The sequence below is a fragment of the Paenibacillus sp. WC2504 genome (assembly GCF_052682475.1).
Genome location: NZ_JBQZFH010000001.1, coordinates 1,307,501 through 1,768,873 on the forward strand (window position 1 = coordinate 1,307,501; position 461,373 = coordinate 1,768,873).

The 461,373-nt window shown below is 47.1% G+C and carries 398 protein-coding genes, 4 tRNA genes, 1 rRNA gene, 7 pseudogenes, 1 riboswitch and 1 other annotated feature (2 of these 412 only partly in view); of the genes and pseudogenes, 314 read left to right on the top strand and 96 right to left on the bottom strand.

Annotation, left to right across the window (positions count from 1 at the left end; genetic code table 11):
- The 11 genes from ACUN27_RS05925 to ACUN27_RS05975 form a co-directional block, all read left to right on the top strand.
- Positions 1 to 1,248 (top strand): 23S ribosomal RNA (locus ACUN27_RS05925); it begins 1,670 nt to the left of the window's first position.
- Between the two features lie 143 nt (positions 1,249 to 1,391).
- Positions 1,392 to 1,464, top strand: a tRNA-His gene (locus tag ACUN27_RS05930).
- 17 nt (positions 1,465 to 1,481) lie between these two features.
- Positions 1,482 to 1,553, top strand: a tRNA-Gln gene (locus tag ACUN27_RS05935).
- Between the two features lie 15 nt (positions 1,554 to 1,568).
- Positions 1,569 to 1,650, top strand: a tRNA-Leu gene (locus tag ACUN27_RS05940).
- Positions 1,651 to 1,930: 280 nt separating this feature from the next.
- Positions 1,931 to 2,281, top strand: coding sequence for a DUF2294 domain-containing protein (locus ACUN27_RS05945; protein WP_127456545.1), 351 nt, complete (start codon positions 1,931 to 1,933; stop codon positions 2,279 to 2,281).
- Between the two features lie 255 nt (positions 2,282 to 2,536).
- Positions 2,537 to 3,631 carry an ABC transporter substrate-binding protein gene (locus ACUN27_RS05950; RefSeq protein ID WP_315953730.1) on the top strand — a complete coding sequence of 365 codons (1,095 nt, stop codon included), beginning with the start codon at positions 2,537 to 2,539 and terminating at the stop codon, positions 3,629 to 3,631.
- A gap of 74 nt (positions 3,632 to 3,705) precedes the next feature.
- Complete coding sequence (locus tag ACUN27_RS05955; RefSeq protein WP_445558563.1) at positions 3,706 to 4,638, top strand: nucleoside hydrolase; 933 nt, start codon at positions 3,706 to 3,708, stop codon at positions 4,636 to 4,638.
- A 27-nt stretch (positions 4,639 to 4,665) separates the two neighbouring features.
- On the top strand, positions 4,666 to 5,487 hold the full coding sequence (locus ACUN27_RS05960; protein ID WP_445558564.1) for an ABC transporter permease: 822 nt from the start codon (positions 4,666 to 4,668) through the stop codon (positions 5,485 to 5,487).
- A gap of 4 nt (positions 5,488 to 5,491) precedes the next feature.
- Entirely contained in the window at positions 5,492 to 6,280 is a 789-nt protein-coding gene (locus tag ACUN27_RS05965) for an ABC transporter permease (RefSeq protein ID WP_315953728.1), read from the top strand.
- A 15-nt stretch (positions 6,281 to 6,295) separates the two neighbouring features.
- On the top strand, positions 6,296 to 7,357 hold the full coding sequence (locus tag ACUN27_RS05970; RefSeq protein WP_315953727.1) for an ABC transporter ATP-binding protein: 1,062 nt from the start codon (positions 6,296 to 6,298) through the stop codon (positions 7,355 to 7,357).
- Between the two features lie 21 nt (positions 7,358 to 7,378).
- The gene (locus ACUN27_RS05975; RefSeq protein ID WP_315953726.1) at positions 7,379 to 9,091 is read left to right on the top strand and encodes an adenine deaminase; all 1,713 of its coding nucleotides are present in this window, start codon (positions 7,379 to 7,381) and stop codon (positions 9,089 to 9,091) included.
- A gap of 41 nt (positions 9,092 to 9,132) precedes the next feature.
- Here ACUN27_RS05975 and ACUN27_RS05980 read toward each other — a convergent pair whose 3' ends face one another.
- Positions 9,133 to 9,537, bottom strand: coding sequence for a c-type cytochrome (locus tag ACUN27_RS05980; protein ID WP_445558565.1), 405 nt, complete (start codon positions 9,535 to 9,537; stop codon positions 9,133 to 9,135).
- Positions 9,538 to 9,738: 201 nt separating this feature from the next.
- Here ACUN27_RS05980 and ACUN27_RS05985 point away from each other — a divergent pair, with 201 nt between their 5' ends.
- The 4 genes from ACUN27_RS05985 to tatA are packed head-to-tail and all read left to right on the top strand — an operon-like array spanning position 9,739 to position 13,298.
- Positions 9,739 to 10,518, top strand: coding sequence for a gluconate 2-dehydrogenase subunit 3 family protein (locus ACUN27_RS05985; RefSeq protein ID WP_315953724.1), 780 nt, complete (start codon positions 9,739 to 9,741; stop codon positions 10,516 to 10,518).
- Between the two features lie 34 nt (positions 10,519 to 10,552).
- Entirely contained in the window at positions 10,553 to 12,274 is a 1,722-nt protein-coding gene (locus tag ACUN27_RS05990) for a GMC family oxidoreductase (protein ID WP_315953723.1), read from the top strand.
- A gap of 39 nt (positions 12,275 to 12,313) precedes the next feature.
- Positions 12,314 to 13,045: a twin-arginine translocase subunit TatC gene (gene tatC, locus ACUN27_RS05995; RefSeq protein ID WP_315953722.1), complete on the top strand. Its 732-nt coding sequence runs from the start codon at positions 12,314 to 12,316 to the stop codon at positions 13,043 to 13,045.
- A gap of 55 nt (positions 13,046 to 13,100) precedes the next feature.
- Positions 13,101 to 13,298, top strand: a complete 198-nt coding sequence (gene tatA / locus ACUN27_RS06000) for a twin-arginine translocase TatA/TatE family subunit (RefSeq protein ID WP_127456556.1) — start codon at positions 13,101 to 13,103, stop codon at positions 13,296 to 13,298.
- 509 nt (positions 13,299 to 13,807) lie between these two features.
- Here tatA and ACUN27_RS06005 read toward each other — a convergent pair.
- The gene (locus ACUN27_RS06005) at positions 13,808 to 14,215 is read right to left on the bottom strand and encodes a cytochrome-c oxidase (RefSeq protein WP_315953721.1); all 408 of its coding nucleotides are present in this window, start codon (positions 14,213 to 14,215) and stop codon (positions 13,808 to 13,810) included.
- A gap of 240 nt (positions 14,216 to 14,455) precedes the next feature.
- Between ACUN27_RS06005 and ACUN27_RS06010 the strand changes: the two genes are divergently transcribed.
- From ACUN27_RS06010 to ACUN27_RS06020, 3 genes are all read left to right on the top strand, one after another.
- Positions 14,456 to 14,656 (top strand): hypothetical protein, encoded by a 201-nt coding sequence (locus tag ACUN27_RS06010; protein WP_315953720.1) that lies wholly within the window; start codon positions 14,456 to 14,458, stop codon positions 14,654 to 14,656.
- A 129-nt stretch (positions 14,657 to 14,785) separates the two neighbouring features.
- Positions 14,786 to 16,114: a DRTGG domain-containing protein gene (locus tag ACUN27_RS06015; protein WP_315953719.1), complete on the top strand. Its 1,329-nt coding sequence runs from the start codon at positions 14,786 to 14,788 to the stop codon at positions 16,112 to 16,114.
- Positions 16,115 to 16,145: 31 nt separating this feature from the next.
- Positions 16,146 to 16,628 (top strand): SRPBCC family protein, encoded by a 483-nt coding sequence (locus tag ACUN27_RS06020; RefSeq protein ID WP_315953718.1) that lies wholly within the window; start codon positions 16,146 to 16,148, stop codon positions 16,626 to 16,628.
- A 163-nt stretch (positions 16,629 to 16,791) separates the two neighbouring features.
- Here ACUN27_RS06020 and ACUN27_RS06025 read toward each other — a convergent pair whose 3' ends face one another.
- Both ACUN27_RS06025 and ACUN27_RS06030 read right to left on the bottom strand, forming a co-directional pair.
- Complete coding sequence (locus ACUN27_RS06025) at positions 16,792 to 18,102, bottom strand: aminotransferase class I/II-fold pyridoxal phosphate-dependent enzyme (protein WP_315953740.1); 1,311 nt, start codon at positions 18,100 to 18,102, stop codon at positions 16,792 to 16,794.
- A gap of 114 nt (positions 18,103 to 18,216) precedes the next feature.
- On the bottom strand, positions 18,217 to 18,807 hold the full coding sequence (locus tag ACUN27_RS06030; protein WP_326061684.1) for a GNAT family N-acetyltransferase: 591 nt from the start codon (positions 18,805 to 18,807) through the stop codon (positions 18,217 to 18,219).
- A gap of 131 nt (positions 18,808 to 18,938) precedes the next feature.
- Between ACUN27_RS06030 and pdxR the strand changes: the two genes are divergently transcribed.
- Complete coding sequence (pdxR, locus tag ACUN27_RS06035) at positions 18,939 to 20,429, top strand: MocR-like pyridoxine biosynthesis transcription factor PdxR (RefSeq protein ID WP_326061683.1); 1,491 nt, start codon at positions 18,939 to 18,941, stop codon at positions 20,427 to 20,429.
- A 77-nt stretch (positions 20,430 to 20,506) separates the two neighbouring features.
- Positions 20,507 to 21,946 (top strand): NAD-dependent malic enzyme, encoded by a 1,440-nt coding sequence (locus tag ACUN27_RS06040; protein WP_326061682.1) that lies wholly within the window; start codon positions 20,507 to 20,509, stop codon positions 21,944 to 21,946.
- 72 nt (positions 21,947 to 22,018) lie between these two features.
- Here ACUN27_RS06040 and ACUN27_RS06045 read toward each other — a convergent pair whose 3' ends face one another.
- Together ACUN27_RS06045 and asd are read right to left on the bottom strand one after the other, a co-directional pair.
- Complete coding sequence (locus tag ACUN27_RS06045) at positions 22,019 to 23,272, bottom strand: MFS transporter (RefSeq protein WP_445558566.1); 1,254 nt, start codon at positions 23,270 to 23,272, stop codon at positions 22,019 to 22,021.
- Between the two features lie 15 nt (positions 23,273 to 23,287).
- Positions 23,288 to 24,076 (bottom strand): archaetidylserine decarboxylase, encoded by a 789-nt coding sequence (asd, locus tag ACUN27_RS06050; RefSeq protein WP_127456566.1) that lies wholly within the window; start codon positions 24,074 to 24,076, stop codon positions 23,288 to 23,290.
- A 610-nt stretch (positions 24,077 to 24,686) separates the two neighbouring features.
- On the opposite strand from asd, the gene nagZ (ACUN27_RS06055) reads away from it, so the two are divergent.
- Positions 24,687 to 25,976: a beta-N-acetylhexosaminidase gene (nagZ, locus tag ACUN27_RS06055; RefSeq protein WP_445558567.1), complete on the top strand. Its 1,290-nt coding sequence runs from the start codon at positions 24,687 to 24,689 to the stop codon at positions 25,974 to 25,976.
- A gap of 321 nt (positions 25,977 to 26,297) precedes the next feature.
- On the opposite strand, the gene ACUN27_RS06060 is transcribed toward nagZ (ACUN27_RS06055), so the two are convergent.
- Complete coding sequence (locus ACUN27_RS06060) at positions 26,298 to 27,401, bottom strand: YheC/YheD family endospore coat-associated protein (protein ID WP_326061679.1); 1,104 nt, start codon at positions 27,399 to 27,401, stop codon at positions 26,298 to 26,300.
- A gap of 219 nt (positions 27,402 to 27,620) precedes the next feature.
- On the opposite strand from ACUN27_RS06060, the gene ACUN27_RS06065 reads away from it, so the two are divergent.
- From ACUN27_RS06065 to ACUN27_RS06080, 4 genes are all read left to right on the top strand, one after another.
- Complete coding sequence (locus ACUN27_RS06065) at positions 27,621 to 28,787, top strand: glycosyltransferase family 4 protein (RefSeq protein WP_445558568.1); 1,167 nt, start codon at positions 27,621 to 27,623, stop codon at positions 28,785 to 28,787.
- Positions 28,788 to 28,890: 103 nt separating this feature from the next.
- Positions 28,891 to 33,651: a WIAG-tail domain gene (locus tag ACUN27_RS06070; RefSeq protein ID WP_445558569.1), complete on the top strand. Its 4,761-nt coding sequence runs from the start codon at positions 28,891 to 28,893 to the stop codon at positions 33,649 to 33,651.
- 154 nt (positions 33,652 to 33,805) lie between these two features.
- The gene (locus tag ACUN27_RS06075; RefSeq protein WP_315953709.1) at positions 33,806 to 34,939 is read left to right on the top strand and encodes a glycosyltransferase family 4 protein; all 1,134 of its coding nucleotides are present in this window, start codon (positions 33,806 to 33,808) and stop codon (positions 34,937 to 34,939) included.
- A gap of 26 nt (positions 34,940 to 34,965) precedes the next feature.
- Positions 34,966 to 36,108 carry a glycosyltransferase family 4 protein gene (locus ACUN27_RS06080; protein WP_315953708.1) on the top strand — a complete coding sequence of 381 codons (1,143 nt, stop codon included), beginning with the start codon at positions 34,966 to 34,968 and terminating at the stop codon, positions 36,106 to 36,108.
- Positions 36,109 to 36,842: 734 nt separating this feature from the next.
- On the opposite strand, the gene ACUN27_RS06085 is transcribed toward ACUN27_RS06080, so the two are convergent.
- From ACUN27_RS06085 to ACUN27_RS06110, 6 genes are read right to left on the bottom strand one after another with little or no spacing between them, the layout of a single operon-like run.
- A complete protein-coding gene (locus tag ACUN27_RS06085; protein ID WP_445558570.1) occupies positions 36,843 to 37,811 on the bottom strand; it encodes a GDP-mannose 4,6-dehydratase in 969 nt (322 codons plus the stop codon).
- A 22-nt stretch (positions 37,812 to 37,833) separates the two neighbouring features.
- The gene (locus tag ACUN27_RS06090) at positions 37,834 to 38,604 is read right to left on the bottom strand and encodes a hypothetical protein (RefSeq protein WP_315953705.1); all 771 of its coding nucleotides are present in this window, start codon (positions 38,602 to 38,604) and stop codon (positions 37,834 to 37,836) included.
- A 13-nt stretch (positions 38,605 to 38,617) separates the two neighbouring features.
- A complete protein-coding gene (locus tag ACUN27_RS06095; RefSeq protein ID WP_326061675.1) occupies positions 38,618 to 39,397 on the bottom strand; it encodes a hypothetical protein in 780 nt (259 codons plus the stop codon).
- Positions 39,398 to 39,408: 11 nt separating this feature from the next.
- Positions 39,409 to 40,185, bottom strand: coding sequence for a hypothetical protein (locus ACUN27_RS06100; protein ID WP_315953703.1), 777 nt, complete (start codon positions 40,183 to 40,185; stop codon positions 39,409 to 39,411).
- A gap of 26 nt (positions 40,186 to 40,211) precedes the next feature.
- On the bottom strand, positions 40,212 to 41,333 hold the full coding sequence (gene glf / locus ACUN27_RS06105; RefSeq protein WP_315953702.1) for a UDP-galactopyranose mutase: 1,122 nt from the start codon (positions 41,331 to 41,333) through the stop codon (positions 40,212 to 40,214).
- Between the two features lie 31 nt (positions 41,334 to 41,364).
- Positions 41,365 to 42,141, bottom strand: coding sequence for a glycosyltransferase family 8 protein (locus tag ACUN27_RS06110; RefSeq protein ID WP_315953701.1), 777 nt, complete (start codon positions 42,139 to 42,141; stop codon positions 41,365 to 41,367).
- A gap of 260 nt (positions 42,142 to 42,401) precedes the next feature.
- On the opposite strand from ACUN27_RS06110, the gene ACUN27_RS06115 reads away from it, so the two are divergent.
- The 7 genes from ACUN27_RS06115 (at position 42,402) to ACUN27_RS06145 (ending at position 50,140) form a co-directional block, all read left to right on the top strand.
- A complete protein-coding gene (locus ACUN27_RS06115) occupies positions 42,402 to 43,727 on the top strand; it encodes a UDP-glucose dehydrogenase family protein (protein ID WP_315953700.1) in 1,326 nt (441 codons plus the stop codon).
- A 43-nt stretch (positions 43,728 to 43,770) separates the two neighbouring features.
- Entirely contained in the window at positions 43,771 to 44,637 is an 867-nt protein-coding gene (galU, locus tag ACUN27_RS06120) for a UTP--glucose-1-phosphate uridylyltransferase GalU (RefSeq protein WP_315953699.1), read from the top strand.
- 27 nt (positions 44,638 to 44,664) lie between these two features.
- The gene (locus tag ACUN27_RS06125; RefSeq protein ID WP_445558571.1) at positions 44,665 to 46,593 is read left to right on the top strand and encodes a hypothetical protein; all 1,929 of its coding nucleotides are present in this window, start codon (positions 44,665 to 44,667) and stop codon (positions 46,591 to 46,593) included.
- 79 nt (positions 46,594 to 46,672) lie between these two features.
- A complete protein-coding gene (locus ACUN27_RS06130) occupies positions 46,673 to 47,827 on the top strand; it encodes a glycosyltransferase family 4 protein (protein ID WP_445558572.1) in 1,155 nt (384 codons plus the stop codon).
- A gap of 39 nt (positions 47,828 to 47,866) precedes the next feature.
- Positions 47,867 to 48,916: a CotS family spore coat protein gene (locus ACUN27_RS06135; protein ID WP_315953696.1), complete on the top strand. Its 1,050-nt coding sequence runs from the start codon at positions 47,867 to 47,869 to the stop codon at positions 48,914 to 48,916.
- Positions 48,917 to 48,947: 31 nt separating this feature from the next.
- Positions 48,948 to 49,922 (top strand): CotS family spore coat protein, encoded by a 975-nt coding sequence (locus ACUN27_RS06140; RefSeq protein WP_315953695.1) that lies wholly within the window; start codon positions 48,948 to 48,950, stop codon positions 49,920 to 49,922.
- A gap of 11 nt (positions 49,923 to 49,933) precedes the next feature.
- Entirely contained in the window at positions 49,934 to 50,140 is a 207-nt protein-coding gene (locus ACUN27_RS06145; protein WP_315953694.1) for a hypothetical protein, read from the top strand.
- A gap of 20 nt (positions 50,141 to 50,160) precedes the next feature.
- Here the strand turns inward: ACUN27_RS06145 and ACUN27_RS06150 are convergent, their stop codons facing one another.
- From ACUN27_RS06150 to ACUN27_RS06185, 8 genes are all read right to left on the bottom strand, one after another.
- Positions 50,161 to 51,210: a hypothetical protein gene (locus ACUN27_RS06150; RefSeq protein WP_445558573.1), complete on the bottom strand. Its 1,050-nt coding sequence runs from the start codon at positions 51,208 to 51,210 to the stop codon at positions 50,161 to 50,163.
- Positions 51,211 to 51,289: 79 nt separating this feature from the next.
- Complete coding sequence (locus ACUN27_RS06155) at positions 51,290 to 52,126, bottom strand: SDR family oxidoreductase (protein WP_445558574.1); 837 nt, start codon at positions 52,124 to 52,126, stop codon at positions 51,290 to 51,292.
- Positions 52,123 to 53,112 (bottom strand): polysaccharide biosynthesis protein, encoded by a 990-nt coding sequence (locus ACUN27_RS06160; protein ID WP_445558575.1) that lies wholly within the window; start codon positions 53,110 to 53,112, stop codon positions 52,123 to 52,125. Before ACUN27_RS06160 ends, ACUN27_RS06155 begins: the two co-directional genes overlap by 4 nt.
- Complete coding sequence (gene wecB, locus ACUN27_RS06165; RefSeq protein WP_445558576.1) at positions 53,102 to 54,196, bottom strand: non-hydrolyzing UDP-N-acetylglucosamine 2-epimerase; 1,095 nt, start codon at positions 54,194 to 54,196, stop codon at positions 53,102 to 53,104. The genes ACUN27_RS06160 and wecB overlap by 11 nt, the downstream gene beginning before the upstream one ends.
- 16 nt (positions 54,197 to 54,212) lie before the next feature.
- Positions 54,213 to 55,181, bottom strand: coding sequence for a GDP-mannose 4,6-dehydratase (locus ACUN27_RS06170; protein ID WP_445558577.1), 969 nt, complete (start codon positions 55,179 to 55,181; stop codon positions 54,213 to 54,215).
- Complete coding sequence (locus ACUN27_RS06175; protein WP_315953688.1) at positions 55,178 to 55,891, bottom strand: sugar phosphate nucleotidyltransferase; 714 nt, start codon at positions 55,889 to 55,891, stop codon at positions 55,178 to 55,180. The genes ACUN27_RS06170 and ACUN27_RS06175 overlap by 4 nt, the downstream gene beginning before the upstream one ends.
- Positions 55,892 to 55,904: 13 nt before the next feature.
- On the bottom strand, positions 55,905 to 56,888 hold the full coding sequence (locus ACUN27_RS06180) for an SDR family NAD(P)-dependent oxidoreductase (RefSeq protein ID WP_379170974.1): 984 nt from the start codon (positions 56,886 to 56,888) through the stop codon (positions 55,905 to 55,907).
- A gap of 187 nt (positions 56,889 to 57,075) precedes the next feature.
- Positions 57,076 to 57,486 (bottom strand): hypothetical protein, encoded by a 411-nt coding sequence (locus ACUN27_RS06185; RefSeq protein WP_315953686.1) that lies wholly within the window; start codon positions 57,484 to 57,486, stop codon positions 57,076 to 57,078.
- A 201-nt stretch (positions 57,487 to 57,687) separates the two neighbouring features.
- On the opposite strand from ACUN27_RS06185, the gene ACUN27_RS06190 reads away from it, so the two are divergent.
- The 6 genes from ACUN27_RS06190 (at position 57,688) to ACUN27_RS06215 (ending at position 62,661) form a co-directional block, all read left to right on the top strand.
- Positions 57,688 to 58,449, top strand: coding sequence for a sulfotransferase domain-containing protein (locus ACUN27_RS06190; protein ID WP_326061667.1), 762 nt, complete (start codon positions 57,688 to 57,690; stop codon positions 58,447 to 58,449).
- A 21-nt stretch (positions 58,450 to 58,470) separates the two neighbouring features.
- Complete coding sequence (locus tag ACUN27_RS06195; RefSeq protein WP_315953684.1) at positions 58,471 to 59,502, top strand: glycosyltransferase family 4 protein; 1,032 nt, start codon at positions 58,471 to 58,473, stop codon at positions 59,500 to 59,502.
- A gap of 22 nt (positions 59,503 to 59,524) precedes the next feature.
- Positions 59,525 to 61,279 carry a glycosyltransferase gene (locus ACUN27_RS06200; protein WP_445558578.1) on the top strand — a complete coding sequence of 585 codons (1,755 nt, stop codon included), beginning with the start codon at positions 59,525 to 59,527 and terminating at the stop codon, positions 61,277 to 61,279.
- Positions 61,280 to 61,398: 119 nt separating this feature from the next.
- Positions 61,399 to 62,001, top strand: coding sequence for a hypothetical protein (locus tag ACUN27_RS06205; protein ID WP_326061664.1), 603 nt, complete (start codon positions 61,399 to 61,401; stop codon positions 61,999 to 62,001).
- A 51-nt stretch (positions 62,002 to 62,052) separates the two neighbouring features.
- A complete protein-coding gene (locus ACUN27_RS06210) occupies positions 62,053 to 62,445 on the top strand; it encodes a hypothetical protein (protein WP_326061663.1) in 393 nt (130 codons plus the stop codon).
- 12 nt (positions 62,446 to 62,457) lie between these two features.
- A complete protein-coding gene (locus ACUN27_RS06215; RefSeq protein ID WP_315953680.1) occupies positions 62,458 to 62,661 on the top strand; it encodes a hypothetical protein in 204 nt (67 codons plus the stop codon).
- A 15-nt stretch (positions 62,662 to 62,676) separates the two neighbouring features.
- Here ACUN27_RS06215 and ACUN27_RS06220 read toward each other — a convergent pair whose 3' ends face one another.
- Positions 62,677 to 63,984: a glycosyltransferase family 2 protein gene (locus ACUN27_RS06220; RefSeq protein ID WP_326061662.1), complete on the bottom strand. Its 1,308-nt coding sequence runs from the start codon at positions 63,982 to 63,984 to the stop codon at positions 62,677 to 62,679.
- Positions 63,985 to 64,122: 138 nt separating this feature from the next.
- Positions 64,123 to 64,743: an adenylyl-sulfate kinase gene (gene cysC / locus ACUN27_RS06225; protein ID WP_326061661.1), complete on the bottom strand. Its 621-nt coding sequence runs from the start codon at positions 64,741 to 64,743 to the stop codon at positions 64,123 to 64,125.
- Positions 64,744 to 64,946: 203 nt separating this feature from the next.
- On the opposite strand from cysC, the gene ACUN27_RS06230 reads away from it, so the two are divergent.
- From ACUN27_RS06230 to ACUN27_RS06300, 15 genes are all read left to right on the top strand, one after another.
- Complete coding sequence (locus tag ACUN27_RS06230) at positions 64,947 to 65,237, top strand: hypothetical protein (protein WP_315953677.1); 291 nt, start codon at positions 64,947 to 64,949, stop codon at positions 65,235 to 65,237.
- A gap of 23 nt (positions 65,238 to 65,260) precedes the next feature.
- Entirely contained in the window at positions 65,261 to 65,611 is a 351-nt protein-coding gene (locus ACUN27_RS06235; protein WP_315953676.1) for a restriction endonuclease subunit S, read from the top strand.
- Entirely contained in the window at positions 65,608 to 65,913 is a 306-nt protein-coding gene (locus ACUN27_RS06240) for a hypothetical protein (protein ID WP_445558579.1), read from the top strand. The genes ACUN27_RS06235 and ACUN27_RS06240 overlap by 4 nt, the downstream gene beginning before the upstream one ends.
- A 311-nt stretch (positions 65,914 to 66,224) precedes the next feature.
- Positions 66,225 to 67,034, top strand: a complete 810-nt coding sequence (locus ACUN27_RS06245; protein ID WP_315953674.1) for a glycosyltransferase family 2 protein — start codon at positions 66,225 to 66,227, stop codon at positions 67,032 to 67,034.
- A gap of 29 nt (positions 67,035 to 67,063) precedes the next feature.
- A complete protein-coding gene (locus ACUN27_RS06250; RefSeq protein WP_445558580.1) occupies positions 67,064 to 68,143 on the top strand; it encodes a glycosyltransferase family 2 protein in 1,080 nt (359 codons plus the stop codon).
- Complete coding sequence (locus tag ACUN27_RS06255) at positions 68,140 to 68,868, top strand: glycosyltransferase family 2 protein (protein ID WP_315953672.1); 729 nt, start codon at positions 68,140 to 68,142, stop codon at positions 68,866 to 68,868. Before ACUN27_RS06250 ends, ACUN27_RS06255 begins: the two co-directional genes overlap by 4 nt.
- 28 nt (positions 68,869 to 68,896) lie before the next feature.
- Positions 68,897 to 69,658 carry a sugar phosphate nucleotidyltransferase gene (locus tag ACUN27_RS06260; RefSeq protein ID WP_315953671.1) on the top strand — a complete coding sequence of 254 codons (762 nt, stop codon included), beginning with the start codon at positions 68,897 to 68,899 and terminating at the stop codon, positions 69,656 to 69,658.
- Complete coding sequence (lhgO, locus tag ACUN27_RS06265; protein WP_315953670.1) at positions 69,655 to 70,866, top strand: L-2-hydroxyglutarate oxidase; 1,212 nt, start codon at positions 69,655 to 69,657, stop codon at positions 70,864 to 70,866. Before ACUN27_RS06260 ends, lhgO begins: the two co-directional genes overlap by 4 nt.
- Complete coding sequence (gene rfbC / locus ACUN27_RS06270) at positions 70,863 to 71,429, top strand: dTDP-4-dehydrorhamnose 3,5-epimerase (protein WP_315953669.1); 567 nt, start codon at positions 70,863 to 70,865, stop codon at positions 71,427 to 71,429. The genes lhgO and rfbC overlap by 4 nt, the downstream gene beginning before the upstream one ends.
- Positions 71,426 to 72,466 carry an NAD-dependent epimerase/dehydratase family protein gene (locus ACUN27_RS06275; RefSeq protein WP_326061567.1) on the top strand — a complete coding sequence of 347 codons (1,041 nt, stop codon included), beginning with the start codon at positions 71,426 to 71,428 and terminating at the stop codon, positions 72,464 to 72,466. The genes rfbC and ACUN27_RS06275 overlap by 4 nt, the downstream gene beginning before the upstream one ends.
- Positions 72,466 to 73,362 carry a dTDP-4-dehydrorhamnose reductase gene (rfbD, locus tag ACUN27_RS06280; protein WP_315953667.1) on the top strand — a complete coding sequence of 299 codons (897 nt, stop codon included), beginning with the start codon at positions 72,466 to 72,468 and terminating at the stop codon, positions 73,360 to 73,362. The genes ACUN27_RS06275 and rfbD overlap by 1 nt, the downstream gene beginning before the upstream one ends.
- Positions 73,359 to 74,570: a CgeB family protein gene (locus ACUN27_RS06285; RefSeq protein ID WP_326061568.1), complete on the top strand. Its 1,212-nt coding sequence runs from the start codon at positions 73,359 to 73,361 to the stop codon at positions 74,568 to 74,570. Before rfbD ends, ACUN27_RS06285 begins: the two co-directional genes overlap by 4 nt.
- 4 nt (positions 74,571 to 74,574) lie before the next feature.
- Positions 74,575 to 75,606, top strand: coding sequence for a GT-D fold domain-containing protein (locus tag ACUN27_RS06290; protein WP_326061569.1), 1,032 nt, complete (start codon positions 74,575 to 74,577; stop codon positions 75,604 to 75,606).
- Positions 75,603 to 77,048, top strand: a complete 1,446-nt coding sequence (locus ACUN27_RS06295) for a glycosyltransferase family 2 protein (protein WP_326061570.1) — start codon at positions 75,603 to 75,605, stop codon at positions 77,046 to 77,048. The genes ACUN27_RS06290 and ACUN27_RS06295 overlap by 4 nt, the downstream gene beginning before the upstream one ends.
- Positions 77,049 to 77,063: 15 nt before the next feature.
- Positions 77,064 to 77,297: a hypothetical protein gene (locus tag ACUN27_RS06300; RefSeq protein WP_315953663.1), complete on the top strand. Its 234-nt coding sequence runs from the start codon at positions 77,064 to 77,066 to the stop codon at positions 77,295 to 77,297.
- Positions 77,298 to 77,366: 69 nt separating this feature from the next.
- On the opposite strand, the gene ACUN27_RS06305 is transcribed toward ACUN27_RS06300, so the two are convergent.
- On the bottom strand, positions 77,367 to 78,356 hold the full coding sequence (locus ACUN27_RS06305) for a ketoacyl-ACP synthase III (protein WP_315953662.1): 990 nt from the start codon (positions 78,354 to 78,356) through the stop codon (positions 77,367 to 77,369).
- Between the two features lie 170 nt (positions 78,357 to 78,526).
- Positions 78,527 to 79,501 (bottom strand): GntR family transcriptional regulator, encoded by a 975-nt coding sequence (locus ACUN27_RS06310; RefSeq protein ID WP_326061571.1) that lies wholly within the window; start codon positions 79,499 to 79,501, stop codon positions 78,527 to 78,529.
- A 162-nt stretch (positions 79,502 to 79,663) separates the two neighbouring features.
- On the opposite strand from ACUN27_RS06310, the gene ACUN27_RS06315 reads away from it, so the two are divergent.
- Together ACUN27_RS06315 and ACUN27_RS06320 are read left to right on the top strand one after the other, a co-directional pair.
- Complete coding sequence (locus ACUN27_RS06315) at positions 79,664 to 80,188, top strand: HPP family protein (RefSeq protein WP_315953660.1); 525 nt, start codon at positions 79,664 to 79,666, stop codon at positions 80,186 to 80,188.
- A gap of 109 nt (positions 80,189 to 80,297) precedes the next feature.
- Positions 80,298 to 81,086 (top strand): peptidoglycan-binding protein, encoded by a 789-nt coding sequence (locus ACUN27_RS06320; RefSeq protein WP_326061572.1) that lies wholly within the window; start codon positions 80,298 to 80,300, stop codon positions 81,084 to 81,086.
- Positions 81,087 to 81,226: 140 nt separating this feature from the next.
- Here the strand turns inward: ACUN27_RS06320 and ACUN27_RS06325 are convergent, their stop codons facing one another.
- Together ACUN27_RS06325 and ACUN27_RS06330 are read right to left on the bottom strand one after the other, a co-directional pair.
- Positions 81,227 to 82,258 carry an anthranilate phosphoribosyltransferase gene (locus ACUN27_RS06325; RefSeq protein ID WP_315953658.1) on the bottom strand — a complete coding sequence of 344 codons (1,032 nt, stop codon included), beginning with the start codon at positions 82,256 to 82,258 and terminating at the stop codon, positions 81,227 to 81,229.
- Positions 82,255 to 82,902, bottom strand: a complete 648-nt coding sequence (locus ACUN27_RS06330; RefSeq protein WP_315953657.1) for an ANTAR domain-containing response regulator — start codon at positions 82,900 to 82,902, stop codon at positions 82,255 to 82,257. Before ACUN27_RS06330 ends, ACUN27_RS06325 begins: the two co-directional genes overlap by 4 nt.
- 473 nt (positions 82,903 to 83,375) lie before the next feature.
- Between ACUN27_RS06330 and ACUN27_RS06335 the strand changes: the two genes are divergently transcribed.
- From ACUN27_RS06335 to nirD, 3 genes are read left to right on the top strand one after another with little or no spacing between them, the layout of a single operon-like run.
- Positions 83,376 to 84,617 (top strand): nitrate/nitrite transporter, encoded by a 1,242-nt coding sequence (locus tag ACUN27_RS06335; protein ID WP_315953656.1) that lies wholly within the window; start codon positions 83,376 to 83,378, stop codon positions 84,615 to 84,617.
- Between the two features lie 51 nt (positions 84,618 to 84,668).
- Positions 84,669 to 87,089 (top strand): nitrite reductase large subunit NirB, encoded by a 2,421-nt coding sequence (nirB, locus tag ACUN27_RS06340; protein WP_326061573.1) that lies wholly within the window; start codon positions 84,669 to 84,671, stop codon positions 87,087 to 87,089.
- A 25-nt stretch (positions 87,090 to 87,114) separates the two neighbouring features.
- Positions 87,115 to 87,447, top strand: coding sequence for a nitrite reductase small subunit NirD (gene nirD / locus ACUN27_RS06345; RefSeq protein WP_315953654.1), 333 nt, complete (start codon positions 87,115 to 87,117; stop codon positions 87,445 to 87,447).
- Positions 87,448 to 87,567: 120 nt separating this feature from the next.
- Here the strand turns inward: nirD and ACUN27_RS06350 are convergent, their stop codons facing one another.
- Positions 87,568 to 91,920 (bottom strand): DEAD/DEAH box helicase, encoded by a 4,353-nt coding sequence (locus tag ACUN27_RS06350; protein ID WP_445558581.1) that lies wholly within the window; start codon positions 91,918 to 91,920, stop codon positions 87,568 to 87,570.
- A 196-nt stretch (positions 91,921 to 92,116) separates the two neighbouring features.
- On the opposite strand from ACUN27_RS06350, the gene ACUN27_RS06355 reads away from it, so the two are divergent.
- Together ACUN27_RS06355 and ACUN27_RS06360 are read left to right on the top strand one after the other, a co-directional pair.
- On the top strand, positions 92,117 to 92,890 hold the full coding sequence (locus ACUN27_RS06355) for an S-layer homology domain-containing protein (protein ID WP_445560600.1): 774 nt from the start codon (positions 92,117 to 92,119) through the stop codon (positions 92,888 to 92,890).
- Positions 92,859 to 93,959, top strand: coding sequence for a hypothetical protein (locus ACUN27_RS06360; RefSeq protein WP_445558582.1), 1,101 nt, complete (start codon positions 92,859 to 92,861; stop codon positions 93,957 to 93,959). Before ACUN27_RS06355 ends, ACUN27_RS06360 begins: the two co-directional genes overlap by 32 nt.
- 736 nt (positions 93,960 to 94,695) lie before the next feature.
- Here ACUN27_RS06360 and ACUN27_RS06365 read toward each other — a convergent pair.
- Positions 94,696 to 94,881: a hypothetical protein gene (locus ACUN27_RS06365; protein ID WP_127455261.1), complete on the bottom strand. Its 186-nt coding sequence runs from the start codon at positions 94,879 to 94,881 to the stop codon at positions 94,696 to 94,698.
- Positions 94,882 to 95,074: 193 nt separating this feature from the next.
- Positions 95,075 to 95,296, bottom strand: a complete 222-nt coding sequence (locus ACUN27_RS06370) for a helix-turn-helix domain-containing protein (protein WP_145661635.1) — start codon at positions 95,294 to 95,296, stop codon at positions 95,075 to 95,077.
- Between the two features lie 194 nt (positions 95,297 to 95,490).
- Between ACUN27_RS06370 and ACUN27_RS06375 the strand changes: the two genes are divergently transcribed.
- From ACUN27_RS06375 to ACUN27_RS06385, 3 genes are read left to right on the top strand one after another with little or no spacing between them, the layout of a single operon-like run.
- Positions 95,491 to 96,177 carry a DUF6483 family protein gene (locus tag ACUN27_RS06375; RefSeq protein WP_326063078.1) on the top strand — a complete coding sequence of 229 codons (687 nt, stop codon included), beginning with the start codon at positions 95,491 to 95,493 and terminating at the stop codon, positions 96,175 to 96,177.
- A 21-nt stretch (positions 96,178 to 96,198) separates the two neighbouring features.
- Entirely contained in the window at positions 96,199 to 96,930 is a 732-nt protein-coding gene (locus tag ACUN27_RS06380; protein ID WP_315953651.1) for a class I SAM-dependent methyltransferase, read from the top strand.
- Between the two features lie 10 nt (positions 96,931 to 96,940).
- A complete protein-coding gene (locus ACUN27_RS06385) occupies positions 96,941 to 97,918 on the top strand; it encodes an MBL fold metallo-hydrolase (RefSeq protein WP_326063077.1) in 978 nt (325 codons plus the stop codon).
- Between the two features lie 378 nt (positions 97,919 to 98,296).
- Here the strand turns inward: ACUN27_RS06385 and ACUN27_RS06390 are convergent, their stop codons facing one another.
- Positions 98,297 to 99,259: a phosphatidylglycerophosphatase A family protein gene (locus tag ACUN27_RS06390; RefSeq protein WP_157319246.1), complete on the bottom strand. Its 963-nt coding sequence runs from the start codon at positions 99,257 to 99,259 to the stop codon at positions 98,297 to 98,299.
- Between the two features lie 272 nt (positions 99,260 to 99,531).
- Here ACUN27_RS06390 and ACUN27_RS06395 point away from each other — a divergent pair, with 272 nt between their 5' ends.
- From ACUN27_RS06395 to ACUN27_RS06405, 3 genes are all read left to right on the top strand, one after another.
- Positions 99,532 to 100,581, top strand: a complete 1,050-nt coding sequence (locus ACUN27_RS06395; RefSeq protein ID WP_315953649.1) for a GerMN domain-containing protein — start codon at positions 99,532 to 99,534, stop codon at positions 100,579 to 100,581.
- Between the two features lie 177 nt (positions 100,582 to 100,758).
- Entirely contained in the window at positions 100,759 to 101,517 is a 759-nt protein-coding gene (gene rph, locus ACUN27_RS06400) for a ribonuclease PH (protein ID WP_157319244.1), read from the top strand.
- The gene (locus tag ACUN27_RS06405; protein WP_315953648.1) at positions 101,501 to 102,151 is read left to right on the top strand and encodes an XTP/dITP diphosphatase; all 651 of its coding nucleotides are present in this window, start codon (positions 101,501 to 101,503) and stop codon (positions 102,149 to 102,151) included. The genes rph and ACUN27_RS06405 overlap by 17 nt, the downstream gene beginning before the upstream one ends.
- A gap of 48 nt (positions 102,152 to 102,199) precedes the next feature.
- Here ACUN27_RS06405 and asnB read toward each other — a convergent pair whose 3' ends face one another.
- Entirely contained in the window at positions 102,200 to 104,044 is a 1,845-nt protein-coding gene (gene asnB, locus ACUN27_RS06410) for an asparagine synthase (glutamine-hydrolyzing) (RefSeq protein WP_315953647.1), read from the bottom strand.
- Positions 104,045 to 104,218: 174 nt separating this feature from the next.
- Between asnB and ACUN27_RS06415 the strand changes: the two genes are divergently transcribed.
- From ACUN27_RS06415 to ACUN27_RS06425, 3 genes are all read left to right on the top strand, one after another.
- Positions 104,219 to 104,575 (top strand): hypothetical protein, encoded by a 357-nt coding sequence (locus ACUN27_RS06415; RefSeq protein ID WP_315953646.1) that lies wholly within the window; start codon positions 104,219 to 104,221, stop codon positions 104,573 to 104,575.
- A 46-nt stretch (positions 104,576 to 104,621) separates the two neighbouring features.
- Positions 104,622 to 104,735, top strand: coding sequence for a DUF4023 family protein (locus ACUN27_RS06420; RefSeq protein WP_082562468.1), 114 nt, complete (start codon positions 104,622 to 104,624; stop codon positions 104,733 to 104,735).
- Positions 104,736 to 104,805: 70 nt separating this feature from the next.
- Positions 104,806 to 104,934, top strand: coding sequence for a hypothetical protein (locus ACUN27_RS06425; protein WP_258567559.1), 129 nt, complete (start codon positions 104,806 to 104,808; stop codon positions 104,932 to 104,934).
- An 889-nt stretch (positions 104,935 to 105,823) separates the two neighbouring features.
- Here the strand turns inward: ACUN27_RS06425 and ACUN27_RS06430 are convergent.
- Positions 105,824 to 105,897, bottom strand: a tRNA-Arg gene (locus ACUN27_RS06430).
- A 179-nt stretch (positions 105,898 to 106,076) separates the two neighbouring features.
- Between ACUN27_RS06430 and ACUN27_RS06435 the strand changes: the two genes are divergently transcribed.
- The 6 genes from ACUN27_RS06435 to ACUN27_RS06460 all read left to right on the top strand — a co-directional run bounded on the left by ACUN27_RS06435 (position 106,077) and on the right by ACUN27_RS06460 (position 112,633).
- Positions 106,077 to 106,970 (top strand): hypothetical protein, encoded by an 894-nt coding sequence (locus ACUN27_RS06435; protein WP_315953645.1) that lies wholly within the window; start codon positions 106,077 to 106,079, stop codon positions 106,968 to 106,970.
- A 110-nt stretch (positions 106,971 to 107,080) separates the two neighbouring features.
- A complete protein-coding gene (gene tig / locus ACUN27_RS06440) occupies positions 107,081 to 108,382 on the top strand; it encodes a trigger factor (RefSeq protein ID WP_315953644.1) in 1,302 nt (433 codons plus the stop codon).
- A gap of 199 nt (positions 108,383 to 108,581) precedes the next feature.
- On the top strand, positions 108,582 to 109,172 hold the full coding sequence (clpP, locus tag ACUN27_RS06445) for an ATP-dependent Clp endopeptidase proteolytic subunit ClpP (RefSeq protein ID WP_127455273.1): 591 nt from the start codon (positions 108,582 to 108,584) through the stop codon (positions 109,170 to 109,172).
- A 12-nt stretch (positions 109,173 to 109,184) separates the two neighbouring features.
- Complete coding sequence (gene clpX, locus ACUN27_RS06450; protein WP_127455274.1) at positions 109,185 to 110,453, top strand: ATP-dependent protease ATP-binding subunit ClpX; 1,269 nt, start codon at positions 109,185 to 109,187, stop codon at positions 110,451 to 110,453.
- A 98-nt stretch (positions 110,454 to 110,551) separates the two neighbouring features.
- Entirely contained in the window at positions 110,552 to 111,649 is a 1,098-nt protein-coding gene (gene ispG / locus ACUN27_RS06455; protein WP_315953643.1) for a flavodoxin-dependent (E)-4-hydroxy-3-methylbut-2-enyl-diphosphate synthase, read from the top strand.
- A gap of 165 nt (positions 111,650 to 111,814) precedes the next feature.
- Positions 111,815 to 112,633 (top strand): divergent polysaccharide deacetylase family protein, encoded by an 819-nt coding sequence (locus ACUN27_RS06460; protein ID WP_418936949.1) that lies wholly within the window; start codon positions 111,815 to 111,817, stop codon positions 112,631 to 112,633.
- On the opposite strand, the gene ACUN27_RS06465 is transcribed toward ACUN27_RS06460, so the two are convergent.
- On the bottom strand, positions 112,620 to 113,312 hold the full coding sequence (locus ACUN27_RS06465) for an N-acetylmuramoyl-L-alanine amidase family protein (RefSeq protein ID WP_326063075.1): 693 nt from the start codon (positions 113,310 to 113,312) through the stop codon (positions 112,620 to 112,622). The two genes, ACUN27_RS06460 and ACUN27_RS06465, sit on opposite strands and share 14 nt — an antisense overlap.
- Before the next feature lie 220 nt (positions 113,313 to 113,532).
- Here ACUN27_RS06465 and lonB point away from each other — a divergent pair, with 220 nt between their 5' ends.
- The 16 genes from lonB to hemG all read left to right on the top strand — a co-directional run bounded on the left by lonB (position 113,533) and on the right by hemG (position 131,031).
- A complete protein-coding gene (lonB, locus tag ACUN27_RS06470) occupies positions 113,533 to 115,251 on the top strand; it encodes an ATP-dependent protease LonB (protein ID WP_326063074.1) in 1,719 nt (572 codons plus the stop codon).
- Between the two features lie 148 nt (positions 115,252 to 115,399).
- Positions 115,400 to 117,745, top strand: a complete 2,346-nt coding sequence (gene lon, locus ACUN27_RS06475) for an endopeptidase La (protein WP_315953639.1) — start codon at positions 115,400 to 115,402, stop codon at positions 117,743 to 117,745.
- Between the two features lie 22 nt (positions 117,746 to 117,767).
- Positions 117,768 to 118,436 carry a ribosome biogenesis GTP-binding protein YihA/YsxC gene (gene yihA, locus ACUN27_RS06480; RefSeq protein ID WP_315953638.1) on the top strand — a complete coding sequence of 223 codons (669 nt, stop codon included), beginning with the start codon at positions 117,768 to 117,770 and terminating at the stop codon, positions 118,434 to 118,436.
- 34 nt (positions 118,437 to 118,470) lie between these two features.
- Positions 118,471 to 118,626: a hypothetical protein gene (locus ACUN27_RS06485; RefSeq protein WP_315953637.1), complete on the top strand. Its 156-nt coding sequence runs from the start codon at positions 118,471 to 118,473 to the stop codon at positions 118,624 to 118,626.
- Between the two features lie 53 nt (positions 118,627 to 118,679).
- Positions 118,680 to 119,267 (top strand): non-ribosomal peptide synthetase module, encoded by a 588-nt coding sequence (locus tag ACUN27_RS06490; protein ID WP_127455281.1) that lies wholly within the window; start codon positions 118,680 to 118,682, stop codon positions 119,265 to 119,267.
- A gap of 326 nt (positions 119,268 to 119,593) precedes the next feature.
- Entirely contained in the window at positions 119,594 to 120,001 is a 408-nt protein-coding gene (speD, locus tag ACUN27_RS06495) for an adenosylmethionine decarboxylase (RefSeq protein ID WP_127455282.1), read from the top strand.
- Between the two features lie 136 nt (positions 120,002 to 120,137).
- Positions 120,138 to 120,674, top strand: a complete 537-nt coding sequence (locus ACUN27_RS06500) for an S-adenosylmethionine decarboxylase (protein ID WP_315953636.1) — start codon at positions 120,138 to 120,140, stop codon at positions 120,672 to 120,674.
- Between the two features lie 156 nt (positions 120,675 to 120,830).
- Entirely contained in the window at positions 120,831 to 122,234 is a 1,404-nt protein-coding gene (hemA, locus tag ACUN27_RS06505) for a glutamyl-tRNA reductase (protein WP_315953738.1), read from the top strand.
- Between the two features lie 33 nt (positions 122,235 to 122,267).
- Positions 122,268 to 123,098: a cytochrome C assembly family protein gene (locus ACUN27_RS06510; RefSeq protein WP_315953635.1), complete on the top strand. Its 831-nt coding sequence runs from the start codon at positions 122,268 to 122,270 to the stop codon at positions 123,096 to 123,098.
- A gap of 5 nt (positions 123,099 to 123,103) precedes the next feature.
- Entirely contained in the window at positions 123,104 to 123,835 is a 732-nt protein-coding gene (locus ACUN27_RS06515; RefSeq protein ID WP_445558583.1) for a precorrin-2 dehydrogenase/sirohydrochlorin ferrochelatase family protein, read from the top strand.
- Between the two features lie 13 nt (positions 123,836 to 123,848).
- Positions 123,849 to 124,796, top strand: a complete 948-nt coding sequence (gene hemC, locus ACUN27_RS06520) for a hydroxymethylbilane synthase (RefSeq protein ID WP_315953633.1) — start codon at positions 123,849 to 123,851, stop codon at positions 124,794 to 124,796.
- Positions 124,797 to 124,801: 5 nt separating this feature from the next.
- A complete protein-coding gene (cobA, locus tag ACUN27_RS06525; RefSeq protein WP_445558584.1) occupies positions 124,802 to 126,334 on the top strand; it encodes a uroporphyrinogen-III C-methyltransferase in 1,533 nt (510 codons plus the stop codon).
- Between the two features lie 27 nt (positions 126,335 to 126,361).
- Positions 126,362 to 127,357, top strand: a complete 996-nt coding sequence (gene hemB, locus ACUN27_RS06530; RefSeq protein WP_326063206.1) for a porphobilinogen synthase — start codon at positions 126,362 to 126,364, stop codon at positions 127,355 to 127,357.
- 197 nt (positions 127,358 to 127,554) lie between these two features.
- Positions 127,555 to 128,619, top strand: a complete 1,065-nt coding sequence (hemE, locus tag ACUN27_RS06535; protein ID WP_326063207.1) for a uroporphyrinogen decarboxylase — start codon at positions 127,555 to 127,557, stop codon at positions 128,617 to 128,619.
- Between the two features lies 1 nt (position 128,620).
- Complete coding sequence (hemH, locus tag ACUN27_RS06540; protein ID WP_326063208.1) at positions 128,621 to 129,568, top strand: ferrochelatase; 948 nt, start codon at positions 128,621 to 128,623, stop codon at positions 129,566 to 129,568.
- Entirely contained in the window at positions 129,565 to 131,031 is a 1,467-nt protein-coding gene (hemG, locus tag ACUN27_RS06545) for a protoporphyrinogen oxidase (RefSeq protein ID WP_315953628.1), read from the top strand. The genes hemH and hemG overlap by 4 nt, the downstream gene beginning before the upstream one ends.
- Here hemG and ACUN27_RS06550 read toward each other — a convergent pair.
- Together ACUN27_RS06550 and ACUN27_RS06555 are read right to left on the bottom strand one after the other, a co-directional pair.
- Positions 131,028 to 131,219, bottom strand: coding sequence for a hypothetical protein (locus ACUN27_RS06550; protein WP_315953627.1), 192 nt, complete (start codon positions 131,217 to 131,219; stop codon positions 131,028 to 131,030). The genes hemG and ACUN27_RS06550 overlap by 4 nt on opposite strands.
- A gap of 44 nt (positions 131,220 to 131,263) precedes the next feature.
- Complete coding sequence (locus tag ACUN27_RS06555; protein WP_326063209.1) at positions 131,264 to 131,479, bottom strand: cyclic nucleotide-binding domain-containing protein; 216 nt, start codon at positions 131,477 to 131,479, stop codon at positions 131,264 to 131,266.
- Positions 131,480 to 131,551: 72 nt separating this feature from the next.
- On the opposite strand from ACUN27_RS06555, the gene hemL reads away from it, so the two are divergent.
- A complete protein-coding gene (gene hemL, locus ACUN27_RS06560; protein ID WP_326063210.1) occupies positions 131,552 to 132,850 on the top strand; it encodes a glutamate-1-semialdehyde 2,1-aminomutase in 1,299 nt (432 codons plus the stop codon).
- 93 nt (positions 132,851 to 132,943) lie between these two features.
- Here hemL and ACUN27_RS06565 read toward each other — a convergent pair whose 3' ends face one another.
- Complete coding sequence (locus tag ACUN27_RS06565) at positions 132,944 to 134,437, bottom strand: phosphodiester glycosidase family protein (protein ID WP_326063211.1); 1,494 nt, start codon at positions 134,435 to 134,437, stop codon at positions 132,944 to 132,946.
- 265 nt (positions 134,438 to 134,702) lie between these two features.
- Here ACUN27_RS06565 and ACUN27_RS06570 point away from each other — a divergent pair, with 265 nt between their 5' ends.
- The 6 genes from ACUN27_RS06570 (at position 134,703) to ACUN27_RS06595 (ending at position 144,365) form a co-directional block, all read left to right on the top strand.
- Entirely contained in the window at positions 134,703 to 135,599 is an 897-nt protein-coding gene (locus ACUN27_RS06570) for an RluA family pseudouridine synthase (RefSeq protein WP_315953624.1), read from the top strand.
- A gap of 110 nt (positions 135,600 to 135,709) precedes the next feature.
- Positions 135,710 to 136,819 (top strand): LysM peptidoglycan-binding domain-containing protein, encoded by a 1,110-nt coding sequence (locus ACUN27_RS06575; protein ID WP_326063212.1) that lies wholly within the window; start codon positions 135,710 to 135,712, stop codon positions 136,817 to 136,819.
- A 533-nt stretch (positions 136,820 to 137,352) separates the two neighbouring features.
- On the top strand, positions 137,353 to 140,022 hold the full coding sequence (locus ACUN27_RS06580) for a valine--tRNA ligase (RefSeq protein ID WP_445558585.1): 2,670 nt from the start codon (positions 137,353 to 137,355) through the stop codon (positions 140,020 to 140,022).
- A gap of 61 nt (positions 140,023 to 140,083) precedes the next feature.
- Complete coding sequence (locus tag ACUN27_RS06585; protein WP_379170969.1) at positions 140,084 to 141,469, top strand: bifunctional folylpolyglutamate synthase/dihydrofolate synthase; 1,386 nt, start codon at positions 140,084 to 140,086, stop codon at positions 141,467 to 141,469.
- 7 nt (positions 141,470 to 141,476) lie between these two features.
- Positions 141,477 to 142,865 carry a UDP-N-acetylmuramate--L-alanine ligase gene (murC, locus tag ACUN27_RS06590; protein ID WP_315953620.1) on the top strand — a complete coding sequence of 463 codons (1,389 nt, stop codon included), beginning with the start codon at positions 141,477 to 141,479 and terminating at the stop codon, positions 142,863 to 142,865.
- Positions 142,866 to 143,018: 153 nt separating this feature from the next.
- Positions 143,019 to 144,365, top strand: a complete 1,347-nt coding sequence (locus tag ACUN27_RS06595) for an SPOR domain-containing protein (RefSeq protein WP_326063214.1) — start codon at positions 143,019 to 143,021, stop codon at positions 144,363 to 144,365.
- 55 nt (positions 144,366 to 144,420) lie between these two features.
- On the opposite strand, the gene ACUN27_RS06600 is transcribed toward ACUN27_RS06595, so the two are convergent.
- Positions 144,421 to 145,659 carry an N-acetylmuramoyl-L-alanine amidase gene (locus tag ACUN27_RS06600; RefSeq protein ID WP_445558586.1) on the bottom strand — a complete coding sequence of 413 codons (1,239 nt, stop codon included), beginning with the start codon at positions 145,657 to 145,659 and terminating at the stop codon, positions 144,421 to 144,423.
- A 145-nt stretch (positions 145,660 to 145,804) separates the two neighbouring features.
- Between ACUN27_RS06600 and ACUN27_RS06605 the strand changes: the two genes are divergently transcribed.
- The 20 genes from ACUN27_RS06605 to ACUN27_RS06700 all read left to right on the top strand — a co-directional run bounded on the left by ACUN27_RS06605 (position 145,805) and on the right by ACUN27_RS06700 (position 162,564).
- On the top strand, positions 145,805 to 146,047 hold the full coding sequence (locus ACUN27_RS06605; protein WP_127455301.1) for a DUF4321 domain-containing protein: 243 nt from the start codon (positions 145,805 to 145,807) through the stop codon (positions 146,045 to 146,047).
- A 50-nt stretch (positions 146,048 to 146,097) separates the two neighbouring features.
- Positions 146,098 to 146,706 (top strand): Maf family protein, encoded by a 609-nt coding sequence (locus ACUN27_RS06610; protein WP_326063216.1) that lies wholly within the window; start codon positions 146,098 to 146,100, stop codon positions 146,704 to 146,706.
- 97 nt (positions 146,707 to 146,803) lie between these two features.
- On the top strand, positions 146,804 to 147,256 hold the full coding sequence (locus ACUN27_RS06615; RefSeq protein WP_127455302.1) for an RrF2 family transcriptional regulator: 453 nt from the start codon (positions 146,804 to 146,806) through the stop codon (positions 147,254 to 147,256).
- A 109-nt stretch (positions 147,257 to 147,365) separates the two neighbouring features.
- Complete coding sequence (gene radC, locus ACUN27_RS06620) at positions 147,366 to 148,055, top strand: RadC family protein (protein ID WP_157319215.1); 690 nt, start codon at positions 147,366 to 147,368, stop codon at positions 148,053 to 148,055.
- A gap of 35 nt (positions 148,056 to 148,090) precedes the next feature.
- A complete protein-coding gene (locus ACUN27_RS06625; protein ID WP_127455304.1) occupies positions 148,091 to 149,125 on the top strand; it encodes a rod shape-determining protein in 1,035 nt (344 codons plus the stop codon).
- 45 nt (positions 149,126 to 149,170) lie between these two features.
- Positions 149,171 to 150,022: a rod shape-determining protein MreC gene (gene mreC / locus ACUN27_RS06630; RefSeq protein ID WP_315953616.1), complete on the top strand. Its 852-nt coding sequence runs from the start codon at positions 149,171 to 149,173 to the stop codon at positions 150,020 to 150,022.
- A 13-nt stretch (positions 150,023 to 150,035) separates the two neighbouring features.
- On the top strand, positions 150,036 to 150,563 hold the full coding sequence (gene mreD / locus ACUN27_RS06635) for a rod shape-determining protein MreD (protein ID WP_315953615.1): 528 nt from the start codon (positions 150,036 to 150,038) through the stop codon (positions 150,561 to 150,563).
- Positions 150,564 to 150,635: 72 nt separating this feature from the next.
- Complete coding sequence (gene minC / locus ACUN27_RS06640; protein ID WP_315953614.1) at positions 150,636 to 151,295, top strand: septum site-determining protein MinC; 660 nt, start codon at positions 150,636 to 150,638, stop codon at positions 151,293 to 151,295.
- Positions 151,296 to 151,337: 42 nt separating this feature from the next.
- Entirely contained in the window at positions 151,338 to 152,132 is a 795-nt protein-coding gene (gene minD / locus ACUN27_RS06645) for a septum site-determining protein MinD (protein ID WP_315953613.1), read from the top strand.
- Positions 152,133 to 152,139: 7 nt separating this feature from the next.
- Positions 152,140 to 153,288, top strand: a complete 1,149-nt coding sequence (locus ACUN27_RS06650; protein WP_315953612.1) for an FtsW/RodA/SpoVE family cell cycle protein — start codon at positions 152,140 to 152,142, stop codon at positions 153,286 to 153,288.
- 176 nt (positions 153,289 to 153,464) lie between these two features.
- Complete coding sequence (locus ACUN27_RS06655) at positions 153,465 to 154,367, top strand: M23 family metallopeptidase (RefSeq protein WP_315953611.1); 903 nt, start codon at positions 153,465 to 153,467, stop codon at positions 154,365 to 154,367.
- A complete protein-coding gene (locus ACUN27_RS06660) occupies positions 154,360 to 155,235 on the top strand; it encodes a M50 family metallopeptidase (protein ID WP_315953610.1) in 876 nt (291 codons plus the stop codon). The genes ACUN27_RS06655 and ACUN27_RS06660 overlap by 8 nt, the downstream gene beginning before the upstream one ends.
- 23 nt (positions 155,236 to 155,258) lie before the next feature.
- Positions 155,259 to 156,422, top strand: coding sequence for an Rne/Rng family ribonuclease (locus ACUN27_RS06665; RefSeq protein ID WP_315953609.1), 1,164 nt, complete (start codon positions 155,259 to 155,261; stop codon positions 156,420 to 156,422).
- A 53-nt stretch (positions 156,423 to 156,475) separates the two neighbouring features.
- Positions 156,476 to 156,563 (top strand) — a sequence feature (ribosomal protein L21 leader region).
- A gap of 12 nt (positions 156,564 to 156,575) precedes the next feature.
- Entirely contained in the window at positions 156,576 to 156,887 is a 312-nt protein-coding gene (gene rplU / locus ACUN27_RS06670; protein WP_127455312.1) for a 50S ribosomal protein L21, read from the top strand.
- Positions 156,888 to 156,898: 11 nt separating this feature from the next.
- Positions 156,899 to 157,252: a ribosomal-processing cysteine protease Prp gene (locus ACUN27_RS06675; RefSeq protein ID WP_315953608.1), complete on the top strand. Its 354-nt coding sequence runs from the start codon at positions 156,899 to 156,901 to the stop codon at positions 157,250 to 157,252.
- A 4-nt stretch (positions 157,253 to 157,256) separates the two neighbouring features.
- Entirely contained in the window at positions 157,257 to 157,568 is a 312-nt protein-coding gene (gene rpmA, locus ACUN27_RS06680; RefSeq protein WP_145661470.1) for a 50S ribosomal protein L27, read from the top strand.
- Positions 157,569 to 157,756: 188 nt separating this feature from the next.
- A complete protein-coding gene (locus ACUN27_RS06685) occupies positions 157,757 to 158,512 on the top strand; it encodes a Spo0B domain-containing protein (protein WP_315953607.1) in 756 nt (251 codons plus the stop codon).
- Between the two features lie 54 nt (positions 158,513 to 158,566).
- Complete coding sequence (gene obgE, locus ACUN27_RS06690) at positions 158,567 to 159,868, top strand: GTPase ObgE (protein WP_315953606.1); 1,302 nt, start codon at positions 158,567 to 158,569, stop codon at positions 159,866 to 159,868.
- A gap of 176 nt (positions 159,869 to 160,044) precedes the next feature.
- Entirely contained in the window at positions 160,045 to 161,118 is a 1,074-nt protein-coding gene (locus tag ACUN27_RS06695; RefSeq protein ID WP_326062989.1) for an anthranilate phosphoribosyltransferase, read from the top strand.
- A 183-nt stretch (positions 161,119 to 161,301) separates the two neighbouring features.
- Entirely contained in the window at positions 161,302 to 162,564 is a 1,263-nt protein-coding gene (locus ACUN27_RS06700) for a C40 family peptidase (protein WP_445558587.1), read from the top strand.
- 43 nt (positions 162,565 to 162,607) lie between these two features.
- Here ACUN27_RS06700 and ACUN27_RS06705 read toward each other — a convergent pair whose 3' ends face one another.
- Positions 162,608 to 163,117: an NUDIX hydrolase gene (locus tag ACUN27_RS06705; protein ID WP_315953603.1), complete on the bottom strand. Its 510-nt coding sequence runs from the start codon at positions 163,115 to 163,117 to the stop codon at positions 162,608 to 162,610.
- A gap of 166 nt (positions 163,118 to 163,283) precedes the next feature.
- Between ACUN27_RS06705 and ACUN27_RS06710 the strand changes: the two genes are divergently transcribed.
- The 5 genes from ACUN27_RS06710 (at position 163,284) to ACUN27_RS06730 (ending at position 168,624) form a co-directional block, all read left to right on the top strand.
- Entirely contained in the window at positions 163,284 to 163,766 is a 483-nt protein-coding gene (locus ACUN27_RS06710; protein ID WP_246069137.1) for an ACT domain-containing protein, read from the top strand.
- Between the two features lie 35 nt (positions 163,767 to 163,801).
- A complete protein-coding gene (locus tag ACUN27_RS06715) occupies positions 163,802 to 165,088 on the top strand; it encodes a homoserine dehydrogenase (protein WP_127455320.1) in 1,287 nt (428 codons plus the stop codon).
- A gap of 27 nt (positions 165,089 to 165,115) precedes the next feature.
- Entirely contained in the window at positions 165,116 to 166,093 is a 978-nt protein-coding gene (gene thrB / locus ACUN27_RS06720; protein WP_445558588.1) for a homoserine kinase, read from the top strand.
- Positions 166,090 to 166,953 carry a prephenate dehydratase gene (pheA, locus tag ACUN27_RS06725; protein WP_326062987.1) on the top strand — a complete coding sequence of 288 codons (864 nt, stop codon included), beginning with the start codon at positions 166,090 to 166,092 and terminating at the stop codon, positions 166,951 to 166,953. Before thrB ends, pheA begins: the two co-directional genes overlap by 4 nt.
- Before the next feature lie 189 nt (positions 166,954 to 167,142).
- Positions 167,143 to 168,624, top strand: coding sequence for a LysM peptidoglycan-binding domain-containing protein (locus ACUN27_RS06730; protein ID WP_445558589.1), 1,482 nt, complete (start codon positions 167,143 to 167,145; stop codon positions 168,622 to 168,624).
- A gap of 72 nt (positions 168,625 to 168,696) precedes the next feature.
- On the opposite strand, the gene sigW is transcribed toward ACUN27_RS06730, so the two are convergent.
- Both sigW and ACUN27_RS06740 read right to left on the bottom strand, forming a co-directional pair.
- A complete protein-coding gene (gene sigW / locus ACUN27_RS06735) occupies positions 168,697 to 169,308 on the bottom strand; it encodes an RNA polymerase sigma factor SigW (RefSeq protein WP_127455323.1) in 612 nt (203 codons plus the stop codon).
- 182 nt (positions 169,309 to 169,490) lie between these two features.
- A complete protein-coding gene (locus tag ACUN27_RS06740; RefSeq protein ID WP_445558590.1) occupies positions 169,491 to 169,706 on the bottom strand; it encodes a hypothetical protein in 216 nt (71 codons plus the stop codon).
- 117 nt (positions 169,707 to 169,823) lie between these two features.
- On the opposite strand from ACUN27_RS06740, the gene ACUN27_RS06745 reads away from it, so the two are divergent.
- The 8 genes from ACUN27_RS06745 (at position 169,824) to yajC (ending at position 178,166) form a co-directional block, all read left to right on the top strand.
- A complete protein-coding gene (locus ACUN27_RS06745) occupies positions 169,824 to 170,489 on the top strand; it encodes a BofC C-terminal domain-containing protein (RefSeq protein ID WP_315953598.1) in 666 nt (221 codons plus the stop codon).
- 118 nt (positions 170,490 to 170,607) lie between these two features.
- Positions 170,608 to 171,111 carry a crossover junction endodeoxyribonuclease RuvC gene (gene ruvC / locus ACUN27_RS06750; protein ID WP_127455325.1) on the top strand — a complete coding sequence of 168 codons (504 nt, stop codon included), beginning with the start codon at positions 170,608 to 170,610 and terminating at the stop codon, positions 171,109 to 171,111.
- Positions 171,108 to 171,737 (top strand): Holliday junction branch migration protein RuvA, encoded by a 630-nt coding sequence (gene ruvA, locus ACUN27_RS06755; RefSeq protein ID WP_127455326.1) that lies wholly within the window; start codon positions 171,108 to 171,110, stop codon positions 171,735 to 171,737. The genes ruvC and ruvA overlap by 4 nt, the downstream gene beginning before the upstream one ends.
- 55 nt (positions 171,738 to 171,792) lie before the next feature.
- Entirely contained in the window at positions 171,793 to 172,803 is a 1,011-nt protein-coding gene (gene ruvB, locus ACUN27_RS06760) for a Holliday junction branch migration DNA helicase RuvB (RefSeq protein WP_127455327.1), read from the top strand.
- Between the two features lie 560 nt (positions 172,804 to 173,363).
- Positions 173,364 to 175,556: a SpoIID/LytB domain-containing protein gene (locus tag ACUN27_RS06765; protein WP_445558591.1), complete on the top strand. Its 2,193-nt coding sequence runs from the start codon at positions 173,364 to 173,366 to the stop codon at positions 175,554 to 175,556.
- Between the two features lie 10 nt (positions 175,557 to 175,566).
- The gene (gene queA, locus ACUN27_RS06770; RefSeq protein ID WP_315953596.1) at positions 175,567 to 176,652 is read left to right on the top strand and encodes a tRNA preQ1(34) S-adenosylmethionine ribosyltransferase-isomerase QueA; all 1,086 of its coding nucleotides are present in this window, start codon (positions 175,567 to 175,569) and stop codon (positions 176,650 to 176,652) included.
- 44 nt (positions 176,653 to 176,696) lie between these two features.
- Positions 176,697 to 177,836 carry a tRNA guanosine(34) transglycosylase Tgt gene (gene tgt / locus ACUN27_RS06775; RefSeq protein ID WP_127455329.1) on the top strand — a complete coding sequence of 380 codons (1,140 nt, stop codon included), beginning with the start codon at positions 176,697 to 176,699 and terminating at the stop codon, positions 177,834 to 177,836.
- 15 nt (positions 177,837 to 177,851) lie between these two features.
- Positions 177,852 to 178,166 (top strand): preprotein translocase subunit YajC, encoded by a 315-nt coding sequence (yajC, locus tag ACUN27_RS06780; RefSeq protein ID WP_157319197.1) that lies wholly within the window; start codon positions 177,852 to 177,854, stop codon positions 178,164 to 178,166.
- 48 nt (positions 178,167 to 178,214) lie between these two features.
- Here the strand turns inward: yajC and ACUN27_RS06785 are convergent, their stop codons facing one another.
- Together ACUN27_RS06785 and ACUN27_RS06790 are read right to left on the bottom strand one after the other, a co-directional pair.
- Positions 178,215 to 179,054 carry a phosphatase PAP2 family protein gene (locus ACUN27_RS06785; protein WP_315953594.1) on the bottom strand — a complete coding sequence of 280 codons (840 nt, stop codon included), beginning with the start codon at positions 179,052 to 179,054 and terminating at the stop codon, positions 178,215 to 178,217.
- Positions 179,055 to 179,147: 93 nt separating this feature from the next.
- The gene (locus tag ACUN27_RS06790) at positions 179,148 to 179,528 is read right to left on the bottom strand and encodes a TIGR04086 family membrane protein (protein WP_315953593.1); all 381 of its coding nucleotides are present in this window, start codon (positions 179,526 to 179,528) and stop codon (positions 179,148 to 179,150) included.
- 109 nt (positions 179,529 to 179,637) lie between these two features.
- On the opposite strand from ACUN27_RS06790, the gene ACUN27_RS06795 reads away from it, so the two are divergent.
- Positions 179,638 to 180,978: an ArsB/NhaD family transporter gene (locus ACUN27_RS06795; protein ID WP_445558592.1), complete on the top strand. Its 1,341-nt coding sequence runs from the start codon at positions 179,638 to 179,640 to the stop codon at positions 180,976 to 180,978.
- A 106-nt stretch (positions 180,979 to 181,084) separates the two neighbouring features.
- Positions 181,085 to 181,771, top strand: a complete 687-nt coding sequence (locus ACUN27_RS06800) for a DUF421 domain-containing protein (RefSeq protein WP_127455334.1) — start codon at positions 181,085 to 181,087, stop codon at positions 181,769 to 181,771.
- Position 181,772: 1 nt separating this feature from the next.
- Here ACUN27_RS06800 and spoVB read toward each other — a convergent pair whose 3' ends face one another.
- Positions 181,773 to 183,338, bottom strand: a complete 1,566-nt coding sequence (spoVB, locus tag ACUN27_RS06805) for a stage V sporulation protein B (protein ID WP_445558593.1) — start codon at positions 183,336 to 183,338, stop codon at positions 181,773 to 181,775.
- 165 nt (positions 183,339 to 183,503) lie between these two features.
- Between spoVB and ACUN27_RS06810 the strand changes: the two genes are divergently transcribed.
- From ACUN27_RS06810 to ACUN27_RS06855, 10 genes are all read left to right on the top strand, one after another.
- Positions 183,504 to 183,860 carry a post-transcriptional regulator gene (locus ACUN27_RS06810; protein ID WP_315953589.1) on the top strand — a complete coding sequence of 119 codons (357 nt, stop codon included), beginning with the start codon at positions 183,504 to 183,506 and terminating at the stop codon, positions 183,858 to 183,860.
- Positions 183,861 to 183,961: 101 nt separating this feature from the next.
- Entirely contained in the window at positions 183,962 to 185,194 is a 1,233-nt protein-coding gene (gene secD / locus ACUN27_RS06815; RefSeq protein ID WP_315953737.1) for a protein translocase subunit SecD, read from the top strand.
- Positions 185,184 to 186,110: a protein translocase subunit SecF gene (secF, locus tag ACUN27_RS06820; RefSeq protein WP_127455337.1), complete on the top strand. Its 927-nt coding sequence runs from the start codon at positions 185,184 to 185,186 to the stop codon at positions 186,108 to 186,110. The genes secD and secF overlap by 11 nt, the downstream gene beginning before the upstream one ends.
- A gap of 65 nt (positions 186,111 to 186,175) precedes the next feature.
- Positions 186,176 to 187,129, top strand: coding sequence for a cation diffusion facilitator family transporter (locus tag ACUN27_RS06825; RefSeq protein WP_326063673.1), 954 nt, complete (start codon positions 186,176 to 186,178; stop codon positions 187,127 to 187,129).
- Between the two features lie 57 nt (positions 187,130 to 187,186).
- A complete protein-coding gene (gene recJ, locus ACUN27_RS06830; protein WP_326063672.1) occupies positions 187,187 to 189,631 on the top strand; it encodes a single-stranded-DNA-specific exonuclease RecJ in 2,445 nt (814 codons plus the stop codon).
- Entirely contained in the window at positions 189,628 to 190,140 is a 513-nt protein-coding gene (locus ACUN27_RS06835; protein WP_157319191.1) for an adenine phosphoribosyltransferase, read from the top strand. The genes recJ and ACUN27_RS06835 overlap by 4 nt, the downstream gene beginning before the upstream one ends.
- A gap of 231 nt (positions 190,141 to 190,371) precedes the next feature.
- A complete protein-coding gene (locus tag ACUN27_RS06840; protein ID WP_315953586.1) occupies positions 190,372 to 192,558 on the top strand; it encodes a RelA/SpoT family protein in 2,187 nt (728 codons plus the stop codon).
- Positions 192,559 to 192,599: 41 nt separating this feature from the next.
- The gene (dtd, locus tag ACUN27_RS06845; protein ID WP_326063671.1) at positions 192,600 to 193,040 is read left to right on the top strand and encodes a D-aminoacyl-tRNA deacylase; all 441 of its coding nucleotides are present in this window, start codon (positions 192,600 to 192,602) and stop codon (positions 193,038 to 193,040) included.
- An 84-nt stretch (positions 193,041 to 193,124) separates the two neighbouring features.
- Positions 193,125 to 193,298: a hypothetical protein gene (locus ACUN27_RS06850; protein WP_157319189.1), complete on the top strand. Its 174-nt coding sequence runs from the start codon at positions 193,125 to 193,127 to the stop codon at positions 193,296 to 193,298.
- 203 nt (positions 193,299 to 193,501) lie between these two features.
- On the top strand, positions 193,502 to 195,448 hold the full coding sequence (locus tag ACUN27_RS06855) for an FAD-dependent oxidoreductase (protein WP_418936967.1): 1,947 nt from the start codon (positions 193,502 to 193,504) through the stop codon (positions 195,446 to 195,448).
- 103 nt (positions 195,449 to 195,551) lie between these two features.
- On the opposite strand, the gene ACUN27_RS06860 is transcribed toward ACUN27_RS06855, so the two are convergent.
- Complete coding sequence (locus ACUN27_RS06860) at positions 195,552 to 195,860, bottom strand: hypothetical protein (protein WP_326063669.1); 309 nt, start codon at positions 195,858 to 195,860, stop codon at positions 195,552 to 195,554.
- Positions 195,861 to 196,199: 339 nt separating this feature from the next.
- Complete coding sequence (locus tag ACUN27_RS06865) at positions 196,200 to 196,589, bottom strand: DoxX family protein (RefSeq protein ID WP_315953581.1); 390 nt, start codon at positions 196,587 to 196,589, stop codon at positions 196,200 to 196,202.
- A 122-nt stretch (positions 196,590 to 196,711) separates the two neighbouring features.
- On the opposite strand from ACUN27_RS06865, the gene ACUN27_RS06870 reads away from it, so the two are divergent.
- From ACUN27_RS06870 to ACUN27_RS06885, 4 genes are all read left to right on the top strand, one after another.
- Positions 196,712 to 197,017, top strand: coding sequence for a winged helix-turn-helix transcriptional regulator (locus ACUN27_RS06870; RefSeq protein WP_127455345.1), 306 nt, complete (start codon positions 196,712 to 196,714; stop codon positions 197,015 to 197,017).
- A 433-nt stretch (positions 197,018 to 197,450) separates the two neighbouring features.
- Entirely contained in the window at positions 197,451 to 198,716 is a 1,266-nt protein-coding gene (hisS, locus tag ACUN27_RS06875; protein ID WP_326063668.1) for a histidine--tRNA ligase, read from the top strand.
- Between the two features lie 42 nt (positions 198,717 to 198,758).
- On the top strand, positions 198,759 to 200,537 hold the full coding sequence (gene aspS, locus ACUN27_RS06880; protein ID WP_326063667.1) for an aspartate--tRNA ligase: 1,779 nt from the start codon (positions 198,759 to 198,761) through the stop codon (positions 200,535 to 200,537).
- A gap of 24 nt (positions 200,538 to 200,561) precedes the next feature.
- Complete coding sequence (locus tag ACUN27_RS06885; RefSeq protein ID WP_315953578.1) at positions 200,562 to 201,314, top strand: tRNA threonylcarbamoyladenosine dehydratase; 753 nt, start codon at positions 200,562 to 200,564, stop codon at positions 201,312 to 201,314.
- Between the two features lie 292 nt (positions 201,315 to 201,606).
- Here ACUN27_RS06885 and ACUN27_RS06890 read toward each other — a convergent pair whose 3' ends face one another.
- Positions 201,607 to 201,879 carry a hypothetical protein gene (locus tag ACUN27_RS06890; RefSeq protein ID WP_445558594.1) on the bottom strand — a complete coding sequence of 91 codons (273 nt, stop codon included), beginning with the start codon at positions 201,877 to 201,879 and terminating at the stop codon, positions 201,607 to 201,609.
- 688 nt (positions 201,880 to 202,567) lie between these two features.
- Positions 202,568 to 202,837 carry a hypothetical protein gene (locus tag ACUN27_RS06895; protein WP_326061307.1) on the bottom strand — a complete coding sequence of 90 codons (270 nt, stop codon included), beginning with the start codon at positions 202,835 to 202,837 and terminating at the stop codon, positions 202,568 to 202,570.
- Between the two features lie 68 nt (positions 202,838 to 202,905).
- Between ACUN27_RS06895 and ACUN27_RS06900 the strand changes: the two genes are divergently transcribed.
- The gene (locus tag ACUN27_RS06900; RefSeq protein ID WP_315953575.1) at positions 202,906 to 204,225 is read left to right on the top strand and encodes a replication-associated recombination protein A; all 1,320 of its coding nucleotides are present in this window, start codon (positions 202,906 to 202,908) and stop codon (positions 204,223 to 204,225) included.
- Here the strand turns inward: ACUN27_RS06900 and ACUN27_RS06905 are convergent.
- The 3 genes from ACUN27_RS06905 to mnmA form a co-directional block, all read right to left on the bottom strand.
- The gene (locus ACUN27_RS06905) at positions 204,220 to 204,594 is read right to left on the bottom strand and encodes a DUF3889 domain-containing protein (protein ID WP_445558595.1); all 375 of its coding nucleotides are present in this window, start codon (positions 204,592 to 204,594) and stop codon (positions 204,220 to 204,222) included. The two genes, ACUN27_RS06900 and ACUN27_RS06905, sit on opposite strands and share 6 nt — an antisense overlap.
- A gap of 143 nt (positions 204,595 to 204,737) precedes the next feature.
- The gene (locus tag ACUN27_RS06910) at positions 204,738 to 205,421 is read right to left on the bottom strand and encodes an AlkZ-related protein (protein WP_315953736.1); all 684 of its coding nucleotides are present in this window, start codon (positions 205,419 to 205,421) and stop codon (positions 204,738 to 204,740) included.
- Positions 205,422 to 205,472: 51 nt separating this feature from the next.
- Positions 205,473 to 206,561, bottom strand: coding sequence for a tRNA 2-thiouridine(34) synthase MnmA (gene mnmA, locus ACUN27_RS06915; RefSeq protein ID WP_445558596.1), 1,089 nt, complete (start codon positions 206,559 to 206,561; stop codon positions 205,473 to 205,475).
- A gap of 321 nt (positions 206,562 to 206,882) precedes the next feature.
- Here mnmA and cymR point away from each other — a divergent pair, with 321 nt between their 5' ends.
- From cymR to ACUN27_RS06940, 5 genes are all read left to right on the top strand, one after another.
- Positions 206,883 to 207,302 carry a cysteine metabolism transcriptional regulator CymR gene (gene cymR / locus ACUN27_RS06920; protein ID WP_127455352.1) on the top strand — a complete coding sequence of 140 codons (420 nt, stop codon included), beginning with the start codon at positions 206,883 to 206,885 and terminating at the stop codon, positions 207,300 to 207,302.
- A 9-nt stretch (positions 207,303 to 207,311) separates the two neighbouring features.
- The gene (locus ACUN27_RS06925; RefSeq protein ID WP_445558597.1) at positions 207,312 to 208,460 is read left to right on the top strand and encodes a cysteine desulfurase family protein; all 1,149 of its coding nucleotides are present in this window, start codon (positions 207,312 to 207,314) and stop codon (positions 208,458 to 208,460) included.
- Between the two features lie 28 nt (positions 208,461 to 208,488).
- Positions 208,489 to 209,010 carry a PRC-barrel domain-containing protein gene (locus tag ACUN27_RS06930; protein ID WP_157319179.1) on the top strand — a complete coding sequence of 174 codons (522 nt, stop codon included), beginning with the start codon at positions 208,489 to 208,491 and terminating at the stop codon, positions 209,008 to 209,010.
- A 10-nt stretch (positions 209,011 to 209,020) separates the two neighbouring features.
- A complete protein-coding gene (locus tag ACUN27_RS06935; protein ID WP_079419326.1) occupies positions 209,021 to 209,221 on the top strand; it encodes a hypothetical protein in 201 nt (66 codons plus the stop codon).
- A gap of 148 nt (positions 209,222 to 209,369) precedes the next feature.
- Positions 209,370 to 210,440, top strand: coding sequence for an AI-2E family transporter (locus tag ACUN27_RS06940; protein ID WP_315953571.1), 1,071 nt, complete (start codon positions 209,370 to 209,372; stop codon positions 210,438 to 210,440).
- Between the two features lie 252 nt (positions 210,441 to 210,692).
- Here ACUN27_RS06940 and ACUN27_RS06945 read toward each other — a convergent pair whose 3' ends face one another.
- Positions 210,693 to 210,917, bottom strand: coding sequence for a DUF3951 domain-containing protein (locus ACUN27_RS06945; RefSeq protein ID WP_157319322.1), 225 nt, complete (start codon positions 210,915 to 210,917; stop codon positions 210,693 to 210,695).
- 462 nt (positions 210,918 to 211,379) lie between these two features.
- Here ACUN27_RS06945 and alaS point away from each other — a divergent pair, with 462 nt between their 5' ends.
- The 10 genes from alaS to ACUN27_RS06995 all read left to right on the top strand — a co-directional run bounded on the left by alaS (position 211,380) and on the right by ACUN27_RS06995 (position 223,249).
- Complete coding sequence (alaS, locus tag ACUN27_RS06950; RefSeq protein WP_315953570.1) at positions 211,380 to 214,007, top strand: alanine--tRNA ligase; 2,628 nt, start codon at positions 211,380 to 211,382, stop codon at positions 214,005 to 214,007.
- 112 nt (positions 214,008 to 214,119) lie between these two features.
- Positions 214,120 to 214,380: an IreB family regulatory phosphoprotein gene (locus ACUN27_RS06955; protein WP_028555746.1), complete on the top strand. Its 261-nt coding sequence runs from the start codon at positions 214,120 to 214,122 to the stop codon at positions 214,378 to 214,380.
- 17 nt (positions 214,381 to 214,397) lie between these two features.
- The gene (ruvX, locus tag ACUN27_RS06960) at positions 214,398 to 214,814 is read left to right on the top strand and encodes a Holliday junction resolvase RuvX (protein ID WP_445558598.1); all 417 of its coding nucleotides are present in this window, start codon (positions 214,398 to 214,400) and stop codon (positions 214,812 to 214,814) included.
- Between the two features lie 6 nt (positions 214,815 to 214,820).
- Entirely contained in the window at positions 214,821 to 215,129 is a 309-nt protein-coding gene (locus tag ACUN27_RS06965) for a DUF1292 domain-containing protein (RefSeq protein ID WP_056610485.1), read from the top strand.
- A complete protein-coding gene (locus tag ACUN27_RS06970) occupies positions 215,126 to 215,422 on the top strand; it encodes a DUF1292 domain-containing protein (protein ID WP_127455358.1) in 297 nt (98 codons plus the stop codon). Before ACUN27_RS06965 ends, ACUN27_RS06970 begins: the two co-directional genes overlap by 4 nt.
- A 115-nt stretch (positions 215,423 to 215,537) precedes the next feature.
- Complete coding sequence (mltG, locus tag ACUN27_RS06975) at positions 215,538 to 216,638, top strand: endolytic transglycosylase MltG (protein WP_445560601.1); 1,101 nt, start codon at positions 215,538 to 215,540, stop codon at positions 216,636 to 216,638.
- Positions 216,639 to 216,676: 38 nt separating this feature from the next.
- The gene (locus ACUN27_RS06980; RefSeq protein ID WP_315953569.1) at positions 216,677 to 217,606 is read left to right on the top strand and encodes a peptidase U32 family protein; all 930 of its coding nucleotides are present in this window, start codon (positions 216,677 to 216,679) and stop codon (positions 217,604 to 217,606) included.
- Between the two features lie 26 nt (positions 217,607 to 217,632).
- A complete protein-coding gene (locus tag ACUN27_RS06985; protein WP_445558599.1) occupies positions 217,633 to 218,916 on the top strand; it encodes a peptidase U32 family protein in 1,284 nt (427 codons plus the stop codon).
- A 187-nt stretch (positions 218,917 to 219,103) separates the two neighbouring features.
- A complete protein-coding gene (locus tag ACUN27_RS06990; RefSeq protein WP_445558600.1) occupies positions 219,104 to 221,281 on the top strand; it encodes a methyl-accepting chemotaxis protein in 2,178 nt (725 codons plus the stop codon).
- Between the two features lie 150 nt (positions 221,282 to 221,431).
- The gene (locus tag ACUN27_RS06995; RefSeq protein ID WP_445558601.1) at positions 221,432 to 223,249 is read left to right on the top strand and encodes a peptidoglycan D,D-transpeptidase FtsI family protein; all 1,818 of its coding nucleotides are present in this window, start codon (positions 221,432 to 221,434) and stop codon (positions 223,247 to 223,249) included.
- On the opposite strand, the gene ACUN27_RS07000 is transcribed toward ACUN27_RS06995, so the two are convergent.
- Positions 223,232 to 224,503 (bottom strand): ATP-binding protein, encoded by a 1,272-nt coding sequence (locus ACUN27_RS07000; protein WP_315953565.1) that lies wholly within the window; start codon positions 224,501 to 224,503, stop codon positions 223,232 to 223,234. The two genes, ACUN27_RS06995 and ACUN27_RS07000, sit on opposite strands and share 18 nt — an antisense overlap.
- Positions 224,504 to 224,694: 191 nt before the next feature.
- Here ACUN27_RS07000 and ACUN27_RS07005 point away from each other — a divergent pair, with 191 nt between their 5' ends.
- Positions 224,695 to 225,519, top strand: a complete 825-nt coding sequence (locus ACUN27_RS07005) for a lipoate--protein ligase family protein (protein WP_315953564.1) — start codon at positions 224,695 to 224,697, stop codon at positions 225,517 to 225,519.
- A gap of 61 nt (positions 225,520 to 225,580) precedes the next feature.
- Here the strand turns inward: ACUN27_RS07005 and ACUN27_RS07010 are convergent, their stop codons facing one another.
- Entirely contained in the window at positions 225,581 to 226,312 is a 732-nt protein-coding gene (locus ACUN27_RS07010; RefSeq protein ID WP_315953563.1) for an alpha/beta hydrolase, read from the bottom strand.
- Between the two features lie 263 nt (positions 226,313 to 226,575).
- On the opposite strand from ACUN27_RS07010, the gene pdhA reads away from it, so the two are divergent.
- The 4 genes from pdhA to lpdA are packed head-to-tail and all read left to right on the top strand — an operon-like array spanning position 226,576 to position 231,459.
- Positions 226,576 to 227,658: a pyruvate dehydrogenase (acetyl-transferring) E1 component subunit alpha gene (pdhA, locus tag ACUN27_RS07015; protein ID WP_127455364.1), complete on the top strand. Its 1,083-nt coding sequence runs from the start codon at positions 226,576 to 226,578 to the stop codon at positions 227,656 to 227,658.
- Positions 227,659 to 227,694: 36 nt separating this feature from the next.
- A complete protein-coding gene (locus ACUN27_RS07020) occupies positions 227,695 to 228,675 on the top strand; it encodes an alpha-ketoacid dehydrogenase subunit beta (protein WP_167067864.1) in 981 nt (326 codons plus the stop codon).
- 32 nt (positions 228,676 to 228,707) lie between these two features.
- A complete protein-coding gene (locus tag ACUN27_RS07025) occupies positions 228,708 to 230,039 on the top strand; it encodes a dihydrolipoamide acetyltransferase family protein (protein WP_326061311.1) in 1,332 nt (443 codons plus the stop codon).
- Positions 230,040 to 230,043: 4 nt separating this feature from the next.
- Positions 230,044 to 231,459, top strand: coding sequence for a dihydrolipoyl dehydrogenase (gene lpdA, locus ACUN27_RS07030; RefSeq protein ID WP_127455367.1), 1,416 nt, complete (start codon positions 230,044 to 230,046; stop codon positions 231,457 to 231,459).
- A gap of 87 nt (positions 231,460 to 231,546) precedes the next feature.
- Here lpdA and serC read toward each other — a convergent pair whose 3' ends face one another.
- The 4 genes from serC to ACUN27_RS07050 all read right to left on the bottom strand — a co-directional run bounded on the left by serC (position 231,547) and on the right by ACUN27_RS07050 (position 236,094).
- Complete coding sequence (gene serC / locus ACUN27_RS07035) at positions 231,547 to 232,641, bottom strand: 3-phosphoserine/phosphohydroxythreonine transaminase (RefSeq protein WP_445558602.1); 1,095 nt, start codon at positions 232,639 to 232,641, stop codon at positions 231,547 to 231,549.
- A gap of 281 nt (positions 232,642 to 232,922) precedes the next feature.
- Positions 232,923 to 234,308: an ABC transporter substrate-binding protein gene (locus ACUN27_RS07040; RefSeq protein ID WP_445558603.1), complete on the bottom strand. Its 1,386-nt coding sequence runs from the start codon at positions 234,306 to 234,308 to the stop codon at positions 232,923 to 232,925.
- A gap of 86 nt (positions 234,309 to 234,394) precedes the next feature.
- Entirely contained in the window at positions 234,395 to 235,216 is an 822-nt protein-coding gene (locus tag ACUN27_RS07045; RefSeq protein WP_315953559.1) for a carbohydrate ABC transporter permease, read from the bottom strand.
- Positions 235,213 to 236,094, bottom strand: coding sequence for a carbohydrate ABC transporter permease (locus ACUN27_RS07050; RefSeq protein WP_379170959.1), 882 nt, complete (start codon positions 236,092 to 236,094; stop codon positions 235,213 to 235,215). The genes ACUN27_RS07045 and ACUN27_RS07050 overlap by 4 nt, the downstream gene beginning before the upstream one ends.
- Positions 236,095 to 236,385: 291 nt before the next feature.
- Between ACUN27_RS07050 and ACUN27_RS07055 the strand changes: the two genes are divergently transcribed.
- From ACUN27_RS07055 to lplT, 4 genes are all read left to right on the top strand, one after another.
- Entirely contained in the window at positions 236,386 to 237,117 is a 732-nt protein-coding gene (locus tag ACUN27_RS07055; RefSeq protein ID WP_326061313.1) for a glycerophosphodiester phosphodiesterase, read from the top strand.
- A gap of 110 nt (positions 237,118 to 237,227) precedes the next feature.
- Entirely contained in the window at positions 237,228 to 237,605 is a 378-nt protein-coding gene (locus ACUN27_RS07060; protein ID WP_326061314.1) for a VOC family protein, read from the top strand.
- Between the two features lie 266 nt (positions 237,606 to 237,871).
- A complete protein-coding gene (locus ACUN27_RS07065) occupies positions 237,872 to 240,031 on the top strand; it encodes an AMP-binding protein (RefSeq protein ID WP_315953555.1) in 2,160 nt (719 codons plus the stop codon).
- Positions 240,032 to 240,045: 14 nt separating this feature from the next.
- Positions 240,046 to 241,215 carry a lysophospholipid transporter LplT gene (gene lplT / locus ACUN27_RS07070; protein WP_445558604.1) on the top strand — a complete coding sequence of 390 codons (1,170 nt, stop codon included), beginning with the start codon at positions 240,046 to 240,048 and terminating at the stop codon, positions 241,213 to 241,215.
- Here lplT and ACUN27_RS07075 read toward each other — a convergent pair.
- Positions 241,136 to 241,456: a diacylglycerol kinase family protein gene (locus tag ACUN27_RS07075; RefSeq protein ID WP_418936909.1), complete on the bottom strand. Its 321-nt coding sequence runs from the start codon at positions 241,454 to 241,456 to the stop codon at positions 241,136 to 241,138. The two genes, lplT and ACUN27_RS07075, sit on opposite strands and share 80 nt — an antisense overlap.
- A 184-nt stretch (positions 241,457 to 241,640) precedes the next feature.
- On the opposite strand from ACUN27_RS07075, the gene ACUN27_RS07080 reads away from it, so the two are divergent.
- Both ACUN27_RS07080 and ACUN27_RS07085 read left to right on the top strand, forming a co-directional pair.
- Positions 241,641 to 243,413: a methyl-accepting chemotaxis protein gene (locus ACUN27_RS07080; RefSeq protein ID WP_315953553.1), complete on the top strand. Its 1,773-nt coding sequence runs from the start codon at positions 241,641 to 241,643 to the stop codon at positions 243,411 to 243,413.
- Complete coding sequence (locus ACUN27_RS07085) at positions 243,414 to 243,689, top strand: hypothetical protein (RefSeq protein ID WP_315953552.1); 276 nt, start codon at positions 243,414 to 243,416, stop codon at positions 243,687 to 243,689.
- Here the strand turns inward: ACUN27_RS07085 and ACUN27_RS07090 are convergent.
- Positions 243,686 to 244,375, bottom strand: a complete 690-nt coding sequence (locus tag ACUN27_RS07090; protein WP_315953551.1) for an endonuclease domain-containing protein — start codon at positions 244,373 to 244,375, stop codon at positions 243,686 to 243,688. The genes ACUN27_RS07085 and ACUN27_RS07090 overlap by 4 nt on opposite strands.
- 708 nt (positions 244,376 to 245,083) lie before the next feature.
- Here ACUN27_RS07090 and ACUN27_RS07095 point away from each other — a divergent pair.
- The 15 genes from ACUN27_RS07095 to ACUN27_RS07165 all read left to right on the top strand — a co-directional run bounded on the left by ACUN27_RS07095 (position 245,084) and on the right by ACUN27_RS07165 (position 263,014).
- A complete protein-coding gene (locus tag ACUN27_RS07095; protein WP_315953550.1) occupies positions 245,084 to 245,878 on the top strand; it encodes a sugar phosphate isomerase/epimerase family protein in 795 nt (264 codons plus the stop codon).
- 159 nt (positions 245,879 to 246,037) lie between these two features.
- Complete coding sequence (locus ACUN27_RS07100) at positions 246,038 to 246,454, top strand: DMT family transporter (protein WP_326061316.1); 417 nt, start codon at positions 246,038 to 246,040, stop codon at positions 246,452 to 246,454.
- A gap of 5 nt (positions 246,455 to 246,459) precedes the next feature.
- Positions 246,460 to 246,903, top strand: a complete 444-nt coding sequence (locus ACUN27_RS07105) for an OsmC family protein (protein WP_326061317.1) — start codon at positions 246,460 to 246,462, stop codon at positions 246,901 to 246,903.
- Positions 246,904 to 247,043: 140 nt separating this feature from the next.
- A complete protein-coding gene (locus ACUN27_RS07110; protein ID WP_445558605.1) occupies positions 247,044 to 248,864 on the top strand; it encodes a sensor histidine kinase in 1,821 nt (606 codons plus the stop codon).
- On the top strand, positions 248,861 to 250,486 hold the full coding sequence (locus ACUN27_RS07115) for a response regulator transcription factor (RefSeq protein WP_315953546.1): 1,626 nt from the start codon (positions 248,861 to 248,863) through the stop codon (positions 250,484 to 250,486). Before ACUN27_RS07110 ends, ACUN27_RS07115 begins: the two co-directional genes overlap by 4 nt.
- 94 nt (positions 250,487 to 250,580) lie before the next feature.
- Positions 250,581 to 251,921 carry an extracellular solute-binding protein gene (locus tag ACUN27_RS07120; RefSeq protein ID WP_315953545.1) on the top strand — a complete coding sequence of 447 codons (1,341 nt, stop codon included), beginning with the start codon at positions 250,581 to 250,583 and terminating at the stop codon, positions 251,919 to 251,921.
- 11 nt (positions 251,922 to 251,932) lie between these two features.
- Positions 251,933 to 252,817, top strand: coding sequence for a carbohydrate ABC transporter permease (locus ACUN27_RS07125; protein WP_326061319.1), 885 nt, complete (start codon positions 251,933 to 251,935; stop codon positions 252,815 to 252,817).
- A 2-nt stretch (positions 252,818 to 252,819) separates the two neighbouring features.
- Positions 252,820 to 253,647: a carbohydrate ABC transporter permease gene (locus ACUN27_RS07130; protein ID WP_326061322.1), complete on the top strand. Its 828-nt coding sequence runs from the start codon at positions 252,820 to 252,822 to the stop codon at positions 253,645 to 253,647.
- Between the two features lie 23 nt (positions 253,648 to 253,670).
- A complete protein-coding gene (nagZ, locus tag ACUN27_RS07135) occupies positions 253,671 to 255,308 on the top strand; it encodes a beta-N-acetylhexosaminidase (protein ID WP_326061320.1) in 1,638 nt (545 codons plus the stop codon).
- A 32-nt stretch (positions 255,309 to 255,340) separates the two neighbouring features.
- Positions 255,341 to 256,432, top strand: a complete 1,092-nt coding sequence (locus ACUN27_RS07140) for an ROK family protein (RefSeq protein ID WP_445558606.1) — start codon at positions 255,341 to 255,343, stop codon at positions 256,430 to 256,432.
- 195 nt (positions 256,433 to 256,627) lie between these two features.
- Entirely contained in the window at positions 256,628 to 257,866 is a 1,239-nt protein-coding gene (locus ACUN27_RS07145) for an MFS transporter (RefSeq protein ID WP_315953734.1), read from the top strand.
- A 389-nt stretch (positions 257,867 to 258,255) separates the two neighbouring features.
- On the top strand, positions 258,256 to 259,869 hold the full coding sequence (locus ACUN27_RS07150) for a LytS/YhcK type 5TM receptor domain-containing protein (protein ID WP_326063666.1): 1,614 nt from the start codon (positions 258,256 to 258,258) through the stop codon (positions 259,867 to 259,869).
- A gap of 6 nt (positions 259,870 to 259,875) precedes the next feature.
- Positions 259,876 to 260,631, top strand: a complete 756-nt coding sequence (locus ACUN27_RS07155) for a LytR/AlgR family response regulator transcription factor (protein ID WP_445558607.1) — start codon at positions 259,876 to 259,878, stop codon at positions 260,629 to 260,631.
- A 114-nt stretch (positions 260,632 to 260,745) separates the two neighbouring features.
- On the top strand, positions 260,746 to 262,815 hold the full coding sequence (locus tag ACUN27_RS07160) for a carbon starvation CstA family protein (RefSeq protein ID WP_445558608.1): 2,070 nt from the start codon (positions 260,746 to 260,748) through the stop codon (positions 262,813 to 262,815).
- Between the two features lie 4 nt (positions 262,816 to 262,819).
- A complete protein-coding gene (locus tag ACUN27_RS07165; RefSeq protein WP_326063663.1) occupies positions 262,820 to 263,014 on the top strand; it encodes a YbdD/YjiX family protein in 195 nt (64 codons plus the stop codon).
- A 52-nt stretch (positions 263,015 to 263,066) separates the two neighbouring features.
- Here ACUN27_RS07165 and ACUN27_RS07170 read toward each other — a convergent pair whose 3' ends face one another.
- The 3 genes from ACUN27_RS07170 to ACUN27_RS07180 all read right to left on the bottom strand — a co-directional run bounded on the left by ACUN27_RS07170 (position 263,067) and on the right by ACUN27_RS07180 (position 265,976).
- Positions 263,067 to 263,822: a DeoR/GlpR family DNA-binding transcription regulator gene (locus ACUN27_RS07170; protein ID WP_161410428.1), complete on the bottom strand. Its 756-nt coding sequence runs from the start codon at positions 263,820 to 263,822 to the stop codon at positions 263,067 to 263,069.
- A 175-nt stretch (positions 263,823 to 263,997) separates the two neighbouring features.
- Entirely contained in the window at positions 263,998 to 264,936 is a 939-nt protein-coding gene (locus ACUN27_RS07175; RefSeq protein ID WP_315953535.1) for an aldo/keto reductase, read from the bottom strand.
- A gap of 44 nt (positions 264,937 to 264,980) precedes the next feature.
- Positions 264,981 to 265,976 carry a Gfo/Idh/MocA family protein gene (locus tag ACUN27_RS07180; RefSeq protein WP_445558609.1) on the bottom strand — a complete coding sequence of 332 codons (996 nt, stop codon included), beginning with the start codon at positions 265,974 to 265,976 and terminating at the stop codon, positions 264,981 to 264,983.
- 135 nt (positions 265,977 to 266,111) lie between these two features.
- On the opposite strand from ACUN27_RS07180, the gene ACUN27_RS07185 reads away from it, so the two are divergent.
- Positions 266,112 to 266,957, top strand: coding sequence for an AraC family transcriptional regulator (locus ACUN27_RS07185; protein ID WP_445558610.1), 846 nt, complete (start codon positions 266,112 to 266,114; stop codon positions 266,955 to 266,957).
- Here ACUN27_RS07185 and ACUN27_RS07190 read toward each other — a convergent pair.
- The gene (locus tag ACUN27_RS07190; RefSeq protein WP_445558611.1) at positions 266,946 to 267,761 is read right to left on the bottom strand and encodes a glycosyltransferase family 2 protein; all 816 of its coding nucleotides are present in this window, start codon (positions 267,759 to 267,761) and stop codon (positions 266,946 to 266,948) included. The genes ACUN27_RS07185 and ACUN27_RS07190 overlap by 12 nt on opposite strands.
- Positions 267,762 to 267,870: 109 nt before the next feature.
- On the opposite strand from ACUN27_RS07190, the gene ACUN27_RS07195 reads away from it, so the two are divergent.
- The 7 genes and pseudogenes from ACUN27_RS07195 to ACUN27_RS07225 all read left to right on the top strand — a co-directional run bounded on the left by ACUN27_RS07195 (position 267,871) and on the right by ACUN27_RS07225 (position 276,317).
- Positions 267,871 to 270,312 carry an HAD family hydrolase gene (locus ACUN27_RS07195; RefSeq protein ID WP_445558612.1) on the top strand — a complete coding sequence of 814 codons (2,442 nt, stop codon included), beginning with the start codon at positions 267,871 to 267,873 and terminating at the stop codon, positions 270,310 to 270,312.
- A gap of 97 nt (positions 270,313 to 270,409) precedes the next feature.
- Entirely contained in the window at positions 270,410 to 271,066 is a 657-nt protein-coding gene (locus tag ACUN27_RS07200) for a DUF2238 domain-containing protein (RefSeq protein ID WP_315953531.1), read from the top strand.
- 65 nt (positions 271,067 to 271,131) lie between these two features.
- Positions 271,132 to 272,217 (top strand): lactonase family protein, encoded by a 1,086-nt coding sequence (locus ACUN27_RS07205; protein WP_445558613.1) that lies wholly within the window; start codon positions 271,132 to 271,134, stop codon positions 272,215 to 272,217.
- 427 nt (positions 272,218 to 272,644) lie between these two features.
- Positions 272,645 to 273,955, top strand: a pseudogene (locus ACUN27_RS07210) (MATE family efflux transporter).
- Between the two features lie 158 nt (positions 273,956 to 274,113).
- Entirely contained in the window at positions 274,114 to 274,554 is a 441-nt protein-coding gene (locus ACUN27_RS07215) for a MarR family winged helix-turn-helix transcriptional regulator (protein WP_326063660.1), read from the top strand.
- A 6-nt stretch (positions 274,555 to 274,560) separates the two neighbouring features.
- Positions 274,561 to 275,817: an MFS transporter gene (locus tag ACUN27_RS07220; RefSeq protein ID WP_315953527.1), complete on the top strand. Its 1,257-nt coding sequence runs from the start codon at positions 274,561 to 274,563 to the stop codon at positions 275,815 to 275,817.
- 101 nt (positions 275,818 to 275,918) lie between these two features.
- Positions 275,919 to 276,317, top strand: a complete 399-nt coding sequence (locus tag ACUN27_RS07225) for a hypothetical protein (protein ID WP_445558614.1) — start codon at positions 275,919 to 275,921, stop codon at positions 276,315 to 276,317.
- 444 nt (positions 276,318 to 276,761) lie between these two features.
- On the opposite strand, the gene ACUN27_RS07230 is transcribed toward ACUN27_RS07225, so the two are convergent.
- The gene (locus tag ACUN27_RS07230) at positions 276,762 to 277,112 is read right to left on the bottom strand and encodes a LytTR family transcriptional regulator DNA-binding domain-containing protein (RefSeq protein ID WP_315953526.1); all 351 of its coding nucleotides are present in this window, start codon (positions 277,110 to 277,112) and stop codon (positions 276,762 to 276,764) included.
- A gap of 168 nt (positions 277,113 to 277,280) precedes the next feature.
- Positions 277,281 to 278,714 (bottom strand): NAD(P)/FAD-dependent oxidoreductase, encoded by a 1,434-nt coding sequence (locus tag ACUN27_RS07235; protein ID WP_315953525.1) that lies wholly within the window; start codon positions 278,712 to 278,714, stop codon positions 277,281 to 277,283.
- A gap of 59 nt (positions 278,715 to 278,773) precedes the next feature.
- Positions 278,774 to 278,872, bottom strand: a riboswitch (purine riboswitch).
- 229 nt (positions 278,873 to 279,101) lie between these two features.
- Between ACUN27_RS07235 and ACUN27_RS07240 the strand changes: the two genes are divergently transcribed.
- The 9 genes from ACUN27_RS07240 (at position 279,102) to ACUN27_RS07280 (ending at position 289,126) form a co-directional block, all read left to right on the top strand.
- Positions 279,102 to 279,839: an MBL fold metallo-hydrolase gene (locus tag ACUN27_RS07240; RefSeq protein WP_445558615.1), complete on the top strand. Its 738-nt coding sequence runs from the start codon at positions 279,102 to 279,104 to the stop codon at positions 279,837 to 279,839.
- A 370-nt stretch (positions 279,840 to 280,209) separates the two neighbouring features.
- Entirely contained in the window at positions 280,210 to 280,998 is a 789-nt protein-coding gene (locus tag ACUN27_RS07245) for a response regulator (RefSeq protein WP_315953523.1), read from the top strand.
- A 7-nt stretch (positions 280,999 to 281,005) separates the two neighbouring features.
- Positions 281,006 to 282,799, top strand: a complete 1,794-nt coding sequence (locus ACUN27_RS07250; RefSeq protein ID WP_315953522.1) for a cache domain-containing sensor histidine kinase — start codon at positions 281,006 to 281,008, stop codon at positions 282,797 to 282,799.
- A gap of 231 nt (positions 282,800 to 283,030) precedes the next feature.
- Entirely contained in the window at positions 283,031 to 283,891 is an 861-nt protein-coding gene (locus ACUN27_RS07255) for an ABC transporter permease (protein WP_379170942.1), read from the top strand.
- On the top strand, positions 283,885 to 284,745 hold the full coding sequence (locus tag ACUN27_RS07260; protein ID WP_315953520.1) for a carbohydrate ABC transporter permease: 861 nt from the start codon (positions 283,885 to 283,887) through the stop codon (positions 284,743 to 284,745). Before ACUN27_RS07255 ends, ACUN27_RS07260 begins: the two co-directional genes overlap by 7 nt.
- 91 nt (positions 284,746 to 284,836) lie before the next feature.
- A complete protein-coding gene (locus ACUN27_RS07265; RefSeq protein WP_315953519.1) occupies positions 284,837 to 286,375 on the top strand; it encodes an extracellular solute-binding protein in 1,539 nt (512 codons plus the stop codon).
- Between the two features lie 126 nt (positions 286,376 to 286,501).
- Positions 286,502 to 287,329 (top strand): phytanoyl-CoA dioxygenase family protein, encoded by an 828-nt coding sequence (locus ACUN27_RS07270; protein WP_315953518.1) that lies wholly within the window; start codon positions 286,502 to 286,504, stop codon positions 287,327 to 287,329.
- A gap of 24 nt (positions 287,330 to 287,353) precedes the next feature.
- Positions 287,354 to 288,112, top strand: coding sequence for an SDR family oxidoreductase (locus tag ACUN27_RS07275; protein WP_315953517.1), 759 nt, complete (start codon positions 287,354 to 287,356; stop codon positions 288,110 to 288,112).
- 24 nt (positions 288,113 to 288,136) lie between these two features.
- The gene (locus ACUN27_RS07280; protein WP_315953516.1) at positions 288,137 to 289,126 is read left to right on the top strand and encodes a LacI family DNA-binding transcriptional regulator; all 990 of its coding nucleotides are present in this window, start codon (positions 288,137 to 288,139) and stop codon (positions 289,124 to 289,126) included.
- A 32-nt stretch (positions 289,127 to 289,158) separates the two neighbouring features.
- On the opposite strand, the gene ACUN27_RS07285 is transcribed toward ACUN27_RS07280, so the two are convergent.
- Positions 289,159 to 289,338, bottom strand: coding sequence for a GMC oxidoreductase (locus tag ACUN27_RS07285; RefSeq protein ID WP_315953515.1), 180 nt, complete (start codon positions 289,336 to 289,338; stop codon positions 289,159 to 289,161).
- A gap of 243 nt (positions 289,339 to 289,581) precedes the next feature.
- Positions 289,582 to 290,181 carry a GMC family oxidoreductase N-terminal domain-containing protein gene (locus ACUN27_RS07290; RefSeq protein WP_315953514.1) on the bottom strand — a complete coding sequence of 200 codons (600 nt, stop codon included), beginning with the start codon at positions 290,179 to 290,181 and terminating at the stop codon, positions 289,582 to 289,584.
- 663 nt (positions 290,182 to 290,844) lie between these two features.
- Here ACUN27_RS07290 and ACUN27_RS07295 point away from each other — a divergent pair.
- The 20 genes and pseudogenes from ACUN27_RS07295 to hisD all read left to right on the top strand — a co-directional run bounded on the left by ACUN27_RS07295 (position 290,845) and on the right by hisD (position 312,395).
- A complete protein-coding gene (locus ACUN27_RS07295) occupies positions 290,845 to 291,999 on the top strand; it encodes an N-acetylglucosamine-6-phosphate deacetylase (RefSeq protein ID WP_315953513.1) in 1,155 nt (384 codons plus the stop codon).
- Between the two features lie 19 nt (positions 292,000 to 292,018).
- Positions 292,019 to 293,119 (top strand): alanine racemase, encoded by a 1,101-nt coding sequence (locus ACUN27_RS07300; RefSeq protein ID WP_315953512.1) that lies wholly within the window; start codon positions 292,019 to 292,021, stop codon positions 293,117 to 293,119.
- A 44-nt stretch (positions 293,120 to 293,163) separates the two neighbouring features.
- The gene (locus tag ACUN27_RS07305) at positions 293,164 to 293,568 is read left to right on the top strand and encodes a RidA family protein (protein ID WP_445558616.1); all 405 of its coding nucleotides are present in this window, start codon (positions 293,164 to 293,166) and stop codon (positions 293,566 to 293,568) included.
- Positions 293,561 to 295,057, top strand: coding sequence for a M81 family metallopeptidase (locus ACUN27_RS07310; protein WP_445558617.1), 1,497 nt, complete (start codon positions 293,561 to 293,563; stop codon positions 295,055 to 295,057). The genes ACUN27_RS07305 and ACUN27_RS07310 overlap by 8 nt, the downstream gene beginning before the upstream one ends.
- A 23-nt stretch (positions 295,058 to 295,080) precedes the next feature.
- Positions 295,081 to 296,397: an aspartate aminotransferase family protein gene (locus ACUN27_RS07315; protein ID WP_445558618.1), complete on the top strand. Its 1,317-nt coding sequence runs from the start codon at positions 295,081 to 295,083 to the stop codon at positions 296,395 to 296,397.
- 13 nt (positions 296,398 to 296,410) lie between these two features.
- A complete protein-coding gene (locus tag ACUN27_RS07320; RefSeq protein ID WP_315953508.1) occupies positions 296,411 to 297,169 on the top strand; it encodes an SDR family NAD(P)-dependent oxidoreductase in 759 nt (252 codons plus the stop codon).
- Positions 297,170 to 297,196: 27 nt separating this feature from the next.
- Positions 297,197 to 297,999 (top strand): annotated as a pseudogene (locus tag ACUN27_RS07325) (IclR family transcriptional regulator).
- Positions 298,000 to 298,013: 14 nt separating this feature from the next.
- Positions 298,014 to 298,955 (top strand): Gfo/Idh/MocA family oxidoreductase, encoded by a 942-nt coding sequence (locus ACUN27_RS07330; RefSeq protein WP_315953506.1) that lies wholly within the window; start codon positions 298,014 to 298,016, stop codon positions 298,953 to 298,955.
- Between the two features lie 37 nt (positions 298,956 to 298,992).
- A complete protein-coding gene (locus tag ACUN27_RS07335) occupies positions 298,993 to 299,823 on the top strand; it encodes an HpcH/HpaI aldolase family protein (RefSeq protein WP_315953505.1) in 831 nt (276 codons plus the stop codon).
- Between the two features lie 12 nt (positions 299,824 to 299,835).
- Complete coding sequence (locus ACUN27_RS07340; RefSeq protein WP_445558619.1) at positions 299,836 to 300,627, top strand: SDR family oxidoreductase; 792 nt, start codon at positions 299,836 to 299,838, stop codon at positions 300,625 to 300,627.
- Between the two features lie 108 nt (positions 300,628 to 300,735).
- Positions 300,736 to 301,479, top strand: a complete 744-nt coding sequence (locus tag ACUN27_RS07345) for an SDR family oxidoreductase (protein ID WP_445558620.1) — start codon at positions 300,736 to 300,738, stop codon at positions 301,477 to 301,479.
- A 102-nt stretch (positions 301,480 to 301,581) separates the two neighbouring features.
- The gene (locus ACUN27_RS07350; protein WP_445558621.1) at positions 301,582 to 303,825 is read left to right on the top strand and encodes a helix-turn-helix domain-containing protein; all 2,244 of its coding nucleotides are present in this window, start codon (positions 301,582 to 301,584) and stop codon (positions 303,823 to 303,825) included.
- A gap of 222 nt (positions 303,826 to 304,047) precedes the next feature.
- Entirely contained in the window at positions 304,048 to 304,890 is an 843-nt protein-coding gene (locus ACUN27_RS07355) for a PIG-L deacetylase family protein (RefSeq protein ID WP_445558622.1), read from the top strand.
- Positions 304,891 to 304,947: 57 nt separating this feature from the next.
- Entirely contained in the window at positions 304,948 to 306,387 is a 1,440-nt protein-coding gene (locus ACUN27_RS07360) for an ABC transporter substrate-binding protein (RefSeq protein ID WP_445558623.1), read from the top strand.
- Between the two features lie 83 nt (positions 306,388 to 306,470).
- A complete protein-coding gene (locus ACUN27_RS07365; RefSeq protein WP_315953499.1) occupies positions 306,471 to 307,358 on the top strand; it encodes a carbohydrate ABC transporter permease in 888 nt (295 codons plus the stop codon).
- Positions 307,359 to 307,375: 17 nt separating this feature from the next.
- Positions 307,376 to 308,206: a carbohydrate ABC transporter permease gene (locus ACUN27_RS07370; protein WP_315953498.1), complete on the top strand. Its 831-nt coding sequence runs from the start codon at positions 307,376 to 307,378 to the stop codon at positions 308,204 to 308,206.
- 32 nt (positions 308,207 to 308,238) lie between these two features.
- Positions 308,239 to 309,255, top strand: a complete 1,017-nt coding sequence (locus ACUN27_RS07375; protein WP_445558624.1) for a Gfo/Idh/MocA family protein — start codon at positions 308,239 to 308,241, stop codon at positions 309,253 to 309,255.
- A gap of 42 nt (positions 309,256 to 309,297) precedes the next feature.
- Positions 309,298 to 310,089, top strand: a complete 792-nt coding sequence (locus tag ACUN27_RS07380; protein WP_445558625.1) for a phytanoyl-CoA dioxygenase family protein — start codon at positions 309,298 to 309,300, stop codon at positions 310,087 to 310,089.
- A 28-nt stretch (positions 310,090 to 310,117) separates the two neighbouring features.
- Positions 310,118 to 311,077 carry an aldo/keto reductase gene (locus tag ACUN27_RS07385; RefSeq protein ID WP_315953495.1) on the top strand — a complete coding sequence of 320 codons (960 nt, stop codon included), beginning with the start codon at positions 310,118 to 310,120 and terminating at the stop codon, positions 311,075 to 311,077.
- Between the two features lie 43 nt (positions 311,078 to 311,120).
- Positions 311,121 to 312,395, top strand: a complete 1,275-nt coding sequence (gene hisD, locus ACUN27_RS07390) for a histidinol dehydrogenase (RefSeq protein ID WP_445558626.1) — start codon at positions 311,121 to 311,123, stop codon at positions 312,393 to 312,395.
- A 451-nt stretch (positions 312,396 to 312,846) separates the two neighbouring features.
- Here the strand turns inward: hisD and ACUN27_RS07395 are convergent, their stop codons facing one another.
- On the bottom strand, positions 312,847 to 313,686 hold the full coding sequence (locus tag ACUN27_RS07395; RefSeq protein ID WP_445558627.1) for an AraC family transcriptional regulator: 840 nt from the start codon (positions 313,684 to 313,686) through the stop codon (positions 312,847 to 312,849).
- Positions 313,687 to 313,878: 192 nt separating this feature from the next.
- Between ACUN27_RS07395 and ACUN27_RS07400 the strand changes: the two genes are divergently transcribed.
- From ACUN27_RS07400 to ACUN27_RS07485, 18 genes are all read left to right on the top strand, one after another.
- Positions 313,879 to 314,709 carry a phytanoyl-CoA dioxygenase family protein gene (locus tag ACUN27_RS07400; protein WP_315953493.1) on the top strand — a complete coding sequence of 277 codons (831 nt, stop codon included), beginning with the start codon at positions 313,879 to 313,881 and terminating at the stop codon, positions 314,707 to 314,709.
- Between the two features lie 180 nt (positions 314,710 to 314,889).
- On the top strand, positions 314,890 to 317,142 hold the full coding sequence (locus tag ACUN27_RS07405; RefSeq protein WP_445558628.1) for a helix-turn-helix domain-containing protein: 2,253 nt from the start codon (positions 314,890 to 314,892) through the stop codon (positions 317,140 to 317,142).
- A gap of 319 nt (positions 317,143 to 317,461) precedes the next feature.
- Entirely contained in the window at positions 317,462 to 318,304 is an 843-nt protein-coding gene (locus ACUN27_RS07410; protein WP_379170939.1) for an ABC transporter permease, read from the top strand.
- A gap of 12 nt (positions 318,305 to 318,316) precedes the next feature.
- Positions 318,317 to 319,189: a carbohydrate ABC transporter permease gene (locus ACUN27_RS07415; protein WP_315953490.1), complete on the top strand. Its 873-nt coding sequence runs from the start codon at positions 318,317 to 318,319 to the stop codon at positions 319,187 to 319,189.
- Positions 319,190 to 319,269: 80 nt separating this feature from the next.
- Positions 319,270 to 320,796 (top strand): extracellular solute-binding protein, encoded by a 1,527-nt coding sequence (locus ACUN27_RS07420; protein ID WP_418936952.1) that lies wholly within the window; start codon positions 319,270 to 319,272, stop codon positions 320,794 to 320,796.
- Positions 320,797 to 321,041: 245 nt separating this feature from the next.
- On the top strand, positions 321,042 to 324,347 hold the full coding sequence (locus tag ACUN27_RS07425) for a glycosyl hydrolase (RefSeq protein ID WP_315953488.1): 3,306 nt from the start codon (positions 321,042 to 321,044) through the stop codon (positions 324,345 to 324,347).
- Positions 324,348 to 324,354: 7 nt separating this feature from the next.
- A complete protein-coding gene (locus tag ACUN27_RS07430; RefSeq protein ID WP_326063105.1) occupies positions 324,355 to 325,887 on the top strand; it encodes a sulfatase family protein in 1,533 nt (510 codons plus the stop codon).
- Positions 325,888 to 326,143: 256 nt separating this feature from the next.
- Entirely contained in the window at positions 326,144 to 327,112 is a 969-nt protein-coding gene (locus ACUN27_RS07435; RefSeq protein ID WP_379170717.1) for an ABC transporter permease, read from the top strand.
- A 53-nt stretch (positions 327,113 to 327,165) separates the two neighbouring features.
- Positions 327,166 to 328,032, top strand: a complete 867-nt coding sequence (locus ACUN27_RS07440) for a carbohydrate ABC transporter permease (RefSeq protein WP_315953486.1) — start codon at positions 327,166 to 327,168, stop codon at positions 328,030 to 328,032.
- A 73-nt stretch (positions 328,033 to 328,105) separates the two neighbouring features.
- Positions 328,106 to 330,469, top strand: coding sequence for a helix-turn-helix domain-containing protein (locus ACUN27_RS07445; RefSeq protein ID WP_315953485.1), 2,364 nt, complete (start codon positions 328,106 to 328,108; stop codon positions 330,467 to 330,469).
- Between the two features lie 171 nt (positions 330,470 to 330,640).
- Positions 330,641 to 332,203 carry an extracellular solute-binding protein gene (locus ACUN27_RS07450; RefSeq protein ID WP_445558629.1) on the top strand — a complete coding sequence of 521 codons (1,563 nt, stop codon included), beginning with the start codon at positions 330,641 to 330,643 and terminating at the stop codon, positions 332,201 to 332,203.
- A gap of 68 nt (positions 332,204 to 332,271) precedes the next feature.
- A complete protein-coding gene (locus ACUN27_RS07455) occupies positions 332,272 to 334,440 on the top strand; it encodes a glycoside hydrolase family 88/105 protein (protein WP_445558630.1) in 2,169 nt (722 codons plus the stop codon).
- Positions 334,441 to 334,797: 357 nt separating this feature from the next.
- Positions 334,798 to 335,757, top strand: coding sequence for an ABC transporter permease (locus ACUN27_RS07460; protein WP_445558631.1), 960 nt, complete (start codon positions 334,798 to 334,800; stop codon positions 335,755 to 335,757).
- A gap of 17 nt (positions 335,758 to 335,774) precedes the next feature.
- Entirely contained in the window at positions 335,775 to 336,650 is an 876-nt protein-coding gene (locus ACUN27_RS07465) for a carbohydrate ABC transporter permease (RefSeq protein WP_315953731.1), read from the top strand.
- Between the two features lie 82 nt (positions 336,651 to 336,732).
- Positions 336,733 to 338,370, top strand: coding sequence for an extracellular solute-binding protein (locus tag ACUN27_RS07470; protein ID WP_445558632.1), 1,638 nt, complete (start codon positions 336,733 to 336,735; stop codon positions 338,368 to 338,370).
- A 106-nt stretch (positions 338,371 to 338,476) separates the two neighbouring features.
- Entirely contained in the window at positions 338,477 to 340,702 is a 2,226-nt protein-coding gene (locus ACUN27_RS07475; protein ID WP_445558633.1) for a helix-turn-helix domain-containing protein, read from the top strand.
- Between the two features lie 45 nt (positions 340,703 to 340,747).
- On the top strand, positions 340,748 to 342,940 hold the full coding sequence (locus ACUN27_RS07480) for a family 78 glycoside hydrolase catalytic domain (protein ID WP_445558634.1): 2,193 nt from the start codon (positions 340,748 to 340,750) through the stop codon (positions 342,938 to 342,940).
- A 25-nt stretch (positions 342,941 to 342,965) separates the two neighbouring features.
- On the top strand, positions 342,966 to 343,850 hold the full coding sequence (locus ACUN27_RS07485; protein ID WP_326063098.1) for an AraC family transcriptional regulator: 885 nt from the start codon (positions 342,966 to 342,968) through the stop codon (positions 343,848 to 343,850).
- On the opposite strand, the gene ACUN27_RS07490 is transcribed toward ACUN27_RS07485, so the two are convergent.
- Positions 343,841 to 344,665: a phytanoyl-CoA dioxygenase family protein gene (locus tag ACUN27_RS07490; protein WP_445558635.1), complete on the bottom strand. Its 825-nt coding sequence runs from the start codon at positions 344,663 to 344,665 to the stop codon at positions 343,841 to 343,843. The two genes, ACUN27_RS07485 and ACUN27_RS07490, sit on opposite strands and share 10 nt — an antisense overlap.
- A 160-nt stretch (positions 344,666 to 344,825) precedes the next feature.
- Between ACUN27_RS07490 and ACUN27_RS07495 the strand changes: the two genes are divergently transcribed.
- The 13 genes from ACUN27_RS07495 to ACUN27_RS07555 all read left to right on the top strand — a co-directional run bounded on the left by ACUN27_RS07495 (position 344,826) and on the right by ACUN27_RS07555 (position 359,931).
- Positions 344,826 to 345,086, top strand: coding sequence for a fibronectin type III-like domain-contianing protein (locus ACUN27_RS07495; RefSeq protein ID WP_445558636.1), 261 nt, complete (start codon positions 344,826 to 344,828; stop codon positions 345,084 to 345,086).
- Between the two features lie 138 nt (positions 345,087 to 345,224).
- Positions 345,225 to 346,241 carry a glycoside hydrolase family 130 protein gene (locus ACUN27_RS07500; RefSeq protein WP_315953475.1) on the top strand — a complete coding sequence of 339 codons (1,017 nt, stop codon included), beginning with the start codon at positions 345,225 to 345,227 and terminating at the stop codon, positions 346,239 to 346,241.
- Between the two features lie 432 nt (positions 346,242 to 346,673).
- Positions 346,674 to 348,209, top strand: coding sequence for an extracellular solute-binding protein (locus tag ACUN27_RS07505; RefSeq protein WP_445558637.1), 1,536 nt, complete (start codon positions 346,674 to 346,676; stop codon positions 348,207 to 348,209).
- A gap of 26 nt (positions 348,210 to 348,235) precedes the next feature.
- The gene (locus ACUN27_RS07510; protein WP_315953473.1) at positions 348,236 to 349,198 is read left to right on the top strand and encodes an ABC transporter permease; all 963 of its coding nucleotides are present in this window, start codon (positions 348,236 to 348,238) and stop codon (positions 349,196 to 349,198) included.
- 1 nt (position 349,199) lies between these two features.
- On the top strand, positions 349,200 to 350,069 hold the full coding sequence (locus ACUN27_RS07515; RefSeq protein WP_315953472.1) for a carbohydrate ABC transporter permease: 870 nt from the start codon (positions 349,200 to 349,202) through the stop codon (positions 350,067 to 350,069).
- Between the two features lie 57 nt (positions 350,070 to 350,126).
- A complete protein-coding gene (locus ACUN27_RS07520; RefSeq protein WP_379170701.1) occupies positions 350,127 to 351,143 on the top strand; it encodes a LacI family DNA-binding transcriptional regulator in 1,017 nt (338 codons plus the stop codon).
- A 66-nt stretch (positions 351,144 to 351,209) separates the two neighbouring features.
- The gene (locus ACUN27_RS07525) at positions 351,210 to 353,387 is read left to right on the top strand and encodes an ADP-ribosylglycohydrolase family protein (protein ID WP_445558638.1); all 2,178 of its coding nucleotides are present in this window, start codon (positions 351,210 to 351,212) and stop codon (positions 353,385 to 353,387) included.
- On the top strand, positions 353,374 to 354,921 hold the full coding sequence (locus tag ACUN27_RS07530; protein WP_326063092.1) for a sulfatase-like hydrolase/transferase: 1,548 nt from the start codon (positions 353,374 to 353,376) through the stop codon (positions 354,919 to 354,921). Before ACUN27_RS07525 ends, ACUN27_RS07530 begins: the two co-directional genes overlap by 14 nt.
- Positions 354,922 to 355,008: 87 nt before the next feature.
- Entirely contained in the window at positions 355,009 to 356,466 is a 1,458-nt protein-coding gene (locus ACUN27_RS07535; RefSeq protein WP_445558639.1) for a sulfatase-like hydrolase/transferase, read from the top strand.
- Between the two features lie 74 nt (positions 356,467 to 356,540).
- Positions 356,541 to 357,236, top strand: coding sequence for a hypothetical protein (locus tag ACUN27_RS07540; RefSeq protein WP_326063090.1), 696 nt, complete (start codon positions 356,541 to 356,543; stop codon positions 357,234 to 357,236).
- Positions 357,233 to 358,150, top strand: a complete 918-nt coding sequence (locus ACUN27_RS07545) for a hypothetical protein (protein ID WP_445558640.1) — start codon at positions 357,233 to 357,235, stop codon at positions 358,148 to 358,150. Before ACUN27_RS07540 ends, ACUN27_RS07545 begins: the two co-directional genes overlap by 4 nt.
- Positions 358,151 to 358,484: 334 nt before the next feature.
- Complete coding sequence (gene sigK / locus ACUN27_RS07550; protein ID WP_127452517.1) at positions 358,485 to 359,186, top strand: RNA polymerase sporulation sigma factor SigK; 702 nt, start codon at positions 358,485 to 358,487, stop codon at positions 359,184 to 359,186.
- A gap of 70 nt (positions 359,187 to 359,256) precedes the next feature.
- A complete protein-coding gene (locus tag ACUN27_RS07555; RefSeq protein WP_445558641.1) occupies positions 359,257 to 359,931 on the top strand; it encodes an ABC transporter ATP-binding protein in 675 nt (224 codons plus the stop codon).
- Positions 359,932 to 360,263: 332 nt separating this feature from the next.
- Here ACUN27_RS07555 and ACUN27_RS07560 read toward each other — a convergent pair whose 3' ends face one another.
- A complete protein-coding gene (locus ACUN27_RS07560) occupies positions 360,264 to 360,491 on the bottom strand; it encodes a tryptophan-rich sensory protein (protein WP_379174849.1) in 228 nt (75 codons plus the stop codon).
- 137 nt (positions 360,492 to 360,628) lie between these two features.
- On the opposite strand from ACUN27_RS07560, the gene ACUN27_RS07565 reads away from it, so the two are divergent.
- The 13 genes from ACUN27_RS07565 to ACUN27_RS07625 all read left to right on the top strand — a co-directional run bounded on the left by ACUN27_RS07565 (position 360,629) and on the right by ACUN27_RS07625 (position 380,680).
- The gene (locus ACUN27_RS07565; protein WP_315952221.1) at positions 360,629 to 362,428 is read left to right on the top strand and encodes a sensor histidine kinase; all 1,800 of its coding nucleotides are present in this window, start codon (positions 360,629 to 360,631) and stop codon (positions 362,426 to 362,428) included.
- 3 nt (positions 362,429 to 362,431) lie between these two features.
- Positions 362,432 to 364,021 carry a response regulator gene (locus ACUN27_RS07570; protein ID WP_315952220.1) on the top strand — a complete coding sequence of 530 codons (1,590 nt, stop codon included), beginning with the start codon at positions 362,432 to 362,434 and terminating at the stop codon, positions 364,019 to 364,021.
- A 124-nt stretch (positions 364,022 to 364,145) separates the two neighbouring features.
- Positions 364,146 to 365,480 (top strand): ABC transporter substrate-binding protein, encoded by a 1,335-nt coding sequence (locus ACUN27_RS07575; RefSeq protein ID WP_315952219.1) that lies wholly within the window; start codon positions 364,146 to 364,148, stop codon positions 365,478 to 365,480.
- An 81-nt stretch (positions 365,481 to 365,561) separates the two neighbouring features.
- Entirely contained in the window at positions 365,562 to 366,440 is an 879-nt protein-coding gene (locus tag ACUN27_RS07580; RefSeq protein ID WP_315952217.1) for a carbohydrate ABC transporter permease, read from the top strand.
- Positions 366,441 to 366,454: 14 nt separating this feature from the next.
- Entirely contained in the window at positions 366,455 to 367,297 is an 843-nt protein-coding gene (locus ACUN27_RS07585) for a carbohydrate ABC transporter permease (protein WP_315952216.1), read from the top strand.
- 419 nt (positions 367,298 to 367,716) lie between these two features.
- Positions 367,717 to 368,694 carry an ABC transporter permease gene (locus tag ACUN27_RS07590; RefSeq protein WP_445558642.1) on the top strand — a complete coding sequence of 326 codons (978 nt, stop codon included), beginning with the start codon at positions 367,717 to 367,719 and terminating at the stop codon, positions 368,692 to 368,694.
- A complete protein-coding gene (locus tag ACUN27_RS07595) occupies positions 368,694 to 369,596 on the top strand; it encodes a carbohydrate ABC transporter permease (RefSeq protein ID WP_445558643.1) in 903 nt (300 codons plus the stop codon). Before ACUN27_RS07590 ends, ACUN27_RS07595 begins: the two co-directional genes overlap by 1 nt.
- Positions 369,597 to 369,629: 33 nt before the next feature.
- A complete protein-coding gene (locus ACUN27_RS07600; RefSeq protein WP_315952213.1) occupies positions 369,630 to 371,183 on the top strand; it encodes an extracellular solute-binding protein in 1,554 nt (517 codons plus the stop codon).
- A gap of 169 nt (positions 371,184 to 371,352) precedes the next feature.
- Positions 371,353 to 373,590 (top strand): AraC family transcriptional regulator, encoded by a 2,238-nt coding sequence (locus ACUN27_RS07605; RefSeq protein WP_445558644.1) that lies wholly within the window; start codon positions 371,353 to 371,355, stop codon positions 373,588 to 373,590.
- A 17-nt stretch (positions 373,591 to 373,607) separates the two neighbouring features.
- Entirely contained in the window at positions 373,608 to 375,314 is a 1,707-nt protein-coding gene (locus tag ACUN27_RS07610) for a glycoside hydrolase family 2 protein (protein ID WP_445558645.1), read from the top strand.
- Positions 375,315 to 375,680: 366 nt separating this feature from the next.
- Positions 375,681 to 377,210, top strand: a complete 1,530-nt coding sequence (locus ACUN27_RS07615) for a molybdopterin-dependent oxidoreductase (RefSeq protein WP_445558646.1) — start codon at positions 375,681 to 375,683, stop codon at positions 377,208 to 377,210.
- A gap of 1,010 nt (positions 377,211 to 378,220) precedes the next feature.
- On the top strand, positions 378,221 to 379,507 hold the full coding sequence (locus ACUN27_RS07620; protein ID WP_445558647.1) for an IS110 family transposase: 1,287 nt from the start codon (positions 378,221 to 378,223) through the stop codon (positions 379,505 to 379,507).
- Positions 379,508 to 380,104: 597 nt separating this feature from the next.
- The gene (locus ACUN27_RS07625; protein WP_236293418.1) at positions 380,105 to 380,680 is read left to right on the top strand and encodes a TetR/AcrR family transcriptional regulator; all 576 of its coding nucleotides are present in this window, start codon (positions 380,105 to 380,107) and stop codon (positions 380,678 to 380,680) included.
- Positions 380,681 to 381,175: 495 nt separating this feature from the next.
- Here the strand turns inward: ACUN27_RS07625 and ACUN27_RS07630 are convergent, their stop codons facing one another.
- Together ACUN27_RS07630 and ACUN27_RS07635 are read right to left on the bottom strand one after the other, a co-directional pair.
- On the bottom strand, positions 381,176 to 381,814 hold the full coding sequence (locus ACUN27_RS07630; RefSeq protein ID WP_445558648.1) for an HD domain-containing protein: 639 nt from the start codon (positions 381,812 to 381,814) through the stop codon (positions 381,176 to 381,178).
- Between the two features lie 99 nt (positions 381,815 to 381,913).
- On the bottom strand, positions 381,914 to 382,561 hold the full coding sequence (locus ACUN27_RS07635) for an FMN-dependent NADH-azoreductase (protein WP_445558649.1): 648 nt from the start codon (positions 382,559 to 382,561) through the stop codon (positions 381,914 to 381,916).
- 181 nt (positions 382,562 to 382,742) lie between these two features.
- Here ACUN27_RS07635 and ACUN27_RS07640 point away from each other — a divergent pair, with 181 nt between their 5' ends.
- Positions 382,743 to 383,255, top strand: a complete 513-nt coding sequence (locus ACUN27_RS07640; protein ID WP_445558650.1) for an Rrf2 family transcriptional regulator — start codon at positions 382,743 to 382,745, stop codon at positions 383,253 to 383,255.
- Between the two features lie 1,278 nt (positions 383,256 to 384,533).
- Here the strand turns inward: ACUN27_RS07640 and ACUN27_RS07645 are convergent.
- Both ACUN27_RS07645 and ACUN27_RS07650 read right to left on the bottom strand, forming a co-directional pair.
- Positions 384,534 to 385,163, bottom strand: a complete 630-nt coding sequence (locus tag ACUN27_RS07645; RefSeq protein ID WP_445558651.1) for a Ger(x)C family spore germination C-terminal domain-containing protein — start codon at positions 385,161 to 385,163, stop codon at positions 384,534 to 384,536.
- Positions 385,090 to 385,329, bottom strand: coding sequence for a hypothetical protein (locus ACUN27_RS07650; RefSeq protein ID WP_445558652.1), 240 nt, complete (start codon positions 385,327 to 385,329; stop codon positions 385,090 to 385,092). Before ACUN27_RS07650 ends, ACUN27_RS07645 begins: the two co-directional genes overlap by 74 nt.
- A 39-nt stretch (positions 385,330 to 385,368) precedes the next feature.
- On the opposite strand from ACUN27_RS07650, the gene ACUN27_RS07655 reads away from it, so the two are divergent.
- Together ACUN27_RS07655 and ACUN27_RS07660 are read left to right on the top strand one after the other, a co-directional pair.
- Positions 385,369 to 385,659: an ArsR/SmtB family transcription factor gene (locus ACUN27_RS07655; protein ID WP_445558653.1), complete on the top strand. Its 291-nt coding sequence runs from the start codon at positions 385,369 to 385,371 to the stop codon at positions 385,657 to 385,659.
- Positions 385,660 to 385,828: 169 nt separating this feature from the next.
- Complete coding sequence (locus ACUN27_RS07660) at positions 385,829 to 386,191, top strand: RrF2 family transcriptional regulator (protein WP_445558654.1); 363 nt, start codon at positions 385,829 to 385,831, stop codon at positions 386,189 to 386,191.
- A gap of 126 nt (positions 386,192 to 386,317) precedes the next feature.
- Here the strand turns inward: ACUN27_RS07660 and ACUN27_RS07665 are convergent, their stop codons facing one another.
- Positions 386,318 to 387,250, bottom strand: coding sequence for a hypothetical protein (locus ACUN27_RS07665; protein ID WP_445558655.1), 933 nt, complete (start codon positions 387,248 to 387,250; stop codon positions 386,318 to 386,320).
- Positions 387,251 to 387,342: 92 nt separating this feature from the next.
- Positions 387,343 to 387,675, bottom strand: coding sequence for a thioredoxin family protein (locus ACUN27_RS07670; protein WP_445558656.1), 333 nt, complete (start codon positions 387,673 to 387,675; stop codon positions 387,343 to 387,345).
- Between the two features lie 165 nt (positions 387,676 to 387,840).
- Between ACUN27_RS07670 and ACUN27_RS07675 the strand changes: the two genes are divergently transcribed.
- On the top strand, positions 387,841 to 388,266 hold the full coding sequence (locus ACUN27_RS07675; protein WP_445558657.1) for an Lrp/AsnC family transcriptional regulator: 426 nt from the start codon (positions 387,841 to 387,843) through the stop codon (positions 388,264 to 388,266).
- Positions 388,267 to 388,673: 407 nt separating this feature from the next.
- Here ACUN27_RS07675 and ACUN27_RS07680 read toward each other — a convergent pair whose 3' ends face one another.
- Entirely contained in the window at positions 388,674 to 388,961 is a 288-nt protein-coding gene (locus tag ACUN27_RS07680; protein WP_445558658.1) for a LysR family transcriptional regulator substrate-binding protein, read from the bottom strand.
- A 52-nt stretch (positions 388,962 to 389,013) separates the two neighbouring features.
- Positions 389,014 to 389,109: pseudogene (locus ACUN27_RS07685) on the bottom strand (LysR family transcriptional regulator); the annotation flags it as partial.
- A 738-nt stretch (positions 389,110 to 389,847) separates the two neighbouring features.
- Here ACUN27_RS07685 and ACUN27_RS07690 point away from each other — a divergent pair.
- The 3 genes and pseudogenes from ACUN27_RS07690 to ACUN27_RS07700 all read left to right on the top strand — a co-directional run bounded on the left by ACUN27_RS07690 (position 389,848) and on the right by ACUN27_RS07700 (position 392,169).
- Positions 389,848 to 391,032 (top strand): MFS transporter, encoded by a 1,185-nt coding sequence (locus ACUN27_RS07690; RefSeq protein WP_445558659.1) that lies wholly within the window; start codon positions 389,848 to 389,850, stop codon positions 391,030 to 391,032.
- Positions 391,033 to 391,048: 16 nt separating this feature from the next.
- A pseudogene (locus ACUN27_RS07695) lies at positions 391,049 to 391,310 on the top strand (transposase family protein); the annotation flags it as partial.
- Between the two features lie 254 nt (positions 391,311 to 391,564).
- Positions 391,565 to 392,169: pseudogene (locus ACUN27_RS07700) on the top strand (NAD(P)H-dependent oxidoreductase).
- A gap of 454 nt (positions 392,170 to 392,623) precedes the next feature.
- On the opposite strand, the gene ACUN27_RS07705 reads toward ACUN27_RS07700, so the two are convergent.
- Complete coding sequence (locus tag ACUN27_RS07705; protein ID WP_445558660.1) at positions 392,624 to 393,112, bottom strand: alpha/beta fold hydrolase; 489 nt, start codon at positions 393,110 to 393,112, stop codon at positions 392,624 to 392,626.
- Positions 393,113 to 393,291: 179 nt separating this feature from the next.
- Between ACUN27_RS07705 and ACUN27_RS07710 the strand changes: the two genes are divergently transcribed.
- From ACUN27_RS07710 to ACUN27_RS07725, 4 genes are all read left to right on the top strand, one after another.
- On the top strand, positions 393,292 to 394,104 hold the full coding sequence (locus ACUN27_RS07710) for an MOSC domain-containing protein (RefSeq protein WP_445558661.1): 813 nt from the start codon (positions 393,292 to 393,294) through the stop codon (positions 394,102 to 394,104).
- Positions 394,105 to 394,698: 594 nt separating this feature from the next.
- On the top strand, positions 394,699 to 396,150 hold the full coding sequence (locus ACUN27_RS07715) for a spore germination protein (RefSeq protein ID WP_445558662.1): 1,452 nt from the start codon (positions 394,699 to 394,701) through the stop codon (positions 396,148 to 396,150).
- 17 nt (positions 396,151 to 396,167) lie between these two features.
- Positions 396,168 to 397,256: a GerAB/ArcD/ProY family transporter gene (locus ACUN27_RS07720; protein WP_445558663.1), complete on the top strand. Its 1,089-nt coding sequence runs from the start codon at positions 396,168 to 396,170 to the stop codon at positions 397,254 to 397,256.
- Positions 397,253 to 398,329 (top strand): Ger(x)C family spore germination protein, encoded by a 1,077-nt coding sequence (locus tag ACUN27_RS07725; RefSeq protein WP_445558664.1) that lies wholly within the window; start codon positions 397,253 to 397,255, stop codon positions 398,327 to 398,329. Before ACUN27_RS07720 ends, ACUN27_RS07725 begins: the two co-directional genes overlap by 4 nt.
- A gap of 109 nt (positions 398,330 to 398,438) precedes the next feature.
- On the opposite strand, the gene ACUN27_RS07730 is transcribed toward ACUN27_RS07725, so the two are convergent.
- The gene (locus tag ACUN27_RS07730; protein ID WP_445558665.1) at positions 398,439 to 398,918 is read right to left on the bottom strand and encodes a DUF3231 family protein; all 480 of its coding nucleotides are present in this window, start codon (positions 398,916 to 398,918) and stop codon (positions 398,439 to 398,441) included.
- A 20-nt stretch (positions 398,919 to 398,938) separates the two neighbouring features.
- Here ACUN27_RS07730 and ACUN27_RS07735 point away from each other — a divergent pair, with 20 nt between their 5' ends.
- On the top strand, positions 398,939 to 399,064 hold the full coding sequence (locus tag ACUN27_RS07735) for a hypothetical protein (protein WP_445558666.1): 126 nt from the start codon (positions 398,939 to 398,941) through the stop codon (positions 399,062 to 399,064).
- 151 nt (positions 399,065 to 399,215) lie between these two features.
- Entirely contained in the window at positions 399,216 to 399,677 is a 462-nt protein-coding gene (locus ACUN27_RS07740) for a CBO0543 family protein (RefSeq protein ID WP_445560602.1), read from the top strand.
- A 358-nt stretch (positions 399,678 to 400,035) separates the two neighbouring features.
- Here the strand turns inward: ACUN27_RS07740 and ACUN27_RS07745 are convergent, their stop codons facing one another.
- From ACUN27_RS07745 to ACUN27_RS07755, 3 genes and pseudogenes are all read right to left on the bottom strand, one after another.
- Positions 400,036 to 401,301, bottom strand: coding sequence for an IS110 family transposase (locus ACUN27_RS07745; RefSeq protein ID WP_127458674.1), 1,266 nt, complete (start codon positions 401,299 to 401,301; stop codon positions 400,036 to 400,038).
- 791 nt (positions 401,302 to 402,092) lie between these two features.
- The gene (locus ACUN27_RS07750) at positions 402,093 to 402,449 is read right to left on the bottom strand and encodes a YmaF family protein (RefSeq protein ID WP_238169963.1); all 357 of its coding nucleotides are present in this window, start codon (positions 402,447 to 402,449) and stop codon (positions 402,093 to 402,095) included.
- 648 nt (positions 402,450 to 403,097) lie between these two features.
- Positions 403,098 to 404,002 (bottom strand): annotated as a pseudogene (locus ACUN27_RS07755) (AraC family transcriptional regulator N-terminal domain-containing protein).
- A 204-nt stretch (positions 404,003 to 404,206) separates the two neighbouring features.
- On the opposite strand from ACUN27_RS07755, the gene ACUN27_RS07760 reads away from it, so the two are divergent.
- Entirely contained in the window at positions 404,207 to 404,932 is a 726-nt protein-coding gene (locus tag ACUN27_RS07760; protein ID WP_445558667.1) for an SDR family NAD(P)-dependent oxidoreductase, read from the top strand.
- 74 nt (positions 404,933 to 405,006) lie between these two features.
- Here the strand turns inward: ACUN27_RS07760 and ACUN27_RS07765 are convergent, their stop codons facing one another.
- The 4 genes from ACUN27_RS07765 to ACUN27_RS07780 all read right to left on the bottom strand — a co-directional run bounded on the left by ACUN27_RS07765 (position 405,007) and on the right by ACUN27_RS07780 (position 407,798).
- A complete protein-coding gene (locus ACUN27_RS07765) occupies positions 405,007 to 406,173 on the bottom strand; it encodes an iron-containing alcohol dehydrogenase (RefSeq protein ID WP_445558668.1) in 1,167 nt (388 codons plus the stop codon).
- Positions 406,174 to 406,178: 5 nt separating this feature from the next.
- Positions 406,179 to 406,400 carry a hypothetical protein gene (locus tag ACUN27_RS07770; RefSeq protein ID WP_445558669.1) on the bottom strand — a complete coding sequence of 74 codons (222 nt, stop codon included), beginning with the start codon at positions 406,398 to 406,400 and terminating at the stop codon, positions 406,179 to 406,181.
- A gap of 114 nt (positions 406,401 to 406,514) precedes the next feature.
- Positions 406,515 to 406,814, bottom strand: coding sequence for an ArsR/SmtB family transcription factor (locus tag ACUN27_RS07775; RefSeq protein WP_445558670.1), 300 nt, complete (start codon positions 406,812 to 406,814; stop codon positions 406,515 to 406,517).
- A 321-nt stretch (positions 406,815 to 407,135) separates the two neighbouring features.
- Complete coding sequence (locus ACUN27_RS07780) at positions 407,136 to 407,798, bottom strand: TetR/AcrR family transcriptional regulator (protein WP_445558671.1); 663 nt, start codon at positions 407,796 to 407,798, stop codon at positions 407,136 to 407,138.
- A 184-nt stretch (positions 407,799 to 407,982) separates the two neighbouring features.
- Here ACUN27_RS07780 and ACUN27_RS07785 point away from each other — a divergent pair, with 184 nt between their 5' ends.
- From ACUN27_RS07785 to ACUN27_RS07795, 3 genes are all read left to right on the top strand, one after another.
- Complete coding sequence (locus ACUN27_RS07785; protein WP_445558672.1) at positions 407,983 to 408,951, top strand: SDR family NAD(P)-dependent oxidoreductase; 969 nt, start codon at positions 407,983 to 407,985, stop codon at positions 408,949 to 408,951.
- A gap of 31 nt (positions 408,952 to 408,982) precedes the next feature.
- Positions 408,983 to 409,951 (top strand): SDR family NAD(P)-dependent oxidoreductase, encoded by a 969-nt coding sequence (locus tag ACUN27_RS07790; RefSeq protein ID WP_445558673.1) that lies wholly within the window; start codon positions 408,983 to 408,985, stop codon positions 409,949 to 409,951.
- 1,368 nt (positions 409,952 to 411,319) lie between these two features.
- Positions 411,320 to 411,868: a phytanoyl-CoA dioxygenase family protein gene (locus tag ACUN27_RS07795; RefSeq protein WP_445558674.1), complete on the top strand. Its 549-nt coding sequence runs from the start codon at positions 411,320 to 411,322 to the stop codon at positions 411,866 to 411,868.
- A gap of 579 nt (positions 411,869 to 412,447) precedes the next feature.
- Here the strand turns inward: ACUN27_RS07795 and ACUN27_RS07800 are convergent.
- Positions 412,448 to 413,269: a sugar phosphate isomerase/epimerase family protein gene (locus ACUN27_RS07800; protein WP_445558675.1), complete on the bottom strand. Its 822-nt coding sequence runs from the start codon at positions 413,267 to 413,269 to the stop codon at positions 412,448 to 412,450.
- Positions 413,270 to 413,284: 15 nt separating this feature from the next.
- Positions 413,285 to 414,037 (bottom strand): phytanoyl-CoA dioxygenase family protein, encoded by a 753-nt coding sequence (locus tag ACUN27_RS07805; RefSeq protein WP_445558676.1) that lies wholly within the window; start codon positions 414,035 to 414,037, stop codon positions 413,285 to 413,287.
- Between the two features lie 132 nt (positions 414,038 to 414,169).
- On the opposite strand from ACUN27_RS07805, the gene ACUN27_RS07810 reads away from it, so the two are divergent.
- Complete coding sequence (locus tag ACUN27_RS07810; protein WP_445558677.1) at positions 414,170 to 415,072, top strand: AraC family transcriptional regulator; 903 nt, start codon at positions 414,170 to 414,172, stop codon at positions 415,070 to 415,072.
- On the opposite strand, the gene ACUN27_RS07815 is transcribed toward ACUN27_RS07810, so the two are convergent.
- The gene (locus ACUN27_RS07815; RefSeq protein WP_407868977.1) at positions 415,014 to 415,883 is read right to left on the bottom strand and encodes a helix-turn-helix transcriptional regulator; all 870 of its coding nucleotides are present in this window, start codon (positions 415,881 to 415,883) and stop codon (positions 415,014 to 415,016) included. The two genes, ACUN27_RS07810 and ACUN27_RS07815, sit on opposite strands and share 59 nt — an antisense overlap.
- A 106-nt stretch (positions 415,884 to 415,989) precedes the next feature.
- Here ACUN27_RS07815 and ACUN27_RS07820 point away from each other — a divergent pair, with 106 nt between their 5' ends.
- Entirely contained in the window at positions 415,990 to 418,137 is a 2,148-nt protein-coding gene (locus ACUN27_RS07820) for a hypothetical protein (RefSeq protein ID WP_445558678.1), read from the top strand.
- Positions 418,138 to 418,217: 80 nt separating this feature from the next.
- On the opposite strand, the gene ACUN27_RS07825 is transcribed toward ACUN27_RS07820, so the two are convergent.
- Together ACUN27_RS07825 and ACUN27_RS07830 are read right to left on the bottom strand one after the other, a co-directional pair.
- A complete protein-coding gene (locus tag ACUN27_RS07825; protein ID WP_445558679.1) occupies positions 418,218 to 419,837 on the bottom strand; it encodes a response regulator transcription factor in 1,620 nt (539 codons plus the stop codon).
- Between the two features lie 12 nt (positions 419,838 to 419,849).
- Positions 419,850 to 421,712: a cache domain-containing sensor histidine kinase gene (locus tag ACUN27_RS07830; protein ID WP_445558680.1), complete on the bottom strand. Its 1,863-nt coding sequence runs from the start codon at positions 421,710 to 421,712 to the stop codon at positions 419,850 to 419,852.
- 62 nt (positions 421,713 to 421,774) lie between these two features.
- Between ACUN27_RS07830 and ACUN27_RS07835 the strand changes: the two genes are divergently transcribed.
- The 21 genes and pseudogenes from ACUN27_RS07835 to ACUN27_RS07935 all read left to right on the top strand — a co-directional run bounded on the left by ACUN27_RS07835 (position 421,775) and on the right by ACUN27_RS07935 (position 453,241).
- Positions 421,775 to 423,211, top strand: a complete 1,437-nt coding sequence (locus ACUN27_RS07835) for an ABC transporter substrate-binding protein (protein WP_445558681.1) — start codon at positions 421,775 to 421,777, stop codon at positions 423,209 to 423,211.
- A 169-nt stretch (positions 423,212 to 423,380) separates the two neighbouring features.
- Positions 423,381 to 424,283, top strand: coding sequence for an ABC transporter permease (locus ACUN27_RS07840; RefSeq protein ID WP_315952192.1), 903 nt, complete (start codon positions 423,381 to 423,383; stop codon positions 424,281 to 424,283).
- 11 nt (positions 424,284 to 424,294) lie between these two features.
- A complete protein-coding gene (locus tag ACUN27_RS07845) occupies positions 424,295 to 425,236 on the top strand; it encodes a carbohydrate ABC transporter permease (RefSeq protein WP_445558682.1) in 942 nt (313 codons plus the stop codon).
- Between the two features lie 69 nt (positions 425,237 to 425,305).
- Positions 425,306 to 426,847, top strand: coding sequence for an ABC transporter substrate-binding protein (locus ACUN27_RS07850; RefSeq protein WP_445558683.1), 1,542 nt, complete (start codon positions 425,306 to 425,308; stop codon positions 426,845 to 426,847).
- A 95-nt stretch (positions 426,848 to 426,942) separates the two neighbouring features.
- Complete coding sequence (locus tag ACUN27_RS07855) at positions 426,943 to 429,243, top strand: glycoside hydrolase family 95 protein (protein ID WP_445558684.1); 2,301 nt, start codon at positions 426,943 to 426,945, stop codon at positions 429,241 to 429,243.
- Between the two features lie 7 nt (positions 429,244 to 429,250).
- Positions 429,251 to 431,110, top strand: coding sequence for a heparinase II/III domain-containing protein (locus ACUN27_RS07860; protein WP_445558685.1), 1,860 nt, complete (start codon positions 429,251 to 429,253; stop codon positions 431,108 to 431,110).
- Positions 431,111 to 431,407: 297 nt separating this feature from the next.
- Entirely contained in the window at positions 431,408 to 436,294 is a 4,887-nt protein-coding gene (locus tag ACUN27_RS07865) for a sugar-binding protein (RefSeq protein ID WP_445558686.1), read from the top strand.
- A gap of 63 nt (positions 436,295 to 436,357) precedes the next feature.
- Entirely contained in the window at positions 436,358 to 438,139 is a 1,782-nt protein-coding gene (locus tag ACUN27_RS07870; protein WP_445558687.1) for an S-layer homology domain-containing protein, read from the top strand.
- Positions 438,140 to 438,441: 302 nt separating this feature from the next.
- Positions 438,442 to 439,794, top strand: coding sequence for a choice-of-anchor Q domain-containing protein (locus ACUN27_RS07875; protein WP_445560603.1), 1,353 nt, complete (start codon positions 438,442 to 438,444; stop codon positions 439,792 to 439,794).
- 52 nt (positions 439,795 to 439,846) lie between these two features.
- The gene (locus tag ACUN27_RS07880; RefSeq protein ID WP_445558688.1) at positions 439,847 to 441,706 is read left to right on the top strand and encodes a glycoside hydrolase; all 1,860 of its coding nucleotides are present in this window, start codon (positions 439,847 to 439,849) and stop codon (positions 441,704 to 441,706) included.
- A gap of 45 nt (positions 441,707 to 441,751) precedes the next feature.
- On the top strand, positions 441,752 to 442,558 hold the full coding sequence (locus ACUN27_RS07885; protein WP_445558689.1) for a substrate-binding domain-containing protein: 807 nt from the start codon (positions 441,752 to 441,754) through the stop codon (positions 442,556 to 442,558).
- 126 nt (positions 442,559 to 442,684) lie between these two features.
- Positions 442,685 to 443,086: pseudogene (locus ACUN27_RS07890) on the top strand (Gfo/Idh/MocA family protein); the annotation flags it as partial.
- A complete protein-coding gene (locus tag ACUN27_RS07895; protein WP_445558690.1) occupies positions 443,061 to 443,585 on the top strand; it encodes a Gfo/Idh/MocA family protein in 525 nt (174 codons plus the stop codon). The pseudogene ACUN27_RS07890 and the gene ACUN27_RS07895, both read left to right, overlap by 26 nt.
- A 93-nt stretch (positions 443,586 to 443,678) precedes the next feature.
- A complete protein-coding gene (locus tag ACUN27_RS07900) occupies positions 443,679 to 444,422 on the top strand; it encodes a GntR family transcriptional regulator (RefSeq protein ID WP_445558691.1) in 744 nt (247 codons plus the stop codon).
- Positions 444,423 to 444,618: 196 nt separating this feature from the next.
- Positions 444,619 to 445,602, top strand: a complete 984-nt coding sequence (locus tag ACUN27_RS07905; protein WP_445558692.1) for a phosphotriesterase family protein — start codon at positions 444,619 to 444,621, stop codon at positions 445,600 to 445,602.
- A gap of 2 nt (positions 445,603 to 445,604) precedes the next feature.
- Complete coding sequence (locus tag ACUN27_RS07910; protein WP_445558693.1) at positions 445,605 to 446,381, top strand: SDR family NAD(P)-dependent oxidoreductase; 777 nt, start codon at positions 445,605 to 445,607, stop codon at positions 446,379 to 446,381.
- A gap of 25 nt (positions 446,382 to 446,406) precedes the next feature.
- On the top strand, positions 446,407 to 447,204 hold the full coding sequence (locus ACUN27_RS07915; protein ID WP_445558694.1) for a sugar isomerase domain-containing protein: 798 nt from the start codon (positions 446,407 to 446,409) through the stop codon (positions 447,202 to 447,204).
- A gap of 27 nt (positions 447,205 to 447,231) precedes the next feature.
- Positions 447,232 to 448,500, top strand: a complete 1,269-nt coding sequence (locus ACUN27_RS07920) for an FAD-dependent oxidoreductase (protein ID WP_445558695.1) — start codon at positions 447,232 to 447,234, stop codon at positions 448,498 to 448,500.
- A gap of 37 nt (positions 448,501 to 448,537) precedes the next feature.
- Entirely contained in the window at positions 448,538 to 450,775 is a 2,238-nt protein-coding gene (locus ACUN27_RS07925; protein WP_445558696.1) for a hypothetical protein, read from the top strand.
- Between the two features lie 118 nt (positions 450,776 to 450,893).
- Entirely contained in the window at positions 450,894 to 452,273 is a 1,380-nt protein-coding gene (locus tag ACUN27_RS07930) for an ADP-ribosylglycohydrolase family protein (protein WP_445558697.1), read from the top strand.
- An 86-nt stretch (positions 452,274 to 452,359) separates the two neighbouring features.
- Entirely contained in the window at positions 452,360 to 453,241 is an 882-nt protein-coding gene (locus ACUN27_RS07935; RefSeq protein WP_445558698.1) for a helix-turn-helix domain-containing protein, read from the top strand.
- Positions 453,242 to 453,286: 45 nt separating this feature from the next.
- On the opposite strand, the gene ACUN27_RS07940 is transcribed toward ACUN27_RS07935, so the two are convergent.
- From ACUN27_RS07940 to ACUN27_RS07950, 3 genes are read right to left on the bottom strand one after another with little or no spacing between them, the layout of a single operon-like run.
- The gene (locus ACUN27_RS07940) at positions 453,287 to 454,819 is read right to left on the bottom strand and encodes an extracellular solute-binding protein (protein ID WP_445558699.1); all 1,533 of its coding nucleotides are present in this window, start codon (positions 454,817 to 454,819) and stop codon (positions 453,287 to 453,289) included.
- Positions 454,820 to 454,864: 45 nt separating this feature from the next.
- A complete protein-coding gene (locus tag ACUN27_RS07945; RefSeq protein WP_315952161.1) occupies positions 454,865 to 455,746 on the bottom strand; it encodes a carbohydrate ABC transporter permease in 882 nt (293 codons plus the stop codon).
- 15 nt (positions 455,747 to 455,761) lie between these two features.
- Entirely contained in the window at positions 455,762 to 456,685 is a 924-nt protein-coding gene (locus ACUN27_RS07950; RefSeq protein ID WP_315952244.1) for an ABC transporter permease, read from the bottom strand.
- Between the two features lie 327 nt (positions 456,686 to 457,012).
- On the opposite strand from ACUN27_RS07950, the gene ACUN27_RS07955 reads away from it, so the two are divergent.
- The 4 genes from ACUN27_RS07955 to ACUN27_RS07970 form a co-directional block, all read left to right on the top strand.
- A complete protein-coding gene (locus tag ACUN27_RS07955; protein WP_326063948.1) occupies positions 457,013 to 459,301 on the top strand; it encodes a helix-turn-helix domain-containing protein in 2,289 nt (762 codons plus the stop codon).
- Positions 459,298 to 460,125 carry an AraC family transcriptional regulator gene (locus ACUN27_RS07960; RefSeq protein WP_315952157.1) on the top strand — a complete coding sequence of 276 codons (828 nt, stop codon included), beginning with the start codon at positions 459,298 to 459,300 and terminating at the stop codon, positions 460,123 to 460,125. The genes ACUN27_RS07955 and ACUN27_RS07960 overlap by 4 nt, the downstream gene beginning before the upstream one ends.
- Before the next feature lie 121 nt (positions 460,126 to 460,246).
- Complete coding sequence (locus tag ACUN27_RS07965) at positions 460,247 to 461,332, top strand: amidohydrolase family protein (protein ID WP_315952156.1); 1,086 nt, start codon at positions 460,247 to 460,249, stop codon at positions 461,330 to 461,332.
- Positions 461,333 to 461,335: 3 nt separating this feature from the next.
- Positions 461,336 to 461,373 carry the start of a Rieske (2Fe-2S) protein gene (locus ACUN27_RS07970; RefSeq protein ID WP_315952155.1) on the top strand. Its footprint extends 325 nt past the window's final position, so the window shows 38 of its 363 coding nt (coding positions 1–38); its start codon is at positions 461,336 to 461,338; its stop codon lies off the right edge, out of view.

Here is a 461,373-nt window from a genome sequence, read left to right on the forward strand (position 1 = left end):
GAGAATTCTAAGGCGCGCGGAAGAACTCTCGTTAAGGAACTCGGCAAAATGACCCCGTAACTTCGGGAGAAGGGGTGCCTCGGTAGGGTGAATAGCCCGAGGGGGCCGCAGTGAAAAGGCCCAAGCGACTGTTTAGCAAAAACACAGGTCTGTGCGAAGCCGCAAGGCGAAGTATACGGGCTGACGCCTGCCCGGTGCTGGAAGGTTAAGAGGAGTGGTTAGGGGCAACCCGAAGCTATGAATTGAAGCCCCAGTAAACGGCGGCCGTAACTATAACGGTCCTAAGGTAGCGAAATTCCTTGTCAGGTAAATTCTGACCCGCACGAATGGCGTAACGACTTGGGCGCTGTCTCAACGAGAGATCCGGTGAAATTTTAATACCTGTGAAGATGCAGGTTACCCGCGACAAGACGGAAAGACCCCATGGAGCTTTACTGCAGCTTGATATTGGACTTTGGTACGATCTGTACAGGATAGGTGGGAGCCTTTGAAGCCTGAGCGCCAGCTTGGGTGGAGGCGCCGTTGGGATACCACCCTGATCGTATCGGAGTTCTAACCTGGTACCGTGATCCGGTATGGGGACAGTGTCAGGTGGGCAGTTTGACTGGGGCGGTCGCCTCCTAAAATGTAACGGAGGCGTTTAAAGGTTCCCTCAGAATGGTTGGAAATCATTCGCAGAGTGCAAAGGCATAAGGGAGCTTGACTGCGAGACCTACAAGTCGAGCAGGGACGAAAGTCGGACTTAGTGATCCGGTGGTACCGAATGGAAGGGCCATCGCTCAACGGATAAAAGCTACCCTGGGGATAACAGGCTTATCTCCCCCAAGAGTCCACATCGACGGGGAGGTTTGGCACCTCGATGTCGGCTCATCGCATCCTGGGGCTGAAGTAGGTCCCAAGGGTTGGGCTGTTCGCCCATTAAAGCGGTACGCGAGCTGGGTTCAGAACGTCGTGAGACAGTTCGGTCCCTATCTGTCGCGGGCGTAGGAAATTTGAGAGGAGCTGTCCTTAGTACGAGAGGACCGGGATGGACGTACCGCTGGTGTACCAGTTGTCTCGCCAGAGGCACCGCTGGGTAGCTATGTACGGAGGGGATAAGCGCTGAAAGCATCTAAGCGCGAAGCCCCCCTCAAGATGAGATTTCCCAGTATGTAAGACCCCTTGTAGACGACGAGGTTGATAGGTTCGAGGTGGAAGTGCGGCAACGTATGCAGCTGACGAATACTAATCGGTCGAGGGCTTAACCTAATCCCATTAAAGTGATGAAGAGCTCCGAAGTGGACTCAAGTACTTTAACGGGGCCCAAAAGATCTAATATCTAGGGCAAAACCTAAGCATTCAACTTTACGCAAGTTTCGTATCTAGTCTTCAGGGAATAAATCCCTACTGTGGCGATCGTGGCGAAGGGGTTAACGCACTGGTTTGTGGATCCAGCATTCGTGGGTTCAAGTCCCATCGGTCGCCCTTTTCCCTTATCTTGTTGGGGATTAGCCAAGCGGTAAGGCAACGGACTTTGACTCCGTCATGCCTAGGTTCGAATCCTAGATCCCCAGTTTATCTTCCTTTAAGCGGTCGTGGTGGAACGGCAGACACACCATCTTGAGGGGGTGGCGCTCACAAGGCGTGAGGGTTCAAATCCCTCCGACCGCATCCCAGTTTTACGAGAAAACCTTACAAATGTAAGGTTTTTTTGTTTTATAACAGAGTCACCAAATAACAAGAAACCTCCTATATCCAATTGCTGCTAATTGAGACTATCACTTTAAGGGACGACATTCGGAAAAACGGATATTTTACAAGTGATTAGGTCGAATTACGTTAAATTCCATATAAAATCACGAACAATAACCTTGATTAATTAAGGAATCCTATGTATTATTAGTATAGCTCGAAAAAATACAGATCAATTATTCCTCTTGAAGGTGATTTAATGTCCGTACCGGATGATTCGAATGAATACAAGAAGAAGCTGTGTCACCTGTATAACGAGATATCCAAAGAATTATTCGGTTTTGGTACAACCTTGCTGAAGGTTTCCTTGGATCAGAATATCATTACGTTTCATGCCAAGCATCGTCGGTCGCCCCGTTCAACGGCTTTAGAAGGAGAGGCTCCTACACTTAAACACGAGGTCGATTTTTACATGTCCTCCATTTACAAGAAGAGAATCCGGGAAAAGCTGGAGCAAGAACTAGGGTTGTCCATGGATGCGGTGTTAAGAGACTATGATCCACCGACGCAATGGGCCATCACGAACATTATTCTTAAACCAACTAAATAGTCTAGACCACGGTGTATCTCTTTTGATCTATCTTAAGGGCATACCCGCTTGTATATCACTTGATGTCTCTTTCCATTGTTTACGATGAAAAGTGCTCTTGTTAGAAGATATCTTCTATCAAGGGCACTTTTCTATTTTTTTAGGTCTTAGCAAGAGCGCGGCATATATTTGTGAGCCCGTGTAGAATACTAGTAAAAATTTAACAAAGGGATTTGCGCTACAAATTATATATATAATATTGGGAGGATGTTAACGATGAAACAAAAAATGCTTCGAGGTTTGATTTCTTTATCGGTAGTAGGACTGGCTTTGACGGGATGCGGTACCGCGCCTGCGAAAGATCAGGGGAATACGGGGGCCGCAACAGCTTCACCTGCTGGAGCATCAGGGGAACCTACACAATTGGTTATTTCCACTTGGGGCTTTTCCGATGATTTCTTTAAGAAAGAAGTCTATGCGCCTTTTGAGAAAGAGCATAATGTGAAGATTGTTTTGGAAATCGGCAATAACTCCGAGCGTTTAAACAAAGTGAAACAAGGCAGTTCAAAAGTGGATCTTATCTATTTATCCGACTACTATGCACAGCAAGGAATTGATGCAGGACTTTTTGAAAAAATCGACCGCAGCCGTATTCCGAATTTAAAAGATATCTACGATATTGCGAAAGCACCGCTTGGTGAAGACTACGGTCCTGCCTATACCGTTGGCCGATTCGGAATTGCCTATAATCCGAAAGCAGTCGGTAAAGAGATCACGTCGTGGAGCGATCTGTGGAGCCCTGAGCTCTCCAAGAAGCTGACGCTGCCAAACATTACGTCTACGACAGGTCCAATGGTGCTGGATGCAGCGTCACTGGTTTCCGGTAATGCAAAATTCAACGAGGATCAAGCTTTCACCAAGGTGAAGGAGTTGAATAAAGGAGTCGTCAAGTACTATGGACAAACTTCTGAATTCGTTAATATGTTCGCGCAAGGAGAAATTGCTGCAGGTCCGATCATGGAGATGTATGTGAAGGATTTGAAAGCTGCTGTACCGGATACGAAGTTCATTTCCCCGAAAGAAGGGGCATATGCCGTAATGAACACGGTCAACGTTATTAAAGGAAGCAAAAATAAGCAGCTAGCGGAAGATTTCATCAACTGGCATTTGAGCAAAGAAGTACAAGAGAAATCTGCAAAAGCAAAAGTGGATTCACCAGTAAACACGACGTTGCAACTCTCAGCTGATGAAGCGCAGGGGATTACGTATGGCGCAGATGTTGTAAACAAACTGATTAAAATGGATATGAAATTCGTGAATGAGCATCTTAAATCGTGGATTGACCGTTGGAACAAGGAAGTTGCTCAATAATATAAAATTGGACAAGGGTATATGCTTGTGTGTATACCTTTGTTTTCTTAAAAGGACCTGAAGGGGGCTTGGTTATGAAAAAGAAAGTCATCCTCGACGTGGATACAGGGATCGATGATGCGTTAGGCATCCTGCTTGCTGTACGAAGCGGAGAAATGGACGTACTAGGCATCACTACGGTGAATGGAAACGTATCGCTGGAGCAAGCGACCAAGAATACATGCAAAATTCTCCAATTACTGGAGAAAGAGCATGAGATTCGTGTCGTTCAAGGCGCGAATAAACCTTTGATGCGCCCAACTTTTTTTGAGCACCGCGTCCATGGTAAGGATGGGCTTGGCGGGGCATTACTTGACATGCCGCTTCATGTAGAGGCTGCGGACGGGCATGCAGTTGATTTCATCGTGGATCAAGTGAAACAGCATGCGGGAGAGGTCACTTTGGTCATGACGGCTCCACTGACGAATCTAGCTTTGGCGGTTATGAAGTATCCTGAGCTGGTTCATCAGGTGAAAGAAGTGGTTGTGATGGGCGGTGTTGTCCAAGGGTTCGGCAATGTGACGCCTACAGCGGAGTTCAACATGTACGTCGATCCAGAAGCGGCTAAAATTGTATTCCAGGCAGGTTTTCCAAACCTGACGCTTGTCGGGTTGGACGTAACAAGGAAAGCGCTGCTGACAGATGACCATATCCGTGCACTCGGAGACTCGCCGATAGCCCGATATGTGAAGGAGAGCACTGCGGAATATATGGAGCGTTACTATGAACGCAATGGTGTTAGAGCTTGTGCGCTACATGATCCTCTTGCTGTCGGAGTAGCTCTAAATAAACAGCTGGTCACTACCCGCGAGTACTACGTCGATGTAGAAACCAAAAGTGAGCTATGCGATGGGCAAACGGTATGCGATTTCCAGAATCGCTTGTCCAAAGCGGCCAACGTGCACGTATGCACCGGGGTTGCGGCTGACGAATTTCTCGAACTTTTTATCCGCACGCTACGTTCATAGCGAACCAAGGAACAGGAGTATAGCTGCATGAAAAAAACGTACTTATTATTACTATTGCTGCCAGGCGTATTATTCCTGACGGTTTTCATGGTAGTTCCGATCCTTCTTACGATAGGTTCGACCTTTTTCGATAAAGGAACATTTACCTTTGCAGGGTATTTAAATTTTTTCAAAGACCCCTACTTTCTCAAAATTGTGTGGACGACGCTGCGTGTCAGCTTGGTAACCACGATTCTCTGTATCATCATGGGGTTCCCGGTAGCCTATTTTATATCCAAACAAGGACCGAGACAGAAGGCAATTTTGCTTGCGCTGGCCATTTTTCCACTGCTGACAAGCTCTGTCGTTAGGTCGTTCAGCTGGATGATTATTTTAGGTAAAAAAGGTTTACTCAACAACGCCCTTATCGCGATCGGTCTCATTAAGGAACCACTGGATATTTTGTACACGCCGGCGGCCATGATGATCGGTCTCATCCATTTGTTTTTACCGCTCATCCTTATTACGTTGGTCGGTGTTCTTGAGAATATAGATCCGGATCTGATCAAAGCAGCGGAGAGCTTGGGAGCTAACCGATTTAAAGCCTTCGTGAAGGTCATTGTCCCACTCAGCGTTCCCGGATTAATCATAGGAAGTATTCTTGTTTTTGTCGGCAGTTTGACGGCATATACAACGCCTGCTTTGCTCGGTGGCAAACAGCGGGTTATCTCCACTTTCCTTTATCAGAATGCGATTACGCTTAACGACTGGCATCTAGCCTCCGTCATAGCCGTGATTATGATCGTGATCACCTTCGTCGTCATCGCGCTTATGAATAAACTGGCGACTAAATTAAATCCGAAGGGGTAGAAGTATGCGGGAAAAGAATCGAGGGCTGGCGTTTTTCACCCTTCTTGTCTATATTTTCTTGCTCGGGCCGCTCGTTATTATAGCATTTGCTTCATTTGAGCCAGGGAGTGTACTGAAATTCCCACCGACAGGATTTTCGTTGAAATGGTACCGCAACATTTGGGAAGTTAAGATGTTCATGACGACCGCGGGCACCTCTATTATTGTATCTCTGATCGGTAATTTGTTTGCTTTGCTGCTTGGAATTCCAGCGGCGTACGCGTTGAGCCGGTTTATGTTTAAAGGGAAAGAGGCGCTGAATGCCGTTTTTATTTCCCCTGTACTGATTCCCGGTATCGTCCTTGGTTTTACGATGCTGAGGTATCTTATCGTCACGTATAACCTTCCGATCTATGCAGCTCTGCTGATTGGGCATACGGTGATCATGCTTCCTTTCATTATCCGCGTCGTTGCATCAAGCTTATCGAACTTCGATTTCGCGGTAGAGGAAGCTGCTTTAAGTCTTGGCGCCGGACGGCTGAAAACTTTCTTTAAAGTGGTATTGCCTAACATTAAATCAGGTATTATTGCAGCTGTTCTGATCGCGTTTTTGGAATCTTTTAATAATGTCGACATCTCGGTCTTTATGACGGGTCCTGGCATCAGCACGCTGCCTATTCAGATGCTGACGTACGTGGAGAACCATTTTGACCCTACGATTGCTGCTATTTCTGTTTTACTAATGATTTTAACTGCGGTACTTATGTTCATCATTGAACGGTTGATGGGTTTATCCTACTTCACCAAACGATAACGGAGGCTTTCATCCATGGCATTGCTTACTTTGGAAAATATTTCGGTTGCCTACGACCAGCAATATATTTTGAAGGACTTCAATTTAAGTGTAGAAAAAGGAAATTTAATATCGCTTCTCGGTCCAAGCGGATGCGGGAAAACGACGACCTTGCGGCTTATCGCCGGCTTTCTGGAAGCTAAATCAGGCAAATTCGCTTTAAATGGGAAGGACTATACGCGCATTCCCGTCAGCAAGCGTAACTTCGGCTTCGTTTTCCAGAGTTATGCGCTGTTCCCTCACTTGTCCATTTACGATAATGTGGCCTTCGGTCTTCGTCTTCGGAAGGTAAGCGGAGCGGAGCTTGATCGGCGTGTTCGCAAAATTCTGGAAACGGTCAGCTTGTCCGGCTTCGAGAAGCGTTATCCGAAAGAACTTTCAGGCGGTCAAAGACAGCGGGTGGCCATTGCCCGGGCGTTAGTCATCGAACCTGAGCTGCTGCTTTTCGACGAGCCCCTTAGCAATCTGGACGCTAATCTGCGCATCAATATGCGTGTGGAGATTCGCCGTATTCAACAGGAGCTTGGTATTACTACCGTCTATGTATCCCATGATCAGGAAGAGTGCTTCTCTATTTCAGATCAGGTGGCCATTATGAATAAAGGCATTATTGAGCAGCTGGGCGCTCCGGCAACTATTTTCAAATATCCCAAAACGGAGTTCGTAGCTCGTTTTATTGGTTTCACGAATTTTATCACCTTTGACACCAGATATGATGAAAATGAAGTGATTGCTCTGAAAGTGAAAGATCATATGTTCACTGTAACCAAACATGCCAGTAAGGGAGAGCAGGTCGGGATGCAAGGCGCTATTCGTCCAGATGATGTCCTTCTAGGTATGCCGGGAGAGATCGAGGAAGGTCCCAATGTAGTGACAGGACGTGTGAAAGTGAGCACCTTCTTAGGTAGAAGCTATCAATACGTCGTTCAGACGATGCTCGGAGACATTACGGTCAATAAAGAAATGGAATTCCCGTATCCGAGCGGTCAAGAGGTTCGGCTTCATTTTCCAAGCGAGAAATTGGTTCTAGTAGAGTAGTGTACTTGGAGGTAAAGGCATATGCAGGTTGATTTACTGATCGAAAATGTAAAGATTTATAATAGCTATTTTAAAACATTCATTGAAGGTAATGCAGCCATTCTGAATGGCAAGTTTCTATATATCGGTAATAAAGGTACGGAAAGCTTTGCTGCTGCCGAACGTCTGGACGGGCAAGGGCGCTACATGATTCCAGGGCTCATCGACATCCATCTGCACATCGAAAGCACAATGGTTACACCGGAGACGTTCTCCTACGGCCTTATTCGCAACGGTGTGACGACGATTGTTCCGGAGCCGCATGAAATTGCTAATGTTTTCGGACTTGACGGGGTCAAAGAATTCATCAAAGCGAGCCAGAATTGTGTAGCGGACATGTTCTATGCCCTTCCAAGTTCGGTTCCTGCCACATCGATGGAAACGTCCGGCGGTTCGATTGAAATCGAGGATATGGATGAACTGCTGCGGACGGAGCGGATTATCTGCTTAGGTGAAATTATGAATTTCGTGGATGTCATAACCGATCCGGACTGTAAAACAAATCAGATTATCAATCATATTCGCAAACACTATCCTCACCTTATTATTGAGGGGCATGTGCCGAAACTGCTGGATTTGGACTTGCATAAGATGATATACAGCGGAGTCGATTCCGATCACACGCATCAGACGATTGAGGGGATGGAAGCCAGGATCGCTGCGGGCATGTTCATTGAAATTCAAGAGAAATCAATGACACCTGAAGTGATGGATTATTTGATCGAGCATGAAGTGTCGGAGCACTTTTGCTTTGTTACCGACGATGTCATGGCGGACTCCTTCGAGCGGCGCGGTCACTTGAATCACATTGTGCGTAAAGCGATCGAGATGGGCATGAAGCCTGAGCATGCGATTTATGCCAGTACCCTTTCTCCAGCTAAAAGAATGCGGATGTATGATCGCGGTGTTATTGCACCGGGCAAAGTCGGCGATTTTCAGTTGATTTCTGATCTGGAGCTTCTGACAATTGACCAAGTGTTCAAGCACGGACGCAAGGTTTATGATGTTCGAGAGGCTTATACGTCAGTTACGAACGCACCTGCTTTTCCGCCGCATTATTATCGAAGCGTCCAGATGTCGCCGTTAGCAGAAGCGGATTTCTCAGTCAACGTAGACGTAGAAGACGGTTCTTATGACTGCCGTGTCATGATGGTGAAAAACGGATCTACCTTTACAGAGGAGCATCATACTGAGGTTCAAGTTAGTTCTGGTGAACTCATGTGGCAGGATAGCGGTAAAGGACTTATTGCTACTTTTGAACGCTATGGTAAAAACGGAAATCGCGCTTATGGTTTAATTGGCGGCGATACGATTAAACGAGGAGCTGTGGCGACGACGTACTCCCACGACAATCATAACTTACTTGTTGTCGGTCACAATCCTCAGGATATGATCATCGCGGCGAATGAAGTGATTCACAACCAGGGGGGCTTTAGCGTCGTAGAAGACGGTAAGGTCATCGCTTCTCTTAAGCTGCCTGTCGGCGGTATTTTAACGGAAGCCCCACTTGAGCAAGTAGCTAAGGAAGTAGAACAGCTGCGTAAAGCGATGGAATCGTTAGGCTACTGTCATTATAATCCTATTATGTCGATCAGCACGCATTCTCTACCTGTAAGTCCTGCTTTGAAGATTACCGACCATGGTCTAATCGACGTGAACAGCGGTAAAGTTGTCCCATTAATCGTCTCTACTTAATATAAAATCCCGCACTCATAATGAGGCGGGATTTTTTGTGTTTATTTCTTGTCGGCAAGCCAAGTAGCGAGAGATGAAATTTCATCATCAGATAACTTGCCTTTGAAGCTAGGCATTGCGCCTTTCCCGTTTGTTACTGTGGAAGCAACTTGATCCTTAGACAGTTTGCTGCCTACTTTTTGAAGATTAGGTCCTACGGCACCTTCCAAGTTGACGCCATGGCAGCTAACACAGTTGGCTTTGAACACAGCGGATGCTTCAACCTTCGTTGTAGTCCCTGTGCTCGCGGACGGGCTAGCTGACACAGATGGGCTAGCTGACACAGATGGGCTAGCTGACACAGATGGGCTTGCAGAGGCGGCAGGGCTTGGTTTTGTTTCGCTCTTACCGCAAGCAGCTAAAGAACTGGCGAGCAGTAGAGAGAGGACTAATAACGTTTTCTTCATGTGAACTTCTCCTCATATACATAGGTTCAAGTGCAAGACAGCCACTTGTTGCATGCAAAATCTGCATAATGACTGTAAATTTACAATTCCCGAATTGCCAATTTTTCATTCAAAAATGAATAAGATAACGGATCTGAGCTCATGATATCCATAACTACCATAACTAACCTATTGTTCATAAAATTCCAAGGAGGCAATCAAATGGCTGAGAAAAATGTGGAAAATTCTCCTGACCAGTCGCGACGCAGTTTCCTGAAATATACCGGCACCGCCATTGGTGGAGTGGTGGTCGGAGGAGTGATTGGCAGTGCGATTTCCGGTGGATTTACCAAAAAGTCCACGACGCCAACCCCTTCGCCATCTCCATCGGCATCCCCGCAAGCTCAAGCCGGAATGGACTACAATAGAGCGCCTATGTTTTTCAATCAGGCTCAGCTGCAAATAACGGAAGCTGCGGCTGAACGCATTTTCCCCAAAGATGAAAGTGGTCCGGGGGCGACGGAGTTAGGGGTTGCCTTTTACATCGATCATCAGTTGGCAAGCCCATGGGGAGTGAATGCCCGCACGTATCGGACGGGTCCCTTTGTTAAAGGGGAAGCAACGCAAGGCGACTACTTAAGTATTCAACGCCACGAGTTGATTACGATGGGCCTGCAGAGCATGGAGGAAACGAGCAAGTCGAAATATACCAAATCCTTCGTGGAGCTGGCTCCTGAGGAACAGGATGCGATCCTGACTTCGATGGAAAAAGGCGAAATTAATGTGGTAAATGGCGTAACGGGTAAAACCTTTTTCAACCAATTCCGTGTGCTCGTGATGGAGGGCGTGTATTCAGACCCGCTATATGGGGGGAATAAGGATATGCAGGGTTGGAAGATGCGGAAATATCCAGGCAACCAAATGAGCTATACCAATATCATGGACAAGGATCAATTCGCTGTTATGGAACCGCGGAGCTTGCATGATCATTTTGTTCATTAAGTGTGAAATCCAATGAGGGAAGGGAATAAAGCACATGGCTACTAAAATGCCAAAAGTTCCGGTAGTTATTGTTGGAATGGGATGGGTCGGGGGCATCATTGCTGCCGAGCTGTCCAAGCAAGGAGTCAAGGTGGTTGGTTTGGAGCGCGGAAAGCCAAGAGACACCAAGGATTACTACATGGTACATGACGAGCTGCGATACGCCTCCAGATACGATCTGATGCAGGATCTATCCAAAGAAACGGTGACGTTCCGTAATACGGATAAAGTAGCGGCAGTCCCTATGCGAGAATATGGCTCCTTTTTGCTGGGTGAAGGGCTTGGCGGGTCGAGCATTCACTGGAATGGACAAACGTACCGGTTTCTTCCGTACGATTTTGAAATCTATAGCAAAACGGTCGAGAGGTACGGGAAGCAGAAAATACCAGAGGGAATGACCATCCAGGACTGGGGCATTACATATGACCAATTAGAACCTTATTTCGATAAATTTGAAAAGCTGGCTGGCATCTCCGGGGACCCGGATCAGAATCCGATGGTGGGCAAGCGTTCGAATCCTTTTCCAACCAAGGCCATGGTGAAAACGCCGATTCTGAAATTGTTCGAGGATGCGACGAAAAAATTGGGTTATCACCCCTATATGATGCCGTCTGCGAATCTGTCTGAACAATATACGAATCCGGACGGGATCACCAGAGCAGCATGCCAGTATTGCGGATATTGCGAGCGTTTCGGCTGTGAGTATGGAGCCAAAGCGGATGCTGTAGTCACAGTGCTGCCTGTTGCTCTGAAGTCGGGTAACTTTGAATTGCGCTCTTACTCGAATGTGATTCAAGTGTTAAATGACGGCAAAAAAGCTAGCGGCGTTGTGTACGTCAACACGGTTACAGGAGAACAGTTCGAGCAGCCTGCTGATGTGGTGATCATGGCCAGCTATGTGTTCAACAACATTAAGCTCCTGCTGACGTCCAAATTGGGTAAACCATATGATCCAGCCTCCGGTAAAGGAGTAATCGGTAAAAATTATTGCTACCAAACGAACGGCGGTTCGGCAACCGGATTTTTTGATGACAAAGAATTTAATCTATTTGCCGGTGCAGGGTCGCTTGGGATGGAGATTCCGGACTTTAATGGAGATAATTTTGACCACAGTAGTCTTAATTTCCTTCATGGAGCCGGTATTCGAATATCGCAAACCGGACAACGGCCAATTGCTACCAACTCCGTTCCGAAAGGCACGCCTGCTTGGGGGAAAGATTTTAAACAGAAATCGCTCAAATATGCGAACAGTGTTTTGGCTGTATCCCCGCAAGGATCAAGTTTGCCTTGGAAGCATCACTATGTAGATCTCGATCCTACTTATAAAGATGCCTATGGGCTCCCGCTGCCGCGAATTACGTTTGATTTTGAAGAACAGGATCGGCAGATGATCAAATTCGTGAGCGGTAAAGCCGCTGAAATTATGAAGGAAATGAATCCAACGAGCATTGGTTCATCGGATCAGCTCGGGCCTTATAATATCGTGCCTTACCAGTCCACGCATAACACAGGCGGTGTGATCATGGGCTCGGATCCTTCAACTTCAGCTGTTAATTCCTATTTGCAAATGTGGGATGCAGAAAATGTATTCGTTGTCGGAGCATCGGCATTCGCTCATAACAGCGGGTATAACCCGACAGGTACCGTTGGGGCCCTTGCGTATAGAGCCGTTGAAGGGATCGCGAAATATTTGAAACAAGGCGGAATGGTCGTTTAAACATGCTGCCGATAGGACCCTATAGATCGGAGGGATCAGATGGGGCAAGAAGATTTGATTTTGCATCTCACTGAGGTTCGCAAGCGGTTGATTATTGTTCTTGCTTGGTTTCTAGTTATGCTCTGCGCAGGGCTGTATCTTTCCAGTGACATCTTGCTGTATTTGAAAACGCAGCCTATGATCGGTGAGATTAAGTGGAATGTGTTCTCGTTTACAGATGGGCTGATGATTTATATGAAGTGCGCTTTTCTCTTCGCTTTATTGTTTACAGTGCCGGTGATGCTCTACCAATTGTGGGCATTCGTCAGGCCAGGGCTGACAGAAGCGGAGTCTAAGAGCGCTCTTCCCTACATCCCTGTGGCTTTTGCGCTTTTCATCATCGGGGTAGCGTTCAGCTACTGGGTCGTCTTCCCCATGATGGTTCGCTTTATGATGCGAATGAATCAAACGATTGGTGCGGTGGAAACGTATGGCATTGACCGGTATTTTGGGTTTCTGTTCCAAATCGTCTTCCCGATGGCGATCGCGTTTGAACTGCCTGTGATTCTTCTATTTCTGACCAAAATAGGACTTTTGACGCCGGAGCGCTTGAAAATGTCCAGGAAATACGCGTACATCGCTTTAACGATTACGGGTTCCTGCATTTCGCCGCCAGATATGGTTTCACATCTGTCGGTTACCGTTCCCTTGCTGCTGCTGTTTGAGATCAGTGCGTTGGCTTCCAACTGGCAGTGGAGAGCGATGAGGCAAAGCAGTCCGACCAATAGTTGAGGATGAAACAAACCAGTCTGATAAATAGCAAAGTTTTTATAAAAGGAGGAAACACATGTTTAACAATATTGGTGTATCAGGTTTAATCTTGATTTTGGCCATTGCTTTAATTGTCTTCGGCCCGTCCAAATTGCCGCAGCTTGGAAGAGCATTTGGCGATACGCTTCGGGAGTTCCGCAATTCAACGCGCAATATTATGGATGAGGGCGAACGTGAGCATCTGATTGAAAATGAGGGGAAGAAGCCTTTTTGAGATGGTGCGTCGTAGGGAGGGAACTATGGTCCCTTATTTTGATGAAATGGAACATTTCTCATGAAGTAGGGGAACTACGATCCTCTATTTTATCAATATCATCTGAAAAATAGGCCTGGGGGACAAATAAGAGCCTGTAGTTCCGCGTAGAAAGGAAACAGCTCTTTTTGCTCCAAATAAGGGACTCTAGTTCCCTTGTATATGTTGATGTTCGCTTAAAGGACCGTCAGGAGGATGTAGAATCCCTGACGGTTTTTCTTATGTTCTAAATTGTCGTTACCTTCCTGTAATTCCACGCTGAGTTCTATAATGCTATTCTGTTCAATGAGTATGTGATGGTTATGGCAGACGAGCAAAATGGTGTGTGGTGGACTTGTAAAGGTGTACGACGATATTGTGGTTGTCGCTGCCTCTGTAGTGCCAAATGATGTGACTCAACTGAACGTATCTCCCGCAACAAAACCTCGACACTCCGCGAAGGAAGGTCGAGGTTTTGTTTATTCATGGGATTAACCCGGCAAATCCTTCTTATTCGCTTGTTTCACAGCTGTATTTCCAAGCTGCAGGAACAAGTTTATCGTAAAGAGGATAATGCCAATAACGACAAGCAAGGAGCTGACAATGACAAGCGGGAGCATGGCGGAATTGCCGGAGATAATCTCAATCGCGAGTCCACCCTGCATGAGAGGCAAGCCAATATTATGCAACCAGAAGTGAAGCTTTGCAAGGCGCGTTTCTGCTGCATGCGGGTAGAAGTGATAGATGAGACCGAAGATCGCCATCGATACCCAACCTAGCAAATTCAAGTGCGCATGGACCGAGGCCAGTCTAAAATCTTGAATAATGCCCATCAACATTCCGAGTAGAACAGCGAGCGTGATGTAAATCGCAGCAATTTTCAAAAAAGTCTTAGCCATTCAGCGAATCCCCTCCCAATTTTTACTTCACACTTATTGTATGTTATATACAACGAAATACAAGGCACGAGGAATCAAATTGGATTAAATATTTTATTAAAGGGATTAGACGGCGAATTGTTATAAAATAAATTAAATTTTTGGTATTGTTTCACATATAATTTCATTATTTATATAATATATTGTAAATAACTTTAATGTAGTAATACATTGATGGGTATGATGAAGGGGGAGAACGTTATGAGCAGCTTGGCATCTTCGATGGAGTTCGAGAGTAAAAAGGTTTCACGCCACCGCACCTATGACTTCCAGAGAGTTATGGCGAATCGGCAGGAACGAAGAGAACACGAGGAATGTGGAGAAACAGCTTTTTATCCCTTGTCACCAGTAGCTTTGGCATTTTATTATGGATTTGATTATGACACAGAGCCTGCCGGTTAATCGGCAGGTTTTTATATTGTGCTGCGGCTGATGGAGACTTTTTAAGAATCAGGTGATCTGCTTACTTTTTCCAGTTGAATGGACTATACTTATTTTAATGTTATAGCACAGTTCAGCGAGGTGTGAACGATGAGCACAGGCCATTCGGAGCTGCATACGAAGCATGAACAAATTACGAAATATATTGAATCTTTGCCTGTCGGCACCAAGCTGTCTGTTCGGCAAATTGCTCAAGATTTGGATGTGAGCGAAGGAACGGCTTATCGGGCCATTAAAGAGGCGGAAAATATCGGACTAGTCAGCACCAAACGTCGGATTGGTACGATACGTATGGAGAAAAAAGAGGAGCCAGTCATCGATAAGCTAACGTTCGCAGAAATCGTGAATGTAGTAGAAGGCGTTGTGCTTGGAGGATCGACCGGCATACATAAGTCACTGAACAAATTCGTAATAGGCGCTATGCAGCTGGAAGCGATGCTGAAATACATTGAAGCGGGCAACTTGCTAATTGTCGGTAATCGTGTGCAGGCCCATATGTGCGCACTTGGCCAAGGGGCCGGGGTGCTGATTACGGGCGGGTTCGATACGACGCCTGAAGTCAAAGAGCTGGCCGATGAACTTCATCTGCCGATTATCGGAAGTTCTTTTGATACGTTCACGGTGGCTACGATGATTAATCGCGCGATGGAAGATAGGCTGATTAAGAAGAAGATACTGATGGTCGGTGACATCATGCGCAAAGACAGCACGATTTACTCCCTGGAAGGAACGGACACCGTCAAAGATATGCAAAAGCTGGCGGAGAAAACCATGCACACGCGATACCCGGTTATCGACGGCAAAAAGGTGCCCATTGGGATAATTACTACCAAGGATATTGTGGGTGCAAAGCCGAACCAACTCATCAGCAGCTTAATGACGCCGAATCCGCTCATGATTAATTTGAAAACATCGGTCGCTTCAGCAGGGCACATGATGGTATGGGAAGGGATTGAACTACTGCCTGTTATTGATAACGAGCGGAAAATGATCGGCGTCATTAGCCGCAAAGATGTCATGAAAGCAATGCAGCATATGCAGCAGCAGCCCCAGAACGCAGAGACTTTCGAGGTGCAGATCTATGCAGGGATCGACGAAGTGCGCGATGCCGAAGGCAAGTTGTCTTTCAGAGGGACGATTACGCCTCAAATGACGAACTTCGAAGGTTTGGTATCGGAAGGGGTGCTCACCACGATTATGATTCGTGCAGCTTATCGCACGGTGAAGGAGCATAAGAAGGGCGATCTTATTCTGGATAGCTCATCCTGTTATTTTCTGATTCCGCTGCAAATGGACGAGGTCTTTGAAATTGTGCCGACAATTGTGGAAATGACACGCCGATTCTGTAAAATTGATATGGAAATCACGGCGAATGGAGCCAGGGTGGCCAGATCGATGTTTACGGCACGCATCCTTTAAAATTGGCTTAAAAAATAAGGAGGACATGCACATGATTGCTTCGATTAATAAAAAGGATAACGGGTTTATCGCACAGTACGATCGTCCGCTTGGGCATGCTGTCAGCGAGGTTTGGGCAGCCCTTACCGATAATGAGCTTCTAGTTAAATGGATGACCAATCTTCAAGCCGATGATCTGCGCAAAGGTGGCCATATGAAATTTGATATGAAGGATGGCTCGGGTACTTTGATTGATATGGAGATTACCGATTATGAGCCGCTTTCCGTGTTGGAATTCACGTGGGGGAAGGATCGTGTCCGGTTTGAAGTTTCGGCAAGATCAAAAGGTTCTTTGCTTGTTTTAAAAGAATTCATTGGCACGTTGACGGACCATACGCCAAAGGACTTAGCCGGCTGGCATGTTTGTCTGGACATGATGTCTGCGCTGCTGGATGGGCAAGCGATCGAATTTCCGATGGATGAGTGGAAGAAATGGTACGAGCAGTATGGTGAGCTGGTGAAACAGGTCGGTTGATAGGAAAAGTTAGTTCCCATTGAGTGGTTGAAAAGCCGTTTTCGCAGGAAATAGCGGACTATAGTAGTTTTGAGTGGAAAATTTTTCATAATAATCGCATAGAAAAGAGGCTGCTCATAGGTCGGTGTAGACCCTATAAGACAGCCTCTTTGTTTCGTTTCGGCTATTTGCTAGCGGAGACGGTTTCGATTTCTTTCACGCTTTGGTAGATGAGGTTGAACAGCTCTTCCAGGCTGCCTTCTTCAATACAGGAGAAAGCGACGCGAAGATCAGTCGCTCCAAGAGCGATAGTACCCACACCATGCTGATCCAGCAAGTGGACGCGCAAAGCCTCGGCATCAACTGTTTTGAGCTTCAGGCACATGAAGTAACCAGAGTTGAATGGGTAGTAGCCCCATGCATCGTCGAACTTGCCGGAGTCCAAAATGGACTTCGTACGGTTAGCACGGCCTTTCATGATCTCATATTTCTCTTGCTTCTGTTGATTAAACTCCGGGGAGTTAAGCGCATGAAGCACGAAAGTTTGCGATGGGTGAGGGCCGCTGGAAATCGTTGCACGGATGATTCCCATTGTTTTTTGTTCTAGTGCGCTAAGCAGCGCTTCGCTTTGGCCGGCATAAGTGACAAAACCAACGCGGAAGCCCCAGACGTATTCTTCTTTGGTAGCACCGTCAATTTTGACAGCGAGCACGCGCGGGTGAATGTCTGCTAATTTACCGAACAAGGACTCATGCAGGGACCCTTCGAAGAAAAGTCCGAAATAGGCATCGTCGGTCAATACAACAACATTGATTCCAGCTTCAGCTGCATCTTTGATCGCGGCAGCAATTTCATTTCCTTCTTCAGCCCCTGGCGTGTAGCCTGTCGGGTTGTTTGGGAAGTTCAAGACAACAATGGCTTTGCCTTTGGATTGTTGAGCCAGGAGCGCTTCGCGCAGGCCAGCGGCATTAAACTTCAGCTCCTCGTTGTAGAGCGGATAGTTCACAATTTTCGCGCCGCGGCGGATTTCGAAAGTGAGCTCGTAATTCTCCCAGTTTTTGTCTGGAATAATAACGGAGTCACCAACATCAGCAAAAAGGTCGGCTGCAATACTAAGACCATGCGTCAACGCATTCGTTACGATCGGGTTACCGATCAGTTTGCTGCCGATCTCAGGGTTTTCTTCGAGCATTTTTTTGCGCCATGCGCTGCGGAGCTCGGGCTTCCCGGCTGGCGGCGCGTATTCATATATATCTTTGGGTGCGTAGGTAGAGAGAGTATCTTGAATGACCTTCAAGTGCATCGGCTGACCGTTTTCGATTGCAATGCCAATCGTAGCATTGTATTTTTTGGCCTTTGCCTTGGCTTCAGCAGATTGGCTAAGAATGCCTTCTTTCGGGAAGTAAATCGATTTACCTAATGCAGAAAGCATGTCAAATACGTGAGAATTTTCACGTTCCAGGGTCTCGTTTAACTGTCGTGCCAGAGGATTCATAAGCATGGGTCATTCCTTCCAATGTGCTATTCATTTTTTGCAGTTATTATACCACTTTCCCTGGAGAACGTCACTGCGAGAAATAAATTTTTTTGGATAGATTTTTATTAGGATCTAAACGTTTACTCGATTTAAAAATCCTTCTAGACGCAGCTTCACATCTGCCCATTCGTGGGCAATGATACTGAACATCACCGTGTCCCGCACATAGCCGTCATGCAGCACACGATGTTGGCGAAGCGTGCCTTCTTTCTGGGCGCCTATACGAGTAATTGCCGCTTGGGAGCGCTCGTTTCTTAGGTCTGTTTTAAGCTGCACACGCAGGAGGTCTAAGGTTTCAAAGCAGTGCCGCAGCAGCAAATACTTACACTCCGTATTGATTCTGGTTCGCCAAACACGTGGATTGTACCATGTATGACCGATCTCGACGTGCCGATTTGCAGCAGAGTAGTCGAAAAGGCGCGTGCTGCCGACAAAGCTGTCGGAGTGTTTGTCATATACGCTGAAGGGAATGCCCAAGCCGGCTTTTTGCTCATCCAGCGCTTGGCGGACAAATTGTTCAACGGCTGAAGGGTGAAGCAGCGGAGTCATGTAGGCAAAGATGGCAGGATCAGCCGCCGCCTCCACTAGAGCGCTAATGTGAGATTCCTGCATTGGCAGTAGAATAACTTGGGTACCTTCTAACATGATTGGTTGGAAATTCATGGGCGTATGCTCCTTGTCAAATAGTCGGATTTATGAGATTTTAGTAAGCATAATGGAAAAATGGTTTAATAAAAAGATCCAATTCAACTGTGTTTTTATGGACCAATTTAGAAAGGCAAAGGGGAGCGAGTATGGATTTTTATATACCGTACTATACCTACCAGGCGAAATATGGGAGTAAATATGCGGCTTTGTATCATGCCCTGCATGACAACATTTTGGCGAATAAGCTGCTGCGCGATACGAAGCTGCCATCAAGCCGTGAATTAGCTGCACTCTATGGGCTATCGCGGGGGACCGTTAATCAAGTGTACGATATGCTGATTGCTGAGGGTTATTTGCAAGCCGATGTGGGCAGAGGGACTTATGTTGTATATAACGGGGTACAGGAGAAGCAGATGCCGTTCGAAGGGAAGGATATTCGGCTTTCGGACTGGGGGGCGCGGGTTTGTGAGGCGGATCGGGATGGACGTGGGCAGAGTCGGGGCAAGGAACAAGATCAAGATCAAGATCAAGATCAAGGGAAAAAAATTGCGTTCGTGATGGGTCGGCCTCATTTGGATGAATTCCCGCGGGAGCTATGGAACCGCGGGATGTACGAGCAAGTGCGGCGGATGACGGAGTCGCCGCAGGAAGAGGCGTACGTCGCCGAGGGGCATTATGCGCTTCGCGAAGCGATCGCACAGCACCTGAGGCGAATACGCGGCATCGAGGCGCCGCCGGAGCGCATCGTCATCGTTAACGGGTCGATGCAAGCGATCGCGCTGCTGACCCAGATGCTCGTGAACGAAGGCGATCCCGTCATCCTGGAGCGCCCGGGCTACCAAGGCGCTAGCCGCGCGGTGCTGGCGGCCGGCGGAGTGCCCATCCACGCGGCTGTGGATGGGCAAGGGCTTATCCCGCAGCCGTGGAACGCACGGCTGCTGTTCGTGACACCCAGCCGCCAGTTCCCTACGGGGGCGGTGCTGGGTCTAGAGCGCCGCCAGCAGCTGTTGCGCTGGGCGGCGGAGCAAGGCGCTGTCATCGTCGAAGACGACTATGACAGCGAGTTCAGGCACCGCGGGCGGCCGATCGAGCCGCTCAAGGTGCTGGACCAAGAGGGCCGAGTGGTCTACATCGGCACCTTTTCCAAAACGATGCTGCAGGACCTGCGCATCGGATATGTCGTGCTGCCGGAGGCGCTGCACGACGCCTTTGTAGCCGCGAAGCGGCTATACGAGCCGCACCCTTCGGGGCTGCTCGAACAGCGTTCGCTCGCCGCCTTCATGGCGAGCGGCGGCTACGAGCGACACCTGCGCCGCATGCGGCGGGTGTACGCGAGCAAGTTCTTGCTCCTGCAAGCGCTGCTGCAGGAGCAGCTCTCCACCCTCTTCGACTGGGTGGAGAGTGACGCGGGGCTGCATCTGTTCGGCTGGTGGCGGGGAGACGCCCGCACCTATGCCGCTTATGCAGCCGAGTGCCGTAAGATCGGCGTCACCTGGAGCGACGCCGGTTCCTACGGCCTCCCCCCGGGGAAGGCCGGGGCATGCTTCGGTTTTGCGCATCTCACGGAGCAGGACATACGCCGAGGCGTTGCCGCTCTTCGACAAGTTTCAGAAATTGTCATAAAATCAACAATATGATTTTGGCATGGTTGACAGAGTATGCTATGATCTAACATGTGGTCAATTAATCATTTTATTGTAGGAGTGATCCCTGAATGGCAGGATTAAATGGTGGAGGCACAAGCGTGATTGTGCGTTTGGAAATACATAAAGAACAGGTCACGTTTGGGAAAATTGCTACAGCCATAGGCGATGCCGGTGGCGATATCGTCGCGGTTGACGTGACGCGAGCCAGTAAAACAACAACAACACGGGATATTACCGTTCAAGTTAGCGATCCGGATCATACCGAAGTCATTGTTAAAGTACTGAAAAGTATTCCAGGTGTTAAGTTAATTAACGTATCCGACCAGACGTTCCTTATGCATTTGGGCGGAAAAATTGAAGTCACTCCGAAGATTCCGATTAAAAATCGGGACGATCTGTCCCGTGTATATACGCCGGGAGTCGCTCGTGTCTGTATGGCGATTCATGAGGATTCATCCAAAGCGCACTCATTAACAATCAAGCGTAATACAGTTGCCGTCGTTTCTGACGGAACAGCCGTCCTCGGACTCGGCAATATCGGGCCGGAAGCGGCTATGCCAGTTATGGAAGGTAAAGCTATGCTCTTCAAGCAAATGGCAGGCGTTGATGCTTTCCCGATTTGCCTGGACACACAAGATACAGAGGAAATCATTCGTACTGTCAAAGCCATCGCACCTGCGTTCGGCGGTATTAACTTAGAGGATATTTCGTCGCCGCGTTGTTTTGAAATTGAAGAACGTTTGATCAATGAATTGGACATTCCGGTCTTCCATGACGATCAGCACGGAACTGCGGTTGTTATTCTTGCTGGTTTGCTTAACGCAGTTAAAGTGGTGGGCAAACAGCTGGAGTCTTGTAAGGTTGTCATCACGGGCATCGGAGCGGCAGGAATTGCCTGCACGAAAATGCTGCTTGCTGCAGGTGTCACGAACGTCATCGGTGTAGACCGTCAAGGCGCAATCGTACGCGGTGAAAGCTATACAAATTCCATGTGGGATTGGTATGCGAATAACACGAATCCTTTCGAGCTAAAAGGGACTTTGTCCGATGTCATTGCAGACGCTGATATTTTCATCGGCCTATCCGGTCCAGGCGTTCTGAAGGTAGAAGATGTGAAGAAAATGGCTACGGATCCAATCGTATTCGCGATGGCGAACCCGACACCGGAAATCACGCCGGAAGAAGCAGAGCCTTACGTACGCGTTATGGCGACAGGCCGTTCGGACTATCCGAATCAGATCAATAACGTGCTCTGTTTCCCAGGTATTTTCCGCGGGGTGCTGGACTGCCGCGCTTCCCGAATCACGCAAGAAATGAAGCTTGCAGCAGCCAAAGCGATTGCCGCGGTAGTGAATGAAGATGAGCTGAGTGAATATTACATTATTCCGAGCGTATTCAATCATGCTGTCGTTGAGAAAGTGCGCGAGGCGGTTATGGAAGCAGCGTTTGAATCCGGTGTGGCTCGTCGCCGCAGCCAACGTGAAACACAAGAGTCCCATCACGAATAAAAATCAGTCATTGAAGCCGAAAAAACCTTGCTCCAGCAGCTGTTTCCAGCTCGCTGAGCAAGGTTTTTTGTTTTAATTCTGTTCCTCCGTCCATTCTTTTAACTTACGGTCAGAAGGGAGAAGGAAGGTCAGAATGCCGAGAAGCGGCAGGAACGCGCATAATTCCATCACACGCGTCGTACCGATCGCATCACAGAGATTTCCAAGGACGACACTGCCGATACCGCCAAGTCCGAAGGCGAGCCCGGTAATTAGGCCGGATACGGTTCCTACTTTGCCAGGGAACAGGCTTTGGGCATAAACAACGGTAACGGAGAAGCTGGATAATTGAATGACGCCGATGACGACAAGTAAGATATAAGACCAGGTAATCCCAACATGCGGCAGCAGCAATGCGAATGGCGCTGAGCCTAACATGGAGAAGAAAATAACATTGCGCTTACCGAACCGGTCTGCGATCGGACCGCCAAAAAAAGTACCTACAGCGCCGGCGGCAAGGAACAGGAAGATGAAGTCCTGCGCGCGGTTGATGGATAAGCCGTATGTATCATGCAAGAAGAAAGCGAAGTAACCGCTCATTGCAGCCCCGTACCATGACCGGACGAATACAAGGAAAATCAATACGTAGATGGCGAAAAACACACGTTTGCGATGCGCGGGATTGACGGTCCGCTTCACAGCTGACTTGGCTCTAACCGGGGTTGTTGCGAGCTCGGCCTTGTACCAGCGGGCAATAAACATCTGAACGGCTATCGCAATTGCAGCAACGCCTGTGAACCATATGGAGCCGAAGAGTCCGAGCGGAATGAAAATCCATTTGGTCATGACCGGCGCCAAGGATTGGCCGAAGTTACCGCCAACTTGGAAGATGGACTGTGCCAAGCCTTTGCGTCCTCCGGCAGCCATATGCGACACCCGTGAGCCTTCCGGATGGAACGCAGCGGAGCCAAGCCCCACAAAGCAAACAGACAGCAGCACGACCCAATACGAGTGAGCGAAGGCTAACAGCAGCATCCCGGTAAGGGTCGATGCCATGCCAATCGGCAGCATATAGGGCGATGGCTTACGGTCCGAGTATAAGCCAACTACGGGCTGCATGATGGAAGCCGTGAAGTTGATGGCGAACTGTACCCAACCTACCTGGGCATAACTTAATCCCATTTCGCTTTTCAAAATGGGGAAGATGGCGGGAATGACAGATTGTATAGAGTCATTCAGCAAATGGACAAGGCCGATGGCAAACAATATCCGGTAAACAGTTGGTTTAATATCTCCAGCACCCTGCAAGCTTCTGGATTCGGGAGATGGTGTTGTTATGGCAGCCATGATGCGCTCCTCTCGCTATTTATCTAGGAAACGGCCGAGGTCTTCTCCCATTTTCACTTTGGAACCAAGCTTAAGGTCCGGGCGAGGTTCAAACATATCGTCTTCAAAAAGCAGAACAACGGTTGAGCCGAACTCGAAATAAGCCAGCTCTTGACCGCGCTCCAATGTTTTGGGAAGCGGCTTGACGTACTGAATCGAGCTCACGTTCAGCGCTCCGACCTTTACGACGGCAACTTCGCCTGTATGATGCTGGATGAAAGTAATTAATCGCTCATTGCGACTAAGGACTCGCTTCATATGGCGAAGACCGAATTCATTCACCGGATACACTTTACCGAGCACGTGCTCTTTTTCAAGGATGTCCCCCGTAATCGGAGAATGAATGCGGTGATAATCGGTTGGGCTTAAGTACAGGACGAAGTAGAAGCCGTTTTTGTAATTAACTGTGCGGGGCGACCGGTTAAGCAGCTCCTCAATGGTGTAGTCTTGACCTTTGACGTTGACGATCAAGCCGTCTTTAATGTCCCCGATCCCTGTAATCATGGCATCAACCGGACTTACGACACGCGTCTCATCTTCGTGAATCGGGCGTAAACCCGGCTTTAAGCGGCGGGTAAAGAAATCATTTAGGGATTTGTAATCTTTTACATGCTTCTCAGCATCTTCAATACGTATACCGTAAGTTTGGGCAAAACGGGGAATGAACATCCGGCTTGCTCTGGACCTGGCAAAAGCTCCTGTCACTTGGGATACCCATTTACGTGAGGAGAGCTCGGTTAGCAATTTGAAGAACGGTTTTGACATAGATTAACTCCTGTTCATTCGTGGTTAGGCGGGCTTTTGACCAACGTTCAAGTTTCTTCAAAGATGCCTATTTATGGTTCTTCGCTAATCTTGCCACAGAAAGGTAAAAGAATCAATTGTCGAATGAAGAAGAAACGGCAAGGTAGGTGGCTAAAAAAATAGTCTGAAGGCTGTTTGAGGTGAAATATGCTTGTCAATGCTGTTAATGAGGTGAACGGGTACAATGTCCATTATGATTATATTGATTCTGTTTTTAATTCCAGCCTGCATGCTAGTTGGCTCATGGATGTTCATAAGCTGCCGTATTTGGTTTCATATTCTGGCAATGGTCAGTGCATATGTCTTTGGTATTATTTCCGCATTGGCGGTTAATGACATATTACGGGACGATACGGTGTTTATGACGAATATTCATGGAGTTTTCAACAACCAGTTATTCCTTTTAAGCGGAGCCTATTTGGGATGTTACGGGATCTACTTAATGTGGAAACGCCTGTTAATAGAGATCAGAAAGGAGTAGTTCTGTGTTATTTATATCCATTTCATTTGTAACTATTTCAACTGGCACATCGTCTAATAGGCATGACTTATCATGAAGGCAGGTGTTAGAGTGAATTTTGTAATTCCTAGATATACCAAGAGTATGATGTGTGCGGCTGCGTTATCTCTCTTTTTAGCGGGGTGCGCATCTTCTCCAAAAGATAACACGTCTTCAGCCGCGCCTTTGTCCCCAACGCCATCTGCTTCTGCTCCGGCAGCTACGCCAATCTCAACGCCAAACCCCACTGCTGCAGCACCGACTCCAAGCCCAACGCCTGCAAACCCGACGGCGGGCCTGTCTCTGGACGAAAAGCTGGGACAGATGATCTTGGCCGGCATCGACGGATACAGCGTAAATGCAAATACCCAAGCGTTGATTTCAACGTACCACGTGGGCGGCATTATTTTATATAAGCCAAATGTAAAAGATTCAAGCCAATTAGTTTCGCTGGTGAATGAACTGAAGCAAAAGAATGCAAAAAATAAGCTGCCGCTCTGGATCGGTGTGGACGAGGAGGGCGGAAGGGTAACACGGTTGCCGGAGGAGCTTCAGAAAACGCCAACGAATCAGGAGATCGGCAAAACGAATAACAAGACGTATGCCTATAACATCGGCAATTTGATCGGTTCAGAGCTTCGTGCGTATGGATTGAACGTTGATTTCGCTCCAGTGCTGGATATTAACAGCAATCCGCAAAATCCGGTGATCGGCGACCGTTCTTTTGGAGCGAACGCTGCTGTAGTCAACGCTATGGGCATTCAAGAAATGAAGGGGCTGCGAGATCAGCAGATCACGTCAGTCGTTAAGCATTTCCCGGGCCATGGGGATACATCAGTTGATTCGCATGTAGGGCTGCCCGTAGTGCAGAACGATTTGGACAGATTGCGCAAGCTTGAATTAATCCCCTTCGCGGAAGCTTTCAAACAACAGGCGGATGCTGTGATGGTTGCCCATATTTTGCTGCCCAAAGTGGACGGACAGAACCCGGCGTCAATGTCGAAGAAAATCATGACGGACTTGCTGCGCAAGGAGATGGGCTTCCAAGGTGTAATCATGACGGATGACATGACGATGGGAGCCATCGAACAAAACTACGATATAGGCGCTTCCGCCGTAAAATCCGTTTTGGCGGGAGCTAATGTGATCATGGTCGGGCATGACTACAATAAAGTTGTAAAGGTGATCGAGGCGCTGCGACAAGCCGTTCAGGATAAGCGGATTCCGATGGAAACAATCGATCAGAGTGTGGCAAGAATTCAGAAGCTGAAGCAAAAGTACAAGCTGAAGGATGAAAGCGTCGGTTCGGTTGACGTAGCTGCCCTCAATCAAGCAGTAAAGAAAGTGCTAAGTTCGAAATAACACAATTAAAAAGAGTGCCCCTCAGTCATATGATGACTCTTGGGCACTCTTTTTGATTTTTGGGGAAGAAGCGGGACCTGTGTGGTGTCATGTTGAGCGATGGGGAGCTGGCGGAAGAGGGAGGGGAACTACAGGGCGTTATTTGTGGTAAATGGGCTAAATTGGCTGTTTTAGGGAACTAGAAGGTCTATTTGCTCAAATTTGCCGTCAAATAGCCTGAAACTGGGGGATTAGCGGATCCTGGTTCCCTTAGAATTCCCCACTAGCTGTGTTTCGCCAAAATAGGGGAACGTAGTTCCATTGTCTGTAGCTCGGTAGGGGCTAATAAACCGGGGTACCGCCATCCAACAAATATTTGGCGTAAGCCATGGGGTTATAGTAGGTGGCTTTCCATTCTTCCAGCATGTTTGCTTCTCGGAAACTATAACGCTGATCCTTGCCGTTGCATTCAATAAATAGAGGATAACCATCCGTGGTGATCCCGATATCAAGTCCGAGATCGGCCAAATGCGGCAAATGCATGCTTAGAAACTTCGCTACCTGAAGGGCAAACTCCGAAATTTGCTCACACACCGCGCGGGAATTCAGAGTCGGATAGTCAGTTGCCAAAATTTCCGTCAACGTCTTCACTTGGCCTCCTTGCGCCACATTGGTCAAGAACAGCTTGCGTGAAGCGACTTTGGCGACGATTCCCGTCACGCCCCAATCGCCGCAGGCTCCGCGCTGCACAGATACACGCATGTCGAAGGGACGTTTGTCATAGGTAGCCAAAGGCAAGCGCTGCTGCACGAGGTAGGCGCGGCTTTGGATTTTGCGCCGCAGGGCTAACGGCAGTTGTTTGCGAAAGTTGACCTGCCGCCAGACTTTATTGCTGATTTTGAGTGTCGCGGGATAAACAAGCTGCCAGCCCGTGGGGGTTCGATCCATTTTCATAACACCGCGCCCGATGCTGGAGTTCGTTGGTTTGATAATGATAGAGTCGTAGGCACTCATCATGACTTTCATATTTTTGAGGGTGGCGGGGAAGGTGCCGGGCAAATGGGGTCTGATGGCATCATCCAATAGCAATATTTGGTGAATTTGCAGCTTACTGTACCGATTCCATCGGTTAAAAACGTGAATACCTTGCTGTGTCCAACTTTCCAGCTCCTGATCGGAACTAGCGTCCAAGTAAATGGCCCGGTTATGAATAATTTTCGGCAGGGCAATCCATTCACGCACATATCGAGAAGTTCCTCTTTCCACATAGGCATGAACTCTCATCGTATGGATGTGAACATCCTGCATGCGGAAGTAGCAAGGGGTAATGCCAAATTGTTTGCCGGCGTCACTGTAAAAATGGATGGCTTCATATTTTGTGTTCCCTAGGGGAATGCCTTCGTATAAGGAATCGTTCACTAATATACCCACATAGGGATTGACCATCTACTTCACTCCTTAGAGTTTTTCGCCAGAAAAACTGGCATCGAAAGCAAAGCTTAGAGTTTTTCGTCACGCGACACGATAGAGGCTCCTCTACAGCTTATGGAAAAGCAGTGCAGCTTGTTTGTACGGATGCTGATACTTTTGCGTAAGTAGCGGACAGCTGCCCAAACTTTGCCTGTATATCCGCATATGTATAGAAGAAGGAAGGGGGAGTTACGTGTGAGCCAGAGACCTATGCGTGTTGTCATTGTTACGCCAGGTTCTTTTCCCATTCCCTCAGGAAAAAGCTCTTCGGTCGAACAGGTTGTCCAAAAAACGGCTGAAAAGCTCGTTACATTTATGCCCGTTTGTGTTCTAGGGAGAAGAACGAAGTATCAACCAAGAAGTGAAATGCGGGAAGGATGTACGTATATAAGGGTTCCTTACGGGGGCTCTCGTTCCTATATTTCCGCCGTGTCTCGCCAAATCGCGATACGAAAACCCGGCGTCATTCAGGTTGAGAATCGGCCGCATTTCGTGCTCTATCTGCGCAAACGTTTTCCAAGATGCTTCATTAGTCTGGTGCTGCACTCAAAAATATTTATTTCTTTACCTTATATCTCGCAGAAATATTTGAAGGCATGCCTAGCCGCGGCGGATGTCGTTATAGTCAACAGCGACTATCTCAAGCAGGCAGTGCTCGCGAAAGTGCCGTCTGCCGCACATAAAATTGTGACGCAGCATTTGGGCGTGGACGTTACCAAATTTACGTCAAGGTGGTCTCCCGAGGGGAATGAATCCCGCACTCAAATGCTGAAAAAGCTCGGCTATGAGAACCGGAAAATCATTCTTTTCGTAGGTAGGCTTATCCCGAGAAAAGGGGTGCACCATCTGCTCAAAGCGATGAAAACGGTGATTCAGACGGAGCCGGATGCGGTCTTAATTCTAGTCGGCGGTGCCTTCTATGGCTCCAGGAGATTGACGGCTTACGTGAAAAGGTTGTACCGGGAAGGAAGCAAGATGCCTCAGAATGTGAAATTTGTCCCCTACACATCGCACGCCGACATCCCGAAATGGTTTCATCTCGCGGACGTTGTTGCCGTGCCTTCCGAGGAAGGAGAAGCTTTTGGACTCGTAAATATTGAGGCTATGGCTTCTGGAGTTCCCGTCGTAGCGACAAATTCGGGCGGGATCGGCGAAGTGATTAAGAATGGGACGGTCGGGTATTTAGTTGATTTGGGCAAGATCGAGACGGACCTGCCTCTTTATTTATTGCGTCTTTTGGCAGATGAAGAGCTAAGACGAGCCATGGGGGAGCAAGGTATTCAAAGAGTCGATCAATTGTTCACGTGGGATAAGGCGGCAGAAATGAGGTATGACTTATACAAGCATAAATTGGGGAGGTAACTATTTATCTGGGTGTCAGCACATTTTTCAGGGCTAACGTACATCTCGGATTGAGCTTGAATATGTTACAAATGACCAATTTATGTGGAATGGAGAGGAGTCTATGAGTAAGCGTAAGAGCAGCAGCAACAGGGAAAGGCCTTATGTGCAAAAAGTGAACTCCCGAACAAATGAGTTGAAATGGCTAGATGAAAGCGAACAGCCTTCACCTGCTCCGGTTAAGCAGGAGAAAGCGGAAACAAGTCCAAAGGTTGCACCCGTCGTTGAAACAAGTATTTCTCCCAAAACGCCGACGTCCAAAACGTCGGTAGCGAAAACGGCGATTGTTGAGCCGGCCAAAGTGAATAAACCCGCAACGGTGGTAAATGTATCTCAGACTTCCGTACCAGCACCTCCGCTGCTGCTGCTTTCTGAGCGTAAAACAGGCAAATTTGTAAACCCTGTTGTCTACACGGATGATATCGTGGAAGAAGCGATAACATGGGAGAAAATCGCGAATCGTTCGGTTGACGAAAGTAAAATCAAGCCGCAAAGCATCGGGACTAAAGTTATTAAGGATTTTGCAATCGATCAGTCAAAGTTAGCGTCAGCCAGCGTGACGCGAGATAAAATCGCCGGGCACAGCATTTATGATGAACATATCGCTCCGCACAGCATCTCCGGTGATAAAATCCAGGATCAATCGATCCCCGGAAGCAAACTGCTGGATAACAGCATCACAGCGGATAAGCTCGCCGATCAAACGATTGATTCGATTAAGCTGGCGGACGGCTCCATTTTGTCGCAGCATTTATCTGAGTTGGTAATTACGAATGAGCTGATCGACGACCAGTCGATTACAGCTGACAAAATACGCAGCGGCGCTGTGCAAGCCAAACATATTTCCAATTACAGCATCGACACCGCCAAGCTGATGGATGCAGCGATTACAACCGATAAGTTAAGAGATCAAGCCGTTACGGAAGAAAAAATTGCGAATGAAAGCATTTGCTCCGTTCATATCCAGTCCAAGGTTATTTTCAACGAACATTTGGCCGATGGAAGCGTCCAGAGCCGAAGTATTGCGCCAGGTCAAATTGAAGCCGAGCACATCGCTGACGGGGCAATCGACAGTTACCATCTGGAAAGTCAGATAATTACAGAAGATAAACTCGCTCCTTTATCGGTCACTGAGGAGAAGCTGGCGAATCAAGCTGTTACGAATCAAAAGATCGCCCCGTTGTCGATTGAAGCTAAGCACATCGTGAAGTCTTCGATCCGCACGGAGCACCTGGCAGACGGCTCTATCCAAACCTCACATCTTGCTTCCGGCGTGATTCAATCCGAACATCTGGCAGAAGGTGCGGTACACGCCAAACTGATCCAGGATGGCTCCATTACAGCAGACAAACTGGCTGCAAATGCGGTAGAGGATAAACATATTTTCCCGAAGGCCATTCAAATCGGACATCTCGCTGACAATATCATTTCTAATGCGAAGCTGCAGGATGAATCGATTACCTCTTCGAAGCTGGTGGAAAGCTCGATTGAAGCCAAACATATCCAACAGCAGGCGATTCAGAGCGGACATATTGCCAATAACAGCATATCCAATGCCAAGCTGCAAGATGAGTCGATCACGTCATCCAAGCTGGTTGAAGGCACGGTTGAAGGCAAACATATCCGGCAGCAAGTGATTCAAAACTGGCATCTGGCAGACGGCATCATCTCCAGCTCGAAATTACAAAATCAATCCATTACATCAAGCCATTTAACAGAGAATCTCATTGAGGAAAAGCACATAAGCGAAGGGGCAATCACGCAGCTTCATTTGGCAGACGGCATCATTTCTTCCTCCAAACTGGAAGAGGGAGCTGTGACGACAGATCTATTGGCAGCAGGCAGCGTGGATACGTCGAAGCTGAAACCGCACAGTGTGACCTCTGATAAGCTTGCGGCAAGTTCAATCACAGCCGAGCATTTGCACCAAGGGATCGTGGCGAGCGAGCATTTGGCCGAAGGGGCAATTCTTGGTATCCATCTTTCACCAGAGACGATTGGAACGACTCACCTGCTGGATGGAATCATTACGAGTGAGAAGCTGGGCTTAGGCGCTATACGTTCAGAGCATATCGGGAATGGCGAGATTGGCGCTGAACAAATCGTGGAATCGGCGATTGGGCGCGATCATATTGCTGAAGAGGCCGTGACAACGCAGCATTTGCAGGATCAAACGATTACGACAAGTAAAATAGCTGAAGAAGCGGTGACTGGTACAAAAATTGCTTCCATGAGCATTGAAACTCGTCATCTTCAGGAAAATAGTATCGATGGCAGCCATCTGAAGCCGGGGGCGATTTCGTCCCAGCACTTGGCGCAAGGCTCGATTACACTCAATATTTTTGCTGACAGGAGCTTGGATGGAACGAAGTTAATGGAACAATCCATTACCGGAGAAACGCTTGCGAAAGGGGCAGTCACCGAAGATAAGCTGGCGAATGGAGCAGTTAGTTCGCAGCATATGCAACCCGGAGCGATCTCTACCCGGTCATTGCAGGAGCAAGTCGTAACGACTAGCAAACTAGGAGAGCAAGCCGTTACTGAAGCTAAACTGGCTGATTCCAGCGTAACAGGTCGCAAAATCTCCAGCAAGTCCGTGCACAGTGAGCATATTGTTGACGGCGCGATTACGGCAGCGAAGCTGGCTAATGAGAGCATACACGGCAGTAAGCTGGTAGCCGGTGCATTAAGCTCAAGGCATTTGGCCGATGGAGCGATCAGCAGCGCGAAGTTGGCTGCACGGGCGATTGGCAGCGAGCATATCGCGGAAGGCGCGGTGACTGGCGCGAAGTTGGCAAAGGAAAGCGTGGATAGTGCGAAGCTGACAGCTGGAGCTGTGACCGGCGATAAATTGGCCGATGGCGCCGTTAGCGGAGCGAAGCTTGGACTTGGCATTATCGTCCATGAGCATCTGGCAGACGCTGCGGTCGAGAATAACAATCTTGCGGCAAATTCCGTGGATGGCACCAAATTAAGCCTTGGCGCAATTAGCAATTATCATCTTGCGGATAGCTCGGTGTATGGCGCGAAATTGGCGACAGGCAGTGTGGACAGCAGCAAGCTGACCGCAGGTGCTGTGAACCATGAGCACATCGTGGACGGAGTGATTGACGCCAGCAAGCTCGCAAAAGGCAGCGTGGACAGCAGCAAAGTGGTTCCAAGCGCAATTCAACGGGAGCATTTGGCGGACAGTATCATTGACTCCACGAAGCTGGCAGAAGGCGCTGTGCTGCGAAGCCATCTGGTAGCAGGCATCGTTGATGGGTCGAAGCTGGCGGACAGCAGTGTCGTTAGCTCTAAGCTGGCAGTTGGGGCTGTAAAAACAGATCACCTGGTTGACGGAGTAATCAACGGAGCGAAGTTGGCACCCGGCAGCGTGGACAGCAGCAAGTTGGTGTCCGGTGCAGTGAACAGCGATCATATCGCACCAGGCGCAGTAAACGGCAGCAAGCTGGCGGCGCTTAGTGTGGACGGCAGCAAACTTGTGGAGAACGCAGTGAGCAGCGAGCATCTTAGTGCGAGCTCTGTGACAGGCGCGAAACTGGCAACAGGCAGCGTGGACGGCAGTAAGCTGGTAGCTGGTGCAGTAAGCAACTACCATCTCGCTGACGGCGTAGTGGATGCAATGAAGCTGGCGGCTGGCAGTGTCGACGGCAGCAAGTTGACCGCTGGCTCAGTGAACGGCAGCCATATCGTGGATGGCGCGATTGACAGCGGCAAGCTGGCTGCGAACAGCGTAGACAGCAGTAAATTGTCCGCTGGCGCAGTCACAGGAGACCATTTGGCTGACGGAGCCTTGTTTGGCGCAAAACTGGCGGCAGGAAGCATAGACGGCAGCAAATTAGCCTCCAACGCGATCAGCAGCTATCATATATCCGCTGGCAGCGTGGATGGCAGCAAGTTGGCAGCCGGTGCGGTGAGCAGCGAACATCTTGCGGAAGGTGCTTTAGACGGCGCCAAGCTCAAAGCAAGCAGTATCGATAGCAGCAAACTTGCAGCCGGTGCGGTAAACGGCAGCCATATCGCAGATGGCGCGATCGACAGCAGCAAACTGGCCGTAAATAGCGTGGATGGCAGTAAGTTGGCCCTGGGCGCAGTGACGGGAGATCACTTGGCGGACGGCGCATTGAGTGGCTCGAAGCTGGCGGAAGGCAGCATCGATGGCAGCATTTTGGCAGCTGGTGCGGTCAGCGGTGAACATCTTGCGGAAGGTGCTTTGAATGGCGCTAAGCTTCAAGCGAACAGTATCGATGGCAGCAAGCTGGTTTCCGGCACGATTAGCGCTTTCCATCTTGGAGCAGGCTGCGTTGACAGTTCCAAACTGGCTGCGAACAGCGTGGATAGCGGCAAGCTGGCGCCGGGAAGTGTGGACGGCAGCAAGCTGGTATCTGGCGCGATCAGCAGTTTCCATCTGTCGCCGGGTAGTGTAGACAGCAGCAAAATAATCGCCGGCGCCGTTCAAGGGGAACATCTGGCTGAGGGCGCAGTCGAAGGTACGAAGCTGGCGGCTGGCAGTGTGGATGAGAGCAAGCTTAGCTTCAATGCCGTGCACACTCCTGCGGCAAAGCCGGCGGCCCTGCAACAATTCGGCTTGGTTCCTTTTGAATTAAAAGTGCAGGACGAAATCGTCGAAGTCACGTTACTCTTTGATGAGCCGTATGCCGATGTTAACTATGTCATCACAGCGACAACCAGTCACCCTTCGTGTTATGCCGTTATCAAACAAAAACAAACGAATTCAGCGCAAATGATCATTGTGCGTTCCCGTTTTTCACCGGACGCGTACGGAATCATTAACTGGATTTCCATAGGAACAAAAGGATAATGACTTCCTCGATAAGGATCGCGTCTATTTGGCGTGATCCTTTTTTGTGTGTGATTCGCGGAGCTTTTTTTGGATATGTACAAACATTTATGCGTCATGAAGAATAGGATATAGAATAACCTTAATGGCATGCATCTACGAAAGGAGGACTTTCATGAAAATTGCCTTAGTCTGCCCGGATTCTTTGCCGTGTCCACCGATCAAAAGCGGAGCGATTGAGTTATTGATTGATCGCATGGCTCCTTACTTAAGCAGATTGGGTCATTCGGTTACGATTTTTTCGATACAGGATCCTTCGCTCAGCAATGATGAACGGATGAATGGTGTGAGATTCATTCGTTATGACCAATCCACTTATTTCAATGACGTGCTGAGTTACTGTGAAAAGCAACTATTTGACGTAGTTCAATTATTTAATAGACCGAATTGGGTTGAAGAAATGAAGAGCGCAGTTCCGGCTGCCCGCGTTTATTTATCGCTTCACAACTTATTGATCAATCACGAGACCCGTGATCAGGCTGCACTTCACGCTTTTGAGTTAGCCGATCACCTCATTACGGTCAGTAAATTCGTTGCACAGGACATCATCAAAACCATTCCTGCAGTCAGCAGCAAAATCACCACGCTTTATACGGGAGAAGACCCTAAGCGATTTACGCCTCATTTTACCAGAGAAGGTAAAAAGATCGCTGAAAAGCTAAAGGGAGAATTGGGTATCCCTCCTGGCTTCCATGTCGTCCTCTTTGTTGGCAGGCTGCTGCCCAAAAAAGGCTGTCATCATCTAATTAACGCCATGAAGCTCGTCATCAGAAAATATCCCAAAACAGCGCTAGTGATCATTGGTAGCAAGTGGTATGGCGACCGGACCATTAGCACTTATGTCACGAAACTTCGAAAAAGAGCTATGGCTGTGTCCTCTTATATATATTTTACCAATTTTATACCGGTAGACAGGCTTCCCAGCTACTATACGATGAGCGATGTGCTTGTGGTCCCATCCCAATGGCAGGAGCCGCTTGCAAGAGTTCAGTATGAGGCTATGGCAGCCGGCATACCGATCATCAGCTCGAATCGAGGGGGGAATCCTGAGCTTGTTCTAAATGAGAAAAACGGTTATATCATTGATCGTTATACAGACCCAAGAGCTTACGCTCAGGCCATCATCACGTTATTAAGCAACCAAGAGAAACGCATCCGAATAGGACGCGAGAACAGGAAATTGATAACGGATCGTTATAACTTTGAGAAGTATGCGCAACGACTGTCGAATTTATATCAAACCACATGAAACCGTATACGATTGGAGTGAACAGTGTGAGGATTGCTTTGGTTTGTACAGAAATGCTAACCGTTCCTTCTATCCGGGGAGGAGCTATTCAAATTTTCATCGATGGCGTGATTCCCTATTTAAGCGAGAGCCATGAAATAACGGTATTTTGCATAAAAGATAATGACCTTCGTGACCGGGAGGTAGTAAAAGGTGTGACCTATATCCGGGTTGCGAAAAATGATTATCAACTAAATGTTGCCAACGAGTTGAAAAAAATGAGGAGTAGTAATCGGACATTTGATGTTATTCATGTGTTTAACCGTCCCATGTATGTCCCTATCATCAAGCAAGCTATGCCTGAGAGCCGGGTTGTTTTGAGCTGTCATAATGAGATGTTTCGCCAAGAGAAACTGCCGGATGACAAGGGTCGTCAAGTGGTTAAAATAACCCACAACATCATGTCCATCTCCAACTATATTGGAAAAACAATTGTGGATCGTTACCCTGAAGCTGCAAGTAAGGTGAAGACGGTGTACTCTGGCATCAATCTGGAGCAGTACAAACCCATATGGCGGGAAGATGCTCAGGCTGAAAGAAAGGCATTGCGCAAAAAATACGGCGTCGAAAATAAAAAAGTTGTGTTATTCGTTGGACGGCTGTCCGCCAATAAAGGGGCTGATGTTCTGCTGCAGGCCATGCAGCGGGTCGTCAAAAAACATGATGACGCCGTGCTGGTCATTGTCGGAAGCAAATGGTTCAGCGATAACCGTGTAGACGATTATATATCGAATTTGCGAAGGCTTGGCGATTCGCTGGGGAAAGACAGAGTTGTGTTCACGAACTTTGTGCCTCCAAGCAAGATTCCCTCGATTTACTTGCTCGGGGATGTGTTCGTCTGCAGTTCCCAGTGGCAGGAGCCACTTGCTAGAGTGCATTATGAGGCCATGGGGGCGGGCCTCCCGATTATTACGACGAATCGTGGGGGCAATGCCGAGATCATATCGAATCATAAGAACGGAATCGTCATAAGCGCCTATACCGATCCATGGGCATTCGCGAACTCGATCAGCCACATCTTCACGAATCCGTCGAAAGCGGATGAGTTAGGCCGTGCTGGCCGCAAATTTGTGGAAGGCAACTATGGGTTCCAGCACGTTGCCAAGCGATTGCTGGAGCTGTATGTATGAGGGAGCGGTTGCGGGGAGTCGCCGCCTGTTAGGTGCCGCAGGGACCGGCTAGGGAGTGTGGAGCCGGCGGAGACCGAGCGGGTGATCGATGCTGAAGCTGGAGCCAGAGATAGAGCCGGAGCAGGGCCCGAGGCCGGGATTGCGGCCAGCTCGGGGGAACTACAGGGCGCTATTTCTGCGAAATAGGCCCTTTTACACAAGGAAGGGGAACTATGGTCCCTTATTTCAACGGATTGGGCTGGACTTTCGCCCAAATCGTTGAAATAAGTCCCCGTAGTTCCCCAAGAATGTAAAAACGGACCCGAGGGCACAAATAGCGCCCTCAGGTTCCTTTATATGCTGCAAGGTGAGCAGCCACTGATGTGCTGCAGCTAAGGGAGATGGAAAAACTACCGTTAATCTGCGCTGCTCAGTGGCAGGGAACGAAATAACGGTAGAATATTCAGCTAAATCGCCGGTAGGAGTCGAGAATCGGGCATACTTGGCGAAATTAATGCCAGAAAATACAGCTACTTAGGAAAAAGTGGAACATTTGCAGCAAATAGCTGGAGGAATCGGCGTTATCTTACAAGTAGCATATGTAAACGAAGGCCAACCTTGCGGTTGGCCTTTTTGGGGTTCAAGACGGTTGCGGGCGACTGCGAGACGGCAGCGAAGAGTGGCATGGGGCGGTGCATAGTTGGTCGCCCGCTCTGCGCCCCCGCCACCGCCACCAGCGGCTGCAAATCAAGCCGCTAAGCCAGCGACTCCTCTTCCAGCCACTGCACGAAGCGCTCAATGCCAACCTCCAAGCTCGTCGATGGCGTGTAGCCCAATAGTGTGTGCGCTTTCTCAAAGTTGGCCCATGTTCGTGGGACATCGCCGATCTGCATCGGCTTCCAGTGGATGATTGCCTTCTTGTTCATCGCATTCTCCAACGCGGTGACAAGGTCCAACAAACTGGTCGGGTGGTCGTTCCCGAGGTTAAACACTTCGTAACCGGGATGGTCGAAATCGATGGATTTACGAATCCCCGCAACGATATCGGCTACATACGTATAATCGCGACTGGTCGTGCCGTCTCCGAACAGGGAGAGGGGTTCACCTTTTGCGATTTTTTTGGCGAACAGATGAATGGCCAAATCCGGTCGCTGACGGGGACCGAATACCGTGAAGAAGCGCAGAGCGACAATCGGCAAGCCGAAACAATGGCTGTAGCTGCGGCACAGCGCTTCGCCTGAAGCTTTGGTGGCGCCGTATGGCGAGGCGATGAGCAGGGTAGGGTCCGTCTCCGAGAACGGCACCTTGTCATTCAAGCCGTACACCGAACTGGACGATCCAAAAACAAACTTGGAAACGCCGTATTTGACGGCAGCATCCAGCAGATTGACCGTGCCCGCAAGATTGACATCGACGTAGGTGCTCGGGATTTCGAGGGATGGCCGGACCCCGGCTTTGGCGGCCAAATGGACGACGGCGTCCGGTTTCCAAGCACTGAATATGCGGTCCATGCCGGCTCTGTCTCGTATGTCGGCTTCGATTAGTTCATATCTAGGTGAACGCAAGTGATTTTGAATGTTGTTCTCTTTCACTTTGCGCTCATAGTAGTCGTCAAAGTTATCGATCACAAGCACTTCGTAGTTATCGTCCAAGAGAAGAGAGTCCACCAGGTGGCTTCCGATGAATCCCGCCCCCCCGGTAACCAGAATTTTTTGTTTCATCATGGTTTCCTCCTTGGCTGCTTGATCATAATGCGCTTATCCAAGCGCGGACAGAATCGTCTTTGACGGGATGAGCAAACATGATTTCCGACTTCTGTGAAGCCGCTTGAATTTCTTGCAAGGATATATTCGGCCGATAGCGGAAGCACTGCCTGATTTTGCTAGGATATTCTTGGCACCTGGCTCCGCACTGCATGGCTAACGTCATGTACAGGATTTCTCCCAACGCAAAAACATCCGTTTTGGCGAGAATTTGCTCGAATAGCGGTTTGTTCACTCTGGCCAGCATCTTCTTCACAAGTCTATGCCGATAAACCTGCATCGGGTTAAACGTGCCGTAGAAGTGATTGCTTTGGAAAAACGGCTGCCAAAGACCCCACTCCTTCCACATGCCGAGTGCAGTTGTCCAATTGCTTTTGTGAGGCGTCGTTTCTGTTTTGAGGGCCTCTACTAAACAATCGTAGTCCTCCATGTGATTGCTCAGGAACGACTCAAATCCGCCGTGAATGAACATCACATCATATTCGGTGTACACCAAATACTCGTAGGGAATTCGGGTATCTTCCAGCCATCTCATGACGTCGTAGAAGAATCTTCCGGTCCGTCCTCTGCGCAGGGGTCTGCTGTAAGGACAGTAGAGGATGTGTTCGCTCTGGCATACCTCTTTGCCGAAATTCCTGTCGGTGCCGCCATTATAAAGCACGATAAAAGCATTCGGGTTATACTTCCGAAGGTTTCTAATTTGTTGGCGAAGCGCAGGTTCGTTCTCGTGGGCTAATAGAGCGAAACAAATCATGCGGCTTCCTCCTTTATTTTTTAAGGTTGAAAATCCAATCGCGAACCTCAGCGTCCTTGACCGGATGGACGAACATGACCTCGGACTTCTGACTGGCCTCTTTGGCGTCGTCCAGACGAATGCGATGGTACACGCGGAGGTAATCTACACTCGGTTTAGGGTAAGCCTTTAAGCGTCCACCGCATTTTTTGGCTAGCGTAATATAGAGCATCTCTCCTAAGGCGTATACATTCGTAGCGTTAAAAAGCTCTTCCAGCATAGGCGTATCGATGATAGCCAACATCCGTTTCAGGATGGAATGCCTATACACTTGCATCGGATTAAAAGTCCCATAGAAATCGTCCGTCTGGAAGAACGGCTTCCAGCGATGCCATTCCTTCCACATCGTTTTGCCGGGAATCCACCAATTGCGCTTACGGTCTTTCTCGTGGCGGATTAATTTCACAAGAGCGTCGTGGTCCCTAAGTTCATTCTCGACCATGCGTTCAAATCCGTGATTGACGAACATCACATCATATTCGGTGTAGACTAAGTAGTCGTAGTTGACGTTCTTCTCCTCTAACCATCTCATGACATCATAGTAGAAACGTCCCGTCTTCCCCTTCTGCAATGGCCTGCTGTACGGGCAGTACATGACTTTCATTTTTTTGCAAAGGGCTTTGCCGAAATTTGCATCCGGTCCGCCGTTGTACAAAACAATGAGTACGTTATTCGGGTTATATCTGCGAATGTTACGGATCTGTTTGTAGAGGGCGTTTTCATCAGCATGCGCTAACAGTGCAAAACAGAGCATGTTCCAGCCTCCTAGGGTTGATTAAAAATCCAATCACGCACTTCGGCGTCTTTCACGGGATGAACGAACATAACGTCAGACCGGCTTTTGGCCTCTTTAATTTCTTTCCGTGTAATGGCGGGTCGGAATCTTAGAAACCGTTTGGTATTATCCCCGTAAATTTTGCATTTGCCGCCGTATTTTTTGGCTAATGTAATGTATAACATTTCACCCAGACAAGGAATGTTCGACGTATCAAACAGATGCTCCAGGCGCTTCTTATTCAGCCCTCCAAGCATCTTCTTAATGATGCCATGACGGAAGACGGACATTGGAGAGGAGGTGCGGTAGAAGGCATCGGACTCGAATATCGACTTCCACCGTTCCCAGTCCTTCCACATGTCTCTGGCAGGAGGCCACGAGGCATTCTTCGGATCGACTTCTTTGCGAAGTATTTTAACCAGGCAGTCGTAGCCTTCCATTTTACTTAACAAGTACTCGCGAAACCCTGAATTGACAAACATGATGTCATACTCCAAATAAACCAGGTACTCATAGGCTATTTTTTTATCCTCAAGAAACCTCATGACATCATAGAAAAACCGGCCGCTGGTACGCTGCTTTAAAGGACGGCTGTAAGGACAGTACAGGACATTTTCGTCCTCACATACCTTTTTACCGAAATTCGTATCCTGACCGCCGTTGTAGAAGATGATTTGGACATCCTGGGGATTATATTTCCGAATATTTCGAATTTGATTACGCAATGCTTGTTCATTCTCGTGAGCTAATAAAGCCATACAAATCATGAATGCAGCCTCCTCTGCCTATACGCTTATTTCTGAATCTCATTATGGAAAAGCGTTAACGCACGAGCTACGGCCTGATCCATATTGTAGTATTTGTAATCAGCCAATCTTCCCGCAAACAGCACGGTATCCTTGATTTTGTCGGCTTCCGCTTGATACAGCTTGTAGAGGTCTTTGTTTTCATCGCGCGGAATCGGGTAGTAAGGTTCATTTTTACCTATGGTATAGGTTTCAGGGTACACGTAAGAAATGGTTGTTTTGGGAGATTGCTGTCCCGTGAGATGCTTCTGCTCCAGAACCCTTGTGTAGTCGTATTCATGCGGGTAGTTGACCGTCCCGACTTCCTGATGATACTCGGTATCCAACGTGTCGAATTCAAAGCGCATGCTGCGGTACGGAAGCTGACCGTGCATATAGTTGAAGTACTCATCAATCGGACCTGTATAGATCATTCGTTTGTACGTTATTTCGCCGATGAGCTCTTTGTAGTCGGTATTCAGGAGGGTTTTAATATTAGGATGATTGAGCATTTTGTTGAACATAGGCGTATAGCCGTGTTTGGGGAGTCCTTGATAGGTGTCCTGAAAATAGCGATTATCCCGTGAGATGTAGACAGGGACTCTTGCGGTCACAGACGGTGCAAGTTGTTCCGGATCTAACTCCCAGTGCTTCAGCGTGTATTTGTAGAATACGTTTTGATAAATAAAATCGGCCAAGTCGCTTAATTCTCCGCTTGCGCTTTGGCGAAGCTTCAAGATCGGCACTTTGACGCCATAACCAAAGTGGTCAATCAGCAGCGCTTCCAGCTTTTCTGCATATTTGGGAGGGAACAAGGCGTAGATGGAGTTGAGATTAAAAGGGACAGGCACCTTCTTGCCGTCAATCACCACGCGCACTTCATGAAAGTAAGGACGCCACGGGGTGAACATGGAGAGGTAATTCCAGACCATACTCGAGTTCGTATGGAAGGTATGGGAGCCGTACTTATGAATTAGTATGCCGTGTTCGTCATAACAGTCATAGGAGTTACCGCCAATATGATCTCTTTTGTCGACAATCAAGACCTTCTCTCCCCGTTGGGAGGCAATTCGCTCTGCCAGCGTTGCGCCTGTAAAGCCTGCGCCAATGATTAACCAATCTGTTTTCATTACTCGACCTCCTGAACGTTGGGCTGTGCCGCTAGTCTAGCTTCCAATTGGTTTTTTTCGCATATTTGAGATACTCATCTTTAAACTTGGGATTATGCCAGCTGTTCCACGGTTTTTTATCCGTTGTGTAATGAATGATGGCCGGATTGAAACGCTGATGATGGGAACGGTGCACTTGATAATTCCACTTGGGGTCGAGCTTCAGCCACTTCTCGTGCAGAACGGCGTTTAAAGCATCCTGATCCATGAATTTAAGCTTCTCCGGATTTTTTCTCATATAATGTAGAACTTTCTCCGAGGTTTGGTTATCACGCCATTTTTTCAAATTCAGGAGCAGCACGCCTGCGTTAAAATATCCATATTTTTCAGGAATGGAAAGTTCCTCGAAACGAAGCACTTTACCGGGGATGGGCACAGCGCCGAGATGATACTTATCAATGTTGACATCCCACAGGTTGGTAATATCCTCTTTCACAATGAGATCACAGTCCAGATAAAGCGCTTTGCGGACGTCCTTCGGCAAGAGGGCTGGAATCGCAATCCGATAGTAGGTTTCTTTACTCAAATGATAACGAACGACGACATCTTGAAAGAGAGAGTCCTCTACCGTTAAAAAAGAAAGCTCCACTTGGAAGGATTTCAAGGCATTATGAAGCTTCTGCTTGTTTTCGTTAGATATTTTGCCGTCGATCACGTAGAGGGAGAGGGGCCGATTCGTTGATTTATTTTCGAATAAGGAAGTAAGCATCACTGCCAAATGCTTCACGTACTTGTCATTGGTAGCCACGACGATATGGATTCTTTCCAAGCGTAATCCTCCTTCGTACACATTGGTTTTTACCCGTCTAGATATTTGTATTACCGGAGGGAAAGGGTGGTTTGTACGTTTGTCCCGAAAAGCAGAATAAAGCTTGCTCAAGTAGGTAATAGTTGATTTTTCCAAGGGGTTAGTTATCCGTCCGAGTTTGTAATAAGACAAGGCGCATACACTTTAAGATGACAGTGATTAATGTCTACCCGCATTTGCGGTTAGCGTCAATGAACTCTACACAACAAGGGAGAGCGGCCATGAAGATTTGCATGATTGGAACTGGTTATGTAGGACTCGTGGTTGGGGCATGTTTGGCGGAAATGGGGCATGAAGTGATTTGCGTGGATAATAATCCCGCCAAAATATCCGCATTGCTGAACGGACAATTGCCCATTTACGAACCTGGATTGGAACGGCTGGTTGAACGAAATGTGCTAGAGAGTCGGTTAAGCTTTTCGTTGGATATTAGCGAATCTGTGGCACAAAGCCAATTCATTTTCATCGCTGTAGGAACCCCGCCGGCTGAAGACGGATCTGCCGATCTTACTTATGTGATGAAGGCCGTAGAGCAGATTGGTGCAAGTATTCGAGATTATGCCATTGTGATTACGAAATCAACGGTTCCTATCGGCAGCAGCGAGCGCATACGAGGCATCATTGAAAAGCAGTTAAAGAACCGAGGGCTCACGGACTTGGAATTCGATATTGTTTCGAATCCGGAATTTTTAAGAGAAGGCGCTGCCGTCAATGATTTCTTGAACCCTAACCGAATTGTTGTCGGGAGCAGCAACCCCAGAGCACTGGCCTATATGGAGAAGCTTTATTTGCCGCTTACGAGCAAGGGATTTCCTATCGTTCACATGGATATTGCCTCTGCTGAGCTTGCCAAATATGCTTCCAACGCGATGTTGGCCACACGGATAAGTTTTATGAATGAAATGGCTGGAATCTGTGAAGCTGTCGGTGCCGATATTGAACGGGTTCGTCAAGGGATGGAGCTCGATCATCGAATTGGCAGTTACTTTTTATCAGCTGGGGTCGGTTATGGCGGCTCTTGTTTCCCTAAGGATGTACGGGCTATTATCCAAAGCGCTACGGAGCGGAATATTCCAACGCATATCTTAGAAGCTGTCGATAAAGTGAACCATAAGCAGAAGAAAAAGTTGTTTGAGATGGTTGTAGGCCATTTCGGGGAAGATTTGAAGGGACTTAGACTGGCCGTGTGGGGATTATCCTTTAAACCGGAAACCGACGATATTCGGGAAGCGCCGTCCATTGAGACCATCGAACAGTTAAGGAAACGCGGAGTTCAGATTCAAGTTCATGACCCGGTTGCCTTGCAGAATGCGTACCAGGCTTTAGGCGAAGAGAATATTACGTATTTCACAGGGCTCTATCAAGCTCTTATGGATGCGGATGCGCTGTTGATATTTACAGAGTGGAAGCAGTATCGGTCGGCGGACCTGGGCCGTATCAAGAGCTTGCTGAAGCAGCCGGTACTTTTTGACGGAAGGAACTTATTTAATCCCTACATGATGAAAGAAGAAGGATTCGTCTATCAAAGCATCGGTAGGATGAAGTGATCGTTCATCCTATCCCAATCCACACAGAAGGATGATGATCATTATGAAAGTTCGGAAAGCAATAATTCCTGCAGCAGGTCTGGGCACCCGGTTCTTGCCGGCAACCAAAGCGATGCCAAAAGAATTGCTGCCGATCATTGATAAACCTACGATTCAATTTATTGTGGAGGAAGCGGTTGCTTCAGGCATCGAGGATATCATCATTGTGACGGGAAAAGGCAAACGTGCGCTGGAGGACCACTTCGACAACGCTTTTGAGCTGGAGTACCATTTGCAGCAAAAAGGGAAGTTGAGGATGCTGGAAAAGGTGCAGGAGCCGGCGCAACTGATCGATATCCACTACATTCGCCAAAAAGAGCCGAAAGGCTTGGGCCACGCCATCTGGTGTGCCAGAAAGTTTATTAATGATGAGCCGTTTGCCGTTCTGCTTGGCGATACATTTGTACAGTCCGATGTTCCCTGCTTGAAACAGATGATGGATTATTTCGATAGGTACAAAACATCGATTATCGGTGTGCAGCCTGTGAATCCCAAGGATGTTTCGAGCTACGGCATCATTGATGCCCAGCTGTTGTTTGACCGCTTTTATAATATTACGAAGCTTGTGGAGAAGCCGAAGCCTCAGGAGGCTCCGTCTAATCTTGCCATGATTGGCCGATATATTTTGACGCCCGCTATTTTCGACATCTTGGAGGGGCAGGAGCCGGGTGTCGGGCAAGAAATACAGCTGACCGATGCGATCTCGAAGCTGAATGAGCAAGAGGCGGTTCACGCTTGTGAGATTAACGGCGTCTGGCATGACGTTGGCGATCATCTGGGTTATGTGAAAGCGATTCTTGATATCGCGGTGCAGCGGGAAGATTTGAGACAGCCTATTTTGGACTATATCAGGTTTATCGAAAGGAAATAACGATTGGGTTAAAAAGGAGCGAGCGAAATGACGCGATTCGAAGTCAAAGGTGACAAGAGGTTTCTTGTAATCGGCAGAGTGGGCGATACCTCTATCCATCAGCAATGGCTGCAGCCTGCGGAGTATAAAAACTTCGATCTTTGTCTTAGTTATTTCGGAAGTACGCCACAAAGGTATGTGAATGATTGTGACTTCTATCATGAAGTCCCAGGGTTAAAATGGCCTACGGTGAAGGATACGATTGAAGCCTTTGGAGATGGAATCTATCACTATGATGCCATCTGGATGCCGGATGATGATATAAGCGCAAATGCTTATGACATTAATCGCATGTTTAAGATTTTCATGGAGCAGGGTCTGGAGTTGGCACAGCCGAGTTTAACACTAGACTCCTACTATGGACATGGAATCACGCTGCAAAATAGCAACTACTATTTACGATATTCCCAGTTTATTGAACCTATGGTTCCACTCTACACGAGAGAAACTTTCCAAAAGCTTTTGCCTACGTTTGAAAAAAGTGAGTCGGGCTGGGGCCTCGATTTCGTTTGGCCTAAGGTCCTGGGGTATCCGCATCAAAAATTAGCCATTATCGATGAGGTCGCTGTCAAACATACAAGACGTGTCGGTGGCGGCGAGCTCTATAAAAATATCTCAGGCTCCCAATGGGACGATTTGTATCGAGTTACAGCCGAATATGATGCAGCTATTAACTTTCGGATGACCCATTATGGCGGCAAACCGAAGGGCAAACGCGTCATGTTTGCGCTGTTGGCTCACAAAGATGAGCATGTTCTTGCCGCACAAATTGAAAATATTCGTAAATTCAACCCGGAAGCGGGCATTGTCCTGTATAACGGAGGCGAAGACAGCCAATTCGGGAAAGGCATGAATGCTGCCATCTGCGAGTACAGCCGCCACTTGACCTGGGGGCATCTGGCGCCTTTTCTATGGGACGTAATGAAATGGCTTGATGAGCATAAGGTGAACTACGAATATTTGGTGAATCTTGACGATGATATGCTCTTCGTGAAGCCTGGCTTCGAGGCTTATCTGGATCAAACAATGCGAGGCTACGATTGTATGGGCTGGGATATGCAAACCTGTCGCAGCGTACATGATGCAGACAACATGAATAAGCAATCGATGTGGGAAGAATGGGGGCGTTGGGGCTCCTTGTTCCAGACAGATCACTTCGTCCGCTACTTTAATCCTACGCAGGTTTACCGGCGTGGCATTGTGAAGAAGATGCTGAAAGCAGCGGATGTCTCGTTGGTTGATCAGTGGCTCTCCGAGAGTCAAGTTGTGGCCTTGGAAGAGTTTTTCTTTGTCACATTCGCTGCCTCATTGGGTGGGAAATGTCGTGAGTTTCCACGGGACCAGCGATTGAATGTGATGCGGCATGAGCATGAAATTGAGCAGAATGAAGCGCACGCCGCCATGCATCATTACATGTATCATACGATCCATCCTGTCAAAGGAGATCGGCTCCTTCACCTGCACAATCAGCTAATGGCCGGGGATATTCCTTATGTGGATCCGAATCCGCCACAGCCACAGCCACAGCCGCAACCGGAGCCGAGTCCTGATGTGCAAGTAAGGCGTCCTTTGGTACGAAGGAAACGCGTTGTGCTGAAGAAAAGGCTGCTTGCAAGGAAAAAGCCGATGTTGAAAAAAGCAGTGGGCAAGAGAAAGAGAGTGCTTAACCATAAAAAACCGCTTCTGAAGAAAAGAGTGAAGACGGTTAAAGCGGTTAAGACAGTGAAGACAGTTAAAACAATTAAAACAATTAGAACAATTAAACCGGTGAAGGCAGTCATTCCTAAGAAGCCCCAAAGTGGGAAGAAGCGTATTCAGCCTAAAGTAGGCATGAAGACACTTTCGGCTCCAGGAGGAGGTTGGGCTAAGCCCCAGTCGACGGTATGGAGCAAGTTTGGCAAGAAGGTGGGCGCGTAAAAGGCGCGTAAATTTAACCATGTGGAGTAATCATGAGGATTAAAACCTCCACGAAGAATCACTGATTGGAGTGGTAAAGATGAAGATTGCATTTATTTGCACTGAAATGCTTACCGTTCCGCCTATTAGGGGGGGCGCCATTCAAATTTTAATCAATGGCGTCACCCCGTATATTGGCAGTAGGCATGATCTCACGATTTTCTGCATTACAGACCCCGATCTCCCCAATCGGGAAGTGGTTGACGGAGTCAAATATATACGGATTCCGCGCGAGGATTATGTGAACGGCGTTGCCAAGGAGCTGTCCAGGCAGCGCGCCGGCAACCAAAAGTATGATGTGATCCACGTGTTTAACCGTCCGAAAAATGTGCCTACGTATAAAGCAGCCATGCCGAATGCCCGGTTTGTCGTCAGCTGCCATAATGAGATGTTCCGAGAAGGAAAGATCACACCGGAAGTGGGTCGTTCCGTGATCAAAATGGTTCATAAAATTATGTCGATTTCCAATTATATCGGCCAAACGATTATCAGCCGTTTCCCTTCAGCCAAGGGAAAAGTGAAGACGGTATACTCAGGAATCAACTTGCAGCATTATAAACCGATCTGGACACCTGAAGCGCAGGAGCTTCGGAAGGAACTTCGCCAAAAGTATGGCGTAGACAATAAAAAGGTCATTCTATTCGTAGGGCGATTAAGCAAAACGAAAGGTCCCGACGTGCTAATCAAAGCTGTTGAGCAGGTAAGCAGCATCCGGAAAGATGTCGTGCTTGTTATCATCGGAAGCAAATGGTTCCATAATGAGCAGTTGGATGAATACGGAGCAAGCCTTCGCCAACTGGCCAAATCGCTTGGGGACCGTGTTATCTTTACAGGTTTTGTTCCACCAAGCGAGATTCCCGTCCACTATTTGCTAGGAGATATTTTCGTTTGTTCTTCCCAGTGGCAGGAGCCTCTGGCGAGAGTTCATTTTGAAGCGATGGGCGCGGGACTTCCGATCATTACAACCAATCGCGGAGGGAATGCAGAAATTATCAAACCCAATGCTAATGGTATTGTGATCGAAGATTACAGCAATCCTGGGGCATTCGAAAAGGCGATTACGTTTCTGCTATCTAATCCTGACGAAGCGCTGCGTTTAGGAAAAGCAGGCAGAGCGGTTGTAGAGAGCAACTTTGGCTTCGAGCATGCGGCTAAGCGGCTTGAAAACTTATACGCCCCAGATAAAAGCAAATGAGCTTAAAGCTTGAGGCCATACATCTACGGAGGTGTCAGCATGGATACTACTTTTTCGGATGTAGTGAAGAAGGTTATGACGCACTATCCTTTGAAAGTGAAAAATATTTATCTCTTATCCTTTAAAGGGAAAAAAGCAGTCTGGTCCATCCAAACCGACATGGGTGAATGGATTATGAAAAAGGTTCCATTCGATGAAACCCATATTGATTTCATGCTCCATGCCATTGCCTATCTCAAAAATAATGGCGTTAACACGCCTGGTGTGCTCAAAACCAGTTCTGGCGAAGGTTATGTGAAGTTAAATGGGGAATATTTCGTCGTTTTTGAAACCGTATACGGACGCTCACCGGAATATAACAATGATGGTGATTTAGCGCTCATGCTAAAAGGAATGGCAGCCTTTCATAAAGCATCAAGAGGGATCGAATCTCCCAATGGTTTCTACCCTTCCTACCTGTTGACGAAATGGAAGTCGGATTTGCAGACAAGAATGGAACGCCTGAAAGCCTGGAAAGAGCAGCGCCAGCAGGTTAAAAATAAAAATGAGTTTGACCGTGTCTTTCTAGCGAATGTGGATACCTTCCTGCAGCAAGCGCAAGCAGCGCTTACGACGTTGAATCAGCCGTATTTCGAACAGTGGGTGAAGGAAACGGAGAGGACCAAAACATTGTGCCATCAAGACTTTGCAGCGGGTAATTTGGTTGTAGGCAAAGATGGTAAACTTTATGTCTACGACATGGATTCCTTGACGGTAGATCTGCCTGTTCGCGATATGAGGAAAATATTAAACAAGGTCATGAAGAAAGATGCCAACTGGAACCTCCCGATGATGCTCAAAATGATGAAGTTTTACCAGCAAGTCAATCCTTTAACGAAAGAACAATATCTGATTCTGGCAGCAGATATTCAGTTTCCCCATTTATTTTACGGACAAGTGTCCAAATATTATGAAAATCGCGAGGACCAATGGACGGTTGACAAACATATCGTCCGTTTGAAAGATATGATCAGTACCGAGCTGAGCAAAAATGCGGTTCTGAAATCGTTCCTCGCACGTCTGGATGAGGTGGTTAAACGTGATTCCTAGTCAGGAAGAACTCCATTTGGGGAAACGTCTCATGGCACAAAGTTATCCACAGATAGCCATAAAAAACATCCAGGTTATTCAAAGCGGAGGCATCAAAACGATTTGGAAGCTGGAGACATCTGTAGGAACGGTTTGCCTGAAGCGGATACGAAAGTCCATTCCGATCGTCAAATTCACGACAGCAGCTCAGGCGTATCTTTACCAAAAAGGAGCCCATGTTGCAGGGATTATTCCAACGAAGGATGGCCAGCTTTATTTTGTCCATGAAGGTTATGCGTTGGTTCTCTATGCTTGGGTTGAGGGAAGCGACTTGGAAATGGATCGGGTTCCGGAGCATCTCTATACGGGGTTAAAGGGTCTCGCTCAATTCCATAAGGATACCGTAGGATTTATCCCTCCTGATGACTGTGAGGTCTATAACCGGATGGGGGTATGGCCGAGTCATTTTAGCGGGATGTGCGAAGAGCTCAAGCAGTGGAAAGAACAAGCCAAGCAAGGAAAAACGCTTTTTCATCAGTCCTATATGAAGACTGGCGATGCGATGATTCAGATGGCAAGCCATGCCATCAAGCTGCTGGAAGCGTCCTGCTATGCGGACTGGGTGGCTGACATCGGCAAACACGGTTACATGTGCCACCAGGATTACGGCAAGGGCAACGCGATCCAAACGGATCGAGGCGTGTGTGTGCTGGACTTGGATAATCTGACGTATGACATTCCATTGCGTGATATCCGGAAGCTCCTGACCAAACGCATGGAAGAGCTGGGACGCTGGGATGCCGATGAGCTGAAACGGTGCATGAGCTATTATGAAGCTGTTCTTCCATTCACGCCTGAGCAAATGCAGGTGCTTTATATTGATTTGCTGTTTCCGCATAAGCATTACGGCTATGTCAAAACGCCTTTCAAAAAAGGCGAACCAGGAGACGAGAAAAAGCTGAACAAGATTGTGTTATTTGAAATGGAGAAGCTGCCTGTTCTTAAGAAACTCATCAAGGGATTTTAAGGGGGATCAATATGAGGTCAGAAGAGGAATTCGTCGGCCGGGGCTTGCAGTTTGCTGAACTGCTAAGAAAAATTGCGGATCAAATAACAGCAGATAATCTCGTTATTCGAGGTAAACAAATCACCTTGCCGAATGTTGATATGGAATTTAAAGTGAGTCATAAGAGCGATTTGGGTGCAAATAAATTGACAATCGGGATTGAATGGGTGGACAAATAGATAAGAGGACGGAGTGGGGATTATCCCAGCTTCGTCCTCTTTTTCGTTTTGGCCGCTTTTTTCTTCGTCGCTGATTGGGAACGCAGCGGCTTTTTGGCAAGCTTCTTTATCGTTCTTTTTCGGCTGCGTAGTCCGAACTTGAACTTACGCCGTTTGATGCGTCTTCGAGGAAGTGCTCTCTTCAGAAGTCTCTTGCGTCTGATTCTTTTTCTTCTTAGAACGGCAGGGCGAGGAGCGGGCAGGGCACTGGCAATCGGTTCCGGTTTGGGCAGCAAAAGTTGATTCATCTCCAGCAGTTTATCCCCTTTTATCGGATGAATCCAATAGTAGTAAGGATGATCTAGATGCTGCTGCACACTTTCATAGGTGATGTTTTCGCCCCAGCGGACCATGTCATTATACTTGGCTCCCTCAGGGTATTCCCGGACCCTTCCGCCGCAGGCCATAGCCAGTGTGACAAAAAATACTTCTTCTAAAGCAGCGGCCTCCGTTATACCGAACAGGTGATCTACGGCGGCATGGTCGACATGTGCAAGCATACGTCTGACGATATCATGCCTGTAGACTTGACCGGGGTTAAAGTAGGTCAGAAAGCCGTCTGTCCGGAAGACCGGCTGCCATAAATGCCATTCGTTCATCATGTTTCGTACAGGAAGGGAGAAGTCGTGATCCCGATTATTTTCAAGTCTCCAGCCCATGCTGTCGGACTCGGCCATCACCTCATCCAAGAAGGGCTGGAAGCCGTGTTTCACAAATAAAACATCATGATCCAGCGACATGAGATATTCATAGCCGGCGCCGATTTCCTCCAGCCATTTCATGATCTCCCACATACCCGGCGCGATAATGCCAGCTTTTAAGGGATGGCTGTGCGGAAAGGACCAGATGTTCACGTTTTTTCCAAAATCGGGATTGGGTCCGCCATTGTAGAGAATAATGCCGGCTTCAGGATTGAAAAAATGAATATTTTCGACCTGTGCCGCCAATACCTGTTCGTTTTCGTGAGCGATTACGATAATGACCAATTTTTTTTGGATCAGTTCATTTATATGAGTAGGGGTCATATCCATTGCGGCACTCACCACCTTATGATTTGTTTAGCTGCTGCGCTGTATTTATCATATTCTGGAGCTGGCAAAGTGTGAAAAGCTAGTCAGCGTGTTCCATCCATGCATGCAAGTCAGCAATCATTTGTGGATAAGAAGAAACCGGATAGTTGAAGTCAGCTCTTGTGGAGATCAAGCTCTTGTCGGATAGGAATTCATCGTTAGCGTGAATGGTGACGGCATCATGATGGAACTGCTGCTGAATCAGCTTCAGCAAGTCATATTTGGAGAGCTTTGGCTCGCCGGCAAGGTGTACAAGCCCATCAATAGGATGCTGGAAGCACCAGTCGATTGCTTTGGCCAATTCCAACGTGGTAACGCCGTTCCAGAACACCTTGCGATAGCCCTGAATGTCGCCTTTCTGCTGCATAAACCAGTGAAAGAGCCCAATGCCGTTTTGTTTTAACTCAGGCCCGATAATCGAAGTGCGGATCGTCAACACGTTGGGTCCGATGACCTCGCCCAGGCTTTTGCTTTTGCCATAAACCGATAGGGCATCCGTGAGATCAGATTCTGTGTAATCCCCGCGAGAACCTGAGAACACGCAATCCGTGCTGATGTGAAACAGGCGGAAGCCATACTGCTCCGCAAATTCAGCCAGCCTATGGGGAAACAAGCTGTTGACATAAATGGCTTCAGCCTGCCGCGTTCTAGCCTCTTCATTCAGCAAGCCGACAGCGTTGATGACAGCATCCGGTTGGATTTGTTTCAGCAGATGCCGCAAGTGCTCATCGTTTCTGACGTCCAGCGCTACAGCCCGGGGGTCCGCCGGATCGGCGGATCGCACGGTCGTCCATACGTCACCCTTATGCTGACGGGTAAAATAGCTCTTCAACATGTGTCCGGCCATGCCCCGACCGCCGATAATGAGTAGTTTCAAGGAAGAAATCCTCCTTTAAGCAGCATCTGTAAGATCTCTTCGGATGTCATGAGCGAATCGTTGGAGGCGTACTGGGCGAAGGTTGATTTCGGTAAATGACTGTAATGGTCATATAGGGAGGGCGTCGCATTCGCAGGGAGGATGACAAAGTATTTCTCATTGTATTGGTAGGTAAAAGGAATTTCGTGAGAGGAAATAAGCACTTCATGCAGCTTCTCCCCGGGACGGATACCGACATCCATTATGGACAGTGGTTGGTCTGTCAATTGCTCCATAAGGACTTCAGCCAAATCAAGAATGAGGCAGGCATTCATTTTCATCACAAAGGTTTCTCCGCCTACAGCCGCTTTGGCCGCACTTAACAGCAGTTCAATTGCTTCAGGAAGCGTTAGGAAGAAACGAGTCATATCCTTGTGCGTAAGGGGGAGAGCTTCTCCTTGTAAAATGCGGTTTTTAAAGAAAGGAACGACGCTGCCGTTGGTACCAAGCACATTGCCGCCTCGAATACACACAAACTGGGTTGTAGAGCTGAGATCATTTGCCCGAACCATGAGCTTCTCTCCCAAAGCTTTGGTCATCCCGTAAAAATTGATCGGATCCACGGCTTTATCGGTGGAGACGTCGATGACTTTTTTGACGCCGCCCCGAATACTGCCTCGGATGACATTTTCAGTTCCTTTGACATTCGTTTTCAACGCTTCATCCGGTTGGGCTTCACAGATCGGCACGTGTTTGAGAGCAGCCAAGTGAAAGACATAATCGACGTTTCGGCAGGCGTCCTCGACAGCTTCCTGATCCCGGACATCACCGATCATAAAAGTGAGAGAAGGATGGAAAGCGAAGTCACGCTGCATCTTCACTTGTGAGAATTCGTTGCGGGAGAAAATGCGAATTTCCTTAGGTCCCTCCTGCAGGAGGCTGCGGGTAAGCTCCTGCCCCCAAGATCCGGTTCCTCCTGTGATGAGGATCGTTTGATTATGAAACATAGCTCTGTCCTCCTAGTACAATATTGACAACCTTACTCGATACATTCGGGTCCAGATAGCCATCCGGACACTGCCATGTATGATGAGGCTCCATCATCAACTTGACGCTGGCGGCGATTCGCTCAGGCACAAGACCGGAAAGTAAATTGCTGCCGCAAAGCAAGGTTTCCGGCCGCTCGGTGCTTTGGCGAATGGTGACGGCCGGTACGCCCAGGATACAGCTCTCTTCCTGCACCGTGCCGCTATCCGTAATTACGCAGGCGGCATGTTTTTGCAGCTTCAGAAAGTCGAAAAATCCAAAGGGCGGAAGAAAGCGAATGAGCGGGTGTGAAGCCATAACCCCAAGCTTATCGAGGCGGTCCTTCGTCCGGGGATGGGTACTGCAGATGATAGGGAGCTGTGTATCTTCGGCTACAAGCTGCAGGCCTTCGATAATTTGCCGCAGCCGGGCTTCATTATCGACGTTCTCGGCCCGGTGGGCGGTAACGAGGATATATCCTTTATCCGATAGGCCTAGTTCCTCTAAAATACGACTCGCATCCGCCTGCCCTTTATAATGCTCCATCACCTCATAAATCGGATTCCCCGTCATCCAAATTCGCTGAGAAGGAACACCGTCCCGCAGCAAGTTCTCGCGCGCGCCGGGGGTATAAGGCATATTGCAGGTAGAGATGGCGTCTATTGCTTTTCTATTAATCTCTTCAGGAACGCGGGTATCGTAGCAGCGATTTCCAGCTTCCATGTGATAGACGGGAACGCCGTGCCGCTCGCCTATGAGGGCGGTGAGCGCGCTGTTGGTATCGCCAAGCACGAGCATGCGATCCGGTTTCTCCTTCAGCAGCACTTTCTCAACTTCGACGAACATTTGCGCAATTTGCTCGCCAACGGTTTGCGCTTGGAGCCGAACATGAACGTCCGGGAGCCGAATGCCCATTTGCTCGAAAAAGACGTCGCTAAGCGTGCGGTCATAATTTTGTCCGGAATGCACGAGGAGATGTGAATCTGCAAGGAGATCCAGTTTGGCGATCACTAAGCTTAACCGGATAATTTCGGGTCGTGTTCCTAGGACGGTCATGATCTTCATAGCGTAAATCTCCTTTTCATAAGAGGCTTCGATAGTAATCCAGCGTATCGGATACCGATTGGGCGAGTGAAAAGGTGGGTGCCCACCCGGTTGCTGCGCGAAGCTTGGCGTTGTCCCCTTGAACGAGGGGAGCTTCGTTAGGGCGAATCAAACGCTCGTCGACGGCAACCTCGAAAGGGATGGCCGCATAGTGCTGCAGCAGGTCAACGATAGCGCTGACCGGTGAGGCTGTGCCGCTGCATACATTAAATACATGGCCAAAAGGTGCTGCGCTTAGCTGCATGAGTGAGCCGTAGGCGATAACAGCATCGCGTACGTCGAGAAAGTCGCGCTGTACAGCCGTGTTGCCCATAACGAGCTTAGGAGGGAGATGGCCTTTTTCCATCATCGCGACTTGCTTAGCGAGCAGAGCGCATACGCCGGTCGCGTTTCCTGGGCCAATCAAATTGAAAGTTCTGGCTATGAACGTTGGAACCGCATATACGCTGCCATACATTTGCATGAATGAAGTCATGATCTGCTTGCTCCATGCATAGGGGCTGACAGGCAGAATAGGCGAGGTTTCATTTACAGGCATTGTTTGAAAATCATATTCATAAGCGGTTCCTATGGCTAGAAACCCTAGAATTCTGTTTGCTGCCGCAGCTCTTACAGCTTCTAGCATGTGCAACGTACACCACGCGTTCGTATGCAGGACTTGAACGGGATCCGCATAAGATGCACTAACATCGTTAGCTCCGGCCAAGTGGACGATATGTGTAATCGGATGCTCCTGAAGGAGCTGTGTAAGGATAGCGCTCTGCGTGATATCACCTGAAATATAGTGTAGATTGGGATGTTTCATAAGGCAGCTGGACCTGCGTCCAATCCCAAGCAGGTTCATGTTTTGACGCAAGAGATAGGCTGCCATGTGCTGCCCGACGAACCCGTTAATCCCCGTAAGGAGTACGAGTGGAGGATTCGCCATCCTCGTCGTGCTCGTCATACCGGTTCACCGGGAAGCAAGAGAGATTTGAGTTTGCCGAATTGCTCATTGGCCAAGGTATAATCCACCGGGCGGCCGATATCGAGCCAGAAGTCATTGTTTTCATAATGGCGGACTTTCTCATCTGCGGCTAGCAGGGCATGAATCAAATCAGGAATGTCGAAATATTGATGGGAAGGGATATAATCGGCTACTTCCGGATTCATCATATAGATGCCCATGCTGACATAGGCCGATCGGGTAGGTTTCTCTACGAAGTCAGTAACGAATTCATCCTGTGTTTCAAGGACCCCAAGCTCAATTGGAATCCCTTTTTTCTGTGAAGCGATAGTAAGTATACTGCCGCCTTGGATATGGAAATCTCTAAAGCGGGAGAAATCTAAGGTGGTTAAGACATCACAATTAATTAACAAGAAGGGACCGGGCCTGCGGCTTATGAGTTTAATTGGTCCCACAGTGCCCAGAGGCTCATTTTCTACATAATAAGAGATGGAGACACCCCGAGAGCTCCCATCTCCAAAATAGGTTTGTATAAGCCCCGACAAGTAGCCGCATGCCATGGTGATGGAGGTAAACCCATAATTACGGAGCTGTTTCACGATAATCTCCAGTATGGGTTGTTCGCCAACGGGCAACAACCCTTTGGGAAGCACCTTGGTATAAGGCGCCATGCGCATCCCCTTGCCGCCCGTCATGATAACGACTTCCACAGAAACCAACTCCTTATACGACATATTCATTAGGCCGGTACAGCTCGGGATGGTCGTTCATCCACTCAATTGTCCGAGTCAAACCTTGCACCAGAGGAACGGTTGGCTTCCATCCCATCAAAGCTGCGGCTTTGCTGCTGTCCGAGAAGAGGCGGTCCACTTCACTTTTTTCCGGCCGTACCCGTTCGCTGGCGATACGGACAGGCAGATCTTTTCCAATAATTTGCTTGATGGTCTGAGCAAGCTCGCCAATGGAGATTTCCGCCCCCGATCCGGCGTTTATCGTCTGCCCAATCGCGGCATCATGGCTGGCCGCACATATAAAAGCTCTGGCGGTATCTTCTACAAAAGTAAAATCACGGGTCGCACTGAGATTGCCGAGGACAATTTCGGGTTGATGCAGCGCTTGATTAATAATGGTAGGAATGACTGCTCGCATGGACTGTCGCGGACCGTAGGCATTGAAGGGTCTGACCGTTACGACAGGCAGCGAATACGAGCAATAAAAGCTTTCAATGATCTTATCAGCGCCGATCTTACTTGCGGAGTAGGGGGATTGGCCTTGCAGCGGATGCGTTTCATCCATAGGCACATAACGTGCGCTTCCGTACACTTCGCTGGTAGAGGTGTGAATCAGTTTCGCTGTCCCTAAATCCAAGGCGGCTTGCGCAATATTTAGGGTGCCAATGACGTTTGCTTGCACAACATCCGTTGGATGTTGATAAGAATAAGGAATAGCGATCAGCGCTCCTAAATGAAAAATGGTATCCATGCCTTTCACGGCACGATAGACGCCATGAGGATCACGCAAATCTCCTTTAACGACGTCAATTTCCTTCTGTATGTCACGAGGCAGTTGATCGAGAAAACCGCGTGAATTCGTGGAGTTATATCGAATAAAGGCTCTGACCTTCGCACCTTCCGCAACTAGCTGATGTACGAGATGACTGCCGATAAAGCCGGCGGCACCTGTTACCAGCACTTGCTTCCCTCTCATCATGTATGAGATCACTCCTTCCAACATATGGTTACAGTCTATTCCCTTTGTCTATGGATGTAGTGGACTATCCCCCACTCGAAAAGAGGATTAGGAAAAAATAGGTAAAAACGGGTATGGCGAAAAGACCGCCCCAGAGGATCATGGAAGATCTTTTGGGGCAGTCTGTTTTATTCAAAAAACTCCGTTAGCCATACGTATATGAAATACCGGAGAGTGTGACTGGACCTGTAACCGTTGCCCCAGTTAATAATCCTGGTTCCAATTGTACAGTGAAGGAGTAGCCTTGGTTCGAAGTAGCTGGCACATTGGAATCGATGGCCTGGAAGGAGACCGTTAGTTCTTGCCCAGTGGACAGAAGGGCTTCTTGTCGGGCGGAGAAAATGACGGCGTTGCCACGTAACACGTTAAATAGGAGCACAGGAGCAAGAAGAGTGGAGGAGACACCAACGGTAGCTGTTAGAAGAACTCTGTTGGGTCCTTGTGGAATGGCTAATCCGAATTCTGCGAGTGTGATGGGCGTCGTGGAGACAACACGATTGAGAGAGCCGCTAGATGATCCGGGAACGCTTGTCCCGATGCTAACAATGTTTGACATAAAAATCACCTCCTTTCCTATATTCTATTAAATTTAATAGAATTTGCTTGGATGGGAGTTTGTGTTTTCCATTTTAATGGTAAAATCTTTGACTGTTCTAACTTTGTTAAGGGATATAGACGCATTAACAGGTCAAGTTGGTGCTGTGACACATACGCTAAATCTAAATAATTAAACAAATATTGGGAGGTGCTGCCGATCATGGATGCACGCAGAGCTTATCAGCTTCGGCCCGTTATTTTTTTAAATACGGTTCCCAAAAGTGGAACAAACCTTCTGAATCAGCTTTTGTTAGGCATTCCCGGTTCGGTAATGAACGACTATGTCTTTTATGAAGGCCTGGTTAAGGATTTGCCATTACAAGCTTCAATCCTGAACAAGGCAGTCCCGAATGATGTTTATATGGGACATGTATACTACTCCCCCGAATGGGCCAAACTCCTTGTCCGACCTGGTATTAAAACCATCTTTATGATCAGGGATTTGCGAGATGTGCTTGTGTCCCTGACGTATTACATTATCGAGAAGCTCCCGGATTATCCCATTTATAAGGAGCTAGTCGCCCTGCCAACTCAGAAGGAACGTTATTTACTCCTGATTAATGGGCTGGATGACTACCCGAATATTAAAAACTGGTTCGGAGTATTTCAGGGCTGGTTGTCCGTGCCGGGTATTTTTATCACGACGTATGAAGAGTTGATGATTTCGAAGGCGTCAAGGCGGAGAACGATTACAGCGATGGCGGAATTTTTGTGGAAGGGGACCGTACCGCCCATGCCGATCGCGAAGTTGGTTCGCAGCATGGAAGCGAATATGGATAGCGGCAGCTCGTTTACTTTTCGCAAAGGCGTTGTAGGCGGTTGGAGAAATGAATTTGACGAAGAGGTTATAGCAGCCTTCAAACGTGTGGCAGGTGATGTATTGATACAAACCGGCTATGAAAAAGATATGCTTTGGTCATAACCGGAGAAATGGAGGTTAACCATGAAAATCGTAATACCTGCGGCTGATTTGCATATTGGTGGCGGTTGTAAGGTATTGGTCGATATCGCCGGAGCCCTTACGAAAAAGGGACATGAGGTTGAGGTCGTCATCCCCAAGACGGCAACCGTGAAGTATAACATTCCTTGCAAGCTGACGATCGTTCCGAAGCTGGAAGCAGACTATATTCCTTATGGTGATATTATTTTGCCTAATTTCTATACCACATTTCAATCGGCTTTCGAGGCGTGGCCAGAGCAAACGGTTAGATTAAGCCTTGGCTTTGAACCGCTTTGGGTGCCTAACCGCGAGGCAGCTTTATGGACTTATGCCCAAGAGGTCCCGATCCTTTCCATTTCCAGTTGGTTGGATCAACAAATATTTGATCACGTAGGGCGGCGCAGCACTATAGTATCTCTTGGTATTGACCCTCGCATATTTCGTCCGCAAGGTCCTCGCATTCACCCGCATCCTAGCAAGAAAACGACGAAAGTGATTCTGTACATCGCACGGGACAGGAGAGACTATGCGCTAAAAGGATTTGATGATTTCTATGCTTGTATGGAAATTATCAAAAACGAGTATGCAGGCGATTATATGGTTTATCTGATCTGCCCGGATGGCGCAGTCTCACTCGTGACGCTGGGTATTCCGGAGCGTATCTTTTATCCCAAAAATGAATTTGAGATGGCGAAGCTCTTCCGGACAGCCGACGTTTTCGTCGCATCATCTTGGTTTGAAGCCTTCTCGCTGCCTCCCTTGGAGGCAATGGCCTGCGGCACGCCTGTCGTGACGACGAATTCAGGCGGTGTCATGGACTTCTGCTCGCATATGGAGAGCGCGTATGTCACCAAGCCAAGAGATCCTAGGCAATTGGCACAGGGCATTTGTGCCGTGTTATCCGATCGCCAGTTGGCGGAAAAACTCGCTCTTGGTGGCAAAGCCAGTGCGGCACGATTAACGAAAGCCCATTTTGAACGCAATATCGTGAACGCATTGGAGGAAATTTACAACGAACGTGTCTCGCTGAACTAAGAACAAGGTAGGTGTTTCAACCGTGAATGCAAATTCGAAAGTCTCCATTGTGATTCCTTTTTATAACTGTGCATATGTCCGCACGGCGATTGAAAGTGCACTGAGCCAAACCTATCCGAATATTGAAATCATCGTCGTTAATGATGGCTCAACCCAGCATATGGAGAAAATTGTTCCATATATGGACCGGATTGTTTATGTGGAGAAAGAAAACGGAGGTACGGCGAGCGCGCTGAATGCCGGTATCCGGCGCGCCACAGGCGACTATTTTGCATGGCTCAGCTCCGACGACATGTTTGAGCCAAACAAAGTAGCGAGGCAATTGGCTTTTATGCATGAGCAAGGGGCTAAAGTCAGCTATACCTCCTATGTTCATATGGATGGGCAGGGGGTCATCTTTGGAGGACCTTCAGGAATTGGTTGTTCCACCAAAATGGAATTCTATAAAACCATGCAAAAAGGCTGTATTATCAACGGTTGTACCGTGATGCTGCATATGGATGTCTTCCAGAAGACGGGTTACTTTAATGAGACTCGCAAATATACGCAGGACTATGATTTTTGGATGCGAGTTATGAAGCGGTTTCACTTCTTTTATTTAAATGAAAGTCTTGTTCGCTACCGGGTGCACCCCGAAATGGGATCTCGCAAGCATGAAAGCGCAATTGTCAAAGAGATCCAGTCGATTCAAGCCATCTACCGGAAACAGCTGGATGCCTTGATCGCCAAGGAGAGGTTGACGATCACTTTTCCTATCATTACACTCAGCATCGGCGGAGCGCAGAGAATGTTGGCAGAAATGGTCAATGGGCTTGCGGCTAAAGGTCATGACGTCAGCGTTCTGATGCCGCCTGAGGGCGCCATAAACTATACGATTAATGCCAAAATCATCCGTACCAAACAGAATTATATGATTCTGGAGAAAGATTATCCCGAAGCGGATGTGATTGTATCCAATTTCTATACGATTGTACCCGGAGCCCATCAAGCCAGCTTGAACGGGAAAGGCGTGCACGTCCGCTTAAGCCTATGTTATGAACCTGCCTTTCTCCCGGAAAATCATCTCTCTTTCCCTACGTATCACATTTCGAAGCACACTGTCGTCCTCTCCAATTGGCAAAAGCAGCTTATTACACTGAATCACGGTCATCAGGCGCATATTGTGCCGGTAGGTGTCGGGCATGCTTTTAGAAACCACCATATTCGCGATACGCAGACCCAACTGCAAATATCGGCGATTATGCGGAGGCCGGAGGGCGGCTATTCCTGGCACAGAGAACAGGATTATTTGATCAACCAACTGGAAATCGTGCAGGCCAAGTACCCCCAGGTTCGTATCAACCTGATGACTCCTCCGGAAGAGTTTCATAGCTCTCCCCTCTTACAGGCTATCAAAGCCAATCATCCGACTTTTCGCTATTTAACCCCTGGGCACGATGGTGCTATGGCCTATCATTATAACGAGACGGATATATTCGTGAACTCTTCTACCTATGATTCTGCTTCACTGCCAGGTCTGGAGGCTATGCGCTGCGGGGCGGCTTTGGTCACAACCTACAATGGGGGAAATATGGATTACTGCCGGCATGAACAAAACGGTTTGATGTCTTATCGCTATGAGAACCGCTTGGCGGCAGATGTTGGCCGGTTGATTGAGGATGCCGATTTGCGCAGAAGACTGGCGGCTGCCGGGGAAATTGAGGCTTCGAAATGGACGTGGGAACGCAGCGTAGATGCCTTTGAAAGAGTGCTATATGATATTCGAGCATCGCGATAGATACCCAGATTTATATTTTTAGGTGATAGTCTAGGACGAGGGTCTATTCCGCTGAGTAGTATAGGAGTGTGATGGAATCCAATTTTTGTTAGTATATGTAAAAACTTTGGAGGTGCCCTATGTCCCGTATAACAGAAGACAACGTGGTTAAGAAAACCACTCGTGTTGTTAGGAAAAATGACTGCAGCACGAGGAAAAGAGGCAAGAAAAATAAATGTCATGTATGCAAGAAAAGATCAAGCAGAAGAACGATCAAAGTGATATGCAAGCAGTCTAAAGCCCCTATTGTCCATGTTACGACCCCTCCAGCGGAAGTCAACGTTCAAACCAATCCCCCGGAAGTCCATGTTACAACCCCGGAAGTCCATATCACAACATCTCCTCCTATCGTTAATGTAGAGACTCCTAAACCCGATGTTCACGTAAAAGTAGAGACGCCGAAAACAGAAGTGAAGGTTAAAGTTGATTACCCGGATGAGAGTTGTAACGAAGAGTTGAGAGACTTATTGGAGCAATATTGGGATACGGAGGTTGAGCTGTTCACATCAAGCGGAGCAGGTTCCGGGGGAGAGCCGCCAAACCGGATCGGAATGGTTGAGAAAATTGGGAAAACGACCCTAATCCTTCGTCCAACAACGGGGAATACGATGGATCACATTGTTATATATTCGATATGTCACATTATCGGTTTCAGACCTTATACACCGGTTGAGGCTCCATAACGAACGGTAGGTTTAAGTTCATCACAACCCCTCAGAAGGAGGCAATATCAAATGGAAATCGTATTAATTATAGCCGGTAACAGTTACTCTACGCAGCGTGCGGTTATTAACTTGTATGACGCTACGTTAGATTTTCCCGGACTTGAAGTAGGGGCTAAGTTAACACCTGTACTTGCCGCATTAATGGAAGCTGGATTCACATTAGTAGATTTTGACGGTAACGGTAACGTTACAACGTATTTCTTGGTCCGTGAACAGGTAGCCGCAGGCTGTAATCCGTTAACAGCAGTCGAGGGACGCTTAAATACACAGGTTACTATTCAAACAGGCGCAGGAACAGAGAGCGGTACGCTGATCCTTGTTGGTTCCGATGTCATTGAAATTCTTGAGCCGTCAGGAGATATTCTCCTTATTCCAGCTTCCAGCATTGAATCCGTGATATAAGGAGGAGAAACTATGTCATTCGCAGAGTTACTGGCGAGTTTTATCGGTAGAACGGTTGAGGTGTACTTCACGAGTAATCCGCCTATTATTGGCACATTAGCTTCCGTAGATGATTGTATTTTTACGATACAAATCAATAACACGTATTACTATAATCCACCAGTAATTGTGACCATCGTGGCGGATCAGATTGATTATGTGCGCGTAGTAGCGTAATCGGAAGGGAGGAGATTACGTCAACGGCTGTGTGTCTCCTCCGTCCCCCCGAAGGAGGACGGTTTGTTCCTTCATCCACTTCATCCAGCTGGCATACTTCTCGGAATGTTGATGCGTAATGCTGGATTTGCGGACTCTCCGATGATAGAGAGGCTCTGGCAGATGCTTCAATCGATGAGCGTGCGACAAGCGGATGATAATTTCGAAATCCTCGTATAACCTACCCTCGTAAGGAGCATTCACCATCCAGCCATGGATGCTGTGAAGGGTCTCAACCCGATAGCATCGTGGTGCTATCGGAAGAGCTCCGGCAAGAAACGCCTCAGCGTCAAATTCAGCAGGTGTTTTGCGTATCCCTCCGAAAATAAGCTGTTTTCGTGCTCCTTCCGTCCATTCATAATAATCCCCGTACAAGAGTGAAGTATCCGGTGTTGCGGTCTCGGCCGTGTTAAGTAAGCGTCGAATAGCTTCTGGCGGCAGCCAGTCATCGGCATCAAGCTCCAGTAGCCAAGGGGCTTCAGCTAGCGATAAGGCAATATTCAAACAATGGGATTTGCCATGATTAGAATTGTTTACATACGTACGAATACGCGGATCTGCGGGTAAGGATGCCAATTTCATCTGCGTGTTATCGCTGGAGGCATCATCCATAATAATCAGTTCCCAGTCAGGCATGCTTTGTGCAATAACGCTTCGAATCGCCCAAAGGAGATAGTCGGCATTATTGTAGGTGCATACCACGATACTAATGGCGGGAGCTGGCTTTGCTTTCGGCAGGGCAGTGTTTGACCCTGCTTCCAGAATGGGTCTGATCAGGTCCCACTCTTCCTGCGCCTTTTGCCATTTGGGGTAATGTTTGGCCTGAGGCTGCCACCATTTGCTATGGAGGGTCTGCCACGACCATTTTCTCTTAAAGTGAAACAGATGATCGTGAAGCAAATAATTGGCAAAGGGCAGTTCATCTTTCTCCAGGAAAAAGGGACGGCCACTGGATCGCACTACGCTTGTTCTCCAAACAAGAGGAGGGGAAGAAAGATGGTGCAGGGTATTGGCAGCCCCGCGTTCATAGACAATGCCGGCACAATGCTCTGGCAGCGCTGCAAGCTGCATGGACAGCTCGGTGATAAAGCTGCTGCTCAGTAAGTCTCCCGCAGGCAGAGTCATAAAAAAGGGTTGATCATAAGCAAGTAGATGATCGTTCAAGGCTGCTGCGTCGTAATCATGTAGGAGCATTACGGGCCAATTCGGAGCGATATGGGACAGATTGGCTATTGTAGCATCGGTATGAGCTCTGTTGGACGTTCCTAGCACGTAGACCAGCATAGGCGAATAATTCCTCCGATCATCAGCAGGCTTATTGCATTCTATGCGGATGGCAGGGGTGTGGTTCTGCTGCGGGCAAGCTCGCACTAAGAATAGTTGAGCCTATTCATAGGGACTTGTCCCGAGCAGGACACGGAATCAAAGCGTGAAACTCGATTGTGGAGCAATCACTTTATGAACAATGAGATAATCATAGATTCGAGAGGTTGATGCTTGTAAGGAGTGCTGATTGGACGAAATCACGATTTCGGGTCTACTGGGCTGCTCATAAGGTGCTGAAATTCCCGTAAAGTCAGGAATAACGCCTGCCCGCGCTTTCACATAGAGTCCTTTCGGATCTCGTTTCTCGCATATTTCAAGAGGACAATCGATGAAAACCTCGATAAATTCCCCAACGGCGTATAAAGATCGCGCCAGCTCCCGATCCGCGCGATAGGGTGAAATGAGAGCAACAATCGTAATGATGCCTGCGTCCACGAGCAGTTTGGCTGCTTCGGCCGTCCTACGGATATTTTCACTGCGATCATTCGGAGAAAAACCAAGGTTGCCGTTTAAACCATGCCGAAGATTGTCTCCATCCAATACGTAAGATCGTATATGTTGGGTGAAGAGCAATCGTTCCATTTCATAAGCAATCGTAGATTTGCCTGAGCCGGAAAGCCCTGTGAGCCAAAGCACACAGCTTTTGTGGGAATTCAGGTGGTGCCTCTCGCTCCTGGAAACGTTGGAAGGCTGCCACTGAATGTGTTTATCGGGCAAAAGGTTCCCCTCCTTAGCTTGTATTTCTATATGTATATGTTAAAGGAGAATGTCAGGTTCTGGTCTGAAATCCTTATAGGAATCCAACTTGATAGATGAAGAACTAGATTTTGAAAAATTGGATGAATGGGGTGTATTCCCACTTCAACCCAAACCGCATATGTTAATTGGGATAGCCTAAGCGCATGAGGAGGGAAATACACATGCAGGATCAGATTACTTCGATTCTGGAGCATATGGCGAAGTCACAGCACGAGTTGGCACGTACCCTGGAAGCCAAACGCGAGGTGATTGCTCATATGGCGAAGATGGTTAGTGAAATCCCTGACCATAATCCTTCCTTCGGAGAAATCGAAGCATTAATGGAACACTCCTTGAGTATTACCAAAGGGATAACCAGCTATTTAAACAGTCTTGCCGATTTAGAGGATGCCATCGCGGACAATCTTTCGCCAATCGTGAAGGTTATGAAAGAACAACCCGCTGATGAATAAAAGAGGGGCAGGGAGTGAAGACATTGAGCAGAAATGATAGTTACTTGTCTTACCTGGATGCTACCGCCAAGATTCAATATAATGTAGCTCTCATTCTGGAGGCTAAGGCGCTGCATGCCGAGAAGTCGCGCAACTGGATATGCCAGCACCTGTCAACAGCTGCCTATGAAAGCAATGCCGAGCATGTGAAACAAGCGGTGGATATCCATGAAAAGCTCATCGAGGTGATCGATGGCATTACCAAGATGGAGGTAGCCTTCGCCAAAAACTTGGGCGTGCTCATTGCAGAAGAGGATAATTCCAGCCTTGGCGGCAGTGCTGGCGGCGGATTTGGCGACTTGTTCGGAGGTTCAGGCCTCGACTATACCAAATGAAGATAAATGAAAGAGAGCAGCATATCAAGCTGGATATACTAGAATCTCTCGCAAGGAGCCAGCGGGCCTTGGCCCGAATCATTGAGAGTGTTGCTGATTCGGTAGAGAGTTCGCCGCAGCTGGCCGGTCAAATTGCTGACAATCTGACAGCTATCGTGAGTTATCAACGGATTTTGACGAAGAAAATCGTCGGATTGCGTATTCGTGTGAAACAAAAAGGAACAGCAAAACAACCGTGGTTAAACGCGAATACCGGCGTTCTTCAAGGCAAGCGTAAGCCCCCCTCTTCTTCGAAGGCATAGAAGAGGATGGGGCTTTTTTACATACACGACGCTAATTTCCTTTTGACTATAAGCGCTTTCATCAAAACCGCAGTAGTCATTCGCCAATTTCTAGCCAAGCTAGGTAAGTGCATATGAATCTGTCCCAAGGCAGTCATACTATAAAAGCAGGTCGAACGTACATGATCCAGTTGCCTTGAAGGCGATCTGTGATAGATGTCCTATTTTGAGCTAGAGATAATACGGGCTTAAACGTATGCCGTGTCCATCGGGATGGATAAACATACAATGGGAACGAAAACGAATGCACATCACAGTGGGAGGGTGTGGACATGAAACAGCGTGGGCAGCGAAAGTTGTTAGTACCCAGGAGGAGAACGAGGCCTGTTTTCAAGCCCATTTCAAATCATCAATCGCCAAAAGTATCTGTCGTCATCCCTGCAATGAACGAAGGGAAGACAATCGCGTCCGTCATTCGTCAAGCCCGATTGGTTCATCCAGCTACAGAAGTCATTGTGGTCGTCAATGGCTCCTACGATGAGACGGAGCGAATCGCCCGCCAGATGGGGGCACGGGTTATTTCATTTAAGGAATCGTTAGGGCATGATGTCCCCCGAGGCATTGGCGCAAGTCATGCGAAAGGGAGTACCATCCTGTTCATTGATGCGGATATGGTGATTGCAGCCAAAGATTTGCGGCCATTCGTGCAGGCGGTGGATCGTGGGGTTGATGTCGCGCTAAACAGCTACTCTGGCAAAACAGAGAAGGTGGATGTGCATCCTGTTGTGCTAGCCAAACACGCGCTTAACGTTGCACTCTCCCGGCCAGACTTGCGAGGAGCTTCGATGACGACAATCCCGCACGCTATTAGTCGTAAAGCGCTAAACGAGATTCATGCCGCTAATTTAGCCGTGCCGCCACTCGCTCAAACGATAGCATGTGTGAAAGGACTCACGCTGCACAAGGTGTACAACGTAAATGTGGGTCGGACGAATCCTAGAAAACGAAGAAAATTTAAGGTGGACCCGCTGCAAAATCTTATTCTTGGAGATCACCTCGAAGCCCTGAATTGGCTGCATGAACAGACGAATGAGCGTGGTCAGCTAACGGATTTAACAAGGGACCGAACCTTTGTGGGGTGAAGCTGTTGAATAAACCAGTGAAGAAACGTGTGAAACAAAGGCCAAAAGTAAGAACTCTGAGAACCCCCATCCCTGTACGCCGTTTGCGGAGGGCTTCCAGACCAACCAGAACAGCAGCGACGCTGTCTGTCGCGTTAAAAAGAAGAGTACACGCAATTGGCGCTCGTTATGCTACGGACCACCCGTTAATAGAGGGGATGGACCCGAGCTCGTACATCAACTCTCTATGGTGTTCCTTTTATACATCCGGGGAAATTGGGACGATTTCGTCGGGGCAGTATCTTCCTGTCTCCCGAGCATTCCTTGAAGGTTATAGCGAGAAACAGGGGATTCCAATCCCGAATCTCGTACTCGTTCCGACAAGGCAATCCATTGGAGCAGTCATTACGGTATCTAATGAGGAAAAGACGATTGCGCGCGTGCTGAACGCGCTGGAAAGAATGCCGATGAAGGAAATCATTGTCGTCATTAACGGCTCAACCGACAACAGCGTTCATATCGCTAAGCAGTGCCCTAAGGCAACGATCGTTCATTATCCGAATCTCGTTGGTCATGACGTTGGCAGGTCGATTGGCGCCAAGCTTAGCACAGCAGACATGGTGCTGTTCCTCGATGGCGATATCCCGATTCAAACCGAGGAATTGGTGCCTTTCATTCGAGCCATCGACCAGGGATGGGATATTGCTTTAAACGACATTTCCCCTTATATCGGTCTCTTCACGCATCGTGACGGCGTGTCTATGGTGAAACAATTCGTAAACCGGGTTCAGGGTCGACCGGAACTGGGTGCCAACTCCATGACGGCGATTCCCCACATGCTTTCCCGCAAAGCGCTCCAGGTTATCGGCAGCGCAGCGTTAATGGTACCTCCTAAAGCGCAGGCGAAGGCAATCCGTTATGGATTGCGTATTTGTGCACCGGCAAGCATCGATGTGGTCACGGCCAACAAACCTACCCGATTGAACACAGGGAGCACGAATCCCGTTTCAAATCTGATTGTAGGCGATCATCTGGAGGCACTCCATATGCTGCTTCATGAACGTGGAAGAAGACTTGAGTTTAAGGATGCTCTTCGTACGCGAACAGCTCTGGCGGGGGGGTCCATATGAACAGCACAAGTATCATCATCCCAAGCTTTAATGAAAAACAGTTGCTTCTAGATTGCATCTACTCCATCAGAGAACATACACGAATCCCCTATGAAATTATTGTTGTCGATAATGCCTCTACGGACGGGACACTGGATGCTTTGATCCGTGAGCAGGTTCCCTTCGTGTCCTTCTCCGAAAACAAAGGGTTTCCTGCAGCCTGTAACGCCGGCATGAAGCTGGCCAGGGGCAGTTCCGTGCTTTTGCTGAATAATGACGTCCTGCTTACACCGAATTGGTTGGATCATATGCTTACTTGTCTGTATTCTCGACATGATATTGGCATCGTAGGTCCAATGACCAACTATGCCAGCGGTAATCAACAAATGAAAGAGCCTTATACGAATCTGCCGGATATGATTCTTAAGTACAATGTGGGAAATAAAGGGAAATACAAGGAAGTTCAGCGTTTGATTGGCTTTTGCTTTTTGTTCAAACGTGAAGTGATGGATAAGATCGGTTACCTGGATGAACAATTCAGTCCCGGTCATTACGAGGATGACGACTACTGCTATCGCGCAAGGAAAGCCGGCTACAAGCTGATGCTGACCGAGGACACCTTTATCTTCCATCATGGCAGCGCCAGCTTTGGCAAGAAAAGCGAAAGCCAACTGCAAGCTATCGTGGAGCGTTCGCGCAAGATTTTTATAGAAAAATGGGGCGTCGATCCCCAAGCATTTTTATGAGAAAGCAAGAGGAAAGGATGTCGTTGCTATGAAGGGAGTCATTCTAGCCGGGGGAACTGGCACACGTCTGCGACCCTTGACGAAAATGATTAACAAACATCTTCTACCCGTCGGTAAATATCCTATGATTTATTATGGGATCGAGAAGCTGAGAGCAGCGGGAATCACCGATATCCTTCTGATCACGGGTAAACACTCCATCTCCCTCTATACGGAATTCCTGGGGAGCGGGAAGGAGTGGGGCGTTAACATTTCCTACAAAATACAGGAAGAGGCCGGCGGCATTGCCGATGCGCTGGAGCTTGCCCACAACTTCGTGCACCCGGGCGAGAAGCTGCTTGTGCTGCTTGGCGATAATCTGTTCGAGGATTCGCTGGCTGGGTACGTGAAGCAATTTGAAGCTCAGCCTGAAGGAGCCAAAGTATTTCTGAAGGAAGTGGAGGACGCCCGAAGATACGGGGTTCCGGTCATGGAAGGCGACTTGATCAAGCGGATTGAAGAGAAGCCCGAGCATCCGCAATCCTCGTATTGCGTCACAGGCATTTATTTGTACGATTCTACGGTATTCGACTTGATTAAGACGGTAGAGCCGTCTGCGCGTGGCGAGATGGAGATTACCGATGTGAATAACTTATATGCGATGCAAGGCAAGCTCAGCTATCACCTGCTGACAGGGTGGTGGATCGACGCCGGCACCTTTCCTTCATGGTTCGAAGCGTCCGATAAGCTGCGCGAATATCCGAACGTTGAGGCTGCAGCACCCAAGTCGGGCGCCGGTGATGACAAGTGAGGAAGTACGATTACATCATCATCGGAGCGGGGATTATTGGCTTAACGATCGCCCGTGAGTTGAAGAAAAGAGAACCGGAAGTGTCCATTTGCATCGTGGAAAAAGAGTCCGATGTGGCTGCACATGCAAGTGGACGCAACAGCGGGGTGCTGCACGCCGGCTTCTATTATTCAGCCAACAGCTTGAAAGCGAAGTTCACGAAAGAGGGCAACCAGGCTATGCGAGCTTACTGTAAGCTTAATGGCTTGCAGTTGAATGAATGCGGCAAGCTGGTCGTCGCCAAAGATGAGACAGAGTTAGCCGGCTTGGAAGAGCTGAAGCTGCGCGCTGACATCAATGGCGTGCAGCTCATCTGGATGAATGAGCAAGAGATTGCTTCCATTGATCCGAATGCGAAGACATACCGGAAAGCTTTGTACTCACCAACAACGGCGTCGGTCGATCCCGTAGAAGTTTGCAGGGCGCTGAAACGTGAAAATGTAGAGAATGGTGTAGAGTTCCATTTCTTGACGAAATATCGCAAGCACCGGGGAGATCTCCTTTTTACGAGCTCAGGCACCTTCAAGTACAGCTATTTGATCAATTGCGCCGGTCTTTACGCTGACAGCATTGCCCATGATTTCGGATTCGGCCAGAAATATACGATCATTCCGTTCAAAGGCATTTACTTGAAATATACGAAAAACAAAACGGATGTCGTCACGAACATCTATCCCGTTCCCAACTTGAAAAATCCATTCCTCGGGGTTCATTATACCAAAACAGTGGATGGCAGCATTAAGATTGGGCCTACGGCAATGCCGGCTTTTTGGCGGGAAAATTACCAAGGGCTGCAGGGCTTTAACCTGAAAGAGTTCCTGCAAATTGTCGGCTTTGAGCTGAAGTTGTTTATCACAAATTCGTTTCACTTTCGACGCTTGGCCTTTCAGGAAATGCGCAAGTATATCAAATCCTATTTCATCGGGTTAGGGATGGGGATGGTCAGAGAAATCGACCCTAAGGGCTTCGGACATTTTCTAAGACCGGGTATTCGAGCGCAGCTGCTCAACGTTGAAACCTTGGAGCTTGTTCAAGATTTTGTCATCGAAGGCGACAAACGCTCGATGCATGTACTCAATGCGGTCTCACCGGCATTTACTTGTTCGATGCCTTTTGCCGCTTATGTCGTGGATCAGATTATGAAACAACGAGGAGGAGCCCTTTCATGAAAGTGATTTCGACCAAGCTGCCGGGGGTCTTGGTGCTCGAACCGAAAGCGCATGGTGATCATCGCGGTTTTTTTATGGAAAGTTACAACCAACAAACGTTAGCTGGCGAGGGCATTCATCATGCCTTTATTCAAGATAATCATTCCCTTTCCGTAGAATCGGGCGTTCTTCGAGGCCTGCACTACCAATTGGCGCCCAAAGCGCTAACGAAACTGGTTCGCGTTGTGTCCGGTGCGGTTTATGACGTCGTCGTTGATATCCGCAAAGGTTCCCCAACTTATGGACAGTGGGTCGGCGTTATCTTAAGCGCGGAAAACAAACGGCAAATTCTGGTTCCGAAGGGCTTTGCCCATGGCGCATGCACCTTGGTTCCGAACACGCAGCTGCTGTACAAAGTTGATGATTATTATTCCCCTGAGCATGACCGAGGCATCGCGTGGAACGATCCTGACCTTGGTATCGATTGGCCTGTATCGCATCCGATCTTGTCGGATAGGGATCGTAAGCAGCCTACGCTTGCGCTGGCGGACAATAACTTTGTTTATGGAGGGGACTTATCATGAAAACCATTATGGTGACGGGAGCGGGCGGTTACATCGGCAGTGTGCTGGTACCGAAGCTGCTGGATAAAGGCTATGCCGTTAAGGCAGTTGACCGCTTTTTCTTCGGTATCGATAAGCTCCCGCAGCATCCGAATCTGGTAACGATCAAGGAGGACTCCCGTCGTCTGAAGGAGGAAGCCTTCGCTGACGTGTATGCCGTCATTGACTTAGTGGCGATCTCCAACGACCCGAGCGGTGAGTTGTTTCAGGAAGCAACGCACCAAATTAACCATATTTCCCGTGTGAGCACGGCACATAAAGCGAAGAAACTTGGCGTGAAGCGATACATTCTCCCGTCTTCCTGCAGCTTATACGGCTTTCAAGCGCCAGAAGTCATCGTCGATGAAAATTCGCCTACGAACCCGCTCACAACCTATGCCAAAGCCAACGAAATGGCGGAACACGGCGTGCTTCCATTAGCTGATACGGCCTTCACCGTCGTTGTCATTCGGCAGGCCACCGTCTACGGCTATTCTCCCCGCATTCGCTTCGATTTGGCCATTAATGGCATGGCGTTAGGCGCTTATCAGAATGGGGTTATTCCCTTAATGAGAGACGGTTCTCAGTGGAGACCGTTCGTTCATGTTCAGGACACAACGGATGTCATGTGTTTGCTGCTGGAAGCTGATCCGAAGGTTATAAACGGAGAAATCTACAACGTTGGTTCGGACAGCAACAATTACCAGCTCGGCCAACTAGCGCAAGAAATTACCGAAGTCATTCCTAAACCTGTAACGATTGCATGGTACGGAGCACCTGATCACCGTTCCTATCGCGTCAGTTTTGACAAAATCGAGAAAGCCTTAGGTTGGCAGGGCAAATGGACGGCTGCACAAGGAGCATTGGAAATCTATAACGCTCTAGCTGCAGGCGAGGTACCGAGCATGGATCAAACGATTACGCTGGATTGGTACAGCGAGCTTATCAAGTGGCACAAGATTATTAAGGACGCCACGCTCTATGGCGGTATCTTGGATATTCAAGGATCGAGCGAGTAATGAAACGCATCGCGCTGCTAGGCGCCAAAGGTCAGCTAGGCTCCGATATTCATCGGGTATTGAAGGAAAACAGCCAGTTCGAGGTCATCCCGGTTACGAGGAATATGCTGGATGTGGAGAATACAGAAACGATTATCCCCATTCTTGAAAAGCTTGGCCGCATTGACGTGCTCATTAACTGCACGGCGTTTCATAACACTGAACAGTGTGAAGCGGATCCGCTTAAGGCCCTCCGCATTAACTCCATCGCCGTTCTGCGTATGGCGACTTATTGCAAACAGAATGGTACGCTCTTTATTCATTTCAGCACCGATTACGTGTTCGACGGCAGCAAGCAAGCGCCATATACGGAAGAAGATCGGGTGAGTCCCCTGAATGCTTACGGCAGCAGCAAAGCAGCAGGAGAGGAAGCTATTGCAGCTTACTTGGATAACTATTTTATTTTTCGTGTATCCTCGTTGTTCGGCGAAGCTGGGGCCAGTGGGAAGGGCGGCAATTTTGTAGAGACAATGATTAGACTTTCGAAACAAGGCAACCCCATCTCGGTTGTTCAGGATGTCATCATGTCCCCGACATACACACAAGATATCGCTGAAACCGTGAAGTTTTTCCTCGAACAAGAGATAACGGCGTATGGTGTATATCACTGCTCGGGCGAAGGCGCCTGCAGCTGGTATGAGCTGGCGGTTCAAACGTTTGCGTTTTGCGGCATAACCTGCGAGACGATACCGATTATGAACAGCGCGTACGCCGCCAAAGTGCGCAGACCGTTATATAGTGTGTTGGACAACAACAAATTGAATCGTATTTATCCGATGAGAAGCTGGCAAAGTGCTTTGGAACAGTATTTGCAGCGCAAAGGATATGTCGTTATCCATGGAGGTGAGATGGAATGAGCGCTTTAAGAGCCGTGAAATCGAAGAAATGGCCGATCAGATCGCTGAAAAATCAGAAGAGACGTGTGCGTAGAGCTGTAAAAGTGAAGAAGCAGCCGGCTCCCCTGTCTCGCTACCAGGATGAATGGCGAAAGGGGAGTGACCAGGGATACGGAAAAGGCTGGTCGCATGGTTTTCACATGGGACGCTGCCAAAGCATAATGCGGGACATTCCGCAGGAGCGGGGCATTCTCTGGGATTTGAAGGTAATGTTTGTTAGGGCTAACGGATTGCCTTATACAGCGATGGATGAAGGTATAGAGGCTAGTCTGCGGGATATGGTGAGAGAGGTTATCGTGGTGAATCCGGTTGACCCTCTAGTTCAAATTGCGGCGGAGACAAGACCGGACCTTGTCCTCGTACTCGATGCCATTGGGCAATCATTGCCGGGAGATGTGGTGCAAGCCATTCGGGCGCATGGCATTCGCACGGCGATATGGCTGCCGGATGATCCGTATCATTCAGATCAGTCGACCGGGCTCGTCCCGCACTTTGATTATGTGTTCACCTTGGAGAAAAGCTGTGTTGAGCCTTATAAGGCACTCGGCTGCCAGAATGTGCATTATTTGCCGTTCGGCATAAATCCGGATTCGGTTAAATTGGACTATGTGCCTACGAATTTTCGCAAAGATATTTGTTTCATTGGCACAGCTTTCTGGAATAGAGTCGCGTTCATTGATGAAATAGCCGACTATCTGCAGCACAAGGACGTCATGATTAACGGCTATTGGTGGGATCGGCTAAGTTCGTACGACAAGCTGTCTTCCAAAATTCAAGGCTTATGGTTGAGCCCACAAGATACGATGAAGTATTACCATGGGGCCAAAATCGTGATCAATCTTCACCGGGCTACCGATGACAAATCCCATAACAGCAACAGCAGGCAAATCCCCGCTTTCTCGCCTAACCCACGGCTTTTTGATATTACTGCGTCGGGCACTTTGCAGTTAACGGATGTCCGTGACGAATTGGCAACCTTCTATAAACCCGGGGAAGAGATTGACACCTTCAGTTCCCCACAGGAGCTTATCCAGAAAATAGAGTACTATTTAGCACATGAAGAAGAGCGGCAGCATATCGCATTGCGAGGATTGGCGCGGACGCTGAAGGATCATACGTATCGCAAACGATTGAATGAATTGTTAACGATAACGAACAAAGGCGGGTGAACGTATGTTGCCCATAAAAAAGAAACAAAGCGGTAAGAAGCTAGGCAGAGTGATCTCCTTCCGGCGAGGCAAGCTTTCTCGCAAGCGCAAAGGGTTGTTCTCTTCTCTCCGCAAAAAGAAGAAACGCAGGAGACTTGCCGCGCTGCCGCTGCAAAGGCTCATGCCGATGGAAACCGTGACCGTCTACGATCAGGGGTATAATGCGGGGTATGACCAAGGTTTCAATAAAGGGCACCGGGATGGAAAACATGATGGGGGCGATGCGATTGTCGACCGCTTGCTGCCGGACTATCAGATCCTGCCTGAAATAACGATTGAGCAGATTGTTGCCGCCGGCGTGGAACATTTGCGGCCGCATATCTATCACCTGCTTACCGCGAGGGATCTAGGAGATCAAATCATCGCAGCGCTTGACGCCAGAGCGCCATTTTCCCTCGTCCGACTAGGTGACGGGGAGCTGCTTACCTTAGCGCAGGAGACTATTTTACCGATTGAGCAGATTAAGCAAGACGGCCCGTTTCTCCCTTATGCCGGTGTAGAAGTACCGGATCTGGCGATTAAAGCGGAACTAGTGCAGGCGATTCGCGGAGCTAGCGTTGTAGGTATTCCGAAGCTGCGGGTGCGCAATTTCCAACCGCTCGCGTTCGCGGTGTTTAAAGCTGAACATATAAACTACCATGAACTTACTTTGACGGACTCGCTGGTGAATTATTATATCTATCACGAGGGGTATCTGTCGCGGATTACACAGGGCAGAAAGGTGCTGCTGGTCGGCAATTTGGCGCCGCATTTGGCAGAAGTGCTTCGCGCGCACGGCGTGAATATCGTTGGTGAGATTACGCCGGTCCATGGTGTGAAGGATATCCCGCACATCAAGGAAAACATCGCTGGATACGAGTTTGATATCGCCCTGGTTTCCGCAGGGATCTCGGCTGTTATCATTTCCGAATGGATTGCGTCGAGCATGGGGAAAGTAGCGATCGATTTCGGGCATTTGGCGGATTCTATCGTGAAAGGGGAGGCTCCTTACCGATGAGAACAGCGGCGAAGCGACGGGTCCACAAATCCATGGGCAAATTACGCAAGTTTCGTAAGCTTGGGCAGCTAGGCAGGCTAGGTAAGTTAAGCAAGCCAGGTAAGGTTGCATCCTCCCAAACAAGCTATAATCGTGGTTACAATGAAGGTTTTAATATGGCTTACGACAGCGCGCACGATCACGCCTTCCAGCTTGGCTGGGATGCGGGGGTCACCCCCTCGAAGTTTCAGGGAACGAGCATCATCATCGTTACGACGAATGATCAGCGTCACCACCTCCAGAATTGTATCGACAGCATTTACGAATATACGCCGGAGCCCTTCGAACTCATCGTCATCGATAATGCCTCAACGGACGATACAGCCGAGTACTTGAAATCCCTAACGGGGAAAATCCGCTACAAGATCTTTACCTCCAATCTCGGCTTCGCCGGAGGGACGAATCAAGGTCTAAGGATGGCGCGTGGTTCCAACCTGCTGTTTTTAAACAATGACACCATTGTGACCAAAGATTGGCTGAAAAATATGCTAACTTGCCTGGACAGTAATGAGAAATTCGGGCTTGTCGGCCCGATGACGAATTACATTAGCGGCGAACAGCTGCTGCAGACGAATTACACCTCCACGGAGGAAATGCATCATTTCGCTGCAAACTTTAATCAGTCGAACCCTGCCAAATGGCATGTGACCACGAGATTAACAGGCTTCTGTGTCCTTATGCGGCGCGAGGTTTTCGAGCGGCTGGGGTATTTGGATGAAGGTTTTGAGATTGGAAACTGCGAGGATGACGATTTCGGTTTTCGAACGCGAATCATGGGATTAGAACTCGTTATTGCTATGGATACCTTCATTCATCATGTCGGAAGCGTCTCGATCAAAGCGCTTGGCGAGCGCCGTTTTGAAGAAGTATATGGCAGAAATTTGGAGTTTTACGCTCGAAAATGGGGAGAAACCCACAGTTTGCTGCTTGAAGTTCACCAAAAGCTCGGTGGCGGCAGTGCAGCGATGGTTGATTTCTACCCAAGCCATATCGTCGTGCGAGGGGTAACATCCCAGCTTTATTGGATTGAGAATGGTCACCGTCACCCGATCGAAGGGGAAACGCATCACTTGTCAGCTACCCGCGTCTCGCAAGTCGATCTGCGGAACTGGCCGAAGGGGCATTCCTTATCGCAACATGACGTACAGAACAAGCTTGCTGCTCTTGCTCAGGGCGTTTATGTCGATGGGCATTTGCAAGAAGGTGCGCTTGCGCGGACGGAAGATCATGCCGTCTATCAAGTCAAAAATGGCAAAATGCAGCGATTCATTAATGATTGGCCGCTGCGCTACTGGAATTTGGATCTGCATCACCAAACGCCCATGAGCTGGGATGACTTTCATCGGTTTGCCCCAGCGTTACCAATTATAGCCCCCGCTATCATCGCGGCGAATAATGTTTAAAGGAGTGAGGTATCTATGAAAGTGAAGCCATCTGTGCGCAGAAAGGCTACTGGTAAGCTTCTCAAGAAAGCGAAGCCGGTTCGCGGTAAAAAAGTTCTCCTGAGAAAAAGAAATCGCCCCGCCAAAGCGCTCCTGACACATCGAGGAGGCTTCGATAAGGGCTTTGACAATGGATACGATAGAGGGTATATGGATGGGTTTCACAAAGGTTTTGAACAAGGCTTTGACCATCTCTATTCAGCCTCTTAAGCAAGGGGCGGCAGCTTGATAGCGGTACGTGGATGCTGCCGCCTCCTTTGTTTCACCTAGACCGAGCGTTTATCCCCAACGTAAAATAATGCCAGCGTGCGTTAATCCCCCGCCAAAACCGTATAACAGGAGCGTATCGCCTGCCTGTACCCTGCCATCTTTTACGCCGAGATCAAGCGCCAGCGGAATAGAGGCCGCAGAGGTATTGCCGTAATACTCAAGGCTGTATATGGCCTTCTCAAAAGGAATTTCGCTCTTTTCACAAATGGATTGAATAATCCGCAGGTTAGCGCTATGCGGGATGAACCAATCAATCGCGGAACTCGGCAGCCCGCTTTTGGTTAGCAAGTGCTCGATCCCTTCCGGTACGGTCGATACCGCAAATTTATAAACTTCGCGGCCGTTTTGGACTAGCTTTCCGCCGCCAGTGAGCGGTATGTCCTGCCACTGCTCGGACAGGCCGGTGCGATAAACATGCTTGCCGCCGGAGCCGTCGGAGCCAACATGATGCGCCAGGAATGCCGGATGTTCCTCCTCGCGTTCCACCACCACGGCTCCTGCGCCGTCGCCGAACAGAATGCAGGTCGACCGGTCCGTATAATCGGTGATTTTGGACATTGCGTCCCCGCCGACCACGAGCACCTTGCGGTGTAAACCTGCAGCGACTAGTCCGCTTGCGGTATGGACCGCATAGGCGAACCCTGCGCAGGTGGCGTTAAGGTCGTAGGCGCCGACAGCAGGGAGGTCGAAATGAGCTTGAATCATACAAGCTACCGGTGTCGATGGCAGGTCTGGCGTATGCGTAGTGACAATGATCAGCTCCACATCCTTCAGCGATTCCGGATATCGGTCAAGCATGTTTTGAACGGCAGCTATACATAAATGGCTAGTGAATTCCTCGGGAGCGGCGATTCTGCGTTCCCGCATGCCGGTGCGCTGAACGATCCACTCATCGTTGGTTTCCACCATGGCTTCAAGGTCGGCGTTGCTTAAAATATGCGAAGGCACATAACTGCCTATTGCTGAAATACGGGCATTCAAGGGATTTGAGACAGGCATGAGAAGCTCGCTCCTTTTTATTATCAAGTATTAGTACCAGGTACTAAGTATAAGTAAACTTTACTTGAAAATGCGGTTGCTGTCAATGGTGCATGAGCACAATAAATGTGTATCCTGATATCCCATAAATAGCGCCCCCTACAAAAGAAATAAATCCCCATTCAGGGGATTTATTTCTTTTGCGTTGCAACTTCATGCAATAAATTCTCACTGCTTTGTTCCAGCCTCATAGGGAATAACTGCGTTTTATCAGGTTGCTGCTTCTTCAGTTCAGAAAATACAGCAGCAGAGGCGTAGATTTTGTGCGAGTGCTGAAGAGCTTCCTTCAGACGGTCGGGTTCGTTCATCCCCACACTCTCAACATGAAGCTGATGAATGCCTGCTTCCCGAATCCGGTTGGCCATCCATTCTCCGCCTATTCTTCCCAGGCAAACAAAGGCGACATGTGTGCCAGCCTGAAGCTTGGCGATCTCAAGCAGCTCAGAAGCTTCAAGCGTTGCTCCGATCACAATCACTTTGCTGTCGAAGCGAGCAAACAGTGCTTTGGTTTCCTCGGCATGGTTCAAGGTTGTGACGACGACGTCCGAACGCATAACGGCTTCTCTTACGACATCGTCATTAAGGGAACTGTCATCGAGAAATAAAGTATCTACTTCACCATCGGTTGCTCGCTCGATTTCCTGGCGATAGAAAGGGTAATCATGGCCTCTGCATTCCACCAGTAAAATCCGCAGCTTGCGGGCAAGGGAGGGGGGCTGCAGCAACGAGTAGGCAAGACCGGCGATGAAAAAAGATGGCAAATCAAATCCCATTGCCGCGGCCTCACGAATCGTATCATTCAAAAGCTGCTGCATCGGTTTCCGCTCTTCCAAGAGATGCTTGGTCTCGACCCCGCCCGTGACCTGCGTACCGCGTCCTTTCTGTATGGAAACAAGTCCCTCGTCACGCAATTGGTTGTATACCCAGTTGACCGTATTTCGATTGAGCCCAAGCTCATCCGCCAATTGACTGGCCGTCGGCAGCATATCGCCGTTTTCCATTTGTTCAATTCCGATTAACCATTTCAGTTGTTCTTTGATTTGTGTATTTACGTTAAAGGTCAATTGAGGATTAACTTGAAGGATATATTTTTTATCTTCTTCCACTGCAAATAACCTCTTTTCATAGTTAACTAGTTATATTATAATCCTTTTTCATTTGAAATCCAATAAAATGAGGAGTAAGAGTGGGAGAAAACCATTGACACACTGAAAAATAAATTATATAACTAGTTGACTAGTTCTTTAATGTAGAAAGTGGTGAACAAAATGAATAACCTTGACGAGTCAGGATTTTGGCTGAAAATGAGAAGCAAAGACAGAAGTCCGCTAAAAGTCGTTCCAAGGAATGCGTTGATCGGCTCGATTGGGGGATTTATCGCCATAGCTCTTTTAGCTCTCCTAACGGATTTGACCGCCAATGCCTGGATCATGGCCCCATTTGGTGCAACCTGCGTTTTGGCTTTTGGTCTTTGGGATGCACCACTGTCTCAGCCGCGCAATATCATCGGTGGGCATTTGATTTCAACCTTAGTAGGTCTCCTCTTTTTCCATCTGTTTGGCCGAAGCGTTTGGGTTATAGCCATTGCGGTAGGGCTGGCAATCGGCTTGATGATGCTGACCAAAACAACACATCCCCCTGCCGGGGCCGATCCTTTGGTCGTTATTTTAAGCGGCAGCAGTTGGTCCTTTCTGTTTGCACCGGTATTGATCGGATCTGTGCTTATCGTAATTATTGCTTTGATCATTAACAATCTGGATAAGAAACGCAGGTACCCGACCTTTTGGTATTGATTAAAATTATTCATGCAAACGGATAAAATCCAAAAAATAGGTCACTCTAAGGGCAGTCGCCCATGTCGGGCGAATGATACTGACGACGACAGGGAGTGAACGTAAACGCATGTTTCATGGCAAGAAAAAGCATGTCTGGATCATACTAATCTGTATCGCTTTGTTCTGCTCTACCTCAACGACCGCTTTTGCCTATGGAAAAGGGGCCAAGGGGCCGGATGTTTATGCGGTTCAAGGGATGCTGAAATCTCTGGGTTACTATAGCGGACCCATCACAGGCTACTATGGTAATCAAACACAATCTGGTGTTAAAGCGTTTCAAAGCCGTTACGGCCTTCCGGTTACCGGTAACGTTGATGATCAAACCCTGCAGTCCATCCTATGGGCTTATGGGAATTTGAAAATTCCCAAGAAGCAGACGCCGCCAACCCCAACCCCGCCGCCTTCCGAACCGCCACCGTCTCAGCCTGAGCCAACGCCGGCACCGGCACCCCAAGCTCCTCCGAGTACGGATCTGACGGCAGAGGAACAGCAAATGTTGGATTTGGTGAACAAAGAGCGAGCTGCTGTGGGATTAGCTGCCCTAGTCGTCGATCCTGAACTGACCAAGACAGCAAGACTCAAAAGCCAGGATATGGTCGATAACAAATATTTCTCTCACGATTCACCGACATATGGTTCGCCTTTTGATATGATGGAGAAATTCGGTATTACCTATAACGCGGCAGGGGAAAACATCGCATGCAATCAAACAGTGCAAGCCGCGCATGAGGCGCTGATGAATTCGCCTGGTCACAAAGCAAATATTCTAAGCAAAGATTACACGCACATTGGCATCGGTATTGTTGCCGGAGGACCGTGCGGTAAAATGTTCACCCAGCAGTTTATTGGAAAATAAATAGTGGTCTGACAGCCTCTGCCTGAATGAAGGGCAGGGGCTTTTTGTTGCATGCATACTGGCTAACTTAGCGCCTTAACGGTCATGGCTTAACAAAAAAACTCCGCAGAAAATTTCTGCGGAGGGCAAATAACCATTTATTAAGTTGCAGATACCGGCTTAATCGCTTCCGTCCACTCGGTGTAGGTCTGAAGTGCTTTTCCTTGCTCGATCGCATGACGGGCCATGTAGATTCCTTCTTCGATGGAGCCGGCCTTCTGGGAAACCCAGAGGCGAACAGCGCTGTTCAGCAGCACCATGTTCAAGTAAGGAAGTTCAGCTTCTCCGCGCAAAACGGCCATCGCCGTTTCACCTTGCAGCTGCGCCGTCCATTCAACTTCAGGCACTTCAACCATTAATTCATAGATTTCAGGATCTACAATGAATAATTCACTGGAGCCATTTTGAATCACATAGGTCCTCGTACGTTTTTCGATGGATAGATCTTCCGAGCCTTCCATGCCTTGCACAACGATTCCGCTGGTGATCCCCAGTTCGATGAGCAAATTCGTCATTTTCTCGAAAACCGTACCATGAAACACACCGACGGCCATGAACGGGGCTTCCGTGAAACGAAGCAGCTTCTCGGCGGTGTTAAACACAGTTCGCAAGCCGAGCTCCTTGCGGAGTTCGCGCAGCTCGCCAAGCGGTGCGCACCAGCTTTCAGTAGGCGCGAATAGGAAGCCTGTTCGCGCCGCTGCGGATACCAGCGCCTCGCGCGACGAAGTTAGCGCCGGTACGCCAAGTGCATCCAGCACGTCAGTCAGCGTGATGCCCCATTTGGGCGGCATGCTCGGGCTGCCGTGCAGTGTAGTCGGGAGACCGCAAGCTGCAAGCACAAATGCGGTCGGCAAGGTCGCAATGAACGTGCGGGTGCGGCCGTCGTAAGGTCCTGCACAGTCCATGCTGCCAGGTATCGGATAAGAAAAGATACGTTTGCGCAGCGCGTGAATGAAGGCTTTAATCTCATCAGGTGATTCCATTTTAATACGCTCAGCTACAAGAAATGCGCCCATTTGAGCCTGAGTAGCACCACCGGTTAACATAAGTTCTGCTGCTTGGGAAGCCTCTTCATACGAAAGATCTCTTGCTCCGCGCTTTCCGCGTCCTACTTCTTTTAGTAAAGATATCATCGTTTGCGGCCTCCTTGATTCTGATCTCGTAGTATTTGGTACACCTTGACGATGGAGGTAGCGACATCTACCATACGTTTACGCTCATTCATGGCTTGTTTGCGCAAAAAGTCGTAGGCTTCCGCTTCGGAAATCCCTTTAATCTCGCATAAGATCCGCTTGGCTTGATCGACCCATTTGCGCTCCTCCAGCTTGGAGAGGAGCTGCTCACGCTCCTGCTGCCATTCGGTTCGATGAAAGTAGTGATTCACACCTAGTAGCAGAGCGCAGTGAATTTCAAGAGGACTCATCGTTGAACCGATTAAACCATCTATACCTGCATCCATTCTGCATTCGTTAGAAGGAAAAGTGTGCGAATCACACCACCAGAAGAGGGGGAGGCTGCGCTCAGCCAATACGCGTTTGCGCCAAGTCTCCACTTGATCGGGGCTTACGCTTAATAGAACAGCATCAACTTTAGGAATGATGAAGGAAATTTCTTTACCAGTAGATGCTGTGTAGACGCGAAAGCCCAAGTCCTTCAATACCTCGTCAGGCAGGGATGCTTGTGCACGATTAGAATAGCTCATCTCGTTTGTGGATGGCGAGGAGGTAGCTGAGCGAGTTTGCTTCAACTCGTCGATCAGTATAAATGATTGCAACATTTGAATACCTCCATCGTTGTAAGCTTTTTATTCCATGGTAACTTTATGTGAGGTTTCTTCGTTGTATGAATGTTTATACGGCATTACTATAGCATATGAATTTGATTTTTGTCGATATAATAGGTGGAATGGAATGTCTAAATATTTTTATGTTACGTTTATTGACATAGGTATGAAGCCGTACTATAATCAAGTTAGAAATCGGCACAATGGTGTGCCCCTAACGCAGGCAATGGCGCCTATCCCCTTACAAATACGTAACCGGATAGGCTTTTTATGTTTACTTTTCAAAATACGACGAAACATGCTGTGCACGAAGATGTGGCAGCAGTGGCAAAGAGGCCGACAAACATCCCGATGTGAGTAGGGGTATGTTTGTCGGCCTTTTCTGTCCATGGGTGTGCAGACAGGGAGAAAACAGGATAGGGAAAAAAGAAGAAGGCGAAAAGCCTCACAAAAGGAGAGGGAAGATCATGGTTGATCGGAAAAGTTTTTTGCAAGTGGGACACAAAGGATCTTTGTTCAGTTCATTCTTGTATTTTGACATGAGCTTTATGGTATGGGTGATTTTAGGGCCGCTGGCGGTCGTGCTCGCGAATGATTTCCACTTGAACGCTGCTGAAAAAGCAAACCTTGTTGCCTTGCCTACATTAGGTGGAGCGGTACTTCGACTGGTGTTGGGCGTACTGACCGATAAGATCGGTCCTAAGCTTACGGGACAAATCGGACTAACACTAACCTTAATTCCATTATTCTGGGGCTGGCAGTTTGCTGACACTATGGGCGATATGTACTTCGTAGCGTTGATGCTCGGTATTGCCGGAGCGAGTTTTGCAGCCGCACTGCCGTTAGCCAGTTCCTGGTATCCACCGCAATATCAAGGCTTGGCGATGGGGATCGCCGGAGCAGGGAACAGCGGGACGATCTTCGCTACGCTTTTCGCTAACCGGATTGCTCAGCATTATGGCGACTGGCATGTTGTTTTCGGTATTGCGATGATTCCGATTGCGATCACGTTGGTTGTTTTCAGCATTTTGGCTAAAGACAGCCCGAATAAACCAGCACCCAAAACGGTTGCTGAATATGGCAGAGTGTTGAAACAGAAGGATTCTTGGTTGTTCTGTATTTTATATAGCGTAACGTTCGGCGGTTTCGTTGGCATGTCCACGTACTTAACCATCTTCTTTAATACACAATATGGTCTTTCACCGGTCCGTGCGGCTGATTTTACAACCGTATGCGTAATCGGGGGCAGTTTCTTCCGACCTGTAGGAGGTTGGTTAGCCGATAAAATAGGCGGCATCCGGATGCTGATGGGATTGTATGGGGTTGTCGCATTAATGATGGCAGGGATTTCAACACTTCCAGCGCTATCGGTTACAACGGTCTTGTTATTCATCGCTATGATGGCGTTTGGCATGGGGAACGGTTCGGTCTTCCAGCTTGTGCCTCAACGCTTCAAGTCGGAGATCGGCGTGGTCACGGGAATTGTCGGCGCTGCCGGCGGCTTGGGCGGATATTTCCTGCCTAAGATTCTAGGAAATGTGAAATTGGCAACAGGTTCTTTCACGCCAGGTTTCCTTATTTTGAGTGCAATCGCTGTGTGCTGTGTTATTTTGATCGCCTCTGTGCAAGGACAATGGAAGCGCAGCTGGATTGGCGACGGCGGCAAAGTGAAAGTTGCTCCAACAGCGATTGATAGCGTGCACGCTTAAGCTCCATAGAGATAGAGATAGAGATAGAGATAGAGAGAGGAAGATGAGACCATGACTCAAAAAGAAAAGTTGGTTTTAGTCGGAAATGGAATGGCCGGTGTTAATGCCGTTGAACATTTGCTTAAACTTGCTCCGGATAAATATGAGGTAACTATTTTTGGGAGTGAGCCTCATCCGAATTATAATCGGATTTTGCTGTCCTATGTCCTTTCGGGGGAGTCCAATGTTGAGGATATTGTTATCCATCCTTATGAATGGTACAGAAATAACCATATAACGCTCTATACAAACCAAACCGTGACGGCAATCAATACATCAGCTCAAACTGTCACGAGCGATAAAGGTGTAACGGTTCCTTACGATAAATTGATTTTGGCAACAGGGTCCAATCCTTTTATGATTCCAATGCCTGGTGCAGATAAAGAAGGGGTCATGGCCTACCGGACGATCCGTGATTGTGAAATCATGATGGAATCCGCGAAAAAGTATAAAAAGGCGGTTGTCATCGGCGGGGGTTTGCTCGGATTGGAAGCCGCCAGAGGTTTCCTCAACTTAGGAATGAAAGTGGATGTCGTTCATATCTCAGACGCAATCATGGATCGTCAGCTGGATCGCACAGCGTCCAAAATGCTGCAAGCTGCTCTGGAGGAACAAGGTATTAATTTCTTGCTAGCGAAGCAGTCAGCAGAAATCGTCGGTCATAAACGGGTTACCGGTTTGAAATTCAAAGACGGCACAATGACAGATGCGGATCTGGTCGTCATGGCGGTGGGAATTCGGCCCAATGTAGAACTTGCCAAAAATTCTGGCGTAGCATGCAATCCCGGTATTATTGTGAATGATTATATGCAAACAAACGTTCCTAATGTGTATGCGGTTGGAGAATGTGCGATGCATCGTGGCGTTGCCTACGGGCTGGTTGCGCCGCTCTACGAGCAGGGCGCTGTGTTAGCGAAGCATTTGGCAGGCGTGGAAACAGGTCCTTATGAAGGCTCGGTTCTTTATACGAAGCTGAAAGTGTCTGGTGTTGACGTTTTCTCTGGCGGGAAATTCGTGGATGAAGAAGGTACCAAAGCGATTCGAATTCATGACGAGTTCACTGGCGTATACAAAAAAGTGGTTATTAAGGACAACAAAATTGTTGGTGCTGTGCTCTTTGGAGATACGTCAGACGGTACGCGGCTCATGCAAATGATTCGTGAGGAAACCGATATCAGCGGGATGGCCAAAACAGCGATTTTGACGGATTCAGCGAGCGGCGGCGGAGCGGTTTCCGGTGTTGCCGAGATGAAAGACGATGCGATTATTTGCGGATGTAACGGGGTAACGAAAGGGACGATCTGTTCTGCGATTAAAGAACAAGGTTTAACCTCAGTGGAAGAGGTGAAAAATTGCACGACAGCTTCCCGTTCCTGCGGCGGATGTAAACCGCTTGTCAGCGATTTGTTAGCTTATACATTAGGCTCCTCCTACGATAAAAATGCCGTTAAAGAATCCATTTGTTCTTGCACGGAACATACACGGGATGAGGTTGTCGAAGCGATCCGCGAAAAAGGATTGTCGCATGTACGTGAAGTCATGAGCGTGCTTGTTTGGAAAAATGAAGAGGGCTGCTCCAAATGCCGCCCCGCGCTTAACTACTACCTGGGCATGGTTAGCCCTGAAACGTATAAGGACGATAGCACTTCGCGCTTCGTTAACGAGCGTATGCATGCGAATATTCAAAAGGACGGTACGTACTCCGTTGTTCCACGGATTTATGGCGGCGTAACGAATCCGACGGAATTGAAGCGTATTGCCGAAGTAGCGGAGCAATTCAATGTTCCGACTGTGAAGTTCACGGGCGGACAACGGCTAGATTTGCTTGGCGTGAAAAAGGAAGATTTGACGGCCATGTGGGAAGCGCTGGATATGCCTTCCGGATATGCCTACGGTAAAGCTCTGCGTACGGTCAAAACCTGCGTCGGCGACACGTTCTGCCGGTTCGGTACAGGGGATTCCATGGCGGTGGGCATCGAGCTGGAGAAACGTTTTGAGCGCTTAAATACACCGGCCAAAGTGAAGCTCGCGGTATCAGGATGTCCTCGAAACTGCGCGGAATCCGGTATCAAGGATTTGGGCATCGTCTCCGTCGATGGCGGGTGGGAGTTGTATGCCGGAGGAAACGGCGGTGTGAAGGTGCGCGTCGGCGATCTCTTAACAACAGTGAAAACAGAACAAGACATTATTGAATATACCGAAGCTTATCTGCAATATTATCGCGAAACCGGGAAATACGGCGAGCGTACAAGCGAATGGGTGCACCGTCTGGGAATTGAGCATATTCGTGCTGTCGTTGAAAACGAGGAAGAGCGCAAACAACTATGCGCCCGGATTGACCAAGCGCTAGCCGTTACGAAGGACCCTTGGAAACAAGCCATCGATAGCAAAAAAATTCAACGCGATCTCTATGAAGTCGTCGAGCTTACCTAACGAAATCACTCAGGAGGAGAAGACCATGAAGACACAAGAAGAGCAGATGATTTGGGTTGAGGCCGTAACTTATGAGGATTTAGCGGTGAATACAGGCAAAACGATTCGGTATCAAGGGGAGGAAGTAGCCCTTTTCAAGATGAAAAGCGGCAAGCTCACAGCCATTCAAAACCGTTGTCCGCATAAAGCAGGCGTGCTTGCGGAAGGTATTGTCTGTGACGAGCACGTCTTCTGCCCCATGCATGATCGCAAAATTCAACTTTCGACGGGGCTCGTGCAAGCCCCGGATACGGGTTGTGTGCAAACCTATTCGACGAAAGTTCATAATGGCACTGTTTTCATAGGTTTCCTGGTATGAGCATCCAGCCTCGCATCGTGTTCGTGCCCTTCCATTGGAGGTATGAGCACTCGACCGACGAGACGGATGCCGGAGTTCAAAATATGTGCTGTACAAGTAGAACGAACATAGAGGACCGTATCAGCTTAGTTGGCTAGGCCAAAGAACTAAGTTGGTGCGGTCTTTTTCTGCGCCAAGAAGTCTCAAAACTTCCTGTTCAGGCGCATCGGAAATACGGACACCGTTCCAAGTCTCAATGACGATTTTGCGCAGCTGGTGCTGTTTCAGCAATTGCCGGAACATGAGCTTGAGCTCGTGGGCAGTCTCCGCCAAATCATGGCTTTGTGCAGTTAACTGATAGATGCGCTTCCCGTTGTTTTCGATCCAATACAACCACTCGCTGCCTTTGAGAGCTAAATAATTGCCGGTTTTGCGCGAGAAGGAAATTCCGGGTCTTTCAGGCCAAGGGACAAGCAGCCCACAAGGATTAGCTGGATCGACAGCGCTAACTAGCGTGAAAGAAGAGGAATGGTTAGTTCCTTGTGCCACTGGCTGATGCAGCAGTCGAATAAAGTCTTTCGTTGCAAATTGGAGAGCATGCAAATCGGTGATGAACAGCCCTCGGACGACAAGCCCCCACTCTTCCAATTGACGCAAGGCGGTATGAATCGCCTCCCATGGATAGGGGCAAAGCGCAGAGACGAGATCTTTGGTAATGAGACCATAACGCTCTAACAGATGATGCGTCCACTGCATAGCGGAGGATTGCTTATCGAAGGCTGCATTATGCAGTGTGCTTAGGGCATACCAACGGCCAAGTCCTGATTGGAATTTGTCCCCTTTCTTCGAAGAGGAAGCGCCCGTGGCATGAAGCCGCAGCGGTGCGAACTGATCATTGGCCGCCTGACCATCCCAGACAAGCTGGAGCAACTCTTCTAATAATAAGGAAGGGGCTTTTCCGGTTTCAAGGCCAAGTTTGCTGAGAAATACAGCCCCTTTGGTTTCCATAAGACTCAAGAGTTCTGGAGAAGAGACAGGTCTATGGTGCATCCCGGCAAGGCAGGGTTCGAAAAGTGTGGAACTTTCTGCTAGAAAGAAAGCGATACGACCTTCTTTTTCCCCCTCTTCCTTGTGGCCTATCCAAAAAACCTCACCTGATGAACATAACATATCCAGGTCCTGTTTCCGGTAGGATAACTGCCTTGTCGGGAAGAAAACGGATTCCCAGAGTGATACAGGCAGGGAGAAGCCCTGCAAATCCGTGATGATTTCCCGCAGCTGCTCGATGCCGGGAACGTCCGTTCTCCCAATAAGTTTGCGCATGAGCGGCATGTGCATCAGATAGGTGAGCGGAGGAATAGCTGAGTTCTCGCGTCTGAGAATCTGCAGAGATTGGCGTACTAAGCGGGAAGCGACCTTGCTGCTTGTCCAAAGCGACTCCACTTCAGGATCGGCGAAAGGTGCAGGCTCCAATAAGCGGGAAGCGACAGCTTCCCCAATCCAGCTTTCAATCGTCTCCGTTTTCAACTCGTAGCGATCCGAGAGCTCCTCAGCGGTGAAAGACAGCCGACCGTCCGCATATCTTTGGAAGATAAACGTTCTGGCAAGAGGATCTACGGTGAGCGAAGAATAAAAGGCCACTTCATCGCGGCATATGTAACGCGTCTCGCCGGAGAAGGAGGCTAATTGCGCTTTTCCTTGGTCAAGCAATTCATGCAGCCAAGCCTTGACGGAGGATTCGGAAGCTGAACCAGCTTTGACGAGTTCGGTGAGGGAGGCGTCTCCGCGCTCTTTTAAATAACGAAAGACTTGCTGAGCTGACATCCATGCTTCATCCGTCCTGGAAAGCTTGGTATCTTCGTCTTCCAGGACTTGAGGATTTATCGCGTTACGAACAGTCTCTGCTCCAAAAATATCGGCAGCCATCTGCCGGCTGAAGCCTAGTAATTCTACTTGCAAATCCTGAGATAGGCTGTCTGATTCATAGATTTTTTGGGCGACGTAATCAGATTGAAATTGAGCGGCTAGCGGTGAAGGGAAGTGGTTGCGATGAACCGCAAAGTGGATGTCCCCTGCTTGCATCCCGTCCAGGATACTCCGCAGATGCTCCAAATCGACATGCTCTTCCAAGCATTCACGCATGGCTTCTTGAAAGAGCGGAAACCGCTCTTTGTAGGGCAGCGCTTCTTTCATCAGCTCTTGGCCGCGAAGCCGCTTGAGCCAAGCAGGCATTCGTGTAAAGCTGCGGGAAAGCAGCAGGGAAGTTTCCGCAAGCCGCTGGAAAGCCGCACCGAACATGCCGGACTCCGCGACAGCTCCGATAACCAATTGTTCAGCTTCATTAAAAGAAAGGGACATGATAGCCTGCGTAACCGCTTCTTGATAGCTTGGGAAAATCAGTTCGATGCCATTGTCCTTGGCATTTGTATAGATGGCCTGGTGTCCGTTGTGGCCCAGATGTTTCTCAAGCGCCATAAGCCAAGTCCGGTTTACTTTCCGTCCAAATAAGCTGTGCAGCACATAATGTGTTTGGTTCTGTTCATCGGCAAAAGTTTCGATAACAACCGTTTGATCGGTCGGTACTGTATTGACCGCAATTTGATTGCGAATGAGTCCAATCAGGGCATGACTGGCTTCTGTATCGAAAAAATACTGCTCCATGAGCCATTCTTGGACATCGATATCTCCCTTTGTATGAGACTGCGCGTTCAACCGATCCCGCAGCTCGCGCCAAAGCAATCCCGTTTGAACTCCGAGCTGATAGGATTTCCCGCCAGTCTCCCCGCGCCAGAAAGGGATTTCGCTGTACCGGTTTTCGGCTTCCTGCACATAAATGCGTTCCGGGCGCTTGCGAACGATGCGCCATGAAGCCGTACCAAGCTGGAATACGTCGCCGATCGACGATTCGTGAATGAACTCTTCATCCAGCTCGCCCAGATGAAGGCCGGTTTCGTTATGGTGCACGGGATAAGCCGTGCTCTGTGGAATCGTGCCCGCGCCTGTCAGCGCGGCCATCTGCGAAGCCGCTACGCGTTCCAAGCGGCCGGTTTCGCGGTCCCATGCGATGAGCGGACGCGCAAAGGGGTATAAACCTGCGAGCACCTCCAGCATCGCGAGCCACCGCTCCCGCGGCATCTCGCGGAAGGAGTCGCTCTGTGCGAGCAGGCGCGCCAGGAGCGCGACATCCAGCTCGTCGCCAAGCGACGCCATCGCGACGAGCTGCTGCGCCAGGACATCGAGGCTGCCCCGCGGGATGCGGATGGCCTCGATGTCGCGCGCGGCGATCCGCCGGCTGAGCACGGCGAGCTCCGGCAGCAAGCTGCGGCTGCGCGCCAGCAGCACGCCGCGGCTGACGCTGCCGACGGCGTGGCCGGCGCGGCCGATCCGCTGGATGCCTGCCGCAGCGGTGAAAGGCGAGTCGATCTGGATGACCAGATCGACATGGCCGACGTCGATGCCGAGCTCCAGCGACGACGTGGCGACCAGGCAGCGAAGCTCGCCGGCTTTGAGCTGGCGCTCGACTTCGAGCCGGATCTCGCGGGCTACGCTGCCGTGATGGCTGAGCGCGATCTCATGACCGACATGGTCATTGAGACGCAGGGTTAACCGCTCGCACAACCTGCGGCTGTTGGCGAAGATGAGTACCGTGCGGCAGCCTTCCATTAGCTGCAGCACACGTTCTACAAGAGGCGTCCAGATGGCCTCTTTATCCGCTCCGGCTCGCGCCGGCTTCGGCATCGCCACCTGCAGGGCGTAGTGCTTTTCGGCTTTGCTCTCGATAATCGCGACAGGGCGCGGCTCGCCGGCTTCCCATCCGCCGAGATACCGTGCGACGCGTTCGATCGGCTTTTGTGTGGCTGAGACGCCGATCCGCTGAACGGATCGCCCGCACCACACTTCCAGCCTTTCCAGCGTCAACGACAAATGCATGCCGCGCTTGTCCGCTGCCAGATCGTGAATCTCGTCGATGACGACTTGTTCCACGCTCTTGAGCATTTCTCTCGCGCGCGGTGAGGTAAGCAGCAGATAGAGGGATTCCGGTGTGGTCACGAGCAGATCTGGCGGATGCTTCAACATCGAAGCTCGCGTGCTCTGCGTAGTATCGCCGGTGCGGACGCCGACACGCAGTCCGTGCCAAGCGGTGTCCTTTTCAAATGAGGCGGCAAGCTCCTCAATCTCCGCCATAAAATGAAACAAATGATCATGAATATCATTATTCAGCGCTTTTAGCGGCGTAACGACCAGTACACGTACACCTGGGATGTAGGGCTCGCCGCCAGCCTGTTTCATTTTCACAATACGATCCATACAAGGCAGTAAGGCTGCTAATGTTTTACCTGAACCCGTAGGGGAGGAGATGAGGGTATGCTTCCTGGCAGTTATCTCTTTCCACGCCTGCTTCTGTACGTCGGTGGGTTCGCCGAAGCGTGAAATAAACCACTCCTTCAGAATCGGATGAAAAAGAGACAGAGGTCCCTCTGCATGTGCCGTCATTTCGTTCGCTCCCTTGCTCATAATTTCTTCCAACATAGCATAATGTAGGCGCTTTCGCCAATGATGTGCCCGTGAGGGGGGTGTTGTGAGAAATTGCGAAAGTAAAATATAGGGTTAACCTCCTAAAAATAACCAATTCAACGAATTAATCTGATACATTTGGTTATCTATGGCGAAGGAGTGTGAGTTAAGCTTGATGCTCAAAAAAGTAATTGCGACGGGCCTTGCTTTCGTAACAATCATGGGGAGCAGCACAGCTGTTCTAGCTAAAGACAATGGGAATGGCGACGGTAACGGCAATCGGAAAGATGACGGAAAGGTCGAAATCCATCTCACCTTTAACGATTTGAAAACCGCGGAATGGGCCATACGCTATATCGCGAGTTTAGCATCCATGCGTGTATTTGAGGGGTATGAGGATGGTACCTTTAAACCGCAAAACACGGTTTCACGCATTGAAGCGATTACAGCAGCCGTCCGGCTTATGGGGCTTCGCAGCCAAGCAGAATCTTCAGCCAAAATGAGTACACATCTCAATTTCAAAGATGCCAATCAAATTCCGGCATGGGCGGTAGGGTACGTTGCTGTTGCACTGGAAAATGACCTGTTTTCCGAAAATGACGACTCTGTTCAGCCTCAAAAAGAAGGCGATCGGCTATGGGCGACGACGCTTTTGGTCAAAGCACTGAAGCTGGACGCTCAGGCGAAAGCCAAAATGAACACGGCCCTGCCGTTCAAAGATGCGAAGCAGATTCCTGCAGGTTCTGTAGGTTATGTTGCTGTGGCCATTGAAAAAGGCCTGGTAGATGGCTTTGAGGATAACACGTTCAGGCCGAATCAGCCGGTTACTCGGGCTCAACTTGCCGCATTGCTTGACCGTACAGGCGGACAATTGCCTGATCAAGGAAATAACACACTGACGGGAACGGTAAAAAGTGTTGTTAACGGGAACGGTAAAAAGTGTTGTTAACGGGAACGCAGTAGTATTGACAACTTCAGGTACGACATCAACCTATGCCTTGTATCCGGACGTTTACATTTACAAAAACGGAGTGAAAATCAGTCCTTCGGCTTTGCAGGCTGGAGACGAAGTGAGTGTGCGGACTTTTAACAATCAAATTATTTATATGGAGGTAACCAAACCGGTTGTTCCGATATCCAGTAGCGGTACGGTCACAGCCGTTGTGAACAACAATATCCTTAAGCTTACCAAATCTGGTGTTACAACAAACTATACGCTGCATCCAGACATCGTTATTTATCGAAATGGCGTCAAAGTTGCGGCTTCCGCTCTGCAGGTCGGCGATGAAGTGAACGTTCGGACCTCGGACAATAAAGTTATTTTTATTGAAGTAACACAAACGGCGCAAGCGATTACGAATAACGGAACGATCACGGCAGCGGTGAGTAACAACGTACTGAAGCTCAAGAAAGACAATGTGAATTTTGAAATAAAGCTGCATCCGGATGTCGTTGTATATCGCAATGGCTTGAAAGTGGCTCTAACCGAGCTGAAAATTGGGGATGAAGTCAACGTTCGCACCTCCGAGAATAAAGTCATTTATATTGAAGTGACCAAAATGGTGCAGCCTATCACGAACAACGGCACCGTTAGCGCTGTTGTTAACAGTAGCGAGCTGAAGCTGACGAAATCGGGAGTTACAACTGCTTTTACTTTGCACCCGGATGTCATCGTCTATCGTGGCGGCGTGAAGGTTAGAGCCATTGACCTTAAAGTAGGCGACGAGGTCGATATCCGCACCTCTGACAATAAAGTCATCTATATTGAAGTAACGAAAAGGGTTGACGAGAATTTACCGTTTGATCTGCAAGGGAAATTGAAAGGAACAACTCTTAATGCGCAAGGCGAGCTCGCCACGATTTCTATCGTGCAATCGATTAATGGCAAGGATCAGACGACCGTGTATCAAGTTGCTTCCAGTGTGACTATCGTAGGCAACTTGACGTTATTTAAGGAAGGACGGCTTGTTCAGCTGAAGGGTGCGAATAAGGTAGTGACTTCTATTACGATAAAGTGATAGTGGTGGATTGAGGGAGATAGGGAAGAGGTTAGAAAAAGAGAGAAAAAGGAGCCCTGGATGGGGCTTCTTTTTATTTTGATGCGACTATGGCATCGATTGCGACTAGCCTCGCCATTGCTGACTGTAACACTGTTTTTCGACGTTATCGTATGCTCGGCGCGCAAACTGACCGCTTAGCGTTGAAAAACAAGCTTAACTCTAGCGTGAGGCCAGTCTCTGGGCGTGGATGGAGGCTGTTACGTTGTTTTACAACGTTAACGTATGCTAGACACGCAAACTGACCACGTTAGCGTTGAAAAACAAGCTTAACCTATGCGGTTACCCAAGCCCGGCTGCAAAGCGAAGCGATCCGGTTTCCTCTGATATTGAGGACTCGAGTTCTCATGAGTAATGCCTCAGTAGGTTTCCCGCTAGGTTTTTTAAATTTGTTATTGGCAGTTGAGTGGAAGTTGGCAGATATGGTGGGTAGCGTGATGGGATGGTGGGGGTAGTAGAGTAGCTAGCTTCACAACCTGACGGAGGCTGGTTCGTCAGTTTTTTTGTGCATTCAGCTTATACATGGCACAGGAAATCTGATGTCTCCCAAAAAGTAGGCTCAACTGCTAACTTTCTCAGAAACAATAAGCATGCCGTGCGAGAGGTCAAAAAGGCCTTCTCACAAGCCACTAAGACCGTAGCCCTGTTCTCAAGGCCTCACACCGCCCAATCGACCACAAGGCAACAAAAAAGCCCATTAATAATGGGCTAAAATAACAGCAATATCATTATCATTGAATTGGAAGGCGCCTTCTTCTGACTTCGTGAAATGATGGCCCCTTGACTCAATATACTGGCAGAGCCGAAAGAGAATGCCTGGTTCCACATTCAGGAGTTCTGACAAGGAAAACACATTTTTTTGCTCGGTAATCATTTCGATCATGGATTGAAATAGCCCCCTAAAGGTGTAATGTACTTGTTAGTTATTATCATAGTACATGCTAAGGATCATTTACTGTCGAAATGTTGGGTTAACAAAACGTTCACTTTTTAAAGCGCGCGCGAATAACATAAAAGCCCTCGAATCCTCCAATAGGAGGCCTCGAAGGCTTACATGGATCCCTTTGCTGACGGAATCAGATCTTTAATTCCCCAAGCTTGATCAGTTCTACAACCGCTTGTGAACGACCCTTTACGTTCAGCTTTTGCATGACATTGGAGATATGATTTCTCACAGTTTTTTCACTGATAAAAAGCTGCTGTGCGATATCTTTCGTCGTTTTGTCCTGCACTAATAGTTCGAATACTTCGCGTTCGCGGTTCGTAAGTAGAAATTTGTTTTTGTGGTCGCTGGCCATGGATGTGTGTCACCCCTCCTTGCTCGGGTATTGGGAAATACAAGGTTTAGGGATACAGTCAAAATTAGTTTATGAAGGGCTGCTGCCAATGGTGCGGTGTATATGTAAAAATAGGCGACATCCGCTTTTGAGTTTCTATCCGAGGCGTGGTAAGCTGAAACGAGGTATATCATTTGGGCAAAGGAGGGTTTCTTATGTTCAAACGTGATTATTTTATGCGGCAGATTGAGCAGATGACTCAGGTACTGCATCGCATTCTTTTTAATAAGGAACATATTCCACTGGCGGATGCCCAGCAGCTGTTGGACGAAGCCAGCCGGCATTTGCTCGGGCTCAATGTTCGTTCGTTACAGGCTTTATCAAGCAAGGATATCCTGGAGCTGCTCTCCTATCATGGAAATTTGGATACGGCGAAGGCGATGGTCATTGGGGATATGTTCGTCGGTCACGGAGATCTGCTGAGGCAGCACGAACAAACGGACGAGGCCTACCATGCCTATGTAAAATCTCTCGATTTACTGCTGCACTTGTCTCTTTCTCCCGAAGTTAGTCCTAGGGATGATGAGAACGTAGAAGTGGCTGCTCGCATACAAACCAGTCTGGATCGGCTTAAGGCATGGATAGTACCGGAGGATATGAAGAGGTTGCTTTTTGCCCATTATGAAAAACAAGGCGACTACGCGAAGGCAGAGGACGTGCTGTTTCATTATATGGAGGACCATCCGGACCAATCGGAGTTCCTACGGCAAGGTGTTGCTTTTTATAAAACACTGCTGAATACCGAAGAAAAGTTGCTCGAAGCAGGTAACTTTAGTACGGAAGAAGCCGCAGAAAGCTTGCGCCGGGTACAGCAGAAATTGGACTCTTTTAAAACTTTATAAATAGAAATTGCAGGTGATAAAATGGCTTGGTATCAGGAAAGCTTTGGAAATGATTATTTATTAGTTTATAAGCATCGGGATATGCAAGGCGCTTATCATGAAGTGAAAAAAATGATCGATTGGCTTGACCTAAAGCAAGGGGCCGAAGTGTTGGATTTGTGCTGTGGGATGGGACGTCACTCCTTGGCACTGGCTGATTTTGGATATGAAATCACAGGGGTTGACTTGTCTGAAGTGCTTTTGACGGAAGCGGCAGAACTGGATAAGCAGAAGCGTGTGACATGGGTGCGCGGTGATATGCGGGAAGTTCCCTTGGGGCGTCAGTTTGATGCGGTTGTGAACTTATTTACTTCATTTGGATATTTTGATGAGGAAGAACAGAATGCCAAGGTGTTTTACGAGATGCATCGTCTTCTAAAAGAGGGCGGTCGTTTTATTATCGATTTCCTGAATCCGATTTATGTTCAAGCTCATCTTGTACCACAATCGCAGCGCACGGAGGGAGACATTCAAATTCTCGAAACGAGAGCCATTGAAGATGGCTGCGTGCGTAAGCGAATTGTGATATCGCAGGAGGGCTCTCCGGAGCGGAAGTATTTGGAACAGGTGAAATTGTACGACCGAGTGGCGTTTGAAGCAATGCTGCAAAAAGCAGGTTTACATATTGATCACGTATACGGCAGTTATGACGGTCATCCGTATGAGGCTGATGTATCTTGCCGGATGATTTTTGTAGGGCATAAGGAAGGATGACGACTCACCAATGAACATCGTAACCGAACATACAGATGAAATTACTCAAGTGAAGGTGCCGCTGCCTTTTCCACTTCGATGGGTGAACGCCTACCTGATTCGCGGCAGCAAAGGGTACACGGTCATGGATCCGGGGCTGCATACCCCGGATGCGGAAGCGCTCTGGCTGCAGGTGCTGCAGGAGCGCGGGATCGGCTTCGAGCACGTCGAGCAGATCGTGCTCACCCACCACCATCCCGATCACTACGGGATGGCGGGTTGGTTCCAGGAGCGCACGGGCGCACCGGTTCTCCTCTCGGAGACCGGTTATGCACAAGTGCAGCTCCTGTGGGGGCCGGAGCAACCGATGTCGGCGCGGCTGCTGGATCTTTTTGCCCGGCACGGCTTCCCGGAAGCCGGGCTGGCGGAGATGACGAAGCACATGGTGAGCTTCGTCGATTTGGTTTCCCCGCAGCCGCAGGTTACGCTGCTGCGTGAAGGCCCTGTGCGCCTCGGGGACCGCGTGTACGAAGCCATGGAGACCCCCGGCCATGCCGCGGGTCACTTGGTCTTCTACGACGCTGAGGCGGAGGTGATCTTTTGCGGCGACCACGTCCTGCCGCAAATATCGCCGAACGTTTCCTTCCTCCCGCAGGTGGAAGAGAACCCGCTCGGCGAGTACTTGCGCAGCCTGCAGGAGATCGGCAGGCTGCCGGTCAAGATGGCTTACCCGGGGCACCGGGAGCCTTGGTCCGGCTTTGGCGCACGCACCGAAGAGCTGGTGCGCCATCATCATGAGCGGCTTGCGCTCATGGAGGGTCAGCTAAGCGCGCCGCTTAGCGCTTATGAGGTGTGCCGCGCGACCTTCGGCGACCGGCTTAGCGTGCATCAGATGAGGTTCGCGTTGTCGGAGACGATCGCTCACCTCATCTTGCTGGAGGCGGAGGGCCGCGTTCAGCAGGTCGATCCGGCCGCGGAGCTTGTGCACTACGTAGCAGCCACCCGCTAAATGAATAAAAGCACATTAACATCCTCATGTTGAGCGGATGTTGATGTGCTTTTTTGTCATTGGCGACGACCCTATCCCAAGTTGGAGGGAATTACGGTCCGCTATTTACTAGAGAAACAGTCACTTCGCGGTTTGGAGGGAACTACGTTCCTCTATTTTCTGGATTCTGGCTGAAATTCGGCAGTTTGAGACTAAATAACGCCCTGTAGTTCCTCTATCATTCAAAAATCGCTCATTTCCCGTAAATAGCGCCCTGTAGTTCCCTTAACCTACTGCTGACTCGTTCAAACAGCTCTCCGCCTTCAAATTTCTCGGCATCTCCGCGAGTTCGCATCTCGCGTCAATACGCCTTCATCTTCTCCGCCATCATTCCTCACCCTACTTCAAAGGTTTACTGTAAGTAGGAATATTATTATGCGCTAATCGGCCGCAGGCAGCAGCCACAATGCCGCAAACCATATCATCAATAAACGTATTGCATTTCCCCTCGGAATGATCGCTGTCCAGATCTTTAATGATCCCGATTTTCTCTTTGTCCAAGTAGCCGAAATTCGTAAGCGCAATCGTTCCATACATCAGCGGCACAGCGGTTGCGATACTTTCATCTACTCCGAAAAGCCCTTCGTCTTGCCCGACAATATGATTATACTGCGGATTGAATTCGCCGGCTTCGACGGCGGTGTCTATTTTGATCGCCAACTGCAGCGCATGGAAGGTCTGCTGTTTGCGCAGTACAGCGACAATGTGTTCTTCGCATAGGCTGCGCTCCATGTCAGGATTGTAGGGACGTTGAAGTTGATCCAAAATTTCCACCATATCTTCAAGCTGGACACCTCTCTCAGCCAGGAGAGCGAGATTGCGCTGCGAATAATCGACTTTTACATTCTCCGAAATGATAACACTTGCTGTTGAAGCGACAATCGCACAAATTCCTTTTGAAATAAACGATTTAGGACGTTTGGTCGGAAAGAAAAAGCGGAATTTACAATCCATGAAGCCGAAAAGGGAGGCTGCACCGCTGCCATACAAGCCACAGATTGACATGGCAATGGTTCGATGTACGTTGTAGGCAGGGTCTTTCATGCTTGCTAACAGCTCGGAGTCATGTTTAACCTTTTTTTGCAGCTCCATGAGTGTAGTCATGACATTGTAAGTTTCTGTTTTGCTTAAAACACCTAATAAAGTCGTGGTGATGGTCTCGTAAGGGATTTTTTTGATGCCCTTGATTTCCACGAGCAGGCGGGCAACTGCCTCTTCGATGACGGCTTGCGGATAGTGACTGAATACTTCATCCCGGAATTCGTTGAAAATGAGCGTTTTATCTTTGAGGAATGTTCTCATCTGTGCGCCTCCAGTTAGATCAAATCTGTCTATTTTTACAAGTATAGCATATCGCGTTAAGATGCCGAAAAGGCATGGATTCAGCAGAAAAAGGATGGAGGCTTTTTGGGACTAGTTTTTTGAGCATGTGGACAAAAAGTAGTTATAAATCGGACAAATCCCCGTATACATAATAATACGAAAAAGCAATGTACAGGCCATGCCGAAAAGGAAATCAGCGGCAGACGCTTCAGAAGAGGCTTCTGCGAAAACTCGAAGGAGGAAATAAGCAAATGAAACATCAACATTGGATTCGTTCAGCCGCTATCGCGGGGGTGATTGCCTTGCTGACCACAGGATGTTCGGTCCTGGGCACTGGGAAAAAAGCTGACATTGATGCACCTCCGACCACGGGTGCGGAAGCAGACGTTCAGACGACATCAGCTGCGGTCACGATCGATATGATCGACGATAATTCATCCCAAATGACGGTGTATGTGAAGGATGCCAAAGGCTTCGTCGCTCCGATTAGTCTGGGATTACCGAAATCGGTGTCGGTTGCGAAGACGACGCTTGAGTACATGGTGGATGGCGGTCCGGTCTCCAGTTTACTCCCATCCGGATTTCAGGCCTTGCTGCCAAAAGGAACGAAAGTCATCTCCTTAAATGTAACATCAGACAAACGCGCCATTGTCGATTTTTCAAAAGAGTTTCTCACGTATGATCAGCAAAACGAAAGAAAAATATTAGAAGCGATCACTTGGAATTTGACGAATTTCCCAACGGTAGAGAAAGTTCAACTCCGTGTTGAAGGTAAGGATCTCAAAGAGATGCCAAAAGGAAAGACGCCGCTTGATACTCCGCTAGCGCGTTCAATGGGGATTAACCTTGAGAAGGCAGAAGACGCGGAATTCGGGCAATCCACACCGGTCACGCTTTACTTCCTGAATCAAAACGATCAAAACTATAAATATTATGTACCTGTAACAAGGCTCGTCAAAAGAACGGATAATATAGCTAAAGCCGTTGTAGATCAGCTGATCAAAGGACCTGATCAGAAGAAAGGGCTGGCTAGCGTTCTGAACGCCGCAACGGAAGTGAAGAGCATTAACCCGGCGGATGCTTTGATCACGGTTGACTTCTCGAATAAGCTGCTGGGTGCTGACCAGAAAGCGCCTGAAGATGCTCTGAAGTCAGTTATTCTTTCGTTGACGGAGAATACAGGCTTTAAGCAAGTTCAGATCAAAGTAGATGGCGCAGTGAAATTTACATCTTCGGATAGCACTCAGAACTATACGAAGCCAGTAGCGAGACCTGCTCATATTAATCCGACCAAGTCATAATCAGCTTGCGTCGCTTCATAGACCTCTATGCAAGGAATCTTGCATAGAGGTTTTCGCATCCTTTTGATCAGCCGGGTATCATTGTTCTTGTTGAGGGTGCTTTTCTCCGGCTACTTTGTTACAATGGGGCGAGAGTATTCAGCTTCCCTTGGAAGCGACAGGAGGAGAACACGATTTATGCGAATTGGCGGAAGAACAAATGAAGAATTGCGCCCTATGAAAATAACCCCTCATTATATAAAACACGCTGAAGGCTCGGTGCTCATTGAGGTCGGGGATACAAAAGTGATTTGCACAGCAACGGTTGAAGAGCGTGTCCCGCCTTTTATGAAAGGACAAGGCAAAGGTTGGGTAACCGCGGAATATTCCATGCTCCCTCGCGCCACGCAAGTTAGAAATCAACGTGAAGCGGCCAAAGGCAAGCTTGGTGGGCGGACGATGGAAATTCAGCGTTTGATCGGCAGGGCGCTGCGTTCCGTCGTTAATTTAGAAGCTTTGGGCGAAAGATCCATCACCCTGGACTGTGATGTTATCCAAGCTGATGGAGGTACCCGGACCACTTCGATTACCGGTGCATTCGTAGCGATGGCGTTCGCGATCAACAAGCTGGCGACGGATAAAAACTTGGCGAAGTTTCCGATTAACGACTTTTTGGCTTCAGTTTCTGTTGGCGTTATCGGACAAACACCGCGTCTAGACCTCAACTATGAAGAGGATTCGCAGGCTAAAGTGGATATGAACGTTGTCATGACAGGGCAAGGTCAATTTGTAGAAATCCAAGGAACAGGCGAGGACTCTCCGTTTTCACGCAAGGAATTGGATGAACTGCTTGCGCTTGCAGAATCAGGGATTCATACGATGATTGAAGAGCAGTCTAAAGTGCTAGGCCCTATAGCGGATCGTATTCGGGGTGTACAACATGCGGCTACGAAGTAATATCGTTGTGATTGCAACCCGCAATGAGGGGAAAGTCAAGGAGTTTGAAAGTCTTTTTGGCCCAAAAGGGTACAAGGTCCGCAGTTTGGCCGATTATACGGATCTTCCGGAAATCGTCGAAAGCGGCAAGACGTTTGCGGAGAATGCACGAATCAAAGCACAGATAATTTCGGCGCATCTTCATGTTCCCGTCCTTGCTGACGACTCAGGCTTGTGCGTGAAGGCGCTCGGCGGTGATCCTGGTGTTTACTCCGCTAGATATGCCGGTGAGAACGCAACGGATGCAGCCAACAATCAGAAACTGCTTCAAGCTTTGAGCGAGTCCGCGCCGGCTGATGGGTTGCCAATGGAAGCGGGACATCCGAGATTTCTAAGCGAGGCTGCCTTTGTTTGTGCCCTTGCGCTTATCGATCCAGTGGCGAATGAAACCATTGAAGCCGAGGATTCTTGTCCGGGTTACATTATAGCGGAACAACGCGGCGAGAGTGGCTTCGGCTACGATCCACTGTTTTATATTCCTTCTCTGGGAAGAACGATGGCGGAGCTGACGGTGGAAGAGAAGAATGAAATTAGTCACCGCGCCAAAGCTTTACGATTATTCCTGGATAGGCTTCCTGATCAAAATGAATCCTAAAGAAAAGACCTGCTCCCACATTAACAGTGGACAGCAGGCCTTTTTATATTAACGAATAGATATTTTATAGTTTCGCAACCACATATCCACTTGTGCCAAATACGCGAACAGCTGAGGTCCCGTCATCAACTGGCCGAACCATGGGAGATCGAAGTCGTTCGTGTCGGAGCTGGCGAGTGCCCGTATTTTTTTTACATCAATGAAAGGCAGCAGCGGTGAGCCGGGGTCATCCAAAATTTCCAGCACCCATTTGCGAACAGCGGTTAAATAATTTGGGTTGTGCGTCTTTGGATAAGGGCTTTTCTTGCGGGTTAAGACGTCATCAGGCAGAACGCCTTTGAGTGCTTTTCGTAAAATGCCTTTTTCCCGGTCCCCGGATGTTTTGATTTCCCAAGGAATATTCCAGACATACTCCACAAGACGGTGATCGCAAAACGGAACACGCACCTCAAGCCCGACAGCCATGCTCATGCGGTCTTTGCGGTCGAGAAGAGTCGGCATGAATCGTGTGATGTTGAGGTAGGACATTTCCCGCATCCGGTTTTGCTGCTGCGTTTCTCCCGCTAACCGCGGTACTTCGCTTAAGGCCTGCTGATAACGATTGCTGACATATTCAACCGGCTTAATCCAATCAACTAAGTCAGGTGCCAGCAGATCGACCCGGTTAGGCAATTTCAGGGACCAAGGGAACGTATTGGCGGAGAGGGCTTCTTCGTTGTGGAACCAAGGATATCCGCCAAAGATTTCATCCGCAGCCTCGCCCGAAATGGCGACCGTAGCTTCCTTTTTGATTTCCCGGCAAAATAAATAAAGGGATCCGTCAACATCAGCCATCCCCGGCGTATCCCGGGCAAAAACGGCTGTTTTCAGGGATTCCACTAGTTCAGGCGTATCGAACTCAATATAATGGTGCTCAGTGCCAAGATGCTCTGTCATCCGCTTAATCCAAGGTGCATCGGAGTTTGGTTGAAAGAGATTGGCTTTGAAATGCTTATCATTATCTTTGTAATCGACAGAAAAAGTGTGCAGAGCGCCTTTTCCGCTTTCTTTGTAATGCTCCGCGGCAAGTGAAGTTAGGGCGCTGGAGTCAAGCCCTCCGGATAGCAGCGTACAGATCGGTACGTCGGAGACGAGCTGCCGCTGGGCCGTGTCGCTCAGCAGTTGTTGAACCTGAAGCGCCGTTGCTGCCACATCATCCGGATGAGGGTGGCTTTCCAGCTTCCAGTACGTTCTGATGGATAAGCCGTTGCGGTCAAAAATAGCGCATTGTCCCGGTTTCAGCTCCGACATATTGCGATAAATGCCATGTCCCGGTGTGCGTGCAGGACCTACTGCGAAGATTTCGGCCAACCCTTCCGCGCCAACTTCCGCTTGAAAGTCAGGATGAGCGAGGATCGCTTTTGGCTCAGAACCGAATAGAAGGACACTGTTCTGATGAGAATAAAAAAGCGGCTTTACGCCAAGCCGGTCTCTAACCAAATAGAGGGATTGCTCCTGGTCGTTCCATGCTGCGAAGGCGAAGATGCCATTCAGACGGTCTACACAAGCCCGCCCCCATTCAATGAAGGCAACAAGCAGCACCTCGGTATCGCAGGTTGTTCGAAAATGATGTCCGCGCAGTTCGAGCTCTTTCTTCAGCTCGGGGGCATTGTAAAGTTCGCCATTATATACGATCGTATAGGTGTAGTCTCCTTGTTTCCGGATCATGGGCTGAGCGCCGTTTTCCGGATCCATTACACTAAGACGTCGATGGCCTAGGGCACAGTGCTGTGAGATCCAGGTGCCAGAAGCATCCGGTCCACGCAAATGGAGCGTTTCCGTCATATTTTCTAGAATGGACGGGTACCCGGTCAAGTCTTTCCGCCAATCTATCCAACCCGTTATTCCGCACATAGACGTTCCTTCCTTTCTTTATGAAGAGAGCATGATGATAAAGGGTATGCAAATTGGGAATATATAATGTCTGTCCAAGAATAGCGAGAAATGTCATTGGATAGATTTTGTGTTTTAAATCCAAGCCTGTTATTATTAATGAATTATTATTACTAAACAGTAAAGGTGATGGCCATGAAAAAGAAACATTCCAAAGCACAAATCGATTATCTAGCCTCCAGGGAGCATTTTTTGCAAATTAGTAATCAAGCAGATAAACGGATTGCCGATTTGAAAGAGGCGGGCCAAGAAGTCGGACAGGCTGAACTGGAAGATATCATTGAACGTGTTGGCCTGCACCGTGCCTATAATGAACTGACACAAGCAGAGAATTTGCTCATTAATTGGACGCAAGTCGCTATTAAAACAGAGCCTGAATTTATTGCAAATCGGAGTAATTTCGAGGAACTCTATGAAAGAGTCAAAACAGATGCAGAAGCTAGAGGCGCTCTTCTAAATTTAGCCATGCGTTTAAATCTTGACCTTGCGTGACATTCTAAAGGGGTAGTGCCATTCTTTCTTCAGGAGGCGAATGCTCATGGATAGTCATTTCATTAGCAAGCTGCACGACAAGCAGAGGAAAGCCGCGAAGAATTTCAGGACACAAGGTGACGGTCAGCCAGGCAGTAACTTGCCTCACAAGAAGCACTAAAGTCTAATGGCATTAACAAGAGCCTGTAGAGATCACTCTACGGGCTCACCTTACTAGGAGGGAATTCATCATGGGCAAAAAAAGTATGAAACAAAAAGCGCAAAGCACGATCGATCATTCGAAACAGTCTTCACGCGTGCAGTCTAATTTGGATTCAACGGAGCCTGGTCATCATCAGCCGAATCGGCCTTCTGTGTAAGAACGGGAATTTTTTTGCGTGATAAAATAATGATTCAGAAAGCCGCAACCGTAGGTTGGCGGCTTTTTCTATGTAATTCTATGCAGATATGCTTTGTTCAACGATACACCTTATGGGAACTACAGGCCGCTATTCTAGCAAATTCAGCCCGTTTCCGCTTTTAGCGGAACTACAGGGCTTTAAGTGAGCGCCGAATCCCGTTTTCTTGAAGAAAACGGACAAATAGCGACCCACGGTTCCCCTCCGCACGAAAAAGTGGCTATTTCGATGAAATAGCGACCCACGGTTCCCCTCCGCACGAAAAAGTGGCTATTTCGATTAAATAGCGCCCTGTAGTTCCGTTGGGGAGGAATGAACCGTTGGAGAAGTTAACTTCTCCTAGACAGTTTAGCTTGTTTAGAGCCCCTTAGGAGCGAATTTTTGGGGTGGAGAACCTAGTCGCCGCTAAAAAATTCAGCGTTACTGTGACACTTGGCGGAGTTGGCATCTCATACTAACGTTAAGTTGTTCAACGATACATTTTAGAGGAACAACAGGCCGCTATTCTAGCAAATTCAGCCCTTTTCCGCTTTTAGCGGAACTACAGGGCCTTATTTGACCATCTAATCCCGTTTTCTCGAAGAAAACGGACAAATAGGGACCCACAGTTCCCCTCCGCATGAAAAAGTGGCTATTTTGATGAAATAGCGCCCTGTAGCTCCATTGGGGAGGAAAGAACCGTTGGAGAAGTTAACTTCTCCTCCGTATTTTAGTTTGTTAAGAGACACTCAAAGCGATGGCAGCAAATTTCATAGGGTGAGTGCTCGGCACAAATAAATGAGGGGTAAGCTTTGCTTACCTCAAAACAAAAAAAGATCGCGAATTCTCGCGATCTTCTCTCCTTGCAATACGTCCCAGGAGGGATTCGAACCCCCGACCGCACGCTTAGAAGGCGTGTGCTCTATCCAGCTGAGCTACTGAGACATGGACCTCTTCTTACCTAGCAGCGTGTAGCTGTTTGGCGAAGCAAGAGTTATATTATCATATCTTTTTGAGAGAAGTCAACACTTGTTTTAAAATTATTTTGCAATCACCCGAACAATCAAGTAAACTGTCACCAGCAGACCAAGATTTCTGAGGTGATCCACATAACCGAGTTGTCGATGAATAATGTTATTCTTTTTCCGAAAACAGAGCAATATTACGAAGAGGAACTTACCAAGTTTTTAAGAAACGAACAGTATAGTGATGCTCTTCAACTGCTAACATTTCTGCTTCAATTTCCAGCTGCCCAATCGGATAAGATCGAGCAGTGGGAAGCATTGCGGATTTGGTTGCAAACCATGTTTCCAGAAGAGTTATTCCCTATGCCGAGTCCATCGGAAGAGGATTTAGAGGAAGAAGAGGATTTATTAAGGCAATACATACATGAGAAGTCGTCAGATGATGGTGCATATGCCTTGAAGCTGCTGGACTTACTCAAAGAAGGTAATTTGGAACAGCAAGTAAGCAGTCTTGAACAATTGGGTTTTATCGATCAGCCCGTAATAGGATCGGCTATCAAGGAATGGCTTAGCGAAAAGCCTCGGCACCCGCACATCCAGTTCAAGGCGCTGCAGGCGCTTAAGCAAATGGGGGAGCAAGGATTCATTGAGTTTCCCAAAAACGGGAACAGGATTGCCGTCCAGATCGAGGAGACACCGCTATGCCCGGAGGATTTTCCATCCCAAATTCGTGATATGATTCGCAGAGTCGGGGATATTAGTGAAATAAGCCAGCCGGATTTTGTTTATTTTGCCAAACAAACTTGGCAGGAATTTTTGGCCTATGCCTATGGAACAGCCATCTATTCAGACTTGCTGAAAGCTGAAGAAGGAGCCGTTGACGTATGGGCATCCGCCTTGCACGCGATTTTGCAAGAACGATTATTCGGTTCTGTTAACAAAGAGGAATTGCTAGATAATTACGGGATTGTAGGATCGATGGCGCTGCAATGGAAGCGGGCGCATCTCGTGCTGCAGGCGTTTGTGAAGCAGTTTAACCCCGATCCGTTTTAGGGGCGAAAGGTCGCCTTGAAATGAATTTGTTATATGTTATAATAGAATGGTTATAATGAGCGTAACGTGAAAATATGTCATCGTACATTTTTGGAAGGGGAAAGCATAAAATGAAAGCAAGTTGGGAAAAAATAGAGAAGAACGTAGGCGTTCTTGAAGTGGAAGTTGGCGCAGAGCGCGTCGCAGATGCATTGGATAAAGCTTTCAAAAAAGTATCCGCGAAAGTAAATGTACCAGGTTTCCGTAAAGGGAAAGTGCCACGTTCAATCTTTGAAGCTAAATTTGGTGTAGAAAGCCTATACCAAGATGCACTAGACATCATTTTGCCAGAAGTTTACGTACAAGCGATTGAAGAGGTTAAAATCGAGCCTGTTGATCGTCCGGAAGTAGACGTAGAGCAATTCGGCAAAGGACAAGTTCTTAAATTCAAAGCGAAGGTTACTGTTAAACCAGAAGTAACACTTGGCGATTACAAAGGCATCGAAGTTGAAGCTGTAGATGCTAACGTAACGGACGAAGAACTGGACAGCGAGCTTTCCCGTCTGCAACAACGTCATGCTGAATTGGTTGTTCTTGAAGAAGGACAAGCAGCTAACGGCGATGTAGTTGTTCTTGATTTCGAAGGTTTCGTTGATGGCGAAGCATTCGAAGGTGGAAAAGCAGAGAAGTACTCCCTTGAGCTTGGCTCCAACTCCTTCATTCCAGGGTTCGAAGAGCAGCTTGTAGGACTTGGTAAAGGCGAAGAGAAAGATGTTAACGTTTCTTTCCCTGAGAACTACCACTCCGAAGATCTGAAAGGCAAAGCGGCTGTGTTTAAAGTGAAAATTCACGATATCAAACGCAAAAACTTGCCGGAACTTGATGATGAGTTCGCTAAAGATGTGAGCGAGTTCGACACGCTTGTTGAGTACAAAGAAGAATTGAAAAACCGTCTTCAAGAGCGCAAAACAAAAGATTCAGAAGCTGCTCTGGAAACAGCTGTTGTTGATAAGGCTGCGGCTAACGCTGATCTTGAAATTCCAGCATCCATGGTAGAAGCAGAACTTGATGTAATGGTGAAAGAATTCGAAAGACGTCTTCGCTCCCAAGGCATGACGCTTGAGATTTACTTCCAGTTCTCCGGTCAAAACGAGAGCGTGCTGAAAGATCAAATGAGAGAAGATGCTGAAAAGCGTGTTCGTAACAACCTTGTTCTTGAAGCCATTGCAGCTGCAGAAAACATCACAGTTTCCGACGAAGAAGTTGACGCGGAACTTGAGAAATATGCACCATCCTACCAAAAATCAACGGCAGAACTTCGTGAGCTGTTTGCTTCTAACGGCAGCCTAGAAGGTCTGAGCAATGATCTTGTGATTAGAAAAACGGTTGACTTCTTGCTTGAAAATAGCAAGCATGTTTCCGCAGCAGTATAAATAAGGTAAGTAAAGGCACGTACGTAAGCAACGTGCCTTTCTTTTACCCTATTTTAGCCCCAAACTGCCTACAAACATAAGAAATTCATTGAATACATAGCAGTCTTCTGAAAAAATGACTTTGCTGCTCAAACATGTTAAACTGTTACTGAATCCCAATTTGGAAAACATGGCTTTGGCCACAAAAGGAGTTGGTACAATGAGTCTTATTCCTATGGTTGTTGAACAAGAGGCACGTGGGGAACGTTCTTACGACATCTACTCGCGTCTACTTAAGGACCGCATTATTTTCATTGGGACTGCCATTGATGATGATGTGGCTAATTTGGTCATTGCCCAGCTGCTTTTTTTATCTGCTCAGGATCCCGAAAAGGATATCCACTTATATATCAACTCACCAGGTGGATCTGTAACAGCTGGAATGGGTATCTTCGATACCATGCAATTTATTAAACCGGATGTATCTACGATTTGTGTAGGTATGGCCGCTAGTATGGGTTCCTTGCTGTTAACAGCAGGCGCCAAAGGCAAGCGATACGCGCTGCCGAATGCTGAAGTTATGATACACCAACCGCTCGGCGGTGTAAGAGGTCAAGCGACCGATATTAAGATTCACGCGGATTGGATTATCAAAACGAAACAAAAACTCAACCAGATTTATGTGGATCGTACGGGACAGCCGCTTGAAAAGATCGAAAGAGACACCGACCGGGATAACTTTATGAGCGCTGAAGAAGCGAAAGCATACGGGTTAATCGACGAGGTTATCACTCGAAACGACTTGAAATAAAGGAGTGATCCCATGTTTAAATTTAACGATGAAAAAGGCCAACTCAAATGTTCCTTTTGTGGAAAATCCCAAGACCAAGTTCGCAAGCTTGTTGCAGGTCCGGGAGTTTACATTTGTGATGAATGTATAGAGCTTTGCACGGAGATTGTGGAAGAAGAACTAGGTCACGAGGAAGAACTGGATCTGAAGGATGTTCCGAAACCGAAGGAAATCCGCAACATTTTGGACCAGTACGTCATCGGCCAGGAACAAGCGAAGAAATCACTTGCGGTAGCGGTTTATAATCACTACAAACGTATCAATTCACAAAACAAACTGGAAGATGTTGAGCTTCAAAAAAGTAACATCGTTCTTCTAGGACCAACAGGAAGCGGTAAAACACTTCTTGCTCAAACGCTTGCCAAAATCTTGAATGTTCCTTTCGCTATCGCGGATGCAACTTCATTGACGGAAGCGGGTTATGTAGGGGAAGATGTTGAGAACATTTTGCTCAAACTGATTCAAGCTGCAGATTACGATGTGGAGAAAGCAGAACGCGGCATTATCTACATCGACGAGATTGATAAAGTAGCACGCAAATCCGAGAACCCGTCTATTACAAGAGACGTTTCTGGTGAAGGCGTTCAACAAGCTTTGCTCAAAATTCTCGAGGGTACGGTTGCATCGGTTCCTCCTCAAGGCGGACGCAAGCACCCGCATCAAGAGTTTATTCAAATCGACACAACCAACATTCTGTTTATTTGCGGCGGAGCTTTCGATGGCCTAGAGCAAATTATCAAACGCAGAATCGGTAAAAAAGTGATCGGCTTCAGCACAGACGGAGCTAAAGTAGATTTGAAACCAGGCGAGTATCTGTCCATGGTACTTCCAGAAGACCTGCTCAGATTCGGATTGATTCCGGAATTCGTAGGCCGTCTGCCGGTTATCTCTACCCTAGAGCCGCTGGATGAAGCAGCACTGGTTCGTATTCTTTCCGAGCCGAAAAATGCGCTCGTGAAGCAATACCAGAAGATGCTCGAAATGGATAACGTTTCACTCGAATTCGACGCAGAGGCGCTTGACGCCATTGCGAAAGAAGCGATTAAACGGAATACCGGAGCGCGCGGTCTGAGAGCCATCATCGAAAGCATTATGCTTGACGTGATGTTTGAAGTCCCTTCAAGAACCGATGTCTCTTCTTGTGTGGTCTCTAAGGAGACTGTTCAGAACAAGCTTACGCCTGTGCTGACAACGAAAGACGGTTCACAAGCGTCAGGCAAGAAAAAAGAAGAAAGTGCGTAACCCATAATTTCATTAACGAACACACAGCCTCCAATCCGGTTTCCTTATGCAGGAAATTGGAGCGGAGGATGTTTGGTGTCATGGGGAGAGAAACCATAATGTTCCATAGAAAAGATACGCGGCCCGTGCGAGTAGGCGATTTGACCATCGGCGGCAGCAATGAAGTCATCATGCAAAGCATGTGTACGACGAAAACAGCGGATGTAAAAGCCACTGTTGCTGAAATTCTTCGTCTGGAAGAAGCAGGCTGCCAATTGGTTCGCGTAACCGTGAACAATAAGGAAGCCGCTGAAGCGATTAAAGAAATTAAGAAACAGATCCATATTCCGCTAGTCTCCGATATCCATTTCGACCATCGTCTAGCGCTTGCTGCGATTGAGAACGGGATCGATAAAGTGCGGATTAACCCGGGCAATATCGGTCGCCGCGAGAAGGTTGAGGCCGTGGTTAAGGCTTGTAAAGAGCGCGGGATTCCAATCCGAATCGGTGTAAATGCAGGTTCGCTGGAGAACCATCTTCTGGAGAAGTATGGTTATCCAACGCCGGAAGCTATGGTGGAAAGTGCCTTATTTCATATCAACATTCTAGAAGAATTAGATTTTCATGATATTATCGTCTCCCTCAAAGCTTCGGATGTACCGATGGCGATTGCCGCTTATTCACTAGCTGCGAAAGCTTTTAACTACCCTCTCCATCTTGGTATCACGGAAGCGGGAACGCTCTTTACGGGCGCAGTGAAAAGCGCCGCGGGTATTGGAACGCTTCTCAACATGGGCATCGGGAACACGCTGCGTATTTCGCTTAGCGCGGATCCGGTTGAAGAGATTAAGGTGGCGCGTGAGCTTCTCAAAACGTTCGGATTAATTACGAACGCAGCAACGCTGGTATCCTGCCCGACTTGCGGACGTCTTGACATTGACTTGTTCTCGATTGCTAACGAGGTGGAGGACTATATTGCCAAGATTAAGGTGCCTATTAAAGTATCCGTCTTAGGCTGTGCCGTAAACGGTCCTGGAGAGGCTCGTGAGGCGGACATCGGGATTGCAGGCGCTCGTGGTGAAGGCATGCTGTTCCGTTATGGAGAAATGATCCGTAAGGTGCCGGAAGCCGAACTGCTCGATGAGTTGAAGAAAGAAATTGATATCATCGTCAAAGCCTATGAAGAAACAGGCGTCATTCCTGGTCGTAAGCACTAATTTTTATTTAACATAAGTAAAGCCGTTAAGAACCCTTGCAAGGGGATCTTAACGGCTTTTTGTTATTCAGCGCACGCATATTTGGGGCTCAAGAGAAGCATAATGAGAGAACTGGAAAGCTTGCTCAATTCGCGTAAGTTTTACTATGGATGAAGGAGAATGACCATGATTTTGTTGAAAAAGAACGCTGCAACACGTCGAATTTCCTTGGCAGTTACGATGGGGATTTCGCTGTTCCTGCTGCCCGTACATTCCGGCGCTGCTGATAGCCTGAACCCTAATCAGCCTGTTGCTGAATCAAAGACGAAAAAGGTGGCCATTGTCATTGATGACTTTGGCAACAATATGGACGGCACAACCGAAATGTTGAATTTGCCCATCCCTTTTACAGTAGCTGTGATGCCTTTTCTGCCCTCTACCAAGCAAGACGCTCAACTAGCACATGACAAAGGCCATGAGGTCATCCTGCACCTGCCTATGGAGCCGGTGCGAGGTAAGAAGAGTTGGCTTGGTCCGGGAGCCATTACAACGGACTTATCCAACGATGAGATTCATAAGCGGATCGTAGCGGCAATAGAGGATGTCCCTTATGCCATAGGGATCAATAATCATATGGGCTCTAAAGCGACAGCCGATGAAAGGGTCATGAATATTCTCGTTGATATCTGCAAAGAGAAAAATCTCATTTTATTGGACAGCCGCACGACACCGCATAGCTTGATCGGGAAGTTGGCGGGCCAGAAGGGCGTTCCATTTTCGGAAAATCAGCTGTTTTTTGACGACCTCTATACCTACAGCCACATTAGCAAGCAGATGGTAAAGTTCAAGAAATTTGTGAAAGACAGAGAGCTGGTTATTGCAATTGGGCATGTAGGCCCTCCAGGCAAGAAAACAGCTCAAGTCATCAAAGAGGCTATTCCAACGATTCAAAAGGAAGCAACCTTCGTTCCTCTTTCGCAAACGGTGAATCTTAACGCGAGATAGTAGAATTATTAACCATCCCAAAGTATTCATCTACAGCCCGGGCAACGGCATCTGCGAGTTTGGCTTGATGGTGAGAGCTGCTCAGCAACTTACGGTCGGATTTATTCGAAATAAAGCCGAACTCCACGATCACAGCCGGATATTTGGTATTTCGGAGCACATAATATTTTTTTCCGAGAATAGGCAATTCCTTTGAGCCGTACACACGATTAAGTGAGTTTTGCAGCAGATTGGCAAACAGGATACTTTCTGATCGATTTTGGTGAAAAACAAGAGGCCCTCGTCGATCTGGTTTACCCGACCAGTTAATATGCATGCTGAGCATCATTTTAGGCTTAATCGTGTTGGCTATTCCGGATCGCTGTGCTAAATCTTTGCGGTGTCTTCCTCCAAAGGACCATTTATTATCTTGGCTCAAGGCATAATCATCGGTTCGGTTGATAATGACACGGTAGCCTTTTTTCTGAAGTAGTTTGTACGTCTTTTTAGAGATTGCTAAATTCATATCTTTTTCTTGGTATTTGCCGTATCTAGCTCCGGAATCAACGCCGCCATGGCCTACATCAATAATGATATCGGCATAAGGGAGCAGAGGATTTCCTGCAAAAGCATAAGCATCAGAGCCTGCTGCTGCGAGGAGGAAAAGAAAAAGTAGGACGATCGTCAATAAGCGCTTCAAAATGCCACATCCTTTTGCATGAAAGGTCATCTCTTATCCTTCTTCATAAAGGGAGCTTACATACGTCATTCAAAAGTTTGCATGGATTGGATTAACCTTCTTTTACACGGGAATAATGGAAGTTATCGCTAAGGTTTACGAACGTTTTGCTAAAGCAAAAGCAAAGGCGAACTTATGGATGCTATTTTGCATGAGGCAAAACTCTAAGGAGGTAAAACAAATGAGTCTAAGTATTATTTTAATGGTAATTCAAGTGTTTTTTGCGGTTGTTATCGGGCTGTATTTCTGGAATTTACTGCGTAACCAACAGACGAATCGTACTGCTGTCGATAGAGAATCCAGAAAAGAATTGGAGAAGCTCAGAAAGCTTAGATCCATTTCACTGACAAAGCCGTTATCGGAGAAAACCAGACCTTCCTCCATGCAGGATATTGTTGGCCAAGTGGAAGGCTTGAAGGCTTTGAAAGCTGCTCTGTGCGGTGCTAACCCACAGCATGTTCTCATTTATGGCCCTCCGGGTGTTGGTAAAACCGCTGCTGCCCGCGTCGTTTTGGAGGAAGCGAAGAAAAATCAAGAATCTCCATTCCGCGCGGATTCTAAGTTCACGGAGATTGATGCGACAACAGCTCGCTTCGATGAGAGAGGGATCGCCGATCCCTTAATCGGTTCTGTTCACGATCCCATTTATCAAGGTGCAGGTGCAATGGGCGTTGCGGGAATTCCGCAGCCAAAGCCAGGCGCTGTGACCAAGGCGCATGGGGGCATTCTGTTCATCGATGAAATCGGTGAATTGCACCCAACGCAAATGAACAAATTATTAAAGGTGCTGGAAGACCGTAAAGTATTTCTTGAGAGCGCGTATTACAGCTCGGAAGATACGAATATTCCAGGTTATATCCATGATATATTTCAAAATGGCCTTCCTGCGGATTTCCGTTTAGTTGGGGCTACGACCCGTACGCCAAGCGAAATTCCACCGGCTATTCGGTCACGGTGTCTGGAAATCTTTTTCCGCCCTCTTTTACCGGAAGAAGTCGGAGAGATCGCACGCAAAGCTTTGGATAAGATCGGCTTTAAGAAATGTGAAGCTGCCGTCGGGGTTGTCATGAAGTATGCAACGAACGGTAGGGAAGCTGTGAACGTTATTCAACTTGCAGCCGGTATTGCTTTGTCGGATAAAAGAGATGAAATTACGGCTTCCGACATAGAATGGGTTGTAAATTCATCACAAATTCCTCCCAGACCTGAACGCAAAATACCTGCACAACCGCAAGTTGGATTTGTTAACGGGTTAGCTGTTTATGGTCCTAATTTAGGTACCTTGCTTGAGATTGAAGTATCAGCTATTCCGATCACTGTCGCAGGTACAGGGAAATTCAACATCACAGGTGTGGTGGATGAAGAAGAAATGGGAGGAGGATCAAGGACGATTCGCCGAAAAAGCATGGCTCGCGGCTCTGTAGAAAACGTGCTGACAGTCCTTCGCAAACTCGGATTTAACACCTCCGATTATGATCTGCATATTAATTTCCCCGGTGGTGTGCCGATTGACGGGCCTTCTGCCGGTATTTCAATGGCAACAGCTATCGCATCTGCGATACACAGGATTCCAGTCGATAACAAACTGGCCATGACGGGTGAAATGAGCATACATGGGAAAGTCAAACCGGTAGGCGGCGTAGTCGCGAAAGTGGAGGCAGCATTCCAAGCTGGAGCAACCAAAGTCATCATCCCGAAGGAAAATTGGCAGGAGATGTTTGCAGATTTGCCAGGCGTAGAGGTCATTGCTGCGGAATCCATTGAGGAAGTTTTGAGTGCTGCGCTGGGAATTGAGCTTCATGACAATGTCATTCCTATGCCTTTTGCCGCAGAAAGAACAATTGCTTCATCGACTTTGCCGATTCTGCATGCGAATTCACAGCATACGATTGATTCCTAAATTCAGCTGCAATTACCTTACATGCCGCGTTAGGTGCCAATTGGTGTTTTCTGTGCAGTTTTGATAAAATGTAAAGGGCAACGGATGAATACAATAATGAGAGACTTTGAGCAGGGCTCAAAGCTCCCTATATATGGAGGTGCAGAGGATGGGACCCGGAAAAATCAAGGTGCGCAGATTGCCGCTATTGCCTCTAAGGGGACTGCTGGTTTATCCGAGCATGGTTCTACATCTGGATGTAGGGCGGGAAAAGTCGGTTAAAGCATTAGAGCGGGCAATGGTGGATGACAGCATGATACTCCTCTGCTCTCAATCTGAGATCAACATTGAAGAGCCTTCCAAAGAAGATATTTATCGCATCGGGACAATTGCTAAGGTGCGGCAAATGCTGAAACTGCCGAATGGAACGATTCGTGTCTTAGTAGAAGGCGTGTTGCGTGCTGAGATTGTAGAGTACCTCGTGAATGATGAATACTACGAAGTGACAGCCAGAGAGCTGCCTGAGCAAGAAATAACGGATCCAGAGATTGATGCGCTGATGCGTACCGTCCTGAATCAATTCGAGCATTATATCAATTTATCCAAAAAGGTGACGCCAGAGACGCTCGCAGCTGTATCTGATATCGATGAGCCAGGCCGTTTAGCTGATGTCATCTGCAGTCATTTGTCGCTCAAAATCAAGGATAAGCAAGACATTCTGGAGACCGTGGATGTGCGCGAGCGGCTTGAGAAAATGCTGAATATTCTCAATAATGAGCGAGAAGTGCTTGAACTGGAGCGCAAAATCAGTCAACGCGTCAAAAAGCAAATGGAAAAAACGCAGAAGGAATATTACCTTCGCGAGCAGATGAAAGCGATCCAGAAGGAACTTGGCGATAAGGAAGGCCGCGCAGGCGAAGTTGATGAGCTGCGGAGCCAATTGGCGGAAGCTGAGCTGCCTGACAAGGTGCGCGAGAAGGTTGAGAAAGAAATCGACCGTCTGGAGAAAATGCCGGCAACCTCTGCAGAGGGTGGCGTCATTCGCAACTACATTGATTGGCTGCTCGGACTGCCTTGGTCCAAATCGACTGTAGATGATCTTGATTTGAGCACCGCCGAAGACATCCTCAATGAGGATCATTTCGGACTTGAGAAACCGAAAGAACGCGTGCTGGAGTACTTAGCTGTGCAGAAGCTGGTCAAGAAGCTGAAAGGTCCTATTCTATGTCTGGTCGGTCCGCCAGGGGTTGGTAAAACGTCCATCGCCCGCTCTATCGCAAGATCAATGGGCAGACAGTTTATCCGCATCTCGCTCGGCGGTGTCAGGGATGAAGCTGAGATCCGCGGCCATCGCCGCACGTATGTTGGAGCTATGCCCGGCAGGATCATTCAAGGGATGAAAAATGCCGGAGCCAATAATCCCGTTTTCTTATTAGACGAAATCGATAAAATGGCCATGGATTTCCGCGGTGATCCTGCATCGGCGCTGCTGGAAGTCCTGGATCCCGAGCAAAACAGCACTTTTAGTGATCATTTCATTGAAGTTCCGTTCGACTTGTCCAACGTCATGTTCGTCACAACCGCTAATGCCGTTCACAATATTCCGCGTCCTTTATTAGATCGGATGGAGGTTCTGTACATCCCGGGCTATACGGAAATTGAGAAAATGCAGATAGCCAAGAAATATTTGCTGCCGAAGCAAAAGCGAGATCATGGATTAGAGGAAGATCAACTTGTCGTTGATGACGCAGCGTTGATGAAAATCGTCCGTGATTACACACGAGAGGCCGGCGTTCGTAATTTAGAGCAGCAAGTTGCCGGGATGAACCGTAAGGCAGCCAAGAAAATCGTGTCCGACCCATCCACACCGGTGCATGTAACGGAAGAGAACCTGAAGGACTACTTGGGTCCTGTTAAGTTCCGGTACAATGTAGCGGAAGAGAAGGATCAGATCGGAGCGGTCACAGGGCTTGCATGGACGGAAGTCGGTGGAGATACGCTGGTCATTGAAGTGACCGTGATGCAGGGTACAGGCAAGCTGACGCTGACAGGTAAGCTCGGAGATGTCATGAAGGAGTCCGCACAAGCGGCGTTCAGCTATACGCGAACACGCGCTGATGTGCTTGGGATTGCTCCTGACTTCCACGAGAAGAATGACATCCATATCCACATCCCGGAGGGTGCGATACCCAAAGATGGCCCTTCCGCGGGGATAACGATGGCAACCGCCTTGATCTCGGCTTTGACGAATATCCCGGTTTCCCGCTCAGTGGCGATGACAGGTGAAATTACACTTCGCGGCCGCGTACTGCCAATCGGAGGACTGAAAGAAAAGGCACTTGCTGCGCATCGTGCTGGTATTCGTACCATTCTGCTGCCTCAGGATAATGAGAAAGATATCGTCGAAATTCCAGAAAGTGTCCGCGATGAGATGACCTTTATACCGGTCAGCCATATGGATCAAGTGCTCGAACATGCACTTGTGAAGAATAGACCGCCAGCTCACGTCGGATAACCATAGAAAGTAGTTGAACATTTTGAAAGTCAATCAAGCTGAGTTTGTTATCAGTGCGGTTGGACCTAGCCAATATCCTGAGGATGCCTTGCCGGAGATTGCTCTGGCAGGGCGTTCTAATGTCGGGAAATCCTCGCTCATTAACTGCTTGATCTCCCGCAAGAACTTGGCCAGGACCAGCTCCCAACCGGGCAAAACCCAAACACTGAACTATTATAAAGTGAATCAGGACTTATATTTTGTTGATCTTCCGGGTTACGGCTACGCGAAAGTATCCAAAACAAAAAGAGAGCAATGGGGAAAGTTCATTGAGAATTATTTATTGAACCGTGAAACGTTGCGACTTGTTATGCAGTTGGTAGATTTAAGACATCCGCCGTCCAAGGATGATCAAGCGATGTATGAATGGTTAAGACATAACGATGTGCCTGTTCTCGTGGTTGCAACGAAGGCAGATAAGATTCCCAAAAGCCAATGGGCCAAACATCTCAAAATCGTGAGAGAAACATTGGGAATGGATAAAGGCGTTCAGCCGCTGATGTTCTCTTCAGAGCTCACGCTCGGGAAGGACGAGCTGTGGGGGATCCTGGAGCAAGCTATTGCTTATGGAGAGCCGGAAGCAGAAGCAGCTGAAGCCTCGGCTGGAACGATTGAAACAAACGAAGAAGCAAGCCAGCGAGAACCGTCCTGATTCTAAGGGCGGTTTTTGCGTATAGTTGAGCAAGATGCCAAAAGAGAGAGGAAATCAAGAAGAAGTACACAGGAAAGTGAGGTTTTCTAGGGAAAATTTACTGGCATTCCGTATTTCCTTGGTTTTTTCAGAATATTTGGCGGATTATCATGAAATGCACGCAGGAATATTAATGCCGCTTGTAGTATAATAATAAACAAGGTAATTGTTCATTGCTTGAAAACAAAGAATCGAGGGATTTTTATGGCACAAAGGTTAGCGACTGAATATGTCAAGACCTGCCTCCAGTTAACAGAAGCCGAGATGTTCAGGTTTTTTCAAATGTTCGTGGACCATCAAGTGACTTTGCAAGTGAAGGTTTTGGAAAATGGCAATCAAGAGGTTGTTTTTCAAGACGGTGCAGGTCAAGAAATCGTCCTTTCATTTGAGAAGAAATCGGGCCTATATGAATGTACAGGATCCTGCAGATTAAGTAATACTTTACTGGCTAATTTAATGCGAAAAGCTGTATCAGAGTTTAAAGGAAGCGCAACGGTAAACCGAATTTATTCCAGTTATACCATGGTATACTACTATGAACGCGGCACGGTTGTGAAGATTGAAGAAGTTAAAGGGCAGTTGATAACTGTCATTTATGAGTTCCGAGATACCATTGGCCTCATGCAGGAAATGTTCCAAAAGAGAGAAGTCGAACAAGAGATCGAAATGATCTACGACCAAATTAACCATCTTCTCGACTTGCGCAATATGGTGCAGGATCAAGGAGAACATCAGCAGATCGACACTCGCCTCAATGAGCTCACACATCGTTTGTTTATTTTGGAGGCTTAACAACCACATATACATGCAAATGGAAGACCCGATTAAGGGTCTTTTTTGTGTCCAAATTACGACTTTTTGAGTCGAATGAACAAGTTAAACGCCTTCTACATAGATTAGTTATTGCGTGTTCAGATGAGAAGGGCTTTGGCAAAAAAAACTATTGCATTTCTCGTCGATAGATGTTATTTTTATTCTCGTTGAAACAATATAGGAACCAGGATTCACTCAGGACATTGAATGTTGCGAGAGATAATACCCTCGGGAAGTGAATGACGTAGGTCCTAGCGGATGAAATTTTTACACACATTTTATTCCTAGGAAGGGGGAACCGAAAGATGGAAACTGAATACTCAACTTTCGGAAGACACGTTGCTGTAGATACTTGGGGGGTAGATTTCGAACTTCTGAACAATGCAGAATGGTTGCAGGCTCAGATGGTAGAAGCTGCCGAGGTATGCGGAGCAACCGTACTATCTGTACAATCCAAGCAATTTGAACCACAAGGAGCAACTGTACTTGTTATGTTGTCCGAGAGTCATCTCTCCATTCACACTTATCCTGAGAGAGGTTTTGCCGCGCTTGACTGTTATACTTGCGGTGAGACAGTGGACCCTCAATTAGCAATTGATTTTATGGTATCCGTATTGAAACCAGAAACATTCCATGCGAAGAAATTAGTTCGCGGAATGGGTGAATTGCAAGTAGAAACTCCTGAAATTAAGCTAGCAGAGCTTGTGAAATAGGGTTCTGCACATAACAATAACGATGACCACGGAGAAATCCGTGGTTATTTGTTTGTCCTTCTTCCCATACAATGTTATTGCGGCACATGCGACATACGTGGCACATGTCCAAAAAGGGAAGCGGGGAGTTAACACAGTGAGACGAAAATTAACGAGAAAAGCAATCCTGTACAGTATTGTTCTGTTTCTCATCATTTGGCCCATCTATCAACTGTCTCAAATGCTTGGCCATCATAAAGAAGAGCATGACGCATCCCATCTGCTGTATCAAGTTTCGTTATTTCAGATGGAACTGTTAATGAGCTACCTGGAGGAAGCCGCGCAAAGCAAAACGACAGATGAGCTGGCGGCCAGCCAGCAGGCTTTATACTCTGCGGGCTACACACATGAACGGCTTGTACTGGCGGCAGGGGGATCGGACTACCTCACTCCCATGTCCAGTATGATGCAGCTATCGCAGTACTTGCAGCGTCTGCAGATCGGCGGTGAACGGGCACTAAAGCCTGATGAACTGCAAACGCTCAAAGAAGCGGGGCTGCAATATAAAAGCATGTATGAGGTTTATGAGAAAATCATGGCCTCCAATGGGGATATTGTCTCTTCCCAAAATACGAAACTGGCGGAGCTCGATAGCAATTTAACGGCTTTTCTCCGCAAAAAGCTGCTTCAATAAATGGGCTTCTTGCCAATTCAGGTATAGGCGAGCCGAATGCTGTTAAAACTAACGAGCATAGCGAAGCATTCATAATTTATTCAAAAATTTTGTCGGATTGAATAGTTTGCTGTGCTATAATGTTCATAGAAAATGAAAGAAGGGCAGGTGGTACATTTGCATATCGTAACAGTTGGTCTTAATTACCGAACAGCTCCCGTTGAAATTCGCGAGAAGTTTGCTTTTTCCGAACAAGATTTGCCGATCGCATTGGCGGAATTGAAAGAAACAAAAAGCATCCTAGAGTGTGTAATTGTCGCCACCTGCAATCGCACGGAAATTTACGCCGTTGTGGATCGACCACAGATGTGCAATCATTATTTAACACATTTTATTGAGCGGTGGTTCCAAGTTCCCAAGGCTCAGTTTCAGAAACATTTATATATGCATGAAAATGAGAAGGCGATTGAGCATTTATTCCGCGTAACCAGCGGTTTAGATTCTATGGTGATAGGGGAAACCCAAATTCTAGGACAGGTCAAAGAAGCTTTTTTATCGTCCCAAAAAATGAAAGCGACGGGTTCTTATTTCAACACGTTGTTTAAGCAATCCGTTACACTAGCCAAAAAGGCGCATTCCGAAACGGGCATTAGCAATAATCCGGTTTCTGTTTCTTATGCCGCTGTGGAGCTCGGTAAGCGAATTTTTGGTACATATAACAATAAAACCGTTATGATTATAGGTGCCGGGAAGATGAGCGAGCTCACGGTTAAGCATTTGTATGCGAACGGGGCTAACAAAGTTATCGTCGTTAACCGTACGTTTGAACGTGCAGCCGAGTTAGCGGAGAAATTCAACGGTATTCCGTGCACCATGGACAAAATGGCATCGTATTTGCCTGAGGTGGATATTATTATCTCCTCGACAGGTGCTCCGGGTTATGTTTTATCCAAAAACGATATTCAGTCTTATGTCCAAAAGAGAAAATCGCGCCCACTGTTCATGATGGATATTGCCGTGCCTCGTGATTTGGATCCGCAAATTAGCGAATTGCCGAATGTGTTCCTTTATGATATTGATGATCTGGAGCATATCGTTGATAAACATTTGCAGGAGAGAAAGAAAGAAGCCGCCAAGATTGAGACGATGATCGAAACGGAAATCGGTGTGTTTGAACAATGGACAAAGACACTTGGCGTAAGTCCGGTGATTAACGCTCTTCAGGCGAAAGCCAGTCAGATTCACGAAGAGACGATGGAAAGCATGCTGAATAAGCTGCCAGATCTCGATGAACGTGAAATCAAAGTGATCCGCAAATTAACCAAAAGTATCGTGAACCAAGTGCTGCGCGACCCTATCCTGCGAATTAAGGAAATGGCGGGAGAACGCCATGGGGAAGAAGCGCTCGACCTCTTCACGAAATTATTTGCACTGGAAGAGACATTAGAACAACAAGAGCAAGCCAATCAATTAGCACAAGAGCTGGAAGCCGGGCAGAAAGCGCAGGAAGCGAAACAGCTTCTGGAAGAGAAGCTGTCCGTACGCGGCTTACATACCGCGGATATTCTGGCAAAATCTTGAGAATAAAGGCGCTAATCGCCTGGGAGAGGTGCCATGGTAACTCGTAGCTGGTTGTTTGATGCGATGATTTATATGTATGCCCTGAGCCTATTGTTTTACTTTTCGGATTTCGCAAATGCGAACCGAAGCGCAAAACGGATGGGGACGGGGCTCCTTTTATTTGTATGGGTCCTGCAAACCGTGTATTTAGCTATTAATTTATACAGCCATTTGACAGAATGGGCATTTGCCGGAACTGACGTCCTGTTTATGTTTTCATGGTTGATTGTAACCATATCTTTGTTGGTCAACCGATTTTTCCGAATCGAATTGTTCGTGTTTTTTGTGAACGTTTTTGGTTTCGCCATACTCGCCTTAAACATATTTGGAAACCCGAATGTCATGCCGATCAAAGCGGGTTGGGACGTCAACGATGAGCTCTTATTTATACATATTTCCCTGGCGATTGGCAGTTACGTGGCATTTTCCATTGCAGCGATCTTCTCTTGCATGTATGTGTTTTTACACAATATGTTAAAGGCTAAAAAGTTTTCTCAAACCGTGATGCGATTGCCTTCGCTTGAGAAAATTGAGCATTATACGTATTTTTCCGTCATTATCGGGGCTCCTTTGCTTCTGATGGCGTTAAGTCTTGGCGTGGTTTGGGTTGTCCTGGAGGGGAATCACAATTTGCTTTATGATCCGAAGGTGATTAATTCATTTTTCGTGCTGGCGGCCTATGCGTTCTATTTATTTCAACAGAAGTCGATGCGGATTTCCGGCTACAAATTAGCGGCTTGGAACCTGGCAGCTTTTTTCATTGTCGTAATTAACTTTGTTGTTTCCAACTTGGTTTCCGGTTTTCACGACTGGATATGGAGTTAATGAACATGAAGTACCCGTATCCGATTATGGTGAATCTGGCAGGAAGGCAATGTTTGGTGGTCGGCGGTGGACCCGTTGCTGAACGTAAGGTTTTCTCCTTGCTCGAAGCAGGGGCACGCGTGACGCTTATCAGTATGGAATTCACGGAGGGATTAGTCGAACTGGCGAATCATTCGGAAGTAGTCCTGCACAGGCAGACGTTTCATCCGTCTATGATGACCAGTGGCGAATTAATGCCTTTTACGCTGGTAGTTGCGGCAACCAATAGCGCTGAAGTTAACTCACAGGTCTATGAAATTGCAACCGCGCAGGGGAAGTTGGTCAACGTAGTTGATCAGCCGGAGCTTAGCTCGTATATACAACCTTCGGTTGTGCGAAGAGGGAAGCTGGTGATTGCCGTTTCCACCGGGGGAGCAAGTCCTTCAGCAGCACGTAAAATCGCTCGGGAACTGGATAACAATTACGGTGAGGAATACGCCATTTATCTTGATTTTCTCAGCCAGGTCCGGCTTCTCGTTCAAAGTAAAATAGCGGACAAACAAGCTAGACAGCGAATGTTCAAAGAAATGCTGGACTGGGACGTGCTGGGCAAAATTCGCGACGGTACGTTCGACAGTTGGAAGGACAAGCTTTACTTGGCGATAGAGAGAGGACCTTGGCCGAATGGATTAGCGGGTCAAGTGGATACAGACCGGCCTTCATGGTCAGCGATTACAGATTTCGGACAGCGAGTTTAGGAGGCGGGTAGAGATGAGAACCATTATTGTAGGTACTAGACAAAGCGCACTAGCGTTAACGCAAACGGGACAGGCGGTAGAGCTCTTGAAGCAACTTGCTGCGGAGCACGGGATTGAGTGTCAATTTGAAATTAAGAAAATTGTCACGAAAGGCGACCGCATTTTGGACGTAACCCTATCCAAAGTAGGCGGCAAAGGGCTGTTCGTCAAGGAGATCGAACAGGCGCTTACGGACGGCGAGATCGACATAGCTGTCCATAGCATGAAAGATATGCCCTTCGAGCTTCCTGAAGGGCTTGTGGTTGGAGCGATACCGAAGCGTGAGGATCCGCGCGATGCGCTTATCACACGCGGATATGGCTCCCTGCAGGAGCTGCCGCAGGGCGCGCTTGTAGGGACCAGCTCGCTGCGCCGTGCCAGCCAGCTGCAGCATCTCCGCCCGGACCTCCGCATCGAGTCGGTCCGCGGTAACATTGATTCGAGGCTGCGCAAGCTCGATGAAGAGAACTTCGATGCGATTATGTTGGCCGCAGCCGGTTTGCACCGGATCGGCTGGCAGGATCGCATCAGCGCGTACTTGCCGCCCGAAGAGTGCCTCCCTGCCGTAGGGCAGGGGGCGCTCTGCATCGAGTGCCGGGGCGGCGATGCTTTCGTGCTGGACCTGCTGGGCAAGTTCCAGCATGAGCCTACTGCGCTCGCGGTGCGGGCAGAGCGGGCATTCCTTGGCAGACTCAACGGAGGCTGCCAGGTGCCGCTCGGCGCTTACGCGAGCGTAAGCGAAGAAGGCAGCGGGCTAGAGGCGCCGCTGCTTACGCTGACAGGCATGGTCGGAACGCCGGATGGCGCGACCATGCTGAAGGAAACGGCTTCCGGGCGTGATCCGGAAGCGCTTGGCGAACTTATTGCAGGCAAGCTGATCGAACAAGGCGCTGAACGTATCCTAGCTGAGGTAAGGGAGTGAGCCACTTGAACAAGGGAAGAGTTTATCTCGTTGGCGCGGGTCCTGGCGACCCGAAGCTGATCTCGGTTCGTGGTTTGGAAGCCATTCAGAAAGCAGATGTCATTGTCTATGACCGTTTGGCGAATCCCCGTTTACTCAAGCATCGCAGACCGGATGCTGAGCTGATCTTTGTCGGCAAGCTTCCGGACAAACATATTTTAAAGCAAGAAGAAATCAATCATTTACTCGTAGATTTGGCTTTGCAAGGCAAAGTCGTTACGCGTCTAAAGGGCGGCGATCCCAGCGTTTTCGGACGTGTAGGGGAGGAAGCGGAGCTGCTTGCGGAGCACGATGTGACTTACGACATCATTCCGGGCATAACGTCTTCAATAGCCGTTCCGGCTTATGCGGGCATTCCAGTAACACATCGCAATTTCACGTCGTCCTTTGCGATTATTACGGGTCACGAGTATCCCAATAAAACGTACTCCGGCTTGGACTGGGAGCATCTGGCGAAAGCAATCGGCACGATGGTCTTCTTAATGGGTGTTGCGAATATCGAACAAATCAGCCGTGAATTAATACGCTGCGGCAAGCCCCCGGAAACGCCGGTAGCATTGGTCAGATGGGGCACTTGGGTAGACCAGGCAACCATCACAGGAACGCTCTCCGACATTACGGAGAAGGTGAGAGAAGCTGAATTCAAATCGCCGGCTGTCATTATTGTCGGTGAGGTTGTGAAGCTGCGCGAGAAGCTGGCTTGGGTCGAGAAGAAGCCGTTGTTTGGCCGTCGGATTTTGGTGACACGTGCCAGAAGCCAGGCAAGCGAGCTGGTTGATCTGATCGATGACTTTGGCGGAGAAGCTGTCGAGTTCCCGGTGATCAAGCTGCAGCCGCCAAGTCGACCTGAAGCCCAGCAAGCATTGGATGAGGCTTTAGATGACCTGCATACCTACGATTGGATTTTATTAACCAGTGTGAACGGAGTGGAGTTTTTCTTCAACCGGCTGCGCGAGCGGAGGATCGATGTTCGCAGAATGGGTAATGCCCGTATTGCGGCAGTTGGTCCCAAAACGGCTGAGGCGCTTGCTGAGCGAGGCATTATTGCCGATGTACTTCCAAGTAAATATCAGGGTGAAGGCATGCTGGAGGCCATTCAGGCTGATCTGATAGCGGGTCAGAAGGTCCTGTTACCTACAGCTGATTTGGCACGAGAATATTTACCCGTTAAGATGCGCGAGCTTGGTTTGCAAGTCACGGAAGTTGATGTGTACGAGAATGTGCTCACAGCGGATGACGGGGATGAAATCATTCATCTGCTGCAAAATCATAGCATTCATATTATTACTTTTACGAGCTCATCCACCGTTACGAATTTGATTGAAGCCTTGAAACAGCTTGGAATTGAAGAGCCTTTATCCCTGCTGCAAGGTGTTGAAATTGCTTGTATCGGACCCAAAACCGCAGAAACGGTACGTCAATATGGACTGCCGATTACGTATATGGCTGAAGAGGCCACTATTGCTTCACTTGTTCAAAGCATGATTCAACCTAAATAAGGCATTAAATAAGGAGGCAGAATCCTCATGAGTTTCCCCATTGTTCGTAATCGCCGCTTACGCGGTAATGCAGCTATTCGTAATTTAGTTCGTGAAAATCAGGTGACCGTTAATGACCTGGTACAGCCTATTTTTGTAACCCATGGCACGAACGTCAAGTCCGAAATTGCTTCTATGCCAGGCGTTTATCATCTGTCGTTAGACATGCTGAAAGCCGAGATTGACGAAATTACATCGCTTGGTATCCAAGCCATTCTCTTGTTCGGAGTTCCCGACTACAAGGACGCAAAAGGCACATCCGCTTACATGGATGAAGGTATCGTGCAGCAAGCAACGCGTTTTATCAAAGAATTGAACCCGAACTTGCTCATTATTGCAGATACTTGTCTGTGTCAGTTTACAGATACAGGGCATTGCGGTGTCATTCATCATCATCCGATTACAGGCGCAGCCGACGTTGCGAATGATGCATCCCTTGAGCTTCTAGTTAAAACGGCGATTTCCCAAGCAAAAGCCGGTGCCGATATTATCGCTCCATCGAATATGATGGACGGCTATGTTCATGCGATTCGTTCCGGTTTGGATGAAGCAGGTTATGAAAATACACCTATCATGGCATACTCGGTGAAGTATGCGTCAGCATATTACGGCCCGTTCCGGGATGCGGCTCACTCCACGCCACAATTCGGTGATCGCAAAACGTATCAGATGGATCCTGCCAACGGAAGAGAAGCGCTGCGCGAAGCGGAAAGCGATGTTGTGGAAGGCGCAGACTTCTTAATGGTGAAGCCGGCTCTTGCTTACATGGACGTCATCCGCATGCTCAAAGATAATTTCGACCTGCCGGTCGTGGCTTATAATGTGAGTGCTGAATACTCCATGATTAAGGCCGCTGCCCTGCAAGGATGGGTTAATGAAGAGGCGATCGTGATGGAAACCATGCTGAGCTTCAAGCGCGCCGGTGCGGATATTATCCTGACGTACTTTGCCAAAGATATTGCCCGTTATTTGAAAAACAGCTAATTTTAAAAAGTTGGAACCATCCATCCTAGAAGGCACAGCCAGGCAGTTTCCCGAGGAAATTGAACCGCTGCCACACTAGTTGCGGGTGGTTCTTTTGTCATACATTTGTCGCAAAACGTAAGCTTACGTCGGTTGTGACAGGGGTATAATTAGGGCATAATGAATGAGAATAGATGGAAACCAGAGGAAGGTGCCTCATGAGCTACAACGACAATTTTATTAAAGCGTGCCGGAAAGAACAGGTGGATATGCTGCCGGTATGGTATATGCGTCAAGCCGGTCGTTACGATCCGGATTATCGGAAAATTAAAGAAAAGTACACGCTGCTCGAGATTTGTAAACAACCGGAGCTTGCTGCAGAAGTTACGATGATGCCCATTAAGAAGCTTGGTGTTGATGCGGCAATTTTATATTCAGACATTATGAATCCTGTTGCTTCGCTAGGAATTGATTTTGATATTGTCAAGGATGTTGGTCCAGTTATTCATACACCGGTTCGGACGGCGCAGGATGTTGAACGTTTGCGTCCTATTGATGTGGACAAGGACTTGTCCCATATCATTGAGACGATCCGCATTTTAGACAAAGAGCTTGAAGTTCCGCTTATTTCATTCGCGGGCGCACCATTTACGATTGCCAGCTACTTGATTGAAGGGAAGCCGTCCAAGAGCTATATTCGTACGAAGCAGCTTATGTACTCTGAACCTGCTGTTTGGTTTGCGCTGATGGATAAACTTGGTGACATGGTGATTACTTATTTGAAATCCCATATTGGCGCCGGTGCGAAAGCTGTTCAAGTATTTGATAGCTGGGTAGGGGCGCTGTCTCCTGCAGATTTCCAAGTGTATGTACTGCCTACAATGGAGCGGATTTTCAAGGAGCTGTCTCACTTGAAGGAGCCGAAAATCTATTTCCCGGGCGTAAGCTCAGGCGAATTGCTTCCATATTTGCATAATCTGCAAGCGGATGTCATCGGTTTGGACTGGCGTATTCCGATCCCGGTAGGACGTGAGCGGGTAGGCGAGCGCTTCGCGGTGCAAGGTAACCTGGATCCTTATATCCTGACGGCTCCTATGCATGTCATCGAGCAGCAGGCGAAAGCGATTATGGATGAGGGCATGAAGAAGCCCGGTTATATTTTTAACCTTGGACATGGGTTGTTCCCGGAAGCATCGCTGGAAAAGCTCAAAGATTTGACGGCATTCATTCATGCGTACTCGCATTCCGTGTTAACTCAACAACCAGAAAAGAGTGGTGTTTAGGATGACAAAACGTCGTGTTGGTGTATTAGTCATGTCCTACGGGACACCGGAAAGTCTTGATCAGGTGGAAGCGTATTACACGCATATTAGACGCGGGCATCCGCCTACACCTGAGCAGCTGCACGAATTAACTGCGCGGTATGAAGCGATTGTAGGCGGGTTCTTTCCGCTGCGCGAAAATACGAATAAGCAGGTAAAAGGTCTTGAAGACACATTGCGCGCCGAGCATCCGGAAGTTGAGTTTGTGTGCTATCAAGGCTTGAAGCACGCTCAGCCGTATGTAGAAGACGGTGTGGAGCAAATGGTCAAAGATGGGATCACAGAGGCTGTAGGAGTCGTTCTGGCGCCTCACTACTCGACGATGAGCGTTGGCGGCTATGTAAAGAGGGCGAAGGACAAGGCAGAGGAGCTTGGACTTAAGATGAGCTTCGTGCTGGATTACCATCTTCATGCGAAATTGATTGATGCTCTGAGCTCTCGGGTAGAAAAAGCGCTAACGAAGTTCACGGATGCGGAGCGGAATGATATCCGTGTTATCTTTACGGCACATAGTTTGCCTGAGAAAATTCTCGAGATGAAAGATCCTTACCCGGATCAATTGCTTGCGACTTCCAAAGCTATCGCTGAACGCGTACAGCTGACCAATTGGCAGTTCGGTTGGCAAAGCGCAGGCCAAACGGCAATGCCATGGCTTGGACCTGACATTTTGGACGTTCTCAAGCAAATTCATAAAGAAGAAGGCGTGAAGAACGTCCTGCTCTGCCCAATCGGATTTGTATCCGATCATTTGGAAGTCCTTTATGACATTGATATTGAAGCGCAAGCTTTGGCTAAGGAGCTGGGCTTGCATTTGGAACGAACGGAATCGCTTAATACGGACCCGTTATATATGCAAACACTAAGCAATGTTGTTTACACCAAATGGCAGGAAGAAAGTAAACAGTCATGAGTACCCCTACACCTCACTACATGATCGTTGGCGGGGGGATTACAGGACTTAGCGCTGCTTTTTATCTAAAGAAACGTTTGGAAGCGGAAGGTAGGCCATTTCGTATTTCTGTGGTGGAAAAATCGGCTGCGTTTGGTGGGAAAATTCACACGCTCGAGAAGGAGGGCTTCGTTATTGAAAAGGGGCCTGACTCCTTTCTTGCCCGGAAGCGGCCTATTATTGATCTGGCGTATGATCTCGGACTTGAGCAAGAGCTTACCGGTACGAATCCGAAGGCCAAAAAGACGTATATTGTACGTCAAGGCAAACTGCATCGGATGCCTCCGGGTTTAGTGCTTGGGATTCCCACACAAATGACTCCGTTCATGAAAACAGGCCTTATCTCTCCGCTTGGCAAAGTGAGGGCAGCCTTGGATCTGGTCTTACCTAAGCGTGAAATAACGAACGATGAGTCTTTAGGACATTTTTTGGAACGCCGATTAGGCAAAGAAGTATTGGAGCGAATTGTAGAACCGCTGTTAGCGGGGATTTATGCGGGAGATACGTTCAATCTCAGCTTGAAATCAACATTTCCTCAATTTCGAACGATGGAGCAGAAGCATCGCAGCTTGATCCTCGGCATGATGGCGAGTCGCAAAAACGTTCCGGAAGAAACGGCACACCTGCCTGCAGCGATTCGTAATTCGGTTTTCGTAACGTTCAAGAAAGGGCTCCAAACGCTTGTTTCGGGCCTAGTGGCAGCACTGGAGTCAGCGGACTTGCGAAAGGGGTTAGGGGTTGCTTCTATTCGTCAGGTCGGACAGCAGGCAGAGGTTCAATTTGAAGATGGCAGCAGCGAAATCGTCGATGGCGTGATTGTAACGTCGCCGACTTATCAGGCTGCCCAAATATTGGGTCACTTCCCTGCAGCAAGCGAATTGAAGAAAATTGATTATATTTCCGTAGCGAATGTCATCATGGCATTTGATCGGAAAGATATTCCGTTTGAACTGGATGCTTCAGGCTTTCTAGTTCCGAGAAATGAGGGCAGCACGATCACAGCGTGCACGTTAACCTCCGCCAAGTGGCTGCACACGGCGCCAGAAGGCAAAGTGCTGCTCCGCTGCTACATCGGCCGTTCAGGCGAGCAGGAATGGCCCGCGTGGTCCGATGAGCAGCTGATCAGTAAAGCGCGTCATGATCTGCGTAACCTGCTCGGTTTAACGGCTGAGCCGCTGTTTACGGAGGTAACACGTCTCAATCACTCGATGCCCCAATACCCGGTAGGTCATCTGGAGCAGATCGCGCGCTTCCGCGAAGAGCTGAGTACCGCAATGCCACAGGTTCTGGTGACAGGGGCAGGTTTCCATGGGGTTGGACTTCCTGACTGCATCAGGCAGGGGAAAGAGGCTGCCTGGCAGCTTGCAGATCGTATCATACATCAATCCGCTAAGGAGCAGGCTGTTGCATCTGCCTCCGTCTAGCGCAGCTTGGCCAGATCCAACTTGAAATCGGAAGAGGAGATGGCCAAGATTTGTTTTTCCTCTAAATCGCGAATCACTTGCAGGAGGATGCCTTTTTGCACACCGGCGAGCTGCGAAATTTCATCGAAATTGAGCACAAGCTTGATGGTGATTTTGTTCTCTGAGCGAATGCCATGCTTATTAGCCATTGTAATTAAGCTTTTGATGACCCGCGTTCTGGCGTCTAAAAAGGTTAAATCATAGACCTGCTGATTCGTATCGCGCTGCCGGTTGTGAAGATTTTGACGGACCCGCTGACAACCATATAAAAAACGTTGCCGATGTCTTTTTCAGAAAAAAGGACGGTATTCCCTTTGTAAGAGCGTCTTATGCAAATCTGTGCCAGCGCGTTCTGCTGATTTTCATTCAGCCGAGCGAATAAAGGGACTTTTTTAATATAATCAAGCATGTTAGGTACCGCCTTTTTATAGGTATAATGTCAACATTTTAGTAAAGAAAGTTTAACGGGGGGTATTAAATTATGGAAAATTCGAGCAGAATCGACACGCGCTCTGCAGCCGCTTTTCAAGAATCCAAGAAGGTCATTCCCGGTGGCGTCAACAGTCCTGTTCGCGCCTTTAAATCGGTGGGACTCACACCGTTGTTTATGGAGAAAGGTGCTGGATCCCGCGTTACGGATATCGACGGCAATACGTTTATTGATTATGTAGGCTCTTGGGGACCGCTTATCGTAGGACATGCACATCCTGCCGTGCTGGAAGCGATTAAAGCGACTGCCGAGAAGGGGACGAGCTTTGGTGCTCCGACGCTTCTGGAGACGCAAATGGCGCAGCTGGTTATCGATCGTGTGCCGTCTATTGATATGGTTCGAATGGTGAATTCCGGTACAGAAGCGACGATGAGCGCATTGCGATTGGCTCGCGGTTATACGAAACGCGACAAGATCGTTAAGTTCGAAGGAAGCTACCATGGTCACGCGGATGCGCTGCTGATCAAAGCGGGTTCCGGTGTAGCTACGCTGGGCTTGCCTGATAGTCCAGGTGTCCCTAGCAGTGTTGCAAGCAATACGATTACAGTGCCTTATAATGATCTGGCTTCTGTGCAGTTAGTGTTTGAGAAGTTCGGTGAAGAAATCGCCGCTCTGATCGTGGAACCGATTGCCGGGAACATGGGCGTAGTCCCTCCAGCACCGGGGTTCTTGGAAGGACTACGTGAAATTACAAAGCAATACGGTTCTTTGCTTATCTTCGATGAAGTGATGACGGGCTTCCGCGTGCACAAGAACTGCGCACAAGGCCTGTACGGCGTTACACCGGACTTAACATGCCTGGGTAAAGTAATCGGCGGCGGACTTCCTGTAGGCGCTTATGGAGGCCGTTTGGACATTATGGAGCAAATGGCTCCGGCTGGTCCAATCTATCAAGCGGGCACGTTGTCCGGAAATCCACTGGCGATGGCAGCAGGGTATGCCACATTGTCGCTATTGGGCGAGCCAAACGTCTACGAGGAGTTGGAGCGCAAATCCGCTATGCTGGAAGCCGGATTTACACACAATGCGGCTGAATTCGGTGTGGCAAGCACGATTAATCGCGTAGGTTCGATGATTTGTCCGTTCTTTACCGAGACGAAGGTCACGAATTATGAGACGGCCAAAACGTCGGATCTAGCGAAATTCAATGCTTACTTTGGCCATTTGCTTGATTTAGGCGTTTCGGTTGCACCTTCGCAGTTTGAAGGGATGTTCGTATCCACTGCGCATACGGATGAAGATATCGCGGCGACGATTGATGCTCATCGTGAGGCGTTGAAGAGATTGTAAAAGCAGGATGAACGACAAAAGAGGCTGTATCTGAGTCATCTACGATCGATGACTTCGGATACAGCCTCTTTGGCGGTCTTATGTAGCCCAAACCTATTCTGTTTTCACTGGAGGACTAGTCACGGGCTGAGAAGGGTTCGCACCGTTACTGTTACCCTGCTGGCCTTGCGCAGCGTTCGAGCTCGGCGTTGGTGTCGCGCTCGGTTTTGGTGTTGAGGAAGCTCCTGTCGAGGAGCCTCCGGAACCTGTTGTGCCGCTGCCTGTTCCCGGTGTAGGCGTCGGGGTTGCCGATGACACTGGTGGAGTCGGCGTTGGTGTAGGTGTTGTCGACGGTGAAGTTTGCGGTTTCCCCGTCGAATTTGGCTTGCCAGAACCGTTATTTGTTTCTGAAGGGTTCTGCGTTGTCCCGCCATTCTTGACTGGATCACTGCTGGATTCAGGCTTTTGGGACGGTGTAGGAGTTGGTTTCGGTGTTGCTTTTGGCGGATGTGCCTTAAGTTCAGCTTGTTCTTTCAAGAAATCAGGGTGATCGTAAGCGCCGCCTGGATCGATGTTGGTCAGCCCCGCCCAAACGTTTTTCACTTTTACTTCATCCGGATGATCGAAAACAAGGAAGGCTGACGGCAAGCGGCGCTCGCCATAACGACTGGAAGGGCTCGTGATCAACTCATCGTTGTAAACCATCTCGGAAGAAGCTCCGCCATCCAAGAAGCCTGCATTAATAACGCCGTCTGCCAGAAAAATATCCTGTACTTCTTTCAGGGTTGCACCCACACTGTGAGTTTGACGGCCATCAATGACGATGAAAATAACGGTGCCGTCGGCTTTTTGGCCTACAGCCGTACGAGGAGCGCGTCCCCAACCGCCATCTCCGCTTGTAATAAGCGGTTTGCCGTTTGCGATAACACGAGGATAGAATGAAACCGCATCTGTAACGCCTAGCTTCAATAGATCGTCAATTGTATATTTTCCGATAATGAGCGTACCTTCTTTGGTAAACCCTACAATATGCTGAGGAATGCTGCCTTCTTGGTCGGTATAAAGAATTTCACCGCCGGACATAATAGCACCAATTGGGGCAAATCCGTTTCCTAAACCGTCCGGATCGTTAAATCCGCCGCCGTTGACGCCTGCGACAGCGCCTGTACGCTGAACCATCGAGGTGATTCTCTCGCCTTCGCCTTGCTTAGCAGGAACGACAACGCGAATCGTACGCGGATCGTAAACATACATCTTTTTGCCTTTCCAGAATTGACCGGAAATATCTTCGACCTTCACGAGGCTTTCTATGGAACGGTTCTTATTGAATTGAACAGCTTGCAAGTCTTGTTTTTCTACCGAGTTCACTTCTGTTAAATTTTGCATTTCAAGAACCATCTGGTCTCTGCGCTGGGCTCCTACGAAAATCCAGGCCCAATCCCGGTGCTGCGTGGTGATGACCGTTTTGGCTAAATACTCGCGAATAAATGTCCCTGGTGGGGTCAGAAACAAAAAGCTTGAACTAAGGAATGTACATATAGCAATAACAAGTAAAGTGCGCTTCAACCAGCTATAGTTGCGAAAATGTTCTAAAATTGAACTGCCCAAGTTGTTCCTCTCCTGCTCTAGTATTCTATTTGATGATTCAATGTCGAAAAAAATCAATACTAGACTTATATTATCATATTTTTGCATGCAATTGATATTGGTAATTGTTAAAATAAAATGTACGTCATCCAATACCCATAAGGAGTTATTGATTCATGAAACGCTACTACTTTTTTGATTTTCCTATAGATTTAATGGCTTTGACCTTGTTGTTTCTACTGATTCTACTTGCTATCGTCATTTCTTTTCATAGAGGGACACGTTCATGACCGTTTGGAAACGCAGCGGGGAATGGTTGGAACTTCCTCTTCCGAGTGAGACATGGAAACCCTTGAAGCCCGGTGCTGTAGATGAAATCGCTGCGTTACTGCCGGTTCCGCGCAAGTACTTCCTGCGCTTAGCTTCCCAAGGGCGTATCCGCGTGCAAGACAATCAGGTTAGGCTTCATGTGTTTGCGAACGAAGAGGCTGCTTTCCGAGCTGAACGCCAAGACGTTGATGTCCTGTTTGAGGACGATTTCTGCCTTGTCGTTAATAAACCGGCAGGCATGTCGGTACATCCTTCCGAAGCAGGCCAAGGCGGTACACTGGCTTCTGCCGTAGCCTATTATTATGAATCGACCGGTCAAGCCTGCGCCGTGCGGCACATCCATCGTTTGGACCAGGATACGACTGGCGCTGTTTTATATGCCAAAAATGAATGGGCACATGTTCTGCTTGATGAAGCGATGCGCGATAAGCGGATCGATCGTCGTTATGTTGCTCTGGCACAAGGAGTTTTCACCAGAAAGCAAGGAACGGTGGACGCGCCTATCGGCAAAGACCGCCATCAATCCGGCAAGCGCAGAGTGACAGCAGGCGGCGATCAAGCATTGACGCACTACCGGGTGCTTCGCCAATTGAACCATGCTGCGCTAGTGGAACTGGAACTGGAAACAGGGCGTACCCATCAGATCCGAGTACACTTAAGCCACTTAGGGCATCCGCTTGTTGGCGACGTCTTATACGGGGGATCCGCCCGTTTGTTTCAACGTCAGGCCCTGCATGGGGAGAAGCTTACATTCGAGCATCCTATTACACAAAAGTTGATTGAGGTTCATGCGCCGCTCCCGCTTGACTTCAGGCAATTGCTGGACAAAGTCGAGTCGTCATCAAAAATGTAGTCATGCCTCGCCCTTACCACCCATATACTTAGAAAGACAAACAAGTAAATGGACCAGCAATCCGAGAATGCCTTCGGCATCCGGGTTTGATGGAAGGGAGGATTAATCCGGTGTCTGAACAACAACCAGGTCTGAGATTCGATATCTACGAGCGTGTACATTTGCAGGAGAATTTGGCGGGGATACAAGAGTTGAATGATGTAGAATTGGTTCCTCACATTCAGGTGCTTACTTTGGATAATCAGGCGATCCTTAAAGGAAACTTGCTGCTTACAGGCAACTATGCCAGCGAAGAAGGGGGAGCCCCGCGGCTACTTGAACATTTGATTCCGGTAGAGATCACCTTGCCCCTAAATCGCATTCATCGTGTAGAAGACATTCAAGTGGATATTGAGAATTTTGACATTGATTTATTATCAGCGAGAAGTTTGAATGTGACCGGTGTGTTATCTCTGCAGGGCGTCGAAATTGTATCGGCTCCGGTCGAGAGCTGGCGGGAGGAAGAGGAAGTTACGTTCGTGCATGAGATTAATTTCCCACGGTACGAGCCGCCGCCTGCCAACTATCCGACTCAGCCGATTCAAGAGAATCCGTCGATTCAACCGATTCCAATGCCTTATATGCAGCCGACTCCCCAGGTTCAAGAGCCAATAGAACAAGAGATGCCAACGCCTACACAAATGCCTACACAAATGCCAATAAATGAAGAGCCCGTTCCTGCGCCATTGCAGCCAACGCCTTCGTCGATTGAGGAAGACGACTGTGAGGACGGCGGCTCGGCAGTCGTAAATATTGAGCAAACGGAATTGAAGGTGAGCCCCCATTCGGACAGCACGGTGGTTACGGAGGAGAAAAAGGATCTCAAAGTTGCGTTCGGGAAGAAGGCCAATGAGGCTGTCGATATCAACCCGTACGGCCTCAAGTCGCTTCTCTCGAAAGCGGGCTCGTACCTTACGGACAAGAGGCGGGCTGAGGAGGAAGCGCAAGCTGCTCTCGCCGAGGAGTCGCGCATAGACGCCGTTGAGTGGAAGCGCCTGTTTCTTCAAAACCAAACGAATTCGCAAGAGTTTAGAAAGCTGAAAATGTGTATCGTTCAAAAAGAAGAAACGTTAGAGACGATTGCCAAGCGCTATCAGCTCAACCCGCGTGAGCTGCAGCTATTGAACAGGCTCGGCGATCAAGAGATTTCCGTAGGGCAGGTTATTTATCTCCCTAGATAATAAGCTGGATACATAGGCAAGAGCCTCTGGCCGTTTTCACGGCTGGGGGCTCTTCATTTGTTGTGGAACATCTTTTTTGAAAGCGGCATATTTTACTCATAAACGGTAATACTTGAATGATATATTGACTCTATTTCAAATGTTCGATATCATATGATGTAATCCTTTTGAGTAATATTGGAAACGTTGATAGGGAGTAGTAGGCGGAATGCCCTTCAGAGAGTGGAACTGCAGCGCTGAAAGGTTCCATAGGAAGCAACCGAACGAAGTCGCCCTGGAGTTGTGAATGTGACGGGAAGCGCCCGCGATCCGCGGAGTAGCTCACTTAGCATTTGCCGGCCGCAGCCGTTATCTGTTTGAGAGCCACGCGCTTCATATTGAAGCTGCGCGGAATAAAGGTGGTACCACGGAAGCAAGCCTTTCGTCCTTTGCGGGCGGAGGGCTTTTTTTGTTTGATTTAACCTAGCAGACGAGCTTAATGACAGGCCTTTAAAAGCCTATTTAACAGAGATAACAGTAATGGAGGTAATCTTATGACCGAAGCGAATGAAACGAAAGAGCAATTGCAAATGCCTACCACGTACGACCCCAAAGAAGCGGAGCGAAAGTGGTACGATTACTGGATTAAAAATGAGTTTTTCAAAGCGGGCGGCCGTCCGGACGCGGAGACTTACACCATTGTGATTCCGCCGCCTAACGTAACGGGGATGCTGCATATCGGGCATGCGCTTGATTTCACACTGCAGGATATTTTGGTTCGTACGAAGCGGATGCAAGGTTATGACACGCTTTGGCTGCCTGGTTCCGACCATGCGGGCATTGCGACACAAACGAAAGTGGAACAAAAGCTCCGCGAGGATGGCCAATCCCGCTATGATCTGGGACGCGAGAAGTTCCTTGAGAAGGTTTGGGAATGGAAAGAGCAGTACGCGAACACCATTCGTGAGCAGTGGGCTAAAATGGGCTTTTCTTTGGATTATTCCCGTGAGCGTTTCACGCTGGATGAGGGGTTGTCACAAGCCGTTCGTGAAGTTTTCGTCAGCTTGTATGAAAAAGGACTTATTTACCGCGGAAACTATATTATTAACTGGGATCCTGCGGCACGCACGGCGTTATCAGACATCGAAGTTGAATATAAAGAGGTTCAAGGCGCGCTTTACCATTTGTCTTACAAAACGACAGACGGCCTGGATTCCATTGTTGTTGCTACAACGCGTCCAGAGACGATGCTTGGAGATACGGCGGTTGCTGTACATCCGAAGGATGAGCGCTACCAGCATTTGATCGGCAAGAAATTGCTGCTTCCAATTGTAAATCGCGAGATTCCGGTTATTGCCGATGAGTATGTTGAGAAAGAGTTCGGAAGCGGTGCGGTGAAAATTACGCCGGCTCATGACCCGAACGATTTCGAAGTAGGGAAACGCCATGATCTGCCGCAAATTCTGGTAATGGATGAAACGGGTACGATGAATGCGAACGCGGGCCCTTACCAAGGCAAAGATCGTTTCGAATGCCGAAAGCAAATCGTGGCTGATCTGAAAGAACAAGGCGTTCTGATCAAAATTGAAGAGCATGTTCACCAAGTAGGCCACAGTGAGCGCAGCGGTGCCGTTATCGAGCCGTACTTGTCCACACAGTGGTTCGTAAAAATGCAGCCGCTTGCCGATCAAGCGATCGATGCGCAAAAATCAGGCAAAGGGGTCAACTTTGTACCAGATCGCTTTGAGAAAACTTATTTGAACTGGATTGAGAATGTGCGTGATTGGTGTATTTCCCGTCAGCTATGGTGGGGTCACCGCATTCCAGCTTGGCATTGCGCAGATTGCGGCCAAATTACGGTATCCCGTGAGGACGCTTCAGCGTGCACACACTGCCAAAGCACGAATCTAAAACAAGATAACGATGTTCTTGATACATGGTTCAGTTCAGCTCTATGGCCGTTCTCCACATTGGGCTGGCCGAACGATACGGAAGACCTTAAACGTTACTACCCTACGAATGTTCTAGTAACGGGTTATGATATTATCTATTTCTGGGTAGCTCGCATGATCTTCACGGCCCTTGAATTTACGGACCAAATTCCGTTCAAAGACGTGTTGATGCATGGACTTGTACGCGACTCCGAAGGTCGTAAGATGTCCAAATCGCTTGGCAACGGCGTAGATCCGTTAGAAGTGATTGAGAAATATGGCGCAGATGCTATGCGGTATATGATTTCTACGAGCAGCACGCCGGGACAGGACCTCCGCTTCCGTTGGGAGCGAGTGGAGCAGGCTCGCAATTTTGCCAATAAGATCTGGAATGCCTCCCGCTTTGCGCTTATGAATCTTGAAGGCGTTAAGGCTGAAGATATCGATCTGACAGGCCAACTTGGCACAGCCGATCGCTGGATTCTGCATCGTTTGAATGAAACGGTTCGCGATGTAACTCGCCTGATCGACAGCTATGAATTCGGTGAAACCGGCCGCTTGCTGTACAATTTCATTTGGGATGACCTGTGTGATTGGTACATTGAGTTCAGTAAATTGAGCCTATACGGTACAGATGCAGCTGCGAAGAAGAAGACGCAATCCGTATTGGCCTACGTGCTTGATCGCACACAGCGCCTTATTCATCCGTTCATGCCGTTCATCTCCGAAGAAATTTGGCAGCATTTGCCGCATGAAGGTGAAACGATTACGCTTGCTTCTTGGCCGACTGAGAATCCGGCGTTCGAATCGCCGGATGCTGTTCGCGAGATGGAGCTGCTGATGGATGCCATCCGTTCCGTTCGTAACATCCGCGCCGAGGTTAACGTTCCGATGAGCAAAAAGGTTGAGCTGTTGATCAAACCGGCAAGCAGTGAGACGCAAAGTATTCTTCAAAGGAACGAAGAGTACCTGAAGCGTTTCTGCAACACATCCCTGCTGCAAATCGACGCTGACATGGGCGCACCGGAGAAAGCGATGACAGCAATCATCACAGGAGCAGAGTTGTTCTTGCCGCTTGCAGGGCTAATTGATATTGCGCAAGAGCTCGTGCGTTTGGATAAAGAGCTGCAAACTCTGCATGGGGAAGTTGAACGTATCGAGAAAAAGCTGGGCAATGAGGGCTTTGTGGCCAAGGCGCCTGCGAAGGTGATCGAGGAAGAAAAGGCTAAGCTGGCAGACTATGCGGATAAGCGTGATAAAGTGATTGCTCGTTTAGCGGAATTAAAGGGATAATTTCAATAAAACCAACGATTGCCTAGTTACGAATACAAGGTGATTCATATAGTAAATGAGGATGAGATCGATGAACGAATTCAAAGACAACCATCCGGCTGCTTTCCAAAGCGCGCAAGAAGCGATCGCTTGGATTGTCGGACGGATGGAGAAACTCGGTATCAAACCGGGACTCCAACGGATGCAGATGTTGATGGAGAAACTCGGTCACCCTGAACGCAGATTGAAATTCATTCATGTGGCGGGTACGAATGGCAAGGGCTCTACATGCGCTTATTTAACTTCTGTCTTGCGGGCATGCGGGTATGATGTGGGGACGTTCACGTCCCCGTATTTGGAAAAGTATACGAACCGTATCCAAGTGAACGGTGAGGACATTCCGGACGCTGATCTGCTTAGACTGGTGAATGACATGAAGCCTGTTATTGACGAGATTGCCGAAACTGAACTTGGCGCTCCGTCGATGTTTGAAATTTCTACGGCCCTCGCCATTATGTATTTCGGCAAAGTGGCTTATCCCGATTATGTAGTATGGGAAACAGGCTTGGGGGGAAGGCTGGATAGCACGAATATCGTGAATCCGGTCGTAACCGTCATTACCAATGTTGGTCATGACCATATGGACATTCTGGGAGATACCATCGAAAAAGTAGCTGCTGAAAAAGCGGGTATCATTAAGGCCGGTGTTCCTATTATTACGGCAGCCCAGCCTCATGAAGGCTGGAGCGTTATCGAACAAACGGCGAAAGCCAAGAAAGCGACGCTTTACTCGCTTGGAGATCAATTCAATTACGCGAATGTGACGAGTCAATTGGACCTTCAGACCTTTGATTTCACGGGGCCATTCCGGCCGATCCCGGGCGTGCCGATTTCGCTGAATGGTGAACATCAGCTGAAGAATGCCGCAGTGGCTGTGATGACGCTGGAAGTGCTTCGTCAATACTATGCCTGCATCGTGGATGATGAGGATTTGTACAAAGGGCTGAAAGAGACTCGCTGGCCGGGGCGGCTTGAGATGATTTCGAACGAGCCTCGTGTATTGCTCGATGGTGCGCATAATCCTGAAGGTGCCGCGACACTTGCTGCTGCGCTTCAAACCGTCTATAGCTACCGAAAGCTGAATCTCATGATGGGAATGCTTTCGACAAAGAATCATACGGGCTACCTCAGGCATATACTACCATTGGTGGATACACTTATCATTACGGAACCCGATTTTCATAAAAAAGGGGATGCCGAGATGCTCGCGGAGCTAGCACGTGAACTTCTTCATGATATGGACCGTCAGGTGGATATCGTGGTTGAGCGCGATTGGAAGCGGGCATTAGAACTCCTTACAAGCAGAACTGAGCAGGATGATCTGGCGGTCGTATCCGGCACGCTGTATTTAATCTCTGATGTTCGTTCTTGGATTACCTATCAAACCGATTCTGAAAAAGGATGGTGAGAACGGCGTGAGTCAAGCAGAACACGTACATTTTATAGGCATCGGCGGATACGGCATGAGTGCTATTGCCAAAGTCATGCTTGAAATGGGTTACCGGATTTCCGGTTCCGACCTGGCACACCAAGAGTTAACGGAAAAGTTAAAAGCGAAGGGTGCGCAAGTTTTCATAGGGCATGAAGCTCGCAATGTATCAGGTGCTGATTTGGTTGTTTATTCGACAGCCTTATCCAAAGATAATGTGGAGATGCAAGCGGCGGAGGAATTAAACATTCCGGTCATTCACCGCTCACAGATGCTGGCAAGACTTATGAACGAACGCAAAGGCATTGCGGTTGCAGGAGCACACGGTAAAACAACGACCTCCTCGATGATCGCTTTGGTTATGGAAATTTGCGGAATAGATCCGACTTATATTATCGGCGGCGAAATCATGAATGTCGGCAGCAATGCCAAAGCAGGCAAGGGTGAATTCGTTGTAGCGGAAGCCGATGAAAGCGATGGTACGTTCCTGCAATATCATCCAACCCTTGCTCTAGTAAATAACATTGAAGCTGATCATTTAGAGAACTATAATGGCGATTTCGAGAATTTAAAGCAAGCTTATAAGCAATTTCTCAGCCAAGTAAGACCTGGTGGAAAAGCGATTGTATGTCAAGATGATATGTTTTTACGTGAAATGATTCCGGCCATTCAAAGCGAAGTCGTCACGTATGGGATAGATAATGACGCTGACTATGTAGCCAGCGATATTTCGTTAGGTGACCGTAAGGTTACGTTTAACGTTCACAGCAAAGGTGCGCTGCTTGGGCAGGTTAGCTTATCTGTACCAGGGAAGCACAACGTGTATAACGCATTAGCGACATTGATCACATGCCTGGAAGCGGGACTGCCTTTTGAGAAGATTGCGGAGGCTATTCAAGAATTCCGGGGTGCGAAGCGTAGATTCCAGGTGCTCGGGGAAGTAGAAAACATCCTGGTCATTGATGACTATGCGCATCATCCGACTGAGATTCAAGCAACGATCTCTGCTGCCAAAGCAACAGGCAAACGGATCATTGCAGTTTTCCAACCTCAACGTTATACGCGTACCTATTATCTATTTGAGCAATTTAGCCGCTCTTTTGATGAGGCGGATGAGGTGATTATTACCGATATTTATTCTCCTGCGGGCGAGAAGCGGATTGAGGGAGTAGATTCAGCTAAACTAGTTGAATTGATCAAGAGCAACAGCAATCCTAATGTTCAGCACATTGCCACAAGGGAAGATGTTCTTGGGTATTTAATCGATCATGTACAGCCAGGTGATCTGGTGCTGACCATGGGTGCGGGGGATATCTGGAAAGCCGCCGACGGTTTAGCGAAGTCACTGCGCAAGAAATACGAGACGAACGGTTAGAGGAAAGATCGCTGTAAGCCAATTGGCTGGAGGCGGTCTTTTTTTGCTTAACCAAACATATTTCAATTCTCTCAATCATAATCTAGTAACAGAAGATTTGGACAAGATGACGGCGGGTCCGTTTCCAAATACATTTTATGAGGAGTGAATGGAATGAGTAAAGCAAGAATCACGTATCGTTTCGACGCCAAGGAGCCGGCAGAATCGAATCGTAAAGCCTCGCGAGTGCCCGGTCCTGAAGAAAAGGTGATCCCACTCTATCAAGAAGAATATAAGGTAGTAACGAATTCTCCCAATGATACGCAAAACTCAGAGGAGATAACATCCTATCAACAAGCTGAGAGAGAGCAAGTAGAAAGCTTATTTGAACCGCATGCGCTGAACACGTTCACTACGGATTTCGGCAACTGGAACAGCCAGATTGAGACGGAAGGCGAAAGAGTCGAGCGAATTATCCGCGAGTCTCAGGCCATTCGGGAACAGCAAGTGAGGGCAGAGGTGCCTGTCGAAAGACCAGAGCCGGTAACAGAGCGAAATCGCGATGAGTGGTCGAGTTGGACGCATAAGGGGCCTTATATAGAACCGGAAGTTGGCGCTAGATATGCGAAGTCAAACGGCGCGCCTTGGATACGTATTGCAACTTCCGTAGCAGGAGCAGTCGTGACGGGAGTCGCTTTCGGATTTTTTGTCCTCTCGATGTTTTCGCCAACCGACCGTGCCGCGACGGACACAGCACCCGGCAAGACTACGATCGCTGTTCCTTCCGCTAATGTAGCGGCTGTTCCTTCGAAAGCGCCGGGCGGTGCTACCAAGACAGGCACAGATCAAGCAGCTGGCCTGCCTGTAACGGCTGGCGCTGTCACACCGGTTCAAATTCCGGCTAAATCCTATACATTCCTGCAAAATGGGGTGTTCAGCTCCATACAGGGCGCTCAAGCCATCCAGGATACGCTGAAAAAGAAAGGCTTGGCATCCGCACTGGACAGTTCGGATAAGCTCACGGTATTTGTGGGATTTGCCAACAACAAAGACGACGCCACTACCTTGAGACAACAAGTCCAAACCGTGGATAAAACGATAGAAGTATATATCAAAAGCCTAGACATCCCGGCAGTGACAGGAATCCGCTGGAGCGGTCAAAAGCCCGATTCCGTGCCTGCCTTCCTAACAGAAGCAAATAAGCTTGTGAATACAATTAATGAATTGGCCCTTATTCATCTGGCTGAAACGAAGCCGAGTGCGCTTTCGGATAGTTCGCTGCAAACGATTCACACTTCTCACCAATCGCTGACTACGTTGTCTACGGCGCTAAATGAAGGCTTAAGCGATGACGCCAAGCCCATCGTCCAAAAGATGACTTCCTCCTTGAACAGTGCCGTGCAATCGATGGATGAGTACAAGAAAAGCCCTTCCACGGCGATGCTCTGGCAAGCTCAAACATCCATGATGCAGTACATTCTGGCACAGAAAGATCTGCTGAAGAAAATAAGCGTTTCTTAATCAAAAAAACAGGTGTCCCCAGAGCTCATTGGAGCTTTGGAAGACACCTGCTTTTTTATTTTGCGAAGTAACGATCTAACAGGGCAGCAATCTCTGCGCGTGTCATCGTTTGCTCCGGTTTGAATGAAGTATCTGTGATTCCGTTAATGATGCCCTTCTGTTTCAAAGCATAAATAGCTTTGGCACTCCACAAGTCTGCTGGCACATCGTCAAAGGTTACTTTAGGGGTCGGGCTTTGCCCCCCACTTTTTGTAGACAGTTGGGTGAGGCGGTCGAAAAGATAAGCGACTTCGCCACGGGTGATGGGCTGTTCAGGGCGAATCGTTCCATCGGCATATCCTTGAAGCAGATTTAATTGTTGCGCTTTGGCGAAAACGGGGCTTGCCCAGTATGAAGCGGGCAGGTCTTTGTACGTTTGGTCAGCCGTCTGGCAGCTATATACCGCTGAGGTGACGGTTCCACTTGGCGTACAAGCGGTTGCGAGTTTGTCGAATGAAAATGCGCGATCCATCAATGTGAGGAATTCCGCTCTTTTCAAAGCGCGATCCGGTTGATACTGATTGTTTATTCCATCAATAATGCCTTTATTTTTCATACGCAGAATGGACTCTCTTGCCCAATGCCCTAGGGAATCTGTGAATACAGGCGGCGCATAGCCTGCAATGCCGTTCGCAATCCCAACGGCCATTTTCGCTCGAACGGCTTCACTTGCAAGCAATGCTGCATCGTCGGGTTGGTTTAGAAAAGCTGTTTCCACAAGAATACTTGGAATGCTGCCCATTCTAGCTACGTAAACCGCGCTTGGAACTAAACCTAAGTTCTTTGTACCGGCTGCCGAAACCAAGGAATCCAAAACATGCTGAGCCAAATCTTTACTGTAGGGTGTTAACTGTTTCATTTTGTCGCTTGCGGGATAATCCTCTTGGGGGTAATCATTGTCGTAGTAGAGCACCATGCTGCCTCTGGTTGTGCCGTTCGGATGCGAATTGGCGTGTACGGAGACGAATAGATCCGCTTTCAAGGCATCTGTAAAATTCACGCGCTCCGCGAGTGACCAATACGTGTCATCGGTTCTTGTCAGGACGACTTCGTAACCTCGCTTCGTTAGCTCGTCCCGCAGCTTTTGCGTGATGTCGAGATTGACATCTTTCTCCTTCAAACCGTTCACGCCCGAGGCACCGGGGTCGCTCCCGCCATGTCCGGCATCGAGAACGATTTTATAGGCAAAAGCTTGATAAGGAAACGCTATCGTAAGTATAAAGGTGAGCAAAATAAGTCTTTTAAGTAAGGTCATAAGTTGAAGTACCTCCGAAATCTATCTTACTAGGAACAGCTAAGGATGTAAGCAGGTAAGAATCACCATCCGGTTACATTTTCATGGAAAAAATTAGAGTGTGCCCGTATAATAGGGCTTGTACATAGAAGAGAGGATGACAGCGATGAAAAAAGGCACTTTTACCTTAGTCATATTTTTAATCATCGGATTGATAACCGGGATTATCGTCGGCCAGCTGCTGACTCCTGTGCCTGCTCTATCTTTTTTAACCAAATCGGCCTCGATTACTTGGGATCCAAAGGCAGATCTGCAAGTTGTGAAATATGAGCTGCATCTTCTGGTGAGACTAAATTTGTGCAGTATTCTTGGATTAGTGGGTGCTTTCCTCCTGTATCGCAAGCTATAATCGGCATTGAATCCTATTCGGACATTATCATAAGCTAGGAGTTGTTTATGTTGAGTAAATCACCAAACCACGAGCAAAGATTAATTCTTGCTTCATCCTCGCCACGGAGGCAGGAACTGATTCAAGGACTTGGATTACCCTATATCATTCGGGTGAGCGACGCGGATGAGACCGTAGAAGGAAAAATAACGCCTTCAGAGCTAGTAGAAGTTCTATCGGTACGTAAGGCGTCAACGGTTCGTGAGATGCTGGAGGCCAGTGAAAAGCATGGGATTATCGTGGGTTCTGATACGGTTGTTGTGCTTCACAATGAGGTTCTTGGCAAGCCCGTGGATGAAGAGGATTCTTTCCGGATGTTGAAAGGTCTGCAAGGCACAACGCATCAGGTATACAGTGGAGTGGCTTGCATCGATGCAGCTACAGGCAAGCAGGTGGTCTCGCACAGCGTAACGAATGTGAAGATGAAAGCCATGTCAGACGAGCAGATTCGTCGATATATCGCGACAGGTGAGCCTAAGGACAAAGCCGGCTCCTATGCGATTCAAGGGATTGGCGCAACCATCGTTGAAGCCATTGAAGGGGACTATTTTACAGTTGTTGGTTTGCCGCTTTCCTTGCTTAGTGATTTGCTGTTAACCTTCGATATTCAAGTCCTGTAATCTCTCCTTTCTAATCGTTCACACATTGACTGTGCAATCTGTAACGGTTACAATGACAGTAAGCGACATGACATCGCAACTTCAGGGAGGATTGGCCATGAACAGCGAATTTACAATAGCCGTCCACAGTCTCGTATTTCTTGCAAATTTGCCTGACCATATGGCAACCAGTGAAGAAATTGCTACAAATGTATCCACACATTCTGCTCGTATACGTAAAGTTATGGGCTTTCTGCGAAAAGCAGGTTACGTTTCAACCAAAGAAGGCATCGGGGGCGGATTCATTCTCTGCCGTAATCCGGATGATGTGACGCTCGGTGAAATATACCGATTAACTTGTCATGGTTCTTTGAAACCAAGCTGGTGTTCCGGTGATGAGAAGAATAACGATTGTATCATTTCATCCAAAATGGATAAGCTGATGGGCAACGTTTTCGCAGACGCCGAAAAACAGATGGAATTATACTTCGATGGATATACCATCGGCGGTATGCTGGAACGAATCAAAGCGTACGGATGCCCGGAATTGAATAATGAGCAGTTATCCTAGAAGCCCTCGGATCTTATAATCCGGGGGTTTTGTGTCGTTTTAAGACCCTTATCGCTATGAATGGGATACGGATAAGTAACACAACCTACAGATGGAAAGAGGGGAATTGATGGAAGTCACAAGTTTAATGCTTCGTGAAGTACCGACAGAAGAAAGACCAAGAGAGCGAATGCTTCAATATGGAGCTGAGGCGTTAAGCCACGCCGAGCTGTTGGCGATTATTCTTCGAACAGGAACGGTTTCGGAATCAGCGGTTCGTCTGGCAAGCCGCATCTTAAGCGAGTCCGGAGGATTGCGCAGCCTTGTGGACATGAGCAAGGATCAGCTTACGCAAATCAAAGGCATTGGTGATGCCAAAGCGCTGCAAATTCTAGCCGGTATCGAGCTCGGTCGACGAATTGCCAAAAGCACATTCGCTGAGCGAATTACGATTCGTTCACCGAAGGATATCGCGAATTTAATGAGCGAGGAGCTGCGATATTTACAGAAGGAACATTTCGTTTGTTTGTTTTTGAATACGAAAAATCATGTGCTTGCGCAAGAAACACTCTCCATGGGCAGCTTGAACGCGTCCATCGTCCACCCTCGCGAAGTTTTCCGTGCAGCCATAAAAAGAAGCAGTGCGTCTATTGTTTGTGTACATAATCATCCTAGTGGAGATCCCACCCCAAGCCCGGAAGATATACAGCTAACCCACCGTTTGGTGGAAGCAGGAACTATTATTGGTATTGAAGTGTTGGATCATGTTATCATAGGTGATCAGAGATTCATAAGTTTGAAGGAAGAAGGCTTTATGTAATATAATAGGTTGGCAATAGGAAAGGAGTAACTGCCATGTTTGGAGGCTTTACGAAAGATCTGGGAATTGATTTAGGTACAGCGAATACACTGGTTTATGTAAAAGGCAGAGGAATAATCGTTAGAGAACCATCGGTGGTTGCTCTACGTACGGATACGAAAACAATCGAGGCTGTTGGAGACGCAGCCAAAAAAATGATCGGCCGCACGCCAGGCAACATTCGTGCAATTCGCCCGATGAAAGATGGCGTTATTGCTGATTTTGAAACAACGTCAACGATGATTCGCTACTTTTTGAGACAGGCTCAAAAGCAGCGCTGGTTATTCCAACGTCACCCTAATGTGATGGTTTGTGTGCCTTCTGGCATCACGGCCGTAGAGAAACGTGCGGTGGAAGACGCAACGAAACAAGCCGGAGCGCGTGAAGCCTATACGATTGAAGAGCCGTTTGCGGCAGCGATCGGCGCAGATCTTCCTGTATGGGAACCAACGGGAAGCATGGTTGTCGATATCGGAGGGGGAACCACAGAAGTAGCGGTTATCTCGCTTGGGGGCATTGTAACGAGCCGTTCCATCCGCATTGCCGGGGATGAAATGGACGAGGCCATCATTCAATACATTAAACGTACATACAATCTCATGATTGGGGAACGCACATCGGAGACACTCAAGATGGAGATTGGTTCTGCGCTGCCAATGGAGCAGCCGGAAACACTGGAAATCCGTGGACGTGACCTTGTTTCCGGTTTGCCGAAGACAATGAGCGTAACCTCTGATGAGATCACAGAATCATTGACGGATACGGTGAATGCGATCGTTGAAGCTGTGAAAGTGACGTTGGAGAAGTGTCCGCCCGAACTGTCAGCGGATATTATGGACCGCGGGATTGTATTAACCGGCGGTGGCGGTTTGTTGCGCAATCTGGATCGCCTGCTTGCTAGAGAAACCGGCATGCCCGTTCTGGTTGCAGAGAATCCGCTTGATTGCGTAGCGATTGGGACAGGCCGCGCCTTGGAAAATATTCATTTATTTAAAAATAAATCAGGTTCAGGTTCACGCTATAAGCGTTAATATTCGTCAAGAATTCGTTAGAAGGTGCTCATTTTGTTCAAATTCATGGGAAACAAGAGGCTGATTTTCCTGATGTTCGGTTTAGTCTGCTTCTTTATATTGATGGGATTAACGCTGGGAAACCGGGGACCGATGACATGGCCGGAGAAATTTGTCAAAGACTCGGTATCGTGGACGCAAGGACTCTTATACAAGCCCGCTGCGCAGGTAGCGGGTTTCTTTGAAGACATACGGCAGCTAAGAGTCATCTATGAAGAAAATAAGACGCTGAAGCTGACCCTTACACAGTATGCGAGAGATACGCAGCGATTGAACGATCTGGAATCGCAAAATAAGCGACTGATGGAAGCCCTGGGCTTTACAGAACGTCAGCGTCAAGCCAACGCGTACACGTATCGGATTGCCGAGGTTGTTACGGTGGATAATGATCCGTACAACAGTACAGTGACGATTAATTTAGGCGACAAGGACGGCATCAAAGAGAATATGGCGGTTATGACAGTCGATGGATTAGTTGGCAGAGTGAGTAAAGTGTTCGGCTTTCATTCCAATGTGCAGCTGCTGAAAGAAATCACGGATTCCGACAACAACTCCAAGGCGATAGCGGTCACTGTGAAAGGCAATGCGAGCCAGCCATTCGGCATGATTGAGTCTTATGACAGCAATACAGGGGAACTCGTGATGAACAAGGTGGAACATGCGGACGACATGAAAGTTGGAGATACGATTATTACATCAGGCTTGGGTCAAGTATTTCCTAAGGGAATTGAAGTAGGGACAATCTCCTCCATCGGCCCAGGGGAATTCGGGATCACCTACAAAGTTATGGTGAAGCCCAAAGCTTCGTTTAACCGTATTCGCGAAGTGTTCGTCGTCGAAGTTCCGGAAGTGAAATGAGGTGAGCCGTTACGTGACTCGACATTTGCTGTGGCTCATTCTATTAGGCTTGTTTATCCTGCAAGGCTCCATTGTGGTTTGGCTCATCCCATCTGCATGGCAAAGCAGTGTTCATGTTACCCCCCATTTTACACTGGTCTTTATTTTGTTCATCGGACTTTTCCATCATCGACATTCGGCACTGATTTATGGACTGTTGTTCGGTCTCCTGCATGATTTTAACTATTATGGGGCCATGCTCGGCGTGTATTCCTTCGGGATGGGACTCACCGGGTACTTGGCGGGACTGGCGCAGCGCAGGCAGCCTAACCTCATCTTTTATAATCTGCTCATTATAGGCGTCGGTCTGCTGTTGTTTGAGTTCATCGATTATGGCATTAACCACTTGTTTAAGCTCATTGATATTGAGTTGAAATTTGCTCTCACCCACTACATGCTCCCAAGCGTGCTGTTTAATTTGCTTTTCGCCTTGATTTGCTACGTACCGATTCGCAAGCTGCTCGAAGGAAAGCGGATCGTACCTGCGAATACCGAAGATTAATTTTCCAGGCGGTTAGCAGGAGAATCCACGACAAGAGCCGAAATGTATAGGTTGGGAGGTCGTCATTCAATTATGTCTGTAGCTAAGCACCATGTGATGATAAAAGGGGTCAAAGATGGCCTTGTTTTTTTACTAAACGATGCATGCGATTGGCAAGATTTGCTGAAAGAGCTGCAGCATAAGCTGGAGAAAACCCATCAGCAAATACTGACCGGACCGATTATTCATGTGCACGTTAAATTAGGCAGCAGGGAAGCAACCGAGGAGCAGAAAGAAGAAATCAGATCTGTCATTAAGCAAAAGGGCAATCTGCTGATTCAATCGATTGAAAGTGAGCCTCGTAAGGAAGTAGTCGTAGAACCTGCTGCAAGAATGTCAACGCTAAGAGGTATGATTCGTTCGGGACAAACCCTCCATCATGAGGGGGATTTACTTTATTTAGGCGATGTTAATCCAGGCGGAACCATTACCTCTACCGGGAACATTTATATTATGGGCTCGCTTCGCGGAATGGCGCATGCCGGGATTGACGGCGATGATAAAGCGATTATTGCCGCTTCTCATATGCGCCCGACCCAATTGCGGATCGCTGGAATTATTAGTCGTTCTCCGGATGAATGGGGCATTGATGAGGCTTTTATGGAGTTTGCTTATGTGAAAGATGGTAAAATGGAAATCGATAAACTTCATCAGCTTCATCGGATTTCCCCTGATTCGAATTTGAAATTATAAACTTATATACGTTATAGAAAATAGCGCGTGGGGTGAGAACATATGGGAGAGGCAATCGTTGTTACTTCGGGAAAAGGCGGCGTTGGCAAAACAACGACTTCAGCAAATCTTGGAACAGCATTGGCGCTTTTAGGGAAAAAAGTATGCATGGTGGACACCGATATTGGCCTGCGCAATTTGGATGTCGTCATGGGACTCGAGAACCGAATCATTTATGACCTTGTGGATGTCGCGGAAGGACGCTGCCGTTTACCACAAGCCTTAATCAAAGATAAGCGCTTCGAAGAGTTGTATCTGCTGCCTGCTGCCCAGACGAAGGACAAGCATGCGGTATCGCCGGAGCAAGTGAAAGATATTATTCTTGAGCTTAAAAAAGACTTTGAATTCGTCATCATAGATTGCCCGGCAGGTATTGAACAAGGCTTCAAAAATGCGGTAGCGGGCGCTGACAAAGCGATCGTTGTAACGACCCCGGAGAACGCTGCGGTACGGGATGCTGACCGCATTATCGGACTGCTGGAGAATGAGAAAATTTCTTCGCCGAAGCTCATCATTAATCGAATTCGTCCGATGATGATGAAAAAAGGCGAGATGTTGGATATTGACGAAATTTGCTCGGTCCTTGCCATCGATCTGCTCGGCATCGTGCCGGATGACGAGCATGTCATTAAGGCGGCCAATGCGGGCGAGCCGACCGTGATGAACCCATCGTCCCGCGCTGCGATTGCTTATCGTAACGTAGCTCGCCGGATTTTGGGCGACACGGTGCCTCTCATGCAGCTCGAAGACAAGACTGGCTGGGTCAAACGTATGAAAAAGTTTATCGGAATAGGATGATCTTGCTGTGCTCGCAAAACTGAAAAACATCGACATTCCTATTGTTGTTATTTTGTTCGCCTTCATGGTTATCAGCACAATGACGGTCTACAGTGCGTCCGTGGATCATCCGTCCATTGTCATCTCGATATCCAAAATTCTTATTCTCTATGCCGTCGGATTACTTGCCTTTCTAGCCTGCAGCCTTTTTGATTATCGTGTACTCATACGGATTGCCCCAGTCTTGTACGGTATCGGTATCGTATCCTTGGTGGCAGTTTATTTTTTCGGTAAAAAAATTCACGGAGCGCGCGGCTGGTTTGAGCTTCCGGGAGGCTTGACCTTCCAGCCTGCGGAGCTGGTGAAGCTTATTCTGATTATTTGCGTGACTGCGCTCCTCGCCAAGCGTGGCGGTGAGCTGCTACAAATCAAGAACGATTTAATCCCTGTATGTGCGGCAGTGCTGCTTCCGTTCATCCTCGTTTTGATTCAGCCGGACTTAGGGAATGCGATCATTTTCGTCATTATCCTGCTCGGCATGCTTTGGATCGGCAATATCAAATACTCGCACGTCTTGTTGAGTGTCGTGATTCTAGCAGGGCTGGGTTTCCTGATGCTCACCCTTTATAAGACGTTTCATACAAGTTTGTTTGAAACGCTCAAAGGGTACGGCTTCAGCCACTGGATGGACCGTATCGACACCTACCTATATCCGCAAGATGTAACGGAAGATGACAGCTATCAAGTGAAAAATGCGATTCGAGCTATCGGTTCAGGGGGTCTTGAAGGCGAAGGCTTTCTTAAGGGAACTTCTGTCCACAGTAACTTCATTCCTTTTGCTTATTCGGATTCCATCTTTGTTGTGGTGGGGGAAGAATTCGGTTTTAGAGGTTCTGCAGTTCTGCTGCTCATCTATTTCTTGCTGATCTACCGCATGATTCTGATTTCCATTCAAAGCACTCAGCTTAGCGGAGCTTATATCGTGGTTGGCGTTGTCTCCATGTTCGTCTTTCAAATTTTTGAAAATGTAGGCATGATGATCGGCATAATGCCATTAACGGGAATTACCCTTCCATTCGTTAGTTATGGGGGAACCTCGCTTTTGATCAACATGCTTTCGCTTGGCCTGGTGATGAGCGTTAAGCTCCATCAGGATCGTGAACCGGAATTGTTTTAAAAAGATTAAGTCCCTGGCGACCAGTCAGGGGCTTTTTTTCTGTCCGTTCGGAGGCGTTTCCCTGCGGATTATCACATAATCTTGTCCTGCTTCTCATAGGCTGTACTATGCAAGATTTGCGAATACAGCGATATGAAGATTGTTTTCCGGAAGGAAAACGTTTGGGAGGGGCTTCCATGGAAGTCAAAGATAAAGTGAAACAAAGGCGATTGGAACGGCTTCGCCATTTGCGCGAATCATCTGAGCATGCGAACGTCAATGGGAGCCCGCCGAGAGCAACCAGAATGATGGAACATGTGCCTGTGCCGCCGCCACGGCAGCAGCAGGTGGAACTTCCGCTTTATGTGGATGCAGACTGGAAAAGGCGGATGGAAGATCCCGAATACGCTTGGCAGCAGAAAATATTGATGGACAAGACGCTAAGCGGCGGCGGACCACCGGATGATGGAGAGAGAGGGCTGTTCGCGCCTCCATCCCCACGCAAAATAGCGGTCAAGCTGTTGGTTAGCTGTGTGCTTTTTGCCTCTCTGTACGGCATGTTTCAGCTGAATCAGCCATGGGCGAACAAAGGCAAGCAGTTCGTTGCGGCTTCGTTAACGCAGTCTTATGATTTCAACGCCTTATCGACTTGGTATACGAATCAATTCGGTGGCTCGCCGTCCTTTATTCCGAGCTTTAATCGTGTAGGGGACGAAGCCGTAAAGGTAAGTACCACTAAGCGGACCCTGTATGCACCTGTAAAAGGGAGTATCATCAAGCCATTCGATGGGACCAATCAACTTGGGGTCACGCTAAATACGGCGGAATATGCGCCTGTCTATGCGCTGGACACGGGACAAGTCGTTTTCTCCGGGGTTTCGGCTGAAACGGGTACAACGGTTATCATCCGCCATCCAGGAGGGATGCAGTCCCTGTACGGGGGGTTAAGTGAGGTTAGCGTTGAAGCAGGAGATTGGATGAAGGTAGGAGAACTCGTCGGCAAAGCCTCTAAGAAAGACCCCGCCAAAGGCACACTTTATGTCGCGTTTACGAGAGATGGCCGCCCTGTCAACCCAACGGATGTGATCTCCTTTGATTAAATTGGCCGGAACAACCTATCGGTTTCACCCTTTATTTACACTTGTTTTAATTGGTTCCGCCTTTACGGGTTATTTTCTTGAGGCGATTACCTTATTCGGCATCGTCCTCGTTCATGAACTCGGTCATTTGGCAGCTGCAAACGGCTTTGGCTGGCGGGTGCGGGAGGTACAACTGCTCCCCTTCGGCGGTGTGCTTGTCGTGGATGAGCTAGGAAGTGTACCGACATGGGAGGAACTCGTGGTTGCTTTAGCGGGTCCGCTGCAGCATGTATGGCTAATTATTTTGGCGCTTCTTATGAAGTGGCTGGAGGTTGGGACCGCGAGTTGGTGGGATTATTTTATTGAAGCTAACATCATGATCTGTCTGTTCAACCTTCTCCCGGTCATGCCGCTGGATGGCGGTAAAGTGATGCAATCCTTACTGGGGTATTTATTGTCGTACCATAATACGATTTTATATTCGGTTTGGATATCCATGTTCTTAAGTCTTGGCATCATTGTCATGGCAATTTTACAGCTGATTAACGGGCAGCTGCCGCTGAATATATTAGTGATCGGCATTTTTCTGCTAGTGTCAAATTGGTACGCGTACCGGCAGCTGCCGTATCACTTTTTTCGCTTTTTGATAGGCCGCGGGAGCCGGGTAAGCCTGCTGCTGAGCCGCGGCACTTTGGCGCAGCCGATCGTCATAACGAAACATCGGACAATGGCCGATACGTTGAAGCTTTTTATGCGGGAAAAATACCATTTAATTTACATTGTCAACGAGGCGGGACGCATTCAAGCTATATTGCCTGAACAGCAGTTGGTGAGCGGTTATTTGGATGGAAAAAAACCGGGGAGTGCAGTTTCCGATCTTTTCATGTAAAATAACTGGTGAGGTGAACGTGTATGAAGCAACTTATAATTCACTGCGCACCGGAGCTTACACAAGCGGCATTGCTGGAAGAAGGTCGCCTTGTTGAGTATGATTCGCAGTATCCGCTTGATTCCCAAAGAGCAGGCAGCATCTACATGGGTCGCATCGTCAATGTACTTCCCGGCATGCAGGCGGCATTTGTCGATATTGGACTTGCGAAAAATGCCTTTCTTTATATAGACGATCTCCTCCCTGTCCATTTGGACAAGCAACCTAAGATTAAACCCTCAATAACGGAGCTTGCTGAAGTTGGGCAACTGCTTATGGTACAAGTGTCCAAAGATCCGCAAGGGACCAAAGGTGCAAGAGTAACGACACATGTTTCTATTCCTGGCCGCTGGATTGTGTACATGCCAGGTGCCGACTACATCGCAATTTCCCGTAAAATTGACTTAGAAGCCGAAAGGCAGCGCCTCAAGCAGCTGGCAGAAGGCAATTTGCTCCCTGGCGAAGGGGTTATCCTTCGGACAGGTTCTCTTGGCCAAAGCGAAGAAGCGATCCGCGACGATTTGCAAAATTTGCGAGAATTGTGGCAGATGATTCAATCCAAAGCATTAGGAGCGGAAGCTCCGGCGCAGCTTTATCAAGATCTGGATCTCTTGCCGCGCTTAGCCCGTGACGTTATTACTTCGGAAGTGAATGAAGTTTGGCTGAATGACTCCAAAGTGTTCGAAGAGATGAGACAGCTGCTTCGCAAGCAGCACCCGAGTTGGCGGGGGAGAATCGCTTTCTACGACCGGAAGACTCCGCTGTTCGATCATTTTGGCGTAACGGAAGAGTTGAATGTAAGTTTTAGAAGGAAGATTTGGCTGCCGAGCGGCGGCTACTTGATCATCGATCAGACCGAAGCGCTGACGGTTATTGATGTGAACACAGGCAGATATACCGGATCGATTAACTTGGAACAGACAGTCACCGATATTAATCGTGAAGCGGCAAGTGAGATTCCAAGGCTTCTGCGCCTGCGGAATATTAGAGGCATTATTATCGTTGATTTTATTGATATGATTTCGGAAGTCAACCGCGCGGCGGTTATGGAGAACATTACGCAGGCTGTGCGCAAGGATCGTTCCAAAACGATAATCGTTGGCTGGACGAAGCTAGGCTTGCTGGAAATGACGCGAAAACGCAAATAAAACATTGCATATGAAAATGTTTCTGTGATATAATACTCGGAGTGTGTTGTTTAGGCATGCTGTAACCGCACGAAACGGGTTGAAGTACGGTTGGATATTCATCCGGACCGTCACCTGGACAAGGCGAGTCTGAGACATGAGGAGGTCATGAAAATGTACGCAATTATTGAAACAGGTGGTAAACAGTACAAAGTTCAAGAGGGCGATGTTCTTTACATCGAGAAATTGAACGCAGCTGAAGGTGAAGTTGTTTCTTTTGATCGTGTGCTTATGGTATCCAAAGAGAGCGGCGTAGTTGTAGGTGCTCCATTGGTATCCGGTGCTGCAGTTTCCGCGAAAGTGGAGAAACACGGCAAAGGCGCGAAAGTTATCGTGTATAAGTACAAACCGAAAAAGAACTACCACAAAAAGCAAGGTCATCGTCAACCATACACAAGAGTTGTAGTTGAGAAAATCCAAGCGTAAGAGGCGAGCTTATGATCTACGTGACCATAAAGCGTCTAGTACCGGATTCACCTCAAATTGTATCTTTTGTAGTGGAAGGCCATGCTGAATTTGACGTACCAGGCAAAGACTTAGTCTGTGCTGCAGTATCGGCGGTAACGTTCGGTACATATAATTCGATTGAATCCTTAACGGGAGTTATTCCTATTCACGAGATGGAACGGGGCTTTATGGATATTACGATACCAGACAGCGCTCGGACAGTACCGGAGAAATGGAACCAGATCCAAGTGATTCTGGAATCGATGGTCGTCATGCTAGAAACCATTGCAGACAATTACGGTGACTATATAACGATTGAAACAATCTATAACGAAGGAGGATAACATCATGTTGAAATTGGATCTCCAGTTTTTCGCTTCCAAGAAGGGTGTAGGTTCCACAAAGAACGGACGTGACTCCCACTCTAAGCGCCTTGGCGCTAAACGTGCAGACGGTCAAACGGTAACTGCAGGAAGCATTCTCTATCGCCAACGCGGTACGAAAATTCACCCAGGAACGAACGTGGGCATTGGTTCGGATGATACACTTTTCGCTCTAGTACAAGGCGTAGTGAAATTCGAGCGTTTTGGACGCGATCGCAAAAAAGTGAGTGTATACCCAGTTGATGTAGCTCCTGTGGCTGCAGCTCTAGAAGCGTAATGAGAATCCCTGGCGAGCGATAAGCCCGTCAGGGATTTTTTCCTAATATGAAGATAACCTCTAAACGCGGTCAGTCATTATGGATGGCCAAGGGCAGAGGTTTTCTCATTTGTTTGGTGACGTTTGCAAGATGGCCATGCTATACTGGATAAACGGTTACAAAGCAGGGAGAACGGAGCGGACGAGGAATGAAACGAGTGAGCAGCGCACAGGTTTATTTATTGGCACTTGTGCTCATTGGGTTAACGGGAATGTTATTTCTAGAACCCTGGATTGTCAGGGTGGCATTACTCCTAATCATCGTCATTTGCGGTTACACGGCTTTTAAATTGCAGGAAAGCAGCGTTCAAGAGAAACGGCACCAAGAACTTCGGGAGCAGGAAGAGCTTGCTCAGAGGAATTTGATACAGGTCATCAACAGATTGCGTCATGATTGGATGAACGATACCCAGATTTTATTTGGTTATATTCAGTTGAAGAAGTTTGATAATTTACAGCCTTATATGGAAAAAATAAAAATGAATATGCAGCAGGAAAGCAATCTATCCAAGCTGGGTATCCCCTCTTTAATTGCTTACTTGCTGTTGTTCCGAGTGCAGTCAAAGTCCTTAGAGCTCGAAGTTGCCTTAGACGAAGAGATAAATTTGGGACAGCTTCCTTTGCGAAGCGGACTGATTGAAAGATTAGTCAGGCAAACGGCTGAATGCGTGCAGGCGCATGCGGCAACAAGTGACGATGAGAGCGGCAAACTAAGCTTGGAATTCGAGCTTCAAGAAGATGGCTTACTGCTTGATTTCGTATATCAAGGTCCCTATCGCAGGGACCAGTTGGAAATCGCAGTGAAGGAAATGTTGCGCTCCCATGCCCATTCATCTTCACTTGAGAATAGCGATTGGCAAGAGGAAGAAGCGGTTATCACGGTACGACTGCCGTTTCTTACATAATAGAGGGACCTTGGACTTCATTGACCAAAGTCTCATCTTAGTTGAGGTGTAGAAATGTTTGTAGATAAAGCGAAGGTTTTTGTAAAAGGCGGCGACGGCGGCGATGGTTTAGTTGCGTTCCGACGTGAGAAATATGTGCCGGAAGGCGGTCCAGCCGGTGGTGACGGAGGCAATGGCGGCGATGTGATTTTTCGCGTCGACGAAGGTCTGCGTACGCTAATGGATTTCCGCTATCAGAAGCATTTTAAGGCGGATCGCGGCGAGAAGGGCCGCAATAAATCGATGCACGGCGCTAACGCGGAGGACATGATCGTTCGCATCCCGCCGGGCACAACCGTGATTGACGATGATACGCAAGAAATCATCGCAGACTTGACGCGCCATGGCCAGGAAGTCGTTGTGGCCAAAGGCGGCCGCGGCGGTCGGGGCAACACGCGCTTCGTCACACAGCGCATCACAGCGCCGGAGATTGCCGAGAACGGCGAGGAAGGTGTAGAGCGCTGGGTTGTGCTGGAGATGAAAGTGATGGCGGACGTCGGCCTAGTCGGTTTCCCTAGCGTAGGGAAATCTACGCTGCTGTCGGTCGTTTCTGCGGCGAAGCCCAAAATCGCAGCGTACCACTTTACAACCCTTACCCCGAATCTTGGGGTTGTCGATGTCGGTGACGGACGCAGCTTCGTCATGGCGGACCTTCCCGGTTTGATCGAAGGCGCGCACGAAGGTGTGGGCCTTGGGCATGAATTCCTGCGTCACGTAGAACGGACTCGAGTTATCGTGCATGTCGTGGACATGTCTGCAGCGGATGGACGCGATCCTTATCAAGATTTCCTGATGATCAATGAGGAAATAAAGCTGTATAACGCTAAATTGGAGCAGCGCCCGCAAATCGTTGTTGCTAATAAAATGGACATGCCGGAGTCCGAGGACAATCTTACCTTGTTCAAGGAACAGCTTGCTGCCGATGGCAAAGAGTTCGAGGTGTATCCAATCTCCGCTTTAACACGAGGTGGCGTGCAGGAGCTTCTGTATAAGATTTCTGACATCGTAGAGAGCATTCCGCAAGCTCCTGAAGTGGAGGGCGTAGCAGAGAAAGAAGAGCGTAAGGTGTATCGCTTCGAGAAACAAGAAGAGAATGATTACACGATTCGTCGCGTAAACGATGTCTTCGTGATCGAAAGCCCTTCGATTGAGAAGTTGATCAAACGTACGAACTTCAGCACGCAGGATGGCGTCGCTCGATTCGCCCGCATTTTGCGGAACATGGGGATCGATCAAGATTTGCGCAGCCGGGGCGCTGTGCATGGGCAGACGATTCAGATCGGTGATTTTGATTTTGAATTTGATGAAAAGAGTTGATGGGAACACTCATCCTTTGGGATGGGTGTTTTTTTGTTATAGAAGCCCCGATTAATGTCACAATACTTGACATATAAATTGGAAAGTATTACGATTTCCTTGTATTAATAATATTTATGTTATTAAACATGACATTAATGAAGGGCCGGAGGCTTTAATAGGAAGGAGGATGAACGATGAAAAGATGGATTCAAGCGATCGGCTCGGGCCAGCAGGGAAGCACGCGCGATCTCACGTACGAAGAAGCTTTGGAAGCAGCGCATGAAATGGCCAGAGGAGATTCTACAGACGCGCAATGTGCAGCTTTCTTGATGGCGCTTTGCATGAAAGGTGAAGCTGATGAAGAGATGAGGGCATTTATTGATGTTTTCCGCAGCTATGCCCAACCTTATCATCCATTTGCGGATTCGCTTAATTGTGCAGGCCCTACGGAAGGCCGCCAATTTTTTCCCGTTACACTACCTGTTAGTCTCTTGCTTGCCTCAGTAGGTTTCTCCCAAGTGCTGCATGGAGGCGATTCACCCCCGTCAAGACAGGGAACAGCCATGCAAGAAATTTTGGAAAGCTTCGGCGTTGCCATGGATTTATCGGCCAAGGCTTGGGAAACCATGTTGTTTCACTTGCACATTGGATTCCTGCATACCGATCAACTCTGTCCACCGCTTGGAAAGTTGAAACAGGTTCGTGAGCAGATCGGGCTGCGTACAGTAATCGATATGATTGAGAAAGTAATGAATCCTGTACAGTCCATGAATATGATTATTGGCGTCAATCAGCGGAAAACGATGGAGTCGCTCATTCCTATTTCTATGAGATCGGGCGTACAAAGTATTTATCTGGTGAACGGTATAGAGGGCTCTGAAGATTTGCCGATTTACCAAAACAGCACGATCCGCATCGTTACCCCTTGGGGAGACGAGTCGCGCGTGGTGGAACCGCAGAAATTCGGCTTTCTGAGCGGACCCCTGCAGCCCATGGACAAGGCTGAACAGCTCTCGTCGCTGCGCCGTATTATTGGCGGTGAGAATTCCGAAGAGCTGAAGCGGGAGCGTGATCACGTTATTTTTAATGCAGGATTGAGGTTGACATGGTTCGATAAGGTGGGAAGTTATGAGGAAGGTTTTCAATTAGCGGAATCTTTGCTGCAAAGGAGAGAAGCTCAGAAGGTGATGCAGAAATGGGTGGATCAGAGTCATCGTTTCACACTGCAAGATTTTCCTCACAATGAGTCCTCTTCAAAAATTGGATAAAAAGACCATTATGCGGTTAATTCGGCAAAAATGGTCTTTTTTTTATTTCTACCCTCTGAAACAAGCTTCCCCCTGCGAAATGATATAAGAGGCAACGCTTTCGGTGCCGGACAACCTGGCACAAGCAAGATCACGAAAGCCGGTGCACAACGTGAAAAGCAGAACGCTAAGGAGGCATACATCATGAAAAAACAAATACTCACCCTAGCGCTGGTTCCAGCACTTATTTTCGGCGCAGTTACCGTTCCTATGGTCAAAGAAGCTTCGGCTGCTACGACAACCACAACCGGACAAATCGTAAGCTCCGTCAGTTTCCGCCAAGGTGCTAGTACGGATGCAGCACGTATTCGCTACTTGAAGGCAGGCGAGAAAGTGACCATCTTGTCCAAAGTGAATAGTTATTGGTACAAAGTAAGAGCGTCCGACGGCAAGGAAGGTTATGTAAGCACCGATTCCAAATACATAAAAACGTCTAGCGTGACAACGCCGGATGATTCCGACAATAACAGCGGGTCAGCGACAACCGGACAAATCGTAAGCTCCGTCAGTTTCCGCCAAGGTGCTAGTACGGATGCAGCACGTATTCGCTACTTGAAGGCAGGCGAGAAAGTGACCATCTTGTCCAAAGTGAATAGTTATTGGTACAAAGTAAGAGCGTCCGACGGCAAGGAAGGTTATGTAAGCACCGATTCCAAATACATAAAAACGTCTAGCGTGACAACGCCGGATGATTCCGACAATAACAGCGGGTCAGCGACAACCGGACAAATCGTAAGCTCCGTCAGTTTCCGCCAAGGTGCAAGTACGGATGCAGCACGTATTCGTTACTTGAAGGCAGGCGAGAAAGTGACCATCTTGTCCAAAGTGAACAGTTATTGGTACAAAGTAAGAGCATCCGATGGTCAGGAAGGTTATGTAAGCACTGATTCCAAATACATTAAAACTTCAGGCGTAACACCGCCGGGCGATTCAAACAATAACGGTGGTACAAGCGGCGGCTCCGTCACTGAAAAAGCGCAAAAAGTGATTGCTGCCGGTAAAAAATACTTAGGAACACCTTATGAATATGGTTCTAGCCGTGATAATACCAATACGTTTGACTGCTCTGACTTCGTTCGTCAAGCTTTCTTGGACGGCATTGGCTTAAAACTGCCAGGCGATTCCAGAGGGCAAGGGAGTTATGTGAAATCGCTTGGTAACGCCAAAACCGATTGGCATGATTTGAAACCCGGCGATCTGATGTTCTTCATGGATTACAAAGGGACAAGCAAGTCGAATTACAGTGGTATTGATAAATCGAAACAAACGATCTCACACGTGGCCATATACTTAGGTAATGGGCAGATTTTATCGACATATTCGAAAGAAAGCGGCGGCGTTCGCATTGATTCCTTTGAAAATCGTCACTGGGAGTACCGTTTCTTATATGGCGGGAGCGCCCTTTAAATGTCAAAAAGCAGACTTCGATTCTATTCGAAGTCTGCTTTTTTTATACTTCCATAGGATCAACGAATGGATGCCAATGAATGGTTGGTAAATGACTTTGTTCGTTTACGCCAGCAGAGCCGATCCAGGGGGTTGTTGTAGGTCCAACATCTAAATAATGCTCCAGCAAATTGCGGAAAATAAATGGAAGAGGACGTTCAAGAACAAGATCTTTCGGAACCCAGTGCAGCTCACCTTCAGGGGTCGTGATACGGGGATTTACATCGGTGGAGCCGACGTAGAAAAACTGCTGCCGAACTTCTTGTCCATTCAAACGCAGTAAAATATACTGCAAGCGAAGTCCTTGAATTTCATCGTGTTCTATGCCAGTTTCCTCCCATATTTCACGTAAGCACGCGGCACGCGGGTTGTTCAGTTCATCTGGCTCTAAATGGCCCCCGATAGCGGCCCACAGTCCAGGGGACAGTGTGCGCGTTAAAGAGCGTTTCATCATTAGCAATTCATTCCGGCTATTCCATAGGAGAGCGGTAGACATCATACGCAATGTAATCATGGTGGCGATCCCTTTCTTTTTCTAGTACACTCAGCTTAGCACAAGTAAACTAGCTCCTGCAAAGAAGCTAGTTTCAGAGTAATTTGCCTATTGCTTCAGACCTCGCGATTCGATATAATGTCCTCTATAGGTAAACAATAGTCTTTCTAGAGAGGACGGTAAGGTCGTGCCGGAAAGCAAAGAGTTTTTACAAACGATCAAGCACACCGGTCCTGAGAGGTACTACTTAGTCCGGGAAGATATTTTGCCAGAAGGTGTACTGAAGACGGTACAGGCCAAAGAGCTGCTCGCTCGGGGTGAAGTGAAGACGATTCATGATGCCGTTGAACAGGTTGGGCTCAGCCGAAGCGCTTTTTATAAGTACAAGGATGGCATTCATTCGCTAAATAAGCTGGAAAGAGAGCGTATCGTAACGATATCGATGGATTTGGAGCATCGGTCAGGGATTTTGTCCCGCGTTCTTGCGCTTATCGCTAATTTGGAAGGGAATGTGCTTACGATTCATCAGACGATTCCACTGCAAGGGATGGCCAATGTCGTCATTTCGGTTGAAACCTCAACGATGGGGGAAGAGATTCGTCAAATTTTGGATCGGCTGCAATCGCAAGAAGGAGTCAAGCGTGCCATGATTATCGGTCAGGGCAGTTAAGATAAAACATATTACTATTCGGGAGGACAAACGAAATGAAACCGATCAAGGTTGGATTACTGGGACTAGGCACAGTTGGAACAGGTGTCGTACGTATTATTGAAGGTCATCAAGAGGATTTACACCGTCAGACAGGCTCTGCGATCGAAATTGCCAAAATTTTGGTGCAAGATAAATCAAAGCTTCGCAACATTTCCGTAGACGCGGACAAGCTGACGGAGAATGTTTGGGACGTCATCAGCGATAGCGAAATTGATGTTGTTGTTGAAGTGATGGGCGGCGTTTCCGCTACGAAAGATCATATTCTAACGGCTCTTGGCAATGGAAAGCACATTGTGACGGCGAATAAGGATCTCATGGCGATGCATGGCGCTGAAATTTTGGCAAAAGCAGCTGAGCACGGATGCGACGTTTTCTATGAAGCAAGTGTTGCCGGCGGTATTCCGATTATTCGTGCACTTGTAGAGGGCTTCTCCTCTGACCGTATTACGAAGATCATGGGGATTGTTAACGGAACAACGAACTATATTTTAACTAAAATGAGCCAAGAAGGCGCTGCTTACGCTGATGTGCTGAAAGAAGCCCAAGCGCTTGGTTATGCAGAGGCTGATCCGACTTCCGACGTTGAAGGTCTTGACGCTGCCCGCAAGATGACGATTCTATCCACACTTGGCTTCCATGCCAATGTTAGCCTTAGCGATGTTGAAGCAAAAGGAATTTCTAAAGTAACAAAAGAAGACATCCAATACGGCAAGAAATTAGGGTACGAAGTGAAGCTGCTTGGTATTGCTGAAAATCATGACGGGCATATCTCCGTGAGCGTTCAGCCTACGATGGTGAAGAGCTCCCACCCGCTTGCTTCCGTAAACGGCGTGTTCAATGCCGTGTACGTGACGGGCGAAGCGGTTGGCGAGACAATGTTTTACGGAGCCGGCGCAGGCGAGCTGCCTACAGCAACATCTGTTGTAGCGGATTTGGTTGCCGTTGTCCAGAACTTGAAGCTTGGAGTGAGTGGACGCAGGGTGCTTGCCCCTTACAAGGAGAAGAAGCTGAAAACAGATGAGCAAATTGCATGCAAAAACTTCATTCTTTTGCACGTTGAGGATAAAGCGGGTGTTCTTGCACAAATTACACAAATTTTTGCTGAGCATGAAGTCAGCTTGGAATCCGTCTTCCAGCATCCGAATAAGCACAACCCGAAAGCTGAAATTATCATCATTACCCATGACGCCAACCAAGCCAGCATGAAAAATGTACTGAAACAGTTTGAATCCATGGACGTTATTCACGCCATCAAAAGCGTCTACCGCGTTGAAGGCTAATCTATTGAAAAGAGGCGCAATTTCGAAATGAGTTATAAGGCAGTGCAAAAGGTAAGAGTGAAAGTGCCGGCAAGTACGGCAAACTTAGGTCCTGGCTTTGACTCACTGGGGATGGCCTTGAATTTATATGCCTGGATTGATATGGCCATCTCGGAGCAAACCACGATTGATTTGATCGGTGATCAAATGCACGGGATTCCGACGGACAAGACGAACCTCATTTATAAAGTCGCGCAAATGGTGTTTCAAGAAGCCGACGTCTCCCACCCGGAACTGTACATCTCGATGTACAGCGATATCCCACTAACCCGCGGACTGGGCAGCAGCGCGTCAGCGATTGTTGGCGCCCTGGCCGGAGCCAATGCATTGATTGGCAATAAGCTCACAGAATATGAGCTGTTCCAAATTGCAAGCCGCCTCGAGAAGCACCCAGACAATGTAGGAGCAAGCCTTTTTGGCGGCATCGTGGTTGCGTTCTGGGACGGAGAGAAGGCGGAATCCATTCGGATCGAGCCGGACCCGAACTTGGAGGTGCTGGTGGCAATCCCAGCCTTCCAACTGGCTACAGAGAAGGCGAGAGGCGTTATGCCGAAGCAGGTAGCCATGAAGGATGCGGTGTTCAACCTCAGCCACTCATCGCTGCTTGTTGCCGCGCTAATCACAGGCAACCTGGGGATGATCCGTCATGCCATGAAGGACGCGCTGCATCAGCCATACCGTGCGCCTCTCATTCCCGGCATGAAGACGCTGCTAGAGCAAGCCGAGAATCACGGCGCGCTTGGGGTTGCGCTTAGCGGAGCGGGGCCAACTATGCTTGCACTAGTGGACCAGCGAAGCGGCCGCAAGGCGGAGTTGGAAGGATTTCTGAAAGAGACGCTGGCTAAAGAAGGTATCGAGGCACAGACGTTGTGGCTAATGCCAAGCCGTGAAGGGGTAACAACGACTGCGCTGCAGGAAAACGACGGGGATCTCCAGTCCTTCGTAGACAAGGAGGTTCATGCATGAAGCGAGTCGCGATTCTTGGACCCAGCACTTTTTCGGAAGAGGCTACCCGCCATTTTTTGGGCGAGGACTTCACCTACGTTTCTTATAAGTTAATTTCCGAAGTATTCAACGCGACGTCGTCCGGTGAAACGGATCTGGGCGTTATTCCAATCGAAAATACACTGGAAGGCTCGGTCCATCTGCATGTGGACTGGCTTGTTCACGAAGTGGATCTTCCGATTCGGGCGGAATGGGTGTTTCCCATTGATATGAATCTCATCGGGTACCCTGGTCCTGAGGGGAGAGCGGATGAGTCGAATCCATTCGGATATATCCGCAAGGTGCTGTCTCATCACGTTGTGCCTGCACAGTGCAGCCGTTTTATGAAGCAATATTTAAGCGGAGCGGAATTTGAACAAGTCAGTTCTACGGCAGAAGGAGTGCGAATTGTTTCTTCTCTTCAGGATCCTTCGGTTGCAGCCATAGGAACGGCCATTGCTTCTACGAACTATGGCGTGCCTATGCTTCAAAAAGAAATCCAGGACCACAAAGACAACATGACGCGTTTCTTGCTGGTCGGCAAGGAAGCTTCCGAGTTGAAACCCTCGGAAGACATGAAGACGACGATTCTCGTCACGCTGCCGGAAGATTATCCGGGCGCTCTTCACCAGGTGCTCTCAGCCTTCGCATGGCGGAGAATCAATCTTTCCAAAATTGAGTCCAAGCCAACGAAGAAAAAATTGGGCACTTATTATTTTTACATTGATATAGCGGGCTCTTTGGACTCCGTTCTGCTCCCGTCGGCGATTCAAGAAATTGAAGCGATTGGATGTCAGGTCCGCATATTAGGTTGTTATCCTAGCTATCCCTATAAGAATTAACTCAAAGATCCTCCGGCTCTCTAGCGCGGGGGATTTTTTTTGTCCGAGAGGGGCAAAAGCCTAGAAACGTGCATAAGATGTAATATCATTGTGAATATGTAGGTGGCTTAGCTAGCAGGGTTTATGAAAAATTGCTTGAGAGTAAGCTTCCAAAGCCAGTTTTTTCTAACGAAAAAAGGAGGTAAGGTGTTGAAAATCCATATTGTCAAAAAGGGAGATACCCTGTACGAGCTTGCAAAAAAATATCATAGTACATTGGATCAGATCATTGCGATCAACCCGCAAATTGCAGACCCCAATGTGCTGGACATCGGCATGAAGGTGAAGATTCCATCCAAACCGAAGCCGGTTGATCCACCTGCGTCAGAGTTCGTTTACAAGCACATTGTTCAGCAGGGAGACAGCTTATGGAAGCTTGGAAAAGCCTGGGATGTACCTCTGCAGGCGATGATTGCGGCTAATCCGCAGCTGAAGAATCCTAACGTACTTATGACAGGGGAAGTTGTATTTGTTCCCAAAATGCAACATGGAGCTGCGGACACGACGCATCATACCCCTTCAAAAGCGTCGTCGATGCCTTTCGATCATATGCCTGAGGCACAGCCGATGACGCCGAGCGATGCGAGTCCGCCGCCATATATCCCGGTTCCGGAAGAAACGATGCCAGAGGCCATGCAACCAATGCCAATGCCAATGCCGATGCAACCAATGCCTGCTGTTCCTGCACCTGCGCCAGAGCAGACTTTGATGCCTGAGGTGCCAAGTGGAGAGCCAGAGGATATTGCGCTGCAAGAACCATACGAGCAGCCAGCTACTCATCCTTTCAAGCAGTTTCATATTACTGCGACGGAAGTATTCGCTTATCCAGAGGCTAACCAGCAAGAAGCAGCAGCGCATCCAGCATTTATGCCGTATCAACAGCAGCCATGGCAGCAAGCGCCTCACCACGCTCAGATGCCCACGTTCCCTGTGAGCAACGAGGGGTGCGGCTGTGGGGGTCCTGCCATCATGGAGCAGCCATGGATGACAGGACCAGAAGGATTTGCTACTGGCCCATTAGGAAATCCATGGGAAGGGCAGCATCATGGTTACCATCATGGCATGCCATCAATGCCGAACATGGCTGATATGAACACAATGCCATCAATGCCGAACATGGCTGATATGAACATGATGCCATCAATGCCGAATGTGGCTGACATGAACACAATGCCATTTATGCCGAACATGGCTGATATGAACACAATGCCATTTATGCCGAACATGGCTGACATGCAGACTATGTCGTCTATGTCTAACATGCCGTACATGCCTGACCTATATCCGCAAGGAACTCCTTTTGACATGGGGCAGTCCGGGCATAATCCGTTTGCTTTTCAACCGGGTCCTTATGGAATCCCTTATGCTGGAGCTCACTATCAAGCGCCTTTCGAGTCGCCTATGATGCCGCAAGTTCATACGCATGAACTTACGAAAGAGAGCGACAAAGATGAAGTCGTAGAAATCGATATTCGCACTAACAAGCAGGCGAAATCCAAAAACAGCGGCGGCTCCTCTAAAAAAGCGAAATTGACTGGAACAGACGCGCTCAATGCCTTCGTAAGACGTCAGCAAAGAGCCGTCTTAGAGTCGCAGGAATCCAGACCAAATGTTCCTTGGATTAATTTCTGAATAACAAAGAAGCCTCCTAAGTCCACAGTTCGTGGATTGGGAGGCTTTTTATTATTTTAGCTGACGGAACCATTATGCAATCATTCCGATGGTGAAGAAGACCATAAGGCCAACGACGAAATTCATGCCCCATTTCTTGCGGAGCAGCTCCCGCCCGCGGTGCAGACGAGTTTTTACCGTTGTAATCGGCAAGTTAAGCTTGGTGCTAATTTCTTGAAGCGAAAGCTCCTCCAGATAATAAAGCGTAATGACGCTTTTGTATTTGTCGGCCAATTTATTAATGGAAGTGTGCATGTGATCTTGGATTTCTGTTTGCAGCACAGCGTGCTCCGGCGATTGATCCTGGCTTGCGAGTTTACTGTAATAGCTGTAATCATCGTCATGATCGCTCAGCTCAGCATCTAGGGATTGAACAGGCCGCTTTTTGCGCAATAAATCAATGGCGACATTTTTGCCGATCCGATAAATCCAAGTAGAGAAGTTCTGGCTCTCATCGTAGTGATTCAAATTCAAGTAAACGCGAATAAATGTCTCCTGAACGATATCCTCCGAATCAGGTCTGTTATGAAGCATGCGGAATGCAAGCTTTTGTATTTTATTCCGGTATAACTCGACTAATTCAACGAAAGCGTTGCGATCGCCTCGTCTGGATAATTGAATTAATTGAAGTTCTGCCACATTCATGGTGTTTCCCCTCCTTAGCGTTTTCGTAAGAAAACTGTCTTCGAAAGATCAGGCTTAGCGTTTTCTTATAGAAAAGCGGCTGGCAGCCTTTTCAGATATATATCGTTTTTCATGAATAAGTATTAGAATATTTCATCTACTTCTGACTATATCATTTCTGTGGCAACAGTCAAATTTTATAGTTATTTTATACTCAGGACATTCCCATTATTTCCCGAATTTATGGATGTTTGGTTACTTTTCATATCAGTGGTCGGATATGAGGCTGAAGTTGAGCGAGGAGTGGGCACACCTTTTTCAATTTTGAGTACTTCATTCCAAATAGCAACGGCTCCCCATAATAGGACAACTCCAATAATCAGGAGTGTTGTACGCTTGATTCGTCTTTTACCTTTCATGATAGAGCTTCACCGTCCGTCTTGATTGGTTTGATGCTACTCTCCCTATGGTAAATGATGTATAGCGTCTCATGCAAATGGAAACAATACGAAAAAAGAGAATAGAAGGGGATACCAGTGAATGTACAACGTTTTTTGAAGCATTGGAAAAGAAGGCTGCGCTGGAAACGCAGTTGGTTGACATTAGGGATGATCTTCCTTATAGGTACGGTTTGTTGGATCGGATACGCAACAGATGGTTTTTCAGGTGCAGACCATTCTCCGACTCAAGCTACGATGGCTCAATTAACGCCGGAAGACGATGAGCGTCTGAAAGAAGCGGAAGCAACGCTGAAGCGGATTACAGATACCAGGGAAAGCTACTTGATTAAATCTTACGTTTGCGGTGAAGAGAAGAGCACACTTGGTCAGCAAACCTCAGAGCAGCTGCTTGATATGCAAATGAAACATCCGAACTGGCTGCTCAATGTCAGTCCGAGCGGAGAGGTCACATTTACCGAGAACATTGAAGATTTATCTCCGGCATGCAAAGAGAAAGCGGTATTCGGCATCGACGGCAGCAGCAATCTCTCGTTGTTTAACGGCACTCCCGCCAAAGATAACGTCATTCGGACATTTTTCCAACTAAACATCAAGCATTTGGAAAGCAGCCTGCCCCCGGATACGGTGGAAAAGCTGCGCGAGGGCATTCGCATCTCGGATATGGAGGAGTATAATAGCGTATTATCAACATTCAGCGATTATGCCGTGGAAGAAACAGAAAAAGCAATGACTAGACCATAATGAAGCAAAAAGGTGAGGTAGATAAGGGGAAATCCCGAGTCTATCTCTTTTTTTTGTTATCTGCTATAATGAGAAATGACTACATATGTTCGCTTTTTTTAGATGGGAGAGAAATGCTGTGCGTATTCTGGGGATTGATCCGGGGATCGCGATTGTAGGTTTTGGCTTTATTGATAAAATTGGCAGCAAGCTTGTTCCTGTGCAATATGGTTCAATTCAGACGGAAGCACATACCGATCCGGGTCTGAGACTGAAGGATGTCTACGACGCTACAACGCAATTGATAGAAAAGTATAAACCGGACGCTATGTCCATAGAGAAGCTTTTTTTTAACCGAAATGTAACGACGGCATTTACCGTAGGCCAAGCACGCGGTGTCATGATTTTAGCGGGTGTTCAGGCAGGTCTGCCAATAGCGGAATATACGCCTCTTCAAGTCAAGCAATCCGTTGTCGGCTACGGGAATGCGGAGAAGAAGCAAGTCCAGGAAATGGTCAAAATATTGCTCAAACTATCGCAGGTGCCTAAGCCTGATGATGTAGCGGATGCTCTGGCAATCGCTATTTGCCATGCACATTCTTCAGCTTTGCAATCTAGAATAAATGAGGTCAGAAAAAGATGATAGATTTCTTACGAGGAAAAGTGGCGCTGCGCGAGAGCGAATATGCTGTGCTGGATGTGAACGGCGTAGGTTATCGAGTATTTTGTCCTAATCCCTATGCACTTTCGCATAAGGATAATGAAGAAGTTACGATGTTCATTCATTATCACGTGAGGGAAGATGCTCACTTGCTATTCGGATTTGTCTCACGAGATGAGCAGGCTTTATTCCGTTTGCTGCTGGATGTGACGGGGATTGGACCTAAAGTAGCTTTAGGTATCCTTGCTGCGGGCGGACGACCGGAAGCCGTTATTTTGGCAATTAGCCAAGAAAATTTGGCATTCCTAACGAAGCTGCCAGGCATCGGCAAAAAGACGGCGCAGCGGATTATTTTGGACCTTAAGGACAAATTAGGTTCAGTGACGTTCTCGAGTCCAGAAGCTGCTGTTGCTTTAAGCGTTGTCGGCTCAGCCCAAATTACGGAGGGCGGGCAAGTTTGGACGGAAGCGAAAGAGGCTCTGATGACGCTTGGTTACACGGAAGCGGAAGTGGACCGCGCGTGGCTGCAAGTGAAGCCCAAAGCAAATCCTTCGGATTCTACAGATGTTTTGATGAAGCTTGCGCTGCAAGCCTTGTATACGATGTAGCAAGTATTAGCCAATGAAGAAAGCTTTCCTAGGGAAAGCTCGTAGGAGGATCACCATGGATAATGACCGGATTATATCAGCTAACTTGATGATGGAGGACAACGTCATAGAGTACAGTCTGCGTCCCCGTTATTTGGCTGAATATATCGGCCAGAAGCAGGCTAAGGAGAACCTCAAGATTTATATTGAAGCCGCCAAAATGCGCAAGGAAGCGTTGGATCACGTGCTGCTTTATGGACCGCCGGGGCTCGGGAAGACGACCCTGTCCAATATCATCGCCAACGAGCTTGGCGTGAACATTCGAACAACCTCCGGCCCCGCCATTGAGCGGCCGGGCGATTTGGCTGCCATCCTAACGAACCTGCAGGAGGGCGACGTGCTGTTCATCGACGAAATTCACCGCCTCCACCGTACGGTGGAAGAGGTGCTGTATCCGGCGATGGAGGATTTTGCCCTTGATATTATCATCGGCAAGGGGCCGAGCGCACGCTCGGTGCGGCTGGACTTGCCGGCGTTTACGCTGGTCGGCGCGACGACGCGCGTCGGTTTGTTGTCTGCGCCGCTGCGCGACCGTTTCGGAGTCGTCAGCCGGCTGGAGTTTTATACGGTGGAGGAACTCACCTACATCGTCTCCCGTACGGCCGACATCCTGCAGGTCGGCATCGTCGGTGAAGCCGCGCGCGAGATCGGCATGCGCTCGCGTGGAACACCGCGTATCGCGAACCGCTTGCTGAAGCGGGTTCGCGATTTCGCGCAGGTGAAGGGCGATGGCATTATCACGCTGGACATCGCCAAAGAGGCGCTGAAGCGCATCCAGATCGATGACCTGGGTCTGGATGAGATCGACCATAAGATGCTGAGGGCGATCATCCAGAGCTTCCAAGGCGGCCCTGTAGGGCTGGAGACGATCGCTGCCACCATCGGTGAAGAGAGTCAGACGATCGAAGACGTCTACGAGCCGTATTTGCTGCAAATTGGATTTTTGCAGCGTACGCCGAGAGGGCGAATCGTTACGCCGCAGGCCTACCATCATTTGGGCTTGCCGGTGCCGGAACAGCGGTCATGAGGAACACGAGAGGGAGCCGGGAGGCTCTCTTTTTTCGTTCCTTGTTGCCGTCGTCTCCGTGTCCTCGACACAGTGAGTTACACTTGGGGCAGAAACTCGTTACTTCCAGCCTGCATACCTGAAGTAAGTGACTCGTTCTACTTTCAGTTTCTATGCCTGCACCGCTCGCTTGTCCAACTTTCTGTCTCTATTACCCCTTGCGAGCACAAGCCATCGGCTAACGGACTGAGATGACCCTATTTGCCACTTTTGTCGCAAAATTAGCATCTAACGGACTCAAGAGCCGCTATTGAGCATGAATATGCTCAAAACAGCCACAAAGTCCATGAATAACGTCACCTCGGTCCGTTAGCACCTCAATCCAGCCGAATTTGCCCAAATAACGGATTCTGATTCCGTTACAGAGTTGAGGCTACACGGGCGACGTCAGAGTTGTTGTTTCGTTATGACTGAGCAGCAAATCGGTTGTTTACCATTTTATTCTACTAAAAAGCAAAACTTCTGCGCTTTGCTAGAGTCTAACTTAGTAGAATGCTGCAAAAGAAAGGAAATATTGTCGAATGAAACTAACAAAAAAGCTGTTAGCCCCCAGAACACTAGCTTTGATTACGACGGCTGCTTTAACGTTTGGAACAGTTCCAGTGTTGACGATCCCTGCGCATGCAGCGGGAATATCGCATTTGGATGAAGTGCGTGTTGCCTTATTCATAGATTCTGCCAAATATAAATTAATAGAACCGGTTACGACACTCAGCTCGACTGGCGGAATGGATATCAGTGTACGCAGTACAGCAGGTGCCGCCGAACAGCTCTGGCTTACTCTCCAAGACAGCACCATCCGCATGTCATTGGATCAGTATAGTGTCATGATGCTGGAAACGACGGACTTCGCTGCTGCTAAGGGATTAAGTACGAAGCTCGCCACGATGTCTGCGGATGGTTACGTGTTAAGCCGGATGAAACAAGGGAAAACGGTGTTTCAGGTATTTTACGGCAGCTTCCCTACGATGGAAGCAGCAGAAAGCGCTTCAGCCCAAGCGCTAAAAGATGTGACAGTGGCTGCGTTCACGAAGCAAGCCCCTCCTGCAGTGACAGGGCCGCTCCATTTAAGCGCGGGTACGTTTGCGTCAGAGGCTGCTGCTTTGCAGCAAGCGGCTGTTTATGCTGGAGCTGGCATTCAAGCGGACTTAGCCTTGCAAGAGGATGCAACAGGTAAGCCGGCATATAGTGTATGGATCGGCAATGAAGCAAGTCCTGCTCAGTTAGAAACGGTGAAGCAGGCCGCTATGCGTGCGGTTCCTGCCATTCCTTTGCAAGCTGCCAATACGAAGGCATCTTATCTCATTCGCAAATCAGACGTAACCGTATCGGCAAATGGAACGACACCTGTCCCGCATTTCGCAGCAGGAGCTGGCCAGCAAAGAACATTGATTCACTCCAAAAGTGAAGCGATTACTGTGAAAGAAAAAGCAGACCGCAAATATCGTGGCGACATGGAAATAAGTACTTATCAGAATAAATTAGCATTGGTGAATGAAGTGCCGATGGAGTCCTACTTATATGGCGTGTTAGGTGCGGAACTTGGCTCCGGATGGCCAGCAGAGGCATTGAAAGCTCAAGCGGTCGCAGCCCGCACGTTTGCCATTAAACAAGGAAATAAATATGAAATTGCTCAAGTGACGGACACGACGTTAGATCAAGCTTATTACGGCATGCAAAAAGAGTTTGTGGCAGGCAATCAAGCGGTCGATGCCACGAAAGATGAAGTCATTTCGGATAAAAGCGGATTGATTTCTCCGGTGTTCTCATCGAATTCCGGGGGGAAGACCGCAGATCCATCCGAGGTTTGGGGAAATTCTGTAAGTTATTTGCGCAGCGTGGCTAGTCCTGATCAAGGAGCGGAAAAAGGCAAAGCGACATGGTACCGCATTCAGTTGACGGATGGCCGTCTGGGTTATGTCTCGGCTGAGTATTTGAAAGATACGGGTCAGAAAGACAAGAACGGAACTCCTTACTATGAGTCTACCGATCAAAATGTAAATGTTCGTTTGGCGCCGTACGTGGACAATGCAGCGAATCCCTCCATTGATCAGCTTGCAGCTAAGGAAAGAGTACTCGTCATAGGTCAGGAAAAAGAGTCTAATGCCTACTCGTGGATGAGAGGTCCCTATACGCCGAGTGAGATGAAAAGCAAATTAACAGCGGCAGGGGTACAGATCAACGGTGAACTAACATCTCTAGAGATATCTGCACGCGGCCCATCAGGAAGGGTTACAGAGCTCAAAGCAAATGGCGTTGTAGTGAAAGTGCCATATCCTGACGCCCTGCGCACTGTGCTTGGAGGCTTGCCCAGCACTCTGTTTGAAATTGAAGGAGCAGGAAGTTATACTGGTAGTACCCCGCAAGGAGCGGATCTGGCGATCGTGGGGGGCGGAAGTGCCGAGACAGGCACTACCAGCGCTGACTCCGTCTGCGTGCTTTCCGGTAATCAATCCCAGCCGACCTCGCTCAAGAAATCGGATTTGACTGCTTTAGGCACCAATGGGTTGGCTAAACCAACGGATTCAGTAGGAACCCCAAACACACCTTCGGTAACACCAACACAAGGCAAACAATTCGTATTCCGCGGCACAGGATATGGCCATGGCTTAGGAATGTCCCAATGGGGAGCAAGAGGTTTTGCTGAACAAGGCTATGATTATAAAAAAATACTTCAGACATATTATGCTGGAGTCAACATAACTAAGGAATGAATACACACTCATGGATGTACAAGCATTTGACTTTGAATTACCTGAATCATTGATTGCCCAGACGCCGCTGCTTAATCGCACGGCGTCTAGACTGCTTACGCTGAATAAACAGACCGGAGCAATTGGTCATCAGACTTTTGAACAACTCATTGATTATCTGGAAGCCGGGGACTTGCTCGTGATGAATGACACACGAGTTATTCCAGCACGGCTCTTTGGCATGAAGAAAGACACGGGTGCCAAGGTTGAGCTTCTGCTACTGAAACAGCTCGGTGAGGACCGTTGGGAGGCCCTGGTGAAACCCGGGAAGCGCATGCAGCTGGGGGCTGTGGCCGTTTTTGGCATGAACCAGGAGGGGACTCAGGAGGAAGAGCCTCTGCTAACGGCGGAAGTCGTTGAAGTTGGAGATATGGGAGCACGTGTGCTTCAATTCAGCTACAAGGGCATTTTTAATGAAATTTTGGATCGCTTAGGGGAGATGCCCCTGCCTCCTTATATTAAAGAACAGCTGCCGGAGAGGGAACGCTATCAAACCGTGTATGCGAAGCACGAGGGCTCGGCCGCGGCGCCGACAGCAGGACTTCATTTCACAGAGGCTTACTTGGAGAAGCTGCAAGCGAAGGGGGTTCGTCTTGCATTCGTCACTCTGCATGTGGGTTTAGGCACATTTCGTCCTGTGTCCGTAGACACCATTGAGGAGCATCAAATGCACGCGGAGTATTACGTGCTTTCCGCTGAAACCGCAGCGGCGATCAATGAAACCAAAGCGAACGGGAAACGTGTTGTTGCTGTAGGAACAACATCTGCCCGTACGCTGGAAACAGCTGCAGGTCTTAGCCGTGAGCAAGGAGGCTTTGAAGCTGGGAAGCCATTAGTTATCCAGCCTTCGCAGGGATGGACGAGTATCTTTATTTATCCGGGATATAGCTTTGGGGTCGTGGATGCTCTGTTAACGAATTTCCATTTGCCTAAATCAACCCTGCTCATGCTGATTAGCGCTCTGGCTGGAAGGACGCATATCATGCAAGCTTACGAAGAGGCTGTACGAGAGCAGTATCGCTTTTTTAGCTTCGGGGACGCAATGCTTATTTACTAATAGAAACAAAGACTAGAGGAAGTTTAGAATAGGAAGTGGATGTCATGGCAGCAGCAGTAACGTACGAACCGATCAAAACTTGTAAACAATCCGGTGCCCGCTTGGGCCGGGTTCACACCCCGCATGGCGTCATTGAAACGCCGGCTTTCATGCCGGTAGGCACGCAGGCTACGGTAAAAACGATGAGTCCGGAAGAGTTGAAAACGATGGATGCTCAAATTATTTTGAGCAATACGTATCATCTATTCATTCGTCCTGGTCATGAGATCGTAAAATCCGCGGGCGGATTGCACAAATTCATGAACTGGGATCGCCCTATTTTAACGGATAGCGGTGGGTTCCAAGTGTTTAGCCTGAGCAACATGCGCAAAATTACCGAAGAGGGCGTTACGTTTAAGTCCCATTTGAACGGTGACAAGCTTTTTCTCTCGCCGGAAGTAGCCATGGAAATACAAAACGCGCTTGGTTCCGATATTATGATGGCCTTCGATGAATGCCCTCCGTTCCCGGCAGAGTACGATTATGTGAAGAAATCATTGGAACGTACGACACGCTGGGCCGAGCGCTGCCTGAAAAGTCACAGCCGACCGGAAGACCAAGGTTTATTCGCCATTATCCAGGGCGGGATGCATGAGGACCTGCGCAGAATGAGCGCCGAGCAGTTGACTTCCATGGATTTCCCGGGGTATGCTATTGGTGGACTGAGCGTTGGAGAGCCTAAGCATTTGATGTATGAAGTGCTTGATTATACAGCACCGTTGATGCCGGCTAACAAACCACGTTATCTTATGGGGGTGGGTTCACCCGATGCTTTAATTGAAGGCGCTATCCGCGGGATCGACATGTTCGACTGCGTATTGCCTACAAGGATTGCCCGAAATGGGACTTGCATGACAAGCGAAGGCCGTCTTGTGATTCGAAATGCGAAGCATGCGACGGATTTTGGCCCACTGGATCCCAAATGTTCATGTTATACCTGCACAAATTACAGCAGAGCATATATTCGTCATTTAATTAAAGCGGATGAAACCTTTGGAATCAGATTGACAACGATTCATAACCTTCACTTTCTGCTACAGCTTATGCGCGATGTCAGAGGGGCCATTATGGAAGATCGCTTGCTCGATTTCCGTGATGAATTCTTTGCGTCCTATGGGCTGAATGATAATGAAAGAGGATTTTAAGAAAGGAGGATACCTATGTTTCTATTGGCTGAAACTACAACTGCGAATACTGGCGCGGTAGGATATTTGTATACATACGGGCCGTTAGTGCTCATGTTCGTAGTTCTCTATTTCTTACTTATTCGTCCACAGCAAAAAAGACAGAAAACACGCAATCAAATGCTCGGCTCTTTGAAAAAAGGAGATAAGGTCGTTACGATTGGCGGTCTTCACGGCACGATTATGGAGATCACCGACGACATTTGTGTGCTTCGTGTCAACGATGCAACGAAAATGACTTTTGATCGTTCTGCCATCAATGCTGTTTCACAAACAACAGCAAAGGAATAAAATAAAAAAGCGAGAACCTTCATCAGGCTCTCGCTTTTTGTTTGGCTTTTAAAGCTCATTATTTTTAAAAGATCGTTTAAGCAGTGCTTGCTCGCCAAGAATGAGACGTCCTTCGGAAATGCGCAGTCCTAATCTTGCTGCTACTACACCTAGCACGACACCGGCACACATATCGGATAACCAGTGGATACCGAGATAGAAAATCGTGAAAATGATAAAAGCTGAGGAAATCGGAACGAAAATTTTCCAAAATGTATTGCGGCTCTTCACAGCAATGACGGCCATCGATACGGAGATCGATGTATGCAGGCTGGGGAAGCAATTATCCAATCCCGACAGCGGGCGATAGTCCTGCTCGAAGGTTGGGAACACATCGAGAATAAGCAGCTTAACATTTGGATGAAATGACCAGACTTCATTAACTGGAAAGAACAGATAAAACGGAATGGCTATCATATAGTTGAACATGAGCGCGTAACAAATCGCGTAGAACAATTTATAATTTTTCTGAAATGTATAAAGGGCAATGGATGCAATCATGACGGATGGAAAGATCACGACGTAGAAATAACTGCTAATCACGGTCAATATATCATTGTGGAAGAAATGTTGAATCGCAGAAACAAAGTTTCCTTCTATGCTATAGATTGATTTGGTAAAATCAGCTTTATAGTCAATTCGTTTTTCGACCCACATCTCAATTTTATTGAAAAAAAGGATTGTGATGAGTGCTGCGAAGTGAATTAAATACTTGCGGGATGAAAATATTTCTTGAACGAAACTTCCTGCGATAACAAACGGATTTTTACGTGTTGCGGCAATTAGAAAGACGATGACAGTAATTACTATATAGACCGTCGCATGTGTCATAGACTGAAACGGGCTCATGGTGTTTTCCCCCTAATATTGGAAATTATTGCGAATATAACTATGATAGTATACCACAATCAAAGGGGGATAGTGAATTTTCACGGAAACGTCTTATTTCTGCGTGTTAACGCCAAGGATGCCTCCAAGTGCTCCTGCTGCAAATAAAATACCGAGCAATTGCAGGGATTGAAGATTCAATCCTGCGTCAAAAGCTAGAAAACCAACCAAGAAAATAAGGATAAAATAGACGAATCCGACGAGTCCCCCGTGGTACCAGCCGCGGTTACCGGCTCTTTTTCCTGAAACCCAGCCTCCAATAAACAGTGCTGCAGCATGAATTATCGTAGTTAACGTATGCAAGGAACTCTCTTGTGTGCTAGTTAGCAGCAAAAATAATGATGTTACTATTGTCCCAATTGTCATCATGCTTAATGAATAGGCAAGTCCGGAAAATAAAGGAGATGTTATACGAACCTGACTGACCGTTTTCATGGGGTTCACAGGCACCAATCCTTTCTTATATTCGTTCTTTTCATTATCATCATTGTATGGCCAAGCACATAGAATTAGTACAGACTGTTCAAAGGGAAGGTGGATAAATATGACGGAATTTTCTCAAGGACCCGCTCTATGGCAGGCTATTGCAGCTCTTATTATTTTTGTTGCCGCTTATATTTGTATCTTGATTGAGAAGTGGGACCGTACGTATACAGCGCTTGGAGGAGCCATCCTGATGCTTCTGCTGGGCGTTGTTCCAATTGGAAAGGCGCTTACAACATACGCGAATTGGCATGTTCTTTTATTCCTTGTTGGTTTATTCGTAATTGCCGGCCTTTTTCAGAAAACAGGACTTATCGCATTCGCTGCAAGCAAAATCATACGCGTGTTTCGGTTACAGCCTTTTACGATATTAATAGGTTTGTCGATACTGGCCGCTGTAACTTCTGCCTTATTAAGCGCTTTGCTCGCCATCGCTATTATTGTTCCGATCCTGCTCAAAACGACGAAGATGATGAAACTGTCGCCTGTACCTTTTTTGATTTCCGTATTGTTATCGGCGAATCTCGGTGGTGCAGCAACGCTTATGGGCAATTGGTCGAATAGGCTGATAGGTGCATCAGAGCATATAACAACAGGGGAGATGCTATTAAAAGTCGGACCGCTGGTTATTCTCATGTTGGCCATCGTATATCTAGCCACTTGGTTTCTCTATGGAAGGAAAATGATTATTCCTGAAACGTACAAGCGGGAGGTGCTTAGTTTACAGCCTAATACATACTTAACGGAAGATCGCGCCCAATTTATCGGTGGCTGCGCCATTGCCGGGGTAACGCTGCTTGCTTTTTTATTGCAAGGTATTTTGGGTTGGCAAGCTTCCTATATTGCTGCAGGTGGGGCAGTAGCGCTAATTGCACTCATCTATCAGGACTTCATTCAGCTTTTCAAAAAGAGAGACTATCGTTCCTTCTGGAGTGGGCTATTAGAAACACAGGGTTTGTTTTTTCTAGGATTGTTTATTATGGTTGGCGGATTAACGTATGCCGGGATATCGGGATTTATCGCTGTTAGAGGGTTGGAATTGAGCCAAGGCTCCATATCATTCTTATCCATGCTTTTGTTATGGTTAACGGGGTTTGGTTCATCGGTTGTGGATTATGTACCTTATACCGCGGCTATGATTCCTGTAATAGAACATATAGGAACAGAAATGAAGAGTTTTTCCCAAGCATCCATTCAGCCTCTGTGGTGGTCCATCATTATTGGAACCGCGATTGGAAGCGGGGTTACGCTCTTCGGTTCGATATCGAGCATGTATGCGGCAGCACTCGCGGAGCAAGAAGGAGGAGGGCTTAATCCCCGTAATTATTTCATGATTGCAGGGCCGATCTCCTTGGTTTTATTCATCGTAGCTACGATCTATTTCAAGTTATTTCTGTTGTAATTCCCAACAATTGAATACGTAAAAATTGCATGATGAAGTGCATGAGCGGTCAGAATACCAGTGAACTCCGAGAACAAGCAAGTAGCTTAGATCAGGGAGGCTATCGATGGATATTCTGACCATTTTTTTACGTACCGTGCTGATCTACTTTGTCGTTTTTCTAATGCTCCGTCTGATGGGGAAGCGGGAAATCGGGAAGTTATCGCTGTTTGATCTGGTTATTTCGATTATGATTGCCGAGATTGCCGTGTTCGTGCTTGAAGATGTAAAGAAGCCAATCATGGATGGGATTGTCCCGATGGCAACACTGGTGCTGATCCAAATCATCATCGCCTATGTCACATTAAAGAATAGAAATCTCCGGATTCTATTTGACGGGAAACCTAGCGTGATCATCAAACAAGGATTGATCGACCGTGAAGAAATGAGGAAACACCGTTATAACCTGGATGACTTAATGCAGCAGCTAAGGCAAAATAAGATCATGAATGTCGCAGACGTGGAGTTTGCCGTTCTTGAGCCCTCGGGGAAGTTAAGCGTAGTGGAGAAAAGCTTGAAAGCGAAAGAGACAGCGATTGACGAACAAGGCCTGAAAGGCACCATTCGATATGAGGGACTACCGCTGCCTCTCATTATGGACGGCAAAGTACAGGACGATAATCTGGAGAAAATAGGAAAAACGAGATTTTGGCTAAAAAACCAGCTTCAATTCAAGGGAGCGCGCGATTTCAAAGAAGTGTTTTACTGCTCTATTGATCACAGGGGTAGAATGTTTCTTGACCGCAAAAGATAGATCAGCGGATAATTTTTTTGCCCATGTTCAGAATCCGGGTCAGATCCTTCAAGCTAATCAATCGAAAGACCGTAATCGAAAACATATAGACAATAAAGCCTACGAGTGATGAAGCTACAAAACGAAGCCATTCAACGGATGTCCATGGGACGTACATGATGAAGTAACAACATAGGCCTGAAAGTGCCATAGCCACTCCAATTTTGCCGAAATCACTGCCCTCCATACGAAACTTCAGCAAACGCACAACGCTGTTCCAATGTAGGAGCGTAACCAACACAATGTTTACATTGATCGCAAAAACAGCTCCTTGAATGCCGAGTTCCGGCTTGCTGGCCAGCCAATAAATGAGGATTAGTTTGACGGTAGAGCCTATCAAGGTATTGATCAAAGCGGATCCAGGTTTGTTCAAAGCTTGCAGAGTCGACTGCAAGGGGGCCTGGAAATAGATGAATATGGCAATTGGAGCCATCATCTTCAGCATGATACCAACATCAGGTTGATTGTACATATACCTGCAGATGGGTTCGGCCAGGACGAACATGATGACAGCGAACGGAGCACCTGTGACTAAAGCCAGTTTTAAGGATTGGTGCAAGCGTGCATGGATTGTTTTCATATCTTTGCGAGCCGCGGCTTCACTTAATGAAGGGATCAGCGAGACCGATAAAGACATTGTCAGTGCGCTTGGAAGCAGAATGATAGGGATAACCATGCCTTGCAATGCGCCATACTGCGCTGTTGCCAGCGAAGTGGCGATGCCTGCAATTGCTAGACTTTGTGCAATGAGAATAGATTCGAATAAATAAGAGCTTGCTCCAATTAACTTACTGCCCGTAATCGGAATGGAAATGCGCATAATCCGTCGGAAGTTAGCCAACCGGCCATTCGTTTTCGTGGTACCGATCTGAGCGACAGGAAGTTTCGGTGACGATTTCTTATCGTACCTGAAATGGATGGCCAGAACGGCTAGACCTCCAATTTCACCGGCAAGAACGCCTACCATGGCGCCGGCGGCGGCATACTCGATCCCGTATGGGATCATGACATACGAGCAAACAAGCACCATCACAATGCGAATCAGCGTTTCCATGATCTGTGACGTTGCCGTGGGAATCATATTCTGTCTGCCTTGAAAGTATCCGCGGTAAACAGCGGAAACCCCGATGATCGGAATCATTGGACTCATGCATAAGAATGTGTAATAAACGCGTGAATCGGTTAACAGATGGGAGGTTATCCATGAGGCTCCCGCGACGCAAGCAATGGTAAATAGGATGCTCAAGCCAATTGTGATCATTAAAGAAATTCGAAGAATGCTGGGAATTCTCGATTCATTATGCTCGGCTTCAGCCTCGGCGATCAGCTTGGCAATTGCAATAGGTATGCCTCCGGTTATGATCGTCAAGATGACGGAAAGGAAAGGCCAGCCCATTTGATAAAGGCCAATGCCTTCTGCGCCGATGACACGCGGTAAAGTAATTCTGGGGATGAAGCCGAGAATACGGTTCAAAATGCCTGCGGCCAAAAGAATCATCGTGCCCCTGATAAATGACTGCTTGGTCATGCCATACCCTCTTCCGATACTTGTCTTACCTTATGAATATGCGAGAGTTGGTCAGGCTCATGCTAACATTTTATGGACAGGTTAAAGCTAGCAGGAAATTGGAGGGTGAATATCGAATAACATGTCAAGTTAACCATGATAAACTGACCTTAGGAGGATCTCTCTATGAATGGAGAAGATAATGATCAAGTTCCTCATCATCCTGAGGACAAGGCAAGCGAACAGATAGAGGAAAGTGAGTCAGCCCCCCATAACGCGGACAAGGAAGAAGCGGAAATTGCACTTTCCGATTTTGAATTGAGCGAGCTCATCGAGAATCTCTGTTTGAGCAAAGTGGAGGAGTTTGTGCTGCTTGGCTATGAACATGTCACTGGAAAAGAGATCTGGGATTGTGTGAGTGACAAATACCGTAAAACGGGTGTCCCTTCTCTTCATCAAATCGTGAATGACATCTTATCACTGAAATCGACCCAGTTTATGAACTGGCTGACGATAAGCATGTATAGAGGGGCCCAATTCTAAGAATAGGGCTTATTTTTTCATGTAACGACTTAAATTGACTCGATTTTCAGACCTGTATATAATAGGCATATTGAGTATCGAAGGGAGACAAGCAAGAGATGCTGGATTGGAAAAGAATATCGTTCTTTTTTCTAACGGTTGTAATTGTTCTCGGCGCAATCGGAGCAACAAGCCCTAGACTTGTAGAACGAATCAAGCTTGGTTTGGATTTAAAAGGCGGATTTGAAATTTTGTATACCGCGGAGCCACTAACGGCTGGGCAGCCTTTAACGAAGGAAACGCTTACGCAAGCAGCGGAAAGTCTTGCCAAACGGGCTGACTCCCTTGGTGTAGCAGAGCCTGAGGTCTACCCAGAAGGAACAGATCGGATTCGTGTGCGTCTGGCAGGCGTTGAGAATGAGGAAGAAGTTAGAAGTTTGATGTCCAAGCCATCTGTTCTTACCTTCAGAGGTCCGGACGGTACAGTTTACATGAATGGTACTGACTTCGTGGAAAACGCAGCGAAATTAAGCTACGATCCGAATACGAAACAGCCGATTGTCGAGATCAAAATGAAAAGCAGAGAGAAATTCAAGGAAGTTACGACTAAGCTGGTGGGCAGCACATTGTCCATCTATCTGGACGATCAAGTGCAATCGACGGCATCCGTTAATTTCCCGATCGACAGCGACTCCGCAATCATTACACAAACAAGTGTAACGGAAGCAACTAAAGTAGCGAAAATGATTAACTTGGGGGCTATGCCGCTAAAGTTAACCGAAAAATATATTCAACGTGTTGATGCGACGCTAGGACAAGCATCCTTGCACCAAACAGCGCGTGCTGGGCTGATTGCATCGATCCTGATATTCATCTTCATGGTACTGTACTATCGTGCACCGGGGCTTGTTGCGGCTTTCACGCTAATTACATACATTTGGGTTCTTCTTGCGGTCTTCGACTTTATGAATGCAACCTTGACATTGCCGGGTATTGCGGCACTTGTTTTGGGAGCAGGTATGGCGGTTGACGCGAACATTATTACATACGAGAGAATCCGTGAAGAAATTCGCGCGGGCAAAAGCATCCTTTCTTCTTTGAAAGCAGGCTCCAAGCATTCCTTCCGTACAATCATGGACGCTAACGTTACGAACTTGATTGCCGGTATTGTTCTTTACTATGTAGGGAACGGCGCAATCCGCGGATTCGCGGTTATTACAATGTTAAGTATTATCATCAGTATCTTAACGAATGTTCTTTTCTCCAGATGGCTGCTCCATCTGATCATACGAGGCAACTTGCTGAAAAAGCCAAGTTATTTCGGTGTGAAGGAGGCAGACATCCGTGGACTCTAAGAACAAGTTTGATTTTGTAAGATCTCGTAATAAATTCTTTGGTATTTCGATTGTTCTTCTTATCATAGGATTAGCTGTAATGCTATTCTCAGGGATGAACTTCGGGGTCGATTTCAAAGCAGGAACGAATATCGATCTTGTCGTAGGCAAGCAGTTGGATAAAGCCAAAGTCGATGAGATTCTGAACGGTCTGTCAACGAGCGGTGATGTGAAATCGCACCATGCGGACCCGACAATCGGGGGGAACAACAGTGATCGTGTCTCAATCCGCTTCGATGACGTGCTGAACGACGACGCGGTGAATAAAATTCAAAAAGCATTTGCAACGGCTTACGGCGTTGATGTTTCCAAAGAGATCAATACCGTAGATCCTCAGTTGGCAAAAGAATTGCTGTTGAAAGCCGTATATGCGGTAGCGATTGCCAGCGTATTGATTTGTGTGTATGTCAGCATCCGTTTCGAATGGCGTTTTGCGATTGCTGCGATTATTGCCATTCTTCACGACGCATTCATGGTTATCGCGGTTTTTGCGATTTTCCGTCTGGAAGTCAATCTTCCGTTTCTGGCGGCGGTTTTGACGACCATCGGTTATTCCATCAATGATAAAATCGTTATTTTTGACCGTATCCGTGAAAATCTCAGATTCGCCAAGCTCAAAACGGACGAAGACCTCGTTGCTTTGGTCAACGACAGTATTTGGCAGACGATGGCGCGTAATATCAATACCGTTCTCGTGGTATTAATTGCTGCTGGCTGCTTGTACATTTTCGGAAGCGAGTCCATCAAGTTGTTCGCACTTGCGAAGCTGGTCGGATTAACGAGCGGTGCTTACTCCTCCATCGTTATTGCTTGTTCTCTGTGGTACCTCTTGAAAAGAAAATCGTTACGGAGTTCTAAAAAGAAAGCTGCAGCGTAATAACCATAGTAACTGGCCGCGTGAATGTTGCGCGGCCTTTGTATCCGTTCAGGGGGAGTGTCAGCGTGAAAGACGAGCGTTTTCAAAAAACGGAGCTTGCGGTATGGGGCGGCATCGCCGGTAATGCAGTTCTTGCGTGTCTGAAAGGTATTGTTGGGATTATGGCGCAGAGCTCAGCCTTGTTAGCTGATGCCGCACATTCGGCATCAAGAGCCATAACCTCTTCCGCAGCACTGATTCGTGTGAAATCAGATCAGCAGCCTCCAGAGGAGTTGGATGTCCAAGGTCCAGAAAAGAATAGGTCTTTCGCAAGTATTCTGCTGGCTATCGTCGTTCTTATTATAGGAATCGAGATGGGGATTTCTGCGATTCAAGCCCTAGGGTCTGTGGAGGAACATACTGACAAGAATTACGCGCTCGCTGCGCTTGGACTTTCGTTAGTCGTCAAAGAAATCATGTATAAATACGTAAGCCGGTTGGGCAAACGTATAGGCTCGCAGGAATTAATTGCTAATAGCAGAGGGCACCGTTCCGATATATACTCTACTATTGTGGCTCTAATCGGGGTATTCGGCGCAACATTGGCCAACGTCTTAGAGGTCCCATTCCTTTCCTATTTGGATCCGATAACTGGAATTATCATTTCTCTTTTGATCTTGAAAATGGGGTATTCGCTTGTCAAGGAAGCTTTACATAGGAAGCAAGAGTATGTTCTACAGCAAGAGGATGCTGACGATCTGATTGCCGTTGTGCAGTTGATTAAAGGTGTAATCACCGTAGATGACTTAAGAGCCAGAGAGCACGGACATTATGTGGTGGTTACGGTCAAAATCAGCGTGAATCCAAGGGTAACGGTTTGGGAAGGGCATGAAGTTTCCAAAAGGATCAAACAGCAGCTGATGAAAAGATTTCATCATGTTTCGGATGTGGTTGTGCACGTGGCTCCTTATGATGCCGGCTATCCCTACAAACATTCTACGGATTCAGAGCTCAGCGAGCTTCCATCCGTTATTCATTAATTTTGCAATAAGCACGAAGACAGTTTTGCATAGCAAAACTCTAAGGAGGACACATAAGTGCTAGCACCAAAGGCAAGATGGAGCATTGGCCATGCAGATGAAATGCTCATAGAAACTTTTGTGCGCGAGCTGCAGATCGACCCGCTTGTGGCCCGACTGCTTGTTCTCCGAGACATTCGGACGGTACCCGAAGCCGAACAATTCATGCATGGCGGAGTTCAGTATTATCATGATCCTTATTTGCTCGATGGCATGCACCAGGCTGTTGAACGTATCCGGAAAGCACTTCAGAACAACGAATTTATTCGCATATATGGGGACTATGATGCAGACGGCGTTAGCAGCACTTCGCTAATGTATCATTTGCTCAAAGGCTTAGGTGCTCGGTTCGATACGTATATCCCGCATCGCATTCGTGAAGGCTATGGTCTGAATCGCTCAGCGATTGATTTAGCCAAAGAGCAAGGCGTAGATCTCTTAATTACCGTGGACACAGGCATTAGTGCCGTTCAAGAAATCGCCTACTGTGGAGAACTAGGCATAGATGTCATCGTGACGGATCACCATGAACCTCCGGAGCAACTGCCACAGGCGTTGTCTGTGATCAATCCGAAGAAGCCCGGCTGTCCTTATCCTTTTAAGCACCTTGCCGGTGTTGGTGTTGCTCTGAAGCTGGCACACGCTTTGCTGGATAGGCTGCCAGAGGAACTGCTGGAATTTGCGGCTCTTGGCACGGTAGCGGATTTAATGCCGCTGAATGGCGAGAACCGATTAATTGTCAAACAAGGTCTGCAGCGCATGCAGGATTCGGCTTACGCAGGATTCCGTTCGCTTATTGGCGTCTCAGGCATTGAACGCAAGGAAGTGACAGCAGGTCACATCGGCTTCTCACTCGCACCAAGAATCAATGCCAGCGGAAGATTGGAAGCAGCGGATATCGCGGTTAAATTGTTGACGACGTCCAATGAAACCGAGGCGGAGCAAATTGCTTTTGAATTGGATATGCTGAATAAAGAACGTCAACTTATCGTTGAAGACATGGTGAAAGAAGCTTTTGTTCTCGCAGAAGAGCAGCAGGCCAAAGGTCTGGACAAAGTGATCGTCGTGGCGAAGGAAGGCTGGAATGTGGGCGTTGTCGGCATTGTAGCCTCCAAAATCGTGGATAAATTTTACCGTCCGACCCTAGTACTCAGCATAGATCCGCAGACAGGGATTGCCAAAGGTTCAGCACGTTCCATTGCCGGTTTTGATTTGCACAAGGCTTTGACAGTCTGTGAAGAGTGGCTGGACCACTACGGAGGCCATCAAGCGGCAGCTGGCATGAGTTTAAGCAGAGACCATTTGGAGGCTTTCACGCAAAAGCTGAACGAGCTTGCAGCTGCGACATTGACGGAGCAGGATTATATCCCGCTGTTGAAGGCTGACGCTGTATGCAGCTTGCCCGATGTTCCGATTGCCAGCATTGAAGGGTTGGAAAAGCTTGCGCCATTTGGCATGGGCAATCCCGCGCCAAGGTTCATGTTCACCAATTTATCGCTGGATGACATCCGGACCATGGGCAAAGAGAAACAACATCTGAAGCTCGCGCTCTCTCAGGCCAAAGATGAAGTAAGCTGCTCGGTGGAAGCCGTTGGGTTCGGCAAAGGCAGTCTGGCTGGACTCATCACACAAGCAGCAAAGGTCGATGTGCTTGGCGAGCTGTCTATTAATGAGTGGAACGGCGTCCGCAAGCCGCAAATTGTCATGCAGGATTTAAAGATAACGCATATGCAGCTCTTTGATTGGCGTGGAGCGGGGCAATTAAGCGCCAAGCTGAATATGCTTCAAAATAACCTGGCAACAAGCAACGCGAAGAATCAAGTGCCTGGTATCGTGCTCTTCGACGAAACAGATGTGAAAGCTTTTGCTGCCACGGCTTTTCAAATTGGCGAAGCGATCCCTTACTGGGTCGTTCAAGATAGCGGCCTTCTACGGCCAGGCAATGAAACAGCCAGTCAGCTGGATTTTGCTCATATGAAGGATATCATTCTGTACACGATCCCAAGGAGTTTAGTCAGCCTACAAGGCGTTTTACAGCAAGCCCTTGGCATGATGCGTTGTTATCCAGTTTTCGCAGAGTTAGGTCCTGACAGCGGAAGCACATTGCCTTCCCGTGAGATGTTTAAGATGATGTACGGCACATTACAAAAAGAGGGTTCGTTGAATGTGCAAGATGTCCGTCTAATGGCCTCATTTAGCAAAAGATCGGGCCTGTCGCCAGCTATGATTCAATTCATTTTATCCGTGTTTGAGGAGTTAGCGTTTATTGAAAGACAAGGGGCTTTCGTTAAACTGCATGCATCACCTGCAAAAAAAGATCTTACGGCATCCCGCATTTATCAGCATAGAATGAATCGTCAAGAAGTTGAATCTGTTGTGATGTATTCTTCAGCCAAAGAATTAGAGCAGTGGATTGCCCAGCATATCAAGAAAGAAAACCACATATTGGAGGAAATTATATGAATTTCAAAGAGTACATTCGCGTCATCCCAGACTTCCCGCAACCGGGAATCCGTTTCAAAGATATCACCACGCTGCTTCAAAACGGTGCTGTCTACAAAGAAGCCATTGATCAACTGAAAGAAATGGTTAAAGAGAAAGAAATTGATGTCATTGCGGGACCAGAAGCTCGCGGCTTCGTCATCGGCGCTCCACTGGCTTATGCGCTTGGCGTAGGTTTTATTCCGATTCGCAAAAGCGGTAAACTGCCAGGCGAAACCATTGAAGTGGATTATGCCTTGGAATACGGCAAAGATAAACTTGCGATGCACAAAGATGCCATTAAGCCTGGTCAAAAAGTTCTGATTGCCGATGACTTGCTGGCAACCGGCGGAACGATTCAATCCTCGATCGATTTGATTCAACAGCTTGGTGGAGATATTGTAGGGGCAGCATTCCTGATTGAGCTTTCCTATCTGGAAGGCAGAAATAAGTTTAATGGTATAGATGTCGTTTCCTTAGTTCAATATTAAAATAAGCGAAGAATCGAATGTTAAATTCGATTCTTTTTTGTACATGGAAATAGGCCATAAGGAAGGAATATTTCAAAGGATTTGAGGCAAAATGATGGTTTTTGTCGAAAGGTTAACATGGCATAGTTGACGCGGAGCCTGCCTTGCAGGCATAATGAATAAAAATCGACTAAAGATGAGCGTTTGAAAAGTTCGCTTTTTAAACAACCTCTAAAGGGAATGGGTAGATGCATGGGTATAGAGCAGCTGTTAGAGAAGGCAGCCACCTATCTGAAAGAGAATGATTTGCAGAGGATACGGGAGGCCTATGAATTCGCGGATGAAGCCCATCATGGCCAAGTGCGCAAATCGGGGGAGCCCTATATTCTGCATCCACTCGCTGTTGCAGATATACTGGTGAACATGCAGATGGACGTCACATCCGTGATCGCGGCGCTTCTGCATGATGTCGTTGAAGATACAACAGTTTCACTCGAAACTGTTCTAGATAAATTCGGGAAAACCTGCGCCATGCTTGTAGACGGCTTGACGAAGCTCGAACGAATTAAGTTCAAGTCCAAGGAAGAGCAGCAGAATGAGAACTACCGCAAAATGTTTGTCGCTATGGCGCAGGATATTCGCGTTATTTTGATTAAACTTGCGGATCGACTGCACAACATGCGCACATTGAAGTACCAATCGGAAGAAAGCCAGCGCCGCATAGCGGAGGAAACGCTGGAGATTTTCTGTCCGATTGCACACAGGCTCGGGATTTCCACCATCAAGTGGGAAATGGAGGATATCGCCCTCCGTTATTTGAATCCGCAGCAGTATTACCGGATCGTGAATCTGATGCAGAAGAAGCGAACCGAACGTGAGCAATATATTGAAGACGTGATTCACAGTATCAAAGAAAAGCTGGATGAGATGGGAATCCAAGGAGATATTTCCGGAAGACCCAAACATCTCTACAGTATTTATAAAAAAATGAGCTCCCGCGGCAAACAGTTCAATGAGATCTATGATCTCATGGCCCTGCGCGTAATTGTCGATGGCATCAAGGATTGCTACGCTTCTTTGGGTATTATTCATACATTGTGGAAACCGATGCCTGGACGTTTCAAAGATTATATCGCTATGCCGAAGCCGAATATGTATCAGTCTCTCCATACAACGGTGATCGGTCCCAAAGGGGAACCTCTGGAGGTTCAGATTCGTACTTGGGAAATGCATAGAACGTCCGAGTTCGGTATTGCTGCACACTGGGCTTATAAAGAAGGCGGCTCCGTTGTGCCATCAGGAACGTTTGAAGACAAGATGAGCTGGTTCCGTGAAATTTTGGAGCTTCAGCATGAAACGAATGATGCTTCGGAGTTTATGGAATCCATGAAGATGGACTTCTTCTCCGATCTTGTCTTTGTGTTTACGCCAAAAGGCGAAGTCATCGAGCTTCCGGCCGGTTCTGTGCCTTTGGATTTTGCTTACCGTATTCATACGGAGGTTGGAAATCGGACCATTGGCGCCAAAGTCAATTCGCGCATCGTCCCCTTGGATCACAAGTTGAAAACAGGGGATATCATTGAAATTTTGACGTCCAAACATTCCTATGGACCAAGTCAGGATTGGATCAAGCTCGCGCAATCGTCCCACGCCCGCAGTAAAATCAAGCAGTGGTTCAAGAAAGAGAAGCGCGAAGAGAACGTCGAAAAAGGGAAAACCATGATTGAGCGCGAGCTCAAGCGTTTGGCTATTGATCCTCCGACACTGATGAGCGATGAGAAAATGCTCGAAGCGGCGAAGAAGTTCAATTTTAACGACATTGAAGACATGCTGTCTGCTGTGGGGTTTGGCGGTATTACAGCCGCGCAAATATGTACGAAGCTTACAGAAAAGCTGCGTAAGGAAGCCGAAGAAGCTCAGGTGCTTCAGCTCACTACGGAAGTTAAAGAAGTTAAGTCACCAAGCGCAACCGAACGGAAAAGCCGACCTACCAACGGCGTGCGAGTGAAGGGCGTGGACAACTTGCTTGTGCGCTTTGCGCGCTGTTGTAATCCGGTTCCCGGTGATTTGATCATCGGCTACATTACAAGAGGACGCGGCGTGTCCGTGCACCGGGCGGATTGTACGAATATCCCCACAAGCATGGGGGAAGAGGAACGGGTCATTGAGGTTGATTGGTGTGAAGCCATTGAATCCAATTTCAATGTGGAAATTGAGATTACAGGCCATGATCGCCGAGATTTCTTAAACGAAGTGCTTCAGGCTGTTTCAGAAAGCAAAACGAGTATTTCAGCGGTTTCGGGCCGATCGGATAAAAACAAGATGGCAACGGTTCATATGACCATTTTGATCAAAAATATCGATCATCTGCAATCGGTTGTCGAGAGGATCAAACGTGTAAGAGACGTTTATTCCGTTCAGCGCATTATGCAAAGCTAAGCTTGCGGCTGTGAACGAACGTGAGGAGATTTAGAGAAACCATGAGAGTAGTTGTTCAGCGGTGCAAGCGTGCCGAAGTAACTGTTAATGGAGCGTCTGTCGGACAGATCGAGCAGGGGCTGATGCTGCTAGTCGGCATCACCCACGAAGATACCGAGCAGGATGCGAAATATATAGCGGACAAATTAGCCGGACTGCGTATTTTTGAAGATGAGACCGGTAAAATGAATCTTTCCGTGCTGGAGACAGGCGGTCAAATTTTATCCGTTTCCCAGTTTACTTTGTATGGGGATTGCCGCAAAGGGAAACGGCCCAACTTCATGTCGGCGGCTAGACCCGAGATTGCACAGCCGTTGTATGATAAGTTCAATGAGCTGCTTCGCGCTCAGGGCCTGCAAGTGGAAACGGGGGCATTTGGCGAAATGATGGATGTTTCCTTTACCAATTGGGGACCTGTTACTTTAATCATCGATAGCAAATAGTCGGGTTCCCTCTTGCGCAAAGGATAAGATGCGGACAGCCTGGGTATACTAAAACTGTATATTCTTGCAGTTAGGAGCATCCAGATGCGTCAATCGATCAAGCATAAAGCCATGACGGCGCCAGAGCAGCAACTGCTGCATACAACACTTGCCGAGCGGATGAGTCAGGCACCGGCGTTAGCCGACGTTGAAATTAGCGCAGAGTTCACATCCGATCAGGAAAAAATGAAAAGCATTCCCAAGAAATCATATCGTTAATCGTAAAGCCCCGCGCTGCCTCGTCAGCAATGCGGGGCTTTATTTGTTGGATGTGGCAAGATTTCTCTACGACTTTAAAATGTGGTAAACTAACAAGTGATGTTTTTGGCTGACAAAATAATCGACTGCTCTAGAAAGCTTATCAAACCTTCAACCGGTAAGCTGTATGAAAAGCAGGGGACAAGGTGGGTGCTTTCGTTTTAATGGCAAATCCGAATCGTAACAATTCCGCTTCCAAAGGATGGCTTTGGTTGATGGGAATCTTGATTCTGCTCGCGGTGCTAGGAGCTGCGGCGTCTTTGTATTATCAATATAAACACCACATAAGCGGTGGACAGACTAAGGCGAAGCAAGAAATTGAAGAAGTGAAATCCGTGAAGAAAACGAAAGAAGCATATGATGTCATTGTCGTTGGTACCGACCCTGAGGGGGTTGCTGCGGCCGTTTCGGCTGCGCGTAATGGGTTAACTACCCTTCTGGTGGATGGACGGAATCGTGAGATTCTGGGAGGGCTAATGACACTGGGCTGGATTAACTCCATTGATATGAACTATGCTCCAAACAAGAACCTTTTAGGAAAAGATGATGTCTTCAATAAAGGCTTTTTCTCCGAGTGGTATGCCAAAATTGAAGGGGATTCCTTCGATGTGAATACAGCCGCGAATGCGTTCTATGATTTGGTTAAAAATGAATCTAAAATCGATGTGCTGCTCAAAACGAAGAAAATCGATCCGCTCCTTTCCCAAGATAAAAAGGCTGTGCAAGGCGCCACGATTACACTCGAGGATGGCAGTAAGCAAGTCGTGAAGGCGGCTTCGGTTATCGATGCGACGCAGGATGGAGATTTCGCGGCAGCAGCAGGAGTGCCGTTTACGATTGGTCATGAGGACATTGGGGATCCGAATTCCAAAATGGCTGTGACGCTTGCGTTTCGTTTGAAAAACGTAACACCGGAAGTTTGGAACCTGATGGCCACAAGGCTGAACGGGGATAATAATCCGGATACAGGAGTAAATGATGTTAGTGTATTCGGTTACGGGGAGATGAGTAAATACCCGCCTCTTAACAAAGAAAGAGCCAAGATGAGAGGGCTTAATATGGGTAGGGAAAATGACAATACCGTCCTTATTAATGCCTTGCAAATTTTCGGGGTCGATACCTTTGATCCGAAAGCTGTTCAAGAAGCTTTTGACATCGGAAAAAAAGAACTGCCTAATATTTTATCTTATATGCAAAAAAACTTCCCTGAATTTGCAAGCCTTGAATTAGATGGATCTGCACCAGAGCTATATGTTCGGGAAACGCGTCATATGCAGGGGGAATACCGGTTGAGCATTGTTGACGTTTGTACGAACAATGATCAATGGGACCGTATTGGATTCGGATCTTATCCAGTGGACATCCAAAGGATTTCACCGACCGATAACGGCAACGTTGTTTGTAAACCGAAGCAGTACGCTATTCCGTTTCGCAGCCTAGTGCCGCAGAAGGTGGATGGATTGCTTGTAGTAGGTAGAGCGGCCAGTTACGATACACTGCCGCATGGTAGTGCCCGCGTTATGCCTACAGGCATGGCAGAAGGGGAAGCCGCAGGAGCTGCAGCGATGTTCGCGAAGCAGGAGAAGATGACGTTCCGCCAATTGTCGGCGTCCAAAGAAGTCATTGCGAAGCTGCAGGAGCAGTTGAACAAACAAGGGATGGAGATTCATCCGATAACGCTCAAGCCGCAGCCTTTTATGGAGCATAAAGCGTATGAGGGGCTGAAATCCGCTCTTATGCTTGGCTTGGCTTCCGGTGCATACGACAACAATTTTCACTTGGATGACCCCGCGAATCCGAAACGGATGGTCAATCTCGTGAGCGGCGCGAAGAAAATGAAGCCGGATGCTTTCAATGGGGATGTATCCCAGGCGATTGCGAAGATGGAGAATGCCGATAAAATCCCGTTATCGCTTGAGCAGGCCACATATACGATAACACAAGCTTTGGGACTGGCTGCTACATCCAAAGAGGCACAGGCAAAATTAATAGAGAATAAGCTGTTAACCGATGCTTCATTGAAGCTAATAGCAGACAAGCAAAAGTTAACGAACGGCGACATATACTTGCTTATCAAAGATCTGAAGGTTGGCTTAACCGGCAAACCTTAATAAATAACAAATAAGAGCCTTATTACGCCGTAGTTATATGTGGCGATAAGGCTCTTATCTTTTTTTTCGAAGCCAATGGAAGTTTTGACTGCGCTTACAAAATTCAGTCAGCTTCTGATGCATCCTCTTCGGCTTCCGCAGATTCTTCCGCATCTTCTTCGGCAGAATCATCACTATCTACTTCGGCTTCCTCGTCGGCATCAACTTCCGCTTCTTCTTCCGCTTCGACTTCTTCTTCCTCAGCTGCTTCTTCAGCTTCGTCCGCTTCGTCCGAATCCTCAATGGCCTCTTCTTCGGCTGCTTCAGCTTCTTCGGCTACATCGTCTTCAACTTCAGCTTCGGCTTCGGATTCCTCAGAGAAGAGCACCACTAGATCCTGCCGTTCCTCTTGAAACTCGTTTTGTGTTGTCATTGTTACAGCCTCCTGATGATAAATTCAAGGCCATTTGCCTTGTTGTAATCTATATGTGGAAAAAAGGCTGAATATACGAGGGGAGCAAATGAAAATGATTGAAAATACAGGGAAAACACTGTAATGAAATTGTAATTTAAATTTCATACTGCGTTAATCAACCATGGATATAATAAAAGTCGACCCCCTTTAATTTATATATTGTCTAGAGGCCTGCCGCCACTCGTGCTGCAGGCTATTTTCTTTTAAGATGTGCTCATGCTTCGCCATCGAAATAGAAAAGGGCTATCATCCATCAAGTCATTTCTGACTTAAGGAAATAGCCCATTTCTTCATTTTTTAAAATAAAGCATCCAGAGAATAGTCACCTGCACCGATAAGCGCGACACCTAATGCCACCGCAATCAAAAGCAAATTGTACTCGAACCCATTTGAAGTTGACCAGTAGCTTTTATAGTGTACCTTTACAATAGCAACAAGCATAGTAATGATAATAAGTGCAGCTGCAAGTGGTGTCCAAAGTCCAGCAGCAAAGAGCAAGCCGCCTGCAATTTCCGACAAACCAGCCAGAACGGCCATTAGCACACCGGGCTTAATACCAATGGAATCGAAAAAGCCTCCTGTGCCTTTTGGTCCATAACCACCAAACCATCCAAATACTTTCTGTGTGCCGTGCGCGGCTATTGTTAAACCTAACACCAAACGAATAATAAGAAGACCTAAAGCCATGACTAACTACTCCTCTTTAAATAAATTTTATTTAATTACTTACTTTATGTTAGTATATTATTACGCAGCACTTACTTTTGTCAAGCGACTATGTTAAAATTGTTTATAAGGAGATGATTTATATGGAAGACTACCAACTGTGCCCGAAATTCGAAAATGCATTTGAACTTCTGGGAAAGCGTTGGACGGGGCTCATCGTACATGTCTTGTTGACGGGGCCGAAGCGGTTTAAAGATATATCCGTGCTTATCCCAAGTATGAGCGATCGCATGCTTTCGGAGAGATTTAAAGAACTTGAGGCTGCAGAGATCATTGTCCGACACGTGTACCCGGAAACTCCGGTTCGTATTGAATATGAATTGACAGCTAAAGGAAAAGGACTTAAGCCTGTTATGGACGAGTTGCAAAAATGGGCAGACTCTCATTAATTAAATGAAGGCGGCGCTAAGTCAAGTGGACGTATATCTCTTGACTTTACTTCTGCCAATGTTTACAATAAACAATAATTCAATACCTTTGTGATCCGTTGAAGGGATAAAGTATTTCGCCCCCACATTATCAGAGAAGGAAGTCCAGGCTGCGAGCTTCCTATGATGAGCGAACGAAAAGACCTCCCCGAGGACCTGCTGGGAACGACATGTCGATTTATGACCGTCTAGTAGTGGCAGTGCGTATTCGCGGGCGTTAACCGTAAAGAGCAGATTTCTGTTTATTGTGCTATGGTGCGAGAACAGACGATCTGAATGTGGGTGGTACCACGGGTGAATTTGTTAATCAAATCTCTCGTCCCTGACGAACGTCGGGGGTGGGGGATTTTTTTGTTATATAACCAAGAGCGACAGATAAAGGGAGGTTGAACACATGAGCATTCAAAAGCCAAAAGGCACGCAGGACCTGCTTCCCGGCGAAGTGGAGAAGTGGCAGTACCTGGAAAGTAAGGCAAGAGACTTATGTCAACGATTTAACTACAAAGAAATCCGTTCGCCGATTTTTGAAAGTACAGAGCTTTTTTCCAGAGGTGTCGGAGAAACGACGGATATTGTCGAGAAAGAAATGTACACCTTTATGGATAAAGGTGATCGCAGCATGACCTTGCGTCCGGAAGGGACAGCCGGCGTTGTTAGGGCTTATGTAGAAAATAAGCTATATGGAGTTCCAGATTTGACAAAGTTGTTCTATGTCGGACCGATGTTTCGCTATGAACAGCCGCAAGCCGGAAGATACCGCCAGTTCCACCAGTTCGGGATTGAAGCCTTTGGATCCGTTGATCCAAGCATTGATGCAGAGGTCATTGCGCTGGGGTACACGTTTTACAAAGAAATTGGGTTAAAAGAAGTCACCGTTGAAATTAACTCGGTGGGCACACCTTCCGTTCGCACGGTTTACCGCGAGAAACTGCAGGAATTTTTTGCACCAGTGAAACACCTGCTTTGCAAAGATTGCCAGTCCCGCTATGATCGCAACCCGATGCGCATTCTTGATTGCAAAACCGATCAGAAGTATGGGGTAGGCGCTCCTGAGATTCTGGATTATTTGGACGAAGAATGTTCGACACACTTTGCACAGGTTCGAGAGCACTTAACCGCTATGGACATTCCCTATCGGGTGAATCCTCGCTTGGTGCGCGGGCTTGATTATTACACACACACCGCTTTTGAGTACAAAGCAGCCGGCATTGGAGCTATCGATACAATTGGTGGCGGCGGGCGCTATAACGGTCTCGTTGAGCAAATTGGCGGTCATGGCACAGATCAGCCAGGCGTAGGCTTGGGGCTAGGTCTGGAACGCATTCTGCTTGTGCTGCAGGCGCAAGGTGTTGAGATCCCGAAACCGGAGCCGCTTGATGTATACCTAATCGGATTAGGCGAGCCTGCCGAGAAGGAAGTCACGAAGCTGCTTCACCAGTTAAGGGTTCAAGGCCTCAAGGCCGAGAAGGACTACCAAGGGCGCAAATTGAAGGCGCAAATGAAATCAGCAGACCGTTTTCAAGCGAAGTATGTGGCGATTCTCGGAGACGATGAGTTAGCCCGCGGCGAAATTACGCTGAAGCAGATGGAAACAGGTTCTCAAGTCATTATAAGTTTAGTGGATCTTGCTTCAAATGCTGCAAAGACACTATTCGAATAGATAGTTTTAATGATTAATTACTCATGAGGAGGCAACAACATTATGATGCTCAAAACACATCATTGCGGGCAGCTTACGAAAGATCAGGTAGGACAGACTGTTATTTTAAACGGGTGGGTACAAAGAAGACGTGACTTAGGCGGGGTTCTATTTATTGATCTTCGCGATCGCAGCGGGCTTGTACAGACCGTATTTAACCCGGATTTCTCAGGCGATGCCCTAGCTATTGCGGATCGTGCGCGTAATGAATATGTACTTGCTGTAAAAGGGAAAGTTGTAGAACGTGACGCGGAGACGGTTAACAAAAATATCCCAACCGGTGAAATTGAAATCCAAGTAACGGAAATCGAAATCATGAACGCAGCCAAGACACCTCCGTTCTTCATTGAAGACGGTGTGGAAGTAGATGAAGCCGTTCGTCTGAAATACCGCTATTTGGACCTTCGTCGTCCGGAAATGCAAAGAACGTTAATGCTTCGCTCGAAAGCGTCCAAAATTTTCCGCAATTTCTTGGATGACCAAGGATTTGTAGAAGTGGAAACACCAATTTTGACGAAAAGCACACCGGAAGGCGCTCGCGATTACTTGGTGCCAAGCCGTGTTCACCCGGGTGAATTTTTCGCGCTGCCGCAATCCCCACAAATTTTCAAACAACTATTGATGGTTAGTGGTCTGGAGCGTTACTACCAAATCGCACGTTGTTTCCGCGACGAAGACCTTCGTGCAGACCGTCAACCGGAATTTACACAAGTCGACATTGAGACTTCCTTCCTAGCGCAAGATCAATTGCTGGATATTTTGGAAGAGCTTGTCGTGAACTTGATGAGAGAGACGGCACAAATCGAAATTCCGCGTCCATTCCAGCGTATTACGTATGCGGATGCAATGGCGAAATATGGTTCAGACAAACCGGATCTGCGTTTCGGACTGGAGCTTGAAGATGTATCGGATATCGTTCAAACTTCCGGCGTACAAGTGTTTGCGAATGTGGTTAAAGGCGGAGGCCAAGTGAAAGCGCTGAATGCCAAAGGCTGCGGTACTTGGAGCCGTAAAGAAATCGATGACCTGCTGCCATTCGCGGCGCGTTACGGTGCCAAAGGTTTAGCATGGATTCAAGTCAAAGACGGCGAATTCAAAGGGCCTATCGTGAAATTCTTTAACGAAGCTGAAATTGCTGCTCTGACTGAGCGTCTTGGCGCTGAAGAAGGAGATCTACTTCTTTTCTCCGCGGATAAAAAGAAAGTCGTAGCTGATGTTCTAGGCAACCTTCGTCTGAAAATCGGTCGTGAGCTTGGACTCATCGACGACTCCAAGTTCAAGTATGCATGGGTCGTAGACTTCCCGCTGCTTGGATACGACGAAGAAGCCAAACGTTATGTCGCAGAGCACCATCCGTTCACGCGTCCTAACGAAGATGACATTCATTTCTTTGACACGGACCCTGGCCAAATTCGCGCTCAAGCGTATGACCTTGTATTGAACGGCTATGAAGTAGGCGGCGGTTCCATGCGTATTTACCAACGTGATGTGCAAGAGAAAATGTTCGGAGCACTTGGTTTCTCAAATGAAGAAGCACAAGAGAAATTCGGCTTCTTGCTCGATGCGTTCGAATATGGGACGCCTCCACATGGCGGTTTCGCCTTCGGTTTCGACCGTTTGGTGATGCTGATCACAGGCCGTACGAACTTGAGAGAAACAATTGCATTCCCGAAAACAGCTAGCGCGACTGACCTGTTGATGGATGCACCGGGAACTGTAGATGACAAACAGCTTGATCAATTGTCGATTCGCTTAGCGCTTAAGCAGCCTGCTAAAGCCTAAGAACATTGAAGAGGACGTGTTTCTATGCTTCACCAATTTTCGCGGACTGAACTAGCCATTGGCCCTGAAGGTCTAGATATTATGAAAAATAGCACCGTCGCCGTCCTGGGCATCGGCGGTGTCGGTTCGATCGCCGCAGAAGCATTGGCGCGTACAGGGGTCGGACGGCTTATTCTGATCGACAAGGACGTTGTCGACATCACGAATATTAACCGTCAGATTCATGCCCTTACAACGACCGTAGGGCAGCCCAAAGCTGATCTGATGCGCGATCGGATCAAATTGATTAATCCGGAATGCGATGTTATCTCCATGCGGATGTTCTACACAGAGGAAACCTACGAGGAAGTGTTCGCTCATCACATCGACTACGTGCTCGATGCCAGTGACACCATTTCCTATAAAATTCATCTGATCAAGCAATGCTTGGAGCGGAAGATTCCGATCATCTCCAGCATGGGAGCCGCTAACAAAATGGACCCTTCGCAGTTCAAAGTAGCGGATATTTCCAAAACGAGCATGGATCCGATCGCTCGGGTCGTGCGCCAGAAGCTGCGCAAAGAAGGCATCAAAAAAGGCGTAAAAGTCGTCTTCTCTACCGAAGAGCCGATGAAGCCGCGTGAAGACGTTACACAACAAATCGTACCGGCGAATGCCCCAGAAATTCGCAAAGCGAAGCAGCCGCCTGCGAGCAACGCTTTCGTTCCTCCGGTGGCAGGGTTGATCATGGTGAGCGTGGCCGTGAAAGATCTGCTGGAGATCGGTTCGAAGAAATAAAGATGAGGGGCTATCTTAACAGGTCAGCAATGATCTGTTGAGATAGCCCCTTTCTGCTTTGGAGGGTAGTGGTGGTGGGGGACATGGTACTGTGAAACATGGTGTTGCTGTTGGGGAACTACGGGGCGCTATTTGAGCGATATGGGCTGATTTTGAGGTGCAAGGGGAACTACAGGGACCTATTTCCACTTTTTTTGTTGAATTTAAGCTGAATATGACATATTAGAGGACCGTAGTTCCCTTGGGCTAGTGAAATTCGTGAGAATATTGGAATAGCGGACCGTAGTTCCCTTCACGGCCGGAAGCCGTGTGCAAGCCCAAGTGCAAGTGCAAGTGCAAGTGCAAGTGCAAGTGCAAGTGCAAGTGCAAGTGCAAGTGCAAGTGCAAGGCCAAGTGCAACCCCAACCCCAACCCCAACCCCAACCCCAACCCCAACCCCAACCCCAACCCCAACCCCAACCCCAACCCCAACCCCAACCCCAACCCCAACCCCAACCCCAACAACTCCAAGGCGTTTAGCGACTCGTGAGTCCGTTAGAAGTAAAATTTGTCCCAAAAGCAGCAAATAGAGTTACCTCAGTCCGTTAGGCTACAGAAATTCTCAAACAAGCAGTAACTTAGCAGTCGTGGTAACATGAACACTCCAATGGAAGCCAACTACTTAAAGTGCCATGAATCCCATCAAGAGCAGCACATCAGTCAGCCCTCCCTAGCGCCAACTCACGGCAGCCTCGGAACCCAAATGCATCAGGACCCTGCTCGAACCACACCCAACTGCAACCTCAACAGCAACCGCACCCCCTCGACCTCCACCTCCCGTATCCCTTTACGGACCCAGGAGCCGTTATTCTGCCAAATGAGCTAGATTTGAAGAGCTATCGGACTGAGGAGGCGTTATCTAATGGTTTTGTTGCTGTATCAGGCAAATCCAAGGCGTTTAGCGACTCGTGAGTCCGTTAGATGCAAAATTTGTCCCAAAAGCAGCAAATAGAGTTACCTCAGTACGTTAGGCTACAGAAATTCTCAAACAAGCAGTAACTTGGCTGTCGTGGTAACATGAACACTCCAATTAAAAGCTAACTAGTTAAAGTGCCATGAATCCCATCAAGAGCAGCACATCAGCCAGCCCTCCCTAGCGCCCACTCACAGTAGCTTCGAGACCCAAATGCGTCAGAACCCTGCTCGAACCGCAACCGCAACCGCAACCGCAACCGCAACCGCAACCAAACAGACTGCAACTCGACCTGATTGCCCTAACAATGAGCCTTACCCAACTCATCCGTGCTAGTCCCTAATTGATGTATTCTGTACATCAAATAGATGCCTACCAGCCCTAAACCGCTCAGATCCTGCAAAAGATGCAGCAAATTCCGACAGGTTTCCCAATTTCTAACCAATTTGCAGTTATTAACTGTAGGAAATACAGTAACTCGTTTTGAAACACCCGTTTCGCACCAAACTTCCTGTACATAATACAGCTTCTCATCGCGAGCTTGCCAAGCAATCATCCCCATACAAGACATGACAGTCTACTCCATGAGGCGTATAATGGAAACAGTCTATTTAAACCTAATGCAAAGGAATAACCAACATGGACTTGTTTACATATGCCTCATCGCAAGAACCGACCGGCAAGCTGCTCGCCGACCGTATGCGACCTACAACGCTGGACGAGTACATCGGTCAAGAGCAAATTGTCGGCAAAGGCAAGCTGCTGCGCAGAGCCATTGAAGCCGATCAGGTGAGCTCCATCCTGCTCTATGGTCCGCCGGGCACAGGGAAGACCACTCTCGCCAATATTATCGCGAACCGGACAAAGGGAGAGTTCATGAAGCTGAACGCTGTCGATGCTTCGGTCAAAGATGTGCGAGAGATCATCGAGCTCGCCAAGACCAATAAAGCGATGTACGGCCGCAAGACGATTTTGTTCTTGGACGAGGTGCACCGCTTCAACACCTCGCGCCAGGATGCGCTGCTGCCTGCCGTAGAGCAGGGCATCCTCATCTTCATCGGGGCGACCACAGAGAACCCGTTTCACCATGTGAATGGGGCTCTGCTGTCGCGCTCGACGCTGTTTCAGCTCGAGCCCCTCACGGCGGAGCATGCGCTCATCGCCATGCGAAGAGCCATCGCCGATCCCGACAAGGGGCTCGGCTTCATGAGCCTCCACGTGGACGAGGAGGCGCTGGAGCATATTGCGCAGATGGCCGTTGGCGACATCCGCCGCTCTTTGAACGCGCTGGAGCTGGCAGCGCTCACGACTTCGCCCGAACCGGATGGTACGGTTCGGATCACGCTGGAGGTGGCGGAAGAGTCGATCCGCCGCCCCATCGTGAAAGCGGACGAGTCGACGCAGTATGACGTCTTGTCCGCCTTTCACAAGAGCGTACGCGGCTCCAGTGACGCCGCGCTGTTCTGGTTCTTGTATGCCGTCGAGAAGCTCGGCATGGACCCTATGACGTTCCTGCGGCGGCTTATCGTCGCCAGCAGCGAAGACATCGGCCTGGCGAACCCGCAGGCTATGGTGCAGTCTGTGACGGCCATGGACGCGTACCACAAGATCGGCTGGCCGGAATCGAAGTACGTCATTTCCCAGGCAATTTTATTCGCGGTTGAGAGTCCCAAATCGAATTCCATCCCGATAGCGATCTCTCGTGCAGAACAGATGATGGAGCGTGTTAAATCTGCGGACGTGCCGCTTCATTTGCGCGATACGCACTACAAAGGAGCGGAGAAGCTCGGCCACAAAGGATATATGTATCCGCATGATTATCCAGGGCATTATGTGCAGCAGCAGTATTTACCGGATGATATTAAACATGAAATCATTTTTGCAGCCAGTGAGCAGGGAACGGAAGATAAGATGCGGCAGAATCAGCACAAAAGAAGAGGGAGACCTGCAGATCTATAAGATCTGTAAGTTCCCTCTTCTTTCTTGTTCCATTTGAATGGTAAAAAGTTTTTCCGACACAGGGTCATACCGAATAGATACAATTAGCGGGAATTCAACGCCTTGATGTCGAACCCAGAAGCGAAATTGCTGCTGATCCACCCCTGGCGCTACACGGGAATGGCCCAAATACTTATAATCTAGTAAGGTGTATACCTTACCGGCTTCATGAAAAGCGACTCGGCTCCATTTGGCATAGAGGCGTTCAGGGTCTTGAGATTGAGTTGGCTGTCGGGCTATAGCTTCCAGGATGTCTGCTTCCATGCTCGCTTGTGCTGTGCCGCACCAGCTTAGTCCAAGCAGGAGAAGCACGGCTGAGATTTTACTCATTCGCTCACACCTTTCGCCTATAGGGTTCGCGTAGGCGCGAGGCGGCATACTTGCAGGCGCTGAGGTAAATTAGGGCACTTTTTGCAGATTGAGGAGATAAAAAAAGAACCTCCTAAGAGAAAGAGGTCCTTGTCTTTTTTTTCTTATAACTTAAAAATCTTCCCAAGGTATTGAACAGCCTTGGAGCTATAACGCTCCTGAATATAGGCTCTAAACTGATTTTTCGCTTCAGGAGTGGGCGAAGCATTCACCGCTAGGCCATGAAGCTCCATCCAATGCAGGGCTGTCATGTAGCAGGTGCTATTCCAGCCGTTTTTTGTCCCATTGGCATTCAAACGCTCGCTGATGCCTGCAATTACAAGATCCGTTTTGCTCTGCAATTCAATGAGCGCACGGTCGAATTCATTTTTGGACTCTTTGGCTTTCATTCCGGTAACAGCTCGAAGCGCTTTGACATCAATGCCTTCGTTCGCTTCAACTGCTTGAAACAGCTCGACGGCTGATTTGGGAAGCAGTCCGTCTTCATAGCGTTCTTCCACGGAGTAGGGGTCTTCCAATAAATTTTTTACCAAAGGGAAGAGATCCGCTGAAATTAATAAAGGCTTCTTAGCGAAAAAACGCCCATAGGCAGCAAGTCCGTCACCTGGCAGACGATCCCGCCAAAGCCATGGATCCGTCTCCAAGCCGGTATGCCATTGTTCTTGTGTTGTCATGGATTCAAGCGAAGGATGATCCGGTATGAAAGAAGAGAGAGGTAGAATGCCGACTTCTTTCACGATTTTTGTCACATCTTCGTACGTAGCAGCCTTCAAGTCCGCCTCATTCATTTTAATCAAACTGATCATCCTTCTTTCTCGAACCATCTATTTTGTCTCGTATTATTTATGAACTTTATCAATCACACCGCCGCCTAAGCAAACCTCACCGTCATAGAAAACAACGGATTGACCTGGTGTTACTGCTTTCTGCGTAGCATCAAATACGACTTGGACCGTTCCATCCTCCATGAAGGTTAGGACTACGCCTTGGTCAGGCTGACGGTAACGGAATTTGGCTGTGCAGGCAAATGGGCCTTGAGGTTTCTTCGGAGAGATCCAGTTTACATCTGTCGCTGTCAGCCCCTTGGAGTAAAGTCCAGGATACTGCTCGCCTTGAACGACTAGAAGTTCGTTGGTTTCCAAATTTTTATCCACGACGAACCAAGGTTCGCCTGAGCCTGAACCACCAATGCCAAGACCTTGTCTTTGACCTAGTGTGTAGTACATCAGCCCGTCATGGCGGCCTTTTACCTCACCGTTGCGGATATCAACCATATTGCCGGGTTTAGCGGGCAAGTACTGGCTGAGGAACTCTTTGAAATCGCGCTCTCCGATGAAGCAGATCCCCGTGCTGTCTTTTTTCTTTGCAGTTGCAAGGCCGGCTGCCTCGGCAATTTTACGAACTTCCGGCTTCGGCAGGTGACCAATCGGGAACATGGCTTTGGACAGCTGCTGCTGCGTAAGCACGTTGAGGAAGTAGGTTTGATCCTTGCCCGGGTCATTGCCCCGCAGGAGCACGTACTCGCCGTCTTGCTCTTTCACTTGAGCGTAGTGGCCGGTTGCGATATAGTCGCCGCCTAAATCCATGACTTTCTGGAGCAACTCACCGAACTTGATTTCTCTGTTGCACATCACATCCGGATTCGGCGTGCGACCTTTGGTGTACTCGTCCAAGAAATAAGCGAACACCTTATCGTAGTACTGTTTTTCAAAATTAACTGTATAAAAAGGGATTCCGAGCTGGTCGCATACTCTTCGGACATCCTCTGCATCTTCTTCGGCTGTGCAATGGCCAAACTCATCAGTATCGTCCCAATTTTTCATGAAAATGCCGATAACTTCATATCCTTGCTCTTTCAAGAGCAGTGCGGCAACAGAAGAATCGACCCCCCCGGACATACCCAGAATGACTCGTGTTTTTTTATTCATGGCTTGTGTTCCTCTTTTCCATCCTGTGAGACTTAGTCGTTAATCTTTGAAACTCTTCCTATTATACATCTCTCTAGTTAAAAATTAAAATATTTCATGAGAATGTCATTGTTTTTCCCCCACAGAACAAGGAATTATGATAACATAGATACGATATACGGATGTTTAGGAATGTTTTTGTTAAAAATGGAAACGCTGTTTACCTAGATAGGGACGAGCATACTGTCTGAACGTGGACAAAGCAGTAGGTAAACAACTCACAATTTCTCGTAATATCAATTAGCCCCCTTGATGGCATAAATGTTGAATGAGGTGTAGATTTTGAAAATTTCCACAAAAGGCCGCTATGGTTTAACGATCATGATGGAGTTGGCCAATCGAGTTGGTGAAGGTCCGACTTCCCTCAAAAGTATTGCCGAAAAGCATCAGCTATCCGAGCATTATCTCGAGCAGCTAGTTGCTCCTTTGCGTAACGCGGGATTGGTTAAAAGCATTCGTGGAGCGTACGGTGGATATATTCTCTCCAAGCCTGCTGATCAAGTGACAGCGGGTGAAGTGATTCGCGTGTTGGAAGGACCGATTAGTCCTGTCGACTTTACGGAGGAAGATGACCCGGCTAAACGCGATTTATGGATCCGTATCCGCGACAGCATCGCGGAAGTACTTGATTCTACAACGCTTGCGAACCTGATTTCCTTTGAAGACGCAGGCCAGCACGACAATTACATGTTTTATATCTAAAGGTGATTTATGAATCCAATTTATCTTGATCACGCGGCGACCACGCCGGTGCATCCCGACGTTATGGAAGCTATGCTTCCTTTTTATACAGCTTATTTTGGCAATCCTTCCAGCACGCATAGCTTCGGCAGAGCGACGAGAACAGCACTTAACCGCTTTCGCGACGCGATGGCGAAGTCACTTTGCTGTCTGCCTGGTGAACTCATCTTTACGAGCGGCGGGACTGAAAGCAATAATATGGCGATCTTTGGGATCATCCATGCGAACAATAATGGAAAGAAACATATCATTACGACAGAGATTGAGCACCATGCTGTCCTGCATCCCTGTGAACGGCTGGAGAACCTCGGTTATGAGGTCACTTACCTTCCAGTAGGTCCGACTGGTCTTATTCAAGTCGAAGATGTGGAGTCGGCTATTCGTCCCGATACGGCTCTCATCTCCATCATGTATGTGAATAATGAAATAGGCACGATTCAACCGATTGCAGAAGTTGGCCGGTTAGCACGAAGTCGGAATATTCCTTTTCATGTTGATGCCGTTCAAGCCTTAGGTAAATTGCCGCTGAATCTTCATGAACTGCCGGTTGATTTGCTTAGCTTGTCTGCTCATAAAATATATGGTCCTAATGGTGTGGGTGCATTGTATGTGTCCAAGAACACGAAGCTGGTTCCTCATGTATATGGCGGTGCACAAGAAAGAAAGCGCCGCGCGGGAACGGAGAATGTAGCTGCGATAGCAGGGTTTGCCAAGGCAATGGAGATGATTCTCCCTATGACTGATTCCCTTTACGAGCAAGCTGCAGAGCTTAGACAGTGTATGATTACTAGCTTGGAGCAGCAAATAGGCCGTGATCAATTTACGATAAATGGACATGCCGAACAACAAGTTCCGCATATTTTAAACATCAGCTTTCCTGGCGTATCCACAGAGACGCTGCTTATGAATCTTGACCTGGAAGATGTGGCTGCAGCGAGCGGTTCTGCGTGCACCTCCGGTTCACTTGAAGTGTCTCACGTTTTACAAGCAATGAAACTCCCAGAAAATGTTACAGCCTCTGCCGTTCGATTTAGCTTTGGAATGGGGAATTCTAAAGATCAAATTGAAACAGCTGCCCAGAAAATTGCAACCATTATCAAACGGCTGCGTAATAATTAGTACCGGGTGGTTCTAGGAGGAAAGCACCTTGCGCAGAGCGCATGATTTGATCGGACTTCCCGTTCTGACGGTAGACTCCGGTAAACAATTAGGCCAAGTGAAAGATTTGATGATTGACCCTGAATGGAACATACGAGGCATTATTCTAGAAGCAAAGATGTGGTTTTCCTCCTTACGGTACGTACCGTGGGATGGAGTTGTCGCTGCAGGCGAAGATGCCGTTACCATACCGAACGAAAATGTCATAGTCGAGTTTGAGCAGGCAGTTGAATGCCATGCTTTTCTGGAAGGAAGCCACCCGATTAAAGGTCTTCCAGTCGTTACTGTCGGCGGAGACAAATTAGGCGTGGTAGAAGATGTTTATTTAACCCAAGATTGGGGTAAACAAATAGTAGGTTATGAATTGTCCGAAGGGTTTATTTCTGATTTAAAGGAAGGGCGTAAATGGCTTCCCATGCCGGATTCGGCAACCAAAGGTGAAGATGCCATAATAGTGCCTGTACATTGCTCTCAGGAAGTAGAAGAACTCTTCGTATCCAAAGAAGAATAGGGTGAGCAAGATGCGTTGTCCAAACTGTAATTCCAAAGATATTGGAAAGATCGGTTCCCACCAATTTTATTGCTGGGGTTGCTTTATCGAACTCAGCGTCAACGGAGAGAAAATGTCCGTGTATCAAGTAGAGGAAGACGGAACGCTAAGTTCTCTGGATGATTTGTTTTTTGAAGAAGAAATGCCATTGATCCAAGAACACGCAAATTAACCATAATAGCAAACAGGAGACGTTACTAATGGGCACACCCGTGCTTGTGAAGTAGCGTCTCTTTGTTTTCGTCTACAAGGTTAATTTGACCAGCATGTACATATACTGTATGAGCGTAGACATATTTAGAATCACTGAGGTGAACGTGATGGAACGTTTTTGGAGAAATCGATGGTTTGTAGGGCTGGTGTATTTGCTTTTGGCACTGGCATGTATCTATATGCTGCTGCTGATCAAACCTATTTTACTAAGCTTATTCACTTTTTTAAAAGCGATATTAGCGCCATTTTTCATTGCGGTGATTATTTCCTACATCTTGAACCCGGTAGTGAATATGCTGAACCAGCGCAAAGTGCCGAGAACGATTGCCGTGCTGTTGATTTATTGCGTTTTTATTTCCTCACTCACTGTCATAATCATGAATATGACCCCCGTATTTATGACCCAAATCGCGGAGCTGAACGAACACATGCCGCAGATGGAAATTCGCGCGCAATCGATTGTGGACGGCTTTAACCAGAATAGACTGCTGCCGGACAGTGTGCGAGACGGTTTTAACCACTCATTAACGAAGTTGGAAAATAGCATCTCCATGGCGATATCGAACTACATGAATCAGATTGGAAGCACGATCTCCATGCTGTTTATCGCTTTTATCGTGCCGTTCGTTGCCTTTTATATTATGAAAGACTTTCAAATCATCGAGAAGACGGCGCTTGCTATCGTACCGAAGGAGCACCGGAAGAAAACAGTTAAGCTTCTCATCGATATCGATACTGCGCTTGGGAATTATATTCGCGGCCAGTTGTTGGTTTGCGTCATTATTGGGGGGCTTGCCTATTTGGGGTATTGGCTCATTGATATGCCGTATGCGCTTTTACTCGCCAGTGTTGTGGCGGTTTTCAATATTATTCCGTACCTTGGGCCGTTTTTTGGAGCCGCACCGGCGATCATTATGGCTTCAACGATTTCGCTCAAAATGGTGCTGTTCGTCGCGATTGTGAATTTAGCCGTGCAAATTCTTGAGGGGAATGTCATTTCACCGCAAGTGGTAGGCAAAAAGCTGCATATGCATCCGCTCGTCATTATCTTTGCCTTATTGGTCGGCGGGGAAGTAGCGGGTATAGTCGGATTAATACTAGCAGTACCCTTCTTCGCCGTTATGAAGGTGATTATTCAGCACGTTTTCTTGCATTATGTTCATAAACCCACGACTTAGTTGGATCTAAGGATAGGTTAGGTTGCATAAAAAGACGTACAAATAGACGCACAAAACCCCCGTGCATCATGACTTGCGGGATCATGGTACACAGGGGTTTTGCACGAGGGTTGAGGATATTAAAGGGTGTGGCATACGTAAACCATCGAATGGGCTACGGAATGAATTAAACGTTGATTCTATGTCGCTTTATCCGATAATGAAAATCATTATCAATGATCTTAGTATATCGCCATTGAGAACGATTGTCAACTATGATTTTAATCCTTTATCTTTATCGTCTCCTTGATCGGTATTTTCTTCCTTTTCCTCTTTTTGCTCTTGAAATTCAACGCGGGTTTGACCTGTTATATAATCGAAAGGATTATATCGGCTATCCGGAATCTCTTTCTTAATGAGCGTTTTAGCCATAATATAGATCACGAGTACAAAAACAGGTGTAATTAGCCCTAGCAGCGTAAGTGTCGAGAAATCCATTAGCATCACTTCCTCTCGAGTTTGTCGGAACGATATTTTAATGTACTTACGATGCCCACTCCAAACTGGTTCCATGAACAGGGATGAATATTGACACGGTTCAGGCATAAAGTTATAATTTGCCTTATCTAGATCTACTGCAAAAGCGTTGATGAAATTGAAGTAAGTCATAGTCCACTGTCAGAGATGAGGTTCCGGTGAGCAGCTTATGCGCGAATCCGGCTGGAAGAACCTCTCGGTGCTAGGATGGCTGAACGCTAATTTCGGAGTGTGGATGAACTCCACCGGCTGGACCCGTTACAGATCCGCACAAGGAGATTGCTAGGTTTCCTCTGCCGCAGGCTTGGGTGGAAGGGAAACGCAATAACCAGGGTGGTACCGCGATGATTCGTCCCTGTATGTTACAGGGGCGTTTTTTGTTTGTTTTCAAACATTATAGGTAAATATGGAGGCTTGAGTGAGATGAAGGCAAGTGAAATTCGTTCCAAATGGTTGCAGTTCTTCGCAAGTAAAGGGCATAAAGTAGAGCCCAGCTCTTCGCTTGTTCCGCATAATGATCCGTCGTTGCTCTGGATTAACGCCGGTATTGCGCCGTTAAAGCCATATTTGGATGGACGGGAAATTCCGGAAAATCCGCGTATTACGAATGCTCAGAAATGTATTCGTACGAACGATATTGAGAATGTCGGGAAAACGCGCCGTCACCATACATTTTTCGAAATGTTAGGGAACTTCTCTATCGGTGACTACTTTAAGAAAGAAGTCATTCCATGGGCTTGGGAGTTTTTGACGGATCCGCAATGGATCGGTTTTGATCCGAACCGTATTTCCGTCACGGTGCACGAAGATGATGAAGAAGCTTTTGAGATTTGGCACAAACAAATCGGTATCCCGGAAGAGCGTATCTACAAGCTAAAAGAAGATAATTTCTGGGACATCGGCGAAGGTCCATGTGGTCCTTGTACGGAAATTTTCTATGACCGTGGCGACAAATACGGCGATTTATCCGATCCGGAGTGCTGGCCTGGGGGAGAAAACGAACGTTTCTTGGAAGTATGGAACCTTGTATTTACACAGTTCAACCATAATAAGGACGGAAGCTACACACCGCTTCCTAACAAAAATATTGATACAGGCGCAGGACTGGAGCGCTTCGCTTCGATTCTGCAAGACGTAGATTCCAACTTTGACACGGATCTGTTCAAGCCGATTATCGATAAAACCTGTGAGCTTACAGGTGTGATGTATCATGTGAACGATGATCACGATGTGGCGCTGAAAGTAATCGCCGATCACATTCGTACGGTTGCCTTCTCCGTAGGCGATGGCGTACTTCCTTCGAATGAAGGACGCGGTTATGTTATCCGCCGTTTGCTGCGTCGTGCTGTGCGTTACGGGAAAGTGCTTGGGCAAGATAAACCGTTCCTGTACAAATTGGTTGCTACCGTGGGTGAGATCATGGGCGTTTACTACACAGAGGTTGTAGACAAACGTGAATTTATCGAGAAGGTTATTCGTACCGAAGAAGAACGTTTCCACGAAACGTTAAGCGATGGTTTGGTTATCCTAGCGGAGATGGTCGAAAAGACGCGTCAAGCCGGTACGAATCAAATCAGCGGACCGGATGCTTTTAAATTATATGATACGTATGGTTTCCCGTTCGATCTGACGGAGGATTTTGCTTCGGAAAAAGGTTTGACGGTTGACCGTGAAGGGTTCGACGCTTCGATGCAAGAACAGCGTGACCGTGCAAGAGCTGCTAGTCAAAAAGAAGGCGGAATGAAGGTACAAGGCGGCCCGCTGTCGGAATTGACGGTTAAAAGCGAATTTGTTGGTTATAATGAATTGGTAGTTACTGCTAATATTGAAGCTATTGTTCATGAAAATGAGCTTGTCGACATCGTTGGCGTAGGCGAGACTTGCCAGGTTATTCTGGACCGCACACCGTTCTATGCGGAAAGCGGCGGCCAGGTGAGCGACTTCGGAACAATCCGCAACAGCCAAGTTACGCTGAAGGTTGAAGATGTGATTAAAGCACCTCATGGGCAGCATGTTCATAAAGTCGTAGTGGAGTCTGGCGTTCTTCGCAAAGGCGACACGGTTGAGGCTATCGTAGCATCTGCTGAGCGCGGGGATATCATCAAGAATCATACGGCTACGCATTTACTGCATAAAGCGTTGAAAGAAGTTCTGGGCTCGCATGTTAACCAAGCAGGCTCTTTGGTAGAACCGGATCGTTTGCGTTTTGACTTCTCGCATTTCGGCAGCATTAGCAGCGAAGAATTGCAAGATGTTGAGCAGCGCGTAAACCGTCAAATTTGGAATAACATTAATGTCGAAATTTCATTGAAACCAATTGCTGATGCGAAAGCAATGGGAGCTATGGCACTATTCGGCGAGAAGTATGGCGATATCGTGCGCGTCGTGCAAGTCGGCGATTACAGCTTAGAACTGTGCGGCGGCTGTCACGTTCAGAACACGGGTCAAATCGGTCTATTCAAAATCGTGAGCGAATCCGGTATCGGATCCGGTGTACGTCGAATCGAGGCTGTTTCTGGCCGCAGCGCGTATGAATACCTTGACGGGCAGCTGCAATTGCTCAAAGAAGCAGCAGGTATGCTCAAATCGAACGTTCAGGACGTTCCGAAACGTGTAGAAGCAGCGCTGCAGCAAGTGAAAGAACTGGCACGTGAGAACGAGTCGCTGCGCGGCAAACTTGGCCGCATTGAAGCGGGATCTTTAACGGATCAAGTGAAGCAAGCTGCCGGTGTTTCGGTGCTAGCTGCCCAAGTGAACGCAGCGGATATGGACTCTCTTCGCAACATTGTCGATGAAATGAAGGCAAAATTGGGATCTGCTGTTATCGTTCTAGGCGCTGTGGCTGACGATAAAGTCAATTTGGTTGCAGCTGTTACACCGGATCTTGTTGCAAAAGGTTTCCATGCCGGTAAAATTATTAAAGAAGTAGCTGCAGCAGTTGGCGGAAGCGGTGGAGGTCGACCGGATATGGCCCAAGCAGGCGGTAAAGACGCTTCCAAATTACAGGCTGCGCTTTCCGGTGTTGAGGGACTTCTGTCGCAATTTGCATAATTATTTTTTGGGGGGACAGGAATTTTTAAACCCATAGAGAATATAAACCAGTATACACGAACAGTTTTCAAATTTTTACAAATGGTTTCACAAGGAAAGTGAGGTGCTCCTGATGAGTTCCATGGATAAAACGATGAAGTTCAACGTGAAAGCAGAAGAAATAGAGACATCGCCCAAAGATGTGTTATTAGCGGTGTACGATGCTCTTCAGGAAAAAGGGTATAATCCGATCAACCAGATTGTCGGGTACTTGCTTTCCGGAGATCCTGCTTATATTCCACGGCATAATAATGCGCGCAGCCTCATTCGTAAACGGGAACGCGATGAACTGATTGAAGAGTTGGTTCGCGCTTATCTGGGTCAACACAAATAGAAGGAAATGAGAACCGCATGAGATGGATAGGCTTGGATTACGGGGATAAAACGATCGGTGTAGCGATGAGCGATGAGCTGGGATGGACGGCACAAGCGCTGGAAGTCATACATCGTCGTAAGCCAGGAGAAGACATTGACCGGCTGGTTGCGATTGTTGAGCAGTACGGTGTCACACAAATTGTCGTTGGCTTACCCAAAAATATGAACAACACGATTGGTCCTCGTGGCGAATTGGTCATCGAGTTTTCGAAAGAGCTAGAACAAAAACTAAGTGTACCCGTACACTTGTGGGATGAGCGTCTAACGACCGTTGCAGCGACTCGCACACTGCTTGAAGCAGATGTGAGCCGGAAGAAGCGGAAGCAGGTCATTGATAAAATGGCCGCGCAGATCATCCTGCAAGGGTATATGGATGCCAATATGAAGAGGTGAATGAACATGTCCAAAGAAGAATTGCGTGAAGAGGAACCAGAAATCATTTACATCCCGGACGATGAAGGCAACGAAGAAGAGTTCGAGGTTATCATGAAATTCGAAGTGGACGGTTCTGACAAGAAATACATGATGGTGGTGCCTACTGACGGAGGAGACGAGGAATCCGATGAAGTGTATGCCTTCCGTTATGAAGAAGATGATGACGGCGAAGATTTGAAACTGTTCACCATCGACGATGAAGAAGAGTGGAATATCGTGGAAGAAACGTTCAACACATTAATGGCAGAATTCGATGAGGAAGAAGAAGCATGAGTACGACGCTTTCTGACGTATTGCGCAAAGCTTACGGGGATGATATTATTTTGTTTGATGAGCAAAATGAATCAACGGTTTATCATCTTCTTAAAGAATTCGTTTATGACAATAGAACGTATGCGGTTTTGCAATCCGATGAACTCAAGAAGGAAGACGAGGTTGCGGTTTTCCGGGTGACGCAGAATGCGGACGGCGAATACGAGCTGGAAACCATCGAAGATGACGACGAATACGAAACTGTTTCGGAGCTCTACGACGAGATGGTATTTCCAGATCAGGATGACTTGTAAGAAGTAAACAACCGAGCGGAGCGCATCCGCTCGTTTTTGTTTGCTTGGAGAGCTTGCGATAGCAGAGTTTTGTTTTTGCTGCTGCAAAACGTTTAGGAGGATCATCGTGAACAACATGCTTGATCAAGAGAGCGCAGGGAAGTCGACGAAAACAAAGAAGTTGAAGCTAACTCTTCTTATAGTGGGCACGCTTCTGCTCATTATTATTGGGACAGCAAGCGGTATAGGATTATATATTGCGAATGGCCTGCAGCCGGTTGAAGCCTCTGAGCAAGAAGTGAGAGTGTCGATTCCCCCAGGCGCTGGATCTGTACAAATCGCGAAAGAGCTTGAAACGAAGGGACTTATTAAGAATTCATCCATTTTTACGTATTATCTAAAAGTTAAGAAGCAGGGCTCCAGGTTTCAAGCCGGCGAATATGACATGAAGCCGGGCTTAACCTTCGATGAGATGATTGAAAAGCTGAATAAAGGGGAAACGGTAAAGGAAGAGGTTATTCGTATAACGATTCCTGAAGGGTACACCGTTGATCAAATTGCTTCTAAATTAAGTGAACAGACGCCGTGGAACAAAGATGTGTTTCTGAAGCTGGCAGATGCGCCTGCAGGCTTGACGGAAGAGACCGCTGCGAGCGGCATTCCGGATAACAAGAATTTGAAACACCGGCTTGAAGGGTACTTGTTCCCGGAAACGTATGAATTTAAGAAGGGTTCAACGGAGCAGGAGTTCATTGAGCGTACGCTGCAGCAATTGGACAAGAAGCTTGCAACGCTGCCGCCAGACTGGAAAGATAAGCTCAAAGAGCGTGGACTTAGCGTGCATCAGATGCTAACGATCGCCTCTTTAATTGAACGAGAGGTTGTCCAGGACGACGAAAGGGCACTTGTTTCCGGCGTTATTCAAAACAGGTTGAAACAGAATATGCCCCTGCAAATTGATGCAACGGTGCAATATTTATTTGATAAGTCCAAGGAACGGTTGTTGGAAAAGGATTTGCAAATACAAAGCCCTTATAATACGTATTTGAACACAGGGCTGCCTCCGGGGCCAATAGCCAGTCCGAGCCTTGCCTCGATGAAAGCAGCGATTTATCCGCAAGAAACGAAGTACTTGTTTTATGTAACGAAGAAGGATGGCACGAAGGGGCATTTGTTCGCAGAGACCTATGAAGAACACAAGAAAAATATTGCGGAAAGTAAAAAGGCCGCGAATTAATACCACGTTAGGAAGCTGACAGAAGGTAGGGTAAGCAAGTGAAAAAACCAGAGTTAGTAATAAGCTGCGGTAGTAGCGCTGAATTGAAAACAATGATTGAAGCCGGCGCGGACAGTGTCATAATTGGAGAAGAGCGTTACGCTATGCGTCTGCCTGGAAACGTGAAGCTAGAGGAGATTGGAGAATCGGTAGCTTGGGCGCACGAGAAACAGGCAAAGGTGTATGTGTCGGTGAACAAAATTTTTGACAACAACTCCTTGGAGGGCTTGTCAGACTATTTAAGCAAGCTTCAGGCGTATAATGTGGATGGCGTTATTTTCGGTGATCCCGCAGTCCTTATGGCTGCGCGCACGTTACCAAAGCCGCTAGCGCTGCACTGGAATGCAGAGATGACTTCTACCAATTTCGCGACTGCGAATTATTGGGGCAGACAGGGGGCAACCCGGGTTGTTCTGGCCAGAGAACTGAACATGGAGCAGGTATTGGCTTTTAAAGAGAATACGGAGTTAGCGGTTGAAGTTCAAGTGCATGGCATCACGAATATTTATCACTCAAAGCGAGAGCTAGTGAAAAATTATATCGAACACCAAGGGAAAGATGCATCAACGGAGGATCGTTCCATTGAACGCGGACTGTTCCTTATCGAACATGAGCGCCGTGATCAGCGTTACCCGGTGTATGAGGATAGTAACGGTACGCACATCATGAGTTCTGAGGATTTTTGCATGCTGGAGAACTTGCCTGAGCTTATGGACGGCGGGATCGATAGCTTCAAAATCGAAGGTCTCCTGAAATCGACTGCGTATAACGAAACAGTGGTTCGCAGCTATCGTGCTGTCATTGACGCTTATGCCGCAAACCCGGAAGAATTTGAGTTCCAGCAAGAATGGCTGGATGCGATAACAGAATTGCAGGACCCTGAACGCGAATTGTCGTACGGGTTTTTCTATAAAGAACAGGTATATTGATAGATGGAAGAAGGTGCGTTTTCAAGATGACGACAGCATTAGAAGCAAGAGCGAGAGGGAAGCGTGTTAGACTGCATAAACCGGAATTGCTTGCCCCTGCGGGCAATTTGGAAAAATTGAAATTTGCTATCCATTACGGAGCTGACGCGGTATATATCGGCGGCCAGAAGTATGGTCTTCGTTCCAGCGCAGACAACTTTTCGCTTGAAGAAATGCGTGAAGCGGTTGAGTTTGCGAACGGCTACGGAGCAAAAGTGTTCGTAGCAACGAACATTTATGCACATAACGAGGATATTGAAGGGCTGGATGAGTACCTACGAGGACTTCAAGAGGTTGGTATCTCTGCCATCATCGCAGCGGACCCGTTGATTATGGAAACATGCCGAAGAGTCGCGCCTAAACTGGAAGTTCATGTGAGCACACAGCAGTCGGTGATGAACTGGCAAACCGTGAAGTTCTGGAAAGATCAAGGCATTGAGCGCGTCGTTTTGGCCCGCGAAGTCAGCATGGAAGAAATTGACCAAATTAAAGCGCATGTCGATGTAGAGATTGAAGCTTTCATTCATGGGGCAATGTGCAGTTCCTACTCCGGCAGATGCGTGCTTTCCAATCACTTTACGGATCGTGACTCCAACCGCGGAGGCTGCTCGCAATCATGCCGCTGGAAATATGACCTGTTTGCCAAAGATCAGCCGGAATCAGCGCCGCTGGCGACGGATTTGCCGTTGTTTGGCGAGGAAGATGTTGCTTTTACGATGGGATCGAAGGATCTCAGCATGATCGAACATATTGCCGATATGATTGAATCCGGTGTAGACAGCTTCAAAATTGAAGGAAGAATGAAGAGCATCCATTACGTAGCGACGGTTGTTAATGCATATCGACAAGCCATTGATGCTTATTTTGAGGATCCGGAACACTTTAAACTCAATCCTGTTTGGCAGGATGAGGTCTATAAAGCGGCGAACCGGCCTTTGAACGAGGGCTTCTTCTACGATACGCCGGGCCCTGAAGATCATATTTTCGAACCGGAGGATAAAGTGGTCGGGTTTGATTTTGTCGGTCTGGTGCTGTCTTATGATGAGGCAACGGGTACCGCGCTGATTCAACAAAGAAATCATTTCAAACCGGGGCAGGAAATTGAATTCTTCGGACCAGAGGGAACGCATTTTAAACAAAAGGTTGGCGTCATCTGGAATGAAGAGGGGCAGGAGCTGGATGCAGCAAGGCATCCGCTTCAAGTTATTAAACTAAAAACAGAATTTCCTGTAAGAAAATGGGATATGATGCGTAAGAAAACAGGAAAATAGTACCATGGAAGCTTTCTCCAGACTGGGTTATATTGGAGAAAGTTTCTTTTTTTTATTTTCTTTTAGAGCGAATATTAAAGGAAATTGTTAAATGTTGTCGAATTGAATAAAAAACATTAATTGTAACCCTTTTCATTTTAGGACGAAAGTACGGGGACAATGAACAGAAACTAATGGCGGTGAAAAGATGAAGAAGAGACTCCAAAGTATTCTCGCATTTGTAAACAAAGCTTTCGTGCAAACATTCCGAAATGTGCCATGGGGTCGTGTGGCGGGAGCGGCAGGTAAGACATCTAAGCAAATGGGCACAGTCGCTTTCAAAGAAATGAGGCAGGTTAAGCTGGAAAATCCGGTGAAGTCCGTAGGCATGAAGCTGTTTTTAATGTTTTTTATCAGCATTTTGTTCTTCGTTCTCATTGTGGGTATGATTTCTTACAGCGTGTCCAAAAATGTCATTAAGAACAAAGTGGCAGAATCCTCCTTGCAAACTGTCACACAAGCAGGTCAGAAGCTGGATTTCCTTTATCAGACGTTCGAAGACACATCATTACAAATTATGCTGAACAAAGAGCTGCAGGACCTTCTTGAGAAAGTTCCTACGTTAGATCCTACTTCGTACGAATCACTGGAGGTTGTTCGCCAATTAACGGATAAATTAAATGTGGTGACCTTCGCTAACAAGTCTATTAAAACGCTTCATCTTTATCGACCAGACGGCAAGCTTATTGTCATTACGGGTTCTGGCGGAAGCACGCTAAGCGAAAATTCAGGATCAACGGATTGGTTTAAGAAAATTGTGGACAATGGGGGAAAAGTAGCGTGGTTGGATAGTAAAGTTAAAGGATACTCCAGCTCTTCCACGAACACATTTGCCATTGGCCGTCTTATGAGAAATACGCTAACGAACAGCACGACTGCCGTGTTAATGTTAGAACTTAGCACGGATCTCTTGAATAAAGAAATTACGGGCATGTCTCTCGGAGATGACAGCAAGGTTGTCATAACGAATGCAGACAATAAGAACGTTGCAACTGCAGATGTTACCGAGCTCGAAAAAGATGCTGCAATTCAATTAACGAAAGAGCAAAGAGATGAAGAACATGGCTCTTTTGTAACAAAAGATGATCATTTGGTAGCTTATTACAAATCATCTATATCCGGCTGGAATCTAGTAGGGGATATCCCAGTTAGCTCGCTTGTGAAGGACGCTAAAAAGATTTTCAACTACACGCTTTTAATCGCTTTATTTGCGGCTATTGCGGCAGTGTTAATCGGATTATTCGTTGCCAGAATGATTGGACGACCGCTGATCAATCTTCGCAACTTGATGCAGCAAGGCGCTAAAGGGAAGTTAACCGTGCGTGCCAACTATACAACGCAAGATGAGATTGGGCAGTTGGGCGCAAGCTTCGATGTGATGATGCAGCAGATTACAACATTGGTTCAGCAAACCAGCACCTCTGCACAAGCGGTTTTTGAAACGGCGCAAGAGTTAACGAATTCCTCCAAGGTAACGGCTACTGCGGCTAGAGAAATTGCTGTAGCTACGGATGAAATCTCTAACGGTGCCGGAGGTTTGGCGACAGAGTCCGAAAGAGGCAATGAGCTGACGCATCATATCGGTATCCAGATGAAACAGGTTATCGAAGCAAACCTGGAGATGGGGACAGCTGCAGCGGATGTGCAGAGCTCCAGTGAGCAAGGAACGAAATACATGTCCGAGCTCATTTCGAAGACGAACTTGACGGAAGAAATGATCCGTTCCATGGTCGATAAAGTCGACAACTTGAAAGATAGCACACGTTCGATTCGTAAAATCCTGGACGTTTTGAATAATATGACGAAGCAAACGAATATCTTGTCCTTGAATGCGACAATTGAAGCTGCACGTGCCGGAGCTGCGGGCAAAGGCTTCATGGTTGTTGCGGATGAGATTCGGAAGCTGGCAGATCAATCCCGTCAATCCATTGATGTCGTAGGTCAAATTACCGAAACGATTCAGAAAGAAATCGATGAAACGGTGAAGGTGCTTTCAACAGCAACGCCGATCTTCAAAGAACAGATTCTAGCGGTGAAAGAAGCCGATATTATTTTCAAACAAGTAACGAACCACATGGGCGGCTTCATTGAGCAGCTCAGCACCGTCAGCGATTCGATCTCAACCTTGGAACAATCGCAAGTCGTTCTTTCGGACGCCATGTCGAATGTAAGTGCTGTAGCGGAGGAATCACTTGCTACTTCGGAGGAAGTTGCTTCCTTGAGCTCCGAGCAGCTTAGCATCAGCGATGGCTTAGTGAAGCTGTCGGACAAGTTGGATCTGCTTTCCAAATCGCTTACCGACACCTTATCCAAATTCGAAGTCTAGTTGTATACAATTCGAAGTCCACTCTCTGTTTAAGAGGGTGGGCTTTTTTTTGTTTCCGAATAAGCGTATCGACGGTTTGTCTACGTGCAGGAGTGACGATACTGATAACATCTAAGATTAGGATGAATGACATCGTTAGGAGTTAGGTGTATGAGGGTCAAACAGTTATCTTCACTTGAAAAACGCCGTATTTTTCTTGTTCTTCTTACCATCGTACTCCTATTTATTGGCATAGTAGGTAAGCTGTTCTGGATACAAATTGCAGCAACAGAAAATTACAGTTCACACGGAGTTAATTTGCTTAAAAACTCAGTCGTTCAAAGACAACGTGCGCTAGTGCTGGAGAGCGGCCGAGGCGAAATATTGGATCGGAACTTGCAGCCGATGACAGGAAAGATTGTGAAATCCCTCGTTGTGTTTCCCATCAATAACGATCTTCAAGCAAGTCCGCAGCAGGTGAATCAGCTTGTCCGGATTTTGCGGACGAATGCGGAGTCTTGGCGTGTATTCACCAAAGATCTGAAAGAGCCGCAAGTGTGGAGTCAAGCCAGTGGTGGCAAACCTGTCGCGTTAACGGATGGACAGGAAGAGCAGATAGAAGCACTGAACTTGCCGAATGTAAAGGTAGTGCAGATGGAAGACCGTTATCCGAGCGGGATGACTGCGCGGCAGTTGATCGGCTTCATTGGACAAAATCCGGATCGCGTGATGAACCTGTACGGCGCGGATCTGGAAAAAGGCAAGGTCGCGCTAACAACGAAGATTGGCGGGGCGGGCCTTGAGAAGACCTTCGATCTCTGGCTTCGGGGCATTGGAGAGACATCGATCTCTTATTTTATGGATGCCGGCAAAAGGCCGTTAACCGGACTGGATGCGCGTATGATTGCGCCGAATAATGCCTTTTATCCCGTTAAGTTAGTTACGACACTTGATGTAAGCGTACAGAGGCAAATTGAAGCGCTAATGGATAAATTGAAAATACGGGATGGTGCTGCCGTCGTTCAGGAAGTCGCACAAGGCGATATCGTCGCCATGGCGAGCAGGCCCAACTATGATCCCACATCCGTGGATCTTGCAAGTAAAAGCTGGAGCAACTATGCGCTTAAAGCAACAGCTCCCGGATCTATTTTCAAAACCGTTGTGGCGGCCGCTGCGCTGGATTTAGGTGTGGTTAATCCCAAAGAGACATTCACTTGTGAAGGAGCTCTTGGCAAGTACGGTTTTACCTGCTGGAGGAAAGAGGGACATGGCCCCTTAACCTTGGAACAAGGGTTCGCACAGTCTTGCAACATCGTGTTTGCCAAAGTCATGCAGCGCTTAACGGCTGGCCAACTGGAAAGCTTCGCGCATAAGCTTGGCGTGCTGGATGAAGTGGGTTGGTCAGGGAAGACGGACACGAAGATCCTCCTCCATCAATTAGATAGCGAAGAGACTGGACAGCTCTTTGGCGCCCATACGCCGCACGATGATGAAGGTGTTCTTATGCAGACAGCCATCGGACAAAGAGACGTCATGATGACCCCTTTGCAGGCGTCTAATATGATTGTTACTTTACTTCATAATGGAAAAGGCTACTCGCCGAGAGTGGTCCAAGAAATCCGCTACCAGACCGATCGCGTGATGGAGAAGTTTGAACCGCAAACGCGAAAGGATGCAGAGGGATATGTATCCGCTTCGACAAGCCGTACGCTGTTGAGCTGGATGAGAGAAGTCGTGACCGATGGGACTGGCCAAGGGCTGAAGGATGCAAAGTGGCAGCTCGCAGGGAAATCCGGTACCGCTCAAACGATGGTCGGCAAGCAGGAAAAGGTGAATCAGTGGTTTATCGGATATGGCCCGGTGGCTACTCCCAAGTATGCGGTATCCGTTGTTATCAAAAATACGGATCCAACGGAAAGCAACAAGGCCATACCTTTGTTCAAAGGGATCATGGATATTCTTGCGAGCCAATCAAACGGCCGGCAGTGATATCGTAAAACAGGTACCTTGGTTGGGCTCGCTCGTAACTTCAATGAGTCCTCCTAAGGTGCGGATGATGCGATAGGAGACCATCATGCTGAGTCCAGTGCTTTTGTTTTTGGTGGAATAAAAAGGGGTTCCAAGGCGGTTGATCTGTTCAGCGGTCATACCGATGCCTGTATCTTTAATTTGTAGAATAATGTGGGGGCCTCGTTTGAAGCCTATGATTTGCAGTGCGCCCCCGTCCGTCATAGCCTCAATGCCGTTTTTGGTGAGGTTGAGCAGGCATTGCATGATTTTTTCTTCATTTGCTTGAATGACCAACGGGGATTTCATGTCGATTTGAACATCAACCCCGCGCAGTGCGGCATATGGAAGTATCAGATTGTTTAGCTTGAATGACAAGTCAGATAAGTTAAGTGGTTCAAGCTTCTCAGCCTCAGGTTTGGCAAAAGACAAATAGTCGGTAATAATGCTTTGGGCGCGGTCAATTTCTTCGATGACCATAGAAGTGTATATATGTTTCTTCTCTTCCGTGACCTGCGATTGACTGAGGATTTGCATGAATCCTCTGGCTACCGTCATGGGGTTGCGAATTTCATGGGCGACTGAAGCGGCCAATTCACTGAGGACATTGAGTTTCTCAGAGCGCTGAATTTCTTGGCGCAATGTGATATTTTCGCGGATTCGGGCAATTAAGTACGTTAGGAGCCACATCGTAAATAAGTGAACGAGACAATACACGATACCATATAGCAAAAAAGTACGATCTACTGTGGCAAAAGAACTGACTCTATACAGCAGGGTGATACAGAAAGTTGCTAGAGCACTGATGAAAGCAAGCAGGGTGGGAAACATCACTTTGGGGGTTAGGTGCTTCCAATTGCTCAGCGCAATGAAAGCCACGATGAAGGGGATGAGAAGAGCTAGTAAGGTGACGATCCACACGAAATTCGGGCCGTTCATGATGTACACATAGGCGAGTATGAATCCGGAAACCGCTAGTCCTGAGCGTATGCCGCCATATAAGAAAGCGATGAGTACGGGAATAATATGGAGATCGAAATGATTGCCTATGGGTTTAAAGAAAGGATGGGTCACGCAAAAAATGGCGGCTAGTGTGCAGATAAATAGAAGAAATACCTGACGATATTTATCATAACTGTCTAGAGAGCCGGGTTTTTCGAGCCAAAAGATGTGAGTTAAAACAATGGGGACGGTTAAAACAAGGATATTCAGGAGTAAATCGTCAAAAATGTTCAAAGATCTCGCCTACTTAACAAAAATTTGATGTTCCACTTTTTATTCGACACAAAACTTGGAATTCCTTCGAAATGTATCCTAAATTTTGATGTTTTTTGGCGAAAAGAAGCGATTTTTACGTTGCGGCTAACGCTAGATTCGCTTACAATTCGGAGGATGAACATAAATAGCAGGCTCAGGAGATTATGTAAATGACGAATACACCCCTTTCTTCTTCAATGGTGATCCTTGACCGAACACAGGAAACGGCCTCAAGATCGATTTTATATGCTTTTGCGCTGGAAGAACTTCTTTGCCGGTCCATTGGGAAAATGGCGCCTCCGATCCTCCATATTTGGCGGCACCCGCGAGCTTTTGTCATGGGACTTAGAGATAGCCGACTCCCGGAAGCGGCACTTGCTAACCAATGGTTGCTCGACCAAGGGTACGATACGGCTGTTAGAAATTCAGGAGGCGCAGCGGTTCCGCTGGATCTGAGCGTTGTGAATGTCTCTTTACTGCTGCCGAAAGAAGCCGGGGATATGGAGCATCGCAAAGATTTTGAAGCCATGGTGGCCCTGATCCGTGAGGTGATGAGCAAACTTACTTATCATATCGATCAAGGTGAGGTAATGGGGTCTTTCTGCCCGGGAGAGTTCGACCTAAGTGTAGGCGGCCGTAAGTTCTGCGGGATCGCACAGCGCAGGCAGCAGCTGGCTTTATCGGTCCAAGCTTTTATTATTGTCGAAGGTGAAGGCGAGGCGAAAGCAGCGCTGGCTAGAGGCTTCTACGAACGCGCGGCGCAATCGGCAGACCCAAGCGAGTATCCTGCTGTGGCACCGGGGAGCATGGCGAGTTTGGCGGAATGCTTGAACATTCCTTTAACAGCTGAGCAATTTATTTCGAACTTAGTTGAAATTATGATGGCTAGAGGGCTGCAAGTGAAAAGTCCTGAAACAATCCCGGGATATCCGACGGACCGGCAAATCGGCGACATGGTGGAGCTGATGAAGGAGCGATACGCGATCAAGAAATAAAAAAACGGTCTGACTTCGTCAATTGACGGAAGCGGGACCGTTTTTTTTATATGTGATAGTTTTACCCAAGAAAATAATGCAGCGCCGCGCTCAGTTCCCCTTGCCAGAATCCCCACAAATGTTTGCCAGGTTTCTCGATATAATGAAGCACAGCATTTTTTCTTTCGAGATCTTCCTTGGCCAAACGATTTTCTCTGACGAAATCAAAGGTTCCTCGCTCCGTTTTGACATCCGTTTCATCCAAGCCAATCAACATGTACATTTCAAGCCAAGATAAATCGTCGACCGCTTTAAGGCGTTCGCGGGTAATGTCGAAAAATGCGCCAGATAAGGATATAACGCGGCAAAAAAGGCTAGGATAATCTAAGGCGAGATGCAAGGAAACGGTCCCACCGAGAGAATCACCTGCGACTATGCGTTCACTGCGCTCCGTCCTTACAGGATAGCGGCTTTCCACATAAGGGAGCAGCTCCTCTGCGAAAAAGCGGCAGTAAGCGTCATGACGCTCGCCTTCCGGCGCATATTCGGACGTGCGGTTAGCCGCGTTCACATCCACACCTACCACAATAGCTGGCTCCAGGTCTTCATCTAATATGCAACGGGTAATGGTTGTGGCGATGCGTCCGAAATTGAAGAATTGCTCGCCATCTTGGCAATAAATAACCGGATAGGAGAGCAGCTCGTTGTAACCGGGAGGCAAATAAACGCGAAGTTGGCGTGTTTCTTGGAGCAGGACAGAGGTGAGTTCATCTTTCACAATCGTTCTTTGGTAGTAGCGAGCGTCATCAGACATCGAGTAATCTCCTTTATATCCTAGTGGGGAAAAATGGTATGTGAAGCGTAAGTTGGAAGTGGTTTGGGTAAGGTGTATTATAGCAGTTGTAAATTTCATGTTAACTGTATTATATATTTTCCTAAACTGTACTATTCGCTTCCACGAAAAAAGGTCATATATCATAAGGATAGCGGTGTACAATTCACAAAAACAGGTTTATAATAATACTATAACAGAAGTGTAGCTAGCAGGCATCAAAATCATATAAGAGGTGAAATGGTATGAGTAAGCCACTTGTCAGCCAAGCAAATTACGAAGTGACCACAGAAAAGGTTGAGCCTTTACAAGTACTGGCTCCAGACGGCACAGTTGTAAATCCCGACAAAATGCCTAAACTTAGCGATGACCAATTAAGAGAGTTAATGAGAAGAATGGTATTCACACGTGTTTGGGACGAAAGAGCCGTTAATCTCGGTCGTCAAGGACGTCTTGGTTTCTATGCGCCGGTATCCGGACAAGAAGCTTCCATGATCGGTAGTGAATTTGCTTTAAATAAAGATGACTTTATTTGCCCGGGTTACCGCGATATGCCGCAGCTCGTATGGCACGGACTTCCGCTTTACCAGGCATTCCTATATTCCCGCGGACACCAACATGGCGGTCAAATTCCGCAGGATGTTCACGTTCTTATGCCGCAAATCATCATTGGTGCACAAATTCTGCACGCAACTGGTGTAGCTATGGCATTCAAAAAGCGTAACCAACCTCGTGTAGCGATTACGTACACTGGGGACGGAGGAAGCTCTGAAGGAGATTTCTACGAAGGTTTGAACTTTGCAGGAGCATTTAAGCTGCCTGCCATTTATTTTGTACAAAACAATGGTTATGCGATCACAACGCCTTACTCCAAACAAACAGGAGCACTTTCTGTTGCTCATAAAGCACTTGCTGCAGGTATCAAAGGCGTGCAAGTAGATGGTATGGACGTTCTGGCTGTTGTTCAAGCTGTGTCTGAAGCTGCTGAAAGAGGCCGCAAAGGCGAAGGCGCTACATTGATTGAGGCATTGACGTACCGTTACCGTCCTCACTCCTTGGCCGACGATACGACGAAATACCGTACCAAAGACGAGGAATCCGATTGGGAGCCGAAAGATCCGCTTACGCGCATGCGTATTTTCCTGACCAAAAAAGGTCTGTGGAGCGAAGAAGAAGAAGCGAAAGTGAAAGAAGAAGCAAAAGCAACTGTTGCTGAGCACATTAAAAAAGCTGAGGAAACTGAGAAAATGACAGTTCCGGGCTTAATCGATTCCATGTTCGAAGTTACACCTTCCCATCTCGAAGAACAGAAACAAGCGTATAAATAAAATCTGGCAAAAACTCTTAGGAGGCACGGAGAAGTCATGGCACAAATGACGATGATTCAAGCGATTAAAGACGCAATGCGCGTTGAACTGGAAAGAGATCCAAATGTAATTTTGTTCGGCGAAGACGTTGGCCATGTTGGTGGCGTATTCCGTGCTACAGAAGGTTTACAAAAAGAATTCGGCGAAGACCGCGTATTCGACACACCACTTGCTGAGTCTGCTATCGGCGGACTTGCAGTAGGTCTTGGCGTTCAAGGCTTCCGTCCAATTGCTGAGATTCAATTCGTAGGTTTTATTTACGAAGCGCTTGACCAAATTTGCGTGCAAGCAGCTCGTATGCGTTACCGCTCCGGCGGCCGTTACAACTCGCCAATCGTATTCCGTACGCCTTACGGCGGCGGCGTTAAAGCGGCTGAGCTTCACACGGATGCACTTGAAGGTCTATTGGTGCAAACTCCGGGGATTAAAGTTGTCGTTCCTTCCAACCCTTACGATGCGAAGGGCTTGCTCATTTCCGCGATTCGCGATAATGACCCTGTCTTCTTCATGGAGCATCTGAACTTATACCGCGCATTCCGCGCTGAAGTACCAGAAGGCGAATACACCATTGAACTTGGTAAAGCAAACGTTGTTCGTGAAGGTTCTGACGTAACCATCATTACTTACGGAGCAATGGTTCATACATCCGTGAAAGCAGCTGAAGAGATCGAAAAAACTCAAGGTGTGAAAGTTGAGGTTATCGACCTTCGTACTCTGCTTCCGCTTGATATCGACACGATTGTCGCTTCGATCAAGAAAACGAACCGTGCGATTATCGTACAAGAAGCACAAAAAACTTCTGGAGTAGCCGCAGAGGTTATTGCTCAAATTAATGAAAAAGCAATCCTGCACTTGGAAGCTCCAGTTCTGCGTATTGCGCCTCCGGATACCGTTTATCCGTTCGCACAAATCGAAGATGCTTGGTTGCCTAGCCCAGCAAGTGTTATTGCCGGTATTAAACAAGTACTCGAATTCTAATTCATAGTCGAAGGTAACAGGAGGTAGTACACGTGGCATTGTTTGAATACAAGTTCCCAGAGCTTGGAGAAGGCATACATGAAGGCGAAATCGTTAAGATGCTCGTTAAAGCGGGTGACACCGTAACCGACGAAACCATTCTTATGGAAGTACAGAACGATAAAGCGGTTGTTGAAGTTCCATGTCCTGTAGAAGGCAAAGTCGTTAGCGTCGCTGTCAAAGACGGTCAAATCTGTACGATTGGCGAGCTCGTGATGACAATCGAAGTAACAGGCGAGATGCCGGCTGAGTCCATGCATCACAGCAGCTCCAACAACGCTGCGCCTGCGGCCGCAGCGGCACCTGCTGCTACAGCGGTAGCCGTAGCAGAGGCTCCTGCAGCAGCACCAGCAGTAGCTGCAGCAGCACCTGCGCCAGCAGCGCCAAGCGCTGGTGGCCGCGAAGTGCTTGCGACGCCTAGCGTGCGCAAGCTTGCAAGAGAAAAAGGCATCACACTCGCAGAGGTGACGCCTACAGGCAAGCACGGCCGCGTAACACGCGAGGACGTGCTCGGCTTTAACGGAGCGGGCAGCGCCGCGGCTCCGGCAGCAGCAGAACCAGCTGCAACGGAAGCAGCTGGCAACGCAGCACCTGCGGCTAGCACGCAGGTTGCTGTGGGCGATCGCGTAGAAGAGCGGGTTCCGTTCAAAGGAATCCGGAAAGTCATCGCGAACGCGATGGTGAAATCCGTGTACACGGCACCGCATGTGACACTGATGGACGAAATCGACGTGAGCGCGTTAGTCGCTCTGCGTGAGCGCACGAAGCCTCTTGCTGAGAAGAAAGGCGTGAAGTTGACTTACCTTCCTTTCATCGTGAAAGCATTGGTAGCGGCTTGCCGTCAATTCCCGGCGTTGAACGCAATGATCGACGAAGAAAAGCAAGAAATCGTCTACAAAAAGTACTACAACATCGGTATCGCAACAGATACAGACAACGGCTTACTCGTACCTGTTATCCATGATGCTGACCGTAAAAATGTATGGTCGATTGCCTCTTCCATCAAAGACTTGGCTACTCGCGGACGCGATGGCAAGTTGACTCCGAACGAGATGAAGGGTGGCACAATCTCCATTACGAACATTGGTTCCGTAGGCGGTATGTTCTTCACGCCGGTTATCAACTTCCCTGAAGTTGCGATCCTGGGTGCTGGCCGCATTACTGAAAAACCTGTCGTGAAAAACGGTCAAATCGTTGCAGCATCGGTGATGGCTCTTTCCTTAAGTTTCGATCATCGTATCGTTGACGGAGCGACAGCACAAAGCTTCTTGAACTACATCAAACAGCTCCTGGCTGATCCAGAGCTTCTCGTCTTGGAGGTGTAACAACATGGTAGTAGGAGATGCTTCTCTTGATATTGACTTGCTAGTTATTGGTGCAGGACCAGGGGGTTATGTAGCTGCCATTCGCGCAGCTCAACTTGGTCAAAGTGTCCTTATTGTAGATAAATCGGAGTGGGGCGGCGTCTGCTTGAACCGCGGCTGTATCCCTTCCAAAGCGTTGATCTCCGCAGCTCATACGTATGAGCATGCGCAGCACGCTGACAGCATGGGTATCTCTGTAGAGAACGTGAAAGTGGACTTTGCAAAGGTACAAGCTTGGAAAAACAGCATTGTTGCTAAACAAACGGGCGGCGTTGGCGCGCTGCTCAAAGGCAACAAGATCCAAACGTTCCAAGGCGAAGTGATGTTCATCAACGAGCACGAAGCACGTGTGTTCAATGATGCAGAAGCTCCGCGTTATCGCTTCAAGCACTGTATTATCGCGACGGGTTCCCGTCCGATTGAGCTGAAAGCATTCCCTTTCGGCGGAAGAATCATTTCTTCCACGGAAGCTTTGAACTTGCCTGAAGTTCCGAAAAGCATGATCGTGATCGGCGGCGGCTACATCGGAATCGAGCTTGGCCAAACGTATGCGAAGTTCGGTACGAAAGTAACTGTGCTGGAAGGTTCAGATCACGTATTGCCAGGCTTCGAGAAAGATTTGACGAAGCTTGTAGCACGCAACCTTGAGAAAGTTGGCGTTGAAGTTCATACAGAAGCGCTGGCACAATCCTGCACGAAAACAGAGAACGACGTAACCGTAACGTTCACAGTGAAAGGCGAAGAGAAACAAGTAACCGCTGATTACGTGCTTGTAACTGTCGGTCGTCGTCCGAACACAGACGGCGAGCTTGGTCTTGATCTGATTAACTTGAAAATGACGGACCGTGGTTTGATCGAAGTTGATAACCAAGGTAGAACCAGCATTCCGCATATCTTTGCGATTGGCGATGTTGTGCCTGGTCTTTCCCTGGCCCACAAAGCTTCCTATGAAGCAAAAGTGGCGGCAGAAGCGATTGCAGGTCACTCCAGCATCGTAGACTACAAAGCGATGCCGGCTGTTGTGTTCTCTGATCCGGAAATTGCCGGTGTAGGCTTGAGCGAAACGGAAGCAAAAGCTCAGGGGATTAACGTAACGATCGGGAAATTCCCTTATGCAGCTAACGGCCGCGCTAACTCTTTGAACGCAGGTCAAGGTTTCGTGAAACTTGTCGGCGACAAAGAAACAGGCCAACTGCTTGGTGGTCAAATTGTTGGTCCAGAAGCATCGAACTTGATTGGGGAGCTTGCTCTTGCAGTTGAGATGGGTGCTAACCTAGAAGATATCGCCCTTACGATCCACGCACATCCAACATTGACAGAAATGATCATGGATGCAGCGGAAGGCGCGCTTGGACACCCTATTCACCAACTTGGGAAATAAGCATCATCAGAGCGGTTTCCAATACCTTTAGATAAAAAGTCCCGAGAGCATGGCGCAAGCCGCTCTACGGGACTCTTTTATTTTTTTTTATCCGTTTCTGCGGGCAAAATCGAGCATGAACTCCGCTAAAGCTCGGCAGGCTTCAAGAGGGACCGCATTGTAGGCGGAAGCGCGCAGACCGCCAACGCTGCGGTGTCCGGCCAAGCCCTCAAAGCCATGGGTCTCGGATTCCGCGATGAAACGGCGTTCAAGCTCTTCATTAGCCATACGCCAAGTGATATTCATGGGAGAGCGGTCTTTTGCATCAATCATGCCCTGGTAAAAACCGCCGCTGGCATCAATGACCTCATAAAGGAGGCCGGATTTTGCAAGATTATGGCGTTCTAATTGTTCCACGCCGCCTTGCTTTTGCGTCCATTTGAGCACCAAATTGGTCATATAAATGGCATGGACGGGAGGCGTGTTGAACAGGGAATTGTTTTTGGCAAATGTGCTGTAGCGCATGATTTCCGGAATCTCGCTTGAAGCTTGCTCCAGCCAGCTTTCACGGATCACGACTACAGTGACACCAGCGGGTCCAAGATTTTTTTGTGCGCCGGCATAGATCATGGAGAACTTCGCGAGATCCAGTTTACGGCTCAGGATTTCGCTGGTCATATCGCCAACGAGAGGGATGTCGCCGACTTCGGGTATCTCCGCATAACGCGATCCTTCGATGGTATTGTTCATCGTGATATGCACATAGGCAGCATTTGGGCTGAGATCCGGTGCGTCCCAGGCAGGAATACCGCGATAACCTTGTTCTTTGGAGCTTGCTACGACATGGGTGCGACCAAGATAAGCCGCTTCCTTATAGGCTTTCTCTGCAAAGCTGCCAGTTAGAGCATAGTTAGCTGTTAGCTGTGGTCTTAGGAAATTCATCGGAAGAAGGGCGAATTGCGTGCTTGCCCCACCACCCATGAAAAGCACTTCATATCCTTTGGGCAAATTCAGTAGGGAAAGTAGGAGGAGCTGCGTTTCGTGGTTCAGTTCCTCGACCGTTTTGCTTCTATGCGACATTTCGAGCAAAGAAATTCCTTTACCCTCATAATCGACAAATTGCTGCTGAGCTTCTTCCAGAACGCCTAAAGGTAATGCGGCCGGACCTGGATTGAAATTGTACCTGCGTTTTGTTTGGTTCATGTGTATGGCCTCCCGTAACCGATTTTTGGACAACAAAAAACGCTCCTCATCCGATTGGGACGAGGAGCGTTTGCTCGCGGTGCCACCCAATTTAAGAAACATGATGTGCATGTTTCTCCACTTGGTTCCGCGGTAACGGGCGGTGCCGGTTAACTTAGCATGACTTTAAATCCAACAAGCATGCTTGGCGATAACGCCTCCGAGTTGGATTCTCATCATAGGCACGATCGAATATAGAAGTTGAATAAAGTATATGCTTCTTGTTTGAAAAGGTCAATGCTTTATTTTACTGTTTTGTTATAAGCGGCTAGTTTCTCAGCGATGGTTTTTGAAGCTGCATCCAAGGCATCTTTCGGTGATTTTTTACCCGTGAGTGCTTCTTCGATAGCTGTTTCAACGAGTTGACGAGCTTCTGGGAATACACCCATGACCGCGCCTTGCGTTGCTTTGTTCGCTTTCGTATTGTGCAGTTGGTCGATTGCCGTTTGGAATTGCGGGAATTTAGCTAAATTATCTTTAAGAATTTGCTCATCATAAGCTTTTTTCGTAATTGGGAAATATCCTGTGTTCACGTTCCACCATGCTTGCGTTTGCGGATTCGTCAAGAATTTGATGAATTCCCATGCGCCTTTTTGCTCAGCTTCGGATTTGTTGTTCAAGATATAGAGACTTGCGCCCCCAACAACAACACCGCCGTCTTTGGCATCAGCAGGTTTAGGCATAACGCTTGTTCCAACTTGGAATTTGCCTTCTGCACCAGTAACTATACCGCGTAAAGAAGCTGTAGAATCAAGTGTCATTGCAATTTGACCGGCTAGGAAAGCTTTTTTCGTATCATCGGTTTTACGACCAAGGTTCATGAGGGATTTGTTATCAACCATTCCCTTCCACCAAGTCAATGTTTTAACGCCTGCTTCATTGTTCAAAAGTGTTTCTGTCGCCGCAGCGGTACGACCGTTTCCGTTGTTCAAGAATTCTGCGCCTTGTCCAGCGAAAAACTGCTCCATGAACCAACCGTAAATTGCAAAGGATCCACCGGCTTTACCGTCTTTGCTCAGCGCTTGTGCGGCTTTTGCTACTTCTTCATACGTTGTTGGCGGCTTCTCCGGATCTAGACCAGCGGCTTTGAACATATCTTTGTTGTAGTAAAGGATTGGGTTGGATGTGTTAAAAGGCATGGAATTCAATTTATCGTCAACTTTGTAGTAATTCAAAATGTTTTCTTCTAGTTGGGAAAGGTCGAATTTGTCGGCATCAACGAATTTTTGAACCGGTGTAATCGCCTTGGAATCGATCATGAAACGCGAACCGATCTCGTAAACTTGAATGAGGGATGGGCCGCTTTTTGTGTCCATGGAAGCTTTCATTTTGTTCAAGCTTTCATCGTAAGTACCTTGGAAGACAGCTTCAACTTGCACATTTTTCTGGGAAGCATTGAAATCTGCAACTAGCTTGTCGACAGCTTTGCCAAGTTCACCGCTCATGGAGTGCCACCAGATGACTTTAACCGGCTCTGCGGCTTTGGTCGGAGCTGCTGAAGCGGCAGTTGAACTTGCAGGTGCAGTACTGCTAGCTGGCGTTACTTCTGCTTTGCTGCATGCGCTAGCCAACACCATGGTGAGTGCTGTCATTGCGAGAACGGAAGTTCTTATGTTTACGGATTTCATTGATTTGTTTCTCTCCCTTTTTTAACTTTTTTTTATTTATGGAAATCTGATTCAGCTAATATAGCCTGTCAGAGCAGCCAACAAGATTAACCTTTCACAGCTCCAGCGGTGAGTCCACGGACGAGCTGCTTTAAACCAAGGATGAGCAAAATAAGCGATGGTAAGAGGACGATGGTTACGCCTGCCAAGACGAGGTTCCATACGGTTAACTCTTCAAATTGCAGCATAGCGATGCCGATTTGTGCAGTTCGCATTGCTTCACTGTTCGTAATGAGCAGCGGCCATAGATACATGTTCCATGCATTAAGGAAAGCATAGACAGCTAGTGTAGCAAGCGCAGGTCTTCCCAAAGGCAGTACAATCCGGAAAAAGATGCGGATGTGACCACATCCGTCGATACGCGCCGCTTCGAACAATTCTTTGGGCAGCTGCAGGAAAAATTGGCGCAGCAGGAAGGTACCGAATGCTGTTGCCAGGAAAGGAACCGTTAGGCCCTGCAGGCTATCGAGCCAATCCCATTTTTTGACCGTCAGATAATTCGGTATGATCGTGACTTCCCAAGGAATCATCATCGTCGCCATGAACAAAGAGAAGATGAAAGCTTTTCCTTTAAACCGGATATTGGCAAAGGCATAAGCGGCCATCGAAGAGGTCATCAGCTGCCCAATCATGATGATTAGTGAAACGATAAAGCTGTTTGTAATGAATTTGGCTATCGGAACGAGTTGAAAAACGGCCACTATACTGCCCACATAGAAACTGCTTGGCAAGAAGCGCGGCGGATAAGCCGAAGCTTCATCTGGTGTCATGAACGTAGCGGAAAATGTGTAAAAGATTGGATACAATACAAGGGCCGCTGCAATAGCTAATAGGATATAAATAAATGTTTTCTGTAAGGGACGGTTCATTGATAATGCACATTCCTTTCGAACACTTTGAATTGCACGAAGGTGAAAATCAGGATGATTGTGAACAGAACAAGGGCCTGCGCGCTTCCAGTTCCGAACCGGAAGTTAATGAAAGCATCTTGATACAAGTTATAAACGAGCACATCGGTCGAGTTAATTGGACCGCCTTTGGTCAGAATGTGAATCTGTCCGAAGGATTGGAAAGCGCCGATAATCGATACAATCGTGACGAAAAACACCGTCGGTGAAAGCAGGGGTAAAATGATTTGCACAAACGTCCGAACCGGCCCGGATCCATCGATTTTTGCGCTATCGTAGATTTCATCGGGAATGCCTTGAAGTCCGCTGAACAGGACGATGTAATTGAAGCCAAGATTCATCCATACAGTCATCAAGGAGACGGAAAGCAGTGCCCACCGAGGATCTGTTAGCCAAGCCACAGGCTCTAAACCTACAAGCTGCAGCAGGTAGTTAAGCATGCCGACGCTAGGATGAAAAAGCATCATCCAGATGACAGAGGATGTTCCTACAGACAGAACGACAGGAAGCGAGAAAATAAATTGGAAAAAACGCATCCCTTTCAGCTGATTGTGTGTGAGAGCTGCGAGCAGAAGCGCAAGGGCGATGCTGGTCGGTACCGTCAGAATGGTGAATAAACCTGTGACCTCCAAGCTTTTATAGAACTTCTCCGACGTGAAGATAGCCGTAAAGTTATCGAAGCCGACAAAGGAAGCCACCCTGCCTCTGGGATCGGTCTCATGCATGCTGAGATAAAAGGTTTGAATCAAAGGGTAGAACAGAAACACACCGAAAAGCAGCAATGACGGAAATAAGAAAATATAACCAAGCAGCGTCTCCGCCCAATTCGAGAAGAACATAGAACGACGGGGGAGTTCAGCACGTGTTGTTATTTTTTTTGGTGCATTAGTTAAGGTTAAATCTTGGTCCAGCGTACTCATGCAATGTCCTCCATAAAGAATATTAGGCTAGTTCGATCTCTATTAGGTTAACGTCCTGTTATTTGACCAGTGTTAAATAGATTTAAATGATTTGTTAATTTCATCTCGATGTTTACATAATATTTACGAAGATTTACTGGGCAAAAGCGGAGCTGCTCTACTATAATTTGAGTATAAGTAGTTAATGAAGTTAGGAGAGTGTTACGTATAATGAGCAAACAACCACTTGTAATAGGTCATAGAGGAGCAGCCGGGGATGCACCGGAGAATACATTAAAATCTTTTGCTTTAGCTTTCGAGCAAGGAGCGGAAGGCATTGAATTGGATGTTCACCTGACGAAAGACGGCGAAATTGTCGTTTGTCATGACGGTACACTGGATCGCACGACGAATGGTTCTGGTCTAATTTGCGAAAAAAACTGGGATGAAATCAAAGAACTCGATGCCGGTTCATGGTTTTCCGAGGATTTCATCGGGGAAAGAGTACCTTTGCTGCGTGAGGTTTTTGAGCTTGTGCCACGTGGCTTCCTCATCAATGTGGAAGTGAAGCATGCGTATGAAGGACGAATGGAGAAGGCCTTGCTTGCCTTTTTGCGTGAAAGCGGCAGGATGGAAGACGTCGTTATTTCCTCTTTCGACCACAAAGTGATTAAGCGGATCAAGTTGGCCGAGCCTGAAGTAAAAGTGGGGCTGCTGTATGCCGCCAACTTGATTGACCATGCGGCTTATGCCCAGCAACTCGGGGTTGAGGTGCACTCTCTGCACCCTCAACATCATCATTTTGAAAAAGAAGACGGGGTATCGGCGGCAGAAGCAGGATTAGCCACGTATCCATGGACAGTGAACGTTGTAAGGGATTTTCAGAAGATGATCGATGCTGGCGTTTCGGGCATTATTACGGATTTTCCAGGCAAGCTTAATGCGTTATTAAAAGGTGAGTAATCGAAATAGCAGACTCTAGTTCCTCTATCACAGACGAACAGATGGATGTTCTATCGTCCCTTATACTGGTATGGTAGAATATGGGTATACCGGATTGGAAGGGGAGTTGTATGAACGGAAACATCTTAACTCAAATAGCGCAAATTTCTGTCATTGTCGTTGATATTGAAAGAGCTGTTGCTTTTTATCGCGATACTTTGGGCATGAAATTTATGTTTCATGCTGGGCAAATGGCTTTTTTTGATATCAATGGCATTCGTTTGATGCTCAGCCTTCCTGAGAAACCTGAATTTAATCATCCAGGATCGGTCATCTATTATAAGGTGGAAGACATTAAGCAGGCGTATGAAGCTTTCATCGAACGTGGTGTTACCTTTATTAGCGAACCACATGTCGTTGCAAAAATGGATCATATGAATATCTGGATGGCGTTCTTCCGGGACTCCGAGGGGAATACACTAGCACTAACAAGTGAAGTTTCGAATTAAATAACGTGCAAAAGGGACCGCTGCATACGGATGCTGTGGTCCTTTTTTAATAGTGGGAGAGGAGGGCAACAAAGGTAGCTGCAGTACGAATCCAGCGGGTGGTTGACAGTAGTACTAGGTAAAGTTAGTACTATCAGAATCGCAGCAAATGCATACAATGGGATTATGACCTGGTATTAAGAGAAGCCCAATAAATAAATGGATGCTTAATACGTTGTACCAAGGTTTTCTCAGATTTGCCATGCGAACGCTTAGGAGGAGTCACCATGATCAAATGGTTGTTTATTGTACTGTTAAAGCTTCTGCTTCCACTGCTGCGCCCTGTCATACTAGCTAGTTTTCGCGTAAAAGTGAAGGGGATGCAGCGGCTTGATTTTACAGATAAAACAGTGCTCATTCCTAACCATGTCTCATTGTTGGATGCTGTTCTGCTAGCGTTGATTCTACCCGAGGAAGTGGCCTTTGTCGTGAATACACGAATGGCCAAACGTTTTGCTTGGCCGCTCCATTTCCGTTCGCATATTCCAGTAGATCCACTCAACCCTTACTCGGTACGGAAAATGCTCAAAACGGTGCAGAGCGGTACGCCGCTTGTCATTTTTCCGGAGGGGCGCATATCGACCACGGGCAGCATGATGAAGGTGTACGGCGGCATTGGATATATTGCGTCAAGATCCCAGGCTCACATGGTGCCGATTGCGATTAACGGACTGGAGCATTCCAAATTATCGTATCTTCGTGGCAAAATGAAACAGATTTGGTTTCCGGCCGTTACTTTCACGATTGGGGAGTCTTTTCAAGTGCCTGTGAATGAAAAGCTGACGAGAAGAGTTCAGAAGGAGCGGGCAACAGAGTTCATCGGCAGCCGAATGCAGAGTCATTTGGTGGAAAGCCGGATGAAACCGGAGCTTAATTTATTCAATGAGATGCTCATAGCTGCCAAGCAGCATGGATTTTCCAAAATTATTTGCGAAGACATCCTATCAGATACGTCGATAAGTTACCGCAAACTGCTTTTAAGCAGCTATACGATAGCGGAGCGTTTGAAGGAGCTGCTGGGTAACCAGAAGCGAACAGCTGTCCTATTGCCGAATGCGGCGGCGCATGTCGTGACTTTATTTTCCTTATTCCGCTTAGGCATTACACCGGCGATTCTGAATTATACTGCAGGAAAACACGCCATGCTGGATGCCTGTGAAACCGTTTCGGCAAAGACAATTATTACGTCTCGGGCTTTTATCGAGAAAGCGGGGTTATCCGATTTTATCAACAGTGCCAGTGAAGTTTACTCGGTTATCTATCTTGAAGAGGTTAGAGAGAGTATAACTTTTCAACATAAATGGGTAGGAATTCGTAATCTCTTGATGAAAGTGCGAGGACCAGTCGGGGATGGGGAGAATGAGGTTGTTCTCTTCACATCAGGGAGTGAAAGCAAACCGAAGGGGGTTGTGCTGACGCACCGCAATATTTTTTCTAATCTTCAGCAGGCCAAAGCTGTGATTGCTTTCAATGCGGCTGATATCCTTCTCGGGGCGATGCCCATGTTTCATTCTTTCGGCTTAACAGCGGGGACGATACTGCCGGTACTTTCGGGCATGAAGGTGGTCATGTATCCAAATCCACTGCATTATAAAGTCATTCCAGAGATTGTATACGATCGCAATATTACTATTTTGTTCGGTACGTCAACGTTTCTATCGGCTTACGCGAGAACGGCTCATGCTTATGATTTTGCCTATGCGTTGAAATATGTCGTGGCTGGCGCCGAGAAGCTGAAAGAGGAAGTCCGTCAAACCTGGGCCGAAAAATTCGGCATACGGATTCTGGAAGGTTACGGTACGACGGAGACAGCGCCTGTCATTTCGCTCAATACGCCTATGCATGCTAAAAAAGGAACCGTAGGCCGTGTGCTGCCAGGTATTCAGGTTCGAATCGAAAAAGTGGATGGCATCGAGCTTGGCGGCAATTTGCTTGTCAAAGGTCCTAATGTGATGAAAGGGTATTTGATTCATGGTCAGGGTTTTGTCCCCTGCCCGGAATGGTACAGCTGCGGCGATATTGTGCAAATCGATGACGAAGGCTACATGTCGATTCAGGGTAGGATGCAGTCTTTTGCCAAGATTGGTGGGGAAAAAGTGTCGCTGCCAATGGTCGAAGAACTCGTGTTGCCAAGCTTGCCGCATCAAGCCGTGTGCGCAGCCGTTGCTGTTCCGGATGCACGAAAAGGAGAGCGGATTGTCGTATACCACAATAGCCCGGACATGCAGCTGCAGTCTCTTAAAGAATGGATGAAACAGAAAGGGCATCCGGGGATTTATATGCCTTCGGAGCTGCGATATGTAGAGAAATTGCCGCTTTTGGGCAGTGGAAAAGTAGACTATGTAACCATTAAGCGAATTGCGCTTGAGGAGCATCATGCATCCTAGGGGAGAGAAATGATATGAAAATGAAACCGCTTCAGACGCTCAATTTGACCCAATTTCTTTCCGCTTTTGCCGATAATATGATTCTCTTCATTACATTGGCGATTATTAAGCAGAATGCTTTTCCGGACTATTACATTGGTGTTGTTCAAGCAGCATTTATTGTTGCCTTCGTTGTGTTGGCGCCTTTTGTCGGTGCGATAGCTGATAAGCACTCCAAATCCCGCATCCTTCTCGTTGGAAATGCCATCAAAAGCATCGGCATCATCGCGATGTTCCTTCATGTGGACCCGGCTGTCAGTTATGGGATCGTCGGCATCGGCGCCGCGGTGTATTCACCGGCTAAATACGGTATTTTGCCCGCGCTTACCCATTCCGATCATGAGCTGCTTCGAGCTAATGCACGTATGGAAGGTTATACGATCATGGCCATTTTGCTTGGATCTGTTTGCGGTGGTATTTTGGCGAAAATGTCGCTATTCGGTTCGATGATCGCCTGCCTTGGCTTGTACTTGTTATCTTTGCAACTGACGCTGCAAATGCCGAAGATGCAAGGCGATAGGACGATCCGCTATGGCAAGGCAGCGAGAACTTTCGTTTCCGACATGAGCTTCTTGTTAAAAGACCGAGCTACCCGTTTCTCCCTTGTCGGCACGGGCTCGTTCTGGATGACGTCCTCGGTTGTCCGGTTGGCGATCATCGCTTGGGTGCCTGCTCACCTTGGTATCCAGTCGGTCGATCAAATCTCTATGCTTGTCGCTGTAACCGGCGTAGGGATCATGATTGGGGCGTTGATGACACCGAAGCTGGTCCCGGCAAGGCGTTATTATAATTCATTTATATTTGGCATTCTTATGATCATCTGCATCTTGCTGTTCCCGCTAATCACCAATTTGTATATAACAATAGGGTTGCTTCTACTTGTAGGTTTCAGCGGCGGAGTGTTTATTGTACCAATGAATGCTGTGCTGCAAGACAGGGGTCAAGGGATGGTAGGCGCAGGGAAAACGATAGCGGTTCAAAATTTCCTGGAAAATGCGATGATGCTTGCCGGAGTCGGACTTTATACGCAAATTTCCAAGGATGGGCTGTCACCGGACCTGTCGATTACAGGGATTGCGTGTATCCTTGCCGGTTTTGTCGTGTATTTGATTGTACAGCGTGAACGTTTGAAACTTTCCGTTTAGGTGGCGAATCATATATCGTGCCATCCCCTCCGATTAAGAGGAGTTTGGTAACCGAATGTACCTGGATAAGAGAGCTGGCGAAATCTTTGGTTTCGCCAGCTTTTTGCGTTATTTTAGCCACATAGGGAATTTGGTTCTGCTCTAGAGAGGTTTCAAGCTCCTTCCAGATGTTAGTTCCTCTACCATGACCTGAAAGCGGATTCGTAATAAAGCCATTAATTGCATACCAAACATCCCCGATCTATAGGTGGAATGGTAGCAAATTACTAGGAAAATAGTTCTATGAATATACGTTTTATGGCGAATTTTGTCTTTACATAATGTTCACTTGTTTGTAAAATAAACCATAGGTAAATTAATTATTTTCTATGTAAGGTAATCTAACATACGTTAGAGGATCTGCATGTCGGGAGGAGAACTGGACTTTGAAATTCAACATGAGTTTGAATGTGAATCAACAAAAAAAGGCAAGAAATGTGAAAGCCAATCTGTCCGTCCTTCGCAACCTTAAACTGCGTTACAAACTGCTTTTCATGAATGCTATTGCTATTTTATTCCTGCTGATTGTAGGTATTACGGGTTATTACTTCATGGATAAGATGTCTAGCAATTCTACTAGAATGTACGAGGAAAGTCTGTTATCTGTCAAATGGATTAATCAGCTAAAAACGAACTTCAATGAAACCGAATCCAATTTGCTCGAAATGATGTTATCTGTAGATGTTAAATATAAAGGTAAGCTGAAGGCTAAACTTGACGAAAACAGCGCTATGAATCAGGAGCTTGTCACGAAGCTGGCAGGTATCCGGTTGACGGAAGAAGAGGCGGCTGCTTTCAAGGATTTTGAAGAGCTGAATAAGAAGTATCGTGAAATCGTTGCAATGACGATCGATCATGCTACCAAAAATAATCAAGTGGCTTACCAAGTTTATAATAATGAAGTGTCTCCGCAAGGTGATAAAACGATCGTGGCACTCGATAAATTGGTGCAGCTTAAAGAGACGGCGGCTGAAAATTTCCAGAAAACGAGCAGCAACGACTCTAAAACCTCCCACTGGTTCATCATTCTTACGATTGTTATCGCTATTGTTATTATGACGGTGAACGCAATGGCATTAAATATGATTATTACGACTCCGATTCGTAGATTGCAAGAGCATATGGAGAAAGCCGCTGGCGGAGATCTCTCTGTAAAAGGAGACTATCCTTACGAGGATGAAGTCGGTAAACTGACCGGTTCCTTTAATGTAATGACCGGAAGCCTACGCAGCTTGGTGTCCCAAATCGCAGATAATGCGCTAACCCTTTCGGCAAGCTCTGAAGAGCTTCTTGCCAGCTCGGAGCAAAGTTCGCAAGCTGCCAAACAGGTCGCGTCGTCAAGCCAGCAGCTTTCGGAGGATTTTGAGAAGCAGTTTACGGGTGTGAATCAAGCGAATGAAGCTGTGCAGCAAATGCTTAGGAGTACGAAGCTGATTGATGAATCTGCGCAAGAAGTAGCGAAATTAGTTGGACAAGCCACGGCTGCGGCGCAAAACGGTAAACGTTCTATCGTATCGATCGCAGGTCAGATGGGCGAGATTTCGGAAGCCGTGCAAGAAGTAAATGGCGTCATTGAAGCCTTAGGGAAAAATGCTCACAAAATTGGCGAGATTGTCAATGTCATCAATGAAATTTCCACGCAAACCAATTTGCTCTCTCTGAACGCAGCGATTGAAGCTGCACGTGCGGGTGAAGCAGGCCGCGGTTTCGCGGTTGTTGCTGGCGAAGTGCGCAAGCTTGCGGAGCAATCTGCTTCATCAGCGCGCAACATTACGCATCTGGTCTCGACGATTCAGAGACAGATCAACCACGCGGTAAGCTCCATGCAAGATGGAGCTGGCAAAGTGCAGGCCGGATTAACGATTTCCGGCGAGGCGCAAGAATCGTTCATTCACATTGAGACTTCCGTTGACGAAGTCAACGCGAAGGTGGAGAGTGTGAATCAGAACATTCACCAGCTGGTGGATGCTAATGTGCGCATCGAGCAGGTGATGGGCATTGTCAGCAGCGTTTCGGAAACGGGCATCTCCGTCAGCCAGGAGACATCCGCGGCTAGCCAGCAGCAGATGTCCACGACCGAGGAGATCGAGAATTCAGCTAAGTCACTGGCAGGACTAGCTGAGGAGCTGCAAATTTCGCTGCAGAAATTTACGGTGTAGTTGTGGACCGCGGGCTTAGGCTCGCGGTTTTTTGTTGTTTGGGGAGGCAGCCAACTGTGCCCGAGAGAGCCGAAAAGGCCGTCTCCGAAGGCGGAGTGGAAGAGTTGGAGCGCGAGCCGTCGTAAAAGGCCGTTTCAGCAGTGCAAGTCAGTCGGCCGTGAGCTCACAGCGCCTGAGAGAGCCGAAAAGGCCGTCTCCGAAGGTGGAGCGGAAGAGTTGGAGCGCGAGCCGTCCGAAAAGGCCGTTTCAGCAGAGGTCGCATTTACTATGGTTTAGTGATTGTTTTTCTCCCATATTGCGTACGCTTGTTCATGCAAATTGTAAGCGCGAATACACTTTCTACCGCCGCCAGCAGGCTTGAGCAATAATTTATCGGTCATTGCTTTTAGAACTTGGTAGGACTTACGTGAACCAACGTCCAGTAAAGCCGATACATCGTTTGGCTTTATAGCTCTGCCAATGTTGAGTGCAAAACGAATGACCTCCTTCTCCACGTAACTCAACTTCACATCCGTGGAAGCTTCGCGGCCCAGAAAGCGTCCCATGAATTGCTGCAGGATTTGTTCACACATGCGGGGGCGGTCTTTGACATCATCATAGGAAAAGCGGAGGATTTTCCAGCCGTCGATGATGAGATGGTTTTGGCGGATCCACTGGTCGGCGAATTGGCTGCGGCTGATCTGCGAGGCGTGAGGTCCGTAGCCATCAATTTCGATGGCTAGCTTCAGGGAGTGCCGCATAAAAGCAAAGTCGAGAAAACGAGTCCCGTCCCGAAAGTCTTTCACCTCATACTCAGGGTGCAGATCCGTGAAGCCGCAGAAGGCAGGCCACCAAACCTGCCGCAAAAATAACTGTTCAGCATGGCCATGGCCCTCCTTGAGTCTGCGATATCGTTCTCCTTTCCTACTAGCAAGATGCTTTGTAAGGAAATTCTCTAATGCAATGCGAAATTGCTTATCCACGTTGATACCCTCCAATCCATATATGAATAAAATAAGCCACCTCCCTGGATTCAGCAGTCCATGCTGGATCTAGAAAAGCGGCGTGTGCTTCACAGCCGAGTGAAATTACTTTCCATCATAGCATAACTAGTTTACTGCGAGTAAGACTGTTGACACTTTCATAACTTTCGTGTATATTAGATAGATTGATTGAAGTGAACCATATAAACACTTTAGACCAAACCTCATTTACCCCCATACGGACGATTAGCGAGTAGAAAGTAACCCCCTCTCCTTGTTTGTTTTTCTCCCAATGACGCAGTAAATTCAGCTCATTTATGGTAAACCCGAGGCAGTGTCATCGTGTTTCGGCAGCAGGTGTTTGTAAAGCAATTCGCACTGGCGCGGTCATTGGAGCCGCAAGGATGGAAGAGAGGTAGGGCTTTCATTGTTTTGATTCCAACACATGAAATTTGCATTTTCATAGAGATCAATATTCGCAATTCTATAGAAGAGCCTATCACACGTAGTGAGCAGCCTTCATTCATTGCGCTAATAAGACCGTTCTTGCCCTGATCACAGGGCGGGGGCGGTTTTTTCATGAGCAGCGCAATTCGTTTTTTAACGCACGACGAACGAACGATTATACATGAAAGCATACAGGCATCCATGGATTCAACTCTTCCTATTCAGTTAAACTTTGAGTAAATGAATGATGGAGGAATGGCCATGCAAATGAAGTTGTTTAAATCGTTGTGGGGAATGGAAGCTTATACCTATAGAGAAGCGTTTGGCAAAATAGCGGCTGCGGGATATTCAGGTGTGGAAGCAGGAGTTCCGATGAAGGAACATCGCACAGAATTTGGACAACTATTGCAGGAGTATAACCTGGACTATATTGCACTTATTAGTACATCGGGGAATCATGAGGAAACGTTCAAGGCAAATCTCGAAACTGCGGTGTCACTAGACCCGACATTGGTTATCTCTCATAGTGCCCGGGATTGCATGAGTGAGGAGCGACAATTGCAATTTTTTGAGTATGCCGTCGAAGCAGAGAAGCATTATGGCATTCCAGTCGGCCATGAAACACACCGGCATCGCGCCATGTTTACCCCGTGGACAACGGCCAGGCTGCTACAAGCCATTCCTGATTTGAAGATCACAGCGGATTTCAGCCACTGGTGCTGCGTTTGTGAATCACTGTTAGAGGATCAACAGGAGAATTTGCAGATCGCCTTTGAGCGGACCATTCATATCCATGCAAGGGTAGGCTACGCACAAGGGCCGCAAGTTCCCCATCCGGATGCACCTGAATATAAACGGGAACTAGAGGCACATGAGCTGTGGTGGGAACATATATGGAACGCTCGAATAAGCAAAGGTTTCGCATCAACAACGATTACACCGGAATTCGGGCCTCCGGGTTACATGCATACCATGCCATTTTCGAACGAGCCTGTGTCTGACTTATGGGAGGTATGCCTTAGGATGGCCGATAGGCTTCGTAACAAGTTTGCTTAACATTTAATTGAATTTGTAAAATTGCTATGGCTGCCGCGTGCAGCTATTTTTTTACGGGTTCCTTCGGTTATTCCCTAACAACTTCACGCCGATCGAACTGGTGAAACGCCTTCCATTCCTTTACAATGAGAGCAATAAGATCAGTAGAGGATGGATGAAATGGTTTGGAATATGAATTGGACATTTCTGCTGCTGGCTATCCTATTTGAAACGATTGGCACGACGGCAATGAAGATGTCATCAGGTTTCACGAGGGTGGGTCCGGCAGTTGTGATGGGGATTTGCTACATCATATGTTTCACGTTGTTTACACTGGCTTTGAAGCAGCTTGAGGTTTCTTTGGCCTATGCCATTTGGTCCGGGGTCGGGACGGCGTTGATTACGATCATCGGCATCTGGTGGTTCAACGAGTCCGTTTCCACGTTGAAGGTGATATCCATTGTTCTCATCATTTTGGGCGTCATCGGGCTGCATATAAGCGGTGGAGACGAAGCCCAGACGCAATCGCAAGCAAAAGGGAAAGCGCAGTCCAGCAAGCAACAAGAGCAATCCGCGGCTACATTAAATAAGGAGTGATACGGATGAGTGAGCATCAATTTGATTTGAAAGCAGAGTGGACCGGCGGTTTGGATGGCACAGGCCGCATTCAAGCGGGGAATCTGGACGCATCGATTTCAGTGCCAAGCCAGTTAGATGGACCCGGGATCGGCACGAATCCGGAAGAGCTCCTGCTGGGAGCAGCCGCAACCTGTTATCTCATAACGCTCGGCATGCTGGTAAAGCGGCAGGGCATTACCTCCCTTGAGCTGAAATCGGAGATTTATGTTGAGAATACGCCGGCCATGAAGGTGAATCGGATCATCCACCGCCCGTACATTTCAGTACCTGCTCATACTCTCCCGGATCAATTGGATAAAATAAGCAGAGCAGCTTATCGAGCTGAGCAGGCATGTATGATTAGTAAAGCGCTAAAAGGCAATGTGGAAGTTACGGTGGAACCCGAAATTCGATCCGACATGGACTAGAGGATTTTATCCCTCCTTCATCCGAACCTATCCCTAGGTGACGCAAAGACAGGTCAATTATAATATAAAAAAAGCAGGTAAAAGGCACCAGTACAAAGGATGGTGCCTGATTCGGGTTAGAAGGGGTCTGCCAAACGTCGATGAATTTGAACAAAAAGGTGTTTATCGGTTTTTTATTTTTTATTATTATCCCTTTGTTCGTACTGGGTACGGCCGTCTATACCGTATCCCAACAATTAATTGAGAAGAAATACGGTGACTTGACCGAGGTTACGCTGCAAGCGATTTCCCGGAACATTTATTACATGTTCAAGGAAGCGAATTATTTCTCAGACTTCTGGATGGTCAAAGACAGCATTCAGGGCATTTATCGGACTATAGATGAGGTCAGGCCGAATGAAGAAGCTCCGTCTTCGTATGATTTGAATACGTTTGATACGCTGCTGCGCGGCTCGATATTAACGTATTCGCCGATTCAGTCAGTCGTCATTTACAACAATGCCGGCAAGTCCTTCAGCGCGGGGAGAACGAGCGGGAATGCGCTACCATGGAAAACGTTGTCGAGCAGCACGGCTTTTGAACAAATAAAGGAACTGAATGGAAGTCCCATGTGGATTGGCCCCTCTGAGTATAAGGAGTTGGGCACCAGCCGCGGGGAGTTTTATCAAGCGAGGATGGTTAAAGATTTCTGGACAATGGACAATCTCGGCTACATGCTGTTGAAATTTAAATTTAATGAGCTGGATCAAATTTTTAAATCTTTTAATACGAACGAAGACAGCTCCAAGCGTTATTTGCTCGTGAATAAAAGCGGACTTATTTTCTATGACAATAAGCAGCATTTGGAAGGCGCCAATGTGCTTCAGCTGCTGCAAGGCAAGCTGGATCTGCAGCAAAGCAACCGGAGTTTTCAAGCTAATTTTCAAAATGAAAGAAGTCTCGTTTCTCTCTATCATTTAAATCTTAATCAAATGGGCGTGCAGGATTGGAGCGTCGTGTCGATAACGTCTTGGAAGTACGTGGCGGGAGAAATCGAAACGATTATGAAGCTGGTCGCCGGGATTACATTTGTATGTTTATTTTTTGCCCTGGTCTATAATTTAGTGTTCGTTCGCCGTATTGTTCAGTTAATTCTGCGCATGCTCTACTCCATGAAAAAAGTAGAGCGCGGAGACCTGACGACGCGTATGGAGGAAAGCGGCAAGGATGAAACTACAGCGCTGGCCAGGGGGTTTAATAGTCTCGTAGAGAGGGTCGAGGACCTTCTGGAAGAAGTCAAACGTCAGCAGGATCGCAAAAACAAAGCTGAACTCATGCTGCTGCAGGCGCAAATCAAGCCGCATTTTCTTTTTAATACGCTGGAATCCATCAATGTGCTTGCGATCCAAAACCAAGGGAAGAAAGTCAGTCAAATGGTGTACCGACTTGGCAATTTGCTGCGGATCGGTATGGAGAACAGGGAAGAGATTTCGCTTAAACAAGAGCTTGATCATCTCAAAAGTTACCTCGAAATTCAGGAATTCCGCTTTGAAGACCAATTCCACTATGAAATTGAATCGGACCCGGAGATATTGGATTACAGCATTCTGAAGCTTACGCTCCAACCGCTGGTAGAAAACGCGCTGCAGCATGGTTTTGAACCTATTGATTATATGGGGGTAATCTCGATCAAAGTCCTCGATGAGGGGGAGCGGATCGGGCTGTATGTCTCGGATAACGGGATCGGCATCTCCCATGAGAAGTTAGCGAAATTTCATTATAAAACAGAACTGGAAACGCCTTTTCACGAAATTTTAGATGCGAATGTTAATGAAGAGCGAAGAGGTCTTGGCGTCAGCAATGTAGCTGACCGCATACGCATCCAGTACGGCCAGCATTACGGCATATTTATTTGCAGCATGGAAGGGCACGGGACGACGATGAAGATTGTCATTCCCAAAACAAAGGGGGCGAGCCTGTGAGACTAAAAGCGATTTTGGCGGATGATGAGCCTAACATTTTACGTAATTTGCAGGCGGTCATTCCGTGGGCAGAGCTGGAAATTGATATTGTAGGAACGGCCAAGAACGGGGTAGAGGCCTTAGAACTATCCAGCCTGCATGGACCGGATTTGGTGATGAGTGATATTCGGATGCCGTTGATGGATGGGATTACTTTTGTCCAAAAGCTCCGTGAAATCAACGAAGCTTGCAAAGTGTTGATGGTAACAGGCTATCAGGATTTCGAGTATGCGCGCTCCCTCATGCGGGTTGGCGTTAGTGATTACATATTAAAGCCGATTAACTATGAAGAGTTGGAAAACTGTATTCGTAAGCTAGCTAATGAAATCAGGGAAAACAAGGCCATCAAGCAGCAGGAGCAGCAAAAGTGGGGCAAAATGAAAAATTTGGCCTATGAGAAAATTCTCCAGGATGTCCTCATGAACTATACAGAAGTTTCAGCGCACACGCTGCTTCCGATCGATAATATGGATTTGGAAACGATGACATATTCGTTCATGATGATCGATGTGGACGATTATTCGCAAAAGTCGCTCCCTTGGTCAGAGCAAGAGCGAAAGCTGTGGAATTTCGCTGTCCGCAATGTTATGCAAGATTCACTAGGCAATTTCAAAGCGGAATTTTCTGTTCTGCAGATGCGTGAAGGCGAATGGTGCCTGCTTATTCAATGGGACACTTGCAGGGTCGAGGACAACGAAGCCCAAGATGACGAAACCCGGATGCAGTCTAATTTGTACGAAGTGGCGATGAAACTGCAAAAAGATGTCCGCGAATCCGTCAAACTAGGCATTAGCGTAGGCTTTTATACTAGTGCTGTAGGTCTGCGACTGCTCTCTGATACGTACCGGAAGCTGCAGCGGTTCATGCAGTTAAACCTGAATAAACAGGAATCTGTGCTGCTTTATAAGGAGTCCAAAGAGCAAGCGGACGCAAACAGCTCCTTATGGTATTTGGTTGAAGAGATCGTAACAGGTCTCAAACAGTTAAACCGAATTAAAACGGAGGATGCTCTAAATCGGCTGAAACTCTTGCTGGAGGGGCTGCCGAACAGTTCTTTTGCCAGAGCGTATCAAATGCTGCATTTCCTGATCCTCCATGTGCTTCGCGAATTGCGCGAGATGAACTCGCTTGATGCGCAGGAAGAAGAGCAGGTTTGGCGCCAGTTGGATAAAAGCGAGAGCATACAGCACCTGCTTCAAGTGATGGTGCAGCTCGCTTCCATCGGACTGGAAGGGACGAATAAGAAGAAAAACAGCGAGCTTCTGATGACGGCTGCGAAAGAGTACATTCGAACCCATTACTCGAATGATTTCGGAGTTGAAGATATTGCAAGCTCTCTCGGCATCTCTTCGAGTTATTTCAGCTTATTGTTCAAGCAGCATTTCGGAGAAACATTTGTTGAATATGTAACAAAGCACCGGATGGAGCTGGCGAAATCAATGCTGCTGCACAGCGACAAAAGTATTACGGATATCGGGCGGTCCGTTGGTTATATGGAGCGTCGTTATTTTACGAAAGTATTTCAGAAGTTTACCGGTGAAATTCCTTCGGAGTATCGGGAGAAACGCATGGAGCCGAAGTAGAGAATTTTGCCCCTATATAAGGAATTTATCGGTCTTTAGGAGGAGCAGCCATTATTTTATACTTAACATGCAAGCCTAAGGGAGATCAAGGAAAATGAAAATGAGAACGTTGTTACCGGTAACAGGGGTTGTGGTCGTATCGTTCATCCTGTCCGCTTGCAGCAGCTTAAACCTGAACAGCCCAAACAACGAGGCGCCCTCCCCAGGGGCAAAAGGAGAACCGGTCCTGCTGACCATTCGTCACACGCAAGTGAAAGATACGCAGAAGAAGCGTTTGGCGATGCTTCAAGAGGTCGTGAAGTCCACGGAGGCGAAGGTGCCTGGCCTGTCGATTACACTGGATGGCGTAGAGGACAAAGTGAATCGCTTTGAAAAGCTGAGGGCTGAGATGGCTGCCGGGAATCCACCGGAGATCTTCGACTTATTCGGCGGGACGGATACGAAAGATTATGTGAAAGCGAATAGGCTGCTTGATCTGACGCCCATCTTGAGTGAACTGGGGTTAACGGACAAGTTCTACAGCTTTGAAGAGTTTACAGTCGACGGTAAAATATACGGCATCCCGATGGCCGGTTATGTCGAGGGCTTGTATTATAATAAAAAGATTTTATCAGAGCATCAAATCAAACCGCCTCAAACCTGGAATGAGCTGCTTGACGCTGCTGCCAAGCTGAAAGCTCAGAAGATAACGCCATTCGCGCTGGCAGCCAAAGACTCCTGGGTCATCAACATGATGTGCAACACCATGTGGGTGCGCACGGCCGGGCTCAATTCCGTCGAAGGTTTTCTGGATGGGAGCAAGCACTGGACAGACCCCGATGTCGTGGATGCTTTTGAGAAATATGATCTCCTCGTGAAAAAAGGGTACTTCCAAGAGGGCAGCTTAGCGCTTTCGTATGCCGAGCAGCAAAACAAATTCAGCAGCGGGGAAGCGGCGTTCATGTTTGACGGCAGTTGGGCCAATACGCCGCTGCTTGATCCAGAGAAGTCCGCCATTGTGAAGGATGTAGGGTTCATGAGTTTTCCGGATATGGGCGGCCCTGGAGACGGCTTCATTAACGGCGGATGGTCAAACGCCTATGGCTTCTCGAAGAAAGTGACCCCGGCGCAGCTTGATGCCATTAAGGAATTCATCAGGCAGATGTACAATGAGCCGATGCAAAAAAGACAGCTGGTCGAGGAAGGCATGCCGCCTGCCATGAAGCTGCAGGATACGAGCAATGTGAATCCGCTGATTACGCAAATATTGGATGTGTTTGCAACCAGCAAAGGGGCATTTCCTGCTTTTGATTCGCGCATTCAAACCAAGGTTCGTGAGAAACTGGAACGCGGTATGCAGGAATTAGTCGGCGGCAGAACGGATCCGGTCACGCTGATGACGGACATACAGAAGCAGCAGGATGCTTCCAATAAGGAAGAAACTCATACGAATTAGTAGGATGACCCATGAACAAAGTAGGAAGAAACTCGGTTGCTTATGCCATTTTTACGGTACCTACACTGCTTTTGCTGGTAATTTTTTTCTTCTATCCCATGCTGATGTCGATGCGCTACGGATTTACGGCATGGAACGGGATCTCACCAGCCAAGTGGAATGGTTTGGACAATTTCACCCAAGCGTTTCAAGATAAATATTTCTGGATTGCAGTGCGAAATAACTTGTATTTTATTGCTTTTTCGATTGGCGTACAGATCCCGTTCATTGTTTGTTTAGCTCTCGTTTTGAGTAAAATTCGGCGTTGGATGGGCTTTTACAAAACCATGATTTTCCTCCCTACAATTCTATCAACAGCTGTAGTAGGCGTATTGTGGGGATTCATTTATCATCCTGAAGCGGGACTCTTGAATCAATTGCTGGAAGCTGCAGGCTTAGGGGCTTGGAAGCATACCTGGTTGGCTGATGAATCGACGGCGATGATTTCGGTGCTCGTCACTAACGCCTGGCAGTGGGTTGGCTTTTATGTGATTCTAGTTTTGTCGGCCATTTATACCATCCCCAAAACCATCCTCGAGGCAGCCGAAATAGACGGTGCATCGAGTTCTCGTCAAGCCTGGTCGATCACGCTGCCTCTTTTGAGGCCTGTGATCATCGTGATGATCCTGCTTTCGATTACCGGTGCGATGAAAGCGCTGGATATCGTCTTTGTGATGACAGGTGGGAACCCCTACGGGATAACGGAAGTGATGGCGACTTATATGTATAAAAAGGCGTACCGAATCGGAGAGTACGGCTATGCGAATGCCATCGCGCTGCTCATTTTACTGTTCACGGGTGTGCTGACTTCCGTTTTTGGCTGGTTGACGGCAAAGCAAGAGGAGGCGCGGTTTTGAAAATGTGGACCCAGCGACAAGCAATCTCTCTCCGCGTTGCCATCCCGCATGCCGTACTTATGGCCTACATAGCCATCATTCTGTTCCCTCTGGGCTGGGTGCTCAATTCTTCTTTTAAAACGAATAAAGAAATCATCGCATTTCCTTGGTCATTCCCGGATGAGTGGCTGCTGTCCAATTATGGGAACGCATGGACTGGCGCGCATGTCTCGCACTATTTTATGAACAGTCTCGTGATTTCCAGTATAGCGGCCGTGATGACGTTAATCCTCGGTACAAGCACCTCCTTTGCCTTGACACGAATGAAATTTCCGAGACTAAGCAAGGTCATCAAACGAGTTCTGATGGTAGCTCTACTGGTGCCCGCTGGCTCCTTGCTAGTCCCTCTGTATATATTGTTGAGAAGTTTCCATCTTTACAATACGCCTCTTGCCTTGATTATGCCTTATATAACGTTTGGTTTGCCGCCCACGGTTTTTATGATTAGTGCGTTTTTCAAATCCTTCCCAAATGAGCTTGAGGAAGCGGGTACAATGGATGGACTATCCATCTATGGACTGCTTTGGCGTGTCATTGTTCCGATTGCCATACCACCGCTTATTCCAGTGTTTATGCTCAATTTCCTTAGCAATTGGAACGAGTTTATGATGGCGAATCTGTTTCTCACAAAAGAAAAGTTTCGAACGCTTCCTGTGAGCATGGTGGCTTTCTATGACCAGTTGAATATGAATTATGGTTCGCTTTGTGCGGCTATCATGTTCAGTCTGATTCCTGTCGTGCTGATGTATTTCCTTTTGCAGAAACGAATTATTGCATGCATTAAAGCTTAACCACTTATCAAAGGAGCGTGTTCATGATGTCGTCGACAACCAGCAACGTGCATAAACCATTAACTTTGCGTCAAAAAGTTGGTCAATTATTTATTTGCGGTTTTGATGCTCTGGAGCCAAATCCAGCGATTACGCAGCTAATTGAAAAATATGGGCTTGGCGGCGTTATCTATTTCCGGAGGAATGTGAAGGATGCCCATCAATTGGCTCATTTGTCCGCAGAATTGCAAGAATTAAGCCGTCGCAGCGGGGGACAACCCCTGTTTATCGCGGTGGATCAAGAGGGCGGTATGGTGTCCCGAATCGAAAAAGGAGCGACTTTGCTGCCGGGGAATATGGCGCTTGGAGCTGCTTTTGCGCCGGCAGGCGTGTACGCAAGCTCCAAAATCATGGGCAAGGAACTGCGTCAGATGGGCGTGAACATGAACTTTGCGCCATGCCTGGATATTAACAATAATCGTTTGAATCCGGTTATCGGGGTGCGCTCCTACGGGGAAACCGCAGCCATCGTCGGCGATATGGGAACGCATGCTGTGAAAGGGTTGCAGGACATGGGGGTTATTGCTACGGTCAAACATTTTCCGGGCCATGGTGATACTTCAGAGGACTCACATCATGATCTGCCGGTTGTTCCGCACAGCATGGAGAGGCTTATGGAGCTTGAGCTCGCCCCTTTTATCAAAGCCATTGAAGGCGACGTAGACGCCATTATGACCGCGCATGTCGTGTTCGCGGCATTGGAACAAAACGGTGTGCCCTCAACGTTATCGTATCGGATTTTAACCGAGCTGCTGCGGGAGGAACTTGGTTTCAAAGGGCTTATCGTTACGGACTGTTTGGAAATGAAGGCGATTTCCGAGGGAATCGGCGTAGCTGAAGGCGCGGTTCGGGCCATTGAGGCCGGATCGGATCTCATTCTGGTCAGTCACACGTTGGAACGCCAAGTTTCCGCCATAGAAGCCGTCATTACAGCCGTTGAAAGCGGGCGTATCCCGGAGTCTAGGATCGATGCGTCAGTCCTGCGAGTAATGACCCACAAATTTAAACGAGATATCCAATTTGAAAAGCTGGCGCCGATCCCCGAAGGTCCTATTTCAACGCCGGAGCATCAGCTTTTGGCTAAGGAGCTAAGCCGCAAAAGCATTACGCTAGTGAAAGACGAAGTCGGTAAGCTGCTGGATATGACCGAGTCACCGCTTGTGATTTGGACGGAAGTGCAGACGGGAACGGAGATTGATGAGGTCGTGGAGCGGCAGGGAACGCTGGGAGCTACACTGGCTGAACTCACAGGGAAAGATGTCCAAGAGGTGTACTTGGGATTATCCCCTTCCGAGTCGGAAATTGCTGCGACCGTGCAAGCTGCCGAAGGCAAAAAGCAGGTGGTTATGGTCACTTATAATGCCACTTTTTCGCCAGGACAGACTCAGTTGGTAAAGGCTCTTGCGGCGATTGAAGATCTGCATCTCATCGTGGCTGCAGGAAGAAACCCTTATGATTTGCTTGAGTTTCCTGAGGTGAAGACGTATTTGGCCTGTTATGAGAATCGTCCCCTGGCGATGGTGTCTCTGGCAAATGTCCTGCTGGGGCACGAGAAGCCGGTTGGGCGGCTGCCTGTTACGTTGTCGGAACAATATGCGATTGGATGGAGGCAGGAGGTATGAGCGGGGGGGAGAACCGGATGGGGGAACAGGATATGAGCGCGAAGGAATGGACGGAAGAGGTAAAAACACAAGACGTACAAACGCAAGACGCACAAACACAAGACGTAAAAACACAAGACGTAAAAACGCAAGATGAGAAAACACAAGACGTGTTCCTGCGGGATTACTACGTTGGGGTTGACTTGGGCGGCACGAAGATGTTGGCCGCGCTCATTAGCGGCGATGGCAGCATCATCGCAAAGGAAGAGATCCCCACCCTGGCGCAGCAGGGGGAGGCGGCTGTGCTCGATCGGCTCGGGAGCCTGATCGAGGGTCTGCTCGCGACCGCGCCCGGCGGTCGCGGCGTTCTCCGCGGCATTGGCGTCGCCACCGCGGGCACGCTGGATACGGCGAACGGTGTCGTCACGTTCGCCACCAACCTTGGCTGGCGTGACGTGGCCGTCGCCGCCGTGCTCACTGACCGCTTCGGCTGCGCGGTCAGGCTGGAGAACGACGCCACCGCAGCGGCGGTCGGCGAATGGCTGGCCGGCGCGGGTGAGGGCGCGCCGGACTGTGTATTTGTGACGATCTCCACGGGGATCGGCGGGGGAATCATTTCCGGCGGGCGCTTGATCGCCGGAACGAATCATAACGCAGGAGAGCTCGGCCACATTTCCATTGATGGAAATGGGCCGCTCTGCCCCTGCGGGAATGTGGGGTGCCTGGAGCTGTACGCGTCAGGCACTGCGATTGGCCGCCGCGGCGCCGACTACGTGCGCCGGGCTGGCGAGGGCGCAGCGGGCGCCCTCGTGCGGCTCGCGGGGGGCGACCCGAACCGCGTGGATGCGCGGTTGGTCGCGGCCGCTGCCGCGGAAGGGGATGCCGCTGCCAGCGGCATCCTGCGCGAAGCGGGCCGGGCCCTCGGCATCGGGCTCGTGAGCATTCTCCACCTGCTGAATCCGCAGGTGGTCATTCTTGGCGGCGGCGCTTCGCATATCGGCGAGCCTTTGTTAGGGCCGATGCGCGAGATCGTCGAGGAGCGCTGCTTGCCATCGATTCGCGGACCGGTCCGGTTCGCAGCATCTGCGCTCGGGTCCTCCGCAGGCGCCGTTGGAGCCGCGCTGCTCATGTCTCAGTCACGCTGAGACATCTAGGTTTGTGACTGGTCATATGACGTATGTCACTAGACGATAGGAGCCTTTTTTCGTTAAAGTAGAAAAGGTTTATGAAACATTTTTTCTTCTTCTTACGTAAGAAGGAGGTCTTGTTTTATAAGACTATCTTATTAATGAAGGGGTGTTTTTCTTTTGTCTCAAGCAATAGCTTCGGATACTCCGACGATGCGTTCGTTTTTTGCCAGTCGTTTCGTGCAAGCCATTATGCTGTCCGGTCTTTTTTTACAAATCGGAATCTGGGTTCGTAACTTTGCGATTCTTCTCTATGTCACAGACATGACGAATAATGATCCTTACTCGGTTTCTTTAATTTCGGTGGCCGAGTTTGCGCCAATTTTTATTTTCTCCTTTATCGGTGGTGCTTTTGCGGACCGGTGGAGACCGAAATTGACGATGGTGTGGTGTGATATTCTCAGCGCAGTGTCTGTGTTTGCCATTATGGTGACACTGTATTACGGCTCTTGGAAGGCGATTTTTTTCGCCACGTTGGTTTCGTCCATCTTGTCTCAATTCTCGCAACCGTCCGGGATGAAATTGTTCAAGGTTCACGTGCCTGAATCCCAAATGCAAATGGGGATGTCATTGTTTCAATCGATGATGGCGATCTTTATGATCTTAGGTCCTATTATGGGGACATTTGTTTACTATCATTTTGGCATTGAAGTAGCTATTGCGATCATGGGCGTATGCTTTCTGCTTTCAGCGCTTGTGCTCACGTTTCTTCCTGCGGATCGTAAAAATGAGGAAGGGTCCGAGAAGCCATCCACGCATATTTTTGCTGAAATGGGTCAAGGGTTTAAGTATGTTTTGAATAATAAAATGCTTGTCACCTTAGGTGGTTGCTTTGCAGTTGCAGGTCTGGCGATTGGTTTGATATCACCGCTGGGCATCTTTCTAGTAACTGAAAATCTTGGATTGCCGAAAGAAGATTTGCAATGGTTTATGGCAGCCAATGGCGTTGCGATGATACTTGGGGGCGGGGCAACGATGGGCTTCTCCAAAAAAGTGTCCCCGCAAGCACTGCTCATTATCGGGATGGCGGTAAGCGTCGTGACTTTTGCTGTCATGGGATTGACTCATCTGGTATGGTTGGCACTTTTGATGCAATTTTTCTCCGGTCTAGTATTGCCTGCGATCCAAATCGGCATCTCGACAATGATTCTCGGAAACACAGAGGAATCTTTCGTTGGCCGTGTGAATGGGATTTTGAACCCGTTGTTCATGGGGGCTATGGTTCTTACAATGAGTTTGGCCGGCAGCATTAAAGCGTCCTTCTCGCTGGAGTCCATTTATGTCACATCCGCCGTACTTTTCTTGATTGGCGTATTTATTATGCTGCCTACCTTGAAGTACAAAGCAAATGCTGCACCACAACCGAATAGCGATGAAGTTAAAGCCGGGTAAGTTTTTTGAAAAAGGGGATTCTCTGAGAAGGTCATGATTGACTTCTTAGGGAAGTCTCCTTTTTTGTTGTGAGGTAGAAGTTGGCGATGGATGAGTATGTGATGAAATGGTGAGGAACTACGGGCCACTATTTCGCCAATTTCTTGCGGAAAACGCGCCAGGGCGGCGCAATAAGACCTTGTAGTTCCGTTCTGAAAGGAAAACGCTCGTTTTCCTACAAATAGAGGACGCCAGTTCCCATAAGCAAGCCATAGCGGAACTATTGCTAGGTTTTTGACATTTGTTAGTGGCAGGCCATAAGAAAGGTTGCGATTGGTGACTATACGGCAAGCAAGCCCACACGATTTCTGTTAGGATAACGATATGAGATTGCAAAAGGTGAGTGAAGCATGCTTCAACTGATTCAATTGTTCGTGGATATGATGGAACGGGTTGGCTTTCTAATCGCGCTGGCTTTTGCGTTTTCCCGAAGTCGCTGGATGCGCAGCTATATGAGCTATCAAGGGGACAGGACGTATCAATGGCGTTTTCTGTTCTTTTTCTCCGCGTATGCAATACTTGCGACTTATTCGGGTGTAACAGTTTCCGATTACACGTACAGGCCGGCTCCTTGGATTGGCGAGGTATCGCCAACAGCGGCGATTGCGAATGCACGTACCGTTGGGGTTGTCATTGCCGGGCTGCTAGGTGGCGTCAAAAGCGGATTTATCGTCGGCATCATAGCCGGCGTGCATCGCTACAGCTTAGGTGGATTTGTAGCGGTTGCCTGTATGATTGCTCCTATTCTACAGGGCATATTGGCAGGGCTGTGCCGCAATGCCTTCAAGAAACGCTTTCGGAAAATAGCGTCCGTACAGCTCGCATTTCTCGTTGGATTCATGGCTGAAGCCTTACAGATGATTCTTATTCTTGCTTTGGCCAAGCCTTGGGAGGATGCGTTCAACCTGGTGTCGCTCATTGGGTTGCCCCAAACGCTTGCGAATAGTGTTGGTGTCGCTCTCTATTTTGTGTTATATAACACAATGGAGCGCGAAGAGGCCAGAATTGGTGCGGAGCATGCACATCAAGCCCTGCAAATTGCCGATATGACGATGCCGCTTTGGCGGCTGGATTTCGATAAAGCGGTAGCGGAAATTTCCAAGGTGTTGAATGAGGAAATGAAGTCAGTGGGCGCATTCTTCAGTAAGGATGGCGTGACCTGGATTGCAGAGGGGAGAAAAACGCAGCACGCCAACGATCTCATCATCCGTGTTCCCAATCGGCCGCAGGTCGGTCAGTTCCGCCTGTATTTCGAGCGTGAGCAGGATGACAATCCGTCGCGCAGACGCATGCTGTCCTCTCTCGCAGAGCTGCTTTCTCAGCAATATGCCTTCGTCGAATCGGATCGGCAAACACAGCTTTTGGCTGATGCGGAGATTCGCTCGCTGCAGGCGCAGATGAATCCTCATTTCCTGTTTAATGTGCTGAATACAGTCAAATCCTTTATCCGTACGAAACCGGAAGAAGCCCGCCAAATGGTGATGCATCTATCCAAGTTTTTGCGCAAAAATATGAGTCACGGCAACCAGCGCCTTATCACCATACGTGATGAATATGAGCTGGTTATGTCTTATCTGAGCTTGATCAAATCCCGTCTTGGCGATCAGATGGAATTTTACGCCGATATCGACGAAAGGCTGCTGGATCATGCGATTCCTCCTTTTACGATTCAGCCGCTGATCGAAAATGCCATTATGCATGGTATCAAAAACAAGCCGGGCATCGGCGTCATTCGACTTTCGGTGAAGGAGGAGCTCGACGAGGGTAAGCTCCATGCGCGTATTACTGTACAGGACAACGGAGTAGGTCTTGAAACTACCGGGCCAGATAGTCAGTCGGAGCATGCAGGGCTGGCTTTGCGGAATATCGAGCAGCGTCTGAATTATCACTACGGCAAAGAACATCCTTTGGAAATTGCAAGCAAGCCAGGGGAAGGCACGATCATAAAATTTTGGGTGAGGTGATGGCGGGTGGGTTGGAATATTGTCATTGCGGATGACGAAGAGCCGGCTAGAGAAGAATTGATTTATCTTTTGGAAAGCAGTGAGGAGGTAGATCGTGTTACCGCGGCAACCGGGGGAATGGATGCGATTAAGAAGGTCAAAGAATTAGCGCCGGATGTATTATTTCTCGATATGGACATGCCGGATCTAAGCGGCCTGCAGGTTGCCGAAATTGTAGGAGAAATCAATCCGCAGGTGAAAATTGTATTTTCCACAGCTTACGATCAATACGCCGTCCATGCTTTTAAGCTGCGTGCTTTTCATTACATGCTGAAGCCTTACGATGAGGAGGATATTGCCATTGTGTTCAGGGAGCTGCGCAAAAGCAAAATGCAGCCTCAGAACAACGCAGCGGCGGCGAGCTTAGGCCAGACGGCATCGGTGAAGACGAGCGTAAAACTCGCTTTGGAATTGGAAGAAGGGATTCGATATGTCTCACCGAAGGATATCATGTACATTAGCAAGGAAGTTAAGCACGTGCAGGTTCACCTTCACGATAAGGCTTATATTGTTTCCTATACCCTATCCGAGCTGGAGCAAAAGTTGGAGCCGTACGGTTTTTTTCGCTGCCACAAAAGCTATCTGGTTAACCTCGCCGCCATCTCAGAAATGAAGACCTGGGTGAATGGCGCGTACAATTTGCTAATGGAAGATGCAGCGCGAAGCACCATACCCGTCAGCCGAAATTATGTGAAGCAACTGCGTTTGAAACTCGAAATTTAACATCATGAAGCTCGAAAATGGCATGTTGCGTTTCAGGTATTCCGCTTGTTCCCCAAACAAGTTATACTTCCTGTAAGCGCTAACATTCATGTTATCAGGAGGGTGTTCATAGATATGTCACTATTAAAAAACAGATTTGCTTCCTATGTGATCTGGGCGGTCATTGCCCTGCTTGGCGCGTCAGGCTTCGCGATGCTCGCACTTTCGAGAGGCGAAAGCATCTCCGCCATCTGGTTAATTGTTGCTGCCATTTGTACGTATGCTTTCGGTTATCGATTCTACAGTCGCTTTATCGCTCGCAAAATTTACGAGCTTAACGACAAGCGGGCAACACCGGCTCATGTTCAAAATGATGGCAAAGACTATGTGCCTACGAACAAGTACGTACTTTTCGGTCACCATTTTGCTGCGATTGCAGGGGCGGGGCCGCTCGTTGGTCCGATTTTGGCCGCGCAGATGGGATATTTGCCGAGTATTCTCTGGATCATTATCGGGGCCGTTCTTGCGGGCTGTGTGCAGGACTTTGTAACCCTGGTAGGTTCCATGCGCCGTGGCGGTAAATCTCTCGGACAAATGGCTAAGGATGAGGTAGGCCCATTCAGCGGTACGCTAGCCTCTATTGCAACGCTGGCCATTTTAATTATTATTGTCGCTGTTCTTGGGCTTGTTGTAGTGAAAGCGCTAGCAGAGTCGCCGTGGGGGATGTTTACTATTGCGATGACGATGCCGATTGCGATATTTATGGGCTTTTATATGCGCTTTATTCGTCCAGGCAAAGTCATTGAGGGTTCTATCATTGGTTTCGTTTTGTTAATGATCGTTTTGTGGTCAGGTCAGTTTGTAGCGGAAAGCCCTGTTTTAGCTAACATGTTTACGTTCACCGCCCCGCAAATTGCCGTTTTGATGGTGATCTATGGGCTTATTGCTTCCATTTTACCTGTTTGGGTACTGCTTGCTCCGCGGGATTATTTAAGCTCATTTTTGAAAATAGGAGTTATCCTGCTCCTTGCCGGCGGTATTATGGTAATTTTGCCTGAACTAAAAATGCCTGCTGTAACCAAGTTTATTGACGGTACAGGCCCAGTGTTCTCCGGCAATTTATTCCCGTTCTTGTTCATTACGATTGCGTGTGGCGCGGTTTCCGGGTTTCACGCATTGATTTCCTCCGGTACAACGCCGAAAATGATTGATAGAGAAAGCCATGCGCCGTTTATCGGTTTTGCCGGAATGGCCGCTGAATCTTTCGTTGCTGTGATGGCATTGATTGCGGCATGCTCCTTGGAGCCTGGCCTATATTTCGCGATGAATTCCTCACCGGCTGTTATTGGAACTGATCCTGTTGCTGTCGCAGCCAAAATTTCATCATGGGGCTTCACTTTGACGCCTGATCAAATTACGGGCACAGCCAAAGCAATCGGCGAGAAAACCATCCTCTCCCGAACGGGTGGAGCACCTACGCTTGCCGTAGGTATGGCTGAGATTTTCTCTTCCTTTTTAAATGGGGCCAAAGCGTTCTGGTATCATTTCGCGATTTTGTTCGAAGCGGTCTTTATTCTGACTGCCGTAGATGCGGGGACACGCGTCGGCCGATTTATGCTGCAGGATTTAGTCGGCAATTTCTACAAACCTTTTGGCCAAACCAAAGATTTAAGATACAATTTCATTGCTTCCCTGATCGTTTGCTTGGCATGGGGATACTTCCTTTATCAAGGAGCAGTCGATCCATTCGGCGGCATTAACTCCCTATGGGCGCTCTTCGGGATTGCCAATCAGATGCTGGCGGCCATTGCTTTAGCCGTAGCGGTTACGATTATGATTAAAATGGGGAAAGCCCGTTATGCTTGGGTAGGCATGATTCCCTTCGTGTTCCTGGCCGTGACGACGTTGACTGCGGGTTACCAAAAAGCATTTTCCCCGAATCCAACGATCGGTTTTCTATCGGCTGCCAAAAAGTATCAAGAGGGAATCGATAAAGGACAAGTGATAGCGCCAGCTAAAAATATGGACGTTATGCACCAAATCGTAACGAATAACTATATTGATGCAGGGTTAACCATTTTCTTTGGTATCGTTGTCCTTCTGATGATCATCATTTCTATACGTTTGTGGTTCAACATTATCATTCAAAAACAAAAGCCCCAATTACAAGAATCGCCGTTCGTCCAATCCACATTTGGAGGGTGATAGCGTGAAAGCGATCACGAGATTTTCGAGCAAGTTGAATACGACGGTCAAGATCATTTTCAATATCCCGGACTATGACAAATATGTGAGGCATCAGCAGGAACATCATCCGGGCAATCCCATTTTGACGGAAAAAGAGTTCTATATGCAGTCACTTCACGAGCGTTATGAAAGCGGTAAAATCAATAGGTGCTGTTAAGATGAAAAAAACTCGATCCCCGGTGGTAAACCGAGAGGTCGAGTTTTTCTTTTTAGAGGAAGGGTGCGCCGGCGTCTTTGAAGGCTTCCTTCATTTCCGGCGTTATTTTGGAATCGCTAATAATACCGGTCGTTTCCTGCACTTCCCCAATGACGAATAGGGAGCTGCGACTGAATTTGGAATGGTCCGCCACGAGGTACGTTTCCATGGATTGTTTCATCATTCGGCGGTTCGTTTCGGCTTCCAGCTCATTGTAGATCATCATGCCGCGTGTTAAGGAAATGCCGTCTACACCCATGAAGGTTTTGCGGATGCTGAGATTATCGAGTGTCGCATTGGCGAGCGGACCCGAAAGTTCGAACGTTTGCGTGCGAATCACGCCGCCTGTCAGAATGAGCTGCAACCCTTGCGTGCCAATCAGCTCGTAGGCGATATTCACTGCATTGGTGATGACGGTGAGGTTCTTGAATTGGTTCAGCTTCTTGGCGATGAACGTCGTGGTCGTGCCGCCGGTCAAGCCGATAATATCGCCGTCTTCGATGAAGTTAAGCGCTTTGTCGGCGATTTCTTTTTTCTCTTCTGTATAAAGGTCCATTTTGTTGAAAAAGGGGACTTCCACCTTTAAGCTTTCCAGCACGGCGCCTCCGAAGGTGCGGATGCAGCGTTTCTCTTGCTCCAGTATCTCAAGATCCCGCCTGGCTGTTGCTTCCGATACGCCAAATTGCTGAACGATATCGATCAAGGCGATGGAGCCTTTATCTTTGATGGCTTGCATAATGGCATCTCGGCGAATATCTGTCTTTCCCATGGAACCTCCTAAAAAGCTTTCCTCAAGGAAAGCTAGCTAACGATGTAAGTAGTGCTAGCTTCTATCTTATCATGTGGATGGATAAGCCGTCCATTGGGGCGGAGGATGGGGGACAAGCCTATGCGTTGGAAATTAAAAAGCCCCGGCACTACCCGCCGGGGCTTCCATCATGCAGCTACACCGTAGCTGCTGTCAAATCAAGCCATGCCAACTCCTGCGGAGTGAGCACAAGCTCCGCGCCGTCGCGGCATGAGAGCATTTCGGCCTCGTTGCGCGGTCCGATGAGCGCGCAAGCCGGGAACGGCTGGCTCAGCACGTAGGCGAGCGCGATCTGAATCGCGGTTACGCCTTTTTGCTTAGCCAGTTGTTCCGCGCGGTGCAGCCGCGTCCAGTTCTCGTCGCTGTAGAATACGCGAACGAGGTCGGCGTTGTCGAGCACGTCCGGCGTATACCGGCCCGTGAAAAATCCGCGCGCCTGCGAGGACCAGGACAGCAGCGGCAGCTGCGTGGATTCGTGCCAGCGCAGAGCTTCTTCATCGACGGAGACGCAGCCGCTCCAGAACGGTTCTTTCGCTTTCGCGAGGCTGAGGTTCGGGGAGCTGAAGCTGAAGCCGACAAGGCCGTTTTTCGCAGCGTAGTCATTCGCTTCCTGCAGACGCGCGTGCGTCCAGTTGGAGCCGCCGAATGCGCGAATGCGTCCGGCTTCTACATGCTCGTTCAGCGCTTCCAGAATCACGCCGACCGGAATGGACGGATCGTCGCGATGCAGCGCGTAGAGGTCGATGTAGTCTGTGCGCAGTCGCTCAAGCGATGTGAACAGGTCGCTGCGGATCGCCTCTGCGTTCACACGGGGGCCATTCTGATCATGGTGCGCTCCCTTGGTGAAGATGTTGATATCATCGCGGTTGCCCAGTTCATCCATCCAAATGCCGAGCGCTTGCTCGCTTTGCCCGCCGCAGTAAATGAAAGCAGAGTCAATGGTATTGCCGCCAATCGCTAAATAATGGCCAAGAACGTCGCTGACTTCCTGACGGTTGTCCAGACGGAAAAAGTCGGAGCCCATAATCAGTTTGGATACAGGTTTCTCTAAGCCTTTAATTTGAATGTGTTTCATCGCAGTCATCCCAACCTTTCGTATGATAAGGAATTTTTGTTAGTTTACAATACAACGCGTGAACGCTTTCTTGCTGATTCCAAACAAGCGTCAAGCACTTTCATGTTCAGGGTAGCATCACTAGCCGCGAAGTTCGGCTGCTTCTCGCCCCAAGCGGCATAAGCCAAATCGTCAACTTCTAACGCATACTGGTTCAGGAATGGAACGGTTTCTACCCTGCTCTCATTGCGGAAATGGACGATGAATTGACCGGATTCCTCCGTAGGTGTGACATAAGCAGAAGGAACTTCAATCCGCCCCGTCGCTCCGACGATTTCTAGCGTATTACGGAAACCGGCCCACATGCCGCAATCAAAGGTAAGAGCGACATTGCCGCTGAATTCCACAAGTCCGGACATCATCATATCGACATCATCATGTTCTGGGGAGAAAAAGGCGTGTGTCGTAACCGCTTCAGGCTCTCGGCCCAGAATCATTCTCGCTGCGCTGATCGGGTAGCAGCCAACGTCATATAGCGAACCGCCGCCCCACTCACGTTTGAAGCGGACGTTTTTGCTGTCACCCGGGTTGCTGAAGGTGAAAGCGCCATGAATACCGCGAATTTCTCCGATTTCTCCGGAATCAATTATTTCTTTAATGCGTGTATAGCGGGGATGATGGCGATACATGAATGCTTCGGCGAACTGTACGCCGGCTTTTTCACAAGCCGCAACCATTTCTTCCGCATCAGCAGCCGTTAGTGAAGCAGGTTTTTCGCAAAGCACATGCTTGCCAGCTTCGGCAGCGCGAATTGTCCATTCTTTGTGCAGATGGTTCGGCAGAGGTATGTACAAAGCATCAATATCCGGATCGGCAATTAATTCCTCATAACTGCCGTAAGCTTTTGGAATGTTAAGCCTCTCCGCAACTTCTTGTGACTTCTGCAAATCACGACTGGCTATAGCGCTTACAATACCAGTTTGGGACTGCACAATTCCGGGGATGCAAGCCCTAATTGCAATACCCGCACAGCCTAAAATTCCCCAACGAAGCTTTGTCATGACGTTATGATCTCCTTTGAAAAAAATATTTAATAGCGTTATATTGTTATTATAAATCGAGTTATTTAAAATGAATATGATAATATATTGCATCAGATATCGGAATATTGTCATTGAGGAAGGAGGGCGCGAGGGATGAAAAGACAAGTCATGCTGCCGAAGCTGCAGCAATGCCCCTATTTTATTTTTCCGGAATCGGTTGGCTGGTATCAGGATTCCCCTGAACACTCCATTTATAGGCAAGAAGGTTATTATGATTCATACAGCATTCATTTTATCCTTTCAGGCAAAGGGTATGTGGAGATTGATGGGGAGCAGCATGTGCTGCAAAAAGGGGATGCTTTTCTATATTATCCGTTTCAAGAACAGCGTTATTATTCCTCCAAAGAGGATCCTTGGGATATTCGATGGGTTCATTTCTACGGTAGTCATCTGAAGGAGTTTATGTTGGAAAAAGGCTTTTTGCGCACGTTATGGACACTTAAAAGATGGAGTGAGCTGGAGGAAGCTTTTCACGAGCTGCTGCTAGAAGCGGAGTCGAATAGCATTCTGAAGCCGACGAATCTTTCGACTTTATCCTATAAGATCTTAAGTGAATTCATGAGTTATGCTGCCCCATTAACGAGCAATCGAGGGATAGAGTCCGTGGATCGAATCCTGGCTATACTTCCTACTATGCAGCAAAAAGCCTGCGAACCGTTCATTCTGGAAGAATGGGCGGAGCTCACAGGCGTAAGCACATACTATTTCTGCAAATTGTTTCGCAAAGCGACCTCGATGACGCCGCTCTCCTTCATTACGCTATGCCGCATTCAATTTGCGAAGCAGCGTTTGATTGAGAAGGAAAGCCTGGCGATCAAGGAAATCGCGATTCAAGCCGGTTATGCCAGCGCCAGTTATTTTAACCAGCGTTTTCAGGAGCAAGAAGGGATGACACCAAGCGAATTTCGGAGCTTGTATGGCAAAGGTTTATTCGAATAAACGTGAGCGAATCGGTTCGCCGTCCCAAATGAGTTCGGTTTCGGCTTGACGTTCCTTGACTTCCGGTTCCTCAAGCAGGAGGAAGAAATTTTTGGTAGGCAAATCGCCTAGCCCATGTTTGGCCGAGAGCATGTCCAAGAAGGGGCGCATATTGTCAAGCTGGCCTGACATGTTGCTGGTGCCCTGCTGCGCAAAAGCATAGAGGACGCTGGCAATGGGCGCGCGTTTCACGCGGAATTTCTCAGCCGCTCTTAAGAAGAAATCCCAGTCCCAGTAGTGGAACACTTCCGTGTCAAAAGGTCCCAAAGCTTCAATCAATTCAGGACGGAAAATGCAGCCGGATGAGAAAAAGGTCGAAAATCTGCGCATCGCCGGCACATCAAATTCATACGCGAAAACGAATCGGTTCGTGATGGAGCGGGCATTGTTTTCATAAACATAATCGAAAATTTCGACATCAGGATAAACAAGATCATACCCTTGAATTTCTTGCAGCATGCGTTCAATATGGATGGGAAGCAGCAAATCGTCATCATCGCAGAGCATGATGTAATCGCCTTTTGCCTCTTGCAGGCCGCGGTTTCGAGCGTGAACGTGCTTGAGGTTTTGTGGCATATTCACGATTTGAATGGCGAGCTCTGGATAAAGCTCCTGAATGAAATCTACCGAAGGACCGGCATCATTGACAATAATGATTTGCAGGTTTTTGTACGTTTGGCGGTATAATGATTCTGCGAGCTCAGCAAGCTCAATTCGGCGATTATACGTTGGGATAATTATAGACACCAAGGGTTGGTCAGACAACTGGGAACACCTCCGATTTATCATAGATTAAGCTTACCTCAAATTCGCCATATTTCTCAAATACATTTGTGCAAGTTGCTGCTTGCGACAAACATGAAGGAGGCTTTTGATGCCAAAGGAACTGCATGCTCCGATAAGCCCGACTGATCTGCTTTTGTGGGAAAAGGATCGTTATTTGAGTGTCTTGGCTGGAAAAATACAGGGCATTCGGCTGTTAAGTCTGGATATTTTCGACACGCTGCTCTTTCGTACATGTGCGAATCCGTCTGACGTATTTGCGAAAATCGCCGAGCAGGCACATCGTAACGGCTTTCTGAAAACTTATATATCCTCGGAAGCATTCCAAGAAATGCGCATTCGTGCCGAACACAAAGCACGTGCCAAGCAAGTCGCTCAAACCGGTTTCGGTGAAGTGACGCTGGAGCTGATTTATGAGGAAATACCGGAAGCGATTTGCCACAGAGATGAGCTTGCCCGGTTGGAAGTGGAAGTTGAAGCGGAATTTTGCTATGTAAATCCTCACATAACCTCTTTGCTATACGCCTGTAAAAAAGAGCGGATTCCGGTGGCGCTGTTATCGGATATGTATCTGTCTTCCGAGCAGCTTCGGCGAATTCTTGCGTCAGCCGGGCTTGACCTGTCCCAGGTGGATACGCTGCTGGTCTCGTCGGAGGAACGTGAGGGCAAGTCGTCAGGGCATCTGTTTGCCAGACTCAAAGACATTTATCCGCAAATCGACAGTCAATCTATCGTACACATTGGTGACAATATAGCCGCTGATGTGGAGGGAGCGTCCAAAGCCGGAATCAGGGGATTACACTATCCTGTTATTCCGGAGCATTTTGAGAGCATCCATCATTGGGAATTTGTCAGGCACGGGGATGTGTTGCCGGAATGGAAGTCGCTGCGAAAGCTGGCTGCAGCTTCGGACTTATCGGCCGGAAGCGGGGAAAAGGAGCGCGTCTTGTACCAATTTGGTACGGATGTGATCGGGCCCTTCCTGCACACCTTGTGTGAGTGGGTGCTGGATATATGTGTCGAAGAGGGCATCACATGTGTGAACCCGTTGATGAGGGAAGCGTATTTATTAGCTCCGATGCTTGAGCAAGCTGCACAATTGAGAGGTGTGGAGCTTCAAGTGAAGCCGATTTACGTGTCCAGACAAGCTACTTTTATGGCGGGACTGGAGCATTTTGGAGAAGATGAGCTTGCTTATTTGTTAGACATTCAAGGTTTGAAAGTGAGAGAGCTTTTCGACGTGTTGGGTGTTGGTAGGGATGAGAGAGATTTCGCAGCTTATTTGGAAGAACCGATTGAAGCATGCAAGTACATAACTGGAGATAATGGAGAAACCATCTATCATCTCTTATACAATTATCTACAAAGTGAATCCGTGCAGAATAAGCTCTCCGCGTCGATTGAACGTCATAGGCAGCTTTTGGTAGGCTACTTGGCACAAGAATTTGGGTCCCCGGAACGTTTAGTGACGATAGATATCGGGTTTCAAGGAACTATTCAAGGAGCTTTGGAAAAAATCGTACGACTCGCAGGACTGCAGCCGGAAATGATGCATTTACTCGCTGTAGGTACGAATCGGCTGGATGAGCGCAGGCTTCAAGGCATGGATATTCGGAGCATGCTTCGCTCAGGCAGCGGCGGAAGCGAGTCGGGGAAGCGGATCGCGAGGACGCCGGCTTTTTTGGAGGAGCTCATGATGGGCGGTTTCGGCTCAACGCTGCGTTATAGCGAAGACCATTCCGGCCGCATAAATCCAATACAAGCGCAGCTTCACAGATCAGAGGAAGAATACGCAGGAAAACTAGCGTGTCAGAAAGGAGCGCTTGCCTTCCAAAGATACTATGCGTATCTGCTGGAGCAAAAAGACGGACGGTTATCAAGAGCGTCTAAGCATCCGGAAGAGTGGAGCAAGCCGCTGCACCGCGTTCTAGCAATGCCGAAGCCAGAAGAGGCGAGAGTTTTGGGGGACTTGACGCACCAGGACAATTTCTGCACGGAGTATATTGCCTTGATTTGTGAAGCTGTGGCGGAGGAGTGGTATCTGGCGGGACCGGAAGCGTTTTTGAACAGCTGTAATTACGCGCCTTCCGTTATGAATGTGAATTGGCCGCAGGGTATGGCGACGAGAAGGTTTCCGTATTATTTGTATCATTATTATTTGCAGCTGGCAGATGGGTTCGGCAGTCAGTCGATGATTTTCGATACCCTTCAGAGGGTTAAAAAAGACGGCATTGCCTCTTTAATGCTGTATGGAACGGGTGCATTTGCAGAGCAGGTACTTAAAGCCGCTTGGTTTCATGGCCTACATATTCCTTATTGGATCGATCCGGCAGTAGAGGCGAATACCGCACCTTGGGGGCGATTTGCCTTTAAGACATTAGAGCAGGCAAGGGCATTGTCAGAAGCGTCCGGAAGGACTGCCCCTGCTTTCCTCATCGCGACGCTTTCCGAACTTGAAACGTATCCGAGTCGGATTTTAGAAGCCTTTGAAGGCTCCGATCTAACACCCAAACTTTACCAGCTTCGTCCATAGCTAGGATCTGCGCAGTACTACATAAACTTAGTACTTTTTGAAAAGACTGTGGCGAGATAACCTAAACTTAGTAAAAGCTAAATTAGGGGGCTCTGCCATGAAAGAGAAGGGAAATATTGCGCGGAAATCTACAAGAAACTTTATTTCGAATTGGCCATTACACGCGATGATTGTCATTTATGCAGGATTGTGGATCTGGATGGCGATTGCTCCTTACAGCAGATTTGATTGGGTATTGGAAAATCTTTTGATTTGGGCAGCGCTTATTGTCCTCATCAGCATTTATAAGCTAATTACATTTTCCAATTTGTCTTATGCGTTAATTGGTTTGTTCTTGGCGCTGCATACCGTAGGGGCTCATTATTCGTATAACGAAAATATCGTGGATGTGTGGTTGAAGCTGATCTTGCATTCGGAACGCGATAATTATGATCGCTTGGTGCACTTCAGTTTTGGGCTGCTGCTGGCTTACCCGTTAAGGGAAGCTTTGAGTACATGGACGCAGCTAAGCCGTAAATGGCTTTATGTGATGACCTGCGTTACGATATTGGCGCTAGGAGCCTTTTATGAGCTTATAGAAATGTGGGTAGCTTTGCTTGTTGCCCCGGAAATTGGTACGTTATTTCTTGGAACGCAAGGTGATCCGTGGGATACGCATCACGACATGGAGTTAGCGCTCTATGGGGCTGTCATTGCGATGGTGGTGACGGCTGCGCTGAGGCGTAGAGTAGTGAAGATGAATGATGAAAGATGAAAGAGCAGGACGGTAGTTGTTGGATACCGCGTTTTTTATTTTGCAATTGTGGAGGCTGATTGCTGATGTCAGGTGAAGGACGGAAAGAATTGTTTGGTTATGTAGGTTCCTATACGAACGAAGAACATAAGACGGGGATTACGTTATTTAGGCTGGACCTGCAAAACGGAGAAATCACACTTTTAGATGAGTATGACGATCTGCCTAACGCGTCGTTCCTTGCGCTGAATGAGGATCGGTCTGTCTTATACGCGGTCAGTGAGACAGATACTTATCTGGGCGGATTTGGAGGATCAGCCGCGGCATATGCGATCGAAGCTGGAACATGGAAGCTGACGAAATTGAACCAGCAGCCTACAGGCGGCACTGCTCCTTGTTATATTAGCGTGGATCAGACGAACAGCGCCGTGTTTGTGGCCAATTATTCAAGCGGAAGTGTGACTTCTTATCAGATTGAGAAGGGTGGAAGGCTGAGCGAGCCTACGCAGTTGGTCAAGCATGAAGGTACTTTAGGGCCGCGAACGGATCGCCAGGAGCGTCCGCATGCGCACTCGATTGTGCTGGCGCCAGACAATCGTTATGCGATTTCCGCCGATCTGGGCCTTGATCGGCTGATCGTGAGCCGCGTTGACGCTGAGGGCGGCCTCCTTCACCCGCATGGTGAAACAGCGGTGAAGCCGGGCGCAGGCCCGCGGCATTTGGTGTACAGCGCGGACAGCCGGTTCGTGTACGCGATTAATGAGCTGGACAGCACAGTCACTGTGCTGGCTTATGATGCGAGCGCGGGAACGCTGACCGCGCTGCAAAGCATTTCGACGCTGCCGGAAGGCTTCAGCGGCGAAAGCACATGCGCGGACATCCATCTCTCCAGAGATGGCCGGCATGTGTATGCCTCAAACCGCGGACACGACAGTATCGCGGTTTATGCGGTGGACGGATCAAGCGGCACGCTGTCCGTCGTGGGTTGGCAGGCGACGCTGGGGCGGACGCCGCGGAACTTCGCCCTGACGCCGCAGGGAGACTTCCTGCTTGCGGCGAATCAGGGCTCGGACAGCATCACGGTTTTCCGCGTGGACGCGGAGTCGGGGATGCTGCAGGAAACCGGGCACACCGCGGTGGTATCGCGGCCGGTTTGCGTGAAGTTCCTTTAAAGGTTGGGCTTCTAGGCAAAGAAACGAGCCACCCCCAAGTTGTAACGGACCCCACAGGCGCTATTTCCAATAAAATAGTCTGATTGTTGAGCTAACGGACACCAGAAGCGTTATTGCACCTTAAAGCAGCGGAAAACCCTGCCACAAAGGTGAATAGCGGCTGCTGTGTCCGTTAGATTTTTAAAAGGGCTCTATTTTACCGAATAGAGGCACGTGAGTCCGTTAGCGCGTATGCAGGCTGCTTCCTCAGCTCGGCCCTAGACATCGCGGCAGTTGTGCAGGAAAAAGCATTGACTTCTGAAGAAGTGTTGTTAAAATAGATCATTGTATGTACATGGTGAACGCGTGTACACAATAAGATTAAGAACAGGAAACCAACATGGAAACCGCAAAGAAAATGACGTTATTCGGGCTTGTATGGCCGATAATGATTGAATTATTTCTGCAATTTATGATCGGCACGGCGGACACGCTGATGGTGAGCCGGATTTCGGACGATGCAGTAGCTGTCGTTGGGATCAGCAATTAATTTTTCCAAGCGGTCATTATGTTATTCGTCCTTATATCCAGCGGAGCGGGCATTGTCATCTCCCAGAAACTCGGAGCAAGCAAAGAGGAAGAAGCGCGGAAAGTAGCTTCAATGGCTTTTACATTAACGCTGGGTTTGGGCGTTGTTGTTTCTCTGCTGCTTTATTTTGGTGTGGATTTGTTCGTTTATTTCCTGCATGTCCCGGCCTCCCTTTATGAGATGACGCGGCAGTATATTCAAATTGTAGGCAGCGGAACGATCGTCATGGCAGCTGTTTTAACTTTAAGCACAATTATTCGCAGCACAGGCAATACGAAAGGCACCATGCTAGTTGCTATTGGTATGAACATCATCCATATTATCGGCAATTATGTGTTTATTTTTGGCGCGTTGGGCTTGCCGAAATGGGGGCTTTTTGGTGTTTCCCTTTCAACGGTGGGTAGTCGTGTCATCGCGTTGGTCGTGCTTTTTTATATTTTCCGCAAAACCTTCACCACACTTATCACTTGGAGTGACCTGCGAGTATTCCACAAGGGACTACTGAAAGAGGTGGCGAAAGTTGGCCTGCCAATGGCCATTAGCTCGGCTTCATGGACCTTGTCCCAGGTCGTCCTTTTTTCGATGGTTGCTACGATGGGTGCAGAGCAGCTAACGGCTAGAACCTATCTAAATACGATGGAGTCGTTCTCTTTCCTGGCAGGCTGGTCCTTTGCGATGGCGGTCCAAATTCAGGTGGCGCATTTATTCGGTGCGGGACAGATGGAGAAAGCGTATCGCAGCCTCTATAAAGCGTTATTCTGGGGCGAAGTGGTCGTGGTTGCCAATACGCTCTTGTTATTTTTATTAGGCAAACATATCGTAGGGGCATTTACTGAAAATAACCAAATTATCTCCATTGTCGTTGGCGTCATGGCCATGAATTTGATTCTGCAGCCGCTCAAAATGTGGAATATGCCGCTCAATAATGCGCTTAACGCCGTCGGTGACACCAAATTTGTCATGTATGTGAGTATTGGCGTCATGTGGATTTTTGCGGTTGGAGGCACGTACGTATTTGGTCTAAAATTCGGTTGGCTGCTCCACGGCGTTTATGTGGCTATGATTTGTGATGAAGCGATTCGCGGATTTCTTGTCCAGCGGCGCTGGATGGCTCGCAAAAAGCTGCCGAAAGCAGCTGTTTCTACAAGCGCAATGACTTCTCATTTTTGAGCAAAAACCTGACCTGACAAGACAAGCCCCCCTAAAAAGGGGCTGTTTTATCCGAAAAATTGGTTGCGCATGCAACTAATCGCGCGTATGATAAACTAGTGGCAAGTGCAACGATTCGGTCAGTCCCACCATTTTGCAGGAAGGAAGGAGAAAGGATTATGATTGATGCCCGAAACACCATCCCAAGGTGGATCTCACTGTTATACCGGTATGGACAAATGTATATTGGTGAGCATCTGAAAGCGTACGATATCGGCAAGGGGCAGCATATTTTTCTTAACGCGCTCTATAAGGAAGATGGCCTCACGCAAGAAGAACTGGCGGATTACTTGAAGATCGATAAAGGTACGACGGCAAAAGCACTGAAAAAACTCGAAGAGCAAGGCTACATAACGCGCACGGTCAGCGAAAAGGATAAACGATGCAACGAGGTTCATCTGACTGAAAAGGCGCTTCTGATCAAGGAAGATGTGCGTAAAGTGTTAACGGATTGGCGGGAGCGTTTGACCGATGGTCTGTCGGAAGAAGAGAAGCAATTGGCTCTAACCATTTTGGAGAAAATGGGCAATAATGCAGCTAGATTTGCAGAGGAGGGGTAGATTAGCATGAATGTGAGGGCAGCAGGTTCGGTTTTTATCGATCGACATTTCCATGCTTTAACTCATCGGAATTATCGCTATCTTTGGACAGGGCAATGTGTATCGCTCATCGGGACATGGATGCAAAATATCGGGCAATCATGGCTCGTTCTTACACTGACAGGTTCGCCGCTAAAGCTTGGCATGGTCACGGCTTGTCAATTTTTACCGATCCTTTTATTTTCGCTATTTGCGGGCATTATCGTAGATAAATTTCCAAAGAAGAACATCCTTTTGGTCACGCAGACGGTTTCCATGATTCTTGCTTTTACGTTAGCAACGCTTGTGTTGACGCATACAGTGAGGTACGAGTTTATTATTGTACTCGCGCTTTTGCTGGGGCTTAATAACACGCTCGATATGCCGACCAGGCAGGCTTTTAATATTGAAATTGTTGGAAAAGAAGATCTGATGAATGCCATTGCGCTCAATTCCACTACGTTCAATATGGCCAGGATTGTTGGACCTTCCATTGGTGCAGTAATGATGGCTTGGCTTGGGGCAGGCTGGTGCTTCTTGCTTAATGGAGTCAGCTTTATAGCTGTCTTGTATGGCATACTCCAGATTCAAACAGCGCCTTATGTTCGAAAGAAAACCTCGCGGGAGGGTGTTTTTAAGGAGATTAAGGACGGTATCGTCTATATTGCAAGAGATCCAGTGTTAGCTCAGACGGTCCTGCTCGTGACGGTGATTGGGACTTTAGCTTTTAACTTTAATATCCTCATTCCAGTTTTTACGAGAAATGTATTGCAATTAGGAGAGACCACATACGGTACCTTGATGTCTTGCCTTGGAATCGGTTCTTTTGCAGGGGCGCTGACGATGTCATTTCGCAGTAAAAAGGGTCCAAGACTCAAAATAAGCATGATCGCAAGCCTAGTGGTTGCCAGCTGCCTGATTCTAAATGGGCTTAGTACGTCTGTTTGGTTGTGCGGGGGAGTACTGGCTTTAACGGGATTTTTCAATATTATGTTCGCTACGAATAGCAATTCCAATCTTCAAATGAATGCCAAAGAGGAGTATCGCGCGCGGGTTATGAGTGTTTATGCGCTCGTATTTGCCGGTTCTACACCGTTTGGCAGCTTATTTGCCGGATATGTCGCAGATCGTTTTGGGGCGAATGGGGCTTTTGTCGTATGCGGGTTACTAACGGGTATTTTATGCTTAATTATTATCTGGAAATTTCGAAAAACAGGCGAAAAAAAATCACTTGAGGCCATTTAATCGTTTTATCCAAATTTTGGATTGTCAATTAGAAGCGTTTCCATTACAATATGAGTTATATTCATGTCGTTATTTGGGGAGGTAATCTTGTGCTAGGGTTTTTGAAAAAATGGATGTATTCACCTAAACATATGCCAAAGCAAGATCCTGCAAACGCTGTGGATTATAAAACGATGGAGATTGACGTGGTTATCAAGTGCTTCGTGTCGGATAAGGACAGGCCTTTTCGTGTCATCTTCAAAGTAGAGAAACAAGGCTCTTTTTTCTCCAAGGACATTTTCGTGCAAAATGTGGATGCTAAGACACCATATGAACTGGTTCATAACTTTTCCACACTAGGGATGAATTATGAAGAGCTGAAGAAATACGGAAGCACAGATTACGCGGAGTACAGCTTTGCTACTTTGGAAGAGGCCAAGAAAGTAAAAGATACGACCGTAGAATACATACGATTTCTGATTCGTGAACATCAACAAGAGACACTCGCACAAACCTCATAGCAGGACCACATAAAGGAGTCAGCGATTTTATCGCTGGCTTTTTTGCTCTACCTGGACAAGCGCGCTCCGGACTTAAGTGGATGACGAAGGTGCAAGTGAGCGACCAAGTCGAAATCGAAGGCCTACGTTGCATTTTATACAACATAATGGCAGGGTCTGACCCCGAAAACGGTCCTACGTTGCACAAAGTACAACCATTTGTTGCGAAAAGGTGAGATGTACCTGTTTCGTGCTTAAATGATTGCATAAAGTACAATATAGAGGCGTGCTAAGGTGCAATTACAGCGAAATGGTTGCACAAATTACAACATAGAACGCTGTTGCAATCGCAGTTTGGTGATGTGTGTTGGTGTCGGCAACGCCTGGACATCCCGATAAACAAAAAAGCTTAGCCAGATCCCCAACATGGATCTAACTAAGCCTTTTTGCGGTGACAAGCGGTGATTACTTCTTCGCTGCTTCCGTTTTGTGCTGCTGCACGATCTCTTTCAAGCGGTATTGGCGAAGTTTGGTGACCGAGGTGAATTTGGAGTCAGCACCTTTGACCTCAAAAAATACTTTGCCATCTTGAATTTGAACAATTTTATGCGTGTTCACATAACAATCTGTATTCACCTTGAAAAAAGCGCTGCCCGTTGTAATCTCTATGATCTGCTCTGTGGACATCCGTTTTTTAATGTGAAAATTTTTCCCATGAAAAGAGACCAGCCCATGCTCTCCGACCCGGAAATACATAATATCTTTCTCCAGTACGAAATTTTCATAGCTGTTTCTGGTTTCGAGCGCTACAGTCATTTTAGATTCCCCCTTTAAAATGATAACGCTTACAATTGAGAACGTTCTCATTATACCGCATTTATTTAGATTTTAAAAGTGTTTTTCATGTAAAAACGGACCTCCTTTATTAAAAAAAGGAGATCCGTGACCATGTATTTCCTAGGAAATATTTAACAACATTAATGCTTATTTCATTCGCTCAAGCACGTTGCGAGCCACCCATACGCCAGCAGCTCCAGCCTGGGCTAAACCTCTTGTAATTCCTGCACCGTCACCGCCGCAGAACAGGCCTTTGATCTCGGTTTCGAAGCTTTCGCTGAGCTTAGGACGAGCGGAATAAAATTTCGCTTCAACACCGTAGAAGAGCGTATGTTCAGCCGCAATCCCCGGGGTTACTTTTTCAAGAGCGTGGATCATTTCAATTAAGCTTTTCATAGTATTGTAAGGCAGCACGAGACCTAGATCACCAGGAACAGCTTCAGCCAACGTTGGTTCAAGAAAGCCCTCGCGAATTCGATCTGCTGTAGAGCGTCGTCCTCGCATGATGTCTCCGAATTTCTGAACGATAACGCCGCCGCTGGAAAGATCGTTCGCATGTTTGCAAATTTCCCGCGCATATTCGTTCGGCTTATCGAACGGCTCGGTAAATTTGTGGGAAACGAGCAGGGCGAAGTTCGTATTATTGGAGCCGAGGGCCGGATCCTTGTAGGAGTGCCCGTTCGCGGCCATAACGCCGCTATGATTCTCGACAACAACATGGCCGGAAGGATTGCTGCAGAAGGTGCGAACCCGCGTGCCCACAGAGGTATTGTAGATGAATTTCCCTTCATACAAATGCTCGTTAATTTCGCGCATCACGACATCCGATGTTTCCACGCGGACGCCAACATCGACTTGGTTGTTGTACATTTTCAAACGGCGCTTCTTTAAAACTTGCGTTAACCATGCGGAACCGTCGCGTCCGGGAGCTAGCATCACATGATCGCTGTGGATCTCGGTGCCATCTTTCAGCCGTATGCCCTGAATGATATGTTTGTCCTCGCGTTTCATCGTGATGATGTCGTCGACTTCAGCTTTGAACTGCATGTCGATTCGTGTTTTCAAATATTCGTAAATGGATTTTAGAATCATTAAGTTCTGTTCGGTGCCTAGATGCCTGACCTGTGCGCGAAGCAGCTTAAGTCCAGCCGCGTATGAGCGCTGCTCAATGTTTTTCACAGCTTCGGTCGTCGGGTCTGTGATGTTCTCGGTTGCACCATGCTCTAGATTAATCCGATCTACATATCGAATCAAATCAATGACTTGGCTAGGAGCCAATATATCGGTCATCCAACCGCCGAATTCCGTGGTGATGTTGAACTTGCCGTCACTATAAGCGCCAGCACCTCCGAAGCCGGCCGTAATGGAACATGCAGGCAGACAGCCTGAGAACTCCTTTTTACCGGCAGGTGGAGGGCACAGCTTGATTTTGCTTTCCAGAATCGGACAACTGCGATGGTAAATATCATGGCCTTTGTCGACGAGCAATACTTTAGCGTCAGGGCGAAGCAGCGTCATTTCATAACAGGCGAAAATACCGGCAGGTCCTGCACCGACTACGATTAAATCATAAGCGTTCATTGCGATCTCCTCTGGAACATTCATTTTTGGACGCAAAAAAACCTAGCCACACGGGTATGCAAAAAGCAAGAACCCGTCGTAGCTAGGAAGTTATGGCTTCCTCTAGAGACCCTTAAGCCAATTCTCAAGGATATACGAACGATTATGACGTATGTGGCAGTTTCTTATTGCCTTAATCATCATAATACGAACAATTTATGTTGTCAATCATATAATGTTCGCGAATTCAGTTGAACCTCGACTAGGATTAGGAAGGTTATATCGTTTTTTGTTGAGCTTACCCGAATGGTTTCGCCATATTCTCGTTTGGAGTTTGTATAGAATACATTGTCGGTTAGTAGTACAATGAGTAACGAAATCATGAGGATAAAGAGCGAGGTATATATGATGAAATTAACATTTTTGGGCTGTGGCGACGGCTTTAGTGTCGAGCAAGGCCATAATAGCTCTTTACTCACATTCGGAAATACCAACCTGTGCATCGACTTTCCCGAGTCGAATCATACTGCTTTGCATCAGATGGGGAAAAAGCTCAATGAGGTGGAGCATGTCTTCGTAACGCATTTGCATGAGGATCATATCAATGGCTTGTCGAAGCTGGCGTTGTTTCATCGGGTGTATCCCGGAAGAATCAAGCCAAAACTTTATGTGCCTGCAGGGTTGCTAGCTGATCTATGGCAAGTTTTGCGCCATGGGTTGGAGCTAACCACGAGAGGGAAACGGGTTTTAGAAGACTATTTTGACGTGGAATGCGTGGAAAATGTTTTTGAGATCGCGGGTGAGCGATTCGAGCTTATTCGGACGCAGCATGTGCCGGACATGCTTAGCTATGGCTTGCTTTGTAAGCCGTATTTCTATTTTAGCGGGGACACGAAGTTAGACGAAACGTTTCTCGGAGAGGTTGCCGGCGAGGTGCAAACGATCTTTCACGAATGCCACATGCAGGAGGATCAATTGCCTTCGCATACGTCACTTGAGGAGCTTTTAACGCTCCCAATGTCCATTCAAGAAAAGATGCTGCTCATGCATTATGTAGATGATTATGTGCTAGCGGATGCGCGTGAGCAGGTTCATGGTAAGCATAAACTTCGTTTGGCTGAGCCATTGCTTGTATATGAGTGGTAGGACGCGGGACGAGTACTTGAAAAAGAGCCCCGAAGACTTCTATTTCAGCAAAAATAGATTCTTTGTCAGAAAAGACCTAGTGGATAATTTTCCGCTGGGTTTTTATTCGTTTCCTTTTACCACAAATACCCTTTTCCCGAATGAAAATGGAATAATAAAGGACCACAGTTCCGCTCACCCAGCGCAAGTGCCTGATCTTTGGAAAATAGCGGATCGTAGTTCCCTCAACGCGCGCTGTTTCCAAGCTGTTGAGTTTGGTTTTTCATACATTTTTACATTATTTCTGTATAAACAAAAACTGATATAATTGATATCATTGTGTTAAAGAATGATAGCGATTTCAAGGTTCAAAAGAAAGGTGGTGGGCAATGTGTCTGTCGCACCCGTACGCGTGTTGATCATTGATGATGAATTGCCGTTAAGACAAGAACTTCGATCCATGCCTTGGCCTACATTTGGTGCAGAACTTGTCGGAGAGGCCGAGAATGGGGAAGAGGCTTTGGAGCTCTGTATAGCTCTGGAACCCGACCTTGTGATCTCCGATATTACGATGCCCATCATGGATGGCTTAACATTGTTTCGCAACGTCAAAAAAAGATTTCCGCACATCCAATTCGTCCTGTTAACTTGTCATAGCGATTTTCATTATGCCCAAGAAGCGCTGAAATTAGGAGCCTTGGACTATTTTACGAAGCTGTCTTTTGATGAAGAGGATATGAAGACTGCGATTGAAAAAGCGAGAACAGCGATTAGGCGTGAAGTTGATCTCAAACAATACGAACAAGAACGGATGCGTCGAGAGTCGGCCAATGCACCGAAGCCAGCGGTGAGCGACGAACGGAAGATTCGCAAAGAAGTCCAGCTTGCCCAGCGAATCATTGAGGTCAAGCTCGGCGAGCCCATTACGTTAACTTCCGTTTCGGAAGAAGTTGGGTTGAGCTCGTACTACCTTAGCCGCCTGTTTCGGGAAGAAACAGGGGAATCCTTTAACGATTATGTGACCCGGCTGCGCATGGAGAAAGCCGTGAACCTGCTTCAGAACACGCAGCTCAAAGTGTATGAGGTTGCTGAGCAGGTAGGGATTCCAAGTTACCGTTACTTCTCGCAGCTATTCCGTAATTGGACCGGCGTAGCGCCTACAGACTATAAAAAGGGATGATGCTAAAATGAAAGCGCTTATCTCGTGGTTTGGCAGCTGGAGCATGTTAGCCAAGCATTTTTTGTTTTTGTCCCTGGGAACACTTGTGCTGTTAGGGGGGCTGGGCTACATCAACTTGCGCGAAGCGGAGGGACTGTTTCGCAGGCAGGTCGTGTCGGACGCCCAAGTCATTATTGACCGAACCAATCTCTATATGAATGCTTATTTGGACAATGTACAAAATATCCTTTTGCTGATTTCAACCCGGGAAGATTTGTTAAATGTGGGTATGGAAAAGGAGGCTTCGGACGTTCTTCGCTCGTATGCGAATATGAACAGATCGCTATATAAGTCGCTTTATTTGGTGGGCGTAGATGGACATGTTATATCCAACTCGCAAACCACTTTCGATATTATTGGAAATCCGGAAATCCCGAAGCTGCTTGAGCAAGCCAAGCAAACCTACGGCATTTTTATCACCGAGCCCTATCAATCCCCAATGTCGGGTAAAACAGTCGCCTTCGTGCTGCCGATTCAATCGTCTTCGACAAAGACGCTGAAAGGGATCGCCGTCGTGGAAATCGATCTCGTTCAATTAACGAATATGATCGCGCAGTTCATGAATACGAAGAATCAGACATTTGCTATCATCACGAACAAAAAGAATGTCGTCCATTCGTTTGATGTGGGGCTTCCGCTTAGCTCCTACAGGCTGCTGCCTTATCATACGTCTGTCTATCCGCCGGAGCTGGATGGCGGGTTTGTCGAGCGGGTGTCGGATCTTCCTGTCGGCGCATCGGAAATTGATGGCCCGGAGGGCGATTTGGTTGCGGTCAAGTCCGGCATGAACAATCTGGGCTGGTATTTTATCGCCTTCTATGAAAATAGTTTCTTCTATCAAAATATTGCCAGCTTATACCGGAATTTCAGCACGGCAGGCGTTTTCTGGATATTTCTTGTTCTGGCCAGCACCTACATGATTAGCCGGTATATTACGCTGCCGGTACGCACATTGGTTGCCAAAATGGATCGGGTGCGAGATATGGAAGTGCTTCACACCATACACGCAACAGGCAATGATGAAATCGGCCGATTGGCGCGAAGCTACAATGCTATGATGGAGCGGATTCATCATCTGATGCAGGAAACGAAGGAAGCGGAACGCCGCAAGAAGCATTTTGAGCTGAAAATGCTGCAGAGTCAAATCGCTCCGCATTTTCTGTACAATACCCTTGCTTGCATTAGTTCTCTGGCTAAGCAGCACAAAATCTACGAGGTTCGGGAAACGATCAAGACCCTGGTGGGTCTGTTATCTTTCAGCTTTGATAAAAGCACGGAATTCGTTACGTTAGCGGACGAGCTGGAAGGACTGCGCATGTATGCTTACATCCAGAAGGTGCGCTATGGCGATAAATTCACGATGGAGATCGACGCAGCGCCTGCCACGCTTTCCAAAACCATTCTCAAGCTTACCCTGCAACCGCTTGTGGAAAATGCCATTTTTCATGGGATTGTTCCGCTCAAACGTGAGGGAATAATTCGTATACGGGCCAAGTATGCCAAGGATAAATTGATTATTACCATCAGGGACAACGGGCTCGGGATGAACTCGGAGGTTCTGAATAGTGTGTTCGAAGAGCGGCATAAAGCGCCGAGCAAACATAGATTCACGGGAATCGGGATCATGAATGTCCATGAGCGAATCGGGCTCCATTTTGGAACGGCGTACGGTCTGTCCATTTTCTCTTTGCCCGAAATTGGAACGTTGATCCGAATCGAACTTCCAGCGATGGAACATGAACATGCAGAAAAAAACAAATAAAGCGTTTGCAAGAATTCGGACATTTTCGCAGGATCACTGTATATTTTCCAAAGAAAGCGCTTGCTATACTTAACTCAACCCGTTAGGAAGCGAGTGATCAGATGGAAAAGAGGTGGCCTCATGGAACAGCAAATCGTAGCCAAGCAGGAAGTAAAGGCGGGTAGACAAACAAAAGATGCGAGGCTTAAATTATCTGCGAAGCAGGTTTGGGCCTTTCGGGCTTTTTATCTCATGCTTTTGCCTGGTGTTATCTATTTCGTAATTTTCCGCTATATTCCCATGTATGGTGTGATTATTGCGTTTAAGGATTTTCAAATACTGGATGGCATTCTCGGCAGTGGTTGGGCGGATCCTTGGTACAAGCACTTTCAGACGTTTTTTAATTCCCCTTATTTCGGGCAGCTGATGGTCAACACGTTCGTCATTAGCATCTACAAGCTCGTATTTGGGATGGCACCGCCTATTATTATGGCCTTACTGCTCAACGAGTGCAGACTGCGGTGGTTCAAAACGGTTGTGCAAACGCTCACGTATATGCCGCATTTCTTATCTTGGGTCATCATTTACGGGATTCTGATCGCCCTGCTTTCTCAGAATTCCGGGATCGTCAACCGTTTTATCGAAGATGCGGGCGGACAGTCGATTGGCTTCATGACCTCAATTGATTACTTCCGAACGATTCTGGTAAGCTCGGAAGTTTGGAAGGATCTCGGCTGGGGCGCAATTATTTACTTGGCTGCGATGACGGCGATTGATCCGACGTTATACGAAGCAGCGCGTGTGGACGGAGCAAGCCGATTGCGGATGATCTGGCACATTACGCTGCCAGGCATTCGAAATGTCATTATCCTTCTGCTCATCTTAAAGCTGGGCCATATTATGGATGCCGGATTCGATCAAATTTATATTTTGTATAACATTCAAGTGTATCAAGTTGCCGATATCCTGGATACTTGGGTATTCCGGACAGGGCTGCAGCAGATGAACTTCTCACTGGGGGCCGCCGTAGGACTATTCAAATCCGTCATAGGGCTTATCTTGGTACTAGGTTCGAATCAGTTATCCAAGAAATGGGGTGATGGCATATGGTAAGAGGCTGGGAAGACCGGATCGTAAATACGATTGTCGTTGTCATCCTCGGGCTTGCTGCTTTGGCGGCGATCGTACCGCTGATGTATGTGATTGCCGTGTCCATCACACCTTTCTCCGAGGTACTGAAGAATGGAGGTTTCATCCTCATTCCGAAGTCCGTTACATTTAGCGCTTATCACAAGTTGTTCACTGAAACGAATATTCCCAAAGCTTTCTGGGTGACGATCTTCATTACGGTCGTCGGCACGATTGTGAACCTGATTTTGACTTCGCTTATGGCCTATCCGCTTAGCCGTCGCAATCTCCCGGGAAGAAGCTTCTTCCTTCTCATGGTTGTGTTTACGATGTTGTTCAGCGGAGGACTCATTCCGACTTATTTGGTTGTGAAATCTCTAGGGCTCTTGGATTCCGTCTGGTCGATGATTTTGCCGAATGCGATTTGGAGTTTTAACATTTTGATTATGAAAAGCTTTTTCGAAAGCCTTCCGGAAGAGTTGTTCGAATCGGCTCGAATGGATGGTGCGAAGGAATTCCGGATTCTCTGGCAAATCGTATTGCCGCTTTCCATACCGTCTATGCTCACGATTGGGTTGTTCTACATGGTCGGCCATTGGAATGAATTTTTCCAGGCGATTATGTATGTAACGGATCGGAACCTGTTTCCCTTGCAGGTCGTTATTCGCGAAATTCTCATGCTGACCCAGCAACCGCTGGAAAATGCCGAAAATATGCTTCCTACCGAAACGATGCAAATGGCATCTGTTGTTGCTGCAAGCTTACCGATCATTATCGTGTATCCGTTCATTCAAAAGCATTTCACCAAAGGAATGTTGATGGGCTCTGTCAAAGGTTGACCCCGTTGAATGCATCAGGACTGCAGCCTGATTCGTTCTGTAACGGCGACAATAGAAGCAACTTTTATTTTAAAAGAAAGAAGGGGTATCTATGAAAAAGAAATTGCTTGTACCAATTCTTCTCGCCATGGCTTTCGCCGGTGGAACGCTGATTGCCGGTTGCGGTGGAGCGCCTGCTGCGAATAAACCTGCTGATAAAGCTGCGGAAAGCGGCAAACCGGCTGCCAGTGCCAAGCCAGTGAAGCTTGATATTATCGAAACGGGCAGCGGCCTTCCTTCTCCTGATCAGGACACAATTAAGCAGGAGCTGGATAAAGCGCTGGGCACGGATCTCAATCTGACCGTGTATGCCTCCGGCGACGATTACAAAAATCAGTTAAACGTGCGCATGTCATCGGCGAACTTCCCGGATTTATTCGCTGTCGACCGCCAGCAGTTAAAGCAATTTACAGACCAAGGACTTCTGCTTGATCTCACGCCTTATTTGGATAAGCTTAAGCCCGTACAAGACTTCATTGGAGCTGACAGTTTGAAGAAAGGGATGCTGAACGGCAAGACGTATGCCATCGCGAAGTCACCGCAAGTTCCCTACAACACATACTGGATTCGTCAGGATTGGCTCGACAAACTGAATCTGAAAGTCCCGACTACACCGGAGGAAATGCTTGAGGTAGCTAAAGCGTTTACCGAGAAAGACCCGGACGGTAATGGGAAAAAGGATACGTATGGCCTCACCGGCGGTAAATTGGGAGCTTTTGATACCATTTTTGGAGCTTATGGCGTTGGTATGGATGGCGGCACACCGACCGTTTACGTGAAGGATAATAAAGTGGTGAACTCGCTGTATGATCCTGGGATGAAGGATGCTCTTGCTTTTATCCAGAAAATGATTGCTTCCGGTTCCGTAGATCCCGAGCTTTTGGCGAACTCCGGCCTTCAACATCAGCAAAAAGCGATAAAAGGGCAAGCGGGTATCGTCTATCTGGATTGGCCGAATGTGACGAAGGAACAATTTGTTGAGCAAATAAAGGCTGTGAATCCGAATGCCAATTGGGTACAAGTGGATGCTTTAAAAGGACCTGGCGGCAAATTTGCAAGCGCCTACGACATTGGGAAGGCAGCAGCCATGTATGCCGTTCCGAAGTCGCTTGAGAAAAATCCGGAGAAACTGCAAAAAGTCATCGACTTGCTGAATTATGTTTCTTCGAAGGATGGGTCTTTGTTGGTGCAGTACGGGGTGAAAGGCAAACACTTCAACCTCGATGGCAGCAAAGTGGTCCCAACCGATCTGATGGGCAAAGAGGGCGGTTATTTCTGGCTGTACCAATTCGCAGGTCGCCCGGAAATGGAATATTTGACGGTGAAATTCGGTCCGCAGGCTAAGTATATGGAATATGCGAGCAAACAGCCGCACATTGACGGTTTGGCTGGATTCGTGGATATGCCGAATGGCTATAACGCTGCAGATGCGACTCGCTACATTGAAGAAGAGTTTTCCAAATTTATATATGGCAAGCGTCCGCTGAGTGAATATGACAGCTTCCTTAAGACATTGGAAAGCTCCATGAATTATAAAGCGTATCTGGATGCTGCGGATAAAAGGATCAAAGAGCTTGGCTACGTGAAGTAACCGTAGAAGTGTGTGGAAAAGGAAGGAGAAATGGGCTTCCTTTTCTTTTAAAAGTACTATTTACACGTGTAAATCTAATGGTTATACTTACCATAAAATTAATTTAAAAATGAGGAGTGTATTCGCATGACACAAACAAAACTTGATATTCCTGCACTTATTGAGCAATTTAACGAAAAAGGTTACTTAATCCTGCCGGGGATTTTGTCAGAAGAGAAAGTGAACCGTTTGAACGCCGCGATCGATCGAATTATTGCCGAAGAACCGGAATCATTAGCTTATAACGTTTATAACAGCATCGAGAGAGACGATGAAATAGCCTCATTAATCGATGAACCGACACTGCTTCCTCTCATGGTTAATCTGCTTGGTTTTAACATTCAGCTGCACATTTCACATTTAACTGTACGTAAACCGAATCCCAACGATGTGAAAACCGAGTCGCACAGCTTCATTAACTGGCATCAAGACGGTCCGCATCCACAGTTTCCGAAGCAAACTGGCATTACCTCTACTTATTACATTAAAACATGTTATATCTTGAGCGATATGTCCCAACCGGACCGCGGGAATACCAAAATCGTCCCTGGTTCGCATAACAAACCGTTTCATCCGGAGAGCCAGGATGTGGATGGTCTAGTGGACGGAGAAGTGCAAGTCTGCGGTAAACCGGGCGACGTATTCATTTTCCCGCAGAACCTGTGGCATGCCGGTGCACCTAATCGCTCGGAATTTACACGCCGGCAGTTGTTTCTTGGTTACAGCCCAATTTGGATGAGACCGATTGACTACCGTACGGCATCCGATCGGTTGCTGGAGAATGCGTCGCCTTACCGGAAACAGCTTCTGGGAGTCATTGATGAGAATCCGTTTAAATATTATGTTCCTTCCGAATCTATGGTACCATTAAAGGAGCTGTACAATCAGGATGCTGGCAAAAGCGTCTACAAATAAGCTCACTTGGAAGAGGTGGATATCTTGGGTTCATCAACAAGGTTAGAGGGAAAAATCGCGCTTGTTACCGGAGCATCACGCGGACTAGGGCGTCATATCGCAGCTGCGCTTGCGGCAGCGGGAGCGAATGTCGCAGTCAACTATGCGTATAGCACTCAGGATGCGGAGGAGACGGTTCGGCTGATTACTGCCACTGGAGGCAGTGCCACGGCTTTTCGCGCTGATATCACAAGCGAAGAGGAAGTTAACGAGCTTGTTGCGCGAGTGGAGCAGCATTTTGGCAGGAATATTGATATTCTGGTCAACAACGCGACAGGCCCTCAACCGATGCTTTCGATTGAAGAGAGTACCTGGCAGACTTACTTGGACCAGCTGGAGTTTTTCGTGAAAGCCCCCTTGCTGCTTGCGAAAGCGGTGCTTCCGGGGATGAAATTGAAGAGAGAAGGAAGCATTATTCATATCGGCAGCGAAGTCGTGCAAATTGGCAATGCCAACTTCTCCAGCTATGTAACAGCCAAGTCATCCATGGTGGGGATGACGCGATCATGGGCTAGCGAGCTGGGACCTCACGGTATCCGGGTCAATTTGATCGCACCAGGTTGGATACCTGTGGAGCGGCATGAGGGAGTCAGCACGGAAGGTTATCAAGCCGGTGTACCGCTAGGGCGAGTCGGCGAGCCTGCAGATATTGCAAATGCTGTGGTTTTCTTGGCATCGCCGGAGGCAGGCTTTGTTACTGGGCAATGTCTCTCGGTTAACGGGGGCAATACGTTTGGGATTTAATAACGGTTGTTAGGGTGAAAGCGAATGGTAACTAGGAAGGATGTAGCCGACCGCGCAGGAGTATCCTCTGCGGTCGTTTCTTATGTGTTGAATAATCGGGAGATTGTGAAGGAAGAGACGAAGCAGAAAGTGCTGGAAGCTATTCGCGAGCTTGGCTATCGACCGAATTTATTAGCGCAAAGCCTGAAAACGAAAAAATCGCGGCAGATTGCCGTGCTGATCAACTACCTCGGAAACCCTTTCGAGGCGGGTCTGTTGATTAATATCGAGCAGCATGCGAAAGACAGAGGGTACTTTGTATTTTTCCAAACCTATAAACAAGAGGAAGAAGATGAGCTCAAGGGCTTGTTCATGGGCAGAGTGGATGGGATTTTACTGCTCGGGCAGTCGCTGAAACCGCAGGTGGTGGCGCATTTTCAGAGACTTGATATACCGATTGTCTCTGTTTTGAAGCCGGAGGGGACGGAGTTGAGAATCCCTTATGTAGATGTTGACTGGTTAACTGAGATGGTGAAGTTAGTCCGGCATTTGCAGCAGCAGGGCCATACCCGGATTGGATTTATGGGTGGTGGTGATACGTCGCAACATTATCGAGTCAGGTTGCAGGCGTTCATTCATGCACTGCGGGATACAGGCTGCACGTGGCATTCGGAGGATCTATTGGATGGGGAAGGCAGGTTCGAAACGGCCGAACGGGTGCTGTATGCTGCGTTGACTCATCAGTCCGCCCTCTTTACTGCGCTGGTCTGCGCCAATGATTTGATGGCCGCCGGCTGTCTCGCCGCTTGCCGAAAGGCCGGTGTCCGAGTGCCGGAGCAGCTGGCTGTGGCTGGTTGCGAGGATATCTTGATGTCCTCGCAAACGGACCCGCCGCTTACGGCCATCCATTATCCCCGTCCGCAAATCGGCGAAGCTGCTATGCGTTTGCTGCTGGATACGATAGAAGGAAATACAGCGGAAACGCCTTTCTTTTCAGGGGAACTGATGGTTCGGCGTTCTACGGAAGTATCATAAACTGACGCTCTACCGGGATTATCCGGTAGAGCTTATTTTGCTAATTGATGGATGATATGATCTGCCGTGCGAATCGCTAAGGCAACCGTCGTCAATGTAGGATTGGCGGCACCGCTGTAGGGGATAACACTATTGTCGGCCACATAGAGGTTCGACATGCCATGTACACGGCCATAGAAATTGGTAGCCGAAGTAGAGGGATCATTGCCCATGCGGCAGCTCCCCATTTCGAGTGGTTTAGAGAGATATAATTTTCAAACTGCGGCTCTACAACCCCCAAAGTTTCAATTCCGATATCAAATTCCGGCAGGATTTCTTTATTTTCAAAAACCGGGTACCACAGATATCTCTCTAGATCCGGACCATAAATGATCATTTGATAGGGCTGAACAGCAGTTCGAGGCTTCCAAATAAGAAGCGTTCCCAATACTTCGGGGAAGTAGCTGCGATCAATTTTAACGGTGGCAACGTTTTTGGAGTGGTTCATTTAAATAATGACCGATCGCCTTTCCTTGAATGCCGGAATGCAAGAGAAGGCGCGGGGTTTCCCAAGTACTTGCGGACACGACAATGGTTTTTGCCCGGATGTGATAAGATTTCTTATCGGGAGTCATTACCCGCAGACCTGTTGCGCTTCCATTTTCTGATAAGATTTGAACAGCTCTAGCATTAACAGCTAAATCAAAAGGTCTTAGATTTAAAGCTGAACCCAGAAAGGCAATGGAACTGAATAAAGCGTTGGAGTGGACCTGACCAAACTTCGTTGCCGAAAGATCAACGGCTGTGGGGAGCTCTGTAACTTCAGGAAAACCGCTTCCTCTAAGGATGTCGAGCATGATCGTTGTAAGCGTGGAATCTTGCGTATATCCTTTGGAGACATTCATGATCCGCTCAGCAATATTATAGTAAGGGGTCAATTCTTCGTAGGAAATCGGCCATTCCTGCATGTCGCTGGGATCCATACGGGGCGAAGCCGTTGACCAGAATAAGGTTTTGCCTCCTAGTGCGAAAACTTGAGAGGCCCCCGGGTATTCGGGTTGGGATTTGCCACCCATTGCTGGCATAACCTCCAAAGAACGGCAGGACCTGCCGCCCCGGCACCAACAATAAGCACGTCGTATACGGTTTCTGACATTTGTTCTAATGAAGTTAATGGAATCCACTGTTTGAGATCGGTTTCGGGAGGCTGAGGGGCAGCGATGGGAAGGTGGATCATTCTTTTTGTTTGTGCCGTATAGGAATCCATAACAGGTCACATCCAATCTGCAGAGATGTATATAGCTTATGAGTAGGAGTTCTATTTATGAGGATGGGGTAAATGGAAAATATACTGCTAATCTATGCGGCTCAGTGGCTGGGAGCGGGATAGCAGGAGAAGCTCCAGCTAAATTATTAGAAGCCGGGCGAAATCCCCTAGTTTTGTGAATATTAACGGTAGAAAATCCAGCTGGTTGGACGAAAAGGGGGAAAGTTAAGGGAATTAGATGTAGTAATCGGCGTTATTTATAGCATGTGTGGGGCTGCGCAGAAAAGGTTAAATTCCTCTGATCATAGTAGAATTTTATTGGTTCCGCTATATTTGTATGCGCTTCCAACGATGTAATGGTTACTTTTCTTAGGTGGGTGCAATCTGAGTTTTTTAATCTTTTAGGCCCATTGGTGAGTTGCTATACTCATCAGTGAAACTGTGGTTTCAATTTAAGATGAGGGGTGGCTGGATGTCGGCAAAAGGCAGTAGCGTGATTCAAAACGGCACCATTGTGACAGCAGACAGGTTGATCCCGAATGGACTTGTTCTTATTGAGAACGGGTGGATCGTCGGTGTAGGAGAAGAGGGCAGCATGGAAGTGCCGTTGGGGAGTGAGGTGCTGGATGCGAAAGGAGCGTATATCGCTCCCGGCTTTGTCGATATCCATTGCCATGGCGGAGGCGGGGTGTGGTCGTGGGAACAGCCCTATGAATTTGCTCTTAGCCACCTGAAGCATGGGACGACAGCGATTCTTCCTACTTTTACATACAACGAGAGTCGGGAGCAAGTGCGGGATGGACTGCAAACTATTCTGGCGACGATGGAGTCGAGTCAGCCTTTTGTGGAAGCAATCGTGGGCATACATATGGAGGGGCCGTATATTAATAAAAAATACGGAGCCATCACATCCCCGATCCGTCCGGTTGATCCGCAGGAATATGGTGAGATACTGAGGGTAGCCGGTGATCGGATCAAGATTTGGACGCTGGCGCCTGAACTCGATGGTCAGGATGCTTTTGTAACCGAAGCGGCCAAATACAATATTTCCTTGTCTGTCGGTCACTCCGAGGCGACTGCGGAGCAAATATTCCGTTTTGTCCCTCAGGGTCTGAGAATCGGTTGTCACTGCACAAATGCTTCGGGCGTAACCCCTTCACCATCCCGTTATGGGGGGACGCGTGAAGTTGGTGTCGATGAGGCTGTTCTTGTTCATGACGATATTTACGCCGAAGTGATTCCTGACAGCGAGGGTATTCACGTTCGCCCTTTGATGCTGAAGCTGATTCACAAAACAAAAGGAACGGATCGTGTCATCATTATTACGGATGCGATGCCGGATGCCGGCGTTGACACGGGAGATTCGTCCGATGTGAATTGGAATCATCTCGGTCATTTGGCCGGAAGCCGGCTGACGATGGACAAAGCCGTGCGCAATATGATGGTGCATGCGGGAATCGGCATGGTGGATGCTTTTCGGATGGCTTCCCTCAATCCGGCAAAGGTCATTCACATGGAGGATCAGATGGGGAGCATCGCAGCAGGCAAGCGGGCTAATCTTCTTCTAGTAGATGAGGAAATCCGTATTCAACAGGTTATTTTCCATGGCCAAACCGTAAATCTCTAGGGAAAAAGGCGGTGAAGGAATGCAATTCGAGGAGAACATGGATACACCGGCAATTGTGATTGATTTGGATCGGCTGGATGCCAATCTGAGACGTACTGCGGCATTAGCTTCCCATGCAGCCGTACGCTTGAGGCCGCATACAAAGACGCATAAGAGCATTTGGATCGCGCAGGAGCAGCTGCGGCACGGGGCTTCAGGCATAACCGTAGCCAAGCTAGGCGAAGCCGAGGTTATGGCGAGCGGTGGGGTAGACGATATCCTGATCGCCTATCCCATTGTTGGGCGCCTCAAGCTCGAACGACTCGGGCGACTGCTGCAGCAAGTCAAGGTATCAGTCAGTGTAGACAGCTATGAAGTAGCCAGAGGTTTGTCGGAGCTAGGGGAACAGCTGAAGCTGCGGGTTCCGCTTTATTTGGATGTCAACAGCGGCTTGAACCGCTGTGGGAAAGAGCCTGGGCAAGAGACGGCCGAGCTGGCGGCAGAAATAGCGAAGCTGCCTGGCATCCGGCTCGCCGCCTTAATGACGCATGCTGGTCAAGCGTACAGTAAGAGCCGTGCCGACGATTGTCTGGAAGTCGCCTTGGCCGAGGCGGAAGCGCTGCTGGAATCGCAGCGTGCACTGAGGAGGCTTGGCGTTGATGTGCCCGACATTAGTGTCGGTTCAACCCCGACGTCAAAGTTCATTGGCGCACTCGCAGGCAGCGGTGTCACCGAGATTCGTCCCGGCGCTTACGTATTCGGCGACGGCTCCCAGCTGTACACGGGGCTGATCGGCGAAGAGGAATGCGCCATGCGCATCTATGCGATGGTTGTCAGCACACCGAGACCCGGCACCGTGATCATCGATGCCGGCTCAAAGACGCTGTCGAATGACAGCAGCGCACATCGCAAAGGCTTCGGGATGATCACGGAATTCCCTGATATTTTCGTGGAGAGGCTCAGCGAGGAGCATGGTATTTTGTCCGTTCCGGAGGGGGCTCATTTACAAATTGGTGACGTGGTAGCCATCATCCCGAATCATTGCTGCGCTGTTACCAATTTGCATAATCAGCTGTTGGGCGTGCGGAATGGTCAGCTGGAGCGAATCATCACGGTAGATGCAAGAGGCAAAGTGAAATAGCATGAACGCACATTGAAATAGCCATATGAAGGAGAATGATACGTATGTCACAGCCTATTCATACGAACCTTGCGCCTGAATTTCCACTTCCATTTTCCCAAGCGCTCCGAGCCGGCGATTTTGTCTATGTGTCGGGTCAAGTCGGCGTGGATCCCGCTACCCGTGAAGTCGTAGGCGAAACAATTGAGGAACAAACCGTTCAATGCCTGCGCAATATTGAGACCATTCTGGAGGCGGCTGGTCTTTCGCTTGATCATATTGTGAAAATCAATGCCTTCCTTTCCAGACAGGAAGATTTTCCGGGCTACAACAGGGCTTATGAGAACGTCATGAAGAAGCCTTTTCCTACCAGAACCTCGATCGGATGCTCCATCGGCAGCTATTTAGTGGAGATTGACGCCATCGCTTACGCAGCTTCTCGTCGCGGAGAAAGCCGTGAAAATGAGTAATCGTCAACTGCGGATTGCGGTAGCCGGTATTTTGCATGAGACGAATACGTTCGCGCCGGGCATAACGGATCTGTCCCATTTTCGCGATCAGTGGACAGTTGGCTTGGAGGCATTTACCGCACGGTATGCGGGAACAAGGACCTCCATGGGCGGGGTCATCGCAGCGGCAGCGAGCCATGGCGTCGAATTAATTCCAGGCCTGTATGCAGCGGCAACGCCAAGCGGAATGGTGGAGGCAGCCGCAGGAGATGCGCTCATCAATGAACTTGTGGACAGTATCGACAGCAGAGCGGCAGGACTTGTTGTCATCCTGCACGGTGCCATGGTAGCTGAGCCATATCCGGATTATGAAGGCGAATGCCTTAAGCGTCTTCGAGCGAAACTGGGGCCGGAGTTTCCGATCGCCATGACGCTTGATTTGCACGGCAATATAAGTCAGGACATGGTACGCCATGCTGATCTGATCGTCGGGTACGATACCTACCCGCATGTGGATATGTACGAACGAGCTGTCGAGGCAGTTGATTTGCTGATCCGTAAAATCCGAGGGGATATTCGTCCAGTAAGGGCGTTGGCGCATACGGGAATGCTGGTTGTGCCGCAGGGCATGTTGACCAATAAGGGCAGCATGAAGCAGCTCATGGAGCTTGCGTTCAGCATGGAGCGCATCCCTGGCGTGCTAAACGTAACGGTGGCGGGAGGCTTCCCCTACAGCGATGTGCCGGATGCAGGCATGTCGTTTGTTGTGACGACAGACGGTGATCCAGACCTGGCGAATCGATGCGCTTCGGAACTTGCGCAAATGGCTATCGACCATAAAGCGTCGTTTAATGTTTCCTGTCTGACACCGCGTGAAGCAGTAGCTGAAGCTCTCGCCCAGCCGGAAGGACCCGTCATTATCGCGGAAGGTTCCGATAATGTTGGGGGAGGCGCTCCAGCTGATGCGACCCATGTATTAGCGGAGCTGGTAGACTCGCCGCAAAAAGCTTTGATCGTGATCCGCGACCAAGAAGCGGTGGAAGCTGCCGGGCAGGCCGGCATCGGAGGCACGTTCGAAGGCTGGGTCGGCGGGAAAAGCGATACACGGCACGGCAAGCCGGTCCGGATTAAGGGGAAAGTCCGGCTGCTGTTTGACGGGCATTATCGGCATGTCGGGCCTTATATGACAGGGCAGCGCGCAGAAATGGGCTTAACGGCTGTCGTTGAATGCGGACAGCTGACGGTTATATTGACGGAAAAGCGGGTGGCCCCGTGGGACGTTGGTCATGTACGCTCCGTCGGTTTATGGCTGGCTGATTATCACATTATTGTAGCCAAGTCGGCGCTCGCTTGGCAGACGGCTTTCGGATCGTTCGCCAAGCATGTCATTAACGTGGATTCACCGGGGTGCTGCAACGCGAATCTGGCGCATTTTGACTATCATCGGGTCCTGCGCCCTGTTTATCCGTTTGATGAGACGCCGGCCACTAGGTTCGGAACGTATGAGTAAGCCATGAATAGGGAGGATTCACGATGAAGCAGGTTGAGAATTCGAGGCAAAAATATACGGAATCACAGGCTTACTTGGCTGGCGGAGTGGCAAGCTCCTTAAGAAGCGCGATGAAACCTACACCTTTGTTCGCAGCTGCAGGATCAGGTCCGAGAATTCAAGATGTGGACGGCAACGAGTTTATTGATTACTTGCTCGGCTATGGACCCTTGATTCTAGGCCATGCACACGAAGCAACTGCTTTACGTGTCTATGAAGCCATGCAGCGCGGGATTACCTTCGGACTTCAGCATGAGGGAGAGATCGCGTTAGCCCGCCGATTGACGGAGATTTTACCTTGCGCGGACAAGGTGGCGTTAAGCGGGTCAGGCACAGAAGCGGTCATGCTGGCGCTCCGTTTAGCTAGGGCGCACACAGGCAAACGCAAAATCGTCCGCTTTCACGGCCATTATCACGGGTGGTCAGATACGATTTTCACCTCGTTCCCAAGCTCGGATATGCGCAAGTCCGATACAGCAGCCGGCCTGGCGGAGGATAAGCCGATTGTCGCAGGCACCGGCGGGCAGAGCGAGTTGGCGCTGGAGGAAATTATTCTGCTGCCATGGAACGATGCTGCTCTGCTGGAAGCTGCGCTCCGCGAGCATAAGGATGACATTGCGGCGGTCATTTCCGAGCCCGTGATGTGCAATTCGGGCTGCGTGCTGCCGAAGCCGGGTTATCTGGAGCGCATGCAGGAGCTGACCAAAGAGCTCGGCATCGTGATGATCCTGGACGAAGTGATTACCGGTTTCCGGCTTGGCCTTAGCGGGGCGCATGGGCGGTTCGGGCTGAAACCGGATTTGGTCACGATCGGCAAAGCGTTGGGCGGAGGGATTGCCATTAGTGCCGTGGCCGGCAGGAAGGTAATCATGGCGCTCATTGAGAACGGGACGGTCAGCCATCTGGGGACGTTGAACGGGAATGGTGTTGCAACAGCTGCCGCTTTGGCGACCATTGCGGAACTGTCGCAGGAGGAGGGAGCGGTTTTTGCGAAAATGGAAGCAAACGCAAGCAAGCTGGTCGAAGGAATTCGCAGCTTACTCGCGAAACGTGCGATGCCAGGCGTCATCAACCACATTGGGCCAGTCTTCCATATGATGTTTACGCAGGAGCCGAAAGTAGACGATTTCGCTTCTTTCACGAAGCGGGATGCGACGAAGTATACCGAGTTTTCGGGTTATATGCTGGAGGAGGGTGTGCTGGTCCGATCGAACGGACTGTGGTACCTTTCTGCTGCACATGGGGTACAGGAAGTGGAAGAGACTTTAGCGGCTATTGATCGAGCGCTGGCTCGCTTATAAGGGGGATAACCAGATGAGAATGACAGATCAGATCGCGCTTATCACCGGCGGCTCAACCGGCATCGGGAAGGCGACGGCTGTCCGTTTCGCCGCTGAAGGAGCCAAGGTGGCTATCACCGGCAGAGAGAAGGGGGCGCTTCAAGCAGCCGCTGCGGAAATTGCGGAACAAGGCGGGCAGGTTATTTGGATTGATGGCGATGTACAATTTAAAGCGGATGTTGACCGGATGGTAGATACGGTGCTAGGGCATTGGGGCACGATTGACGTATTGGTCAACAATGCCGGGATTTGCAGCCCGGCCTCCTTCCTGGAGATCGAGGAAGCGGAGTGGGACCGGCACATGGCGATCAATTTGAAAGGCACGTTTCTCGCCGGGCAAGCCGTTGCGACAGTGCTCGCCAAGCAGGCCAAAGGCGGCTCAATTATTAATATGTCCAGCGTGAACGGTCTCGCAGCAGAGAAGGATCAAGCGCACTATAATGCAACCAAGGGCGGCATCAACTTGCTCACCATGTCCATGGCCATTGAGCTTGCACCGCTTGGTATTCGCGTCAACGCGCTGTGCCCGGGCTTTATCGAGACAAGGCTCACGAAGCCGCTGATTGACAATCCAGCCGCTTTCGGGCCGTACTTGCAGACGATTCCGATGGGACGCGCCGGGGTACCGGAAGAGATTGCAGACGCTGCGTTGTTTATGGCGACGAACGATTCGCGTTATATGACAGGCCATTGCCTCGTGGTGGATGGCGGGCAGCTCATTAAGCTATCTTAACGAAGGAGAGCGAACCTACCTATGAGCATGGATATAAGTCAGAAACAGGAACGCTACACCATCCAAACGATTGATAAAGCGTTGGATTTGTTGGAGCTGCTGGCTGAACACGGTTCCCTGAATTTGCTGGAACTGACGGATCTGCTCGATCAACCCAAATCATCCACGTACCGAATCGTCTTGACGCTGGAGCAGCGGGCTTTCATCAGTAGAAGCAATGACAACGGCAAGTATTGCCTCGGCTACAAGCAATTGATGCTGACGCGAGGATTGTTGGAACGCAACACACTAAGAGCTTCAGCGATGCAAGAAATGAAGAAGCTCTCAGAGCGCTATGGAGACACGATTAACTTAGGCGTTCTAGTGGACGGTGAGGTGCTGTATGTGGACATCATTGAGAGCACACAGCCACTCCGCATGACGGATACCGTTGGTTCCAAATCCCCCTTTCATGCCACAGCAATGGGAAAAGCGATGAGCGCTTACTTGCCGGAGGACCAAGTCAGGGAGATGATTGCACGTCATGGATTGCGGCGAAGACCAAACATACCCTTGTTTCACCTGAATCGATATTTGCTGAATTAAATCAGGTCAGGCAGCAAGGATTTTCATTGGATGATCAAGAAATTGTAGAGGGTGCGCGTTGTTTGGCTGCTCCCATTTTTAATATGTATGGGACCATCGAGGGTGCAGTTAGCCTATCCGGGGCCATGCACCGATTTGCTCCGGACGTTGTGCCCGAAATGGCGGAAAGCATCAAGACGGCTGCGCATGAGATCTCCCGAAAGCTGGGTTACCCCTATGCACCAACCGTTATGGACGATAAATGAGAGGAGAGCTCCTCATGCAACCCTTACGCATTGCGGTCCTCGGGATGGTGGATGGGAATGGTCATCCTTACTCCTGGAGTGCCATGTTCAATAACTATGATCAAGTCGTGATGGCAGATTGTCCTTATCCCGCTATTCCGGCTTATCTTGCAAAAGAACCGAAAGAAAAGCTGCAAATTCCAGGCGCGTCGGTGACGCACATCTGGACCGATGATCCCAAAGACGCGGAACACGTGGCAAAAGCCTCCCTCATTCCTCATATCGTTAGCAGGCCGGAGGATGTGATCGGGCATGTGGATGCTGTGATGATCACGACGGACAAGGGCTACGAGCATGTGGAACGCTGCCGGCCGTTCGTCGAAGCGGGCCTTCCCATTTTTGTCGACAAACCGCTGGTGGATAATGAGCCTGATCTTAGGCAATTCCAGCGCTGGGTACGGGATGGCGCCAGAATCATGTCATCCAGCTGCATGCGCTACTGCAAAGAATTCATGCCTTACCGCACTTCGATACATTCTTTAGGACAGCTTCGTTATACAAGCATCACGACTTGCAAAAGCTGGGAACGCTACGGCATCCACGCTTTGGAGTCCATTTACCCCATTCTAGGCCCCGGTTTTCTTTCTGCACAAAACGTAGGAACCAAGGAACGAAATATCGTGTTATTCAAGCATCGCACACATGGCGATGTTGCTGTGATTGCGATTGAAGATCTATATGGTTCGCATGGCCTTTTGCAGTTGTGCGGCACGAGTGCGAGCGCTACCGTCAGTTCCCAAGATACGTTTTATTCCTTTAAAACTCAGCTTGAAGCCTTTATCGGTTATTTACATACAGGAGAACGTCCTTTTCCATTCAGTGAAACAGAAGAATTAATGCGTATGGTTATTGCCGGTATTCGAAGCCGGGAAGAGGGCGGAAGAATAGTCCCTCTGGAAGAAATCGCTGCGGATTAAGTCCGCTTTTCGCATACACCTGAAGGAGGTCGAAAGGATGACAACACAATTTCATATGCGTCCGAGTCGCGTTTTACGCAAGCTTAGATCGGGGGAAACGGCGATTGCGCTGAAGTTAAATCTCGCTGACCCGCGAATTACGGAGATGGCTGCGAGGATTTCCGGTGTGGATTGCCTCTGGACGGACATGGAGCATGTCCCCAATGATTGGGCTGTGATCGAGCGGCAAATATGGGCGGCGAAAGCTTATGACGTGGATGTCCTTGTGCGCGTGGCGAGGGGCAGCTACAGCGATCTGATTCGCCCATTGGAAATGGATGCAGCGGGGATCATGATACCTCACGTGATGAGTCTGGCGGATGCCAAGCAAATTATCCATCAAACGAAGTTTCATCCGCTCGGCCGCCGTCCTCTCGATGGCGGAAATGCCGACGGCGCTTTCTGTAATTTAGACTTGGGCGATTACATTTCTCAGGCGAATGAGCAGCGCTTCAATGTGCTGCAGATTGAAGATCCGGAGCCGCTAGCCGAGCTCGAAGAGATGATTGCACTGCCTGGACTGGACATGATCTTCTTCGGTCCCGGGGATTTCAGCCAAGGCATTGGCGCCCCTGGCAAGTGGGACCACCCGCTGCTGCTGGAAACACGCCAATCGGTGGCGCGCCTCGCTCAGAAACACGGCAAGTTTGCAGGAACGGTAGGCAGTCCGAGCAATCTGTCGGAGTTGACGGCAATGGGCTACCGATTTGTCAGTGTGGGAGCGGATGTCGTTGGGTTCGGTCAATATTTGAGCGGGATTGCCTCCAGTATTAACCGCGTATCCGGAACCGGCACGGATTCTGTCTACGGCTCGACGAAGAGCAGTTAAGGAGGCCGGGTTATGTATACAGAGCTATTCTCTTTACAGCAAAAAAGCATTGTGATCACGGGAGGGTCCGGTTATCTTGGATCGGCGCTCACGGAAGCGATGTTAGCCTTTGGCGCTGATGTTACGGTGGCGGATCTGACGTTCCGTACAAATGCTGCGCTGGAAGCTGCGATTCAGGAAGGCCGTCTGCGCAATATCGTCTGCGATGTTTCGGATACGGCTTCAATCCGCAATATGATGCAGATGCATTTCGCAGCGAGCGGCAGGTTGAACGTTCTGGTCAACTGTGCGACCTATGGAGCCGGTTATGGCAAAGGAGCAGAGCTGGAATTTATGACAGATGAAGTGTGGCAAAAAGGCGTGGACGGAGCGGCAGGAACAGCGTTCCGCTGTATTCGGGAAGCCATTCCGCACTTCAGAGAAAGCGGTGGCGGTTCAATCATCAACTTTGCCTCGATGTATGGCGTTGTTTCGCCTGATCCTTCCATATATGGCGACAGCGGTGCGAACAGCCCGCCGAATTATGGCGTTGGCAAAGCGGGCGTCGTCCAACTGACCCGTTATTGCGCTGCTCATTTGGCGAAATACGGGATACGCTGCAACAGCGTATCTCCGGGACCTTTTCCAAACACCGTCATCGGTCAGAATGAAGATTTCATTGAGAAGCTGCAAGCTAAAACCATGCTAGGCAGGGTAGGGAAGCCTGAAGAAATGACGGGTGTCGTCATCATGCTGGCTTCCGATGCCTCCAGTTATATGACGGGCTCGAACCTGATGGTGGACGGCGGATGGACGGCTTGGTAACGATAGGAAGGCGATGCTTTCACAAGGGGCCGCAAGTGACACAAGGGACAGGAGGAATTCGATTTGAATTCGCATGTGATGCAAAGTTTCTCGCTAACCGGCAAGACGGTGTTACTGACAGGAGGAGCCGGGCTGTACGGCACACAAATTGCAATCGCTTGTGCGCAGGCCGGAGGCAGCGTGTACGTAACGTCACGGGATGAATCACGTCTGGAAGCGATTGAGGAGAAGTTCAGACAAGAGGGTTGTACGGTGCATGCCATCCAATTCGACCAAGAAAATCTGTCCTCGATTGCTGCGATCCGTGATAAGCTGGAAGAGCGGGAAGGAAAGTGCGATGTCCTCATCAACAATGCGGTTGCCCGCACGATGTCGCACTACAACGATTCGCTCGAAAGCTTCGCCCGCAGCATGGCGGTTAACGCGACCGGGTTGTTCGAGATCACACGGGTGATCGGAGATTGGATGGCCGAAAAGGGCTCGGGTTCGATCATTAACATCGGCTCGATTCAAGGGATGGTTGGACCCGATCCCACCCTTTATGAGGGGCTTCCTTTGAATGGCTTGGTCCCGGACTATTTCTTCCACAAAGGCGGCATGGTCAACTTTACCCGATTCATCGCCAGCTATTATGGCGCGCGTCAGATCAGGTGCAACTGCATCTCGCCTGGAGGTTTCCAGACCGAGAAGAATCTCCCTGAATTCGTTCATCGCTACAACGACAGAACCATGTTAGGTCGCATGGCGAAGTCGGATGACATCTGGGGCCCGATCGTTTTCTTAGCCTCCGATGCTTCCCAGTACGTAACCGGCACGAACCTCCCGGTAGACGGGGGTTACACAGCGAAGTAAACATCCATACACAAACGGCATCGACGCATGGTGCCGTTTTCGCGTACCCGCGGTTATGTCAATTTTAGCCTAGAAAAATAGATATTATTGGGGGTGAAGGTTATGAGAAGCTCTGTTCAGGGGTTCCGGGTTTTTCACGATCTGAAATTGGTAAAAAAGCTGTGGTTATCGTTCTCTCTAGTTACGCTCATCGCGCTCATCATCTTTGCTGTGTTGTCTTCGACATTTATCAAACGATTCATGACGGACAGGGAAGGCAATGCGATGCTGCAAAAAATAGAGTATTTCACCGGCAGCATGGATAGCTACATACAAAGTATTGAAAAGTCTTCCCAGCTACTCGTCTACAATGAAAATATTCAAGAGCCGTTAAGCGCCAATGCGGCGAACTTGAATGGGATGAATCGCATACAGGCTTACAATTACATCTATGATCAATTAAGGCAGTTATCTGACAGGTTTTATGGGATCGAAGCGATTTATTTGGTGGATAAATACCAGAATGTTTACGACAGCGGTGTCGGGATGAACTTCACGCCGAGTTATTTGGTTAGCGATGAGTTCGTCAAACAAGGCTGGTACGACAAAATGGCCAACAATAACAGCAGCAATTCGTTATGGTCGTTCATTAAATGGCGCGATAAGCAAACATCTATTGTTATGTTCAAAACGATTTACGATAAAAATAATTTACAAATCCTCGGTTACCTCATCATTTCGATTTCTCCAACGATTCTTAACAATTATTTGGCCTCATCGAATCTGGACGAAGGTACGAACAGTATCGTCGACTCTAACGGTTTTATCTTCTCCGCCGGAAGCGGTGCAGAGAATCCTCCCATTGATATCGCCCGAATGACGGGTGCGAAAGGGCACTATACCGAAGAGAGCAATCACTATGTTGTTGCTTATTCCAAACATCCGTTGACGAACTGGACGTTTGTTCATACGATTCCAGAAAGCTTGCTGCTTAAGGATTTGAAGCAAATAAACAATTTATGGATCGCCTTCCTAGGTCTGTCCCTTGCGCTTATGGTGATTGTTTCCGTGTTCATTTCCAGGACGATTTCCATGCCGATGCGCAAAATGATTCGCATGCTCCGGCATGTTGAGCAGGGCAATTTGAATTTGAAATTCCAACCTTTATATAAAGATGAACTGGGCGACCTTGGCCGAGCGTTCAATCATATGATTGATAAAGTTCGCGAGGGCGAGCCGCTCATGCGGGAGAAGCTGGTCCGTTCGCTCATAGAAGGAAGCATGACGGAGACAGAGGCGCAGATGTTCGAAGAACGGCTCGGTTTCCGCCTTAGCAGCACTTCGTTTCGCGTTGTTCTCTTGCACGTACATGGCGGCAATGAGAAAGAATTGCTGGACCGGGCGGAATCGATCATCCATGAATTCGAGAATTGGCATGAGATGATCAGCATTTATTTGTCGAGCGAGCAGTACTGCTTGATTTTTAACGGCACCAATGAAGAAGTGTTTAATAAAATCAATGTGCTGATTGCCGTGTTGAAAGAAAGGCTTGGCCTGCACATGTATGCATTTGTCGGCAACCAATATGAGCATGTTAATTTGATCAAAACCTCGTTCGAGGAAGCCAAAACACTGCTGAATTATCTGGTTGGCGAAAGAATGGATGAACAGACCAATGTTTTCTTCGTCGGAGATTCCTGGAAGCTGCAGTACCCTGAAGCGTACGAAAACAAGCTCCTTTATTACATGGAGCAGCGTGATATCGATAACTGTGCCGCTGTGATGGAAGAGCTGATCGTCTATGCCAGAGCCAGCCATCTCGTGCCGCACGTACTGTATGCGTTAATGGCCTCGCTCTACAACCACTTGTATAAACTGCTTATTAAGTCAGGCCAATCGGCAGTGCTGAGTAAAAGCTGGTTCGGCGACGTGCAGGAAAAGCTGTTGTCACAGCCGCTGGAGAAAAACGGCAGGCAGTTCATCGCGCTGGTCAGAGAACATTTAAGCCCGAGTGTTCAGGAAGAGAAAAAGCCTAGCAGAAGTATTCTCAAATCTTTGCAAATCATTAATGAGCAATACAGCGATGTGGGACTGGGCATTGATTCGGTCGTCGAGCAGGTCGGCCTAAACGCCAACTACTTCAGCCAATTATTTAAAAAGGAAGTTGGTGTCGGGTTTACGGACTATGTTGGTCAAGTGCGCATGGAACACGCCAAACGTCTTTTGGAAGAACCGGCTAATAAAATCAAGGATATCGCGCTGCAGGTCGGATTTATGAATCCGCACTATTTCAGCATTTGGTTCAAAGACAACACCGGGTTGTCGCCTTCGCAGTATCGCAAGCAGCTTTTAGGGCAAATCGGGTGATCATACGACCGGCTATACACCTTTGTTATTTTAAGAAACAGGTCGAATTCCTTATATTCGCTTGTGAGACTAACGAAATCTAAGGTTATCTAATGAATTTCACCTACGCAATGTTAGGGGGCCTATGCTACCTTGTTGATAGATCACACTATCGATGTTGACAGCGCTGTGCAGATGGATTCACAGAGGGGTTCAACAATCTGATCACACAAGGAGGGCTCTATGAAAGTGATGACCATTTATGCGCACCCCGCCGATACGATCACGAATTGCGGAGGTACGCTGGCGCTTCATGCGAAGCGTGGGGATGAAGTCGTTGCTCTGATTTTGACACATGGAGGACGGCTGCATCCTAACAAATATGCCGAGGAATGGCGTAAAGATAATCCCGACGAGAGCCTTCTGCATGCGGGTCTGGAAGAAATTGCGCTGAATAAAAGGCGTGAATTGGAGCGGGCTGCCCAAACAATCGGAATCTCCAAGCTCATTTTACTTGATTACGATGACAACTACTCGGTTGTGAATGAAGAAATCGTGGATCGGATTGCCGAAGAGGTGTCCAAGGAAAGGCCGGATATCGTCATTTGCGATTTTCCGATGAATACGGCCTTCCATAATCCGCATACGATTGCGACCCAGATGGCGTTTGCCGGCCTAAGCAAGGTTTCGCTTTTCTTGAAAAACCTGGACGGTCAGGCGGAATATCAAGTGAAACAAATCTTCTTAACCTCGCTGCCAGTTAGCCCTATTGATGGTCTTAGCTTGTACGGAATTCGTAATGATGTGTTTATTGATATCAGTTCTGTTGTAGGCGAGAAGATCAAAGCGATGGATGAATTCAAAAGCCAAGGCTACAGCGGTTTATTCGCTCGCAAGCTGCTCGAATCCTACAACGGCGAGTATGGACGGGCGGCCGGCGTCAATTTCGCAGAAGGCTTTTACCGCGTCTATAACGAAACGCATTCGCATTTGCCATTAACGGAAGCTGCGCAAAAAAGTGATTTGTTAATGAGGCATCTCTCTTATTCAACCATGAGTATTCGTGAGATGTTTCCCCTGACTTGACTTCGTTATCCGCATATCAATTCAATTCGCTTTACATAGGAGAAGGGGGCCGACGGAATGATCCGTAAAATGAATAGTTATTCATTTAAATCATGGTTTGTAGCAGCAGGTGTATCGCTTCTCATGGCGACAACCGTAGGGTGCAGTACAGATGGGGGTTCCAGCAAACCGTCGCCGACAACGGCTCCCGCAGGCAGCGCGAGTCCTGCAGCAGCAGCGTCGCAAGCCCCGAAGGAAGATCCGAAGATTGAACTGACGGTCTGGGCAGCGCCGAACGGTACCTACAAGCCGGGGCAGAAGGCCGGCGACTGGTTCAAGGAGGATTTGCTCCCGGAATGGAACAAAGTCCACCCGAACGTCAAGGTCAACATCGAGCTGATCCCTTTCGACGGCATTAATGAGAAGGTCACGACAGCGATTGCTTCCAAGTCGGCGCCCAACGTCTTCCTGGACTATCCGGGACGTACTTTGGCCTATGGGCAGATGGGGGCGTTAGCTTCCCTGGAGGATATTATTCCTGCAGATGATCTGGCTCAAGTGAAGAAGAGTGCAGATATGATGAAAATGGTTTCGGTAGGCGGCACCGTCGTGACGATGCCCTACTACTCGACTCAGCTCGGATTGATCCTTGATAAATCCTTGTGGAAAGAGGCAGGCGCTGAGAATCTGCTTCCGCAAGACGAGTTCAGGACGTGGACGCCGGACCAATTCAAAGCGGCATTGAAAGCCGTGGCGAACAAAGAGAAGGGCGTATACGGACTGACGCTGTTCGCTCTTAACGAACAAGGCGATCAGATTTATAACAACATTATCTCCGGCTACGGGGTCAAATTGTTTAATGCGGATTACACGAAATATACGGCAGGGGAAAGCCCGGAATCGGAAAAAGCATTAACGTTCTTCAAATCGTTGGTTGATGAAGGCCTTGTCACACCGCATCCGGAAACGTTGACCTCTACGAACGCATTGGACTATTGGAAGCAGCGGAAAAACGGGATGGTCGTTGCATCGGCAGCCCACTCGGATATTATCAAAAACGGTTTGAAAGACGGAAGCGTCAGCGGACCGCATGAGTACATGTACGTGAATTTCCCTTCGACAACCCCAGGGCAAGCGGCGTTAAAGTCGGAAGTAGGATTCGGAGTCGTGTTCAAAAATGCGGATGCCGTCAAAGAAGAATGGGCAAAAAAATTCCTCTATTGGACGATGAAGGATAATACCATCTTCCAAACGGCCATGAAATCCTTCAACCCGCTCGGCAAAGCGCCTGCATGGACCGAAAGCGACCCTGAGCTTCAATTTCTTGCCAAGCTGGCAACGAAAACAAAGGAATGGCCGGTGATTGATCCAGGTTGGGGAATCAAAGGTTATCCGGAGATGAGAGCCGCGATGTTCCCTGAAATTCAAAAGCTGTTTATCGGCATGTCTACGCCTAAGCAAACGATTGATACCATTTCGAAGAAATTTAACGATACCATCGCCAAATACAATAAGTAAAAGATGCGGCAGGTTGGCTGTAATCATGTAGTCACCTGCCGTCATTTCCTTATCCTCTTAGCGGTAAAAGGAAGGAGCAGCCAATGAAACCGAGTACATTCAGCAGCATCCGTTTGCGCAGAGAAATCAGCGGTTGGCTATTCGTCCTGCCTATGTTGTTGTTTTTTCTGCTGTTTGTTGTGTATCCCATTCTCAAAGCTATCAAAAGCAGCTTTTACGGCTTTGATTATACCAAGTACTATTGGACGGGGCTTGATAATTACCGCACGATTTTCACAGATCCTCTCTTCTGGAAGTCCATTCTTAATACGTTGGAATTTGTCTTGTATCTGGTTCCATCTATCACCGTGATTGCCCTAATGATAGCGGTTACTTTGCATGCCTATCCGAAGAAAATGCAATCGTTTTTTAAGGCCGCCTTCTATATTCCAGGTGTTACCTCGATTGTCTCCCTGACTTTGGTCTGGCAGTACATCTACAATGGACAGTTTGGCCTTGGCAATTATATCCTCGGCCAAGTCGGCCTGCAGCCGGTGAATTGGCTGGGAGTCCATTCGGCGACGCTGGCGTTATCTTTAATTGTGCTTACGATCTCTGTGGGGTCAGCGGTGGTTGTCTTTTCTGCTGCGCTCGGCGGAATTCCCAAGGATTATTATGAATCTGCTGCACTGGATGGTGCAAAGCCGGGGAAAATGTTTCTTCAGATTACACTTCCAATGCTAAAGCCGACCTTGCTATATGTCGTGGTAACGGGAACAATCGGTGCTTTCCAGGTATTTGCGATTATTTTGATCATGACAGGCGGAGGGCCGGCGTACCGGACAACGACGATTATGATGCTAATTTATCAACAGGCGTTCGTGAACATGAACTTTGGTATTGCAAATGCGATGGGGATTGTTCTGTGCGTCCTTATCAGCCTGATTGCCTATGTACAGTTCAAATTTCTTAAATCGGATATTGAATACTAAGGAAGAGGGAGACGAAGATGCCGAATAAAAAATCACCGCTATGGGGAGGCCATATTTTCCTCTGGGCACTCACTTTGTTCTTCCTCTGGCCCTTTTATTGGATGGTCAGCGGCTCCTTCAAGAATCTGAAGGTTGCCCTGCAAATCCCGCCGGAATGGCTACCGGTTCATCCTACTTTTCAAAATTATGCGTCGTTATTCAAGAACAGCCCGGTGTTCACCTGGTTCTATAACAGCATGTTCATCTCGCTAATCGCCACTTTGCTTGTGATTGCGGTTAGCTCCTTATCTGCTTTCGCGTTAGCCAAAATTCCATTTACAGGCTCGAAATGGTTGTTCACGGTGATGATCGCTGCCATGACGATTCCGCACACGGTGTTATTCATCCCGCTATTTCAGCTGTTAAATGATTTTAGTCTCATTAATACCCGGTGGGGAGTTTTATTGCCGGTTGTTGGCTGGCCGTACGGCGTGTTCCTGTTGAAGCAGTTCATGGCTTCACTGCCGACGGAATTGACAGAAGCAGCAAAAATCGACGGCTCCGGCGAATGGCAGACGTTCTGGCATATCATCCTGCCGCTTGCCAAACCTGGCATTGGCGTGCTTGCTATCTTTACGTTCGTGAATACGTGGAACGACTATGTGTGGCAAGTCATCGTGCTGAACGGGGAGAAAATGTTTACCTTGCCGGTAGGGATTAAAGTTGCCCAGAAAATATCGGAGCTCGAGACGAATTATGGCATTGCAATGGCCGGGGCGATGTTCGCTACGCTTCCTGTGCTGATCATTTTTCTCTATTTCCAAAAGTACTTTACGGAAGGCATTACCTTAGGCGCTTTAAAGGGTTGATGGTGGGATGAGACAGAAAGAGGGGATTCCCGGTGTTTCAGGCAGCAGTAATCGGACTTGGCAAGATTGGATTAACCTTTGACATCCCTTTTCAAGGAAAAGCGCACAGCCATTCTATGGCGTATCTTTTGCATCCGGAGATTGAGCTGGCAGCTGCTGTCGGTAGAAGGCAGTCACAGGCAGAACAACTGGCTAAGGTTGCTCCGGAGACGAAGTTTTATTTGGATTCGGAATTGTCTGCCATGCTGAGTCAGCAACATTTGGATCTCATCAGCATTTGCACACCGCCTACCGTTCGATATGAACTGCTGCAAACCGTTCTGGAACAATCCAGCAGCAGGCTCATCTTTCTTGAAAAGCCCGTTGCGAATACTAGGGAGGAAGCGGAGCGGATTATATCCTTGTGCAAGCGGCATAGCGATCGGACGGTCGTTGTCAACTTATCCAGAAGATGGAGCGAAGGAGCGAAGCAGGTCCGAGAAGCAGTCGGCAAAGGGACATACGGGAAGGTGAAAAAGATCCATTTGCGATACAGCCGTGGCATTACTAATACAGGTTCGCATTTGTTCGATATGGTTCGGTATTTGGCCGGGGCGATTGAGCATGTGCAAGTGGTTGAGCGGGTTGCGACCAATTTGGATGCTGTGGAGGATTGGACCTATTCCTTCTTTTTTACGGCAGATGGAGGCTCGATTACAGGGTATGCAGAGGCGTTCGATGACCGGCTTTATAACCTTTTTGACATTGTGCTGTATTTGGAAAAAGGGGTGATCGAGATGGTCAAAGGCGGAGATGAAATCCGCTACTCTGCGACTGAACCGCATCCCGTGCAACCGGGAATCAAGCAGTTGGTGTATGAACGTACGGAGACGGGCATGCTCAGCAAATCTAGCAATATGCAAAATGCGGTTGACCACCTTGTTCATATATTACAAACAGGAGTAGAGCCGATATGCTCACTGGCAGATGGCATGGATCCGCTTTATGTAGCAGAGGCGCTGAACCAATCCTATGCCGGCGGCAAATTGGTGAGAGTGCGTTGTCGTTGACAGCGGGTCGTTCATTTTTTCTAGCAGAAGGGAGTGCTTCGGATGGGACTGAATCAATTAACCCCCGAGCAGCAGCAGTTCTATGAAGATCACGGGTATTTATTAGGGCTTCCCGTCGTTTTTTCAAGCGAAGAAGTGAAGGAACTGCAAAAGGGATATGAGCAGCTAACGGCTTCATTGCAGGGGGACGAAAATCCGTCGGACATCATGGGGTGGCATAAGACGAGCCGGTGGCTGTATGACATTTGTGCCCATCCGCAGATTATCCATTATGTGGAAGGCGTGCTGGGCAACGACTTTTATTTGGCAGCGAGCGAGTTTATTACAAAATCGCCGCATTCGGACAAAGTGGTGCCATGGCATCAGGATTCCTATTATTGGTCTACGGCGCTAAACAATACCGTCACTGTGTGGCTGGCTTTCACAGATGTAGATGAGGCTAATGGCGCTATGAAAGTGATCCCGGGGACGCATACAGCAGGCGTGATTCAGCATAAAATTGCCGGCGATGACGCGATTTTGTCCTTCGAACTCGATCAGGGGACCTTCAGCGAAAAGGACGCGGTCTCGATGATCATTCCCGCAGGCGGTATTTCCATGCATGTCGATACGCTCATCCACGGTTCCGGTCCTAACACCTCTGATCGCTGGCGCATCGGCTTTGTTATCCGCTATTCCAAGACGATGGTGCAATGGGATCCGCAGACGTATCCTGATTTTGAAATGTATATGATGAGAGGAAAAGACGAATACGGGTACCATCCGCAGGGGGACTTGCCTGTGGAAGCTTTTGGGCGCCCTCCTTATACGAAACGGATTCGTAAACGAGAATAATAGGAAACATCGCCTAGAAGAAAGCGAGATGAGTCTTATTCGAACCGACAATGAACAGTGGACGGCAGCAATCTCTCCGCTGACGCTGGGAACCGTCCAATTGGGCATGCCCTATGGCATTGCGAACCGGCTGGGGCAGCCGGATGAGGAAATGGCTGGGCGCATTTTGAATGCTGCCATGAACGGAGGCATTACCTGCCTCGATACAGCAAGCGCATACGGGAGTGCGGAGCAGGTGCTCGGCCGTTATTTTCAACAGCAAACGCGTGCAGCCACGATTATTACGAAATTCACTTTACAAGTAAATCGTGAAACGACACTGTCTGACTTGGAAGCGCATATCGAAGACAGTGTGAACCGTTCCATGGAGCGGCTTCAGGTGGATTGTCTGCCGGCTGTGTTGCTTCATCGGCCCAATGTGCTGGGCCAATTTGGCAACCAAGTGACCGAGCTGCTGTGTAAACAGGTCAAGCGGGGGAATATCGGCACTATAGGCGCTTCGCTGCTTTCCTTTGATGCGCAGGAATTCGCGGAGAATTGGCGGGAACTCCAGCGTGATTGCTACGAACTTGTCCAGGTGCCCATCAATGTCATGGATCGCCGAATGTTTGCGAACGGGACCTTCGATCAGCTCATTCGCTCGAATAAAAAGCTGTTTGCAAGAAGCATTTATTTACAAGGTTTGTTCTTCATGAAGCCGGAGGCGCTGCAAGATCGGCTGAAGCCGGCAGAGCCATGGCTTACTCTTTTGCAGGACTTCGCTGAGCAGGAAGGCATGTCTGTGGCTGAATTTGCTTTTTCCTACATTCACCACATGCCTGGCATTGTGAGCATCGTCTTCGGAGCTGAAACGCCGGAGCAGGTTGACGCAAATATTGCACTTCTGAGTACGCCCGCTATCCGGGAAAAGACGCTGCATGAGCTGGCGCAAGCATTTGCACAAGTACCTGAATATGTGATCACGCCTAACCTGTGGGAAGGCAAGTGACCGCATGACATTCAATTGAATTCGAAACATGGAGGAGAGCGGCGTGGGTATCTATTTAAAAAAAGGGGATGTCGGCCAGACATCTTATATCGCTAGTGAAGAGGCTGTCTACCGTACCGTGAAAGAAGTTATTCAAGACATTGCGGCCCGTCAAGACGAAGCGGTTCGAACCATATCGGAAAAATTCGATCATTGGTCGCCTGAGCATTTCCGATTGAGTGAGGAGCAAATTGGGGACATCATCGCCCGCGTACCGGAGCAAGTGCAAGCGGATATTCGATTCGCGCAGCAGCAAATTCGCAATTTTGCCGAAAAACAATTAGCAACGATGCAGGACCTGGAAGTCGAAACGTTGCCCGGCGTTATTCTTGGTCATAAACATATTCCTGTTGCCAGCGTGGGTTGTTATGTTCCTGGCGGACGTTATCCAATGGTTGCTTCTGCACATATGAGTATCCTCACGGCTAAAGTTGCCGGAGTCAAACGGGTCATTGCCTGCACGCCGCCGATTAAAGGGGGAATACCGGCAGCAACGATTTGCGCGATGGCGTTCGCCGGAGCCGACGAAATCTATGTCCTTGGCGGGATTCAGGCAATGGCAGCAATGGCCCTTGGGACAGAAACGATTCGTCCCGTCGATATGCTTGTAGGGCCTGGGAATGCCTACGTGGCTGAAGCCAAACGTCAGTTGTTCGGGAAAGTCGGCATCGACCTGATTGCCGGTCCGACGGAAGTTCTTGTCATCGCCGACCATACGGCGGATGCGGAAATGGTCGCCGTGGATTTGCTTGGTCAGGCGGAACATGGTCCTACGTCGCCGGCTGCCTTGATCACGACTTCCGAATCACTAGCCAGGGAGACACTGCTTGAGATCGAAAGGCAGCTCCAAGTACTCCCTACCGCAGACATCGCAGGTGTCGCATGGCGGGATTACGGTACCGTGCTGGTCGTTGACAGCATTGAAGAAGCGCTCATCGAAGCCGATAAGCTCGCTTACGAGCATGTAGAAGTATTGACGGAACAGCCGGACTACTTCTTGGCGAACATGACAAACTTCGGAGCTTTATTTCTAGGTCCAGAAACGAACGTGGCTTATGGGGATAAAGCCATTGGCACGAATCATACGTTACCGACCAAAGGGGCTGCAAGATATACGGGCGGGCTTTGGGTGGGCAAATTTTTGAAAACATGCACGTATCAACGCTGTACGAAGGACGCCAGCAAATTGGTTGGCGAATATGTCTCCAGGCTGTGTGACATTGAGAATTTCATGGGCCATAAGGAACAGGCTGATCTGCGTGTGCGCCGTTACGGATGAAACCCTCCTGAGGAACACGCAAGCGTCGAGTCTTATTATTGTTTACGTCGATTATTGTGAGGAGCTCTCACTCAAGTAGATGTTTCTACTGGGAGGGCTTTTTTTTGTTTTATCAGCTGGAAGGGAACTACAGTCCGCTATCGCCTAGAAAAAACACATTTTCCACGTGGAAGGGGAACTACGGTCTGCTATTTTGACCATTTGACCTGAAAAAGGCGCCATGGAGAACAAATAAGGGCCTGTAGTTCCACTCCGAAAGTAAATTGCTCTTTTTTCTTCAAATAGAGGACTCTAGTTCCCTTGGAGTGAGCAGCTAGGTGGGTTCCTACTAATTAAGTCTCCGCAGTAGGAGGCTTCGATGTTTTCTTACCGTGAATGAGACTGACTACTTGTCAAATACGCCGATTCTGCTGCTAGCAGGAACAGTGACGGACGAGAGCATGGAACACAGTCATTCATCAACATCAATATCCTGCCTAATCCTAGAATCCCCATAATTACTTTTCGCAGGCCGTCCCTTGTAGCGAAAACTGGACGGAGGCGCGCCATTGTGAGACTTGAACATTTTGCTGAAATGGTAGACGTCGGTGAAACCAAGCGCGCTTGAAACCTCCGTAATATTCATCGAGGTCTCGGACAGGAGAAATCGTGCCCGTTCCATGCGGACTCGCGTAATGTACTCCCTCAAGGAAAAACCGGTGTATTTCATGAACAGTTGACTCAAATAGCGCGGAGAAACATTGACGTTTTGAGCGAGGCTCGCTACGGTGATGGCCTTCTCGCCAATTTGATCGCGGAGCTCATCCATCACTTTGTGGATGAGTTGTTTATGCATATGGGAGACCGGCGACGGGGCACTGCTTTTTTGTTGGCGCAGCATATGCAGCAGAACAAGACGCACGAGCAGGTCAAATTCTTCTTGCTGCTGCTCTTCTTCCCGAAGCTGCAGTTCAACAATGCGCTGCAGGCATGTTTCCGGTACAATCGTGTCCTCTAATCGTACATGTCTTTCGGGAAGCTCAACTTCCAGACCCGGTTGGATGATAAAATGGATGAAAATGACGGTTAGCCGATGTTCGAGTTCCTGAGTGGCCTTCACTTGATCGCCGGGCCGGATTAAGAAGCAGGAGCCTTTAGCGATCGGGTAGTTGACTCCGTTGATTGTCATTTGCCCTCTTCCTTCTATGGCATACCATAGGTCGTAATCGGGCATGGGGGTTAAACGAGACCATTCCCAACCTGGCTCACAACGAGATTTTCCCACGGAGCCATTGTAAATGAAAGTGATCATCGCAAACTCTCCTTCAAGTGACGTTTGGTTTCCATTTAATCATAAGTGCAGGCTGTTAGCAACGAATTTATGAATGTCTGATACATGCAGATTTGTACAAAAAAGTCGCTCCTCGGTCCATTTTCATGTAGGAAGAAAAACGTTATTGTTAGGGTAATGGATGTAGATTTATCACTCTTGAGGAGGGATTCCGTGAGTACAAATGTACAAAATTCAGAAGACATTAACCAACGCATGTACCGATTTGACAATGTGCATCAGCCATTAGCTTCGATTCATGATTTTACGGACGAGCAAGTCAAACAGTATAAAAAAGCTGGATTCATTGCCATAGAGCAAATATTAACGGACCAAGAAGTCGGGCAGTCGATTGCTGCTGTTATGGATCATATTCATAACCGTGATACGAAGGTTAAGCTGCAATTCACCAAACCGCAGAGTGAACTAAAAACCGATGAAGAACGAGAGTATGCGGTGAGAAAACTTTTCAACTTTGTGGAGTTTGATGAATCGCTGCGATCGATCGCCTATCATCCGGCTATTCTATCCGTGGTGGAACGCCTGCTGGGCGAAGAAGCTAATCTTGTGCAGGACCAGGCCTTGCTCAAGCCACCCTTCGGGGGAGCGGAAAAGCCATGGCACCAAGATATGGCCTACAACAACTTAACATGGAAAAAGCCGGTGGTTGGCGTTTGGATCGCACTCGATGAGGCGGGACTCGACAACGGCTGCATGCACGTCATCCCACGCTCCCATATGGATGGAGCCACGCCGCATTACGCGGTTCGAGATTGGCAAATCTGCGATGCGAACGTGCCGGTAGAGAAGGACGTGGCAGTTCCACTCAAGCCGGGCGGAATTCTGTTCTTTCATGGCCTGTTGTATCACGGCACGCCGAATAATCATTCATCCAAACGCCGTCGGTCGCTGCAGTTTCACTATGCCCCTAAATCGGCAGAGAAGATGTCAGCAGGGGAATACAAACGGATTTTTACAAATGAAATGACTTCAGCAGAATGTTAATTGACTCACAAACATCGGATCAACTTCCGGTGTTTTTTTGCGTCTCCTCATCGTGTTCCAAACAGGATTCGACAACAATTTTCTATCTAATCGACTATGCTAAATAAATGGAAATTGGCGGAAAAGTATCGTATTCTGCTTGTTGTCAATCAAGTTATAGGTGCAGGAGGACTGATTTTGATGAAAATGAGCTGGTATCATCGTATGCTGCTGTCTTACGCTCCTCTATTTTTCGTTGTCATTTCCGTCTTAATCTTTTCTTTTTTCTCGATATTAAACAACTCCGCACAGAAACAAATCGCGATGACGGATGACTCCATTGCGAGAAAGGTGATGCAGGCCGTCGACGCGAATCTGAAGGCTTCTGAACAAATGACGATCAAAGAAATTTTTACAGATGAGAAGTTAAAGGATTTCTATACGTATACGACCGGTGATAAAACGCTTTTTGATTACTTTGTCATTTCACATAAGCTGGATGATTTCTCTTCCCTGCTGCCTTTTTCCAGTTCCATTTATATGTACAACGAACAATCTGGAAAAATTTTATCCAGAAATGGGTTATCTGACTTGGATCAGTTTGGGGATCGTGACTTCCTTCTTGCTGCCTATCATGCGAAGACGACGCCGGCCGGGTGGACAAGTCCGAGAAGTTATCGCGAATTCATTCATGATTCAAGTGAAGAACAAGTGGTGTCATTAGTCAAATTTTTCCCATTAGATGGTATCAAACAAGGAGCTGTCGTGGTAAACATCCGCGTTAGGGCACTAGTTGGGTTTATCAAAGATTTAACGCGATACGATGCTGGTTTCATTCGGTTACTCACTTCTAACCTGGAGCCTTTTGATCGAAACATGATGCTGCAGAACCAAAGTACTTCCGTACAAGAGTTAAAAAGGGAACGGATTCTTTCCGACTATACAGGGTGGCTGTATATGCCAAGCGGACAAAGGGATCAGAAATTATCGTTGATGTCCCAATTTAATGATCTTTGGATCATAGTGGGCATAGCGACTATTATTATTGGTGTGTTTTGGTTTACGTTTATTACCCACCGGCATTACAAGCCCATTCAGTCTATTGCGGTCAGGATCAATGATTACTCGAAACGAAAAAGCAGCGAGCTGGCGGGGGTCAATGAGCTGAAATTTATCGAATTAGCCATCGATAACTTGTTGGAAAGGACGAGCCAGTACGAGAAACTGCATAAAGATGATCTATTGATTCGTAGAAGGCAGGTGCTGGTCGATTGGTTGGAAGGACATAGGCTGATGAACGAAACGGAGTGGAGGCAAGAGACCACTAGATTACAACTCCCCTCCCAGTTCGACAGGTTGGCGGTGGCGGTGATGGAAATCGACCGATATGCTCATTTTATTAGTGACTATAGCTCGCGTGACCAGTACTTGCTTAAATTTGTCGTTAGCAATGTGCTTCAGGAGGTTGCCCAGAACGAAGGGATTTTTGTTTGGAATGAATGGGTGGAACCACAGCAAATGGCTGTCATGTTCTACTTGAGTGATAGCCAGGAACAGGACGGCAATAAGATATATGATTTCATGAAGAAACTGCAGGATTGGATTCTGGCCAATCTTGAATTTACGGTGTCAGTTGGCATCGGGCCGGAAACCCAGACACTTGGAAACATCCCCCAAAGTTATGCAGAAGCCAAAAAACATTTGTCATACAAGCCGGTTTTTGGCCTAGGCTCACTGATTGGAAGCAGGGATGTACATGCAAAAACGGAAGGCCGAATTTTCCCGCATCTGCAATCGGTTCGCACCATCGTGAAGTCGTTCCGGACGGACGACGGGCAATGGCAGACGCATATGATTTCGCTTTTTCATGCTCTAAAGAAGGGACGGTTCTCCCAAGGGGATATCAACCATATTTCCAATTATTTGATTTATCATCTGAATAAAGAGCTCATGGAAATGACGGGAGAGGCACAGGAACTGTGGACCACGGAATATAAACCGGTGCTTGAAGCCTTGGTGGAGCACTCCGAAAAGCTGGAAGAATGGCATGAACGGTTGGTTATGCTGCTTTCTGAGCTTGAGCCACGAGTTCGAGCCGCCCGTTATGCCAGGAACAATCATGAACTCATCTGCCAAGTCAAAGTGTATATCGAAACGAATTATTACCACTGTGATCTATCCTTAAACAGGATAAGCGACCATTTTGAAATGAATCCCCGGTATTTAAGCAAGCTGTTTAAAGAGGAGTTTGGGGAGAAATTTATTGATTATTTGGTACGGATTCGTTTGGAGGAAGCGCAAAGATTACTCCTTATGACCGATTTACCGGTACAAACGATCGCAGAACGGGTTGGCTATGTTCACGTCATTTCCTTTCACCGGGCTTTTAAAAATGCGCTTGGCATTCCACCGGGGGACTTTCGTAAAAAAACGGAGGTAAATAGCAAGGGATAAGTGGATTGGATACGTTAAAATAGCAAGCGCTTTCAATCATTTATTCGGAAATGTTAAGGTGTGAGAAAAGGTTAGGTCATAGGAAAAAGCATTTTTCTTACATTTCGATAAGCGGCGATTCATGTTAATTGAACGTTGTCCAAACTTGGATTATTGTGGGAAGACAATGACGAAAAGGAGGGATCATATGCCTGGTAACGAACCTGCAATGGATAAGACGCTGGTCGCTCAGTACACTATTCGCTCGTCAGTCTTGAAAAAAAGCAAGAGGTTTATCGTAGGTCAAGATTGGCAGTTGTACGCGTTGCTATTTTTGCCCATGCTGTATTTCCTGATCTTCAAGTATATCCCGATGTATGGGGTAACGATCGCTTTCAAAGATTTCAATATGTTCCAGGGAGTATGGAAGAGTCCTTGGGTAGGCCTGGATGCTTTTCGTGAAATATTTCTTATGAAGGATTTCTACAAGGTGCTGCGAAACACGATGCTGCTCAATCTATTGGATCTGTTAGTATCCTTCCCGGCACCTATCGTTTTGGCTGTGTTATTGAACGAAATTCGCATCAAGTGGTTTAAGAAGGGTGCACAAACCATCTTATATCTGCCACATTTTATCTCATGGGTCATTATCGGAGGTATGGTTTATCAGCTGCTATCCACGAATACTGGTTTGGTAAACATTTTATTAAAATCCTCCGGAATGAAAGCGATTCCATTTCTGACTGAACCCATCTATTGGGTGATTACCTATGTGGGATCAGGCGTGTGGCAAAATGCCGGTTGGGGGACCATCATTTATTTGGCGGCTTTAGCGGGCATTAATAAAGAGTTATATGAAGCCGCGGAGGTGGACGGAGCGGGGCGCCTGCGTAAGATTTGGAACATCACGCTTCCCGGAATCAAACCAACGATTATGATCTTGTTGATCATCAACATTGGGCATATGGCGAGCATCGGTTTTGAACGTCCCTTTGTTCTGGGGAATCCATTAGTCACTGACGTGTCGGATGTCATAAGTACCTTTGTGTATAAGGTCGGGGTACAATCCGCCCGGTTTACAATCGCTACGGCCATTGGATTATTCCAGGCTGTCGTCGGGCTAGTCTTCTTGTTGTCATCGAACTATATTTCCAAAAAAGTGACCGACCAAGGCATTTGGTAAGGAGGGCGTCAAATGAGAGTTAGTGCAAGCGACAAGATTATCGATAGCTTCATCATCCTGCTTGTAACCGTGGCGTCCTTTATTTGCCTTGTTCCTATCCTTCACTTGATTGCCGTCTCGTTAAGTTCCAACGCGGCGATTTTATCGAATAAGGTGACGGTATTCCCGGTAGAATGGAACACATTGGCTTATGAATCGGTTTTCAAGGATGCCAAGATGATCAGCTCGTTATTTTTTACAATTTTACTTGTGGTTGTTTTTACGGTAGTGTGCATGATCATGACGATTTGCGCAGCCTACCCGCTTACGAAGAAAAAGCTGAAGGGCCGGGACTTCTTCTTAATTGTTATCGTATTTACGATGTTTTTCAGCGGAGGATTAATTCCGGAATATTTGCTTGTAAAATCGTTAAAGTTGACGAACACCATCTGGGCGTTAGTACTGCCCGGCATGATCAACGCTTTTTATCTGATCATCCTGAAATCCTTTTTTAGCTCTATTCCCGAAGAATTGGAAGAGTCTGCACGGATTGACGGAAGCTCGCATTTCGGAACTTTATTTCGAATTGTGTTACCGCTTTCATTACCAGTTCTGGCGACTTTAAGCTTGTTCTATGCGGTAGGGCGTTGGAACGGGTTCATGGATGCACTCTTTTATATTACCAATCAAGATTTATACCCGATTCAGCTGAAGCTGTACCAATTGGTCATCAGTAATCAAATGAGCGATGCGACGGCAACGGAAGGGATGAACGCTTTGGCCCCGATTCCCGAGAGTCTGAAAGCGGCAAGCATTATGTTTGCGACAATTCCAATTTTGCTCGTATATCCTTGGCTTCAACGGTACTTTATTTCCGGGATTATGATTGGCGCAGTGAAGGGTTGAAAGATTCTAACGATGAGTCCCATTTTACATGAAAAAGGGAGATGAATGATTTGCGCAATCGAAAATCGCTTATCCGGACAATGAACAGTTCACTCGCGGCCATTTTATTGGCAGGTATGTTGACAGCTTGCTCCAGCTCAGATGGTGCCAAGGAAAGCGGGGCTAAGGGAGAACCGGTAACGCTGAAAGTTGAGCTTTTCGACCGTGGTAATACGCCGCCTGGCGCGCCGCCGCTTACGGAAAGTTACTTTGTTAAATACATGCAGGAAAAGTTCGGCGACCCGAATAATATCAAGCTGCAGTTTGTCACCGTTCCGCGAACAGAGGAAGTGCCGAAACTGAACGTGCTGATGTCCGCTAATGAGGCGCCGGATATTATTTTTACCTATAGTGATCCCGCTGTTCAGAACTGGGTGAAGCAGGGAGGGTTGACCGAACTTAGTGATTTGCTAAACCAGCACGGTGCGAATTTGAAAAAGTATCTCGGAGATAAGCTCCTGAGCTATGGTAATTTTGATGGCAAGCAGTATACCATCCCGGCTAAAAGAATTATTATCGCCAGCTCGACGCCTATCATCCGCAAGGACTGGCTTGACAAGCTGGGGATGAAGCCACCTGCAACGACCGATGAATTCTACGCTGTGTTGAAAGCATTTAAGGAGAAAGATCCGGGGAATACGGGAGGCAAGGTTATTCCTTACGGTATTCGCTATAACAATAACCTGGATCCTCTGGTTCGAACTTTTTGGAAAAAAATGACGGAAGAAGAATATTACTCGCTTCCGGATTTGATGAAACCGGGCAATAAAGAAGGGTATAAGTTTTTGAACAAGCTGTATAACGAAGGTTTGATTAGCCCTGATTTTGCCCTGGATAAAGATGGTAAAAAGTTTCAGGCGGATCTGGTGAACGGATTAATCGGATTTGCGATCACCAATACGAATGAACCCGTCTACCAGTCTTATTACTCTACCTTGCAGAAGAATGTGCCAAGTGCCACGCTGCTGCCTGTAGATCCGTTCACGAACTACGAAGGCAAACATGTAAAGCAGATTTACCACCCGCTGTCTGCTCATCTCATGATTCCGAAAGCTAGCAAAAGGTCCGTCGAAGCCATTAAGTTTCTGAACTGGATGTCGGATTACAAGGTGATCTTCGACTTGCAGAACGGGACGGAAGGGGTTACTTACAAGAAGGGCGATGACGGCATTCCGGTTATTATGGACTCGGATGAAGCGAAAAAGGTGATGTACAATTATTTGGATTACAGCATGCTCATCAACGGCAAAGATATGGGTGATCAGGAGAAAACGTTAAAAGCAAACGCGGCTGATCCCAAATATAAGGATTTCACTATGAATAGTATCAAGGTTGGCGATCAGGACGGGCAGCTGCCTGCGCGTTTTGACAGACCGATCGAAGCGCAAATTAAATATAATCAAACGTTGGGTGATAAAGCCATTGAGATCTTTGTGAAGACGGTAACGGCAAAGCCGGCGGATTTTGATAAACTGTACGACGATATGGTTGCGGAGTATATGAAGACCGGCGGTAAAGAGGTTATGGATGAGCAGAAGAAAGTGTATCAGGAAATGAAAAAGAAGTAATAGCTGCATAAACAAATACCACAAGGCTGCCAGGAACTTTTGGCAGCCTTATTACGTACGCGGGCAGTAAGATCGGCTTGATTTCATTGATTTCGCAAGGATGTGCAAACCGGGCAAGATAGTTGCAGCAAGAATATAGCGCGTCAAAATAGTGCGATTGTTAGGGCAAAGTTACTTCCTTTATAGTGGTCAATAGATGGAAGCAATATTTTTCATATACGTACATGCCGAGGAGATGAACTTACATGGCCCAGTTTAATAGGCAGTCTTTTGCACAGCCGGAAGCGGAGTATCGCATTCATCCGTTTTGGTTTTGGAATGGGGAAATGGACGATGCGCAGATTCGTTATCAGATTGATGAAATGGCGGACAAAGGGTTGGGGGGATTTTTCGTCTGTGCGAGACAGGGGCTTGAGATTCCTTACTTATCCGATGCCTGGTTTCAAAAAGTACGCGTAGCGGTTGAAGCGGCCGAACGCCGCAATTTGCAGGTGTGGCTCTATGATGAGTACCCGTATCCGAGCGGTATCGCCGGCGGCGAGGTGACGCTGGAGCATCCGGAGGCCAAGCACTACACACTCGAGCACCGGGCCGAGCGGGTGCAGGGCGGAGAGCATGTGTCCATGGAGCTCCCGTGGGCGCGTATTTTGTATGCAAAAGCGATTCCAGTTAACTCGAAAGGTGACAAGCTTTGGGACGAAGCGGTGGATGTCCGTTCATCGATTGGGAACTTCCAAGCGGAGCCGATTTTTCAGAAAGCAGGCTTAACGAGTTACAACCAGAAGCGGTTCTTTACATACCGCACGATTCAGAAGATGGAGTGGACGGCGCCCCCCGGTGATTGGGAAGTACTGATCATGCAGGAGAAGGAAATCGAAGATTTCAAGTATTACGGGACGTTCGTTGATCCTTGCCATCATGAGGCAATGGCTACGTTTATTCGATTAACGCATGACAAATATGCGCAGCATTTGGGCGAATACTTCGGCGGTACGATCAAGGGCATGTTTACCGACGAGATCGGGCTCTTGGGGAAGCTGCCGTGGTCGCCGAAACTGCCGGCCTTTTTCATAGAGCAAAACGGCTATGATCTGCGGGAACATCTGCACGCACTTCTGTATGAAGATGGGGAGCAGTCGGCTCGTATTCGTTACGATTACTATCAAGCGATTCACGAGCTTTTGCTCAGCTCCTATCATAAGCAGGTGCATGATTGGTGTGAACGCTTTGGGCTTCAATACGTGACTGAAGTGCCGTCCGTACGGCATACGACACAGCGGTACAGTCATGTGCCCGGTGGGGATACCGCGCATGAAAAGCTCGGGCGTTCGCTGGATTGGATTTTGAATAATCAAGCGGAAAGCTTTCGTTCCAGCGCCAAAATGGTCAGCTCCATTGCCCGCCAATTCGGCCGCGAGCGTAACCTGATTGAGTGCTTCCATAGTGTGGGATGGTCCATGACGCTCCAGGACGCGAAGTGGATGATTGATCGTATGGCTGCGCAAGGTACGAACTTTTTTAACTTCCATGCTTTTTTCTACACGCTTGATGCCCTGATGAAGCATGACGCGCCACCTTCTCAGTTCCTGCAAAATCCGTATTGGCCGCATTTCAGGCAACTCGGCGATTACGTCGGCCGGATCAGCTATGTCATGAGCTGCGGTGAAGCGGACATTCGTACCGCGGTGCTTCAACCGACAACATCCCTGTGGGCCTACATGGGCAATCCTTTCCACCATTTTGATTATGGCGGTAACAACGCCGACGAGAAGCGCAAGCTTAACGATTTGAAGGCATGGTGGACGCGTATTTGCAACGAGCTGACCTACAGCGGCAGAGATTACGATCATTTGGATACAGGACTGCTGGCGGAAGCGGTGGTGGAGGACGGCAGGATTAGGCTGGGCAATGCCAGCTATACCAATGTGATCGTGCCGCCAATGACGAACTTGGAGAGTGGCGCATGGGCAAAGCTGGAACTGTTCCTGGCGCAAGGTGGAACGGTCATCAGCATGGGGCAATTGCCGTATCAAGCGATTGAAACGAATGGCTTGGACGCGACTTCCTCAGCGAGCGTGTTCGGTTTGCAGCAGCCTAGCGGAGAACATTTCTGGAACGAAGGCGCCGAATTAGCACCGGTGTGGTCCAAAGGCGCGGCGAGCGCGTACCATTTGCCATTCGCTGCAACGGCTGACGAAGCTGCAGTGCTGGGCAGTATGTCTATGCTGCTTGAAGAGCTTCATCCGCTGGCGGTGAAGCTTGAACCGGCATACGGCGGACGCAGTATCCTCCTGCAGACTCGCCAAATCGATGCGGACAGTTTCCTTGTCTTCGTAAGCAATCAAGAAGAGGCAGAGCGTGATTTGACTTTGCAAATCTCAACCGCTTTATGGGAGGGCATTGCGGGGAATGCGGCTCTGTTTACAGAGCTATCCTTGGATCGCGGCGACGAGGCGTCTGTCCAGTCTGAACGTACGGGCAACGGTTGGACGCTGCCGGTCGTACTGGATGCCTACGAATCAAGACTTTTCTGTATCACGCGCAATGCAGCTGTCCAATCTTCGGCAGACAAACCTTGGCAGCTCAACGTCGATGCGTCGGAATCGACCTTATGGACCATGCAAACCGAGGAGGATAACGCGGTTCGGCTCGATGCGTTTCACCTATCCATTCCTGGTGTGAACAGCTTGGAATCGGGCGCGGAGGAGGACGCGCCATTGGTGCAGGTCAAAACGTTCATTGACCAGTGTGCGGACTTGACAGCTTCGACGAAGCTGCCGGTACACATGAGCCAATTGTTCGGAACGCCGATGCGCATCAGTTTGGCCTATCCGCTTCAAGCCCGGTATTCCACAACCATCGTCGTGGAAAACCTACTGGATCGGGTGTTTCTCGTGATGGATCAAGGAGCGCTTTCCGGAGAAGGCTCGATTTCTATTAACGGTCATCGTCTTCAGAAAACGGATTTTGCGAAACACGTTTTGTATGACTATTTGAACGTAGGTTGCGAAATTACATCGTATCTGCAGCCTGGCGTCAATGAAATATCGGTTGAGGTGACGGTCGAGCAGGATTGGCATGGTTTGATCGATGCGTTGTATCTAACAGGGAGCTTCCAAGCCGGCTTTGACGCCGAACAGCGCCCCGTCTTGAAGCGTCCGGTCGTCCAGCAGCATCCGCTTGCGGCAAGTCCATATGCCGGTTATCCGCATTTTGCCGGAACGATGACCTTCAGCCGTGAGTTTCAGCAGGGTCGATTGCCCGAAGGGGACATTTTCGAGCTAACATTTGAAGGACTGGACCGTGAGTTCCACGACGTGGCGGAAGTGCTGGTGAACAATGTGTCACTTGGCGCCCGTGCCTGGATGCCGTACCGCTTCAGCGGCCCTACCTCGATACTGACGGAAGGTACGAACCGTATTGAAGTTCGCGTGACGAACACGTTAATCGGCTTGCTGGAAGGAAAATATTTTGATTATGCGAAGCACGAATTGAAGCCGGCTTACACAGCCAAGCGGGTACAGTCCTACCAGAACCCGGAAGGAGAGTAAGACGTTCATGCCAAACAACACAGAACAAGCAGCGATCAAACCCAATATTATCTTCTTCATGACGGATCAGCAGCGCTGGGATTGTATCGGTGCCTACAACGAGCATATCCATACGCCGAACATCGATAAACTGACGGCGCAGGGAATCACGTACAGCCAAGCGGTATGTCAGGCGCCGATGTGTGTGCCTAGCCGCACCTCCATGATGTTCGGCTATTATCCCTCGCAGCTCGGTGTGCGAACCAATCACGGCGGCTTGTACGACGAAGACAAGCTGCCGAGCGATCCGCTCCCGGAATTGATGCGAAAAGCAGGGTACCAAACCGCAGGCTTCGGGAAAACCCATTGGAATCACGGAGTGAAAAATCCGGTTCCCTCAACACGGGGCTTCGAAGTACGGGCCGTCGGATTGTCTCGCGACAGCGGACATTATGAGGATGGCGCTGTCATGATGGGGGATGCCGAGCCAGAGGGGCTCGCCGCTTATTATGAAGAAACGAAAGACTACGGTGGCGGTGAGGAGAATTCTAAAGGCTATATCGGCTGCACGAGTCAAGTACCGACGCATTGGCACCGTGACGGATGGGTGGCTGAGCAATGTTTGAATTTTATTGATGAGGGGCTGGACGAGTCACGCCCGCTGTTCCTCTATCTTTCCTTCTTGAAACCGCATGCCGGCTTCAATGTGCCGAAGGAATTCGAGGATCTATACGATATCAACGAGATGCCGGATATCGCTCAGCCGCCATGGGAGCTTGAGCAGAATACGCATCTGGCCGCGACCGACGCTGTGAATGAGAGCAGCCAGAGCAACTATTGGGAAAAGCGGCACGTATGGGAAGCGATGACACCGGAGGAGCGCAAGCGGACAACGCTTCGCTATTGGGCGAATTGCTCCTGGCTTGACGATTACTTGGGGCAGGCTTTGGATCGGTTGGAGCGGCAGGGGCGGCTGGACAATGCCTTAATCGTCTTCGTCTCCGACCATGGTGAGATGCTGGGCGAGAGACAGCACCGCTTCAGCAAATATTGTTTGTATGATAGCAGTGTCCGTGTGCCGATGATCTTAGCCGGGAGTTATTTGCCGCAAAGGGTACGGGGGTCAGTAGACGACCGCCCCGCCGAGTTGGTGGATCTCGTGCCGACCTTATCCAAGGTAGCGGGATTGCCGGTGAATCCGCAATTGCCCGGGCTGGATCTGCTGGGTGAAACGCAGCGTCTTGGGACTTTCTGCGAATTTCATGGCAAAGGAGCGGAACCGCACCACTCGGCTCCTGCGTTGATGTGGAGAAAACAGGATTACAAACTGATCCTGTACATGCCTGGTAAGCTCGGAGAGGCGATTGGACGAATCGGCGAGTTTCAAGGAGAGCTGTACGATCTGGCAGCGGATCCTAACGAATGGCATAACGTGTATGCCGATGAGCATTATGCGAGAATCCGTGAACGCATGACGGGGGAGCTTCTGATGCATTTGGCATGCGTCTGGTCCCGCGGCCCGGTTTTTTATGACCGGCATGGGCTTGCGGCAATGGAATAACAATGAGGGGCTGCCCAAGTGTCGGAACTGACCAGGGGTCGCCCCTTTTTGCGCGTATCGGGATGTAATCCTTGTTGTGGCGCGCTTTCTACCCTTTTGCACAAGATTGTCTCAATCGGCAAAATAGTCTCACCTTCCAATCCGGTTGCGACAAAATTGCCTTAAACCCGAACAATATTGTCTGATTGTAAACGGTAAGGTTTTATTCTAAGTTGTTAAGCATACGAGAAAAAAATGAGAAAGGGGAATGGAGAGGATGGCATTCATGCAACCGGAGTCTACGGCATCTGACCAACTAGCGAAGTCCCGAGAATGGCATAAGAGAGGCATTCTAAGAGATTTAAGGCGCGATAAATATTTATATTTGCTCGGCCTGCCAGGCGCATTGTTTTTTCTGATATTCAAATTTGCCCCGATGTGGGGCGTCGTCATTTCATTTCAAAACTTTTCGCCGTTTGCCGGCATAACCGGCAGCGAATGGGTGGGGTTCGAGCATTTCGAACGATTTTTTACCAATCCGGACTTTATGCTGCTTTTCCGTAATACGATGGCCATTAATTTGCTGAACCTCGTGCTCTTTTTCCCGCTGCCTATTGTGCTTTCATTGCTCTTAAATGAGCTTCGCAGCGTAGTGTATCAGCGGGTCATTCAATCGATCGTCTACATGCCGCACTTTCTCTCATGGGTCATTATTTCCGGTTTAACGTTCCTCATGTTTGCCAAAGGTGAAGGCTTGGTTAACAAAATGCTGGAAGGACTAGGCTTGGCCAGGATTGATTTTTTAACGAATCCAGATACGTTCTGGGGCATGTTGACCTTGCAGTCGATCTGGAAGGAATGCGGTTGGGGGACTATTCTCTTTCTGGCCGCGATGGCAAGCATTGACCCAGGGGTTTATGAAGCTGCAAAAATTGATGGGGCAAGCCGACTTCGCCAAATGTGGCACATTACCCTGCCGGCGATCCGCAACGTCATCATCACACTGCTCATTTTACGCCTCGGCCATATGCTCGATGTTGGTTTTGAGCAGGTATTCCTGATGTACAATGGCGCTGTTTCCCATGTGGCTGAAGTATTCGATACCTATGTGTACAGGGTCGGTATTCAACAAGGCGAGTTTAGCTACAGTACCGCTGCCGGCTTGTTCAAATCGATTGTAGGCTTAGTGTTGGTCGTAGTGGCAAACTGGATTTCCAAAAAAATGGGCGAAGAAGGGGTTTACTAACGTCCATATCAGGGAGAGACATAGCTATAGCAATGTCCTTAGGAGGGAATTATATGAAAGAAGGATTGGGAAACCGGTTGTTTAACATAGGGAATATCGTATTGCTGGGTTTGGTCGGCATCATCACCTTTTTCCCGCTGTATTATGTGTTTGTCGTTTCCTTTACCGATCCCACGGAATATTTGAAGGAAAGCTTCGTGCTATTTCCAAAGACGTGGTCGCTTGAATCGTATAAATTTCTGATGGCGACAGGCGCTTTTCCGAAATCGATCGGTGTAAGCGTCTACGTGACTCTAGTTGGTACGGCACTCAGCTTGATCTTCACTGCTTCATTGGCGTATACATTATCCAGAAAAAGGCTTCGCGGCAGACGATTCGCCCTGATCGCGATTCTAATCACTATATTGTTTAATCCTGGTATGATTCCGAACTATATGCTGGTACGTGAATTGCACCTCATCGATAGCCTGTGGTCGCTCATTTTGCCGGCACTTGCAAGCGGGTGGAACGTCATCTTGATGAAAGGCTTTTTCGATAGTATCCCTGCCGAGCTGGAGGAATCCGCTTCAATGGACGGTTGCAACGACTTGTCGACCTTTTTTCGAATTATATTGCCGTTGTCGCTCCCTTCGCTGGCTGCATTCGGTTTGTTTTATGCGGTCGCTTACTGGAACCAGTTCTTTAACGCACTGATTTATATTAACGATGCCAGCAAATGGCCGCTGCAAGTGATGCTGCAAAACATTTTGCTCAATGCGAACAACACGGATCTGCGGATGGATGTTTCCACGGTACCACCTCCTTCTGAAACATTAAAAATGGCTGCGGTGATTGTTGCGACGGTTCCCATTTTGGTGGTATATCCTTTCTTGCAAAAGCATTTCGCTAAAGGTGCGATGGTAGGCTCGGTCAAGGGGTAACGGCTCGAAGGGAAGGGATTCCAGCTCCAGATGTCGAATCGTGTAGAAAATCAGTTATTGGAAGGTGAGCATCTTGACTGGAATTTTGGGCGCGTTATTCAGCTATTTTCAAAAATATAAATATAACAATCGGTTTTTCTGGAAAAGCCTTGCGATGATTCTCATTATGGCAAGTATTCCCGGGCTTATTACCGGCCTCAGTATTTATTGGATCGCCACGAACAATGTGGAGGAAGAGCTTCAGGGACTTCACCAGAATCAGATTAGCAACCGGGCGGCGAATATCGACGACCAGCTTGCTTTTCTCGAAATGACGGTATCCCATTGGGCGTTCGACTCCAAGTTTGACGATAAATTGAAGACGCTTAACTTTGCCTATAATTACGAGACGGTTCAGGATATGTACCGGACCCTGTTATCTCTTGAGAGCTCGCATCCTTTTCTGCAGAAAGTAGAGCTGTTTCTGGACAAGCCGCGTCCGCTCGTCTTTACAACGGAACGCTACAAATTTCTAAGTGACTCGGCCGATGTCGAGAGCTACGAGAACTTGCTTCATCATGATAAGTCGATGTTCTGGACGTTTCCGAAGATTCAAGGAACGAGCAAGATGGGGCTTACGATTGTGAATAAAATTCCCGGCGACAGCACCGAACCCTTCGGTGCTCTTGTTGCCACATTGAATCAGGACAACTTGTTGAAGGTGCTAAAAACGCTAACTCCTTATGATGAAGGCGTCACGATGCTGTTCAATGAGGAGGACAACTGGAATTTATCCAGCAGCAGCGGGGCGGAAGGATCGAAGCTCGATCAAGCGCTTAAACAAGCCTACATGAAGCATCAAGCGGATTTAGGGGAAGCAGCGGTGAACGACGCCAAGCCTGAATCGTTGTTATTTGATTATCAAAAGGTTTCGTATTCGGTTTCGTACGGTCACTTTAACCGGCTGGGCCAGAAGTGGGTGTATATCTCCGCTGCGCCGCTATCGTCGATTACAGCCCCGGTCGTTTCCATTTCCAAGTGGATATTAATTATTAGTTTCTCCGGCCTACTCATTGCCCTGCTGCTCTCTTGGTTCGTGTCCCGCCGAATCTATCATCCCGTACAGCGGCTGCTGACCCTGCTGTCCGGTGAAAAGAATGGCGAGGTGAAGGACGAATTTGCCATGATCGAGAAGCATTGGCAGCATATGTCCAAGGAAACCGAGACGATGCGGCACAAACTTAAAGAGCAAATGCCGCTTTTGCGAGAGGGTTTCTTCCTCCAGCTGGCGCAGGGCTACTTGATTTCTCTGCAAGAAAGCGACTTGAAGGAACGGATGAAGCGATATGGATGGGAAACGGAGGAGCGTCAATTTGTAGCGCTTGTGTTTCAATTGACGGGTTTTGCCAACCTCGAAGGAAGGTTCTCGCAAGGCGATGAAAGTCTCGTGACCTACGCCGCCGCCAACATTATCGATGAGCTGTTCACAAGCCAATATGAGCAAGCGGAAATTATGAATTTCCATAACTTTTCGATCGGGGTTCTGCTATCCTTTCCCGTAGCTCACCCGTTAACCTGGTTAGAGGATGATTTGGAGCAGGTATGTCAAGAAATCATTCTGGCGATTAACCGCATTCTGAAAATGCAGGTTACGATATCGGTCAGCAAATGGGTTCACAACGTGAAACAAATACCACATTTGTTCGAGGAAGTGAAGCAAGCGTTGGTATATCGAGATCTGCTCGACGAGAATCAGATTATTAAGACGGAGCAGCTTTCCAAGCTCAATGTCTTTAAGGAAACCGGCTATCCGTTCACCTTGGATAAAGAAATTATTCATGCGATTCGCAACGGTCAAGAGTCAGACGCTGTTGATTTGATCGGACAATTTATGAAGGAATTGGCGGCGAACGGCTCGACCGAATTTATGCTTCAGCAAGGCATGCTGCAGCTCTTGGGCAGCATTCGGTATGCGTCCTTGCAATCGGGGATGAATCCCGTGCAGTTGTTCGGCAGTGTGAACTTGTTCGAGCAGCTTGCGCAAATTAAAGAGCCCGAGCAAATGCTCAAGTGGTTTCAGCACAAAGTGATTGCGGTCTTCGTTCAGGAAATGATCTCCCGTCAGGATTATCATTTCAAGCAGATCATTGAGCAAGTAATCGCCCATTTACGCGAGCAGTACATGACGCAATTATCGCTCGAATCGTGCGCCGATTTATTCGGCACAAGTCCATATACGTTAAGCAGGGCTTTTAAGCAAATTACAGGGATTAATTTTATCGATTTCTTGACGAATATTCGGATTAGCAATGCCAAGTCTTTGCTCATTGAAACGGATATGAAGATTAACGAAGTGGCCGATGCGATCGGCTATCAACATAGTTATTTCAATCGGCTTTTCAAAAAGTACGAAGGGATCACACCAAGTCAATTTCGCGAGGTAAACCGCACGGAATAAGGGGTTTGGGCCTTTGTGCATCGAAGTGCAAGCTGCAAGATAGTCCTAGAATGGCTGAAATGGCAGTACAAAAAAGTCCGATTGTCGATCAAAGTGGAATGTACTATTGTCAACCTTGTGCTCTGTTAAGGCGTTCGATACACAGAAGTTCATAACAAGGGAGGATCACAAATGAAAGTAAGAAAAAACAAAAAAGTTGTCTTGGGCTCGATGATACTGATGCTGGCATTATCTAGTGTCGTGGCTGCATGCGGGAACAAAGCGGATACGGGTAAAAGCACTGCCGCAGGCGGAACGGAAGCACCGCTTGAAGTGAACATCATGACGATTTTGCTTACACCGTCTCCGGCAGCAGATGATAACAAAATTAAACAGGCTATTGAAAAAGCAACCAACTCCAAAATGAAAATTCAATGGGTATCCGGTAACAACTATACGGATAAATTGAACGTGACATTGGCATCCGGCGATATTCCTGATTTGATCACGATTAACGATCCGTTTACATCGGTTTTCCGTAATTCGGTATCGCAAGGCGCTTTCTGGGATTTGACTCCTTACATCAAAGATTATCCGAACTTGAATTCCAAAATTTCCAAAACGGCTTGGGACCTGACGAAAATGCAGGATGGCAAAAACTATGGTATTCCGCGTCCTCGCCCGGCTGAAGCCGATTCCTTCTTCATTATTCGCAAGGATTGGCTCGACAATCTCGGAATGCAGGTGCCAACAACAACCGACGAGCTGTACACGGTTATGAAAGCCTTTGCGGAGAAAGATCCGGATAAAAACGGCAAGAACGATACAACGGCACTCGCTGCCTTCATGACGCCTCCGGCAGATATGGGAACGCTTGCGATGATTGAGAACAGCTTCACGGGCGCGAACGTGAAAAACGATAAATGGAAGCTGGTCGACGGCAAAATCGTCAATACCGCGTTGCTGCCTGAAACTCGCAGTTCTATTGAGTACTTGACTAAAATGTACAAAGATAAGCTGTTACCGGAAGATTTCGCTTCCTACAAGCTGTCACAGGCTGCAGATCTGTTCAACGGCGGTAAAGCGGGTATCATTATGGATAAAGCGGGCACGATGAACGATCACTATGAATTGTTGAAAAAAATCGATCCGAACATGAAGCCAACTGATTTCTATCCGTTGACCAATATGAATGGATACAATCCGAAAGGCCCTGGCTTCTCCGGTATGATTTCTATTCCGAAATCCGTGCCTGAAGCGAAAATGAAACGTATCTTGAAAATGGTCGATACGTGGATGAATGACGATGTATTCGCTATTCAGCAATACGGCATTGAAGGTGTGGATTACACGGTGAAAGATGGCCAAAAAGTGATCAATACCGAGCAGCTGGCCAAAGATAACGGTCCTGACTTTAACCAAATTGTCTATGTAGCAGATCCATATGCGAGCTCTACGAAGGTATACTTCCCGAAAGAAGCAAACGATCTGTTTATGAAGATCCAAGATGATCGTGCCAAAACAAGCGTAGCTGATATCAGTATCGGCCTGTATTCGCCGACAGCGCAAAAGCTGCTGCCTGAGTTTGAGAAGAAAGTACAAGATTTGAAAACAAAAATCATTCTGGGCCGTGAGCCGATTACCGCTTGGGACGATTTCGTTGCAAAAGCCAAAACAGATGCTGACTTAGCGAAAATGAGCCAAGAAATGACGGACGCTTACCAAAAACGCAGCGCTGGCGCAGCAGCTAAATAAAAATTAAATTTGGCAAGGGGCGGGGAAACTTCGCCCCTTTCTGCATTGGAATGGGAGAGGAAGAGACCATGGCTGAGCGTTATATTGACATCAATGAGAGTATTTATACGAAATGTGGAGACCGCGTAAGCGAAATTTTAGCTACAGTAGCCGACCGATATGTAGGCAACAACCCGCCTCATCCGATGGCGTACCGGGCTTTTTGTGCCAATGGGATATTGAAGAATCACGATTATAGTTATGAGTTTCAATTTGTAAATCGGTTTCCCGAGCTTCAGAACGGACAGATGGTTTACGCATGGTCGCAATATTGGAGTGACGTGGAGACGCCGCTCAATTTCATCTTGCACTGCTATGGTCCGCTCACGTTGTATGCGAATGGGCAACCCGTTTATAAAGCCAATATCGCCGATGAACTGAATCCAAAACGCAGAACGGTCGTGACGATTCAGATGAAGAAAGGCTGGAATCACTTGGTGTTCCAGTTTACGAAAACGGAAGCGGGCTGCGGAGGTTCTTTGGGACCAGGTTCCTATAAGAGCAACCCGATCCATTTCCTGGCACCTTCACCCGAGCGATTCGGCCACGAAGGATGGATCTACACTGCCCCGCAGGATCATGTGTGGAGCGAGCTCCCGGGTGATGGAAGCACGGAAGGAGATCACGGCATCGCTTGGTTTCCGAAGCTGACGTGGAGTGATGCCGAGCAGGCGAAAAACCCGGTAGCCCGCATCTTCGGCGAATTGAATGAGGGGTATGTACTCGCGTGGACGAAGCTTCGCTCCTTTTCGGCAGAACCCCGGCTGGTTGAATTAAGCGGTCATGCGGAAGGTAGCATTGCGATTTATGTGGATGGGGAACTGCAAGCAAACATCGACAAAGCAGGCGCTTTCTATGTCGTGCTGCAGTTAGCTTATGGCGAGCATAATCTCGTCATTCAATGTTATGGCTCGAACGGAAGCGCAGGTTTTCGTCTGGACCCTCTTTCGGCAGGCATTGAGCTTGTAGAGCCTTATCCTGTACATGGGGCGAAGGACGAGTGGCTGTATGTGGGGCCTTTCGGTGCAGAGGACGTGATGCCTGTTGTTGAAGCTTCGCTGTTTGCCTTGGTGGAGACGCAGGAAGGCGGAACCTTCTGGCGTCTGGATCAGCCGAACACGTGGGTGCGGCCGTTCACGGAGAATGCCTTGTTCGGCAAGTGGAACTATCCGCTTGGCGTGACATTGTATGGGATGCTGCAGACCGGTAAGCTGCTCGGCCGCGACGATTTGCTGCAGTATGTGTACAAGCATATTGAAACCTGCACGCGGCTTTACACCTATGCGGGCTGGGATAAAGCCCAGTACGGCGCCTCAGGTGTGTTGAACACGCTGGCTACACTGGACAGCTTGGATGATTGCGGTTCCTTCGGAGCAACGATGCTGCTTGCGCTGCAAAATCAGCCGCTTCAAGGCGCTGAGCGGATTGCCGATGTAATTGCAAATTATATTAGCAATCAGCAGGATCGACTGCCTGATGGATCGCTGTACCGCAAGCCGAAGCATGTTGATTTCCCGAGCGCGACGTTGTGGTGCGACGATTTGTATATGAGCGTGCCGTACATGTGCCGCTGCTACCAGCGGACGAGTGATATCCGTTACTTGGAAGATGCAGCCAATCAATTCATCCAATTTAAGAAAAAATTGTACATCCCTGAGCTGCAAATCATGTCTCACGTCTATGACTTCGGGATCGACAAACCAACGAAAATTGCTTGGGGCCGCGGCAATGGCTGGGTCATTTTCTCCTTGTCCGAATTACTGGCCGTGTTGCCTGACGACCATGCACAGCGCAATGAGCTGCTGGAATTCTTCAATGAACTGAGCGAAGGTTACTTGCGCCTGCAAGGGGAGAATGGTCTGTGGCACCAAGTGCTGACAGAACCTGCCTCGTATGAGGAGACTTCCTGCACCTCCATGTTCTTGTATGCATTTGCTCGCGGGGTCAGATATGGGTGGCTAACAGAAACTGAGAAGTATATCGCAGCGATTCATAAGGGCTGGAACGGAATGGCCCGCATCTCCATCGATAAATTCGGCAACGTGTACGGTGTGTGCCGCGGTTCGGGATATTCGTATAGCGTGGGCTACTATAAAGACGATCTCTCCTGGCTGCTTAATGATACGCACGGCATCGGTATTGTGCTGCTTGCCGGCATTGAGGTGCTGCAGCTGGAGCGTCACTTGGGCTCCGTTTGACAGCGTTCTTGAAGCGATAGTAAAGCGTTCTTGAAGTAGTACTGAAAATCCCTTTCCCTCTAGGTTCGAAGAACATTCGAACACGAACCGGGGGATTCCTAGTAACGGGTAGCGTTCTTGAAGCGTTCTCTCGTATCTTAACCCCTCCATGTGAGAAATGGAGGGGTTTTTGGCATCCTGCTGCTTTTCCTATATTGAAATAGTTGAGGTAAGTGAAAAAGGTGAGATCAGATGGCTATGTAAGAAATGTGAACTACTCGGAAATGTGTGAATTGAGAGGGCGGAGATCACGAGATAAGATAAATCCAGAGTTTGGCAAAGCGATTCAAGGTTATCGAACATCAAATTGTGAGGAAGGTGAGACAAATAGAAAAGCTGCTCAATACGACAGTATCTGGAAAGCTCAATAGGAGACGGGGATTCGATCGCATGCGTTTCCGGCAAAACGTCCCCATTATGCTTATGTTTTTACCGGCGCTAGCCTTTTTTCTTATCTTCCGATATGCACCTATCGGGGGCCTGGTTATTGCCTTTAAAGAGTATAATTTTGGCGATGGTGTATTCGGAAGTCCCTGGGTAGGTTTCAAAAACTTCGAGATTCTGTTCTCGCAGCCGCAAATGCTGCGAATTATCCGCAACACGATTATTCTGAGCTTTCTACAAATTGTTGTCGGGTTCCCCTTTCCCATTTTCTTGGCAATTCTTTTGAACGAAGCCAGGAAGTTATGGTTTAAAAAACTGGTGCAAACCCTTGTTTATTTGCCTCATTTTCTGAACTGGGTGATTATTGGCGGTATTATTGCCCTCGTGTTTGCCCAGGAAAAAGGGGTGCTGAATCACTTTGTTACCCAATGGTCAGAAACACCTTATCCCTTTTTGTACAAAGAGAACAGTTGGATAGCCATATTTGTAGGCAGTGGGATATGGAAAGAAGCGGGTTGGAACGCCATCATTTATTTGGCAGCTCTTGCTGCCGTTGACCCGTCGCTGTATGAAGCCGCCAGCATGGATGGAGCAGGGAAATTAAGGCAAATTTGGAGCATTACACTACCGGCTATATTACCGACCATTGCGATCATGTTCGTGCTATCGGTTGGCCACTTTATGGAGGTCAGCTTCGACCAAATTTATGTGCTGCAAAATTCGGCCGTATCCGCTGTGTCAGATGTCATCTCCACCTGGAATTTTCGGGTGGGCATTAACGGCGGCCAGTTTAGTCTGGCTACGGCAATGGGCTTTTTCGAGTCGATGGTTGCCCTATTGCTCGTCATTGCAGCCAACGTACTTGCCAAACGAACAGGCAATAGCCTTTGGTAGAAAAGGAGGGTATTCTCATTAAAGCTTCGTCTACAGAAAAGATATTCTACTTGATAAATTATGTCCTCCTTGGCGCTATCGCTGTCAGCTGCTTACTCCCCATGCTGCATATGCTCGCTTTGTCACTCAGTACCAATGATGCCATCTTATCCGGATTTGTCAGCTTATGGCCGATCGGATGGAATTTCGAGACGTACCATAAGCTTTTTACAGGGACTCGCATTTTACAAGCAGCTCGGAATAGCGTTGAAGTGACAGCGGTCGGAACGTTTCTCAGTATGCTGTTCACCTTATTAGGGGCATACCCCTTATCGAGAAAGTTTATGTACGGCCGAAAATTTTTCACCATGCTGATTGTGTTTACGATGATTTTCAATGGTGGATTAATTCCCACTTATCTTGTCATCAAATCACTCGGATTGGTCAACACCTATGGCGCACTTTGGCTGCCTGGATTAATAAGCGTTTATAACATGCTGGTTATGCGCTCATTCTTTAACGGCTTTCCAGAGGAGATTGAAGAAGCGGCCCGCATTGATGGCTGTGGAGAAATCAGACTGTTGCTTCAGATTGTCCTGCCGCTTTCTTTGCCGGTACTCGCCGCACTTACGCTTTTCTACGGCGTTGGCTACTGGAACTCCTTTTTCAGTGTCATGATTTATATCAACGATTCCAGTAAAAATACGCTCGCTGTACTTATTCAGCAAATGATTTCCAGCCAGCAGCTGCTGCAGGAAATTGCAAACACGTCTTCGGAGGATCTAACATCCGTTACACCGGAGTCGATTAAGGCGGCAGGGGTATTCGTCATGATTGTGCCAATGCTTATCTTATATCCTTTTCTGCAAAAGTATTTTGTGAAAGGCGTAATGATTGGTTCTGTTAAAGGATAAGTTGAACATCTGATTTTCTGACAAGTCTGATCTTCCTAAAAGAAGAATGCTTGTATACAATACTAAACAGGAGGGTTCTTATATGAACAAAAAAGCGCTAGTCATCTCCACGGTTGCGTTGACGCTTACGGCAACGTCACTGGCAGGCTGTTCCGATAGTAAGACCGGAGAAGCTCAAACATCAACCAAACCTGCTGCATCGGCATCTGCGCGTGCGATGTCCCTCTCGATGTCGTTTTATGATCGGGGAACGATTGCACCTGATCTGGGGACAGCTGAAAACAACATCTGGACGAAATTCATCCAGGATAAAACCGGAATCAATTTAAAGATATCCCCTGTCCCGCGTGCAGAATCCGTTAACAAGCTGAATACTCTTGTCGCGTCAGGGTCAGCGCCGGATGTTATTTTAGAATACGATGTGGGATTCCGCAATCAACTGTATTTACAAAAACAGATCATGCCAATCGGAGATTTGATTGAAAAAAATAGCACAACTTACAAGCAGCTGCTAAATAAATTTCCTCTACTCAAAAAGCTGAGCACGAGGGATGATGGGAAAATTTATGACTTAGGCCGCATTCTTGGCTATGTGCCATATAGTTATACAGTGATTAGGCAGGATTGGCTGGATAAGATGAAACTATCGGTGCCCAAAACGGCGGATGAATTATTTCAAGTTGCGAAAGCGTTTGCAACGCAAGATCCTGACGGTAACGGCAAGAAGGATACATACGGCTTGAATATGGCCGGAGGCGGCAACTTAATTGACCCTATGTTCCAGAATGTAACCTGGATTCTCAAAGACGGCAAATGGGTGAAGGATTGGGATCGGGCCGAGGCTGCGAACGCCTTCCGCAAGAAGCTTTTCGATGAAGGCATCGTCGATAAGGATTTTCTGACCGATAAGAATGGAAAGAAAGCCGAGCAGGATTTTGTTACAGGTAAAATAGGGATCTATACAGCTGCAGGCTCATACAAAGTGTTTACTTCTCAATACGAAACCTTGCGTAAAAATGTCCCGGATGCCAAGCTTGTGGCCATCGCACTACCTTCCAGCCAGTTTGGCAGCTTTTCACCTGATTTCAATCCACCGGTGCAGTTGACGGGTGTCTTGAACGCCAAAACGAAAGATCCTGAAGCGGTGATCAAAATGATTGATTATTTGAGCTCACCAGAGTGGGTCAAAACAACTTATAGCGGCATTGAAGGCACACATTACAAAGTTGAAAATAACAAAGAAGTTCCGATTAATGCGGAGAAAAATAAGAAGGAGCTTGATTGGTTAGGCGACTTCCGTATGTTAGGCGGCCAATATGTATATAACGAGTTTGATACAACGATGAAGGGATTTGATCAAAGCAATCCGCTTCAGAAGGAGTTTTACGATCTCGGCAAGGACGTTTTCAGCTTGAACATTACAAAGGACCGCCCGTTAGCCAGTATCACGCTTGGCGGGTTCATGCCTACGCTTCCTGCTGACATGCAATTCATCTCCAAAAACTTGCTTGATTCCACCAGCAATCCGATTGGGGACTTATGGAATAAAGCGATTGTAAGCGGATCTTCGTATACTTCGGCTCAAGCGAAGCAGGATGCGATCAATCTTTGGAAAAAATCGGATGGAGATAAGCTGGAGGCTTGGTACCAGGATTGGTATACGAAAAATAAGGATACGATGGTTAGCCAAAACGATTTACTTTCCATGAATTTTAACTAAAAGAGTATGGAGAATGCTGTCGGTGGATGTCTGCCGACAGCCTTGTTCGTACCGTCCCTAGTAGACGGTTTCGCCGTTTCATTTCGATGCCCGAGGAGAGCATGCCATGTTAAAGAAACATTCTTGGTTTTACCGTTTGGTCACAACCTACCTGCCAATTGTCTATTTGCTTGTTTTCGTCCTGTTCTTCGTGTTCTTCATGACGATGAATAAGCAGTCCCAAACGCAAACTGTGAGTGCAAATGAAGCATTTACGCGATACACCATGCTTCAGCTTAACTCGATTCTTGGCAACATCGATCAGAATGTGAATGCGGCAACCGTCAATAACAAGGAGTTTAATCAGTATATGTTTCAGCTTCACGATTCTGATGTTAACCCGTATTTGCTGCGCAGTAAGGTGGCGGAACTTTTCAGGCAGGTCCAGGCGGGTTTTCCTTTCATTCAATCCATTTACTTTTATCGCAATATCGATATGACAGTACTCGGCACGGAGATGTACCTGCCACTTGCAGAATTTGGCGATCGCGATTTTGTAAAGGAGCAGATAAAACAGCCGCTTCCTAGCATTTGGACGAATGTAAGAACCTACAAAGTTCTTCCTTCTCAACCTTATGACGCTCAAGTTGTATCGCTCGTTAAAAAGGTCCCTTTTCTAACGGAGCCAAGCGGCATCCTTATCGTGAATATCGATGTTTCGAGTCTGGCCTCTTGGTTGCAAAGCATCTCTGTAAGTTCAATTAGTTCCATTACATTAGTCGATAAAGCAGGTCAATTGATCGGGCAAAGTAAAGTGAAAGCCAACAAAGACATCCTTAACTTGAAGTTTGAGGAGACGGGGTGGACGTTCAACAGCGGTATAAAAGAATCGTACCATTATGGCTTTTTTTCCGAGCTCTATTATAGCTGGATACTTATCGGAGTTGTGATGGTTCTGATTGCTTCAGCCTTAATTATTTATTTGTCCAAACGATATGCAAGACCTATCGATGCGAGTATGAGCCGAATTTCCGATTATTTAAACCTCAGACAGCCGGGTGGAGAATTAATTTCGGTTGTCGATGCGGCCGTAGACAAGATTATTGATTTCGCTGATCGTTATCAGTCGGAAAGTAATTTAAATTTGCCCTATCGTCAAAAATACTTTTTTCAAGAACTTCTGACAGGGGACCGTCCCATCAGCCAAGATGAATTGACCGATGAGATGCATAACTTTGGCTTCGCTTGTAACTGGCATTCTTTCAATACGGCCAAATTGGAAATTGATAGAATTAGTGATTTTACAGAAAGCTACTCCACGCGAGATCAGGTGCTGCTGAAATTTGTCTTGTCGAATGTGTTGAAAGAAACCGCTGAGCAGTATGGAATTGGTATTTGGAGTGAATGGATATCTGTGGATAAAATGAGTATTCTGTTTGGCGCAGATGCCGAACTTTCCATGAGTGATATTAGTACTATTTGTGAGAGTATGCGGGAGTGGGTAGAAGCCAATCTTGCCTTCACGGTAACGATCGGCGTAGGGAAAATGACGGAGCGTTCGGAGGATATCGGTGAATCCTACGAGCAGGCAGTTAAAGCCGTACAATACCGATCCGCATTGGGAAACAATCGGGTTATTCACTATGAGGTTATCGCGCGGCAGACGGAAACCGAGTTGTTTGATATTTTACAGTTAATCCGCACGATCGTTCAGGTGTATAAGAGCGGAAACGATGAATGGTATAACCAGTTCGATTTCCTATTCAAAGCCATTAATCGCGAATTGTATACCCGGGACGAGTTAAAGAACCTGCTTTACTATATGACCTTTACTTTCACACGTGAATTGTCTGAATTTCCCAGTGAATATACCGAATCATGGCGTGTGGAGGGACTCATTCCTATTACCCAAGCGATTGACCGATTCGAAACGATGGACGATATCAAAAAAGTATTGCTGGAACGGCTCAGCACCGTTGCCGAGTTATGGAAGCAGCTGCGTGAAACTAAAAATCACAGGCTGCTGATTCACGATGTGAAAGCGTACATTGACGCCCATTACGCAAATGCAGACTTGTCCCTGCAGCTGCTTGCCGAACAATTTTCGTTAAGTAAAAATTACGTCAGCCGCTTATTTAAAGAGGAAACAGGTGAAAATTTTATCGATTATTTAACGGCGCTGCGCATCTTTCATTCGAAGCAGCTTCTGGAAGAAACGGGCACTTCGATACAAGATATCGCCGGACTCGTTGGTTATGAGCACTACTTTTCGTTTAACCGAGCGTTTAAGAAGTTGACCGGCTTCCCGCCGAGCGATTTTCGGAAGAAACGTTTCACTGACAAAATATTGTAATACGGAGTCTGGCGTGTACTTATGATTAAAGAGGAGATGGTCCGGTTGTCAGCAAAGTGGCAGGCAGATTGGTTGACTGATCATTCATTTATAAATGTAAAAAAGCCTGATCTCTACCATAAAGAGCTTGAAGCACATGAGGTAGAGCCGCATCGTACCGATTTACAGCATCACCACTGGTATGTAAGAACCGTATTTAGGCTGGATGAGAAGAGCTTGAATGAGAAGGAGATTTGGCTTCATCTAACGGCGGATGATTATTACAAGCTGTATATAAACGGCGAGTTCGTTTGCCAGGGGCCGGCGCAAAGTGATGCGAATCATTACTATTTCAATCGTACCAATGTTCGTTCATGTTTAAAGGCCGGGGAGAATGTAATTGCCATTCATGTCTATTATCAAGGGCTGTTAAATCGTGCTTATAACAGCGCTGACTACCGGCAAGGTGTGCTGGCAGAATTGTGGGCGGGCGAGAACTTGCTGGTTAAAACAGATCGCACTTGGAAAGCGAAGCGGGTAGATGACAATCGGCCCGGTGTAGCTTTCGGCTATGACACGCAGTTCACCGAGCATTTGGACGCCAGGCAATCGGTGAGAGGGTGGACAGAAGTCGGGTTTGATGATGCCGATTGGCCGCAAGCGGAAGCTGCAGAGAAAATCGATTATACATTTGTTCTACAGCCGACTCCGGTGCTTGACGTTTATAGGAAGCAGCCGTCGAATGTCCAACAGCTGGCACCAGGTCATTATCTGATCGATTTCGGAGGAGAACTGACGGGTCAATTCGCCATGACTGCATATGGAGAAGTGGGAGAAGAAGTGCAGATCTGGTCCGGGGAAGAACTACTGCCGGGGGATCAGGCTGTACGTTACGAAATGCGCTGCAATTGCCTGTATCATGATCAGTGGACGTTATCCGGCGACATGGATTCCTTCCAAACGTTTGATTACAAGGCGTTCCGTTATGTGGAAGTGCAAGGACCGGAGGGAGTTTTGAACCCGGAATCCTTCCATGCCATCGTCAGACATTATCCGTTTGATGAACAAAGCTGTTTGCTTCACAGCTCGGATGAGCGGATGAATCAAATTTTTGAAATTTGTAAAAATGGAGTCCAATACGGATCGCAGGAAAACTTCGTGGACTGTCCCAGCCGAGAGAAAGGTCAATATTTGGGCGACAATACGATTATTGGTCACTCGCATATGCTGCTCAGCGGGGATTTACGATTATATCGCAAGGCGATTGAGCAATTCGGACGCAGTTCTTTCGTCTGTGGCGGACTCATGGCCGTTGTACCGGGACATTTCATGCAGGAAATAGCTGATTTTTCTTTACAGTGGCCGATGCAAGTCATGACATATTTCAATTACAGTGGAGATAAGGCATTTCTTCAAGAGATGTACCCGTATGCGGAAGGGTTGCTGCAGCATTTTGAGCAATTTGAGCGAGAAGATGGATTGCTGCAAGGCGTTGCGGATAAATGGAATCTTGTCGATTGGCCGCAAGGACTGCGCGATAACTATGACTTTGAACTAACCAAGCCGATAGGCCCTGGCTGTCATAATGTCATCAATGCCTTATATATCGGTTGTGTGCGTACGGTGAACGAGATGCGGGATTTGCTGGGCGTCAACTATGAGAATCGGCTGCCCAAATTAAAGAAAAGCTTCTTGGACGCCTTCTATGATGAGGAGAACGCCTTATTTAAAGATTCCGAGGAAAGTAGGCATCATGCCCTGCACGCCAATGTCCTGCCCCTTCTGTTCGGCATCGCTCCTGAGAAATCCGTCGTGGCTATCGTCGATATGATCCGAACCAAACGTTTCGCCTGCGGCGTTTATTTCTCTTATTTCGTCATGAAGGCACTTGCGGAGGTTAGAGAGTATGAATTGATCTATGATTTGCTATCATCAGACGATGAGCATTCATGGGGGAATATGCTGAAAGAGGGAGCAACTACGTGCTTCGAGGCGTGGGGCAAGGACCAGAAATGGAATACGAGCCTATGCCATCCTTGGGCAAGCGGACCCGTTCCTGTGCTGATTGAAGACATTATCGGGTTAAAGCCTGCCAAGCCGGGTTGGCAAGAAATCGCTTTTTGTCCTAAGCTTCCGGCAACTTGGACGTCGTTTTCGCTGCAGGTACGTGTTCCAACCGGAAAGATTGAACTCTGTTACGACAACGGGGTGTGGACCGAAAGCTTCCCGCCAGGTATCACGGTTATAAGAGCGGAGTAAGCGGACAAACGAGGGGGCTAAGCTTATGGTTAATCATACCAATGAACGCTTTCTGGAAAGCGATGCATTCCCATTCTATGCGGCCCCCTACGAACTCTCGGCAGGACGGTACGTAGCTCCACACAGCCATGAATTCGTTGAATTTGTCTACATCGTCGAAGGTGGCGGCCTACATACATATAAAGGAATTGAGCACAGGCTTCACACAGGGGATGCGTTCGTCATTGAACCCGGTATGGAACATTCCTACAAAGTGGGGGAGAATGAACAGCTTCTTCTTTATAATGTCTTGTTTCATCCGTCTTTGATTTTTCATGAGTTGGAAAAGTTGAAGGAAGACTCTTCCTTTTTTGATTTTTATTATGTCGTTCCCTTTATGCGCCAAACGGTCAAAGATCAGCCGTCGCTGTGGTTGTCTCCAGTCGAGCAGAGCTTATTTAAGTCGCTGCTCGACGAAATTGTCCGGGAATTTACGGTGAAAGACCACGGTTACCGATCGATGATCCGATCCAAGCTGGTGGAATGTTTCGTTTTTTTAAGCCGCTGTAACCGCAAGAACAATGAAAACGTAAGGCTTGCAAGTACATCAGAAAAGCAGGCGATAGAACAAATCGCCCGCTTTATTGAACGTCATCTGGAAAAGCAGCTTAAGCTGGCTGAGGTTAGCCGTCTGTGCGGCATGAGTGTCTCCACCTTCAAGGCCAAGTTTAAAGCGAATACAGGACGTACGTTTCTGGAATATCGCAATGAAATGCGAATCATGACCGCTAAACGGCTGTTGGTACAGACGGAACTCAAAATGATAGATATCGCGCAAGAGGTCGGCTTTGAGGACGTCAGTTTATTCAACCGCACATTCCGGCATTGGACCGGTATGTCCCCCCGCCAGTATCGGAAAGATCATCTTTGAGCAGGTACTTTGGCAAGCAGCGGAAACATAGGCCCGCGCAGCGGTTCCTCCGGTGTATAGGTCTGCTGCCCATCCAAAACCATATGAGGTTTCCCGTTAAACGTGGTTCCGTCCGGCATATAGATGATGGCGTAAGCGCGTCTAGGCTTGTCGGTTTTATTTGCATGGGCATAATGAAAGGTAAGCCCGTCATGAAATGTGCAGCTGCCCGCTTTCAGAGGTACCATGACCGGCTTCCGCTCAGCCAACTCAGTCCCCTGAACAAAGTCGAAAATATTAACGGGATCATGCAACGAGATGTTCGTTAACTTCCCAACCTTATGAGATTTCGGCACGAACATCATGCAGCCGTTATTCTCATCCACATCATCGAGTGCAATCCAAATGCTCATGCACCCGTCCTCATTCATCGGCCACTTCGGTGAGTCTTGATGCCACGGCGTGGCATTCGTGTCCCCTGGCATTTTCCATAACGCATGATCGTGGAAAAAACGAATCCCCTTAGCACCTGTCAAACGTAAGGCAATTTCCGCAAATCGGGGGTGAAAGGCGAAGGTCGCCATGCCGCCGTGATCTCTCCAGGTGTTCACCTTCTGATTAAGCACTCTGGCGTATGCGGCGTTGTCTTTCCCCGTTTTCACCGACAAGCCTTCCTTCGCACTCATCGACTCCTCCATATATTCGCGTAATGCGGCGAGCTCATCCTCATCCAGCAAATCATTGACTTGAACGAATCCATTCTCCCGATAAAATTCAATTTGATCCTGTGAGATCCAACGGTCTGCCGGATGTTGGTCGGATAGCTGATCTTTCATGGCGATCGTCCTTTCCGTATTGGTTTGACGTTCCTTTAAAGATAAGTATAGAAGCATTGCTCTGTTGGAACTAGGAGGATTCGCCGATGATTCAGGCAGATTAGCTGAGGAATTTGAAAGCGCTCCGCATTTTAGTGGCATATTTCGGATATTATCAGAGATGAGGGGAGCTGAAGTTGTTCAGCTCTACATCAAAGACATGGAAGCGAGCGTTACCCGGCGTATCATCGAATGCAAAGGATTCCAGAAAGTGGAGCTGGCTCCCGGTGAGCGGAAGACCGTAATTTTCCGCCTTGGTTACGAGGAACTGGCCATCTGGGATTCCGGGATGCAATTTAAAGTAGAGCCGGGGAATGTGAAAATCATGGTCGGAAGCGATTCGCAGCACACGGCCGAAACGATGCTTCACATCACACGTTAGATTTTTCGATGGCATCCATAAAAATCTGGATGTTTTCTAAACTTTCACGGATATGAGGCGTTCACTGGTCAGTTATATAATGAGGTGAACGGCAAGACACAATGGACAAGAGACAATTCATAATCAGGAGGCACCACCATGAAAATCACAAGACATCCGGCTAACCCAATCGTGGTTCCGGGCATATACGACTGGCGTAAAGTGACGGTCTTTAATCCAGCGGTCATTATCGAGAACGACAAGTTCTACATGATTGAGCGTACGGCAGAATCGTTGACGCCTTGCAAAAACTTTCTAGGACTTTTGGAAAGCGATGACGGCGTTAATTTCCGCCATGTGGTGGATCAACCGATCGTTACGCCGGACATGCTCGGATTTCCGTACGGCAGCGTACAAGACCCGCGTGTCGTGAAGATCGACGATACGTTTTACTTGAATTACGCGTTGCGTCCTTGCGCGATGAGCTACTATCCGACCGGAGCCGGCATTCCGGAACGATCGGTTCCGACATATCCGGACGGCTGGGGCGAGAAGCCGGAACATTGGCTGACCCGTTCCGGGATCATGACGTCGAAGGATCTCATTCATTGGGAGTACTTATGCGATACGACACCGCTTGATATTAATGACCGAGACAACATCCTGTTCCCTGAGAAAATTAATGGCAAGTATGTACTGCTGCGTCGTCCGGAAGAGTATATCGGCGAGAAGTACGGCACGGAAAAAGCGGCGATGTGGATCACCTATTCCGACAATCTGATCGACTGGGAAGAGCCGAAATTGCTCGCCAAGGCGGAAAACGATGATTGGGAATTCAAGAAAATCGGCGGCTCCACACCTCCAATCAAAACGGATAAAGGCTGGCTGACGCTGTATCATGGTGTTGATAAAGATACTGTATACAGAGTCGGGGCACTGCTGCTCGATCTAGAGAATCCGGAGAAAATCATTGCCAGAACCCATAATTTCATCATGGAACCGGAAACGTATTACGAGAAGTTCGGATTCCAGATTCCAAACGTCATATTCCCGACAGGCAATGTAGTGAAAGACGGACTTTTATATATTTATTACGGTGTAACGGACACAGCGATCGCTCTTGCGACGGTACCGCTCGACGAATTGGTCGACTATATTTTGAACGAACCGAAATAATATGTTTTTTTGAACTGCTCATTCAGCGATTTTTTCGCTGGGGGGCAGTTTTTTATTGTGACGATCACAAGACTCATTATCTCAGACATAAAAACTATTGACGGTTTAAAGGGAACTCGTTAGAATTAAACACAGTAACTGGATTGGAATTATAAGCTATCTACATATCCTTGTTGACCGGACCACCGGAGACACGCATCTTTAATTGGCGTAGTCTCCTTTTTTGCGTTTCGGCATCGAAAAGGAAGATGCTACATAAATTAAAATCGAACCGGTTCCAATGTTGCAGCTTTGTTCCATGGCGTTTGACCTCTCGACAGCAGCGCTCTGAATGCAGCTCTTTTCGCTTAAGCCATCGGCAGCGGAATGAGAAGGAGGCAGCCAGCGGGGGATGCATATTTTATATATCAATGTACGGGAGGCGTATTCAAAATGAAGCAGTGGATTCCAATTACTTTAGCTGTTCTGTTAGCGACAGGGGTGGTTGCAGGGTGCTCCAGCGGCACAACGGCGAGCCCGGAAGCGGGTAAAGCAACAGCCGATCCAAGCACGACGGATGATCTGAAGGATAAGCTGGAACTGAATATTATGGCAATCAGCTATGAAGGAGGGGGATGGCCGGCAAACAATCCGATGATCGATTATCTCAATAAGAAGTTTAATGTGGATCTTAAGTTCCAATGGGTTTCACAGGATAACTATAAAGAGAAGATGAACGTGCTGGCCGCCTCAGGGGATTTTCCGGATTCATTCCTGCTTATGAAAGATGACTTTTTGAAATGGCGGGATAAGGGTGTATTTCTTGACGTCAAACCGTTTCTCAGCAAATATCCGAACTTGGCCAAACAGCTAGGCGGAGAAGAACAGCTGCAGTTTATGAGCCCGAAGGGCAAGTATTACAGCTTTCCTTATTATCAAATCGAAACCCAGACTTCGTTCGGCATTCGAAAAGACTGGCTGGATAAGCTCAATCTCAAAATGCCGACGACAGTTGATGAATTTTACGACGTCACCAAAGCCTTCGCTAAGCAAGACCCTGACGGAAACGGGAAAAACGATACGTACGGTTTCTCGGTTTCGCTGGCACCGAATAAAACGGACTTCAAGCATATCGATCCGATTAAGGCGGCATTCGGTCTCGTCAATATTTGGGGGGTGAAGGATGGCAAGTTGATCAGCTGGCATACGCAGAATAAAGAGCTCAAGGACTTTGCCGTCTTTTTGAATAAAGCGTATACAGAGGGCGTGATGGACAAAGATTTTGCCATCAATAAGGTGAAGGACCCGCAGGACAAATACGAGGCGGGCAAAGTCGGTATCGATGATGTCGTGCCGAATGTTTTATATCAGACCATTGTGCCGAATGTGAAGAAAATCGATCCTAAAGCGGAAACTGTGCAGCTCCTGCCGCCAAAAGGGCCTACGGGACTGCAAGGAACATCGACAAATTCAATAACCCAAAGAATCGTTATTAATTCCAAGATTGATCCGAAGAAGCAAGAAAGACTGTTGAAGCTGTTTGATTATCTGGTGTCCGATGAAGGGAATATCTTGACGAAGAACGGGATAGAAGGGGTTCACTATAAAAAAGACGGCGATAAGTACACGAAGCTGGATGCATTCGATAAGGACCGTCCGATCCTGATTTCAGCCTGGTATTTGCGCAGATTCGACCTTAATACGCAAATTCGTCTCTGGGACGATAAAAAGACGGCTGACGACGTCAATCATTGGTTCAAAAACAGCGAACCGTTCAAATGGATGAATGTAGCGGCTGGATTGGAATCGCCGACAGATGTCAAAAGCGGAGCGACCATTGATCAGAAATTTATGACCGCTTTAATCAAAATCATTATGGGCGAGCAGCCGATCGATTCTTTGGATCAAGCTGTGGAACAGTGGAAGAAGGACGGCGGCGACAAGATTACCCAAGAATATAACGAAGCTTATCAGAAATCTCAGCAATAACATGACATAGTTCAGAGGTAGATGAAATGAGAAGCGGAAAACAAACAAATAGAGCCTCCCAAGCCTATGTCCCTGTTGTAGCGAATAGGATTCGGCGGGTGAATTGGAAACGCGGTATTCCTCTATACTTGATGATTTTCCCGGGTTTTTTATACTTTGTTATCTTCAAATACATTCCGATGGGCGGATTGGTGATCGCATTTCAGGAATATGATCCGTTTTCGGGCTTTATTGAAAGTCCCTGGGTCGGTCTGGACCATTTCCAGCGTTTGTTTACGGATGCGGACTTCTGGACGCTGCTCCGCAATACGCTGATGCTGAGCGCGCTGAATTTGTTTTTGTTTTTTCCCGCACCGATCTTGTTCGCCATTCTGTTGAACGAGGCAAAGAAGTCATGGTTCCGAAGGATCGTGCAGACCGTTATTTATATGCCGCACTTTTTATCTTGGGTTGTTGTCGTGAGTATCACGACGCTGCTGCTTGCCACACAGGACGGCGCGATCAACAATTTGCTTGCAGGTATGGGGTATGAGCGAATCGAATGGCTGACGAGCTCGGATTATTTTCGGGGCGTGTATGTGGCCCAAAATATTTGGAAAGAAAGCGGCTGGAATGCCATTATTTTTCTGGCTGCCCTTGCGGCCGTAGACCCGACACTCTATGAGGCAGCCGTCGTAGACGGGGCGAACCGCTGGAGACAGGTATGGCATATCACGCTGCCGGCGTTAAAATCAACGATTGTCATCCTATTTATTTTGCGGCTGGGCCAGATCATGGATCTTGGTTTCGAGCACATTCTGCTGCTACAAAATCCGGTGAATCTGGATGTAGCGGACGTGTTTGATACGTATGTCTACCGCAATGGCGTACTACAGGGCAATTTCAGCTACTCCACGGCGGTAGGCATATTTAAATCGGTGATCGGGCTGCTGTTGATCGTCTTGGCCAACCGTTTGGCCAAAGCGTTCGGTCATGAGGGGGTGTACTAGGATGAAGGGCTTTCATATCCGCGATAAAGATCTCATGTTTACCTTCATATCCAGGGGGATATTGGTGATCAGCCTGATATCCGTGATATTTCCGTTCTTATATGTGGTGCTGACTTCGTTCGCGCCAAGAGAAGAGATCGTAACCCGTGGATTTTTTCTGATCCCTCATCAATGGACGATCAATGCGTACGGCTATCTGATGAACAGTGAACAATTCGTTATTTCGTTCAAAAATGCGGTATATATCACGCTCGTCGGCACGACGGTGAACATGGCGCTGACTTCTCTCATGGCCTATGGGCTTTCCAAGTCATGGCTGGGGGGAAGGCGGGTGCTCAATTTCATGGTGCTGTTCACCATGTTATTCGGGGGAGGAATTATCCCGACTTATTTGGTTGTCAAAAGCTTGCATCTGCTGAACAGCTATTGGGCGCTTTTCTTGTCAGGAGCGATCGCGCCGTTTCACTTGATCGTCTTGCGCAGTTTTTTTCAGAATATCCCGATAGAGCTGGAAGAATCCGCCCGTATCGACGGCTGCGGGGAACTGCGGTTGTTCTGGCAAGTGATCTTGCCGCTTTCTTTACCGGCGGTAGCTACGTTTACGCTCTTCTATGCGGTGCAGAACTGGAACGCCTATTTCAATGCCGTCATGTATTTGAACGATTCGGATAAATGGCCCTTGCAGGTATTCCTGCGGCAAATGATGAACGAAGCTAACGGCAGCATGGAGACTATGGCAACAACCTTCCAGTACAGTCCTGCAGTGAAGATGGCTGCGATTGTTTTGACCGCGTTACCGCTATTGGTCGGCTATCCATTTATGCAAAAGTATTTCAACAAAGGGATGCTGATGGGCTCGGTCAAGGGATAGCTGTGTCAGTAGGAATATGAAAATCGAATCGATTCCAAAGCGGGTTCGGGAGGGGGAATGACATTGGAAACAAGACCCAAGGTAACCATTAATGACGTCGCCAGGACGGCGGGGGTGGCCAAATCTACCGTTTCTCGCATTATTAACAACGCCCCCGGGGTGAAACCAGTCACAAGGTTAAAGGTGAACCGGGTGATTGAAGAGCTTGGCTTTACGCCGAATATGATGGCACGAAGCTTGAAGACCAAGCTGCGCCGCCAAATCGCGCTCGCTATTGACGATATTCGCAACCCATATTATCCGGAGCTTGCGTGGGGCGCCGAACAAGTGGCGAAGCAAAACAACTTTCGCGTAGTGCTGATCAACCATTACGGTAACCCGTCCGAGGAGCTGGCCGTCATCAAGGAAGCGAGCGATATGCATGTGGACGGGATTGTTCTGCTATCGATCAGCCATCCGAAGACATTAAGCAAGATTATAAAAAAAGCGAGCGTTCCCGTTACCCTGATCGGAAATTACGAGGATGATATGCCGGCAGATACGGTAGGGCTGAGAGAAAACGAAGGATACATGGCGATGGATCATCTGATTCGCATCGGCAGAAGGCGCATTGCTTACGCCGGCAGCACGTCGGTACACCGTGGAGCCCGCTATGCAGCCTACGAGCAGTCGCTTGCCTCTCATTTTATGGCGTTCGACAGCGCGTTAGTGTACAACGGCGAAAGACTTGCCATCGATACCGGCCTCGAAGCAGCCCGTTATTTTTACAATTTGAATGAAATCCCCGATGCGGTGTTCGCAGCTAATGATCTTGTGGCCATCGGTGTCGTTCAAGGTCTGATCGATCTGGGGCTGCGCGTACCGGAGGATGTCGCTGTCGTGGGAATCGATAATATCCCATGGTGTAATTTAATCAGACCTAAAGTGAGTTCGGTATCCAATTTAGTAGCGGAAATGGGGCGTATTGCCGTAGAGAGTCTGCTGCTCCGTATTGATGATGAGGCTAGAGCTTTTGAGAGAATCACCTTGGAGCCCCGGCTGATTGTCAGGGAATCCACCGTCAAACAGAGGTAGGTCTACCGCATGGCGGTGGTCGAACCTGCGTTTCCCCAAATCTAACGAGTGAAGGTGAAATGATTCATGACCATACCAAACGATTACGTGGAAAGAGTGTATGCCGGCTGGCTGGCCAAGGTGATTGGCGTTAGGCACGGAGGAAACATCGAGAACTGGACATACGACCGGATCGAGCGGACGTTCGGTGAAATTACGGAATATTTGCATGAATTTAAAAATTTTGCAGCAGATGACGATACGAACGGTCCGATGTTCTTCCTGAGAGCGCTAGAGGATTACGTATGTGGAATGGAGATTACGGCGGAGCAAATGGGGATGACGTGGCTGAATTACGCCCCGGACGGCCACGGCTTCTATTGGTGGGGAGGCTACGGGAAATCAACCGAGCATACCGCCTACCTTAATTTGAAAAACGGCATCATGGCCCCGCGTTCCGGGTCTATCGAACAAAACGGAGTCGCTGTCGCCGAACAGATCGGTGGGCAGATTTTTATCGACTGCTGGGGGCTGATCGCCCCTGGAAATCCCCAAATGGCGGCGCATTTTGCGGAGAAAATCGCTTCGGTGTCGCACGATGGGAACGGCAAATTCGGCGGGATGTTCATAGCTGCCTGCATCGCCTCCGCTTTTGTTGAGCGGGATATCGAGCGGATCATCGAGACGGGGCTGGCGCATATCCCTGCGGATTGCGAATATGCGCGAGTGACACGCGACGTCATCGCCTTTTATAAGGCGAGCCCGCACAATTGGCGGGAAGCGTTTCAATTCGTCAAGGCTCATTACGGCTACGACAAGTACCCTGGACACTGCCACATCATACCGAACTCGGCCGTCATGATTTTATCGCTGCTGTATGGTGAAGGCGACTTTTCCAGGACGATTAACATTTGCAATATGTGCGGCTGGGATACGGATTGTAACGTTGCCAACGTGGCTACCATTATGGGAGTACGCGGGGGGATTGAAGCCATTGATGACAAGTGGCGGAAGCCGATTAATGATTTCCTGTGCTGCTCGAGCGTCATTGGGTCGCTGAATATACTGGATATTCCATGGTGCGCCACTTATATCGCCAGACTTGGCTATAAGCTTGCGGGCGAGGAGGCTCCGGAGTGCTGGGCTTCGATATTCGCAGAGAAGAACATGAGGTTCCACTTCGAGTATCCCGGTTCTACGCATGCGTTCCGCCTTGAGCACAACGACCCGCTGCCATTGACGGGACGGATCGAGAACACGGATCAGTTTGCCGCTTCCGGCGAGAGGTCCTTAAAGGTGCTCTTTGACTGTGTTCAAGGAGGCTGCGCTTATCGGGTATATCATCAAACGTATTACCGCCCCGACGATTTTAATGACAGCCGTTATGACCCGAGCTTCTCACCTATTTTATACCCCGGCCAAACGGTGGAAGCCCAAGTCATGCTGCCCGGTTCCACGAACCAGCGTGTGACGGCTCGACTGTATGTCAAGGATGGGAACAGTGGCACGCGATACTACGGTGACACCGTATTATTAAGCGCCGGCCAATGGATCCGGCTTGTCTTCCAGATTCCTCGATTGAACGATTGCTGCCTGGAGCAGGCGGGGATCGAGTTCATTCCGATGGATGGCAAGGGTGACAAAGGACCAAGTCTCGTCTGTTATATCGATGACGTAATTTTTGGCGGGAAGCCGGATTATGCGATCGATTTTGCTCAAGAAAAGCTCGAAAAGTGGAATGGCTTGCATATCGAAGTCAGCCAAATGACTTATTTGCGAGGCATCTGGACGCTGGAGAACGGTGAATTGAGCGGAAGCTATTTCGGCGAGACGGCGGAAAGCTATACAGGTAGGCTGGATTGGGAGGATTATGCGTTTGAGACCGTTGTCGTTCCACAGTTGGGAGAACACCATCGAATCAATTTTCGTGTGCAAGGAGGCATTCGCTCCTATGCGGTAGGATTCGCCCCGGAAGGAAAACTAGTGCTGTATAAGAACGATAACGGATACCGGGTGCTGTCCGAGAGTCGTTATGATTGGCAATTGGGAATCGCGTCCACCTTAGCTGTGAGGGCCGAAGGAAATCGATTCCAAATATCGGTGAATGGCGCGCCGGTCATCGACTCTTCCGATGACGACCGTCCTTATTTGAACGGCATGATCGGATTTTCGAATGCGGAAGGCAGTCATACCCATTACCGAAAATTTTCGCTTACGAGTATAGGATCAAACGTGAAGGGAGTACCGACCTATGAGCCAACCTAATATTGTAGTCATTTGCAGTGACCAGCATCATCCTCTGATCACGGGATACCGTGAACATCCGTATATTCAGACGCCAAATCTCGATCAATTAGCGGCAGAGGGGACTTACTTCAGCAGAGCATACAGCAACTGCCCTGTCTGTACGCCAAGCAGAATGAGCTTTGTTACAGGCAAATATCCGAATCAAATCGACAGCTGGTTTCTCGGCTGCCCTCTGGACCGCGAGGAAATGACATGGGCGCGAAAGCTGGATCAGGCGGGAATTCCGTCAGCGATGTTTGGAAAGATGGATTTCTGCGGTGACTATCAGGACGGCGGATTCAGCGAGTATAAAATTATCAAGAAGCGTCCGGCGTTTAATCCTTATCCGCGTACCACACCTTTGTATTCCAGACTCGAAGGCCATGTGCGGGAAGATAAGCGCAAGACTATTCTCAATGCGGGCATACGCGAAGATGTCGTCACGGACGGTAACACAGGATACGATAAGGATCTCGGATTTTATGATCACGACCGGGTGGTCACCGATTGGGCAATCGATTACTTGAAGCGCAAGGGGAAGAACGAGGAACAGAAGCCGTGGGCCATGTACGTCGGACTCATGTTCCCTCATTGGCCGTACAGAGTGCCGAAGCCGTATTACGATAAGTATTATCCGGATAACGTGGTCATGCCGCATGACGCCCTTTTTCCGAACGACCGGCTGCACCCGCAGGTACGCAATATGCAAAATGCTCTCGGTCTTGGGGAAATCACCGAACCGGATCTGCGCAACCTCCTTGCTTCTTATTACGGGATGATTACTGCACTGGATGACAATATCGGCAGAATTATTGCGGAACTGAAGGCACAAAATTTGTACGATAACACGTATATCGTCTACATGTCGGACCACGGCGAAAACCTTGGCGAGCATGGGCTCTTCTTTAAACAATGCAGCTACGAAGCTTCTGTTGGGGTTCCTCTTATCGTCAAAGGTCCGGGGCTGCCAAGCGGGCAGCGCATTGATCAACCGGTCACCTTGGTTGATCTGTATCCGACGCTCATGGATATCGCAGGCTTGGAGACGGAGTCGGATCGTCCGGGAATGAGCTGGCTTCCTTTGATCAAGGACGGCCGTCAGCAGGGAAGGCATGACTACGCATTCTCCGAGTATCATGGCAATTTCTTTAAACAGGACTGGTATATGCTCGTGAAGGACGGCTACAAGTTTACCTACTACGTTAATGACCGGCCATCGCTGTTTAACCTGGAGGAGGACCCCCAGGAAATGACCGACCTGGCAGGGGAGGAAAGCTACCGGGAGCTTTTCCACCAATTTGAAGTTTTGCTGAGAGAGATTGTCGATCCGGAAGCGGTTTCGTTGAGAGCGAAGCGCGATCTGGGTCTGATCGGCAGCAATGGCGAGGATTATACGCTAACGTTGACGGACCCTGCGTGCAAGGAATGGATTAAGCAGGGCATCTTTCAGGATGAAGCGGAATTTCCGAAGTGGGAAGGGCAGGAGGGAATTCTGCAAAAGGGCGGCGTCTGACGTTGGACTGACTAAGGCTGTGACAATGTGACACAGTGAGATTATGACACGTCCAGCATAAATAAAAGGAGTTTCGGAGGTAATGACATGGCCAAAAAGCCGAATTTACTGCTCATTATGTGTGACCAATTGCGTTTTGATGTGCTGGGGTGCTACGGCAACCCGCTCGTGAAGACGCCGAACATCGACCGGCTTGCCCAGAGGGGAATATGCTTCGATCAAGCTTACAGCCAAACACCGGTTTGCGTCCCCGCCCGTCACGGGCTGATTTCTGGTCTAAACCCATTTGAATTGGGTCTGCTCAAAAATGAAAATTTGGCAAAGGAGATCGATCATCCACTGCCTGAGCTGATTCGTAAGCAAGGATATTTCACTTGCGCTGTAGGGAAGATGCATTTCCAACGGGAAAGAAAGCATTACGGCTTTGACCGCATGCTGCTGTCGGAAGAAATTCCTGCCCACTTTGCTGATGATGAGTATTTGCAGTTTTTAAGTGAACAGGGCTATGGCCATCTGACAGAACCCCACGGCAAACGGAGCGAGCTGTATTACGTTCCTCAAATTTCGGAGCTGCCGGAGCATTTGCATACAACCGCTTGGACGGGGGATACGACGTGCCGTGTCATTCGCCAAAACCAAAACCGGCCGTTTTTCATCTTTTCTTCTTTCATTAAACCGCACCCTCCGTTCGATCCTTGCGTTCCGTACGATACGATGTACGCGCTGGAGCAGGTTCCGCTGCCTGTACGCAAGGAATTTGAACGCACACCTGACGATTACGCCATCGACGTGATGAACGATTATAAGGTTAACGGTATAGATAGCCTGACATTGGAAGATGAATTGAAAATGCGGGCCTACTATTATGGCAGCGTATCGCAGGTGGATAAGCAAATCGGGCGCATCCTCGACACACTGGAGTCGTGCGGATTAATCGACGATACCCTCATCGTATTTACATCGGATCACGGAGAGATGTTGGGTGATCATTATTCCTATGGAAAACGCACGTTCTATGAAGCGTCAGCCAAAGTGCCGCTTATTGTCAGTTGGCCGGCTTCGGTGCCACAAGGGGAACGAAGGGAACAGCTGGCGCTGCTTCAGGATATTTACGCGTCCTTCATCACCGCATCCGGCGGAATCGTGCCGGAAGCTTCTTCGGGATTGAATCTGCTGGCTGCCGCTTCGGACCCGGACCAACCTTTGCGGGACCGTATCTTCGCTGAGGTCGGCCGAGGCCGAGTGATGAAGATGATGCTGCGCTGGGGTAATTACAAATTTATTTACCATACCAATGGCGGCAAGATGAACTTGTTCAATATGGAGAACGATCCGGAGGAGTTTACGGATATCTCAGCGGAGCATCCTGAGCTGTGCCTTCAATGCCGGGAAGCCATGGCGCAATATTATCAATCGTACGGATTTACCGAAGCGCTGAACGGCAATCAATTAGTAAGCTATGATGCTCAGCGTCACGTGCCGCAGGGCTATCTCGATCAGAGGCCTAAATGGCCGGGAACCGTTGTTACTGCAGACGGAAATTGAATGAAATATCCGAGGGGCGTTACTGTATGCTTGCAGGGCGCCTCTCAAGCTTTTTTATCGTAGGAGGCGGATTTATGTTCAAAAAGTCTTTATCGCTTGCGATGGTCCTATACTTGTTCCTGTCAGCTGCGGTTACAGTCAACGCCAATACCTATTCCATAAACGATCATTTTGAAAGTTCCACTTCGGTAGGCGATAGTGGTTGGACAATAACGGGGAATCCTTCAGCGAGTATCAGTACGGTTACCGATGGGAGTAATAACGCAGCTAATCATGCTTTAAGTATTGTTCATCAGACTGGAGGAAGCTTCACTGCCAAAAAGATGTTACCGACTGCTATTACATCAGGCGATGCCTTAATCAGCTTCGACATCCAAAGAAGCGCTCAAGTGGCGGATTATTTTTACGTGTATAATTCGGATGGCAGCGAGAATTTTCACATACTCATTCAAGGCTCTAATGGTAAGGGATTTAACCTGTCTGCCCCTTCCGCAACAAGAGTAAGTCCAGACGTTACGGCCTTTAGAGATCAGACAAATACCGCTATACAATCCGTTTTTGGAGTGAATGCCAATATACCTGCTACATGGATTCATCTGATGCTGAATATCGATATGACCAATAAGCAGGTTCGAGTATCTGCCAGCATCGGTGATGATCTTACGCCGCATCCGGTGAAGCTGATGACATCCGCCAGTGAGCTTGCGAGTGATACCTATCTGTTGAATAGTCAATCAACATGCGTTTTACAGGCAATCATAATGAGGTGAAAAACGTAAATGTCATCGGATGGTTTTTTAATACGGACGGCTTGCTTTTAGGAGGTAATTCCACAGCTGAGAACTGCTTCTTCAAAGTCAATGATGACACGATAAAGTTATACTTTTCGAATATGACCATTACCAATATTGTGATTTGGCAGGAAGTAAACGGTGCGCCCATGCAGCTGACATGGAATGTGTCAGTTCCAACCTCCAACAATTACGTCAATCATGTAGACATCATTCGCTGCGAACACATCCTGGGCAATATGACCAACCAGACTAAGGGGATTTTTAACTCCGTCCACGGAGGCATTGGATTGCTTTCGAATTATGTCTTTGAAAATTTCACCATCGATAATGCCGACGGCCGATTATTCCAACTGTGGTTCGTTAAAACTTCGTATAATACAAACCAGATGGGTGGAGGAAATATTAAAGATATTACCTTCCGAAACATTAAAGTCACGAACTCGATGACACAACCCAATCTCGTCAATAATGAAAGCTTAACCAATCTGGATACCGGTATCTATGGCTTCGACCGCATCCGGTTTGAAAATGTCTCTGTACAAGGCGTTCCTTTGTCGCTTTCAACATTTAATTTAACACCTAATTCTACACAAAATCCAGGTTATACGACTCCGTCTAACTTTGCTAAAAATTTTGCTGCCTCCAGCTTTATGGTAGGCGGTAACGTGAACCCAACAGCCCTAACACCGGGACAACAGCTAACAGCTCAAGTCAGCCTTCGCAACGGAACGTCAACCTCTCAAGATTATGTTGTCATTTTGGCGCTTTACGACAGCAGCGGCAATATGGTAAATACTTCACAAGCAACAGCCACAGTTGCCGGGTACAGTGATTCACAAGACCTTTCTCTGACAGGGTTCACATTACCCAGGGTTCACATTACCCGCTGATACAACAGGCATGAGTGCAAAGATCATGATTTGGACTGGCAGCGATACTTTAACGTCGCCGATGGTGCCGCCATATGGCGCGCCGGCGGTGTTCCCCGCATCGGCATAGGTCGTTTTATGAAGATAGCAGAATTGCTAGATTTAGAGAAGAGAGGGGCTCCTGTTCTGTCTCATCACAGTATTATACAGACCTTCCTAAGTTCAAGCTGATAATTCAAGTAACTTATCCCGTACAGGCACTTCTAGGCACAAACCCACATACACTAATACTAATCTTGAAAGCGGAGGCTTCAGAAGCAGCTAGGTTCCGCAAACATCGAAGGGGGTGGCTGGAGTGCCTGGGATTTTCAGTGCGATTGCTGTATTAATCAAGCAGTTAACATTACTTGTATCCTACGTCAAAAATAACGCGTTTCCACAACCTTTAACGGAAGAAGAAGAAGAAAAGCATCTTAGACTGATGGCCGAAGGCAATGATTATTCAAGGAATAAACTGATTGAACACAATTTAAGACTTGTGGCACATATAGTGAAAAAATTCGACAACACCGGAGAAGATCTAGAGGATTTGATCTCGATCGGAACGATCGGATTGATTAAGGCGATCGAGTCTTTCTCACCGAATAAGGGTACGAAGCTTGCAACATTTGCGGCTCGGTGTATCGAAAACGAAATACTTATGCATCTTCGCTCATTGAAGAAAACACGCAAGGATGTGTCCTTGCACGATCCCATCGGAACGGACAAAGAGGGGAATGAAATTACTTTGATTGACATCCTCGGTACGGAAGCTGACGATGTCGTGGATAAGGTTCAATTGAAGATAGAGAAAAGCAAGATATATCGAAATTTAGAGATCTTGGATGACCGCGAGAAGGAAGTCGTCGTCGGGCGGTTCGGTTTGGAGCTTGGCGGGGAAGAGCGGACGCAGCGGGAAATTGCGAAAGAGCTGGGCATTAGCCGCTCTTACGTGTCGCGGATTGAGAAGCGGGCGCTGATGAAGCTGTATCATGAGTTTTATAAGGCGAAGCGGTAAGAGTTACGTCGGCCAGTTGGAGAAGTCGCATACTTCATTTATTTGGTTTCAGATAATGGAGGCGAAGAGTATGACCTTAATCCAGATTGAGCATGTAAGCAAGAGCTATGTGATGGGCGGGGAAACGATTCGTGCGTTGGACGATGTTTCGTTAGATATCGATCACGGCGAGTTCGTGGCGATCATGGGTCCGTCGGGGTCGGGGAAGTCGACGCTGATGAACATTTTAGGCTGCTTGGATGTTGCGGATGATGGGGACTATGTGCTGGACGGGAAGGCCATTAATAGGCTCAAGGATGCTCAGTTAGCTGAAATAAGGAATCGGAAGATCGGCTTCGTCTTCCAGAACTTTAACCTGCTGCCAAGGCTGAATGCGTATGAAAATGTGGAGCTGCCGCTTATTTACCGGGGCATGAGCAGGAAAGAGCGTGAGCCGCTTGTCATGCAGGCATTGGAAGCGGTGGACTTGGTGGATCGCCGGAAGCATTTACCTTCGGAATTATCCGGCGGGCAGCAACAACGTGTTGCGATTGCGCGGACATTGGCAGGAAATCCGGCGATAATACTGGCGGATGAACCGACAGGGGCACTAGATTCGAAGACAGGTGTAGATATTTTGGAGATTTTTAAGAGATTAAATGAGCAAGGCAGGACGATTGTGTTGATTACACATGATCTGGCGATTGCGCAGCAGGCGAAGCGGGTTGTGTATTTTCGAGATGGGCGATTGAGTGAGATTGGATAAATGAGGGCCGGGACTCCTTTGGGGTTCCGGTTTTTGAATTATGGTCCTCTATTTGCTAACAGTATCAACAGGTAAAATGTTAATAACTTCAGCTAATTTGTGGATATCTTTGGATAAACCAGCAATCTAGAACAAATGAATGCTCTAGATTGCTGGTTTATAGGTGTGTCTTAATCAATTACTCTTATTATCTTCAAGGTTTGTCCAACGCTCAACTTTAGCTCGAGGAAGCCTTCGCCCAGAGGGGACGGTGCGGTTTTTATATAATAATCAGGCGTATAATTCGTTACCCTGAATAGTCCGGTTTTAATATACCTGGTTGGCATCCTTATTTAACTGGTAGATTGACCATGCCAAAATAAGGCAGCGAAGCAGGACCACAGTAAGTGAGGTATCAGCAGCCACGCAGCAAGTTTGGCATAAAGAAGCATGAAATATATCAGCAGAAACGAAGTGAATGCTACTACAACCGTATCAAGGAAGGCTAAACGCAAATTTTTTAGTTTAAACTCGATAAAGGTAAAGGCTTGATTATCGATATAGTTTATCAACAAAGTCACGAAATAGGTGCAAACGTGAGAAGGATAACCTATTAAACAAAAACAACAAGAAAAATTCAATCGTTTTCAAAGTTGGCCTCTATCCCTTACAATGAAACCGTCACAGAGGATTGTTAGTTGATCTTAAGGAGGTCATTATGCCTTTTCTAGAAAGCTTGATGTCTACCCACTGGTTTCGAAATCAGCGGATACGCTACAAAATAATAATCATTTATTTTCCGCTTATTTTCATTCCCTTATTTATCCTTGGCTTTGTCTCCAATCACGTTTACACTGGTGCAATCGTCAAGAAGACGGTTAAAAACGTGTCGGATAATTCTTCTCTGATCATTACCCGCATCATGGGGATGTTAACCAATGTGGAGAGCTGTGCCAATATGCTGACCATTAATTTGAATAAAGTGATTGTAGAGGATCCGCAGACGCAGGGGGTACAGGAAACAAGCTTGCAGATGTACACGCAAATTACAAATCAACTCAGCTTTGCACTGCTCGTTTTTCCCGATGTCCAGTCGGCGGCATTCATAGATACGAGTAATCGTGTTTTCGGCTCCCATCTATTGATGGAGCGCAATATGGAAGAGATTACGAGTAGCGAGATGTTGAAACAAATTGACGCTTCTAGTGGTAATAACATATGGTTTCCTATGCAGCAACGGAGCTATTTGACAAAAGCATCGGATGAAACGGTGGTCACTTTGGGCAAACGAATTGTAAATATTTATACAGGGCAGAAGCTCGGTCTACTTATCTTAAATGTAAAAGAAAGTTCCTTGTCTTCGATTTATCAGAAAATCGGATCCATCCAAGATGGAAGATATTTCATTACTGATGAAACAGGCCTCGTTGTTTCTTCGCAGAACTCGGAGGATGTGCTCCATGAAGTTGAGGACCCTGCTTTGAAGCAATGGATATCCTCAGGTACCCATAAGTCTGATCTAGCTTCTTTTCAAAACGGCAAAACGCTGGTTGTAAGCTCGGACGTACCCAGTTTTGGATGGAAGCTGATATCGATGGCACCGCTGGAATCTTTAACTGCGGATACGCGCAAAATTACATTACTCATTGTGTTAATCGGATTCATATGCTTGCTTTTTGCCTTACTGGGAGCGGGTATGCTTTCTCAATTCATCGCTAAGCCCATTATGGGATTAACGAAGCACATGAAAAAGGTGAATGAAGGGACGCTGGATCAAGAGTTCCAAGTGGATTCCGCTGATGAGATCGGGCTGTTGGCATCTGGATTTAACGCGATGATCAGACGCATACAAGAGCTCTTAACTAATGTTAATTACGAGCAAAAGAAGAAACGAGAGTATGAACTAGCACTCATCCAGGCGCAAATAAAGCCGCATTTTTTGTACAATACACTCGACGTAATTTATACGCTTTCTGAAATGGGACGAGCCCGAGATGTTCAGCGTACGACCAAAGCGCTTGCAGATTTTTATCGTGTAGCGCTAAGCAAGGGGTTAGAAACGATTTCGATAGAGGAAGAGATCCGTAATGTGAAGGACTATTTGTCTATCCAACGTATCCGCTATTCAGAAGTATTTACCTTTGAATTTGATATCCATAATGAGGTGGTAAGCGGTCTCATTCCAAAATTGACGATTCAGCCGTTGGTTGAGAATGCCATTTACCATGGTCTGAAGACGAAAGGCACGATAGGTCTTTTGAAAGTAACGGGAATCAATATGGACGGAAAAATAAAAATCGTCGTCAGCGACAACGGCGTAGGTATGCAGCCGGAACGGCTGGAAGCGTTATTGAGTAGACCGAAAGATCCTCAAGAAGCCATAGGCTACGGTCTCAGGAATGTAAATGATCGCATCCAATTGTATTTTGGCGATGATTATGGGCTTCAGATTACTAGTGAACCTGGGCATGGAACAGAAGTGACACTGTGGCTGCCTTTTCAAAGTGAGGAAGGATAAGAGATGCAAAAAATAGTGATTGTTGACGATGAGTCTATTTTCAGGGAATACCTGCGTACTGCTTTAGATTGGGAAGCTTACGGATTTGAAATTTGTGCAGAAGCAAAAAATGGGATTGAGGCCTTGGAGCAAGTTCAGACGCATCTTCCGGATATTGCGCTGGTGGATATTACGATGCCTTTCATGGACGGGTTGCAGTTAACAGAGGTATTAAAGGAAAGATTCCCACAAACAAGTGTCGTGCTGATTACGGGTCATAATGAATTTGATTATGCAAGAAAAGCACTCAAACTTGGCGTTGAAGATTACATCCTCAAACCGTTCTCGAAGGATGAATTAGTTCTGACCCTGCTCAAATTACAGAAGGAACACCTGCGGGTGCAAGAAGAAAAGTCAACATTAAAGGAAAATCAGCTCCTTATGAAAGAAAGCTTTCTGAATCATTTGCTGGGAAGCGACTATAATCTCTCGGATGAGGAGACGAGCGCGAAGCTGGGTCTTTTTGGCGAAAATTTCGATTCCGCATGCTTCGTAGTGGCTTGTATTGAAATTGATAACATGGATGCACGTTGGAATAAAGTGAGTGAGAGGCTCTTATGGAAATATGCGGTGACGAATATTTTGAATGAGGCGCTGGAGGAGACCGGCAATCATTTGATTTTTAATGGACCGGAGGGGCGCATTATTTGTCTAGTGGAGCATCAAGGTAAAGCAAGTCTAGAGACACCTGCGTTGGAAGGTTATGAGAAATTGTGTTTTCTGATCAAGAAACATCTGAAGTTTACGATTACGGTGGGGGTCGGGCGCAGTCAAGGCGGTTATCGAGGTATTCGAAAATCCTATTTGGAGGCGCTCGAAGCACTGCAAAACAAATTCGTACTCGGCAACGACCGTGTAATCGCTTATGGAGCAGCATCGCAGGGATTCGGGACGAAAGCGTTCTATCCGACGGAAGTCAGTGAAGAATTGCTCGTTCAAATGCGCATGAATAGCAATGAGAAAGTGGAATCTAAACTGGAAGAGGTGTTCCAAACCATTCGCGAGCAGCGGCTTTCTTTGGACTATACGTATGTCATCTCTATGGGGTTGGTTTCGGTTTGTTTATCTTATGTGACGGAGAATGGCCAACCGATTGAGGACTGCTTTGGTGAAGCCTTCTTCCCTTACAGTGAGATTAAACGGTTGGAATCTATCGATGCTACATCTGTATGGATCAAGGAATTATTCAGCCGGGCGCTTGAATATACAGGAAAACATAAGAAAACGAGATCATCCAAAATTGCTCAATCCGCCAAGGAGTATATTGAGCAGCGCTATCACGACCCGGAACTTCAGGTCGATCAAATCGCCCAGCACGTGTTCATGAATCCGAGTTATCTACGAGCCGTGTTTAAGAAAGAGATCGGGATGACAGTGACGGATTATGTCACTCATGTGCGGATGCACAAAGCGAAGGAGCAGCTCGGCAAAGGGAATATTCGGCTGGCGGATATTGCCGAGAATATCGGTTTTAGTGATCCGAGCTACTTTAGTAAAAGCTTCAAGAAGTTTTTTGGCTATTCGCCGAGTGAGTATGAAAATAATCGCTTTTAAGGGTTTTTCCCAATGTGCGGATTTTACAAGAAGCCCTCAGTTATTCCATTATCACAGACTGGGATTCCTTTTATACTGAGGTTGTAGAGATGAAACGCACAAGATGCCAGGGAGGGTTCTTCACATGAAAAAGATGGCAGTTACGCTCGTAAGTTTGCTCACAGCTACTAGCCTTGCGGCTTGCGGAACGACAGAAACCAAAACAGAAGGAAACGCATCAACGGCACCAACGCCAGCTGCGACTGCTGCACCTGCGAAGTCGGAGGCCAAGCCGGTTAAACTAAGAGTTTATGCGCAATATGCGGATGAAGATACGAAAACGCCTTATGATTACGCCGTTGCTGAGCTTAAGAAAGAAATGCCGAATGTAGAACTGGAGCTTGATATTCAAGCGCAGGATGATGGCCAAAAGCTGAAAACGTATGCTGCGACAGGCAATCTGCCGGATATTTTTCAAGCGGGCTTAGACATTATCGATACGTTCAAGAAATCCAATAACATTCTGGTATTGGATGATTATGTAACAAAATTTGGTTACAAAGAGAAAATGCAGCCAAGTGCCATGAATACACTCGTAACGGCCGACGGACATACTTACGCATTCCCATATGCGGGCAACGAAGTCGCTCTGTTGTTCTACAACAAAGACCTGTTCCAGCAAAACGGTGTGAAAGTACCGACAACCTACGATGAAATGATGACAGCAGTGAAATCTTTTAATGCAAAAGGGATTACGCCGCTATCCATTTTCGCGAAGGAGAAATGGCCATGTGTAGCACTTTACGATATGTTCGTTACTCGTGCTGAACCGGGTGGTGTGACGAAGCTGGATAAAGGTGAGGCGAAAGCGGACGATGCCGCTTACAAAACGGCTGCGGAGAAAATTATCGAGCTGGTGAAAGCCGGCATGCTGCCAAAAGGAGCAACAAACCTGAACTACGATCAGGCAGCAGCTCTCTTCCATGAAGGCAAGGCAGCCATGTTCGTTAACGGACAATGGGAGATTGAGGCCAGCACCAAGGCGCTTGGTGACAAAGCAGGCTACTTGTACATACCAGCAGCAGACGCTGCTGCGTTTGAAAAGGGCAAAACCGCCTTCAGCGGCAGCGGTGGTCCTGGCGGTTATGCTGTATCTGCCAACACGAAAGATAAAGAACTGGCAGCGAAAGTGGCTTCATTCCTGTCTTTAAAATATGCAGAATACAAATATACGAATCGTAGCAATCCAATCGTAGCAACTAAAGTTGATAAGCCGGTCGTAAAGCAATTCCCTCCGATGATGGAGCAGTTATCCAAGGATATTCCTAAAATAACAAGCACGACTGCTTTCTCCTGGGGATTATCTAATCCGAAGTTCAAAGCAGCGTTAGAAGATGCAACGCAAAACCTGATGACAGGAAATTATACGGCAGATCAATTCGTGAAAGATTTGAATAAAGCGGCAGTCACAGCGAAATAATTGAGGTTTGTGGAAAGGAGACTCACACTGGATTGTTCCAAAACCGGTGTGAGTTTTCTACTAAATAAGGGAAGTGATGAAATGCGCAAATTCATGGGAAATAAGACGGCGATTATGCTGTTCACGCTGCCTGCTCTCCTTTTGTATACAGTTATCGTGTTCTATCCGATCTTGCAAACCTTTTATCGCAGTACATTTGAATGGGACGGATTAAGCGAAGGCACTTTTATTTTTCTGGATAATTATATTCGGTTGCTTCAAGATTCTATATTTTACACTTCTTTGTATAACGGTCTTGTGTTTGCTGCAATCCTGGCCGTTGTCCAAATAGGAATTGGCACTGTGCTTGCTTTTGCCGTTGCGGAAGGGTTTCGAGGAAGTAAGTTCCTAAGAATCTCTTACTTCATTCCAGTCGTTCTCTCCATTACGGTTGTGTGCCAACTGTGGCTGGCGATGTACAACAGCGAGTACGGTTTGATTAACAAATTATTTGAAACACTGGGCATCTCCTACCGTCAGGATTGGCTGACTAATAGTAAAACAGCTATATTCGCAATCGCTTTTGTCAATGCATGGCAGTACATGGGCTACCAGTTTGCGTTGTTATTGGCAGCTGTTAAGTCCGTGCCGGAGCAATATTTGGAAGCTGCTCGCATCGACGGGGCATCTAAGATGAAGGCGCATCTCAAAATTACAATTCCCATGCTGGCTGAAACGTACAAGTTTTGTCTGGTCCTTGCAATTACTGGAGGACTCAACGCTTTCGCCAATATGTTCATTATGACAGGTGGAGGTCCGGGAAATTCCACGTACACCCTGACCTACTTGATGTACCGTTCGGCATTCCGTGTCGGCGAGTTCGGCTATGGAAGCGCTGCGGCTGCATTCCTGGTTATTGAATGTTTGATCGTCACTGTAGCGATTAACCGATTGATCGCACGCGAACGGATTACCTTTTAGAAGGAGGATGAGCAATGAACGGAAGACTTAGACTACGCAAGAACAATCCGCTGCTAGCCGTCTTCTTATGGATCTATGCAGGATTGTCCGTATATCCGCTGCTGTGGATGGTGTTTTACTCATTTAAAAATAACAATGAAATTTTCGTTACAAATCCTTTTGGTTTTCCTACTCATTTCCGATTTGAAAATTATGCGGATGCATGGTCGAGATTCAATGTTCCTGTCTACTTCAGCAATAGCTTGCTTGTAGCAGCAGCAACCGTTGTGGGAACGATTGCGCTTTCTGTCACGTTCTCGTATGCGGTTGCGAGGATGCAGTGGCGCTTGAAGGAAGCTGCTCGCATTTATATCATTATAGGGATGTTCATTCCCATTCAAGTGATTATGATTCCGTTGGCCATCTTAGTGCGTGAGTTTCATTTGGCCAATACGTACTGGGCTCTTATCGTTCCGTATATTGCTTTCAACATTTCATTTTCTAGTATGGTGTTTTATGGTTTTTTTCGGAGTATACCTGTGGAGCTGGAGGAGTCAGCCTGCATGGATGGGGCCAGCATATACCGGACCTTCTACACGATCATATTGCCAATTATTAAGCCTGCTATTGCGACGATGGTGATCTTCGTTTTCTTATCTGCTTGGAATGAATTTACAATGGCGCTCATTCTTATTACCAAAGAGTCATTGAAAACATTGCCGCTCGGTCTGCTCTTCTTCCAAGGACAGTTCACAACCAACTGGGGTGCTATGGGAGCAGCGATGACCATTGCAAGCTTGCCAACAGTACTGGTTTACGTGCTCTTTAGCGAACAAGTAGAGAAGGCGTTGACCGTTGGTTCTGCGGTAAAAGGGTAAACCGTCTGGAATAGCTACCACAAGTTTCAGTAAGGAATACAAGATGCATGTATTTAAGATGAATTGACAAATGGTCGTTGACGGAAAGATATTTTTATTTAAGGAGCCGCGTGGCAAATATGCTAATGCGACTCCTTATTTTGTGTACCTATTTTGAGAATCAGGAATGGGAGTACAGTTGCCTAATACTACAATGCTTTGCCTTTCATTTAACTACCTAAGTTAATGAAGGGTTTATTGTTGTTAATTCGCATATATTTTGATAGTTCCTAGCAGCTAGGGGCATCTCGTCAAGAATTTTCTAGTCCTAACAAGCTTTTCGCAAGAATTTGTTAATGTGTTCTAGAATGTTGGAGGCTATAGTAGAGCTTGTGTTCGACTGAATAAAGACATCACCAAAGAGAAACGGAGGCAGAACGATGAAGCTTGTCAAAAACATGGACAGGAAACAAATTGCGGAGAACCGCAACGCTCAGACGGGAGTGAGTTTGGCAGCGTCCTTCAGGAGAACGATCGCGAAAGATTTGTTTCTATATGCGCTTGTTGCTCCTGGACTGTTGTATTTTCTTATATTTAAATATGTCCCGATGTGGGGGGTAATGATTTCTTTTCAGAACTATTCCCCCTTCTTAGGCTTCTTTAAGAGTGAATGGGTTGGATTTGAACATTTCGCCAGGCTATTTTCTAATGCAGACTTTTATATGCTATTTCGTAATACAATGGCGATTAATGTACTTAGTCTCGTGTTCTTCTTTCCTCTTCCAATTATTGTAGCGCTATTGCTGAACGAGTTACAAACGGAGTGGTTTAAAAAAACGCTGCAATCCGTCGTCTACTTGCCACACTTTCTGTCATGGGTCGTCATCGTCGGGCTGAGCCTGTTACTGCTATCTAAGGAACACGGTGTACTCAACCAGTTGCTGGAGTTAGTAGGTTGGGGACCAATTGAATTCTTGACGGAGCCTAAATACTTCTGGGCACTGTTAACAGGCCAGACAATATGGAAGGAATTGGGCTGGGGGACCGTGATTTTCCTTGCTGCGATTGCGGGTGTAGACCCACAGCTATATGAGGCAGCAAAGATGGACGGTGCGGGTCGCATTCGTATGATGTGGAACGTTACGTTGCCCTCGATTCGAAATGTCATCATCATTCTATTAATACTGCGAATCGGCCATATGATGGACGTGGGCTTCGAGCAGGTGTTTCTGATGATGAACGGAGCTGTAGCGGATGTAGCAGAAGTATTTGATACTTATGTATTTCGCGTGGGTATTAAACAGGGTGATTTCAGTTACAGTACGGCAGTCGGTTTATTTAAATCAATTGTAGGCCTTGTGCTGGTCATTGGAGCTAATAAGCTTTCCAAAAAATTCGGAGAGGAAGGCGTGTATTAATGGCAGCCATAAACGTCAACAATCGGATTCGAATTCCGCTCTCCGACCGTATGTTTCGGGTGAGCAATATCGTGCTTTTGACCCTATTGGGACTCGTGTGTCTCTTTCCTTTCTATTATGTACTCGTTGTTTCATTCGCTACTCCGGCAGAATACAGACAAGGAGGATTGCTGCTCTGGCCTCATGAATGGACTTTGGTATCGTATCGATACATTCTGGCGACACCTTCATTCATCCGAGCGGCCGGAATCTCGTTGTTCCTAGCCGTTGTGGGTACGGCGGTAAGTCTCGTCGTCACGTCTACGCTCGCCTACGGCTTGTCACGCAAACGCTTAAAGGGAAGAAAGATGATGCTCCTGCTCATTCTGATTACAACTTTATTTAATCCGGGCATCATTCCGGGCTATTTGGTGGTCAAAGAGCTTGGGATGATCAACAGCTTATCCTCGCTTATTTTGCCGGTTCTTACCAGCGGTTGGTACGTCCTGCTCATGAAGGGTTTTTTCGATTCAATTCCTGCCAGCCTGGAAGAATCTGCGCGGATTGACGGGTGCAACGATGTGAGCGTCTGGTTTCGCATCATTTTGCCGCTTTCGCTCTCTTCGCTGGCCGCTTTCGGACTATTTTACGCTGTAGCGTACTGGAACACCTTCTTCTCAGCGGTATTGTTCATTAATGATGCGGAGAAATGGCCATTGCAAATTTTCTTGCAGAATCTGCTCATCGATTCGTCGACGGCACTCGGTGTTGATTCACTAGTTAATTTGGATATGCAGAATATTCCTGCGGAAACGAAGAAGATGGCAGCAATTGTACTATCTACATTACCGATTCTTATGGTATATCCGTTCCTTCAAAAGCATTTTGCCAAAGGTACCATGGTTGGTTCCGTGAAGGAATGATATGATAAAAAAACATCAAAGGGAGGATTTAGTATGAATCTCAAGAAGAGAACGGTGCTGACGTTGACGGTGATGGTGGCGACAGCATTGGCGCTTTCCGCCTGTTCGGGCGGAGGGAACAAGAGTAATGGAGCTGGTAGCGGTGCCCAGCAGGCTCCAGGAAAACCGGCTGAGACAAAACCGTTAGATGTAAGTGTTCTTTCAATTTATTACCAGAAGGAACCGCCAACTAAGGACAACGCTGTGCTGAAGGAAGTAGAGAAGCGGACAAATACCAATCTGAATATTACGTGGGTCGCTCCTAATAATTTCTCCGAAAAGGTCAACGTGACGCTGGCTTCGGGCGATCTTCCCGATCTGATGCTGGTGACAGACATCGCCAATGCCTCTTTCCGGACCATGGCGAAGCAAGGAGCATTTTGGGATTTGACCGAATTGATTAAAAGCTACCCGAATTTGATGAAGTTCCCGGATATTACCTTCTCCAATACGAAAATCGAGGGCAAGCTCTACGGCATACCTCGGGTGCGGCCAACGGAAGGTAACGCGCAGCCACTTATCCGTGCCGATTGGTTGACCAAGCTGAACCTGAAGATGCCGGAAACGACAGAGGATCTGTATAAGGTGATGAAGGCATTCAAAGAGAGCGCGCCGGACGGGCAAAAGGATACGATTGGACTATCGGGTTACGTCAATCAGAACGATATGGGGCAATTCGGTTTCATTGAGAACAGCTTCATTGGTAACAGTGGCAAGTACAAAGTCGTCGACGGCAAAATTACGGATATGACGTTTAGTTCTGAAATGAAGCAGTCGCTTGAATGGTTCCGACGTGCCTATAAAGAAGGGCTAATTCCGCAAGATTTCGCACTCCTAAAACACAATCAGGCGAAAGATCTCGTCTTCGCCGGCAAAGCTGGTATCTTTCCAGATAAACCAAATCAGGAACCTGCCATGGTGCAAGGTGTTGCGTCGGCTGTACCAAGTTCGAAGCCCGATTTTGCATGGATGCCATATCTGATTGGGCCAAGCGGTACGAAGTATGCGGCTAAGGGTAATGGTCATTTCGGCATGTTCGTAATCTCGAAGAAGGTGCCGGAAGACAAAGTGAAAAAGCTGCTGGCATTCCTGGATTACGGGGCTTCAGACGAAGGGTCGGATCTGGCAAACTATGGAATGAAGGACGTTCATTTCACCTTACAAGGTGACAACAGAGTGCTGACTGATGCAGCAAAGAATGATCCGAGCTTCCAGTTTATGCAAAATATTTTCATGAAATTTGATAAATATGCGAACGTAGCACTAGGAATGACCCCAGAACTGACAAAGAGGGACATGGCGTATATCGATGCTGCAGAGAAAGTTAGTATTCCAAGCCCACTAGATGGAGTGACCTCGCCAACTGCGCAGAAGTTAGGCAGCGACTATGACAAGAAGATTCAAGATATGAAGACGAAGGTTATCATGGAGAAGGTTACACTTGGAGATTGGGACCAGTTCGTAGCAGCGCTTAAAGCCGACGCAAACTACATGAAAATTCAAGAGGAGTATAACGCCGAGTATCAGAAGAAGGCCAGCTCCAAATAATGCTAGTCCCTCATGAGCTCGTACCAAGCCCATGAGGGCTTGCCTTCCGATCGGGTGTTATAATGGGTTTACGGGGTGATGTTGTGTGATCAACTGGAACACGAATTTCATAAGGAGGCTTGGTAGGTCCGGCAAGGGTGAATATTTCCGCAGAAGTTTAATCCTTGTTTTGCTGATTACCAGTGTTCCTTCAGCCTTGATCGCGGTTAGCAATTACCTGATTGGGACCAGCCAGATCGAGAAGCAAGTCAATAAGCTGCATAAAGTAAAGATTGAGCAGTTCTCCCAGGCAATGAACGAACAAATTTCGCAGATGGAATTGGTGTTAAGCCGGTGGTCGACTAATCCAATGTTCGGTGATCGATTAGACCGAATTGAATTCATTGAACAGATTTCGCAAACACAGGATTTGATGCAAAATATGCTTGTTGTCGGTGGATCCAATTTGCTGATCAGTGACGCCCAACTATATTTATCTCGCCAAGACGCAATGATCGGGTCGGATGGAATTCACTATCTAAACGATGAACAGACCACTTCGTTCCAAGCTATCTTGCACAACGATGCTGGTTTGCTTTGGGCGTACGGGCTTCCGGATTTCGCCAGCAAGACATCTGTTTCACCAGTATCGCTGATCTTTAAGCTTCCATGGGCATCGGATTCGCCTTTTGGCGCATTTGTCGTTCATTTGAGCCGTAAGGAGCTGTTAACGATGCTCGAACATTACGTCGCGGATGGACAAGGTGCGGCTCTGCTTACTCGACCCGATGGGGACTGGGTGGCCAAGCCTGAAGACAACAATTTGGCCTTCCAAGAGCAGTTAAGAAGTGAGATCAGGCGGCATCAAGGGGATCGTGGGGAATTTTCGTTTCATTGGGAAAAGCAATCATTTGTTGTCACTTATGGTACAGTTTCCAAAACGGGATGGATATACGCCATCGCAAGTCCCGTCACAGAATTAACCGGCCCGGTCGTTCTGACATCCAAGCTTATACTTGGAACGAGTATGATTGGCATTCTCGTGTCGATTTTGCTTGGGTGGTTTGCTTCAAACCAATTGTATAGACCGATCGGTAATTTGGTTGCTTTATTCCGATCCGGGCGAGAGGATACTTCCGTTCCGATTAGGCGGGAAATGCAATTTATTGAAGACGAATGGATGAAGTTGTCCAGTGAGAGCGTGAGTATGCGGGATCGAATCCGGCAGTCGCTCCCTTTCCTGAGAGAAGGATTCTTTCTTCAGCTTGTCCAGGGACATTTGTATGCGTTGCGAGAGCAAGAGCTGCAAACTCGAATGGGAGAGCTCGGACTAGACGCCACGAATCGGAAGATATCCTTATTGTATGTTCAATTATCAGGCCTTAGCGAGTCGAAACGGTTCCGGGAACACGATCAACAGCTGGTTACATTCGCTGCAGCTAATATTGTCGGAGAGATCTCGGCTGCACGTGCCACTTCCTCACATATCATTAACTTTCAGGATCTATCTGTCGGTGTTCTTTTACTGTACCCAGGAGATGCCGATTCAGAAGATATTCGCAATGAGTTGTTCGTTTGGTCACATGAGATGGCGATAACTCTCAGTAACGTGCTCGGATTGCAGGCTACGGTTGTACTAGGCAAACTTACCCTTCAGGTAGGACAAATTCCTGAAATGCTGGAACAAGCACGGCAGACGGCTAAATTCCGGGATGTGCAGGAAAACAATCAGGTTATCGATATGGAAGAAGTGACGTTAAGCTCGCGACCAGCGGTTCCATTCCCTTTTAACGTCGAAAAAGAGCTCCTTCAGGTCATGCGACTTGGGATGGAGGAAGAGGCTTATGTCCTGCTTGACCGTTTTGTCGAGGAGGTGGAGGCAGCAGCAGAATGGGATTTAGCTGTACGTCAGTCCCTGTTGCAACTCGTATACGGGATGCGCCACATGTTTATTGAGACCGGTTTCCAGCAGCATCCTCTCCTGAGCGACAGCCATTTAATAGAAGAACTGTTTGCGGTGAATGAATCGGCACTGCTCAAGAAGATGGTCAAGGCAAGAATCATGGCGCCGTATTTAGAACAATTCCAAGTTCTTCAGAGCGGTCGTATGCGGCAAATTATCGAACAGGTGATTCGCCTCATGGAGGAGCGCTACTGCGAGGATTTATCTTTGGACGAATGCGCACGGGCTGTTGCCTCGAATCCTTACACGCTCAGTAGATCGTTTAAACAGGTGACCGGTTATAATTTTGTCGATTATTTAACACGCTTGCGAATCGGGAAAGCGAAAGAGCTGTTGCTTACAACGGGATTGAAAGTGAATGAAATCGCGGAGCAAGTAGGTTACCAGCACTCCTATTTTAATAAAATATTTAAAGGGAGCGAAGGCATTACACCGACGCAATTCCGCAATCAATACAAATCATAGCAAAAAGGAGGGATCGCATGATAAGACTGTTTGAGACTCATTATGTCCGACAAGTGACTGAATTGGAAGGCCTGTGGGACTTCATTCCGTTGGCTCCAGGGCAGAATATTCCTGCCAGGGGCATGGAGGGATACCCTTACAGGCTTGTAGTGCCCGGCTGCTGGGAGCAGCATCCGGAGCTAGCCTCCTACCGGGGGCGTGGAGCCTATCGACGGATGATCCGGATTGACGAAATAACCTCATTGCGGTTCGAGTTTAAGGGTGTCAGCCACACAGCTAGAGTGTTCTTCGATGGTACTTTACTAACAGAACATTATAATGCGTACACAGCTTTTACGGCGAAAGTGCACGATGTCCAGCCGGGGCTGCATGAGCTGATCGTCGAGGTGGACAATTCGTTCAGTGCAGCTTCGTCCCTGCACATCCCCAATGATTATTATACGTATGGCGGATTGATTCGGCCTGTGGTTATGGAACATATAGGGGACAGCTGCATTGAAGCAATTAAGTTCATACCCCATTGGGACCAAGATGGCTGGAACGCGTGTATTACCGCTTCCGTTCACAACGAATCGGGACGGATGCAAACTGTAAGGTTAATAGGGCAACTAGCCTCTACCCATCTTGACTTTGGTACATTAGAGCTGCAAGCGGGAGTCGAGGGTGAGATGTTTTTGACGCAATCTTTCAGCTTTCCCGATGTACGCCCATGGTCAGCTGAGAATCCTCAACTGTACGAACTACGACTTGAGCTTCATGACGTGAATAGGGGATTGGCGATTGACGATTTGGTAGAGAGGGTTGGATTCCGTGTTGTAGAGACCATAAACGGAAATATTCTGTTAAACGGCGAGCCTATCCAATTGAAAGGATTTAATCGTCATGAAGATCATGCACTTGCCGGTCCCTCGCTTCCCTTGTCGCTGATGGTAACAGATTTGGAGTTAATGGTCGGAACCGGAGCCAATGCAGTCAGAACGAGCCACTACCCGAATGACGAGCGCTTTCTTGATCTTTGCGATGAGCGGGGTATATTCGTCTGGGAGGAGAATCATGCGCGGGGTCTCAGTCTGGAGCAAATGCGCAATCCAAATTTTATCCTCCAGTGCGAAACGGTAAACCGGGAAATGGTGGAGCAGCACATCAACCATCCATCGATTATTTTATGGGCGATTCTCAACGAATGTGCAAGCGATTCTGAGGAAGGACGGGAGCATTACCATCGCCAAATGCAGCAAATTCGCAAGCTGGATGCAAGCCGCCCACTGACTTTCGCCTCCCACCATAGGGAGAAGGAACTATGTTTCGATTTGGCGGATGTGATCTCCGTCAATTTGTATCCTCAGTGGTACACCGATGAAGATCCAGGAGAGTTAAGTGATCGAATTCGGGCTTATGCAGAAGAGAACGGGGGCAGAGGAAAGCCTATGATCATAAGCGAGTTCGGGGCGGACGGATACTATGGATTTCGCTCACCGATTCGGGTTAAGGGCTCTGAGGAACGCCAAGGAGACATCTTGGAGCTTAATTTAGCAGCGTATGCTTCCCGGTCTTATTTATCAGGCACCTTTATATGGCAGTTTTGCGACTGCCGGGTCACGGAAGGTACTGGTTGGCTCTTGACGCGCGCAATGACGAAAAACAGCAAAGGAATCGTAGATGAGTACAGACGGCCTAAGCTGGCATATGATGTTGTAAAGAAATTTTATGGGTCTCGCGACTGATTATTAATGCAGCGTCGTGTCAAGTGGGGGGAGCCAAGCTCTCCTCTTTTTTTCTGTAATCCACTCGATTGTCCTGTTTATTCCCCCTAATTTCCCAATGCGCTCCTTTTTTATAATAAGCCTATCACATTCGTAAGCGCTTTCTAAAACGTTTCAACCAAAAGAGCAAGGAGGAGTTACTCTGCGAACGACACCCTAGCTTTGCTGTACCTGTTCTTTTATCCAGTCTAGCTCGACATTCTCGGATTCATCTTCGATCCATTCGTTTTCTTTTAACGATGTTTGATGGTTAAAATTTCGTTTCTTTGCTAAAAATAAATTCTATAGCTGTTCTGTTCATATTTAGCTGAAGAGGTGGATTTGTTCATGCGCGACATTCATTTGGTTCCAGTTTCCTATTTCCCATCAGAAAATCTTGAATTTCCCATGGTTGCCAACCTCCAAACCATTACACCGAATCAATTATTTTACGTCAGAAATCATTTTGAATACCCGACAATCGATATAAACACCTGGTACCTTTCAATTGAAGAATTAGTAGATCAACCAATTAAATTTACGTATGCTGATTTGAAAAACATGAATAAGGTCACGCTATCTGCTACTCTAGAGTGTGCAGGAAACAAGCGTTCGTTATTTGAAAGAAAAGCACAAGGTAACCAATTCAAGCTCGGTGCGATAAGCAACGCCATTTGGGGAGGCGTTCGACTGAAGGATGTATTAGACCAAGCAGGAGTATCCCCAAGTGCGACTGAGATCGTTTTTGAAGGATTAGATTACGGTCAGCGAAATGACATGGATGGACAGGTATTTTTCAAAAGAAGTCTTCCTGTTGCCAAGGCACTTCACCCAGATACTTTATTGGCTTATGAAATGAATGGTGAACCGCTCTCCGATAAACATGGTTTTCCAATAAGACTAATTGTACCTGGATGGTATGCAGTTGCGTCTGTTAAATGGCTGCATAGGATCAGAGTTGTAGATCAGCCATTCAAGGGACCATTTCAAAGTATAGATTATGTCATTCTAAAAAAAACAAACGACTACAAACATGCACGACCGCTATCACCAGTTTTAATCAATTCAACGATAGCATCTCCTACAGAAGAGCAAGAGATGGCTGTTGGCACCAACGTGGTACAAGGGTATGCTTGGGCTGGCGAGCATTCTGTAACGAAAGTAGAGATTAGCACAGATGGCGGGACACTCTGGAATGAAGCAAACATACTTGATCCTGATGTTCCCTATTCATGGAGGAGATGGTCTTTTGCGTGGGAAGCTCAAAAACCAGGTCAATACACGATTATGAGCAAGGCAACGAACGAGCATGGAGAAGTTCAACCGCTGAAGGCTGAATGGAATGTAAAAGGTTACCAAAATAACTCCATCCACGCCGTAAATGTTCATGTGACAGCCCCTAATTTAGTAAATTTAGTAAATAATATTCCGCAGGAAACAAAACAACAAGGAGTGTTTGAGATACTTACATTGGAGATTGCGAAACAATTGCTCGAGGTTGCGGAACAGAAAGCCCGTCAAATGGGACTCGCCTTCGATATCGCAATCGTCGACGCCGGGGCGAACTTGGTCGCCTTCCACCGGATGGACCATGCCCGGATCGCCGGGATCGAAATCTCCAAGGGGAAGGCCTGGACGAGTGTAGCCATGCAAATGCCCACGGCTAACTTAGCCCAGTCGGCGCTTCCCGGCGGTCAACACTATGGGGTCAACACGACAAACCAAGGGACAGTCACCATCTTAGGAGGCGGCATACCACTCGTTCGCGAAGGCACGACCGTCGGCGGTATCGGCGTCGCCGGAGGCACCATGGAGCAAGACATGGAAGTGGCCAATGCCGCCGTTCAAGCGTTCGCCGCTGTAGTAGGAATGAAATAGCAGTACAAAAGAGACAATTTTACCGCCTTTTCAAAAGGGCGGTTTTCTTTGTTCAAAACTCAACATTCGAATTTAACATAGGCCTTCATAGTAGAAGCTTTTACACAAAATCGCCTTCCCCGAGTTGAGAAGATACATAAACCAATTGCTTATACAATGAGATATTTTAATTCTAAGTGTGGGTATCCTGAGAACTATCAAAAAGAAAAACACTACATTGATAATTATGTAAGAAAACTTAATGCTCCAATTAAATATTCGGAATTGTAACTAAAAATAATAAACACAGCGCGTTTTAACCCCGCCGCTGTGTTTTTTGTTTTTTGCAAACTTGAAGAAAACAGAAAAGCAAACAACTTCTTGTCTTTTATCGATAGTTATTCTTGTCCTCCGACAACTGTTTGAGGACAAGAACATATATGCATAAGAAGCCGCGGTTTACGCGGTTTTTTATTTTTATGGATACAACTTCTTGTCCTTTCCGAAAGACAAGAACTTGCACAGATTTCCGAAGGAAGTCATAAAAATGATATATTCTCCACAGAAGCAGAACAATACATATTTAGTGTTCACTTTTCAGGAATCCATTCACTATTCTGTTGTAATCGCACTAATGACTTAGACCAAGCAACGGGATAGGAAAAACAAATAGCTTGAAGTCAATTTATGATTGATTCATCTACTTCATTGCGCCAACGAGCAGGGTAGCGGGGTGAACCGGTTATTTTATCTCTCCCTATTTTTTTGATAAGGATCAAAGTAGTATGTCAAAATGAGTTGTAATCAGTTTGTTACATTCAGTACTGAACTAACGAGGAACGATAGTGAATTAATCAGGAAGCAGATCGCCGCGACCGGCATCTGCTTCTTTTCCGTTGAAGTAACGGGCAGCATTCCTATTATGTAGAAATACGAGATTTGAGATATAAAAAGACTCCTTGGTATGATGTTAATGGGTCCCAGATGCTGGCCAGCGTCGGATCCAAAAACAAAACCAAGGAGACTACAACATGAATTCTACTCAAAATGAACGAATTAATCAAATCACTTTTTCTACGTTAATTATCGGAGTCGACATCGCAAAATTTAGACATGTGGCGAGAGCCCAAGACTTTCGCGGGGTCGAGTTCGGGAAACCACTTACGTTTGAAAACAATCGAGAAGGCTTCGAATTATTCGTGAGTTGGTTCAAGAAGATTGCGACGGAGCAAGGGTTCAAGGACGCCATAGTTGGTATGGAACCAACGGGTCACTACTGGCTAAACCTAGCTCACTTTCTTAAAGATAAGCAAGTGAAATACGGTGTAGTGAACCCACTGCACGTTAAAAAGAGCAAAGAACTCGATGACAACTCGCCAACAAAGAATGACATGAAGGACGCAAAAGTGATTGCACAGTTGGTCAAAGACGGGAGATACGCTGTACCGAGCCTTCCTCAAGGCGTTTATGCCGAACTGAGGGAAGCCATGAAAATTCGCGATCACCTAACAACTGACCTTTGTGTTGTACAAGCACGTGTCCATAACTGGTTAGATCGGTATTTTCCAGAGTTTCTGACGGTATTTAAGGATTGGGAGTGCAAATCTGCTATCCAAATGCTAAGCCTTAATTTATTGCCGCATGAGCTTGTTTCTGTGCCAGACGAGACGTTGCTGCAGCATTTAAGAGAAGCTGCAAAGCGCGGGCTTGGTCTAGGTCGAATACAGAATCTGAAGGCAGCAGCCAGCCGTTCTGTTGGCATTAAGCAAGGCTCCGAGTTGGCAAAAATGGAGCTAAAGTTTTTGCTGACACATTACGAATGGCTTAAGAACAAACTTGAGGAATTGGAAGTAAAGCTAGATGAACTACTACTGCAGATCCCTCATGTAGAGCAAGTATTGGCTATGAAAGGGATAGGCCGGGACACTATCGCTGGCTTTCTAGCTGAGGTAGGGGACATTGGCCAGTACCGACATCCGAAGCAGATCACAAAGCTCGCTGGACTGAACTTGAAAACAAATTCATCCGGCACACACATAGGACAAACCAGGATAACAAAGCGGGGCAGGAAACGGCTTCGTGCTTTGCTCTTTAGAGTGATGATGCCGCTAGTCGCTAAAAATTCAGCCTTTCGAACCTTACACGAGTATTACACCAAACGGCCTGTGAATCCTTTAAAAAAGATGCAGTCTCTCATTGCGTTATGTAACAAACTCATACGCATTCTTTTCGGTATCTTGCAGAAGGGCCATGAGTTTAGTGAAGAACAGATGATTCAGGATATCCCTCGATTTACAGAGATACCACAAGCAGCTTAATGATCGCTTTTTATGATGATGACCTAGGTTAGAGCAAGATAACAAGAAGCACGGATGAGTCGGAACAACGTTAACATACGGACGAAGAGATCCTGCCCTAGCAGCATATCTGACCTCCACCTCATGGACAGGTTGAATGAAGGAATGTGGGAGCGTAGACTCTGCGAGATGTGGGAGGGTTGACCACCATGAGTTCATGTGGAGATCCAAAAGTTCAACCATACATTACCATACCATCCGTTTTTTACAACTGGTGGTTTAGGTAGAGAGTCTTTTGCCCCTCAGCATATCCATAAATTTCTTCCTCTACAACTTCATACCATTGATATGTTATCTGCATAAAATTATTGAAGGTCAAAAACTGAGAAAACGAGAGCATTTAAGAGCAAAGCGTTTCTCCATAGAGGGAGATTACTCTAATACCTAACAAATGCTATTCTTTAGAAAGTGGTGATCGAAAAGCAGAGGTCCACTAATTTCACTTAAAAGTCTGTAATCCATCTTATCCCAGCCTGAGCTAACTTTCATATCTGCAGAAAATACTGGACTTATCGTTCCAGAAAGGTATACTCTACCTACGGAAACGGAGGGAGAACCATGGGACGCTACAAAGAGTTTGATAAAGAAGCGGTGCTTCATAAAGCGATGCTCGTTTTTTGGAAGAAGGGCTACGAAGCGGCAAGCATTCCCGATTTGCTGGAAGCTATGGATCTTAGCAGATCAAGTCTGTACGAAACGTTCGGGGACAAACAAACGCTTTATATCGAGGCGATCAACTGGTACAAGAAGTGGAAGCAAGCCAAACGGGACATCCTCGTCAATGCGACATCCGCAAAATCGGGAATCCGGCAGTACTTCGAGATACACATCGATTCCGCCTTGGACGGCGAGTCGCCGAAGGGCTGTCTCATAACTAATGCAGCAGTCGGCATGGATTCGCCAGATGAGCAACTGAATGCGTTGATCAGGGAGCGGTTTGACGAATTGGAGAAATCCTTCTACGAGCTGTTGCGCAAAGGTCAGGAGACGGGAGAAATCATGTCTGAGAAAGATATCAAGACTTTATCTTATCTGCTCTCAAACCTGAATCATAGTATAAATATCGTTGCGAAGGTGCAGGGTGACCGCAGCAAGATGCAGCAGATGATAGACATGGTGATGGAAATGATATAAAACATTTTTTTGCACATTCTGGAACAACTGTTCCATAAAATTTCTGGTGAGCAAAGGGGACTTGAAAGATATTGATTGTATAATTACAGACAAAGCAAATCGTCGATAAGTAGTATCACCAATATAATCGTTATCATTATCTTTGTCAAATTAAATAAAGGATTTAAAATTTGCGGTTACAAGTTGTCGAAAGAAGTTCGTAAATTTTGTAAGTTGCGTTAAGAACAACATTAAGCTAAGGATTACGCTGAGAAAATTTGGGCTCCCTTGGTTTTTCCCATTATCATGATTGGGCTCCCCATTCTGATGCTATTGTAGGAACCATAAAGAAACAGCGTCGAATTCGATCATGATAATATCGGCAAACTCGGCTGGACGGAAACAGAAAGAAGGCAGCCCCTAAGGAATCTGCCTTCTTTCTGTTTCCGTCGTTTCATCGATTCTTGGTTCATTCAAGAAGCATCGCTGCCTCTCTTTATGATTCATTCTAACCAATTACTCGTCCCATTTGGAATGAAGGACATGATGACAGAAGTTTGGTCGTTGGTATCCCGGAAGAAGCACATCGCATATGTCGGCGTTAATTGTTCCGTATGTTGTTTCCGGTTTGTGTTTGAAGCCTTCCAAGAAGGCATGTAAGATGTTTTGTTTGAACTGGTTGCGGGGAAAAGCCTGGACGATTTTTTGCCGCGCATCTGCTGAGATGAGCTCGAAGTTCTTCCCGACAACATCCAAACCGACACCAAAATTCATAAGCGCTACTTCGGTTTCCTTATATTCAACGATTCCAATGGTAGTATGCAATGCAACAGCATCCCATACAAGCCGAATGGATTCTTCCGGAACGCCGCGGCTTCGGAGAAAATCACGAGCAGCATTAGCTCCATCGACCTCAAAGCGTTTGTCCTCGCTTCGGAATCTGGGAGTAAGGCCGAGATCGTGGAAAAGCGAACTGATATAAAGCAATTCAGCATCATATTTCATTTGATTCTGGTTACCCCTCATCGCCGCAAACAAAAATACCCGGTTTGAATGGTTCCACAGGAGGTCATCGGTATGTTCACGTACTAATTCAGCAGCTTCAGCGGCTAGCTTACTATCCGGTATCTTTATATCAGCGATTAATTTCGTCATCCATAACTCCCCCTTGTTCATTCAACTAACACAAAATGTAGGATGGATCGTTGTTTTATCTTCAACAATATTGATGGTCATAAAAAGGATCAAAATTAGTTAGACGGTTACTTTCTTTGCCAGACGCGCTGCTGCTTCTTGGGCCTCATTTTTTGCTTGATTTAGCACATCTTTCTTGCCAAGTCTGCTGGTGCCTTGGGCTCGGATAATTTGGTAATCTTCAACGCCTAAGAAGTTAAACATCGATTTCAGGTACTTGTGCGAGAACTCGTTATCTGTATACCAATCGTTATTCGTATAAATGCCGCCACTTCCTTGAATTACAAGTAGACTACGCCCGTCAGTTAATAAACCTACTGCGCCATTCTCCGTATATTTGAAGGTTTCTCGGGCGATCATGACATTATCCATGTAATCTTTAAGCCGGGAGGGAATATTAAAGTTATGCAGCGGCATGATAATCACGTATTTTCCCGCGCTCTTGAATTGCTGTAAAATTTCGTTCATTTTGCTAGTTACACGTTTCTCTTTGTCATTCAACTCTCCACCAGATGCAAATTTCTCCCAAGCACTTAGAACAGTGCTGTTAATTTCCGGTATCTCCTCACCATACAAATCAATTTGCTCGATCAATACATTCGGATTCATTTCGCGGTAATTCACGATAAAATGTTTGCCGACTTCCAAACTAACTGAATCAGGGGAGTCAACAGTGGCATGCGCATTGATAATAAGTAATTTTTCCATTATCCCACTCCTTAATTTTTGTATAATTAACGACAATATTAATCGCCGATAATATATGACCATAATATACAACAATGAAAATACCAAGTCAAATCTTTTTTATACAGCCTGCAGTTGACAACTAACGCGGATATCATTAGATTTATAAGTATTTACCCATCCTAAAATGGGAGGAGTTATTATGCAGTATAGTGTCGGAGTTGAATATGCACTGCATTGTCTAGTTTACTTAATTCCAAACGAATCAAAGATTGGTATCAAGGAACTTGCGTTTTTTCAAGGCATACCGGAGACCTACTTATCCAAAATATTTACAAAGCTTGCTAAGGCGGGTATTATCTCGTCGGTTCCTGGCGTCAAAGGCGGATTTAAGCTAGCACGGGATCCGGACGAAATTTCTTTCTGGGATGTGGTCGAGGCCGTGGAGGGCAAAGAGCCCATTTTCCAGTGCCAGAACATCAAGGATAAGGGTTATCTGTATCGCAATCGCGACTGTTCAGACTGTACAGTTTCGACGAGCTCATGCTCAATTAATTTAGTTATGCTCGAAGCAGAAGAGGCTATGCAAAATATTTTGCGCAGTAAGAAATTGTCCTGGCTCGAGGAGGAATTGGATCGTGTATTACCTGCGCAGACACGCAAGGATACACGGGCCTTTTTTGCAAAGGACGATTCTATAAAGGAAAGCGATTAAACGTGAGGAAATTGGGATCGTGACGAGCTCTGAGTTGCATTAAAAATTGCGAATCAAAACTCGGGTACCACAAGCCACATAAAGTAAAACCCAAGATAGTATTCCTCTAAATAAAATTTTGATCAAAGCCATCCACGCGATTTATCCAATACCGAATCAGAAATTTCCCTTTGCCGCGCTAAGCAACAAAGGACAGCGCCCAAATTAAGGTCGCTGTCCTTTGTTTTTATAGTGCTTCTTCAGAAATAATCTTTGAAATAACTCGCGTCCATTAAGCTGGTTTTTTGCTCGCAACACCACCATGCTAACTCGAAAATCACTTCCGGCAGTTTACAGAATAGAAGTAGGGAAGGTTTGATTAATACAGTGATATTAATTGAGCACGCTGTTCAAAGCTCGGAGGTACAAAGAACTATATATTATGGCTGATGCTGATATAGCCGAACAAACCAAGAAACGGTTTATTGAACTGTATCTTCCGGGTGAGCGGATTTAGCGTTTCTAGATAATCGGCTTTTAAGGAATCGTTTTAACTCTTGTATCCTATGATTAAAGAATTACAGAAATATAACTCACGAAAAGTTATCGAGTTTTTTACAAGCTTAATGATAGTTATAGGAATAACCAGATTAGGGGGAATGGCGTTTAAGCACTGACAATCACCAGGAAGCTACGCCAAATTAAGTAATCAGTCTAATACTTTATTTTTCGATTTTCGATCATAATGTTTTTTGTAGATCAGTTCAATCTAAACCTTATTTTTCAAAATCTGACGATATTTCAAAAAACGCGTGGAATTAACAACTTCAGTCTAATACTTTATTTTATTCTAACAATTGTTCTATTTTTATATATAAAATACAACGCGTTCATAATTGTGACTCGAGATAATCGAAATGCATATATTATTGTTGTTGCCTAAGTGGCTGACATCCTACTCCCTTGAGAAACAGACATTCTACTCCAACATCAGACCTAATAATTTGATGTCTTATAGTTTGTCTAAACGGCGTGCGCGATCCGCTCTCCAAGCAGCGCTATGGAGGCAGCCATGTCAATTCACTGCAGAACCTCCATGACTCAGGTTTGTCCGGAGCGCTTGTTACCGGTGGCCGGGTCATCACACTGCAGGCGCTCAAGGCTCCGGTTAGCCGGCGTGCGTGATCCGCTGCCGTGCTTATGCTACTTGAAATAGTTGAGTAGATGATGTAGCCTCTTTGGAATAACCGTCATTTCTCAAGCAGCTTTCCAACCGGTTTATAAATGAACGACACCATTTCATTTTTTCTGCTTCACCTCTTGTTTGGGCAAAGTTGCCTTTTCCGACACATTGCCAGAATGTAATATTTTAGCTTTTGCCTCGACATAAACCGGAATATTGGGAAAAATTTCATCCCAACGATCTTTAGCCGTTTTCCATTCCTTTGGATATTTCCGGCGAAACACATACGCGAAATCGAAAATGTCCGCATTCAACTGTTTTTGCGGACGGACAAGAGCTGCACGAATTCGTTTTTCAATATCCGAAGCTAATTGTACCTCCAAGTTCTTGGTCAGTTCAGGGTTGTTCAAGTTCAGGTTCGTCGTATTTTGTATGACATCGTCATCTGTTTCGAACTTGACGGTGACGCTCCACTGGTCTCCTTCGATTCGAGGAATCAACTGTGTTCGGGTTCGCAACAATTGAAATGAGATATGCCCTCGGCCTTTGGCTTCCTCGGGCATTATCGTAACGGTTGCTGTTTCGATCTCATCTCTTAGCCACAGCAATCCCCTCGTGATCCTATCGTTTATCCATCCGACCATTTTATCTTTCTTTAAGATAGCGGATCCGTTAATAAACGCAATGGTTTTCTTCGAATCTGTTTCCGGTTCCGGAGGCAATATTTTGAGCGGAGGCTCCGGCATCGCCACTCAACATTTGAGCCAAATCTTTGAGCGTCACTTTTAATCCAGTATGCGACTTTGCCATTTCCCGCAGCGTTTCCGCCGAGGTACGTTCAAGCGGCGGGAGCAGCGCCAGAACGTCTTTGGCCTTCCCTTTGCAAATAAAGAATATGGTGGTTTTTATCAAAAAGGTTGATATTCATCGATCTTATAGTACAATACTTTTATGACTACTCTAAAAGTATTAAATGATGATGACAGAGAGAGAATTTTTAAAGCATTAGCTGATGCAACAAGATTGCAAATCATAAGAAGTCTATACGCGAGTATGAAGGAGATGAGTTGTGGCGAAGTGGGCGACATTCAGGGGATTTCAAAATCGAATAATTCGTATCATTTACGTACTTTAAGGGAGGCGAAATTGATCAAGGTACGAAAATTAGCTCAAACGAGGTATATGAGCATTGATATAGAGACCTTTGAAACTTACTTACCAGGATTTCTGGATACGTTGTAGAAATAAATTCTTTTTTTGTTCAGTAGTTCAAAAATGGTTGAACTACTGAACAAATAGAAAAGCATGAATAAGGTGAAACATTAATTAAAAGAGTATTAGTGCTAACTGACTACAGTGGCGGCAAAAAATACAAGTTAATGCAAAAATATAGCGTTAAAAGGTGATCAAAATGATCAGATTGAATGTAAGGAAAAATATAGATCATAGCAGACTTATGGCTGCCGTTCATGTTATTGTATGGTTGGCAAAAAGTGAATGCTTAATGACAAGCTCCAGTATCTCTAGTTTGGTAAAGGACCACTCCGCTGTAGTTCGCCGAATCATGCAAGCTTTGACGAAAGCAGGCATCTTTGAATCAAAAGTAGGCCGAGACGGAGGATATTTCTTACTGAAGCCTGCAGACGAAATAACACTTGAGGACGTGTACTCCGCAATAAATACTTGTTTCGTAGAACAAGAGACAGAACTAGATTCTGGCAAACCAGACGACGATTACGGTTGCTTCATGGATAAAAACGGTCAGAACAACTAAGTGATTCCCGGTAATGCTGCGATAAGAATTAGAATTGCTGTATCGGCCGATAGGGAAAAAAACGGGGTTTCCACAAGAAAGCGCCGGTTTTCTTAATCCAAATTCATTTAGGGTAGAGTGGAATGACTACATGTTATTAAGCATTTGAATTGCCTTTGTCCTTCGCTTCATTTCAAATTTCTTATACGCCAACACCGAAGCTAACAGGAATACAGATGCAACCAATGAAACTAACGGTAACATCGGAACAATATCTTTTGGGAAAACAAACGGTAGCAGTGTAAAGCCGTACACTGCTGGGATGCGCATGCCCACAATTCGCAACAGAATAAGCATCAAAATCATATCTAACAGCGTTACTACTATCCAGGAATCAATAGAGATGTACAACAGCGTTCCGACAGTCGCAGATATTGTCAATACAAGCCCTTGCTTAAAAGCAATCTTGCCGTTATACATCGGTTTCTGAAGTGACTCATACACAACAACGAGAATAGGCGGTATAACTGAGAGTTGTGGGTATCCAACAAGCCAGCATAAACCCATCCACACGAAAGTCAGCACTAAGAAAACGAGCATATATTTGTAATGTATCTTAACTTTCTTCTCAAGTCCTGTATTTAATCCAAATACGAGAACACCGAGCATTAATATAAAGGTTTCAATGAAAACCGATATAATAAATGACCATTCGTTTGCATTCACAACCAACGGTAGTAAACCCGTTGCAATGGACGGTGCTAAGTTCGATTGAATGATACGCATAAATAGCATCAAGAGTACGATGGTCAGGCTGACTTTTCCTAGATAAGGAATATTGAAATGATTCACCACGAAACCGATGGCAGCAGTGATAGACGGTGCAAGAAAAATCTTAGAAGGTTGCCTGATCCATCCTGCTTCTCGGTACACCCACATAGCTACCGCCATTGCAGCAGCTTCTGGCAGAATAAGTCGGTGATCTTTCAACATTACCGCAGCTGTAATCATCGAGATAATAAATATAAAAGCAATGATATATGAAATAATTGTTACTTTCTTTGAAACAGCTGAATTCATATCTTACACTCCTTCATTTTATTGGTATTTTTGTGTAGCTGCTCATGCTTTCGACTTTCACGATGAAAGGATTTTGGAAGATTAGGATACTTTCAACAAGTATCCCCTATAGATGTATATAGCTTTATTTTTTGGATTAATGTGTCCTGACTTTGAATACCTTCTAATTTCTCTACACGATATCCGTCTTTGAATATGATCAAAGTTGGGATACTTGTTACACCGTACTCAGATTCCAACTGCTTTTCAATATGGACATTCACCCTTGCGATTATAGCTTGATGCTTAAATTTTTCCACCAATTCGTCAATGATCGACAATTGCAGCTCACAGTGTTCACACGAAGGTGCCCAGAACTCGACCAATGTCAATCCCTGATCAATATACTCTTGAATATTGCTTTTTGTTAATGAGATAACTTCCATGTAACAAACCTCCTTTTTATGCCTCTTAAATTCGTATTTGTATACCTGCTCGACAAGTAGGTGTAAGAGGATATAACTAAGTATAGCGACGAATATTAATAAACAGAATAAGTTGATGAAACGGTTTTCTGCTTCCAAGTTTCATGATGAAAGGACTAAATAATTATGATTGATAATGTGGATCTCAAGATACTGGCATTATTAAGGGAAAACTCAAGGATACAATGGAAGGATATTGGTAAAGAAATACACATGACTGGGCAGGCTGTGGGAAATCGCATTCGAAGGTTAGAGGATTTGGGCATCATTGAACAGTATACGATTGCGACAAATAAGACGAAACTTGGACAGCCTGTGACTGCATTTATTACTGTTTTTGTGGATTCAGTCAATCATCCAGCATTTCATACGTTTTTCAATATGGAAGAAGCGATTTCCGAAGTACACCGGGTCAGTGGGGATGGATGCTCCTTTTTGTTAACCGCACACGCTGCCTCAAATGAAGAAATGGAATTACTTCTTGACCGCATCATAAAATATGGCCACTATCGTGTTAACTTATCAATTGGAAAGTTAAAGTCCTTAAAGTGAGACAGTGGGAAAAGAGACCATGTTAGAAAAGAAACCGAAAAGCAATCTCTACTCAAATGAAGTGAAGAAGGAAGCATAAGTTGTAGAATAACTCAAAAGTTATCAATCGTAGGTTTACGATAAGTTTACGGTGCGATAAATCAATGAGAATTTATTTGAACTTAGAGCAAAATCGCAGGAAGCATTCTAAAGTACATGGAAATCGCACAAGGATTGAAAATCCTAAAAAACGTTCGAGATAAAGAGCACTGGAGGATAATTTCGGACTGCTCTTTGTTGATTTCGAGAATTCAGTTCTTGTAGTTCCCTTTGATTTCTGTTTGGAATGTAACTAGCGGACAATTTTTATTCATTTTCATCCTCAGTGATACAGTGCAGGACTCTTGGCTGTATGATTGACTAACGGGTTACGATACTTCAATGAAAAAGCAGACAGCCGCGCTGTCTGCTTTTTCATTGAAGTATCGAGGAAGAATAATTGATAGAGAAGGATTCGTAATGCGAATCATACTTAAATCTTGATGAGGGTACATCTCTAAAAGTGTTTTGGACAAAATGGATACTCCTGCACCTGATCGGACCAGCATCAACAAGGATCTAATGGTTGTGGTCTCAATTTTTGGTTTTAAATCAAAGCCGAGGCTTGAACATGCAGAATCGATCATCTTACGACAACGATGAGTGCTTGGGAACATAATAACGGGTTCTTTCTTTACCTCTTCAAAAGAAATGGTTTTGTGGTCAGCAAAGGGTGGGCTGCGTAATTCCTAACCTCTCAGCTGCACGGGTAATATGAAGCTCCTCGCATATCGCTTTAAAACACTCCAGTTGTCTGAACTGCATGGGAACCCCCTCCTTTTACGCGTACTACGTCTTCTATTTATTGTAGGTTAAGAAAATTAATTTATCAATAGAGTGATTTTTATTGAAACGATAGAAGAATTCTATTAATCTGCGGAATCAAAACGGGTCGCACAATAAGTATCATTTAAATTTTCGATGGTTCCTATTCAAATTAAGATATTGATCTATTAATCCTTTTTCACTACAATACCTACATGTAATCAAGAAAGGAGGATAGAACATATGAGATCAGGAGGTAGAACTAAAATTCTTCATAATTTAGCAAGCTGGATTTTGAACAAGGAGTTTTTCTGTTTCTCAGGGGTTAAATTATCATGTCCAAAATGCTTGTTATCAATGCTCACCCACAAGTAGAATCGCAACAATCAATTAGTTTGCTCGTACTGAACCACTTCTTAAGAGTATATAATCAGCCAAATCTAAAGGAAACCGTGGAGCAAATCATTTGTACGAGGAATAGATTCCCCTAGTGGACTGTGCTGTATTAAGCGCCAGAGATAAGCTTCGGAGGAAAGAGCCACTTACTTATACTGAGCGGCAAGTTTCAGATCAAGGAAACAAGATTCTAAAGCAGTTCAATGATTAGTTAAATGATGAGGACAGGGTCTGAAACTTACTTACCCGGATTTCTGGATACGTTATAGAAAGAAATTCTTTTTTTTGTTCATTAGTTCAATAATAATTGAACTAATGAAATAACTACAAGGGGTGAATAACATGAATAAATTAACAGCTTTATTTTTCGTCATCATGTTTCTTATCGGTACGGATACATTTATAATTTCTCCGCTTATCCCCACTCTTCAGGAATTGTTTCACATCCGGACGGAATATGCCGGATGGATGGTGGGAGCCTACGCTTTAGGTTATGCCATATTTGCACTTATTGCCGGTCCGCTTTCAGATGGGTGGGATCGTAAAAAAGTAATGCTTTTTGGGATGTTTTGCTTCTCGATTTCAACCATCTTATGCGGCTTTGCCTTTAATTTTTGGTCGATGTTTTTATTCCGTGCTTTGGCCGGATTCGGCGCAGCGTTTACAACTCCTCAAATCTGGGCCTCCATCCCGACTTTGTTTCCTGCGCAGAAGGTCGCCAAAGTATTCGGAATTGTAATGGCGGGCTTGGCTTCTGCCCAAGCGTTCGGCATACCTATTGGAGGTTTGCTTGCTGCAACCCATTGGTCATATCCTTTCTATACAATCGGCGCATGTTCGCTTCTGGCGACGGTATTTATCCTTTACACTATGCCCGCAATGAAACCGAATCAAGACCAAAGAACCAAGATGCCAATCTTTAATAGATATGTCCTGCTATTGAACAGCCGAATGGCGAGAAGATCTTTCCTGGCTCATTTCTTGTTCCAATGCGGATTCATGGCTGCTTTTGCTTTCATTGGAAAATGGATGACAGACCGCTTTGAGCTTTCGGTCGATCACGTGGGGTTCGTGATGTTTTTTCTGGGTCTTGGGAATATGGTGGGGAGCATCGGCGGTGTTTATGTGATCAAAATATTGGGTCGTTTCAACACACTGGTTCTTGGCTTTGTTGTCTCCATTGCATGTTTTCTAGTTTTACCTCACTTGTCGTCGGTTTCGGCTTTCGAAGGTGCATACTTTTTCATATTCGCTAACATGGGAATATCATTTCCGCTAATCATGGGACTTCTGACTTCATTAAATCCGACGATCCGTGGCACGATCACAAGTATGGCCAATTCAGCCATGTACGCTGCGACAACACTTGGTTCTTGGATAGCAGGCTTGCTTTATGCGACTTTTAACGGTTTTACCGCCGTTGGCCTATTTGCGGCTCTATGCATTGTCGGTTCGTTGTTAGCTTTTTTTTCAAGTGGCATTTTGCCTGCTCAGGAGAAAACAAAGAAGGAGCTTGTAGAATCATAAATGCATAGAAACTCAAATGGATATTCTTAATCTTCCAAAATTCAACATCCTAAGTATTCGTGAGAATGAATTTGATTTTCTAATACAGGTGGTGACGAACTCTCCACCTAACATGTGCTCATTGCGGATACCTAACGAACCTCTACAAGCACGATAACAGGGAACAGATTTGTATGGACTTGCCTATTAACGGCAAGCGTGTAGGGCTTCTAATAAAGCGTCAGAGGTATCGCTGTAGAGACTGCAATCGAACCTTTTGGGAACGCTTAGACCATACCGCTATTCGTTCGAAGCTCTATGAGCCAAAATTCTCTTTACAGAGGAGCTTGCAAAGCAACGTAAGCCATAGTATCAGTGGCGGACCGATACCTTACGTAGTGGAAGAAAACTTCCCAATGTGCAAAATGCCCGACGTTACTCGTGAACCGGAAGAAACAACTCTGCTTGGTATTGATATTTTCACCTTAATTGAGAAATTGGAGAAGGGCAAATTATAAGCCCTTATGATTATATAATGTCCAAAATGCTAGTTATGAATGCCCACCCCCAAGTGGAGTCTCAACAATCCATTAGTTTGCTCGTACTGAATCACTTCCTGAGCATATATAAGCTGCTAAATCCAACGGAAACCTGTAGAGCAAGTCAACCTGTACGACGACAGATTCCACTTGTGGACCATACGGTATTAAGCGCCAGTGATAAACTTCGGAAGGGAGAGCCCCTTACTGATGACGAACAGCAAGTCACGGATCGAAGGAACGAGATTCTAAAACAGTTCAAAGATTCGACTAAATCTGTCATTGCTATGCCACTGTACAATTTTAACATTCCTTCTAAAAGGATTATATGGATACGATTATTATTCTACGCGAGACGTATAAATTTACCGAGAACGGCTCGGTCGGATTGTTATACGACGGCCGCTGCATGCTCGTTATTCAAGGGAGCGGCTCCGTCTATACGAATGACGATTGGTATACGGAAGTTGAATATTCGCACAAGTACCTTAAATCTATGCTTAATTTTCTAGGGATCGAGGATTATCAAATCATTAGGGCTCAAGGGACGGCCATCTTAAAATGGGAGGGGTTCTGGACAAAGCGTACCATGAAGCGGAGGAAGCGGCCCGACGTTTGACTGCCGTCAACCATTAGGTTACCGATTAAGATAACGCCGGCGAAGGGTTCAATCCCCCGCGCCGGCGTTTTTCATCATAACAAGCGAATTATGGCCTAGTGTTAAGGGAGGCTTTGTTTGTGTGTGTGGAGGAGGTGTGATTTTTCATTTAATTGCAGGCTATAAAAATGTATAAAACATGCTCACTCTTCAACCAAAAACAAAAAAGGAGCTGCTGTAAGGAACTCCTGAATGAAAAAGTAAATTGACATAAACTTGTTCCCATAACTATGGTCCTGGTGCTCCCGTGTTCACGAATTGCCGTTCCCTTGCGAGTCATGGTACGAAGCTACTCACTTTTAACCAATATTGAGCAGAATGTTACATAGTTGTTCTGGAGTTGAATAGAACGGCGAATGGTCTGAATCCAACGTGAATACTTCCTTGCAGGGAGATGCGGCTTGCATTTGCCTCTTCATGTCGATTGGTATGGCATTATCTCGAAGGCCTTCAATGTAGTAACGAGGGACTTGACCAAAATTTTTTGCGTCAGGCACACCGGTGTCACAAATGGATTCGTGGCTTGCACTTGTAACCGAGATACTGCCCCGACTAATTCCTCATCTAGGCAATTGTTGTAGAACGTATCCTTTGCTTTGTCTGCGGGAACGTTAATTGTGCTCCCACCTTCAAAGACCCGCATATTGGGATTAGGCGGAAACACGAGCATATTTTGACCATTCTGTAATAGAAATGCGGTTAAATAAACGAGCGATTTAATTCGATTTGGACGGTACTCGGCTGCTTGCGATACAACAATCCCGCCCATGCTGTGCCCGACTAGAATAACCTCTTGATCAAGTCCATCAATAGCAGCTACCACACGATTTACATATGGTACAAAAGGATATGTGCTGAAAAAAGACATAGACGGTGAGCTACCAAAATCACCCGAGGAAGCCATTGCGAAACAGAACAGAACAGTAGATCGATTTATTTCATCTATTAATAAGATCGAAAAAAAGGCATTGATATATGTCTTGAATAAAATTAAAGTTAAGAAAACAAAGTATGCAGGTTCAGATATAGTGGAATGATTAGTGTGAAATGGGGAGAATTATCAGTTTTAAGGAGATGTTACATATGAGTCAACCTATTGTAGTATCGTTGTGGAGATATCCCGTTAAATCCATGATGGGCGAAGAATTAAATGCAACCGATATCACAGAAAAAGGAGTTGTTGGAGATCGTAAGTTTGCGTTAATTGATACATCAACAGGTAAACTAGCGAATGCCAAGAATCCCTTAAAATGGCCGAACATGTTCGATTATCGGGCTGCCTATGTTGAACCGCCACAAGATCCAGCGAAGCTTCCTGTGGTTAGAATCACTTTTCCCGATGGCAGTTGGGGTGTGACAACAGATGGGGACTTAAATCAAAGGCTGACGGACGAACTTTCCAGGCCGGTCAAAATAGCCACGCTTTCGTCTGAAACTGATGATGTCCAATTTGAGGGATATATACCTGACATTGAAGGGCTAAACAATCGGAATACCATTTTTACACGCAGTTCTCCGGAAGGAACTTTCTATGATATTGATATCATTCACTTATTAACAACGGCAAGTCTAAACAAATTGAGGGAGCTTGTTCCGGAAAGCCGGATTGAGGTTAAACGCTTCAGGACCAATATTGTAATCGATGTACCGGATGAAGAAGGATTTGTTGAAAACAGTTGGATTGGCAAAGAGATACGAATAGGCGATGAAGTTGTGCTTCAAGTTACGCAACCTTGTATCAGATGCATAATGACAACCTTGTCTCAAGGAGATCTGCCTAATGATCCATCAGTCTTGCGGGCAGCAGTCAAGCATAATAAGGGAGCCATGGGAGTTTATGCGAAGGTGATCCAAACAGGTCGAATTCGTCGTGGAGATAAAATCGTAATTGAATAGAATAGCCATTCATGGTATCGGTATAATGCATAGATAAGCTATTAAATAAAAAAGTCCAATGGCTAAAGTCAATTAGCTCATTGGACTTTTTTGCGTTAGAATTATTCCTGATGAAGCAGCTTTGTTTTCTTATCGGAAGCCTCGTAAGCGGACAGTATAGAAGATAATAATCCGGGGAAGATGTATCTTATAGGCGGATTTATCATGATTTTAACTCTTGTAATCTATTACTTATTCCATCATCGGAGGCAGACAAATGGAAAGACTTCAATCTGAAATGTAGTTTAGTTTTTGCACTGCAATTTAAGCCGTAGGAAAAGACCAACAGATGTTGGTCTTTTTTTGTAGTCCAAGTTCATTCGATGTACTGATGTGACTTATTCGCTGAAATGTTCTTATGCTGATATCAACAAACAATTTATCAATATCCTACGGAATCGCGGCACGGAATTGAGAGCGGTGTTCATGGATGAATCTAGATCGGCGCCGTCCTTTGTGAAGTAATGTAGAGAAATCATAATAGTCCGTATAGTTGTCCGCTGCAAGAGAGAAAATAAATCGAATTTAAAAATCAGGAAAGAATTGTGATTAATAATGAATTCAGTACCTCAAGTATGGAAAGAGCTTGATGAATCATCCGATTTTTTATATTTCTACCACAAAACCAACACGGAGCCTTTTTTCATTGGCTATTTTAAATCACTTACTGAGTCAAAGGTCTTGCACGAACATATCCTTGGTACCTTGAGTAAAGAATCGGATGTTTCTTTGGATGATTTGTACAAGTTGATCCCGGTTGGCGAAAAAGAAATGTCCTCCGATTGGAATTACATTCGAAATAAATTATTGCGTGGATATGTAGCCATACAACATGGTCTTCAAAATACTAATTGCCTATTGATCAATGCCGTTTTATCAAAGGGCCGCAACGTAACTAAACCCGAAATCGAATTTAACGTGGAAGGACCGAAAGAAGCCTTTGTTGAATCGCTGGACACCAATCTTAACCTGATCCGCAAGCGAGTTCCCATTCCCAAGTTAAGAATAAAAGAGATCATTTTAGGTAGTGTGTCCGAGTCGAGAGTGGCCATTTGTTACATGGATGGAATTACGAATGAACAATATATAAATACATGTATCCAGCGTTTAGAGAACTTACAATTCGATATGGTGTCAGATATAACCCTGATTCAACAAATGATAGAAGATAACTCAAACTCCATCTTTCCTCAGTTGCTGGGGACCGAAAGGACGGATCGCGTTGCTTGGAGCTTAACACTGGGTCAGGTTTGTATTTTGGTTGACGGGTCCCCGACTGCGATTCTAGGACCTGTTACCTTGGGATTATTTTTCACCTCCTATGAAGATTATTTTCTGCCATGGATCATCGGCTCTATCATTCGATTGATCCGCATTATTTCTGTTGTGTTTTCCGTCTTGGCCTCATCCGTATATGTTGCTGTTATGACATATCACGGCCATGGTATTTCAAATATTTTTTTGCCCACGATTATTTCCTCCAGGATAAATGTACCTTTTCCTCCTGTTGTGGAAGTGCTCATTATGGAGCTTGTCATTGAACTATTACGGGAAGCAGGTGCTAGATTACCTACCAAAATCGGACAAACAATCGGTATTGTTGGTGGTATCGTACTCGGTACCGCGGCTGTTGAAGCCGCTCTCACTAGCAACTTTTTGTTAATCATTGTGGCGTTGTCGGCTTTGGCTTCTTTCACAACTCCCGTTTATCGCATGAGTACAACAATACGTATTCTTCGGTTTCCGTTTATTATCGCAGCACAAGTATGGGGGTTATTAGGTATATTCATTTGTGCCCTTGCCGTTATTACCCATTTGTTGCGATTGACTTCTCTCGGGATGCCTTTCCTAGTTCCTTTTTATCCTTTTCGGATTTCAAACCTGTACGATACGGTAATACGTCCTCCATTTTCAAAATTTCATCATCGACCAGGTTTTTTCAGAACGAAAAATTCAGTAAGATTCGATAAGAGAAATGCAAACTTAAAAAAGGACATCGACGAATGATTAGGGAGTGAAAATAGTTGAATTCAACAGTTAATGAAAGGTATACCGTATCACCCTATCTGATTTTCGTTGTGATTCAATCGATGCAGTTCGGGTTAGGATTTCTGTCCATGGCGGTCAAGCCTATCCAATTGGCCGGCCAAGATGTCTGGGTTTCCGTCCTCCTTTGCGCAATCATTATACATGTCGTCATATATATGATTTATCGAATTCTCAACCATAATGAGGCGGACCTTATACATATCCATCAACAGTTTTTCGGAAAATGGGCGGGCGGTGGTCTTAATCTTATCTTTATCGGATATTTCCTGCTGAATTCAACTTATCAAATTCGGCTTTTTATTGAAATTATACAAGTATGGATATTTCCTGATATGAAAACTTGGCCGCTGGCTTTAGTTTTACTCTTGCTAACGTATTACATGGTTGCAGGAGGATTTCGAGTTATCGTTGGCATTTGTTTGCTTAGCTTACTAAACAATATTCTTTTTGTATCTGCACTTTTTACGGTACCATTTTTTCATATCAACAATTTATTGCCCATAATGGATCATTCGCCAAGCGATATCATCAAAGCATCAAAGGAATTGACCTTTTCTTATATGGGCGTGGAGATGATATTTTTTTGTTACTCTTTCATCAAAACACCAAAAAAGTCTCAAAGGTGGGCACATTGGGGAAATATAACCATAACAATACTCTATCTTGTCGAAATCTTCATTCAATTGTTACTGTTCAAATCTGAGCAATTATCAACAGAAATTTGGCCGGCATTATCGAAATATAAATTTATTCAATTTCCTTTCATTGAACGTTTTGAATTTATCGGCGCATCTGCAACGATATTACGGTTATTTCCTATCGTATGCTTATGTCTTTGGGCTTCAAGCCGAATGATGAAGTTAATGTTCACTATAAAACAATTGACAGTCCTGCCGATATTTTTGATTCTGATTTTCACTGCCGTATGTTTGATTCCAGATCGAAACAGTATTGAAGTTGTTCAATCGTGGTTATCAAAGATCGGATTATGCATGATTTATGTGTATATCCCATTTATGTACATACTCGATATAGTCAGAATGAAAGTGAGAAGAACGGTATGAGTCGGGTTTTATTCGGACTATTGACTGCCTGCTTATTGTTAACAGGATGTGTGAAACAACAAATTTTGGATAGAATAAATCTTTTTATTGTCTCCGCATTCGATGAAACAACAAAGAATCAAATTGAAATTACGTTAGCGGTGCCCAAGTTTCAATCCGGAAAACCCGGTTTTGTTGCAACTGATTTGTTCTCAAAAGTGGGTCATACAAGCTTAGGTATCAGAGAATTAATGAGTATGCAGTTAGATAGGCCCCTGAATCCAGGGAAACTTTCTGTGGTTTTGTATGGAAAAGATATGGCAGCAAATGGGCTGGCAAATGAATTGGATGTGTTTTTGCGCAATGCTTTTTTTTCGCGCAGAATGTACTTGGCCGTTGTCGATGGAAGCGCAAAGAAACTGTTGGAAGAAAACTTCAGTTCAAAGGAAGAAAAAGGGATGTTTTTGTACAATTTACTCCATACAACTACACGTAAGGGGCTTCTTCCAAGCCAAAATCTTCACGAATTCGAATATTCCCTTATAGGTAAAGGAATGGACCCGTTTTTGCCGCTCCTTAAATTGCAAAACGGTCAAGTAATGATTTCGGGTACAGCCTTATTTAAAAATGATAAGTATGTAGTATCCCTCAATGAAAAACAGTCGCGGCTCATGAAACTTCTTCTTACTAATATGAATCACGGTACCCTTGAGGTAAAGCTTGACGATGAGTCTTACCTTGCAGTGGAGAACATCGGGTCAAAAGTGAGTTATCGAATTAATCAAGATTCGAAAAGTCCAAATGTGATGATCAACCTTGTCTTAAACGCTAAAATTAGAGATGCAAGGGAGGCTCGTCTTTCAAAACAAGAGCTCCAAAGAGTCAAAGATAGTTTAGAAAATGATCTTCACACAACCGGATTGGATCTAATAAAGTTGTTAAAAAAAGAAGGGATCGATCCACTCGGATTAGGGGATTTTGTAAGGAGTAAAACACGAAATTGGAACGAAGAAGAATGGAAAAAAGTTTATCCAACGATGAACGTGGGTTTGGATGTTAAGGTGAATCTGACGGAAACGGGGATCAAAAAATAGAGGACCCTCGATGAAAGTACAAAAAAACACTAAGTTTCCAAGTATTATCATTGGCAATTTAGTGTTTTTTATATTCTAAGACATACGGCGCTTTATCATATAACAGCCATTATAGATTAGGATAAAAATCACTGCTCCTGATCATGAGTCTATTCCCCTTACCTTCGCTTTGCTCGATACACCCTGGAAGGTGGCAAAAGGATGAGTTGACAATAGTTGCTTTACCCATATTTTGACTACATGCTACTAAACTTAAAGATGTATCAGCGCCTACCATCGCACTAATTTCTTGATCAGAGAATTTTACACCAACAGGGATATCTTCTAATTTAGTTTCGGGTCTTTCAGGTAAGGCAGGGGAAGGGACGATGCCATTATTTATTAAAATGGTATCACATTCGCTTATTTCAAGCTCTGCTTGGTTGATAATGTCATCAATTATTTTCTTGAGGTCTCTATCACCAGCGTGGTATTGATAAGCGCGATTGGCAGAAAGGCAACCTTTTGCCGCAGCAGAAAATGCCCATAAGTCATAAATCTCACCATAATGTAATGGTTCTACTTTCTGATTACCACTTAATATACCCATAGTTACATCTCCTGTTATTTATGACGAATCAAAAAAAGAGTATAGAATCAGCAAAGCAAAAAAATCAAAAACCCAATCAAAATAGTAATAAAAAAAGTAGCAGCAATAATGGTATTGATGATGCAAACATTAATTCTGGTGGTTAAAAAATAATTAAACAACTTCGTAGCCTCAACAAACAACCTCACTTCAAATAAAGTGAGGTTGTTCTGTATTGTTTTTCAAATCTAGTAACAAGAGTTTTTTGTCGCGGATGGATAAACTAACCTTCATGATACTTAGTTAAGGGTGGATTATGTGCTCAATAGGGATGAATTGCTTGATGAAATCGTACATGTTCATCTAGCTGATAAAAAAAGGCTTATAGACATCGTTTTGTTCGGCGATATAATGAGTTTTCTCATCTTTCTTTTAGACCACATAGGTTGTGAATTAAATCTGTGGGTATACCCACATAAACTATTTCCAGTTATACCTGAGTCTTCAGCCTTTGATTTGGGAATACTGCCTGCATTACATATGTTACTATTTCAGTTTTTTACAAAGTGGCGTTCGTATTTAATTGCAAATATACTGATGGCAACAGTTTTCGCATTTCTATGCGAACCGATTAGTGTTTGGATTGGATTGTACAAAACACTACATTGGAGATACATATATTCATTCCCACTTTATATTTTAAAAGCATTAATAATAAAATGGATCTTTGAAATAGTACAGAGAAAACAAAATTCATTAACCTCCCTCGGTATGATTTAATTTCCTCACGCAAGCTCGTCTATTCGCAGGATTTCATCCTTTAGGTTTCGATGCTGAATGAAAGGAGCGAGATATATTTAGGGTGTTTCGTTAAAAGGGCATGCGGGAATAGAAGTGGAGTTGAATCACCCAGTTCATTCCAATTACTGCACGTATTCTCCACGGTGCCCTTAGCGATTTTCACTCCCATGTCTCGACGGGTCAATAGCCCTTTCATTCCTTCGTCACATCTATCTAAGGGGTGGAGGTCGGTCTTTCTAACGGAATGGGTCGGAGCCCTTTTGTTTAACGTATCCCGATACTCCGTGCTTTCTTTGTCTCCTGCGAATACGCCAACTTGCGTGAGATAAGGTTTATGTTAAGCTGCTAATGCAAAGATTTTATCGGGTTTGTATGCGACATCACTACGAGCCATTCCTACTAAGAGTCGAGCTAGCTTACCACATAGCTTCATGATAGACTTCATCTTTTTAAGCTTTTTCACCTGAACATTGTAGTGATGTAAGGCTTTAAATTCTTGGTTACTCATGACCATGCACATCGTAATTAAATAGAGAAAGTGACGTAGCCGTGGACGGCCTCGTTTACTGAGCTTCAGTTGTCCCTTCCATTTACCCGAGCTTGCTTCGGTTATATTAAGTCCTGCATGACGGAGTAGAGCGTTCCCGTGCGCATAACCTCGAAGATCTCCAGACTCTCCTAAAACACCAGCTAGAGCAATTGCACTTATTCCAGTAATGGCAAGGATTTTGCCTGAGTAGGGGATACGTTCAACAACGTCTTTGGCTTCTTTTTCGATCCTCTGCAGTTGTTTAGTGGCTAAGTCGTGCTCCTCTAGGAGCTGCTCTAGATGGAGCTTGTAAGCATGTGTTGCCTGCCTAGATCCAACCGTTTTCTTGGCCAGATCGATGAGTAGATGAGCTCTACGCACACCTGAATGCCGTTTCATTGATTTCTGCCATCCTTTAATGACATCGTCAGGACTTAGTTTACATAGCTCAGCTGGGAGCGGAAATAGCCGAAGGGTTAACAGTGCACCTTTGCAAGTTAAGATCTTAAAAACTTGTCTCAGTTCAGGAAAGACAATGTCGACCCAGCGGTGGATCTGGTTAACGGCACTTACGAGTCTTTTAACGACCGTTTCTCGGTTAGCCATAAGCACTCGTAGCTCCTCGTATTCGGAAGAATGGAAGCGGACAGGGGAGTAGTAGCCGTTTTTCACCATGTCGGCAATAACTAAAGCATCTTTTTTGTCGCTTTTAGAGCGTGTGTTGTCGCGGTTTTCTTTATTCTTTTTAACTAGATGAGGATTAACAAGTACGGCTTCAATGGCTTTGTTTTTGAGCCACCCGGCAAGGCTTAGCCAGTAATGGCCAGTCGGTTCCATACCAACGATGACTTGAGATAATTTAAATGAAGCTAGCAAGTCGCGAATCCAACGGTCGAGGGACTTGAAACCATCCTCGTCGTTACTAAACACTAAAGGATTACCAAGAGCGACACCTCGAAAGTTAACCGCTCTGGCAACGTGGGCCTCCTGAGCAATGTCTACACCAACAACAATATGATGAAAGGTAATGTTTTCAATGAGTTGATTTTGCTTATCTTGTGATTTAAACTTCATAGTAGAGCGTCCTCCTGGATGATGGAATTAAAGGGCTTTTGACCCGTTGCGTACTTCCATCGTACCGAGGCGCTCGTTTTTTTACAAAGCTGAAATTTATCCATCTACAGGAATCTAACGAAGAACTTTAGCTAAATAAACGACCAAAACAGGGCTGCCGATGTTTTATGTATTGGTGTCAGTCTAAAACTCATTTAACGAAGTAATTGTTTTTTATTAACAGGGAGTATTTTTGTGTGTGCCGAAAATAAAGTTTTAGAATGAAAACAGTTCCTGAAATAGCCCACGTAAAGATGGAGGATAAAAAATGAGTCAAAGAGAACAATCAATTCCATCTTGATTAACATTTGGGATTTATCCGCTAAGTGTGGCAGGTACGCCTTCAGGCTTGGCTGTCGGACCGCAAGATAACTACAAAAAGATTCAATTGGCGCTCCGAGACCTTCGAGGCGAGACAAAAAAGCTACTGCCAAGAAACTATCTCATTTATACGATGGAATGGGAATCACATTCACAACGAATGCGGTGAGATAAGCCTGTATTCACATGCGAAATAGAGCCCGGTATTTGGCTATGTCTATACCGTGGAACCTTTTCATTTAAGCATTCTTGTGTTCAATGTTTGGCCTATCTTTTGCATTTCGATTCAATCTTTACCACCTCTATGTACAAATGAATGGTCCATTTTAAACTCCTCCAATATGTTAGTTTTTCTATTTAATAAGGGCTGCCGATCAATTCGCGGCAGCCCTGTTGTGTTGTTAACTTAAAGTACCAATATCATTTGTTCCTTAAACAAGAGGTGCTTGAATCAATGTAGCGAAGTTAAATTGGTGAACATGACCATCATTTAGTGTAGTTTGGCCTGTAACAAAATGTACATGTTTACCATTTCCTACTGAAATAGCCGGTCCCGTTCTAATTTTTTTCAGATTATGAAAATGGTTTAAGAAATCGGTTTTCGAGAGATCAATTTCATGGACATGACTATTTCCCATACGAATCGCTTGTCCTGTAACACCTGCAAAGCGATGGTTGTGGCGGTCTGCGCCTTGTTCGGCCAGTTTCGTACTACCTTCAAACTCATGAACGTGCCTCTGCACTAGGGCTGTTGTTTTCATTTTTATTTTAGGTTTTTTCTTCTGCATCGTTTACATTGCCTCCTTATGAGTATGTTGACTTCACAACATCCTATTAAGGCATATCTATATAAGTGCTAGGCAATCATAAACGTTCTTCAAATTATTTTTGTTAATATGTTGTATCATATATCTAAAAGCCGAATAACTAATGAAGAACGGAAAACCGAAAAATTGGCTAGTTGGGAGTTTAATTATTTTGGTGTGGATAGTTACTATCTTATGGAATTCTTTTACCACTTATCGTTATTTGTTCAAATAACGCAGAACATTTTGTTGAATAAACATAATTAGAGAAGCTGCCGTTACGATTGGCGGCTTCATTACGTTAACGGGATAGTTTGGAAGCAATGGGATACAAAAAATGATACATTATTGAAAGAGTAAACGAAGTTTGTGAAAATGTCGGAGTATGCTATGTCTGTAAAACAATTAAAAGAGGTGTCTCCTTACGGAATACATACTATCTGTCGGTTATGCACTTCTGCCATCTCGCGGTATGCTGGAGACTTTCACTCCTTAGTCGTCGCGCTGCCAAGCGCACAAAAGTCCTTCCGTAGAGGAAGGACTTTTGTGTTGTCAGCTATTTTCCCCAACGTATCCGGGTACGGAAAACGCCGCAAAAACAAGCTTCGGTCGAACGTGGATTCGGGGGGCTTAACCCTCCAACGTTCTTAACCGCTTAATGTCTTGGATCGGCGAGAGGCCGAACATTCTGGCATACTCGCGGCTAAATTGGGAAGGGCTTTCGTAGCCGACCTGAAAGGCGACATCCGCGGCGCTCGAGATTCGGATAACAACAAACTTCGAGCCGCCTGCAGCCGCAGCTGTTTTTGGAACTGAATCGTCGTCATCGCGGTAACCCCTTTAAAATGCCGATGCAGTGTGGGAATGCTCATATTCGCTTGCTCGGCAAGGTCCTCGATACGAATTGATTGTTTGTAGTGCTCCTTGATATAATCGATAACCGCTTTGATTCGAATTGCACCGCCTCCTTCAACGGCCAATTGCTCCAGCGTTCCCCCGTGTTTCCCTTGAAGCACGCGATACAAAATTTCCTTGATCAACAACGGTGCGAGCAACGAAATATCCGTAGGAGTATCCAGCAACTGCGTTAAGCGCGTCACGGCATCTAACAGCGGCGCATCTACCTCGTTAATGAAAATTCCTCGATTCACTTGTTCATGGTGAGAAGGACGTATCCCGGATTCTTTCATGACCTGCAGCACTTGCTCCGGCGTGAATTCGAGTTTCAGCGCTAAATAAGGTGCTTCCAGCGAAGCTTCGGTGATTTGGCTAATTACAGGCAATTGCACGGAGGCCACCAAGTATTCGGCGGGACCGTAACTGTATCGTTCCCGTGCAAGCAAAACTTCCTTCCGTCCTTGAAAGACGAAACAAATGGAACGGGAGTGAACCCCATGCTTAGGCTCGGTCACCTCATTTTCGAGAAAGAAAAAAAGCGAAGGAACAAGAGTCGGGTGGACTCCGATCCCGGCTTCCGTAAACCTTTCGATTTTGCGAGCAAGCGTCTCCTGATATTCGTGCGTTTGTTGGGCCATATTTTTCTCCTGTAGGGTTCATTTAAAACTCATAATATTATACAAAGCACCCGTACGCAAACGGACATGATAGGATTAGGCAATGTTTTGAGACGATCGTGATATCCCATGCCGCTTTAGTTGTTGCATAATGAAAAAGCACGAGATGAGCCAAAATAATAAGTGATGATGAACCAAAATATAAAACGATTGGGGAGATACAGCATGGTAACACCACAAGCGCCGATCGGCTCCGGTTTCGGACCTTTTTCAACCGCAGACGAAGTGATTAGAGGCATTGATTTGACAGGAAAGAACGTGATCGTGACCGGCGGATACTCGGGCATCGGCTTGGAAACCGTAATCGCGTTTCGGTCTGCCGGCGCCAAGGTCATCGTACCCGCCCGCGATATCGCGAAAGCGAAGAAAAGTCTTGCCGACATGCCGGATGTCTTGATTGACGTCATGGATTTGCTGAATCCAGCGTCGATCGATGCCTTTGCTGAGAGATTTCTTAGCCGATTTGATAAGCTTCATATCCTTGTCAACAACGCAGGCATCATGGCGACACCGTTGAATAGAGATGCGCGAGGGTACGAATCGCAATTTTCAGCCAAACATCTCGGCCACTTTCAGCTTGTTTGCGCCCTATGGCCGGCACTCGTTCGCGCGGAAGGGGCCCGCGTCGTTGCACTCACTTCGTTCGCTCATCGTCGCGCGGGAATCGACTTCGATGATCCGAATTTCGAGAGACGGCCGTATAATTCTTTTACTGCGTATAGTCAATCGAAAACGGCGAACGCGCTGTTCGCCGTCGCGCTCGACTCTATCGGCAAAGCTTATGGCGTTCGCGCGTTCTCGGCCCATCCGGGCGTTATCGCAACGGATTTAGTGCGTCATATGACGAAAGCCGAAATCGAAACACCCGATAAGCGCTCTTTCATTAAATAAAGAACTCTTTTGAGTCTTCTGCCTTCTTACTTTACAATCCTTTTTCTTAATAGAAACATCCACCATTTAGTATATTATAAAGAATTTCTCAAAATCTTTCTGACATCTTCTTTAGTTAGAGGAACATAGCTACCTATTTGATCGGCAAGCATAGCCCTTTCCGTCATCAGTTCAATTTCCTTGTCATCGATTCCATAGTCCGACAACTTCGTAGGCGCTCCGATGGATGTCCAGAATTTCTTGAGGGATTGAATCGCTTCTGCTGCCAATTGAGCATCTGTTTTTCCTGTCGGGTCCAAATCAAATACACGAACACCCAGCTGCGCGACTTTCTCCGGACGTACGGCCGCGACATGTTCCATCCAACGCGGGGCAATAATCGCGATTCCCCCGCCATGTGGGATGTCATGGACAGCTGATACAGCATGTTCGATGAGATGCGTCGACCAATCCGGACTAACGCCCATTCCAGTTAGTCCGTTTAAGGCCAATGTTCCATTTAATAACATGACTTCGCGATGTTCGTAATTGTTCAAATCATTCACGAGCTTAGGCGCCGTCTCGATGACGGTACGAAGAATTGCTTCACCGATTCTTTCCTGAAGAGGTGCATTGCTCGAACCATGAAAATACTGTTCAAAAACATGGGACATAATATCAACGCTGCCGTATACCGTTTGATCCCGAGGTACGGTGAATGTAAGCTCTGGATCTAGAATACTGAATTTTGGAAGCACATGACTGGAATTAAAGAATGCTTTCGTATTCGTTTCCCAGTTCGTAATGACGGAATTTCCGTTCATTTCTGATCCAGTTCCCGCTATCGTTATAACCGTGCCAATCGGTACGGAATTAGAAGGGGCGTTCACCTTACTAGTCACGATATCCCACACATCACCGTCATATGGCACGCCCGCGGCAATCGCTTTAGCACAATCAATGACGCTACCGCCGCCGACCGCAAGAATAAAATCAAGCATATTTTCTCTGATAAAGGTAATTCCTTTTTGGACGGTTGTTAGTCGTGGATTCGGTTCAACTCCTCCTAGCTCAACGACAAAAGCTTCGATTTCCTTTAGTTCACTGATAACTTTATCGTAAAGCCCATTTTTTGTTATACTTCCGCCCCCGTATACTAGCAAGACACGTTTGCCGTAAGCAGGAATTTCATTTTTCAGGCTGCTTACATGGCCTTTTCCAAACAATAGCTTAGTTGGATTTTTAAATTCAAAGTTCTGCATTTTTGTTATCCCTCTTTTATTTTAATTTTTATTTTCTTATCGCCATAAACATAAGCCACGTTAGTAGGCGAAATTTTGTCGAGCATTTTGTAAACCAGAAACCTGAAAGCAACCAATTCATTAGAAAGCATGGCACTCAAAAACGTGTGCCAGCTGCTTAGCATAATGACATTTTTTGAGACGCCAGTCACAATTTTATGCACATCACTCCTTAAATAAATATTCATATATTACAAATTGTCGATATAAATAATTAAAAAAATTTAGATTTTGCGAATTGTCAATATGATAGTTCTAGAGAAACTGAATTCCAAGAATGAATTCAGTCTTCTGTATAATTGCTATTTCTGAAGGAACCGACCGATATCATTAATCGCATCTTCATTTCTTTTGTAGTAGGTCCACTTCCCTAAGCGTGTAGCATGAACCAGTCCTGCTCTTTGAAGCATGGAGAGGTATTGCGAAGCCGTAGATTGATTCATATTTAATTTTTCAGTGATTTGACTCACACATACCCCAACTGTAATAAGGTCAGCCCCTTCCTGGGGTGAAAAATGAGTTGTTGGATCTTTCAACCATTCTAAAATTTGAACACGCGCTTCATTGGAAAGTGCCTTGAAAATCTCAATTGTGTTGGTCATGTTGACTATTATATATTATATTTTTGCAATATGTCAAATTGTTAATTTCATCTGCCTTTAATAAAGTATTAGACTGAATATTGAAGTCGTGCGGTGTTTCGAATTGCAATACCGTTGAGCATTGAATAATAAGTATTAGACTGACTCTTTCAAATGGATCAGTTGCACTAATGGACGAGAAAATAAAGTCCTAGATTACTACTGTTTTATTGTTCTATCGTTTTCCGTTAGGGAGTGAAATGATAATAACTGATCATAATCAAATCCAACGATATCTAGAAGTTCTTTTCGCAACCCTCTATAAAAGTTACATTGATTAGCTTACATTAACGTTCGATTGAATTTTTCAGATAGCCGATCTATAACGGGATTTATGTTGGTATCGTCAACAAGCGAAAGTTTATCGGCTTTAAACAGCTGCATTTTTTTAAATTGATAATAGTCGTGCAACACTTCCTTTATTGTTGTTTGATTGTAGAGCAAATATTTAACGCTTGTGACTTCGTGTAGCAGAAGGTCGTCTTGCAGCAAAATAAACTTTCCGTTGATTTTGTTAAAAATGCCTTTGTCTATTCCTAGGCGATAAAAGCGGAGAGAATGTTCTTCTCGCTTCCGCAATACGTCTTTAAGCATGTTGTAGAGGTCGGGGTACGATGCTTGCAAATCTTTCATAAATACGTCAGTAATAAACTCTATAAGCGATACCGATTGTTCAAATAGCTGCTGAAACCAGAGGCCAAAATAAGATTCATCTTCGTTGTCGTTACGCTCCTCTAGCCTCTCGATATAATCAACGATAATGCGGACAACACCATCTATAACATCCTCTTTAGATGAAAAACGCTTGTACATAGTCGCTCGGCTTACGTCCATATATTTCGCGATATCGTCCATCTTTAAATGTAGAAAACCATCTCTAATGACGGATACAATCAATTTTTTTAATAGTTTCGTTTTTGCGTCTTGTCTCATTGGAGCATTCATGTGTAATCCCTCCTTCAATCTATTTTAATATACAATACAGTTTAAGCAAAGAGAACAATATAGACATATATTACGTTTTTTGTTTACTTTGTATTTTCGGAGTGTTATGATGTGATCATTCGTCAAGCCTGGTTGGCTTTGCGGACAAACAAAGAACTTTATTATTGGGAGGGAGGAATTCTGTATGTCCACTAGCAGTGGTTATAAAGCGACTCCGCAAGTCCCGATCTTGTCGGGCTTCGGCGCGCAATCGACCGCACGGGAAGTGGTCGCAGGGGTGGATCTTAAGGGGAAAATCGCGATCGTAACCGGCGGGTATTCCGGGATTGGGCTAGAGACGACACGCGCTCTAGCGGAAGCAGGAGCTTCAGTTATTGTTCCGGCGCGCTCCGTAGAGTCAGCCCGTACCGCTGTTGCGGAGATAGATGGGGTTAAGGTCGCGGAACTCGATTTAATCAATCCAGCCTCGATTGATGCATTTGCGAAACACTTTTTGGCATTTGGTAAACCAATTCATATTTTAATCAATAACGCAGGCATTATGACACCACCGTTAACGCGGGACGCTCGCGGGTACGAGTCTCAATTTGCCATTAATCATTTGGGACATTTTCATTTGACGGCGCGCCTTTGGCCAGCATTAAAACAGGAAAACGGTGCTCGTGTTGTATCACTTTCATCCTCGGGAATTCGCTTTGGAGGAGTTAATTTTGATGATCCAAACTACGAACTGCGCGAATACAACAAACAACAAGCATATGGACAGTCCAAATCTGCTACTTCTCTGTTTGCCGTTGCTCTTGACCGGCGGGGAGCGGTAGACGGTGTTCGGTCATTTGCAGTTCATCCGGGTGCTATAATGACCAATTTAGTTCGTTATATGTCGGAAGATGAACTATCCACAGCACAGACGTTTTTCAAGTTCAAAACCGCTGAACAAGGTTCGGCTACGTCGGTTTGGTGCGCGACAAACAAGAAGCTTGACGGAATGGGTGGAGTTTACTGTGAAAATGTAGACATCGCTAACGTTGTTGAGGCGAAAGATGCAGCAACTGTACCAAACGGCGCAATGACTTGGGCGATCGATCCCGAAATGGCGGATCGACTTTGGGAGTTAAGCGAACGGTTAATCGGTATGAAATTCATTATTTAAGCACAACCTTATTCTTAGGAGGAATTGAATCATGGTAAATAACAACGAATATAAAATTACTCCACAATTACCGATCTCATCGGGTTTTGGAGCGGAAACGACCGCTTTGGAAACTGTTAAAGACATAAATCTAAACGGTAAGATCGCCATCGTAACAGGTGGACATTCTGGTATTGGTCTTGAAACGACTCGCGCACTGGCGGCTGCAGGCGCTACTGTCATTGTAGCAGCTCGTTCACCTGAGCAGGCCGGCAGCGCTCTCGCCGGTATTGCTGGCATAGAAATAGAAAAGCTCGATCTGAGCGATCCTGCGTCGATTGACAAATTCGCTCAACTCTTCCTGACTTCCGGGAGACAGCTTGACTTTTTGTTCGCTAACGCAGGTATCATGGCTCCTCCACTAGTTCGCGATGCTCGCGGCTATGAATCTCAATTCGCTACGAATCATTTGGGTCACTTCCAATTAACATTGCGTCTATGGACAGCATTGAAGCAAGCAGGGAACGCTCGGGTCGTATCACTCTCCTCAGCAGGAGTTCGATTCGGTGGTGTCGACTTCGAAGATCCTAACTTTGAAAAGCGCGAATACGACAAATGGAAAGCTTACGGCCAATCGAAATCGGCAAACGCTTTGTTTGCGGTAGGCCTCGACAAGCGCGGTTATGCGGACGGTATTCGTGCGTTCTCCGTACATCCAGGCCGAATCGACACTGAACTAGCTCGTTTTTTATCTGATCAAGAGCGTGGTGTTGGCGGCGTATTCAAAACAACAGAGCAAGGAGCAGCGACAAGCGTTTGGTGCGCAACGAGCCAGCAGTTAGAAGGAAAAGGCGGCGTTTACTGCTTGGACTGCGACATTGCGGAATTGGTTGCTGACTTCAAGATGGGAGATATGAGCCAACAGTATCATGGCGTACTACCTTGGGCCGTCGACCCCGACATGGCGGAACGCTTGTGGATTATGAGCGAGAAAATGACTGGCGTGAAAATTGAAGGCTAATAAACAAATTATCAAAGAAGAGGCCGACCTGAATGGTAAAATTCGGGTCGGCCTTTTTATTATGCGCCTTAGCGATTGGAGCATTCTGGACAAGCACTTTATTCTCTAACGGAACAAACGTTTCTGCCTAGTAGTAATTCGCTTTTGTCCATACCCCTATCCGTAGGGAGTGAGATAATATTCTTGTCAAAATCGGGAATGGGATAAAATTCTTGTCATTTGGTTTTGACAAGAACTTTATCCCATAAAACAAAAAAGCCGCGATTTACGAGGCCTCTAATGAGATAATGTTCTTGTCACCCGACAATAATCAATGGTTCCTACGAGGTGGGTGGTTTAGATCGATGTGTTAGCCTCGCCGCGTCCCTATCGAAAAGAACGGGTGTGGCTCAGGCATTCACTTCGCGAAATGAAGTGGCAAGGAAGTCGAAAATCATCTCCCTCACAGATGAAGGGTTTGAAGAATTTGGAGATTGGCTTGGAGAACTGCGCCAGAAAACGGGGAAAGAGCCGGTAGTTGTTCTAGAATCAACAGGGCATTATCATCGGGACTTGTGGCTTATATGGAACGCAGTGGGTTTTTCCATATGGTAATTAATTCACTTCAAACCAAATGGGCAAAAGGCTCTCAACTACGAAAGGTGAAAACAGATGCCGCTGATGCATGGCACTTAGCAGAGATGTACTACTGGCGATGTTATGCCTCATCGCAAAAGGGACGAGCAGCTTTTAGAGCTCCAGCATCTCACAAGGTAGCATGAGTTCATAACAGCGATGTATGTACAAGCCAAGCTAAATATGCGAGCATTGCTTGATCAAGTGTTTCCTTCATACGAAGGTGTCTTTTATGGCTGTATTCCTCAACAGTGTTGAGCGTTTTACATCAATATTTAAGCGGTGTGACAATCACAGAGGAAACAATTCGTAGAACTGTACAAAGGTCACATGGTCAAACTTGTGTCAAGGAAAAGCTGCAAAATTCCAAAGCATAGCTCCAATTAAAGGGAAGAGTTCGGCACAAACAAAAGCTTGCACAGCATGCTAGGTTACCTGCTTGCATTCCAAGAGCATTGGAGGTTAGGTAAATGAAAAACTAGAATTAAGTGCAGAAGAAATTAATAAGGCTTTGTATAAATATCAAGAAGTGTATCTAAGTCTAAATGGACTAACTGATATTACTGATGATGTCATACGTGAGTACAAACAGAAGGGTTTCATTTCCTCAGACAACATTTTAAATGAAAAAGAAGTATCACAAAGCATTGATACCATTATGCATTTGGGAATGGTCAATTCTAAAGGAGCAAAAAACTACAGTTTGTAAAGCCGGAAAGCGAACTGAAAACAATCGAGGAAAGAGAATTAGCTTTGCACAAGATTCATGAGTTCGTGAACGTAGAGGAACGATTACATGAGATTGCCTATCATCCAGCTATTATTAACACTGTTACTAGAATTTTTGGAGAAGAGCCTAAGTTAATTCAGGATATGGCTTTGCTCAAGCCCCCACATGGTGGAGGTGAGAAGCCATGGCACCAAGATATGGCTTATGGCAACCTTACTTATACGAAAGTTGCTATTGGTATATGGATCGCTATAGATGAAGCAACGGTAGAAAACGGTTGTATGCACGTCATTCCAGGCTCGCATCAAGAGGGAGCTACGCCTCATTATGCCATCAGAGATTGGCATTTATGCGATTCCCACGTACCAGTAGAACGAGATATTGTGATACCATTAAAGCCAGGAGGAGTGTTGTTTTTCTATGGCATGCTCTACCACGTGACGCCATCGAACTTTTCCCATATGCGCCGAAGAGCGTTACAATTTCATTATGTTCCAACTTCGGCCGAGCGGGTGGGGCCTAAAGAGTACAAGCGTATGTTCACAAATGAGCTGTCGGGGGCCGAATGTTAGAATTCGTGAATTCAGGAATTCAGGAATAAGCAGAAGTAAGCGGTGTGAGTAGGTTTTGGCGTAAGTCTCGTCGGTACAAGAGACGCGCATCAAACCATATTACATGTTTCGCTGCGTTAGAGTGAGTCCGAATTTATATTTGGGCTAATTAAGGTGGTAATACGGGGTATTCTCGTCCTTGCAAGGATGAGAATACCCCTTTTTGCTATATTCTGAGGAGAGATAACATGACAACTGACATTGTTTTAACAGGCTATTTGGGACTGATAACTAATTGTGGGCCAGGTCATTTCCTCTAGTCTCACTTCGGAATTCCTTGAGATAGTTCGGCGGATTCAGAATCATCCATGTAAGCTTCTTGTTAAATTTGCTAGAAAAATAGTGCAAGTGGCTTATAAGAATCAAGAATGGTTGTTAACCGATATCCATTATTGTCTTTAACAAAATCTATTTACAAATAAAAATACGAAATGGCGGCGCTCAGGATTTTATTCCTGCTGCCGCCATTTCTATATTCTCGAGCACTTTGCTGAATTGGATTCATCAGCGAACCCTGCTTAATTTGCTTACTACATTGAGTTATTTCATTAAGCTCTCTTTGAACGTACTGAACATCCAGGCATTAATGTCCCAGGTATCCGCGACCGGCATGTTCGTATAAGGCTGTGTTTGGAGATAGGGAGAGGGACCAAATTCAGGTGTAAACGTGAACTGGGTGTGACCTGCATCACGGCGTTCCTGTGCAATCATGGTCCACCACTGCAAATGTTGTTTCACATAGGGTTCATAGTAGGGATCCCTTGGATCTGGTACCTGTGGCCCCTCCGGGTAGCCGACTCTCCCGTGAATATGAATGGCGCGGGAGATAGCTAGCTGCATATCTTCATCCGGTTCAAGCGGCATGCCTTCACAAGCGACCATCCAATGACTGAAATCCGCGTTAATGTGTAATTCAGGGAATTTCCGCAGTAAGGCAGCTGTTGTCCAAGGCACGAACATGGCTCTTCCTCGATGAGTTTCATGGGCTACAGGGATCTGAATAGCTTGCTCTACGGCAAGTGCTTCCTCGAAAAAAGCACATTGCTGGTCAAAAGCCATGGAATCCTTGGCGCTGTGAGAGACAATTATAACGGGATTCAGGTCACGAAGCCGAGCTATTTTTTCTCGAAAGGAGCCTACATGATGGGGTGCTTGCGTGCTGATTTGGCCAATAAATTGCAGGCCCAAGTTTTCCAGCTTTTTAGCGAACACAGCATCATCTTTGGGATTTTGAGGTGGAATAAATTCAATGCCGTCAAAGCCGGCTTCTGCGATTTTTTCCATGATTGCTTCTGTTTCTCTATTCATCTGCCATGCAATGGGGAGTAAATCCCAGAATGACCGGAAACCAAGCACATTCATCCGAATTGCCTCCAATTAGTGACTAGGTGTTGATACATTGACAAATGGATTTCCGGCAATATCTTTTCCACGCGCCAGCCAAATTTTGTGACCTGGATTTTTTTCTGGGAGCACCTTCGCTTCCGTGGAGAAATAACGCATTGTGTATCCGCAGCGGCGATATTCGCTTATGTTGGCTGCAGCGCCATGCATGATACGAGAATCGTGGAGAGAGCATTCTCCAGGCTGGAGCTCAAAATAAACAGCTTTTGATTCATCAACATTTTTAATTTGTGTGCCAAAGGTATTGGAGGCGCCATCTACATTCTCATATTCGGAGAACCCGTTCTCATGTGTTCCTGGAATGACGCGCATACAGCCATTTTCTTTCCAGCTGCGATCGATAGCCAACCACACGGTCACAATGCTGTCGAATCGATCCAGGCGTCCATTCCAGTAGGCAGAATCTTCATGCCATGGCGTGGCGCGTCCTACGAGTGGATCCTTACAAATGAAATGAGACGACCATAGGCCGATATTCGGTCCGATGATGGGCTCAACGAGATCCAAGACATCATCACTTAACAAAAATTCAAGCAATCTTTCGTCACGGAAGTGCGGAGTGTCTAATTCATCGGATAGCTTGCTGCCCTTCAGCGCCAACTGTTCTTCGAAAATCGCGGTCAACTCAGCTTGCTTCTCAGCGCTAAATAATGGCTTTTTGTAAATCGAATAGCCTTGTTCCTTATAAAACTGTATTTCTTGTTCATTTAGCTTTAATTGTCCCATGTGCTTCATCCTCCATAAATGTATTGAGTTGATTTTTTCTTCTTTATAATATGATAAAATAAGGTCATCATCTTGTTTGGGAATGATCATTTTTGTACTGTGTTGATATTCATGGAAAAGGGGAGATGTAGGGTGCGCGTTTACGCCAAAAATGTATTCAAGGATGAGCATGAGTTTCATTACATGGCTTATCGTTCGATTAAAGATACGACAGGACTGCATGACCATGACTTCTATGAAGTTTTTTTAACCTATGGAGGGGAAGTTTACCATCTAGTAAATAGTCAAAAAATCATACTCCCGAGCAGCACGCTAGTGTTCATTCGGCCCCATGATTACCACGCCTATGAACGTATGGAGCAAGGAGATTGTCAGATTATGAATGTTGCTTTCCCAGCACAGACTATGGCAGCTTTACAAGTTTATTTAGGGAGTGGCCAACCGATCGAGCAGTTGTTAGACGCGCCATTACCACCCTGCACAACCCTAACTCTTTCCGAGACTCATCAATGGCTGGACCGTTTTCAGCAGCTTGCATGGTCTTCTTTTACGAATGAACGAAGTATTGAGGCCAACATCTTATTTAAAATGATGATTACAGAGGTGCTGCAAAAATTTGTCCCTCATTTGGATGCTGGGAAAGATGAGAATGTCCCTGCGTGGTTAGTACATTTGAAAAATCAAATGAGTAAAAAGGAGCATTTTACAGTAGGCTTGGCAGCGATGTATCAGCTTAGTGAAATGAGCGCGGAGCATATTAGCAGAAGCATTAAAAAACATTTTGGCTGCACGCCGACAGATTGGATTAATCATTTTCGTTTGCGTCATGGGGCTAACCTGCTGGTGTCAACGGATATGGAGATTATTGAGGTTGCGATGGAGTCCGGTTTCGAGAACCTAAGTCATTTCTATCATCTGTTTAAAAAGAAGTTTTATCTTTCGCCTGCTCGCTACAGGAAAGCCAATAAGCGCGATGTCATTCCAGCAGCCTCAAATAATCCTCATGCTTACTCGCATTTTCCCGATATGAACTAGGCGACATGTCCATCATTTTATGAAACACCTTGCCGAAATAACTAACATCGTGATAGCCACAGCGAGATGCGATTTCCTTAATGGAGAGATGAGGATTTTGCAGCAGCTCGGCGGCTTTTTCGATTCTTCGATTACGGAGATAATCCATGGTGCTGACATGATAATAAAGGGGGAACATTTTACATAAGTAGTACTTGTTAATTCCCGCAACTTCCGCTAAATCATCCAAGGAGATATCGGAGGCATAATGAGAATCAATATGACTTGCAACTTTGCGGTAAGAAGCCGGTATCTCATGCGGAGAGACGGCTTCTTTGCTTTGAAGAAATCGTTGAAGAGCCAGCAGCCATTCATAAATGCGCAGGGATAGATCAAAGCGGTCACCTACCTGCTTTTGGTTCACATCCTCATATAGTTTCCATAGCAATGTAATTGGTGCGGCTTCGGGAAGCAAGTGGATAACGTTGTTGTGTCCACCGAAAAGCTCTTTTCGCAGCCCTTCTCCTCGAATGCCCTCGAATCGAATCCAAATGAATTCCCATGGATCCGTGGTTTCAGGAGAATACCAGTAGGTGTGATCACTCGGGATTTGAACGAAGAATGCTTGATGTTTGCAGATCTCCATGTGTTCCTCGCCAATGCGCAGCATGCCTGTTCCTTTAAGTGTAAATTGAAAAATAAATCCTGATCCATCGCGTTTCATGCCATTCCAGTGATAGTTGGGATCACGCGTGATTTCATGGCCGATGGACACAAGTTTAAATAAGTGATGATCTTCGTTGGTATAACGGAATCCGAAAGTTTTTTTCACAATATTTTGCCACTCCGATTCAAAATGTTCCTATTTTTCATTCATTTTAAAGGAGATATACTCATTTTATTGGATAATATATTACCACATTGGAGTGTGTTTCTCTATGTTGAAATCGAAGTGGATACAGGATTGCTACATCCAGATTGAGGGGTCAAAATTAAAAGTTGGTAACGCTGCGATTGAACGCAGTTGGGCTTTCGAAGAAAGAGGGCCGATCAGCAAGTCGATCTATGATAAAAAGAATCAAGTGGAATGGTTGTCCCAGACGAACGAAACTACGATGTTTCAGTTTCCTTGGCTGTCACCATCGGCAAAGCTGACAAACGCTTCTGTTACCGCTTGCGTTGAGGATGACTACGGCATTTCCAAGCCGTACTTAAGGACGGATGTGGACTTGGCCTATGACCACATTGGCGAGCGTTTAAGTGTCCGTTTAACGCTTAAAGTGTATCCGGGATCCTCTTTTATTCGTCATGAGTATTCGGTCTTGGCAGGAAATGCGGAATCTGCGACCGAAATTGAAGCTAGTACGTCCTTTGTAGCTTGGATTCAACCAGACCGCCAGGGACTCTCTAGTAAAGAAGACGAGCTGCAATTGGATGACAATAATAAGGAACGCGGGAGAGTAGGAGGAGACTACTGTGACTTGCTCCCAATCCAGCATTTACATTGCCGGTGGGCGTGTGTTGGCTTTCGTGATCAGACAGATACACATAATAATCTGATAAGCAAAGAAAGTGGCTTATTGTACGTCAATGAGCAGTTGAGTTTGCGCGGCAACTTGCTTACACTCCAATCGACGCTTGGCGCCGGCGGGCTTATGATTGTGAAGGAGGGGCCGACACCGCTTGGGGATTTACAGCCGGGGTGTACCGACTTTTATTTTCATGGGAAACGCCTTTCCGTTCAAGGTTCAGGCATCAAGCAAGCGGATCTCACTACAGGGGAGACCGTAACCTCATATGGAACAATGGTTGGCGTTTTTGATGGAGATACCTTTAGTGAGCATCGGCTGATGCATGACTACCATAGAAATCTTCGCTATTATAAACCTGAAAGAGATAGCTTTCTGATGAGTAATACATGGGGGGACCGTTCCAAAGATGGTGCTTTGCATGAAGGCTTCTTGCTGGTTGAACTGCAAGCAGCTTCCAACTTAGGTCTGACGCTGCTGCAAATTGATGATGGCTGGCAAAAAGGAGTTACCTGCAATTCCGTCAATGCCTCGCCCGGAGGCGGACTTTGGAGCCATTATTACAGTGGGGACGGACAGTTCTGGCATGTTCATCCGGAACGGTTTCCTAATGGCTTGTCTCCTATTGTGGAGGCAGCGGCCGCAAAGCGCATCCAGCTTGGCCTATGGTTTTCGCCGGATTCCTCTGATGATTATGTGAATTGGGAAAAGGATGTTAACACGTTGCTCGAACTGCATAAGGAGCATCACATCGTGGCCTTTAAACTTGACGGTATAGACATTCACTCCAAGCTTGGAGAAACGAGACTTCTCATGATGATGCGTCAAGTGGTCAAAGCTACGGGAGGTCAAGTGGTCTTCAATATCGATGCGACGGCTCAGACACGGTTAGGGTATATGGGACAGACACAATATGGGATTATTTTTCTGGAAAATCGCTATACGGATTGGGGTAATTATTATCCCCATTGGACACTGCGGAACTTGTGGACGTTGCTTCCGTATCTCCCCGCTGACAGATTGCAAATGGAGTTTTTAAATGTAGAGCGGAATCAAGACAAATATACAGATGATCCTTTGGCGCCATTTCATAGTGGACAGGTATACGCCTTAATGGTGGTCGCTTTTACAAATTCATTGGCCTGGATGGAGACAACGGGGTTAACCGCATCGCAATCGGATGTGTTAAGCAGAGCGATTGAAGCGGTTAAACCGCATCATCCTGCCATACTTGGGGGACATGTTTTACCGCTTGGCGAAGAGCCGTCGGGGGCTTCCTGGACGGGGCTGCAAAGTATAATGGATGAGCAAAACGGGTATCTGTTAATTATTCGGGAAAAGCATAAACAATCAGATTATGCCATGCAGCTTTGGGGTGTTGAACCCTCTTCAACGCTTTGCCTAACGGAGATTATTCGAATGGAAGAGAAGGATGTCGTGATTTCGAACCAAGGACAGAAGCAGGTTCAGTTGAAGCCAGATGCCCGCGGTCATTATCCTTTCATGCTTTCTGCACCTTTTTCATTTGTACTCTATCGGTATCAACAAGTAGAGTAAATTCCCATTCGCGTTAAGGACTTATAAGCCCGCTCTCAGCCGTTCTATTGAACAGAGCCTGGAGGCGGGCTATTTCTTGCTCAAAGGCTTTCTCGATATTTGCCGGGAAGCACACCTGTAATCTTTTTGAAAACCGTCGTAAAGTAAGTGGCATTTTCAAAACCAACCATTTCGGCAATGACGAAAATCTTTAAATCGGGCGATTTAAGAAGTTCTTTGGCTTTTTCAATACGAACCTTTGTTAAGAACTCAATAATTGTTTCGCCTGTTTCTTGCTTGAAAATTTGACACATATACGTGGGGCTCAAGAAGGCTTCCTCCGCCAACAATTGAATGGTGACATTGTTCATATAATGCTTGTCGATATACTGTTTGATGCGTACAATGACGCGTTGACTTTTGCTATTATGTTTATTTTGCATATATAGCGCGATGTCTTTAATGATGTTGGTCATTAAGTCCCGCAGGCTGCCAATGTCTTTCGTATTCTGAATCATTTGAACGAGCTCAATGGTAGATTTGCCCAAAATAGCTTCGTAGGATTCATCGGCTTCATGCAGGGGACGCGCCAGTTGAAAAATAAGCTCAGCTCCGCGGTAATACACTTGTTCAACCTGTGCGCTGTTCGGGAGGATAATGTCATCAAATAGTTTGTTCAGCAATCTTGCGACACCATCTGCATCGCCTAGTTTTACCTGTTGAATGAGCTGTTTTTCCAGTTCGTACAAGTGCATATGACGCTCGGTCTCCACTTTATTGTGTGCAATATCATGAATCGTGACGACCGATTCTTTCCCGGTAAAAAACGTGTGCTGAAGAGCTTCCTTGGCTTCTTGATAGGAATAGCTGAGCTGCAAGACGGAACTGACGGACGAGCCGATGCCAATGGAAGCGGATACTTTAACGTATTGACGAATACACCGAATGATCTCTTCGGCAAGGTCCATATACTTTTGATCTATCAGTGATTTTTCGTTAAAAATGACGATAAGTTCATTATCCATTGTATTTGTAAAAGCAAATCCGGAGCGGGTGTTCGTCAGGATTTCCTCTACGACATTATGAATGGCAAAAAACAATAGCTGCTTATTTTCTTCGCTATAGTGCTGAATGGCATGCTCGAAATCATCGATTTTAAGCAGCCCGATGGCGGAGAACTCGCCTTGTTGGAGTGGGATTTGGTAGTAAGCGATCTTGTCATGGATATCATTCTCATTCGTGTAGTAGCGGGAAAGCAGTTGAATCAATAACTTCTCGCGCAGAGCGGGAATGCTGTCCTGCAGCTGCTTATGCACTTTCGTGTTCATGGTTTCACTGTCGCGTTCTCTGTTAATTTTACTAGCCACTTGCCCAAAGACCTCAGTGAGTTCATGAAGCTTAACAGGTTTTAGGACGTAAGCTTCCGCATGCATGCTAAGTGCTGTTTTGGCGTAATGAAAGTCCTGAATACCGCTGATAATGACAATTTTCGCTGTACTTCCAGCATCGCGCAGCTTTTGGGAAAGCTCAAGCCCATCCATGATCGGCATTCGAATGTCCGTACAGACGATATCCGGCTTCAGCCTCATGCAAAGTTCATAGGCTTGGCGCCCTTCTTCTGCAAGACCTACGACTTCAATACCAAATTCAGACCAGTCTATAATTGAGTTTAGACCATCCCGTATCAGTTCTTCATCATCCGCAATCACCATCGTGATCATACGTATTCCTCCTTAGGATAAATGATCTCGTTGATCCAGCAAAAGATCGTTCGACAATCCATCCGCTGTTTTTCTGGCAGGCATTCGAATAATTGCCGTTAATCCCTGCTCTTCGTTAGCTTCATACTGTAAGCCATATGGTTGGCCAAACCATTGTTGAATGCGGGTATTCACATTTCGTATCCCGAATGACGCGGTTTCGTCGCCTGAAGACGTGAGCAAATCTTGAATTTTATTGACGTCCGCATGATTGCCACTGCCGTTATCGGAAACGCGCAATGTCAAGATATCCGCCTCTAAGGCTGCGCGAATAATTAAATGCCCACGCCCCTTACTGGCATCGAAGCCATGAATGATGGCATTCTCAATTAGTGGTTGAAGAATCAATTTTACCGTAATCAATTGCAGGAGATGCGAGGGGGCGTCAATCTCAAAGGTTAATTTGTTACTCAGTCGAATTTGTTGAATGGTAAGGTAAGCTTGAACCTGGTTCACCTCGTCCTGAAGTTGAATCATGGATCGACCCTTATTAAGAGACAAACGGAAAAAATCGGATAACGACGTGACCATTAAACTAATTTCAGGCATCTTCTTCTTGAGTGCCATCCAGTTAATCGAATCTAATGTATTGTATAAAAAATGAGGATTAATTTGAGCCTGCAGCGCTTCTAGCTCCGCTTTTTTCTTTTTAACCTCGGTCACATAGAGCTGATCGACCAGCTCTTTCATTTGCCGGATCATTTTGTTAAAACGTTGGAATAAAAACAAAAACTCATCATTTCGCTTATAATCAATGGAGACATTGAACAATTCCGAATCCGTCGTATTAATTGCTCGAATAAATTTTCGAATCGGATTCGTAATATTGTTAGATAGGAACAGGGCAAGAATGAATGCCATAACCATGCTAAAAAGAATGACAACAATCATCACGTTTCTAAATGTGAGTAGTTTCCCATTTAAATCACGAAGTGGTGAAACGGTTACAAGTTTCCAGTCTAGTTGTGAAATTATCTTGCTCGCGACAAGTGTTTGTTCACCTTGCATGGAGGTAATTTGTGATTGGAATTCAGGCTCCTGTAAAGACTTGCTAGGTGAGAATAGTTCCGGGATAGAAAATGGCTGATTGACTTCATCCATGCGAGGACCAATCATGACCTCGCCAGCAGCATTCAGGATGTAAACTTCACTATGCTCGGAAGGCTTCAAGCTATCCAACATCTTTCCAAAATCGGCAATATTGACATCCGCTGTTATAAGCCCTGCATAAGGAACCGCGAAATTATCTAATTCATAAAGCTGCTTGGCGGTACGAATGGAGTACTGGGGAGGATTGCCCGCCTCATTAGTCCCTTGATACAGACCAAGCACTTTAAATCTGCTCTTGTACGACATCGCTTGGTACCATCCCAGATTTTGAACGGACTCGACACTGTATACATGGGGAATGGATGGAAAAAGATTGTAAATCGGCCGATTCATAAGGAATAGATTTAAAGTGAATTTTGTTCGGCCTTGATTTGAGAAGCTATAGCTGTCGAGAAGTGTACTCAGTTGCGTCATCTCGTTGACAATGCCAATTTCGTCGCTGGAAGGATCACTGGACAGAATGCCTTGTAAAGTGTCGCTAGTGTAAATTTTTGTCGTGATATCATCAATTTGTTCCAAGGTTTCCTGGACATTCAGTTCCATCATCTGCATGCTCCGGTTAATTGAATCGGTCATATTTTGAGAAATGGTAGAGCTAGATTGATGATACAGAGAAATGGCAATAATGGACGACGGAATGAGTACGAGTGACAAAAAATAGATGAGCAGTCTGCTTTTAATACTGATATGATGAGAGAAAAGTTGCTTAAGAGAGCGTATCCACATCACGCAGTCACCTGTCTTCCTAGCGTTAGATTTATCCCCATTGTAAGGGAAGGAGTTTAGAAATGAAACAAAAAAAATGGCTTCTAGCTGGTGGTCTTCTTCTTGTAATGTGCTTGATTGCAGCTGGCACCCAGCAGATATGGAGCATGAAAATGCCTAAGAAGCAAGCCGTACAGCCTCTAAAAGAACCATCCAAAAAGCAGCTTACCTTTGCTTTTAACTCGTATGGTTCGGATACGGAAATGCGAAAAGTCATCGATGCGTATAACCATTCAAATTCGGACGATGCTTTAATTCAAATGCTGACCATTCCTCGTGAAAACTACACGAGAACCTTGAATATGCTCATGGCTTCAGGGGAAGGACCGGATGTCTTTGCTGTCCAGTCGGACTGGATCACTACGTACATGTATAAGAATTGGTTCAAAGATTTGTCGAGTGATATTCCCGAATCCATGAAGAAAAATTATTCCAAATGGGCACTCACATATGGCAGTTTCAATGGCAAACAATACGTTATTCCTTATGGACTCAGTACGGTTCGGCTTGCCTATAATAAAGAGCTGTTTCGCCTTGCAGGGCTGGATGAGAACCGACCGCCAAAGACGCTTAACGAGCTGAAAGAGACAGCTGCTCGGATTAGTCAGAAGCAACTTGGCAATCAGAAATACGGATTTGTATGGCCGCTTGGAGAAGACTGGTACGGGTTTATGCAGAGTATGGAAATCCCTATGACCTATAGCGGTGTTACCTTATTTGATTTCCGGACTGGCAAATTTGACACAACGGGGTATGTGCCATGGATGGAAACCATGCTGACCATGAAGATGAATGGCAGTCTGTTTCCCGGAGACCTCTCGATGAAGTACGATACAGCTTTAACCCAATTTGCCAAAGGTAATGTGGGCATGATGCTTGTTTCAAGCAGCGATGTCTATCGGCTTGAAAATGAACTCAAGCTCTCTGTGGATTGGGGCGTCGCTACGCCTCCGGCTTTAGATGAAGAGAAAGCAGGCGCAGGAGCGTTAATGTTAGTTCCGGAGCCTGTCATTGGGATTAACAGCGCAACCCCGCATAGCGAAGCAGCCCTTCACTTCTGGCAGTATATCCATTCGGATCGTGTCATTGGTGAACTCTATCAAAAGGACGTCGTCATTCCCGTCTCTTCGCGTATCCAACAAGACTATCCGAATACGAGGACATCTTCGAAGTTCACCAACTTCCTGCCTACAGATGTGGAATCATTCTATCCTTTACAGCCCATCCTCTTGGACAGTACGATAACCTCCAGCGTGGTGAATCAGGACCATTTTGGCTGGAATAATCGGCTTAAGGCATATCGGGACGTGGCTTCAGGAACATCCTCAGTCAATGACATGCTGCAAGCTGAAACACAGCGATTAAATACAATGCTTCAAAGCGCTGTTCAGATGGGCTCCGTATCCATGCAAAATTATATGGATAGCTCTTTTGACAAGCGTCACCCAATCGGCAAATAAAAGAACGAAGAGTGTCATAACGACATTCTTCGTTTTTTTGTGATTGACCTGAATATTTTAACATAAATCCTAAGATGCTTTATTTCCAAAACGGTGTAAAAAGGTAAAATAAACCTATACAGACAAGAGAATGGAGTGAAGGGTGAACATGCTTAAGCTTTCTGAACACATGAGAAATATCGTACGCTTCCGGGTTTTATTTTTGATGATGCTTCCTGCACTTGCCATCGTAATTTTCAATAATTATATTCCGATGTTCGGTGTGATTCTTGCATTCAAAAATTATAATTTCTCAGATGGCATTTGGCACAGCCCTTGGGTAGGCTGGGAAAACTTTAAATACCTCATACAAACCGATGTGGCATGGACAGCAACACGCAATACGATTGGTTTTAATGCCGTGTTTATCGTTTTAAACACGATTGGTGCTGTTGCAGTATCCATTGGCTTAAATGAAATTCGTGGTATGAAGTTGAAGAGGACATTTCAAAGCACAATCCTTTTTCCGTATTTTATATCGTATGTCGCCGTAAGCTACATCCTATATGCCATTCTTGGTCAATCTGGATTTTTGAATGCAACGGTCTTAAAATTTTTCGGAATGGAAGCCCTCTCATGGTATTCGGATGCGCATAAATGGTTCTTTATTCTCCCTATCGTTAACACGTGGAAGCACGTCGGTTACTTTGCGGTTGTTTACTTGGCAGCTATCGTATCTATTGATACCGAATATTATGAGGCGGCCTTAATTGATGGTGCCAGCAAGTTCAGACAAATGCTACATATTACGCTGCCTATGCTCGCTCCCGTTGTAATTGTTATGGTGCTACTGCAAATAAGCCGTATCTTTAATGCTGATTTCGGACTATTCTACCAGGCTCCATTGAATTCAGGTTCTCTGCTGCCTGCTACGGAAGTTATCGATACTTTCGTATATCGGAATTTTCTGTTGAACGGTAATGTGGGCATGTCAGCTGCGGCCGGTTTCTATCAAGCATCAGTGGGCTTTGTTCTAGTGTTGTTGACGAATCTCGTTGTCAGACGGGTCAGCAAAGAAAATGCGTTATTCTAGGGGGATTCAAGATGGAAGAAATTATTAAATCAAGTGCAGTCATAAAAAGAAGAACCAAAAGTTATCACGCCAACGCAATGTCAACGGTTAGTTATTCTATCCTATTGACTGTCCTTGGACTTGCGAGTTTACTATGTGTGCTGCCTTTGATTCTGGTCATATCGGTATCGTTTTCTGACGAGTCCCATATTTTAAGAGATGGGTATCAATTCATTCCTGAGGTTTTCTCCGTGGACGCTTACAGATTCCTCGTTGATGATCTGGATAAAATAACAACGGGCTATGGCATCTCGATTCTAGTGACCGTGGTCGGCACGTTCTTGAGCTTATTAGTCACGTCGTTATTTGCTTACCCAGTGTCACGCCCTGATTTTCCTTACAGAAATCAGTTCTCATTTATTGTCTTTTTTACGATGCTCTTCGGTGGCGGACTCGTCCCTTGGTATTTGCTCTATACACAAGCTGGACTGAAAAATACGCTATTTGCGCTCATCATTCCTCATCTCGTTGTTCCATTTAATGTCATTATTATGCGTATTTTTTTCACCAATACCATTCCTCATGCGCTCATTGAATCAGCCAAGATCGATGGTGCAGGCGAACTGAGAATCTATGGCAAAATTATTTTGCCATTATCCTTACCAGTGCTTGCTACAGTCGGATTGTTTCAAATGTTATCGTATTGGAACGACTGGTATACGTCATTAATTTTTATAAACAACCCCCAATTGGTGAGTTTACAATATTTGTTGTATAAGGTCATTAGCGATCTTAACTATATCAACTCCGGTGCTGCCAGTATTCAGGCTGTTAATGCAATTCAAAAAACGCTTCCTTCTGAAACGGCAAAAATGGCGATGGCGGTCATTGGTATTGGTCCTATCATTCTGGTGTATCCTTTCTTGCAGAAGTATTTGGTTAAGGGACTTACTGTCGGTTCCGTTAAAGGGTAATGATAAATTGGCTATATCCAGACCATCTGGTTAAGCATATACTTGTAGATAATTTAGGAGGGTTTGCACATGATTAACATGAAAAAGCTGAATACGATTGCCCTAGCTGTTACGATACCGGCACTGCTTTTATCAGCTTGTTCAAAATCGGGAGCACCAGCAGTTTCACCAGGCTCTTCGTCATCAGTAGCTTCAGCAGCTGCTACCAAAAAATTGGATCCGCGTGAGATTTCGATTTATTTCGCAGGACCTACTGCGCAAAAAGATGTGGCGTTAGTTGAAGAAGAAATCAACAAGATTACGAGAGAAAAAATTAATGCGACAGTTAAGATCAATCACTTGGGCTGGGGAGACTATGCACAAAAGACGAATTTGATGATCGCTTCCGGTGAGCCGTTTGACCTCATGTTCACTTCCGGTAACGATCTTAGCATCAACGTGGCTAAAGGCGCTTACGTCGCTCTGAACGATCCAGCAAACAATTTATTGGAAAAGTACGGACAAGATATTCTGAAGTCGATGAATCCGAAGTTCTTAACGGGAACAACGATTAAAGGATTGAACTATGCACTCCCTACGGAAAAAGAAATGGCTTCCCAGCAAGGTTTGTTTTTGCGCAAAGACCTGGTAGAAAAGTATAAACTGGACCTGAAAACGATTAAAAGGCTGGAAGATCTTGAACCATTCCTGCAACAAGTCAAAGCAGGCGAGTCGGCGGATGTGATCCCGATCGTAGCTACATCTAACTTCTTAAACTTACTGCCTTATGAGTTTATTGGCGGATTCCAAAGCCCTGGTGTTATTTCCAAAACAGGTACGACACCAAAAGTTGTCAATATTTTTGAAACACCTGAAGCCAAGGACTTGTTCAAACTGATGTATAACTGGAACCAAAAAGGTTATTTCCAAAAGGATCCAGGCACGAACACAAATTTGAAAGCACAGAACGATGAAGGGCTCGTCGCAGCAAGATGGTCGCAGCTTAAACCGGGCGGAGACTTAGAAGCGAGCAATTTAAGTAAAAAGCCATTAATACAAGTTGAATTTACACAACCTTATGTGGCATCTGCTGATCTCAACAACTCGATGCTTGCTGTTTCGAGAACTTCCAAAGACCCTGAGAGAGCGGTTATGTTCCTTAATCTTCTGCACAGTGATCCGCGTATCGTCAATCTAATGGACTTTGGGATTGAAGGCAAGCACTACGTGAAGGTTGCTGGTAAAGATAATGTAATTAAGGTCCCAGATGGCTTTGCTGCCTCAAAAGACACAGGCTATTTCCCAGGGAACACTTGGCAAGTTGGTAACCAATTCTTGACTTACTTGTTCCAAAACGAAGATCCACAGAAATGGGAGAAGTTCAAAACGTTCAATGCAGCAGGCGTACCATCCCCAATTCTTGGCTTTACTTATAACAGCGAGAGCACAAAAAATGAAGAAGCTGCTCTTGCCAGCGTTGTCAAATCTTATATTGACGGCCTTAGCGGTGGTGTGGTTGATCCGGAGAAGTACTTGCCAGAGTTTAATGACAAGTTGAAAAAAGCCGGCATGGACAAAGTTATTGCAGAGAAGCAAAAACAAATTGATGAGTTTATAAAAAATAAAAAGTAAGGAATAGGCAGCGTCACTAGATTATTGAGAATAACCTTCATGGGCATACTCAATCATCCGGTGACGCTGTATAGACTTCAGAAGGTGGAATTTTGATGAGCCAAAAATTGTGGTATAAACAGCCAGCAAGTGATTGGAATGAGGCATTGCCTATAGGTAATGGACGGTTGGGAGGTATGGTGTTTGGCCAAATTCGAAATGAAAGAATTCAGCTGAATGAAGACTCGATTTGGTATGGGGGACCTCGTGACAGGAATAACCGAGATGCTTTGCCGCAGCTTGGGGAGATAAGAAGACTGATCAAAGAAGGAAGAGCTGGTGGAGCTCATCGACTAGCGGAGTTAGCTTTCTCCGGTACTCCTAACAGCCAGCGCCACTATGTGCCAGCTGGAGATTTGCTGTTATTTATAGATGAAGAGGAGAGCCGTGTTTCCAATTATCGAAGAGAGCTTGACCTTGAACGCTCGGTTGCAACCACAACATACGAACGGGATGGATATGCGTATCGCCGTGAAACTTTTGTGAGCTTTCCTGACAGTGTAATGGTTATACGACTTGAGACATCTTGTCCAGCGGGTATTTCTTTCCATGCCAGATTGGATAGAAAAGCAGGCAAATATGCAAATGTGGCAGGGATAATTGGCCATGATACAATTGTTATGCGTAATCAGTGCTACGGTTTGTCGGACACGGATTACGTCCTTATGCTAAGGGCAGTCGCAGATGGCGGTATCGTTCAGACAATTGGTGAGCATATTACTGTCCAAGGTGCTCGTAAGGTTACGCTTTTGTTGTCGGCAGCTACCACATTTAGATATGCGGATCCTGAGGATGCTTGTACAAATCTGATTAAGCAAGCAGCTATAAAGCCATACGACATGTTATTGGCAGATCACATAGCTGATTATAGAACTTTGTATAATCGTATGTCTTTGCAGATTGAAGGGATAGAGCCGGATGTCCGGGAGACGCTGTCCACACCAGAACGACTTAATCTGATTAAGCAGGGTCAGGTGGATCTAGGGTTAATTTCGCTATATGTTCAATTCGGTCGTTATCTGCTCATTGCCTCAAGTCGTCCCGGCTCATTGCCTGCAAACCTGCAAGGGATATGGAATGATGATATGCTGCCACCATGGGATAGTAAATATACAATTAATATTAATACGCAAATGAATTACTGGTTGGCAGAAACGTGCAACTTGTCGGAATGCCATGAGCCATTATTTGATTTAATTGAACGAATGAAGGAGCCTGGAAGACAAACAGCTGCTATTATGTATGGATGCCGTGGGTTTGTGGCTCATCACAATACCGATATATGGGCGGATACAGCGCCGCAGGACATGCATCTTCCCGCAACCTATTGGCCGTTTGGTGCAGCTTGGCTAAGTTTGCATTTCTGGGAGCATTACCAATTTACGCAAGATGAGATATTTCTGAAGAGAGCTTATGACACAATGAAAGAAGCTGCGCTATTTTTCCTTGATTTTTTAATCCAAGATGAAAATGGCTGGCTGATCAGTTCACCATCTGTATCCCCAGAGAATAAGTATGTATTGCCAAATGGGGAAACAGGTATTCTATGTGCCTCACCAGCCATGGATAATCAAATCTTGACCGAGCTATTCACCGCTTGCATGGCCGCCACCGAACGATTGGAGATAGATGAGGAGTTTCGGGCTCAATTGGCGAATGCCCGAAGTAAGCTTCCACCAACACGAATTGGAAAATATGGACAGATACAAGAGTGGTCCGAGGATTATGAGGAAGTTCATCCAGGTCATCGGCATATTTCACAATTGTTTGCGCTTCATCCTGGAACCGGAATAAGTGATAACCGTACACCAGAGTTGGCGCAAGGGGCAAGAATAACATTAGAGAGAAGATTGGCTCATGGCGGAGGTCATACGGGATGGAGTCGAGCGTGGATTATAAACTTTTACGCCCGGTTAAAGGATGGAAATCTGGCTGCTTTTCATATGCAAGAGCTTTTGACGCATTCGACCTTGCCGAATTTGTTGGACAATCACCCGCCCTTTCAAATTGATGGCAATTTTGGAGGCGCAGCGGGCATTGTGGAACTACTGCTGCAAAGCCATCATGGCATTATTGAGCTGTTGCCGGCTCTACCGTCCAGCTGGATGAAGGGCTCCGTTACGGGATTAAAAGCGCGAGGCGGTTATGAAATTGATATAAAATGGGAGCATGGGCAATTGCAAACAGCTGCGATTCGTGCAAGTCAAGGCGGTAGCTGCCGAATTCAAGCTCATTTGCCTATCTGCGCAAAGGATGAACAAAATCAGACAGTAGTGAGTATTGTTGAGCGAGATCAACGGACGATTCAACTCAATATGAAGCCGGGACAGGTAATTTGGCTTGCAGCAGAGGAGTAGATGTAGTGTGATTAGGGAAAAATTCCGTCATGTGTTGCAGGAGCAGCACATGATCAAACAGGAGCAGTTCCATCTTTTTCCGGTGGCAGCCGACAGGGGCTACTGGGATGATGTACCTGTGGAAGTGAGGCAGTCTCTGATTAGACAAGCAGAGAAATACATCAATTACGAGTGGCCTATCGTATCGGCATCCATGATTATGGCATTTACTCGTACGGGGTCTTTAGATCTCTGTGATGAAACGTACTTGAAGCGCAGAACGGCGCTTGGAACGTTGGCCGTTGCCGAATGCTTGGAAGGAGCGGGCAGATTCCTTGATGATATTATTAATGGGATTTGGGCCATCTGTGAGGAGACAAGTTGGATCGGCGTGATGCATAGTGAGGAGGCTTTACTGCCTCTGGGAAAGGGGCATTCTTTGGATCTGCGAGCAGCAGAGACAGGTTCATTGCTAGCATGGGTTTCCTATCTGCTTGGAAATGAGTTGAACAAGGTTACCCCTCATATCGTGCAACGCATCCAGGAGGAAGTGAAGAGGCGCATACTGGATGCGTATATGGGACGCGATGATTACTTTTGGATGGGCTTTGAGAAACGGCCTGTAAACAATTGGAATCCTTGGATTAACTCCTGTTTTTTGACGGCTTTACTTCTTGTGGAGGAAGATGCCAAATGCAGATGGGAAGGACTCACTAAATGTATTACGAGTCTAGACGCGTTCCTGGAAAGCTATCATTCCGATGGTGGCTGCGATGAAGGGACAACGTATTGGGACCGGGCAGGCGGGGCTCTGCTCGATTGTCTTGAATTGCTTAAGCACGCTACAGGCGGATTGGTCGATCTGTTTCAAGAACCGCTGGTTCAGAATATTGGCCGTTATATTTATCGAGCGCATATTCACGAGACCTATTTTATTAATTTTGCTGACGGTTCGGCCAAAATCACTAACTTTCAAGCGGTTCAAGCATTTAAGTACGGACAGTTAATCCACGATCCGATGCTATGCGATCAAGCGGTTAATCAGTACCGCATAAGCTCGGTTAAATTCGTTCAGCATCCCTGGTATCCGATGCTCCGCAGTCTCTCGGAAATTAAATATTATCCCGCTTTGACTCAAGAGAAGGGCTCTCCACCTTACCTGAGGGATGTGTGGCTAGACGGCATTCAAGTTATGGCAGCGAGAGAACAAAGTAATTCTCCATCGGGCTTGTATCTTGCTGCCAAAGGCGGACACAATGCGGAAAGCCACAATCATAATGATATTGGGCAGTTTATTTTGTATGCCGATGGATATCCCGTTATCATTGATGCAGGAGTTAATTCGTATAATAAGCAAACCTTTAGCGATCAACGCTATGAAATATGGACAATGCGTTCGACTTATCATAATGTTCCGACGGTGAACGGGTACGAGCAGTTGCCTGGCAGAGATTATCAAGCAGGATGGGTAGATTATCAAGCAGATGACAACTATGCTCGGTTTAAGCTTGATCTGGCACTTGCGTATCCGTCAGAAGCGGGAATAAGGGAGTGGATTCGAGAGATCACGCTGAGTCGTTCTTCGTCTGCCTATGTCAAGCTGCAGGATACGTATGATTTGACTTCAAGCAGGAGCGCGTTGCAATGGCAATTCATGACGTGCTGTGAAGTGCAGGAGCCGCAGCCACGGGAACTTTTTTTCCAATCCAATGAAGGTCCTTCTGTTCGCTTGATCTATCCGGAGCATCTAACAATGACCAAAGAGCGGATTGAGACGAATGATAAGTGGATGTCGAAAGTCTGGGGCGAGAGGATTTACCGAATAACCTTCAGCTGTCAAGCAATGGCATACCAGGGTTCCATTAACTTTGTTTTTGAACAGATGTGAGGGTGTAGAATAGTGTGTTTAATCGACCGGATGGGAGGGTTACCTCGATCCGGTCGATTTTTTATGACCATCTTAATATAGTGATAGGAATCTAAATATCCTTCATTTCCAAAAAAACACAATCAGGTAGAATATGAATGAAAGGATAACTAAATTTGGATTTCTGAATTCCAAGCGGTTTGCTCAATTCAATGGAGGTGCATCATGTAAAAATATTTATTGCAAGCATCAGGTTTGCCGAGATTTTGTTGGTTAAAATGATGACGGTTTCAATAGTTTACGAGGAGGAAGTAAAGAATGAAGAAAATGAAAAAAATTGCTTCATGCATCACTGCACTCACACTTCTATTTTCAATCGCAAGTGTAAGTTTTCCGCAATTTAGCGGTAGGGCTGATGCGGCTGAAACAGTTAAAATGAATCATACCTTTGAAACCACGGATCCTAACTTTGGTGCGTTTGCCGTCGGTGCAGATATTGCGCCTGTTCCTAGCATGTTTGCTGTAGAAACTGCTTTTACAAAAAAAATTGTAAGTGAGTCAGATGGTAATAGGGCTCTGGAAGTAACCGTGCCGGCGGATGCACAGGGTAAAACGCGGTTTTACTATGCAGCAAACGCAAGCGGACAAGCAACTGGAAACCGTTTTAGCTTTGAAGGTTCTTTAACATTCAGCAATCAAGCCAAAGAATTTGATCTGAAGGTTATACCTGGGGACTGGGGGCAAAATCTTCCCATTGCTAAGTTTCTGCCTAGTGGAGATGTACAAGTAAAGTCAGGTACTGTCGCTCAAGGTACTTACGTCAAGCGAGGCACTTGGGAAGCGAATAAAACCTATGTCATTAAGTTGGATCTCTACAACGATATTAATAAATACGATCTGTTTATCACAGATAAAACGACTAACGTAACAACGATGCTTGCCAGTGGTGAGCCTTTAATGGCCTATAGTGGACATGACTTTTTAACAACTGGCGTCGTTTATTATAATATCGAGGCTGTTGGTACAACTGCTGCAACGAGCACAAGCGTCCGATACGATAATATTAAACTCTCATACTCTAATGATGTTCGAGATGCCTATGTTCCTGCTGCAGGAACCACACTATTAAGAACAACGACCTTCGAAACAAACGACACAGATACTTCAATAGCAGGTACGGCTACCGGATCTGTCATTCTAACCAATATTCTGGATGCCAAATCACCATCTGTCATGAAAATTGTAGAGGAGAGCGGCAGCAGGTGGGTGGATGTGACAACGACGCAGGATGAACCGGGAGATATCGGTTTTCCGATCTTTCAATCCTGGGCAGCAGATTCAATTTACAAAAGCTATACGCTGGAAGCCGATTTTATGCTTAAGGATACAAATGCCGATTATTACCTAAGGTTGATTGATGGGTCATGGGGGGTAAAGAGCAACACCTTGCTTTTCTCGAAAAATGGCAATATTTATGCACGCTCATCAGGGACGGGAAATGGCGCATTTGCCGCCAGAACGACATGGGAAGTCAATAAAGCATTCTCCCTCAAGTTGGTCGTACATGCAGATACATTAAGCTATGATCTTTACCATATAAAGGATGGCAAAACAACACGTCTAGTTAATAATGAGCCGATTCAAAACTCCAATTTGTTTAAAACAAATGGCTTGGCTGCTATGATGCTTAATGTCGACGCAGGCACGCATAGCAAAGCAACAATTTTAGTCGATAATATTAAGGTATCAGCATCTAACGTTGCTGGTGCAAATCCAATCATACATGCAGCGCCGGGAACTTTGCTTGATGCGGCACCTGTAATCGGAACGCCAATCAACTATTATGTGAGTCCGTCAGGAAGCGATTCCAATGATGGAAAGTCTGCGAGTACCCCATTCCAGACCATTCAAAAGGCGGCTAATCTTACCGCACCTGGCGATACGGTGAATATCATGGATGGTCTGTATGTGTATAGCGGTGGTAACCGAATGGTGACCATTACGAAATCAGGAGCATTCAACACAGCAACAAATCAGCCTGCGTATATTACATACAAAGCAGCGCCTGGCGCTCATCCTGTTTTATACTCCGATAATGCTTGGGATGTCATCCTCATTCAGGCCAGCTATATCATCATTGACGGAATTGAGGTGAAAGGGAACAACCAGAATCTTACGCTTGCAGACGGTGAGGCTGCATACAATTATTGGTATGAGCAAACACAAGCTGGTCTGCCAGTTAACTATGGAGACCCTAGATTTACGAAAGCCAACACTAACGGGATTAATATTAACAGCGGAACTAACTTAGCCAATGGCTTGCCGGCGTTTCATCATATTACCGTGAGAAATAGCATTATCCACGATTTACCTGCCGGGGGAATAGGCTCAGCCAATGTGGATTATATCACAATTGAGGATAATTTAGTCTACAACAATGCTTGGTATACGATGTATGCTTGCAGCGGGATTAGTGTCCTAGGCGGCGTGGATGTCGATACAGAGACAGGTTATAAGAGTATTATTCGCAATAATATCGTTCATCATAACCAAACGAATGTCAAATGGAATCAAACCAAAGGGTATTCGGATGGAAACGGCATTATTATTGATTACAATAAAAACACTGGAAAAACGTTCCCTGCTTATAAAGGAAAAACGTTGGTGCAAAATAATATCTCCTACAGCAACGGGGGCTCGGGTATTCATTCCTTTAACTCCGCTAACGTAGATATTATGAACAATACGCTGTACAACAATAACCAAAATCCGTACTTAACGTATGCCCAATTGTTCGCTAGTACCTCTGACAAAGTAAATATTTTTAATAATATCGTATATTCAAGAGATCTACGCCAAGGTGAAATCAATTACGCAATCAATAATGCGAATGGCAGTGAATTGGTCATCTATGCCAACAACATTTATTATGGCGGAGGTACGCCCAAAGAAATGGGTACCAACGATGTTGTAGCTGACCCTAAATTTGTATCCCTTGATCCAACAAATGTGAACTTCCTTCGTCTTAAGTCTGATTCACCGGCGATTGATCGTGGAACCAAGACGCTTGCGCCTTCCATTGATATTGTGCATGCGGCTCGTCCGCAGGGAGCGAAGTACGACATTGGCGCTTACGAAACCAGTTATACAAGTGCTAATCCGATTGTAAATGATGTAATTGATATCGATGCAATTAGACAAACCATGGAGTTCATGCCCGAGAACGGTGTAGCACGTTACGGTACGCCTACGATTGACGGTTCCATGGACCCAATATGGAATACTGCTCCGGTTCTTAATGTTAACAAATATATCGATAACGCAACGGCTCCAGTGACTTCAGGTGCCACGGGCAAAGTTCGAGTACTATGGGATACAGATAATTTGTATGTCTTGTCAGAAGTAACGGATCCCTTACTAAGCAAAAAGAATGCAAATGCATGGGAACAAGATTCTGTGGAAATATTCCTTGACGAGAATAACGCGAAAACAACCTCTCATCAGCCTGATGACAGACAGTACAGAATCAATTATGACAATGAAAAGACCGTGGGAAGCCAAGGGAACGGATCGGAATTTACCAGTGCAACTTCAAAAACAGCAAATGGATATATCGTCGAAGTGAAAATTCCGTTTAAGACCATTAAAGGTTCTGATGGGAAAGTTATCGGTTTGGACTCTCAGGTTAACGATGACAATGGTGTAGGGGCTAGAACAAGTACAGCGATTTGGAGTGATATTAAGGGAAATGGTTATTCCAACACATCAAGATGGGGGAATGTAACACTGCTGGGTCAGGTGGCAGACACCACACCTCCAACGGTACCAGGAAATGTCCAGGTGACGGATAAAACGCACCAATCTGCTAATCTGAGCTGGACAGCTTCAACGGATGAAACTTCTTCTGTAACTTATGAAGTCTATAGCGGTACGTATAAAATAGCTTCTGGTTTGACAGGTACTACGTATGTTGCTAGCAATTTGCAACCAAGTACCGCTTACAGCTTTACCATTCGCGCACGAGATGCTGCGGGCAATCTCTCGGGAGCTAGTGCTTCAGCTGCCGTTACGACGAATGCAGCGCCGGTTTTTGTTCAATCCATCTCGGTCTATGGAAACGATATTAGCACCAACGGTGGAACATCACAATTCCAGGCCGTTATTGTTCCTTCTGCGGCTACACAGGCTACGGTACGTTGGAGTGTGTATGAGCCTGATGGTGTGACGCTAACCAACAAAGCAACAATAAATACCACTGGCTTGTTAAAGGCGGTGAAGAACGGTAGTGTTCGTGTTATTGCTACTTCGACAGATGGTACACAAATATCAGGCAGTACGTTGGTAGCAATTAATGGTCAAACTCTGGGTAATCTACAAGGTTTATCCATAACCATGTCAGGTGTTGGTTCTGTTTATCGAGGAGCGTCTTTCTCTACGAATGTCGGATTGACTTCCCCGACAAATACGATTTCCACCGCTGTTTATGGTGTGGATGTAACAGTCAGTTATGATTCAGCCCATATTGAATTTGTCGATACTACGTCATTGAAGAGTGGATTTTCTTTTTTTCATGCAGACATCACTGTTCCTGGGATAGTTCGAATCTATGGCGTGGCTACGCAACCAAGCGGTGCAATTACAGTACCTGGTGATCTGTTTAAGTTAAACTGGAAGGCTAAAGCTCCTGTACAGAGCCAAGCAACGGTGATTGCTGTGACAGCAGCAAAGACCTCAAACGCGCAAAGTGAACTTAGCCAACTTGCTCAAGATCAGTTATCCTCGCAAAATGTTATTATTTTCGTGGCTAACACAAGTACGCTTCAACAGTTAATAACGCTTGCTCAGTCAACCTTGACGCAAGCCGTTGAGGGCACTCAATCTGGTCAATATCCAATGGGCTCCAAAGCGCAGTTGCAAGATCAGATTATGACTGCTACTGCGGTGCTGAACACTCTCGCAGCTACGCAAGAATTAGTTGATCAAGCAGCTAATCAACTGAATTTAGCAATTAATCAGTTTAAAGATGGGCGAATCACGACTTCCGTTTATGACTTAGGTTACTTGGTTCAAATGGCTCAACAATATGGTAAAGCTAAATCCCAATTATCTCTCAGTGATTGGAATCTCGTAAGTAAATATGATGTAAATAATGATAATGTCATTGACATTTTCGATCTAATCGTTACAGCTAACCTAATTCAATAATGGCACGTATAGGGGGAAGGGGAAACCTTCCTCCTAATCACGATCACAAGGTGGATAATGACGATGAAAAACTATGTTAAGCTGGCTGCCTATCTGATGCTCATGGTTTCCCTCACGATGAGCTTGCTGTCAACTAAAAGCTATGCAGCAACAGCCCAACCTTCGTTTACGGTCTCATTTTCAAGCGAGCGGGTAGAGGAAGGGCAAACGGTTACCATGACAATAAGAGGAGCGCAGGTTACTAACCTTTACGGCATGGAAATTGTGTTTACGTACGATGCACGGCGATTACAATTTGTTGAGAAATCAGGCACACAAGGTGTACCTGATATTATTCCGAATCGTGAACTTTTCCCAGCCGGTGCAAATTTAGAGGTTGCACCACAGGTGCAAGGAGATAGGATTCTCTATGCCATTACTAAAACAGGACAATTGCCGCCTAGTCAGGGTGATGTGAATCTCCTTTCCTTAAATTTTACAGCACTTGCGCCTGGGAACGTAGACGTCACGCTTGTTTCCGTTAAATTAGGGGCTTCCGGGAGCACACCTTCTATTTGGACAGAGGGCGCAACTTCAACCCTCGGGATCTCAAGTAAGTCGGCAGGGGGAAGCCCAGGCCCAGGTGCAGGTCCAGTTTTACCCTCAAGTACTGGGACAGGTACTACCGATAATAATACGAACATCCTCCAACTGACACCAACTCTTAGCCAGGAGACAGCTAAAGCAACACTTACGGCTAAGCAGCTAAAAGGGCTTGAAAGCCTTACAGGATCTAATACCTCATTCCATAAGACAGTGAGCATCCATGCTGTTAATGGCGCAACAGGATATGCTTTGTCCATTCCTTCCGCATTCTTTCAGAATACTAGTGGAACAAAGCAGTTGGATATTCAAACTCCGCTTGGCACGTTAACGATACTTAATGATATGCTGCAAAATAGCGATCTTGCAAAATCGAACAATGTTGTTCTATCCATTCGTCTTGCAGATACTTCAACTTTCAGCAGCGAACTAAAGAATAGCATTGGCAATCATCCTGTCATTGATTTAAATATTGAAGTTGATGATCAAAAGTTGGCTTGGCATAACGATAAGTCTCCGGTTACCGTAAGTGTGGCTTACCAGCCATCGGCAGAGGAATTGCTGCACCCGGAACATGTGAATGTCTGGTACATCGACGACAATGGCAACGTGCAAAGAGTGCCGTCTGGCAGATACGATGCCGCAACTGGGCGGGTAACTTTTCAGACGACTCATTTTAGCAAGTATGCGATCGTGTATGAGATTAAAAGCTTTGCTGATATTACGGACATCGCATGGGCGCGTAAAGCGATTGAAGTTCTAGCTTCCAAAGGTATTATTAATGGCGCTACGGATACAACGTTTGGGCCGAGTAACCATATTACACGCGCAGATTTTATTTCACTTCTGGTTCGAACCCTTGGCCTGAAGGCAGATTACGCAGATGGGGCATCCTTTGATGATGTTAAAACCAGTGATTATTTCTTCAACTCGGTAAGCATAGCCCGAAAACTAGGAATAACGAACGGGGTTGATGGCAATCAGTTTATGCCCAATGCTCCAATCTCCAGACAGGACTTAATGGTGATGACTGTTAGAACATTACAACTAAGCAATAAGCTCGTATTTACAAGTGAGGCATCGGGGCTTGGCGCATTTACAGATAATGCGAACGTTGCGAATTATGCGAAAGAAAGCGTAGCCGCATTGGTTAAGCAAGGAATTATATCCGGAGATGGAACGCGTCTTCGGCCGACTGACAGTATGACACGTGCAGAGGCTGCTAAACTGCTATATGAGTTGTACACTAAGTATATCAATTAATTATGTGGAAGCAGCGCTACCAGATGATGAGTATTGCCGTGAGAGGCATATTCAACATTTGGCGGCGCTTTTTTTTGATTAATCTTAATATAGCAATAGGAATCCCAATATTCTTTATTTCCCAAAAAATGCAATCAGGTAGAATATAAATGTAAGCATATTATGGATTTAACAGAACGTACAACTCATTTCAAGGAGGGGATTTTGGATTGCACTGATAACGGTTTCATTGGAATACAAGGAGGATAATGGACCCAGTAATCGCTTGTCCTTATAAGTAATTGGAGGAGGATGTAATGGTGATGATGAGAAAGTATGACCTCGCTTTGTTCAAATGGCTTTTGATTGCAATCGGTATGTGGGCTTTATGGATGTGTATCCCGACTGGCGCCCATGCGGCAACACCTGTGACTTATTATGTGAGTGTTAACGGCAATGATGGAAACACAGGACTTGGACCTGAACCTGCGAATGCGCTTCGGTACATTCAAACGGCTGCCAACAAGACGAATCCGGGAGACACGGTTTATGTCATGAATGGTACGTATTGGGATAACGGCAATCCGATCTTAACAATTACTCGTTCAGGGATAGCTAATGCTTATATCACTTATAAGGCTTACCCAGGCCATACCCCGATTTTGCGTGTTAGCCAAGGCGCATGGCACCATATTTTAGTTAAGGGGGCTTCGTACATTAACATTGAAGGCTTCGAGATTTACGGCTGGAGCCAAAATTTATCCAATACAGAAGCGCAGTCCTACGAAAATACCAATACGCTTGGCAACATCGGCAAATTCAATACGAATGGTATCAGCGTTGTCAAGAATACGGATGTAAGTCCTACTGTATATGCGACGCATATCAATGTTCGCAACAACAAAGTGCATGATAAACCAGGGCAAGGTATCGGAGCCGAGGAAGCAGACTATATTAACTTCTCGAACAATACCGTTTATAACAATTGTTGGTTTACAGCATGGGCGCAGAGCGGTATTAACATCTTTCATTCGCGAAATACGGACAATGGTACGGGGTACAAAAATTTTGTGTCCGGCAATTTGGTGTATGGCAATCAGACGAATTATAGATGGCAAGGTCATGGTGTGTATTCCGATGGGAATGGCATTATTATCGATGATAATAAAAACGATCAGATTGGCGGAACACCATATACGGGGAAGACGATTGTGGATAATAATATTTCCTATTCTAATGGGGGAGCAGGTATTAATATCTTCAGCTCGCAAAATGTGTATGTGAATAATAATACGACCTACGCCAATTCACAGAGCCCTAATCTGAATTATGGAGAGATCATTGGGAATTACTCCAACAATGTCTATGTCATCAACAATATCATGTACGCAGGTGGAGAGACGGTTAGTAAAGCGAACGATGCCAGCGGGGTTCCGATCCCATCGGTATATTTTAACAGTAATATTTTTTACAACGGGACGATTCTCAAAACAGGCACAGGAAATTTAACAACAGACCCGCTATTCAGCAACCTGTCACTTCGCGACTTTCATTTAAAAAGCACGTCGTCGGCTATTAACAGCGGTGATAATTCGTTTACAGCTACGCTGGATTTTGATGGTGTTAGTCGCCCTGTAGCAGGAACCGTAGACCGTGGTGCTTATGAATATCATTAAGAAGCGGAGTTGCCAATACATAGAATAATGGATAAGGAAGAGGGAGAAACACATGCTTAACACTTGGATACTGGAAGACCATCAGCTTGAATTAAAGTTGGATACGCTTGAGAAGCGAATAACAGTTACCGATAAACGTGTAAATAAAGGCTGGGAACAGCTGCCGTTTGAACGTGGCTGGCAGATTTATCAGGTGTCGCAGAGCGGTAATACGCTAAAAGTAGAGCTGCAAGGCGCGTTCGCCATGTCGGTGACCATTGCCCTAACAGAACAATCGGAAGTGACTTTCACACTATCGGCTGATCCGCATGCGCCCTTTGAGAAAATCAGCTTTCCGCCTGCTTTTGAGGCGCCGAATCCCGAACATTACGTACTCCAGACCGATAGTCAGGGCCTGCTGCTTCCCGTAACGGATACCGTTTATCCACTGGAGGAGCAGCCTATCTTTTTCTGCGGAGGGGGTGCGGCGATGGCATGGATTGGCGTTACGGATACGGCACTTGAAACTGGCTATATGGCCATTATTGAAACGCCATTTGACGCAGCCATTGACCTCAAGCGCGAGCGAGGTCTTATCACCTTTGCACCGACTTGGCTCAGCTCAATGGGAGCATTCGGTTATGAACGCAAAATCCGCTATATTTTCTTCCATCAAGGCGGTTATGTGGCCCAGTGTAAACGATATCGAGCTTATGCATGGCCGAAAAATAATGTGATTTCTTTAAAAGAAAATCAGGAACGTTTTCCTGCCATTGCAAAAATCCTTGGAGCTGTACATATTTATGCTTGGGATAAAGCACGTGAGGTCATCTTCGCTCAAAAATTAAAAGAAGCCGGAATTGATAAAGCGATGTTTCTGTGGGACGCCAATCACTTACCGTATCCGGAAGAGGATTACGACAGCCGTCTGAAAGAGCTGGGCTATGCGACAGGCGCTTATGAGCTCTTCACTGATATTCACCCAGAAGGTCATGCAGGTAATGCGGAAATCGAGCGGATTCCTCTCAAAAGGAATGTATATCCAGGGTTATTTGAGCAGATCACATCCAGGAAACCAGATGGCTCTACGTATTCAAATCAATACGGCACATATGTGTGTCCTGTAGCTGTACGCCCGGAAATGGTGAAGCGGGTAGAGAAAGAGCTGCAAATCTACCCGCATGAGACGTATTTTGTGGACGTTTACCAAGCAAACGGACTTTATGAATGTCATCATGAGGATCATCCGTTAACCCGTCAGCAGTACGCGGAAGCCATTGTACAGAATTATGAGTATTTGGAAGATAACTACGGCACCTTTATTGGTGCAGAATTTGGGGCGGACTTCGCAGGTTCCCATAGCGTGTATGTGCATGGGATGATGACGCTGCAGCGTACATGGTTTAACTCCGATATTCATAAAAAGGGGTCCATTTATCACTATGGAGATTGGAAAAATAATGAAAGGCCTTCAGTGATGCTGGGTACTAGAACTGCAACGGATACTTATTTGGCTTACTCCATCAACGAGTACACAAGAGTCCCGCTGTATGAACTTGTCTATCACGATGCGATTGTGACTTCCTGGCGCTGGGAAGACGCTAATCATCATAGCCCTGAAATTTGGTGGAAAAAGGATTTATTCAACATTCTGTATGGCTCCGCACCGCTATGGTCGATCGACCAAGAGCGGTGGGATAGCTTTGAAGCTACCTTTGTGGAGAGTTATCAACGGATTTGTCCGTGGCTGCAGCAGATCTGTTATGACGAGTTAGTCTCTCATCGCTTTGTGAGCGAGGATCGGCACGTGCAGGAAACACTGTTCTCATCCGGGAAGCGGGCAATTGTCAATTTTGGTGATAAGCCGTATCTTTACGAAGAAGAATTGATTGATCCACGTGGATTTATTGTGAAAAATGCTTCTGACAATTAATTACTTATCACTCAGGCGGACCTCTAATGAAAGTTACAATTAAAGATGTCGCGCGTGACGCGGGCCGAACACGTACAAGAAGCAGCCTGGGAACGAGGATATACACTACTTCTCTGCTCAGCAGGTTACGAACTTGAAAAAAATTTGGAATGTTTTAAGACACTCGTAGAACGTAAAGTTGACGGCATCATTTCCGGAAGCGTAATTAAGGATGCTGAAGCTCTTCGCAAGCTGTATCAGACGCATCTGAATCGTCTTCCGCTCGTTTCTTTGGATTACACGCTGCCGGAGGCGCATTATAACATCTCAGCGGATCACTTTCAGGCTTCTGTTCAAGCTGTCACGTACTTGATTCGACTTGGACACGTGCGAATTGCTTATGTGGGTTCCCATAGGTCCGACAGGGAAGCAGGGTACCGCTTCGCGCTGGAATCAAACGGCCTAACCGTAGATGAAGCCCTGATTATCCGCGGGGAATGCACATTTGCCTTTGGCAGTAAGGCTGCAGCCTGCCTGTTGAACAGGGAGTTGCCGCCGACGGCGTTGTTCTGCTGGAACGATATGATGGCCTTAGGTGCTATGCAAAGTTTGCAGCAAGCCGGGCTCGCCATTCCTGCTGACATATCGGTCATCGGATACGATGATATCCCTATGGCTTCCTTGGTGAATCCAGCGCTCACCTCCGTACGCCAGCCTCTAAAAGAAATTGGCCGTGCTGCTGTGCAAGCTTTGATTACAGAAATCGAAGGTCAAGACCAAGCCTCGACGAACCGTACGTCTATTCTTGCGACGGAGTTCATCAATCGAGGAAGTACCGGAGTGAACCCGGGCAGAACAGGCAACCCTTCTTAAACGGGTGCAGGCTAACCCCTGCACTTCTCTTTTAATTAATTGTCATAACGTTATTACAAATTATTATTTTGGAGGAATGTCGTATGGAAAGTTGCCGAACCGTTATCATGACAAAGTGCACAATTTGCTGCGGAGTTTGGCTGCGAAGGTTATACCCATATGTCCTTGTTAGCTCGGAAGGACATTCACATCGTGTCGGTCTGCACCCCCAGCGGGCTGCATAGCGCGCAAGTCATCGCTTGTGCGCAAGCTGGCAAGCATGTGATTACGGAAAAACCGATGGCGATTACCTGGAACGATGCACAGGCGATGATTGCCGCTTGCAGGCAGGCGAACGTTAAGCTTGCCGTGATTTCACAGCATCGGCTGAGTCCAGATGTCATTGCGTTGAAGCAACTGATAGCGGAAGGCCGCTTGGGACAATTGTTGGCAGCAACGCCTCAATTAATTGGTACCGTACTCAAATTACTACGACAGCGGCTCTTGGCGTGGAACAAAGGAGTTGGATGGTGGTGGAGCCCTGCTTAATCAGGGCATACATACGGTTGATCTGCTTCAGTATTTGATGGGCAGTGTGACATCCGTGCACGCCCATACCAGGACTATCGGCCACGAGCACATCGATGTGGAGGATATTGCTACAGCGGTGCTGACATATGCCGACGGCGGCATCGGCACGTTGTTTGCCACGACCTGCGCTTATCCGGGACTTCAAACGCGCATCGAAATTTTTGGACAGCAGGGAAGCGTGATTCTGGAAAACAATGAACTTGTTTATGTTGCGACACGCGATGGAGAGAGCGACTGGTCCCACCTCACAGAACAAAGAGTGGTCAATTGGAATAAAAAGACGGCCAATCCGGAGGATGCTATAGGCACCGCACATCGTTTGCAACTGCAGGATCTGATCGACGCGATTGACCAGGATCGGGAGCCGATTGTCAACGGCGAAGAGGGAGCGAAGCCGCTTCAGATTATTTTATCCGCCTATGCATCGGCATCAAAAGGGCTGCCCATTTACTTGTGAAAGACTTGTTATCCGACTAGCGTAACCTTTGCTGGTTATCCCAACTATGTTATTATGTACGTACAATCGTAATAAGATAGCGTGAGGTGCACCATGCAGCGTATTGATCGTGATTTGCCATTACCTTTATACTACCAAGTTTATCAACAGCTCGAGGCGGAGTTGACGGATGGTTCCAGACAACCAGGCGATTATTATTCGACAGAAATGGAGCTGCAAGAAAGGTTTCAAGTGAGCCGGGCAACCATTCGCAATGCGTTGACAATGCTTGAGAACAGCGGACTTATTAACCGGATTACGGGGAAAGGTATTTTTCTCGCACCGCTTAAAGTGAAAGTTGATTTGCCTAATCTGTTAAGCTTCAGTGAAGAGATGAAGCGGCGAGGGATGACCCCCGGCACGCGGCTCGTGGAAGTGGAGATCGTTTCCCCGCCCAAGAACATCACTGCTGCCCTTATGCTTAAGGAAACGGATGAGGCTTTGCTGATTAGTCGAATTCGTACGGGGGATCAGCATCCGATTGTGTTCTCGCAATCCTACCTCCCGCTTTCTTTAGGCTTGAACAAAGATTTAGATTACACAGGTTCCCTGTATGAGTTAATTCAGGCACATACGGGAAGAGAGGTCACGGAAGCGGTTCATGTGATTGAGGGAGCACTTGTAGAGAGAGAATCAGCCGATCTGTTGGGGGTTGATTCCGGCTTCCCAGGACTCAGGTTTCGCCGAATTGCTTATGACCATGGAGCGCAGCCTTTGGTCTACGAAGAAGGTGTGATAAGAGCTGATTTATATTCTTATGAGATTCGATTAAGTAGAACGCCGAACAAGGGCGAATAACGCACGAGAACGACCATATTCCGAGAAGTTCGATTCGGTAGTATGGTCTTTTTCAACTTTGTACGAACAATCGTAATAAGTAATAGACATATCTTGGTGAATATTCTATAATGAAAGTGAAAATTAGTTTGTACGTACAATCGTACTAGATTAATACAATTAATCACGAGTTAGCAAAAGTTTTGGGAGGTGCGGTATGGAAATACGAAAAGTCCGAACGGTTCTCGGCGATATTCCCCTAGATCAGCTAGGCATTGTGTATGCGCACGAGCATCTGATTATTCAAGGCGGCTTAGGTGTGATGAAAAATAAGGACCTACAGCTGAACCGCATCGAGGCTGCCGTGTTGGAGGTTCAGGATTGTATGCAGTATGGAGCACGTACATTTGTGGATTACATGCCGCTGGACAGTGGCAGGAACCCGGCTGCGCTGGTAGATATTGCAAGGCAGACGGGCGCGCATATCATTGCGGTAACCGGGTTTCATAAACCGATGTACTATGATGATCTGCATTGGATCTACCACTACTCGGTTGATCAGATTGCCGAGCTGCTCATCGCGGAATGCACGATCGGGATGGACCGGCACAGCTATAACGGACCGATTGTTGATCGTTTACCTGCAAAAGCAGGGGTTCTCAAAGGAGCTTCGGATTATAACGTCATCGCACCAGTATCCAAGAAGCTGCTGGAGGCAGCGGCCATCGCGCATCTGGCAACCGGTGTGCCAATTGCTACGCATACTGAGCACGGGACCTGCGGGCTGGAGCAAATCCAGCTGTTAGAAAACTACGGCGTAAATCCAAAAAATGTGATTATCTGTCACATGGACCGTAATCCAGATCTGTATGTGCACAAAGAATTGGCGGCAACAGGCTGTTATCTGGAATACGACAATGCCAGCCGAATCAAGTATCACCCTGATTCCCATGGCGGCGAACTCATTCGCGGAATGATCGAGGCAGGATATGAACGAAAACTGCTGCTAGGTACCGATTTTGCCCTTCGTTCTTATTGGAAATCTTACGGAGGGGGACCTGGGATGGCGCATCTGTTAGCTTCTTTTGTTCCACGTCTGCAAGCGGAAGGTGTAACTGAGGCGCAGTTGCAATTGCTGCTTAGGCACAATCCTGCCGAGGCTTATGCGATTAGAAATATGCATCTGGAGAGGGAGATGTAAGCATGCTTTTCAGAAATCAGCATGTGCTTGTTGTCGGCGGTACCGGCGGCATTGGGCTTGAAACGGTCCGGCGTTTCCTAAGTGAGGGAGCGCAGGTGGCAGTCATTGGCGTGGAATCTGAAGATCAGTTATCCGATGAACAAAAGCAGGTTTTATCCAGCCCTGATGTAATTCACGTGCAAGCCGATGCAGCAAGTACTCAGCAAATGAATCACGCAGCAGCGAATTTAGAGGGCATCCAGAAACGGCTTGATGTTTTGGTGCATGTCGCAGGCATAAGTGCAAGGCGATTTGGCGATGGCCCTTTGGACCAGTGTTCGGAAGAAGGCTGGGATCGGGCGATGAGTGTGAATGTAAAAAGTGTCTACAATAGCAATCGCATTGCGCTAAAGCGAATGCTGGAACAGCGAGAAGGAGGCGCGATCGTCAATATTTCATCCGTGCTTGGCATGGTGGGCGTCCGAGATCATTTCACCACGCATGCCTATGCAGCCAGTCGGGGGGCTGTCATCTCACTAACGAAATCCGCTGCGGTCTACTATGCCAAAAATAACATTCGGATGAACGTCGTGTGTCCCGGGTTGCTAGATACCCCGATGTCGCAGCGCGCCATCAGTGATCCGATTATCTGCGAAGCGTTAACAGAGTTTCAGCCGCTGGCTCCGCATGTTGGCTATCCAAATGATGTAGCCTCAGCCATCTTGTTCTTGGCAAGCCAAGAGGCAAAATTTATAACCGGTATCGCGTTACCTGTTGATGGCGGTTGGAGTGCTCAATAATCGAAATACAAAGGAGATTAAACAAATGACAACAACAAACATAAATGTGGAAGCTTACTCCATATTAAATACCCATTATTTAGATGGCGTGAAGAAAGTCATTGAGCGCGTGGAACAGACTCAGATGGACGTTATTGATCTCGCCGCCGACATTTGTTTTAACAGTATTTACAAGGATGGGTTGGTCCATCTCTTCGGCAGCGGACACTCCCGAATGGCTGTCGAAGAAATGTATCCGCGTTACGGCAGCTTTCCTGGTTTTCATCCCATGGTAGAGCTATCGTTGACCAATCATCATGCGGTTGTAGGCAGCAATGGGCAGCGTCAGGCGATGTTTCTGGAAAATGTAGAAGGCTTTGGCCGTGTGATTGCGGATAATTTTCATTATGGCGCGCATGACAGCATAATGTTATTCTCCCACAGCGGAGCGGGAAGCGTCATCATTGACATCGCGTTGTCGATGAAAGAACGCGGCATCCCTATTATTGCGGTGACGTCCGTTGGGCATAGCCAGCAAAGCCGTTCTAAGCACAGCTCGGGTTACCGCTTGTTCGAGCTGGCGGATATTGTCATCGACAATGGTGCTGTACCCGGAGACGCTATGGTCAAAATTGAGGGCTTGCACACACCGGTTGGACCGGGCTCCACGATTGGCAATACCTTGATTGTTAACCTCATCAAATGCAAAGTTGCTCAAAAGCTGACAGCGGCAGGGAAACCGCCGAAGGTAATTACAAGTGCAATCTTCGTAGGCGAAGATGCGTCTAAAGAGCTATTCAACGCATCTTACGAGGAATACTGGCGTACGACCAGATCCATTTAAACTATAGAGAAGGGAACCCCAATAACAATGAATCGCAAAACAGTGGATATAGTGGTGCTTGGCGGTGGCGCAGCTGGCGTATGTGCGGCGATAAGTGCGGCACGCGGTGGACGAAAGGTGCTTCTCGTGGAATCCCAAGGCTGCTTGGGAGGCTCCCGAACGGCGACAGGGGTGGATACGTTTTACGGTTTCTATACGCCGAAGCGGCAAGAACGAATTGTCGGAGGTATACCGTGGGAGATAGCCGGGCAGCTAACGCATGCGAATGCGGCATTTGAGCGGACAAATACGTATGGTGCAGGTACGGGGATTACGTATGATGTCGAGATGTTAAAAGTTGTCTATGAGCAAGCTGTTCTGGCTTCCGGCGCTGAGCTGTTGTACCATACGTATGCCAGTGAGGTGCACGTGTCAGAGGGCCTTATAACAGGTGTTCTCCTTGCGAATAAGCAAGGTTTAACCGAGGTTTCTGCGAATGTTTATATTGACGCTACAGGGGATGGGGATATCGCAGCCAGATCGGGTGCCCCTTTCGAGAAAAGTGACACGAATGAGCTGCAGTCGCTATCTACGATATTTTTCATGGCAAATGTCGACACGGCTGCTGCTAAGCTTGTTTCTCACCAGGAGCTTGCCGTCAAGATGAAAGAAGCGAATCGTTCTGGGCAGTTCGTGCTACCTCGGGAGGAGGGGTCTTGGCACATCACGCCACATCCTGGCGTTATTCAAGCGAATATGGTACGGGTCAGCGGCGTCGATGCTACGGATCCATATGCTTTAACGCTTGCAGAGGTGGAAGGACGTAGTCAAACCAGAGAGTATGTACGTTTTTTAAAAGAATGTGTATCAGGCTTTGAACAAGCATTCCTGGTAGGAACCAGTCATCATATTGGCGTTCGGGAGACCCGACGCATTATCGGCGAATACAGGCTGACGGAAGAAGATGTGGTGGAAGGTCGAAAATTCGGGGACGGAATTGCTTGCTGCGGCGCACCGGTTGAGGATCATGGCTCAGGAAAAGACACCCGTTGGGTGTACGTGAGTGACGATGGCTACTACCATATTCCATATCGGGCACTAGTTCCTCAGAAAGTGAACAATCTGCTCGTAGCTGGACGATGTTTGTCGGCCACACATGGGGCTCAAGCGTCAGCTAGGAACTCCGCCCAATGTATGGCGATGGGGCAAGCTGCAGGAGTAGCAGCAGTTGTAAGCTTGGAACAGAACGTCCCGGTGCGATCCGTCTCCACAGGGTTATTACGGGAGCGCCTTCGTTCACAGGACGTTATTCTTTAAGCAAAGTTCTACATGATACTGAGAGGTTGTGTGTGCATTGCACCGAGTCGGTCATTGGGGTTGGGATCAGCATCAACTTCCCGTGTATCATTACACCGGGGGATATCCGTTTGCTGCCAAGGATAAAGCAGGACAGGATGCAAAGCTTCCTGAGGATCCTTGCTTTTTATTAGGGAATTATAGAGCTACACTATTCGTTCATGCCAGTGGCGGTTATCAGTTTATTACAGGTGAACGCGGATGGGCCAGAATGAATCATGGTGGCAAAAATAAAGGCTGGAACCAGAGCATCGTTGGTATAGCAAGTGACGATGGCGAAGCATTATATTCCCTTGTTGGCGAAAACGCCTGCAAGGAGCTGGTGACGGCGCAAACGTTTGGCATCGGGTATGCTAGCCTGCAATATCAGTTGCAAGATCTGCAACTGAGCAAAGTGATTTCCATGCAACCCTCCATGGAGCTGCATAAGGGCAACCCGTCTTTTTTAGTTCAAGTGACGTTGACGAACAAAGGGAAGCTCCCTTTCACCGTCGGCTATAAGGAAGAGATGCTTGCTCATTACATGATGATGAACGATCAGAATGCGGCTGAAACGACGGGAGAATCGTTGTATCGAAATCAAGTCCGTGTGGATTCGGAAAGAAATGTGGTAAAAGCCGATATTTTCTACGAACCGACCCAATTGCAGGTACTCCCGGACGAAATCCAGGAAGTCTACACGCATGATATCGCTCCACCGTCTTTGTTTCTAAAAGTGGTCCCAGCTTCCACCGGAGGAATTTGCACAGTATCAACTCGCTGTCAGGATCGGGGAGACATGTTAATTGCGGAATGTTCAGTTGAACTGGCACCCGGTGAACACAAGACATTGCAATTCGTAATCGGTCTTACTTTTGAACAGGATGCCCATGCGATGGAAGATCAGTTTCAGGACATGCTGGAACAAGCTCAACCGAACGGAGATTTCCTGGGTGCTTATACCGAGTTATGGCGGAAGATGCTTCCTGACCTTGCGGACGAGCCGGATGCGGAGCTGCGCTGCGAAATGTTGTGGAATGCCTATACCTTGGAAGCGATGGCCACATATAGCCAATATTTTAATGAAACGTATATTCCACAAGGATCCGTCTATGCCTATCATCTCGGGGAAAATGCTTCCAATCGCGACCATTTGCAGCATTGTCTGCCGCTCATTTATACGCATCCGCAGCTTGCCAAATCCTGTATCCGCTATGCGATGAAGCACACATCCCGAGATGGTGAGATTAAGCGACAGAACATTGGATTCGGCTATAGTGACCCCGGCGTATATATGGAAAGCGATGCACAGTTGTACATGTTCCAGGCTGTAAGTGAATATTTGCGAGTGACGAAGGATGTTTCCTTTTTGAACGAAAGCGTAGCGTATTACCCAGTTGAGATTGGGCGGACAGATACGGTACTCACGTTCCTGATGAAGCATTGGATCTACCTAAGAGACGTGGTAGGCAGGGGACGAAATGGATTAATCCGCATGCTGAATTCGGATTGGAGCGACAGCTTTTTTCATCCTTACTCGCCAAATATTTATAAGCATTTTGCCCAGTCTCACTTAAATACCGCGATGGCTCTCGCAGTGTTCCCATCTTTCATAAGAGAATTAAAGCAAACCAATGAGCATGTCGGCGATCCTTCACGGTTGGCACACTTTATTCAAAGCTTAAGTGATTATCATGATAGCGTGAGAACATCCTTTATGAATGAAATGGAAGGCAGAATATTCTCACCGCGATGTTACTTAGGTGAGCATGGTGAGCCGGAACTGCAATTTGGAGTGCATACACTTTGTATAGAGCCGCAGCCTTATTTGCTTCAAGATGAGGACTTTCCGGTTGAACGAAAGCGACGGTTATATGAGGAAATTCAAGCGAGGGTATTAGGCGGGGAAAAATATGGCGCTAGGACGCGGGAGTTCCCGCTGTGGGGCAATGGTGACGGTGAGGACGGGGCCGTTTGGTTCGCTCATCAAGGACCTCTCATTGTGGGAATTGCCACATTCGACAGGGAAGAAGCGATTAGGCTGCTGCGCAAAATAATGTTTCATAGGTTCGCTGATCACTACCCTGACTATTGGGTCGGACACTGGACCTTTGCTGACAGCGTAAACTCGTCGCTTTCTACGCGTGAAGGGTTATACTCCTTCTGGTTACAGGATGCGTTTCATCCTTTTTGTGCCCATGTGCATGCATGGCAGCTATATGCCTATTACAGGGTGTATAGAGGGACGCCGGCTTAGACTTGCTTCTCGCTGATTACGCAAAAAATGAGAATGAATTGCAAAATTTAGGAGGTCAGGGAAGGCTCGATTCTGTAGACTTGAAACATGTTAAAAAACATGTTGTGGAGGATATCAAATGGCGGGTTGGGTTGGTCTACAGGAATTGATGAGAGCAGAAGTCATTCAACGCAGGGATGAAGCTTGCAATGTGACTGGTTTTCTGGAGCGAATTGAAGCAGCAAGTGAGAATGAAGCCGACTTGTTGTCGATTTATGCTGAGTTATGTGCTCTGGAACCGCAGCAACCGAATATTGATGAACCTAATGAATTGGAAGAAATCAGAGCACTTTGTCCAGAGGGGCCGCGTAAGCTAGAACTTGATCTGTCATCTGAAGCATGGCAAGACAAGTTCTACGGTGCATGGCTCGGCAGATCTATAGGCTGCGCGTTGGGTAAACCGCTGGAATGGCCGAACTTTATGGCAGGCTCACATGGCCGACCGGGATGGGAAAACGTGTATCTTTGGTTTGAAGGAGCGAATGCATGGCCAATTCAGAACTATACACCAGGAAATTCCTCAGCGGAGAAAGAATATGGAATAAAATTAGCAACCTGGGGGTCGGAAAGTACAAAAGAACGAATTGCTTACATGCAAACGGATGATGATATTCGATATACCGTTCTTGGACTTATGATGCTTGAGAGAAAAGGACTGGATTGGGATTCCTGGGATATCGGCAAGCTATGGCACGAGGTGCTATCTTATAACCAGGTATGTACAGCCGAAACACAATCCTACTTGAATTTTGCTCAAGTTACGCATCATTATGGTGAAGTTAAAAAACCGCAGGATTGGGATCATAAGAAGCACTGGGTACGCACTTATTTGAATCCATATCGCGAATTCATAGGCGCACAAATTCGGGCAGACGGTTTTGCCTATGGAGCAGCAGGCCAGCCTGAGCTTGCCGCAGAGTTGGCTTGGCGAGATGCCTCCTTCTCCCATATTCGAAACGGCATTTACGGTGAAATGTTTGTTGCTGCAATGATTGCTGCCGCTTTCGTGGAGTCGAATCCCCTGAAACTGGTAGAGATTGGACTTAGTGAAATTCCGCAAAACTGCCGCTTAGCACGGGATGTTAGAAAAGCCGTGGATATTGCCCAGGATACAACAGATCAACTCGCTTTAGTCCAACAACTTTGGGATGCTTTCCAGCACTATGACCCTGTTCATACCAATAATAATGCCGCTTTGGTCGCAGCTTCGCTGGTTTTCGCCAAAGGTGACTTTACGACGGCCATCGCTACATCCGTTCTATGCGGGTGGGATACAGATTGTAACGGAGCGACAGTAGGCTCGATTATGGGCGCTTCACTTGGGGCTAAGCAGCTCCCTGCGCATTGGGTAAAGCCTCTTAACGATACGTTATACTCAGCTGTTATCGGCTTTCACCCCATTGCCATTTCAGAGTGTGCTCGGAGAAGCTATGAAGTGTTCCTGAAATTAAAAAATTAAAAGTACATTTTATTTGGTAAGCCCGGAGAAGCAAGCTAGATGCTCCTTCCGGGTGTTTTCTGTTACAATTAGAGGTGTGAATGTACATGTTTCAAAGAAAGGAAACACAGATGATTCTGCCTATCCTGTACGAAGATAAAGAGCTCCCCCTGCATGTTTTTAAATGGACCCCTAGTAAGGACCTTGAACCACAGCATCACCACAACAGTTTTGAGATGGGGCTGTGTCTTTCTGGTCGTGGACATTTTTATTTTGCTGAAACGGTATACCCCGTTGAACCTGGAGATATTTTTATTGTAAATATCCTTGAAAATCATATTGCCAAGTCGGATCTCGATCATCCGTGTGAGTTTATTTTCTTTAACTTTGATGCGGAACTATTAGCTAAGGAAGAGCCTGAGTTGATGGTACCTTTCCGCTACTTTCCCTTTCATTTTCGCAATCGCTTGCAAGGGAGCAGAGAGGTTATGGAGAGTCTGCGTTTGATGATTGAACAGATGTATGAGGAACAGAGTCGCAAAGCTCCCGGTCATAAAACAGCGCTAAAAAGCTTGTTATTATCGATTTGTGTTGCGTTGTTGCGAATGTCCAAGGAAGATATCAGCAATGTATCTTGGTCAAATGGCGTACATAATTACGAGTATATACGGCCAGTTTTGGAATATATGGAGCAGCATTACCAAACGGATGTGGACTTAGCGCTGCTCTCTCGCTTATTTCATATTTCCCAGTCCCATCTGTCGCGATTAATTCTAGAAGCTACGGGCCGGAAGTTTAAAAGCCATATGATTACACTTCGCATTCAGCATGCAAAAAGATTGTTGGCCGTGACAACACGTCATGTAACCGATGTTTGCTTTGATTGCGGATTCCAGAGCATGGCGACATTCTATCGCAATTTTAAGGAATATGTGGGCATGTCTCCGGAAGAATATCGTCGTCAAGTGATCATAATCGTTCCAAAATAAAAGGCAAGATACCCTGTCAGGTATCTTGCCTTTGCACTTCATAGCTTATTTGTTTTTATACGCGTCGGTCATTTCTTGAATAATTTTCTGAACCGTTGGGTCCGCTTTGGTTTTTGCAACATATTCATCCCAAGCCGCTAACGTCTCTTTGCCCATAATGACTTTAATCTTCATGTCTTGCATTTTCTTGTTCAAGTCCGGTCCGTTCGTGAGGTTGGTTTGCGAGATGAGACCGTTAGCCACGTTCGGTTTGCTGAATGTAGCGCGGTCATCAATAATTTTCTTGCTGCGGTCATAAAACTCTTTTGGAATGCCGTTATAGTAGGCGCGTTGATATTTATCATATTTTTGAATGATCTGCTGCAGGTTATTCGTCGTATCCGGCACATTATCAGTTTTCGCTTGATCTGTCGCTGCTTTAAAGCCGTCTTTCACCGTGTAATGCTTGTCTGGCAGCCCATAAAGCGCTAAATCGGCGACATCGTCCTGATAAGCTCGATCCATGAAGGCCAGAATTTGTTTCATTTTTGCTTCGGATACGGTCTTAGGAATCACATACATACCAAAGTTTCCGGAATCCTGTCCGGCAAATTTATTGCCTTCTGGCGTTGTTAAATACGTAAGTGGATAGGAATCGGCTTTCGGATCGATTTTACGCATCGCATCGGTGTAGAGCCATTGGGGATTGAGTGCAGAACCTAGTACACCGGCTTTGCCTCCCATATACTGCTCGCGCGCTTGCGAGTTTTTGATGACAGCGAAATCTGGCGTGAGCACTTTTTCATCATACGCTTTTTTCAGCCATTCCAGCGCTTTGCGTTCTGTCGGCTCTAGATAGACAGGGGTAATTTTACCATCAACTAGCTTCCAGTAGCCATTATTGTTGTTGAACACATCTTCAACCCATCCGTATAAGCCCATAGCGTCCGCTTCGACTTGACCAGTCAGACCAACGGTATCGGCCTTGCCATTCCCATCAGGATCTTTTTCTGTAAAAGCTTTTAACACCGCGTACATGTCGTCCATGTTCTCCGGTACTTTCATGCCTAGTTTATCCAGCCAGTCTTTCCGAACGTGGACGCCCCAAGAACCTTCTAATGGGCGAGGACGCGGAACGCCGTAATTTTTACCTTTGATTTTGGCGTTGTCCCACACGGTGTTCGGAAGCGAACTCAATGTTTTGTAATCTTTTATATAAGGCGTGATATCCCAGAAGGCACCGGAAGTCGCCATTTGAACGACTTGGGAATCAAAAACATTCATCACCAGATTCAAATCCGACATGTCGCCTGAGGCTAACATGATCTTGGTTTTCTCGGCGTACGTATTGACGGGTACCCATGTAATATTTAATGTTGTATTCGTTTTCTTTTCAATTTCCTGAAGGATGGGATTGCTCGGATCTACAGCCTGTGCACCTTGTTGATTGCTGAAAATTGAAATTTTTACCGGTCCTGAGCTCGTTGCCACAGGCTGAGAGCTTGCCTCTTCTCTATCGGAACTACAGGCAGTTAAAGTGAGGGCAGCGGTCAATGTTACCAGTGCGCAAATGGAGATGAGTTTGAATTTTTTTTGCATAGATAGAACCTCCCTAAGTTATTGTACCTGAATATTTGTACTTCATCATCCTTTAATAGACCCCACCATCACTCCTTTTGCGAAATGTTTTTGAAGAAGCGGATACACCAGCAGGATAGGTAGTGTGGCAATGACGACAGCCGCCATTTTCAAGGTATCGGTTGGGATTTGGATATCCCCGGCTAATTGATTCGCAATTTCCCCCGAGGAGGAGGAGGAGGAGTCGATGAGCAGCGTTTGCAGGACAATTTGCAAAGGACGAAGATCTGGCTTTGTGATGTAGAGCACCGCCGAGAAGAACGTGTTCCAGTAGGCAACGGCATAGAATAATCCGAAAGCTGCCAGCGATGGAAGAGAGAGAGGCAGAATGATCCGGAACCATGTACCTAGATCGCTTGCTCCATCGATTTTAGCCGCCTCTTCAAGCTCATCGGGGATACTATCAAAAAAGCCCTTCATGAGAATGACATACCATCCGCTGGTAAGAACGGGAAGAATCAATGCCCAGATGGTGTTGATCATATGCAAATCTCGAACAACCAAATAAGGTGGAATAATGCCTGGATTAAACAGCGTTGTCAGGAGAATTAGGATGAGTAACACACGACGTCCTTGTAACCGTTTGCGTGAGAGGGCATAGGCACCAGCCGATGTCACAATTAAACTGAGTGCTGTGCCGACCACGGCTAAAAATGTGCTCACACCGGCAGCTTGTATAAAGACATTATTGGAGAGCAAATAGCGGTAGGAATCAAGTGTCCATTTTTCCGGCAGGAGTACGATCGATTTCTGTAAATACTCAATAGGTGACGTGAAAGAGACCGCTGTTACATAATAGAAGGGAAATAACATCGTCAGTGCGATCACGATTAAAACGGCGAGGATACTTCCTTCAAACCATTTGTCCGCAAGTGTTCGTTGGTTCATGCTGAGTACTCCTTTCTAGTAAATGCCATCTTCGCCAAACTTCTTGGCTAGGCGATTGGTAAGGACGACAAGGATGACACCGATGATCGACTTAAACAAACCGACAGCTGTGCTGTAGCTGAATTGAGCTTGCTGAATACCGCTGCGATATACATACGTATCGAATACATCGGCAACATCGGAGACAGCGCCGTTCATCATGAGATAGACTTGTTCGAACCCGACATCCATCATGTGACCGATACGCAGGATGAGTAAAATGATAATGACGTTGCGAATAGCCGGCAAAGTGACGTGCCAGATTTGACGAAGTCTGCCTGCGCCATCCATACGTGCTGCTTCAAATAACTGCGTATCGACAGAAGCTATGGCGGCAAGGAAAATGACCGTTCCCCAACCGACCTCTTTCCAGATGGATTGAAGCGTCAGCAGTCCCCAGAACATCCCTTGCGAGGTAAGAAAGTCGATCTTCTCATACCCTAACGCATCAAGAAGCTTATTAATGAAGCCGCTCGAAGTGGAGAGCATGAGATAGGTAATGCCGACAATAATGACCCAAGACAGAAAATGCGGCAAGTAAATGATGGATTGAATGATACGCTTGAGCCATTCCCTGCGCACTTCATTTAACATAAGCGATAGGAGAATTGGCATAGGGAAGAAGAATATTAAATTCAGCAAATTAATTGCAAGCGTATTACGGAGGAGCAGGAAGAAGCTTTCATTGCCAAAGAATCGACGGAAATGCTCCAGCCCCACCCACGGACTATCCCAAAACCCGACGTAAGGGGTATAGTTTTTAAAGGCGATGAGTATACCCCACATGGGTACATATTTAAAAATGAGGAAAAATAATAGCATCGGAGAGGCTATCAGATAGAGCATGCGATCGCGCTTCAGCCCTTGCCATGTGCGGCGCCATTGGGAAGCAGCGGCCATCGTGGCGGAGGTGCGCTTACTGGACGGAGTAATCAACGCTGTTGTTTTGGACTTCATAGGACTCACCTTTCTGTGGAGTGGATGTGTTGTTCATGGCTCAACTATAGGATGACGATTGATTTCCGACAACTAGACAGTTATTCTTGGGCATTTCCTAGCGTTTCATTCTTATTCTTGGGAATTTCCTGCGATTAGACTTTCATTCTTGGCATGTTTTTTGGCGATTCTGCCCTTTGCAGGTTGCATGATTTCTTATATGATGGAGCTACATTGTGGCGGATGTGTAATCTACCTGTGTTCGGGCAGATGAGGGGAGTAAGGGTGCGTATGCGCAAACTGGTTTATCGACGGAAAGAGCTGATCATCGTCATGCTAAGCGCTTGCTTACCGGCAGCGATTATCGGCATTATCTTGTATGTACTTGGCACACAGCAGATTGAAAAAGAAGCACAGAAAGCACATCAAAACCAAGTCGCCTATGGCATTGAACGGATCAATGAAAATTTAAATCATTTGGAATCCATTATGGCGCAATGGTCGTTTAATTTGAATTTGGGCAGCAGTTTTGCGGATTTGGACGTCTACCAGGATTTCAGGGGTACTCGCTCCATCTTTCAGTCGTTAACTTGGATCAAATCGTCGGATCCTTTAATTGGCGATGTGACTCTCTATTTGGATAAACAGCATATGCTGATTAAAGAGAACTCGGGCATCAACGTCATTCAATCGTCGGATGACCTGCAGTTGTACCATACGCTTGCTTCCTACCAACGGGATGTCTATTGGTCCAATCAATTAAAGAGTAATAATGGCATGGCGCCTTTTTCGCTAATTGTACGGATACCTGGGGGACTCGTTGAAACAGAAGCTGCGCTCATTATTGAAATCAATGCGAAGAAGCTGAATGCGCTCATTTCAGAATTGGATGCGGAAGGGACGGGTTCTACCGTTTTCCTCCAGCAGGATGGTAATATCATTTCTTTAGGGCAAAGCAGCATAGAGCGACCTACCGATTTAGATAAAATATTAATGAAATCGATTGCAGGCAGTAAAACGGAAGTAACTTCCTCCATCCAAACCTGGAACGGAGAGGCTTATTCCTTATCTGTTGGTCAGATGAAGCGAATAGGGAATCTCTGGACGATTGCTTCTGCGACACCGCTCGATCAAATGACGGAGCCTGTCCAGCGATTATCACGCGTGATCATGATAACGGGATGTCTGGGTATCCTGCTTGCGCTGCTGCTGTCGTGGTATTCTTACCGCCGGATGTACAATCCGGTTCATCGATTCTTTCAACAATTGTTTCCTGGACGTTCATCAGGGGGACATAATGAGTTTGAATATATTGCTGACGAATGGAAGCATTTATCACGCGAAAGTCAAATTCTTCAAGAGCGTATTGATCAACATTTGCCATCACTCCGTGAAAATTTTATGCTGCAGTTGCTCCAAGGAAAGTTATCTTTTCTTAGCGAAGAGGAGATGACCGATCGCGTCGAACAGCTAGGCTGGGAGGTCAATGGTCGCGAGCACGCAATTCTGGCGCTGCAAATCCATGGTATTTACCGATCTGAGGGGAAATTTTCACCTGGGGATGAGCAATTAGTGACCTTTGCTGCCATGAATATTGTGAAGGAAATTACGAAAAACAAAGGAATCGATGGACTTATCGTTAATTTCCATGACCTCACATTAGGTGTGCTTGTGCGACTTCGCAATGACATGGCAGAGGAAAACCAACAATCAAGCTTATTTCACTTGGCGGAAGAATTGGCACATACCTTGAACAGCCTGTTGAAAGTGGAAGTCACGGTGTGTGTTGGCGCCCGAACGAATGAACTTCGTAAGCTGTCACTTTGCTTTGATGATGCCCGGAATGCGCTTGCTTATCGGAAGCATGGTGAGACGCAGCAAATTTTGGATGTGGAGGATATGATTCCAGGCGGGCATGATGCCATTGTCTACCCGTTTGAAGAGGAAGCGGCAATCTTGAAGGCGCTGCGTTCAGGGCATGAGGATGAGCTTACGGCGTTGTTGGATCATTTTTTCACCTTATTAAAAGCAGAGGCGAGTACGGAGCTGGATGTCAGGCAGGCCCTCATGCAGCTGTGTGGGAATTTGCAGAACACCATACTGCTGTCAGGGTATAACCCACTGCAGCTAAATGACGGGGTGGATATGTGGGAACAGCTTGCAGCTATCCGAGAGCCTGAAGCAGTTGTCAGATGGATAAAGCAGTATATCGTAGCCCCATATATTCACAGGCTGCATCTTACACAGGATATGCAGCTAAAACGACTTGTAGAAAACGTGCTGACAACGATTCATAGCAGCTATGCCAAAGACATATCACTCGAGTATTGTGCAGATCTGCATGGTACCTATTCCAAGAAGTTGAGCTTGGGTTTTAAGCAAGTCACAGGACAAACGTTTATTGACTATTTAACGCAATATAGATTGACGCGAGCCAAACAATTGCTTCTGGATACAGACGAAAAAATCAATGATATTGCGATGCAAGTCGGCTACCAGCCACCTTATTTTAACCGCCTCTTTAAAAAGATTGAGGGCATGACACCGGGGCAATTCAGAGATAAGGCAGGACAAGTATGAATTATGAATTTTTGACAAGCTTTACACCTCGGATTTTAGACGTTGTTGAACGAAATAAATGCTTCTGGGATGAATTTCATTATGAACTCCTCAGGGAACGAACCAAATTGCATACATTTTCTTATGTGGTAGAAGGGGAAGGATGGCTTGAGTTGGATGGGGAACGACATCAGCTTCATAAGGGGTGTTTGTTTCAAATTCGGCCTAACACGCATATGCGAATTACGACGCAGTCTGACAATACCGTATGCTTTATATCCTTTCATTTTAAATACTGGTCAAGCCGTTGGGAGAATGGGGAGATGCTGCTAACGGAAGGTGCGGAGATTGTGCCGGTGAGCGGTCAGGTAGTGCATATCGGGCAGACGGACATTGAAGAAACGTTTCGAGATGCTTTTCAGCTATGGCAGTCAAAAGTGGATGGTTATGAATGGCTGGTCAAGCTGGCGTTCATGAACGTGATTCAAAGAGTAAATGAATTAACGGCTATGGCGAACAGCGAGAATCCAACAACGGCCGCTGTACAGAAAGCGTCTGATTATATTAAAAATCATTACCAGCAAAGCATTTCCAGGGAAATGATCGCTCAGCATGTATCGTTATCACCAGGCTATTTATCACTGGCTTTTAAGCAGGTTACCGGACTGGGCTTAACGGAGTATCTGGTGCGAATGCGGCTCGACCGGGCGAAATATTTGCTCAAAAGCAGCAGGCTGCCGATTCGCGAAATTTCGGATGCGTGCGGCTTTGCCGATTCTTTTTATTTTACGCGTGTATTTAAAAAAGAAACCGGTATGAACCCTCGCGATTATCGCAATTCTTAATGTGAAATGACCTGACAAAAATCCAGATTTAAATGCGTATTCTTCATGTACCTTCGAGGTATAGACCTTTATAGTGGTATTTATAAGCGGTTACAACCTTGATATGAAGGAGCGTTTGAAGATGAGTAGACCTAACATTATTGATGCTGACGTGCATAATGCGATTGCACATTCCAAAGATCTGCTGCCCTTTTTACCTAAAGTATGGCATGACTACTGGCTATCGGCGGGGCCCGCATACGGTGGAGGCTGGCATTCACCGATTGGGGTGATGCGCAAGGATACCATTCCGATAGGCGGTGGCATTCCGGGCAGTGATCCGCAGCATATGCTGAAGCACCATTTTGAGAAATACGGGATTGACTACGGTATTTTGACGGGCTCAGGCATTCTCGGTGTTTCCTTAAATCCCAATCCCGATTATGGCAATGTTGTTGCGAGTGCTTACAATGATTGGCTCGTAGAGACTTGGTTAAAGGCAAGCCCCGTTTACAAAGGCTCCATTCTCGTCAATCATGCGGACCCGCTCGCTGCCGCCAAGGAAATTGATCGTATGGCGAAGCATAAGGATATGATTCAGGTAATTATGTGCAGCGGCTCACGCATGCTGTTCGGACAGCGCTTCTTTCATCCGATCTATGAAGCGGCAGAGCGCAACGGTTTACCGGTTGCTGTGCATCCCGGAACGGAAGGACGAGGGATTGCAGGCGCACCGACACCGTCGGGCTATCCGACGTCATATTTGGAATGGCATAACATACTGCCAACGAATTATATGGCGCATGTGAACAGTCTCGTCTGCGAAGGGGTGTTCGAGAAATATCCGAAACTGAAATTTGTTGCCATTGAAGGCGGAATTGCTTGGCTGCCGCATCTCATGTGGCGAATGGACAAAAATTATAAGGGCCTGCGGGACCTTGTGCCATGGCTCAAGCGGCTTCCTTCGGAATATATTCGCGAACATATCCGGCTGACGACACAACCGATCGAAGAGCCAGCGAATCCGGTGCACTTGAACCAGATTTTTGACATGATTGGCGGAGATAACATGATTATGTTCTCTTCAGATTACCCGCATTGGGATTTTGATAATCCGTCCATGGTGCTTCAGCCGATCCGGAAGGATTTGAGGCAGCGCATTCTCGCTGATAACGCGATTGAGCTGTATGGACTGCAGACATTTCCAGTGTTGAAACAGGAGGTGTAGGTCATGAACAAAGTGAAATCGCGAATAAAAGCTGTAACTGT

Coding starts and splice junctions, on each gene's coding strand:
- ACUN27_RS06865 (WP_315953581.1), bottom strand. CDS start 196,589: ATGGCTTTAGGTCTTCTTATTATTCGTTTGGTGTTAGGTTTAACAATA.
- ACUN27_RS06070 (WP_445558569.1), top strand. CDS start 28,891: ATGAGTAAGCGTAAGAGCAGCAGCAACAGGGAAAGGCCTTATGTGCAA.
- ACUN27_RS07170 (WP_161410428.1), bottom strand. CDS start 263,822: ATGGGAAAGACAGATATTCGCCGAGATGCCATTATGCAAGCCATCAAA.
- rfbC (WP_315953669.1), top strand. CDS start 70,863: ATGAAAGTGATTTCGACCAAGCTGCCGGGGGTCTTGGTGCTCGAACCG.
- ACUN27_RS07265 (WP_315953519.1), top strand. CDS start 284,837: ATGAAAAAGAAATTGCTTGTACCAATTCTTCTCGCCATGGCTTTCGCC.
- ACUN27_RS06130 (WP_445558572.1), top strand. CDS start 46,673: ATGAAGATTGCATTTATTTGCACTGAAATGCTTACCGTTCCGCCTATT.
- ACUN27_RS07585 (WP_315952216.1), top strand. CDS start 366,455: ATGAACGGAAGACTTAGACTACGCAAGAACAATCCGCTGCTAGCCGTC.
- ACUN27_RS06885 (WP_315953578.1), top strand. CDS start 200,562: ATGCTTCACCAATTTTCGCGGACTGAACTAGCCATTGGCCCTGAAGGT.
- rph (WP_157319244.1), top strand. CDS start 100,759: ATGCGAATTGGCGGAAGAACAAATGAAGAATTGCGCCCTATGAAAATA.
- ACUN27_RS07915 (WP_445558694.1), top strand. CDS start 446,407: ATGACAACAACAAACATAAATGTGGAAGCTTACTCCATATTAAATACC.
- ACUN27_RS06160 (WP_445558575.1), bottom strand. CDS start 53,112: ATGTTTCATAATCAAACGATCCTCATCACAGGAGGAACCGGATCTTGG.
- ACUN27_RS07935 (WP_445558698.1), top strand. CDS start 452,360: ATGTTTCAAAGAAAGGAAACACAGATGATTCTGCCTATCCTGTACGAA.
- ACUN27_RS06245 (WP_315953674.1), top strand. CDS start 66,225: ATGAAACAGCGTGGGCAGCGAAAGTTGTTAGTACCCAGGAGGAGAACG.
- ACUN27_RS06020 (WP_315953718.1), top strand. CDS start 16,146: ATGATTGCTTCGATTAATAAAAAGGATAACGGGTTTATCGCACAGTAC.
- ACUN27_RS06375 (WP_326063078.1), top strand. CDS start 95,491: ATGTTCAAACGTGATTATTTTATGCGGCAGATTGAGCAGATGACTCAG.
- ACUN27_RS06795 (WP_445558592.1), top strand. CDS start 179,638: ATGACGGAATTTTCTCAAGGACCCGCTCTATGGCAGGCTATTGCAGCT.
- ACUN27_RS07520 (WP_379170701.1), top strand. CDS start 350,127: ATGACATTGGAAACAAGACCCAAGGTAACCATTAATGACGTCGCCAGG.
- ACUN27_RS06305 (WP_315953662.1), bottom strand. CDS start 78,356: ATGCCTGTCTCAAATCCCTTGAATGCCCGTATTTCAGCAATAGGCAGT.
- ACUN27_RS05970 (WP_315953727.1), top strand. CDS start 6,296: ATGGCATTGCTTACTTTGGAAAATATTTCGGTTGCCTACGACCAGCAA.
- ACUN27_RS06600 (WP_445558586.1), bottom strand. CDS start 145,659: ATGACCTTACTTAAAAGACTTATTTTGCTCACCTTTATACTTACGATA.
- ACUN27_RS06185 (WP_315953686.1), bottom strand. CDS start 57,486: ATGTCAAACATTGTTAGCATCGGGACAAGCGTTCCCGGATCATCTAGC.
- rplU (WP_127455312.1), top strand. CDS start 156,576: ATGTACGCAATTATTGAAACAGGTGGTAAACAGTACAAAGTTCAAGAG.
- ACUN27_RS07625 (WP_236293418.1), top strand. CDS start 380,105: ATGGGACGCTACAAAGAGTTTGATAAAGAAGCGGTGCTTCATAAAGCG.
- ACUN27_RS06075 (WP_315953709.1), top strand. CDS start 33,806: ATGAAAATTGCCTTAGTCTGCCCGGATTCTTTGCCGTGTCCACCGATC.
- ACUN27_RS07880 (WP_445558688.1), top strand. CDS start 439,847: ATGCTTAACACTTGGATACTGGAAGACCATCAGCTTGAATTAAAGTTG.
- ACUN27_RS06510 (WP_315953635.1), top strand. CDS start 122,268: ATGGTAACTCGTAGCTGGTTGTTTGATGCGATGATTTATATGTATGCC.
- ACUN27_RS06665 (WP_315953609.1), top strand. CDS start 155,259: ATGAAGCAACTTATAATTCACTGCGCACCGGAGCTTACACAAGCGGCA.
- ACUN27_RS07340 (WP_445558619.1), top strand. CDS start 299,836: ATGTATACAGAGCTATTCTCTTTACAGCAAAAAAGCATTGTGATCACG.
- ACUN27_RS07320 (WP_315953508.1), top strand. CDS start 296,411: ATGAGAATGACAGATCAGATCGCGCTTATCACCGGCGGCTCAACCGGC.
- ACUN27_RS07715 (WP_445558662.1), top strand. CDS start 394,699: ATGAATTCAGTACCTCAAGTATGGAAAGAGCTTGATGAATCATCCGAT.
- ACUN27_RS06170 (WP_445558577.1), bottom strand. CDS start 55,181: ATGACGAGCACGACGAGGATGGCGAATCCTCCACTCGTACTCCTTACG.
- ACUN27_RS07800 (WP_445558675.1), bottom strand. CDS start 413,269: ATGAATGTGCTTGGTTTCCGGTCATTCTGGGATTTACTCCCCATTGCA.
- ACUN27_RS07910 (WP_445558693.1), top strand. CDS start 445,605: ATGCTTTTCAGAAATCAGCATGTGCTTGTTGTCGGCGGTACCGGCGGC.
- ACUN27_RS07305 (WP_445558616.1), top strand. CDS start 293,164: ATGTCACAGCCTATTCATACGAACCTTGCGCCTGAATTTCCACTTCCA.
- yajC (WP_157319197.1), top strand. CDS start 177,852: ATGTTTCTATTGGCTGAAACTACAACTGCGAATACTGGCGCGGTAGGA.
- ACUN27_RS07955 (WP_326063948.1), top strand. CDS start 457,013: ATGCGCAAACTGGTTTATCGACGGAAAGAGCTGATCATCGTCATGCTA.
- ACUN27_RS07665 (WP_445558655.1), bottom strand. CDS start 387,250: ATGAATTCAGCTGTTTCAAAGAAAGTAACAATTATTTCATATATCATT.
- ACUN27_RS07440 (WP_315953486.1), top strand. CDS start 327,166: ATGAAAGAAGGATTGGGAAACCGGTTGTTTAACATAGGGAATATCGTA.
- mnmA (WP_445558596.1), bottom strand. CDS start 206,561: ATGAATAAAAAAACACGAGTCATTCTGGGTATGTCCGGGGGGGTCGAT.
- ACUN27_RS07690 (WP_445558659.1), top strand. CDS start 389,848: ATGAATAAATTAACAGCTTTATTTTTCGTCATCATGTTTCTTATCGGT.
- ACUN27_RS07270 (WP_315953518.1), top strand. CDS start 286,502: ATGACACAAACAAAACTTGATATTCCTGCACTTATTGAGCAATTTAAC.
- galU (WP_315953699.1), top strand. CDS start 43,771: ATGAAAGTTCGGAAAGCAATAATTCCTGCAGCAGGTCTGGGCACCCGG.
- ACUN27_RS07215 (WP_326063660.1), top strand. CDS start 274,114: ATGATTGATGCCCGAAACACCATCCCAAGGTGGATCTCACTGTTATAC.
- ACUN27_RS06595 (WP_326063214.1), top strand. CDS start 143,019: ATGAGTAAAGCAAGAATCACGTATCGTTTCGACGCCAAGGAGCCGGCA.
- dtd (WP_326063671.1), top strand. CDS start 192,600: ATGAGAGTAGTTGTTCAGCGGTGCAAGCGTGCCGAAGTAACTGTTAAT.
- ACUN27_RS06995 (WP_445558601.1), top strand. CDS start 221,432: ATGAGGGTCAAACAGTTATCTTCACTTGAAAAACGCCGTATTTTTCTT.
- ACUN27_RS06140 (WP_315953695.1), top strand. CDS start 48,948: ATGGCACAAAGTTATCCACAGATAGCCATAAAAAACATCCAGGTTATT.
- ACUN27_RS07870 (WP_445558687.1), top strand. CDS start 436,358: ATGAAAAACTATGTTAAGCTGGCTGCCTATCTGATGCTCATGGTTTCC.
- ACUN27_RS06060 (WP_326061679.1), bottom strand. CDS start 27,401: ATGGTCAATCCCTATGTGGGTATATTAGTGAACGATTCCTTATACGAA.
- ACUN27_RS07760 (WP_445558667.1), top strand. CDS start 404,207: ATGGTAACACCACAAGCGCCGATCGGCTCCGGTTTCGGACCTTTTTCA.
- ACUN27_RS07940 (WP_445558699.1), bottom strand. CDS start 454,819: ATGCAAAAAAAATTCAAACTCATCTCCATTTGCGCACTGGTAACATTG.
- ACUN27_RS06800 (WP_127455334.1), top strand. CDS start 181,085: ATGGATATTCTGACCATTTTTTTACGTACCGTGCTGATCTACTTTGTC.
- ACUN27_RS07750 (WP_238169963.1), bottom strand. CDS start 402,449: ATGCAGAAGAAAAAACCTAAAATAAAAATGAAAACAACAGCCCTAGTG.
- ACUN27_RS07485 (WP_326063098.1), top strand. CDS start 342,966: ATGGTTAATCATACCAATGAACGCTTTCTGGAAAGCGATGCATTCCCA.
- ACUN27_RS07790 (WP_445558673.1), top strand. CDS start 408,983: ATGGTAAATAACAACGAATATAAAATTACTCCACAATTACCGATCTCA.
- tgt (WP_127455329.1), top strand. CDS start 176,697: ATGGCAGCAGCAGTAACGTACGAACCGATCAAAACTTGTAAACAATCC.
- ACUN27_RS07220 (WP_315953527.1), top strand. CDS start 274,561: ATGAATGTGAGGGCAGCAGGTTCGGTTTTTATCGATCGACATTTCCAT.
- ACUN27_RS07730 (WP_445558665.1), bottom strand. CDS start 398,918: ATGGGTATATTAAGTGGTAATCAGAAAGTAGAACCATTACATTATGGT.
- ACUN27_RS07540 (WP_326063090.1), top strand. CDS start 356,541: ATGTTCAAAAAGTCTTTATCGCTTGCGATGGTCCTATACTTGTTCCTG.
- wecB (WP_445558576.1), bottom strand. CDS start 54,196: ATGAAGATCATGACCGTCCTAGGAACACGACCCGAAATTATCCGGTTA.
- ACUN27_RS07365 (WP_315953499.1), top strand. CDS start 306,471: ATGAAACCGAGTACATTCAGCAGCATCCGTTTGCGCAGAGAAATCAGC.
- ACUN27_RS07865 (WP_445558686.1), top strand. CDS start 431,408: ATGAAGAAAATGAAAAAAATTGCTTCATGCATCACTGCACTCACACTT.
- ACUN27_RS06255 (WP_315953672.1), top strand. CDS start 68,140: ATGAACAGCACAAGTATCATCATCCCAAGCTTTAATGAAAAACAGTTG.
- ACUN27_RS07595 (WP_445558643.1), top strand. CDS start 368,694: ATGGCAGCCATAAACGTCAACAATCGGATTCGAATTCCGCTCTCCGAC.
- ACUN27_RS06385 (WP_326063077.1), top strand. CDS start 96,941: ATGAACATCGTAACCGAACATACAGATGAAATTACTCAAGTGAAGGTG.
- tig (WP_315953644.1), top strand. CDS start 107,081: ATGAAAGCAAGTTGGGAAAAAATAGAGAAGAACGTAGGCGTTCTTGAA.
- ACUN27_RS07575 (WP_315952219.1), top strand. CDS start 364,146: ATGAAAAAGATGGCAGTTACGCTCGTAAGTTTGCTCACAGCTACTAGC.
- rpmA (WP_145661470.1), top strand. CDS start 157,257: ATGTTGAAATTGGATCTCCAGTTTTTCGCTTCCAAGAAGGGTGTAGGT.
- ACUN27_RS06295 (WP_326061570.1), top strand. CDS start 75,603: ATGAGAACAGCGGCGAAGCGACGGGTCCACAAATCCATGGGCAAATTA.
- ACUN27_RS06580 (WP_445558585.1), top strand. CDS start 137,353: ATGACCGAAGCGAATGAAACGAAAGAGCAATTGCAAATGCCTACCACG.
- ACUN27_RS07330 (WP_315953506.1), top strand. CDS start 298,014: ATGCAACCCTTACGCATTGCGGTCCTCGGGATGGTGGATGGGAATGGT.
- hisS (WP_326063668.1), top strand. CDS start 197,451: ATGAGCATTCAAAAGCCAAAAGGCACGCAGGACCTGCTTCCCGGCGAA.
- ACUN27_RS07735 (WP_445558666.1), top strand. CDS start 398,939: ATGACGAATCAAAAAAAGAGTATAGAATCAGCAAAGCAAAAAAATCAA.
- ACUN27_RS06990 (WP_445558600.1), top strand. CDS start 219,104: ATGAAGAAGAGACTCCAAAGTATTCTCGCATTTGTAAACAAAGCTTTC.
- ACUN27_RS06855 (WP_418936967.1), top strand. CDS start 193,502: ATGGCAAATCCGAATCGTAACAATTCCGCTTCCAAAGGATGGCTTTGG.
- ACUN27_RS07630 (WP_445558648.1), bottom strand. CDS start 381,814: ATGACGAAATTAATCGCTGATATAAAGATACCGGATAGTAAGCTAGCC.
- ACUN27_RS06550 (WP_315953627.1), bottom strand. CDS start 131,219: ATGGCTAATAAGCATGGCATTCGCTCAGAGAACAAAATCACCATCAAG.
- ACUN27_RS06205 (WP_326061664.1), top strand. CDS start 61,399: ATGTCCCGTATAACAGAAGACAACGTGGTTAAGAAAACCACTCGTGTT.
- pheA (WP_326062987.1), top strand. CDS start 166,090: ATGAAGCGAGTCGCGATTCTTGGACCCAGCACTTTTTCGGAAGAGGCT.
- tatA (WP_127456556.1), top strand. CDS start 13,101: ATGTTTAACAATATTGGTGTATCAGGTTTAATCTTGATTTTGGCCATT.
- ACUN27_RS06150 (WP_445558573.1), bottom strand. CDS start 51,210: ATGGATATGACCCCTACTCATATAAATGAACTGATCCAAAAAAAATTG.
- ACUN27_RS07370 (WP_315953498.1), top strand. CDS start 307,376: ATGCCGAATAAAAAATCACCGCTATGGGGAGGCCATATTTTCCTCTGG.
- minD (WP_315953613.1), top strand. CDS start 151,338: ATGGGAGAGGCAATCGTTGTTACTTCGGGAAAAGGCGGCGTTGGCAAA.
- ACUN27_RS05960 (WP_445558564.1), top strand. CDS start 4,666: ATGAAAAAAACGTACTTATTATTACTATTGCTGCCAGGCGTATTATTC.
- ACUN27_RS07680 (WP_445558658.1), bottom strand. CDS start 388,961: ATGTTCCCAAGCACTCATCGTTGTCGTAAGATGATCGATTCTGCATGT.
- ACUN27_RS07040 (WP_445558603.1), bottom strand. CDS start 234,308: ATGAAATCCGTAAACATAAGAACTTCCGTTCTCGCAATGACAGCACTC.
- ACUN27_RS06860 (WP_326063669.1), bottom strand. CDS start 195,860: ATGACAACACAAAACGAGTTTCAAGAGGAACGGCAGGATCTAGTGGTG.
- alaS (WP_315953570.1), top strand. CDS start 211,380: ATGAAGGCAAGTGAAATTCGTTCCAAATGGTTGCAGTTCTTCGCAAGT.
- tatC (WP_315953722.1), top strand. CDS start 12,314: ATGGGGCAAGAAGATTTGATTTTGCATCTCACTGAGGTTCGCAAGCGG.
- ACUN27_RS07640 (WP_445558650.1), top strand. CDS start 382,743: ATGCAGTATAGTGTCGGAGTTGAATATGCACTGCATTGTCTAGTTTAC.
- ACUN27_RS07930 (WP_445558697.1), top strand. CDS start 450,894: ATGGCGGGTTGGGTTGGTCTACAGGAATTGATGAGAGCAGAAGTCATT.
- ACUN27_RS06655 (WP_315953611.1), top strand. CDS start 153,465: ATGGAAGTCAAAGATAAAGTGAAACAAAGGCGATTGGAACGGCTTCGC.
- queA (WP_315953596.1), top strand. CDS start 175,567: ATGGATGTACAAGCATTTGACTTTGAATTACCTGAATCATTGATTGCC.
- ACUN27_RS06085 (WP_445558570.1), bottom strand. CDS start 37,811: ATGATGAAACAAAAAATTCTGGTTACCGGGGGGGCGGGATTCATCGGA.
- ACUN27_RS07850 (WP_445558683.1), top strand. CDS start 425,306: ATGATTAACATGAAAAAGCTGAATACGATTGCCCTAGCTGTTACGATA.
- ACUN27_RS06435 (WP_315953645.1), top strand. CDS start 106,077: ATGAATAATGTTATTCTTTTTCCGAAAACAGAGCAATATTACGAAGAG.
- ACUN27_RS06350 (WP_445558581.1), bottom strand. CDS start 91,920: ATGACGGCACATGCAGAGGGACCTCTGTCTCTTTTTCATCCGATTCTG.
- ACUN27_RS06945 (WP_157319322.1), bottom strand. CDS start 210,917: ATGGATTTCTCGACACTTACGCTGCTAGGGCTAATTACACCTGTTTTT.
- ACUN27_RS06125 (WP_445558571.1), top strand. CDS start 44,665: ATGACGCGATTCGAAGTCAAAGGTGACAAGAGGTTTCTTGTAATCGGC.
- ACUN27_RS07555 (WP_445558641.1), top strand. CDS start 359,257: ATGACCTTAATCCAGATTGAGCATGTAAGCAAGAGCTATGTGATGGGC.
- ACUN27_RS06390 (WP_157319246.1), bottom strand. CDS start 99,259: ATGAGAACATTCCTCAAAGATAAAACGCTCATTTTCAACGAATTCCGG.
- ACUN27_RS07100 (WP_326061316.1), top strand. CDS start 246,038: ATGGTTTGGAATATGAATTGGACATTTCTGCTGCTGGCTATCCTATTT.
- ACUN27_RS06485 (WP_315953637.1), top strand. CDS start 118,471: ATGCCAAAAGAGAGAGGAAATCAAGAAGAAGTACACAGGAAAGTGAGG.
- ACUN27_RS07130 (WP_326061322.1), top strand. CDS start 252,820: ATGTGGACCCAGCGACAAGCAATCTCTCTCCGCGTTGCCATCCCGCAT.
- obgE (WP_315953606.1), top strand. CDS start 158,567: ATGTTTGTAGATAAAGCGAAGGTTTTTGTAAAAGGCGGCGACGGCGGC.
- ACUN27_RS06190 (WP_326061667.1), top strand. CDS start 57,688: ATGGATGCACGCAGAGCTTATCAGCTTCGGCCCGTTATTTTTTTAAAT.
- ACUN27_RS07620 (WP_445558647.1), top strand. CDS start 378,221: ATGAATTCTACTCAAAATGAACGAATTAATCAAATCACTTTTTCTACG.
- ACUN27_RS06895 (WP_326061307.1), bottom strand. CDS start 202,837: ATGTCTTGTATGGGGATGATTGCTTGGCAAGCTCGCGATGAGAAGCTG.
- ACUN27_RS06015 (WP_315953719.1), top strand. CDS start 14,786: ATGAGCACAGGCCATTCGGAGCTGCATACGAAGCATGAACAAATTACG.
- ACUN27_RS06320 (WP_326061572.1), top strand. CDS start 80,298: ATGTTTCATGGCAAGAAAAAGCATGTCTGGATCATACTAATCTGTATC.
- pdxR (WP_326061683.1), top strand. CDS start 18,939: ATGGATTTTTATATACCGTACTATACCTACCAGGCGAAATATGGGAGT.
- ACUN27_RS07490 (WP_445558635.1), bottom strand. CDS start 344,665: ATGAAAGATCAGCTATCCGACCAACATCCGGCAGACCGTTGGATCTCA.
- ACUN27_RS06025 (WP_315953740.1), bottom strand. CDS start 18,102: ATGAATCCTCTGGCACGACAGTTAAACGAGACCCTGGAACGTGAAAAT.
- ACUN27_RS07660 (WP_445558654.1), top strand. CDS start 385,829: ATGATCAGATTGAATGTAAGGAAAAATATAGATCATAGCAGACTTATG.
- aspS (WP_326063667.1), top strand. CDS start 198,759: ATGATGCTCAAAACACATCATTGCGGGCAGCTTACGAAAGATCAGGTA.
- ACUN27_RS07780 (WP_445558671.1), bottom strand. CDS start 407,798: ATGAATGCTCCAATGAGACAAGACGCAAAAACGAAACTATTAAAAAAA.
- ACUN27_RS07415 (WP_315953490.1), top strand. CDS start 318,317: ATGAGAGTTAGTGCAAGCGACAAGATTATCGATAGCTTCATCATCCTG.
- ACUN27_RS05990 (WP_315953723.1), top strand. CDS start 10,553: ATGGCTACTAAAATGCCAAAAGTTCCGGTAGTTATTGTTGGAATGGGA.
- ACUN27_RS06100 (WP_315953703.1), bottom strand. CDS start 40,185: ATGATTTGTATGGCTTTATTAGCTCACGAGAATGAACAAGCATTGCGT.
- mltG (WP_445560601.1), top strand. CDS start 215,538: ATGCTTGATCAAGAGAGCGCAGGGAAGTCGACGAAAACAAAGAAGTTG.
- ACUN27_RS07120 (WP_315953545.1), top strand. CDS start 250,581: ATGAAAATGAGAACGTTGTTACCGGTAACAGGGGTTGTGGTCGTATCG.
- ACUN27_RS07950 (WP_315952244.1), bottom strand. CDS start 456,685: ATGGCCGCTGCTTCCCAATGGCGCCGCACATGGCAAGGGCTGAAGCGC.
- ACUN27_RS07350 (WP_445558621.1), top strand. CDS start 301,582: ATGAGAAGCTCTGTTCAGGGGTTCCGGGTTTTTCACGATCTGAAATTG.
- ACUN27_RS07280 (WP_315953516.1), top strand. CDS start 288,137: ATGGTAACTAGGAAGGATGTAGCCGACCGCGCAGGAGTATCCTCTGCG.
- clpP (WP_127455273.1), top strand. CDS start 108,582: ATGAGTCTTATTCCTATGGTTGTTGAACAAGAGGCACGTGGGGAACGT.
- hemC (WP_315953633.1), top strand. CDS start 123,849: ATGAGAACCATTATTGTAGGTACTAGACAAAGCGCACTAGCGTTAACG.
- ACUN27_RS06840 (WP_315953586.1), top strand. CDS start 190,372: ATGGGTATAGAGCAGCTGTTAGAGAAGGCAGCCACCTATCTGAAAGAG.
- glf (WP_315953702.1), bottom strand. CDS start 41,333: ATGAAAACAGATTGGTTAATCATTGGCGCAGGCTTTACAGGCGCAACG.
- spoVB (WP_445558593.1), bottom strand. CDS start 183,338: ATGACCAAGCAGTCATTTATCAGGGGCACGATGATTCTTTTGGCCGCA.
- speD (WP_127455282.1), top strand. CDS start 119,594: ATGGAAACTGAATACTCAACTTTCGGAAGACACGTTGCTGTAGATACT.
- ACUN27_RS05965 (WP_315953728.1), top strand. CDS start 5,492: ATGCGGGAAAAGAATCGAGGGCTGGCGTTTTTCACCCTTCTTGTCTAT.
- ACUN27_RS06005 (WP_315953721.1), bottom strand. CDS start 14,215: ATGGCTAAGACTTTTTTGAAAATTGCTGCGATTTACATCACGCTCGCT.
- ACUN27_RS07655 (WP_445558653.1), top strand. CDS start 385,369: ATGACTACTCTAAAAGTATTAAATGATGATGACAGAGAGAGAATTTTT.
- ACUN27_RS07570 (WP_315952220.1), top strand. CDS start 362,432: ATGCAAAAAATAGTGATTGTTGACGATGAGTCTATTTTCAGGGAATAC.
- sigW (WP_127455323.1), bottom strand. CDS start 169,308: ATGAATGTGGCAGAACTTCAATTAATTCAATTATCCAGACGAGGCGAT.
- ACUN27_RS07965 (WP_315952156.1), top strand. CDS start 460,247: ATGAGTAGACCTAACATTATTGATGCTGACGTGCATAATGCGATTGCA.
- nirB (WP_326061573.1), top strand. CDS start 84,669: ATGACTCAAAAAGAAAAGTTGGTTTTAGTCGGAAATGGAATGGCCGGT.
- ACUN27_RS07805 (WP_445558676.1), bottom strand. CDS start 414,037: ATGGGACAATTAAAGCTAAATGAACAAGAAATACAGTTTTATAAGGAA.
- ACUN27_RS07825 (WP_445558679.1), bottom strand. CDS start 419,837: ATGATCACGATGGTGATTGCGGATGATGAAGAACTGATACGGGATGGT.
- hemH (WP_326063208.1), top strand. CDS start 128,621: ATGACAAAACGTCGTGTTGGTGTATTAGTCATGTCCTACGGGACACCG.
- ACUN27_RS06490 (WP_127455281.1), top strand. CDS start 118,680: ATGGCACAAAGGTTAGCGACTGAATATGTCAAGACCTGCCTCCAGTTA.
- ACUN27_RS07830 (WP_445558680.1), bottom strand. CDS start 421,712: ATGTGGATACGCTCTCTTAAGCAACTTTTCTCTCATCATATCAGTATT.
- ACUN27_RS06675 (WP_315953608.1), top strand. CDS start 156,899: ATGATCTACGTGACCATAAAGCGTCTAGTACCGGATTCACCTCAAATT.
- ACUN27_RS07140 (WP_445558606.1), top strand. CDS start 255,341: ATGAGCGCGAAGGAATGGACGGAAGAGGTAAAAACACAAGACGTACAA.
- ACUN27_RS07770 (WP_445558669.1), bottom strand. CDS start 406,400: ATGAATATTTATTTAAGGAGTGATGTGCATAAAATTGTGACTGGCGTC.
- ACUN27_RS06425 (WP_258567559.1), top strand. CDS start 104,806: ATGGGCAAAAAAAGTATGAAACAAAAAGCGCAAAGCACGATCGATCAT.
- ACUN27_RS06415 (WP_315953646.1), top strand. CDS start 104,219: ATGAAAAAGAAACATTCCAAAGCACAAATCGATTATCTAGCCTCCAGG.
- ACUN27_RS07500 (WP_315953475.1), top strand. CDS start 345,225: ATGAAAATCACAAGACATCCGGCTAACCCAATCGTGGTTCCGGGCATA.
- ACUN27_RS07315 (WP_445558618.1), top strand. CDS start 295,081: ATGAAGCAGGTTGAGAATTCGAGGCAAAAATATACGGAATCACAGGCT.
- ACUN27_RS07590 (WP_445558642.1), top strand. CDS start 367,717: ATGAAGCTTGTCAAAAACATGGACAGGAAACAAATTGCGGAGAACCGC.
- ACUN27_RS07105 (WP_326061317.1), top strand. CDS start 246,460: ATGAGTGAGCATCAATTTGATTTGAAAGCAGAGTGGACCGGCGGTTTG.
- ACUN27_RS06685 (WP_315953607.1), top strand. CDS start 157,757: ATGAAACGAGTGAGCAGCGCACAGGTTTATTTATTGGCACTTGTGCTC.
- ACUN27_RS06380 (WP_315953651.1), top strand. CDS start 96,199: ATGGCTTGGTATCAGGAAAGCTTTGGAAATGATTATTTATTAGTTTAT.
- ACUN27_RS07945 (WP_315952161.1), bottom strand. CDS start 455,746: ATGAACCAACGAACACTTGCGGACAAATGGTTTGAAGGAAGTATCCTC.
- ACUN27_RS07385 (WP_315953495.1), top strand. CDS start 310,118: ATGAGTCTTATTCGAACCGACAATGAACAGTGGACGGCAGCAATCTCT.
- ACUN27_RS07515 (WP_315953472.1), top strand. CDS start 349,200: ATGAAGGGCTTTCATATCCGCGATAAAGATCTCATGTTTACCTTCATA.
- ACUN27_RS07900 (WP_445558691.1), top strand. CDS start 443,679: ATGCAGCGTATTGATCGTGATTTGCCATTACCTTTATACTACCAAGTT.
- ACUN27_RS07065 (WP_315953555.1), top strand. CDS start 237,872: ATGATCAAATGGTTGTTTATTGTACTGTTAAAGCTTCTGCTTCCACTG.
- clpX (WP_127455274.1), top strand. CDS start 109,185: ATGTTTAAATTTAACGATGAAAAAGGCCAACTCAAATGTTCCTTTTGT.
- rfbD (WP_315953667.1), top strand. CDS start 72,466: ATGAAACGCATCGCGCTGCTAGGCGCCAAAGGTCAGCTAGGCTCCGAT.
- lpdA (WP_127455367.1), top strand. CDS start 230,044: ATGGTAGTAGGAGATGCTTCTCTTGATATTGACTTGCTAGTTATTGGT.
- ACUN27_RS06970 (WP_127455358.1), top strand. CDS start 215,126: ATGAGTACGACGCTTTCTGACGTATTGCGCAAAGCTTACGGGGATGAT.
- ACUN27_RS07745 (WP_127458674.1), bottom strand. CDS start 401,301: ATGAAGTTTAAATCACAAGATAAGCAAAATCAACTCATTGAAAACATT.
- ACUN27_RS07050 (WP_379170959.1), bottom strand. CDS start 236,094: ATGTTCTTCTCGAATTGGGCGGAGACGCTGCTTGGTTATATTTTCTTA.
- serC (WP_445558602.1), bottom strand. CDS start 232,641: ATGAACCAAACAAAACGCAGGTACAATTTCAATCCAGGTCCGGCCGCA.
- ACUN27_RS06040 (WP_326061682.1), top strand. CDS start 20,507: ATGGCAGGATTAAATGGTGGAGGCACAAGCGTGATTGTGCGTTTGGAA.
- ACUN27_RS07525 (WP_445558638.1), top strand. CDS start 351,210: ATGACCATACCAAACGATTACGTGGAAAGAGTGTATGCCGGCTGGCTG.
- ACUN27_RS06625 (WP_127455304.1), top strand. CDS start 148,091: ATGTTTGGAGGCTTTACGAAAGATCTGGGAATTGATTTAGGTACAGCG.
- ACUN27_RS06010 (WP_315953720.1), top strand. CDS start 14,456: ATGAGCAGCTTGGCATCTTCGATGGAGTTCGAGAGTAAAAAGGTTTCA.
- mreC (WP_315953616.1), top strand. CDS start 149,171: ATGGGAAACAAGAGGCTGATTTTCCTGATGTTCGGTTTAGTCTGCTTC.
- lon (WP_315953639.1), top strand. CDS start 115,400: ATGGGACCCGGAAAAATCAAGGTGCGCAGATTGCCGCTATTGCCTCTA.
- ACUN27_RS06700 (WP_445558587.1), top strand. CDS start 161,302: ATGAAAAAACAAATACTCACCCTAGCGCTGGTTCCAGCACTTATTTTC.
- ruvX (WP_445558598.1), top strand. CDS start 214,398: ATGAGATGGATAGGCTTGGATTACGGGGATAAAACGATCGGTGTAGCG.
- ACUN27_RS06870 (WP_127455345.1), top strand. CDS start 196,712: ATGGAAGACTACCAACTGTGCCCGAAATTCGAAAATGCATTTGAACTT.
- ACUN27_RS05985 (WP_315953724.1), top strand. CDS start 9,739: ATGGCTGAGAAAAATGTGGAAAATTCTCCTGACCAGTCGCGACGCAGT.
- ACUN27_RS06365 (WP_127455261.1), bottom strand. CDS start 94,881: ATGATCGAAATGATTACCGAGCAAAAAAATGTGTTTTCCTTGTCAGAA.
- ACUN27_RS06695 (WP_326062989.1), top strand. CDS start 160,045: ATGAAAAGATGGATTCAAGCGATCGGCTCGGGCCAGCAGGGAAGCACG.
- ACUN27_RS06460 (WP_418936949.1), top strand. CDS start 111,815: ATGATTTTGTTGAAAAAGAACGCTGCAACACGTCGAATTTCCTTGGCA.
- ACUN27_RS06135 (WP_315953696.1), top strand. CDS start 47,867: ATGGATACTACTTTTTCGGATGTAGTGAAGAAGGTTATGACGCACTAT.
- ACUN27_RS07175 (WP_315953535.1), bottom strand. CDS start 264,936: ATGAAACACATTCAAATTAAAGGCTTAGAGAAACCTGTATCCAAACTG.
- ACUN27_RS07295 (WP_315953513.1), top strand. CDS start 290,845: ATGTCGGCAAAAGGCAGTAGCGTGATTCAAAACGGCACCATTGTGACA.
- ACUN27_RS07610 (WP_445558645.1), top strand. CDS start 373,608: ATGATAAGACTGTTTGAGACTCATTATGTCCGACAAGTGACTGAATTG.
- ACUN27_RS07060 (WP_326061314.1), top strand. CDS start 237,228: ATGAACGGAAACATCTTAACTCAAATAGCGCAAATTTCTGTCATTGTC.
- ACUN27_RS06315 (WP_315953660.1), top strand. CDS start 79,664: ATGAATAACCTTGACGAGTCAGGATTTTGGCTGAAAATGAGAAGCAAA.
- asnB (WP_315953647.1), bottom strand. CDS start 104,044: ATGTGCGGAATAACGGGTTGGATAGATTGGCGGAAAGACTTGACCGGG.
- ACUN27_RS07535 (WP_445558639.1), top strand. CDS start 355,009: ATGGCCAAAAAGCCGAATTTACTGCTCATTATGTGTGACCAATTGCGT.
- ACUN27_RS07145 (WP_315953734.1), top strand. CDS start 256,628: ATGCGTTCGTTTTTTGCCAGTCGTTTCGTGCAAGCCATTATGCTGTCC.
- ACUN27_RS06555 (WP_326063209.1), bottom strand. CDS start 131,479: ATGCTTGATTATATTAAAAAAGTCCCTTTATTCGCTCGGCTGAATGAA.
- ACUN27_RS06935 (WP_079419326.1), top strand. CDS start 209,021: ATGCGTTGTCCAAACTGTAATTCCAAAGATATTGGAAAGATCGGTTCC.
- ACUN27_RS07185 (WP_445558610.1), top strand. CDS start 266,112: ATGAAAAGACAAGTCATGCTGCCGAAGCTGCAGCAATGCCCCTATTTT.
- ACUN27_RS06145 (WP_315953694.1), top strand. CDS start 49,934: ATGAGGTCAGAAGAGGAATTCGTCGGCCGGGGCTTGCAGTTTGCTGAA.
- ACUN27_RS07125 (WP_326061319.1), top strand. CDS start 251,933: ATGAACAAAGTAGGAAGAAACTCGGTTGCTTATGCCATTTTTACGGTA.
- hemL (WP_326063210.1), top strand. CDS start 131,552: ATGGAAAATTCGAGCAGAATCGACACGCGCTCTGCAGCCGCTTTTCAA.
- ACUN27_RS06240 (WP_445558579.1), top strand. CDS start 65,608: ATGAAGATAAATGAAAGAGAGCAGCATATCAAGCTGGATATACTAGAA.
- ACUN27_RS07410 (WP_379170939.1), top strand. CDS start 317,462: ATGCTGTATTTCCTGATCTTCAAGTATATCCCGATGTATGGGGTAACG.
- ACUN27_RS07110 (WP_445558605.1), top strand. CDS start 247,044: ATGAATTTGAACAAAAAGGTGTTTATCGGTTTTTTATTTTTTATTATT.
- ACUN27_RS05950 (WP_315953730.1), top strand. CDS start 2,537: ATGAAACAAAAAATGCTTCGAGGTTTGATTTCTTTATCGGTAGTAGGA.
- ACUN27_RS06985 (WP_445558599.1), top strand. CDS start 217,633: ATGACGACAGCATTAGAAGCAAGAGCGAGAGGGAAGCGTGTTAGACTG.
- ACUN27_RS06715 (WP_127455320.1), top strand. CDS start 163,802: ATGAAACCGATCAAGGTTGGATTACTGGGACTAGGCACAGTTGGAACA.
- ACUN27_RS07235 (WP_315953525.1), bottom strand. CDS start 278,714: ATGAACGCTTATGATTTAATCGTAGTCGGTGCAGGACCTGCCGGTATT.
- ACUN27_RS07835 (WP_445558681.1), top strand. CDS start 421,775: ATGAAACAAAAAAAATGGCTTCTAGCTGGTGGTCTTCTTCTTGTAATG.
- ACUN27_RS07600 (WP_315952213.1), top strand. CDS start 369,630: ATGAATCTCAAGAAGAGAACGGTGCTGACGTTGACGGTGATGGTGGCG.
- ACUN27_RS07250 (WP_315953522.1), top strand. CDS start 281,006: ATGAAAGCGCTTATCTCGTGGTTTGGCAGCTGGAGCATGTTAGCCAAG.
- ACUN27_RS07230 (WP_315953526.1), bottom strand. CDS start 277,112: ATGACTGTAGCGCTCGAAACCAGAAACAGCTATGAAAATTTCGTACTG.
- ACUN27_RS06370 (WP_145661635.1), bottom strand. CDS start 95,296: ATGGCCAGCGACCACAAAAACAAATTTCTACTTACGAACCGCGAACGC.
- ispG (WP_315953643.1), top strand. CDS start 110,552: ATGTTCCATAGAAAAGATACGCGGCCCGTGCGAGTAGGCGATTTGACC.
- ACUN27_RS06210 (WP_326061663.1), top strand. CDS start 62,053: ATGGAAATCGTATTAATTATAGCCGGTAACAGTTACTCTACGCAGCGT.
- ACUN27_RS07765 (WP_445558668.1), bottom strand. CDS start 406,173: ATGCAGAACTTTGAATTTAAAAATCCAACTAAGCTATTGTTTGGAAAA.
- ACUN27_RS07530 (WP_326063092.1), top strand. CDS start 353,374: ATGAGCCAACCTAATATTGTAGTCATTTGCAGTGACCAGCATCATCCT.
- ACUN27_RS06900 (WP_315953575.1), top strand. CDS start 202,906: ATGGACTTGTTTACATATGCCTCATCGCAAGAACCGACCGGCAAGCTG.
- nirD (WP_315953654.1), top strand. CDS start 87,115: ATGAAGACACAAGAAGAGCAGATGATTTGGGTTGAGGCCGTAACTTAT.
- ACUN27_RS07580 (WP_315952217.1), top strand. CDS start 365,562: ATGCGCAAATTCATGGGAAATAAGACGGCGATTATGCTGTTCACGCTG.
- ACUN27_RS07505 (WP_445558637.1), top strand. CDS start 346,674: ATGAAGCAGTGGATTCCAATTACTTTAGCTGTTCTGTTAGCGACAGGG.
- ACUN27_RS07670 (WP_445558656.1), bottom strand. CDS start 387,675: ATGGAAGTTATCTCATTAACAAAAAGCAATATTCAAGAGTATATTGAT.
- ACUN27_RS06940 (WP_315953571.1), top strand. CDS start 209,370: ATGGAACGTTTTTGGAGAAATCGATGGTTTGTAGGGCTGGTGTATTTG.
- lonB (WP_326063074.1), top strand. CDS start 113,533: ATGAGTCTAAGTATTATTTTAATGGTAATTCAAGTGTTTTTTGCGGTT.
- ACUN27_RS06615 (WP_127455302.1), top strand. CDS start 146,804: ATGAACAGCGAATTTACAATAGCCGTCCACAGTCTCGTATTTCTTGCA.
- ACUN27_RS07450 (WP_445558629.1), top strand. CDS start 330,641: ATGAAAGTAAGAAAAAACAAAAAAGTTGTCTTGGGCTCGATGATACTG.
- pdhA (WP_127455364.1), top strand. CDS start 226,576: ATGAGTAAGCCACTTGTCAGCCAAGCAAATTACGAAGTGACCACAGAA.
- ACUN27_RS07255 (WP_379170942.1), top strand. CDS start 283,031: ATGCTTTTGCCTGGTGTTATCTATTTCGTAATTTTCCGCTATATTCCC.
- ACUN27_RS06195 (WP_315953684.1), top strand. CDS start 58,471: ATGAAAATCGTAATACCTGCGGCTGATTTGCATATTGGTGGCGGTTGT.
- ACUN27_RS07565 (WP_315952221.1), top strand. CDS start 360,629: ATGCCTTTTCTAGAAAGCTTGATGTCTACCCACTGGTTTCGAAATCAG.
- ACUN27_RS06285 (WP_326061568.1), top strand. CDS start 73,359: ATGAGCGCTTTAAGAGCCGTGAAATCGAAGAAATGGCCGATCAGATCG.
- ACUN27_RS06790 (WP_315953593.1), bottom strand. CDS start 179,528: ATGAAAACGGTCAGTCAGGTTCGTATAACATCTCCTTTATTTTCCGGA.
- ACUN27_RS06515 (WP_445558583.1), top strand. CDS start 123,104: ATGAAGTACCCGTATCCGATTATGGTGAATCTGGCAGGAAGGCAATGT.
- ACUN27_RS07055 (WP_326061313.1), top strand. CDS start 236,386: ATGAGCAAACAACCACTTGTAATAGGTCATAGAGGAGCAGCCGGGGAT.
- hemB (WP_326063206.1), top strand. CDS start 126,362: ATGAGTTTCCCCATTGTTCGTAATCGCCGCTTACGCGGTAATGCAGCT.
- ACUN27_RS06785 (WP_315953594.1), bottom strand. CDS start 179,054: ATGAGCCCGTTTCAGTCTATGACACATGCGACGGTCTATATAGTAATT.
- ACUN27_RS07420 (WP_418936952.1), top strand. CDS start 319,270: ATGAACAGTTCACTCGCGGCCATTTTATTGGCAGGTATGTTGACAGCT.
- ACUN27_RS07455 (WP_445558630.1), top strand. CDS start 332,272: ATGGCTGAGCGTTATATTGACATCAATGAGAGTATTTATACGAAATGT.
- ACUN27_RS06045 (WP_445558566.1), bottom strand. CDS start 23,272: ATGGCTGCCATAACAACACCATCTCCCGAATCCAGAAGCTTGCAGGGT.
- ACUN27_RS06740 (WP_445558590.1), bottom strand. CDS start 169,706: ATGAAAGGTAAAAGACGAATCAAGCGTACAACACTCCTGATTATTGGA.
- ACUN27_RS06395 (WP_315953649.1), top strand. CDS start 99,532: ATGAAACATCAACATTGGATTCGTTCAGCCGCTATCGCGGGGGTGATT.
- ACUN27_RS07195 (WP_445558612.1), top strand. CDS start 267,871: ATGCCAAAGGAACTGCATGCTCCGATAAGCCCGACTGATCTGCTTTTG.
- nagZ (WP_326061320.1), top strand. CDS start 253,671: ATGATGTCGTCGACAACCAGCAACGTGCATAAACCATTAACTTTGCGT.
- ACUN27_RS06215 (WP_315953680.1), top strand. CDS start 62,458: ATGTCATTCGCAGAGTTACTGGCGAGTTTTATCGGTAGAACGGTTGAG.
- ACUN27_RS06355 (WP_445560600.1), top strand. CDS start 92,117: ATGCTCAAAAAAGTAATTGCGACGGGCCTTGCTTTCGTAACAATCATG.
- ACUN27_RS07775 (WP_445558670.1), bottom strand. CDS start 406,814: ATGACCAACACAATTGAGATTTTCAAGGCACTTTCCAATGAAGCGCGT.
- thrB (WP_445558588.1), top strand. CDS start 165,116: ATGAGTTATAAGGCAGTGCAAAAGGTAAGAGTGAAAGTGCCGGCAAGT.
- ACUN27_RS05975 (WP_315953726.1), top strand. CDS start 7,379: ATGCAGGTTGATTTACTGATCGAAAATGTAAAGATTTATAATAGCTAT.
- ACUN27_RS07725 (WP_445558664.1), top strand. CDS start 397,253: ATGAGTCGGGTTTTATTCGGACTATTGACTGCCTGCTTATTGTTAACA.
- ACUN27_RS07635 (WP_445558649.1), bottom strand. CDS start 382,561: ATGGAAAAATTACTTATTATCAATGCGCATGCCACTGTTGACTCCCCT.
- ACUN27_RS06850 (WP_157319189.1), top strand. CDS start 193,125: ATGCGTCAATCGATCAAGCATAAAGCCATGACGGCGCCAGAGCAGCAA.
- ACUN27_RS07360 (WP_445558623.1), top strand. CDS start 304,948: ATGATCCGTAAAATGAATAGTTATTCATTTAAATCATGGTTTGTAGCA.
- ACUN27_RS07020 (WP_167067864.1), top strand. CDS start 227,695: ATGGCACAAATGACGATGATTCAAGCGATTAAAGACGCAATGCGCGTT.
- ACUN27_RS07845 (WP_445558682.1), top strand. CDS start 424,295: ATGGAAGAAATTATTAAATCAAGTGCAGTCATAAAAAGAAGAACCAAA.
- ACUN27_RS07820 (WP_445558678.1), top strand. CDS start 415,990: ATGTTGAAATCGAAGTGGATACAGGATTGCTACATCCAGATTGAGGGG.
- lplT (WP_445558604.1), top strand. CDS start 240,046: ATGAAAATGAAACCGCTTCAGACGCTCAATTTGACCCAATTTCTTTCC.
- ACUN27_RS06275 (WP_326061567.1), top strand. CDS start 71,426: ATGAAAACCATTATGGTGACGGGAGCGGGCGGTTACATCGGCAGTGTG.
- ACUN27_RS07240 (WP_445558615.1), top strand. CDS start 279,102: ATGAAATTAACATTTTTGGGCTGTGGCGACGGCTTTAGTGTCGAGCAA.
- ACUN27_RS05980 (WP_445558565.1), bottom strand. CDS start 9,537: ATGAAGAAAACGTTATTAGTCCTCTCTCTACTGCTCGCCAGTTCTTTA.
- ACUN27_RS07200 (WP_315953531.1), top strand. CDS start 270,410: ATGAAAGAGAAGGGAAATATTGCGCGGAAATCTACAAGAAACTTTATT.
- ACUN27_RS07005 (WP_315953564.1), top strand. CDS start 224,695: ATGACGAATACACCCCTTTCTTCTTCAATGGTGATCCTTGACCGAACA.
- ACUN27_RS07645 (WP_445558651.1), bottom strand. CDS start 385,163: ATGCCGGAGCCTCCGCTCAAAATATTGCCTCCGGAACCGGAAACAGAT.
- ACUN27_RS06405 (WP_315953648.1), top strand. CDS start 101,501: ATGCGGCTACGAAGTAATATCGTTGTGATTGCAACCCGCAATGAGGGG.
- ACUN27_RS07710 (WP_445558661.1), top strand. CDS start 393,292: ATGAGTCAACCTATTGTAGTATCGTTGTGGAGATATCCCGTTAAATCC.
- ACUN27_RS06030 (WP_326061684.1), bottom strand. CDS start 18,807: ATGAATTTCCAACCAATCATGTTAGAAGGTACCCAAGTTATTCTACTG.
- ACUN27_RS07160 (WP_445558608.1), top strand. CDS start 260,746: ATGTCACTATTAAAAAACAGATTTGCTTCCTATGTGATCTGGGCGGTC.
- ACUN27_RS06955 (WP_028555746.1), top strand. CDS start 214,120: ATGAGTTCCATGGATAAAACGATGAAGTTCAACGTGAAAGCAGAAGAA.
- ACUN27_RS07885 (WP_445558689.1), top strand. CDS start 441,752: ATGTCGCGCGTGACGCGGGCCGAACACGTACAAGAAGCAGCCTGGGAA.
- hemG (WP_315953628.1), top strand. CDS start 129,565: ATGAGTACCCCTACACCTCACTACATGATCGTTGGCGGGGGGATTACA.
- ACUN27_RS06095 (WP_326061675.1), bottom strand. CDS start 39,397: ATGCTCTGTTTTGCACTGTTAGCGCATGCTGATGAAAACGCCCTCTAC.
- ACUN27_RS05955 (WP_445558563.1), top strand. CDS start 3,706: ATGAAAAAGAAAGTCATCCTCGACGTGGATACAGGGATCGATGATGCG.
- hemE (WP_326063207.1), top strand. CDS start 127,555: ATGAGCTACAACGACAATTTTATTAAAGCGTGCCGGAAAGAACAGGTG.
- ACUN27_RS06115 (WP_315953700.1), top strand. CDS start 42,402: ATGAAGATTTGCATGATTGGAACTGGTTATGTAGGACTCGTGGTTGGG.
- ACUN27_RS07150 (WP_326063666.1), top strand. CDS start 258,256: ATGCTTCAACTGATTCAATTGTTCGTGGATATGATGGAACGGGTTGGC.
- ACUN27_RS07840 (WP_315952192.1), top strand. CDS start 423,381: ATGAGAAATATCGTACGCTTCCGGGTTTTATTTTTGATGATGCTTCCT.
- ACUN27_RS07290 (WP_315953514.1), bottom strand. CDS start 290,181: ATGGGTGGCAAATCCCAACCCGAATACCCGGGGGCCTCTCAAGTTTTC.
- ACUN27_RS07355 (WP_445558622.1), top strand. CDS start 304,048: ATGAAAGTGATGACCATTTATGCGCACCCCGCCGATACGATCACGAAT.
- ACUN27_RS07395 (WP_445558627.1), bottom strand. CDS start 313,686: ATGATCACTTTCATTTACAATGGCTCCGTGGGAAAATCTCGTTGTGAG.
- ACUN27_RS06220 (WP_326061662.1), bottom strand. CDS start 63,984: ATGCTGGTCTACGTGCTAGGAACGTCCAACAGAGCTCATACCGATGCT.
- ACUN27_RS06090 (WP_315953705.1), bottom strand. CDS start 38,604: ATGATTTGTTTCGCTCTATTAGCCCACGAGAACGAACCTGCGCTTCGC.
- ACUN27_RS06335 (WP_315953656.1), top strand. CDS start 83,376: ATGGTTGATCGGAAAAGTTTTTTGCAAGTGGGACACAAAGGATCTTTG.
- ACUN27_RS07180 (WP_445558609.1), bottom strand. CDS start 265,976: ATGACAAAGCTTCGTTGGGGAATTTTAGGCTGTGCGGGTATTGCAATT.
- ruvB (WP_127455327.1), top strand. CDS start 171,793: ATGGATAATGACCGGATTATATCAGCTAACTTGATGATGGAGGACAAC.
- ACUN27_RS07335 (WP_315953505.1), top strand. CDS start 298,993: ATGACAACACAATTTCATATGCGTCCGAGTCGCGTTTTACGCAAGCTT.
- ACUN27_RS06810 (WP_315953589.1), top strand. CDS start 183,504: ATGAATGGAGAAGATAATGATCAAGTTCCTCATCATCCTGAGGACAAG.
- ACUN27_RS06910 (WP_315953736.1), bottom strand. CDS start 205,421: ATGAATGAGGCGGACTTGAAGGCTGCTACGTACGAAGATGTGACAAAA.
- radC (WP_157319215.1), top strand. CDS start 147,366: ATGGAAGTCACAAGTTTAATGCTTCGTGAAGTACCGACAGAAGAAAGA.
- ACUN27_RS06180 (WP_379170974.1), bottom strand. CDS start 56,888: ATGAGAGGGAAGCAAGTGCTGGTAACAGGTGCCGCCGGCTTTATCGGC.
- ACUN27_RS06230 (WP_315953677.1), top strand. CDS start 64,947: ATGCAGGATCAGATTACTTCGATTCTGGAGCATATGGCGAAGTCACAG.
- ACUN27_RS07470 (WP_445558632.1), top strand. CDS start 336,733: ATGAACAAAAAAGCGCTAGTCATCTCCACGGTTGCGTTGACGCTTACG.
- ACUN27_RS07875 (WP_445560603.1), top strand. CDS start 438,442: ATGATGAGAAAGTATGACCTCGCTTTGTTCAAATGGCTTTTGATTGCA.
- ACUN27_RS06300 (WP_315953663.1), top strand. CDS start 77,064: ATGAAAGTGAAGCCATCTGTGCGCAGAAAGGCTACTGGTAAGCTTCTC.
- ACUN27_RS06585 (WP_379170969.1), top strand. CDS start 140,084: ATGAGATCGATGAACGAATTCAAAGACAACCATCCGGCTGCTTTCCAA.
- ACUN27_RS07095 (WP_315953550.1), top strand. CDS start 245,084: ATGCAAATGAAGTTGTTTAAATCGTTGTGGGGAATGGAAGCTTATACC.
- ACUN27_RS07425 (WP_315953488.1), top strand. CDS start 321,042: ATGGCCCAGTTTAATAGGCAGTCTTTTGCACAGCCGGAAGCGGAGTAT.
- ACUN27_RS07010 (WP_315953563.1), bottom strand. CDS start 226,312: ATGTCTGATGACGCTCGCTACTACCAAAGAACGATTGTGAAAGATGAA.
- ACUN27_RS07905 (WP_445558692.1), top strand. CDS start 444,619: ATGGAAATACGAAAAGTCCGAACGGTTCTCGGCGATATTCCCCTAGAT.
- ACUN27_RS06925 (WP_445558597.1), top strand. CDS start 207,312: ATGAATCCAATTTATCTTGATCACGCGGCGACCACGCCGGTGCATCCC.
- ACUN27_RS07405 (WP_445558628.1), top strand. CDS start 314,890: ATGAAAATGAGCTGGTATCATCGTATGCTGCTGTCTTACGCTCCTCTA.
- ACUN27_RS06325 (WP_315953658.1), bottom strand. CDS start 82,258: ATGATATCTTTACTAAAAGAAGTAGGACGCGGAAAGCGCGGAGCAAGA.
- ACUN27_RS07475 (WP_445558633.1), top strand. CDS start 338,477: ATGTTAAAGAAACATTCTTGGTTTTACCGTTTGGTCACAACCTACCTG.
- ACUN27_RS07495 (WP_445558636.1), top strand. CDS start 344,826: ATGAGGGGAGCTGAAGTTGTTCAGCTCTACATCAAAGACATGGAAGCG.
- ACUN27_RS07920 (WP_445558695.1), top strand. CDS start 447,232: ATGAATCGCAAAACAGTGGATATAGTGGTGCTTGGCGGTGGCGCAGCT.
- ACUN27_RS07045 (WP_315953559.1), bottom strand. CDS start 235,216: ATGAACCGTCCCTTACAGAAAACATTTATTTATATCCTATTAGCTATT.
- ACUN27_RS07510 (WP_315953473.1), top strand. CDS start 348,236: ATGAGAAGCGGAAAACAAACAAATAGAGCCTCCCAAGCCTATGTCCCT.
- ACUN27_RS07675 (WP_445558657.1), top strand. CDS start 387,841: ATGATTGATAATGTGGATCTCAAGATACTGGCATTATTAAGGGAAAAC.
- ACUN27_RS07430 (WP_326063105.1), top strand. CDS start 324,355: ATGCCAAACAACACAGAACAAGCAGCGATCAAACCCAATATTATCTTC.
- minC (WP_315953614.1), top strand. CDS start 150,636: ATGTCTGTAGCTAAGCACCATGTGATGATAAAAGGGGTCAAAGATGGC.
- ACUN27_RS07785 (WP_445558672.1), top strand. CDS start 407,983: ATGTCCACTAGCAGTGGTTATAAAGCGACTCCGCAAGTCCCGATCTTG.
- asd (WP_127456566.1), bottom strand. CDS start 24,076: ATGTCAAAACCGTTCTTCAAATTGCTAACCGAGCTCTCCTCACGTAAA.
- ACUN27_RS07615 (WP_445558646.1), top strand. CDS start 375,681: ATGCGCGACATTCATTTGGTTCCAGTTTCCTATTTCCCATCAGAAAAT.
- ACUN27_RS05945 (WP_127456545.1), top strand. CDS start 1,931: ATGTCCGTACCGGATGATTCGAATGAATACAAGAAGAAGCTGTGTCAC.
- ACUN27_RS06330 (WP_315953657.1), bottom strand. CDS start 82,902: ATGTTGCAATCATTTATACTGATCGACGAGTTGAAGCAAACTCGCTCA.
- ruvA (WP_127455326.1), top strand. CDS start 171,108: ATGATAGATTTCTTACGAGGAAAAGTGGCGCTGCGCGAGAGCGAATAT.
- ACUN27_RS06605 (WP_127455301.1), top strand. CDS start 145,805: ATGAAAAAAGGCACTTTTACCTTAGTCATATTTTTAATCATCGGATTG.
- ACUN27_RS06965 (WP_056610485.1), top strand. CDS start 214,821: ATGTCCAAAGAAGAATTGCGTGAAGAGGAACCAGAAATCATTTACATC.
- ACUN27_RS06260 (WP_315953671.1), top strand. CDS start 68,897: ATGAAGGGAGTCATTCTAGCCGGGGGAACTGGCACACGTCTGCGACCC.
- ACUN27_RS06705 (WP_315953603.1), bottom strand. CDS start 163,117: ATGATTACATTGCGTATGATGTCTACCGCTCTCCTATGGAATAGCCGG.
- ACUN27_RS07300 (WP_315953512.1), top strand. CDS start 292,019: ATGCAATTCGAGGAGAACATGGATACACCGGCAATTGTGATTGATTTG.
- ACUN27_RS07205 (WP_445558613.1), top strand. CDS start 271,132: ATGTCAGGTGAAGGACGGAAAGAATTGTTTGGTTATGTAGGTTCCTAT.
- ACUN27_RS07380 (WP_445558625.1), top strand. CDS start 309,298: ATGGGACTGAATCAATTAACCCCCGAGCAGCAGCAGTTCTATGAAGAT.
- ACUN27_RS06570 (WP_315953624.1), top strand. CDS start 134,703: ATGACCGTTTGGAAACGCAGCGGGGAATGGTTGGAACTTCCTCTTCCG.
- ACUN27_RS07705 (WP_445558660.1), bottom strand. CDS start 393,112: ATGGCTTCCTCGGGTGATTTTGGTAGCTCACCGTCTATGTCTTTTTTC.
- ACUN27_RS06290 (WP_326061569.1), top strand. CDS start 74,575: ATGTTGCCCATAAAAAAGAAACAAAGCGGTAAGAAGCTAGGCAGAGTG.
- ACUN27_RS06765 (WP_445558591.1), top strand. CDS start 173,364: ATGAAACTAACAAAAAAGCTGTTAGCCCCCAGAACACTAGCTTTGATT.
- ACUN27_RS07855 (WP_445558684.1), top strand. CDS start 426,943: ATGAGCCAAAAATTGTGGTATAAACAGCCAGCAAGTGATTGGAATGAG.
- ACUN27_RS07260 (WP_315953520.1), top strand. CDS start 283,885: ATGGTAAGAGGCTGGGAAGACCGGATCGTAAATACGATTGTCGTTGTC.
- ACUN27_RS07960 (WP_315952157.1), top strand. CDS start 459,298: ATGAATTATGAATTTTTGACAAGCTTTACACCTCGGATTTTAGACGTT.
- ACUN27_RS06835 (WP_157319191.1), top strand. CDS start 189,628: ATGAATTTCAAAGAGTACATTCGCGTCATCCCAGACTTCCCGCAACCG.
- ACUN27_RS07285 (WP_315953515.1), bottom strand. CDS start 289,338: ATGGGCAATGATCCCTCTACTTCGGCTACCAATTTCTATGGCCGTGTA.
- ACUN27_RS06905 (WP_445558595.1), bottom strand. CDS start 204,594: ATGAGTAAAATCTCAGCCGTGCTTCTCCTGCTTGGACTAAGCTGGTGC.
- ACUN27_RS06420 (WP_082562468.1), top strand. CDS start 104,622: ATGGATAGTCATTTCATTAGCAAGCTGCACGACAAGCAGAGGAAAGCC.
- ACUN27_RS07310 (WP_445558617.1), top strand. CDS start 293,561: ATGAGTAATCGTCAACTGCGGATTGCGGTAGCCGGTATTTTGCATGAG.
- ACUN27_RS07435 (WP_379170717.1), top strand. CDS start 326,144: ATGGCATTCATGCAACCGGAGTCTACGGCATCTGACCAACTAGCGAAG.